We start from the raw sequence: 461373 nt of genomic DNA on the forward strand, positions 1-461373 counted from the left end.
GACGCGAACGGTCTTGTTGATCGAGGACGGATCGATATCGATATGGATCTTCTTGGAGTTTGGGGAGAACGCATTGAGCCGGCCGGTGATGCGGTCGTCGAAGCGCGCGCCGATGCAAACCATGACGTCGCAATCATGCATCGCCATATTGGCCTCGTAGGTGCCGTGCATGCCGAGCATGCCAAGCCAGTTCTCGCCCGATGCGGGATAGGCGCCGAGCCCCATCAGCGTCGAGGTAATCGGAAAATTGGTCAATTCGACCAGTTCGCGCAGCAACTGCGAGGCTTCCGGGCCGGAGTTGACGACGCCGCCGCCGGAATAGATGACCGGACGACGCGCGGTCTTCATCAGCGCGATGGCCTCGGCAATCCGCCGCGCGTCGCCCTGAAGCTTCGGCTGATAGCTTGCCTGGACGGGAGCGGCTGACGGCGGGGTATAGGTGCCGGTCGCGAACTGGACGTCCTTCGGGATATCCACGACGACAGGGCCCGGGCGGCCGGACTGCGCGATGCGGAACGCCTCATGGATGATCCGGGCGAGATCGTTGACGTCCTTGACCAGCCAGTTGTGCTTGGTGCAGGGACGCGTGATGCCGACCGTGTCGCACTCCTGGAATGCGTCCGAACCGATCAGAGAGGTCGGAACCTGGCCCGTCAGGCAGACCAGCGGGATCGAGTCCATCAGCGCATCCTGCAGCGGCGTCACGGCGTTCGTGGCGCCCGGCCCGGATGTTACCAGCATGACGCCGACCTTGCCCGTAGAGCGCGCATAACCTTCAGCCATATGGCCGGCGCCCTGCTCGTGGCGGACGAGGATGTGCTTGATATCTTCCTGCTGGAAAATTTCATCATAGATTGGCAGGACGGCGCCGCCCGGATAGCCGAAAATATGCTCGACGCCGTTGTCCTTCAGCGCGCGAAGAACGATTTCCGCGCCTGTCATCTGGTTGCCTGCCGTCTGGGTATCTGTCCCGCTCATTGGCCTGTTTCCGTCCATGTTAGCGTGTTTTATTGGGGATTAGCTGGTTTCAGGGCATAAAAAAAGGCCCCGTCAGGAGCCTCGTATCGCGCATGGGTGGCTATCGCCGGATGGTTACACCATCCTGCCCATGCGCCGTCCCACCACAAGAATAACAACAGAGTTTTTCATGGCGGCAGTGATAGCCACAAAAGCGGACGGCGTCAACGACAATTCGGGAAAATGAAATCAACTGCACCCTATCGGCAAAGTGGCAGCAAGTGGCGGAAACATCTTGTTAAATTCCTTCCCGTAATACTGTCCGATCATGGCAGAGGCATCCCATTGCTGAACAGCGACCTTCATACATCCGTCAGCGCCGGCGAACAGGAGCGGCGCGATACCCTGAAACGCGGCAATCGCTTTCTCGGCCGGGTCGTCGCGTGCAACGGGTCGCGCGCGACCATCTCCGCCCTTGCCGAAAACGGCGAGACTGCGCTCAGTGAGCTCTGGTCCGTCGGCCGGCTGATCTCGATCAGTGTCGGCGACAACCGCGTTGTCGCCCTCGTCTACTCCATGCAGACCGCTACCAACGACTGGGGCGAGGAACTCGACAACACATTCCGCATCGAGGTGGAATTGATGGGCGAAGTGAATGTCGCCCCCTCCGGCCGCGAGGAGTTTTCAGCCGGCATCAGCCAATATCCCTATCTCGGAGCCATCGCCCACAGGATCCGTTCCGCGGACCTGGCCCGTATCTACGATGCCGGCAAGAATGAAAACTGCATCATCGGCACACTCACCCAGGATGAGAGCCTGGATGCCACCATCAATGTGCCCTCGATGCTTTCGAAGCATTTTGCCATCGTCGGCACCACCGGCGTCGGCAAGTCGACGGCCGTCAGTCTACTTCTGCGCAAAGCCATCGCGGCCGATCCGAAGCTCAGGGTGCTGATCCTCGATCCGCACAATGAATTCGCCGCCGCCTTTCCTGATCTTGCCGTTGTCATCGATACCGACAATCTGGACATGCCCTTCTGGCTGATGCGGCTCGAGGAATTTGCCGAGGTCGTCTTTCGCGGGCGGCCGGCCGTTCCAGAAGAGCTCGACATTCTCCGCGACGTCATTCCCGAGGCAAAACGGGCATTCAAGGGATCTATGGAATCAGGCCTCGCGCGCCGCGCCAGCGAGAAAAGCTCCCTTACCGCCGACACGCCGGTGCCCTACCGCATCGCCGATCTTCTATCGCTGATCGACGAACGAATTGGCCGGCTCGAAGGCCGCAGCGACAAGCCGCACCTGCGGTCGTTGAAGGTAAGGATCATGAGCGCGATCAATGATCCGCGCTACAATTTCATGTTTTCGTCCAACACGATCACCGACACGATCCTCGAAACGATTGCGAAAATCTTCCGCATCCCCGGTGACGGCAAGCCCGTGACGACCTTTCAACTTGCCGGAATTCCGTCCGAAGTGGTCAATTCCGTCGCCTCCGTACTCTGCCGCATGGCTTTCGAAATCGGGCTCTGGAGCAATGGCGGCGTCCATATGCTTGTCGTCTGCGAGGAGGCCCACCGCTACGTGCCTGCAGATCCGAGCCTCGGCTTTATTCCGACACGGCAGGCGATTGCCCGTATCGCAAAGGAAGGCCGCAAATACGGGGTATCGCTGGGGATTATCACCCAGCGGCCAGGGGAACTCGATCCGACCATCCTGTCGCAGTGTTCGACGGTCTTTGCCATGCGGTTGTCCAACGACCGCGATCAGGAGATCATTCGTTCCGCCATTCCCAATTCGTCGATTTCGACAACGAGCTTCATTTCCTCCATCGGCAATGGCGAAGCAATTGCTTTTGGCGAGGCCGTTGCGGTTCCGATGCGCATGCGCTTTACCCGCGTTGGCGAAAACAACCTTCCGAAAGCCAATGGAATCGCCGCGAAAACGACGGACGAAACGCCATCGACGATCGATCTGCGCGCTGTTGTCGCCCGCATGCGTGCCCTGAACGGACCCGATATTTCAAACTTGCAGCAGTCTTACGCAGCAAATGTCGATCCTGCCTACGCTCCGGTCCCGGAGAGCGCGGTCCCTGCGTCCAGCGCCGATGACAGACCATCTGTCTCGACCGAAATCGCCTTTAACGAACCCTACAATCCGGGGATGCTGCCGCGCAACGAACCGGCCAGTCCGCATCTTGACCGCTTCAACCAGATCCGTAGCCAGTTACTCGGCGGCGAGACGCCTTCTCCACAAACATCGGAACCCTATCGCCCGGCTGCGCGCACCACGTCGGGCTTTGCTCAACAGCCCGCTCCAGACCTGCCAAGGCCATCTCTGCGCGAAAGCCTTCTGAAGAAACCGCTGAGCGGCATCATCCGCAAATAGCACCTTCAGACACTGGCCGGGTCGAGACGGTGCCAGCTTTCATCCAGCTGGTTCCGGAACCAGGTCATCTGCCGCTTTGCATATTGCCGTGTTGCCGCCGACGCGGTTTCGACGACCTTCGCCTCGGTCATCGTTCCCCCCAGCATGGCTGTTATCTGCGGCACGCCGATCGCTTTCATGGCCGGCATGTCCGGGTGAAGGCCGAGGGAGAGCAGCTTTTCAACCTCCTCTACCGCACCTTGTTTTAGCATCTGCGCGAATCGCCTGTCGATGCGCTGGCGCAGAAGCTGGCGCTCCGGCAGGACGACGAGTTTCAGGGCGCGATCAGCAGCGATGGTCATAGGGCCTTGCTGCGCTTGAAAAACGCGAATCGATTGTCCGGTCGTGGCAAAAACCTCAAGCGCGCGGGCGATCCTCTGGCCGTCTCCCGGTCGCAAGCTGGCCGCCGTTGCGGGATCGATTGCCGCAAGCACGGCATGCAAGGCCTCCGGCCCTTCGTCGTGCAAACGCCCCCTTACTGTGTCACGAACGGCCGGTGGGATTGCCGGCATATCCGAAAGCCCGCCGGTGAGCGCCTTGAAGTACAATCCGGTCCCCCCGACGAAAACCGGAATTCGCCCGGCGCCACGCACGGCGCCAAGGAGCGCGCCCACATCACGGAGCCATTCGCCGGTGGAATAAAGCTGCGAAGCCGGAACATGACCATAGAGATGATGCGGGATATCCTGCATATCGTCGTCGGACGGGCGCGCGGTCAGCACATGCAGCGTGTCGTAGACCTGCATGCTGTCGGCATTGATGACGACACCGCCGTGCCGTTTCGCCATCTCGACTGCAAGAGCGGACTTGCCGCTGGCAGTCGGCCCGGTTATCAGGATCGCATCCTGTCCCGTTTCAAGGTTTTTCATCATGGCCTTCGTTGCCACGCTTGTTGCCAATCCGTCAAATCCCGTTCTGACGCCGGCGATCGCCGAGGAAGCCGCCGCTGCCGTCAATGCGTCCGGCCTGTACTGGCTGGCCGACGGGGTTGCCTGCGATATCGCGCTCAGGGACGGCAGCAATCCGGACTGGCAGGAAGCGCTGCTGCGCGGCGTCGTCGGCGACCTGCCGATCGACGTCGTGGTGCAGACGGCTGAAACGCGGCGCAAGAAGCTGCTGATCGCCGATATGGACTCGACCATGATCGGCCAGGAGTGCATCGACGAACTGGCGGCGGAAGTCGGACTGAAGGACAAGGTCTCGGCAATCACCGCGCGTGCCATGAATGGCGAGATCGCCTTCGAGCCGGCGCTGATCGAGCGCGTCGCCCTGCTCAAAGGTTTGCCCGTTACGGTCGTCGGCGATGTCATCGACCGGCGGATCACGCTGACACCGGGTGGCAGGGAACTCATCGCGACGATGAAGGCCAAAGGCTATTACACCGCTCTCGTCTCGGGCGGCTTCACTGTCTTTACCGGCCCGATCGGCGAAATGCTGGGTTTCGATGAAAACCGCGCCAATATCCTTCTCGAGGAAGGCGGATACCTGACCGGCGCGGTAGCGGAGCCAATCCTTGGGAAACAAGCCAAAGTCGATGCTCTGGTGGACATCACGACCAGGCTCGGCATCTCGACGGCCGAGGCCCTTGCTGTCGGCGATGGCGCCAACGATCTTGGCATGCTGCATCTGGCCGGATCGGGCGTCGCCCTGCATGCGAAGCCCATCGTTTCCTCGCAGGTAAACATCCGCATCGATCATGCCGACCTGACCGCCCTTCTCTACATTCAGGGCTACCGGAAGACGGATTTCGCGGCCTGACCGCGATCACGGCGCGCAGAGGACATTGTCTCGTCAAGCGTCCTGACGGCGCACTTCGTTTGCGTACCTGACAAAGGCTCCGTCGCCTTGCCTATTCCATCCGCACCGTCACGAACCGCAGTTCGCCGGTGGTGTTGGCGATCATCAGCAAAGCGTTGCGGCGACCATCCCCCTTCAGCTTGTCGATCCTGGCCGAGACATCCTGCGGCGTCTTCATCGCTTCCTGGCCGATTTCGACAATCACGTCCCCGACTGCAATCCGTCGCTCCGCCGCAACCGACTGGGGCGCGACCTCCGACACCACGACCCCTTCGACTGTCTCGACGATACCATAGCTCTTGCGGGCAGCCGCATCCAGCGGCACAAGCTTCATGCCCAGAACCGAATCGGAGACAGGCAGGGCTGTTGCCGGCGGCGCGACCTCGTCGCCTCCTTCCGGCGATGGCGTCGTCGGCGCGGCATCTGCCTGCGCCAGTTCCTCGCCGTCCTCGAGCCGGCCGAGCGTCACCTTGACCGTCATCTCCTTGCCATCGCGGATGATCACGACATCGACGGCCTTGCCAACCGGGCTTTCGGCAACGGCGCGCGGCAGATCGCGCATCTCCACCACGTCCCGGCCATCGAACCTGACGATCACGTCGCCGGTCAGAATTGCTCCGCCATCGACAGGCCCGCCTTTGATAATGCCGGCGATCAGGGCACCTTTCGGTGTCTCCATCTTCAGGCTTTCGGCGATATCGTCCGTGACGGGCTGTATTCTCACGCCGAGCCAGCCGCGATGCGTCTCGCCGAATTCCCGCAATTGGCCGATGACATTCTGCGCCAGTTCCGTCGGCACCGAAAAGCCGATGCCGATCGATCCCCCTGTTGGCGAAATGATCGCCGTGTTGATGCCGATGACCTCGCCTTTCATGTTGAAGAGAGGCCCGCCGGAATTGCCCTTGTTGATGGCCGCATCCGTCTGGATGAAATTGTCATAGGGACCGGCATTGATATTGCGCCCGCGCGCCGAAATGATCCCGACCGTCACGGTGCCGCCAAGTCCGAAAGGATTGCCGATTGCCATCACCCAGTCGCCGATCCGCATCTGGCGGGAATCGCCGAAAGGAACCGCCGTCAGCGGGCGTTTCGGCTCGACCTTGAGCAGCGCAAGATCGGTCTTGGTGTCAGTGCCGATCAGCTTGGCCTTAAGCTTGCTGCCATTGGCAAAATTGACCTCGATATCATCAGCACCTTCGATGACATGATTGTTCGTGACGATGAAGCCAGTGGGATCGATGACGAAGCCGGATCCCAGTGAATCGACTGTCCGCGGTCGTCCTCCGCCCTCCCCGGTCTGCCCCTTGAAGAATTCATCGAAGAAATCCTGGAAGGGCGACCCTTCCGGCACCTGCGGCGCCGGCGCCTGGTCGTCGTTTTTCACGTTCTGGGATGTGGAAATATTGACCACGGCGTCGAGCAAGCCGGCTGCCAGATCGGCTACGGAATCAGGGCCTTGCTGGATCCTTGCCGGTGCCGTCGTCTGGGCGCGGGCGATGGAAACCATCGGCACGGAATTGACCAGCAAGGCTGCGCCCGTTGTCAGAGCGATGGATCGAAGGAGGAAAGCGCAGTTGAAACCCATAGGGTCCTCTCGATTTGGATGGCTCGCCGACAGTGACCAAGTTCGGATCAGCCGAAGCTCTCGCCCCGTCCGCGTCAGGCAGCATCAAGACGCCGACGCAGCTGACCTCTCGACAAGATAAGGCGGATTCGGGAGGCGTCCAGTCATCTTTTCCTCAGCAGGTTGTCGATACCCGATCATGCGCCAGGATCAGACCATGATCTCGTGGCCATGGGCCTTCAGCGCCGCGACGGCCTTGTCGAGGTCCGAGCCTATGATGAAGATATAGTCCGTGCTGAACGTCGAATTAGCAAAAATTCCGACACCGGCATCCGACAGCGGGTTGAGAACGGAGGCGAGCACGCCTGGCACGTCGAACTTGAAATGCTGTTCGATCCGGAAGCAACGCCATCCGCCGGAGGATTGGATCGTGGATGGGATGCGCGCTGCACGGCAGACCAGCGTCATCTCCTCGCGGGAACTGGATACCGCCCAGAAACCGGCGCCGACGAGCCATTCCGGCAGCGGTGTCCCGATATTGAGCCTGGTAATCGCATATTCTGCGTCCACGAGGCGGATCAGCAATTTATGTGTCATTGTCTATCCTCAAGCCAGCCAGACACTTGCCACGCCGGGTGCGATGGACACAAGCCCGGAAAGCCGCAACGGTCAAACCGGAATATGGGGCAAGCATTTTACCAATTCCACCAAAACCAAAAGGGCCAGTGCATGCACCGGCCCCTCGATCACAGGAAATATACATTCCCGTATCACCGCTTACTGCGCAGCCGGTATTCCAGCCGTGGGCTGCACGGATGGCGACTTCGCGGTGCCGTCGGAGCTGTTGAAGTAGCGGAAGAACTCCGAATCTGGCGATAGAACCAGCGTTGTGTCCGGGCTGGCGATTGCCGCGCCATAGGCGGCCATCGAGCGGTAGAATTCGAAGAACTGCGGATCACGGGCAAAAGCATCCGCAAACACCTTGGTCCGCTCCGCTTCGCCCTCGCCTCGCAGGATTTCCGAATCACGCTGTGCCTCGGCGACGAACTCGACCACCTGGCGATCGGCGATCGCTCGACGACGCTGGCCCTGTTCGTTGCCGCGGGCACGGATCAGTTCGGCTTCCGCCAAACGCTCGGCCTTCATCCGGTCAAACGTCTGCTGCGACACTTCCTGCGTCAGATCGGTGCGGCGAATCCGGACGTCCTCGATCTGCAGGCCGAGCGACTCGGCGTCGGTCTTGAGGTCGGCACGGACTTCCCGCATCATGGACGCACGTTCGTCGGACAATGCCGATTCAAAGCCGCGCAGACCATAAACCCGGCGTAGCGACGCATCGAGACGGGTGCGCAGGCGCGATTCTGCCGATTCCCGATCCCCGGAAACGGTTTCGCGGAAACGGCGGGCGTCGAAGATCTTGTAGACGACGAAGGCGTCAACTTCATAGAATTTGCCGCCAGAAACCTGGACGCGGATATTGTCGAGGTCAAAGCGCAGGGCCTGCTTTTCGACATACTGGACGCGGTCCGCATCCATGAAACCGAAGGGAAGCTTGAAATAAAGGCCGGGCTCTGTCTTCACGTCGCGGATTTCACCGAAGCGAACCACGACGGCCTGCTGCCGCTGATTGACGATGAAGACCGACGAATAGACGACCATCAGCACAAGCGCGAGGCCGATCAGGATGTAAGGAAGACGGTTGTTCATTACTGGGCCCCTCCCGACTGCGCGGGCTTGCCGATTTCATTGAGCGGGAGATAGGGAAGCACGCCCTGACCGTTCTGCTCGTCGAGAATGACCTTCTTCGATTTACCCATCACGTTCTGCATGGTTTCCAGATAGAGCCGCTTGCGCGTCACATCCGGCGCCTGGGCATAAGCGTCATAGACGGAGATGAACCGCTGCGCTTCACCCTGTGCTTCCTTGACGACCCGGCCCTTGTAGGCGGCGGCCTCTTCGCGGATCTGGGCGGCCTGGCCGCGCGCACGGCCGAGAACCTGGTTCGAGTACTGGTTGGATTCTTCGACGAACCGGTCTTCGTCCTGTTCGGCGCGCTGCACCTCGTCGAACGCGTCAGCCACTTCGCGCGGCGGAGCTGCGTCCTCGATCGCCACGGTGTTGACCGAAATGCCGGCACCATAAGTGTCCATGGTCGCCTGGATGGTTGTTTTCACATCGGCTGCGATCGCCTGACGGTTGTCGCGGAAAATATCCTGCGCCGGACGACGTCCGACAACCTCGCGCATGGCGCTTTCAGCGACCTGCTGCAGCGTCTGGGCCGGGTTCTCGACATTGAACAGATAGGCTTTCGGGTCGGTCACGGAAAACAGCACGGAAAACTGGACATTGACGATGTTCTGGTCGCCGGACAGCATCAGGCCTGCCGCCGCCTGGTTGCCGAGACCCGATTTGCTGCCGATATTCTGCTGCTGCTCAGTGATCTTGACCATCTCGACGGTCTCGAGCGGCCAGAAATGGTAGTGAAGGCCCGGCATGGAAACTTCTTCCTTGGGCTTGCCGAAGCGCATCTCCACACCGCGTTCATCCGGCTGGACGGTGTAGATCGAATTGATCAGCACGAAACCGACGAGCAAGAGCCCGATAATCGCAACGACACCGCCGTTGAAGCCGCCGGGAACGACGCTTTTCAGCTGGTCCTGCCCGCGTCGGAAGATCTCTTCCAGATCCGGCGGCCCGCCATTGCCCCTGCCACCGCCGCCGCCACGCGGACGGTTCGGCCCCTGGCCCCAGGGACCCTTGTTTCCACCGCCACCGCTGCCACCGCCGCCGCCGCCCCAAGGACCACCACCGCCGCCGTTCTGATTGCTCCAGGGCATTCAAACCTCTTCCACTCAAAAAATTCAGGATCGCCGGCCGCAAAAATCGGCATGCCGCGATGTGTTCCCGTTATAGGTATCTGCAGAACCGCTTTCAACGCGGCGTATGGAACTTCACCGTAAATCCGCTAAAATAGTTAGCCTTCGTCAGCTTTTGCGCCGGAAGCGCTTTGAGCTCAAGCTTTGAGCAGGCTCAATTTAAGTCAGTGAAAAATTTTAGCTGATTTGGATTCTGGCTATCCAACGCGTCGATTTTCTTTTCATACAACTCAAAGTATTTAAAGAAATCAGGCTGCCGTCCCATAAACTCCTCTTTCGATTTGTACCGATGGGCCGGTTTACGTCTTTCGTAGCGGGTAACTCGAAACGGATATTGATCGACCTCTGATTTTGGGTATTCGTCTTCGGTCCCTCGTTTCCATTCAGATTTAGGGCCAACCGCGTCTTTCTCGAAATCAGTTTCAAATTTTGCGTCACCATTAATGTGGCCACAAAAAACTTCCGTAAGAAAAACCTGATTTATAAATCGTTCAAAAATTTTATAAATCTGCTCCCCCCCGATGATAAAAAACTCTACGTTTCCAGAAAAAATTGAGTCTACATCCGCAAAAAGCAGTGCAGTCTCCGGATCTTTCGCCCATTTTAAGTTGCTGAAATCCGATTTGATCTCAGTTCTGGACAAGACAATATTTGTCCTGTTAGGCAACGGTTTACCTATAGACTCCAGCGTCTTACGCCCCATGATTACAGCGTGGCCCTGCGTGCGTTTTTTAAACATTTGCAAATCAGTACGCAGATGCCACGGCAATCTGTTCTCAATACCGATTATATTATCCGGATAACTGCGGGCGACAATTGAAGTCGCCGATGGCATTCTAACCCTGCTCCGCTTATCATTCATATTTAGATTGCAATCATAGGTTACATTTCACTAGCATTGTCAGTTGGTTATACGCACTGGGACTGACATACAAGTACGATCTCCGTTATCTGCATACGTCTACTCAACCTCGCCGGCCCCCCGTTCAGTCATGAAAACCATCGGGACGGCTGTCGATTTCGCGGGCGCGGGCAAGCGCCGGGCGCGCGGTGAGTTCGTGGACATAGCGATCGACACTGACGCTTTCGGGCAGCAGCCTGCGCATCCAGGCAAGCGCGCCGCCAAGCATCACGTCCGCGCCGCTGACCTTGTCGCCCAGCAGGAAAGGATGACGGTCGAGCGTTGCAACGACATGCGCGCACATGTCCTCATATCCCCTGGCCAGATTGGCATTGTTTTGCGCAAGACCGCTGAGGAAGGCCGTTCCCATGGGTTCGATCACGCCGGCATAATAGGCGAGCCACGAAAGATAGGCGCCGCGCTCGGGATGACCCAAGGGCCGGCCCATCCCCGAGTCTGGAAAGAGTTCGGTCAGATACTGAGTGATGGCGGTCGATTCCGTCACCAGTTCGCCGTCGTGCAGCAACGCCGGAACCTGCTTGTGCGGATGCGGATTGGTCTCGTCCGGCCCACCGGACCCGTCAAACCGGCGGATGGAGACATAGCGCACATTATATTCGGCACCGAGTTCCTCGAGAAGCCAGAGAATTCGGCCCGACCGCGACTGCGGCGCGTGAAACAATGTCAGCATCAGATCCTCCCGACCGTGAGCCACAGAGGGCCCGAAATGCTCGGCTCGCTAGACGGCGACCGGAGCCTTGATATGGGCGTCCGCGTCGTAGCCCAACAGTTCGAAATCCTCGAAACGGAAGGAAAATAGATCCTTTACCTCAGGGTTCAAGCGCATTTTCGGCAGGATTTTCGGCGCCCGCGTCAATTGTTCGCGCACCTGCTCGAAATGATTGCGGTAAATATGCGCGTCTCCGAACGTATGCACGAAATCACCGGGCTCCAGCCCGCAAACCTGTGCCACCATCAGCGTCAACAAGGCATAGGACGCGATATTGAAGGGTACGCCCAAAAACAGATCGCCGGAGCGCTGGTAAAGCTGGCACGACAGCTTGCCGTCGGAGACGTAGAATTGAAACAGGCAGTGGCAGGGCGGCAGGGCCATCTCGTTCACCAGCGCCGGATTCCAGGCGGACACGATGTGGCGGCGCGAATTTGGGTTGTTTTTAAGTTCCGCCAGCAGGCCGGAGATTTGATCGATATGACGGCCGTCCGGTGCCGGCCAGGAGCGCCACTGGTAACCATAAACCGGACCGAGATCGCCGTTCTCGTCGGCCCACTCGTTCCAGATATTGACGCCGTTTTCGCGGAGATAGGCGATGTTGGTATCGCCCTTCAGGAACCAGAGCAGTTCGTAAATAATCGATTTCAGATGCAGCTTCTTGGTCGTCAGCACCGGGAAGCCCTCCGACAGATCGAAGCGCATCTGGTATCCGAAGACAGAGCGCGTACCCGTGCCCGTGCGGTCGCCGCGGTCGGAACCCGTTTCCATCACATGCGAGAGAAAGTCGAGATACTGTTTCATGGATCCGCCGCCGATTCGTTTGCAAGGTAAAATAAGAGCTTCGACGCTCCACACCAGCGTCAATTGCACGCAATCCCCAACCGGCGAACGCCGCGCCGCGATGTTCCGCCGGATTTTTTACCGCGGCCCTTTCCTTGGCCTCATTTAACACTTATATGACTGCTGCTGTCTTCGGGCAGCTATGGCGATAAACAGGCGGTGAAATAAGCCTATTGGACCCGGGGGCGGTACCCGGCGCCTCCACCAAAAACCGGCCGGTCGAAATTTGACAGACCGGCTTTTGATGGGGGCGAAATAGGATCGACAAGGGTGTAAAGATCGACTTTTCGCTCGGCATTGTACCACCGTTATCGGGCTAAAATTGTAGTTGCAAATGACAACTATGCGGAAGCTCGTCTCGCTGCTTAATCGCGGTGTGACACTTCAAATCAAGTCCTAAGGGGTCGCACTCTTAGGCGGGGTTCGGAGGTACCTGGCAACAGAAACCTCCACTTCTTCCCTGCCTTGAAATGGTCTATACAGGATGAGATTGACTCGTCTGGTGAACATCCGCACGACGAACAGATGCTATTGAAGAGTTGAGTTTCAGAAGAAAGACGGGGATCTTATGGGCCAAGACCATATCCGCTACGACATTCTCGCGCAGGATGCGCTTCGCAGCGTCATTCGCAAGGTCCTGACCGAAGTCGCAGCAACAGGGTCCCTGCCCGGTGATCATCATTTTTTCATTACCTTCCTCACCGGGGCTCCCGGCGTGCGCATTTCCCAGCATCTCAAGGCAAAATATGCCGAACAGATGACGATTGTCGTGCAGCACCAGTTCTGGGAACTGAAAGTGACCGAGGCACAGTTCGAAATCGGGCTGTCCTTTTCCGATACGCCGGAAAAGCTCGTTATTCCATTCAACGCGATCCGCGGATTCTATGATCCCTCCGTCAATTTCGAGCTTGAATTCGATGTGGCGGCGGTGGGCGAGGAAGAAGAGGAAAGCGCAGAGATTACAGCATATCCCATGTCGCCGGCGGAGCGACCTGTGGAGACAGATATCGACGGTACGGCCAAGCCTGCTGATGAGATCAAGAAGGAAGGCGGCTCGGTGATTTCGCTCGATTCCTTCCGTAAGAAGAACTGAAACGCGTTTCTGGAAGGACGGCAAAATGTCCGGCGACATTGTCAATCTGCGTCAATTCCGCAAGCGGAAGGCCCGCATCGACAAGGACAAGGCCGCAGACCAGAACCGCATCACTTTCGGCCGGACAAAGGCGGAGAAAACTCTGACCAGCGTGCTGAATGAAAAAGCCTGCAGACTGCACGAGCAGGGCCGGCGCGAAACATTATCCGGAACGGGCGACGATCAGTCCTGAAGCGAAAAATGGCGATTTTTTTACCTCGCTTTTTCAATGACTTGAGCTGGCCGGCCGAATCAATTTGGAAACTGTTTGAATCGCTTTCTCAAGGTGCGCCGTTTGATCCGAAAGCATTCCGCCACACTGCATGGCCATCGCACCAGTTTCTCGCTCGAGGAGCCGTTCTGGCTGGAGCTGAAGGCAATTTCACAAAGCCGCGCCATTGCGCTGGCGCAATTGATTGTCGAGATCGACGATGCGCGACCGCCGGACAGCAATCTGTCGTCGGCCTTGAGGGTGTATGTTCTCGACTGGATAAAGGCTCATCGAGATTGAAGGCCTGAGCGGAAGGGGTGGCCCCTTATTGCGGCGTTACGCCGGGCAAGGCATTGAAGTCCAGGCCCCGTTGCGGTGTGGTGTCACCCGGTAAGGTTTCAAGGGGCCTCTGCAAGGTATCGCCGTTCTGCGGTGTGGTCAGATCCCCGCCCGTCGCATCGAATGGCTTGAGGCTGAGGACGCGCTGCTGCTCTTCGCGTCGCGCCTTTTCGGCCGCTACGGCAGCCTCTTCGGCTGCCTTCCTCTGCGCGGCGGCCTTCGCCTCAGCCAGCGCCTTCAGCCGTGCAGCCTCGTCAGCCGCTGCCTTCCGACGGCGATCCTCTTCGATTCCCCTCAGACGCACCGCCTCGCGCTCGGCTGCTGCAGCCCTGTAGAGTGCTACTTCCCGCCGCAGTCGCTGCTTTTCGAGCACGTTCGCCTGCAGCGTTTCGACCCGGCGACGTTCGCGCTCGAAAGCCCTGAGAGACAGGTAGTTTGCGAGGTCAGCAACGTCGAGGCTGAAGCCGGGCATCGCGAGAAGCCCGGCATAATCCAGCGTCACCTGCGGCTCGGCACCCGAAAGCGCCTCTTCGGCATGTTTGAAGCCAACAGTCACGTCGGCCCGCAGACGCTCGTCCGGAAAGCTGATCTCGGCACTGGCCGAAAACGACGCTGCGGCATCTCCCGCGGTGACGTTTTGCGCCCTGAGCGTACCACCGGCAATCGTGAAGGGAACCGTCACCGTGCCGAGCGCAGACTGTCCCTCCAGCAAGTGCTTTGCCGCAACCGTCGCAACGGCGTCCGGCGCGATTTCACCTTCACGGCCATCGATTTCCGCCATGACCGGTGCGAGAGCGCTGGTATTGAGACCGTTGATAACGATGCCCTGCACGGTCGCTGTTCCCGAACCACTGGCAGACTCGGCCATCGCGCTGATGGTTTTTCCCGATGCTTCCGCAGTCAGCATCAGATCGACCTTGCCTTCCGCCACGGGTGTGGCACCGGTCGACCAACCCGCCGACGCAAGATCCGCGTCCTTCAGCTCCAACCGGGTTTGAAAAAAGCCGGTGCCGTCCCCGTTACCCAGAAGGAGATTGCCGGTAAGCTTTCCGCCGAGCCAGTTGCCGGATGCTTTTGCAAACTCGATCTGGTCGCCCTTCCAGATCAAGGTACCGGTCATATCCGAAACAGGCCCGTAAACACCGGGCCAGAAATGCTTGGCGGATATATCCAGCGTCACGTCAAGTCCGCTGACCGAAGGCCGGACAAGCGGCGATTTTGCAAGCTCTCCCGTCACCGCCTCCCGAATCGGGCCAACCACGCCCTCGCCGACAAAGGCAAGATCGACCATGTCGATGGCGATCTGCCCGCGCGCCTTGCCCGGCAGCTTGCGGTCTATTGCAACCGTTCCTGAAAAAGCATTGTTATCCGCCCTGCCGTCGATTGCCGAGAGAGTGACCGCCTCCGTCGTCGTTGCGATATCGGCCTTGATCTGGATGGGAAGACCCGTTCCCATCTGCGGCAATCCAATACCCTGCAACAGCAGAAGCGGCTCGAAATCACGACTTTCCAGGGACAACTTCGTCTGGCCCGATAGAAAATCATCGCGCGCCAGATCGATCTCGCCGTTGAGGGACAGGGCCGTTTGCGCGGTGGTGAAACTCAGTTCCGCATTGGCCTTCTGATCGTCGGTGCCCTGAAGCTTGACCGACATGATGGCATTCTCGTCTGCATCGAATGGCAGCGGCTCGAAGCCGAGCTGTCCAAGCAGGATCGGCGTCGATGGATTTTCCATCGTGGCTTCGACCATGATCCCGGCACCCTGGATGGCCTGGGCAAGGCTTGGCGCCTGATAATTCGCAGCGATCTTCGTGCCGTTGGCGGCACCGATCACCCCGAAAGTGAAGGGCGCCTTCCCATCCTGGCCGCCAGACGTCAACGTCACGTCCAGCGTGGCGTCGGAATAGTAGGAGCCGCTTTTCACAAGACGGGCGAGAGCCGGATGAGCAGGCGCGTGCCGCTCGATCACCTCAAGGAAAGGCGTCATGTCCTTCGACGCAAGCTTCATCTTTGCGGAGATGGTGGGCGCTTCCAGCGTGCCACTCATCCGGCCCGACAGCGCAAGCTGTGTTCCAGCGAGATTACCGATCAAAACTCGCTCCGCCTGCAACTGCCCGTTCTTCAATGTTGCAACGATCTGCACGCCATCCGCCGCCTCGCCGAACGCCGAAAAATTCTCGGCAGAGAGGTCGGCAGCGATCGTGTGGGATAGCACCGTCTCGCTGGAGGCGTCACCTGCGACAAGGCCCGCCAGCGCCTGCAGGGCCTCGAGATCGATGCGGTTCCCTTTCAGTTGCAGCGTCAGGCTCGGCGGCACGCCGTTCAGCGCCTGCCGTTCAATGCGACCACGCAACTCGGCCGGACCAGCGGCAAGTTCCAGACGTTCGAACTGCTGCAGCGTATCGGTCAGATTGACCGTTGCGGAAAACCCTGCCGTCCGCAGCTTGCGGATTGCCGGATCGACCGAGCCGGCGATCCAGGAGGCCAGTCCCGAAGGCTGATTGGATGCGACCAGCATTTCGCCGCGGAAGGCCCTCTGGCCCGTCAGCTGCAGCCTTCCCTTGGCCTCGAACTGTGTCCGTCCGGGCAACTGGGCCACGACATTGTCCACCATCCATCCCGCGCCGTCCGGCCTCAGGTCAAGCCTAACATCGCGCAGGGTGGTATCGCCGATGACAATCGCCGGCAGTTTGAGGCTCGCCCGCCCCGGCACTTGCGGGATGGGAATGTCGGCGGCGATGGCAAGCATGGCGCTGAGCCTCTGACGCACGGAGATTGCAGGATCACGGCCGGTCTTGCCTGCCTCGCCTGCATTTCCGATGCGGCTGACGTCGATCTGCTGGCCATCGGCCAGAAGCAGGAATTCCTGCTCCTTCCCCGTGTCCAGCGTCGCTTCGCCGGTGACCAGATAAGGATCATCCTTCGGACCGATCTCAAGCCGGTATTCCGGAACGCGGATACGCTCATTGGTCAGCTCGAAGTCGCCGGTCACCCGCAATGCGCCGCTCTCGTCCTCGACAGGCTGCGCCTCGGCGCGCCTGTTTTCCGTCATCGTAAAACTGCCCTGATAGACCGGCTTGAGATCGACGATTTTCAGATTGCCGTCGAGCTCGACGCCGAAAGGGCGTTTGTCCGGGGTCAGCCGGGCCTTCAGGCCGATGGCAGCCGCCGTGTCATCGAGTTCGTTGCTGGAAAATGCAAAACTGCCAGCTTCTCCGTCCAGCGCGCCACGGCCCTCGATCCGCCAGGGGCCGGCCAGCGACCGGGCGGAAAGATCGGCATCGAGACCGGTGACATGCCGCGTGCGACCCGTCTGCTCGTCGATGAAATCGATCTGCCCGCCGGTGATCTCGACATTTTCGAGGATGACCGTTTTTGCCGGTATCGACGCCCGCCGTCCCCGCGCCCAATCCAGCGTACCATCCGGCAAAAGCCGAATGCGGGCTTTCGGCTGCTCCAGCCGCATATCGAAAATCAGAGCTTCGCCGCTTAGAAACGGCGCCAGTTCCGCATCCATGGAGAAATGCGCCACCTGGATAAGCGGTTCGCCGCCTTCTCCCTGCCCGACCCTGACATCGTTGAGCGTGACAGAGGGAAAGGGGATCAGGCGGGCATCGACGCGGCCATGCACAACGACAGGCTTGCCCATGATCCGGCTTGCTTCGCGCTCGAAGTCGGTTCGGAAATTGGTCCAGTTCACAAAGAGCGGCGCAATCAGCGCAGCGAAAAGTGCCGCGACGAGCAGGCCACCGATGAAAACCAGAATTCGCGAAAGCACCCGTCGACAATCCTATTCCGTAACATGTGGCAGACAAGGGCCGTTGCCGGCCGCCACCCTCCTTAACACCCGTTCGCGCATTTCACATGGCAAAAATCTTGCCTGGATTGAAGATATTGTCCGGATCCAGCGCCCGTTTCACCTGCCGCATCAGATCCAGCGCATCCCCCATCTCGGCTTCGAGAAACGGCATCTTGCCCTGACCTATTCCATGCTCGCCCGTACAGGTGCCGTCCATGGCGAGCGCCCGCGCATTCAGCCTTTCGACAAATGCCTCCGCCTTCGAAATATCGGCCGCATCTTTGTCGTCAAACAACAGACCGACGTGAAAGTTCCCGTCGCCCGCATGGCCGACGATGGGCGCAATCAATCCATGTTCGAGAATGTCCACCTGCGTCGCCTCCACGCAGTCGGCAAGCCGCGAGATCGGCACGCAGACATCCGTCGACAGGATCGCCAGCGCCGGCGCCAGGCTCTTCTGAGCCCAATAGGCATTGTGACGTGCCTTCCACAGTGCGTTACGCTGCTCGGTGTTGGATGTCGATATGAATACGGAACTTCCGAAGTCCGCGGCGATCTCGGCAAACTGGCGCGATTGAAGATCAACGCTTTCGGGACTGCCGTGGAATTCGACGAACAGAGCCGGGCTCTCCGGATAGCTCAGACCCGAATATGCGTTGGAGGCGCGCATCTGCACCGCGTCGAGAAGTTCGATGCGGGCAACGGGAATGCCGGACTGGATCGTCAGAATGACCGCATTGCAGGCGGCACCGATTGTTGGAAACGAACAGACGCCGCCGGCGATCATCTCTGGAATTCCCTGAAGCCGCAGGGTGACGGACGTGATGATCCCCAGCGTTCCCTCGGCCCCGACGAACAGTCGCGTCAGGTCGTAGCCAGCGGACGATTTTTTCGCCCTGTGCGCCGTGCGGATTTCCTTGGCCCCGGCAGTTACCGCCGTCACAGCCAGCACATTGTCTTTCATCGTGCCGTAGCGCACCGCGTTGGTGCCGGACGCACGCGTCGAGGCCATCCCGCCGATCGAGGCGTTGGCACCCGGATCGATCGGAAAAAACAAACCGGTATCCCGCAGATAGACATTCAGAGCCTCGCGCGTAATGCCCGGCTGCACGGTGCAGTCGAAATCGGCGGCATTCACCTCCAGCACTTTGTCCATGCGGCTCATGTCGATGCTGATGCCGCCATAGGGCGCATTGATATGTCCCTCGAGCGAGGACCCGGTACCAAAGGCGATCAACGGAACGCGATGTTGCGCGGCAATGGCGACGATCGTCTCGACCTCGCGGGCATTATCCGGAAACACGACCCCGTCGGGAAGTTGTGCGGGAATGTACGTGGTGGTGTGGGCATGCTGTGCCCGGATCGCTTCACCCGTCTGGAAACGGTCGCCGAAACGCTCACGCATCCGTTGCATGGCAGCATCCATACCAGCTTCGTTGCGAAGGCCGGGCTTGATCGCCTTCAATGCCATGTCATGTTCCCTTGCACCGCCACTCCAGCAGAAATTCTCAAGTTTTCAACAGGCTACTGTGCAAATCGGAATCACTTTGTCCAGAACCTCATCCGATACAAGCACCATTTGGCAAAGAATTATCGGAGAGTGAGCCGGCCGGGACACAGCGCTAAAACCCGCGCCGGGCTACATCCGAGCGAAACCGTGCCGGGACATTACAAAGCCGCCGCTATTCGGCGGCCTGCGCAAGCTGCATGGCCTGAGCCTGCTCCATTTCTGTATGCAAGCGCCGTTCCTCGTCCACATGCGGTTTGGTAAAGCGGCCAATTACCAGATAGGCCACCGGCGTCAGATAGAGCGTAACGACGGTCGCCAGTCCCAGCCCGCCGACAAGCACCCAGCCGAGCGCAATCCGCGCCTCAGCCCCCGCGCCGCTGGCAAGCACCAGTGGCACCGCACCGACGATGGTCGCGATCATCGTCATCATAACCGGTCGAAGCCGGATATTGGCGGCGTTCTCGATCGCGGAGCGCAGATCCTCGCCACGATCGCGCAGCTGATTGGCGAATTCCACGATCAGGATGCCGTTCTTGGCCATGATGCCGACAAGCAGCACCAGCCCGATCTGGCTATAGATATTGAGCGTATTGCCGGTCATCAGCATGGCGAAGACAGCGCAGGCAAGCCCGAGCGGCACCGTCGACATGATGATCAGCCCACTGATCAGACTTTCGAACTGGGCGGCAAGAACCAGAAAAATGATGATGAGCGCAAAACCGAAGGTTACGATCAGTCCGCCCGAATTTTCGTTTAGGGAAGCGGCTTCGGCAAGGGGCACGACGCGTGACCCTGCGGGCAACAGCGGCTCGGCCATGGTTTCCACCATCGACAGCGCATCGCCAAGCGCAAGGTCGGACGCAAGGCCTGCGGACAGCGACACCGACCGCAGTTGCGATTCGCGCGACAGCTGCGGGGCGACGGCTTGCTCCTTGACGCTTGCAATGGTCGACATCGGCACGATCTTGCCATCACCGGTCTTCAGGAAGATGTTCTGCAGGTCTGTCGGATCGTTGACAGGGTTCGTGGTCGATAGCAGCTTCACTGGATAGGCTTCCCCTTCGACATAGACGTCGAGGACGCTGTTGCCGTCGAGCATGGCCTGCAAAGCCGCCGACAGGCCGGTGATGTCGATACCGAGATCGGATGCTCTTTCGCGGTCGATGGTCACGGAAAGCTGCGCCTGATTTTCCTCATAGTTCAGGCGAACATTCTCGAAGCGGCCGCTGTCTTCCATCTGCCGCACGAGTTTCGCGGCGGCCTCGCCAAGATCGCCGTAGTTATTGCCGACAAGCGCTATCTGGAGACCGTTGCCGGCACCCCGGATTCCGAGACTGTTCGGCTGGATCGGGAAAGCGCGGATCGATGGAATGGCCGCCGTCATCTTGGCGATATCAGCCGAGATCTGCTGCTGACTGCGGTTGCGATCGCTCCACGGCGCCAGCGTCAGCACCATGAAGCCGGTGTTGACGGAACCACCCTGCCCCGAAATCGAGAAGACATTGGCGATCTCGCCATTGTCGAGCATCGGCTTCAAACCATCTTCCACCCTGCGCATCTGAGCCTGCGTGTACTCCAGCGAAACACCTTGCGGCGCCTGCATGCGCAACAGGATGCGCGAGCGATCCTCCGTCGGCGTCAGCTCCGATTTCAGCAGAGTAAAGGTTCCCGCCCCGGCGGCCGTTACCATAATCGCGACAATGAAAACAATGAGCGGCGCATTGAGACAGGCGCGCAGCGTGCGCCGGTAGAAGCCGGAGGCATAATCGCCGATCCGCGCCATCACGCCGGTATGCGCACGCGTTTCGTCATGCGCCTTCAGCATGCGCGACGCCAGCATCGGGCAAAGCGTCAAAGAAATAAAAGAAGAAAGCAGAATGGCGAAGGCGAGAACGAAGCCGAATTCACGGAACAGCCCGCCGGTCTGTCCGGGCAGGAAGGACAGCGGAACGAAGACTGCAGCGAGGGTCGCGGTCGTTGCGATGACGGCAAAGAACACTTCAAGCGTTCCGAGTACCGCAGCAGCGCGCGGCCCCATCCCCTCGCTTCTGCGGCGCACGATGTTTTCCAGCACGACAATGGCGTCATCGACGACAAGCCCGGTTGCAAGCACGATCGCCAGCAGCGTCAGGATGTTGATCGAGAAACCGGCGAGATAGATTGCGGCGCAGGTACCGATCAGGGCGATCGGCATGGTCAGCGTCGGGATCAGCGTCGCACGCCAGTCGAGCAGGAAGAGATAGATGACGAGCGTGACGATAATCACTGAGGCGCCGAGGGCGATCTCGACCTCATGGATTGCGCCCTCGATGAAAACAGCGTCGTCGCTGGTGATCGTCAGCTGCGTACCCTTGGGCAGGATCTCGCCGATGGTTTTCACTGCGTCTTTCACACCCTCCGAAATGTCAAGCGTGTTGGACTGCGCCTGCCGGATAACACCAAGGCCTATGCCCTGCCGGCCGTTGGAGCGCAGGGACGACGTGCCGATATCCGGCCCGAGCGTGACGGTGGCGACATCGCCCAACCGGATATTGTCGCTCAGAAGCAGATTCTCGAACTCTTCCGGTGTCTGCAGCCCGGCGGTCGCCCGCACGGAGATATCCTGATTGACGCTGGTCAGCGACCCGGCGGGAACATCGAGAGACGCCGTCGCCAGCGCCGTGCGCAGGGTGGCGATGGTCAACCCGCGAGACGCGAGCTTTGACTGATTGACGTCGATGCGGAAAATCTTCTCCTGGTCGCCGTTGATCTGCACATCCGCGACGCCCTCGACTGCCGCAAGCCGATCCGTGACCTCGTTTTCGGCAAGCAGCGTCAGGTCTTCCATCGATAAGGTGTCGGAGGTCAGCGCCAGCCGCACGATCGGCTGGCTGTCGGCATCCGCCTTGACGATCTGCGGCTCGTCCGCATCGTCGGGCAACTGGTTCGCCACCCGGCCGAGCGCGTCGCGGATGTCGTTGGAGGCCTGGCCGATGTCGGTGGTGTCGGAAAATTGCAGTGTCACGCGGCTTTGCGCATACTGCGAGGTCGAGGAGATATCCTTGATCCCCTGAACGCGCGACACGGCGCCTTCGATGACCGATGTCAGTTCCCGGTCCACCGTTTCAGGAGAGGCCCCCTCGAACCGCGTGTTGACCGAAACGACGGGCTGGTCGACCTGCGGCAGTTCGCGCACTTCGATGCCGTTGAGGGCCGCAAGCCCAGCAACGATGATCAGCGTGTTCACCACCAGCGCCAGAATAGGCCGGCGGATGAAAAGCGCCGTAAAACCGGCCGTGCGTCCGGGCGAATGCTCGCCGCCGCCGCTCACTTCGCCGCCTCGGCTGCGGAAATCTTCTGTTCCTCGGCACCGGCCGGCTTAGGCGCACGTTGCGGGTCGTCGTCACCAGCCGAGCGTACCGTGCCGCCGTCGCGCAGGCGCTGCACGCCTTCCATCACGACCGTATCGCCCTTTGCGAGCTTCGCCTCGACGAGCACCTTGTCGGAATTCCGCTGGATGATCGTTACCGGCACGCGCTCCGTCTTGTTGTCCTTGACACGCCAGACATAGGAGCCATCGGCGCTCCACTGGATTGCCAGCGGGTTGACAGTCGGATACGCGTCGCCCGGAAAACGCACGGATACGGAAAAGGACATGCCCGCCCGCAGCGTATCGTCCGGATTGTCGATTCTTGCCCGGACCCGCAGGGTACGGCTTGCCTGATCGACACGGTTGTCGATCGCATGGATGGCGCCGGTGAATTCAGAGCCAGGCAACGCGATCGGCGACGCGGTCACCGGCTGGCCGACGGAGATCTTCGTTGAGAACCGTTCCGGTACCCAGAAGTCCACAAGAATCTGTGAACGGTCGTCGACGACCGCGACCGGCGTCGAGGTTGTGACATAATCGCCCGGGTTGACCGTGATGATACCGACAATGCCGCCCGACGGTGCCAGAATATCGCGTCGCTTCAAATCGAGTTGCGCCGTCTGCAGAGCAAGTTCGGCCGCCTGCATGGCAAATTCCGCATCGCGCAGCACGGCAACGGACACGGCATTGCCGAGTTTGCGGTTGCGCTCGACTTTCTCACCGGCGCTGTCGAGCGCGACCTTCGCCTGGGCTGCGGCAATGCTCTGCTCATCGCTGTCGAGACGGGCGATAACCTGTCCCTTTTCGATACGGTCGCCCGATTTTACGACAATCTCCGTCAGGTTTCCGGTCGCCTGCGGGGTGACTGCAACCGAGACGATAGCTTCGCCATTTCCGATAGCGCTCAGCCGGTCGTTCACAAGCGCCGTATCGACAGGTTGCGTGACCACGAGAGGAGTCTGATTTCCGCCCCGCCCGCCTTGACCGCGACCCTGCGCCTGTCCCTGAACCTGCCCTGCGCCCTCCTGCCGGTCATCTGCCGATGGCGCAAGGAGCGCGATCACCGCCTGCGGCACGCCCACCTTCGCAAGCGCTACGCCTGCATTCGGCATGAACCGTATCCAGACCCCGGCCGCGATGAGGCCGATGATGATACAGATCAACAGCTGCTTCCAAAGCCGCATTCGCATTCTCTCCGATTGGTCGAAGCCTGTTGAGGATAGAGGGACAACTGGCTCGTCTTACCCTGGCACATAGGACAACTATCTCTTTTGGAAATGAAGCGGCAATGAATGAATCCGATCATTACGGAATTGTAAGATTGAGCGCCCCTTTCATGACCGGAATGTCAGAAACAATGGAGAAATCTTCCCGTTCACCCGGCCCGCGGAGCATGGCCGCGACTGGACCTCCGCCATGCTTATGGTAATTTCCAACAGGCCGTGCGAACGGGCAGAGTTCAGTATCTTTTCATCAACCGATATATCGATAGGGGAACCCATGTGTGACGCCTGCATCATAGACTCCGTGAAAAGCCGCATGCTCTCGCGCAGGAGCTTCTTCCGTGCGGCGGCCGTTGGCGCTGCCACGGTTACAGCTGCAAATTCCGGCGCACTGAGCCCGGCACTTGCCCAGGCGCCGAAGGGCGTCACCGACCTGACCCATGAGCTTTTCGAGGAGTTCCCGACCTTCTTCGGGCAACAGCAGTTTTTCCGCGAGCAAAAGTTCAACTACAAGGAACACAAGTTCAACCTCTTCGAACTGCGGGTGAACGAGCATACCGGAACGCATATCGACGCACCGCTGCACTTTTCCGAAGATGGAAAGTCGGTCGCGGAAATCCCGGTTACCGATCTGGTCGTACCGCTCGCCGTTATCGATATCCGCGAAAAAGCTGCCGCGAGCCCGGACGCGCAGTTGAACCCCGACGACATCAAGGCCTGGATCGCAGCGAACGGCGATTTGCCGGAAAAGGCCTGCGTCGCCTTGAATTCCGGCTGGGGCAAGCATCTCGGCACCGACAAGTTCCGCAATGCCGACGGCGACGGCAAAATGCATTTCCCCGGCTTCCATGTCGAAGCCGTTCAGTATCTCGCCGAGAATTCGAGCGCCGTCGGGATCGCCGTCGATACGCTTTCGCTCGACTACGGAATTTCGCCCGATTTCGCCACGCATTATGCCTGGCTTGCCACCGGCCACTGGGGCCTGGAAGCGGCTGCCAATCTCGACCAGCTCCCGGCCAAGGGCGCGACGCTGATCGTCGGTGCGCCAAAAATCCGCGGCGGCACGGGTGGCCCCTCCCGCGTTCTCGCACTGGTTTGAACCCTGTTGCCGGCGGCGCGTCCGCCGGCCCTTCCCAAGGAGATGCCATGAGCACGATCCACCCGCCTCACGACCGCGAGGCCGACCCGCGCGTCAAGGCCGTTTTCGACGATATCCGAAGCACCCGCAAAGCGGATTTCATCAACAATATGTGGCATTACCTCGCCTTCGATCCGGCCTTGCTCGAAAAGACATGGGCCGATGTCAAGGCGATCATGGCAACGCCATCGGCGCTCGATCCCCTGACCAAGGAGATGCTCTATATCGCCGTCTCGGTCACCAATGGCTGCGGCTATTGCGCACATTCCCATACCGCGGCGGCCCGTGCGAAAGGCATGACGGACGCCCAGCATGCCGATCTTCTCAGTGTCATTTCGCTCGCCGCCCGGACCAACCAACTGGCAACGGGGTTGCAGGTGCCCGTCGATCCCGCTTTTGACGCCGACCGGCGCTCCTGAGAGGCAAAACGCCCATCTTCGGCCTGAAGACGCTGGACAAGCAGAATAAAAGAGGAACAGAATTCTGGCCTTTCGGCTCCGAATCACTACATTGAGCCGCATGAGCAATGGTTTTGATGATATCCCCTTCTTCGACGAGGAACCGGCCCCGCGGCCAGCCCGCGGCACGACCCCGCAGGCGGTGCCTTCCGCGCCGGCTGGAGGCTCAGGCGGCGGCATCGCCGCCCGCGCCATGGCGGCGCGCGACCAGCATCGGGTGCCCGACTATCTGGGCGGTCTCAATCCGGAACAGCGCGAAGCGGTGGAAGCCCTCGACGGGCCGGTTCTGGTACTGGCAGGCGCCGGCACCGGCAAGACCCGTGTCCTGACGACCCGCATCGCCCATATCCTCTCGACCGGCCGCGCCTTTCCCAGCCAGATCCTTGCCGTCACCTTCACCAACAAGGCCGCGCGCGAAATGAAGGAACGCATCGGCGTGCTCGTCGGCAATGCCGTCGAGGGCATGCCGTGGATGGGTACCTTTCACTCGATCGGCGTCAAGCTCCTGCGCCGCCATGCCGAACTCGTCGGCCTGAAATCCTCATTCACCATCCTCGATACGGACGATGTGGTTCGTCTGATCAAGCAGATCATCCAGGCCGAGGGCATCGACGACAAGCGCTGGCCGGCAAAACAGTTCGCCCAGATGATCGACGGCTGGAAGAACAAGGGTTTTGGCCCTGCCGATATACCCGAAGGCGACGCCCGCGCCTTTGCCAATGGAAAAGGCCGCGAACTCTACGCCGCCTATCAGGCCCGGCTGATGACGCTGAACGCCTGCGATTTCGGCGATCTGCTGCTGCACCCGATCCGCATGTTCCGTGCCCATCCGGATGTGCTGAGGGAGTATCACGAGCGCTTTCGCTACATTCTGGTGGACGAGTATCAGGACACCAATACGGCCCAGTACATGTGGCTGCGGCTGCTCGCCCAGCGGCCGAAGGGCGTACCCCAGAATGTCTGCTGCGTCGGCGACGACGACCAGTCGATCTATGGCTGGCGCGGCGCCGAGGTCGATAACATCCTGCGCTTCGAAAAGGATTTCCCGGGTGCCAAGGTGATCAAGCTTGAGCGCAACTACCGCTCCACCGAACACATCCTCGGTGCCGCCGCCCATCTCATCGCCCATAACGAGGGCCGCCTCGGCAAGACGCTGTTTACCGACCGCAGCAATCCCGATGATGACAAGGTGCAGGTGCATGCCGCCTGGGATTCGGAAGAAGAGGCCCGTGCCGTCGGCGAGGAGATCGAACAGCTCCAGCGGAACAAGCATCTCCTCAACGACATGGCGATTCTGGTGCGCGCCTCCTTCCAGATGCGCGAATTCGAAGACCGGTTCGTCACGCTTGGGCTCAACTACCGCGTCATCGGCGGCCCGCGCTTTTACGAGCGCATGGAAATTCGCGACGCGCTCGCCTATTTCCGCCTCGTCTGCCAGCCGGCCGACGATCTCGCCTTCGAGCGAATCGTCAATACGCCCAAGCGCGGCCTTGGCGACACCTCTATCCGCCAGTTGCACGACTATGCCCGCGCCCGCAACATCCCCATGCTTCAGGCGACCGCCGACATCATCGAAACCGACGAGATGAAGGCCAAGCCGCGCAAATCGCTGTTCGACGTGGTCACCATGTTCAAGCGCTGGCAGGGCCTGCTCGAAACCACCCCGCATACCGCGCTTGCCGAAACCATCCTCGAAGAGTCCGGCTATACGGACATGTGGAAGAATGACAAGTCGGCCGAAGCGCCGGGCCGGCTCGAAAACCTGAAGGAACTCATCCGCTCGATGGAGCAGTTCGAGAGCATGCGCGGCTTCCTCGAACATATCGCACTTGTCATGGACGCCGAGACCAACGAAAACCTCGATGCCGTCTCGATCATGACGCTGCACTCGGCCAAGGGCCTGGAATTCGAGACCGTCTTCCTGCCCGGCTGGGAGGAAGGCCTGTTTCCGCACCAGCGCGCGCTGGACGAGGGCGGCCGCTCGGGGCTTGAGGAAGAGCGACGTCTCGCCTATGTCGGCCTCACCCGCGCCAAGCGCCGCTGTCACATCTGGTTCGTCTCCAACCGCCGCATTCACGGCCTCTGGCAATCGACCCTGCCCTCGCGCTTCCTCGATGAGCTTCCGGTCACGCACTGCGATGTCGCCGAGCCCGAACAATCCTACGGCGGCTACAACCGCGGCGGCTACGGCCAGTCCCGCTTCGACAAGCAGGAGCCCTTCGCCAGCACCTACACCTCCCCCGGCTGGAAGCGCGCCCAGGCCAACAAGACCGACGCCACCCGCGACAACTGGGGCAACCGCTCCGGCGTCTCAATCGACCGCATCGGCTACGGCGAATCCGGCCCCAAGGCCCGCACCATTGACGGCGAACTCGTTGCCAAGTCGAAAATCGACGAACCCTCGAAATTCGACATCGGCGACCGGGTTTTTCATATCAAGTTCGGGAATGGAAACATTGCGGGGATCGAGGGCAACAAGCTGACGATCAATTTCGACCGGGCCGGGCAGAAACGGGTGCTGGACGGGTTTGTGGAGCGGGTGTGAAGGGCTTACGCTAAAGCGGAAACAGTCTTGGATTGTAAGATCGAACGACTTCAGGCCGAATTCAGACTGTCTGCATTTGGGCGGAGGTGCACACCGGCAGCCGGCATTTTGAGTTGCGTGCGCGGATCGGTGTTACGGAATCGTTTGCCGCCCGGAGTCGTGAAGCAAAGCGCTTCCCACTCGGCAACAGTCAGCTAACGAAACAAATAGGAAGCACCCTTAGCGTGACTACAAGGACATTCTAAAATTCATGTTTGCCGGTAGACGCATCCCGACCTTTATTGCATTCGGCAGTTGAACGTTGATCTTATCCCCCGGCTTCGCCTGCCGGATCGTCCTCATCGCGCGAACCAGTAAAGCCATGATTAGGACGGCTCCGTGATCATCCGCTGGATCACACGCCATCGCGCCGAACGTGACACTCGCAGATTTGGATTTTTTGTCTTCCTCCCAATGAAGCCAGCCGACGCCCGAAGATATTTCCAGTAAGGGATGCCATTCGTCTGCCTTTTCGTCCCGAACTTTAATTGTTGGCCATGACCGGCCGATGCGGCACCCATGCTTGAAAGCATTGTAGACTGTTTTTTGGCCGAATAACGCCGCTTGCACTGAGATGAACTTGATGACCTCATTGTCTAGCACATACTCATTTCCAATACGGCCCCAGAATTTAGCTGCGATCCATCTTTCAAAATCAGTAATACCAACCGTCACTGATTAGAACCCTTGCGCCCATTTGCGTCGGCCGATTGACATGATCTTCCATGGTCGTTGCTGGAGGGTTCTCCAAGCGTAGCAGCAGTGGTCGACGATATCCTCGTAGGATTTGAAGACTCGGTTTGAGAGCCAGTTGTCCCTCATGAACTGCCAGATGTTTTCGACCGGGTTCAACTCGGGCGATTTGGGCGGCAGTGGCAGGATGGTGATGTTTTCTGGAACGACGAGATTGTTGGACATGTGCCATCCGGCCTGATCCATGATGAGGACGGCGTGTGCATGAACGGCGACGTTGCGGGATATCTCGATCAGGTGCTGGTTCATGGCATGGGTGTCGCACCACGGCATGACGAGAGCGGCGGCCTTGCCGTGCTTGGGACAGATGGCACCGAAGATATAGGCCGATCGGGTTCGCTGGTCGTGCGGCGCGGACGGCCTTGAGCCCCGCTTGGCCCAACGACGCGTGATCTTGTTCTTCTGGCCTATCCGGGCTTCGTCCTGGAACCAGATTTCGATTACTTTGCCCTTGGCGGGACCTGCGGCGATTTCTGCCACAGCGGCGGGGAAGTTTTTTTAAATGCCTCGGCCGCCTCGGCATCCTGCGCATGATGTCTTGGGCGAGCCGAGAGCTTGCGATAGCCCATGGCACGCACTTCGCGGCCCAGGGTCTCCTCGCTCACCGAGATGCGGAACTCTTCCCAAATCCATTGCGCCAGATCACACAGACGCCAGCGAACGACTCCATCCAGATACGGGGTCGGTCCGCGCTCTATGGCTTGCGCCAAAGCCGTTCGCTGTTCATCGTTCAGGAGAGAAGGTTTGCCCGGGGCCTTGCCGTTGATAAGGCCGGCGGGACCGCGTTCATTGAAGCGCACCACCCAGTCGCGCACGATCTGAACCGTCACACTGCCAAGCCGGGCGGCATCGGCGCGTGAGCCGCCATCATAGATCGATGCAAGTGCCAGAAGCCGCCGTGCCTGATCGGCATCGCGTGTCTGCCGAGCCAGAAGCCGCAACCTGGCTCCGTCGAAGTCCGATCGCAAAGAAATCGCTGAACCCATCACAAACCTCCAGTTTGCATCACAGATTCAGATTCGTTGGCTGCTGGGAATCCCCTTCAGAGTCATGCTCACTGACGGTTGGTATAACATCACTAATCCCGAGCGCGGTGGGTATCTGCTTAAGAGCTACGGACTGCACGGCATCATTGAGCTTCGTGCCAAAAAATTTCTTAGCAAACCGAGGAACTGGGCCGTGCGGATGAGCGCCCAAAAGCACGGTGAGCAGCGTTTCGATGGCATGAAAACGTATAAACATGAGCGCTGATGCTCTCATTTCATCCATACCGTCGACCAATTCGGCGCCGAAGTCGGTATCCTTGCTCGGCTGCTCGTCCAAGCAATAATGCTGATCGATGTCCCTTGTATACCGAATGCAACTTGCCTGCTTCAGATGGTAGAGCGGATCAATTTGCGCCCAAAATGCGTCTTCGATATTCATGCCGGACTCCTCCCATAATTACCTTAAGTTTACGGCAACATATCGGAAAATGCACTCAGCCCTGTATAACGTACCTCGACGAGGTGCTTTGATATGCTGCGCGCACGTTGGGCTCCACCATCGCCGCGTCCAATCCCCATTCTACAATTCCCTCGCCGCGCCCATGGATACGCTGCCAGCTGTGAAAGCGTATCCATGGGCACGGGGCACGGGGCACGGGGCACGGGGAAAGGATGACAACCTTTTGGGATCAGCAAAGTCGAAAGACGCGCGGAAGCGAGCAGTATCTCATTCAGATCCTGCACCCTCTCTTCCGTCATCCTCGGGCTTGACCCGAGGATCCACGCCCAAGCCTACCAAAGTTCATGATATAAATCCCGCCAATCCGGATTCATGGCCTCAATCAATTCAATCTTCCATTGCCGGTACCAGCGCTTCAGCGATTTCTCACGCTGAATTGCCGTACCGATCTGCAGATGTTCCTCATACCAGACGAGTTGCGTGCATCCGTATTTGGCAGCAAAGCCTTCTGTCTTACCCTCACGGTGCTCGCAAATGCGCCGCTTTATATCGGCGGTTACGCCGATATAAAGCGTTCCTCGTTTGTGGTTGGTGACGATATAGACATAGCCCGCCATGATGTGATGATGCTTGGGCGTGGATCCTCGGGTCAAGCCCGAGGATGACACCTTTTGGGGTCAGCAGGTTTTAAGACACCCGGAAGCTAAGTCTCTCATACAAACCGCGCATCCCTCCCCTCCGTCATCATCAGGCTTGACCGGAACATGATGGCGAGAACAAATTCGCCGCGACAATTCGCAGGGCTAGGAGGCGTAACTCCAGCGTGAGGATGATGGCTTTGGCCTGCCAAAATTTCATCTCAAAGCTGAATGTTCCGTTGGCCCTACTCACCCCTTGCGCGAAAACAACGACGCCAGTGTCTTCTTCGCCGGTGAGAAGCCGCCCTTCATGCTTTCGACGATGACCATATGGGTGATTTCGCCGCGCTTGAAGGCTTTGAGGAATTTCGGGTAGTTGGCGAAGGCGACGCAGCCGTGGCTGTCGCCGGGTTTGCGCAACAGGTAGCTATGGGCAAGCAGGCCCGTGCGGCCAAGCGGTGCCACGCCGTTGGTTGGCGTCAGACGAACGGCCTCGACACCGTGGAACAGAGATTCGCGCATGGTCACCTTGTAGGTGCCCGGTGGCGTTGGACCCTTCATCTTCACATGGGTGAAATCCGGATTGTCGCGCATCTTGCCGATGCCGGAATGGGCTTCGAGCCGCTCGCCGTTCGGCATATGGACCACGCCGGCGGAAATATCGTAATAGGCGACGCCCTTGCGGCCGCGCACGACCGGGCGAACCGTATCCTCGTCATCCATGACCATGCCCGGCTTGGCATAGGCGAGCTGTTTCAGGGGCTTGCGCTCGGACGGCATGTCCGTGACGCCGGCCAGGCTGCGCGGCTTTGTCAGCGGCAGCGGTCCGAGATCGGGGAGCGTTCCATTCAACGCTGAAGCCTCGGTCATGACGAGGCCGAACGGCTTTGCGACGCCCTGCTCTGCCAGGGAAACCTCCTCCACCAGCGCATTGGCAACGACCGGCACCGAGCCGGTGATCACACCCTCACTCCGTGATGCCGCAGCCTGGGCAAGCGCGGCAACCTGCGTCTTCTCGATGAATTCCGCAGCCGGCCTTGCAGCTGCAACCGCGACTGCAGCCTTGTGCGGCAAACCACGCGCAGCCAGATTGATCCGCGGCATGACCGTGATCCGGGAGAATTTGGGGAGACGAACGAGGCGTTGCTCCTTTGGCGCCTCGCGCATGATGCCGTTCAGCCCAAGCGATGCGCTGAACCGGGCGTCCTTTGCCGGTGGCAATGACGACCCCATGCTGTGGATGACAGCAAAAGCCACCGTGACCCAGACGCCGGCTGCGGCGCCGATGCCGACAAGGGCGGGCGTTGAAAGAAAGCCCCGTCTGTCAAAAGGACGCCGCGCTTTTGCCTTCGAGGCGACGTGACTGATTTTTCCGACCGCAAACGCCATGATACCCGCTACCCGAAACGCATTACCCAATCGCAAGGCAACGATACGCATTGCCGAGGAAGCCGGTCCCATGCCTGATGGGCGGATGGTCTCTCGCCTCGCCGTGCATTCCGTCTGATCAGAAGAATGACAAAGTATGGTAACCAATTCCTTTACGTCGGCTCCGGCAATATCGCGGAGAAAAACTGCGAACAGTCGGCGCCATCAGTGGGACAATGCCAGGGAGCGAAGCCCTTTGCCTGAAACAGGCTCCAATGTCGGGTTCAATGCCGCTCGTTACTGGCTCAGACCCTTTATTTTTGGCGATATTAAGGAGAGCGATTCGCGGACACTGTAAAATCCGGCCGTTTCGCACAGATAGGGATCGCAAGCCAAAGCATGTCCGGCACAACTTTAGTATTATACTCAAATAAATTTCGCGTCGCGCCAACCCCCTCGCTATAGCTAAACCTATGATAGAAAATCATCTTTACGGATGGCCTTGAGAAATGGTGATGGACTGTCTCCTTCACAGGCGATTTCGTTAAAATCGGATGGAATTTTCACCGAGAAAATTAAACCGGCAGTTTTACCAATTTGCGCGATCCGTGAGGCGCGGACCGACAATCCAGCACCGTCCGATGGGAATTCCGTCCATGAGCTCTCCTGAAGCCATCGCATGCCTGTCCTTCGTCGTCCTGCTTCCAGTGCTGCTGTCCCTGCGCAAGACGGGTGTCGCAGGCATTTCCAGCTTCTGCCTCGCCAGTCTCTTATCGGCGCTTGCCGCCCTTGCCCGCATTGCCGACGGGTCTGCGCATGGTGCGTTCCTCGAAACGGGCAGCACGGCACTGACCATCGCAGCCGGGCTGATAATATTGAATGGCCTCCAGGAGTTCCTCGGGCAGAAGCCTCTCGGTCTCCGATTGCTTCTGGCAATTCTGTCCGGCCTCCTGTTGCTTCTCGCAAGCCTGTTGCCCTATGCCGGACGGACGGCAGCCCTGGAAATCATCGACGCCAGCGTTGGCGCATCGATCTATATGCTCGCCGGCTTCACCGTCCTGCACAGTTGCGCGAAGGAAAGGGCGATCGCACCTTATCTTCTGCTTTGCAGCTTCGCCGCCTTTGCCACGACGGCCCTGAATATCATGCGGATCTTTTGGATCGACGGGCATCTCGGCATCCTGGGAGCCGTGGAACCGCGTCTGTGGGAGACATCCCTTCTCACGCTGCGGCTGTTGGCGATGCCGTTATTTTTCCTCTGCGTCGTCCTGATGCTCCATGGCCGCATCATTACCGGCTTGCGGCACTTGGTGGCCCATGATGATCTTACAGGAGCGCTGTCCAGGCGCGCCTTCATGGCGGAATTCGAACGAATCATTGCGGCCAACGCCGCAGCCGGCCGGCAAACCGCCTTCATGCTTCTCGATCTCGACCGGTTCAAGCAGATCAACGACGCCTATGGACATGCCGGAGGAGACGTTGCACTTGCGCATTTTGCCCGCGTCGTGCGCTCGGGCCTGGCCGGACGGGGAACTTTGGGCCGCCTCGGCGGTGAGGAATTCGGGATCGTCATTGCGGGCATCAACCGGCTCGACGCAACGAAGGTCGCCGGTGAAATTTGCTCGATCGTCAGGACAATGCCCGCCCGGACAGACACGCATTTAGACATAGCGTTGACGGTCAGCATCGGTGTCGCCATGGCGGATCCGACGAACACGCCCGCGGAAATCATGTTGCAGGCGGATGCCGCACTGTACGAGGCAAAGGCGCTTGGGCGCGACCGGGTCAGCATTGCCAGCAGTTTCCAGGCGCCTGTGACTGGCAGTGCGCGTGCGCTTGCCGGGGCGGCGGCACAAATGCGGGCGGCAGCCGGCACCGTTCTTCCGAATCGCCCGATATCGCGTGCGGGCTGAGGATCGGGAAAGATCCGCATCTTGTATAAACCGAAGCCCCTCCTATGTGGTATGAAACACCCTCGGAGATGCCGATGCCCCGACTTACCTGCCTTCTCAGCGCCTGCGCGGTTTTCGCCGCGAGCTTTGCCGCCATGCCCGCAAAAGCGGAAACCGTTGGCGAGGTCGGCGTGGATTGGCTGGGCAACGATATTACGATCGACGCGGTGACCGATCCGAAGGTAACCGGCGTTACATGCCATGTCACCTATTTCGACCGTAGCGTCATCGATCGGCTGAAAAACGGCAACTGGTTCGAGGACCCATCGAACAACTCGATCGCCTGCCGCCAGACGGGGCCGGTGACCATCGGCGATATCGATCTTGGCCAGGAGGGCGAAGAGGTGTTTCGCGAGGGCCTCTCGTTGATCTGGAAGTCTCTGGTCGTCAACCGGATTTATGACAAGAAGAACAATACGCTGATCTACCTCGCCCACTCCCGCCAGGTAACGGAAGGTTCTGCCAAGATGTCGATCTCGACGATCCCGCTTTTCAACCAGCCCGTCACCTGGACCAACGGCCTACCGAAATAGTCATTCGGCTCGAGCTTCGGCCAGCACGGTGTCTGAATTGGTGATCGTCACCCCGGCGGCGGACATTTCCGCGATTGCCGCTGCCACGCCTGACGGATCGATGCCGCGGCTGGCGTCGGCGACGAAGCGCACAGCGACGGTGGGCATCATGTCCCGTGCATCGAGCGCCGTCGCCTTAACGCAATAATCCGTTGCCAGACCACAAATGTCGAGCCTGTCGACCCCTGCCCGCACGAGATAGTCCGACAGTCCGGTCAAGGCTGTCTGGTCATTGTCCCGGAAGGCGGAATAACTGTCGACCTCCGGGTTTTCCCCCTTGCGCTGCACATGGTCGATACCGGCAAGACTAAGCCCGGGATGAAACGCCGCATCATGCGTTCCCTGCACGCAGTGGTCTGGCCAGAGCATTTGCGGCTTGCCGCCGAGCATCCCCGTTTCGAACGGCTGCCGTCCCGGATGCTGGGAGGCGAAGCTCCCATGATCGGCCGGATGCCAGTCCTGCGAAGCGACGACCAGATCGTATTTGCCTTCGGCGATCAGCCTGTTGACGACCGGCACGATGTCTTCGCCCGCCGGGACCGCCAGATTGCCGCCGGAACAGAACCCGTTCTGAATATCGACAAGCAGAAGGCATTTCATCGGCATCTCCAATCATCAAACGGAGGGCGCGGTTTGCAACGCCCCTCGCGCGCCATCATAGCGCCCCGGACGTCAGCAGCAAGAACGGATGACAAAACGCACACCTGAAGCCGAAAACACGAACACCGCGCCGTTGCCGGCACGGTGTGGATCTCTCTGTCGCCTGCCGATATCAGGCGGCCTGCGCCAGTTCGTCGGCGATGACCGTATCGAGGTTGAGGAAGCAGACCATGGTCTTTTCGAGGGCGACGATGCCGCGGCAGAAGGCGCGTTGCGCTTCCGGGATGATTTCCGGGGCCGGCTGCAAAGCCTCGCTCTTGATCGTCATCATATCCGAGACCTGCTCGACCAGAAGACCGACAAGCTTTCCGGCGATATCCGTGACGATGATGGCCGAACGCTCGGAAGGCTCGGTCATCTTCATGCCGAGGCGGCAGGCCATGTCGATGACCGGGATGACGGCGCCGCGCAGGTTGATAAGACCCAGAACATAGGGCGGCGTATGCGGCATCGGCGTCACCGGCGCCCAGCCACGGATTTCGCGGATTGCCATGATGTCGATGCAGTATTCCTGGTCGCCGAGATGAAACGAAACGATTTCCAGATAGGCGCCGGATTGTTTGATTGCATTTGACATGATCAGAATTCCTTCCAGTTTGCTTTCGGACCCGATGCATTCGTCCGGTCCGGGATACCGGTGACGTCATGTCAGTCTGGGAAAAATTTCCCACGCCACCAAACCATCGCAAAGATAAATTAACCATTTGCTAAAACGCCTGATGAATTTAGTCGCAGGACTGGCGGCAACTGCCGACGGCGGGGGCTTTCCCTGAAGCGGCGGAGACGGTATTGTCGTTTCATGCAGGAAAATCCGAAAAAATTGGCAAAGATGCTGGCTGTCGCCGCCTTTTCCGGCCTGCTCCTTATCACGGCTGTGGCCGGAATTTTCGGCTGGATCCTGCAGGGGCCTGACATGTTTCTGACCCTTGCCGCAAACGGCCTTGCCTGGTGCCTTTGAGGGTGCCGCATTTTGACGCTGTATGCGTGAATGTTTTGCATCGTGATGCTTGAAAGGCTATCTGGTCCGCAACAGCAACCGGATTGACCCGTCATGAAAACATTTCGCATCATTCTCTGGGCAGCGGTGGCGGTCGTCGCTGCCGTATTGGGCTGGTTGACCTTTCAGATGACGATGTCCAAGGGCGAGATTGCAGCCGGTCCCTTCGGCGTTCCCTTCGAACTTGTCTCGCAGACCGGCCAGCCGATCACCGAAAAGGCCTTCACGGGCAAGCCGACGGCGCTGTTCTTCGGCTTCACCCATTGCCCCGAGGTCTGCCCAACGACGCTTTTCGAACTGAACGGCTGGCTCGAAAAGGTCGATCCGGACCAGACGAAATTGCAGGCCTATTTCATCAGCGTCGATCCCGAACGCGATACGCCCGAAATTCTCGGTCAATATGTTTCCAACGTTTCCAAGCGCATCACCGGCATTTCCGGCCCGCCGGATAAGGTCATGGACATGGTCAAGGGCTTCCGGGTCTATGCCAGGAAGGTGCCGCTGGACGAAAAGCAGCCGGACGGGGACTATACGATGGATCATACCGCGTCGGTCTTTCTTCTGGATTCCGAAGGGAAATTTACCGGAACGATCGCCTATGGCGAAAATCCTGATACTGCCGTCAAGAAGCTCGAGAACCTGATCAAATCATGACGGAACACGCGTCTTTACCGTGACTTGGCAGGCATGCTAGAGCGTCGTCCCGACAGCAAGCCGCCACTTTCGGGACTGGCACGAGGACAAAGACATGAGCGACCTGCGTCTTTTCGTTACCACGACCGAAAAGCAATCGGAATTCATCATGCAGTTGATGACTGCTGCTTTCGAGGATGACGGCTACGCCATCGCGACGATGGAAATGGACGAGAAGAACGATATCTGGGAGGCATCCCTCTATATCGACTTCGACGAAGAAGAGGCCATGCGGGAAAAGCTGGACGAGGCCCTTTCGCCGCATATCCCGGATCTATCGATCCATCGCGAAGTCATTCCGGATGTCGATTGGATCGCCAAATCGCTGGAGGGTTTATCGCCGGTGCGTGCGGGCCGCTTCCTGGTCCACGGCTCGCATGATCGGGACAGGGTTCGCCCCCATGACATCGCGATCGAGATCGATGCCGGTCAGGCCTTCGGCACGGGGCATCATGGAACGACGGCAGGCTGCCTGGAGGTCATCGAGACCGTCATGCGCGCCCGCAAGGTGCGCAATGCGCTGGATCTTGGCACAGGCAGCGGCGTTCTCGCCATCGCAGCCCGCAAGCTCAGGCCCGTGCCGGTGCTCGCCACCGACATCGATCCGATAGCAACGCGTGTCGCAGCCGGAAATATCCGTCGAAACGGCATTGCCAGTGGGATCACAACGGTCACCGCCCCCGGATTTCACTCGCCAGCCTTTGCCGAGCATGGCCCCTTCGACCTGATCATCGCTAATATTCTGGCGCGTCCGCTGATCCGGATGGCGCCGCAGCTTGCAAGCCATCTTGCGCCCGGCGGATCGGTGATCCTGTCGGGTATTCTCGCCACGCAGCGCTGGAAAGTTCTCTCAGCCTACAACGGCCAACACCTTCGCCATGTTCGCACGATCTGGCGCAATGGCTGGGTAACCATTCACCTCGACCGGCCTTGAGGCAAAATGATTAAAAACGAAAAGGCCGCCTGTCCGTCACGAACAAGCGGCCTTTCGAAACAAAGGCGATGCCGAAGCATCGCCCGCTGACCGGCAAGCCGGCCAATATCCGCGAGCTTGGGAGGAGGAGCGCTCAAGCGGACCTTCATGAACCGAAATCAGCCACCCGGAGGGAGGAGGAGAAGGTGACAGACCATTCTCGGATCATGCAGTTCTTGCCTTTCGGCATTCGTGCGAACAACAGATATTCCGCGTTCGTTGAGTGTCTTTATAGACGAAGCGGCAAAACGATCTAGGTGCGTTGCAGCATGGGTGCCATGCACCCCGCGCATAAGTATGATAATTCAGTTTTGGTCTTGTTCACGACACGCTGCTGAGTGACCACGACCGGCTTTCGCCGTCGTGCCGGTTTCAGCTAAGGTGGCTGGCATTTGCCGGGAATCATTCACGCCGCATCCCAATTTCAACCCTACTCCAGGACATCCGATGTTTCAGTCTTTCGACGTCACCTCTACTCCGCAATTCGGCAAGGCGCGCGTCGAAGCGTTGCGGGCAGCCTTTGACGCCCTGGGTATCGATGGTTTTCTCGTTCCCCGGGCCGACGAGTTCCAGGGCGAATATGTTCCGAAATCGGCCGAGCGCCTGGCCTGGCTGACGGGTTTTACAGGTTCGGCCGGCGTGGCGCTGATCCTGCGGCAACAGGCGGTTGTCTTTGTCGATGGCCGTTACGTCACCCAGCTCAAGGAACAGGTCGACGGCGACGTCTTTCAGGCCGGCGACCTGATCGGCGAGCCACCGCATCTCTGGCTGAAGCACAATGGCAAAAAGGGCTTTCGCCTCGGCATCGATCCCTGGCTGCACACCGGCGCAGAGGTCCGCAAACTGCAAAAGACGCTGGACGCCATCGATGGCAGTCTCGTCGTTCTCGATCACAACCCTCTGGACCGACAATGGACCGACAGGCCGGCGGAACCGCTTGGCCGGGTCAGGATCCAGCCTCTCGATCATGCCGGGACACGTGCCGCCGACAAACTCGCGGCCATGGCGGACGCCATCGGCAAGGCAGGTGCAAAGGCTGTTCTGCTGACCGACCCTTCGTCGATCGCCTGGACCTTCAACATCCGCGGAAGCGACGTACCGCACACCCCGCATCCCCTCGCCCGGGCAATCATCTTTGCCGACGGAAAAGCCGAACTGTTCCTCGACAAGCGCAAGACAGGCATCGAGGAGGAAGCCTATCTGACGCAAATCGCCAGTCTTGAAGCGCCTGGAAATTTCGATCAACGGGTGTCAGCGCTTGCCGCCGCCGACGCGACGATCATGATCGATCCGGACCAGGCACCCTTTGCGATTGTCGAGGGCATTCGCCACAGCGGTGGCACGGTGCTGGAGGCGATTGATCCGGCCCGCTTGCCGCGTGCGCGCAAGAACAAGGCGGAAATCGAGGGTTCCACCCGCGCTCACCTGCAGGACGGTGTTGCCATGGTGGAATTCCTCTCCTGGCTCGATGGCACGCAGCCGGGCACAGTCACGGAGATTGCCGCCGTCGAAAAGCTCGAAGCCTGCCGGACGGCTGTCGGCGAGCGGATGCAGAATCCGCTGAAGGATATTTCCTTCGACACGATCGCCGGCGCTGGCGACCATGCAGCCATCATGCATTACCGGGTGACGACGGACAGCGATGTCGCAATATCAGACGGTTCGATGTTCCTGATCGATTCCGGCGGCCAGTATGTCAACGGCACCACAGACATCACCCGCACGGTCGCAATCGGCGTCGTTCCGGACGAGCAGCGACGTTTCTTTACCCTCGTCCTGAAAGGCGTGATCGCCATCAGCGTGGCCCGCTTCCCAAGGGGCTCGCGCGGCGTCGATCTCGATCCGCTGGCGCGCATCGCGCTCTGGAAGGCAGGCGCGGACTTCGCCCATGGCACCGGCCACGGCGTTGGTTCCTATCTCTCGGTCCACGAGGGACCCCAGCGGATTTCCCGTGCGGCCATGCAGGAGATACTGCCGGGCATGATGCTGTCGAACGAACCGGGATACTACCGCCCTGGTGCCTTCGGCATCCGCATCGAGAATCTGGTCCACGTGCTGGACGCAGAGCCGATCGAGGGCGGTGATTTGCCGATGCTCGCCTTTGCAACCCTGACCTTCTGCCCCATCGACCGCCGTCTGGTCCTGGTCAACCTGCTGACGGACGAGGAACTGGATTGGTTGAACGCCTATCACGCAGAAACGCTTGAGAAGCTGACACCGCTGATTTCCGACGAAAAGGTTTTGGCTTGGCTTGCGGCAGCAACAGCTCCGCTCGAGCGGTAGGCCTCGTCAGATAACGAAATGCCGGATAGCCATGACGGCAAGCCATCCGGCAAGCAACATCCACAGCGACGAAAAGCGCAGGCCGACCGCGAGCGCGACAAGCATGGCGGCCGCCACGTCGAGATCTCCCGAGAAGAAAGCCGGAGCGACCAGCGTCGACAATACGGCGGCGGGAACCGCGTTCAGCGCCGCTTCCATGCGCGGCGGGATGCGCTTCATCTGCATGATCAGGACGTAGCCGCCGATCCGGGTGAGAAAGGTGGCGGCGGCGGCGGCCAGGATCACGTATATCAGTTGCAGATGCTCGGCACTGTCCACGATCAGACCTCCTCTTCCCGGGCACCGGATTGCGCATCCTGCGCTTCGAGCGGCATACAGGCCGCAACCACGATACCGGCAACGGCACCGATGCTCACATGCCAGGGTGATCCGACGAAATGGATCGCAGCGACCGAAGCCAGTGAGCTGACGGCGACGACGGAAAGCCAGTTGTTACGCTTGCGAAAACCGAGAACCAGACCCATGAAATAGATCGGCAACAGCACGTCGAGACCGATCGCATGGGGATCGCCGATCAGCTGGCCGAAAATCGCGCCCAGCAGGGTGGTCATCTGCCAGGGGATATAGATGATCATGGCGAAACCGAGATACCAGGCGAACGTCACCGGCTCGCCGCGCTCGGCCCGTTTTTCGGTTTCCGCATATTGCGGATCGACCAGCAGGAAAAAGGCGAAAAACTTCTGCAGTCCCGAAAAATGACGGATATGCTTGGCGATCGACGCCGAATACAGGATATGCCGGAAATTGACGGCAAAAACCGACAAAACGATCAGCCAGGGCTGAACCTTGTTGCCGAACAGCTCGATACCCACCATCTGGCTGGCGCCGGCGTAAAGCGTCATGCTCATGAACACGGCGTCGAAAACCGAAAAACCATTTTCAATGGCAAGGGCGCCGAACAGGGCACCGAAGGGAGAGGCGGAAAGCATGACGGGAAAACCGCCGCGAACGCCCTGCCAGAAATCGTCCTTTGTCATGCCACGCTTTTCCGGGATACCGCGCGGTCGCTTCGCCGCCATTGAAAACAGACCGCACAGATAGGCCGGGGTCATGCCCGGAACAATTCAATAAGATTGATGCAGCGATCCGATTTGCTGATCGGACATCAGACGCACCAACAGATTTCAGCGTTTGACCTGGAATGTATGCTCGATTCCGGGGAAAGTCCTCGCCTTCACCTCATTGGCATAAGCTTCGAAAGCAGCGGAAATCTGCGGTGCCAGTTCCGCGAAATGCTTGACGAAACGCGGCTTGAAATCGCTGAAAATGCCCAGCATATCGTCCGAGACGAGGATCTGGCCGTCGCAGGCCGGCGAGGCGCCGATGCCGATCGTGGGCGCGCGCAACGTCTCGGTAATCTCGCGCGCCAAGGGCTCGATCGTCCCCTCGACGACGATGGCGAAGGCGCCCGCATCGTCGATAGCCTTGGCATCGCGGCGAATCTTTGCGGCTTCCTTGTCGCTGCGGCCAAGCGACCGGTAGCCGCCCATGGTGTTGACGAGCTGCGGCATCAGGCCGACATGTCCAAGCACCGGAATGCCGCGCTGGGTGAGAAAATCGACGGTCTCGGCCATCTCGGCCCCGCCCTCGAGCTTGACCGCGCTGCAGCCGGTCTCCTTCAGGATGCGGGCAGCACTGGAAAAGGCCTGCTCCTTGGATTCCTGATAGGAGCCGAACGGCAAGTCGACGACGACGCAGGCCTTCTCCGAGCCGCGCATAACCGCCTGCCCATGGGCGATCATCATGTCGAGCGTCACGCCGACAGTCGAGTCCAGTCCGTAGAGAACCATGCCGAGGGAATCGCCGACCAGCATGAAATCGACATGCGGATCGAGCAGCCGGGCAATCGGCGTCGTGTAGGCCGTGAGGCTGACGATCGGCCGCTCACCCTTCAGCGCCTCGATATTGCCGGGGCTCAGGCGACGCTTCGATGCCTGTACACTCATGCTTACGCCACCTTTGCAAATTGAGCGGTTTTCGGCGCGAAAACCCTGTTATCGAGCAGCTTCGTGCTCCCGAAACGAACGAAAAGCAACAAAAGAACCGGTTTTTCGCCGATCTCCGTGAGGGCATGCAATGTCTCGGGGTCACGGATTGCGACCACCTCCGGCTTTGCCAACGGCTCCGAGGCGATGAAATCGGCGATTGCTTTTTCCAGGGTCGCCACGTCGCGCAGACCGTTTGCGACCAGTCTCTCAGCTTCATCCAGCGCTTTCGGAACGATCGCCGCTGCAGCACGCTCATCGACCGACAGGTAGACATTGCGCGATGAACAGGCAAGACCATCGGCCTCGCGCACCGTCGCCACGCCTACCACCTCGACAGGCTGTGCCAAATCCTCCACCATGCGCCGAATGATCTGCAGCTGCTGGAAATCCTTCTCCCCGAAATAGGCCCGGTCCGGCTGGACGATATTGAAGAGCTTGGTGACAACCGTGGCGACACCAGCGAAATGGCCGGGCCGAATCGATCCTTCGAGCTCACCGCCCAGCGACGGCACGTCGACCACGGTCTCCATCGGGCGCGGATACATGTCGACAACACCCGGCGCAAAGAGAAAATCCGCGCCGCCTTCCGTCAGCATGGCCTGATCCCTGGCGAGATCTCGCGGATATCTGGCAAGATCCTCGCTCGGGCTGAACTGCAGCGGATTGACGAAGAGGCTGACGACGACAATGTCGTTTGCGGCGCGGGCGCGCGCCACAAGCTCCATGTGACCGACATGCAGAAAGCCCATTGTCGGCACCAGGCCGATGGTTTTTCCAGCGCGCCGGTATACGCTCAGACGCGCCCGCAGATCGTCAATGGCGGTGACCGTTTCCATCCCGGGATCCTCCAATCCGTCAAGGCCGCCGCCTTGAGACCGGCGGCTGGCTTTCGCCGGCTCATGAGCTTGTCCCAAAAACCGGCGCGCTTTCCCTAACGTGTGCAGTGCAAAAAGACAATTCAAGAATTGCCCGGCAATATCTGCGACGAAAGCTGCCTATGAACGAGTCTCGAGGGTCTGTTCGATCGCGCCGAAAACGGAATGGCCGGTTCTGTCGTTCATCTCGACGCGTACTGTGTCGCCGCTCGAAATCGCCGAGGATATCTTGCACAGACCCGTGGCGACGAGGCTGCCGGCCAGAAGCGCGCGCTTCGCTGCAACCTTCATGACGATGTCCGCCGCATCCTTCCGGCCGACCTCGGCACCATCGAGAGCCTGTCCGTTGCGGCGCATCGTGAGGGCAATGTCGCCGTTAGACCAGCCTTCCCCGAGTTCGTCGGGCGTGACGGCAACGGGTGAAAACGTGGTCGCGACCGTTTCGCCGGCAGCCGTGAAATCGCTTGCGAGCAGAACCAGAAGAACGGCATCTTCGCCGGTTGGTTCAACGCCGACATCACCGGAAATAACTGCCACCTGGGCCGTGACGTTCAGTCCATCGCCAGAAGCGACGAAGACGGTATCGCGTGGACCGAGGAACCGGCCGGAGCCGTTGGTCCAGAAAAACGCCCGCGGCAGGGGCGAAGCCGCATCATGTTCGTGAAACCGCATGGTTGGCTGCGATCCAGTCTCTATGCCGATAGCGACCCTTGCCAGCCGGGGCGCGGCATGCGCCCAATCGTCGAGTGCCGCCTGCAGGGTACGGGCGATATGGCCGACCTCGGAGCAGCGTGTCAGATCTTTCGAGACGACGACGAGCTTTCCGTCGCGGGTCGAGTCCTTCAGGGTAGCGAGCTTCATGAATGGATGTTCCTCGGGTTCCGGTTTCACCGGCAGTTCTGCGACCGCCTTCCCCCATAGGACACTATTTGACGCCAGGTGTCGCGCTAGAATTTCGGGCAATCTGCTTCGATGAGCAGACCGCAAAACCGGGGCACCGGCGGCAATGAAAGGCAGGCGCGGTTTACCCGCCGATCAGCGTAAACCAGCCATCCTCGTCGGTCGTCTCGACGCCCAGTTCACGGGCCTTGTCCAGCTTGGACCCTGCACCCGGACCGGCAACCAACAGGTCGGTCTTCTTCGAAACGGACCCGGCGACCTTGGCGCCCAGCCGCTCCGCCATGGCCTTTGCCTCGTCACGGGTCATTTTTTCGAGAGAGCCTGTGAAGACGACGGTCTTGCCGGCAACCGGGCTGGAACTCGACACCGGTGCTTCGGCGTCAAGCGGCGTCACCTTTTCCAGAAGGCGCGACACGACGTCGATGTTGCGCGGTTCCTTGTAGAATTCGACAATGGCGCGCGCCACAACCTCCCCGATGCCATCGATGGTATTGAGATCGCTCCAAGCCTCGGAGGTCACATCCGCGGCCTCCTTCATCGCTCCGGCAAAGGCGGCATAACTGCCATAGGAGCGGGCCAGGAGCTTCGCCGTCGTCTCGCCCACATGGCGGATGCCAAGCGCATAGATCAGCCGGTGCAGCGCAATCCGCCGCCGCTCGTTGATCGCGTCATAAAGCTTGCGGACGCTGACCTTGCCGAAGCCATCGATATTTTCGAGCTTCGCCAGCGGCGATTGGCTCTGTCGGTCTTCAAGTGTAAAAATATCCGGTGCGGTTCTGATCGACAGTGCGGGATCCTCTGCCTCGAAGAAGAAGTCGATCTGCTTTGCGCCCAACCCCTCGATGTCGAAGGCATTGCGCGAAACGAAGTGCTTCAGATGCTCGACCGCCTGCGCCCGGCAGACGAACCCGCCGGTACAGCGCGTCACCGAATCGAGCTTGCCGGTCTTTTCGTTGCGTTCCCGCACCGCATGACTGCCGCAAACCGGGCAGGTTTTCGGAAAGACATAGGGCGCGGCCTCGGCCGGGCGCTTCTCCATCACCACGTCAAGGACCTGCGGGATGACGTCCCCTGCCCGCTGGACGATCACCGTATCCCCGATCCGGATATCGTGCTCGGTCTCGCGGATGCGCTCGCCGCTGTTGCCGATGCCCTCGATGTAATCGGCATTGTGCAGCGTCGCATTGGTGACGACGACGCCGCCGACCGTGACCGGCGTCAACCGCGCCACCGGCGTCAGCGCGCCGGTGCGGCCGACCTGGATGTCGATGCGCTCGACCTTGGTAAAGGCCTGCTCGGCCGGGAATTTATGCGCCGTCGCCCAGCGCGGGCTGCGCGAGCGAAACCCCAGCCGTTCCTGCAGCTTCAGGTCGTCAACCTTGTAGACGACGCCATCGATATCGTAATCGAGATCGGGCCGTTGCAATCCGATGCCGTTGTAATGGTCGAGGATCGCCGCGACCGATGTCAGCCGCTCCGTCAGCGGGTTGACGGAAAAGTTCCAACGCTTGAACACCTCGACCATGCCGAACTGGGTATCGGCGGGCATGTCCGACATCTCGCCCCAGGCATAGGCGAAAAATTTCAGCTTTCGGGTCGCGGTAATCGTCGGATCGAGCTGGCGCAGGGATCCGGCCGCCGTGTTGCGCGGATTGACATAGGTCTGTTTGCCATCTGCGGCCATCTGCGCGTTCAGCGCCAGAAAGTCGCTCTTGCCCATATAGACCTCGCCCCGCACCTCCACGATATCGGGCGCACCGGCGGGCAGCGCGTCTGGAATTTCCCGGATGGTCCGGATATTGGCGGTGACGTTCTCGCCAGTCGTGCCGTCGCCGCGCGTGGCTGCACTGACCAGTCTGCCCTTTTCATAGCGCAGCGACATGGACAGCCCGTCAATCTTTGGTTCGGCGGTGAAGGCGATCGAATCATCCGGCAGGCGTCCGAGGAAGCGGTAGACGCTGGAAATGAAGTCGGCCACATCCTCGTCAGAAAAGACGTTGCCGAGCGACAGCATCGGCCGGGCATGGGTGACCTGCTGGAAGATACCGGATGGCGCGGCGCCAACCTTGTGCGACGGGCTGTCGTCGCGCATGAGTTCGGGAAAGCGCGCCTCGATCTCGCCGTTGCGCAACTTCAAGGCATCGTAGTCCGCGTCCGAAATCTCGGGCGCATCCTTGCCGTGGTAGAGGGCATCGTGATGGGCAAGCGCCTTAGCCAGCCGTTCCAGCTCGATCCCGACATCCTCAAGCGTCAGATCTTCAACGGCAACGGCTTCGGTCGACATGCTGATAGACTCCAGATTTTTGGGAGTCGTTTTAGAGAAATTTCGGGGAATGGGAAGACCTCGCTCACGGCTCTCTCTTGGTAGAAAGGCCCAAGAGAAAGCGCAGCAGGCTTGATCCCTGGGTTTCACGAAAAGTCAATGCGTTCGGCACTTCGTGCGGACGCGCCCGTGAAGGAGCCCCCCTTAAGGCTAGGGTAAAACTACCCGTTCCCCGCCAGCAACCGCGCCGCCGCCGCCCTCGCCTCGTCCGTCACCGATGCACCGGCGAGCATGCGGGCGATCTCCTCGGTGCGGGCCTTGTCGTCCATGCGGGCGACGCGGGTGGTGATGGTTTCGGATTTTTCCGCAGACGGTCCCTTCGAGATCAGGAGATGCGTTGCCGCCCGTGCCGCCACTTGCGGCGCGTGGGTCACGGACAGGACCTGAACCGTTTCCGACAACCGTTTCAGCCGCTGGCCGATTGCATCCGCCACCGCACCGCCGACGCCGGTGTCGATCTCATCGAAGACGAGTGTCGGCGCGGAACCGCGATCGGCAAGCGCCACTTTCAGCGCCAGGAGAAAGCGGGAGAGTTCACCGCCCGAGGCGACTTTCATGATCGGGCCGGGCCGCGTGCCGGGATTGGTCTGAACGTGAAATTCCACCACGTCGATCCCCTCGGCTGTCGCCGCCTGCGGGTCCGAGGTGACCTCGACCATGAACCGCGCCCGCTCCAGCTTCAGTGCCGGAAGCTCGGCCATCACGGCATCAGACAAGGCCGTTGCCGTGTTGTGGCGCTTTGCGGAAAGCGAGGCCGCGGCGGCGTCGAAGGCGGCTTTGGTCAGGCCGAGCTGTGCATCCAGCTGCTTTAGCTTCTCCTCACCGGCGTCCAGATCGGCAAGATCGGAAATCATCCTGACGGCGAGCGCCGGCAGCGCCGTGACAGGCACGGAATACTTGCGCGCGGCCGCCCTCAAGGCAAACAGCCGCTCTTCGGAGCGCTCCAGTTCCCTCGGATCATATTCGGTTCTGCGCAGCGCGGCTTCCACGGCCATCTGCGCGTCTGACAGCTGGTTCAAAGCGGCATCGAGAAGTTCGACAGTCTCCTCCAGCAAGCCGGGCGCCTCATGGCTCTTGCGCTCCAGCCGGCGCACCATCGACGCGATCAGCGGCACCGGCGACGCATTGCCGTTGAGGAATTCGCTGGCCTCGTTGATATCGACGGCGATCCGCTCGGCCTTCATCATCCGCGACCGGCGTTCGGCAAGATCCTCCTCCTCCCCGTCCTCCGGCGAAAGGGTCTCCAGTTCGTCGACGGAGGCGCGCAGATAATCGGCCTCGCGCGCCGCGGCCTCCACCTTGTCGCGGTGCTTTCGAAGCGTCCGCTCGGCATCCTTCCAAGTGCGATAAAGACCGGCCACACGCTCGGCTTCTTCGGCAAGGCCGCCAAAGGCATCGAGCAGCGTGCGGTGTGCGTGGGTATCGACAAGCGCCCGGTCGTCATGCTGGCCGTGAATTTCGACAAGCAATTGTCCGGCCTGGCGCATCAGTTGAACGGAAACAGGCTGGTCATTGACATAGGCTCTGGTTCGGCCATCAGCCGACTGCACCCGCCGGAAGATCAGGTCGCCATCGTCATCGATGCCGTTTTCCCGTGCAAGGACGCGGGCGGGGTGATCCATGCCGACGTCGAACACCGCGGTGACCTGTCCCTTGTCGCCGCCATGGCGAACAAGCGAGCCATCGCCCCGCCCCCCGAGGGCGAGCGAAAGACTGTCGAGAAGAATGGATTTTCCCGCGCCCGTCTCGCCCGTAAGCACGGAAAGCCCGGCGTCGAAGGACAAATCAAGCCGTTCGATCAGGACGATATCGCGGATCGAAATCTGTGAAAGCATCCCGTCTCAAATCTCTTCGCACTCTGCCCTGCGACAAGCCGCAGCTCAGGCGCCGATCAGCTTCTTGCCAGCACGCGAAATCCAGGAATTGCCGGTCTCGCGCGGTTCCAGACCACCTGTCTGCAACAGCTTGTAACTGTCGGCATACCATTGGCTGTCGGGATAATTATGTCCAAGCACGGCGGCCGCCGTCTGGGCCTCGCCGGTGATGCCCATGGCGAAATAGGTCTCGACGAGACGCGCCAAGGCTTCCTCAACCTGATTTGTCGTCGGATATTGTTCGACCACGGTGCGGAAACGGGTGATCGCCGCGAGATATTCCCGACGCTCGAGATAATAGCGGCCGACCTGCATTTCCTTGCCTGCCAACTGATCCTTCGCGAAACGGATCTTGGCTTGCGCGTCCTCGACATATTCCGAATCGGGATATTTCGTCACGACGGTCTGCATCGCTTCGATCGTCCGTGCCGCAGGCTTCTGGTCCTGCGTCACACCCGGAATTTGCTTCGAATAGGAAAGGCCGACAATATATTGGGCATAGGCGGCGTCCGGGGATTCCGGATAAAGATTGAGGTACCGGTTCGCACCGTTGATCGCGTCCTGGTACTGGCCGTTGCGGTAATTGACGAAGGCCTTCATGACCAGGGCCTTGCGGGCATATTCGGAGAAGGGATGCTGTTGGTCGAGAGCCTCGAACTTGCGCGCCGCTTCTGTCGTCTTGCCGGCATTGAGGTTGGCAAGGCCCTGATTGTAGAGCACTTCCGGCGGATCTGTCTCGGCCGTCAACTTGGTGATATCGATATCGGGATCGTTCTGGCAGGCACTGACCAGAACACCGGCTGCGGACGCAGCAAGCGAAATGACAGCAATCCGCGCCATCTTCTTCAATTCAACCTGGCCTGCAAATACCATTCGTAAATCCCAACTCGCACAGCGGTAAGAATACCGCCGCCTATGAACCGCGTTTTAGATCAAGATGCAACAAGACCGCAACGTCATGATGATGGATTAACGCAATTTTATGGCGGCTTGACCATGAAAAAGCCGGTACAAAGACCGGCTTTTAAAGAAGTGCAACGGCTTTTCCCACCTGGCGCGAAGCCAGGAAACGTCAGAGCGCGTTGGCAGCCATCGCCTCACGCATCACAACGCGCTGGCGCGGTGCGGTGCTTTCGACAATCTCGTAAGCCGTCGGATCGCTCATCAAGGCCTTCAAGGCGTAAGCGTTCATCTTGTGGCCACCGCGATAGGAACGGTAGCAGCCAATAAACGGCGCGCCGGCCAGAGCAAGATCGCCCACGGCATCCAGTGTCTTGTGGCGCACGAACTCATCCTTGGCGTAGCGCAGGCCCTCGACATTGATAACAGTGTGATCGTCGGCGATGACGACGGAGTTCTCGAGCGAAGAGCCGAGACCGCGACCGGCGGCCCACATGCGCTCCACATCGCGCATGAAGCCGAAGGTCCGGGCCCGGCAAAGCTCGTTCTTGAACGCGGACGGCGTCATGTCGCCCTTCCAGGATTGGCGTCCGATCAGCGGCGTATCGAAATCGATCTCCACCTCGAAGCGCATCCCGTTGTAGGGCACAAACTCCGACCAGGAGGCACCGGACTCAATGCGAACCGGCTTGAGCACGCGGATATAACGGCGCTTGACGGCAAGCGCCCGAATACCCGTCTGTTCGATCGCATCGATGAAAGGAGCGGAACTGCCGTCCATGATCGGCATTTCGGCACCGTGCACCTCGACCAGAAGATTGTCGATCCCGAGCGCATAAAGCGCGGCCATGACATGCTCGATCGTGGCGATGGAGGTTGACGCCGAAAAGCCAAGGACAGTGCAAAGATCGGTATTGCCGACCTGCGACGAAACCGCCTTGAATTCGCTGATGACCTGTCCATCGGACATACGCTGAAAGACAATGCCGCTATCGGCTTCCGCCGGATGAAAGGTTATCGACACTTCTGCGCCGGAATGAACGCCGGTACCGCTCAGAGTTACAGAGTTTGCGACCGTCGTCTGAAACCCCAGCAAGCCAATTCCCATGCTCTTCGCCTTCACATATGCCATGGTGTCACCACCAATTCCTAGATGACGAAAGGTAACCCCACGCCGCAGAAAACAGTGTCGGAGAGCGAATATTCGCTGACCGGTCCGATCTGCAGCCAGCGATGTCTCGAATCGCGAAGTCGCCCTTCAGTCCTGATCCTGAAGATAAAGGCACGCGACCGTCATTCCAAATCACTGTTCGTTTCGTTTTGTTACGCTTTGCTGACAGTCCATTAAATACTGAAAGAATTGAAAAATTCATAAAAAATGCCCGGGCGTTAACCCGGGCATTCGGCAAGGTGGAAGGTGGCGGGAAATCAGTTCGACTGACGGCGCAGGAAGGCCGGAATTTCGAGCTGATCGTCTTCATGAACACGCGGCTGCGAGGCGGCGCGGGCCTGGTTGTCGAGGGGAGCCGCACGGCGCGGCGCGTAGACGCTGGCTTCGGCAGACAGCGGGCGGCGCTGCTGCGAGGCGGCGTTCGGAGCAGCGGCCGTCATGTCGGCCGTCACACTGTGGTCTTCCTCGTCGCGGCGGCCAAGCGAATTGGTGATCCGCTTCAAAAGACCCATCGGGCCGCGTTCTTCCTGCGGCACCGGCTGGACACGATGCTCGGCTTCGGCCTTCACCATCGGCGGGAAGTCCTCGACCTTCGGCATGCGCACGGGCTCTGCCTGCTGGCGGATGACCGGGGCAACCTGTTCCTGGCGAACCGGTGCGGCCGGCTGCTGGTAGACCGGCGTTTCCACCGCACGCTGAACAGGTGCTGCGGCTTGCGCAATGGGCTGTTCAACCGGAGCCGTGGCTGCAAACAGCTTGCTCTGGGGGCGGAAGTCTTCCTGGGCCGGCTGGGCGGCGGGCGTCAAACCGCCGCGCGGCATGGACAGGAACAGTTCACGCTCCAGTTCGGCTTCGCGAATAGCATGGGCAATCTCGTCGCTCTGCTGGGTCGGCTGCGCCGCTGCCTGCTGAATGACCGGGGCCGGCTGTACGGCAACAGGAGCCGGTTGAATGGCGGCCTGAGCCTGTTGAACCGGAGCCGCCGGAATGGCAGCGGACGGGCGAATGATCGGCCGGGCTACCGGGCGAAAGCTGGAGTTGCGGTCGGCGAGCTCCGCAGCCGTGCGGTCGATCCCCGTGGCGACAACGGAAACCCGGATAAGGCCTTCGAGTTCCTCGTCGAAGGTTGCGCCGAGGATGATGTTGGCGTCCGGATCGACTTCCTCGCGGATGCGGGTCGCGGCTTCGTCAACTTCGAACAGGGTCAGGTCGCGGCCGCCGGTGATGGAGATCAGGAGCCCCTGCGCGCCCTTCATCGAGGTTTCGTCGAGCAGCGGGTTGGCAATCGCGGCTTCGGCGGCGGCCATGGCGCGGCCTTCGCCCGAAGCTTCGCCGGTGCCCATCATGGCACGGCCCATTTCGCGCATCACCGAGCGAACGTCGGCGAAGTCGAGGTTGATCAGGCCTTCCTTGACCATCAGGTCGGTGATGCAGGCAACACCGGAATAGAGAACCTGGTCGGCCATTGCGAAAGCGTCGGCAAACGTGGTCTTGTCGTTGGCGATCCGGAACAGGTTCTGGTTCGGAATGACGATCAGCGTATCCACAGACTTCTGCAGTTCCTGAATGCCCATGTCGGCGAGACGCATGCGGCGCTGGCCTTCAAAGTGGAACGGCTTGGTGACGACGCCGACCGTCAGGATGCCTTTGTTGCGGGCAGCCTGGGCAACGACCGGAGCAGCACCGGTGCCCGTGCCGCCGCCCATGCCGGCGGTGACGAAGCACATATGCGTGCCGTTGAGGTGATCGATGATTTCATCGATGCATTCTTCCGCGGCAGCACGGCCGACTTCCGGCTGCGATCCCGCGCCGAGGCCTTCGGTAACGGCGACACCCATCTGGATGATGCGGTCGGCCTTGGTCATGGTCAGCGCCTGCGCATCGGTGTTGGCAACGACGAAATCGACGCCTTCGAGGCCTGCGGTGATCATGTTGTTGACAGCGTTGCCGCCGCCGCCGCCGACGCCGAATACGGTGATGCGCGGCTTAAGCTCGGTGATATCCGGCTTCTGCAAGTTGATCGTCATTGTACCCGTTCCTTCCTTGTTTCTGGCCGCCTTGCCGAGCCGGCCAAATCACCAAATTCTCAATAATACGCCCCCGGGGCAAAGCCGCCGGGATCAGAAGCTTTCCTTCAGCCACTGGCCCATGCGGGCAATTCGGCTGTTGTTTCCTGCGAGCGACGAGAGCAATCCGCCCTGCGTCACATGCGTTTCCAGTTCCGCCACCTGCGGATAGATCATCAGGCCCACTGCCGTCGAAAAGGCAGGGCCTTTTGCTGCGACAGGCAGGCCGGAAACACCGAGCGGCCGGCCGATGCGGACATTGCGGGCCAAAATCCTGCGCGCCGCCTCAGGCAGTCCCGTCAGCTGGCTGGCGCCGCCGGTCAGAACGACACGTTTGCCGACGATGGGCGAAAAGCCCGAGCGCTGGATGCGATCGCGAATAAGTTCAAGCGTTTCTTCGATGCGGGCACGCACGATGCGCGACACAAGGGCGCGCGGCACATGGGTCGGCTGATCCCGGTCGTCCTCGCCGATCGGCGGAACCGAGACGATATCGCGCTCGTCCGTGCTGTTGGGCAGTGCCGAACCATGAACGACCTTGAGACGCTCGGCATCTTCGAGCCGGGTCGAGAGGCCGCGGGCGAGATCGGTGGTGACGTGATGGCCACCGAGCGAGACCGCATCGGCATGAACCAGCTTGCCTTCCGCAAAAACCGAAATCGTCGTGGTGCCGCCGCCCATGTCGATCGCGGCGCAGCCGAGCTCGACCTCATCGTCCACCAGTGCCGCAAGGCCACTGGCATAAGGCGTGGCAACGATACCCTCGACCGAAAGATGGGCGCGGTTGATGCACAGTTCGAGGTTCTTCAGCGCGGCGCGCTCGGCTGTCAGCACATGCATGTCAACGCCGAGCTGATCGCCGAACATAGCCAGCGGATCGCGGATGCCGCGCTCGCCGTCGAGCGAAAATCCGGTCGGCAGCGAATGCAGAATGACGCGATCCTGGCGCAGCGACTGCTGGCCTGCAGCAGCCAGAACCTTGCGCAGATCGGCCGCGTCGACTTCCTGACCGCCGAGATCGATCGAGGCGGTGTAGATGTCGCTCTGCAGTCGGCCTGCCGAGATGTTGACGATCAGGCTGTCGATGGTCAATCCGGCCATACGCTCCGCGGCATCCACTGCGAGGCGCACGACGCTTTCGGCGGCATCGAGATCGGCGATCACGCCGTTTTTCATGCCACGCGACTTGTGGTGGCCGATGCCGATGATCTCGATCGCATGGGTGCGGCCGGGCAGGATCTGGCTTTCGGCACGCGGTGTCAACCGGCCGATCATGCACACAACCTTGGTCGAGCCGATATCGAGAACGGAGACGATGTGCGACCGTTTGGAATTGAGCGGCTTCAGGCGCGGCAGACCAAAATGGGAAGAACCGAAAGCACTCATATACGGTCCTCTTGTTCCTGCTTCTTGAGCATTTTCGTGCGCGCTTCCAGAACGGTCTGACGGCGGGCGGCCGCCTCCGGGGTCAATTGCACGGTGGTGCGGTCTTCGAGCCTTAGATCGACTGCGGCAATGTCGCGATCGAGAAGCTGCTGCCCCTCCTCCATCGTCGACAAAACCTGCATGGCACGTTCCAGATCATGCTCCGGAAGCTTGATGGTGATGCCGTTGTCGAGCATGAGATCCCAGCGGCGGCCCGCGACCCGGACATAGGCCTTGACGCGCTTTGCAATCTCGGGCCACTGCGAAAAGCGCTGATGGAACTCGGCCGCAGCCGTTTCGGCGTCGCGGCCGACAAACAGCGGCAGTTCCGCGAACTTGTTGTCGCGCAGCGGTGCGATCACGCTGCCGCTGGCTTCGATCAGGGACAGATCGGCGCCGTGCTGCCAGATGCCGAACGCCTTTCGCTCCTTGAGGTTGACCTCGATCGTTCCCGGATAAACCTTCCGAACGGCAACGTCCTCGACCCAGGGCATCTCGCTGATCAGCTTGCGGGCGGCGTCGATATCGAGCGCCACCAGCGATGTGGTGCCATCGAGCCCGAGTTGCTGGAAAATATCGATCTCGGAGGTTTGTTCGTTCCCTGAAACCTTCACGTCCTCGATCGCAAAGCCGACCACCGTGGTGGTCGTCTGGGCGACGGAATGGCTGTGCCCGCCGAGCGCCATGCCATAAAATCCGGTCGCTGCCATGAATGCGGCAGCGGAGACAGTCCCTGTGTAGGGTGCAAAGTGGAAACGGCCGGTGCCAAGGCCAACGACGAAACGAACGGCGCGGCGCAGCGGACGCGGCAGCACGCGCTGTCCGTCCAGATCGGCGGCCTCCAACGGCGCCAGCACTCTTGCAGCCTTCCTGCCTCTTAACGCAAACACGACGCGTCCTCCACGATCCACGTAAGGAATTTACCGAATGTATGGCCGGCATGAACCGCCATCTCAGGCACCAGAGAGGTTGGAGTCATTCCCGGCTGGGTGTTGATCTCCAGCCAGATGATCTCTCCGTCTTCAGAAAAACGGTCGTCAAAGCGGAAGTCCGAGCGGCTTACGCCGCGGCATCCAATCGCCTGATGCGCCTTGACCGCGAGTGTTTGTATTTTTTGGTAAATATTTGGTAAAACATCGGCCGGAATGACGTGTTTTGAACCGCCTTTCACATACTTTGAGTCATAATCGTAAAAGGCGTGCCCCTGGGGTATCACCTCGGTGACGCCAAGAGCCGTATCGCCCATGACGCCGCATGTGAATTCACGGCCATGCACATAGCGCTCGACCATCACGCGATCGCCGTAACGCCACTCGCTGGATGTCACGATCTGCGGCGGATGCGATTGATCCTCCTTGACCATGACAACGCCGAAGCTCGAGCCTTCACGGACAGGCTTGACGACATAGGGCGGCTTGATGGGGTGGTCGGAGCCGAAATCGTGGCGGTCCATCACGCGCGCTTCGGCAACAGGAATACCGGCAGCGCTGGCAACGATCTTGGCCTGCTCCTTGTCCATGGCAAGCGCCGAGGCAAGCACGCCGGAATGGGTATAGGGAATCTGCAGATATTCGAGCAATCCCTGAATCGTGCCGTCTTCGCCGAAGGGCCCGTGAAGCGCGTTGAACACCACGTCGGGCTTCAGATCGGCAAGCACGGAAGCAATGTCCCGATCGACATCGATCCGGGTGACGCGGTAGCCCTCGCCTTCCAGCGCATCGGCGCACGCCGTCCCCGACGACAGGCTGACCGGCCGTTCCGAGGAAAATCCGCCCATCAGGACAGCAACATGCTTACCAGTCATCAAAACCCCCGACATCACGCCAGCCTTACCCAGTTCCACTTGCGCCTGGCTTGTCCGCATCCACCGAGTCGCAGACAACAGGCATGGGATCACTAGAACGGCATTATGGTTAATGAACCGTTTACTTTGGTTAACTCGCTGCCCTCGGCTGACAGAAATATCTGCAGTGAAAAAAAGGCCCCCGCGCGGTCTGCGCGGAAGCCTTCATTTGTCGCAAGCCTTTGAACGGCAAGCGGCGTTTCAATCCTCGCCGACTGCTTTCCAGACGATTGCACCGGCGACGGAGCCAACGATCGGCGCGAGCCAGAACAACCACAACTGCTGCAGCGCCCAGCCGCCAACGAACAGCGCCTGCCCTGTCGAGCGCGCCGGATTGACGGATGTATTGGTCACGGGAACGGAAATCAGATGAACAAGCGTCAATGCCAGACCGATGGCGACGGGCGCGAATCCCGTGGGAACCCGGCCGTGGGTGGCACCGAGGATAATGAAGACGAAGAAACCCGTCAGCAGCACTTCAATGACAAGAGCGGATGTCAGCGAATAAGCCGCGGGCGAATGTTCGCCGTAACCATTGGCGGCAAAACCGCCGAGCTGAAAGTCGGCCTTGCCGCTTGCGACCAGATACAGTGCCGCGGCGGCAAAGGTTGCGCCGATCACCTGCGCGATGATGTAGCCGGGAAGCGCCGATAGCGGAAATTTGCCGGCCACGGTCAGGCCAACGGACACGGCAGGATTAAAGTGACCGCCTGAAATGCCCCCCCACTGCATAGGCCATGGTCAGAACGGTCAAGCCAAATGCCAACGAAACACCGAGCAGTCCAATGCCGAGTTCGGGAAAAGCAGCGGCCAGCACCGCGCTGCCACAGCCGCCGAACACGAGCCAGAATGTTCCTAAAAATTCAGCCGAAAGCTTTTTGATCATGATTTCCCCTTGTACGGAGCCGTGCTCCAAGAACCTCCTCGCACAATGTCCACGCCCATCGTCAGCCCCCTGACTTGGGCGAATGCGCAATTCGGCGAGTTATGCGTGGTAACAATTCCCACACACAACCGGAGATTTATCATTCAGCGATTCCCGTCAAGACAGGAAAATGGCCTCAACGCGACGACGGTCAACGCTTGCCGTGCGGCGGCAGCGACAGCTTGGCGAAGACAAGGCAGCAAATCTTTACGTTTGGTGCGTTTGGCGGTTTTCATGGCGGCGTGACTGCGTTAAGAGCCGGGCAGCTGCCTCCCAAGACGGCCTTCATCTTCCCAATACGGATACATCATCATGAGCGACACAATCTCCACGTTGTCGCCGACGGCAGAGCCGTTGAACAAGGGCCCGCTCAATTCGCCCTCCCGCGTTCTTCTGGCAAGCCTGATCGGCACAACCATCGAATTCTTCGATTTCTATGTCTACGCGACCGCAGCCGTGCTCGTCTTCCCGACGCTGTTCTTTCCGAACAGCGATCCGACGACCGCGCTCCTTGCATCCTTTGCGACCTTTTCGATCGCCTTTTTCGCCCGCCCGCTGGGTGCAATTGTCTTCGGCCATTTCGGTGACCGGGTCGGGCGCAAGACCACCTTGGTTGCGGCTCTCCTGACCATGGGCATCTCCACCGTCATCATCGGCTTGCTACCCTCCTACGAGCAGATCGGCGTCGCCGCGCCGCTGCTGCTTGCGCTTTGCCGTTTCGGCCAGGGCTTTGGTCTCGGCGGCGAATGGGGTGGCGCCGTTCTGCTGGCCACCGAAAACGCACCGGAAGGCAAGAAGAGCTGGTACGGCATGTTCCCGCAGCTTGGCGCGCCGGTCGGCCTGTTCCTGTCATCTGGGGTCTTCTGGCTGCTCCTGCACGTCATCTCGCAGGATGCCCTGCTCAGCTGGGGCTGGCGTGTGCCCTTCCTCGCTTCGATCCTGCTGATCGCCGTCGGTCTCTGGGTACGGCTCTCGATTACCGAGACGCCGGCTTTCCAGAAAGCGATCGACAAACACGAGCGCGTCGAAGTTCCCGTCATGGAACTCTTTCGCAATCACAAGCGTAGCCTCGTGCTCGGCACCTTTGTCGCACTTGCCACCTTCGTGCTGTTCTATATCGGCTCGGCCTATCTTCTGTCTTACAACATCAAAGTCCTGAAGCTGCCCTTCATCGACGCGCTGGAAATCCAGATCCTGGGCTCGGTGCTGTTCGGCCTGTTCATCCCGATCGCCGGCAAGCTCGCGGAGCGCTTCGGCCGCCGCGAAATCCTGATCGGGGTGACCATCCTGATCGGCATCTTTTCGTTCTTCCTGCCCGGCCTGCTGACAAGTGGAGAAGCGAACGTCATCGTCTTCGTGGTCATCGGCATGGCACTGATGGGTATCACCTACGGCCTGATCGGCACGGCGCTTGCCGCGCCCTTCCCGACCAATGTGCGCTATACCGGCTCATCGATCACCTTCAACTTTGCAGGCATCTTCGGTGCCTCGCTGGCACCCTATATCGCCACCTACCTGCAATCGACCTATGGCATGACCTATGTCGGCTATTACCTCGCCGTGGCCGCCGTCATCACACTCGTTTGCATTCTGCTGTCGGGCAAAGAAGAAGTCTGAGTTCAGGTTGAATCATGACAAACGAAAAAGCCGCGAAGTTGTTGAACTTCGCGGCTTTTTCTTTGAGGTCGTGGTGCGCTATTTTTCGCTTTGGTCCGGATGACGGTAATAGTCCACCGCCAGCCAGGCCAGACCGATGATCGAGACCGCCAAGGGGAAGCCCCACCAGAACAGCACCTGCTGTGTCATGTCTTCAACCTTCCAAGCACACGTTGTGCTATCAAATGTAGGACAAACGCACCCAAGAACCAAGCCCCGACATTCAGCACCTGCGAAGACGTCGCGCTTGCGGGCGTGAGTGATAGCGCCTGCCCCAAAACTCCGACGGCAATCAGTGCTGTTGCCAACCGGTCGAGAGCATTCGCTAGAAGTTTGGTCCTCTCATTGTGTATAAGGCTCATGGTAGCCTACGCCGTCATCCGCCCCAGGAATTCCTTCACTTCATAACCCTGCATGAAATTGCCGATGCGCTTGATTTCCCATTCCAGCTTGATGCCGGAATTTTCCATCACGCGTTGGCGCACGGTTTCGCCGAGATATTCGAGTTCGTAGCCACTCGCCTGGCCTGTATTGATCATGAAATTGCAGTGCATCGGCGACATCTGCGCGCCACCGATCATCATGCCGCGGCAACCGGCCTCGTCGATCAGCTTCCAGGCGGAATGTCCCTCTGGGTTCTTGAAGGTCGATCCGCCGGTCTTTTCGCGGATAGGCTGGACAGCCTCGCGGTGCTGACGCACGGCGTCCATGTCGGCGCGGATTTTCGCCTTGTCTTCGGCATAGCCTTCGAAGATGGCATGTGTGAAGATCAGGTCTTTCGAGACTGCGGAATGCCGGTAGGTGTAGCCCATTTCCGCATTATCAAGAACATGCCTGTTGCCCTGACGATCGAACGCATGAACCTCGACGACGCGTTCACGCGTCTCTCCGCCATTGGCCCCGGCATTCATCCGCAACGCGCCGCCGACCGAGCCGGGGATGCCGTAGTAGAAATGGAACCCGCCGATGCCGTGATCAAGCGTCATGGCAGCAAGGTTCTTGTCCGGGCAGATCGCGCCCGCCTTGACGCGGTTTTCTCCGGCAAGTTCGATGTCCCCGAAACCCTTGGCCGAAAGGCGGATGACGACACCCGGAATACCGCCGTCGCGCACCAGAAGATTCGAGCCGACACCCGCGACCATGACCGGAATGTTTTCCGGCAAAAGCTTCAGGAAGGTGACGAGATCATCGGTGTCATGCGGCTGGAACATCAGCTCCGCCAGTCCGCCGGCGCGAAACCAGGTGACCCGCTCCATCGGCGCGTCCGGGGTCAGGCGCCCCCTCAGCGCGTTTATGCCCTCTCCGAGCGACGCCAGAAGCTTGTTGCCATCGACCTGTTTCATGCGGACTGTCCCGAAATGCCTGCGAGTTCCTTAGGAAGGGCAGCGGCCCAATAGGTGATGCTGCCTGCCCCCAAGAGAACCACGAAGTCGCCGGGTTGCGCAATGGCGGCAACGATCGGCGCGATGGCATCCTGCCCCTCGATGAATCGCGCGTCGCGATGTCCCCCGGCTTTTATCCGCAGGACAAGCTCCTGCGAATTGATCCCCTCGATCGGCTCCTCCCCGGCCGAGTAAACCGGCGCCAGCAGGATCGTGTCTGCGTCGTTGAAGCAGGACGAAAAATCCTCAAAGAGGCTGTGCAGGCGGCTGAAGCGATGCGGCTGGTGGACAGCGATGACCCTGCCCTGGCACGCTTCGCGCGCAGCTTTCAGAACGGCCTTGATCTCGACCGGATGATGGCCGTAATCATCGTAGACCCGCACGTTGTTCCATTCACCGGTGAAGGTGAAACGGCGTTTGACGCCGGCAAAGGAGGCGAGTCCTTTGGCAATGTCCTCCGTCGAAATGCCGAGTCGCTGGGCGACAGCAATCGCCGCCGTGGCGTTCGAGACATTGTGGCGTCCGGGCATAGGCAGGCGCAGATCCTGCAACTGGATCACCCGGCCGGTGCGGCGGCGACGGATTTCGACGTCGAAGACCGAGGTGGCGCCGTCCATGCGGATATTGGAATAGCGCACATCGGCCTGCGGGTTTTCGCCATAGGTGATGACCTTACGATCCTCGATCTTCGACACCATCGTCTGTACCTCGGGATGGTCGAGGCACATGACGCCGAATCCATAGAAAGGAACATTTTCGACGAATTGCCGGAAGGCCGCCCGCACAGCGTCAAAGTTGCCATAATGATCAAGATGTTCGGGATCTATATTGGTGACAACGGCAATATCGGCGGGCAACCTGAGGAAAGTGCCGTCTGACTCGTCGGCCTCCACCACCATCCACTCGCCCTCGCCCATGCGGGCATTGGTGCCGTAGGCATTGATGATGCCGCCGTTGATCACGGTCGGATCCAGCCCGCCGGCTTCGAGCAACGTCGCCACCATCGAGGTGGTCGTCGTCTTGCCATGGGTGCCGCCGATGGCGATGGCATTGCGGAACCGCATGAGTTCGGCAAGCATTTCGGCGCGGCGCACGACTGGCAGCAGCTTTTCACGCGCCGCAATCAGTTCCGGGTTGGTCTTCTTGATGGCAGTTGAGACAACGACCACCTCGGCCTCGCCGATGTTTTCGGCCGCATGCCCCACGAAGACCTCGATACCCTTGTCGCGCAACCTCTGCACATTGGCGCTGTCCGACTGGTCGGACCCCTGCACCCTGTGGCCGAGATTGTGCAACACCTCGGCGATGCCGCTCATGCCGATGCCGCCGATGCCGATGAAATGAACGAGGCCTATCGTCTGCGGCATTTTCATGAACGTGTTTCCTTGAACTGTGCAATCGTCGCGCCGCTGGCAATAGCCTCAACCATGGCGGCAAGCAAGCGGGCCGCATCGGGCTTTCCGGCCTGTCTGGCGTTTGCGGCCATAGTTGCAAGTTTTTCAGGATTGTTCATCGCCTCGGTCAAAATGCGGCTCAGCTTTTCGCTCGAAAGCTCCGCCTGCGCGATGACCTTTGCACCGCCGCTTGCGGCAAGCGCCGCGGCATTGGCCGCCTGGTCATGGTCGAGCGCATAGGGATAGGGAACCAGGATCGCCGGACGGCCGATGACGCTGATTTCCGACACGGTGGAAGCCCCGGAACGGCAGATCACCAGATGCGCCCTGGCGATCCGGTCAGCCATGTCGTTGAAGAAAGGAGCGATCTCGGCCTTCATCTCCAGTTTGACGACGCAGCCCTCGACCATCGGCATGTCTTCGGCGCGCGTCTGCTGGGTGATGCGAAGGCGGCGCCGCAAGCTGTCGTCGAGCAGGCTGATCGCCGTCGGAACGCTCTTTGAAAAATACTGCGCGCCCTGGCTGCCGCCGAACACCACGAGCCTGAACTCCTCCCCCGGTCCGGATGGCTGATACGGGACCTTTGCAGCCTCGAGCACGGCCGGGCGCACCGGATTGCCTGTCGTCACCGTCTTCGCCGCATAGGGGCCTTCGGTTTCAGGCAGGAAACCGCCGGCAATCGCCATCACGCGTTTCGCCAGCGCCCGGTTGGCACGCCCCATGACGGCATTCTGTTCGTGGATCATGGATGGGATCCCGGCGCGAACGGCGGCCAGCAGTGGCGGAATGGTCGGATAACCGCCGAAGCCGACGACGACGCTGGGCCTGACCTTCGCCATCAGGCGTCCGGCAATCCGCATGCCCGACCAGAGCGTCCAGAGCGATCCGGCAACCTTCAAAGGGTTCTTGGAACCAATGGTGGCGGAGGGAACGACATGGATTTCATCGGCCGGGAAAGTTCCCGCATAGCGTTTGGCCCGGCTGTCGGTGACAAGATGGATGGAATAGCCGAGTGCCTTCAGTTCGTACGCCAGCGCTTCCGCCGGAAAAAGGTGACCGCCGGTCCCGCCGGCGGCAAGCATGATGATGCCTTTGGTCATAGGATATCCGCCCCTGTGCATGGGGAGACTTCCCCCCCTCTGTCCCTCCGGGACATCTCCCCCTCAGGGGGGGAGATTGGCCGCTGGCTTATGAAGCTGTAACGAAAAAGAATGTTCTCCCCCCTTGAGGGGGAGATGTCACGAAGTGACAGAGGGGGGGAACTCACCGCGAACTCCATACGCACCTCACTCCGCCGGTACGCCCATGCCGGACCGGAACAGGCTGCGCTCGACGGCGCGTTTTTCCGGGCGGTGGCGGGTAAGCGCCAGGATAAAGCCGGCCGTTACGCAAATTGCCACCATGGAGGAGCCGCCGTAGGAGATCAATGGCAGGGTCATGCCCTTGGCCGGCAGCAGTTCCAGATTGACGCCGATATTGATCATCGACTGGATGCCGATCTGCAGCACCAGTCCGGCGACGGCGAAGCGGTTGAAGTCGTTGCGCTCGCGGAAGGCGTGGGACAGCCCGCGCATGACGAGAACGGCAAAGATTAGGACGATGACCATGCAGAAGATGATGCCGAACTCTTCCGCGGCAACGGAAAAGATAAAGTCGGTATGGCTGTCGGGGATGATCCGCTTGACGACGCCCTCACCCGGACCCTGACCCAGCCAGTCGCCCCGAATGATCGCCTCGCGCGCCGTATCCACCTGGAACGTGTCGCCCTCGCCAGTAAGAAATCGGTCGATGCGCCCCGCCACATGCGGCAGCACCGTGTAGGCCACGACCAGACCGCCGATGGCCGAACCGCCGAGCAGGATGATCCAGAGCCAGGGCATGCCGGCCATGAAGAACATGCCGCCCCAGACCGCCGTCGTCAGGATGGTCTGGCCAAGATCCGGCTGGGCGACGAGAAGCGCGCCCACGATGCCGAAGAGCAGAATGGCGAAAAGATTGCCGGGGATTTCAGGCTGACGCGCATGTTCGGAGAAAAGCCAGGCGCAGACGACGACAAAGGCGGGCTTCATGAATTCGGACGGCTGCACGGACAGTCCCGCAAGCGAAATCCAGCGCCGCGAACCCTTGACCTCCGCCCCGAAGAACAATGCCAGCACCATCATGCCGAGTGATGCCAGAAGCAGGATCATCGCCATCCTGCGCACCTGGCGCGGCGTCAGGAAGGAGATGCCGATCATCACCGCCAGCGATGGCAACAGAAAGGCCGCATGGCGCTTGACGAAGTGAAAACTGTCGAGATTGAGCCGCTCGGCAACGGCGGGGCTCGCCGCGAAGGACAGCATGAAGCCGATCCCCATCAGCATGATGAAGGTCGCCAGGAAGAACCTGTCGATCGTCCAGAACCAGTCGGCCACAGGGCCACGTTCAGCACGGCTTACCATCTCGTCATCCCCTTCAACGGCGCCGCGCGCCAAAACTTACTCATCAGGCCATTAGCATCGAAGCCGCAGGTGGCCTCATACCAACATCGTCATGCCTTCGATCGCAGCAACATGAGAGACGAAGGCGTCGCCCCTCACCTCGAAATTCTTGTACTGATCGAAACTGGCGCAAGCCGGAGAGAGGAGAACGGCTGAAACGCCGCCCGCACCCCCGGCATCAGCTGCGGCGTGAGCCACGGCCCTCTCCAACGTCTGCGAAATCTCTAAAGGCACGGCATCGCCGAGCGTTGCTGCGAAATCCTGCGCGGCATCGCCGATCAGATAGGCCTTGGCGATCTTCGGAAAAAACGGAGCAAGCGAGACGATGCCGCCTTCCTTTGGAACACCGCCGGCGATCCAGTAGATCCGGTCATAGCTCGACAAGGCCGGTGCCGCCGCATCCGCATTGGTCGCCTTGCTGTCGTTGACGAACACAACGTCGCCTTTTCGCCCCACCGGCTGCATGCGATGCTTCAAGCCGGGGAACGAAGCGAGGCCTGCAAGAATCTCGTCCTTCGGAACGCCGACGGACAGGCAGGCGGCAATCGCGGCGGCAGCATTTTGGGCGTTATGGCTTCCGCGCAGGGTTGCGATGCCGTCAAGCTCGGCAAAGACCTCGGCAAACCCGCCTTCGGCACGCATGACGCGGGAACCGTCTGCATAAAAGCCCTCACCGAGCGGACGATGCCGGGCAATGCGAATGACCCGCTTGCCGGCAAGCGTCACACGATCGGCAATCGCCTCGCAATAGGCGTCGTCCACACCGACGATGGCCGTGTGACTGCCGGCGATCAGCCGCTCCTTGATGGCCGCATAGTGGTCCATGTCACCGTGGCGGTCGAGATGATCGGGCGTTAGGTTGAGCAGGATTCCGGCCGAAGGATCGAGCGAAGGCGCAAGATCGATCTGATAGGACGAGCATTCGACCACATAAAATTTTCCAGATTCGGGGGGGTCAAGTGTCAGGACGGCCGTGCCGATATTGCCGCCAAGCTGCGTGTCACGGCCGCTGGATGTCAGGATATGGGCGATCAACGCTGTCGTGGTCGATTTGCCGTTTGTGCCGGTGATGGCGATAAACGGGCAATGCGGGGCACGGGCACGGCGTTCACGCACGAAAAGCTCGACGTCGCCGATGACCTCGACATCCGCTGCGCGGGCGAGATCAACCGTCCAATGCGGCTTCGGATGCGTCAGGGGCACGCCGGGCGACAGCACAAATGCGGAAAAGGCGGCCCAGTCGGCCTGGCGGAGATCGCCGGTGCCAATGCCCTCGGCCCTGGCCTTGGCGACACTTTCGGCATTGTCGTCCCAAGCCGTCACCACCGCGCCGCCTGCGACGAGGGCCTTCGCCGTAGAAAGACCAGAGCCGCCCAGACCGAAGAGCGCGACCGCCTTGCCCGCCAATGTGGAGATCGGGATCATTGCCTTTACCGCAGCTTGAGGGTCGAGAGGCCGACCATGGCGAGGATGACGGCGATGATCCAGAACCGGATCACGACCTGGCTTTCCGTCCAACCCTTCTTCTCGAAATGATGATGGATCGGCGCCATCAGAAAGACGCGCTTACCGGTGCGCTTGAACCAGAAAACCTGGATGATCACCGACAAGGTTTCCATGACGAACAGCCCACCGATGATGATCATGACGATTTCGTGCTTGGTGGCGACGGCGACGGTGCCGATCAGGCCACCGAGTGCCAGAGACCCCGTATCACCCATGAAGATGGCCGCCGGGGGCGCATTGAACCAGAGAAAGCCCAGACCGGCACCAATCACGGCGCCAAGAATGACGGCGAGTTCGCCGGTACCTGGAACGAAATGGATCTGCAGATAATTGGCGAAAACAGCGTTGCCGGCGAGATAGGCGATGACGCCGAAGGATGCGGCGGCAATCATCACGGGAACGATGGCGAGCCCGTCGAGCCCGTCGGTCAAATTCACCGCGTTGCCGGCGCCGACGATGACGAAGCCGCCGAACAGGATGAAGAAATAGCCGAGATTGAAGGTGAAATCCTTGAGGAACGGAAAGGTCAGCGATGAGCCGAAGGTCGAGCCCGCAACACCGGCCGATAGCGCGCTGCGCATCATGAAGAAGACCGCGATTGCTGCGATCAGGAATTCGAGACCGAGACGCGCCTTGCCGGAAAAGCCCTTGTCCGACTGCTTGGTGACCTTGAGATAATCATCGTAAAACCCGATGGCGCCAAAACCGAGCGTCACCAGCAGGGTCGAAACGACATAGACGCTCGACAGATCTGCCCAGAGCAGCGAACTGCCGACGATCCCGGCCAGAATCATCAGCCCGCCCATGGTCGGCGTTCCCGCCTTTTTGAAATGGGTCTGCGGCCCGTCCGCCCGGATCGGCTGTCCTCGTCCCTGCCGTACGCGCAAAGAAGCGATCATCCTTGGTCCGAAGAGAAAAACGATCAGTGCCGAAGTGAACAGGGCCGCCCCCGTCCGGAAGGTGATGTACCGGAACAGGTTGAAGAATTGAAAATGGTCCGCCAGTTCGACAAGCCAGATAAGCATGAAGGGACCTTTCCCCAAAGGTTCTTGCGAGATCCATCCACCAGAATCGCGGTGAATGGATCTCGCTCAATATCAAAAATGTCAGCCAGCAACAGGCTGGCCATAAAAGCCTTGTCCCAGCCTTAAGCGGCGTTTCCCGCCATGGACGACAACGGGTATTTTTCAAGCAGCGCCTGAACGATCCTGCCGCAGCCCGTGCCCTTCGAAGACTTGATCATGACAACATCTCCGGCAGTGACGGACGACACAGCAAAATCGGTCAATGCGTCGACGGTTTCGCGATATTCGACATGGATTCCTTCCGGCAGCGCGTCCCGCAGATGCACCATCTCGGGGCCGGCCAGCCAGACATGGGCAATACCGGCTTCGACGAGCGGAGCCGCCAGTTCCGCGTGGACCCTGCCCGCGAATTCGCCCATCTCCAGCATGTCGCCCAAAATGGCAATCTTTCGTCCGCCTTGAGGCGTTTCGGTTTCGCCGAGAAGGGCAATCGCCGCCCGCATGGAGGCCGGGTTGGCGTTGTAGCTCTCGTCGATCAGCACAAAGAATCCCGTGCCGATCGGGAACCGGTGGCGGGCGCCGCGGCCCTTCTCCGGCCGCAGGGTGCCGAGCGCAGCAACGACGCTGTCGATGGTCGCGCCGACCAAGGTGGCGGCACCGATCGCGGCCAGTGCATTTTCCGCTATATGACGTCCCGGAGCACCCATCTCGATTTCGAGGGTGCGTCCGCCGATCCCAGCCCAGAGCACCGCCCGCTCCGAACCGCCGGCAAATTCCAGCAGACGGAAATCCGCACGGGGATTGCTGCCGAAACTGTGAATGTGGCTTATTCCAAGCGACGTCGCCGCCCTTTCGAGCATATCGAACTGTTCATTGTCCCGGTTGAGAATCACATGGCCGCCATCGACGAGGCCTTCCATGATCTCAGCCTTGGCCGCGGCAATCTCGCCGAGATCCTTGAAATTCCCGAGATGGGCGGCGGCGATCGTGGTAATGATCGCGACGTGCGGCCTTACCATCTTCACGAGCGGGCGAATTTCATCCGGATGGTTCATCCCGATCTCGAAGACGCCGAAATCGGTGTTTTCCGGCATTCGGGCAAGAGTAAGCGGCACGCCCCAGTGATTGTTGAAGGAGGCGACGGAGGCGTGAACGCGGCCGGACGGCGCAAGCACATGCCGGAGCATTTCCTTGGTGGTCGTCTTGCCGACGGAGCCGGTAACGGCGATGATCCTGGCGGCGCTACGGTCGCGCGCGGCACAGCCGAGACGGACCATGGCCTCCAGCACGTCATCGACCACGATCATCGGCGCGCTCAGCCGTCCGAGCGCCGGAAGCTTCGCCTCGCTGACGACAAGCAGGGTCGCGCCATTGGCGATCGCGATTCCCGCGTAGTCATGTCCGTCGACGCGGTCGCCCTTGATCGCGAAGAAGGCCTCGCCCTTGCCGATAGAGCGGCTATCGATGGAAATACCGGTAATGCCCTCGGGCAGGTTTCCCATGGGGCGCCCGTGCATGGCCGCCATCAGATCGTCGATAGTCCAGAGAATAGTCAAATCACTGACCTCCCAATGCTTTTTTCAGTTCGGCATGGTCGGAGAAAGGCAGCGTGACGGAGCCGATCGTCTGCCCCTCCTCATGCCCCTTGCCGGCGACGATCAGCGTGTCGCCGGATGACAGCATGGCGACGGCTGACTTGATCGCTTCGGCGCGGTCGCCGATTTCGGTGGCGCCGGGAGCTGCCGCCAGGATCTCGCTGCGGATGGTTTCGGGAACTTCTGAACGCGGATTGTCATCGGTGACGATAACCACATCCGCCAGACGGGTGGCGATTTCCCCCATGATCGGCCGCTTGCCCTTGTCGCGGTCGCCGCCGCACCCGAACACCACGATGACGCGGCCGGTCGTGAAGGGCCTGACCGATGTCAGGACGTTTTCGAGCGCGTCCGGCTTATGGGCGTAATCGACATAGGCGAGTGCGCCGTTTTCACTCTGCCCCACAAGTTCGAGACGACCGGATGCGCCCTGCAGCTTCTCAAGCGCCGACATTGCGTCCCCGGCACCCACCCCCGTTGCCATGGCAAGACCCGCCGCGACCAGCGCGTTCGAAATCTGGAAGTCGCCTGCGAGCGGCACATGGACTTCGAAAATCTCGCTTCCCACGTGAATTTCGGCAATCTGCTTGTGACGGAAATGCTCGACGCGCTTCAGCGACAAATAATCGCCCTTGCGACCGACTGTCAGAACGTCCTGTCCCGCCCCCTTCGCCGCGGCGATCGCCTGCGCCGACCAGCTGTCGTCCGAGAAAATGACCGCCGGCGAGCCTTTCGGAAGGACGCCGTCGAACAGCCGCATCTTGGCAGCCATATAGTCTTCAACCGTTGGATGATAATCCATATGGTCGCGGCCGAGATTGGTAAAGCCTGCCGCTGCCAGACGGACACCGTCGAGGCGGCTCTGGTCGAGCCCGTGGCTGGAAGCCTCCATTGCCGCATGGGTCACGCCGGCATCCGCCAGTTCGGCAAGCAGCTTGTGCAGCGACACAGGGTCGGGGGTCGTCAGCGAGCCGTAATCGTTCCGGCCGGGCGCAATCACGCCCGTCGTACCGATCATCGCCGCAAGGTGTCCGGCATGCGCCCAGATCTGACGGGTGAAGGACGCGACCGAGGTCTTTCCGGCAGTCCCGGTCACGGCAACCATGGTCTGCGGCTGGCGTTCGTAAAAACGGGCTGCGGCCAGAGCAAGCAGCCGGCGCGGCGATGCAGCAACCAGCAATGGCACGGAAAGCGCTTCGGACACACCGTTCCCGGTCACCACGGCGGCCGCGCCGCGCCCAACGGCGTCGGCGACGAATGCCCTTCCGTCGGCCTTGCTGCCGGCAAGAGCCACGAACAGCGAGCCCGGAACGACCTGCCGGCTATCGGCGGTAATTGCGGTAATATCGACGTCACCGGCGGCCGGGTTCATCTGTTCGGCAATGTCCGGGAAATCCTTCCCGATGAGGTCTTTGAGCTTCATGGATGCACTTTTCAGTTGTTCCGACCGGCCGGGCGACAGGTCCCCGTGTTGTCATTCCATGGTCAATAAGACACGAGCAAGGCAGAGCCATCTTCTCCGAATTTCGGTTCGACACCGAGAAGCGGCGCCGACCGGCTGATGATGTCGTGCACCATCGGCGCCGCCGTATTGCCTGCAAGGGCCGCGCCATTGCCCTTGTCGGTCTTCGGTTCGTCGATGAACGTCAAGACCACGTAGCGCGGATCGTCGATCGGAAAACCGGCCAGAAAGGCGTTGAAATTGGCGGCATTCGAGTAGCGTCCATTCACGACCTTGTCCGCTGTCCCGGTCTTGCCGCCGACATTGAAGCCCGGTACGCGCGCGTTCCTGCCCGATCCCTTGACGCCGTTCCAGCGGAACAGGAAGCGCATGTCGTCGCTTGTGCTCTTCTTGATGACCGGCGTTGACGCGGCCTGGGCCTGCTCGACGGTTCTCGGCAGGAAGGTCGGCTCGATCAGACTGCCGCCGTTGAGCAGCGCTGCGCCGGCGACCGCCGTCTGCAGTGGCGTGGTCGAGACGCCGTGGCCGAAGGAGATGGTAATCGAGTTGATCTTCTTCCATTCGCGCGGCTGGCTCGGCATCTTCACTTCCGGCAGTTCGGTCTGCATCCTTGAGAGCAGCCCTATGCGGGTGAGGAATTCCTTGTGGCCCGCAATGCCGACAAGATCGGCCATCTTGGCAGTCCCGATATTGGATGAATACTGGAAGATCTCGGGTACCGTCAGAACGCGGTTCTTGCCGTGAAAATCTTTGATGGTGAACCCGCCAATGCGAATGGGATAGCGTGCGTCGAAACTGTCGGTGAGCTTCACCTTTCCGGAATCGAGCGCCATCGCAGTCGTAAACGACTTGAAGGTCGACCCCATCTCGAACGTGCCGTTCGACATGCGGTTCATCCAGCCTTCCTTGGCACCGTCGGCGGGCTTGTTCGGATCATAGTCGGGATAGGACACCATGGCGAGAATTTCGCCGGTCCTGGCATTCAGGACCACACCGCCGGCGGCAAGCGACTTGAACTTGACCATGGCATCGACCACGACGTCGCGCAGGATGTTCTGGACGCGCAGGTCGATGGACAGCTTGACCGGTTCGAGTTTCGCGTCGCTGGTCATGCCGATGGCGGCAAGATCGGCGAGCCCCTGATTGTCGATCCAGCGTTCCATGCCGGCAATGCCGCGGTTGTCGACATTGACATGGCCGACGATATGCGAGGCCGTGGCGCCGCCGGGATAGAAACGGCGCTTTTCCGGCCGGAAACCGATGCCGGGAATGCCAAGCGCCAGGATTTCGCTCTGCTGCTTGGGCGTCAGCTGACGCCGGAGCCACTGGAAGCGCGAATCGGATTTCAGCTTGTTGTAGATCTCCGCGACGTTGAGATTGGGCAGCACGGTGGAAAGCTGCTCGACGGCCTCGTTCGCATCGACGATCTTGTGCGGCTCAGCATAGAGCGAGACGGTGCGGATATCCGTCGCCAGGATCTCGCCGTTGCGATCGAGAATATCGGGACGTGACGCCATGAGGTTGTCGGCGCGGCCGATGCTCGACACCGTGTCCGGCTGCGCCAGACCATATTGGACGAGACGGCCGCCGATGATGCAATAGACAAGGGTGAAGCTGACGATGACGATGGCGACGCGACTGCGCGCCTGATTGTTGCTCTTCTTGCGGGTTCCCTCGAAGGGACGCCCCAGATCGCCGGGATGGTTGTTGCCACCATGGGAAAAATGAGCCTTGCTCTTGACGATCATGATCCGGGACAGAAAAGACATCAGCGCGCCACCGAATCTGTTTTGGCCACAGAACCTGTTTTAATCGTGTCTGTCTTGGCAGCTTGCTTCTTGGCCTTGCCCTTCGGCTTGGCCATACCCATGATCTCGAGAACGTCTTCGGGTGGCGGCAGATCGGCCTTGAGCATCGGCAATTCCTCCGGTCGGGCCAGTTGCGTCGGAACGGTGGGACTCAACTGCAGATCCTGTTGATAGACCGTCACGAGCTTTTCCAGCCGGCCGGGCTGGGTGAGAAGCGCCCAGTCCGCGCGCAAAAGGTCGATGGTATCCTCCTCGAGCTTGATGTTCGACTCGAGCTTGCGAACCTCTTCCAGCTTGTTTTCCGCTTGATGCTTGATCGTATAGGTGACGGTCGCGGCAGCGGTCATGACGACGATCAGGACGATATCCAGGCTACGCAGCATCTCTTAACCTCCAATCCTTCCCAGGCTCGCAAGATTTGGCAAATCGAAGATCGACAGATCATCTGCCTCTGGCGGAGCGCCTGTACGGACACCCACCCGCATTTTGGCGGATCGGGCGCGTGGATTGCGGGACGCTTCTTCTTCTGTGGCCGCGATCATGGACTTGCCAACTGGTGCGAAGGTTGCCGCGCGCTCATGCACCAGCGGCAGGTGCCGCGAGCCCGAAGCCTTGCCGGCCCTGTCCTGAAAGAATTTCTTGACGATGCGGTCTTCCAGCGAATGGAACGTGACGACAGTCAAGCGCCCACCTGGCTTTAGCGCCCGCTCGGCGGCGAACAGAGCCCGCGCCAGTTCGCCAAGTTCGTCGTTGACGAAAATGCGCAGAGCCTGGAACACGCGGGTTGCGGGATGGATCTTGTCCTTGGCCTTGCGCGGCGTGACGATTTCGATGAGGCCGGCGAGATCGCGGGTGGTGACGAAGGGTTCCTCCAGGCGGCGCTTCTCGATGGCGCGTGCAATCCGGCCGGATTGCGGCTCCTCGCCGAGGAAACCGAAAATGCGGGTGAGATCGGAGACCTTGGCACGGTTGACGACATCCGCGGCGGTCACGCCGTCGCTCGACATGCGCATGTCGAGCGGCCCGCGCCGCTGGAAGGAAAACCCCCGATCCGCCTCGTCGATCTGCATGGAGGAGACACCGATATCGAGAACCACGCCGTCGAGGCCGTCGTCCGGCGCATAGTCCGCCAAGGCCGAAAACCGGGAGTGGACGAGAGTGAGATGGCCGTTGCTGGCGCCCACCATGGCCTGCCCGCCCTCAATCGCCGCCGGGTCGCGATCGAGCGCGATCACATCGGCGCCGGATGCGAGGATGGCCGAAGTGTAGCCTCCCGCGCCGAAGGTTCCGTCGAGAATGATCTTGCCGGGAGCAAGATCGAGGCTCGCCAGAACCTCGGGGAGAAGAACCGGAATGTGACGGACCGGTCCGCCATCGGCATCAGTGGAAGCTGTGCCTTGATCCGCCATCATTCCGTTTCTCCGCTCTAGTCGGAACGCAAACCTCGCAACCTGCGTTCTTCCCGTGCCGTCGCCTGCGTTTCCTGAAACACCTGCGGCGACCACAACTGAAAATGATCCGCCCGTCCGACGAAGGTGACTTCGTTGGTTATTCCGGTGAAGTCGCGGATAAAATCCGTGACCATCAGCCGGCCTTCCTGATCGAGCTTCATGAAGACCCCGCCCCCATGAATCAGGAGCGACATCTGATTGGCCTGCGGCGAAAACGGGTTCTCGCCGACAATCTGCCTTTCGAAACGGTCCAGCAACTCCGGGCCGCCGGCGCTGATAGCCGGAAAGACAAAATCCTGAAAGCAGTAAAGCTCCCGAATATCCAGCGCCGACAAAACGGACCGAAACATCGAGGGAACGGACACCCGCCCCTTCGAATCGATCCGATGTGTCGCATGCGAGAGGAAGCGGTTCATGACGAAATACAGCCGTTCCCGAAAGCAATGCCCGACCACACGGCCGGCACGCACTCTCAAAACCAGGCACAAGTTTCCACCACCGGGCGACATGCCCGTTCGAAAAACTGCCGTCAGGCAGTCCCGAAACTTGCGGTGAACGGGCCTTAATCAGCCCTTGTGCAGTGCATGATTGGGATAACATGGGACCATATGGGCGTCAATGGGATTTGCTCTCTTCCGGCACGTGCCATAGCCGGATATTGATAGTCTGTTAAGTTTAAAAAAGAGTTACGATTTGGCCGTCAAGGCATTGGTTTAAAAAAGGAAACCGTCTCCTCAAAAAATACGATATTTTGAATTAGACATGCGGAATAAGCTTGTCGGTTCAAATGGATGTACGATTTCCGCGATCGTCTGTTCGCACATGTTAACAGGGGAAAATGCCAGTTGGCCTGTAAGCCGGGTTCTGTATGGCTCCGGCCCGAAAGCCGGAACGTGGCAGCCATTCATCTGGGACAGCGCTTGCGCGATGCCTCCTGCAACCCACCCGGATGACTGGCCCGGAAACGGCCGGACCACTTGCGTGGGCCACGTCATCCCTATTCGGTTTTGCTCCCGGTGGGGTTTGCCTTGCCACCCATGTCGCCATGCGCGCGGTGGGCTCTTACCCCACCCTTTCACCCTTACCTGCCAAGGCAGGCGGTATTCTCTCTGTGGCACTTTCCCTGGGGTCGCCCCCGCCGGACGTTATCCGGCACCGTTTTTCCGTGGAGCCCGGACTTTCCTCCCCCCGCAGCCTTTCGGCCCTAGCGGAGCGCGGCTGCCCGGCCAACTGGCAAGCGGTCCATAGCCGAGGCGGGCCATGATTGCCAGAGCGAAAGACAACCCGTCGGCGTCTATTTGGTGCAGACGGCGAAATCCGTTTCGTATTCGGGCGCATCGAGAACGCCGTTCGCGAGCAACGTCGCGCCGAGACGGCCGATCTCGTCCGAGCTCTTTGCAGCCATTCCGTTGCCGCCGGTCAGAACGGCAATTCTGTCCGATCCGGCAAAGCCGATATAGGGATAGCCGTGCCGGGTGAACGTCGTGACGCAGGGCGCCCAGGCGAACTTGGCCGGCGTGAAGGACGGCATCGCTCCCTTCAGCAAACCGGCCATGTGATCGACGGCCGCGCGGTTCCCTTCGCCGCGGAACCATGTTCTGATGCCGGCTTCATCTTGCAGATCGATATCGCTCGGATCGCCACCGATCTTGATGTACCACTTGCCATCCGGATACAGGATGGGCGGCAGCAGGTAATAGCTTTCGTCCTGCTCCGGTGCGGAGGTTATCAGCGAGGGAATGCCGGACAATCGTGGCAGATCGGCCTCGGCAACCTCGGCAAAAACAACCGTCCGCGCCTTCACGGTTAGATCGAGCGGCCGCTTCATCAGCTTGTCCGAAATGGAGAACCCGCCGGCTGCGACAAGGACGCGCCCGCCGGTGAGCGAACGGCCGTGGTTCAGCCGCACCTCGACGCCGTCCCGAAACTCGTCGATGGCAATTACCTCGTCGCGAAAAATCTTCACTCCGGTGCGTTCCGCCAGCAGGACCTGCGCAGCCACAAGGGCGCGGGGATTGATATGGCCGGCATTCCGGGGTTCGTAAACGCCACAATAGCCGGGCGGAAAGCGAAATGACGGGAAACGGCTCGCGAGACCGGCAGTGTCGATGAACGGCGCCTCGACACCGAGGCGGTCGCGGGCGGCAATGACGTTCTCGATCTCCGCATCGGCCCCGCCCGGCGGGGGCGCTACGATGAGGCAGCCTGATTCGCTGTAGAATTTGATACCGCTGGCATTTTCGATGTCGCCGTAGCGCTCGATGGACCGGCGGGCCAGCCGCGCCCATACGGAATCGGGATCGATGGTCCGGGTGATACGGCCATTGTCGTAGTGGCTGCTGAACACGCCGTCATGGCTTGCCCAGACCGCAGGTTCATCCGGCCCGACAAGCGCGATCGAAGCCCCGGCTACTGCCAGATGCCGTGCGGCGGCGGCACCCATCATGCCCTTGCCGACAATAATGAAATCGAATTTTTCCTGCATGCCTTACACCTTCGGATCGATATCCGGAAATAGCATGGGACCGGCAGGGCCGCACCCCGCGAAAATTCAGATGCCGGTACGCGCAACCTGCCCGGCTCTTTGGTTTCAGTCGATGATGCTCTGGACCTTGCCGCAGTAGCGGCGCGACACGGGATTCATTTTTTTGGCGCCGTGGCCGGCATTGTAGCGCAGGATGGTGCCGCAGGTGAAACCGCCGGACAGTTCATGGGCGATGGCAAGATATTTCATGCCGAACTTGATGTTGGTCTCGGCATCGAACAGGCCGTTCCTGCCCCCGGAATAGCCCATCATCCGCGCTGTCGCAGGCTTGATCTGCATCAGGCCGATCTCGCCTGCGCTGCCGCGGGCTTTCGGATTGAAATTGCTTTCAACCGTGATCACGGCATTGGCGAGATCGACGGGAACGCCATACTCGGTGGCGTAAGTCTTGATCAGATCGCTGTAGAGGGCGGATTTAAGCGAAACACCGGGCGACGCATATCCGGTGGTGCGGGTCACCGATTTGATGGAGGAGGTAATGGTTTCGGCTTTGTCCCTGGCATAGGCCGATACGGCTCCGGAAAACAGCATGCAGGCGCATGCCGCAGCCGCAGCAAGTTGCGATCGTCTCATTGATGTTGAAGTCTCCGCTGTCGGCGCGGTGGCATCAGGACATACCCGGTCCCGCCATCTCGCGCACCGATTTTTTTGTCATCAGCAGGGAGGTTTTGCCTCAAATCACCTGCCGCTTGGCACGGCCGGAAAAGACCCGGCCTTCGTGACGAGGATGTGGCAGCGCACAAAAAAATAAACTGCGGCTGGAAATCGGGCGTCCACGAATGGCTTTTCAGAGGCTGAATGCAGGCAGCGTGGACAGCAATCGGTGCAGTGTGTCCAGCGTCGAAATATCGGCAATACCATCGACGCGTGACTGGCGGAAATGGCGCTGGAAGGCCTCCACCACGCCTTGCGTCCTGTCGCAAAAAAGGCCAGTGACTTCAATTTCATAACCATAGAGCGACAGCATCGTCTGGACAGCTTCGACGGGCTGCCCCTGATCGCCCTTTTGGAAAAACCGGCCGCCGCCGATCGGGGCTGCCGGAACCCAATGTCCGACGCCCTTGGCGTAAAGCCTCTGCCAGGGGAATTTTTCCCCGGGATCGACCTTACGAACAGGGGCGACGTCGCTGTGTCCAAGTACCTGTTCGGGGGCTATCGACCATCGACTGACACAATTGCGACACAATTCACCGACGGCATCGATCTGCATATCTGGAAAATCCGGCAGGTCGGGATGCCCCATATTGGCGATCTCGATACCGATCGAGCGTGAATTGATGTCCACCTCGCCCTTCCAGGCACTTTTCCCGGCATGCCATGCGCGCCGGCTCTCGGAGACCAGTTGATCGACACGGCCATCCTCATGGACGAAATAATGGCTGGAGACCTGGCTTTCCTCGCGGCAAAGCCAGTCGAGCGCCGCTGCGCCGGTCGCCATTCCGGTGTAGTGGAGGATGATCATATCGGGCGTCCGGCCACCGGCCCTTTCGCCATGGTTCGGCGAAGGCACGGCGGTTGCGGCGGGATAGTCACAGGCGAAATCCGTCATGCCGCGCGGCGCTCTTTCTCGATTGCCTCATAGGCGGCATTGAGGGCGGCCATGCGGTCGTTGGCGATCGCATGGAACTCCTCCGGCACGCCGCGCGCCACCAGTTTATCCGGATGATTTTCCGACACCAGCACACGATAACGCCTGCGGATGCTGAGAAAATCATCCTTCGGCGAAACGCCGAGCACCTTGTAGGGATCCGCGCCGTTGATATCGACGTGGCGCGCCATGATCTCCTGGAAACGGTGCTGGTCCATGCGGAAGATTTCCGCCACGCGCGACAGGAAAGCAATTTCCTTGTCGTGCAGCGCGCCGTCGGATTTGGCGATATGGAACAGCCCGTCGACAATGTCCTCGAGGATCGGGCAGTCCTGCTCGCAGGATACGCAGAGCGACGCCATTTTCTCGGCATAGGCCTCGTAGCCGGCAACGTCCTGCCGGGCCAGATTGTAGAGCCGCGCAACATTCCGCGCCTGATCGTCCGGAAATTTGAAAATGTCACGAAAGGCCGCAACTTCAGCCTCGCTGACGATGCCGTCCGCCTTGGCCATCTTTGCCGACAGCGCAATCATGGCCACCGAAAAGGCGACCTTGCGGCGCGTCTCGGGATCGCCTTCGAACAGCGTCCGGATCGCCTCCACCACACCGGCAAGCGCATTACCCGTGGTGTTGACAATGTTGAGGATGCTCTCCCAGAATGACATAGGCACGTTCTTTCCCATGATTGCGGACCCACAGCTGCGGAAAGCGGCTGCACGGAAGGTAGTTCCGTGCACAGGCCCAAAGACACAAGGCTGCGCCGTCTTCGCAGGCGCGAAAGTCCACAGCATGACCAGATGTCGAGGCGGATTGCAAGGCTTGGCGGCCAGCCATCGGCCATATCTGACGAATTTGTGATGGCCCCTCACTATTTCCCATTCGTCGGGGTGATCGGTCGATCATGCAAATGAATTTGACTCGTTGCGCGTTGCAATGCGAGCCAACGGACCTCAATCTGGAGGCTTTCATGCGCATTTCCACCCACCCTCAGGCCATGGGAATGCTCCTCGGCCTGATCGGCGTCATGATCTTCGGCGCGACATTGCCGATGACCCATATTGCACTTGGAGGTTTCTCACCGTTCTTCATAACGTTCGGCCGCGCCGTCATCGCTTCCATCCCCGCGGGACTGGCGCTGCTGGTGCTTGGCAGGCGTTGGCCCAAGGGACACGGCGCAATGCTGCTCGGTGCCGGCATCTGCGTCGTCTATGGCTTTCCCATCTTTTCCTCGATTGCGATGCAAACGATACCGGCAAGCCATGGCGGCGTCATCCTCGGACTTCTGCCGCTGCTGACGTCGATTTTCGCAGCACTCGTCGACGGGGAGCGGCCCGGCCCCACCTTCTGGGCCTATGGACTGGCGGGAGCCGCACTGGTCGTCCTCTTCTCTGTTCGCGACAGCGGCTTTCATCTGCAGGCCGGCGATGCCTGGCTCTTTCTGGCTGCCGTTACCGCTTCGCTCGGTTATGTGCTGTCCGCCAAAATGTCCCGTACTGTCGGCGGTTGGGAAGTCATTTCCTGGGCGCTGGTCATCACGTCTCCCGTATCGCTTGTCGCCACCTTGCTGGTTGCGGCCAACGGCATCCACCAGCCGAGCGGCGCGGAACTGGGCGCGCTGTCCTATCTCGGGCTGATGTCGATGTTCGGCGGCTTCATCTTCTGGAACGCAGGGCTGGCGCTCGGCGGAACCGGCCGTGTTGCGCAGGTACAATTGTTGCAAACCTTCGTTACCCTTGCCGTCTCCGCCGTGGTTCTGGGCGAGGTGATCAGCCTTGCCACGATCGGCTTTGCGGTTGCGGTCGCTCTCATCGTCTGGCTCGGACGCAAGGCGCGGATCGCCTGACACCGTTCAGTGTTCGGAGGTTAAGACCTGTCATTTAACTTCCAGGAGAATTGCGCTAGAGAGCCATAAACGATCCGCCGCAGTTCTCGAGGAGACCAGAATGCCCAAGCAAAAAGTTGCCATGTTGACCGCAGGTGGCCTTGCGCCCTGCCTCTCCTCCGCCGTCGGCGGCCTGATCGAGCGCTATACCGATATTTCGCCCGATATCGAACTCATTGCCTACCGCTCCGGCTACCAGGGCGTACTCCTGGGCGACCATATCGACATCACCCCACAGATGCGGGAAAAGGCCTATATCATGCACCGCCACGGCGGCTCGCCGATTGGCAACAGCCGGGTGAAGCTGACCAACACGGCCGATTGCGTCAAGCGCGGCCTTGTCAAGGAAGGCCAGAACCCGCTGAGGGTCGCGGCCGAGCGGCTGGCATCCGACGGCATCACCATCCTGCACACGATCGGCGGCGACGACACCAACACGACGGCTGCGGATCTTGCCGCCTATCTCGGTGCCAATGGTTACGACCTCACGGTCGTCGGCCTGCCGAAGACTGTCGATAACGATGTTGTGCCGATTCGCCAGTCGCTGGGCGCCTGGACGGCTGCCGAGTACGGCGCAAAATTCTTCGACCACGTCAGCAACGAACAGAGCGCCGCGCCCCGAACCCTCGTCGTCCACGAAGTTATGGGCCGCCACTGCGGCTGGCTGACGGCGGCAACGGCGCGCGCCTATATCCAGATGACCGACGACAAGGAATTCGTCGACGGCTTCATGATGAATGAGAGAATGAAGAACATCGACGGCCTCTATCTGCCGGAAACTGCATTCGACCTCGAATCGGAAGCCGAGCGCCTGCGTGCCGTCATGGACAAAGCCGGATTCGTGACACTGTTCGTCTCGGAAGGTGCATGCCTCGACGCTGTCGTCGCCGAGCGCGAAGCTGCCGGTGAAGCCGTCAAGCGCGATGCCTTCGGCCACGTGAAGATCGACACGATCAATGTCGGCGGCTGGTTTTCCAAACAGTTCGCGGCACTTCTCGGCGCGGAGCGCTCGATGGTCCAGAAATCCGGCTATTATGCCCGCTCGGCGCCCGCCAATGCGGACGACCTGCGCCTGATCCAGGGCATGGTGGATCTTGCAGTCGAAAGTGCGCTGAACAAGGTTTCCGGCGTCACCGGTCATGACGAGGACAAGGGCGGCAGGCTGCGGACGATCGAATTCCCGCGCATCCGCGGCGGCAAGCATTTCGACACCTCCGTCAAGTGGTTCGGCGATGTGATGGACGTGATCGGCCAGAAATGGTCGACGACGGCCTGAGCGGCCGTAACGGTCTATTGACGGAACGTTTTGCGCGTGGCCCCATGGCGGTCCCGCCACGCGCAAAACGGAGCTTTTCATGTCAATCGAACACTGGCTGGCCTTCGTGGCCGCCTCCGCCGTCCTGCTTGCCATTCCCGGCCCGACCATCCTGCTCGTCATCTCCTACGCGCTGGGACATGGGCGGAAGGTTGCAGGCTCGACGGTCGCCGGTGTGGCCCTCGGCGATTTTACCGCCATGACCGCCTCGATGCTCGGCCTTGGCGCGCTGCTCGCCACCTCCTCGGCGATCTTCCTCGCGTTGAAATGGGCCGGCGCCGCCTATCTGATCTGGCTGGGTATAAAACTCTGGCGCACACCGCCTGCCATCGATACCGACTCGGCCTGGAGCTCGCCGGCGGAGCGGTCGTTTCGAATCTTTCTGCACACATATGTCGTGACCGCGCTGAACCCGAAAAGCATTGTCTTCTTCGTCGCCTTCCTGCCGCAGTTTCTCGATCTGCAGCGGCCGCTTCTGAACCAGATGCTGATCTTCGAAACAACGTTCCTCGTCCTCGCCACTGTGAACGCCGGGGCTTACGCGCTGATCGCCTCAGCCGCGCGAAAAACCATCCGAAAGCCCAAAGTGCAGGCCGCCGTCAACCGGACGGGTGGCACGCTCCTGATCGGCGCGGGCCTTCTGACGGCCGGCTTGAGACGCGCTGGCTGCTGAAAAAACCGCTCGCGCTTGCGAACGGCCGCCCTTTGCGTTAATGAAGTTTTGCAAAGGGTGGTCAATGGCCGCTGATTTGCGGGGGCTGCGGGGCCTGAAAGCACGAAAGCGACAGCATGGCGAATTTCCGTTTTTCCGTTTCGAAACCGGCTGTTACGGCCTGCGCTCTGGTCTCTGTGTCGCTTGCGGCGGGTTGTTCCAGCGTCGAGCGAACGCCGATGGAGCAGTTGATGGCCGTGCAGACGGCCGTGCCGCTGGCGAAACCCGGAACGGAAATGACGGCTTACGCTTTGCCGACGCCCGATGGAGCAACGGCTTCGACGGCCGCAGCACTGGCTGTCGAAGCAGCCATGATGGCGCCGGGCGAAATGAATGCCGCCAACCCGATTTCGACGCCTCAGGCGACCGCCACTGTTCAAACAGCTGCCGTATCCGTCCTTCCCCAGACGGCAAACGCTCTGGTCGCTCCGGCGAAAAGCCGGACCGCAATGGCAGCTTCCCCGCAAATTCCCGACGGCATGGTCATGGCCGCGATGGAATCGGATTTCGACACCGGTGAACCGGTTGGACTTGAAACACTTGTCGCCAAGCGCATGATCGTGCCGGTACAGAAGCCGTCCATGGCGCAGCAGGTTTTGGGGGCTCCCCAGGCCGTTTTCGCGTCACTGACGGAGAAGAAGCCGACAAGTTCCCGTCCCGAGCTCGACCGGCTCATCTCCCACTATGCCAAGCTGAACAAGGTTCCCGAAGAACTGGTCCATCGCGTCGTCAAGCGCGAAAGCACATACAATCCGCGCGCCTATCATTCCGGCAATTACGGCTTGATGCAGATCCGTTACAACACCGCCAAGGGCCTGGGTTACACCGGTTCTGCCGAAGGCCTGTTCGACGCCGAAACCAACCTGAAATATGCGACGAAATATTTGGCAGGCGCCTTGATGGTTGCGGACAACGAACTGGATGGGGCTGTGCGGCTCTATGCCAGCGGTTATTACTATCATGCCAAGCGCAAGGGCCTGCTCGACACTTTGGGCATGCGGTAGCCAAAAGCTATTCCCCACGCACCACCGAGGCTTGAAAGTGTCTCTCAGTTGATCGCTTCGATGATTCTGGCACCCAATATCCGGGCGTCGTAGCCGAGGCGCGATGGCGTGAGGCCAAGACGCACGACAGCAAGGCCCTGCGACGGAATGAGCAGGACGGTTTGTCCGTCATGCCCCTGCAGCCAGTAAGCGTCCTCCGGCAGCGGCGGCCCACCTTCCCGCCCATACCGGGCCCAGACATGCCCCGCGCCATAACGGCCATTCGACGCCTTCGTCGGGCTGCGCATGAAGGTTACGAAATCCGGCGGCAAAATCTGCTCGCCGTTCCAGCTTCCGTTCTGCAGAAGGAAAAGACCGAACCGCGCCCAGTCGCGCGCCGTTGCATACATGTAGGACGAGCCGACGAAGGTGCCGTGCGCGTCTGGCTCGATGACGGCGCTTGTCATGCCCAGCGGCCGGAACAGCGCCGCCCTTGGAAAGGTCAGCGCCTCCCGCACGCTTCCAAACGTGTTCATCCAGAGCCGTGACAGGATCATCGACGCGCCGCTGGAATAACTGAAACGATCGCCCGGTTTGGCTTCCAACGGCCTGGAGGCGGCAAAGCGCGCCATGTCTCCTTCCAGGTAAAGCATACGGGTCACGTCGGTCACATTGCCATAGTCCTCGTTGAACCGAAGGCCGCTCTGCATGGCAAGCAGGTCGGAAAGCCTGATCTGGCTGCGCGGGTCGTTGCGCCATTGCGGCAGAAGCTCGGTCCTGTCGAGCGCCATCTGACCGTCGCGGATGCGGATGCCGATCAATGCCGCAGTCACGGTCTTGGTCATGGACCATCCCAGCAGCGGCGTCGCGCTGTCGAAACCCTCGCCATAGGCCTCGCCGACGATCCGCCCGTTTTTGACCACCACGACCGCGCGCATGCCCGGACCGGCAAGCTGCGCGTCCGAGAGTAAGCCCTGAACCGATGGATTGATGCTGGCGCCACTGCCATCGGGCCAGGGTTTCGCGTCGTCGATCTCCGGCATGCGCCGCCGCAATTGCCGATTGCCGGGAAAGGCGGCGAATTCACCCTCGGTCACATTGGTGCAGCCGAGACCTTCGCGATAGATGGCATGGGCGGGTGCGGCGAAGCCGAACATCCGCGCCGTTACCGTCTTGCGGGTCTGATCGACGGAGACCCTGACCAGACGAAGCAACGGATGCCCGGGTGCCTGTACGTCCTCGGCGAGAACCCTGTCCGCTTCCCGTCCGGCGAGGAAGACATTCGAGCAGACAATTTTCGCGGCATAACCATCGCCGACGCGCAGCAGTTCTGGCGGCAGGATCACCAGCCATCCGGCGACGGCGGCAAGAACCGCCGAAACCGATCCTGCAAGCCACAATAGTCGTCTGCGCATCATAGTGCCTCTGCTTCGCCGGACCCACCAAAACAGGATTCCCATCCTTTAGGAAGCGTTTATGACGATCACAATGGCGCGACCGCCGTTTGTGCCCATCAGCCGACGGGAACGGCATAAGCCAGAACACGATGCTGGGCTCCGTCATCAAAGTGTAGCGGACTCGCCCTAGAAGCTCGCCCATCGTCAACGGATGGCAGGTGACATGACCGATTTCGCACCCGGCGCAGGCTACGGCAAAAGCAACCGCAAGCTCAAGACCGCCTTGATACAACACAAGGCCCTGACGCTGGACGGATTGTCGGAACGGCTCTTCGGCCTGCTTTTCTCCGGCCTCGTCTACCCACAGATCTGGGAAGACCCGGCCGTCGACATGGAAGCGATGCAGATCCGGCCCGAGCATCACATCGTCACCATCGGTTCCGGCGGCTGCAACATGCTCGCCTATTCGTCCGCGTTTCCGGAGCGTATCGACGTGGTGGATCTCAATCCGCACCACATCGCCCTCAACAAACTGAAACTTGCCGCCTTCCGCCATCTGCCGTCGCATGCGGATGTGGTCCGCTTTCTGGCCCGGCACGACATGAAGAGCAATATTCAGGCTTTCGACATGTTCATCGCCCCGAGGCTCGACAGTGCCACGCGTGCTTACTGGAATCGGCGCGGCCTCAACGGGCGCCGCCGCATCGGCGTGTTCGGCGAAAACATCTATCGCACCGGCCTGCTCGGCAGGTTCATTGGTCTTGGCCATCTTCTCGCCCGGCTTCATGGCGTCGACCCCACCGAAATTGCCAATGCCCGCTCCATGCGCGAGCAGCGGCAATTCTTCGATGAACGGCTGGCGCCCCTGTTCGATCGCCCGGTTGTCCGTTGGCTGACCAGCCGCAAGAGCTCGCTGTTCGGTCTCGGCATTCCTCCACGCCAGTTCGATGAGCTCGCAAGTCTCAGCAGCGAAAAATCGCTGGCAGGCGTGCTGCGCCAGCGTCTGGAAAAGCTGTCCTGTCATTTTCCGATGAAGGAAAACTATTTTGCCTGGCAGGCCTTCGCACGGCGTTATCCCATGCCGCATGAGGGCGAGTTGCCTCTCTATCTGCAGGCCGAACGGCACGAAGCGATCCGTAACAATGCCGAACGCGTCCACGTGCACCACGCCAGCTTCACCGAACTGCTCGCCAAAAAATCCGCCGACTGCGTCGATCGTTATGTCCTTCTTGATGCGCAAGACTGGATGAGCGACCGGCAGCTCAACGAACTCTGGACCGAGATCACCCGCACATCGGCCGAGGGTGCGGTCGTGATTTTCCGGACCGCAGCCGAAGACAGCATTCTGGAAGGCCGGGTTTCGCCGGCCCTGCTCGATCAGTGGCGCTACGATGCCGCACAATCGCAGGCGCTGAACCTGAAGGATCGCTCGGCCATCTATGGCGGCTTTCATATCTACAGGAAGGCGGCATGACGGCCGCCCGTTCCACCGTCGATCCCGGTCACGCCGAGCGCATGGACAGGATGTATCGCACCCAGCGGCACATCTACGACCTGACCAGAAAATACTATCTCTTCGGGCGTGACACGCTGATTGAAACGCTCGATGTCCCTCCCGGCGGCAGTGTGCTGGAAGTGGGCTGCGGCACGGGCCGCAACCTGGCCCTTATCGGCCGCCGCTACCCGAAATCGCGCCTGTTCGGTCTCGATATTTCCGCCGAGATGATCGCCTCTGCGGAAGCCAAGCTGAAGCGCACCGGCGCCAGCAACGCAATCCTGCGCATCGCCGACGCCACGGATTTCGACGCTTTCGCTTTCGGAGAGGCCGGCTTCGACCGTGTCGTCATTTCCTATTCCCTGTCGATGATCCCCGATTGGAACATGGCGATTGATGCGGCAATCGCGGCGCTGAAGCCCGGTGGAAGCCTCCACATCGCCGACTTCGGTCAGCAGGAACGGTTGCCCCGGATTTTCCGCATCCTTCTTCAGGCTTGGCTGAAGCGTTTTCATGTCACGCCGCGTGCCAGTCTTAAATCGGTCCTGAACCGCAAAGCCGCTCAAAACGGCGACGCGGTCGAATTCCACCCGCTCGGCCGCGGCTATGCCTGGCTGTTCACCTATCACCGTAGCAGCGACGCCGCGCAGGCAAGCTCCAGGTAACCCAGCCATCCTATACCATCGGCAAGCGACTTGCCGTGTGACGGCTGTTGACGCAATTGTTGCTTGAAAATAACTGAATTTTTACGATGATAGGGTGAAGATGAGGCTCGAGCCTCCGGGGATTACGACATTAACGGGTATTATCGTGTGAGGCAGCATCGTCGATCGTTTCGGAACGGATCCCCCATGCGCCGGCTATTTCTGGCTCTCCTGCCTATCGTGACACTTCTGTCCGCCTGCACCTCGACGGATTACGATCTCGTCTCGACCGCGTCGATCCCGCCAAAATTTCAGGACAAGGATCCGCAGGATTTCGGTGTGAAGACGCCGAACCACCACACGATCCACGGCATCGACGTTTCCAAGTGGCAGGGCGACGTCGATTGGGCCAAGGTCAGGGCGTCCGGCGTCGCTTTCGCCTTCATCAAGGCGACGGAAGGCAAGGACCGGGTCGATGCGCGCTTCAACGAGTACTGGCAACGCGCCCGTGCCGCAGGCCTCCCCTACGCGCCTTATCATTTCTATTATTTCTGCTCGACGGCCGACCAGCAGGCCGATTGGTTCATCGCCAATGTGCCCAAGAGCGCCGTGCATCTTCCGCCGGTGCTCGATGTCGAGTGGAACGGCGAATCGAAGACCTGCCGCTCCCGCCCGTCGCCGGCGACGGTCCAGGCCGAAATGAAGCGTTTCATGGACCGGCTGGAGCAGCATTATGGCAAGCGGCCGATCATTTATACCTCGGTGGATTTCCATCGCGACAATCTCGTCGGCCAGTTCAACGACCATCATTTCTGGGTTCGCTCGGTAGCGGCGCATCCGACGAAAATCTATCCGGAACGGCGCTGGGCCTTCTGGCAATATACCAGCACAGGCGTCGTCCCCGGCATCGAAGGCAATACGGACATCAATGTTTTCGCCGGCTCGCCAAAGAACTGGAAAGCATGGGTCTCCGCCGTGTCGCAGCCGCGGGAAGTGGCCGGAAAATAAGCCTTCTGCGCTGAATTCTTGTTTCTGCCCTATTGCCGTGCGAACTCGACTTTCATAGTTTCAATGATTGCGGCGTCGGCGTCTTCAAGCCCAATGCCCTTTGCCGGTTTCCGGCCTGACAACAAGGACTTTCGATGATCCGCGGCACCCTGCGCTCCGTTCTTTCGATCGGTTTTCTCACTCTTTTGGCATCTTCTGCAATGGCGCAGGATGCGGCGACGCCCAAAGCCCCCTGCGGCGGCGATCTCGCGACTTTTCTGGAAGGCGTCAAGGCCGAAGCCCTCGCCAAGGGTATTCCGGCGGAAGCCGTGGATCGGGCGCTTAGCGGTGCCGCCATCTCCGAAAAAGTGCTCAGCCGCGATCGCGCGCAGGGCGTCTTCAAGCAGAGCTTTACGGAGTTTTCCCAGCGCACGGTCAGCAAGGCACGGCTGGACATGGGCGCGAAAAAGATGACGGAATTTGCCTCCGTCTTCGACCGCGCGGAAAAGGAGTTCGGCATCCCGGCAGCGGTCATCGCTGCCTTCTGGGCGATGGAGACGGATTTTGGCGCCGTCCAGGGCGATTTCAACACCCGCAACGCCTTGGTGACTCTTGCCCATGACTGCCGACGCCCGGAAATGTTCCGGCCGCAATTGATCTCGGCGATCGAGATGGTTCAACACGGCGATCTCGATCCGGCAGCGACCACCGGCGCCTGGGCCGGCGAGATCGGACAGGTCCAGATGCTGCCGGAAGACATCATCGCCCATGGTGTGGACGGCGACGGCGACGGCCATGTGAAGCTCAAGGAGAGCTCCCCCGACGCCATCATGACGGCGGCCAAATTCATCAACAGCCTCGGCTTCAAGGCCGGCGAGCCCTGGATCCAGGAAGTCAGCCTGCCGGAAAATCTTCCCTGGGAAAAGACCGGCCTGCAGCCGGGCATGACGGCGGGTGATTGGTTCGCCTTGGGTGTCAAGCCGCGCGACGGCAATATGGGCTTTCCGCAACTCGGTGCATCCGTCGTCATTCCGCAGGGCCGCCACGGCGTAGCCTTCATGACCTATCCGAATTTCAACATCTATCTCGAATGGAACCAGTCCTTCATCTACACGACATCGGCAGCCTATTTCGCCACGCGTCTTGCCGGCGCACCACCCTATGAGACCCGCAATCCGGACCCTGGCCTCAGCGACGAGAGCATGAAGGCGCTGCAGACCAAGCTGCAGAGTCTCGGCCATGATGTCGGAAAGATCGACGGCATTCTCGGTTCCGGTACGCGCGCAGCCCTTCAAAAGGAGCAGTTGCGCCTGGGCATTCCAGCCGACGGATGGGCAACGCAGAGCGTTTTCGACGCGCTCTGATCAATGTTTTCCCAAGGCTTTCTCCCGCGCCCGCCGCCTGTGGTGGCGGGCAAGCCTGAAGGCGCGATAGCGGAGCCGAAGCGACCAGCGCGCATCGGCAAGTGCGGCTCCGCCTTTCGACACCTCGTTTAGTTCCCGCGCATAGGCAACGGCAAATGCCTTGCGGTAGGTCGACATATGGTCCGAGGCGATGTTCTCCAGCCGGTGCATGACGCTGACCCACAGCGGCGAGACCAGCAACGTGACGGCAGTGACCGCAATTGCCACCTTGTGCGTGTCGAACTGCAGCACGCCGGCGCTGAGGCCCGCTGCAGCCAGGATGAAAGAGAACTCGCCGATCTGCGCCATCGACAATCCCGCGACCAGCGCGATCTGCGGCGGCGAGCCCGTCTTGCGCAGAAGAAAGATGTTCAAGATAGACTTGGCTGCAATGACGATCAGAGCCGCGCTCAAGACCGACCAGATATTATCTCCGATGAAGTCCAGATCGATCAGCAGCCCGATCGACAGGAAGAAAACCACCAGGAGAACGCTCTGGATCGGCTCGATGACCGGAATGACGCGGCTGCGCAAGGTGGAATTGCCGATCACGATGCCGGACAGGAATGCGCCATAGGCAGGTGACATGCCGGCAAGGCCGGAAATGGCGGCGGCCCCGAAACAGACGGCAAGCGCGCCGAGAGCCAGAATCTCCACCTTGTCCTCCACCGCCTCGCTGAACGGAACCCTGATTTTGCCGTGACGGCCGAACCACCAGAGCAAGGCGGCGAGCACGGCGATGGCGATCAGCATCTTGATGGCAATTGCCGCAAAATCGGGTTGATCGCCTCCCAGGCTCGAGACGAGGATGAGCATGGGCACGACTGCGATGTCCTGCGCGATCAGCACGCCGACCGCAATTCGCCCGGTCTCGCTGCGAAGCTCGCCCATGTCCTCAAGCATTTTCATCGCGACGACAGTGGACGACATGGCGATGACAAAGCCTAGAATCACGCCTTCGGCGAGACTGGCGCCGGTGATCAGGCCGATAAGGCTGCCCGCGACGACCGCGGCCGCTACCTGCCCGCCGGCAACCAGAAGCGCCTGCCGCAGGCTCAGCACGAAGGCCTTGACCGACAATTCCATGCCGATGAAAAACAGCAATACGACGACGCCCATTTCCGCCAAAAGCGCGACATTGCCGCTCGATGAAATGAAGCCGAAGCCGGTCGGTCCAAGCGCCACGCCGGCAAGAATGAAACCGACGAGCGGCGGCTGCCGCAGGCGAAGGAAGCCGAGCCCCAGAAGCGCCGCGACGGCGACGACGATGGCAATGGGAACAAGCCCCTGCCCGTCATGGGCGGCAGAAGCGATGATGTGCGGTGTCGGCTCCAGTTGTTCGGCCCCCTTTGAATTGCCCTGACAAAGCTCAAGAATCGGGTGGATTCTATACGCCTCAAGTCTTAGCCCAGCCTATGTTTCGAATGAGATGACGGGAGGTCAAGGCAATGGACGCGAAAATGTACGATTTGCAGCATCGGATGACGCCATCGACATGGGGCTTGCTGGCTCTGCTTGGCCTGATCTGGGGCGGATCGTTCTTCTTCGCGCGCATCGCCGTCCAGCACGTGCCGGCCCTGACGCTGGTTCTTCTCCGCGTGGCTTTGGCCGCGCTGGCGCTCCATCTCTATGTTCGGGGCCGTTTCGAAATCTACCGTGAGATCCGCAACCGCTGGCGGCAATTCCTGCTGCTGGGCCTCATCAACAACGCTATACCGCACAGCTTCATCTTTCTGGGTCAGACGGAGATCGGAGCCGGCCTTGCCGCCATTCTTAATGCCACGACGCCGATCTGGACCGTGCTGATTGCCAACGCTTTGACCGAAGACGAGAAATTCAACCTCTCAAAGATTGCAGGCTCCCTCTTGGGTTTGGCCGGTACCGTGGCACTGATCGGCCCAAGCGCCTTGCCCGGCCTTGCCGCTGAAGGACGCGCGAAACCGATGTGGGCATTGCTTTTTCCAGTGATCGCCGCAATCAGCTACGGCTTTGCGGGAACCTACGGCAAGCGCTTTCGGGATCTTACCCCGCCGGTGACCGCAGCCGGGCAGTTGACGGCCTCGACGCTCATCATGCTGCCGGTCTCGCTCCTCGTGGACACGCCCTGGATTTTACCCGCTCCGCCGCCAACCACCCTTCTGGCGATCCTCGCCCTGGCATTGGTTTCCACGGCCTATGGCTATATCTTGTTCTTCCGCATCATAGGCCGGGCTGGAGCGACCAATGCGTCGCTGGTGACGCTCCTCGTGCCGCCAGGCGCGATTCTCCTCGGTTTTCTGTTTCTCGGCGAAAGTCTTGAACGCACTCATATAACCGGCATGCTGCTCATCGCTTTAGGGCTCGTGGTATTGGATGGCCGCTTCACACGACAGAAACAGGCCTGACCGCTGGAATCAGTTCCCCGCGATGTATCCAATCGGCCACTCACGGTACATTTCAGAAGGTTACATTAACCGAATCGATGACATTGTGAAAAAAATGTGGCGGCATAAATAAATGTTAAAAAACAAATACTTGATCCTGTTGATAACGATTTTTTAGCCATAAATCATTGCAGCGCAGCATAACTTTTCCTTTCAACCGTGACATTTTAACCCTATCTTCCTAACGTCAACGCAAGGAGAGCCGGTTATGGGTATTACACATTCTTTGAATGTTCTCATGATAAGTGCAGCGTTCGTATTCGTCGCAACCATGCTTTTCATCTGAAAACACGCAGGCGTACCGCCCGGTCGATAGAAGAACCATAATATCGATAGCCAATCGCAGCATGACTAACACGTCAGCAGCCTTCAACTCGGCGATTTAGACAAAGTTGCTCACGACAGAAAACCCCTCGGCGCATTGCTTGCCGAGGGGTTTGTTTTGCCACAGCCTCAGATCAGGCTGCTGCTCCTGCAGCGCGGGACGCCGAGGGCAGACGCTCGAAGCCAACGAGATCGCAAACCGCCGACACGAGCGGCGCTCGGTTCATTGTGTACATATGGAAGTCACGAATGCCGCGACGGGCGAGATCAACGATCTGCTCGGCTGCGATGAGGGTCGCTTCCTTGAAACGTTCTTCGGGATTGTCGTCGAGATGGGCCAGCCGCGTTACGATGGAATCAGGAATTTTTGCGCCGCAAAGCCCGGCGAACCTGATTATCGATGCCAGATTATTGATCGGCATGATGCCAGGGACAACAGGAATTGATATCCCTGCCCCACGAACACGCTGCAGATATCGCTCGAAATCATCATTATCGAAGAAGAACTGGGTGAGCGCCCGCGTCGCGCCATTGTCGACCTTTCGCTTGAGCATATCGATATCGGCGGAAACATCGGGGCTTTCCGGATGTTTTTCCGGATAGGCGGACACGGAAATCTCGAAATCACCCCTGGCGCGGATGGCGGCGACAAGCGCAGCCGCATTCTCATAGCCATCCGGGAACGGCTCGTAGCAAGCGCCGACACCGCCTTGCGGATCGCCGCGAAGCGCCACGAAATGGCGAACACCGGTTGCAATGAATTCCTCGATAATTCCATCCACCTCGGCTCTGGACGCGCCGACACAGGTCAGATGCGCGGCCGTTTGCGGAATACCGGCCTCGTGAATCATCCGCCGCACCGCAGTCAGGGATCGAGCCTTGGTCGATCCGCCGGCCCCATAGGTTAGCGTCACGAACGCGGGACCGAACGCCGCAAGCGTCTCGACCGTCTGGAAAAGCTGGACCTCCATCTCGTCGTTCTTCGCAGGGAAATATTCAAAGGACAGATTGAGATTGCCGCGTTCGGCCGGATAAAGCGTATGGATCGGCATGTCAGGTTCTCCCGGCAGCGGCGACAGTCCTGTCACCTGGGGTTAGATCGGCAAGGACGACCTGCCGGTGATTGCGAGCCAGCCAGATGGTCACCGTCAATTGTCCGCCACGGTCCTGCTCCGGCGCGAGATCGACAATCTGCTCGACCCGCAGCCCGACTTTGTCCAGCCACTCCGCCATGGTCTGGCGTGAGAAGCCGAGGCGCAAATGCGCATGCTCGTCGCGGAGATGTTCCACCGAATGCGGGGCAAAATCGATAATCGCCAGTCGTCCGCCGGCCGAGAGCATCCGCGCCGCCTCGGCAATGGCCGCTTCCGGCTGCTGCAGGAAATGCAGCACCTGATGAATGACCACGAGATCGAACTGATGATCGTCAAGCGGCAGATTGAAGATGTCGCCGTGCCGGATGGACGCCTTGGTGATCCCGGCCCGATCGAGATTGGAACGGGCCACGGCCAGCATATCGCGGCTGGCATCGACGCCAACGCCCCGGCGATAGAGCCCCTCGAAAAGCTGCAGAATGCGCCCCGTGCCGGTGCCGAGATCAAGCAGACCATCGACTGGATCCGGGCCGACCACCTGCTTCAAAGCCGTCTCGACATCCGCCTCGCTGACATGCAGGCGGCGTAGTTCGTCCCAGCCGGCAGCGTTGCGGCTAAAATAAGCCTGCGCTTTTTCCGACCGGGATTGCTTTAGTGTCGACAGCCGAGCCGCGTCGCGGGCCAGAACAGCATCGCCCGGATCGGCAAACGACAGCAAGTCCCGAACAAGGGCAACGCCGGCACCCTCCGCCGTCAGCCTGAAATAAGCCCAGGCACCCTCCTGATAGCGGTCGATCAGCGAGACCTCCGCCAAAAGCTTCAGGTGGCGGGAAATGCGCGGCTGGGACTGTCCGAGGATTTCCGTCAGGTCTGTGACGGTCAGGTCGCCGACGGCAAGCAATGCGAGCAAACGCATGCGCGTCGATTCTCCCGCCGCCTTCAGGACGTCCACAAGGTTGTCCAGTCCAAGTCCCTGCTTCGCCGCCATCCCAATCCTCATCAACACATAAAGATATGTTTATGTGATTTTCGAACTAACGGCAAGACGGATTATGGCAAATTGCGAGGCTGAATCGAAAGGCGGTTCGCTGGCCGCCTGTCGCAATTCTCTTTGACTCGGTTCGATCGTATCGATTAGCGCGTCAGGCGTTTGTAACTGACGCGGCTCGGATTGACCGATTCCGGACCCAGGCGGCGGATTTTGTCCTTCTCGTAATCTTCGAAATTGCCCTCGAACCACTCGACATGGCTATCACCTTCGAAGGCCAGGATATGGGTCGCGAGCCGATCGAGGAACATGCGATCGTGGCTGATGATGACGGCACAGCCGGCAAAGTTTTCCAGCGCGATTTCCAGCGCGGCCAGCGTTTCCGTATCGAGATCGTTGGTCGGTTCGTCGAGAAGCAGAACATTGCCGCCGGCCTTCAGCATCTTTGCGAGGTGAACGCGGTTGCGCTGGCCCCCTGAGAGATTGCCGACCTTCTGCTGCTGGTCCGTGCCCTTGAAGTTGAAAGCGCCGCAATAGGCGCGCGAATTCATCTCGATCTTGCCCAGCTTGATGACTTCGGCGCCACCGGAGATTTCTTCCCAGACGGTCTTGCTGCCATCCAGCGCATCGCGGCTCTGGTCGACATAGCCGAGCTTGACGGAATCACCGACGCGGAAGCTGCCGCTATCCGGCTTTTCCTGACCTGTGATCATCCGGAACAATGTCGTCTTGCCGGCGCCGTTCGGCCCGATGACGCCGACAATGCCGCCCGGCGGCAGCTTGATGGAAAGGTTGTCGATCAGCACGCGATCGCCATATCCCTTGGTGATGTTTTCGGCCTCGATAACGATCTGGCCGAGACGCTCGCCGATCGGAATGATGATCTGCGCGTCTCCAAGCCGCATCTTGTCGGCTGCATCGACCAGTTCGTCATAAGCTTTGATACGGGCCTTGGACTTTGACTGGCGTGCCTTCGGGCTGGAAGCGATCCATTCCTGTTCGCGGCTGATCGCCTTCTGACGCGAAGCATCCTCGCGATTTTCCTGCTGCATGCGCTTGGCCTTGGCGAGCAGGTAAGCCGAATAGTTGCCTTCGTAGGGAATGCTGCGGCCCCGGTCGAGTTCAAGAATCCAGCCCGTCACATTGTCGAGGAAGTAGCGGTCGTGGGTGATCATCATCACGGCGCCGGGATATTGGCGCAGGTGGTTTTCCAGCCAGCCGATGGTCTCCGCGTCGAGATGGTTGGTCGGCTCGTCCAGCAGCAACAGGTCAGGCTTCGACAAAAGCAGCTTGCACAGTGCGATACGGCGGCGCTCACCGCCCGACAGGCTGGTCACATCGGCATCGCCCGGCGGGCAGCGCAAGGCCTCCATCGCCATTTCGACCTGGCTCTCCAGATCCCACAGGTTCTGCCCGTCAATGATGTCCTGAAGCTTCGACCCCTCTTCCGCCGTCTCGTCGGAATAGTTCATCATCAGTTCATTGTAACGCTCGAGGATGGCGGTCTTGTCGGCCACTCCGTCCATCACATTTTCCATCGCGGTCTTGTTCGGATCCAGCTGGGGCTCCTGGGCGAGGTAGCCAACAGTGGCTCCTTCGGCAACCCAGGCCTCTCCGGTATATTCCTTGTCGAGACCCGCCATGATGCGCAGCACCGTCGACTTGCCGGCCCCGTTCGGTCCGAGAATACCGATCTTGGCGTCGGGATAGAACGACAGATTGACGTTCTCCAGAACCTTCTTCGTGCCGTAGGACTTATTCAGCCCCGACATATGATAAATGAATTGGCGTGCCATGCAGCATTGCTCCGACGGAATGGGATTTTGCCCGCTATGTAGGCGAATTATCCCGCCGGAGCAATGAAGAAACCCGCGTCACATCGGCCATCACTGAATCCCGGCGGCATCCACCACACCCCTCGGGCACTTGAAATCGGTGCGGCCTGCAGCAAGAACCAGCCCTGAAAGACCGGCAGCGCCGGATACGTCTCCAGAGAGGCCGATCGTCAGCCCCGTAATGACGTTCCGTGCACCCGCTTTCTCGCAACGCATCCGCACCCGTTCGCCGGCGCCCTCGCCGAAACCTACATCGAACGCCTGCTTGACCTCCGCTTCCGTCACCTCCCGCCCGATGCGGCCGGAAAACAGCGCCTGCACCGCCGAACCGTTGAGTTCGTCAAGAAAACGCAACTGGGTCTGGAAATAGTGATCCGCCGTGCCGCCGTAACACGTTCCGCTGCGCAGCCACTGATGACGGTCAAGGCCGGACTGTGTTCCCGGCATGGCCACCTGCAACCTTGCTGCCGTCTCAGTCGTCATCGCCAGCTGGGGCAACTCCGTCCAGCCGCCCTTCCTGTCGCGCGCCTTGATATCGGCTGCGACCCCGCAATAGCTCTTCTTCATGGGCCAGAGACCATGGAGGGAAAAATGCGTGGCATCGCGTTGTGCGCCGGCCTGAGCGGCGCATTCCTTGCGCTTCGGCCTCGTCTCGCAAAAGCCCGGCTGCCAGCTGACGGCAAGAATATAATCGGTTTTTCCCTGTCTCTGCGCCTCTTGCGCGAAAACCGCCGATGCTGACGCTAAAACCATAAAAGCGACGGCAATACTTGTCTTGAAAAGCAGTGAAACAACTGAGGGGGGTATCGACATTTTACAGAAGGGAGCTTTCTGTTTCAGAATGCAAGTTCAAAGGGTTATCGATAAACTCGCTCGCAATGGGATGAAAATCATCCCTCAAAATCCCCCGATAAGCTGTCAAGAATTTGCATTCTGGCGGCATTTTGCCCGCAAAATACTGACGCTTTTCCGCATGGACCCGCACTTTTTCCAACAAGTGGAAAATTGCCGGTGATTTGGGGCACTTAGGCGCTGTTAGAGGGTCTTACCCACGGAGTGACGCGCCCGTAGAAGGCCGAGAATGGGAGCGGAAAGTACGCTAGGGGTTTGACCGGAACCCTTGAAATTGAGCTTTTGTCCGGCCGCAAATAGCTCACCGATTTCTCTGTAGAGGCTAAGTGAAAATCTAACGAGACCTGACTCTGTCAGACCTTCGTTTTTGCAAATCGTTTTGACCGCTTCCATTTCCACCACAGTGAGGATGGCACCTACAGCGTTCTCCGGCCGGCCGAACAAGAGGTAATTCAAGCTGATGCCTTGATCAAAGGCGACTGCAAACACCACTTCTTTATGAAAGGTGTTCCGGTTGCGCCAGCGTGTGAAAATGACCTCATCCACACCGATCCGCGCCGCCAATTGTCGGTCAGTCCTGCAATCATAGACTTCCTTAATGCGGTCGATGAGATCGGCAGAGATGATCTCAGGATATGGCAGGCGTTCGGCCTTTTGCATCATTTTGTTTTCCTGTTTTCTCGTCATCGGATGAAAACACGGGCGAGGTCCTTGGGGTCGCCAGACTGGCCAGTTGTCCCCGTTGCGTTAGAACGGAAACAACTGCAATGGTGTCTAACGGCGGTAGCTTCTGGACGTTTTCCGATATTCAATTACATTGCTCTGCGATCAGACACGCGAGACCGGTGATGGGTCATGTTAGCGCTTTGGTGCATAGTAGGCCGGATCACCCCGGCCTTTTGCCCAAGCCCACGCGGATTTGTGCGACGGGCTTCAGCTAGGTATTAGAGGTTCCGGGCAGCACTGCTGTGGTGACATCCACTATTTGTCCCTCAGGCCGATGAAGATTAGGGCCGCAGTGGTCGCTAATAAACCGCTTAGTAGCGACACAACTACGTCCGTGGGCACCGCAAGGGAAAGCAATTGCAACAGGCATGCGAGACCGGCAGCGAAGAAAAACGCTACGCAAATGATTTGATCCTGGCGCATCAAAACTTGCGGGCGGAGCTGGTCCGGTTGACATCCGCCTTCCGGCCCGGCTTTCGGCCTGCCATGTCCAACGCCGCCGCAAAGCTGATGTTCTCCCGCGCTTCAAGCTCCCGCGCCCGGCGATAGAGTTCGGTTTTTTCCGTATCGACCTCATAGCCTTCCGGAACGGCGATTTCGGAAACGGCTAGGTTCTCCTCCTCCTCTTGCAGACTGCCGATGTTCACCGCACCAAACGAAACCACCGATGGCTGTTCGCTGAGAATGTCGCGAAGCGCCTGAAGCATGGGAACCGGCTGTTCGCCTTCCGCGAAACTAACGGTCTGGCTTACGCTGGCGGCGTCGAGGATGGTGACGAAACGGTCGCGGAGGGCCGGAAGCATCTTGCCTTGCGAGATCAGCGTTTCGGCAAAGTTGACGTTTTCAGCATGCGCGAAACTGCGCTCTTTCTGTTTCCACTCGGCCTGTTGAGCATCGAACTCGGCCTGCCTTGCGTTAAAGGCTGCTTCCCGCTCGGCAAAGGATGCCTCCCGTTCGGCAAAGCTGGAAGGGCTGGTAGGCGTTACCCGCCCGGCCGGAACGGTAACACGGCTCCGTGGAGCGCCCGCGAAATGAGCGATGAAGGTGACAGCGTCGTCATCCGCCGCAAACTCCACATTGCGCAGGCCTGAGACGGCTGGCGCTGCCCCGCCAAGAAACCCGATATGCTTCGGATACCATGTGCCGGGCGACGGGTTAGCGGGCTGGTCGGGCGCAAAAAGCGAGAGCGAGACCTTCTTGTAAGAACCTTTCCTGACTTCGGCCGCAAAGGCAGGATTGATTTCGCCCACGGTCGCATGAAGCGTCCCGGTCTCATGATCGAAGTCGAATGACTTCGCCCAGGCATAGGCCGGTGCATCAATCGAAGGGTGACCGACCACAACCGGAGCCGGGCTCAAGTCGTAGTCGTAATTGTCAGCCACGGCCCTGAGATCGGCAGCGGAATAGCTGAGGGAACCGCCTTCCATGGGCGTGAATGTGCCGGTGCGGAAAACCTCGATGCGAACCGTCGTTTTGTCGGTGCTGGTCATGATTGTTCCTCAAGCCGCCGCCGCGCCAGCATTCTGCCACAGAAAGCCCGACGCGATGCCGGTCAAGACAGGCTCGCGCTCATAGGTCACCCCATAGAGAAAAGACCGGGTGTCGCCGTCCCAGCGTTCCTGTTCAACGAACGGATGGCCCTTCAGGGTGTAGGTGTAGCCGTAGGACGGCTGTTCCATTCCCATATCGGTTTTCGGAACATAGGCCAGCACGGCATCCAAACCCCACGCCTCGACAAACGGTGAATTGTCGTCGGGACCGTTGATATAGGCTGCCGTTCCGACCGCAAGGTCTTCGAGCTCGAAAAGTCCGGCCAGCATCTTGGACGTGATCGATTCAGCGCTGACATATTTGAAGCGGTCAACGATAGTCGGATGTCCCTTCAAGGCGCTGAATACATCGCTGCCGATCACCATCGTGTTGGGGTTAAGACCGCAGGAGGTGCGAATTTTCTTCTTGGCAAGCTCGACATCGGCAATCGGCGTACTGTTTGCCCCCGTCCACCGCGCCGCGCCGACCAGCGCCGTTTTGTTCTCCGCCGCATAGTTCGCGGTATTGCGGGCAATCAGCGCCTGTTCGATTTCCAGCGAAAGCGTCAGGACATCCATGACGTTGCTGACGGACCGTCTGGAAAGGTCGATGCCGGGAACCACGGCTGCATCGTCCATATGCTCACGCGGCACCACGGCGTCCAGCGCCTGTTGGGAAAGCGCAAACGGCTTGCCCTTGTAGCCGAACTGGACGCGGCCGACTGAAGCGCCAGGCGCACGCTTCGTGGCGTAGTGCCGGAAGCTTTCCTTGCCGAACTCAATGACCTGTCCGCCGCGGGCAGGAACGTCAACGGCTGGAAACAGCATATGGCCCACGCGCTGCGCATGGCGGTAGCCCTGCGCAACCCCAGTCAAGACCGGATCGATAACGCGGGCACCTCTGGTATTGAGGATAGTCATGGTTTTCCCTTCTGTGGAAACTGGATTTAAGCGCCGCTGACGCGGTTTTCGTTGGCGGAATGAGGCAAGGTGCCGGAATTTGCGGCAAGGCCCGTTAGAGGGCCGTTAGAATTGGCAGGATGCAGCTGCGTCGGCTTCAAGAGAGCTTGCAGGTTGCCGCTTTTGCGATGTTCATTCATCATCAGCGCAAATTCTGTCGCACTGACATTGAGGCGACGGGCACCCTGAACCCGTGTCATTTCCTTTTGCCGGACGGTTGCCACGACTGACTCGCAACGCTTGAGAGCGGACGGCTCGATATGGAAATAGAAACGGCGGCTGCGACTGTAGGGGCGGAGCGGAAAGACCCCTTGCAGGTCAAGCTTTACAACAAGCTCCCGGAGCCATCTCTCGCTGATACCCAGGTGTTTTGCTACTTCTTTCCGGGTTTTACCCTCACCGGCCGCTGACCGGATCAATTCAGCCTTCCCGGCGTGGCGGTCTATCGGTAATGCCGGAATGTAGGCAAGGATTGAGGCGAAATCGGTAACAATGGTTTTGGCGTCGTCCCATCCCATGGCAACCACAAGCCAATGATCGTCATTGAGGCTACGGCGGCAAGGAAACCATATCTCTTCGCCCCCAAATTTCTCTTGCAATTTTACGAAGAGATCGGCACCCAATAACGCCAATAAGTGGGATGTCACGGTATCGGGATTTTCGGAAACGCCGCCCTTGCTTTGAATGGCACTTTTTTTCATGTCTGGCCCCAGGGTAGTGCTGCCCCAATAGAACTAGGTTCCGGTGTCCAATCGATCGACCGGAACTCACTTCCGTGCGCGCACACGCGCGCGCGCGACTATGGTGCGCCAATCACAACGTTCCCTTCGCTGCACTCTCGTTGTGACCGGCATGACGGTCGGGGATTTTCATACTTTCACCCGGCCGTCATGCCACTTGTAAAATCAGCAAAACAGCCGTCTGCAATCGCGTGGAGCCGATCACCCGGCTCTGCGGTCTGAAAAAAACAAAACGGAGGACCCTGACCTCCGTTAAAAACTCAATGAACATCCGCTGATACCCCAATGATACTATCGTCAATGTGGCTGCGATATTTTACGCTCGATCATTTTGGTGAGCGCGCCGATGACTTTTTGAGCTCCGGCAGCATCAAGCCATTTTGTGCCATGGCCGTGGCTATGCTTCTCCATCCAATGGCGAAGGCTGGTTTCCGTACCGGTCTCATCTGTGAAGTCTGCCCACAGCGCTGCAATCTTTCGCAATTGGGCTTGAGAGGCCATACCAGGGCGGCGGACGGCATCCTTTCGTTTCGCTGTCGATTGAAAGCCCATCTGCTCGAAATGGGCCATCAGCTTCTGGAAGGATTGCGCATTAAGCGCCTTTGCGCTTTCCGATCCGGCAAATCGTAGAAGGGTTGCGCGGTAATCCTCGTCTGTAAGGCCGAGCTGAGACTTGGCAACACGGAGGATAGAGTAATGTTTGGCAGTGAGGCTGTTCATTCCTTGAAGAGCTCCAGTTTCTCGACGTTATCCAAAAGAGGCTGCGTTCTCTGGGCAAGCATGCGCACTATTGCTACGGGAAACCGCGCTAGCTCTGACGGAGGGTTTGCTTTGTCGGCATTATCTAACCAAAGCTGTTCACAGCCCCATGCGAGCGCCTGCAGGTCCCAATGCAGATCGTTGATTCCCTTGTCGAGGTTGTAAACTGGCTCATTTAAGCAGCCCTTGAGCTTGGGGGCCGACTTCGTGTTCGGGGTCATCTGGCATTTCTCCTGGTTTAAGGAAAGAGAAGCGCAACACGATACAAATGCGCGGTTGGGTAGGAATTCGAGACGAAGCCGCTCAGTCTGGAGACAGCATCTGCCGAGCTTTTTTGGAGCCAAACGAATATTCTGCGGCCGCTTTGATTTGGCCGACCTTTATTGAGCCGCTTCCGCCTACGATCAGGCGCGCGGCATCCAGAAGCTGGGCGGCTTCACGCATAGACGTTCTCATCCCGTAGCTTGTGAGTGCGTCGAAAGCCTCTATGCCTTCCACACCCCGCTCGATGCCAAACAGGACGAAATCGTGCGGCTCCATGACGGTGAGACTGACTTCCTTGCCGATGCGGCTGCTTATTTGGTCGAACGTGGAAGCGCGTGTACGGGTCTTTTTCGCGACCTCGTTGTTGCCGCATAGGATGATCGGCAGGCCGTAATTTTCCCACAGGTCGAAAATCTCGCGCAACGTGTCGAGGTTCATGCGGTGGGCTTCATCAATGAAAAGGTACGTCCCTTCTGATGCCCGCTCCCGGATGCCAGTCGTTATTGCTGAGTAAACTTCGTAGGAGGTCCGCCCGAAAACGTGTATGTTCATGGCATCCGCGATGAGCCGCATCATCTGCAGGAGGTGTTTCTGCATCCCGGATGCGCTGATGAGAACGGCGTTCGGGTCGTTCCAGTGCAGCTTGTTCAGCGCCGTGGTTTTACCGAGGCCAGCCGGCCCACGAATAACCGATGGATATTTAACGGTCAGAGTGTAATCGACAGCCGACTTTACCCGCTTATATATACTTGTTTCCACAAAGCCTTTTGGTGGAGCGAGAGGCTTCATCACGACGCCCATTTTTTGGCCTCCAGAAGTTTTTCAAAGTTTGCTTCAATTTCCCGAGCTTCACGGCTTTCCTTCAGATCAGCCTCGATCTGGCGATTGAGACGGTTTGCTGGGCTTTCAGCCATACCGGCCGCGATTTCTCTTGCTTCCGGCGAGGCAGTAACCGTGCCGCCGACCGGCATAAGCGGATCGGCGGGAAGCATTGCGGCGTGGCGGAAATTGTCCGCCACCGGATCGACAGAAAGGGATTTCGCCATAAGATGGAGCGAAGCTCGATGCGCTTTCGCTCTGGCCTCGCTCTCGACAGCGCCAGCCGGGTCAAGCGGGTGGAAGGCATGATCACGTTCGGCAAAGCCGAGCAGACGGCCATCTTCGCCCTTAAATGGGATGCGGTTCCATGTCGAATACTTCGGGATAAGGGCGGTGACGCGCTCGCCCTGGTAGGATTGCAGCTCGCGGCATGTCCACTGGCCCTTGTGGGAAATGCTCCCCTGCGTCACCTTCTTGACCTGTTCTTCGCTAAACGTAACCGCCCACGCGTCCGCATCGACAGCCGTTGCGGTCCAGCCCGCATCAATGGCACGCTGGTAGACTTCCATCGGCGCGCCTTTGAGGCTTCCGCCGTCGCGGGTCTGTGATCGGTAGTGATAGAGTTTCAGAGCAGCTGCGATAGCGTCCTTGAAATCGTCAAAGGTGCCGGGAAACGGGTCCGGCAGTTTCCCAAGGTTGGCGGTCGGTTTCTTCGTCCTGTCGCCGCCGATCCAGCCCGGCAAGGTCTGGAAATGATGGGTTTCCAAGTTACCGAACACGCCTTCAATGGTTTTTGCGGGGGCGTTGTACGCCTTCGCCCTGATAAGGCCGCTCTTGCGGTCAAGACGGTCGATGCGCGGCTTTTGGCCGTCCTCGCGAACGAGCTTCATGGCATCGCCAATAAAGTCCGCCCAATTGTATTCACTACCGTTGTCGAGATAGAGATGCTTTGGCCCGCCCCAAGCTGTGCACATGCGAATGAAGCTTTCGATGACGTGTTCGTTACGGATGCCCTGCCGATCCGGCAGCATGTAAATGTCCATCCATATGCGGTTCGTCGCCATATCGAGCCACGCGACCGCCTTGGGATAGGCTTGGAAGCCCGGAACCCGCGTTAGAAGGAAGTCGAGGTGATGAACGTCGCCAAAGACGATTTCCATGGGATCGAGCAGGCCCGCAGCGCGACGGATACGCGGGCGCTTGTCTTCGTGGGCTTTGCGATCTTTCTTGAAAGTGCCAGCTTTTCGGAAAGAGGATTCGGCGCGGACGAACGGTTCGGGCACGCGGCAGAGTTCGGCCGTCGCGTTAAAACCAGCGTCTTGCGTCCATCTCAGGAGGTCGCGGGAAGCCTTGGCAATGATGTTGCTGCGGCTTTCCAAATTCTTATGCAGGGCGCGCACATAGTCGCGCAAATCAATGGCAATGCGGAGTTTAACGTCTTCGGGAAGCCGGACACCGCGATCCCAACGGGCGCTGACACGAACGAGTTTCTGGCCCTTTCGCTTGTCCACCTTGCGCGCCAGCGCGGCGACACCACCCGTCTCATGTGCCTTGAGCCAGTTGTAAAAGGTCTTCTCGGTGATTGTGATGAACTGACCATCTGGCGACAGGTGTTCACGCGAAACGATCTCGCGGACGATCTTGCCACGACCGGTGGATTTGTGTGGCAGGTCAATGACCGGCCGGATGACGGAGTAACGAAATTCCCGAAGCCGAGTGGCCTTCTCGCTTGTGGCCCGGTCATTTTCTAACGGGGCGTAGGTCTCGTGATAGCGATCTTGTAAGGCTTGAGGGAGGCTGGAAAGTGCGACTTCGTATTGAAGGCCGGATTTTCCGCCGACGCCGGGGATTTCGCGGACTTGTAGTGCATAACCATTCCACGGTTTACCGTTTACAGATCGATTTAGCGCCTTAACGGCGTTCCGATCGGCTATCCCGGCAAGCTCGGCGAATTGATTGGTAGAAAGCCAATTGCTCATTGTTACTGAGCAATGTTTGAGGTGAATTCTAAGGCCTGCACTACTAAACGCTGTGCAGCCGGCCCCTTCCTCTTTCCTGACAATGCCAGCTCAGCCCACTGGCGTGATACGCCTTGGTCTTTGCACCATTTATTCAACGTCATGCCGTTCATCACGAGGATGCCGCGTATTTGTCGGTATAGTTCTTTGCTGCCATGTTGCATTTTGCTGACTGCCTGTGCGATTTTGTTGCAAGAGCAATCTAAGTTGCAAAATGCGACTTGTAAATAGGAATGTCTCAAAATGCGCACTTTTGACGCTGCTTTGACAATTGAACGCGCGAAAAAGCTACAGGGGTTCAAGCACGATCAAGAGCTTGCCGAGTTTTTGGAGGTATCTCGAACCAGCCTCGCGTCCTGGAAGAGGCGTAATTCGATACCTGCTCGACACCTACTGAGGATGGTGTGGGGGAGCGACAGGACCGTAGATTGGGTAGTCAACGGCGAGGAAAAACAGACTGTCGATGAGTATGGGTTCGCGAAAGGTGCGCCCCACGTCGATCCCTATATCCTATGGCTAGCCTTATTTATGTATCGGATTGAATTGGAGTTCGGGAACGACCGCGACAAGCAGTTGGCGGACATGCTTGATGATCAAACGCTCTCTTACGTTCACATTTATCTTGGCGATTTCATTACCAAGCTGACCGCGTCCAAAGAGAAGTGGCAGAAGTCAGACCTCGTTAAAGACAAAGATGTCTATCGGGCCGTCGCTACCGAGTTTGGCTTGGGCACGTTCGAGTTCCCACCTGTACCTTGGTGGGAGGATGAAAAAATCATTTGAATGATGCCCGCTGAAGTCCATCGTATGGGTCCTCAATAGGGTCCTCATTATCTCAAAATCACGTCCAAATCGCGATTTCAGGACATACTTAAGCAATTGATTTAATTTGCAAATCTCGTTAAGGCATCGAAAATTTACAGTGCTTTTTGCCCCGAGCTAAAAAATAATCCATGAATTTATAATGAAATCAGTCGGTTAGTTGTTTTCTTCTGTAAAATTTCACCACCCTGAAATTCCTGTGTTCTGAAAAATGTCGATGCGCGCCGCACAACCATATTCATGACAGCGCTCCAACATGAACAAAACAAGATCATTTAGGGTGTAAATCATGAAAAATGCAACAGGGATCATTGTCTCCGGCAATATTTTTTTATTTTCTCCACAAATGCCCAAGGCTACATTTGCCTTTCGCCGACAAATCAAGCTGATAGCAAAACATTGAGATTGCCGCATCGGAGATGGTGTCTTGTTTGAAAAGGTCGAAAGGCTGCGAAGCCCGAGCGGAGCGGTTCTCGCCTGGCGCTGCCAGCCGGCGTCGGCACCGGAAAAGGCTGTTCTTCTGATCAGCCATGGCCTGTCCGAACACGCCGGCCGCTATCAGCCTTTCGCTAGCTTTATGGCGGCGCGTGGCTGTCATGTTTACGCCCACGACCACCGCGGCCATGGCGAGACCGTGGCCAACGATGCACCGCTCGGACAATTTGCACGCAAGGACGGCGTCGCGGCGGTTCTTGTCGATCTCAAGGCGGTGCGCGACATGGCTACGGCACGCCACCCGGGCCTGCCGATCGTTTTGTTCGGCCACTCCATGGGCGGACTGATCGCGATGAATGCAGGCGAGGAGCACCCGGAGCTCTATGATGGGCTGGCAATCTGGAACGCAAACTTCAATCCCGGCCTTGCAGGCCGCGCGGCGCAGGGCATTCTAGCCGTTGAGAAAATGCTGAAGGGCTCTGACGTCCCGAGCGGCTTTTTGCCGCGACTGACATTCGGTGCCTGGGCAAACGCGGTCGAAAACCCGGCAACGCCGTTCGACTGGCTGTCGCATGATCCGGCGGAAGTGCAAAAATATGTGGATGACCCCCTCTGCGGTTTTGAGGTCAGCATTTCGCTCTGGATCGATCTGTTTGACCTGGCATTCAGGGCGCCCCGACTGGACCGTCTGCGGCGGCTGCCGCGGTCCCTGCCGATCCATCTTGTTGGCGGCGGCGAGGATCCGGCCACAAACGGGGGCCGGGAAATCCTGTGGCTGGAAAAGCGGATGGGTATTGCCGGCTTGAAACGCATAGACGCCGTCATTTATCCGCAGATGCGCCACGAGACCTTGAACGAAGTGGAACGCGACACCGCCATGCAGGGTTTTGCCGACTGGTGCCTCGCGGTGGTAAAGACGGAGGACCGATTCGAAAGCAGACCATGAGCCGCATCACCGAAGCATTGAAAAGCAGCAACCCGGTCTCCATTGGGCTTGGGCTGATGGTGATCTCCGTACTGATATCGCCGTTGATCGACATTTTTGCCAAGCTGGCAATCACGACCGTGCCTTCGGCGGAAATCACGGCCGTTCGTTTTCTGCTTCAGGTGGTCTTCATACTGCCGGTGGTCATCGTTCGAGGCACGCTCTTCGATCTCACCTGGAAGAAAACCGCTCTGCACATGCTGCGCGGCGGACTGCTAGTTGTCACCATGCTGTCCTTCATCACGACACTGAAGAAGATGGAGGTTGCCGATGCCATCGCAATCTTCTTTGTCGAACCGATTATCCTGACGATTCTCGGCAGCATTTTCCTGAAGGAAACGATCGGCTGGCGGCGATACACCGCCTGCGCTGCTGGATTTTTCGGCTCGCTGCTGGTCATCCAGCCAAGCATGCAGGAAGTCGGCCTCATAGCCCTGCTGCCCGTCGTTTCCGCTGTCGGGCTGGCTGTCTTCCTGCTGGTGACGCGGCTGGTTTCCCAGAGCGAGGATCCTTGGTCGATGCAATTCCACGCCGGTATCTGGGGCGGCATTTTTTGTCTTGGCCTGCTCCTTGCCGGAGACGGTACGGGCTCTGAGATTTTCGACCCGGTCATCCCTGACAGGGCGGCCTTGTTTTATCTGCTCGGTGTCGGGGTCACCGCCACGATTTCCGGCGTGCTCGGGGTCTATGCCTACCGTGCCGCCCCCGCTTCGGTGCTCGCTCCGTTGCAGTATCTCGAAATCGTCTCAGCAACAGTGTTCGGCTGGCTGGTCTTCGATCATTTGCCAGATGCCCTGAAATGGCTCGGAATTGCCATCATCATCGCATCCGGGCTCTACATCATCTGGCGCGAACGCAAGGTCAACAAGCAGGCAAGCCTCGCCCCGGTATCGCCGGTCATCTGAACGGCACTCACATTTTGCAAACTGCTCGATTCAGCCGCGAATATGCTGCGTCTGCTGGTAGACATTGGTCGAGCGGGCGCCTGAGCGGCAATAGCCGAGGACCGGTCGTTCGAATGTATCGAGTGCATCGACCATGTCGCGCACCGCATCGGCGGTGACGCCCATCGGGCCGACCGGGATATGCCTCGTCTCCAGTCCGAGTTCGCCAGCGCGGGCGGCGATGGTCTCGAAGGTCGGCTGATCGGGCTGCTCGAAATCCGGCCTGTGGCAGACGATGGACTTGAAGCCCAGGGCCTTGATCGCATCGAGGTCTTCGACGGAAATCTGCCCTGTGACAGAATATTCATCATTGATCTGGCGAATGTCCATGCGAAAACCCTCCTGTAAAACTATCGTCCATCTAAGACCGTCGGCGACACGCGTCAATTGCAAAGCGCTCAGCGGATCTCGAAGGACATCGCATAGCCCACCGCCTGACCGGGGGCGAGCATCGGCAATTCGCCGCGGGCGCCCAGTTCCTGTCGCTTGGCGATCCTGTGGGATACGGGCTCGATGCTTACGACATCGGCCGAACCGCGCTGGCACCGCCACATCTGTAAAAACGGCAGCGTCGCCGTTGCAAAGCGCACGACGAGCGAGCGCCCCGCCAGTGCATCGAAGGGGCCGATTTCGACCTTGGCCCAGCCGTCCTCGGCGTCAGCCCCAGCAGGCAGGCAGAAGTGAGCGCTTTCTCCTTTGCCAAAACGCCAGTGCCGCCTTTCATCGCCAAAGGCGCTGGCCGCGATCCGAGTGTCTGGCGTAAACAATCGCCCCGCAATGTTCATATGATACATCAGCATGGGCGCAAAGGGCTCGGTACCGGTGTTGACGACCCGGTCAACCAGCGACGCGCCCGCCCTCGTCAGCGTCCAGCGCCGGGACAGGCGCGCCCTTCCGCCTGTTGCAAGATTGACCTCGATATCGGCGGAACACGCGCGCCCATCCTCGCTTTGTTTCGCCAAGGCCGCAGGGGTGCCGCAAAGGGAGCCGTGCAATGGAAAAAACGATGCCGCTTCCACATCCACCGGCTCGGGATGGCGGATGTGATCCGGCCCGCAGGTAAAGAAGAATCCGCAAAGGGCATGGTCTATGCGCGGGTCGCCATCGGAGGGAATGGCCGCTCCCGGCGAGAGGTCCAAGCCATCCACAAAGAGTACACCAATGTCGAGCGCCGATTCGGTATCAAGCAACATGTGAAATTGGTGATCATCGTCCGACATCCTGATCGGCATTCGCTTGCCTTCCATTTCATGTAAGTCCCGGCCGAGCCTGAAAACCGGCGTTTGCCAAGCCTTCGCCCTACCAGTTCCCGACGATGAAAACGGGAATTTAGGGAACCGTTCATAATGAATTCAGTTTTAGCATATTAGGATCGCAATTGATTTGTACGCCGCGAGTCCAACTGCAAAATAACAGGTTTAACGTGACGCTCGTTTCCAGAACCGGGTTTTCCCTTCTCGCCGCCGTCAGCGGACTTGCAATGGCTTGCGCCGCACAGGCCCAGGATGGTTTCGGCCGCTTGCCGGCTGACGCCGTGCTCGTGACGCCCCGGGGAGAGGTCCTTGATTACATCCCGGAATCCGGCGAGGTGCAGATGACGCGCGACAGCCGCGGCCGGACCGTTCTTGTGGACGCGTGGGGCAATGTCGTGGCAACCGTGATGAAGCAGGGTGGACGACCCGACGACACCCGCCGTCCCGATCCCTATGGCAACCAGCAATTCGGCTTTTCCGATCAGGGCTATCCGGACCAGGGCGCCGCCGGCGATGGTTTTTCGGATGGCGGCGATGTAACGGGGTCCGTTGAGGATTTTCGCTCCATCACGCCGGAAGGCGTCGAACGTCAGCCGCTTCAGGACGACCTGACCGTCCCACCGGATGAAAACGACATGGCGGCCCTTCCGCCCGAAGAGAGTTCGCCCGAGCGCCAGACGCTGCCATCGGCTGCCAAGATTACGAGCAAATCCAGCGCCGAAATCACAGCGCTTCAGGTGTTTCTCGACCGCGAGGGATTTTCGCCTGGCGTGATCGACGGCAAGAATGGTTCGAACGTCGCCAAGGCCATAGAAGCCTGGCAGCAGGCGACAGGCGAGACTCTGGACCCCAACAATACCGACGACCTCATGGAGCGGCTTCGTTTATCCGGCGGCCTGCCGATTACGACCTATACGATCACCGCCGCCGACGCCGCCGGCCCGTATGTCGCATCGATTCCCGAGGATTATGCGCACAAGGCGCAATTGCCGCATCTCTCCTTCACATCGACGACGGAGATGCTCGGCGAAAAATTCCATATGGACGAAAACTATCTCAAGGAACTCAATCCCGGCGCCGATTTCACGGTGCCCGGCACGACCATCAAAGTCATCATCCCCGGCGAGCCCAAGACCGGCAAGGTTGCCCGCATCGTCGCCGACAAGCAGCGCAAGCAGGTTTTCGCCTATGACGATGCTGGCGGGTTGCTTGCCGCCTACCCGGCCAGCATTGGTTCGTCCGACACCCCTTCCCCCTCCGGAACGGTGCAGGTCGATCGCATCGCGCTCAATCCCGGTTATACCTATAATCCGAAGATCAATTTCAAACAGGGTGAGAACGACAAGGTCCTGACCCTTCAACCCGGGCCGAACGGCCCGGTCGGGACCGTGTGGATTGCCTTGTCGAAACCGACATACGGAATCCACGGCACACCCGAGCCCTCCAAGATCGGCAAGACGCAGAGCCATGGCTGCGTACGCCTGACGAATTGGGATGCGACGGAACTGGCAAAAATGGTCAGCGTCGGCACCACCGTCGAATTTTTGGATTGAACGGCCCGCCTTAATCGCGCACGCAACGAAGATGGAGTCCGAAAACGGAAGATGAGGGGCGGTTGAGGCGCTCGCTGACCTGCTTGGCGGCGTTGCGGTGCGCTTCATGACGTCATCATATTTTGTCATGAAAAAACATTGCAGTGATGGTCTATCTGTCGGAAAACGCTGAAGAGCACCCGCCGACGAGGAATGCCATCATGGCCGCCGAACGAACCTTACCCAACCTTTGGCATGCAACGGCACCTGTGGCACCGGAGACACATCCGCTGGCAGGCGACATCACCGTGGATGTTGCGGTCATCGGCGGCGGTTTTACCGGCCTTTCCGCAGCACTTCACCTCGCTGAAAAGGGCGTCAAGGTCGCTGTTGCCGAAGCGATGATGATCGGCTTCGGTGGGTCCGGTCGCAATGTTGGCCTGGTCAATGCCGGAATGTGGACGAAACCGGACGACCTTATCGCAACGCTCGGCGTCGAAGCCGGAACGCGTCTTTTGCGCGAACTGGGGGATGGACCGTCTCTCGTCTACGACCTCGTCGCGAAACATGACATTCGCTGCGAAGCCGTTCGCAACGGCACATTGCATCTCGCCGTCGGCACGGAAGGGGTGCAGGAAATCCGCAGTCGCGAGGCGCAGTGGCAGAGATTCGGCGCTCCTGTCGAAGCGCTGTCGGCCGAACGCACCCAGAGCCTAACCGGCGCGGAAGGTTTTGCCGGCGCCCTGCTCGATCGCCGCGCCGGCACCATCCAGCCGCTTGCCTATGCCCGCGGCCTCGCCAGCGCGGCATTGGCTGCAGGCGCTGAAATCTATACCGAAACGCCGCTTCTTGCGGCAGAAAGGAAGGGCGACGTCTGGCACCTGGCAACGCCGGGCGGCGCAATACGAGCAAAAAACGTCATCCTCGCCACCAATGCCTATGGCAGGCTGATCGACAGCACGCCCTGGACGGCCCACACCGAGGAACTGACGATCCTGCCCTATTTCCAGTTTGCCACGCAGCCTTTGAGCGACAATCTGGCCCGCAGCATCCTGCCGGAACGCCAGGGTTGCTGGGACACGGGGCTGGTCATGACGTCGTTCCGGATGGACGCGCAAAACCGGCTGATCTTTGGCAGTATCGGCCGGCTGGACGCGATAGCCAAGGGAACGCACACAGCCTTTGTCAGGCGGTCGCTGCGCAAGCTCTTTCCCCAGATCGGCGATATGAAACTGGAATATTGGTGGGATGGCCGTATCGGCATGACGCCCAACAACCTTCCCCAGTTGCACACCATGGCGCCGAACGTCATTTCGGTCAGCGGTTATAATGGCCGCGGTATCGCACCGGGCACGGTGTTCGGACGGGCGCTCGCCCGCCATGTCATGGAAGAGCCGAACGCTCTGCCGCTTGGCGAAACCCCTGTTTCTCCCGACCGCTGGCGGAGCCTCAAATCGGCTTTCTACCATGCAGGCGCACAGGCCAAGCATTTTATCGACCGGCGCTTCTGAGCCGTTTGCGTCAGCCTGTGGAACCTTTCCAAGTCTGTCCTGTTGAGGAAACAGAATCGGAAGGAGATGGACATGAAACAGGATACACCGAAACCCGGTCCGGCCGGAACGACGGATCAGTCGCCGCGATGGGAAGGACCGGAGGAAACGCGCCCGTCCGGTTATCTGCCTGCTGTCGATAACCCAGACATCGATCGGGACGCCCATGGCGAAAACCTCAGCGATCCCGATCGCAGTAAGGTGACCGATGCAGGCAAGACGAAAGGAGACCGCTGATGGCGTCCCCTGACAAGCCGAAGACGGATGGCGCAACCGATGTTCGCAAGGATGCGCAGGGACAATTCGCAAATCCCCGCAAGCACAGCGACAACAATGGAGTGGCCAGCGCCAAGCCGCGCGTCATTACCGGTTCCGACGATGCCACAGCCAACAAGAATCCTCCAGGCGCGAAATCGCCGGGGAAGGAATGGGACGTAAACTACGACCCGAGCGACATGAACGAAGGTGACTTTCGCGGCTAGTTTGGCGATCTAAGCGCTAAAGGCCCAATTGCGAATGCGCCGTTCGGCTTTCGGACGGCGCATTTTCATGTCAGGCAGCACGGCGCAGGCGATTAACCGCGCGCAAGGGGACGAGCTTGCATACCTCCTCGGCAAAGGCCCGCGCGTTTTGACAGGCCTTGTCGAGATTGCTGACCCGGTTTGGATACATGTCGCCAAGCGTTCCGCCGCAGTCGAATATATCGCGGAAGGCCGCCCGCTCGACGATTGGGGTGTCGAGAACCCGAACGGCGCGCTGGGCAAGCAACTGCTTCACGACTTGCAAGGCGCGTGTCGTGACCAGAGAATTCACTCTCGTCAAAACCACGGAATGATCGATGCGGATCCCTGCATTTTTCTCAAGCTGGGCCAGGATTTCGAGAACCTGCGCGCCGCCTTTGGCGTCCATGGCGCAGCCCTGGATCGGGATCAGCACATGATCCGACAGCCCGATCGCAGTTGCCATCAGCGTGTTGCGGGCACCGGCGAGGTCGATGATGAAGTAGTCGGTACGCGCCCGGTTCTCGCTGAGATGGGCCTGGATTGAGGCCAGGGAAACAAAGGAAATCACATCGATATTGGCAATCTTGCCCGAAATCTCATGCCAATGGGAGATCCAGTGCTGCGGATCGGCATCAAGGATCGTGACCCTTGCGCCGGTGTTTGCAAGCTCCGTTGCAAGAAGGAGAGCCGCGGTCGTCTTGCCCGCGCCGCCCTTTGTATTTGCGAATGTAATGACTGGCATGTCCGTCCCCGTCTGAAAGATCCGAGCCGCGGCATGGCTCCCGTAGAGCACACAGCCCATCGCGCTCCGGTTAATCAAACCTTACAGATCGTGGTTAACAAACTCTGAAGCGCCACACCCGAGAATTAACCATTGGCCGGCCTCGTCCGGGTCCGCGATGCATCGCAAAGTCCGGCTACCGCCAGTCGCGCTCGACGCCAGCTGTCGCATTCCTTCCGGCGATCTTTAAGCACAACGGTCAATAACGACGTCCCGCCAAAGCCGCTTCCGCGCGCCGGTATCGGGGAATATTATTCAGTCAGACGCAAAACGAATAGAGCCGGCACACGGCCGGCCCCACGGATACAAAAGGTAAAACCGACGACGCCGTAGCGCGAGCCGTTCCCGGATCAGATGCTTTCCCTGAAAAGCGTCTTTGCAGCCTCAAGCGTCAACTCGACCGGGTTGCCGCCGGCCGTCGGATCGACGATCGCCATGGCTGCCATTTCATCGATGCGGTCGGTGCCGACACCGAGTGTAGACAGCTTGTCCGGCACGCCGAGGTCTTCCCGCAGCTTCAGCACATAGTCGTAAAAGCCGTCGAAGCCGCCGGAAATGCCGAGATAGGCGGCGGCCATGCCGATCTTGTCCTCGATGGCCGGACGATTGAACCGCAACACAGGCGGCATGACGACGGCATTGGTCATGCCATGATGGGTATTGTAGATCGCGCCGACCGGGTGCGACAGCGAGTGGATGGCACCCAATCCCTTCTGGAAGGCGACGGCACCCATCGCGGCGGCCGACATCATATGCGCGCGCGCCTCGATATCGGTGCCATCCTTGTAGGCGCGTGGCAGGTATTCCTTCACGAGCCGCAGGCCCTCAAGCGCGATGCCCGCCGACATTGGGTGGTAGAACGGCGAGGAATAGGCTTCCAGGCAATGGGCGAAAGCATCCATGCCGGTGCCGGCGGTGATCACCTTCGGCATGCCCACGGTCAGTTCCGGATCGCAGATCGTCACCGCCGGCAGGAACTTGGGATGGAAGATGACCTTCTTCGTATGGGTCTGCGAATTGGTGATGACCGAGGCACGACCGACTTCCGAGCCGGTACCAGCCGTGGTCGGCACGGCGATGATCGGGGCGATGCCCTCGGTGCTGGCGCGGGTCCACCAATCGCCGACATCCTCGAAATCCCAGACGGGACGGCTCTGTCCGGCCATGAAGGCAACGCACTTACCGAGATCAAGGCCCGAGCCGCCGCCAAAAGCGATAACACCGTCATGGCCGCCGGCCTTAAAGGCCTTCACGCCGGCATCGAGATTGACGTCCGTCGGGTTTGAATCGACATCGGCGAACAGCGCCCGGCCGAGACCGGCGGCGTCGAGGATATCAAGCGCGTTCTGGGTGATCGGCATGGGGGCCAGACCGCGGTCGGTGATCAGAAGCGGGTTCCTGATGCCGAGCGCCTTGCAGTGATCGGCGAGTTCATTGATGCGCCCTGCCCCGAACTTGATGGATGTTGGATAGCTCCAGTTAGCAGTGATGGTCATGTGTCAGGCTTTCTTCAGATGGTAGGATTTCGGGCGGGTCAGGTTCTGGAAACCGATGACCGAGAGCGAACCGCCGCGACCGGTTTCCTTGACGCCGGTCCAGCACAGCGCCGGGTCCAGATAGTCTGCGCGGTTCATGAAAACGGTGCCGGTTTCCAGATCGGCGCCGATGCGGGCGGCGCGTTCGGCATCTTTCGTCCAGAGCGAGGTCGTCAGGCCGTATTTGCAATCATTCATCAGGGCCAGCGCTTCCGCGTCGTTCTTCACCTTCATGATGCCGACGACCGGGCCGAAGCTTTCCTCCGTCATAACCTTCATGGAATGATCCACATCAACCAGAACCTGCGGGCCGAGATAGGCGCCGTCGTCATCGGCGGGGAAAAGTTTCGGATCGACCAGCGCCTTGGCGCCCATGGATACAGCCTCGGCAGTCTGTGCGCGCACTTCAGCGGCAAAGCGCTTATGCGCCATCGGGCCGAGCGTGGTGTCCTGCTCCAGCGGATTGCCGAGCTTATAGGCGGAGGCAAACGCAACGGCTTTCTCGACGAAATCGTCGTAGAGATTTTCATTCACATAGATGCGTTCGATGCCGCAGCAGCATTGTCCGGAATTGAACATGGCGCCGTCCATCAACGTATCGACGGCGGCGTCGAGATCGGCGTCTTCCATGACGTAGCCGGGGTCCTTGCCGCCCAGTTCAAGTCCGAGACCGGTGAAGGTGCCGGCCGCAGCCCGCTCGATCGAACGTCCGCCCTCGACGGAGCCGGTGAAGTTGACGAAGTCGAAGCTCTTGGCCGCGATCAGCGAGGAGGTCGTCGCATGATCGAGGAAAATGTTCTGGAACACGTCTTCCGGCACGCCGGCCTCGACAAAGGCGCGCACCATGCGCTCGCCGACGAGAATGGTCTGGCTGGCATGTTTGATGATGACGGTGTTGCCGGCCATCAGTGCGGGCGCAACGGTGTTGATCGCCGTCATATAAGGATAGTTCCAGGGCGCGATGACGAACACGACACCATGGGCGACACGCTCGATTCGGCGCTCGAAACTGGCGCTGTCCTCGACGACGATCGGCGCAAGCGCATCTGCGGCAATCGCCGCGACATAGTTGGAACGCTCGTTGAAGCCGCGGAATTCGCCGCCGTAGCGCACCGGCCGACCCATCTGCCAGGCAAGTTCCGGCACCACCTCGTCGACCATCTCGTTCAGCCGGGCGACACCGGCGAGCACCAGTCTGACGCGGTCCTCGATCGGCCGTTTGGCCCAATCTTTTTGAGCAGCCCGCGCACGGGCCACAACTGCCGATGCGGCGGCGGCCGCCATCGCCGGACGTTCGGCATATACCGAGCCGTCGATGGGGGAAATGCACTGGATCATGGTCATGATCATCTTCCTGTCTTGTCGTCTTTGAGAATGCTTTTGCCACGGAAAGGCCGACGCCTGTCCGTGGCTGATACGGTGCGACTGCACCTGAAATATGGCGTCAGGCGCGCTCAAACCCCCGCGCCACCTCCCAGTCGGTGATCTTGCGGTCGTATTCCTCCTGCTCCCATTCGGCAGCACGCGTATAATGCTCGATCACATCCTCACCGAAAGCATCGAGCAACATCTTCGATCCGTTGAGTGCAGCCGTCGCGTCACGGAGAGTGCGTGGAATTTCCCGGATGTTCTTGCCGCCATAGGCGTCGCCGACAAATGGCGCTTCCAGTTCCATCTTGCCCTCGATGCCGGCAATGCCGGCGGCGATCAGCGCCGCCATGGCAAGATAGGGATTGAGGTCTGACCCACCGACGCGGCATTCGATGCGGATGCCCTTGGTGCCTTCGCCGCAGAGCCGGTAGCCGGCGGTGCGATTGTCCTTCGACCAGATTGCCTTGGTCGGCGCAAAAGTGCCGGCAACAAAACGCTTGTAGGAATTGATATAGGGCGCAAGAAAATAGGTGATCTCGCCGGCATGGGCAAGAAGCCCGGCCACATAGTACCGCATCGTCTCCGACATGCCATATTCGGCGTCCTTGTCAAAGAATTTCGAAGTCTTGCCGTCGACGCTCCAGAGCGACTGGTGAATGTGCGACGACGAGCCGGCGGCCTGCTGGTTCCACTTGGCGAGGAAGGTGATCGCCTTGCCCTTGCTCCAGGCGATTTCCTTGCAGCCGTTCTTGATGATCACATGCCGATCGGCCATGGTCAGCGCGTCGGCATAGCGGACATTAACCTCTTCCTGGCCGGCCGATGCTTCTCCCTTGGTGTTTTCCACCGGAATTCCGGCCCCCTGCAGGCCGTTGCGGATGGCTCGCATCACGTCTTCTTCCTTGGTCGTCTGGAAGATGTGATAGTCCTCATTGTAGCCGCTGACGAGTTTCAGGTCGCGATAACCGCTCTTTCGGGCGTCGTCATAGCTTTGGTCGAACAAGAAGAATTCAAGCTCGGTTGCCATGAAGGCCTTGAGGCCCATGGCCTCCAGCCGTGCAACCTGTTTCTTAAGGATGGCGCGCGGCGAATGCGGCACTTCCTTGTGAGTATGGTGGTCGAGCATGTCGCAGAGAACCAGCGCCGTGCCTTCGAGCCAGGGAATGCGGCGAAGCGTCGAAAGATCCGGCTTCATCGTATAGTCGCCATAGCCGGATTCCCAACTGGTCGACTTGTAGCCGGAGACGGTCTCCATCTCCATGTCGGTCGCCAGCAGATAGTTGCAGCTATGCGTCTCTTCCCAGGCGCCATCGACGAAAAACTGCGCGTGAAACCGCTTGCCCATCAGGCGTCCCTGCATGTCGACCTGGCAGGCCAGCACCGTATCGATACGCCCCTCGGCGACATCCTGTTTCAAGTCTTCAAATGTGTAGCTCGCTGCCATAGGACAAACCTCGAAATTGCTCGAAACGACGCATTGCAGCCGCCTCGCTGGACATGGTGAGGAGGCCGCGGCGTGGCGGCCTCCTTGCGAAAGGGATAGATCAGATCTGGCCGACGGCCTTCTCGGCGGCAGCGATCTCCGCCCTGCGGCGTTCGACCTCGGCACCGATCGGCGGCCCCTTGAAGCGGCGCTTTTCAAAGCCGAACCAGACGATGCCGGTGAGGATCAGGAAGCCCACAGTGACATAGAGAGCCGGGCCGTTCGGCGGCTGGACGCCGAGAATGAAGATCAGGATCATCGCAAGGATGGTCAGGACCGCGAATAGCTTGAAGACGCCCTCGCCGAGGTTCCACGGACCCATCTTGTCCCACTTCGATGTTCCCCAGGCGAACAGGCCGAGCGCGATCGGGATCGAGAAGGAGAAAAACAGGAAAATGACCGTGCAGGAGACGACGATGGTATAGACCGGCGTCTCGCCGATGGTGACCAGCGAAGAGCCCCAGACGAAGAGGACTGACAGAATGGAACCGGTCCAGATGGCTGCCACAGGCGTGCGATAGGTCGGGCTGACCTTAGAAAGAGCTTTGGATGCTGGCAGGCCGCCGTCACGCGAGAAGGCGAAGATCATCCGGGATACAGACGTTACAGTTGCCAGGCCGCACAACCACTGGCTCACCAGGATGGCAAGATAGAGAATGTCCTTGATGACCGGGCTGACCTGGGCGTCCATCGCCCAGAAAAACACGTTCCAGCCCTGCTTGGCGGCGTCGTCCATGTTCGGGATCATCAGTACGAAGCTGCACAGCATGATGTAGCCGAACAGAGCCGACCACAACACAGAAGAGATCATGCCGCGCGGAACCGACGTTGCGGCCTTGACGGTTTCTTCCGAGGTGTGCGCGGAAGCATCGTAACCTGTGATCGTGTAGATCGGCAGTAGCAGGCCGAGCAGAAAAACCCAGGTGCCCGATGTCGCGGGCCAGACATTGCCGCCTGCTTCACCCGAATAGTTTGAAAACGTGAAGAGGCGACCGATCTCGAACCCGTCGGCAACGGCAAGGCAGACGACGGACAGCGCGATAGCCGTGGCGAAGATGAGGTAGCCGGAAAAATCGGTCAGCTTCGCCGTAAGGCCGATGCCCATGTGGTTGACGATTGCCTGAAGGCCGGTGATGACCAGCAGGAAGAGGATGCGGACGGTCGTGGAGTCTTCCAGGCCGAAATAAGGCGTGCCGAACGAGCCCATGAAGAAATAATAGGTGCCGACATTGATGGCGCCGAGAACGGTGACGAGACCGAGCAGATTGAACCAGGCCGTGACCCAGCCGGTGAAACGGTTGCCGAGGATCGAGCCCCAGTGATAGAGGCCACCTGCCGTGGGATAGGCCGAGCTGATCTGCGCCATGCCGACGGCAAAGACGAAGGAAACGAAGCACCCTACCGGCCAGCCGATACCGATGGCGGCCCCCCCGGCTCCGGAGGTTGCCTGAGCCAGCGAGTTGATGCCGCCTGACAGGATGCAGATGATGGAGAAGGACACGGCGAAATTCGAAAAAGAACTCATGCGACGTTCAAGCTCTTGAGCATAGCCCATCGAATGGAGGACCTGCATGTCCTCGTGTTTATCGGTATCTGAATAATCTGACATGGTTTTCCCCTAAATGACCAGCCTTTGGCGGTATTGCCGAAAGCTGAAATGCCGTATCCATAGTCAGGACCATGGATCGTTCTCCGCGGACATGCCGCTCCCCGGGTTTTATTATTGCGACAGTTCCTTCAGGCTTTCGCCCAGCAGGTCGGTCAGATAATCGGCCATAACCCTTTGGCCGCCATCATTGCTTATGAGGTCATTGCGAACTTCGATCATCACGTTCGGCAGGCCATTTTTCAAGCCATGCTCGATCAGCGTATGCGTCACGCCGTCGGCAGGTCCGTAAGGCTCGTTCCTGCGCACGATGTATTTCTTATTCTTCCCCGCGGCAGCGAGCATCGCGTCTGCCAATCGCGTGTCCTCATCATGCAGGATCCCGATTTCCACCTCCCGTTGCAGGCCGTGATAGACAGGGGTGAAGCTGTGCATCGTGACGAGTACGGGTGGGCGCCCCGCCTGTTTGCGTTCGGCTATAAAACTCGAAAGCTTGTCGCGGAACGGTTGGTAGAGAGCCTCGGTGCGAGCCCGGCGTTCATCATGCGAGATCGCAGAATTGCCGGGTATGTCGAAAATTTCGCTGACCGCCGGCATTGCCGCTTCTGCCTCCGGAGGGCGGTTGCAGTCATAGACGAGCCGGGAAAAACGCTGGTGGATCAGCGTGGCGTCCAGACTTACCGACAGAAGCCGTGAAACGGCCAATGCGCCGGGGTCCCACGCGATGTGACTGGACAGTGCTTCCGGCGAAAGACCCAGCGTCCCGTACTTTTCCGGCAGGCGGCGCGACGCATGCTCGCAAACAAGCAGAACTAAACCTTCGGCATCCGGATTGTCTACGGCAACCGGCAAGCCATCCGCTTCCGACAAAAGCCCCGTCAATGCGACTTCCTTTTCAGCCCCGGCCGACCGCCCCTGCGGCAACGTGAAAATCCCGGAAGATTTCGTTAATGAAAAGAATTCTTCACCTTTCCTGAAGTGTCAACAGAAAACTGAAACGATCTCTTCAAAATAGTCATTGACTCGAATTGTGACAGCGATGTTTACTCTGTCACAAAGCCGGCAAAGACCGGCCCAGGGGATGAATTTGACAGGCTCTGCAGGCACCATGACGGTGTCGGATGTGATCAACGCCCACTTTGCCGTGCTCACGCGTGCGGAAAGGCAATTGGCAGCGACACTTCTCGACAACTACCCGGTTTCCGGGCTCGGCAGCATCACGACTGTTGCCGAGAATGCGGGCGTGTCGACGCCGACGGTCGCCCGCATGGTTCAGAAGATCGGTTTCCGCGGGTTTCCAGATTTTCAAGCGCGCCTGCATCAGGAGCTGGAAGCAACGATCTCCAACCCGATCAACAAGCATGACCGCTGGGCCGCCAATGCGCCCGGAACCCATATTCTCAACAGGTTTGCCGACGCCACCATCCAAAATATGCGCGCAACGCTGGCGCAGATGGAAACCGCCGAATTCGATGGTGCGGCCACGTTGATTGCAGATCGCAAGCGCGGCATCTATCTCGTCGGCGGCCGCATAACGCGGGCGCTGGCGGATTACTTCTTTACCCATCTCCAGGTTATCCGCTCCGGTGTCACGCAGATCGCCGCCAATTCCAGTTCCTGGCCGCACTACGTTCTGGATATGAAAAAGGGTGACGTCCTCATCATGTTCGACATCCGCCGGTACGAGCGCGAAATGGAGACGCTGGCAAAGATCGCCCGCGAGCGCGGCGTCGAGATTATCCTCTTCACCGATCAATGGAGTTCCCCGATCGCCAAATCGGCGCGGCGCGTTTTCCGCATCCAGATCGAGGCGCCGTCCGCCTGGGACAGTTGCGTCGTCATTCTTTTCGCCGTCGAGGCGCTCATCGAAGCCGTTCAAAGCTCCATCTGGGAGGAGACCCGGGACCGGATGAAGACCCTGGAAGGACTGTTCGATTCAACGAGACTTTTTCGAAAGCCGCTTTAGGAGGAGAATACGCAAGGAGACGGCGCCATGTCGTCTGATCCGAATTCGAAAACAAAAAGAAGGTGTTCTGGCTGCGAAGGCACGGTCGCAAAGGGAACATCGCCTGTCACATAAGCTTCATCGGCCGCCACTATCAGCTTCCATCGAAGTCGCCTGATAAAAACCAAAGGAGATATCCCTGATGTCCAACATACGCCGCCTGCTCTCGCTTTCGACCGCCATGGTCATGGCATCCACTGCAATCGCCGCTGCCGAGCCAAGCGCCGAGCTCATCGCCGCCGCAAAGGCCGAAGGTAAGCTGACGACGATCGCGCTGCCGCATTCGTGGTGCGGTTACGGCGATGTTATCGCCGGCTTCAAGGCCAAGTATCCGGAAATTGCCATCAACGAACTCAACCCGGATGCCGGCTCCGGTGACGAAATCGAGGCCATCAAGGCCAACAAGGGCAACACCGGCGACCAGGCTCCTGACGTGATCGACGTCGGTCTCTCCTTCGGCCCCTCCGCAAAGGCCGAAGGTCTGATCCAGCCTTACAAGGTTTCCACCTGGGACTCGATCCCTGACAGCGCCAAGGATGCCGAAGGCTACTGGTATGGCGATTATTACGGCGTTCTTTCATTCCTCGTAAACAAGGACATCGTAAAGGAATCCCCGAAGGATTGGGCCGATCTGCTGAAGCCAGAATATGCCAACGCCGTATCACTCGCCGGTGACCCCCGCACCGCCAACCAGGCCATTTCCGGCGTCTTCGCTGCCGGTCTTTCGGGTGCGGGCGGCGATGTCGCCAAGTCTGGCGAAGCCGGTCTCGCTTTCTTCAAGGAACTCAACGAGAAGGGCAATTTCGTTCCGGTCGTCGGCAAGGCCGCACCGTTCGCCCAGGGTACGACCCCGATCATCGTCGCCTGGGATTATAACGGCCTGAGCTGGGGCCAGAGCCTGAACGGCAACCCGCCCTTCGAAGTCGTCGTTCCCGCTTCCGGCGTCGTCGCAGGCGTCTATGTCCAGGCGATCTCGGCCTTTGCACCGCATCCGAATGCCGCCAAGTTGTGGATGGAATATCTCTATTCCGACGAGGGTCAGCTTGGTTGGCTGAAGGGATTCTGCCACCCGATCCGTTTCAACGATCTTGCCAAGAACAACAAGATTCCGAAGGAACTGCTCGACGCGCTGCCGCCTGCCGCCGCCTATGAAAAGGCGATGTTCCCGACGCTCGCCGAACAGGAAGCCTATAAGGAAACGATCACCAAGGGCTGGGACACCGTCGTTGGCGCCAACGTCCAGTAATTGACGATGATACCACGGCCTTCCCGTAGCATCTTCGGGAAGGCCACCCCCCGCATATTGAAGAAACGGTTTCCGGATGAGCCTTAAACCAGCCATGGATTTGAAGAAGACCGCTATCGATTGGCTCGGTATCACGCCGTTCCTGATTTTCGCGTTGATGTTTTTGATCATGCCGACCCTTTATCTGGTGACCGGCGCCTTTCTGAATCCGGCCGGCGAGTTCACGCTCGACAATGTTGCCGGCCTCTTCACCGACAAGATTCTCGCCTCCTACTGGATCAGCATCAAGATCAGCCTGGCCTCCTCGATCGGCGGCGCGTTGATCGGCTTCTTTCTCGCCTGGGCAATCGTGCTTGGTGGCCTGCCCTCCTGGATACGCTCCTCGCTTTTGACCTTTTCCGGGGTTGCATCCAACTTCGCTGGCGTTCCGCTGGCCTTTGCATTCCTCGCCACGCTCGGGCGGACGGGTCTTGTGACGGTCATCCTCAGCGAAGTGTTCGGAATCAATCTCTACGCGACCGGCTTCAACCTCCTCAGCTTCGTCGGCCTGACACTCACCTACATGTATTTCCAGATCCCGCTGATGGTCCTGATCATCACGCCGGCGCTCGATGGCTTGAAAAAAGAGTGGCGCGAGGCCGCCGAAGTGCTGGGCGCGACCAATTTCCAATACTGGACCAAGGTCGCCATGCCGATCCTCTTTCCAAGTATCCTCGGCACGACGCTGCTTCTCTTCGCCAACGCCTTCGGCGCGATTGCCACCGCCTATTCGCTGACCGGTTCGACCTTCAACATCGTGCCGATCCAGCTCTATGCCCAGATCCGTGGCGACGTGCTGCACAATCCGAACCTCGGCTATGCACTGGCGCTCGGCATGATCGTCATTACCGGGATCTCCAACCTCATCTACATCTGGCTGCGCATGCGCGCCGAACGGTGGCAGAAATGAAGACACAGAAAATCGGCGCCTGGATCGCCATCCTTTTCGGCGCCTCCTATTTCATCATCCCCCTGATCGCCACATTCGAATTCTCACTGCGCATGCGCCGCGGCGAATATTCCTTCGATGCCTATCGCTCGGTGTTTTCCGACGTCCAGTTCCGAGAATCCTTCAGCTATTCGATCGTGATGGCGATCCTTACGATCATCTTCGGTGTGCTTCTCGTCGTTCCCACTGCCTATTGGGTTCGCCTGCGCCTGCCGCAGATGCGTCCCGTCGTCGAATTCATAACGCTGATGCCCCTGGTCATCCCGGCGATCGTCATCGTCTTCGGTTATCTCCGGCTCTACAATTCATCGTCCTATATTCCCTTCACCGGAACGGCGCGCGGCACCGATCTGCTGCTGATGTTTTCCTTCATGACATTGTCGCTGCCCTACATGTATCGTTCGGTCGATACGGCCATGCGCACCATCGATGTCGGCACGCTGACGGAAGCTGCCCAAAGCCTTGGAGCATCCTGGCCGACCATCATGTTCAAATGCATTTTCCCGAACGTCATGAGCGGCGTGCTTTCGGGCGCCTTCATCACCTTCGCCATCGTCATCGGCGAGTTTACCATGCCATCACTGCTCAACCGTCCGGCATTCGGCCCCTATCTGCAACTGATCGGCGCCAACCGCGCATACGAACCGCCGGCACTCGCAGTCATCGCATTCGCCATCACATGGGGATGCATGGCGCTTCTGCAACTCGTCTCCCGTTTCAGCAAATCGGCTCCTTCCAAGCCTTGAGGTATTGATCGTCCATGTCCTTTCTCGAACTCACCGGCATTCAGAAGAGCTTCGGTCCCGTCCAGGTCGTCAAGGATTTCGACATGGCCATCGAGAAGGGAGAATTCGTCTCCTTTCTCGGACCGTCCGGCTGCGGCAAGACGACCATCCTGCGCATGGTGGCCGGATTTGAAACACCCTCGGCGGGCACAGTGGTCATCAACGGCCGCAACCAGACCGAACTGAAGCCCAACCAGCGCAATATCGGCATGGTCTTCCAGGCCTACGCCCTGTTCCCGAACATGACCGTACACGACAATGTCGCCTTCGGGCTGAAGATCGCCGGCATGGACAAGGGGGCGATCGACGCCCGCGTCAAGGAGATGCTCGGCCTCATTCATCTCGGTCATCTGGCCGACCGCTTCCCCTACCAGATGTCCGGCGGCCAGCAGCAGCGTGTGGCGCTTGCGCGCGCCCTTGCTCCGAAGCCGCAGGTGCTTTTGCTCGACGAGCCGCTGTCGGCGCTCGACGCGAAAATCCGGGTGTCGCTGCGCGAGGAAATCCGGATGATCCAGCGGCAGCTCGGCATCACCACCGTCTTCGTCACCCACGACCAGGAAGAGGCCCTGTCGATCTCGGACCGCATCGTCGTGATGAATGCCGGCCGCGCCGACCAGATCGGCACGCCCTTCGAGATCTACAACAAGCCGGCCACCCGCTTCGTCGCCTCCTTCGTCGGCACGTTGAACCTGATCGAGGCCAAGGTCGTTGATCCCGCGACGAACCGCATCACCATCGGCGACCAGGGCATCACCCTGCGCGAACCGCTCGGCTCCGCAGCCAAGGCCGGCGACACCGTGTCGCTCGCACTTCGCCCGGAAGCGGGCTCGATTGCCGAGGGCGCCAAGGGCGATACGTCGCTGACAGGTGAAGTCGTCTCCAGCAACTTCCTCGGCTCGGTCATCCGTACCCGCATGAAGGTTGGCAACGCCGTCATTTCCTTCGACATGTTCAACGCGCCGGGCCTCAATCCGCCGGCCGTGGGCGAAATCGTCACACTTCGCTTCACCGCAAGCGACCTCTTGATCATCCGCGAATAACAGGCAGGCGGAGCATTTTCCCGGCGCCAGCCTCCCTATTGGAAAAATCTGTCGCATAAAGCACGAAAAGCGTCCTCGGCAGCGTTTGACCTGCCCGGCCCGATGCCTATAGTAATCCTGCACGTTCTCAGGGCGGGGTGAAACTCCCCACCGGCGGTAGCGGAGAGCAATCTCCGGAGCCCGCGAGCGCTTCCGGCTTCTGGCCGGAAGGTCAGCAGATCCGGTCGAATTCCGGAGCCGACGGTTAAAGTCCGGATGAAAGAGAGCAAGCAGATCTGGAAGCCCCTTCATGAAGGGGCTGCAGCGCCTGCATGTTCGCCCAAGGGGATCATTGAAAAATGGCAACCTTGAAAGGCCAGACCAACATGACAATCGCTTCCCATCCCATTCAGAAAATCGCCATCATTCGCGCCCGCTGGCACGCCGACATTGTCGATCAATGCGTGAACTCCTTCATTGCCACGTGGGAAAAGCAGGGCAACCTGGCTTCGAATGTGGAAATCTTCGACGTCCCCGGCGCGCTCGAAATCCCGCTGCACGCGCAAACGCTTGCGAAATCCGGACGCTTTTCCGCAATCCTCGGCACCGCATTCGTCGTCGATGGTGGCATCTATCGCCATGACTTCGTGGCCCAGACAGTGCTCGACGGCATCATGCGCGTGCAACTCGACACCGGCGTACCGGTGCTTTCGGCCGTGTTGACGCCACATCATTTTCAGGAGACGGAAGCCCACTTCCGCTTCTTCCGCGATCATTTCGTGATCAAGGGGGCAGAAGCTGCCCATGCCTGCGCCCAGATCCTGGCAGCACGGGCGCAATTGGTGCTTGCAAACACCTAATGCGCGGCGCGGTATTTTCCCGATACCGCGCATTAATCCTTCATCAACCATGCGACTAAAGCGATGCTCCATACCGGAGCATCGCCGTCCTTCCGGTTGATCGAGGATGGCGCAGGTTTATGCTCCTCGTGTCGGCCATCCACCTGTCTCCGATAACGAAGGATGAGATCATGCCCCTATTGAGCAATGGCAGCACGCTTGATGCCTTTGAGGATATCAACAACGAGAGTCCTGATGCCATCCTCTTCAATATCACGGAGACGGACGGCGACGTTCTGGGGCCGGTTGCCGCCCATTCCGATTATTTTTTCGGCTCTGTCGATCTCGCTTCAGTCGATGTTTTTGACGGCTTCTTTTCCGTCAGTACCTTCACCAATGACGGCAGGACGGAGTTGTTCACGACGGTGGAGACCATGATCTTCGACAATGAGGGCAATTATCTCCGTACCCTCTCGGATCAGGCCGCCTATCTGTCCGCGCACATCATTTCCGTCGAAGCCGAGGGTGTCGGCGACATTACGGTGACATGGCAGGGCGCCAACGAATATTTCGGCGGCGAGAACACCCAATATGGCCAGCACCAGATCATCCTGGAAGGTGGCGTGCTCCAGCCCGACACGTTCATCAATCACGCACCGGTCGCTGCCGACATGAATTTCACGCTTGCGCCGGGAGAAACACTCATCGATGTGAGGTTCGATGCCTCCGACGCCGATTTCGATCTGTTGAAGTTCATCGTGGTGGACGGACCGGATCACGGAGAACTCGCGCAGGAGACGCAGTTCGACGAGGGCTATTATCCCTTCCCGCAGGGCGAATATGGCGGCAGCCTGCATTATCATCAGGCGTTTCTCGAGGGTAATATTTTCGACTATACGCCAGCCGAGGGCTTTATCGGCACCGACAGCTTCACGGTCTACGCCACCGATGGACAGGGCAACAGCAATGTTTCAACCATTACCATAACGGTCGAAGCGCCGGCCGAAGACATCGTTCTCAGCGATGGAAACGACACCGCCAGTTTCGCGGCCTATGACCATGCCGTCAATGTTGCAGCGATGGCGGGCAAGGACCGCGTTGTCGGAAGTGGGTTCGACGATGCGCTCGATGGCGGCGCAGGCAAGGACCGTCTGCGCGGCGGGGCCGGCGATGACAGCCTGAATGGCGGGGCGGGCCACGATATCCTCGCCGGCGGCGCGGGCAAGGACACATTCGTTTTCGACACATCGCCCGTCAGGGCGAACGCGGACATCATTCTCGACTTTCGTCCCAAACATGATCGTCTGCAGCTGGACAGTTCAGTTTTCGCCGGCCTTGCCACAGGCGCTTTGGAACCCGAAGCCTTCATAAAGGGCAGAACCGCGCTGGAGGCGGACGACCGCATCCTCTACAACAAATCCTCCGGCCATCTGCTGTTCGATGCAGACGGCAGCGGCGGTGTCGCAGCAGTGAGGTTTGCGACGATCGATCGGGGGCTATCCCTGACGGCAAGCGATTTTTATATCGTCTAACCGCGCGCCTTAGCCGCCAAGGCCAAAAAATGCGCCGGCTGCCGCCGACCGGGCGAATGTGGCCTAATCCAGATGGATATGCCCGATCCCTGTCTTGGCGATCTCGTCCAGAGATTCCCCGTAGCCCGCATCCGCATAGCGGATGACACCGAGCGCGGTGTCGTTGGTCAGCGCATGGCTTAGCCGTTCGGCTGCTGCCTCCGTGCCGTCCGCCACGACGGTGACGCCGCAGCTGGTCATGTAGCCGGCATAGCCGCCACCGCCGGAATGAACCACGACGAGATCTGCCATGGAGGAGCAGAGCAGCATCGCATCGAGAAGTGGCCAGTCGGCGATGGCATCGGAACCATCCTTCATCCGCTCGGTCATGATATTGGGATGGGCCATGGCACCGGCATCGAGATGATCGCGCGAGAAGGCGATCGGGCCTTTCAATTCGCCCGAGGCAACCAGCGCGTTGACCGCCACCGCCAGTTCCGTCCGCTCACCATGCCCGAGCCAGGCAATACGCGCCGGCAGGCCCTCGAAGGGCACGTTTTCCCTTGCTAGCCGGATCCAGTTGGTGACGATCCGGTTGTCGGGAAACATTTCCAGAAGCAGGTCGTCGATGCGGGCGATGTCGCTTTCCTCGCCCGACAGCGCCATCCAGCGGAACGGCCCGATGGCGCGGGCAAACAGCGGCCGGAGATAAGCCTCGGTGAAGATCGGGATATCGAAAGCATTGGCAACGCCGCCCTCGCGAGCCTGCGTTCGGATCAGATTGCCGTTGTCGAAGACTTCCGCGCCCTTCGCCTGAAATGCGAGCATCGCCCTCACATGATCGACGATCGAGGCGCGGCTGGCGGCCATCAACTGCCCTTGGCCCTCGACGCGCAGGCGCTTGACCTCGTCGATGCTCATGCCTTTCGGCACATAGCCGTAGACCAGATCATGCGCTGACGTCTGGTCGGTGACGATATCCGGCACCACGCCGCGCCGTGCAATCTCGGGGTAAAGTGCTGCGGCATTGCCGACGAGGCCGATGGACGTTGCGCGCTTTTGCCTGACCGCCTGATCGATCATGGCCAGCGCCGTATCGAGGTCCGGCGCGATCTCTTCGAGGTAGCCAATTGCCTTGCGTTTCTCGGCGCGGACGGGATCGATGTCGATGCACAGGATCGCGGCACCCGCCATGCGTCCCGCCAGCGGCTGGGCTCCGCCCATGCCGCCAAGGCCGGCCGTCAGGATGAAGCGCCCGGCCAGATCGCCACCGAAGCGGTTTTCGGCGATCCGCATGAAAATCTCATAGGTCCCCTGGATGACGCCCTGGCTACCGATATATTGCCAGGCGCCCGCCGTCAGTCCGCCCCAGCAGATCAGCCCTTGGCGCTCCAGCTCATAAAACACCTCGGCCTTGGCCCACTGGCCAACGATGTTACAATTGGCCATGATCACCAGCGGCGCCCTGGCATGGGTCTTGAGCAACCCCACCGGCTTGCCGGACTGGATGATCAGCGTCTGGTCCTCGTCCATTTCGAGCAAGGTTTTTACAATCGCCCGATGAGCCGCCCAGTTGCGCGCGGCCTTGCCGAGTGCGGCATAGACGATCAGGTTCTCCGGGTCTTCGCCGACCGACAGAACGTTTTCCAGAAGCCGCAGCAACGCCTCCTGCCGCCAGCCCTTGGCGCGCAGCTCCGGGCCGCCGGGGATGGGAAAGTTCGGGTGACGGGGGTTTGGCTTGGGCATCGGGTTACCGCCTTGTATTTTTCAGCGCAACGTCCCGATCCCTTCGGAATTCGGTCAGCCACATTTTGAGGATGGAATAGTATTCGGCTGCAAACATGGTTCGTTCGACGAGATCAGCAGTGCCCTCGTCTGAATTCCGGAACGCAATGAGACGCACATAATCTTCATGATCAAACTGCAGGATATGACTACCATCGTCAAAAGCGGCATCGCCATCGGGACACCAAATCAAGTTGTTTTCGCGGATAGCATCCTCGAAAGATGAACTATCGCCAGCCTCTCCATAGAAATTCGCGAGATAGACATCAGCGATGTCTGCCGCCGCCAGCGAGAAAAGTTGTTCGCTTACATGCGAACCTCGCATCAGCAATCTCTCTGCCACCTCATTAGCAGAGCAGCCCAAACAGGTCGCATCTTCCTCACGAACTCCAAACTGATTTCCTGAAATATGAACGACAAAAAAGCCAACAGCCTGCTGTGCAACTGAGTCCACCGGAAACAAGATTTCGCTCTCAAGCGCGAACGTCTGCGCGTCTCCGACAATCATCTCTAAGCTTGCCTCTGCTGATCGAGCGCATACCGCGCCAACTCGATCCCCATCGCCTTCTCCACCGGCGGATAAACGCTCGGATCGAGCACGCTCGACGCCAGTGGAATGACCGTCTTCGGGACGTGCAGCACGAAGATCGTCATTCCCACCTGCAACTGCCCGACGCTCAACGGTTCTCCGTCCGGCGACAGCGTGGTGATGACATCAGGGAAAGTTGCACGCCGGGTGCCGCCGGCATCCTCCACGGCCATATATTCGTTCATGATGTGGAGCACTGTCGAGCCATCGCCCCGGCCCAGAGTAACCGTGCCGATGTCGAAGGCTTCCCTGGTGTAGATAACGGATTTGTCGGTGATGACGCCTTCCGCGAGGATGGTGCCCTTGGTGGTTCTGGCGATCGTGTCGATGATGGCGCTGCCGCCCTTGCCCTCCGCGGCGATGATTGCCTCTCCCAGAGCCAAGGCAAGCGAAATCCCGCCGAGGGCGGCATTGTTTCGCACATAGGACGCGCGCAGCGGGTTGCGGCAGGACGCAATGAAGCCACCCGACATGTCGGAGGCCGTGCGCAGGATCGGCGAGACCTTGGCGGTGGCGCCGCGCGCAACAAGCTCGATGTAGCGGTTCTCGTCGCGATTGCCGCCAACGGCGGTCTGGATCATCTGTTCCGGCGAACCCGCCATGCCGATAGACCCCATGTCGCCTGTCGGATGCGCCCGCATGTCACCCACGGCATCCAGCACCTTGGTGCCGAGGATGGCCGATGGCAGCCAGCCGTTCAGCGTCGAGGACTTGCCGTTCTGACCCACCATCAGCGCGGCGACCTTTTCGCCTAGCGCCTCCTGCAGCAGTTCTACCGCCTTGACATAGTCGACACCCCGCATTTCCCAGGGTGTTGTCGATGCGGGTGCGCCGATTGCCGCAGCAGTCGCCACCCAGTCGTCATCGGAAAGCTCATCGATGGAAACCAGTTCCGGTTTGCCGATCGAGACGGCGGCATAGCCCAGCATGCGCCCGTGATCGGCCCAGCCGCCGCCCCCCGCCGCATAGACGGAGCCGCCCTTGACGGCTGCCTCGACATCCTTTTCCTTGAGTATCCGGCCCATCAGCGTTCCCCTTGCAAATCCCTGTCCAATGTCCTGACCGCCTCGAACAGGACGGCTGTGCCCAGCGCAATGTCATCCGTTTCCGCCCATTCGTCCGACGTGTGGGAGCGACCGTCCCGGCAGGCGACGAAAATCATCGCGGCCCTGGCGATGCGCGCCATCCAGGCTGTATCGTGTCCGGCGCCGGACGCCATGCGGCGATGCGTGGCGCCCGTGTCTTCGCAGGCTTGCTCCAAAGCGTGCAGCACAGATGGATCGGAGGGTGTCGGAAAACTATCGGAAATCAGCTTTGGCGCGGCGATCGAGACGCCTGTTTCGCGTTGCACATCGACGGCAAGCTGATCGACCTCGACAATGAACCGCTCCATCTCGGGCCGCAGTTCGGCCCGCGCATCGATCAGCAGGCGCACCCGCGACGGCACCACATTGGCGGCGTTCGGCTCTATCGAAAATTCCCCGACCGTTGCGGTAAAGTGCCCCTCGCCTCTGGAAAATTCTTTGCCAAGACGTTCGACCTCCCCGACCATCCGCGCAGCCGCCACCAGCGCATCGCGCCGGGCGCCCATCGGCGTCGTGCCCGCATGATCGGCCTGCCCCTCGAACAGAAGCTCGATCCGGGTGATGCCTGAGATGGCGGTGACGACGCCGATATCACAATGTTCGCTCTCCAGCACCGGCCCTTGCTCGATATGGAGTTCCAGAAAGGCTTTGATATCCGACCGCGTCTGCTGCGCCGGTCGCGACGGGTCACCGCCCATGTCGATCATGCCCTGGCGCAGCGTCAGGTCGCCCTGCATCCGGCTGAGCCATCCATCCGGAATCAAACCCGCCATTCCCCGGCTGCCGATGCAGGAGACGCCGAAGATCGAGACCTCCTCGGCAAGAAAATCGATGATCTCCAGATCATGATCGAGCCGGATGCCGGCGTCATCAAGGGATCGCGCCACTTCCAGCGCCGCCGCCACGCCGGCTATGCCGTCGAACCGCCCGCCTTCCGGCACCGTATCGGAATGGGACCCGAGCATGATCGTGCCTAGCCCCGACCTGCGGCCCTTGCGGCGGCCGATCAGGTTTCCGGATGCATCGATCCGGGTTTCCAGCCCTGCCGCCCTGAACCGTTCTTCCAGAAAGGCGCGACCTTCCAGAAACAGCGGAGTGAAGGCCCGGCGCGTATAGGGCCGGTCGGGCTCGGTGATGCGCGAAAGCCCCCTGATGGTATCCGATATGCGGGTCGCATCCACGGATAGGTTGGTTTTGATAGCCGCCATCAGCCGACCTCGCGCAACGGCAGGCTCGGGAGCGGGCGCACGAACAGGCCGCTGCCGGGCGCGGCAAGAACCGTTTTGCCGTCAAAAACCTGTATGCCGCGATTGTAGGTCGATGCAACCCGCCAAGGCAGGTGGATGCCGTTATAGGGCGACCAGCCAACGACGTTGTTGCCACTCGCCGCCGCGTCATAGGTATAGGGCTCCGGCGTCAGGACGGCGATGTCGGCGTCCTTGCCGACCTCAAGTGCGCCCTTCCGGTGATCGAGTCTGAAATGCCGCGCAGGGTTGCGCGACATCAATTCGGCAGCACGGGTCAGCGGGATGCCGCGCTCCAGCGAACCCTTGACGAAGAGCGGCACCATGACGTCAAGTCCCGGAACGCCGGAGGCATTGGCGAGCATGTCGGGATCGGTCTTACGATTTTCCGACCAGCTGACGTGGTCGGTCGAGACCATGGTGACATTGCCTGATGCCACATGCCGCCAGAGCTTTTCCACTTCAGCGCGGGGCCGGATCGGCGGGTTGATCTTCGCTTTGCCGCCCAGCCGCCGGACATCGTTTTCCTCATCGAGAACAAGGTAATGGATGCAGCACTCGATGGTGGCAGCGAACCCCTGTGCCCGATAGGCGGCAGCGATATCGTAGCCACGGCCGACCGAGCAGTGCACCACATGGGCCGGGCAGCCGGTCGCAGCCCCCGTTTCGTAGATCTGGTTGGTGGCAAGCAATTCCGTCAGCGGCGGACGCGAGAGGCCATGGGCGCGATAGTCGGTGATCCCGGCCGTCTTGACCTTGTCGATTGCCGCCCGCACCGCTTCGTCGTCCTCGTTGTGAACGCCGGCCGAAAGCCCGGTCGGCGCAATTGCGGCGAAACACTCTTCCAGCAGGGCGGCCGGAATGCGCGGAAATCGTTTCGGATCGGTCCCGAATGTCGAGAATTTGAAAGCGGCGACACCGGCCTTCACCATTTCGGGGATGCGCGCCGGGCCTTCCTGCGGATCGATCGTGCCATATAGGGCGAAATCAACACGAGCCTGTCCGCCTGCATGGGCGATCTTGCGCTGAACCGCCTCAGCCGAACAGACCAGATCGCCCTCGTCATAGGGCATATCGACGATCGTCGTGACGCCGCCGGCTGCGGCCGAGCGCGTCGACCAGATGAAATCCTCCTGATTCTTCTGGCTCAAGGAATGCACCTGCGCATCGATGGCGCCGGGCAGGATGAGGGCTTGCCCGAGATCGTGACGCTCCCGCCCGGCCGGCATGGCGCCCTGGCCGACCAGCGCGATCCTGCCATCAGCGACGGCGACAAAGCCGCCCTCGACGATCCTGTCCGGCAAAACCACGGTGCCCTTGAGAACGAGATCGAAATCGCTCACTACCGTATCTCCTTATTTTCCAAGTGCGAAGAAATCATCGAATTCCGGCATCGGCGCGGCCGCGACCAGCGCTTCGAGCAAGGCATCCGACGCAAACGCCCGATGCAGCGCCTCGATCTCCCGCGAGAGGGGACGATCCTTGAGGTAGATCGGACTGATGTCCCTGACCCTGTCATAGGCAATCTTCGTGACACCCTGCGGCTCATCGCCCAAAAGGTCGATCGCCTGTGCTGACAAAAGCGCCTCGATCGCCGCCATCTGGCGCATGTCGCGCACCTGGGTTTCCATGCGCTCGACGATCAGCGGCAGGAACGTCGCCTCCTCTTCCAGGCCGCCGGCAACGACGATCGACTGGGCCGACAAGGGCAGAGCCAGCGCCTGGACGCGCATATAGAGTTCGACCACGAGCTTCATCAAAGGCCCCAAGCCGCTCGCCACTTCGCCCGGTGCCACAAGATTGACCGGCAAGTTGCGGCGCACGCCGTTAGACAGCAGGATACAGCGGTTCAGCACATTGCGCGCCACATGGGAAAAAGCGATCTGCGCCGTCTCGATGTAAAGCGTCGTCGTCAGCGGCAGCGATGCGCCGGAGGCATGCACCTGGCCACCCAGAACGACCGGGTTGTCGTCCGAGAGATAGGTCGCATCGACAAGCCGTTCCGCAGCCACCAGCAAGGTATCAACAGTCGCACCGAACACCTGCGCCGTCATCCGCAGGCTCAAGGGATCGTGGATGGCCGTCGGCAACGGCCAGTCGACGACATTAGACTGGCCGTAGAGCCAGGACCCGACCAGCGCTTCGCCGCGCGTCGCAAGGGTTGCTGCAACGCGCCACGGATCGGCCGAGGCGCCAAGCGAGAGCGACGACATCAGCCCGGTGGTCATCAGGACACGGATGGCGCCAGCGGCTTCGTGCAGCACGTCGGTCGCGGCGGCGAAGGCCGTTGCGTTGACGCTCAATGCCGCCAGCGCGTCGCGCGGCTGCATGACCAGCGGTTCCAGCCCGGCCCTCGCCAGCGCCTCCTCCGCCGGCAACAATTCCCCGGCGAAAAACGCCTCGCCAACGCCTGTCAGCACGGAAGCGACCTGCCCCATCAATCCAATATCGGCACATCCGATCGACCCGTGACGATGGACGGCGGGGATCACATTGCGCTCCAGAAGCGCGAGGAAAGCCTTGACCAGTTCCACGCTGCAGCCCGTATGGCCGCCGAGCGCGGTATTGATGCGAATGGCGATCGCCTTGCGGACGATTTCGGGCGAGAACAGTTCGCCGGTGCCGAAGTGATGCGCCCGGACGAGGGCGGCGGTGAATTCGGTAAGATCCCCCACCGTCCACAACCGGTCCTTCATTGAACCCACGCCGGTATTGGCGCCGTAGACAGGCAGCCCCATGGCGATGCGGTCGGCAATGACCGAATGCGCCGCCTTCACTCTCCCGTAGGATTGCTCGGCGATGGCTGGAACGTATCGGCCCGAACCAATCCTCTTCAGCGTCGAAAAATCGAGCGGGTTCCCCGTGAAGACGATGGTTCTGGCCGGTGCGTTCATGGATTGATTCAACCTCGTTGCCGGACATGCTATGCGCAATCGCAACGCCTGTGATATATCCCAAAAGCGGGACGGGTGATGCTGGTATCCGGACATTGAATTTAGCATATGCGGGAAAGGACGATGAGGCAGCCATGGATATCGCCACGCTTTCCCTTGTCCATGCCGTTCTCGAAACGCGGGGTGTGCGCCGTGCCGCACGCCGGACCGGCCGTCCCGCCGCCAGCGTCAGCGCAGCGCTGAAGCGCTTCGAGGTCGCGATATCCGTGCCGCTCGTTCGGCGCGAAGGCCCCAATCTCGTGCCGACCCTGGAGGCCGGAAACCGGATGGCGGACCTGTCCGACGCGAAAAGCGCCATAGGGGAGTTGCTCTCTCTGTCAGGCGCCAAGCCCGACGTTCCCATTCCGGCCATCAGCCTTGTCGCCCTGGAACGCTTCGTCACCGTCGCCCGCAGCGGCAGCATCCGTGGGGCAGCGCGCATCGAAGGCATCGGACAGCCCCAATTGAGCCGGCAGATGGCCGAACTCGAACGCGATCTTGGTTATGCGCTGCTGTCGCGCTCTGCATCCGGTATCGCCTGCACGCCGGAAGGTCTTTTGGCAATTGCCATCGCCGAAAGGCTGCTCCATAGCTGGCGGCGCCTGTCGCTCGCCTCGGATGATCGCTTCCGGCGCATGGCCGCAACCTGGCGGCTGGGTTCCGTCATGCCACTCGGCCCGGAAAGCGAGATCGCCCGAATGCTGGCAGCGCTGACGGCGCGCTGGCGGAAAGCCCATCCCCGCCAGCCCCTGTTCATCTCCAGCACCACAGCCGACGAGTTGATCGCCGGACTGAAGAACCGCCGCCTCGATGTGGTGCTTCTCGACCTCGAAACAGTGCCGGCCGAATTCGAGGGACGCCTCGTATCGCGAGCGCCGCTGGCCTTGATCGGCACGCAATCGCTTTTTGACCGACACGACAACGACCTGTGGAAACTGCTCCGCGCCTGCCCGCTCGCCGTCCCGAGCCTGAAAAGCGGCCTCCGCCAGGAAACCGAACGCTTCATCGCCGAAGTCCTTGGCAAGCAGGAGCGCAGCCAATTGTCTGTGACGGAGGTCGATTCCATTCCCGTCATTCTCAACCTCGTCATGCATCACGGCTTTCTCTGCGTCCTGCCCGAAAACTCCGTGGCGCGCACGGGCCTTGCATTTGCGACGCGTCGCCTCGGCCCAGGCTACGTGCAAAGCCTGTCGCTGGCCTGGCAGAAAAACGCCCTGTCGCGACAGGCGGGCGAGATGATGTACGCGATGATGACCAGTCATCATGATGAGTCAAAAACATCGCCTGGCGACGCAATTACCTGATTTCATTTGGAGATGGTCGCCATCTTGAGTTAGGCTGCGAAACCATCGGTGCTTGATGACTGCGCTGGGTGGAAACCGTCATGCAATTCGGCTAGTCGTAATCCATGCTCAAGTTTGAAGAACTACAGCTCGGCCAAGGTTGGGTTGCCGATCCAAATGCGCCGGAGCCTGAGGTTTCGGTTGCGGGCTCTTCGGTCAACGTCTGTTTCCGTTCGTCTAGGCCCGTGCACGACAAAAAACCGGTGGGTGTTCTCAGGGCTTTGAATCTATTTTCGGAGGCCGAACCCAAGCTTGATAACACATGGGGTACTCTAAGCTTCATTGGTTGCAGCCGGTGGCGCTGGGACGAGACCAACGATCATGAATGGTATAAGGCAAACGGCCATGGTCGCTATAGTGGCATAGCTCCGCGTTGGGGCGAGTTCTACGAGTTAATTGGCCCAGACCCGACCCGCGATGCCGTGCCTTGGGAGACAATTGGGGCCGACACTGCTGACTCGCGACATTTCCTCTATTATTTTCGCGACGAAACGCTTGAGTTCATGGCCGAGGAGTGGTCGTTCCTCCCTAACCTGACGGTCTAATTTTGCGTTCGTTTGGCGCTGAGACTTTCCTGTCGTAGCAAAACCTGATTCAGATTTCAGGATGAACCGCTGTGATCTGACCGACTTTGAATAGCGCGCACGGGCCTTGCATTTGCGACGCGTCGCCTCGGCCCAGGCTACGCGCAAAGCCTGTCGCTGGCCTGGCAGAAAAACGCCCTGTCGCGACAGGCGGGCGAGATGATGTACGCGATGATGACCAGTCATCATGATGATTCAAAATCATCGCCTGGCGACGCAATTACCTGATTTCATTTGGAGATGGTCGCCATCTTGAATCAGATTGTGAAGCCCCTTCAGACCTGCAGCTTCAACCGGCGGCGTGTTTCACTCGGGCTCTCGCGGTAATGGGCGCGGTAGCTGCGGGAAAAGGCGGATGAGGAGTTGAAGCCCGTGACAGCGCCGATCGCGGCGAAGCTCGCACGCGTCTCGATCACCTTGCGCCGGGCCGCGTTCAGACGCAGCGCAAGATAATGCGCGTGCGGCGCCACTCCCATCGTTTCCTCAAACATATCCTGGAGATACCTTGCGCTGACCCCAACCCGCCGCGCCAGCCGTGCAAGGGTCAGCGGTGCATCGACCGTTTCCTCCATCAGCCTGATGGCCGCATCGACACGCGCATCGACGACGCGCATATTGCCGATGGCCGGCACCTGAAGCAGGTCGCTGCGGGAGCGCTCCTGCTCGTAAATGAACAGACGCGAGACTTCGAGCGCCAGCGAATAGCTGTGCTGGCGACGGATCAGTTCGAGCATCAAATCAAGCGTCGGAAGCGGCCCGCCTGTCGTTATGCGTTTGCCGTCGATCACGAACCGATCCCGCACCATGACGATGCCCGGATAGGTCGCGGTGAAATCCTCGAAATCTTCCCAGTGAATGGTCGCCGAACAATTGCCCAGCAGGCTGGCCTCCGCCAGAACCCATGCTCCCGATTCAATGCCCGCCATCAATTCGCGGTGACGGGCAGTAACAGACAGTTGCATACGCAACTGCCGGGAGGCGTGAGCACGCCAGTTATAGCTTGAGAGAACAAAGAGCGGCGCCGTTTCCTTGAGTGGACGAAACGGGCCGGCAACCGGAATGGGGATGCCGCTTTTGGTTTCGATCGCCTTTCCGTCCGGGCTGTAGAGCGTCCAGTCGTAAAGTGGCTTGCCTGCAATCCGGTTGGCCGCCCGCAAAGGCTCTATCACCGAGGCCGCGAGGATGAGGTTGGTCTCCGGCAGAACCAGCACGTCCAGGTGTTGGGTGCCGTCGATCGGTGCCAGCATATTTGCATCCATTTCAGAGTACTGATTCCGAAAATGTATAAGAAAGCTCCGAAATTGAAAAGCAATAGCATGCTTCTTGCGGCCTAATCTCTTCACTTACAAAGGAGACCTTGATGCCGCTGAGCATGAACCGCGACGTTTTCATCACCTGCGCCGTCACCGGCTCCGGCGACACGGCCGGCAAATCGCCGCATGTACCGAGATCGCCGAAAGACATCGCAGCCTCCGCTATCGATGCCGCCAAGGCCGGTGCCGCCGTCGTGCACTGCCATGTACGGGATCCGGACACCGGTGCAGCCAGCCGCCGCAACGATCTTTACAAGGAGTTGACCGACCTCATCCGATCCGCAGATGTCGACGTTGTGCTCAACCTGACAGCCGGCATGGGCGGCGATCTGATCTTCGGAAATGTCGAAAGCCCCCTGCCTTTGAACCCCGACGGAACCGACATGGCCGGCGCCACGGAGCGTGTTTCACATGTTGCCGAATGCCTGCCGGAAATCTGCACGCTCGACTGCGGAACGATGAACTTCTCGCTCGGCGACTACGTCATGACCAACACGCCGTCCATGCTGCGCGAAATGGCGCGGCAGATGACGGCGCTCGGCATACGCCCGGAAATCGAGGCTTTCGACACCGGCCATCTCTGGTTCGCCAAGCAATTGGTCGAGGAAGGCCTGATCGAGGATCCGGTGCTCATTCAGCTCTGCATGGGCATTCCCTGGGGCGCTCCCGACGACCTCAATACCTTTATGGCAATGGTCAACAACGTCCCGAAAAGCTGGACATTCTCAGCTTTCTCGATCGGCCGCAACGCGCTCGCCTATCCGGCGGCGGCCGTGCTGGCCGGCGGCAATGTCCGCGTCGGGCTGGAAGACAATCTCTATGTCGGCAAGGGCCAGCTCGCGACCAACGCTCAGCTTGTTGAAAAGGCCGTGACGGTGATCGAAGGCATGGGCGCGAAAATCATCGGCCCGGCGGACGTGCGGGAGAAGTTGAAATTGGTGAAACGATAAAGAAAAGTCCCCTCCCCAACCCCAACCCCTTGTAGGGAGGGGTTGGGGAGAGGTTTTCGCCACGAACACGGGGAAGACACATGACCAAAATCACCAAGGCGGCCTGCATCGGCGGCGGCGTTATCGGCGGGGCCTGGGCAGCGCGTTTTATCCTCGCCGGCATCGACGTCGCCATGTTCGACCCCCATCCGGAGGCCAGGCGCATCATCGGCGAGGTCATGGCCAACGCCGAGCGAGCCTATGCCATGCTCACCATGGCACCATTGCCGACCAAGGGTTTGCTCACCTTCTGCGACAGTGTTGAAAAAGCGGTCGAAGGCGCTGAATGGATTCAGGAAAGCGTGCCCGAGCGGCTGGAATTGAAGCGCGGCGTTCTCACCCAGATCGATGCCGCCGCATCGCCATCGGCCCTGATCGGCTCTTCCACCTCCGGCCTGATGCCGTCCGATCTTCAGGCCCACATGAAGCATCCCGAGCGCATGTTCGTGGCGCATCCCTATAACCCGGTCTACCTCTTGCCGCTGGTCGAGCTTGTCGGCGGCAAGCAGACCTCGAAGGAGACAATCGCCCGCGCCAGCCTTGCCGTCGAGCAGATCGGCATGAAGGGCGTGGTCATCGCCAAGGAGATCGAAGCCTTTGTCGGCGACCGCCTTCTGGAAGCCCTTTGGCGCGAAGCCCTCTGGCTTATTCAGGACGATATCTGCGACACTGAAACGCTCGACAATGTGATCCGGTATTCCTTCGGCATGCGCTGGGCACAGATGGGATTGTTCGAGACATATCGGATCGCCGGCGGTGAAGCCGGCATGCGCCACTTCCTCGCCCAGTTCGGGCCCTGCCTGAAATGGCCATGGACGAAATTGACCGATGTCGTCGATCTCACCGATGAACTGGTCGAAAAGATCGGCAGGCAATCCGACGACCAGGCAGGCGGTCGCTCGATCCGCGAGCTCGAACGCATCCGCGACGAAAACCTTGTGGGCATCATGCACGCGCTGAAAAGCGGCGATGGCGGCAAGGGCTGGGGCGCCGGCAAACTGCTCGCCGATTTCGAACACCGCCTCTGGGCCGATGCCGAAACACCAAATGTCGATCTGGGCGAGGTCCGGCCGATCCGCATTGTCGATACCAGGGTCAATGCGGCCTGGGTCGATTATAACGGCCACATGACCGAACACCGCTACCTGCAGGTCTTCGGCGATACGTCCGATGGCCTGCTGCGGCTGATCGGGGTCGATCTCGACTATGTCAGAAACGGTCACAGCTACTACACCGTCGAGACGCATATCCGCAATCTGGGCGAGGCCAGGCTCGGCGATGCCCTCCATTCGACCTGCCAGATCCTCTCGCATGACAATAAGCGCCTGCATATCTTCTCGACGATCTACAATACGGAAACCGGTTCCGCTATAGCGACGGCCGAACAGATGATGCTGCACGTCGATTCCAAGGCCGGCAAGGCCGTCCAGGTGCTGCCGGATGTGCTCAGCAAGCTGACGGCGATTGCGCAGGCCCATGCCGGGCTGGAAAAGCCTGAGGGTGTTGGACGCAGTGTGGGGCAGAAGATAGGCTGATGTCCGAAGTCACCGCGGTTCACGCCCCTCCGTCAATCCCCGACATGCCCCGCGCACGGGCAGAGACTGAGCACTGTCCGGAAAAACCGAATGGCTTTCGAGACGCGGGCGGTGTGGCACTGAAAAAACCAGCGGCGGCCTCGCATTCTAGGGTCCAGACCAAAATCCATCCGCACGAGAGCGAGGTCGGCATCTCCGGCGTGGTGTTGCTCGAACCGCGCCGGCAAAGAGTTGGCAAGTCCAGGATCGCAGCTTCTTCCCCGTCGATAAGCAGCAAGAGGCAGGCGCGCCGCTGCTGGGGCATCCTATGTCGTTTCAGAGGCTTCAAAGCTTCAGAAACTGGATATCAATCCTATAATGGCCAGACTGCAGGCATTCGAGCCGTAGCAGCCAATGCCCTGATCCGTCGAGGGAAATGATGCCTATGACCGGACCTGTCGTAACGCGCCGCCACGGCGATATTCTCCAAGCAGCTATCGGCCCGCGAAGAGCCAATGCCGGCTGTCCCGCGACCAGCCGTATCAGGGGCGAAATTTCCCGCAACCTGCGGATTTTCAAGCCTCGGCGGATTGCCATCCCAAGTGACGCCGACGACACGTCCCAGACTTCGTTCACCGGGCATCGGCTTTCCGCGGCCGATCATCGCTCTGCGCGCGACGGTCGGATGGAGGGACGTACGGCTTTCGCCGCAACGCGATCCGGTGTGAAAGGACAAATGAACAGACAGGGATAGCCAGCGCCACCTTTGAGGAAATGGTGGCAGGAACTCCCGCAAAAATGACTGGTCACCATGGGGCCAGGCATGCATTCTAAGACCAAGCCGATCTTGAAAGATCGAACCAACAAGCAAAACGGCGAAAAGCCAAAACAGGGGAACAGCACATGAGCGACTACAAGAACTACCTCGCCGATCAGGTCAGGATGGGAAAGATGAACCGCCGCGACTTCATGGGACGGGCGCTTGCCGCCGGTGTTGCCCTGTCGAGTGCGAGCACCCTGTTTGCAACCAGCGCAGCGGCACAGGAGCCGAAACGTGGCGGCCATCTGAAACTCGGCCTCGAAGGCGGCTCGGCGACGGATTCCATCGATCCGGCCAAGGCAACCTCGCAGGTCATGTTCCTGGCCGTGCGCACCTGGGGTGACACCCTGGTCGAAACCCATCCGACGACCCGTGCACCGCTTCCAGCACTTGCCGAATCCTGGTCGCCCTCGCCGGACGCGACAGTCTGGACCTTCAAGATCCGCAAGGGCGTCCAGTTCCACGATGGCAAGGAGATGACGACGGACGACGTCGTCGCGACGCTGAAGCGTCATAGCGACGAGAAGGCCGAATCCGGAGCCCTCGGTGTCATGAAGTCGATCACCAGCGTCGAGAACAAGGACGGTGATCTCGTGGTGACGCTTGCCTCCGGCAACGCCGACCTGCCGCAGATTTTCACCGACTATCACCTCGTCATCCAGCCCAATGGCGGAACCGACAACCCGACCGCCGCGATCGGCACGGGCGCCTACAAGCTTGCCAGCTTCGACGCCGGCGTCCGCATGACGTTCGAGAAGAACCCCAATGACTGGCGTTCGGACCGCGGCTACGTCGATTCCATCGAAGTCATCAACATGAACGACGCAACCGCGCGCATCGCCGCCCTGTCCTCCGGTCAGGTCCACTTCATCAACCGTGTGGACCCAAAGACCGTTTCGCTTTTGACGCGCGCGCCGAATGTGCAGTTGCTGACCACGTCGGGTGGCGGGCACTACGTCTTCATCATGCACTGCGACACCGCGCCTTTCGACAATGCGGACCTGCGCATGGCCCTGAAATACGCCATCGACCGCGAAGAGATGGTCACCCGCATTCTCGGCGGCTACGGCAAGGTCGGCAACGATTTTCCGATCAATGACACCTATGCCCTCTTTCCCGAGGGAATCGAACAGCGGACCTACGATGCCGACAAGGCGGCTTTCCACTTTAAGAAGTCCGGCCACAGCGGCCCGGTTCTCCTGCGCACGTCGGAAGTCGCCTTTCCCGGCGCCGTTGATGCCTCCGTTCTCTTCCAGGAAAGCGCGAAGAAGGCCGGAATCGAAATTGAGATCAAGCGCGAGCCCGGCGATGGTTACTGGTCGAACGTCTGGAACGTGCAGCCCTTCAGTGCGTCCTACTGGGGCAGCCGGGCGACGCAGGACCAGTTCTATTCAGGCGCCTATCTCTCCACCGCCGACTGGAACGATACACGCTTCAAGCGGCCGGAATTCGACAAGCTCCTGATTTCGGCCCGCGCCGAACTCGACGAAGCCAAGCGGAAAGACATGTACCGTCAGATGGCCATGATGGTCCGCGACGACGGCGGCACGATCCTGCCGATGTTCAACGACTTCGTGAATGCGTCTTCCAAGGCCGTGAAGGGCTATGTCAGCGACATCGGCAACGACATGTCCAATGGCTATGTCGCAACGCGCGTCTGGCTCGACGCCTGATGACGGGGCTTGGACCCGACACCGGTCCGGCGCAGACAACGGTCCTGACGACTGCGGGTGGTGAGAGCCTCCCGCCGTCGCTCGCCGTTTCCGGAACAGCAGTCCCGCCCGCCCCGGCCGGCGCGGTCACCGGCACAGTCTGGCGCCGTTTCACCCTGCGCCGCCCGCTGGCGGCCCTGATCATCCAGCGCCTCGCCCTGAGCGTCGCCCTCCTCTTTGCCGTATCGCTGATGATCTTCGGCGGCGTGGAAGCGCTTCCCGGCGATTTCGCCACCACCTATCTCGGCCAGTCGGGCACGCCGCAGGCGGTGGAAAACATCCGCAAGGATCTCGGCCTCGACAAACCGGTTACCGAACGCTACTTCAGTTGGCTCGGCGGCGCCGTTCAGGGCGATTTCGGCACCTCCTGGGCAAGCCGCAACTCCGTCAGCGAACAGATCGGCAAACGGCTCGGAAATTCGCTGTTTCTCGCCTTCTTTGCAGCCCTGATATCCGTGCCGCTCGCCGTTGCCCTCGGCATGCTGGCGGTCCAGTACCGGAACAGGCTGCCGGACAAGATCATCAATGTCGTCTCGCTGGCGGCGATCTCCCTTCCCGAATTTTTCATCGGCTACCTGCTGATCCTGTTCTTCGCCGTGCAACTGGGCATCGCGACCTTCCCGGCAACCGTCTATGACAGCATGGGCTTGGGCGAACGGCTCTCGGCCATCGCCCTGCCCGTCGCCACGCTGGTCATGGTCGTTCTCGCCCACATGATGCGCATGACGCGCGCCGCGATCCTCAACGTCATGTCCTCGGCCTATGTCGAGACCGCGGAACTGAAGGGTCTCGGTGCCTTCAGGATCATCGCACGCCACGCCGCCCCCAACGCCGTGGCGCCGGTCATCAATGTCATTGCCCTCAACCTTGCCTATCTCGTGGTCGGCGTCGTCGTTGTGGAAGTGGTGTTCGTCTATCCGGGCATGGGCCAGTACATGGTCGATGCGGTCACCGTGCGCGACATGCCGGTGGTGCAGGCCTGCGGCCTGATCTTCGCCGCCTTCTATATTTTCCTCAACATGGCTGCGGATATTCTCGCCATCCTCGCCAATCCGAGATTGAGGCATCCGCGATGAGATTGAGCTCCATTCCCATAAGTGCCTGGGTTGGTATAACAGGCATCATTCTCGCCCTCTTCTGCGCTATTTTCGCCCCGTGGATCGCACCCTTCGGCGAGCGCGAGGTTGTCGGTGACATCTGGCTGCCGATGGGCGGGGATTTCCTGCTCGGCACGGACAATCTCGGACGCGATCTTCTGTCGCGTCTGATCTTCGGCGCGAGAACGACGATCTTCGTTGCCCTTGCTGCAACGATCGTCTCCTTTTCGCTCGGTATGCTGCTGTCGTTTACCGCTGCGGTCACCGGCGGGTTCATCGACCAGCTGTTCTCACGCTTCAACGACCTGATGATGGCGATCCCGACACTGATCTTCGCCCTCGTCGTCCTTGCCGTGCTGCCGCAGCAGCTGTGGATCCTGATCCTGGTCATGGCGGTTCTCGACTCGACCCGCGTCTTCCGCATCGGCAGAGCCGTGGCGCTCGATGTCGCGGTAATGGAATTCGTCGAGGCCGCACGCCTGCGCGGCGAAGGCACGGGCTGGATCATTTTCCGCGAAATCCTGCCCAACACCTTGTCGCCGCTGCTTGCCGAATTCGGCCTGCGCTTCGCCTTTTCGATCCTGTTCCTCTCCACGCTTTCCTTCCTTGGTCTCGGCATCCAGCCACCGGCGGCGGACTGGGGCGGCATGGTCAAGGACAACAAGGACGGCATCATCTTCGGAATTTCGGCCGCCCTCATTCCCGGTGGCGCGATCGCCGGCCTTGCCATCTGCGTCAACCTCGTCGTCGACTGGCTGATGAAGCGAACCTCAAGCCTCAAGGGAGGGCGCGGCGATGCCTGAGCTTTCGTCTGAAAAGAATACGCTTCTGTCCGTCAGGAACCTGAAGATCGAGGCGACCAGCTACCCGCCGGGCGAGCCGCCAAAAACAGTGACGCTGGTTCACGATGTTTCTTTCGATCTGCAAAAGGGCAAGGTGCTCGGCCTGATCGGCGAAAGCGGCGCGGGCAAATCCACGATCGGCCTGTCCGCCCTCGCCTACGGCCGCGGCGGCGCGGCCATAACCGGCGGCCAGGTGCTGCTCAATGGCAAGGACATCCTGACGCTGGGCCGCGATGGCATACGCACCATCCGCGGCTGCAAGGTGTGTTATGTCGCACAATCCGCGGCAGCCGCCTTCAACCCCGCCCACAGGCTCGGCGAACAGGTGATCGAAGCGGCCTTGCGCCACAGGATCATGAGCCGGGCAGACGCGGAAAAGCGGGCGCTCTATCTTTTTCAGGTGCTCGGACTGCCGAACCCGGAAAGTTTTGGCGATCGCTATCCCCATCAGGTCTCTGGCGGGCAATTGCAACGAGCCATGACCGCCATGGCGCTCTGCCCCAATCCGGAACTGATCGTCTTCGACGAGCCGACGACGGCGCTCGACGTCACCACCCAGATCGACGTTCTCGCCGCCATCAAGCATGCCATCGAGGAAACGCACACCGCAGCACTCTACATCACCCACGACCTTGCTGTCGTCGCCCAGATCTCCGACGACATCATGGTCCTTCGCCACGGAAGAATGGTCGAATACGGAACGACGAAACAGATCATCGAGGCGCCCAATGAAGACTATACGCGGGCACTCGTCAGCGTCCGTCAGACCAAGCGCGACGAAGCGAAAGACCAGAGCAACACGCTGCTGAAGATCGAGCATGTCAGCGCCGGTTACGCCAACGGCTTCAAGGTGCTGCATGACGTCTCGATGCACCTGCCGAAGGGCCAGACGCTGGCGATCGTCGGCGAAAGCGGTTCCGGCAAATCGACGCTTGCCCGTGTCATCACCGGCCTCTTGCCTCCCTCGGACGGTACGATCACGTTCGATGGCAAGGAACTGCCGAAGGCGCTGACGGGCCGCAGCAAGGACGAACTGCGCCGGGTCCAGATGATCTATCAGATGGCCGACACGGCCATGAACCCGCGTCAGACCGTCCGCGACATCGTCGGCCGCCCGATCACCTTCTACTATGGCTTGCGCGGTGCCAGGAAGACGGAGCGCGTCAAGGAACTGCTTGATCAGATCGAGATGGGTGACCGCTTCCTCGACCGCTATCCGGCGGAGCTGTCCGGCGGCCAGAAGCAGCGTGTGGCCATCGCAAGGGCTCTGGCGGCAAAGCCTGAACTGATCCTCTGCGACGAGCCGACCTCGGCGCTCGATCCCCTGGTCGCCGAAGGCATCCTGAATCTGCTTCTCAAGCTTCAGGAGGAAACCGCTGTTTCCTATGTCTTTATCACCCACGACATCGCCATCGTGCGAGCCATTGCAGACTCGGTCGCCGTCATGCATCGGGGCAAGCTGGTCCGCTTCGGCCCAAAATCCAAAGTGCTGTCGCCCCCCTTCGACGACTATACGGACCTGCTTCTGAAATCGGTTCCTGAAATGGAGATCGGCTGGCTGGAAAAGGTGCTGACGACACGGCGCATGGAAAGTGCGGGGAATTGATCCCGCTTCATCAAAACGAAGCCCCGCAATTCAATGCTCGGGCTACGGCTTCATTTGCTCTTGCAGGCGACATCACCTGTGCGCTGGGCGGCTTGGCCCTCCAGCATAACCGAGGGATCGCTCTTGGCGGAGCAATCGCCTTTCGCACTGGCACCGGTGCGAAAGTGCACGATCGGCTGACCTTCGATGAATATGCTCGGTACGATTTCGTAGAGTTCCGGCGGGCAATTAATGACATCGGATATTCTGAGCGCCGGTTGGCCGCCGATCATCACGCTCGTGGCCCCCGAAAGCGCGCAGGCCGGCAGCGCCGGCGCATCGTCGGCGGAAGCCGGCACAGTACAAGAGGCCAGTATCCAGACGCTGGCGGACAAAATTCTCGCTGACATCATCATCCTCCCGCATTGGGCTTTCAAGCCGGATGCACGCCCAGCATGCAGAAAAGACGAAGACATGACCACAGATAATTTCACAGTCATTGAAAACCAATGGATCATCCTCGAGGACGGTACCCGGCTGGCTGCCCGCATCTGGATGCCGGAGGGTGCAAGCGAGAACCCCGTCCCAGCCGTTCTCGAATACCTTCCCTATCGCAAGGGTGACGGCACCAGCCCGCGCGACGAGTCCACCTATCCTGTCTTTGCCGCAGCCGGCATCGCCGGTGTCCGCGTCGATATCCGCGGCAGTGGCGAATCGGACGGGGTCATCGACGGTGAATACACGCCCCGCGAACTGTCGGATGGCTGTGAACTGATTGCCTGGATCGCGTCACAGCCTTGGTCCAACGGCGCGGTTGGCATGATGGGCATTTCCTGGGGTGGCTTCAATTGCCTGCAAGTGGCCGCCCTCAAGCCGCCGGCGCTGAAAGCGGTGATCTCCATCGCCTCTACCGTCGACCGCTACAATGACGACATCCACTACAAGAACGGCACGCATCTGTCCGCGCAGCTGTCCTGGGCGGCCACCATGCTCGCCTACCAGTCGCGCTCGCCCGATCCGTCCATCGTCGGCGACCGGTGGAAGGAGATGTGGCTGGAACGGCTCGAAAACGAGCCTTTCTTCATGGAGGAATGGCTGGACCACCAGCGTCGGGACGCGTTCTGGGAACACGGCTCGATCTGCGAGGATTTCGACGGTTTTCCCGTGCCGGCCATGGTGATCGCCGGCTGGGCCGACGGCTACCGCAATACGCCGATGAAGGCGGCCGAAGGCTTAGGGAGCAAGGTAAAGGCCCTGATCGGCCCCTGGGTCCACAAATATCCGCATTTCGCCTGGCCAAAGCCGCGCGCCGATTTCCATGGCGAGGCGATCGCCTGGTGGAAACGGTGGCTGCGCGACGAGGACACCGGCGTCGAAGCCCTGCCGCAGATGCGTGCCTTCATTCTCGATGGGCCGAAGCCTGCCTTGCGGCGCAATGTCGAACCGGGTTTCTGGGTCGCCAAGGATCTGTGGACACCGCCGGAAATGCACTGCTTCTATGTCGATCAATTCGGCAGCCTGCAGGACGGCATGCCAATCCCCGGCGCCCATGACCATAATGCCTATCTGCGCTCCCCCCTCGACACCGGAACGGCCTCGGGCGAGTGGTTTACCCTCAAGCCGGATGCGGAAATGGCGGGCGACCAGCGCATTGATGACGCCGGATCGCTGACCTTCGAAACCGCGCCGCTGGCACAGGCCGTCGATTATCTCGGTCAGCCGGTACTGACCGTCGATCTTACCTGCGATGACGACTGGACGAACCTCGTCGCCCGGCTTGTCGATGTCCATCCCGACGGCACGGCGACCCGCGTTACCTTCGGCGTGCTCAACCTTGCCCACCGCGACGGCAATGCCGATCCCAAGCCGATGGAACACGGCACGAAAACCCCGATCCGGCTGGTTCTGGATGCCTGCGGCTATCGCTTCGGCGCCGGCCATCGCATCCGGATTTCCCTGTCGACCGCCTATTGGCCCATGGTTCTTCCCTCCCCCACGGACCCAGGACTGACGCTCGATCTCGCCACGCTCGGCCTTGCGCTGCCCAAGCTTGGCGACCACGCGCGCATCACCATGCCCGAACCCGAAAATCCCGATCCCCTGCCGAACTATATCGAACACACGCCGTCCAAAACCAGCCGGCGTGTCGAGCGCGACATGACGACCGGGCAGACCCGTTATTTTATCTATGAAGACACCGGCCTTTTCGAGCATCCGGAAACCGGGTTTTCGACGCAGGCCATCCGAAACGAGATCTGGACCATCGCCGCCGGCGATCCGCTGTCGATGACCGGCATCTCCAACTGGACCTGCATTGCCGGGCGTGAGAACTGGTCGGTGAAAACCGTCGCGATCTCCAGGATCGCCTGCACCGCAACGGAATGGCTGACCTCGGCCCAGGTGACGGCCTTCGAGGGCGATGCGCAGATCTTCGAAAAAACCTTCGAAAAACGCACTCCCCGCGACTTTATGTGACGATCAGACGGGCCTTGCCTGTGCCAGCACGGCAAGTGCCCGCTCGGCGTCTCGCACCGGAACGAAGATGTGATCGTGGTAATAGGCGGCGATCACATTGGCGCTGATTCCATGACGGGCCAACGCCGTCGCGACAGCCGCCGTCAGCCCCACCGCTTCCAGGGACGAATGCACTGTCAGCGTAATGCAGCGCATGACGCTCTCGTAGGCCAGGTCGGCTTCGTCCGCGGCCTGCCGGTCCAGGATCAGCGTCACCCCTTCGTCTTCGCGAAAGCATCCGAGCGGCGACAGCAGCAGCCAGTCTGTGACACCGTCATGGGGAACGCTGCAATAGACATATTCGGCCGGACGCAGGGAAGGCTGCATGTTCGTAAGTAGCGTTTCGAGATCGGTCACGGCTGCCATCGAGGATCTCCTGCGTCCTTTGCCAATGCAGGCAGGAGACTGCCGGCACTGCTCACTTTGCCGTGACGCACGCATTTGCGATTTGACCCGATCGGTTCCTGCGGGTCAGAGTCCGGCCAACAAGAAAAGTGCAAATCACAGACAGCGAACGCCGCGTCTGCGTTCGCCAACCGGAGGAATGCCATGTCCGCTTATGAAAGACAAACCCTCACCCGCAGGATCGCGCTCGGCCTTGGCGCTTTCACTGTCGCCGCGGCCATTTTCGCCACCTTCCCGGCATCGACCAATGCGGCGGAAGAAGCGGTCGTCATACCCGCCCCGGCAATCGATGAAACGGCAGCAACAGACACTGGAAAGGCCGTCTTCGCGGGTGGCTGCTTCTGGGGCGTCCAGGGTGTCTTCCAGCATGTGAAGGGTGTCAGGAACGCGGTCTCCGGCTATTCGGGCGGCACCAGCGAAACCGCAACCTACGAGGCGGTCAGCGGCGGCAATACAGCCCATGCCGAAGCCGTGGAAATTACCTATGATCCGAAGCAGGTCACCTATGGGCAATTGCTGCAGATTTTCTTTTCGGTCGCGCATAATCCGACCCAACTGAACTTTCAGGGCCCCGATCACGGCACACAGTACCGCTCTGAGATATTCACGACCAGCGCCGAGCAGGCAAAGATTGCCGGGAGCTATATTGCCCAGCTCGAAAAGGAAAAACTCTTCGAAGAACCGATCGTAACCAAAGTGTCCGGCATGACGGCGTTCTACCCGGCCGAGGACTATCATCAGGATTTCCTCACGCAAAATCCGACGCATCCCTATATCGTCTACAACGACATGCCGAAGATCGAGAATCTGAAGGCCGTTTTTCCGAGTGAATTCAGCGCCCGTCCGGCCTTGGTGCAGAAGGCGAAGGGTTAATATCAACGGTTCCGACAAGGACGCTCAGTCCGAAACAGATCTGCCGGAACCCTTCCCGCGCGCCGTCGCTCATATGGCGGGCGCGCAACCACGCATGGATCATCTGCGGCTCGTTGAGATAGGTGACGTTGACGCCGGCAGCGATCAACCGCTGTGCATAGAGCGCCGCATCGTCGCGTAAGGGATCGAAATGCGCTGATGTGATATAGGCGGGCGGCAAGCCGGAAAGGTCATCGACTTGCAGAGGATGGGCAAAGGCATTGTCAGACGGAGCCTTGAGCACATCACGGTAATAAGCGACATCGGCAGTGGATAGCCCCGGCGCTTCGGCCATCTCTTCATAGGAGCCCGAAACAAGATCGCCTCCGAGCCCCGGATAGATCAGCACCTGCCCCGCTACACCGCCCAGCCCTTCCGCCTTCGCTTTAAGTGCCAATCCCGCCGCGAGATTGCCGCCGGCGCTATCGCCGGCAACGACGACCGACCTGCCATCGGCCAGCAGCGATACAAGCACCTCGAAACAATCGTCGAAGGCCGCCGGCCAGACATTCTCGGGCGCCAGCCTGTAGTCGACGGAAACAAGTTCGACCCTTGCCGCGTGGGCGATCTCGGCGCAGATCGCGTCATGGCTGTCGAGCGACCCGACGACGAAGCCGCCGCCATGGATGTAAAACACCCGCGTTTGCGCGGCAATCTCGGCTGGTCGATAGCGGCGAATGGGAATGCGACCGCCGACGCACTCGTCCTGTCTTACCATCCCCGCCGGCGACGGTGCATCGAACTGTGCACACAAGGCATCGTACCAGGCACGCTGCTGCGCAATCGGCGCTTCCACCGCGTCAGGGGGATAGAATTCCTCGCAACGTTTGTGGAAGGCGAGAATGCCGGGTTCGATGGGGATTGAGCGACTTGCTGCCATGATGAAGCATCTCGGTTTTGATTCCTATTCCTACACGGAAATCCTGCCCGCTCTGTCCTCAATCCGACATCGGGGGGATAGCACAAGAGTATGACAATGTCATACTCTTGTGCTATCTTGCCGTCATAGGAGAATGCCCATGCGTACCAGCAAGCCGATCACAATCACCCTTGGCCAACAGCAGGCATCCCTTGATGCGCGCCTGCAATCCGGCAGCTATGCCTCGGCAAGCGAAGTGCTGCGAGCGGGCTTGCGCGCCCTCGATCGGGAAGACGCTGCGCTGGATGAGATCATGCGATTGAAGATTCGCGAAGCCATAAACGATCCCCAGCCCGATATTCCGGCGTCCGAGGTTTTCGAGCGCCTGCGAGCACGCCATAACAATACATTGAAGGCCGGCAAACGTGACGCATGAGGTCGTATTCCGGCCAGCCGCCGAATCTGACCTTATCTCCCTCTACGCGTACATTGCCGACAAAAGCGGTCCCGAGCGTGCTGGCGCTTACATTGCCCGCATCGAATTTGCATGTATGGCATTGGCTAACTTTCCGTTGCGCGGACAATTGCGCGATGATCTGCATCCTGACGTCCGCCTTGTTGGTTTTGAACACCGTGTATCGATTGCCTTTACGGTCGAGGCCGATCTTGTTCGCATTCCCCGCATCTTCTATGGCGGACGAGATTTTCCTCCGGAGTGGCATGGGATTGATGATGTCCGGAAGATCGGCGTGATGCCATCCGTACCTTGCCACGCCCCCCTTCCGCCGTGTTACCTAAGCCATGGCCTTCACGCTCCGTCAGCTCCAGTATTTCATCGCCGTTGCCGAACAAGGCTCGGTCACGCGCGCGGCGCAAAACCTGTCGATTTCGCAGTCTTCTATTACCGAGGCGGTGAAGGAGCTGGAGAGCGATTTGGGCGTCGAATTGTTCGAGCGCCATCCGCGCGGCTTGCACATCACCCATAACGGCCATCAGTTTCTGCGCCACGCGACGAAGATCCTGGCCGACGTCTCGGATGCGCGGCGCTCTTTCTCGCAGGAGCGTGAGACCCGCAGCGGCACGCTCAATCTGGGAGTCACCTCGCTGGTTGCAGGCTACGTGCTCTCCGACCTGCTCGCCCGCTACCGCCGCGCTTGCCCGGGCGTCGAGGTCAGCGCCATCGAGGATAATGGCTCCTATCTCGAACATCTTCTCGTCGGCGGCGAGCTCGATGTCGCGGTTATGGTGATTTCCAATCTGCGCGACCGGATGGCGCTGCAGGCGGAAATCATCGAGACCTCGCCCTACAGGCTCTGGCTGCCGCTTGGTCATCCGCTGGTGTCCGCCGACATCATCTCGGTCGCCGATATCGCAAAAGAACCGCTGATCATGCTGACCGTGGATGAAATCGAGGAGAACACCGGCAAGCTTCTGACCGCGCTCGGCGCTCGCCCGCATGTCGCCTTCCGCACGCGATCTGTGGAAGCAGTACGCAGCCTCGTCGCCACCGGCGCCGGCATCGCGCTTCTGCCCGATCTCGTCTATCGCCCCTGGTCGCTGGAAGGTGACCGCATCGAAAGCCGCGACGTCTCCGGCGCCCTCCCCGTCGTCCAGGTCGGGATGGTCTGGCGAAAGGGCTCCGGCCTGCCGCAATCGGCCAGGGACTTTATCGGAGTTGCAGAAGCGCTCAGGAGCGGGCGGACCCGCTGAGAATGACGCGATATCGGAAAAACCGATAACGCCATTCTGATTAATGAATTTGCGAAAGCGGCGAAAGCGCGGCACCTTTCCCCCGGGAACAAAACCGAAAAATTCGGACACCAAACCGGGAGACTGAAGATGAAGCAGATTCTGAAATCCTGCACCGCGTTCACCCTTTCGCTTGCCTTTGCCACCCACGCTTTCGCGCAGGAGCCGCTGAAGGAACTGGGCAAGGGCGAAGGTGAACTCTCGATCGTTGCCTGGGCCGGCTATATCGAGCGCGGCGAGACCGACAAAAACTACGATTGGGTCACCGGATTTGAAGAGAAGACCGGCTGCAAGGTCAGCGTCAAGACGGCGGCGACCTCCGACGAAATGGTCGCACTGATGAACGAAGGCGGCTTCGACCTCGTGACGGCCTCGGGTGATGCTTCGCTCCGCCTCGTCGCCGGCAAGCGCGTGCAGCCGATCAACACGGCGCTGATCCCGAGCTGGTCAACCATTGACGAGCGCCTGCAGAATGCCAAATGGCACACGGTCAAGGACGTGCACTACGGCACGCCCTATGTCTGGGGTCCGAACGTTTTGATGTACAACACCGAAGCCTTCAAGGGCGAAGCGCCGAAGAGCTGGAAGGTCGTCTTCGAGGAAATGACGCTGCCGGACGGCAAGTCCAACAAGGGTCGCGTTCAGGCCTATGACGGGCCGATCCACGTTGCCGACGCCGCCAACTACCTGATGGCCCACAAGCCGGAATTGGGCATCAAGGATCCTTACGAGCTCAACGAAGACCAGTACAAAGCAGCACTTGATGTGCTGCGTGTGCAGCGCACGCTCGCCGGCCGCTACTGGCACGACGCCATGATCCAGATCGACGACTTCAAGAACGAAGGCGTCGTCGCCTCCGGCTCCTGGCCTTTCCAGGTCAATCTCCTGAAAGCCGAAAAGCAGCCGATTGCCTCCGTTTTCCCGGAAGAAGGTGCGACCGGCTGGGCCGACACGACCATGCTGGCCGCCGAAAGCGAACACCCCAACTGCGCCTATATGTGGATGGAACATTCCCTCTCGCCTAAGGTCCAGGGCGACGTCTCCGCTTGGTTCGGCACTGTGCCTTCGGTGCCCGCCGCCTGCAAGGGCAATGAACTCCTGACCGACGAAGGCTGCGCCGCCAACGGCTACAACGACTTCGAGAAGATCAAGTTCTGGAAGACCCCGGTTTCCAAATGCGAAAGCCAGGGCGAATGCGTGCCCTATCACCGCTGGGTTTCCGACTATATCGGCGTCATCGGCGGCCGTTGAACGGCGAACTTGTATCTGATCTCCCCCTTTGTGGGAGAGATGTCAGCTTTGCTGACTGAGGGGGTAGCCTGCCCCGACCTCGGACTTACCCCCTCTGTCCCTCCGGGACATCTCCCTTACAAGGGGGGAGATTACAATAACCTCCGTCGCTTCCTTGCAGAGGGAACGATGCCGCGTGCCCACGGAGTCCCCATGACCGCCGCCGTCCTGTTCGAAAACGTCTCGCGCCATTTCGGTGCGGTCAAGGCCGTCGATGCGGTCGATCTTGCGGTGGCAGAGGGCGAGTTCTTCGCCATGCTCGGCCCTTCCGGCTCCGGCAAGACCACCTGCCTGCGGCTGATGGCCGGCTTCGAGCAGCCGACGGGCGGGCATATCGAGATCTTCGGCGAGACGGCCGAAGGCGTGCCGCCCTATCGCCGCAGCGTCAACACTGTATTCCAGGACTATGCCCTGTTTCCGCATCTCTCGATCCTCGACAATGTCGCCTATGGCCTGATGGTCAAGGGCGTTGGCAAGGAGGAGCGGCGCCGCGCGGCCGAGGACGCGCTCGCCATGGTGAAGCTGCCCGGCTACGGCCAGCGCCGGCCCGGTCAGCTCTCCGGCGGTCAGAGGCAACGCGTGGCCCTTGCCCGCGCGCTGGTCAACAAGCCCAAGGTGCTTTTGCTCGACGAGCCGCTCGGCGCGCTCGACCTCAAGCTGCGCGAGCAGATGCAGGAGGAACTGAAAACCCTGCAGAAATCGCTCGGCATCACCTTCGTCTTCGTCACCCATGACCAGGGCGAAGCGCTGTCGATGGCTGACCGCATCGCCGTCTTCAACGATGGCCGCATCCAGCAGCTCGGCACACCGGAGGATGTCTACAAGCGCCCGCAGACACGCTTCGTCGCCGATTTCGTCGGCTCCTCCAACGTGCTCTCCAGCGCTATATGCACGCGGCTCGGCATTACCGCCGATGCCGCAAGCCTGCGTCCCGAAGCCATCACCATCGGCACCGCCGGTGCGAACCGGATGAGCCTGTCCGGCACGGTCGTCGCCCGCAGCTTTCTCGGTGCCGTCAACCGCATCAGCGTCGATTGCGACGGCGAAAAGATCATCGTCGCAAACCCGGCGTCTTTGCCCGTGCCCGACATCGGGCAGATCGTGACGCTGTCCTTCGAGCGCGGCGAAGTCCACGCGATGGAGGCGGCATGACGCTCGCGGCCACGGCATCCATCCTTCCAAAACGTCCGGGCCTCCTTGGCCGGCTGTCGGATTTCCTCTGGCGGCACCCTTATGTGCTTCTGGCGATCCTGCTCGGCCCGCCGCTGCTCTGGCTCGGCATCATCTATGTCGGCTCGCTGCTGGCACTTCTGCTGCAGAGCTTCTTTTCGATCGACGATTTTTCCGGCCTGATCAATTACGAGTTCACCTTCGCGACCTATCGCCAGCTGCTGTCCGACGCCAATTTCGACATCATCGTCCGTACCGTGACGATGGCTGCGGTGGTGACCGTGTTCTCGGCCGTCATCGCCTTCCCGATCGCCTATTACGCAGCGCGTTATGCCCAGGGAAAGTGGAAGGCGATCTTCTATCTCGGGATCATGTTGCCGCTCTGGTCGAGCTACCTTGTGAAAATCTATGCCTGGAAGCTGATCCTCGCCAAGGAAGGCATCCTCACCTGGGCGTTTGCCAAGCTGCATCTGCTCTGGCTGCTCGACGCCTGGTTGGCGCTGCCGGTCATCGGCGGCAATTCGCTCTCGGTCAGCTATACCGGCACCTTCATCGTCTTCGTCTATGTCTGGATGCCCTTCATGATCCTGCCGATCCAGGCAGCGCTGGAGCGCGTGCCCGGCAATCTGATCGAAGCCTCGTCCGATCTCGGCGGCACCCCGGCGCAGACCTTCCGGCACGTGCTGTTTCCGCTGGCTCTGCCCGGCATCGTCGCCGGCTCGATCTTCACGTTTTCGCTGACCTTGGGTGATTACATCATCCCGCAGATCATCGGCTCGTCACGCCTGTTCATCGGCCAGGCGGTCTATGCCCAGCAGGGCACCGCCGGCAACATTCCGCTCGCCGCCGCCTTTACGGTCGTGCCGATCGTCATCATGGGCGTCTATCTCTGGGCCGCCAAACGCATGGGAGCCTTCGATGCGCTCTGACCGCTCCACCTCCGCACCGCTCGGCCTGAAGATCGCCGCCGCTGCCGGCCTTGCCTTCCTGCATATCCCGATCCTGCTGATCTTTCTCTACGCCTTCACCACCGAGGAAAAGAGCTACCGGTTCCCGCCGCCTGGCCTGACCCTGCAATGGTTCGCCGTCACCTGGAACCGGCCGGACGTCTGGGAGGCGCTGACCCTGTCGGTCAAGGTTGCAAGCGTCGCCACGGCCATCTCGCTCGTTCTCGGCACGCTCTGTGCGGCGGCCGTCAGCCAGACGCGGTTCTTCGGCCGCGAGACCATCTCGCTGCTCGTCATCCTGCCGATCGCCCTTCCCGGCATCATCACCGGCATCGCCCTGCGCTCGGCTTTCTCGATGGCGGATATCCCCTTTTCGTTCTGGACGATCGTGCTCGGCCACGCGACCTTCTGCATCGTCGTCGTCTACAACAATGCGGTCGCCCGCTTCCGCCGGGTTTCCGGTTCGCTGATCGAGGCCTCGATGGATCTCGGCGCTGATGGCTTCCAGACCTTCCGCCACATCATCCTGCCGAACATCGGCACGGCGCTTCTGGCCGGCGGCATGCTGGCGTTTGCCCTGTCCTTCGACGAGGTGATCGTCACGACGTTTACCGGCGGCCAGCAGTCGACCCTGCCGATATGGATGCTTGAAGAACTCATACGCCCACGCCAGCGGCCGGTGACCAATGTTGTCGCCATGGTGGTGGTGCTCGTCACTTTCCTGCCGATCCTGGAGGCCTACTATCTCACGCGCGACGGCGACCAGATCGCCGGAGCCGGCAAATGATGCGACTATACAAGGGAGAACGGACATGGACACGCAATTGCTGATCGGATCGACATTCGAAGCCGGCACCGAGACAGAGGAACTGATCCTCAACCCGCGCACCGGCGCCAGGATCATCGATCTCGCCGAAGCCTCGCAATCGCAGATCGAGCGCGCCGTCGATGCCGCCGAAACAGCTTTTGACACATGGTCGATGACGACACCCGGCGAGCGTTCCGGCTATCTCCTGAGGATCGCCGATGCGATCGAGAAGGACGCCGACGCATTCGCGGCGCTGGAAGCGCTGAACTGCGGTAAGCCGATCAATGCTGTGCGCAACGATGAACTGCCCGCCATTGTCGATTGCTGGCGCTTCTTCGCCGGCGCCATCCGTACGCTGCATGCGCCGGTTGGCGGCGAATACCTGCCCGGCCATACCTCGATGATCCGCCGCGATCCCGTTGGCATCATCGGCTCGATCGCGCCGTGGAATTATCCGCTGATGATGATGGCCTGGAAGCTGGCGCCTGCCATTGCCGGCGGCAACACAGTCGTTTTCAAGCCATCGGAGCAGACGCCGCTGACCGCTCTGAAAATGGCCCGGCTGCTCGCCGACATCCTGCCGGAGGGCGTCGTCAACGTTATCCTCGGTCGCGGCGAAACGGTTGGCAACACGCTGATTAACCATCCAAAGATCGGCATGGTCTCGATCACAGGCGATATCGCAACGGGCAAGAAAGTGCTGCAGGCTGCCGCCAAGACCGTCAAGCGGACCCATCTCGAACTCGGCGGCAAGGCCCCGGTCATCGTCTATGACGATGCCGATCTGGACGCCGTCGTCGCCGGCATCCGCACTTTCGGCTATTACAATGCCGGCCAGGACTGCACAGCCGCCTGCCGCATCTACGCCCAAGACGGCATCTACGAAAAACTGGTCGCCGACCTGACCTCGGCCGTCTCGACAATCAAGTACAACCTTGCCGACGACACGGAAAACGAGATAGGCCCGTTGATCTCCAAGCGCCAGCGCGACCGCGTGGCAAGCTTCGTCGAGCGCGCCACCGAGCAGAAGCATATCGAGGTGACAACAGGCGGCGCACTCGGCAGCAGGGACGGCTTCTTCTTCCAGCCGACCGTCGTTGCCGGCGCAACACAGGAAGACGAGATCGTTCGCCGCGAAGTCTTCGGCCCCGTTGTCTCCGTCACCCGCTTCACGGAAAACGACCAGGCGGTCAAATGGGCCAACGACAGCGATTACGGCCTCGCCTCTTCCGTCTGGACCAAGGATATCTCCAAGGCGATGAAGGCTGCGTCGCGGCTGCAATACGGCTGCACCTGGATCAACACCCACTTCATGCTGACCAACGAAATGCCACATGGCGGCGTCAAGCAATCCGGTTACGGCAAGGATATGTCGATCTATGCGCTGGAGGACTATACCGCCGTGCGGCATGTGATGATCAATCACGGCTGAATGGCCCGTCCGGGCGCAATTAAACCAAGCCGTGCGATTTCTGCGCGGCTTTTTTCAAATTCCCGATGATTCAGGTGACACAGCCATGTTGCGTGAAACCCACACCCTCCAAAACACGGCGGCGTTGCCACGGTTTTTCTTTCAAACGGAGATTATCTTGATTAAATAAGTCACGTTATTAAACGGAAAGTGCATCCACGTGTCCGGCTCTTCTCCTGTCCTGTCATCCCCGCAGGCCTGTCTGCCGTGCGACGCTCGTGCATCGTGCCAGCATCCTGAAATCAGGATGGCGCCGTGGTGATCGCATCCCCCCATCACCGAATGGACGACGCCGCTTTCGAGCCCCCCTGTCTGGCGTCCGTGTTTTCCGGCGAACATGCCTGGTGCGGCGAAAAAATGATGCTGTCGTCCGAACTGGATAACGCGTTTCCCTTGTCGGATTTTTTCGCATCCGGCAGATTTTCACTGGCGCTCGACACCTATGCCATGGCCCACGGAGGAACCGACCGGCGGGCCGTGGCATCGATGTGGTCGCTCTATTATTTCTCCTGCCTCGCCATTCCGTACATTGTCGCGGCCCGCGCAGAACGAATGCTGCCGATCCGCTTCGACGAAATGACGATTGCCCTTGCTGAAGACGGCCTCCCCTGCGCCCTCGGGCTCCCCCACGAAGGGGACTGGAGCGAGGGCGACGACCTTCTGGCCCTTATGCCGCCACTGGTCGGCCGCCATCTCTCAGATGTCGTCAGCCAATTGAAGGGCCATGCAGGGCTTGCGCCCAAACTCTCCTGGAACAATGCCGCCGTCTACATCGATTACGCCTTCAACGCGACGGAACGGAACCCCTCGCAGGACGGCGACGACTGGGCCTCGCGTGCCCTGTTCGAACAGCAGCAGCTACCGGATGGCTCGGCCAATCCCTTCCTCGGCTGCCTGCGCCACGAGGTGCAGGGCGGCCAGACCCTTTGCCGGCGTAAGGTCTGCTGCCTGCGCTATCTGCTTCCCGGCGTTCCCAGCTGCGGCGAGCTATGCGCCCTCCCAGCCCAAAGAAAGCAACGAATGTGAAACGGTTTCTCGCCCTGACGCTTGGTCTCTTTGCCGCTCTCCTGGCTTTTGCCCATGCGCAGGAGCCCGCAGCGCAGGGACATTGGCCGATGACACTCACCGACGGCATCGGCCGGGAGGTGACGATCGCGAAGAAACCCGAAGCCATCCTTCTCGGCAGCGGTTTCAATCTGGTTGCCCTGTCGCTCATTCATCCCGATCCGGTCCGTCTGCTCGCCGGCTGGTCAAGCGACCTGCAACGGGACAATCCGGAGATATACAAGGATTTCATCGCCCGGTTTCCGGCCCTTGCCGATGTTCCTGTTATCGGCGATGGCACGGGAGACGGCCTGTCCTTCGAAACTATCCTGTCACTGAAGGCCGACCTCGCGATCATGGCGAACTGGCAGGCGGACACGGAACTCGGCAAGCGCGCGATCGACTACCTGGAATCAACCGGCGTGCCGGTCTTCGTCGTTGATTTCAACAGCGACCCCCTGAAAAACACTCCGTCAACCATGCGCCTCCTGGGCAGGATTCTTGAGCGCGAGGCGCAGGCAAATGCCTTTGCCGACTTCTATGAAGTCCATCTGAAGCGGATTACCGACCGCGTCGCGGCTGCGCCCGAGCCCGGCCCGACAGTGCTCATGCACGCTTTCCCCGATCCGGACCGCTGCTGCTTCGCCTATGGCGCAGGCGGGTTGGGCGAGTTCATCGGCATCACCGGCAGCCGCAACATCGCCGACCGGAACATGCCCCGCCAGGGGGGCCTCGTCAGCGGTGAATATCTGATTGCGGCCGACCCAGAAGTCTATATCGCCACCGCCTCGCCGGGCGGAACCTATAGCGGCTTCTCTATCGGCCCCGGCGTGACGGCGGACGAAGCGCGACGAACGCTCGGCGAAGTCGTCAAGAATCCGACGCTGGCCAATCTGTCGGGTGTCCGTAATGGCCGCGTCTTCGGAGTGTGGAATTTCTTCAATGCCGTGCCTTTGAATATTCTTGCCGCCGAAGCTTTTGCGCGCTGGCTGCGCCCTGAACTGTTTGCCGATGTCGATCCGAACGCGAGCCTGACCGAGATCAACGAACGCTTTGCGGCAGTTCCCTTCGAAGGATCCTATTGGATCAGCCTCAATCCCTGAACCAAACTGCCGCCCATGCCTTCCATCCGGCGCACCCCCAGCTTATATAGAGAGGGGAGAATTTGAATGATTTGGATCATTGCCGCGGTCGCAGGATTGCTGATCGTCTATTCCGCACTGCGCTGGTCGCGTTTCAGGCGTTTTGCCGAACCAGTTTTGAGCATACTCGTTGCCCTGGCTCTCCTGTCCGCATTTCTCGTGTGGTGGCGGGAGGGCGGCTCGTCGGGCACCACCGATACACCGCCGCCATTCAGCCAGGCCCGGCCGGCTGTGCAGCCCGAGCAGATCCAACTCGAGAACATCGTTTTTACCCGCAATCGAACGACAGATATGAGCTATCGCGTGACGGGGGTCGTTTCAAACAGGAGCGCCTACGCTCTCGACTACTTCCGCCTCTCGGTCGCCCTCCAGGATTGCCCGGCAGCAAGTTGCAAGAGTATCGGCGACGACACGGCGCTGGTTCTCGCCCGGTTGCTTCCGGGCCAGAGCCAGCCGTTCGAGACCTTCTTCACTTTCCCCAACCCCTATGGCGTGGAGCCCGTCGCGCCGAATTGGTCCTATAGGGTGACCGATGCCAGCGGACGTATGCCCTGATTTCCTCAGGCTATTGTGGCGAGTTTCGCCAGGTCGGCGCGGATCGGGATTGCCGAGGAGCCACGACCCGGGCAGGATGACATCGAAGATTTCGAGGCCAGCACTGCGATCGTCAGGGAGGAGGAACAAGACCCGATACTTGGCTCTCTTTCAACCTGGCAAGCATATCGTCACCAGAAGCGGGGTACGCGATGGCATAGCCCTGCAGGATATGACAGCCGAGCCGCGCCAGTATCTTTGCATGTTCAAGCGTCTCGACACCTTCCGCCACGACTTCGATATTCAGCGCCTTGGCTATATCGACAATCGACCGGATAAGCCTCTTCTGTTCGCGGGACGTCGTTACCGGCATGACAAGGCGCCGGTCGATCTTCAACCGCCGCGGCTTTACCCTGATGAGCCCGATGATCGAGGCATGGCCGGAACCGAAATCATCGATTTCGACATCGATGCCCATCGCCTTCAGGGCCGCCACATTGGCAAGGATCCCGTCTTCACTGTCATCGAGGAAGATCGTCTCCAGGAGTTCGAACGACAGCGTGTCCGGCTCGATATCCAATTGCAGCAACTCGTCGATCAGCGGCGGATCCGCCAGGCGCGCGCCGGATACGTTCACCGCGATCCTTGGCACCCGGACACCCTGCCGCATCCATGACTTTCGATCGTTCAACGCGGCTTTCAGGATCGCCGCATCAAGTTCACCCATTTTTCCGAGATTTCCGGCGATGGGTAGAAACTCCCCGGGCAGAAGCAGGCCCCGCTTCGGATGGCGCCAGCGGGCGAGGCACTCCAGCCCAACAATCTGGCGTGTCCCTGCATCGACCTGAGCCTGATAGAACGGGACGAACTCGCCTTTTTGGAGACCGCGTTCGAACTGCCGGGCGATGCGGCGCTCATCGGCGATCTCAGCCTTCAATTGCGCGGAGAATACCTCCACCCTTCCCCGGCCAAGCCGTTTGGCGCGGTGAAGGGCAATGTCCGCCTCCGGCAGAAGGTCCGACATATTATCCCGGCTCGCACAGGCGATACCAACGGACGCGCCGATCAAGATGACCTCGTCAAGGTGCCGCACGGTCTGTCGCAATTGCAGGACGACACGGTTGGCAATGGTCTTGAGATCATCCAGCCTGGCATAATTGGTGAAGAGCACGGCAAATTCATCGCCACTGATCCGCGCGACAAATGTACTCTCCGGCAAAATCGCCCTCAAGCGGGTCGTGGCGTCCTTCAGGACTTCGTCGCCCCCGGCGTGACCGGCAGTGTCGTTGACTTGCTTGAACCGGTCGAGCCCGACATGCAGGACAGCCAGTTTCTCGACGCTGTCATCCCGCGAAAGTTCGCCAAGGTAACGGTCGAACAGGCGCCTGTTTGGCAGGCCCGTCAGATAATCGTGGTCCGCAGCATATTCTATTCGCCGCGTACTCGCCTCAAGCGCGACCGCGCGCGCTTCGGCAATGGCAGTCTGCCTTTGCAGTTCATTGTTAAGTTTCACATCGGAGGTCACATCCCATTCGACGCCGATGAAGATAATTTTTCCACTTTCCTCGAAGCAATGCGCCCGGGAACGCAGATTTCGGATCTCCCCATTTGGCAGCACGATCCGGTATTGCGAATGATAGGTTTCCCGTCCCTGGAGCGCAGCGTCGAAATCCGCAAGCGCTCTCTCCCTGTCGTCAGGATGGACACTGTTTGTCCATATATCGGCATTAACGCAGCCGGCCATGCCTTCTGTGCCGTAGAGCCGATGCATCTGCAGATCCCAGATGACTTCATCGGTCTGCGTATCATGCTCCCACACCCCGATTTGCGAGGCATCGAGGGCCAAGCCCAGCCGACGAAGAATATTCTGGAATTCCTGCTCGGTCCTCGCAGCCTTCATTGGATTCTCTGTGAGCAGTACAGCGCCATATGAACGCTGTTTTCATATATGATGAAGAAAAATAGCATAGCCCGCGGGAAACCGTGAGCGGCAAACTGCAATTACAGACGTTCACATTCAACTATTTGTATCTTCGATGTCCTGATGGGCGAATGAGGTGCTGCGGGCAAAGCTCGGCGAATTGACACGCATTGCATGACATCATAATCATTCATGGATCAAACGGTTCTCGTGAAAGCGAACGCTTTCAGGGAGTAAACGGGAATGTGATGGATGGACCCGTTCCGGGCATCCCAATCACGGCCGACCCCGCGACTGTAGAGCGGTTAGAAGCTGTCATGCCGGTAATACGGCAAAAGCCACTGTGGTAATGGCCCTGCGCCTGAACCTTGGGAAGGCGAGAAAGCTTCGTTGGTGCAAAGCACCTGACGCCGCGAGCCAGGAAACCTGCCGGTTGATGAAGGGCATAGGGCCCATATGGTGGGATATCCCACGCGCCATCACGGAGGTTGTTATGGCAACGACGACTGCTTCGAGCATTTCGCTCTCTCTCAACGACCGCATCACGGCTGGAATCATCGCTCTCCTGGTTGGCGGTTTTCTGGTTTTTGGAGCCGGTCTCGCGAATTCGGCTGTATTGCACGATACAGCCCACGACGTTCGCCATTCCTATGGTTTCCCCTGCCATTGACCCCCTGATGTGAAAGACCCTGCGTCTTTCACCTTGCGGCAAACCGGCTTGTACCCTGCGGTACAGTGTGCCGATCGCGTCCCGGTGACCGACCTGGGCGCGTTTTGCCATGGCATTTTCTGTGCGAAGCCGGTGCGCAGGCGCCTCTCCGCTCGTCTCAACCGGGGAAACTGAAATGATTATCAAAACCATCATGGCCGCCTTGGTGGCTGGGCTGATTGCCGGCGTTTTCACGACGGTGGCGCAGTCGGCCCGTGTCGTGCCGATCATCCTTCATGCGGAGGAATACGAGGGGAAGGAACCCTCTGCGGAACAGCCTGCAGGCATCGACGGACATCACCAGCAGTCGTCTCTCGGGACAGCGTCCGGCTTTCACGGATTGATGGCCGCACTGTCTCCTGTCACTCCGGCCTTTGCGCATGAAGGCGAGCATGACGAAGGTAGTGGCATCATGTTCGGCATGAGCCGCTTCACCGGAACGCTGTTTGCCAACCTGGTAGCCGGAGCCGGCTTCAGCCTGCTTCTGACCGCCGCCAGCCTCTTGAGCGGCTACCCGGTAACAGTGCGAAACGGGGTGCTATGGGGTGCCTGCGGCTGGCTTGCCGTGCATCTCCTGCCAGCGGTTGGGCTTCCGCCGGAGCTGCCCGGTTTCCCGGCGGCGGACCTCCAGCAACGCCAGATCTGGTGGGTGGCGGCGGTTGTTCTCTCCGTAGCTGGCCTGCATCTCCTGGTGCTTCGCACCGAGATCGCCTCAAAAATTGGCGGCCTGGTGTTCATTGCCATGCCGCATGTCTACGGCGCACCGCAGCCTGTGGATATGTCCAGCACTGTTCCGGCCCTGCTCGGTGCGGAATTCGCCGTCGCAGCCCTCGCCACGGCGCTCGCCTCCTGGCTGTTTCTCGGCTTCGTTACGGGCTTGATCAACGACCGTTTTCTGAAGGCATAAGCCGTTATCGACCGCCTGCGCCTTCGAGATGCGCGCGCAGGCGGTCTTTTCGCGTCCGTTCGTCCAACAGCACGCAGACGTCGCAAAAACGCCCGTCTTTCGTGCGGTAAAAGAGGCAGCAACCGCTGCGCAGCCGGAAGAAGCGGCCGCTGAGAATACCTTCGATATTCGTTTCTACATATTCAAAATGGACGTCGAACGACAGCGGCGATCCGGATTTGCGGACAAGGGAGCGGGCAAGCCCCATCGCCCGTTTCTCATCGCAGAGCGCGATGCCGACATCAAGAAATGCCCCGGTAAGGCCATCCGCAGCAAGCCGCCACAGCGCTGTCGGCGACAGCCCGCTTCGGCTGGCTATCGTATTCACGACGGGGCGAAGGCCTGCAACGAAACCATCGTGAAACGCCGCCAGCGGATCCGAGCCGCTTGCGAAATCGCTGAAACAAAAGTGGAGGCGGCGGGCATCCGCCGGTCGATTTTGTAAGGTCTTTTCGCCCAAAGGCTCGAACCTTACAGCGAGCGTCGATGGATCGAGATCAATCACCCGGCCCGTTTTGAGAAACAGCGCCCCCACAGCAATGCTGAGATGGTGGCTGTAGAACGCCATGAGATGGGCGCCACGGACCCGGTCGTCCATTCCGGCTGCAAACTGGGTCTGGTAGCCCATCAATACCTCGACGAACGCACCTTCAGGATCCCAGGCTTGGTCAGCATTTTCAAAACGGCTAAAGCTCGTCCGTTGGGACAGGGCGACATCGGGGAAGCGCTCGGCCTGCCAGGCAAGCGCTTCACTCAGGTCATCGCCCGAGGGAAATGACGGCTTGTCGCCGAAATCCGCTTGCTCTGCCAAATCCATCGACCATCCGTTTCGAAGACCCGTTTATCTCAAAGCCAGCCGTCCGAAAACCCGGCGACTTTCAAACCCCGTGCCATCACGGGATGCTCGCGCATCCGTCTCCAGAACAAGCCACTGCGATGGTTTTCGATCATCATCACCAGAAGGCCCTGGTCAAGACCAATGATCCGGCTGTTGAGCCAGCCCTCCGATGTCTTTGACGGAATGCTCGGGTTGAAGCTCCCGACAAATTGCCCGTTTTCAAGCACGCCCGGATAGGCCGCAATGATGTTGCGCGTCGCAGAGATCGCCGCCTCCGGCGCGTGGGCGACCGAGGCCAATGGCGCCCAGGGGGCAACAGTGCCGTCATCCGGCCCGAGTGGCGCTCCCCGCGCCGCATAACCTGAAAAATCCTGCCGCCTGCCGTCATAAAGGCGGCGCGGTCGTAGCGGCCCGTCACAAGCCGTCAGTCCCCAAAGATTCGGCCCATAACCGGCAAAACGTCCGGGATTTCGGATCGCATACGCCCTTTGAACCGAGATGGCCCGGCAGGTGTTCTCGAAATAATCGGTCTGCTTTTGCCTCATGGGCGCGTCGCGAATGCCACGAAAATCGATCCAGGCCTGCGAAAACAGGTGCGTGAACAGGGGACCGGCATAAAGGAATGGCCGATCATCCACCGTCATCCAGTCGAAATGACGCGTAAACGCATCATAGCTTTCCTTGCCGATCGGAAAGGACGGCGAAGCGAGCGCCAAAACATAGAGAATGTGCGCCTCGCTGTAACACGTCCAGTGGTAGGGCAAAAATCCACTACGGGGCTTCCAGGCCAGCCACAGGGCTCCCTGCCCATCCGCCGCCCAGGCCCAGTTTGCGCGCGCGTAAAGCATGGCGGCAAGCGAGCGGATTTCCGCCTCAACCGGATCGTTCTCTTCAAAATAAGCTGCGGCTGTCAGCATGCCGGCAATCAGGATGGCGCTGTCGATCAGCGACAACTCGCTGCGCCAGGCGCGGGCTCCCGTCCTCATGTCGAGAAAATGATAGTAGAGGCCCTTGTATCCCGTTGCGTCGCGGTCGCGACTTTGTGGGCTTTGCGCAAAAAATCTCAAGGTGGAAAGCGCTCGTCCCGCTGCATCTGTGCGCGAGATCCAGTGTCGTTCGACCCCGGCCGCATAAGCCGACAGGCCAAACCCCGTGGCGGCGATGCTACAGGGCGAACCCGGCTGGGAGGTGTCGGCAATCAGCCCATTGTCCGGGTTCGCGTGGTCCAGAAAGTATTCGAATGCGGCTTTCTGGAGCCGGTCGATGAGCGCAGTATCGCTATCATTCTTCAGAAGCATTCCGTCAATCACTCCCATGGCGCGAGTCGAACACAGCCGGCCTTCGGGTGCAAATCACCGATTGTTGAACTTCAACGCCTGCAAAATCATCGCCCCTGAGCTAAGCTGTGTTACAGTTTTCTTGTTTTCCGCGACAGGAAGCCGTGATTGGACAGCTCTAATGTTCACAACACTCGCTCTGCTCTTTGCTCTGTCCGGCACGGCTGCGGCTTCCGTGGCGGCTGGTCCGGAAGTCGATGTGGCACTGGTGCTCGCCGTCGACATGTCCGGCTCCATGGATCTCGATGAAGCGCGGGTTCAGCGCACGGGGTATGTCGAGGCGTTGCGCCATCCCGACTTTGTCAACGCGGTCACGGCCGGTCTCAACGGCCGTATTGCCATCAGTTATTTCGAATGGGCTGGCAGCGTCAACGAGACATCCCTGGCGGGTTGGCATGTCATCGAAAAGAAAAGCGATGCAGACGCATTCGCCGATCTGCTTGCCGAGCGACCGGTCTACACGCGCCGCGGAACATCGATCTCGAATGCGATCGCCTTCGCATCCAAACTTTTGGATGCCGGTGCCCCCACCGCCATGCGGAGGGTGATCGATGTGTCAGGCGACGGACCGAACAATCTGGGGCCGCCGGTGTACCCGGCACGGGAGAAGGCCGTCGCCAAGGGCATCGTGATCAACGGTCTTGCCATCCTCATCCGGCCATCGGGCAGCGCCGGGCCACTCGACCGGTATTACGCCGATTGCGTGATCGGCGGTCCGGGCTCCTTCGTCCTGCCGGTTCATCGTGCCGAAGATTTCTCGGTAGCAATCCGGCAGAAGCTGGTGATGGAAATCAGTGGCGCGCCCGCCGCGGAACGCGTCGTACCCGTTCAAGCGGCACCGCCGACGGATTGTCTGATCGGTGAAAAACTGCGTCCGAATTTTCTGGAGCGGTAGCGCTCAAGCGAGCAACAAAACAGCGTTTAGGTGCCAAAGGCAGTGGACGGAGCGACTGTTGTTCAACCCGGCGCAAAGGCGGACAGTGCACCTGAATAGGGCTTCGCGAGGGGTGCCGCATAGGATCCGCGCTTGCTGGTCGTCAACCGCTGCGCAACCAGCGCCTCCGCCTGCTTGACCGCCGCCGAGACGCCATCGATGACTGGGACACCATATTCCTGCTGCAGCGCATAGGCGAGATCGGCCATGCCGGCACAGCCGAGCACGATGGCCTCGGCCCGATCTTCAGCAAGAGCAAGCTCGATCTGCCTGCGGAGCTTGCCAATCGCCCCGGAGGCCGGGTCTTCAAGTTCGAGGACCGGAATATCCGCCGCCCGGACGATGGCTCTGCCGCCGAAACCATAGTGCCGCGACAGGTTCTCGAGCAAAACCCGGGACCGTTCGAGGGTGGTCACAACGGTGAACCTCTGGGCGAGAAATCCGGCCGTCACCAGGGCGCATTCACAGAGCCCGAGCACGGGGAAGCCCGCAAGCGATCGCGCGGCATCGAGCCCGGTGTCGTCGAAACAGGCGATCACAGCGGCCTGTACTCCCTCTGCCTCGCCTTTTTTGATCTCGGCCAGCAACCCCGGCAGAGCCAGTGCACCGTCATAATGCCCCTCTATCGACGCCGGCCCCATTTGCGCGGTCGCAGCAATGATTTCGGTACCTGCTCCCGCGACGGCACGCGCGGCATCTGCCGCCTTGTCCGTCATGGACCGGGTGGTGTTGGGGTTGACGACAAGAATGCGCATTGCGGGATCAGATCACTTTCGCTTGCCTGCGGCGCATCACAAGAATGATGGCAAGCGCAAACAGGATGATGGAGAAGGAGAACAGCGTCGTCACCGTACCCAGAGCGTAGAGCACCGGCGTCGTCACATTGGTCGTCATGCCGTAGATTTCGAGCGGCAGCGTGTTGTAGGTGCCGGATGTCATCAGTGTCCGGGCAAACTCGTCATAGGAAAGCGTGAAGCCGAACAGGCCGACGCCGATGAGGCTGGGTGCAATCATGGGCAGAAGAACGTGGCGGAACGTCTGCCAGGACGTCGCGCCCAGATCCCGCGCCGCTTCCTCATAGGACGGCGAGAAGCGATTGAAGACGGCAAACATGATCAACACACCGAAGGGCAGCGTCCAAGTGAGATGCGCTCCAAAAGCCGAAGAATACCAGGCAGGCTTCAGGCCGAGCTGCTGGAAGACGACGCCGATGCCCAGCGAAATGATGATAGAGGGAACCACGAGGCTTGCGACCGTGAGGTAGAACAGCGCCGTCGCCCCCTTGAACTTGCGGCGAAAGGCAAGACCGGCCAGCAGCGACACCACGACATTGACGACCATCACCATGACGCCGAGCGAGAAGGACCGTTTGAAGGAGGCCCCGAAATCGCCGACCGCCTGCTGTTCGAACAGATTGTAGAACCAGTGCACGGACACGCCGTTGAGCGGGAAGGTCAACCCTCCGTCAGGGCCCTGGAAGGAGAGAATGAGGACGGCTGAAAGAGGTCCGTAGAGGAACAGCACGAACAGAACGAAGAAGGCGGCCAGCACGTAGAATTCCAGGGTGCGTTTCTCGTGGCTCATCTCACAGCTCCTTGCGGATGTCGACGACGCGCAGGATGGCGGCGACCATCAGAAGCACGACGATCAGAAGCACGACGGCGTTGGCGGCCGCGGCCGGATATTGCAGAAGCGACATCTGGTTCTTCATCATCAGCGCCACCGAGGCGCTCTGACCGCCGGACATGACCTGCACCGTCGAGAAATCCGCCATGACCAGCGTCACCACGAAAATCGAGCCGATGGCGATCCCCGGCTTCGCCAGCGGCAGGATAACGTTCCAGAGGATCTGCCAGCCGCTGGCACCTGCGTCACGCGCCGCCTCGATCAGCGATTTGTCGATGCGCATCAGCGTGTTGAAGATCGGGGTCACCATGAACAGCGTGTTGAGATGCACCATGGCCAGCACCACGGCGAAATCGGAATAGAGCAGCCATTCGATCGGCGCCGGGATGATACCCATCTCGATCAGCGTCGTATTGACCAGACCATTGCGGCCGAGCACCGGTATCCAGGAGATCATCCGGATGATGTTCGACGTCAGGAACGGCACCGTGCAGACGAGAAACAACACCATCTGCATCGTCGTGGTGCGGATGTGGAAGGCGAGGAAATAGGCGACCCAGAAGCCGATCGCGAGCGTCAGCACCCAGACCATCGCCGTGTATTTCAGCGTGTTGAGATAGGTTTTCCAGGTAACCCAGGAACCAAGCGTCTCGGCATAGTTGAGCGTCAGGAAATCGGGATAGAGCCCGGCGAAATCATAGTCCCAGAAACTGACGACCGTGATCATCAGGATCGGTAGCAGAAAAAAGAACCCGAGGATGAGAATCAGCGGCGCTGCCTGGATATAGGAAGCCACCTGAGCCGCGACCTTTCCGATACGGGCGGCGAAAGCCGGCTTTTCGGCAGCTTCGATCTGCATGTCTTGCGTGATGGCTGCTGTCACGTGTCGGATCTCCGGTTTCTGCGGAATAGGCACTTGCGATGGGGAAAAGCCCCTCATCCGCCCTGTCGGGCACCTTCTCCCCGCCCGCGGGGAGAAGGAAGGAGCGGCAACCTCCATCGTCCCCTCTCCCCGCTTGCGGGGAGAGGGCTAGGGTGAGGGGCCATCCCTTACGCAGCGATGAACTCATTCCAGCGGCGGACCATGTAGCGGTCCTCGTCCATGACGGAGTTCCAGCACGCCACCTTGCCCATACGCTCCTGGAAGGAGCCACCATCGCGGACGGCGCCGGCCTTCTCCATGATCTTGCCTTCCGGGGACATGATGTCGCCCTGTGCCGGCTTGCCCTCGATCCAGTATCCCCACTCGTCGGCGGTCATGAACTCCTTGGCAGTGTCCATGGCAGCGGAATAGTAGCCCTGTCGGTTGAGATAGCCGCCGACCCAGCCGGACGTATACCAGTTGATATATTCATAGGCCGCGTCGAGCTGCGCGCCTTCGAGATGGGCGGCAAGACCGAGACCGCCGCCCCACGAGCGATAGCCTTCCTTGAGCGGCTGGTATTTGCAGGCGATGCCCTTGGAGCGGACGGCGGCGACGGCCGGCGACCACATGGACTGGATGACGACTTCGCCGGATGCCATCAGGTTGACCGACTCGTCGAACGACTTCCAGAAGGCTCGGAACTGGCCGTCCTGCTTGGCCTTGATCAGGAAGTCTATCGTCGCGTCGATCTCCTCCTTGGTCATGTTGCCCTTGTCGGCATATTTGATGTTGCCCATGGCTTCCATGATCATCGCCGCATCCATGATGCCGATCGACGGGATGTTGAGAATGGAGGTCTTTCCCTTGAAGGCCGGATCCATGATATCGGCCCAGGAGGTGATCTCGCGGCCGACGAGATCGGGACGGATGCCGAGCGTATCGGCGTTGTAGATCGTCGGGACCATGGTGAACAGACCGGTCTCGCCCTTGGCAAACGTCTTGTCGCCGGCCTTTTCGACGAAGCCGACCGTGTGCGGCGCGGTGCCCTGTGCAATGACGCTGTCCGGCATCAGCTTGCCGGTTTTGAACAGCGGCACGATCTTGTCGTAATATTTCAGCTTCTTGATATCCATCGGCTGGATGACGCCGGCCGGAAAGACCTTCTTGAGGATCCAGTATTCGATGTCGGCGATATCGTAACTGTCGGACTGCGTTACGGCGCGTTGGGCGGCAGCGTCCGAATCGGTCGCCGTCATCTCGAGCGTGATGCCGAGATCTTCCTTGCACTTCTGGGCAATGGCGTTGATGTTCGACACGCCTGTGCCGAACTGGCGCAGCGTGATCGGGTTCTGCGCCCAGATGGTCGGGAAGCCGGTGATGAGGCCGGAGCCGAGGACGGCGCCGGTCGCGGCCGCGCCGGTTTTCAGGAGGCCACGCCGCGAAATCCCTTTGGAAACCTTGTTCTCAGTCGTCATGTCATTTCCCCTTTTTGTAACGGTGTATTGAATCAGGCGGCAACGCGGCCAAGCAGCACGGCGTCTTCGAGATCCCAGCTGAGCGGCACCGCATCGCCGACGGCTACGGGCTTGCGGAAATAATCGGCATCCGAGGCGATGACGGTGAAATCGTCGCTGCCGGCGCCGTGAACGGTGATCTTCACCGAGGAGCCGCGATATTCGACGTTGGAAACAATGCCGTTGAACCCGAGCGTTTTCTCCGCGGGTTCAGCCAGCCGCACCCTGTCGGTGCGCACGCCGATATCAACGGGCGACCCGGGATCCCGGGCTTCACCGGCAACCGCGAAGGTCTGCCCTTCCGCAACTTCCAGCGTCACCGTGCCCCCGCCACTGCCCAGGACCCGGCCGGTAAGGACGTTGTGATCGCCCATGAAGCGGGCGACGAAGGCGGTTGCCGGCCGTTCGAACACCTCGCGCGGATGCGCCGCCTGCTCGATGCGGCCATCATTCATGATGACGATGATATCGGCCAGGGCCATGGCCTCTTCCTGGCTGTGCGTGACGTGAACGAAGGTGATGCCGAGGCTCTTCTGCAGTTTTTTCAGCTCTGCCCGCATCCGTATCTTCAGGAAGGGATCGAGCGCCGACAGCGGTTCGTCCAGCAGCAGTGCCTCCGGATCCGTAATCAGCGCTCGCGCCAGCGCCACGCGCTGCTGCTGACCTCCGGAAAGCTGTGCCGGACGACGGTTAGCGTAGGCCTCCATCTGCATGAGCTTGAGCATGTCCAGCGCCTTGGCGCGCCGCGTTTCCTTATCTACCCCCTTCATCTTCAGACTGAAGGCGACGTTGTCGATGAGGTCGAGATGCGGAAACAGCGCATAGGACTGGAACATCATCGCCGTGCCACGCTTGGCCGGCGGAAAATCGGTAACGACGGTGTTTCCGAGACGGACGTCGCCCGACGATATACTTTCGTGGCCGGCGATCATCCTGAGCGTCGATGTCTTGCCGCAGCCGGAGGGACCCAGAAAGCAGCAATAGCTGCCGGAGGGTATTTTGAGACTGATTGCATGCACCGCCGTCGTGGTGCCATAGACCTTCGACACGGATACGATATCGATTTCGGCAGCTTTGGACATCATGTCTCCCCTGTGGACAGGAAGAACAATGCATCAAGCGTGCCAGATTTTTGCCCTAACGTTATATGACTGTAAACGGAGGATTTTTTCCATTCGCGAACCGGCATCGCTTTTTAGGAGAACCCCTAAAACGCCTAAAAAATAATCTTTTGTCTGCAATTTATTCGAGGATCGTATACAATTTTTGCATGAGAATGAGCACAAGTTTTTTCTTACCTTCGACTGAAACCACGCTAGAATGGCAACAGCGCAGGAAACGAATGCCGAGATGAAAACCGCAGCAGTCACCCTTGAAGATACGGTGGATGTCACCACCGATTATATTCGCGACAACCTTCGCGATGCGATCGTTGACCGCCGGCTGGCACCCGGCACGAAACTGTCGGAAGCCGATGTCGGAGCGCTCTTCAAGGTGAGCCGCACCCTGGTGCGCGGCGCGTTGCAGGCGCTCGCCTATGAGGGTCTTGTCAGTGTAGAAAAAAACCGTGGTGCCTTCGTCGCCTATCCCTCTCCTGAAGAAGCCCGTCAGATATTTGCCACGCGCCGGCTTTTCGAGCCCGGCATACTGAGGGAAGCCGCCAGGCACATGGGACCATTGCAGCTGACGCAGCTTCGGCACCTGCTGTTGGAGGAAGGACGATTGATGGCGGAGCGCGGACAGACCGCCCGCCGGGCGGAAATCAAAGCCTCCGGCGATTTTCACCTGATGCTGGCCTCGATGACGGGCAACGCCGTCATGCAGCGCTTCATGGACGAACTCGTTGCCCGCTCTTCGCTGGTCATTGCTCTTTACGGCCAGTCGGCGATTTCCAGTTGCGGCCACCAGGAGCATCAGGACATCGTGACCGCAATAGAGCGGGGAGATCTCGACCACGCCTCCCATCTGATGATCCATCACATCGATCACATCGAGGCCGATCTCGATCTGCGGGAAAAGAAGGGCAGCGACCTCAAGGAAGCCTTTGGGCTGTAAGGAGCTTTACCGGCTTTGCGCGTCGTCAAGATTTTTCTTTTTTGGAAAGAGGAGGAAAAGGCCGAGGGTGGTGGAACCTTGCGAGAGGACGCGTGTTTAAGCGCCGTCAATACGCAAGCAGAGCATGAGGACTATCTTGAGCGACACACGCTTTCCCACCCCTGTCAGAGTGATCGTCAGACATCATCCCGAAAACATCATCGCCAATGCATGGGACGCCGTGGAGTTTCTCCGCAACTGGCCGGCAAGACACAGCGTGGCCTATCGCCGCGCCCTGCAGCATTGCCTGGATGCCCTCGATGGTATCCGCACGCCGAAAAGGGCCTGGCTCTCGTTCACGGCGGCGCTCAGGGAAGAAGGCCTGATTGCTTGAAGAGTTCAAAAGCAAACCTCCCGATGCCCGGCATGCACGGGCATTTTCGTGTGCGGTATCGGGCAATTGCACATCCCACGCTTGACATCCCCTGTCTTTAAACCTGTATTTCCGGAGCATCCTGCTCTCTGATCAGTCAAGCTGCGAGTTCCCATGACCGAAGAAAGCCGAGACACCAAACTGACGGCATCGAAGCGACGCTGGGCGGAACAGGGCAAGTTCCTGACGGGAAAAATCACCCGGCCCGACACCGACCGGCTGCCGCCCGGCCAGCATCTCGTCAAGAACTGGCCGGTCCTCGATCTCGGACAGCAACCGCTGATAAAGCGGGAAGAGTGGAGCCTGCAGATCGTCGGCGCGGTTGAAAATCCGGCAACGCTGGACTGGCAGGCCTTCAGCCGGCTGCCGCAGAGCGACAAGCTTTCCGATATCCATTGCGTCACCACATGGTCCCGCTACGACAACCGTTGGCACGGTGTTTCCACGCATGACCTTTTGGATCTCGTAATGCCCAAGCCGGAAGCGACCTACGTTCTCCTCACCAGCTACGACGGTTATACCACCAATCTGCCGCTGGCCGACTTCGCCTCCGAAGACGCGCTTCTCGCAACCGCCTGGGAAGGTGCGCCGCTGACCACCGAGCACGGCGGGCCGATGCGCCTCATCGTTCCACATCTCTATCGCTGGAAAAGCGCGAAATGGCTCCGCCGCATCGAATTCCTGATCGGCGATCAGGCCGGCTTCTGGGAGAGAAACGGCTATCACATGCGCGGCGACCCCTGGCGGGAGCAGCGCTATTCCGACGACGCGTAAGGCCTTGCAGTCTCAGAAATGATGGCGGCGAACATCCAAACGGACGACATGGAAAACCCGCGCCTCTTGCGAAGCGCGGGTTGAGGGAAGATCGCCGGCCAGCCGTGGCTGCTAGAAATCAGTCAGCCTTCTTCTTGAAGGGTTTGCGCTTGGCGCCCTCGAAACCTGGCTTGTCCCCTTTGGGCCTGTCGGTTCTCGGCTGATCGTATTTTGCCTTGGCGGGCTTCTTCACCCAAGGCTTGGTGTCGGTTTTTTCGGACGTCCGGTCGCCGGCAAAATCGGGCTTCGCGTCGAACTTGCGCTTCGGCTTGGCATCTTTGTTCCAGTCCGGCTTGTCTCCACCGGGCTTCTTGTCCGCATAAAGCGCGCCGCGGGAACCGCCGGACAGATTGGGCATGCCGTCGAGTTGGGTAACAGTAATGCCTTTTTCGAGGGAGCGCTTCGGTCCGACAGCTTCCATGAAGCGGTCGGACCAGTCGCGGGCGATCTCGATATAGGTTTCTTCCGTCTGCATTTTGATCGCGCCGATCTCCTGCTTGGTGATCTTGCCGATGCGGCACAGCATCGGGATCAGCCAGCGGGGCTCGACATTCTGCTTGCGGCCGGCCGACAGCGAAAACCAGACGCTGTCCCCGAAATCGCCGCGCGGCGTCCTCGGTTCGCTACGCTCTGGCCTGTCGCCGCGATCAGTGGATGGCGTGAAGGACGGTGTGTCCATCAGGTCCTCCGGCGCGGACCGGCCTGCCCGCGACAGGCGCACGAAGGCGGCGGCAAGCTGCTCTGGGCCGTGCTTGGCCAGCAGTTGGCGGACGAAATCCTGCTCTTCCTCGCGGATCGGTTCCTCGAAGGCCGGATCGGCAAGAATGCGGTCGTCATCGCGCCGCGAGACCTCGTCGGCCGATGGGGGCTTGGCCCAGGTCGCGGTGATATTCGCATCGCGCAGCAGCCGCTCCGCCTTGCGGCGGGCGCTGTGCGGCACGATCAGGGCGCTGACGCCCTTGTTGCCTGCACGGCCGGTTCGGCCGCTGCGGTGCAGAAGCGTCTCCGGATTGGTCGGCAGGTCCGCATGGATGACCAGTTCGAGGCCGGGAAGATCGATGCCGCGCGCCGCGACGTCTGTGGCGATACAGACGCGGGCGCGTCCGTCGCGCATCGCCTGCAGCGCGTGGGTGCGCTCGTTCTGGCTGAGTTCGCCGGACATTGCGACGACCGCGAATCCCCGGTTGTTGAAGCGGGCCGTCAGGTGATTGACCGCGGCGCGCGTCGAGCAGAACACCAGCGCATTGCGCGCCTCGTAGAAGCGAAGCACGTTAATGATGGCGTTCTCGCGATCAGACGGGGCAACGGTCAGTGCGCGATACTCAATGTCGATATGCTGCTTCTGCTCGGCCTGGGTGGCGATGCGCAGCGCATCCTTCTGGTAGTTCTTGGCGAGCGTGGCGATCGAACGGGGCACGGTCGCGGAGAACATCAGCGTGCGGCGTTCGGTCGGCGCCTCTTCGAGAATGAATTCGAGATCTTCGCGAAAGCCCAGATCGAGCATTTCGTCGGCCTCGTCGAGAACGACGGCTTTCAGCGACGACATGTCGAGCGCGTTGCGGCGGATATGGTCGCAAAGCCGGCCGGGCGTGCCGACGACGATATGGGCGCCGCGTTCCAGCGCCCGCTTCTCGGTGCGCATGTCCATGCCGCCGACACAGGATACCACGGTCGCGCCGGTCAGCTCATAGAGCCAGTCCAGCTCCCGCTTCACCTGTAGGGCCAGTTCACGTGTCGGCGCAACCGCGAGCGCGAGAGGGGCGCCCGCCTGACCGAACCGCTCCTTGCCATCAAGCAGCGTCGAGGCGAGCGCGAGGCCGAAGGCAACAGTTTTCCCGGAACCGGTCTGCGCCGACACAAGCGCGTCGCGGCCTTCCATGTCTGGTCCGAGAACGGCCTTCTGCACCGGCGTCAGCTCGGAGTAACCGCGTTTCGTCAATGCCTGAGCGATCGCCGGGGCGATGCTGTCCAACTCTGTCATAGGTTTAATCTTTCGGAAATCCGGAGGCCGCGCGCGTGTTTCGCTCTGGAGTGCGCAGTTCCGCAGCCGGCACACCGCCAGCCTATACATGCGCGCCTCATACTGTGCTTGAAGCCGGTTGTACAGAGCCGAGCGCATATGCGCCGCAAATGCCTGACAAACAAAACAGCCGCGCATGGACAGCGCGGCTGCAAAAACCTTTGTCCTAGAGACAATCAGCCCGTCAGACGCGGCGAGCGGATGACCTTGTTGAACAGTTCCTTCATCGCCTGTTCGATGCCCTCGGTCGGGCTGACTTCGAAGTAGAAGCCCGGGGAAGCACATTCCTGCATGCGGGTGCCGATTTCGGACTGGAAGGGCTTGATCCAGCTATTGTACCAGCTGTTGTTCGGCAACGGCAGGTAAGTGGTGTAGAGAACTGCAATCTTGATATTGCGTTTCTTCAGAACTTCACAGAACTTGGTGTCGATCGGCTCCTGACAGCGCGCTCCTGTCGTTTTCTTGGTGCATCCCTGCGGTTTGTAGCTGTCGCCGACGCCGTCGGAAACGAAGAAAACGATCTTTTCCGGCGTCTTCGCTGTGGCACCGTCGCCGACTGAAGCGATCTCCGCGTTCATCTTTTGCAGCGCGTCATCGAAACTCGTCTGCTGGTCGTTGTTATAGCCCTGATAGGGAATGCTCATCAGCTTGATGTTCTGCGCCTTGTCTTTCACCTCTTTGAGGTTTGCGGTGAGCTCGGCGACCTTGAGCAGCTTCACATCCATCGCCGTTTCGCCGAACGTATAGGCTGCCATGCGAAACTGGTCGGTAAAGGCTTCCTGGTCTCCAGCCGTTTCCGTCAGCGCCGCGACGGCTTTCGCCACGACGTCGATCCGGATCGTAATTCCCTTCGTGCGGGCGACGAAATAGTTGCTCGTCGTGTCGATGACACCTTTCTCGGAGACGATATGGCATGCGAAGGCGCAGTCTCTTGAGCCGGAGTCCTTCACGTTCTTGGTCGCCTTGATCATATTCGCCACGTCTGTCGGCGTGGCGGCGACACCCATGGACGGCGTGTTGTCGAGCAGCATGTAGAAATCCTGATAGGATTGGGACTGGTATGTCGCAGTCGCCTTTCCCGAAACGGTGATGCTGTCCTTGCCGAGGATGCGCATGAACGAGGTCTTCATCGTCGCCTTGAACGAGACCTCCGCATTGATATCCCTGCCCTTCTTTCTGACGATTGCCTCGACGGAATCGACGCTCATGTTCGGATCTTCGCTCTCGATCTCATCAAGGCTGCCACTGTCTCTCTGGGCATTGAAAAGCGCCAGCGCCTCCTCTTCGCTCAACGGCACGGGACCATCGTTCGGCATGGCAATCGCCTGCGCAACACCGGCCGACTTTTCGGCGAGCGCACCCACAGCCGCGGCATCGGCGGCATCCTGCAGCCGCGATTTCAGCTCTACGGCCCTTGAATAGTCGATGGCCATCCCGGCGCCTCCGAGCACGGGGATAACCGCGATCGCCGCCATGATCCCGAAATTGCCTGCACGATCCGAAATCAGTCTTTTCAAGAGCTGCATGACGCCCACCCCAACCTTCCGCAGCCGGCCTTTGCCGACGCTTATGTAAATCTAAGGGGGAAGACTATCGGACAGATTCTAAATTGCGGTAAAACATGTTAGTTAACTAATATAAAAGCAAAAAGATACAGATATACGGGAACGGCTTTACGGTTTGTTCACCATGTCAGCCAACGGACGCAGCCTTATCGTAGTCGATGAAGTCCTTTGCACCAGCCTCAATGGCTTATGAGCGCTCGGAGACTGAAACGGCTTCCGGATGATCAATCCGGAGTTTTTGGTTTCGCGCAACCGTTTGTCTACCCTGTGCCCTCATCCCAGGCCTTGAGCCGAGCATGACGAGATTGTGTTGCGTCGCTCAGCGTCAAAACCATGGACAGAAAGATGCCATAAAGCGGTAATTGACCGGAAACAGTATGAAACGGCGGCGGCGGCTTCTCACACATGATTTTATCAGCGCCATGAATGCCGGCACGCCCTACACCCATCCACTCGACGGTGCCGGACTAACCCCACGCTGATCGAAGACTTTAAGCGTGTTGAGAAAGATGGCTTGCCATCACGGACTTCAGTTCGTCAGGTCGTAGGGAATGCGGTAGCCGTTTTCCTCGAGCCAGGCGATCAGCGCCTTCGGCTCGTCGGTCTGGATGATCGTCGCGCCCCGGTCGATCCAGAAACCCCAGCTCTCTTCGGGCTTGCCGTCGAGCACCGCGCGCTCGTCGCCGCGGCCGCCGGCCAGCATGCCGGGTGCACGGTTGACGATGGGATAGGTGTTGACCCAGAGGTGCCAGTTGCCCCGCGCCGCGGTCGCACGCGCCTTGGCAGAAAACAGGACGCCGCCGTCCAGCGTCATCGGCGTGTCGCCCGCATGCCAGTTGACGAGCTCGGCCGCCGGCGCATCGAAGGCATCCGTCGCCTGGCCCATGAAGCGCGCATCATGCACAGCGTCGTCAGCCAGGATCGGCATGAAAGTGACGTCGGAGCCGACCGCCTTCATCAGGGTACGGGTGTCGGCGATGCGGCGGTCATTCCACAGATTTTCCTTGATCAGGATCTGTCCGGCCATCCCCAGCGACCGCGCTTCGGCAGCGATTTCGGGTAGGACGGCGGCCGTCAGCTTGTTGTCGATGTTGATGATGATTTTGCCCTTGGCGATGGCAAAGGCCTCCTTCAGGGTCGGCACGGTCTCGTCGGTGACGATCGCCTGCCCCTCGATCACAAGCCGGCATGTCTTCAGCTCGGCCAGTGTCTTCGTCTTCGTTTCGCCGCGGCAGGTCGTGGTCCGGTCGAGGAAGTCGTCATGCATCAGAACGAAGACGCCGTCGGCTGATTTTCGCACATCGAGCTCGATCATCTCGGCGCCGAGAGCGATCGCATTGCGCATGGCATCGAGCGAATTCTCCGCCCGGACGATCCGGCCGTTCTCTTTCCAGCCCGTCCGGTGCGCAACCACCATGATGTGGCTGCGCCAGTCGTTTGCCCGGTTCAGCCTGTCGAGGATCTGAACCGTTCGATCGATGTCGGAGGACTGCGCCGGCAGCGCGAACAGCGCGCAAACAAGGACGGAAAGGAAGAGAGCAGTAAAGCGCATGCGATTCGCTCCTGAGCCGGTCGGTTCAGAAGCGAGTAGAGGCCGGGCATGACAGCCCGGTGAATCCGCGATGACAGACTGATGAAACCTCTGTTTCAGATTGACGACAGAAACGACGTACTCCGGTGTTAATTTCCTCTCGCCGGAGCTTAAAACTCACACGCTGGCGGCGATGAACCGTTCTGGCCGGAAGGTGGCAAGCAGCGGATGGCGCTCGCCGGTGGCGATTTCAAACGCCATCAGCTCGCCGACGATCAGTCCCAACGTCGCACCGCTATGGCTGAAAGCGACGAAATAGCCGGGAACGGCCGGCAATTCGCCCAACACCGGTTCGCCGTCGCCCGGAATAGGTTTGCGGCCGACGCCGTAGGAGGCGACTTCCAGTTTGGGATTGCCTTCCAGTATCATCGAGGCCCCGGCAAGAAGCCCCTCCAGCGTCGATGGCTTCACACTGTAGCTTCCGTCGCCATGCTCCTCGACCTCGTTCGCCGCCCAGTCGGCATCGATCGCAAGCGTGCCCCCGGGTCCCGGCCGAACCGCGACGTGTGGCGTATTCAGGACGGCAGTAAGCGGATGATCCACGGGCTTGGTCGTCACCAGCAGAGCGACCGGCGTGCCGTCATCGATCCGCTGTCCAGCGTCCGCCGCCATTTTCGGAACGGACGGGCCGGTCGCAAGCAGGACGGCATCGGCCTCATAGCATTTGCCCGAGGCAGTTTTAGCGCCGGTTGCGCGACCGTTTTCCACACGGACGGTCGCGGCCCCCTGATCCGTCACGAGTACGCCGCCGCGCGAGGAAAACTCCGCAAGCAGCAGCTTGATCAGTTCCGGAAGATCGACCCACCCCTCGCCGGGGTTGAAAATCGCTCCCTGCGGCGTGATCGCGCTGGTGTTGATGCCCGGCGTCACGGAAGCGACGTCGGCCTCGTTCAGGTGAAGCGCGTCATAAGCGAGCGACACCTCGTGGCGGAACGCCGCATCAATCTCGTTGGTCGCATCGTCCGCATCCCAGGTCAGCCCGCCCTTGAAGGAGAGCCAATCCGCCTCAGCAAGGTTTGCCGCGAGCGTCCTGTAGCGGTCGATACCGGCCATCCGCAGCAGATGATACGGTTGCGAGCGCATCCGCGCGGAATTGAGCCATGAGAGGGAGCGGCCGGAGGCACCGTTGGCAACCGGTCCGTCGTTGAGGAGGGTCACGGCAACACCGCGACGCAGCAACTGGACCGCTGTCGAAACACCAAAAATGCCGGCGCCGATGATGACGACGTTAGAGGCTTTGTTTTCACGCATGGTCAGACTTTCAGTTTCGTTTCGTGGATTGGCAAGGCGGGTTGAAGCATCCCGCGTGTTGGCGACGACCGTTCACAGAACTTCGGCGAGGAAGCGCTTCAGGCGCGGGCTTTGCGGATTGTCGAAGATCGCCTCGGGCGTCCCGGTTTCGACCACGCGGCCCTCGTCCATGAAGACCACCTGATCGGCGACCCGCCGCGCAAAGCCCATTTCGTGGGTAACGACCACCATGGTCATGCCGCGCCGGCCAAGATCTGCCATCAGGTTGAGCACGCCCTTCACAAGCTCCGGGTCGAGCGAACTGGTGACTTCGTCGAACAGCATCACTTCCGGTTCCATCGCAAGCGCGCGGGCAATGGCCACGCGCTGCTGCTGGCCGCCGGAAAGTCCGCCGGGTCGATGATGCTGTCGGCTGGCAAGCCCGACATCGGCAAGACGCGCCTTTGCCAGCCGCTCCGCCTGCGCCTTCGGCATGCGCTTGATCTGCGTCAGCGACAGCATGACGTTTTCCAGGGCCGTGTGATCGGGAAAGAGGTTGAAGTGCTGGAAGACCATGCCCACCCTGCGACGCAGCGTTTCGGGCTTCATCCGGAGTGTGCTTTCGCCATCCAGACGCACGTCGCCGCTTTTCGGTTCGACAAGGCGGTTGAGGCAGCGCAGCAGCGTCGATTTTCCAGAACCGGACGGGCCGATAATGCAGGTGACGCTACCGGGCCTGACGGTAAGATCGACCCCCTTAAGCACCTCCAGATCGCCATAGGCCATGCCGAGACCCTGCGCTTCGAGGCTGCCGCCCCTGAATTGTGCGTTATCCTCCTTCCGGGGAGCGCTGGCGCCTGCGAGTTCGTCCACCTCTTCCAAACCGCTCGTCAGTTCACTTGGCCTGCGCTTGCCGAGCCGCAGCCGCGTATCGATGGTATTGACCAGATGGGTCAGCGGCACGGTAATCACCAGATAGAAAATGCCGGCCAGCAGCAGCGGTGACAGGTTTCCCGTGACGACGGCCTGGTCCTGGCCGACACGGAAGATCTCGCGCTCTGCAGCCAGAAGTCCGAGGAAATAGACGAGACTGGAATCTTTGACATTGCCGATGAACTGGTTGACCAGCGCCGGCAGCACCCGGCGCACCCCCTGCGGCACGACGATCAGGCGCATTCCCTGGCCATAGCTCATGCTGAGCGCCCGGCAGGCCTCCATCTGGCCCCGGTCGATGCTCTGGATGCCCGAGCGGAAGATCTCGCCGATATAGGCGCCGGCAATCAGGCTAAGCGCCAGGATGCCCAGCGGATAGGGGGAAGGACCGAAGATTTCCCGGCCGATGCGGGCGAACCCCTGCCCGATAATAAGGATGGTGACGATCGCTGGAAGACCGCGAAAAATATCCGTGTAGATCCGGGCGGGAATGCGCAGCCAGGCGGACCGCGATATGCCCATGATCGCGAGAATCATGCCGATGATGACGCCTAGAACCGTCGAGGCGGCGGCGAGGATCAGCGTGTTCTTCAGGCCGACCGTGATCATGGTCGGCAGGACTTCGGCCATCGCATTCCAGTCGAGGAAGCTGCGACGGAGGTTTTCAAGCCAGTTCATCCATATCGTCCTTGAGCCGTGGTGCGTCCGGGCATCTCAGCCAGCTTCAGACCCGGCCGCCGGTGGGCGGCCGGGTGTCGGTCACTTCTTGGGAAGATAGGCATCCGGCATCGGGGAACCGGGGAACCATTTTTCGTAAAGCGTCTTCCAGGTGCCGTCCTGCATCGCCTCGTGAAGCGCCTTGTTGAGCGCCAAACGCAGACCATCATTGCCCTTGCGGATGACGAAGCCGGCCGGCGCATCGAAGCTTGGGATATTGACGGTGATCTTGAGGTCCGGATACCGGGCGGTATAATCCTTGGCTGCCTCGTAATCGAGGAAATGCGCATCGACCGTGCCGTTGTTCAGCCCGGATACCGCCGAGTTGTTGTCGGGGAACTTGACGAGATCGGCGCCGGCGAAGTTCTTCTCCGCGTTAATCTCCTGCAGCGTGCCCTGGACCACGCCGAGCCGCTTTGCCTTGAGGCTTTCCGCATCGACAATCTTGGCGTCCGCCGTCAGCACCGAAAGATAGCCGGCGAGATAGCCATCCGAGAAATCGACGGTCTGCTTTCTCTTGTCGGTCGTGCCGATCGCGGCGACGGCTACGTCGAAACGCTCATTGGCGACCGACGGCATCAGCGCGGAAAATTCCTGTCCGGTGAAGATGACCTGATCCTTCTTGAAACCCATGCGTTCGGTAACATTGAGAAACAGTTCGATATCGAAGCCGGTGAAATTGCCATCCGCCGTCGTGAAGACATAGGGTTTGGCATCGCCCATCGTGCCGACGCTGATGGTTCCCGGATCAATCAGGCCATAGGGATTGTCCTGGGCGAGCGCCGTCGAAGCTGTGCCAGCGGCGAGCGAAAGGGTTATTCCCAACATGGCGGCCCGCAGGCGACCAAGAGGGGACGATTCGGTTCTTCTCATTCTCGTCATTCGTGTTCTCCTGCTCTGGTGGCGTTGCCGGTTCGGATGCGGCTTGCATAAAGCGCGTATCGACCGTCATTTTTTCATTTTACCCAAAGAGACCGGTCTCTTTTCGATTGAGACCGGTCTCTTTCGGATATCAAACTGTTATATTCGTATTGACCCTGCGTCAATATGTCATGTACATCGCTTCCATGGAAAAAATTCCGGCAAAAACCGTCTCTGTCACAGTGGCCGATGTCGCCCATGCCGCGGGAGTATCAAAGGCAACGGCGGCCCGGGTTCTCGGCGGATACGGCACTGTGAGCGACAAGGTGCGCGAGGCCGTGAAAAGGGCTGCCCAGGCCCTCGACTATCGCCCCAACGAACTCGCACGCAGCATGACCACGGGACGATCCGGAACCATCGGGGTCGTCGTCGGCGACATCGAAAACCCGTTTTTCGGCTCGGCCGTTCGGGGCATTACAGATGTCGCCCGGCTTGCAGGCTTCAACGTCATCCTCGCCAATTCGGGCGAGTCGCTTGCCGCAGAAAAGGCCGCAGTAAAAACACTGATCGCCAAACAGGTGGACGGGCTGATCATTTCTCCCGCCAAGGACAGCGAAATCGAACACTTAAGGGAGGCCGAGCGCTCAGGCCGGCCGCTTGCTCTGCTTGACCGCGCAGTCGCGCGGCTCGACGTCGATACGGTCACGACCGACGATTTCGAAGCTGCCCAGGCTATTACCCGACTGCTGATCGGCCAAGGCCACCGGCGCATCGCCTATCTCACGGCGTGCGACACGCCTGACCACTGTTTTTCACAGCTTTCCGATATCTACACAAGTTCGGTGCGCCTTCGCATTGAAGCTTTCATCGGCGCCTGCCGCGACGCAGCCATACCGGACGCAGCCAGATGGGTCCGCGTCGGTGCCGTCAATCCGCAGGCGATCCGGGCTATAGTCACTGAACTCTTCAACGCAGCAACTCCGCCGACTGCAATTATTGCGTCTGACAGCCTGATCGGTCTTGAAGTCTTCAAGGCCGTCCGCGAAATGGGCATAGCGCTCCCCGGCGATCTTTCGCTGATATCCTTCCACGACGCCGATTGGACAGCGGTTACCTCGCCGCCCGTTACGGTCGTCCAGCAACCGGTTTACCAACTCGGCGAAACCGTCGCGACATTGCTGATCGGCCGCCTGAAGGGCGAAACGGGGCCGGCCCGCACTGTCGTTCTTCCCACCAGACTGATCGAACGCGCCTCTGTGGGCAAAGCCAGGCTGGTCGCAACCGCAATCTAGCCAGTATTGCCTCTGACACGGCAGACTGCGTTTCCTCAGGGCGCCCAGGTGTAGCCAAAGCGATACAGATCGCCTGCCCGACCGGCATTATACGGCACGGGGACGACAGCCACCGCGAGGCTGCCGATATCACGGCCGTTGGCAGACAGGATTTTTGCAAGACGAGGCGGAATTCGGTTTCCTTCCTCGCCCTCCGCTGGCCACACGGCAAGCACCGGCCCGGATGGAAGAAGGACGTCGCCGGCCGGAAAGCCGGGCATGACGACCGGTATTTGCGGAAACTGGATCCGCAGATTGCCGGCGACGATCCGGTCATCGACAAGAACAGCGGCTGGCGGTGTCTGATGAGCCTCCGCGACAGCATGCGCGAAGCCGGCATAGGGCGTATGGGCGAAGGAGTAATCACCCAGCATCGGGCCGATGAACACCCTCGCCCAGAGCATTACGACCACACCCACGGCCAGGATGCCGGCGACAGTCAGGAAAGCCGGCAATCTTGGTGTTGCATCAACGCCTGCCGCATCGATCTTCAAAACCAGATACAGCGGCAGAAGAGCGGTAAACAGGGAAAGCCATTTCGGTCGGATATGGGTGGCTCCGATGCCGGCAACGACCAGAACGAGCAGGACGAAACAGATGACGAGCATCCTGCCGATGATGCGTGTCCACTGGTTTTCAGCTTTCAGGATCCTGCCAAGCTCTTTCCGGAAGATCAGCATAAACACCAAAAGCGAAAGGGCGATACCTTTCACTGTTGCGGTTAACAGCGAAAAAAGACCTTCGACAACATGCGGCAGGGCGGCGTCATCCGCGCCCTCCTTCATTTCGGCGACCGTTCCGCCGCTGGCATGTCCGAAATTTTCGAGAACCCAATAGGCATGAGGAGCCACGATCAGCGCGGCAATCGCCACGGCCACAAGAACCCGCCAGTCGAACAGCCGTTTGCGCAGGTCTGCTTCCGGCAGGACGGCAATGATCGCGGCTATCGGAATGATGACGAAATTATATTTGGAAATCACGCCCAGGCCAACGGCAATCCCGGTGACGACATACGAACCCAGCCTCGGGTTTTTAAGCGTTTGCAGGAAACCGTAGAGAAACAGCGATACCGTGAAGAGCGCCGCGACGGTGTGGGAGAGGTCGCGCTGTGAAAGGAGAAAGACTGGCGGCAAGGTCAGCACGCCCAGCATGGCGATAGCAGGCAGGCTGCGCTCTGAGGTGATCGTGCGGGCGGCAAAACCGTAGAATATCAGAAAGCCGAACAGAAAACCGTTTTTGACCACGGCCAGCGCGGCGACCGACAGGCCGAACACGGCCGCGACAGCATATTGAACCCAGTTGTAAAACGGCGGCTGCGTACCGTAGCCGAGCATCAGATATTGCGAAAGAAACGCCTGTTCGGCCTCGTCGATTTCAAGAGAATCCGACCGGAGGATCCGCAAGGCCATACTGAGCAGACAGTATCCTGCGATCAGGTGGAATACGATATTGGGTCTGCTGCTCAGGATGCGAGCCATTCTATATCCTTGCGGTGGGCCGACGAAATACCGGGACGGGGCAGGAAAAACAGGAGAGGCCATTAGCCGAAAACCTCGGCGATTTCCAGTCGCTGCGGCGCGGACGAACAGCTCTGGCCGGAAACAACAACCAGAAGCTCCCCTCAGCCTTCCAAATGGCGCCGGACGTTCCTTCCCAGCGTGACCCGTATCCCGCTGCGTTCCGCCTCTGCGATCCGGCGTGCGATCAGTCGTTTCTCTCGAGAAGGCTCATGAACCTGCGAGGCCGCGGCCCAAGCCAACGCAGACGCACCTGTGGCAATGACATCGTTATACCCGGCAAGATAAGGAGTCTCGAAAAAGGAGAAGCCATAAATGGCCAATTCACCGACATCGCCGGCCAGAAAGAACAGGATGGCGCTGGTTCCGACAGTCGGCAACATGCCGCCCAAATCGCGCCGCATGCGCTCGCACAGATCGGTGGGCGGAACGCGCAGTACGATTTGCGCATAGGCGCCCAGTTCCCGGCGTTTTTCATGAAGGCGCGTCTTGTTGCCCTTGAATCCACCATGCGGGAAGACGCAGAACCGTATGCCATGCTCTCTCAGGAACTGTTCCGGAATACGGCCCGCACTTCGCTCGCCGTCTTCCTTGAGATTGTGGAAGAGGATGTCGGTTCGGGAGCCAAGCGCGGCAGGGCGTTGCTGCGACAGGGCAATACCGTTGTTCAAACGAACAACGACATCGAACGCATCCACATCCACACCCGAAAGGTCATCCATCACCGTTTCGGCAGGACCGATGATAACGACGCGTTTTCCGCGAAACATGTGCGGGTGAAGCGTTGCAATACGCCGTGGATTGAGCGGACTGACACCGATCCTGAACCGCAGCCACCGCTGACCCCAATCAAGGGCACGACCGACGCGATGCAGCACGTTAAGAGGTGAGGTCATCAGGGCTCCGCATTCGCGCCATGGGAGTAGGCATCCACGGCCCTGCCCGGATGCCGCTCCCGGATATCGAGGAGCATGGAATGCAGAATTGCAAAATCGCCGATATTGCCTTTGAGATTTGCATAAATTACTGCGACAGGAGCGGTCATGATGCTCTTTCGGGCGGGCGCGGTTCCATCGAAACGTGGTTCCATCGAGACCGGGCGCGTTGCACCTTGGGCCGGGGAAGGTTGTCTTGCCCGCGTCGGAAACCTATGTCAAGTTCAAGCCCGGCATGAAGGAAACAGGCATGGAGATCGACGCGGTCGTGACTTGGGTCGACGGCGAGGACCCGAGACATCAGGCGAAAAGAGCCCTTCATCAAACCGAAAACGCTCATCCCGTCTCCGTTGCGCCAACCCGTTTTGCAAGCCGCGGCGAGATCAAATATTGCCTCTGGTCGATCTTGACCTTCTGTCCGTTTGTCCGGCGGGTCTTCATTGTCACCGATGGGCAGCGCCCCGACCTTCTGGATTCGATGATCGCAGAGCGCCCGGACTGGAGTGGCCGTGTCGAGATCGTCGACCATGCGGTCATTTATGGTGAGCACGCGGATTTGCTTCCGGTATTCAGTTCCCGCTCGATCGAGACAATGCTTCACCGCATACCGGATCTGGCTGAAAATTTTATCTATCTGAACGATGACATATTCGTCGGCCGGCCACTGACGGCAGACTATTTTTTTCAAGGCCAGATGCCGGTGCTGCGCGGTAGGCTGGTGCGCTTTCCCAACCGGACGATCGCCCGGATCAAATCGCTGTTTCGCCGAGGCCGCAGGCGCGCCGGCTTCAAGGAAGCGCAACAGCAAGCTGCGCGTCTCGTGGGAACCAGGGATCGTTACCTCCTGGCGGAACACCATCCGCATGCCCTGCGACGCTCGACCATGGCAGGTTTCTTTGCGGACAAAAGCGCAATACTCCGCGCGCAAGCCGGACATCGCTTTCGCAGTCCTGAACAGTTTTCTCCGATCGGGCTCGCCAACCATCTGGAACTGGAAAAAGGCGCACCCGTCGAGGCGCCTGACGGACTTGGCTACATCAAGCCACCCAGGCGCCGGTCTGCCAGGGTGTCCATGACCGCAACATTGGACGCCTTGGTCAATGGCAAATTATCCGCAATCTGCGTCCAGAGCCTGGATGCCATGAGCGAAGCCGACTACGAGGCAGTCCGTTCGGGATTGGACCTGTGGTCACGGGACCGGCACTCTGAATGGCTCAGGATGAAGGCATGACGTTCTCGCGGAAGCGTCTGGATCTCTCATCGAGCCGGGGGGAATAGGGTAAGGCCGTGTCATTCTCGCGGAGCCGCTTGAGCAGCGTGTGCGTACCAAAACGTTCCGCAGCTTCACGGCGGCAATCGTTGATATAATGCAGCCGCCCCTCGTCGTCCGCCGCGATCCTGTCGATGACCCCCTCGACCTCTTGCGGCTCACAATATAGTGCCAGATCTCCGAAGGTCGCTTCGAAAAATGGCGGCAGAATTGCCGGCAGGCCGGAAAGCACCGCCTCGATGATCGTTCGCCCGAATGCCTCATCCCGCGCACGCGCCGGAAAATTGATGAAAATGTCGAGTTCGGAGAGATAGCCCTCGACGCCTGCAACCCCGAAGGGCAGCACCACCCAGTTGGATGGCAAGGTGCCTAGCCGTTCTGCCGCGGTCGCTGCTCCGCCCATGATCTTGACGACGATATCCTGCCGATGCGGATAGGCTGCCCGGATCTCGGCCGCATCTTCCAACCATTTGCCTGCATGGTCCCGGCCATGTCGGCCGACAACGATGGGCGATGTCAGCTGCGCGCGTGGTGCGAAATGGAAATCATCGACGGTAAAGGCCGGCGGCCAATCGCGCGGCGCCGTCCTATCCGGAATATCGGCAGCAGCGATCGCCCGCTTGCCCTCTTCCCGGATCACCGGGCTTATCGGATAGATCTGCGAATTCGGAAATCCGATCGCGACGACGCGGCGATGCAGCCCGGGCCAGTCGAAAACCGCCTTTCCGTCCTCGCTCCATGCGGAATTGTTGACGATGTAGAGGGCCCGTTTCGTCTGGATCTTTTTTGCCAGCCGGCCGAAAACAGGCTTCAACGCCATGCGCGGCCCGCGGACGATCAGGGTCTCGCACCGGATGCTGTCGACGTCGTCGACCGCAACGATATGCTTCTGATAGGGCAGAAATCGCTCCGCCATCCACCGGCGTTTCCAAGGCGACCGCTTGACCGGGCAATTGACGATCAGAACGCTTTGCCCGGCATCCATCAGCGCCAGGAGTTCGGTCACGGTGGTGGAGGCGTTTCCTCCCATGAAGGCACAATTGGTCACGATGCAGACATCGACGGTAAATAACCCGCCGTCCAGCATGTCCCGTGCGATGACGATACCGCCTGGCGGCGGCGCTGCAATTCTCTCGTAGAACCGCCAGAAACGGGCATATGGTTTCATCGTTCGAAGTCCGGAAATCCTGGTCATGTCGGAAGGGGTCAGGGATGTCGTCGCAATCCCGACCGGTGTCGCTCGATCTGTTTCAGGACCCATTGGACCTGCTTGTCAAAGGTTCGATTAAGGGAACCTGATTGGCCTGTCAAATTCGCGGTTCCTGTCGCCTGGCTGCGGAGCCGACGGCGTGCGGTGCGCGTTACGAACCGCCAGCGTCTGCTATTCCCGCCAGTGTTCGGCAACCCATGGCGTTGGCCGGATGTAGTGGCGCAAATAACGGAACGGTGCTTTTTTGCGCCGCTTTTTCGTGTCGAAGACGCCGGCAATATGTTCCAGCGGCGTCACCGCCACTCCCTTTTCGCCATACCGGCCGTCGATGGCATGCTGTGGCCAAAGGCCGCGCGGGAAAATCACCACGCGTGCGTCCTTCGGCAGGCGCGGCGCAAGAATGTAGTTCAGCGGGAAAGGCCAGCGGCAGTCCTGCCGGAAATGCAGAACCCAGCGGCGCGGAAAAAATGTTACGCCACCCGGCGCATTGCGACTGACGAAACGCTGCTCGTAGCGATAGGTATCGGCCACGGCTTGCGGATCGGCGCGAAACATTTCCTGCAGCGGCAGAAGCTTTCCAACGGGGAACCGAAACAGGGAGGTTTGCCCGAGGCGCTCCAGCGGCGTCGTCTGGTTTTTCGCCATGACCACGTCGTCAGCCCCGCCAACCTCGAAAAAGCCGTCGAGCGACGACACGATGACCAGATCGAGATCCAGAAACAGCACCGGGCCTTTCAGGCTTCCGAGCGTCGGCCCCCAGAGGCGCGCCTTCGGCCAGATGCCCCTTGTGTTTTGCGGCATACGCTCGACCTCGAGCGGCGGCAGATCCTCGCAGAGGATCGCAGGATGCAGCCCGGCCCGGTTGTCGGTGAAGCAGGTGAAGGTAAAAGGCGGCGTGATGTTGCGCGCCACCATGCCGTAGAGCCTGTTGATGAAGGGAGCGCCATATTTGGTGCCCCAGCTGATGCAGATCACTTGCTTCACGCCGCCACTGGCTGCCAAAACGTCCAAGGCTTCCTCTCCATTCTCACACGCCGCCCACGGCAGCCATCAATCCGCCCGGCTCTAGCATGTTTTTTTGAAGGGGAGTGCCCAACTTGTGAACCCGGTGACATTTTGTATCGGTGAACGCCCTCGGACCACCGTTCCTCCCCGCATGTGCGGGGAACACTCTTACTGGAAGCCGATGAATTCAAGGGACAATTTCCATGGGGTTTTGTCCACGAGTTTTTGAGGGTGGGCGGAGCGTGCTGGCATGAGGAAATACACGAAGGGCGCTCGTTCCATTTTTGGAGAGCGCCCTTCGCAAACCCGGACGGCTTCGCGCGCGACAGGGTCACTGCGGCAAGGCCATCGGCAACGGGTGATGGTCCATAGATGCGTTCGAATGGTCGCCATTTCAAGACCATCAAAAACAGCCCTGCTTACGCCGGCTTGGCAACCACAAGCCGATTACCATCCAGGTCCTCAAAGATCGCTATGTCGAACTTCCCCGAACTCCGTTCTTTCGGCTGATGTCCCAGTTCCGCAAGGCGTGCCAACTCAGCATCGAGGTTGTCCGGTACAAGCGTCGCGCTGGACCTCCCTGCTCTGTCCGCGTCTTCGAAGACCTGGACTGTCGATCCTCCGGGGAAATCCCATTCCATATCTGTTTCCATGGGGACGCGATCGGGCTGACGATCGAAGAAGGCCGAGTACCAGACCCTGGCCGCTTCCATGTCCGCAACCGCAATCCCAGCCAAAATGGTCTCGAACGCCATGACCTTTCCCTCCCTGTTGCTGGCCTAGTCCGGGCTAACCGTGGATGGCGGCCTGATATCGGCGGGGGTTTCGGTTTCGCCTTCGTCCTTTGCAAACGGGTCGTCGGCTTCCTGATTGACCTTGGTCACGTCTTCCGATTCCTGTTCGGTGAGTTCGTGCTGGTCTTCGGCGCGCCTCCAGTGATCATCGTGAGCGCCTTCAGGCCGACCCTCGTCTTCCCAGATTTTGTAGGCACGTTCGCGTTGCTGCTGTTCTCTGTCGTCCATGTCCATCTCCTCACACTGATCGTAGATAACTCCGACGCTGGAGACTCGTTCCAGCGGGGTTGTCGGTCATTATTTTAGGATTTCATGACGTGATTGTCGGATGGCCAAGGCACCATCTGACAAGCGCCGTTCGATCGGTCTCGATATCTCGAATGATCCGCTTCGGGGACAGAAGCGCCGTGCGCGCGATCCCGCCTAGCCACAGCTGTGCCCCTCGACCCGATGCCCTCCCGGATCGAGCCATGCCTCGCCCTCCTTGAAAGCAAGTCACCGGAAGGCCCCGAATGGGCCTACGAGATCAAATGGGATGGCCTGCCGTGTCGCGGTCCACGCGGAACTCGGCGGCAAGGTCGACGGCCACAACATCTCGATGCTCTCCCTCGAACAAAGACGCATTCTCGATCCCCTGCTCGAACACCTTCGAACTCGGCCAGGACCGCAAGACTGGAAAGTCGAAGGCCGAGAACGTTTCCGCGCTATAGGACAATCAAAGCCGGCTGATCTTTTTGGTGGACCGGGCGGCCTTTGGTCTTTGTCAGCTGGTATTTTCGGCGCGTTCCGGTGTCACTGCCCGTCCTCGTTGGCGGGTTCGACATCGCTTGGGGTCAATCCCCGCTGACCTGTTCGCCATTACCTCGGGCGACCAGCTTTCGGGGATCAAAATACGCTCGGAAAGCAGTGATCTTGCCGTCCGCGCTCTCGATGACGCTCACGCCTCCGTAGCGAACCGCCGCACCGTCTATCACGCCTTCGCTCCTCCACTCGAGTGCGGCAACATCTTCGTTCTCGAGGACGTTGACGAACTCCGACTCGATATCCTGGAAAGCTTCGATGTAGGATTTCCAGAACCGCCTTGGGCCGTCAGCCTCGCTGGCATCGTGTTTCACGAGCGGGTTTGAGAGTTCCGCGTCGTCGGAGAACAGGCTTGCAATCACATCGACGTTGCCCGAATCCTCGAGGCGGTGAAGGGCATCGATGAAAGCTTCGGTGAGTTGCGTCATACGTTTTCCTTCCGATCAATCGGGCCTTGAACCTTCTCGATGCAGGATTGTTCCGGTTCGAGGCAAATGGTGAAGCAGGCAGTGGACAACAACGCGACTGAATATCGGACGACACCCGACGGCAGATGATCGTGGTGCACGGGGCAGCTTTGGCGCAAAAACAATTCCGACCTGAGCAAGGAGCGCCAAACTGCGCTGGTGAGCGACTCATGCCCGCCGTCGCGCGGTAGGACGCCACATGGAAACCCGCCCTTAGTGTCACGGCACGTGGCGCGACGGGGTCCACTGATCAAACGCCTTCCAGCCAACCGCCGGTAAAGCCGGCCCGACGGAGCCCGTTGATGATGTAGGGAGAACGCGACACGATCTTCCAGAGGAGGTCGGATCGGTGGTTTTCGATCATCAGGGCGATTGGTCCCTGATTGATGCCGATATGCTCTGGTGCGACCCAACCTCGTTCCGACCCGTCGTCGCAGAGTGTCGGGTTGAAACTCGCCGTGAATCCGTACGGATGATCGTCGCGCAGTCCGATCTTGTGGAAGTGACGAAGCGCCGGCATCACGATCTCGGGCGCAAACGGCAGGGACGCGGCCGTTGCCCACGGCGACAGCGTGCCGTCGTCCGGTCCACTCGGCGCACCGCGCGCGATGTAGCCGTGAAATTCTCGGTCTTTGCCATTGATCGTTCGGCGCAACGGACCCGGGCCATCGCTCGCCGTGACCCCCCAACTGTTCTCATGATAACCGCTAAAACCTTGCGGGTTTTCGCAGGCATAGCGGCGCTGGGCATATGTTGCGCGGCGGCTGTTCTCGAAATAATCGATACCGACTTCACGCATCGGCGTGTCCTGGATGCCTCGGAAATCGATCCAGATATGCGACATCTGGTGAATGAAGAGCGGTCCGGCATGAAAATGCTCTTCACCACCCACGTCAGCCCAATCGTAGCCGCTGGAGCGGGCTTGGGGACAGGTGTCCTGTGGGATCGGGTGGGTCGGCGAGCCCAGCGCCAGAACGTACATGATCAGGCTTTCGTCAAACCCGGTCCATCGATGTGGAAGAAAACCTTGGCCCGGCATCCATCCGTGGGTGAGCGTCGCCTCTCCGTTCAGTGCCCAGGCCCAGTCGACACGGTGATAGAGCCGGTCGGCATAGTCGCGGATCAAATCCTCGGTCTCGTTGTCCTCCTGGTAATATGCCCTCGCGGTGACGACACCCGCCATGAGCAGCGCGGTATCGATTGTCGAAAGCTCGCAATCCCACACCCGGCGACCCGTTTCGATATCAAGAAAGTGGTAGAAGAAGCCCTTATATCCCGCGGCATCAGGCTCACCTCCCTGAGGCAAGTCGTAGAGAAACCGAAGGACCTTGAGCGTATAGTCCGCTGCTTGCTCGCGTGTCACCACTGAGCGAGCGACACCTACCGGAAGAGCGCTTAGGCCCATACCGGTTGCAGCTATAGAGGCTGGGGCGCCGTGTCGATTTCGGTCGCGAACGAGACCGTTTTCTGAATTGACGACCTCCATGAAGTACTGGAAGGAAGCATCCTGAAGGTCGGCCAGCAAGGCTTCGTCCGACCACTCACAGCGCTTGTCCGGTTCAGCATGATCATTGCGCAATATCTTGGCACCTATCGTGGGAGCTCAGTCTAAAACCTGATTTAGGACTGCAACCCTTGTTCGGCGAGGCCTCAAAATAGTAAATTGGGCGGCGGACGTCGAACCGGTTCTTGTAGAATGTGCCACACGGCGGTCTTGGGACGCGCCTCCATCACAGGTTTCTAAAAGAAACCCGCCATATACGCAAAGCGGCCATCAATACCGGGGCGAACGAAATTGTAGCCGGTCGCCACCTTGGTCCCATCCGGCTTGTGCATGGCCCATATGGCCAGAAGCTCGCCATGGTGGACGAAGACCTTTTCGGTGCTGAAATAGGTTCCCGGCATGGTCCTTTGAAAGTTCTGAATGTGCGCGATGAGGCCAGTGCGGTACTCGCCTTGGCCGCCCGGGTTCGTAAACACCATATCGTCGGAGACGCTCTGCTCAAGCAGGCGCTCACGCTCGTCGTCGGTGATGTCGCCGTAGGCGGCAAGATATGAGTTCCAGTTCCGCTCAAGCGTTTGATTGTCCATGATCGATTCCCTCTGAAGCTGTTGTCGGTAACGCAGGCTGTCGGTCCAAGCTGGATTGACGCCCAGTGAGGTATCAGATTAGGTGGCTCATCTCACACGGTCGATAATCTGAAACCCAAATTACGTTATCAATCGTCCAATTATGGATATCATGCTTGATCTCATCCGCCTGCTTCGCCCCCGCGCGACCTTGTTCGGTGCGGGCTTCGACGCGTTCGGCGAGTGGGGTCTTTCTTTTCGCAAACGAGACGACCTTCTTTTCTGCCGGATCGAGCGCGGCGAATGCCAGCTGGTCCGACCTGGCTACGCTACGCGGCATATCAAAAAGGGGGACTTCGTTCTCATCCGAACTTCGACGCCCTTCACGCTTACCTCGAACGGTTCGGTAGAACCCGTGGACAGCGAAACGGCAGTGTCGGTTTCCAAACGGAACAAGCTTCGCCTCGGCTCGGGCGAAGGCCGCCCCGTTACCCTTCATGCCGGAAAATTCGTCGTCGAGACGGCCAACGAAGCCCTGTTAACCGGCCTGCTGCCGCAACTGATTCACATCGCCGCTGACGGTCCCTCGCTGGGCCGCATACGATCTCTTCTGGCCATGAACGAGATGGAGGCCCGCGAACCTGGGCCCGCGAGCGAATTCATCATCCTTCGGCTTGTGGAACTGATCCTGGTCGAAATCATGCGTTCGCACCACTTGCAGGAAAGCAGAGAAAACAAGGGACTGCTGGCCGGACTGTCGGATAAGATAACCGAGCGTGCCCTCGCAGCCATGCACCGGGACGTCGCGCGCAATTGGACTGTCGCCGATCTGGCGGAATTAAGCGGTGTCTCCCGATCAAAGTTTGCGACGCGGTTCAGAAAGGTCGTCGGGACCGGTCCGATCGAATATCTCCTGCAATGGCGGATGGCGCTGGCGAAAAACGAACTACAGGCGGGCATCAAAAGTGTCAGCGAAATCGCCTTTGCCATAGGGTTTCAGTCTTCAAGCGCGTTCAGCTCGGCTTTTACGCGGGAAGTCGGATGCCCACCTTCACAATTGAGACATCCAAATAGAGTCGGGCCCACCTGACCGAAGTCATGCTCCTGATCCCCTGTTGTGTCCCTATGGCGCTTCGGCGGACCTCGCCTTCATGGTCGCGTGGGCCCACCAGACGAGTTCATCAAGGGCCGCTTTCGTGGAGCCGAGCAGACTTTCCTCGATATCCTCAATGGGCTTGTCTGCACCCATCGGCGAGGTTGACTTGAAGTCGGCGCCGCCGATGTGGACTGCGCCTGCGGTCGAGACCATCTGGAGCGCAACCGCGATAAGGCGTAGCTGCTCGACCGCCCGCGACCCTCCAGTCCCGCCGTAAGCGATGGCGGTAAACGGCTTGCGGTTCCACTCCTTGTAGGCCTGGTCGAGCGCGTTCTTCAGCACGCCCGTGATCGAGTGGTTGTATTCGGCCACCACGAAGATGAATCCGTCATACCGTGTGAGCGTTTCCTGCCAGCGCAGGGCCTCGGGGTTTTCGCTGGGCACCGAGATAAGCGGTCCCTTCCCGTCGAAGAACGGCATCGGATGGTCGCGCAGGTCGAGAAGCTCAACCTCGATGTCGTCACGCGCCTGTGCCTGCTTCAATATCCAGCCGGCGGCCTTGTCGGCGTACCGGCCGGGCCGGGTCGAGCCAATTACGATGGCGATGCGGGGTGTGTTGGTCATGATAACCTCATCTTTTGATTTCGGATGCCGCTGTTCAGGTTATTAGCCGCCTGGAAGAGCGGTCTGGCTTGGTTTGCGGATCGGCAGCCTAAGACCTGTGTCCGGCATCTTCCTTCGAGGCCTGCGCCAGCGCCTGTGTGTCGACATACTCCCGGATGTTCGTCACTTTGCCGTCTCGGATTGTGATGGCGAAGACCCAGTCGTCCTTCCAAGCTTTGTTGGTGGCTTTGATCTTTCCCTCGGCGAAGCCGACCACCAGAACCCGGTCGCCCTGCGCCACATATTCGTGAAACTCCATGGTGGTCGTTTCCATGTCTTCGGAAGCTCTCTGAAGCAAATCCGCCAATCCACCATGCCCGCGATGCGTGCCCGCCAGGGGCCAGTCCTTGCCCGGGATGATCCACTCGATATCGTCGGCTGTCAGCGCCAGCAGGCGCTCTCTGTCGCTGTCGCCCATCGCGGCAAAAAAGTCCTTCACGGTCTGGACGTTCTGTTCGATGCCCATCTGTATGTCTCCTCTCTGATGTCAGGGTCGAGTTGTGTCGGTGATTCAGCCGCCGCTTACGCCGAGTTGTTGCAGCATGACGGACACGGCGTTGTAGCAATGAAAGGAGGCCACCTTTCCGTTCTCGAGGTGGAAGACATCGCAACTCGGGACATCGATCGACTTGCCCGTGGGAGCCAGGGGGCCGGACGGAAGCGCCAGCGCGCCTTCATGCGTTCCCCGTGTCGCGAGCTCGACAACGACGACGTTCTCTACGACGTAGATGCTGAGAAGCTCGCGGTGGACGTCAGGAAATGCACGTGCGAAGTCGGCGATAGACTTGCCAATGGCCGGTCCCCGAAAATCCGTGCCGGAAGGAATATCGCGCATGTATCCGTCGTCGGAGAACATCGACACGAACTTCTCGGTATCCGTTCCTCGCCCCTCGGCTGCGGCATAGAATTCTCTGATTATGTTTTCTTGGCTTTGCATGATCGTTCCTTTTCTGATCGGTCCCCTCCGTCATGCCTCAACCTGGGCGGCCAGACGGCGGGGACGTGTCGGAGGTTCAGCCGATATCGACGTTCATGGCGAAGTCCCAGGTACCGGCACCGTTTTTGGCGAGGCCGATCATCATCAGGCCAAGCGCTTCAAGCGTCTGCGCCATCTGAAGACCGCCGACGTCGAGGGGGCGTAGCCCAAGACTTTCAAGGAACGTCGAAACCCGTGCCTTGGCCTCTACATCGTCGGCGGCGATGAACGCGTCGAGACGCCCACCCTTGGCAAGGACGTGGCCGAAGATGGTGTTGAACGCCTTCACGACATGTGCGCCGTCGGCAGCGGCCTTGGCGATCTCCTGCGCGCCGGAACTTCCCGCGGGGGTGACGAGGCTCGTCGCATCCGGGGAAACCGGATTTGAGATATCGATGATCACCTTGCCGTGGAGCGCTTTTCCAAAGTCGGCGACAACTGCCGCCGCACTTTTGTATGGCACCGCGAGGATGACGATGTCGCCTGCGGGCGCCGCGCCGTACGTCCCTGTGATCGCTCCGGATGCGAGCTTCTGGGCGAGTGCCTGCGCCTTGGCAGGGTCACGGCTGACGACCTCGACGACGTGTCCGGCTTTGGCGATACGGCCGGCGATGTTGGTCGCCATGCCGCCCGAGCCGATGATGCTGATAGTACTCATGTCAATTCTCCTAAAAGGTTGAGGGCCGATAGAGCCGTCTCTAAGCGGGTCAGGCGGCCGGGAAGTAGTGGCCGTTGTCCAGGTCATCGAGCAGACTGGGCTGGGCCGGTTCCCAGCCAAGGGTCTGGCGCGTGATGGCGTTGGATGCCGGGAGATCGAGCGTCACGAGGTTCGCGAGGAACCCGAAGTATCCCGGCAGCATCAGGACATCGGCAGGGATGCGCACGGCCGGAAGACCGAGGCGCTTGCCAATGCCCTCGGCGATATCGCGGAACCGGACGCCTTCGCTCTCGATCCCGTGCCAGGCTTTACCAGCCGTACCCTTCTCAAGCGCCAGACGGAACAGGGAGGCAAGGTCCTGGGCGTGCACGGCCTGCCACAGGTTCTGGCCGTCTCCGGGGTAGCCGATGACGCCCTTCTCCTTGGCCAGCCCGATCAGCAGCGGAACAAAGCCGGCACTATCGGTCGCGCTGTGCATGACGGGAGGTATCCGCACGACCGAAGACCGTATGCCCTGCTCCGCAAGGCCGATCACCGTGGTTTCCACGTTGTTGCGAACCCTCAGCGTCCCCTTGTATGCGTCGCCCCCGGGAAGGGCCGGGTCGGTCTCGGTGGCTGGCCTGCCCAGGTTTTCCCAGCCGGGTGAGCCGATGCTTCCCGATACGACCAGTGGCTTGCCGGTGCCAGCGAGCGCTTCGCCGTAAGCGAGCATGATCTCGACTTCCGCTGCGGCGACGGCGTCGAGCCCGCCCGAGGGAAGCAAATCCTGTCTATGGGCGACATGGATAACGCCGTCCGCTTCTCTCGATGCCACCTTGAGGCCTTCGAGATCGGAAATGTCCCCGCGCCGCACCTTGGCGCCGAGCGCGGACACCGTTGCGGCTGCCGTGTCCGATCGGGCCAGAGCGGTCACGTCGTGGCCGGCGGCGATGAGATCGGAGATGATATACGGCCCGGAGTGGCCGGTACCGCCAGTGACAAAAACGTGCATGGTATTGTTCCTTGTAAGTGGTGTGATGCGTGTAGTGATATCGGCGAACTCAGCCGTGTAGGCTGACACCGATCGAGAAGTTGCCGTGCTTGACCGAGTGGGTCATGAGGCCCAGCCAAAGCATGCAGGCGTGCTCCAGCGTCCGTGCCATGGACAGATTTCCGGTATCCATTGGCCGTAGCCCGAGGCTCTCGACGAACGTCGCAACGCGTGTCTTCGCTTGCGCGTCGTCCCCAGCGATAAATACGTCCAAGGGGCGGCCCACGACGGCTGGGCCGGCTGCCAGCACGCTTGCGTTCTGAGTATTGAACGCCTTGACGACGGAAGCATCCGCTGGCGCCACCTTGGCGATTTCTCGGGCGCCGAAACTGTCTTCAGGGGTCAGGAAGCCCGAGAGGTCAGATTTGATCGGGTTGGTGATATCGACGAGAATCTTGCCTGCCAGCTTTTCGCCGTACTGCCCGACCGCGTCGAGAACGGCTGAGTACGGGACCGCCAGGATGACGATATCCCCGGCCGGGGTACCGCCAAACGACCCTGTCGTCGCTCCGGTTCCGATCCGATCAACCAGCACCTGAGCCTTTGCAGTGTCGCGGCTGATGACCTCCACGGTATGCCCTGCCCTGGTGGCGAGGCGACCGATCGCCGCGGCCATACCGCCAGCGCCGATGATACTGATCGTTCCCATTCGTAATCTCCTTACGAGTCGGTAGCGTCCGAATTCCTTCGAACGTTTCCGCCACATCTTTTGAAAGACTGATCCAGGCTCTATCAAAAGACAACTGGACCACTGATCCGAATATGTGGATCGCCGATCCATTTGTCAAGGAGGCAATCGTCAGAAACGTGGTTTGACGAAAGAGGTTCTCCCACATGCGAGCAAGGACGGCAGTCTCCGCATTCCGGGCGGCGTGCTGACGCACCACTGCCTCAGCAACTAGAACTGTGCGGACGGAAGGAAATGTCGCAGAATTCGACAAGGGTTGTGCGCTAGCGCACCGTCTCTTGTCCGGACGAACCAGAGCGTCGGGGCCATCGCTTTGTGGTGGCGTAGCGCAGCTATCTTGCTTCGGGGGACGTGGCGGAGCTTCCCGCCAATAGCGCTGCATACGCTGTAAGTCTGCCTGAGATGAACTCGATAAACAGTCTCATACGTTTCGTATTGCGCATCTCGCCGTGCGTGAGAATCCAGATAGGGCCGATCGGATAAAGGCCCGTGCCAGGCACCCTCACGAGCAAGGGATCGGCATCTCCGATAAAACAGGCCAGCTTTGCCATCCCCACCCCCTTGCGCACCGCGACGATCTGGGTCTCCGCATCGGTGGTCTTGAAGCTTGTTTCCGACATCGGAACGTCGATCTCGCCGCGATGACAATCAGGCACTCCGTGGGTGTTTTTAACAACCAGTCGAAGCGTACCCTGCTCGCCAGCGTTTCGCCTGGCGAGCAGGGTACGCGCCATGTAGACCCCGCCGCACAACTCGGGACCTTTCAGTCCATGCAGATTTTGCGGCAGGTTCTTGCGGTCGGCGACGACACGGATCGCCACGTCGGCCTCACGGTTGGTCAGATTTGCCTTCGCCTCTCCGGTCATCACTTCCAACTCGACCTCGGGGTGTCGTTCGGCGTATTCCGCGAGGTCCGGCATCAGAAGGTATGTCGCGATCGTGGGAGGCATCGTCACGCGCAACGGGCCGCGCTCGCCTTGGTCGCGGCCTGAGACGCAGTTCTCCAGCGATGTCGAGGATGCCTCCATCTGTTCGGCAAAATGAAGAACCTCGTCTCCCGCGCTGGTGAGGCGATAGCCCGACGGGAGTTTCTCGAACAGGCGGACGCCAAGCCGTTCCTCGAAAAGGGATATGCGCCGAAGGATCGTAGAGTGATTGACATCGAGCCGACTGGCGGCCGCTCGGACGGAACCCTGCCGAACGATGGCAAGAAAATAACGAACGTCATCCCAGGCAATCATAGGTGGGAACACTCTTCTCGCGTTGCGGGGGTGGGTATATTCAACGAATGAGTACCGCATCTTGTGGATCACCGATCCAGATGCTATTTAATGCGGACCAGTGATCCGTTTGTCAAGAGGTGCCATATGCGGGCCGACGCGAGAAAAAACTACAGCCACATTCTTTCGGTCGCCCGCGAAGTCGTCGCCGAGCATGGTATCGACGCATCCATGCGCGACATTGCCCGCAAATCAGAGGTGGGATTGGCAACGCTTCTTCGGCACTTTCCGACACGCGAGGCTCTGTTCGAAGCCCTGCTCTGTACGAACCTGGATGCGCTGACGCAAAAGGCGGTGGAACTCGAGACGTCGAATCCGCCTGCGAAAGCGCTCGAATCCTGGGTTGGCGATTGGGTAGCCTTCGCCCAGACCTACAAAGGCGTCGTGTCCATGATGGCCGCCGCCCACACAAACCCTGCCTCCGCTCTGTATGCATCCTGTGCCGCCGTGCATTCGACGAGCGCGCGACTACTGGCCAGTGCGCAGGAAGAAGGTACAGCGCGCGCGGATATGAACGGGGATGACCTGTTCGCCCTTATGACAGCACTTGGCTGGGCGGTCGACCAGCCCTCGTTCGCTCCAAGGGCGGATCATCTGGTTCGCCTCATTACGAGCACGATCCTGACGAGGCAGTCTGGCAACGACGTCTACAAATAGGCGGTCCGCGACGCCGTTCTGTGACGTTTCCCTGTTCTCTTGGCCGACATGGCAAAGAAACCCTCCGATACCACCCGGGCCGAGAGCGATGGTGTTGTTGCGGCGCTCGATCCATTTACAGCGCGCCAGTTCCAGCACCTGCCTCTTGTTGAGCTTGGGGATGGCTGCGAAGTCGAAGCTGTCGAGGCTTTTGACGACAGGGAATTTGGCCGCCTTGATACGGCGTTCGACCTTGCGGCGATCCCGCTCGATCATCTCCCTCTCGGTAACGCTTGCGCGCGACGAGGTTCCCGTTCCGGTTGGTTTGCGTCTGTTCCTGCCTGAGAGCTGGACCGGTGATCGGATGGCCAAGGCTGGGATTCCGCAAGCCATGCAGACATCCCGCACGAAGCCGGAGATCGCCTCACGAGATCGACCGATTGATCGCGGCTGGCATCCGGTCCGGTACAGTGCTGGCTGACGCAGGCTACGGCCTGTCAGCGGCCTGCCGCCAGGGACTGAGTGGACGTAGCCTCATATGGGCGGTTGGCATTCCCAGGCATCCGAAGGTCTATCCTCATGATGTTGAATTGATCTTTCCCGTCTCCGGTCATGGGGCGCGCCCGCGCCAGCATCCGATTTCCAATACCCTTTCGGTTGCCGCCGAAACGATGTTGGCTCCTGCAAATTGGAAAAAGATCAGTTGGCGGCGCGGCACGAAAGGCCGCCTGACGGCACGCTTTGCCGCATTGCGCATCCGGATCGCCCGACGGCACACCGCAACGCATTCTCGACAAGGGACAGCAGCACATGCCGGGCGAGGAAGCCTGGCTGGTAGGCGAGTGGCGATCACGACGAGCGAAAATACGACCTGTCCAATTTACCGGCAAACGCCACATTGACAATACTGGCAGCCGCCATCAAAGCGCGATGGGTCTGCGAGCAGGCGCATCAGCAGATGAAAGAGGAGCCTGGTCTCGATCACTTCGAAGGCCGATCGTGGCAAGGGCTACATCGGCAAGCGTTGATGACGATGATCGCCTACGCTTTCCCCCAGCACCAGAGATTGCAGACAGCAAAGCGGGAAAAAAAGACGCGAAAAGTACGCAAGGGGCCGCCTGAGCCCACCTTGCCTGCCATCCGTCAAGCCGTAATCACCGCACTCGCAATATCCATAACGGGAATCCGATGCCCCCACTGCAAGGACTAATTCGAAACGCAGAATCAGTTCTGCCAAAGTAGTGTTAGGCCTCCTCGCTTGCCCAAAAACTGCGAAGTCCTCGCCCACAGAGAATTGAATCCTGACTTATGCAACGACCAGTCCGGACTTGTGTGAGGACAGTCCGAGTGGTTGTGGCGATGGACAGAAATGGTGGGCCCGGAGGGACTCGAACCCCCAACCAAGCGGTTATGAGCCGCCGGCTCTAACCATTGAGCTACAGGCCCTTCTCCGGCGTGTCCGGCCCCGCCGACCAATGGCAGAGGGCGGGTGGGACTGGCTCTAGCGGAAAATGGGTTTTCCCACAAGACGTTGCCGCAATCCCTACACAATCAATGCCCAAGAAAGAGCGTAAGACATATCGGAGAGAAGCACCCATGACGTCATTCACTTTCGCCCGCCGGGTTCCGGCCACTTTTCTGGCTGCCGCGCTTGCCGCTACGGCCGCAGCGCCCGTTTTTGCGCAGGACAGAAGCCCGCGCGAGCCGATCATTGCTGTCTCCGGCGAGGGCCGTTCCGCCGTGGCGCCCGATATGGCGATCCTTTCCTTCAGCGTCGTCAAGGATGCCAAGACCGCCCGCGAGGCGCTCGATGCCAACAACAAGGCGATGGCGGATGTTTTGAATGCGCTGAAGGGATCGGGCCTTGCCGAGCGTGATCTGCAGACCTCCGGCTTTGCCGTCAACCCGCAATACCAGTATCCGGACAACAGCGACGGCGGCAACCGTCCGCCGGTGCTGATCGGCTACCAGGTCGCCAATTCCTTGACGATCAAAGTGCGCGATCTGGCAAAGCTTGGTGAAATCGTCGATCAAGCCGTAACGCTTGGCGTCAACCAGGGCGGGTCGATCCAGTTTTCCAACGACAAGCCGGAAGCGACGATCACCGAAGCGCGCAAGGCCGCGGTGAAAGATGCCATGGACAAGGCCGCGATCCTGTCCGAGGCGGCAGGTGTCAAGCTCGGCCGGGTTCTGGAAATTTCCGAAAACGCGGCACGCCCCGAGCCCTTGCCGATGATGCGCAGCATGGCCAAGGAATATGCCGCCGATGCCGTGCCGGTCGCGTCCGGAGAAAACAGCTATACCGTGACGGTCAACGTTACCTTCGCGATCAATCCTTGAGAATAACCAGCCGATTGCCCGTGCAGCCCTCCGCGATACAAACCCCGCTCCAGCGGGGTTAATTTTGCGCCATTGCATCGTCTGCAGAAAAAGCAAAAAATCCCTCGCCGCAGAACAGCGAGGGGCCAGGCACTTTCCGCGGGGCTGAGGGAAGACGAGCGGAAAGGCTATAGGCGAAGCGTTTGCCTGCGACGACCGAATTCGGCGATCGTCGCCGGCAGGATCAGACCGCGCGGCTAACGGCCGATGACCGGGCAGCCGCGAACATTGGCGAACACGATGTTGCGGTAATCGCCATGACGGCGGCCTTCAACCACGACGCGGCGCGGCGAGACATCGACCACGCGGGCGCGGCGCAGACCGTAATCACGCGCCTTGTCCTCCGCGAGACCGGGGGCGCAGCGGCCGCGGCGTCCATGACCCCAGCCAGGACGCTGGTCGCGATCGCGGTTCCAGTCGCGTTCGTCCCGGTGACGGTCCCGGTCGCGATACTGAACGTCCAAGACGCCATCTGAATAGAGGCCGAAGCGGATCGTATCCGCGGCAGCCGGGGCGACTGTAGCTCCGAAGGCCGTCAGGCTTATAAGGCCGGCCAGCGCCAGTTTTGCGAAAATCTGTCTCATATTGATCTCCCGTTATGTGAACTTTGCATCCGCCCTTGCAGTCTTCGAGGGCATTGAGGAGACATTAGTTTTCTGCGGCTGAACGGAATCGGAATCTGCCGTTCATCGGTGGTTCACGCGAACGGATCAGCAGGCGGGCTTTAACGGGATAGAGCCGCGTCGAAGACCCGAATATTGCGGTAATGGCTGAGACGCGTGACGGCACCATTGTCGAATTCGAATACGAAGACGCTCGGGATCGAATAGGATTGGCCACTGGCCGGCGGGAAACCGGCCATGGTCTCGCGGTAGTGACCGCGGGCGGTGACATCGACGGCCACGCGCTGCCCGAACGCGTCGTGCATCAGCACCATATCGCTGAAGCTCTCATCGAAATGGCGAAAATAGTCCATAACCGCCATGCGGAGTGGCTCGGCGCCGATGGTCCGCTGGCCGGTCAATGAATCAAGCGCCACATCCTCGTCCAGAAACCGCGCCAGCGCCTCGAAATTCCGTTCGTTCAGTGCTTCCATAAAATGACTGGCAATGGTTTGTGCATCGGTCATGTTTTCCCCCACGGTCGGGACGGCGATAGCCATCGGCGGTCGATAATATAAGGGCGTCGGTCGTGTTCCGGAAGACGTGCCGCGACTCATCCGGCCTGATCTGCCTTATCCGGAAACATGCAAGACGATCTCCCGACGGTGCGGCCGGTCGCGATGCTCGAACAGATAAAGCCCCTGCCAGGTACCCAGCATCATCCGTCCACCGGCCACCGGGATACCGATCGAGACCTGAGTCAGCGCCGCCTTGATATGGGCCGGCATGTCGTCCGCACCTTCGTCCGTGTGAACAACCCAGCGCATGGACGGATCGGTTGAAGGCGGCACGAGACGCTTGAAGAACTGGTCGAGATCGCGCCGGACATCGGGATCGGCATTTTCCTGAATGACCAGGGAACAGGAGGTATGGCGTACGAAAACGGCGAGCAGCCCCTCCCCGGCTCCGGCCGTGCGCAGAAAGGCATCGGCTTCGCCGGTAAATTCATAGAGGCCGGCCCCGCGCGTGGACAGCGTCAAAATGGTTTGTGGCATGGTCCTCCCGCCCCTTCGTCTTCGTTCGAAGGTGATCCGCCGCTATGTCGACAGTTCACATCTCAAGGAAGCTTTGGAAGCCGCCATAGATCATCCGCTTGCCGTCGAAGGGCATAGTCCACCGGTCCGGAGCAAGACGGGGGTCGGCCATCACTTTTGCATTGATCGCGTCGCGCTCCTCTCGGGAAGGATAGGTAATCCACGAGAAGATCACCACTTCATCCTCCTTCGCCATCACAGCGCGGGGAAAGGACGTCAGCTCGCCGTAGGGCACGTCGTCCCCCACACATTCCACATAGGACAGCGCGCCATATTCCTTCCAGACCTCCCCGGCGGCGCGCGCCATCGCCTGATAGGCCGCCATATTGTCCTTCGGAACGGCGACGATAAATCCATCGACATAAGGCATCTTAATTTCCTCCTCCTTGAGCATCGGGAACAAGATGGGCCAGAGCAGCGGATAGTCAACCTCTGCAACCGGCGCGGTTACCCCTTCCCACCCCGCACATCGACGTTCATCATCAGGTTGGGCTTTGGCCTGAGCGTCACCTTCATGACCGGCGCCGGCGGCTCAGCATCGCGGTTTGCGAGCTTGAACGCGCGAAGAAGGACCGCCAGTACCGCGACGGCCTCCATGAGCGCGAAGGCATTGCCGATGCAGACACGGGGGCCGGCACCGAAGGGCATATAGGCATAGCGGTGCCGCGCCCTGGCCGCATCCGGGGCGAAGCGTTCCGGATCGAAAAGCTCCGGCTCTGTCCAGAGCGATGCATGGCGATGGACGGCATAAATCGGAACATAGAGAACGCTTCCCGCCGGGATCGTATAGGTGCCCAGCCGAAAATCCCGCATCGCGGTGCGGGTTATGATGGGTGCCGGCGGATAAAGCCGCATGGCCTCGGAAAAGACCTGCCGGGTATAGACGAGCTGGCCGATATGGGCGGCGCGGAGCGGTTCGCCTGAGGTCACCGCGTCGATTTCGGCGAGGACTTTGGCCTCCTCTTCCGGATGGCGGGCCAGCAGGTGGAAGGTCCAGGCGAGCCCGAGCGCCGTTGTTTCATGTCCTGCGGTGATGAACGTCAGGAGATTGTCGATGATCTCCTCGTCGCTCATCATGCGACCGCTCTCCGGATCGGCGGCGGTCAGCAGCATGTTGACCAGATCGTTCGTGGCGACGGGGTTGCGTCGCCGTGCGTCGATCACAGCGGCAAGGCTCGATCGCAGAAACAGAACAGATGCGCGTGCCTTGCGCCGGCCGGGATAGGGCATCCATTCCGGTACGCCGAGAACACTGAGTGCAAAAGTCCAGCCGCTGGGCTTGAGATAGTCGGTAATGCTCCGTTCGACCTGGGCGACGTCGATCCCGTGGCCACCGGACATCATGGTTTCGACGATGATATCGAATGTCATGCGCATCATCTCGTGGCCGATATCGAGAACCCCGCCGCCCCGGCTCAGCCACCGGTCGCGCGTCCGCCCGGCGGTTTCAATCATGCCCGGCAGGAGTTCCACCAGCTTGTCATGGCGAAAAGCGCCGGCCACGGACTGGCGCTGCCATTTCCAGTGATCGCCGTCCGCCGTCAGAAGGCCCTGCCCCAGAGCCGGACCCAGCGCGCGCCGGACATCCTCGCCCTTTCCCAGGACGTCCGCATTCTTGACGAGCGCCTCATGGATCAGCACGGGATCGGCAAGATAGATCCTGAGCTGGTTTGAAATCCTGGTGAAGACCACCGGCTCCGTAAAAATAGACGGCGGCAGGGCTTCCAGCGGGTTCCTGATCAAGGAAAGCACAACCCGCGGCGTCGAATGCCGGGTAATCGGGAAATCTCGCGGCATAGACTGATCGTCTGCAACATTGTTCAATTGGCGGCTCCTTGCTCTGCAACGGACATTCTTCCTGCGCCGAAGCGCGCCATTCGCTGAACAATGGTCCAGGCAGCCCGGTCAATCACGCGGAAAATTTCGCGCTTGCCATTCATTTGGGGGCACGGCGCCACCGATGGAATAGCTGAAGGCGGATATACCGTCTGCGGCTTGCGTGACGGTGCAGCGGAAATCAATGTCGTACCATCCGTTCGCGCTTCGAAAGGCGCCGCGGGTCGCCGTCAGGCTATTCCCGGAAAAAGGCGATCCCTGCTTCTGCGGGTCGAAGAACAGACCCATCGGCGGCGTTTCGGGCCGATCGCGGCGGATCTGTTCCAGAGCCTCGACCATGCACATCTGCACGATACGGCGTTCACGCGACAGTTTGCCCAGCGCCTGGCGCACCCGCGGGTCCGAGAGCGCATCGGCAGAGTAGAGCTTCCTCGCCGGCTTGAGGTCTGCAAGCGGCTGTCGCGAGCCGCCGCCTGTCACCGAAGCATCCCGCACGATCTCGGCCTGCACCTGCGGACGCGGTTGCGGTATCACGGTTTCGGGTTTGGTCTCAGCTTCCGGTGCGGTCTTTTCGATTGCTTGCGGCTCACTGATGCTCTCGCGCGTGGTTGCGGCTTCCGGCAAGGCGAGGTCCGGCAGCTTGGCTGAAACTGCGGTGTCTGCGGGTTTCGCTTCTGACGCAGGCTTGAGCTGGTCTGCCGTACCGGGTTTTACCTGCTCGGTTTTTGACGGTTCAGAGCCTTTCAGGTCCAACGCGGAGGACTGACCGGAAGCCGGTTCCTTGTCCCCCTCTTTCGAAGCGGATTCCAGCGCCAGCGGTTGGCGTTCATCCGGCGGCTTCTGGTTCGCCGACTTCGTTGTCGCAGGCTCGTTCGCGGTCTTTTCCTTTTGCACATCGGCGGGCTTGCGAGCCGCCTGCTGCGGTTCGCTATTGGCGGGCTTCGTCTTCGCTGCCTTTTCCGGAGGTTGCTCCTGCTTCTTCTCAGGCTCCTTCTTCACCGGCTCGGGAACCATCTCTACCTTGACGGTCTCCTCCTTCTCGGGCTCCGGCGGGCTGGGGGGCAGGCGAAAGAGAAAGAGGCCGGCAAGCGCTGCATGCAGCACGACGGAGGCAAGCACGCCCGCTCCAAAACCTCCACGTCGTTTTTCGCGATCCTGCTGCATGGTCCGGAAAATAGAGCCTGATACTGACCTGAGAATGGCCTGAGAGAAATGATCAGCCGGTCGATGCCGGAACGAAATTTTCTGACGCAATGCTACCCGCGTGCAGCTTTCGCCAAACATATAGGAAGACTGCGCCGACCTTCAAAGAGAGGCAACAATTCGCAACGGAAAGACATCAGCCGTCAGCAATAAAAAACCCGGCCAGTGCTCTCGCTGACCGGGTTTTCATTCGCCAACTTTTTTAACTCAGCTGTCGAGGAACGACCGCAGCTTGCGGCTCCGGCTCGGGTGCTTGAGCTTTCGCAGCGCCTTCGCTTCGATCTGGCGAATACGTTCGCGGGTAACCGAGAACTGCTGGCCGACTTCTTCCAGCGTGTGGTCGGTGTTCATGCCGATGCCGAAGCGCATGCGCAGAACGCGTTCTTCACGCGGGGTGAGCGAGGCGAGAACGCGGGTCGTGGTTTCGCGCAGGTTCGCCTGGATGGCGGCGTCGATCGGCAGAAGCGCGTTCTTGTCCTCGATGAAATCGCCGAGGTGGCTGTCTTCCTCGTCGCCCACGGGGGTTTCGAGCGAAATCGGCTCCTTGGCGATCTTCAGGACCTTGCGGACCTTTTCGAGCGGCATCGCGAGCTTTTCGGCCAGCTCCTCCGGGGTCGGCTCGCGGCCGATTTCGTGCAGCATCTGGCGCGATGTGCGGACGATCTTGTTGATCGTTTCGATCATGTGCACCGGAATGCGGATCGTGCGGGCCTGGTCGGCGATCGAGCGGGTGATCGCCTGCCGAATCCACCAGGTCGCATAGGTCGAGAACTTGTAGCCGCGGCGGTACTCGAACTTATCGACCGCCTTCATCAGGCCGATATTGCCTTCCTGGATGAGGTCGAGGAACTGCAGGCCGCGATTGGTGTATTTCTTGGCGATGGAGATGACGAGACGCAGGTTCGCCTCAACCATTTCCTTCTTGGCGATGCGCGCTTCGCGTTCGCCCTTCTGAACCATGGAAACGATGCGGCGGAATTCGGCGATGGAGATGCCGGTTTCCGTTGCCAAGCTCTGGATCTCACCGCGAATGTTGCGGATCATCGTGCCTTCGTTCTTGGCAAATTCCTTCCAGCCCTTCGCGGCCAGATTGGCAATCGACTTCATCCAGTTCGGATCGAGCTCTGCGCCGGAATATTGTTCGAGGAAACTATCGCGCTTGACGCCATAGCTTTCGGCCAAACGCAGCAGACGGCCCTCGTTCTGCATCAGACGCTTGGAAATGTCGTAGAGCTGCTCGACTAGACTATCGACGCGATTCTGGTTCAGCGACAGAGACTTGACGGCCGTGATAAGCTCGTCCTTCAGCTCCTTGTAGCGGCGCTCCTGTGCGGGAGACAGCGTGCCGGTTGCCTGAAGCCGGGCTTCGACCTGCTGATCCTGGAGCTTGCGCAGCTTCTTGTACGTCTCGGCAATCGTGTCGAGGGTTTCCATGACCTGCGGACGCAGTTCTGCTTCCATCGCGGCAAGCGAAAGATTGGACTCGTCGTCGTCCTCTTCCTCTTCCTCGGCAGGCTGGCCCTCGCCACCGACATTGGTAACATCGTCGTCATTGCGCGGACGACGGTTCTTTTCCTTTTCCTCGGCGGCCTTGCGGTCCGCCTCGATCTTTTCAGGCGACTGGAACTGCGGCGCGGCTTTGGCTTCCGGGCCGGAATAGGTGGTTTCGAGATCGATGATCTCGCGAAGCAGCGTATTGCCCTCGTTAAGCTCGTCGCGCCATATGATGATGGCCTGAAAGGTCAACGGGCTCTCGCAGAGACCGGCGATCATTGTCTCGCGGCCAGCCTCGATGCGCTTGGCGATTGCAATTTCGCCCTCTCGCGACAAAAGCTCGACCGAGCCCATTTCACGCAGGTACATGCGCACCGGATCGTCGGTGCGATCGGTCGGCTCTTTTTTCTTGGCAGTAGCGACGGCAGTACCGCTGGAGGGCGCAAGCTCGCCGCCTTCGCTCTCTCCTTCGGTGTCATTGTCCTCTTCCTCGGCCGCAGGACCGCCCTCGTCGGCTTCTTCATCCTCGACGACGTTGATGCCCATCTCGCTGAGCATGGCCATGATGTCCTCGATCCGGTCGGGATCGACCTGGTCCGACGGCAGGACTTCATTGAGTTCGTCCATAGTGACATAGCCGCGCTTCTTGGCGGCCTTGATCATCTTCTTGACGGCGTCATCCGAGAGATCGAGAAGCGGGCCATCAGGTGCGCCTTCGCGTTCGCCTTCTGCTTCTTCGTTCTCTTTGACCTTGGTTGCCATGTACTCGTCGCTTTCCTTGGACAGCATTCGCCGCATGAGCGGTGCAAACTTTTTCGAGGCTCGGGCGCATCAGTTGCACCCGCCGCGAATCATTACCCCTGACGTAACGGGATGACGTTTAATTCCGCATTAACCACGCCGTTCACAACGTGGTCAGAGCCGGAATGCTGCAACAGCATAGCCGGTCCGGCATCACTTCAATGATGATCGCGTCAGTCGAACCCATTTCACCTACTTTATTGGAAATGGTGATTCCCACAATTTCTGGTCCCGTCAAGCATTTCCGGTCGAAAACCATTGAAAAGGGCAAAAAAAGCCCATCAAAGTCTTCACGTCCCGGATTCAGGGCTTATGCCCGAAATGTAGGAACTGTTCGCTGAAAGGCAAGGGTTCGCCGGATTTTCACAAAATGGGAACATTCGAAAAATGGGAGCCGTTTTGTTCCTGTGACCGAAGATAATCACCGCCGTCCGGAAATCAAGCGACAGAGCGGCATAAACCCGGCCCGCGCCGACAAGCGCGCGTCGGGAGGTGGGTGAGTATTGTGCTAAGGTATTTGCCGTTGCGATTGCAGCCAGCAAGCAGGTAGATTGCGGTGTTGGCTGAAAAAGGGAGATCAAGGAGATTTCATGAAAGGCATGCTTTTCCATGCTCTGATGCTCGCCTTGGCAACAGGCCCAGTGCAAGCCGCTGACGATTGTGCCAATGCGTCGGATCAGACGACGATGACTATGTGTGCCGGCGACGCGTTGAAAAAATCCGACAGGCTGTTGAACGATCTCTACAAGCAAATTGAAGCCCGGCTGAAGGACGATGCCGACACGAAAAAGCGTCTGGTCGGCGCGCAAAAAGCCTGGCTGGGCTTTCGCGATGCCGAATGCGCCTTCTCGTCTTCCGCAGTGGATCAAGGCACAGTCTACCCGATGATCTACGCCATGTGCCTCGATGGTCTGACGCAATTGCGCGTGAAGGATTTGCAGACCTATCTGGCCTGCGAGGAAGGCGACCTCAGTTGCCCGGTTCCGGGAGCAGACTGAACGCCTTCAGACCTGCACCAATCCAAAAGACAGTCGCCGCCCCCACCGCAGGGGTATCTGACGAACATTGAAATGCTTCAACAGGACAAACGGACCATGAGCATAGTCGACAGGTTTTCCCTCAAGGGCCGGGTGGCGCTTGTCACCGGCGGCGGCCGCGGTCTTGGGCTGGAAATCGCCAAGGCGCTTGCCGAGGCAGGTGCTCATGTCGTCATAACCGGCCGGACGGCGACGGCGCTCGAAGAGGCCGTGGCCAGGATTGCAGCAACCGGCGGAAGCGCCGAAGCAGCCGCCTTTGACATTGCGGACGCGCAAGCGCAGCGCGCGGTTCTCGCCGATATCGACCAGCGCCATGGCCGGCTCGATATCCTCGTCAACAATGTCGGCGCCCGCGACCGTCGGCCGCTCGCCGATTTCGACGATGCCGCCGTTCTCGCCCTCATCCAGACGGACCTCATCGCCTCCCTCACCCTGTCGCGCGACGCCGCCGTGATCATGAAGCGCAACGGGCACGGGCGGCTGATCTCCATCACCTCGATCAACGGACAGGTGGCAATGCCGGGTGACGGCATCTACCCTGCGGCAAAGCAAGGCCTGACCGGCCTGATGCGCTCCATGGCGGTGGAGTACGGCCCTTTCGGCATTACCAGCAATGCCATCGCGCCGGGCTGGTTCGCCACCGAAACCAATGCGGTGATGGCCGCCAACGAAGACCTCATGCCCTTCGTGCGCCAGCGCATTCCGGCTCAGCGCTGGGGGCGACCGGACGAAATCGCCGGTGCGGCCCTGTTTCTGGCGAGCGATGCCGCCTCCTTCGTCAACGGGCACGTGCTGACGGTGGATGGCGGGATGACGGTCAGGATGTAAAACGTATCCCTTCAGGCGTTGATTGTGACCGGCACGCCGCGACGGAGCGAATTGGAGACCATACAGGTGGCCTTTGCCCGCGTGATCAGCGCCTGCGGGTCCGAGCCATCGAGCATTTCGCAGGAGACCGCCATAGTAGCGGCCGTCGCCAGCAACGGCTCGCCGTCCAGATCCAGGGTGACGGAAACGGCAATATTGCCGATCTCGACATGCATCAGCGCGGCGGTGTAACGCAGGTCGTTGCAAAAGCAGCCGCCCAGCGCAAGTGCCAGAAGCTGGGCTCCGTTGAAGCCCAGCCCGAGGCCGCCGGCCTTCCCCGCCGGCCGGTCGATGACGACGGTGTGGCCGCCCGCCCAGCCTATCGCAGCCTGCGTATCATGGATATTGCGCAACTCCACCACAACCGATGCCATCTTCCCGCCTCCCGCGTTTTCACGCGTCAGCCTAGTGTTCACGGGTTTATTTTGCAATTGCACGCATCCAGCGCGCCTCACTCCGCGGCCCGGATAACCTTCAGAAACGCATCTCCGAAACGCTCGCGTTTCGACTGGCCGATACCCGGAATGGACAGAAGGTCGTCAATGCCAGCCGGACGCTCCTTGGAGAGGGCGATCAGCGTCGTATCCGGGAAAATGACATAGGGCGGGACACCCATCGCCTTGGCGAGCGATGCGCGAAGCGCCCGCAACTGCTGGAACAGATCCTGATCACGGTCCGAAAGCTCTGTCCGCGCCGCAGGCGAACCGCCTTTCGAATGACGTGGCAGCTTGCCCGAAGCAGGACGGTCCTTGCGGAAGCGCACCTCGCGTTCGCGCTTGAAGACGGCGCGCGCCTCCGGTTGCAGTTTCAACGCACCGAAGGCCTGATGATCGACGCTGACGAAGCCGGCAGCCAGCAACTGCCGGTAGACCGATTGCCAGGTTTTCGCCGGGATGTCCTTACCCGCCCCGAAAACCGGCATGTCCGCATGGCCGAAGCGTGTGGTCTTTTCGTTCTCGTTGCCGAGCAGCACATCAATCAGATGGCCGGTGCCGAAACGCTCGCCGGTGCGGTAGATCGCCGCCAGTGCCCTGATGGCGGCATCCGTTCCGTCCCAGGTTTCCACAGGCTTCAGGCAGGTGTCGCAATTGCCGCAAGCGCCGGAATGCGCCTCCCCGAAATGCGCCAGGATCGCCTGCCTGCGGCAGCCCGGCGTTTCGCAGATGCCGAGCAGCGCATTGAGCTTGGCGCGCTCCACCCGCTTGATATCGTCGGTGGAACCACCCTCGTCGATCATCCGGCCGCGCTGGATGACGTCGGCCATGCCATAGGCCATCCAGACATCGGAGGGCAGCCCGTCCCGCCCGGCGCGCCCGGTTTCCTGATAATAGGCTTCGACCGAGCCCGGCAGATCCAGATGGGCGACATAGCGGACATCCGGCTTGTCGATCCCCATGCCAAAGGCGACGGTCGCGACCAGGCAGAGATCTTCTTCTTTGAGGAAAGCATCCTGATTGGCGTCACGCACCGCACGATCCATGCCGGCGTGATAGGCAAGCGCGCGGATCCCCTGCCCGTTCAGCCATTCGGCAGTGTCCTCCACCTTGGCCCGCGACAGGCAATAGACGATGCCGCTTGATCCCTTGTGCCGTGACAGGAAGCGCAAAAGCTGCTGGCGCGGCTGGTCGCGCTCGACGATTTCGTAGGCGATGTTCGGCCGGTCAAAACTGGTGGTAAAGACTTCCGCGGATCGCAAGCCCAGCCTGTCGATGATGTCCTCGCGGGTATGCGGATCGGCCGTCGCCGTCAGCGCCATGCGCGGCACGCCGGGGTAGAGATCGCCGAGATGACCGAGTTCACGATATTCCGGGCGAAAATCATGACCCCATTGGGACACACAATGCGCTTCGTCGATGGCAAAAAGCGCGATCCGCGCATTGCCGATCGTCTCCTTGAAGGCCGGGGTCACGATGCGCTCGGGCGTGACATAGAGAAGGTCGAGTTCGCCACGGGCGATCGCCCGGCGGACATCGAGAAATTCGTCGCGCGTCAAGGACGAATTGAGCGCCGCTGCCCGTACCCCAACTTGCTTCAAGGCCTCGACCTGATCGCGCATTAGCGCAATCAGCGGCGAAACGACGATGCCGACGCCGTCCCTGCAAAGGGCGGGGATCTGGAAGCACAGCGACTTGCCGGCACCAGTCGGAAACAGCACCACGGCATCGCCGCCCGCCACGACCCGCTCCACCACGGCCGCCTGCTTGCCGCGAAAGGCGGAATAGCCGTAGACGGTCTTCAGGACGGAGAGCGGATTTTTGGCGCCTTCGGTTTCAAACAGGGGATCGACACGGTTGTGGGGCTGCGGCATGGAATCGCTTTCGTGGGGAAGCCTGGAGTATTGCACGGTCGAGGTGGAGGGCGCGAGACCCGAAATCGCGAGACTGCCAGGACAGGGTTTCCGATCCCGACATGCCGCCTCTCGAACATCATATAGAAACCGACGGGGAGAAGTCGTAACTTTCAACGGTTGACTCAGAATTGCTGCAGTGCACCAGTAGTCCGTCAGTACCGCAGCAACAACGAATGGTGGACCGGGTGCGCTACGTCAGGGAATTCGAGGCTCTTCGCGGCGTGCTGGCGATCTGGGTCGTTCTGGGGCATGTGGCAACGGCCAGCGCGCTGCGCGGACCGTTGATTGAAGCAAAACTCTATAATTTTCACGCCGTGACTGTTTTCATCCTCCTGAGCGGTTTTGCCATTGCCGCCTTGATCGACAAGAAACCTGAAACCTATCGTCTCTACATAACCCGGCGCGCCTTCAGGATATTTCCGGTCTATCTGTTTTATCTCGCACTCTCCGTTCTTCTCGCCAATTTTGCTCTGGAGACATGGGCGCATGCGCCTGACGGGGTGATGCAGGCCGCCCGGGTGACGATTGCCGCGGATACGATTGCCCACTGGCCATGGCATCTTGTCGCCCACATTCCCGCTTTGCATGGTCTCGTCCCGCCCGGCCTGCTTCCATCGACCGATTACGCTTTTCTCGGGCAGGCCTGGAGCATATCGCTGGAATGGCAATATTATCTGATCGCACCTTTCCTCATCGGCATCCTGACGACACGCATGACCGCGCTGCATCTCGTGCTGCTTTTGGCCGGCGCGGCAGTCGTTGCCCTTATCCTTCCAAAAATGCCGGAAAGTTTTATCGGCAGATGGATGCCCGATTTCACTCTCGGGATAGCGACATTCTACTTCATGAAATACAGGGAATTCCAATCTCATCCGCTGCGCGCGATCCCGATCGTGAAAATCTGGGCGCTGATCATCGCGGGGCTGCTCCTGCAACGGTCGGCGAGCATGCTGCCCTATCTCATCTGGGCGACCGTGATCATGCTGGTGATCAACGCCCGCGAGCAAAATAACGGTATCGCCACTGTCTTCAGCCGGGTTGCCAACGCAGGGCCGCTACAGTGGATCGGCGGCATGGCCTATTCGATCTATCTGTCCCACATGATCGTGCTCATTCTTGCGTTGCGCGCCGTGCAGGCGACCGGCATCAACGACCCATGGCCCCAGGCGGCGCTGCTCGTCGGCGCGACCCTGGCCGGGACATTGGCGATATCCAGATTGTCATATCTGTTCATCGAATTGCCATTTCACCAGTATGGACGCAGCATCGGTCGGCGCCCCGAGGTCGCCCCGGCTTAGATCATCGCTCCAGCCGACCCCCTACCGCCCCGCCGGCCCCTTGACCCTGCCTGACAGCACCCCGAACCCGTCGATGATCGCCTCCTGGTTTTCCAGCCGCGTCACCTCCAGCTGAACCTCCTGCAGGTTGCGCAGGATTTGGCTTACGGCATCATCGTCGCCGTCTTCCGTGGCATAGGCGAGTTCGGCCTGGAGTTCGTGCCGCTGCCACAGAAGCGCCTTGGTGCGCTTGTGCAGCGACAGGGCCTGGAGATAGCCTTCGCGGGCATCTTCCGGTGCCGCGGCGGTCGTCGCTGTCCACAGGCGAGCGAACCGGATCTGCTGGTCGAGCGCCTTCAGGAGATCGCCGAACCCTTCGGCCTCCAGCTGTTCCACGAGGGATTCACGCAAGAGGCGCGGCCCTTTTGCGGCAGCGGCGTTGAGAACAGAGGACCAGAAGCGCTGGAGTTCGCGATGATCGTAGTCGATCGCTGAGATCTCGTCATATTCCTCGAACAGAAGCTGCGGATGATTGACGATGGTCAGCGCCAGCACGCTTTCGCGCAGCGGCGGCAGCGCCTGATGGCCGCTGACCAGCGAGGAGCGCGCGAGGCGATCGGAAATGCCGGAGCGATCGGACGGCCGCTGGCCGCCACGCCCCTGCGGCCCGGTGCGATTGCCGCCCGGCCGCTGGTTGCGATCAAAGCCGCGCTGACCGCCCTGTTGGCGAGGCGGCCCCTGAAAGAACCGGTTGAGGCGATCGCGCACGTCCTGTCCATAATGGCGGCGGACATTTTCGTCGGCGATGACGGAGACCACCTGTTTCAGCGACGCCTCAAGCTGGGCGCGGCCCTCCGGCGTGTCGAATGCGCCGTTCTGCACCTCGCGGATCCACACCATTTCCGACAGCGAACGGGCAGAGGCCATCACCTTGTCGAACGGAGCGCGGCCTTCGTTTCGGACAAGATCGTCCGGGTCCTTGCCATCCGGCAGCATGGCGAACCGCACGGAAAAGCCCGGCTTGAGATGCGGCAGGGCGAGATCGACGGCCCGGTTAGCGGCACGAATGCCGGCGCCGTCGCCATCGAAGCACAGTACCGGCTGCGGCGTCAGCCTCCAGAGAAGTGCCATCTGGTTTTCGGTCAGCGCCGTGCCGAGCGGCGCGACGGCGTTTTCGATCCCCGCCTGATGCAGCGCGATGACGTCCATATAGCCTTCGACGGCGATGATGGTGCCGGCAGCATGGTCGTTCTGCCCGGTATTGCCGACGCGGCCGGCCCCGGACATCGCCTTGCGGGCACGGGCAAAATTGTAGAGCACGCTGCCTTTGTGAAAAAGCTCGGTCTCGTTGGAATTCAGATATTTCGCCGGTGCGTCCGGCGACATGGCGCGGCCGCCGAAGGCGATGACCTTTTCCCGCGACGACAGGATCGGGAACATGATGCGATCGCGAAACCGGTCGTAGGAGACGGGGATTTCCGGTCCGTGGACGACGAGACCGCAGGCTTCGATCTGATCCTTCGGCACGCCCTTGGCCGCCAGATGTTCCTTGAGCGCATTGCGGCTCTCCGGCGCATATCCCAGGCGGAACGTCTCGATGGTCCGGCCTGTCAGCCCCCGGTCGCGCAGATAGGCTCTGGCCTTGGCGCCGCCTGCCGTCTGCAGCTGCGCCTCGAAGAACTGCGTCGCCATTTCCATGACATCCTGCAGGCCGGTGCGCTGCCGGTCACGCTTCTCTGCCTCGACATCCGGCTGCGGCATGGCAATGCCGGCGAGGTCGGCGATCTGCTGCACGGCTTCCGGAAAATTCATCCCGTCGAGATCGGTCAGAAAGCGGAAATGATCGCCGGACACGCCACAGCCGAAGCAATGATAACGGCCCTTGCGATCCTCGCAGTGGAAGCTCGGCGATTTCTCGCCGTGAAACGGGCAGCAGGCCCAGTAGTCGCCCTTCGACGCATTGGTCTTCTTGCGATCCCAGGTGACGCGTTTGCCGATCACGTCCGAAATGGGGACGCGGTCGCGGATCTCGTCAAGAAAGGAATTGGAAAAACGCATGATCACCTCTGGGCCGCATTCATATAGGCGGTCACGGAAAGATACGCCAACTTTCCGCAATGCCGTGCCCGCTATTCACAGGCCTCGGCACAGGCCGAAGATGATATCGGACAACAATCGACGAGCCTCGCCACGGCTTTTGCCATGTCCAGGTCATCAAATCGAATTTGCATTGCATGCGGCTCTTCGGTTTCCGGCGGCAAAGCCTGAGGATCAACGCCCGGAAAGAAGCTCCTTCAGAACGGCGGACGCCTTGGCGAAATCCATCTGGCCGGCATAACGCTCCTTCAGCACCGCCATGACCTTGCCCATATCCTTCGGGCCTGCAGCGCCCGTCTCGGCAATCGCCGCCGCGACATTTGCGCGGACTTCGGCTTCCGACAACTGCTTGGGCATGAAATCCTGTATGGCGAGGATCTCGGCCCGTTCTTTTGCGGCAAGTTCAGGACGGACATTGTCCTCATAGATCTTTGCCGATTCCTCGCGCTGCTTGACCATCTTGGCCAGAATCTGCAGGATTTCGTCGTCGCTCGCCTCAGCCTTACCGGCGGTGCGATTGGCGATGTCGCGGCTCTTGATCTCGGCCTGCACGAGGCGAATGGTCGAAAGCCGGGCCGAATCCCTGGATTTCATGGCATCCTTGAGGGCGGCAGCGAGTTGATCGCGCATCATTGTCGTTACTCCTGTTAAAGCCGCTACATAAACCAGGGGCCGGAGCGGGAGCAAATGATTTGCGGGAAATGCGGACAAAAGCACCGGGAAAAAGCATCCGCGGCCTCCTTGAATATTGACCTTGGGCGATGTGGCGGCTATTGACCGTCACCTGCACAGACATCGTGATCAGGCCTGACAGCGTGCGCCCAGTTGCGCGCATCCGCCCGCCTGCACACCACAACGGCCGGCGCCGTCCAGTTGGACGCCGCCGAAGCGCCGCACGAACGGGATGAAGACAATGACCGCGACAGCCCCCTGGACCACCGCAAAGCCGACTGCCCTGCTCGTTCTGGCCGATGGCACCGTCATCGAAGGCAAGGGTATCGGGGCCACCGGCAAGGTGCAGGCGGAAGTCTGCTTCAATACCGCGCTAACCGGCTATCAGGAAATCATGACCGATCCGTCCTATCTCGGGCAGATCGTCACCTTCACCTTTCCGCATATCGGCAATATCGGCGCCAACGACGAAGATATCGAAGACCTGACGCCGGCGGCACGCCACGGCGCGGTCGGCGTCATCTTCAAGGCCGACATCACCGCCCCCTCGAGCTACCGCGCCGAAAAACATCTCGATGCCTGGCTGAAGAGCCGCGGCATCATCGGCCTCTGCGGCATCGATACGCGGGCGCTGACCGCCTGGATCCGCGAGAACGGCGCCCCGAACGCAGTGATCGCCCATGATCCGAACGGTGTCTTCGACATCGACGCCCTGAAGGCCGAAGCAAAAGCCTGGAGCGGGCTCGAAGGTCTCGATCTGGCCAAGACCGCGTCCTCCGGTCAGACCTCGCGCTGGAGGGAGAAGCCCTGGGTCTGGAACGAAGGCTACGACGAACTGGCGGAGACCGACGCCACCCATCACGTCGTGGCGCTCGACTACGGCGTCAAGCGCAATATCCTGCGCCTGTTCACCGGCCTCGGCTGCAAGGTCACCGTTATGCCGGCGACGACCACGGCAGAAGAGGTTCTGGCCCAGAAGCCGGACGGTATCTTCCTGTCGAACGGCCCGGGCGATCCGGCGGCAACCGGTGAATATGCCGTTCCGGTCATCCAGGATCTGATCAAGAGCGACATCCCGTTGTTCGGCATCTGCCTCGGCCACCAGATGCTGGGCCTGGCGCTCGGCGCCACCACCGAAAAGATGCACCAGGGGCATCACGGCGCCAACCATCCGGTCAAGGACCATACGACGGGCAAAGTCGAGATCGTCTCCATGAACCACGGCTTTGCTGTTGATTCGAAGTCTCTGCCTGATGGTGTTGAAGAGACTCACATTTCGCTGTTCGACGGCAGCAATTGCGGCCTGCGCCTTACCGGCAAGCCGGTGTTCTCCGTGCAGCATCACCCGGAAGCCTCGCCCGGCCCGCAGGACAGCCACTACCTCTTCCGCCGCTTCATCAATCTGGTGCGCGAGAAAAAGGGCGAACCGGCGCTGGCGGAACGGTGAAATTTTCGGTGGCGGGCCGGTAGTCCTGATCCATGGCTGCGAAGGGGACACTGGAGGTTCTTTTTCTCCACGCGCTGCCACTCGACAGTTCAATGTGGGACCGGCAGAGAGATCTTCTTCCCAGCGCCACGTATGCGCCGACGCTTTATCCTTTCGGCGAAAGCATGGAAGAATGGGCCGACGCGGCGCTGAAGCCCATGAAAAGCGATCGCCTCATCGTCGTCGGTTGCTCTGTCGGCGGGTCCTGTGCGCTCGAAATTGCCGCCATCGCACCTGACCGCGTTGCGGCTTTGGTCCTGATAGGCACGAAAGCGCGACATCGACCCGACCCGGCATTCCATGCATCCGCGCTGCAGAACATTCGAGAACATGGCCTGGAAAAGGCTTGGCATACCTATTGGCAATCGCTATTTTCGCACAACGCCGATCTAAAGGTGATCGACGGCGCCAAAAAAATTGCGTTGCGGCAGTCAGAACACGAGGTCGCGCGCGGCGTTACAGTGTTTCACACCCGGCCGAGCCGCGATCAACTGCTGAGAGATTTTGTCAATCCCATCATTGTTATCTCGGGCGGGGACGACCGCGCACCAGGTCCAAAAATCAGTGCTGAGCAGGCCGATCAAGCACAGCAGGGGCGTTTTCACGCCGTTCCCGAATGCGGCCACTACGTGCCGCTCGAACGGCCCGCCACTCTCAACACGATCCTGCGGAAATTGATTTGCGACCATCAGTGAGAGAGGCGCGACATTTCTGAAGCCGGCAAACACGACGGGCGAGTGGAGTGATTCCGCCCGTCGCAAGTCCCCCTGCATGAGGGCTCAGGCTGGCAAAGCCAACAGCTTGCGTTCCCGCGACAGGAACCGGAAAAACCGCCAGGTGAGCGTGATGCTGGCGGCGGCAAGCCCCAGAACGAAGCCGTACCAGACGCCGACGCCGCCAAGGCCGGCGTGGAAGGCGAGCAGATAGGCGGCGACGAAACCGATCGCCCAGTAGGAGATCAGCGCCAGCACCATCGGCACCGTCGTATCCTTCAGCCCTCGCAACATGCCGGCCGCAAGCGCCTGCACGCCGTCCACCAGCTGGAAGGCGCCGGCGATGACGATCAGCGGGCCGGCATAGGCCAGGACCTGCGCCGCGTCGGGCCTGCTTGTATCGAGATACAGCGCGGCAAGCTCGGTCGAAAACAGCGCGAAGACCGTGCTGCCGATCAGGGCGAAGCCGCAGCCGATGACGAGAACGGCAATCGCCCCCCGCTTGATACCCTCCGCATCGCGCCGACCATGCGCAAGGCCGATCCGTACCGTCGCGACCTGCGCCAGACCAAGCGGCACCATGAAGGCGATCGAGGCAAACTGCAGCGCGATGCCGTGCGCCGCCAGTTCGACCGTACCGATCATGCCCATCAGAAGCGACGCGACGGTGAACAGGCTGACTTCGGCAAGAATGGTCACGGCGATCGGCAGGCCGAGCTTGACGACATCCTTCAGCACAGGCCAGTCCGGCCGCCAGAACCGCACGAAGATCTCGTAAGCCCGCGTCTGCGGCTGCATCTGGATATAGGCGTAGAGCAGCACGAAGCTCAGCGTATTGACCGCCAGCGCCGAGATGGCCGCGCCGACGATGCCGAGAGCCGGGGCGCCGAAATGGCCGAAGATGAAGACATAGCAAAGCAGCGCATTCGCCGCGAGCACTGCGATCGTGACGTAAAGAATGATGCCGGCGCGCTCCAGGGAACTCAGAAAGCCCCGCAACACCATGAAGAGCAGCGCCGGAAACATGCCCCACAGAGCGACGCGCAGATAGCGTCCGGCAAGGGCTGCGACCTCGGGCTGCTGATGCATCGCCAAAAGCACCGATTCAGCATGCCAGAGAAGCGGCATGGTCAAAACCCCATAGCCGAGCACCGCCCACATGCCCATGCGCACCGCCCGGCGAACGGCGACAAGATCGCCACGTCCCTGCGCCTGCGCCACAATCGGCACGACCGCATTGGCGAAGCCCGACCCGAAGATGAAAACCGTAAAGAAGGTCTGCGCCGCAAGAACCATGGCCGCCAGTTCCGTTGTCCCGAGCCTGCCGACCATCAGCACGTCTGTTGCGTGGATTGCAAACTGGGCAAGCTGCGCACAGACGAAGGGAACGCCAAGCGCAATGCTGGCGCGATAATGCGCCGGCCAGGAATTATCGGGGCGGCCCCTGTACAGGGTGTGGCTTGACGTCGACATGATGAATTCGGCCCTTGGCTGCCTCGCCCGCGACCCGAACGGGCCATCGGACAGGCTTATGCGATAGAGCAGCCACCGGTACAGCACCAGCAACAAAGGCACAAATGCATATTTTTTCATCCAGTCATCACAGAATTTGATGGTTTTTAGGGCTTTCGCAGCCGTCAAGACCATCAGGAAGACTGGGACGACCCGGTGCTCCGCCCTTCGGTTTTAGGACGAACCATTGTCAGGTAGACAACAACCGCAATGCCGATAAAGACGGAGGCGAGCGCATAGGGCGCGCCGGCAAAACGGACGACCGCCCCTGGCGCGGTAAACAGATTGAAGACTTGGGCGAACATCAGCGGCCCGAGAATCGTCGTGAAGCTGGCAATGCTCGACAGCGCTCCCTGCAGTTCGCCCTGCGCCGACGGCGGCACTTTTGCCGCAGCCAGACTGCGCAACGGCGGATCTGCAAGCGCTTCGAAACAGGTCAGCAGGATCACGGCATAGACCATCCAGCCCTCCACCGAGAGCGCGTAGCCGACCAGTGCCAGACCGGTAAAGATCAGCCCTGCGGCCCCCGTTCGCCACTCGCCGAGAGCAGCGATCACCCTCGGCAAAACCACCGCCATGACAATGGCGCCGCAGACGCCGAAAATCCCGAGCGACAGGCCGATCTGCCCCTCGCTCCAATTGTAGCGGTAGGCCGACACGAAGGACCAGACCGCAGGGTAGACGGCATGCGCCTGCCACAGAAGGAAGAAAACCAGCAGCACCGGCCCGATGCCCGGATAGTTGCGCATCTGCTTCAACGCGCCCAGCGGATTGGCGCGCTTCCATTCGAACCGGCGGCGGTTGTGGCTCTCCAGCGTTTCCGGCAACAGGAACAGGGCGACAAGAAAATTCGCAAACGACAGTATCGCCGCGCCGTAGAAGGGAATACGCGGACCGAACTCCCCAAGCAGTCCGCCAAGCACGGGCCCAAGCGCAAATCCGGTGCCGAAAGCAATGCCGATCAGACCGAAATTCTTTGCCCGGTTGGTGTCGTCGCTGACATCGGCGAGGTAGGCGGCCGCTGTCGAAAAGCTGGCGCCGCTGATCCCCGCCAGCATGCGCCCGACGAACAGCATCCAGTAGCTTGCGGCCAGAGCGCAGATGAGATTGTCGAGCGCGAAGGTGAGCACCGAGGCCAGAAGGACCGGACGCCGCCCGAACCGGTCGGACAGATTGCCGATCAGCGGCGCGAAAACGAACTGCATGCCGGAATACACCAGCAGCAGCCAGCCGCCATCGACCGCCGCCTCGCTAATCGTGTCGCCGGTCAGTTCCTTGAGAAACGCAGGCAGCACGGGCATGATGATGGCGATGCCGACGATATCGAGGAAAAGAATGAGAAAGACAATCGTCAGACCGCGCCGCGCTGATTTGGGATCGATCATCGAACAGCCTTCTTAGCAACCCAATACGAAAAGAAACACAAGGCGAACATCGTAAGCCAATCTGCTGTAGCGAAACGTCAGGGCACAAACAATACGTGAACATTTCAATGTTCGTGATGGATGGCTACGGAACATTGATGCGGCGGCCTTCGGAGCAGATGTCAGCGTCGGCCCTTGATGAAATCGACAAAGGCCCTGAGCGGCGGCGGCATGTGCTTGCGGCTGGCGTAGTACAGATAAGGCCCCGGAAAATCCTGCTGCCAGTCCTGCAGGATCGGCACGAGTTCACCGCGAGCGATGGACGGCGCCAGGAATTCTTCAAAGGTGGCGATGATGCCGAGCCCTGAAGCCGCGGCGCCGATCTCCAGCTCCAACGTATTGGCGATGACACGTGGGCGTGGCGAAATACGGATGGTTTCGTCGCCTCTCTCGAACTCCCATGACGACATCCTGCCGCTGGCGAAACGATGGCGAATGCAGGCGTGATCAAGCACCTCGCGCGGATGGCGCGGCTCGCCATTCGCCAGGAGATAGGCGGGAGAAGCCGCGGTCACGAAACGCTGCCGCCGCGGGCCGATCGGTACGGCGATCATATCCTTTTCCAGCCGCTCGTCGTAGCGCACGCCGGCATCGAAGCCGGCCGCGAGCACATCGATGAAACTGTCGTCGGCGCTGACCTCCAGGACGATGCCGGGATAGGCCTTGAGGAAGTCCGCCGCAATGTCAGGCAGAATGGCGCGGGCGACCACGGTTGCAACATTCAGCCGAAGCGTGCCGGTCGCGCTGTCGCGAAAGCGGTTTACATCCTCGAGCGCCGAAGCAACCTCTCCAAGCGCCGGAGACAGGCGTTCGATCAGTCGCTCGCCAGCCTCGGTCAGCGTGACGCTGCGGGTGGTGCGGTTGAGCAGGCGCAACCCAAGCCGTTCTTCCAGCCGCTTTAGTGCTTCGCTGAGAGACGAAGCCGAGACGCCCCGTCTTCGGGCCGCAGCCCGAAAGCTGCGCTCCTGTGCCACCGCGGTGAACGCGTCGAGATCGGCAAGGGGCAGATCGGTCATTGTACGAATTTCCAAACGGGGTGTGCAGTTGAGGCCGGATTATCGCACAAACGTCTTTCGGGTAAAACCACATTCAGCGACCCCGCCAAATGGCGGGCAACAGGAGACGCGCCATGAAATATGTTCAACTCGGCAAGACCGGTCCTTCGGTTTCCACCCTCGGTCTCGGCTGTATGGGAATGTCCGGCCTCTATGGACCTTCCGACCGAAAGGAGAGCATCGCCACTATCCACGCTGCCATGGATGCCGGGATCACTCTCATCGACACAGGCGATTTCTACGGCATGGGCCACAACGAAATGCTGATCGGCGAAGCAGCGAAGGGCGTTGACCGTGACAGGGTGGTCCTCAGCGTCAAAGCCGGCGCCCTGCGCGACGTGGCGGGCGGCTTCAACGGCATCGACAACCGTCCGGCCGCCCTGAAAAATTTTATAGCCTATTCCCTGCAACGGCTGGGCGTCGATTATATCGACATCTACAGGCCAGCACGGCTTGATCCCGATGTGCCGATCGAAGACACTGTTGGCGCCATCGCCGACATGATCAAGGCTGGCTATGTCCGCCATATCGGTCTTTCCGAGGTCGGCGCCGACACGATCCGCCGGGCTGCGGCTGTACACCCGATTGCCGATCTTCAGATCGAATATTCCCTGATATCGCGGGGCATAGAAGACACGATCCTGCCGGCCTGCCGCGAGCTCAGCATCGGCATCACCGCCTATGGCGTGCTCTCGCGTGGCCTGATCAGCGGCCACTGGCAAAAAGGCCATGGAACGACGGCCGGTGATTTCCGCGCCTTCAGCCCCCGTTTTCAGGAGGGCAATCTCGAAAGCAACCTTGCCCTGGTCGAGGCTTTGCGTGGTGTCGCCGAAACCAAGGGTGTCTCCGTGGCGCAGATTGCCATCGCCTGGGTGGCCGCTAAGGGCAGCGACATCGTGCCGGTGATCGGCGCCCGCACGGTCGAACGACTGGAGGAAGCGCTGGGGTCGCAGGCTGTGCATCTCAACCCAGGCGACCTGTCGGCTATCGACGCCGCTATTCCGAAAGACGCAGCTGCCGGTGGACGGTATCCGGAAGCGATGCTCGCGCACATGGATAGCGAGAAGTAGGCTGGCATTCGAAACATCAATCGGCGGCCAAGGCCGCCGATTGATGTATAAAAAGGGATGCGTGCGCAAAAGGTCATGGATTGACCCTAGCGAACGTATACGACCTTGCCGCCGTTCAACGCGGTCTGTACGCCGACCACATTGCGAAACGAGATCCCACGCCGTTGCAGAAGCGCGCGAATGGCTGGATTGGTCCGGATTTCCTCCTGCGCTTTTGCCAGGGTCCTTGCCGAAGGATGGCGGTAAATCGGTGAAACCTCCTGGTACTCGTCGTAACCGTAGTTGTCCCGGATGAGGATGACACTGATGCCCGACTCAAGTGCAAGGGCAGATTGTGCAAAAGCGGGAGCAACAAAACTTGCAGAGGTTACCGCCAACGCGATGCAAAGCGTGGTTGACAGAATGATTTTCAATTTCTTTCTCCTATAGTCGAGCCACTGGCGAGGTTTCTCAACGTGCATAGATGACTTTCCCGCCGTTCGCCGCAGTCTGGATAGCAAGCACGTTATGGGGCTGAATGTTCCGCTCGTTCAGATAATCCCTGATGACCGCGTCAGAAGCGATTTCGTTTTGCGCTCGAGCGACCATCTCCGGGGACGGATAACGATAGATGGACGGGATCTTTGCATCGTCGTCATGTTTGCCCCGCCCTATGACAAAAGCGATAATCCCCGGTTGCGTCGGCTGACCGAACAAAATTGTGCCAAGCGACTCTGCTGCACCAGACGGCAAGGCCGTCATAGCCAGTCCCACGCTGGCCAGTGCCAAGGCGATAACGTTACGCATACGCGATGTCTCCTTTGGTAAAGCTTCTTTCACACCTTCCAAAGCGCTCGCAGCCCCTATGATAGGATCGGGAGCACGGCGCACGGTTGGATGGTTCTGGAACCGTTCAAAGGAAGATATAGGTTTGGGCCATCTGTTTTGCGATTGAACACGGATCGACCAAGAAACACTTTTTCTTGAGTACATGCCATATGCGCTGTCTGCCGCACCGTGACCACCGGCGCGGCAGACGAAAAATCTCAAATATCGGAATTGAACGTATCGCAGGACGAGAGTTTGCCGCTGTCGAAGCCGCGCTTGAACCAGGCCGAACGCTGTGCGGAAGTTCCATGGTTAAAGCTTTCAGGCACCACATAGCCCTGGGTACGCTTCTGCAGCGTGTCATCGCCGATCTGTGTGGCAGCGTTCAGGGCCTCTTCCAGATCGCCCTTTTCCAGCAATCCTTTCTGTTCGGTGAACTTGCCCCAAATACCTGCGAAGCAATCCGCCTGCAGTTCGACGCGGATCGACATTAAGTTCGAATCGGCCTCGCTCATCCGCTGACGTTGCGCGTTCACCTTGGGCAGAATGCCGAGCAGGTTCTGCACATGGTGTCCGACTTCATGGGAAATGACATAGGCTTCCGCGAAATCGCCGGACGCGCCAAAACGTTGCGCCAGTTCATCGAAAAACGACATGTCGAGATAGACCTTCTGGTCTCCCGGGCAATAGAACGGGCCGCTGGCGGCGGACGCCGATCCGCAGGCCGAATCAATGCCATCGCGGAACAGCACGAGCTTCGGCTCCTGATAGGTCTGGCCGCTGGCCTGGAAAATGCCGTTCCAGGTGTCTTCCGTCTCGGCGAGAACGGTCGATACGAAAGCCTTCGTTTCCTCTTCTGCCGCCGTACCGGTGGGCGCCGTGCCCTGCGTCTGCTCGTACCCGCCCGGACTGACGGAACCGCCTTCCATGACCTGAAGCAGGTCAATGCCCATCATCTTCAAGCCGAAATAGATGACCACCAGGACGATGATGGTGCCGACGCTCATGCCGCCGCCTCGACCGCCGCCGCCAGGGAGTCGAAATCCGCCGCCGCGTCCAAAGGGACTGCCGCCCAGACCGCCGCGTGACGGGCTTGAGCCCCGAACATCCTCAACATTGCCCGACTGGCGGCGGCCTTTCCATTCCATGACGATCTCCCGGTTTCATGCATAGCGGCGCTTGGGCCTGTATGGACTTACATATAACGCGGCACCGGGTGTTTTCTACAAGGTCTGACCGACAAACTGACATTGCGGAAAACTTCCTCAAGACGGGCTGCGGCAGTTCGCAATCACGCCCGATGCGCCACGTCCGACCTGTCGATTTCCGAAGGTACCACCAGGAAACATGCTAGGATCGGGCGACATCAATGCATGCCGGAGGGAAAACGATGACTTTGACAATCATGGACAACAAGGGTTGTATCGATGTGCTGTCGAGCAATCACATCGCCCATTTGGCATGCGTTCGCGACAACCGACCCTACGTCGTGCCAATTCAATACGCGTTCGACCCGCGCAATCTCTATATCTTTTCAATGCCGGGGCAGAAGATCGACTGGTTGCGGGACAACCCGAAGGCCTGCGTGCAGGTCACCGATATCAGGGACACGGGGGAATGGCGCAGCGTCGTCGTCGATGGCGATTTTGAGGAATATCCGGACGGCGACCAGTGGCACGACGCACGGCTCCACGCGTGGTCCCTTTTGGAAAAGCGCGCGAACTGGTGGGAGCCCGGCAGTTTCAAGCCTGAGGCTCAAGCCGTCAGCGGCGACACCCTCGCCCCGGTCTTTTTCAGCGTCCGAATCGGCACCATGTCGGGCCGGCACTCGATCCCGGATGCGGCGTAAGCCCGTTGCTGCCTTTCCCTCCGCCTTCCGACGGGATCGCCCGCCGGAAGAATATCACGCCATCATTGCCTAACGGTCGATGGTCGCCATGATCGTGGCGGCGTAGCGGTCGCCCGCGATCTTTTCCGGCGAAAGGGCATCGTCCAGCGCACCCATCTCGGTTACATCGAGAGCAATGCCAGCAGCGGCCATGTTTTCCTCCAGATAGGTCCGGCGTTTGGTGCCGGGGATAGGCACGATGTCGTCACCTTTGTGCAAAAGCCAGGCAAGCGCGATCTGGCCGGGTTTCACATGCTTTTCCGCTGCAAGATCGCGCACGACCTGCGCTGCCTTGACATTGGTATCGTAGTTCTCGCCCTGATAGCGGGGATCGTTGCGCCGGAAATCGCCCTCCGGATAATCCTCGGCCCGCTTGACCGCGCCGGTCAGAAAGCCGCGGCCCAGCGGCGAGAACGGCACAAGGCCGATACCGAGTTCACGCAGGACCGGGATGATATCGACCTCAAGATTGCGCTCCCAGAGGGAGTATTCGCTTTGCAGGACAGAGACCGGATGCACTGCGTGCGCCCGGCGGATATTGGCGATGCCGGCTTCCGACAGCCCGAAGAAACGAACCTTTCCTTCGGCGATAAGATCGCCGACTGTTCCGGCAACGTCCTCAATGGGGACAGCCGGATCGACGCGGTGTTGATACAAAAGATCGACATGGTCCGTGGCAAGCCGGCGCAACGACCCCTCCAGAGCGCCCCGGATGTGCTCGGGGCGGCTGTCCAGCGCACCCGTCTGCTTGCCGTCCTTAATCTGAAAGCCGAATTTGGTCGCCAGAACCACCCGGCCGCGCCGCCCTTTCAGCGCCTGTCCCAGAAGGGTCTCGTTGGTGTAGGGGCCGTAGACCTCTGCCGTATCGAGGAAGGTGCAGCCTATGTCGATTGCCCGGTGCAAGGTCGCGATGGATTCGGTTTCATCGGCAGGGCCATAGGACTGGCTCATCCCCATGCAGCCGAGGCCGATGGCGGAGACTTCAAGTCCTTGACCGCCGAGTTTGCGCGTCGAAATTGTCATGATGTTGCATCCTTTCGCAAGAGCGGGAAGATAGACAGCAGGGCACCGGCTGCAATAGGGGAAAAATTGCCGCCCTCGCCTCGCCGTGCGTCTTGATGCGTGCGTGCTCGCCTGTTTGGAGTACATTGCGACATCGCCAAATTTCCTGTCTGTTGTCGCATTTTCGGGGTTCCGCTTAGCCCCACATTTCCCTATAAGCCGCTTCTAGCCTGAAAAGACCATGCATGCGCCACCCGGCCGGTGATCCCTCACCCTGGCCGGTTTTTCGCGCAGCCTGAAAAGCGGATAGAGATCATGCCAAAGCGCCAAGATATCAAATCGATCCTCATCATCGGCGCGGGTCCGATCGTGATCGGCCAGGCTTGCGAATTCGACTATTCCGGCACGCAGGCCTGCAAGGCACTCAAGGAAGAGGGTTACCGGGTCATTCTGGTTAACTCCAATCCGGCGACGATCATGACCGATCCGGACATGGCAGATGCCACCTATGTCGAACCGATCACCCCCGAGGTGGTTGCCAAGATCATAGCCAAGGAACGCCCGGACGCGCTTTTGCCGACGATGGGGGGCCAGACGGCGCTGAACACGGCACTCTCCTTGAAGCGCATGGGCGTGCTCGACCGCTACAATGTCGAGATGATCGGCGCCAAGCCTGAAGCCATCGACATGGCCGAGGACCGGGCGCTGTTTCGCGAAGCCATGTCGCGCATCGGGCTCGAAACGCCGAAATCGCTGCTCGCCAATGCCACCGAGATCAAGGATGTCGACCGCAAGCTGCATGTTGCCGAACGCGACAAGCTGAAGGCGCAACTGTCGGGCGCCGATCTCGACAAGGCGCTGGACGCGCTGGAAAACACCTGGAACCTCGGCGAGACCGACCGCAAGCAGCGCTATATGAGCCATGCCATGGCAATCGGCGCACAGGCGCTCGACACGATTGGCCTTCCGGCCATCATCCGCCCGTCCTTCACCATGGGCGGCACCGGCGGCGGCATTGCCTATAACCGCTCGGAATTCTTCGAGATCGTCAATTCCGGCCTTGATGCCTCTCCCACCACCGAAGTGCTGATCGAGGAATCGGTGCTGGGCTGGAAGGAGTACGAGATGGAAGTGGTCCGTGACACGGCGGACAATTGCATCATCATCTGCTCGATCGAGAACATCGACCCGATGGGCGTTCATACAGGCGATTCCATTACGGTCGCCCCAGCGCTGACGCTGACGGACAAAGAATACCAGATCATGCGCAACGCCTCGATCGCCGTGCTGCGCGAGATCGGCGTCGAGACCGGCGGCTCGAACGTGCAGTTCGCCGTGAACCCCGAGAACGGCCGTCTCGTCGTCATCGAGATGAATCCGCGCGTCTCGCGCTCGTCGGCCCTGGCGTCGAAGGCAACCGGCTTCCCGATCGCCAAGATCGCCGCCAAGCTTGCCGTCGGCTATACGCTGGACGAACTCGATAACGACATTACCGGCGGTGCGACGCCGGCTTCGTTCGAGCCGTCCATAGACTATGTCGTCACGAAAATCCCGCGTTTCGCCTTCGAAAAATTCCCGGGTGCCGGCACGACGCTGACGACGGCGATGAAGTCGGTCGGCGAGGTCATGGCGATCGGCCGGACTTTTGCCGAATCGCTGCAAAAGGCGCTGCGCGGTCTGGAAACGGGCCTGACCGGTCTCGATGAAATCGAAATTCCCGGCCTTGAGGACAATGGCGACAGCAAGAACGCCATTCGCGCCGCCATCGGCACACCGACGCCCGACCGGTTGCGCATGGTCGCACAGGCTCTGCGCCTGGGCATGTCGGAAGCGGATGTCCATGATGGTTCCAAAATCGACCCGTGGTTCATCGCCCAGCTCAAGGCGATAGTCGACATGGAGGCCCGCGTGCGGGAGCACGGACTTCCGGATGATGCCGAAAACCTGCGGATGCTGAAGGCCATGGGCTTTTCCGATGCCCGCCTGGCAACGCTCTCCAAGAGCCGCCCGAAGGAAGTGGCTGAACTGCGCAATAGGCTGAATGTCCGTCCGGTCTACAAGCGCATCGACACATGTGCCGCGGAATTCGCCTCGCCCACCGCCTATATGTACTCGACATACGAGACGCCCTTCGACGGGAAGGCGCGCTCCGAAGCGCAGATTTCCGACCGTAAGAAGGTCGTCATCCTCGGCGGCGGTCCAAACCGGATCGGTCAGGGCATCGAGTTCGACTATTGCTGCTGCCATGCCGCCTTCGCGCTGAAGGATGCCGGCTATGAAGCCATCATGGTCAACTGCAACCCGGAAACCGTCTCGACCGATTACGACACGTCCGACCGGCTCTATTTCGAGCCGCTGACGGCAGAAGACGTGATCGAAATCCTGCGCGCAGAACAGGAAAACGGGATCTTACACGGCGTCATCGTCCAGTTCGGCGGCCAGACGCCGCTGAAGCTTGCCGAAGCCCTGGAAAAGAACGGCATCCCGATCCTCGGCACGGCGCCGGATATGATCGACCTGGCCGAAGACCGCGACCGCTTCCAGAAGCTTTTGATGAAGCTCGACCTCAACCAGCCGAACAACGGTATCGCCTATTCGGTCGAACAGGCCCGGCTCGTGGCATCGGAAATCGGCTTCCCGCTGGTCGTGCGCCCGTCCTATGTCCTGGGCGGCCGCGCCATGCAGATCATCCATTCGGAATCGATGCTGCAGACCTATCTGCTCGACACCGTGCCGGAACTGGTCCCGGAAGACATCAAGCAGCGCTACCCGAATGACAAGACCGGGCAGATCAACACGCTGCTCGGCAAGAACCCGCTGCTGTTCGACAGCTACCTGACCAATGCCGTCGAAGTTGACGTCGATGCGCTCTCCGATGGCGAGACCGTCTTCGTCTCCGGCATCATGGAGCATATCGAGGAAGCCGGCATTCACTCGGGCGATAGCGCCTGCTCGCTGCCTGTCTACACGCTGTCTGACGAGATCGTCGATGAACTGGAACGCCAGACCAAGGCGATGGCCAAGGCGCTGAAAGTCGGCGGCCTGATGAACGTGCAATACGCCATCAAGGATGGCACGATCTACGTTCTCGAAGTCAATCCGCGCGCCTCGCGCACGGTTCCCTTCGTCGCCAAAACCATCGGCGCACCGATCGCCAAGATCGCCGCGCGCATCATGGCCGGCGAAAAGCTCGACGACGCCATTGCCGCCTATGGCAAGAAGCCGGATCCGCGCAACCTGAACCATATCGCCGTCAAGGAAGCCGTCTTCCCGTTTGCCCGCTTCCCCGGCGTCGATATTCTGCTCGGCCCGGAAATGCGCTCTACCGGCGAAGTCATTGGTCTTGACACCGACTTCGCGCTGGCCTTTGCAAAAGCCCAGCTCGGCGCCGGCGTCGACCTGCCGCGCGAAGGCACGGTCTTCGTTTCGGTGCGCGACGAGGACAAGGACCGGGTCCTGCCGGCCATCCGCCATTTGACCGAGATCGGCTTCAAGGTGCTGGCCACCGGCGGCACGGCTCGCTTCCTTGGCGAAAACGGCATAACCGCCACAAAGATCAACAAGGTGCAGGAAGGACGCCCGCACATCGAGGACGCCATCCGCAACCGTCAGGTTCAGCTCGTCATCAACACGACGGATTCGAACAAGGCAATTTCCGATTCGAAGTCGCTGCGCCGCGCCACGCTCATGCAAAAAGTGCCCTATTACACCACGATGGCCGGCGCCGAAGCAGCCGCCAAGGCAATCGGGGCGCTGAAGGCCGGAAGCCTCGAAGTGAGAACACTTCAGAGCTATTTCTGAAAAAGGCGACGGCTGCACCTGCTCGGTGCGGCCGTGTCTTCAGCGTCGTTGCCCCGGTAAATCGTGTTTCGTGCTGCGCTGAAAAGCGCAGCGGAATTTCAGTCGCGCCGCGCGTCCGATTTCCGGCTCTCGCTAACAGGATGCGGCGCGTCGTTCGGCTCCCAAACCCTGATGCAGTCGCGGCCGGCCGCCTTGGCGTGATACAGGGCTTCGTCAGCCCTGTTGATGATAATGGATGCGCTGATCGTCGTGCCCCCCGGCTCCGCAGTGACGATGCCGATGCTTGATGTCACGATGCCCTTCTCGCTCGCCAGGTGCGGCACCGCTTTCAGCTTTAAAACGGCCTGGAATCGGGAGGCGATCGCCACGGCTCCGGCCCGGTCCGTGTCGGGAAGCAGAATGGCAAACTCCTCGCCGCCGTAGCGCGCGACAGTATCATTCACTCTCACCTTGGTTTCCGCGAGGCAGGTCGCAAGAACGCGCAGACAGTCGTCACCTGCACTGTGACCATAATAGTCATTAAAGGCTTTGAAGCGATCGACATCCAGAAGGATCAGGGAAACCGGGTTTCCGGACTGGAGTGATTTCGCGACGCTATGCTGCAATGCCTTGTCGAAGGCGCGGCGATTGGCCAGTCCGGTCAAACCGTCGGTGTCGGCCAATATTTTCAGGTGGTCGGCCTGCTTCATGAGGGCGATCTCGTTCGCCTTGAGCTGTGTTATGTCAGAGGCAACGACCAGCGATGTCCCATCTTCGGCGACACGTGTACGGATGCTCAGCCACCGGCCACTTTCGGTCTGGACCTCGAAATCGCTGTCCGTGCGGAAACTGGCGCCCCGCACGCGAATCTGCTCAAGTCTTTCTGCCGTGAGAACGCTCACGGCCTCCTTGTTCTGTATCGCGGCTTTCAGGAGCTCGGTGATGTGGACTCCGGGAACCTGAAGATCCGCCGTGCCGGGAAAATACTCGCGATAGCGGTCATTGCTGAAGACAAGACGACCGTCCTTGTCCAACATCGCCAAACCGTCCGACATCTCCTTCATCGCATGGGCGAGAAGGTTGCGGCTCGCAATCAATTCCGCTTCCAGCCGTTTACGCTCGGTAATATCGTGAGTAACGCCCGCAAGCCCGATTGGATGACCGCTCTCGTCGTACAGCGGTACTTTCGATGTCGAAAACCAACGCTCCACGCCTTCGTTGTCGAGCCGCTCTTCCCTGTTCAAAATCGGCCGCCCGCTCGATATCAGCTCCTGTTCGTCCTCGAAAAGCTGCTTTGCGCGTTCCGGAGATGCAATGTCGGCGTCGGACAGACCGATCATGTCTCGAGGATTCTCAAAGCCATTATGGCGGGCGACCTGATTATTGACGGTGCGGAAGCGGCTTTGCCTGTCTTTCACATAATAGAAGTCCGGGGACTGGCGCAACGCTGCGCGCAACAGATCGCGCTCCACCGTCGCCCCCCGTATTTTGATGATCGACAATCCGGCTATAACCGTCGACAGAAATCCCATGACCCTCAAAGGGATATAGGCATCGTTCGCTTGACCGGCTTGTACCGGGGAAATGGGACTGATCGAAAGAAGGTAGGAAACACCACTCAGAACGGCAGCATAAACGACGATATCCGAAAACGCGAGAGCCCTGCGGTTCAGAGCAAGATGCGCGACGCATGACATTGCGCCCACGACGCAGATCAAAACGACGCCATAAAGAGCGCCGGCACCACCCATGCTCAGGCGATATGCCAGAGTAATGATACACGTCAGCGCAGCGGCAACCGGTCCGCCGAACAGCCCCGACATGGAAATGATGGCCGTACGGAAATCACCGTAAATCCCACGCTCGAATTCGACGGCCATCGACATGGATACAATTGCCGCGGCGCCCATCCATATCCCGAACAGCGCTGTCCTGCTGATCTTGATACGCGCTTCCACCTGAGGATGAAAATGTGCCCAGGCCGAAAGGAGCAAGGCGACCATTGCGAGATTTTCGAGCAATTCCTCCCAAATTGTATCCATTGATTATCCAGACTACGCGCCATCGCCCGCAGAGAATGGGGCGATTGGCTTTTACACATGGAGCCGGTTCATCGAGTCAGCACTCATACTTGCCTACAAGATCGATAATAAGTGGTGAATTAATACGACGAGGGCTGGCTTCTACAAAGTCGGGCGAAAGGTTGTTGGGGAGACAAAGGCGTTTTATCGGACGGATGCGGCAAAAGACTGTGTCAGGGAACAAGGGTCGGCTTGGCCGAACCGGTCGAAACCCCGCCGCTCACGACGCCACGTGGCCCCCTTGCCGCGACGCCATTCCGATCAAGCATCTCCACAACCGCATAGAGCCGCTCGTTACCAAAGGCGTTGGCATGAGGGATCGGATGTCCGCCGGACTGACTTGCGTCGATTTCGGTGCGATCAAGCTCGGCCGGAGCCGCCGCAACACGGGCATCCGCTGACGAAAAGGCACGCACGACAATGTCGCCTTGAAAATCGGCACCATCCCAGCCCGGATCGCCGGCCTGCGCAACGGGGATCAGCCGGTAGAGTTTCAGTTTTTCGCGAGTCGGAGGATCGTTGAGCATAGCTGTGCCTTGTTTAGGATATGATCGTCTTTTGTTGTTGTCCTTCGATCGCGTTCGCCCGGGACAAAGCGGCAAAGACGATCGACCGCATTTCGTCGTCGGCGATTTGCTGCATCGCAAAGCCTTCATTGGGCATGACGCCCGGATCTTCCTCATGGTCCGAGACCATTTCCGAATCGCGCGCCAGCGTGTCGAGAAACGTCCGTCCCTCATCCGTCCGTGCTATGAATGCGGCCAGCGCCACGAAAAGCTTGCGGTGCCCGTTCAGCCTGCCTTCGAGATTTTCCGGTGATGCCTGGCTCATGTTCCAATCCTTTGCATAACCGAACGAACACGGCTCAGTGTTTGTTCCTGAGTGTGTCCGGCTTGGCGCGGTTCGATTAAACTGGCTTTTTGAAGCCGGTATCTGCTATAAGCGTTGTTCAAATGTTTCGAACGGTTCTGGAGGTAACGCTCCGGTGACCGTTTTCTTTTTGCTTTGCCCTGCCGTTGCAGGCTTGGCGCGGACTGTGAAGGACAGTGAAATGGTCGAAAAAGTGCCGATGACTCAAAGCGGTTTCGTCAAGCTGCAGGAAGAGCTGCGCTGGCGTCAGCAAGAAGAACGCCCGCGGATCATCGAAGCGATTGCCGAAGCGCGCGCCCATGGCGACCTCTCGGAAAATGCGGAATATCATGCCGCCAAGGAAGCGCAGAGCCATAATGAGGGCCGCATCGGCGAGCTTGAGGATTATGTCGCGCGCGCCGAAGTGATCGATCTCTCGAAAATGTCCGGCTCCAAGATCAAATTCGGCGCGACCGTCAAGCTGATCGACGAAGATACCGAGGAAAACAGGACCTATCAGATCGTCGGCGACCAGGAAGCTGACGTAAAGCAGGGGCGCATTTCGATTTCCTCGCCGATTGCGCGGGCGCTGATCGGCAAGGAGGTTGGCGATTCGATCGAGGTCGTCGCTCCCGGCGGCTCCAAGGCCTACGAGATCCTGGCGGTCAACTGGGGCTGATGTTCCAACTACAGTGCTGGAAAGCCCGGAGGCGAAACTGTCTCCGGGCTTTTCCGTGACGTAAAGCGGAGATCAGGCCGTGGAAAAGATCAGCGACGTCGAAATCATAGCGCCGAACTTCAAGCGCCGGCTCTCCGGCGTCACCTCCACGATCATCCAGCTCGTTCCGGTGCAGCGCGCACTCGGCCAGAAGGTTGCGGCGCTGGGCCCTGGTCTTCCTGCTGCTCTTCCGCATATTGGCTATTTGGCTCTCTTGCGGCTTTGGGATCGTCCGTCAGCCCGCAAGCGACGCATCTGGCACGCGCGGCGCAATGTCGAGATGCTGCCGGCCATTCTTCTTCGCGACCTCCTGCGCATGCCGTTGAAGATCGTCTTCACCTCCGCTTCGCAACGCCGGCATTCGGCCTGGACCAAATTCCTCATCCGCCGCATGGATGCGGTGATCGCCACAAGCAGCCGCACCGCCGGCTATCTCGAAGTGCCGAGTACCACCATCCCGCACGGCATCGACGCCGGACGTTTCTTTCCGGCTGCGGACAAGAGGGCGTCCAAAGCGGCGCTTGGTCTGCCTGCGGACAGGAAGATCGCAGGTTGCTTCGGCCGGGTGCGGCATCAGAAGGGCACCGATCTTTTTGTCGACAGCATGATCGCGCTTCTGCCGCACCGGCCGGACTGGATTGCCATCATCGCCGGGCGCGCAACAGGCCCGCATCTTGCCTTTGAAAACGGGCTGAAGGAGCGGGTTCGACAGGCAGGCCTGTCCGACCGCATCCTTTTTGTCGGCGAACATACCAATATCCCCGATTGGTACCGGGCGCTCGACCTGTTCGTTGCGCCGCAGCGCTGGGAAGGATTTGGCCTGACGCCACTGGAAGCCATGGCAACGCGGGTGCCGGTGGTCGCAACTGATGTCGGCGCCTTCTCCGAACTGCTGACGACGGGCTCGGACGAAACAGGCCTGCTGATCGCCGCAAATTCGCTCCCGTCGATGGTCGAGGCGGCAGCAAGCTTGATGGACGACCCGGATCGCGCCGCGCGGGCAGGCGAGCGCGGGCTTGCACGCGCCATTGCCCGTTTCAGCATTGAAGGCGAGGCTTCGCGTATCGGCGCAGTCTATGACGCTCTTTTTGCCCTTTAGGAAGCGTCAGAAGCCGATCAGCCCCTCGTCCTTGACCTGACGAATGGTCAGCATGGTCCGGACGGTATCCACCTGTTCGTTCGCCGTGAGAACTTCGATCACGAAGTCCTGAAAGACCGTGAGATTTTCGGATACACAATGCAACAGGAAATCGCTGTCGCCCGACACCATCCAAGCCTGGCGCACCAGCCGCCACTTGGCCGTCGCCGCCGCGAAAGCCTTGAGCTCGGCCTCGGACTGGTGACGCAAGCCCACCATGCAAAAGGCGACCAGATCGAAGCCGAGGGTCGGCGCGTTGAGAAGAGCGTGGTAGCCTCGAATAACGCCGCCCTCCTCCAGCTTGCGGACGCGGCGCAGACACGGCGGAGCCGAAATTCCAACCCGCTGTGCCAGTTCCACATTGGTCATGCGGCCGTCCGCCTGAAGTTCGCGCAGGATCTTCAGGTCGATTGCATCAAGCTCCACTCGCACGCCCATGTGTCAGTCTTCCCTCAGTCACTCGCCAATCCCTCACATCGGGATGCGTCGTTCTTTTCTGGATAGCGGATTTGACTGCTGCAAAAAAGCGGCATCACGAGATGATCGATGCGAAGGAAAGCTTTGCACTATTCCCTCAGCCTCGGCAGCCGCCAGGAACGCAAAGGACCGGAATTGGATGTATTCACCGCGACGACCGTCACCGCGGCGTGCCAATAGCGTCGAAACCGAAGATTTCAGGATGCATTTGTGTGTATTATGTAACGCACCCTTGAAAGGCGGGGCGCTGAATCCTTAAAGTAACATCGCTGTTCCAAATTCTTTGATCGCCCGGCGCAAACCGAATTTTTTGCAGGCCGGAGCTGGAGTTCTCATCTATGACTGCCCGACATGCGAAAGTGCTAATCATCGGATCCGGCCCTGCCGGATACACAGCCGCGATCTACTCCGCCCGCGCCATGCTCAATCCGGTCCTGATCGCCGGAATGGAACAGGGCGGACAATTGATGATCACCACCGATGTGGAAAATTATCCGGGCTATGCCGATCCTGTCCAAGGCCCCTGGATGATGGAACAGATGCTCAAACAGGCGCAGCATGTCGGCGCGGAAATCGTCAACGACCTCGTGACTGACGTCGATCTGTCCATCCGTCCGTTCCGGTTGAAAACGGACAGCGGCACGGACTGGACGGCCGACGTGCTGATCATCGCGACCGGCGCCAAGGCCAAATGGCTGTGTATCGAAAGCGAGCCGACGTTCCAGGGCTTCGGCGTGTCGGCCTGCGCCACCTGCGACGGCTTCTTCTATCGCAACAAGGACGTCATCGTCGTTGGCGGCGGCAATTCCGCCGTCGAAGAGGCCCTCTATCTGTCGAACCTTGCAAAGACGGTGACCGTCATTCACCGCCGCGACAGCTTTCGGTCTGAGAAAATCCTGCAGGAGCGATTGTTCGCCAAAGAGAACATCAGGGTGATCTGGGATCACGAGGTGACCGAATATCTCGGCACGCCTGCCAAACCGCCCATGCCCGCTTCGGTGAATGGTGTCCGGCTGCGCAACACCCGCACAGGTGAAACGAGCGAGATGCCCATCGACGGCGTTTTTGTCGCCATCGGCCATGCACCGGCAGTCGAACTGTTCAAGGATAAACTAAAGCTGAAGCCGAATGGCTATCTCTGGACGGCACCCGATTCAACCGCAACGGACGTGGCTGGCGTCTATGCTGCAGGAGACGTCACGGACGACATTTACCGTCAGGCGATCACGGCCGCCGGAATGGGCTGCATGGCGGCGCTCGAGGCGGAAAAATACCTGGCGGGCCACATGCCCGTCGCAATTGCGGCCGAATAGAAGCCGCAAATAATCGGGACGGACGACCGCTCCCGAGTGGGAACAGACGATCAGCCTTCAGGCGGAATCGGGAGACCGGATCCGCCACAGGCAGTTATTGGGAGGCTTCATGCCGTTAGACTGGGATAAATTGCGCATTTTTCATGCGGCGGCGGAGGCGGGCTCCTTTACGCATGCGGCCGACAAGCTGCATCTGTCCCAATCGGCTATCAGCCGCCAGGTAAGTTCGCTTGAACAGGATGTCGGCATCAAGCTGTTCCACCGCCATGCACGTGGCCTCATCCTGACCGAACAGGGGGAAATCCTTTATCGCACCGCCCATGAAGTGCTGATGAAGCTGGAAAGCGTCCGTGTTCAACTGACGGAAACCACGGACAAGCCAAGCGGCAAGCTGCGCATCACCACAACCGTCGGCCTCGGCCAGGGCTGGCTGACCGACAAAGTGCAGGAATTCCTGGCGCTCTACCCGGAAATGCAGGTTCAGCTCATTCTCGACAACGAGGAACTGGACGTCAACATGCGCCATGCAGACTGCGCCATCCGGCTACGCCAGCCGCAACAGTCCGACTTGATCCAGCGCAAGCTGTTCACCGTGCATATGCATGTCTATGCCGCCCCCTCCTATATCAACAAGCATGGCGAGCCGCAGTCAATTCAGGATCTCGACAATCACCGGATCATCACCTTCGGCGAACCGGCACCGAACTACCTGCTTGACGTCAACTGGCTGGAGATTGCCGGGCGGGATTCGGACAACCCCCGCATGTCGCATTTGCAGATCAACAGCCAGACATCGATCAAGCGCGCCTGCCTGCTCGGTATCGGCATTGCCATGATGCCGGATTATATCGTCGGCAGGGATCCAGGGTTGATCCAGTTGCCGATCGGCGCGGACATACCCTCCTTCGACACCTATTTCTGCTACCCGGACGAGATCAAGAATGCCGCCAAGCTCAAGGTCTTCCGTGATTTCATCGTGGCGAAAGCCCGCAACTGGAATTTCTAAACCGGCATTTTGGCCTGCACAAAAAACAATCTCAACTTCCCTTCGACTAACCCTATGTTTAAGATGGATTTTTTCGACGGAAGATGCCTCTTCCACAAAAGAACGGTTTAAATCGCTTTAAAAACGTGCAGGACTGCGTTTCACACATGGCTGACATGCATATTAAATGATTGCCTAGCGCCCAAAAAACCATCATACCGACTGCAGCTGATGCATCTTGGTGGCTTTTTTCCTCCCAGTGCCACCGCAGCAGCTGTTCCCCTCTGGAGGTTTGAATACCTTCATAACTATAAAGGGCCCAAGTTTTCTTGTGGCCCTCTTTTTTTGCCTTGATTTCAAGCGCATACCTCTGGTTGCGGCTTTTTGGCTCCTGCCGGCATTGAAAAGTTGCCAGAGGCTTCCCACATCAGTTTCAGCTGATGCAGATGGTGGAGTTCTTCCTCCCAGTGCCACCGCAGCAGCTGTTCCCCTCTGGAGGTTTTTACCTTCACACCTAAAAAGGGCCCGGTTCGTCCGCTGGCCCTCTTTTTTTGCCTATATCACTCTCACAGGTTTGTGACTTGAATATCGGAATTTTCCGATTTATAAATCGGCGCATCGGAATTTGACGATACACTGGACGCCGATGGACAAGGACGAAATTCTGAAGGCTCTCGCCCATCCGAAACGCATCGAAATGCTCGGCTGGATGAAAGACCCGCAGGCACATTTTTCAAGCCAGCATCACCCGCTGGACATGGGAATTTGCGCCAGCCAGTTCGAGCGCTGCGGCCTGTCCCAATCGACCGTGTCCGGGCACCTTGCTGTCCTGCAACGCGCCGGCCTGGTGACGACGCAGCGCGTTGGACAATGGATTTTCTACAAGCGGAACGAGGACGCCATAAGGGCGTTCCTGAAACATATTGGCGATACTTTGTAGAAATTCCTGTGTCGCTCTCCCCTCCCAAGCTTCTCAACGACCAAAAAGGATTCCCCATGGCCTCTCTCTTCGATCCTATCGCAATCGGCGATATCGAACTCGCCAACCGTGTCGTCATGGCGCCGCTGACGCGTAACCGGTCGCCGGGCGCCGTCCCGAATTCCCTCAACGTCACCTATTACGAACAGCGCGCCACAGCCGGCCTGCTGATCACCGAAGCCACCGCAATCACCCATCAGGGCCAGGGCTATGCCGATGTGCCCGGGCTCTACACCGAGGAAGCCCTCAATGGCTGGCGGCAGGTCACCGATGCCGTGCACAAGGCCGGCGGCAAGATCGTCGTGCAGATGTGGCATGTCGGCCGGATTTCCCACACCTCGCTGCAGCCGAACGGCGAAAAGCCTGTTTCCGCCTCCGCCATCACGGCGAAATCGAAGACCTATCTGGTCAATGAGGACGGCACCGGCAGCTTTGCCGACACCTCCGAGCCTCGGGCTCTCGATGTGTCCGAAATCCCGGGCATTGTCGAGGATTACCGCAAGGCTGCCCGTGCGGCAATCGAAGCCGGTTTCGACGGCATCGAAATCCACGCTGCCAATGGCTATCTGATCGACCAGTTCCTCCGGTCAGGCTCGAATGTCCGCACCGACCAGTATGGCGGACCGATCGAAAATCGCGCCCGTTTCCTGTTCGAGGTGGTCGAGGCAATCACGAAGGAAATTGGCGAGGGCCGCACCGGTATCCGTCTTTCTCCGGTCACCCCGGCCAATGATTCGTCCGATCCGGATGCGCAGGCTCTGTTCACCCATGTCATCGAAGGGCTGGCCAAGTACAAGCTTGCCTATATCCACATCATCGAAGGTGCGACGGGCGGACCCCGCGATTTCCAGCAGGGCGACAAACCCTTCGACTATAAGGCGCTGTGCACCGCCTACGAAAAAGCCGGCGGTGAAGCCGCATGGATGACAAACAACGGCTACGACCGGGCGCTTGCGATCCAGGCCGTGGAAGACGGCAAAACGGACCTTGTTGCCTTCGGTAAACCCTTCATCGCCAATCCGGACCTCGTGCAGCGTCTGAAGGACGATGTGCCGCTGAACACACCGGACCAGGCAACCTTCTACGGCGGTGGCGCCAAGGGCTATACCGACTATCCGACGCTTGAGCATCAGGCAGCCTGAGGGTCTCGATCTCTCCTCCCGCCCCTTACGGGGCGGGGCTTTCCTGTCGATGCGCGATGCAATCATGGTCTCGGACACGCAGCGGATCGAACCAGACAGTTGTGCCGTGGACAATCTGTGCCGCGCGATCTAAATCTCCGCGCAGGACTGGAGATGACGTGATGCACCTGCGCGATGCCGAAGAGACCGACCTGCCTGCCATTCGCGATATCTATAACGACGCGGTCGCCAATACGACGGCCATCTGGAACGACACGCAGGTCGATCTGGAAAACCGGACAGTCTGGTTTACCGAACGCCGGCGGCTCGGCTATCCGGTGCTGGTTGCAGTCACGCAAGACGGCACTGTTGCGGGATATGCCTCCTTCGGCGACTGGCGCGCCTTCGACGGCTATCGCCACACTGTCGAGCATTCCGTCTATGTGGAAAAAAACCAGCGCGGCGGCGGTATCGGGAACTTGCTGATGGTGGCCCTGATCGACCGGGCCTGCGCCTGCGGCAAGCATGTGATGGTGGCGGGCATCGAAGCCAACAATCAGGCATCGATCCGACTGCATGAAAAACTGGGTTTCCGGATCACTGGCGAGATGAAGGAAGTCGGCACCAAGTTCGGTCGTTGGCTCGACCTGACCTTCATGCAACTGATCCTGCCGGCGCGGTAGGCGGCCCCCTTCCGCGTCACAATGGTGAAAGAACCATGGCACGCAGCCATCGAATATGGAACTGGAAGGGATTCTTCGTCACGCTGCTGACAGCGGGACTGATCCTTGGCACTCAGCCCGATGCGGCGATCGCGCAGATTGAATGGCGCGCGCCGCCGTGCACCTATTCCGCTGCGACACGAACGGGCGCGCTCTGCGTTCGCGCAGGCAGTTTCAACCGCGACATCTGCACGGCGCTTGCTCGTTTTTCCGGTGAAAACGATCTTCCTCCAGACTTTTTCGCGCGACTGATCTGGAAGGAAAGCCTGTTTCGTCCGGACGCGGTCAGCTCCAAGGGCGCGGAAGGAATAGCGCAGTTCATTCCCTCCACAGCGCGGCTGCGCGGTCTTTCCAACAGTTTCGATGCCTTGGAGGCGTTGGGAGAAGCGGCCGAGTATCTCGACGACTTGCGGGACCGTTTCGGCAATATCGGTCTGGCAGCCACCGCTTACAATGCCGGCGAAGGCGGGTTGCGCACATTCCTGCGCACCGGAAATCTGCCGCAGGAAACCCGCAACTATGTTCTCGACATCACTGCCCATCCGGCTGAAGACTGGCGGGACAACCCGCCCGCAACGGTTGATCTGCGCCTCGACGACCGAAAATCCTTCGAGGACGCCTGTGTTGCCCTGGCCAGCACCCGGCGCCTCAAGGCTGTGGAATTTGAAGCGGAAGGCGTATGGGCGCCCTGGGGCGCGCAACTTGCGGCGCATTTTCAAAAGCCGGTAGCGGCAAGACTGTTCCTTTTGGCTGTCCGGTCCCTCCCGGAGCCGTTGAACATGGAAAAACCGCTGATCCAGAAGGAGCGCAACCGTGCCTTCGGAACGAGGCTGCGCTACACCGCCCGGATCGCCCGCCAGACGCGGTCGGAGGCCGAAGCAGTGTGCGCGCAGGTTCGCAGGAACGGCGGCGCCTGTATCGTTTTCAGGAACTGAGCCTGCCTTACTACCTTGTCCATGTAAGGCAGCCGGCGAATCGCCCACAATGCTGGTCGAGGACTTGCTGGCCTATATAGGACAGTGACGTCGCGCTGCACCGTTTCCTCTTCCGACGAACCTGCTGGGGTCCGTCGGCAATCGGGAGAGCCGGTTACTTGCAGGCCGCGCAGAAGCGCTGGATGCGCTTGCAGGCTTCTTCGAGCAGTTCTTCGGACGTTGCGTAGGAAATGCGGAAGTTGGGCCCGAGACCGAAAGCCGAGCCGTGGACAACGGCAACGCCCTCGGATTCCAGAAGCTCGGACACGAAGTCCTCGTCGGTCTCGATGACCTTGCCTGTCGGCGATGTCTTGCCGATCAGACCCTTGCAGGACGGATAAACGTAGAACGCGCCTTCAGGCGACGGGCACTCGATGCCCTTGGCCTGGTTGAGCATGGAGACGACCAGATCGCGGCGGCCTTCGAAGATCTTCTTGTTTTCAGGGATGAAGTCCTGTGTGCCGTTCAGCGCCTCCACGGCCGCCCACTGGGCGATCGAGCAGGCCCCCGATGTCTGCTGCCCCTGGATCATGTCCATGGCTTTGATCAGCGCCAGCGGGCCGGCGGCGTAGCCAATGCGCCAGCCGGTCATGGCATAGGCCTTGGACACGCCGTTCATGGTCAGCGTGCGGTCATAAAGCTTTGGCTCGACCTCGACCGGGGTCGCGAACTTGAAATCGCCATAGGTCAGGTGCTCGTACATATCATCAGTCAGAACCCAGACATGCGGATGCTTCAGGAGCACATCCGTCAGGGCTTTCAATTCCGCATGCGAATAGGCGGCGCCGGATGGGTTTGACGGCGAGTTGAAGATGAACCATTTGGTCTTGGCCGTGATCGCCTTGTCGAGATCCTCAGCCGTCAGCTTGAAATTGTTGGCCTGGGTCGCTTCGACAAACACGGGCGTGCCGCCGCAGATCGACACCATCTCCGGATAGGACACCCAATAAGGTGCCGGGATGACGACTTCATCGCCCGGATTCATCGTCGCCATGAAGGCGTTGAAAAGAATCTGCTTTCCGCCGGTGCCGACGATCGTCTGGGCGGCGGTGTAATCAAGATTGTTTTCGCGCTTGAATTTTTTCGCAATCGCCTCGCGCAGTTCCGGAATGCCGGAAACAGGCGTGTACTTCGTCTCACCCCGGTTGATCGCGTCGATCGCAGCCTTCTTGATATTGTCAGGCGTATCGAAATCCGGCTCGCCTGCACCGAGCCCGATCACATCGCGGCCCTTGGCTTTCAGTTCCCGGGCTTTCTGGGAAACGGCGATGGTAGCGGAGGGCTTCACACGGGAAAGGGCGTCGGCAAGAAAGGCCATGATGTGGTTTGTCCTGACAGGTTGAGACAGCATGCGGGCCATCGGAGCAGCATCCGGCAAAGCTCCATAGCGGTTAGGTGTATGTCGAAAGACTGCCTGTGTTTCAAGCGCAAACCGCCCGCAAATTCGCAAAATGCGTGACGATGACAATGTTTGACGGCCCGGCATCGGCACGGACCATGAATCAGTTTATCGAAAACCAGCCGCAAGGTCCTGACGAGACCGGATTTTCGGCCAGCCGAAAGCACGCCGGAGCCTGCTGCTCCAGCATTTCCAAGCGCAATGAAAAATGACGTCGCGGCCGTCCGATTTATTCTACAAAATCATGGTGTTTGAAGCATTTTTGCAACGCCTTTATTTGGTCATGATAATTGCCGCGGCCCGCCGCAATTCCGTCCTTGTCCGGACGATTTCGCAGCCTCTTTTCACGGTCACAGGAATTCATCCGGACCGAGGGGGTCTCGCAATGTCTGTCGATACGGAAATGGGCGCCACGACGCAGCGCCAGCATACGAACTACGTGGAATATCTTTTGGTTGCCGGGCTGACGGCCGTGACGGTCCTTTTGTTTTTCGTCATGGGCTTCTTCTCCGAGGCGTCGGCCGATACCGGCACGGATAGGCCGCAGCATATGGCCGGCTATGTCAGGCCGAACGACATGGGAACGGGCGCCCTGCTCTTCCCGTCGCGCGAGCCGGGCTTTTTCGTCGAGGCGCCGCGACTGGCGACCGATGTTCGGATCGACATCAACGGACCGATTATCCGCACCCGCGTCACCCAGAGATTCCAGAACCCCAGCAAGGGTTGGGTCGAGGGCACCTATGTCTTTCCGCTGCCGGACGACTCGGCTGTCGATACGTTGAAGATGCAAATCGGCGAGCGCTTCATCGAAGGCAAGATCAAGGCCCGCGAAGAGGCGCGCAAGATCTATGAACAGGCCAAGGCGGAGGGCAAGAAGACGGCGCTGCTCGAACAGCAGCGGCCGAACATCTTCACCAATCAGGTCGCAAATATCGGCCCCGGCGAAACCATCGTGGTGCAGATCGAATACCAGAGCAGCGTGCACCAGTCGAACGGCGTCTTTTCCCTGCGTTTTCCCATGGTCGTTGCGCCGCGCTACAACCCGGACCCGATCGTTCAGACGGTCGATCTCGACCCCCGCTCAGGCTTTGCCGTCAGCGACCCGGTACCTGACCGCGACAAGATCATGGCCCCCGTGCTCGACCCGGCTGAACACGCGAAGATCAACCCCGTCACCCTGACGCTCAACCTCAATGCCGGCTTTCCACTCGGCGCCGTCACGTCAGCCTTTCACGCAGTCGATATGAAATCACCCGGCGACATGGTGCGCACCATCACGCTTCAGGCGGGCAGCGTGCCTGCAGACAAGGACTTCGAACTGACTTGGCAAGCCGCCACCGGCAGGACGCCCCATGCCGGCCTTTTCCGGGAGACCATCGATGGCCGCACCTATCTGCTCGGCTTCGTCACGCCACCGGCGGACGATACGGCGGCGGCGGCCCGTTCGAACCGCGAGGTTGTCTTCGTCATCGACAACTCCGGCTCCATGGCGGGACCCTCGATCGAACAGGCGCGCGACAGTTTGGCCCTGGCAATCTCCAGACTGCGGCCGCAGGACAGGTTCAACGTCATCCGCTTCGACGATACGATGAGCGTTCACTTCCCCAGTCTCGTTCAGGCGACGCCGGACAACCGCGAAAACGCGATCGCCTTCGCCCGCAGCCTTACGGCAGACGGCGGCACGGAAATGCTGCCGGCCCTGGAAGCAGCGTTGCGGACACAGGGTCCGGTCGCAACAGGCGCGCTTCGCCAGGTGGTGTTCCTGACGGATGGCGCCATCGGCAACGAGGCGCAGCTCTTTCAGGAAATTTCCGCCAATCGTGGCGACGCCCGCGTGTTCACCGTCGGCATCGGTTCCGCGCCCAACACATATTTCATGACGAAGGCCGCGGAGATCGGCCGAGGCACCTTCACCCTGATCGGCGCCGAAAATCAGGTTGCGTCGTGCATGGGCGAATTGTTCGAAAAGCTCGAAAACCCGGCCATGACCGATATTGCAGTCACCTTCGACGGTGCGAATGCCAGGGATATAACCCCCAACCCCATGCCGGACCTCTATCGCGGCGAACCGGTGGTGTTGACGGCCCGGCTTGATGGCACATCTGTTGCCGGCAAACTGCAGATCACCGGCCGGACGGGCGATCAGCCCTGGCGCGTCGAAATGGATGTGGCCAAGGCATCAGAAGGCACCGGCCTCGCCAAGCTCTGGGCCCGCCGCAAGATCGGTGATCTCGAGGCCGGCGCCTATGCGGTCAATGACAGGGCGGCACTCGACAAGGAGATCGAGACTGTGGCGCTCGCCCATCACATCGTCTCGCGCGTCACCAGCCTGGTTGCCGTCGATGTCACGCCATCGCGTCCGGCCACCGAAACGCTGGCGAGCACGGATCTACCGGTCAATCTGCCGTTGGGATGGGACTTCCAGAAGGTCTTCGGCGAGAAGCCGCTCGAAAACCTGCCCCAGGACCAAAGAAAAGCGGCGCTCGACCATGCCGAGGAACAGGCGATCCTTGTTGCCGACCAGATTGCGGCAGCACCGACCGCGCGGGCAGCCAACCTCATCGCGCAACAAGGCGGCAGCCAGGTCGACTTGCCGCAGACCGCTACGCTTGCCGACCGCTATATTCTGATTGGCATGGCCCTTTTGACGATGGCTATCATGGCCGCAGCCACGTTCGGCCTGTGGCGCTGGCAGATGCGCGGTCTTTACCAGGAGGCACGCAGCCGTGTTCATTAAAACAACGACCGGTGCGCGGGGCGGTTTCCTTGCCCGCCTGAACATGCTGGAAACGCTCGTCCTTGCAGCAATTTGCCTGATTGGCATCGCGGGTGTGATGCTGATCGGCAAGGGCGCCTTCATCAAAGCCAAGGCGGAATTGTCGCAAGTCCTGCTGAAACGCAGTTTTGCCGCACAGCTTGACGGCGGAACCGGCGGCAAGCCCTGGCCCTGGGCAGATTTCTCGACCGAGGCGGAAATTGTCGCGCCGCGGATTGGCAGATCGGCCATCGTTTTGTCCGGCGCCAGCGGCGAGGCGCTGGCCTTCGGGCCGGCACGGCTGGCGAATACGCCCATGCCGGGAGAAAGCGGCACCGCCGTCATCGCCGCCCATCGGGACACCCACTTTCGCTGGCTGAAGGAGGTGAAGCCCGGCGACCTGCTGATGATCAAACGCCGGGATGGAAAGACACTTACGTTCCGCGCCGGACAGGGGCGAATCGCACGTTGGGACCAGAGCGGCATAAACGCGAACGCACCCGGCCGACATCTGGCGCTGGCCACCTGCTGGCCCTTCGAGGCAACAGTGCAGGGTCCTCTTCGCTACATCGTCAGTGCCGAACTGATTTCGGACGCAGGCAAACAATCCTTCGCCAGTTTGAACTGAAGGTCCTGCCACCGGACCCGACAACGAGATATCGTGGCCGAGGCAGGGTGCCTTCAGGCGCGCGGTGCAAAGAGATCTATTCTTGGTTACTGCCAACCCATACGTAGAACGGCATTTCAGACGACGCGTTTTGCACTGCCTGAGGCTTTAAACGGTCCCAATTACGACATTGCAACCCAAAAACAAGTGTTTTCAAAAGCTTGCAATATATCAGTAGAAAATCCTATTTTTCAGCAGATGACCGCTTTTTACACAATTCAAATCTGGGCAGTAGCGTCAGGAAACTTTTGCTTGCCAATTTAAAATAAACACAGCAAGTTTACCGCGTTCGGGCAACTACGGACACGGAAAGACCTTTCAAGTATGCGGGCCGGGGCACGCAAAACGCGCCGGGCGGACGGGCAAGGAACAGGGTTCTGTGGCCGTCTGCAAGTACAGGACCTTTCCTCATCGTCGAAGACTGCCTGCCGCACGCCCCTGGGCAAACATTGTAATGCTGCCCGCTGCTTCCGGGCAGAGGAAAAAGGACCTGATGCATGGCAGACACTGGCATTGTTAAATTTTTCAACACGGACAAAGGCTTCGGCTTCATAAAACCCGACAATGGTGGCGCCGATATCTTCGTGCATATCTCGGCAGTACAGGCTTCCGGCCTTAACGCGCTGTCGGAAAATCAGAAGGTCAGCTTCGATACCGAACCGGATCGCCGCGGCAAGGGGCCAAAAGCCGTCAACCTGCAAGTGTCCGGCTGAGCCGTCGCCGACATGGATTCACATTAAAAGCCCGGCGTAGTGCCGGGTTTTCCATTCAGCCTGCGTTCAGTTTCGTCAGGTTAATGTGCCTGCATCGTCATGAAAGACGCTCTGGTCCACCCTTTCACAGGATCGAAACAATGAACACCTTTATCAAAGCTGCCGTTCTCGCGGTTGCCACCGCAGCAACCATCATACCAACTGTAGCGCCGGCTCAAGCCGAAGACTGGGGCGGCCGTCGCCACTATCGTCACGACTATGGACGTCGTCATCACAATGGCGACGCAGCCGCTCTTGGCGCGCTCGGCCTTGCAACCGGCGTGATTATTGGCGGCGCCATCGCCAGCCAGCCGCGTTACCAGGAGCGGGTCTATATCGATCCGGAACCCGACTACTACGAGCCGCGTCCCGTTTATCGCCGCGCCCGCCCGGTAGTCGTCCAGAGCTATGGGTCGCTTGAGCCTTGGACACCCGCCTGGCACCGCTATTGCTCGCAGCGTTATCGCTCGTTCGACTCCCGCTCCGGCACCTTCGTGGGCTATGACGGTCGCGAACATTTCTGCACAGCCGGCTAAACCATAGCCTGACGCTAAAAAAGGCACGGGCTAACTGGCGCGTGCCTTTTTTGCTGTCCGGTTGAAAACTCACAAGCCACGAAGATAGGGATTGGTCCGGCGTTCCTCGCCAATCTGGCCACCCGGACCGTGACCGCAGATAAAGCCGACTGTGTCGCCAAGCGGCAGGATCTTGTCGCGGATCGAAGCCAGCAATTGTTCATGATTGCCGCCCGGAAGATCGGTTCGCCCGATGGAGCCGCGGAACAGTACGTCGCCCACATGGGCAAAGCCCTGTTTCCGGTTGAAATAGACGACATGACCGGGTGCGTGGCCGGGGCAGTGCAACACCTCAAAGACATGCTCTCCGAATGAAACGGTGTCGCCGTCTTCCAGCCAGCGGTCAGGCAGAACATTCTCCACCTTCATCGCCATGCCGAATTTCTCCGCCTGCTCTTCCAGCCGCTCGAGAAGCGGCTGGTCGTCCTTGTGCGGGCCGACAATGTCGATATCCAGAGCTTGCTTCAACTCTTTGGCGCCGCCGGCATGATCGATATGGCCATGCGTCAGCCAGATCGCTTTCAAAGTGATGCCGTTATCCCGAACAGTCCGGAGGATCAGATCGACGTCACCGCCCGGATCGACGATCACACCGTCTTTTGTCTCATCATCGAAAAGGACAGTACAATTCTGCTGAAAATGGGTAACCGGAATAATGCTTGCCTGTAGCATGTCGCCTCGCTGCCAGTTGTTGCAACGCATATAAAGCGACTGCAGCGCGATGGGAACGGCATTAATCGCGAAACGACTAGTTTCCTAGAATTGAGAGCTGTATCGCGTCACAGGCTACCGCAATTCGGCAAGCTCGATAGCGGCGGGGATCGGCGTCTGGATGTTGACCGTCGTCATGAGCAGCGCAAAGACAGCGATCTTGGCAGCAACCACTGTAATAACGACGGGCCGGAGTTGCCGTGCCGCGGATGAGGTTTCGAAAGCAGGGTTCTCTTGCATGTCCATCGTCCTCTTTTGTGTGCTGTAAACACGACAAATGCTAGAAAGTTCCGGCTAAACCGGAGTGATTCCAGTATTTTAGATTTTCGGCCCCTATGCTGTTCCCTACGGGACTCGAGAAGAAGCAATTCGGGAGACGGGCAAAGCCGTGGCGACAAATGGCAGCGAGCGTCGTATGATCAGCGTTCCGGAACATCTGCATAAAGCGAAAAACATGTCGACACGGCCAACGTCTTATGGCGAAGGTTTCCGGAGGAAAATCGGTTGAAAGGAAATGACGGCGTGGCAGGACAGCCAAGGCAGACGTCCGATATGGAACAGGCTCCCGGTGGAGACAGACAAGACGCGGTGGATTTCGAGATCATCGAACTTTTCTTCTTCGCCTACCGGGATTTCACCTCCGATCCGGATGTCATACTGGAAAAGCGTGGTTTTGGTCGAGCCCATCACCGGGTGCTGCATTTCGTCGATCGGGAACCCGGCATGACGGTCGCCGACCTGCTGGATACCTTGAAGATTACCAAACAGAGCCTGGCCCGCGTTTTGAAACAGCTGATCGATTCAGGGTATATTCACCAAGTTGCGGGGCCGGAGGATCGCCGGCAGCGCAAGCTCTATACAACAAAGGAAGGCAAGACATTGGCGCGTGCCTTGGCGAAGCCACAGTCGCGACGCATCGCCAAAGCATTGGAAAAAACCGGTCCTGGAGCCAGGGAAACGATCAAACGATTCCTCGCCGGCATGAAGAACGCAGCGGAGAGCTGAGAAACCCGGTTACCGGCATGAACCGCGGGAAGAACAGGGTACGCAAACCATGACAAGAACAACGAGGATCGAAGACGACGCTCCCCACCTGCTGGTTGTCGATGACGACCGGCGAATTCGCGATCTTCTCAACCGCTACCTGATGGAAAAGGGCTTTCGCATCACAACAGCCGCGGATGCTGCCGAAGCGCGGCGAAAGCTGGTCGGCATCGACTATGATCTGCTGATCGTCGATGTGATGATGCCGGGGGAGACAGGTATTTCGCTCACCCAGAGCCTGCGCAAGCTCAAGACGGTGCCGGTCATCATGCTGACGGCGCTGGCGGAATCCAATGCCAGGATAGAAGGCTTGGAGGCAGGGGCCGACGACTATCTTCCAAAACCCTTTGATCCCAGGGAACTCGTACTGCGCATCAACAATATTCTGAGACGCAATGCCCCTGCCAAGGCGCCGAAGATCGAACAGGTCATTTTCGGCCCCTTCACCTTCTCGGTTGTGCGCAGGGAACTGCGGCGCGGCCCCGATCATATTCGTCTGACGGACCGGGAGCAGGAAATCATGATGCTCTTTTCCCAGCGCGCCGGCGAGACGATCCCGCGCCACGAACTGGTGAGCGACGAGGCGGAGGTTGGCGAACGAACGATCGACGTGCAGATCAATCGCCTCCGGCGCAAGATCGAGGACGACCCCTCCAATCCGGTCTGGCTCCAGACCGTTCGTGGCATAGGCTACCGGCTGAGCGTCGATTGAGGACACAGGATTTGAATGGCGGGCTTTGACATCATCAAGCGCGGGGCGCAGTCGGGCGACACGGCATGGAAAGAGGCAATGCGATGGCTGCGCCGTCGTCTGCCGATGGGCCTTTACGCCCGCTCCTTGCTGATCGTCATCATTCCAATGGTGCTGCTGCAGTCCGTCGTCGCCTTTGTTTTCATGGAGCGGCATTGGCAACTCGTGACCCAGCGACTGTCGGCAGCCGTGACCAACGATATTGCCGCCGTCATCGATCTGATCGAGGCAATGCCAAGCTCGGACGAGGCCACCATCACGCGCGTCGCGCGGCAACGGTTGAACCTGAACATATCGATCGAGCCGGATGAAGAACTGCCACCACCGCGCCCCAAGCCGTTTTTCGAGATTCTGGACCAGATCCTCAGCGAGGAGATTTCCGACACGATCCGCCGCCCCTTCTGGATCGACACGGTCGGGGATTCCAATCTTGTTGAAATCCGCATCAAGCTCGGCCCGGAACGCATCCTGCGCGTCTATGCCCGTCGCGGCCAGGCTTATGCCTCCAACACGCACATCTTTATCGTCTGGATGGTCGGCGCCTCGCTGGTGCTTCTCGCCATTGCGATCCTCTTTTTGCGTGGGCAGATCCGCCCGATTCTTGCCCTTGCCAAGGCAGCCGAGAGTTTCGGCAAGGGCCAGAAGATCGACGAGTTCTCGCCGCGGGGCGCCGAGGAAGTGCGCCGCGCGGGCCTGGCCTTCATCCAGATGCGTGAACGTATCGAGCGGCAGATCGAGCAACGAACGGCGATGCTGACGGGCGTCAGCCACGACCTTCGCACCATTCTCACGCGCTTCAAGCTGCAATTGGCGCTTGCCGGCGACAGCGCCGATCTGGAAAACCTGAACCAGGACGTCGAAGACATGCAAAGCATGCTGGAAGGCTACCTTGCCTTCGCACGCGGCGAAGCCGAGGAGGATGTCGGAGACCTGAAACTCCATGATCTGATGAACCGTCTGACATTGGAGGCAGAGTTGCACGGCAAGACGGTAACGACCGCCATCGAAGGGGACGACAATGTCCGGGTCCGCCCCAACGCCTTTACCCGGCTGGTCGCCAATCTGGCTTCCAATGCGTATCGCTATGCCCAGACCGTGCATATCGATGCCAGACACAGCTCGAAATGGCTGACCATTACCGTCGATGACGACGGTCCCGGTATTCCCGAGCGCTCGCGCGAAGATGTTTTCAAGCCGTTCTTTCGCCTTGACGAGGCGCGCAACCTCGACAGTTCCGGAACCGGCCTCGGCCTTGCCATTGCCCGGGACATCGCCCGCAGCCACGGTGGCAACGTAACGCTGTCGGACAGTTCGATGGGCGGGCTAAGGGCCATGGTCAGGGTACCGGCATAGTCCCAGCCCCGCCCGGCAGACATGCCGCCTGCCCTTTGGCTCATTGGCAATGTGTTTGAAAAGACCGGGCAGCGTGCTTGCGCACCCTACAGCATTCTCTTGCCGTTCGGGACCGGCTTATCGACGCTGGCAAGCACGATCGCGCCCGTCTCGTCTTCGAAACCCAGCGTCAGAACTTCAGAGCGGAAGGGGCCGATCTGGCGGGGTGGAAAATTGACGACACCCAGCACCTGGCGGCCGATCAGGGTTTCCGGCGTGTAGTGAACGGTGATCTGGGCGGAGGATTTCTTGACGCCGATTTCGGGGCCGAAATCGATGACCAGCTTTATTGCCGGTTTGCGCGCCTCGGGGAAAGGCAAGGCTTCGACGATCGTGCCGGCGCGAATATCGACCCGTTCGAAATCTGAATAAGCGATGGTATCGGTCATGGAAGAATCCAGTTGTCAGCCGGCCAGTTCTTCGGCGCGCTTGCGGGCGGCGGCGATAGCTTTGTCGAATAGCGGCTGCATGCCGTCATCCGCCATAAGAACGGTGAGAGCCGCCGCCGTCGTGCCGCCCGGAGATGTCACGTTCTGACGGAGTTTCGAAGCGTCATCGGGGGACTGATGGAGAAGTTCACCAGCCCCCGCGACGGTTTCCCGTGCGAGCCGCATGGCAAGGTCCGCCTGAAGACCGGCTTTGCGGCCGGCCTCCGCCATGCATTCGACGAGATAGAAGACATAGGCCGGACCACTGCCCGAGACGGCGGTGACCGCATCGATATCAGCTTCCGTATCGACCCATTCGACCGGGCCGGAGACCTTCAGAAGACCGTGGACGAGATCTCTCTGCAGGGCAGAAACAGCCGCATTCGCAAAAGCCCCGGTGACGCCGCGGCCGATCATCGCCGGTGTGTTCGGCATGGCGCGCACCATGGCGGCCTCACCGAGATGGCTGCCCATAAAAGCGAGTGTCGTTCCGGCGGCGACCGATACAACAACGGTGTCCGGGCCGACGAGACCTTGCAGCGGCGGCAGCACCGCCGCCATCATCTGCGGCTTGACGGCAAGAAACAAAACGCCGGCCTTCAGACCCGCAGGCGCTTCCGTCTTATGAAGCGCGCCATTGTCTTCGATCAGCTTGGCCATGGACGACGACGGACCGGGATCGATCACCAGAACGTCCGCTCCGGCAATCCCGCTCTTCAGCCAGCCGGTGAGCATCGCGCCGCCCATGTTGCCGGCTCCGACAAGGACGATCGGACCTGCCGCACCAAGAGCCATGGTCACGCTTCTCCGACAGTTTCGAACATGACGGCCTCAACCGCAGTCTCAGCAGTGATGCCCGACCAGACGACGAATTGGAAAGCCTGAAAATAGGACTCGCAAGCTTCCAGCGCGCTGGAAAACAGAACCTCGACCTGTTGGTTCGTGGGCTCCGCACCGCCTGCAAGCAGCAGCGACTGTCGGAAGATCACGACGTCTTCCTGACGCCACAGATCGAAATGCCCCATCAGCACCTGGCCGTTGATATGGGACAGAAGCCGGATGACCTCGTTGACCCGGCTTTCGGGAACCTTGATGTCGAAGGCACAGGCGAGATGCAGTGCTTCGAATTCTTCCATCCAGGAGAAGGAGACGTGATAATCCGTCCACTTGCCCTCGACGGTCATGGCGATCTCGTCTTCGCCGGAACGTTCGAAGGACCAATCGTTGTTGGCCGCGACGAACTCGATCATGTCGACCGGGTTCGATTGGCGCTCAAGTTCCAGTTCCATCAGGCTCATGCATCACCCCACAAGTCCTGGCACGGGCATGCGTCATCGTGCTCCCGCACGACATCTGCAAACTCAAACACCAGAAACAAACACTATGATTACCGGAAACACGACCACCATGCCTGAACTAGCCTGCCTGGAGCTTGCGTGATCCGTTTCGAATCATCATTTAAAATCAGTGTATAATGCGGGAGTCCGCGTGCCATCCCCCTCGCCGGAAAATAGCGCGGAAGGGTGTGGATATGCTTTGCGAAACAGATTCAGCGCTGGTTCTTAAGCGACTCTGGCGTAAGCGTTTTTCGACAGTGTCCACAGGATGAAAAAATTATGAATATTCGGCCGGTTGCAGCGATGGGACCGTCATAGCTGTTCCAGAATGGGACAAACGGGCGCGGGCGCCGGCGCACGCCCCATCCCCTTCCGGCAGTTGCTCACTTGCCGGCTTCGGCCAGCCGTGCCTCAAGCGCCGCGACACGAGCCAGAAGGGCGTCGTTTTCTTCGCGCGCCTTCAGCGCCATTTCCCTGACGGCCTCGAACTCCTCGCGCTTGACGATATCCATGGAATTGAGGAGCCGCTCGCCCTGCGCCCGGAACATGGTCTCCATCTCGCGGCGCACGCCCTGCGCAGCGCCTGCCGCATCTGTCATCAGCTTGGCGAAGTCATCCAGAATTCGATTGGTGCCCGTGCTCATTGCTTCCATCCTATCTTGTCGCCTGCGATAGCAGGCTTGTGAACAGGAGGTAGGAGCACATAGGAGTTGATGCAAGGAAAAATAGTGGGATGACGGCCTTTCCGCTGACGGACGCGCCTTGACCGCCCCACAAGGGAGGGCCATGTTCCCCGCGACAACGCGGCCGGAATGAAGCAAGACCTTGGAAACAATCGCAACCCTCTTTTCGATCATGCCTTTTCCGGACATTGATCCTGTGCTTCTCGACCTTGGTCTGCTCAAGGTTCACTGGTACGGCCTTGCCTACGTCGCCGGCATTATGCTGGGATGGCACTACGCACGGCGCGTTGTCCGCAATGGGGCCTTGTGGCGCGGCGGCCAGTCGCCGATTACCGACGTGCAGATCGACGATTTCGTTCTCTGGGTAGCGGGCGGCATCGTTCTTGGCGGACGTATCGGTTACATTCTTTTCTATGACCTGGCAGCCGTGCTGGCCGAGCCTATCCGCGCCATCAGGATTCAGGACGGCGGCATGTCGTTCCACGGCGGCCTGATTGGCACCTTCATCGCCATGGTCGTCTTTGCCCGCCGCAACGGGATCGCCATCTGGTCGCTGTTCGATGTCGTCTCCGCCGTCGTGCCGATCGGCCTGTTCTTCGGCCGCGTCGCCAACTTCGTCAATGGTGAACTCTGGGGCGCGCCGGCGGATGTTCCCTGGGCGGTCGTGTTCTGCAACACCTATCTGATGGCCGCCAATGGTTGCGTCGCCGGAACGGAGCCCCGCCATCCGAGCCAGCTTTACGAAGCGGGCCTCGAAGGCATCGTGCTTTTGTCGATCCTTGCCTTTCTCATTTATGCCCGTCGCGCGCTCACGACGCCCGGCCTTGTTTGTGGCGTTTTCGTAACCGGCTATGGCATTGCCCGTACCTTCGTCGAGTTTTTCCGCGAGCCCGACCAGCAGCTCGGCTATCTCTATGGCGGCTGGCTGACGATGGGTATGGTCCTGTCCTTGCCGATGGTCGCGATCGGCCTGTGGGCAATCCTGCGCGCGCACCGCGCTGCTGTTGCAACGTCTCAAGAGGGGGTGCGATGACGACAGCGCTCGCCGAAAAGATCAAGTCGATCATTCTCGCCACCGGCCCGATCAGTGTGACCGACTATTTTTCGCTGTGCCTGGCAGACCCGGACTACGGCTACTACAAGACCCGCGAGCCGTTCGGACGATCCGGTGATTTTATTACCGCGCCTGAGATCAGCCAGCTGTTTGGCGAGATGATCGGCATCTTCCTCGTTCAGGCCTGGCAAAGGCATGGCGAGCCCTCGCCCGTCGTCATCGCCGAAATCGGCCCGGGGCGCGGGACGATGATGTCGGATATCCTGCGGGTCATCGCCAAACTCTCGCCCGCCCTTTATGCATCGGCCGCTGTCCACCTTGTGGAAACCAGCGAGCGCCTGCAGAAAGTCCAGAGCCAGACGCTGGTGGCGCACAAGTTCAAGATTTCCTGGCATGACAGTTTCGACACCCTGCCGGACGGCTTCATGCTTCTGGTGGCCAACGAATTGTTCGACGCGATCCCGATCCGCCAGTTCGTCAAAACCACGCAAGGGTTCAGGGAGCGCCTGGTGGGCCTCGATGCAAAGAATGAATTGATGTTCGCGGCAGGTGTTGCGGGCATCGATCCGGCTTTGCTGCCGCCTGCCGCCACAAACGCTCCCACCGGTACGATTTTCGAGATCGCACCCGCCCGCGACGCGGTGATGACGGCAATTGCGGCGCGTATCCACGCAAGCGGCGGCACAGCCCTGATCATAGATTATGGTCATATGGCGACCGGTCTTGGAGACACGCTGCAGGCGGTGCGCGACCATCAGTTCGACCCGCCGCTGAAACATCCGGGCGAGGCTGATATCACCAGCCATGTCGATTTCGAGCAGCTTGCCCGGCGGGCTGTTACCGAGGGCCTCCAGATCAACGGATTGACCTACCAGGGTGATTTTCTGCTGGCGCTTGGGCTCGCCGAACGTGCGGCGGTGCTGGGACGCGACAAGAGCGTCGAGACGCAGGAAAACATCCGTGCCGATGTCGAAAGGCTGGCGGGAGCCGGCGAAGGCAGGATGGGGGAGTTATTCAAGGTTCTCGCCGTCAGCAGTCCGAATCTTGCCCTTCCCCCCTTCCGGAAATAGGTTTCAGCACGCCCGGCGGCGACATGAACTGTCGCCGCAGACGGATTGACAGGCACAGCACGTTAAGGCCAACATCCGGCCAAATCACCCCGGACAACCCTTTGCGGCACCCGGAAAGCCCGTCTGATCACAGCCATCGAGAGGCAGGAAACCGATGAAGGATGATGCCTTGCCCTTGCCCGTGCAAAGCCCGCTGCTGCGTGAAAAGGCCGGACACGCCGCGTTGCACGGCTATTTCACCCGAAAAGGCGGCGTATCGGAAGGCCTCTATCAAGGGCTCAATGTCGGACTGGGGTCCAGCGACGACCGGGCATGCGTGGAAGAAAATCGCGCCCGCGTGAGTGCCTGGTTCTCCGCGCCGCCGGCCAGGCTGGCGACGGTGCATCAGGTCCATTCGCCGAATGTCGTGATCGTTGATGCAGCCTATGACGGGACGCGCGCAGAGGCCGATGCTCTCGTTACGGCGGCGCCCGGGCTGGTCATCGGGGTCTTGTCCGCGGATTGCGGGCCGGTGCTCTTTGTCGATCCGCAGGCCCGTGTGGTCGGGGCCGCGCATGCCGGCTGGAAGGGCGCTCTCGGCGGCGTCCTTGAAAATACCGTCGACGTGATGGTTTCGCTTGGCGCCCGCCGCGACCGCATCCTGGCCTGCCTCGGCCCCTCCATCAGCCGCCGCAACTACGAGGTGGGCGCGGAGTTCGTTCAGCAGTTTCTCGAGAAAGACCCGGCCTATATCCGGTTTTTCTCTCCTTCGAGCCGTGACGGTCATTCCATGTTCGATTTGCCCGGTCTGACGACCATGCGGCTGACGGATGCGGGCGTAACTGCGGAAAATCTCGACATTTGCACCTATGCGGACGAGGAGCGCTTTTTCTCCTACCGCCGAACGACACATCGCAGCGAGCCGGACTATGGCCGGCAAATCTCTGCAATATCCTTGACGGAGGCATGACATGGCACTGCATTTCACGCAGGACGAATTCGCAAGCCGGCTGGGCCGGTTGACGGCGAAGATGAAGGAGGAAAAGCTTTCCGCCATGCTCCTCTTCGCGCAGGAGAGCATGTACTGGCTGACCGGCTATGACACGTTCGGCTACTGCTTCTTCCAGACTCTGGTCGTCAAGGCCGATGGTTCGATGGTGCTTCTCACTCGTTCCGCTGACTTGCGTCAGGCGAAACACACCTCCAACATCGAACGTGTCGAGGTCTGGGTCGATCGCGTCAATGCCGACCCGACGATGGACCTCAAGAACCTTCTGAGCGATCTCGATCTGCTCGGCGCCCGCATCGGCATCGAATACGACACGCACGGGATGACGGGGCGCATCGCCCGTCTCCTCGACCAGCAACTGATGAGCTTCGGCGAACTGGTGGACGCATCGCTGCTCGTCAGCCGCCTGCGCCTGATCAAGAGCCCTGCCGAAATCCTCCATGTCGAAAAGGCTGCGAGTTTGGCCGACGACGCGCTGGATGCGGCCCTGCCGCTGATCCACGCCGGCGGTAACGAGGCCGATATCCTGGCCGCTATGCAGGGCGCTGTCTTTGCCGGCGGCGGAGACTATCCGGCCAATGAATTCATCATCGGCTCCGGCGCCGATGCCCTTCTCTGCCGCTACAAGGCCGGGCGGCGCACGCTCGACGCGCAGGACCAGCTGACCCTGGAATGGGCCGGCGTCAGCGCCCATTACCACGCGGCCATGATGCGCACCGTCGTTATCGGCGAGCCGACCAACCGCCACCGCGAACTCTACAGCGCCTGCCGCGAGACCATACAGGCAATCGAGATGGTGTTGAGGCCCGGCAATACCTTCGGCACGGTCTTCGACATTCATTCGAAAATCATGGACGAGCGCGGCCTTGCCCGTCACCGGCTAAACGCCTGCGGCTACTCGCTCGGCGCCCGCTTCTCTCCCTCCTGGATGGAGCATCAGATGTTCCATGTCGGCAATCCGCAGGAGATCCTGCCGGATATGTCGCTCTTCGTTCACATGATCATCATGGACAGCGACAGCGGCACGGCGATGTCGCTGGGACAGACCTATCTGACGACCGAAGGCGGCCCCAAGGCCCTTTCGCGCTACGGGCTCGACTTCATAACTGCTTAGGACAATTGAGCTATCGTTTGGTGACAGGCGGAGAGGCTGGGGTCCTCGATCATTCCGCCACCGAGAAACCGGACGACCGACGATGCGCAAGCCGATCACGCTTATCGCGACACTTGGATTTGTCACAGCCCTTTCCGGCTGCAACAGCATGGACGACCTGACGCCGCAGGTGGATGTCGGAGGCGGAACCTTCCGATCGCCCCCGGTCAACCAGGCCGATCTCGATTCCATGTCGCAGCAGAGCGCCGAGGTCTTGCCGCAGACGACGCAACCGGTGACGGGAACGAGGCTCGCGCCACCCGCGCAGGAAAGTTTTGCAGCCGGGCCATCGGGCACGGACATGGTCCAGGGCGATACCGAATACACCGATCCCGCCGGGTCGCTGGAAGCGCAGGCAGGACGTCTGCGCGAGGGTGAACTGCCGAGACAACAAGAGACGGTCCGCAGCGAAGCCATTGCGGAAACCGCTGAGGCCGCGCCCGTCGAAGAACCAGCCGAACGCGTCGAGGCTCAGACCGAGCCGACGCCGCAGGTCGAGGCAAAGACGTCCGAAATCCGCGAACCAGAAACAAGCGCCGCCGTCGCGCCGGCCGCGGCGGCGGGAACGATCCGCTTTCTGCCGATCATCGGCGCACCGGTCGAGGCAGTCCAGCCGCTGTCCAAGCAACTCGGAGCCGAGGCCCGCACTCACGGGCTGACGATCAAGGGCGCGTCCGACAGGACCAGCGAACACATTCTGAAAGGCTATTTTTCCGCGCTGAAGGACGGCCGCAACACAACCATTGTCTATGTCTGGGACGTGCTCGATGGCGCCGGAAACCGTCTGCACCGTATTCAGGGGCAGAACACGGTCAACGCTACCGCCCCTGATCTCTGGACGGTCGTGCCACCGGAAACGATGCGCGCCATCGCAGCAAGAACCATCGGCGAATACCTCAGCTGGCGGGCCTCAAAACAAGGCTGATGGCGCCCTGTCATCATTGCGCCACGCGCAGCGAAAAGTTTTTAGGATAAAGCAGAGTGCGGCGCGGCATTCCCCTTGCATTCGAGGTCAAGGGCGTTATGAAGCCCGCATCAGTTCGGGGCGATCTGACCCAGCTGCCTTACGGAATTTCGCGTGGAGAGTATCCGCGCCAGCACAGGCGGACCATCGATGAAGGTTTTCGCAGGCAACTCGAACCGGCTACTCGCCGAAGCGATCTGCAATTATCTTAACCTGCCCCTGGGCAAAGCAACCGTCAGACGGTTTGCAGACCAGGAAATCTTCGTGGAAGTCCAGGAAAACGTGCGCGGCGAGGATGTTTTCCTCGTTCAGTCGACATCCTTCCCGACCAATGATCATCTGATGGAATTGCTGATCATGATCGATGCCATGCGCCGGTCGTCTGCCCGGCGCATCACAGCCGTCATCCCCTATTTCGGCTATGCAAGGCAGGATCGCAAACCTGGCCCGCGAACGCCGATCTCCGCCAAGCTCGTCGCCAATCTGATCACCGAAGCCGGCGCCGACCGGGTTCTGACGCTCGACCTGCATGCCGGCCAGATCCAGGGTTTCTTCGATATCCCGACCGACAACCTTTACGCCGTGCCGATCCTGTCGCGTGACGTGAAGGAACACTACAATCTCGAAAACGTCATGGTCGTCTCGCCCGATGTCGGCGGCGTGGTGCGCGCCCGCGCGCTTGCCAAGCGCCTCGACTGCCAGTTGGCCATTGTCGACAAGCGCCGCGAACGGGCGGGCGAGTCCGAAGTCATGAACGTCATCGGCGACGTCACCGGCAAGGACTGTCTTTTGATCGACGATATCGTCGATTCCGGCGGCACGCTCTGCAACGCGGCCGAAGCGCTTCTCAAAAACGGGGCGACCAGCGTCACGGCCTATATCACCCATGGCGTTCTGTCCGGCGGCGCGGTAGCGCGTGTCACATCGTCCAAGCTGAAGGAACTGGTGATCACAGACAGCATACAGCCGACCACGGCAGTTCAGTCGGCCCATAATATACGGGTGATCTCGACGGCCAGCCTGATCGGCGAAGCGATCAATCGCACCAGCCAGGAAGAATCGGTCTCCAGCCTGTTCGATTGAAACGCCCCCGTTAGGGGACGATGATCGGAACATGCGGCGCAAGATGTCTCTGGCTTTGTTTCGAAAGCCGCGGATCGTCCAGCACTTCAATCTGCCGCCGAAACGGTGTGAAGCCGGAGCGGACGTAGAAGGCCAAGGCCTGTGGGCTGTCCAGCGTACAGGTGTGCAGCCAGAAGCGGTCGATGGGATGGCTCCAGGCCTTCTCGATGGCGCGGTTCATCAGCCAACGGCCCGCCCCGGTGCCGATCTGCGTCGCGGAAATACCGAAGAAAACCATTTCACATTCGCCCGCCTTGCGAAAATCCAGTTCCGCAATGCCCTCGGCGGTGCCGTCGGATTCCAGAATATACATTTCCACGGCAGACGAATGAATGTGCCCCGCCAGTTCTTCGTCCGTCATGGCAAGACGGGAAATCCACAGCCATTCCGCACCGATCCTGCGGTAGAGGGTCCGATAGATGTCGAGATCGATCGCCTCATGACGCCGAAGGGTCCACGGTCCTTCGGGCTCCACGCGCGCCAGGGGTTGCTCAAGCATTTGAAGATGGGTGACGATGGCAGCGATCTTGCCGGCGGGAACGTCGTGATAGCCGTTTTCTAACATGGGTGGGAAAATTCTCGGTGAAAGCTGGTCAATGGACAGACACGCAACGACGCCGTCTTCGGCTGCAGCGGGAAAACCCATTGTGCCTATCCGGCCCCGGCCCGTCCAGCCGATATGTTCAGATGCCCGTACCGCCGCGCATCGGGCTCAGCCGTGCTTGACGAGCGGAATTGCGCAGGCCTCGCCGCCGGCGAACAGCCTCGATCGCGTCAGGAAACGGCGTTCGCGACCGTTATCGAGCGAGAACATGCCACCCCTCCCCGGCACGACGTCGATGATCAGTTGCGTGTGTTTCCAGACTTCGAACTGGCTGGCGCTGATATAGACAGGCACACCGCCGATTTCGCCAAGCTTTATGTCGTTGTCGCCGACGATATAGTCATCCGCCGGATAACACATGGGCGACGAGCCGTCGCAGCAACCGCCGGACTGATGAAAGAGCAGGTCAGGATGATCCTTTTGGATTTCCTTTATAAAGTCGAGCGCGGCATTTGTGGCGAGCACGCGGGGTTCGCTGGCGATGGGCACGGTCATCATTGTCTCCGAAACTGTCCCCTCTCCCGGCTTGCGGCAGAGGGTCAGAGTGAGGGGCGGATTGAGCGGCCCCTCATCCGCTCGTAGGCCTCTCTTGAGCCGGCCCTGGGCAGGTCCCATGGGCACCTTCTCCCCGCAGGCGGGGAGAAGGAAGAATGAGATCAAAAGAACCCGAGCGCCTTGGGGCTGTAGCTGACCAGCATGTTCTTGGTCTGCTGATAGTGATCGAGCATCATCTTGTGGGTTTCGCGGCCGATACCGGACTGCTTGTAGCCGCCAAACGCCGCCCCTGCCGGATAGGCATGGTAGCAATTGGTCCAGACGCGGCCGGCCTGGATGCCCCGGCCGAACGTGTAGCAGCGGTTGGCATCGCGGCTCCACACGCCGGAACCCAGACCGTAGAGCGTGTCGTTGGCGATTTCGAGCGCTTCCTCGTCGGTCTTGAAGGCGGTCACGGATACGACCGGCCCGAAGATTTCCTCCTGGAAGACCCGCATCTTGTTATGACCCTTGAAGACGGTCGGCTTGACGTAGAAGCCGCCGGCCAGTTCGCCTTCGAGGTTGTTGCGCTCGCCGCCGATCAGAACTTCTGCGCCTTCCTGTTTGCCAATGTCCATGTAGGACATGATCTTTTCCAGCTGCTCGCTGGAGGCCTGCGCACCGATCATCGTCGACATATCGAGCGGATTGCCCTGCTTGATTGCGGCAACGCGCTTGATCGCCTTTTCCATGAAGCGATCGTAAATCTTTTCGTGGATCAACGCACGGCTGGGGCATGTGCAGACCTCGCCCTGGTTCAGCGCGAACATGGCAAAGCCTTCGAGCGCCTTGTCGAGATAGTCGTCGTCCTCGCGCATGACGTCTTCGAAGAAGATGTTCGGCGACTTGCCGCCAAGTTCCAGCGTGACCGGAATGAGGTTCTGGCTGGCATATTGCATGATCAGCCGGCCGGTCGAGGTTTCGCCGGTGAAGGCGACCTTGTTGATGCGCGGATTGGTGGCGAGCGGCTTGCCGGCTTCGAGGCCGAAACCGTTGACGATGTTGAGAACACCCGGCGGCAGAAGATCGCCGACGAGTTCGATCCAGACGAGGATCGAGGCCGGAGTCTGTTCGGCCGGCTTCAGGATCACGCAATTGCCGGCGGCAAGCGCCGGTGCAAGCTTCCAGGCTGCCATCAGGATCGGGAAGTTCCACGGAATGATCTGGGCGACGACGCCCAGCGGCTCATGGAAATGATAGGCGACCGTGTCATGGTCGATCTCGCCGATCGAGCCTTCCTGGGCACGGACGCAGGAGGCGAAATAGCGGAAATGGTCGATGGCGAGCGGCATGTCGGCGGCCATGGTTTCGCGCAGCGGCTTGCCGTTGTCCCAGGTCTCGGCCTTTGCCAGAAGCTCGATATTGTCTTCCATGCGCTGCGCGATCTTCATCAGTATATTGGCGCGCTCGGTGGACGAGGTGCGGGCCCACTTGTCCTTGGCAGCATGGGCGGCGTCGAGGGCCGCTTCGATATCCTCCGCCTGCGAACGGGCGATCTGGCATAGAACGCCGCCTGTTACTGGTGTCGTATTGTCGAAATAGCGGCCGCCAAGCGGCTCGCGCCACTCGCCGCCGATGAAGTTGCCGTATTTCTGCTTGAACGGGTTTTCGACGATTTTCTGGTGCAGCATGGATTTTCTCCTCCGAAACAGACTCCAACAATCTGTGCCGAGGAAGGTGCGGCAGAACCGATCCGATCGATAGGGGCAAGGACGTGGCGGACCGGCCAAGTGTATCAGATGTGCGACACAAGACTGCCACCAAACGTGCTGCAATGCCGCAAAAACAGGCAGCACCTCCTGACCGTGGTCAATTAATCGAAAGCTTCTTCATCTTTCGGTAAAGTGTCGCGCGGCTGATCCCCAGCGTATCGGCCGCCAGCGAGACATTGCCGTTGGCGCGCGACAGCACCCGGCGGAGCGCGGCGCGTTCGGCGTCGAGCAGATCCTCGCCCTGTCCGGCGGGCATCTCATTAAGGAGATCTGCGGCTGGAACGCCTGCGTCGATCCGCCGGTCGTCCAGATTGAGCCTGAGCCGCGCCGCCCGTGTGGCTCCGAGGACCAGATCGTCCCTGTCGATCGCCAGAAGCGCCGGGCCGCTCTTGCCGTCCTGCACGAGGAGGATGCGGGCGCCGCTGAAGGCACGCCGGAACAGATTGGCCTCGATACGGGACGCCGCATCCTTGACCGCCTGGGACAGGAGCATCATCGCCATTTCGCCGGCATCGTCCCGGCATGTTGATATGTCGATCGCCGCAGTAACGCGACCGCGATGATCGCGGATCGGCGCCGTCGCACAGCTTAGGCCCGTGTTGCAGCTGAGAAAATGCTGGTCGCGGTGAATGATGACAGCCCGTTCGTCGGCAATCGCCGTGCCGATGCCGTTGGTGCCGACACTCGCCTCGCTCCAGATGGTGCCGGACCACAGACCCAGGCCGCGAAAATCTTTGTCGTCGCCGGCGGCACCCCGACGCTCAAGCGCGACGCCATTGCCATCGGTCAGCAACAGGCAGCAGCCGGCCTTGCCAACCGTCGTGAACAGCCGGTCGAGTTCGCCCCGCGCTTCCTCCAGGAGATCGGCCGACTTTTCTCGCGCGGCAAAGAATTCCGGCTCGGAAAGCCTGAGCGGTGAGCGGTGTTCCTCCGGAGACAGGCCGTGGACCGTCAGGCACCGGCGCCACGAGGCGGCGACAGGCGAACTGGCCGCAGCCGAGGCGTGCTCTGCCACGGCGTGCACATGATCTGAATGGTTCATCTGCTCTCCTCCCCGAGGGCTGACGGTGTGGCCACTATAGGCGGAATATTCAAAAGGTCCACTGCGACCACTGTCGCAGGCGTCATCTTCCCTTTAGCCCGATCCCACCACTCCGATCATTGCTATTTAACCAACAATAATATGATCGGTAATATATTCGTTTAAAATTGGTCCCCATAATTTTTGCGTTTGAGATAAAACCGCATGATGCTCGATTGGAGACTTGGGAATAAAATTCCCCAGTATTCTGTAGTTTTCGTCGACCATTTGGCGGTCAATCCGTATCGTGCTGACTTCACGCAGATCTGAGACTTTTCCATGCAAGGCATCATTGAACAGAATTACGCGACGTGCCCTTGCTTCGTCCGAAATATCAAATCTTTGAGCGGCTTTCTTGAGAAGTGCAGGATCTAGCCGAATGTGTTTTGGTGTCTGAACAAAAAAATTATCGGATACGAGCGGAGATACTTGCGGGCAGATCACAATCAGCTTTTTGATTACACCCGACTTTCGACCAGCATCAAGTAGGCTTTGAATAAAAGCGTGATAAGTATCGATCCGGTCGGTTAGAAATTTTTCAACGTCGACTTCTTCTTTAAGGCAAAATTCTCTTTGAAGCGAGAAATCCAGATCAACACTGCCAAACATTAGAAAAACCGTTTTTTCCTGTTCGGTTGCGACGGCTTCCTTGATTAGCTTTGCGTGGCCGGTCTTGGAGACGCTATTTGCTAAACCTTTAACGGTGGCTCCAGAGAAAACGTAATGGCAAAATATTCCATATGACGCACCGACAAATTGCCTGGAATGAGAATCACCGACAAACATATTGATCATTTAAGGGGGCTCCTTTTTATCCTGTGTGTCGCATATAGAATTCTCAAGTCAAGGTTGCCAATAGAGGCTCAACGGCGTTGACCTGCCCAGGTTTCTGGACCACCGGATGCTGGATCAATGCTGGTTCAAGCACTCCGATCGAAACCAGCCACTGAATGCCTCGATCAAAATGTTGTTCTTAGGTTTTCCCGGACGTGAGAAATCGACGGTTACGGTCGCGAATTCTTTCCTTAAGGTCCACAGGCTTGCACCGGAATGTCGATGTGATAGGGCATGGCGATCCCGTCTCCATTTTTTACGGTTTGCTTCATGCTTCGCGACTTCTCGCTTCAGAGCCTGTTCATGGGCCTGCTCACCGCCTTCGTCGGCTTTGCCAGCTCTTTTGCCGTCGTTCTGCACGGCCTGACCGGCGTCGGCGCAAGCGAGCCGCAGGCGGCATCGGGCCTGATGGCGCTGTCGATTTCGATGGGAGTCTGCGCGATCGTTCTCAGCTTCGCTACCCGCCTGCCCGTCAGCATCGCCTGGTCGACACCCGGAGCCGCCCTTCTTGCCAGTTCCGGCGCAGTGGAAGGCGGATTCAACACGGCCGTTGGCGGCTTTCTGATCTGCGGCCTTCTGATCGTTCTTGCCGGGCTCTGGAAGCCGCTTGGCCGCGCCGTTGCCGCCATACCGGCGGCGCTGGCCAATGCGATGCTGGCGGGTGTCCTGATCGGACTTTGTTTCGCGCCGGCCAAGGCCATCGCCTTCGATCCGCTTCTCGGTCTGCCGATCGTTCTCGCCTGGGTCGTGGTCGGGAGCATCAACCGGTTGTTTGCAGTCCCGGCGGCCCTGCTCGCCTTCGTGCTGGTTCTTGCCTTCGGTGTCGATATGCCGGCTGACGCCATGGCGCGGATTTCAGCGACGCTGGTGCCGCATGCCGCGTGGGTCGCCCCGCATTTCAGCCTGGCCGGGCTGGTGAGCATCGCCCTCCCCCTCTTCATCGTCACCATGGCATCGCAGAATATTCCAGGTATTGCCGTGCTGAAAGTGAACGGATACGAGCCCCAGCCGGGTCCCCTGTTTGCAACGACCGGTGTCTTTTCCGCCCTGAGCGCCCCTTTCGGTGGCCATGCCGTCAATCTGGCAGCGATTACGGCGGCCATGTGTGCCGGCGAGGACGCGCACCCGGACCCGGCCCGGCGGTACTGGGCAGCAATCGTCGCGGGAGCCGGCTATGTCGTCTTCGGCCTGCTTGCAGCCGCGGTGACCGCTTTCGTCAGCCTTGCGCCGCCGATCCTGATACAGGCGGTGGCGGGGCTGGCTCTCATAGGGGCCTTCGCGGGCTCTGCCATGGCCGCCTTCAAGGAGCCGGACAGCCGCGAGGCAGCGGCCGTGACTTTTCTCGTCACCGCGTCCGGCGTTGGTTTCGCGGGTATTTCGGGTGCATTCTGGGGTCTTCTCGCCGGTGGCCTTATGCTGGCGCTCGCCCGGTTGACGCGGTCGCGTCGCCGGTAATCATGCGGCGGCACGCGCCCCCTGGACGGGCAGGTCAATCGCGCCCACGACCGCTGCAGGATGTTGAGCAGCAAATCCTGTCCCGTTGACCACGTGATCGATGTCGCGGACCGGCATCGGCCTGCCGAACAGATATCCCTGCACCTGCAGGCAGCCTTCGCCGCGCAGGAAATCCATATGTGCCTCGTTCTCGACACCCTCCGCAAGAACAGGGATATCGAGGCTCTGCGCCAGGATGATCGTCGAGCGTACGATCGCGGCAGATTGCCGACTGCTCGTGACGCCATCGACAAAGGCGCGATCGATCTTGATCTTGTCGAAGGGGAAATTCTGCAGCGTCGAAAGCGACGAATAGCCGGTGCCGTAATCGTCCATGGCGATCTTGACGCCCAGATCCTTCAATCTTCGGATGATGGTCAGCGCGTGCTGCTGATCGGCAAAAATGCCGGACTCGGTAATTTCCAGCTCGAGGCGGGATGCACAAAGGCCCGTTTCTGTCAGAATATCAGCGACACGGCCCGGAAAATTCGGGTCGGCAAGCTGCGCCGGCGCCACATTGACGGCAATCCCTATCGGGTTGCGCCAGGATGCTGCCTGCTTGCATGCCGTGCGCAGCACCCAGTCGCCGAGTTCATGGATAAACCCGTTCTTCTCGGCGATCTGGATGAATTCCATCGGCGGGACCATACCGCGGACAGGGTGATGCCACCGCAACAGCACTTCCAGGCCGATCACGTCGCGTGTCATCGAGTTGTTCTGGTACTGGTAATAGAGTTCGAACTCGTTGCGTTCAATGCCCTGGCGCATGTCCATCGCCAGAACGCTGCGATTGCGCGCGGCATCATCCATCGACGGCTCGTAGCAGCGAACGGCGTTTGAGCCGGCCAGCTTGGCGCGATACATGGCAAGGTCGGCCTGCGCCAGAAGCTCTTCGGCGTTATGGGCGTCTGCAGGGAACATGGAGATGCCGACGCTTGTCCCGACCAGGAAGGTTTGGGCTCCCCAGTTCACGGGTTTTACAACCTCGGCAACCAGCTTCGCCGCAAAATTCCGGGAATCGCTCTTCTGGAACAGATCTGACGCCAGGGCGACAAATTCGTCGCCGCCGACGCGTGCCAGAAACTCGCCTTCGCCAAGCACCTTCGCCATACGTTCGGAAATGATCCTCAGAACCGCATCACCGGCCGCATGTCCGTGCACATCGTTGACCTCCTTGAAGCGATCGAGATCGAAGGACAGAACGGCCACCCGTGCGGTCTCATCCCTCTGGTGTCGGAGCGTGGCTTCCAGGCGCTCGGCAAGGTAGGTGCGGTTGGGCAGTCCAGTCAACGGGTCATGCAGAGCGAGGTGCCGATAGCGCTCGGCCGCATGATTGTTCGAGTGAAAATCGATAATGTAGGTCGAAGCCCCAAGGCCCAGCATAAGACCGATCATGGTGAGCACCATGACAAGAAGGAGGCTGTCCGGAATAAGGGCCGCCGAAGGCAGGATCGTCGCGTCGGGCACGATGGTCAGGGCGCCCATGGCGACGAAATGGACAGTGACGATCGCCAGCACGAGCGCCAGGGCACCGCCATATTTACAGAAGCGGGTAACCGGTCGTGCGATCCGGCTGGTCGCCACTGCGCCGAAAGCCAATCCCAGCAGCACGGACGCCAGGTGATAACGGCGGTCCCACTCCAGATACCCCGAAATCTGATAGGCCATCATGCCCATGTAATGCATGACCGCGATACCGGCCCCCACAACGGCTCCGCCAAGTTCGATGGTCACTCCGGTAAACCGCAGGGATGTAATAAAGAAGCCAAGCGTCGTTATCGCCATTGCCACTCCCAGCGAGGCAAGCGTCAGGGTTGGCTCATAGGCGTGGTGCAGAAAAGGCTGGAAACTCAGCATGGCGATGAAGTGGGTTGTCCAGATCGTCGATCCGCCGATGACCCCGCTCAGGAACAGCCAGTTCATCTTCTGGAAGCCTGTCGTGCGGCGCACCCGGGCAAACAGGCGCATCGTCAGCACCGAGCCAAGACCGCAGACAAGCACGGCGAGAGCGAGCAATCTGTAATCATGTTCCGTTGCAATGCAGGAGAGAATTTTGAGCATGGGGCACCCGTTCCGATATGGCGCACCATGCATGGTGAAGCCTAACAGAGTTTAACGCCGTTTCCTTTCATGCGGAGGATGGTTACCAAGGAGGCAACCGCCTCCCGCGTGGCGTGTGAATGCAGCATCTTGATCATCTGCCGGTGGATTTCCGTGCGATGTCGTGGTTTGCTTGCCTTTTGCGGCATTCTCGGTTATGGAGCCGCGTCCGCGCAGACACCCTTGGAGGCAAACGCGGATGAGGCGGTCAAAGGCCTCGGTTCATCTGGCAAGACAGACAGATGAACTCTCCAAAAACACCAGAAAGGTACTGCCATGAGCCACGCATCTTACGAGCTCAAGGCCGAAACGCGCGAACGGGTTGGTAAGGGGTCCTCCCGTGAACTTCGCCGCAACGGTCTTATTCCTGCTGTCATCTACGGTGACAAGCAACAGCCGATTTCCATCGCCCTCTCCACGAAGGAAGTCACCCGGAGAATTCACGCCGGTGGTTTCATGACCACGATCGCCACCATTGAAGTTGGTGGCGAAAAGATCCGCGTCCTGCCGAAGGACTACCAGCTGGATCCGGTCCGTGACTTCACCATGCATGTCGACTTCCTGCGCGTGTCCAAGGACTCGACCGTGACCGTCGAAGTTCCGGTTCACTTCGTCAACGAAGAACTGTCCCCCGGCCTCAAGGTCGGCGGCGTTCTCAACATCGTTCGCCATGAAGTTGAACTGGTTGTTTCCGCTGATGCAATTCCGGAGTTCCTGACGGCCGATCTTTCCGGCCTGAAGCTGGGCGACGGCATTCACATCTCCAACATCAAGCTGCCGAACGGCGCGACACCGGTCATTACCGATCGCGACTTCACCATCGCCACCATTGCCACCCCGGCCGGCGGTGTTTCGGAAGAAGAAGAGACAGCGTCCGAGTAATCGACGCCAGTCCCGGTTTTTGGAACCCGTCTCACTCCGTGAGGCGGGTTTTTATATGGACTCCTGCCGGAACAGCCGGCACCCGCTAGAGTTTTGGCCGTCCGGTTCAGCAACATTTAAGGTTTCCGTGATGGAATGTTGCCGGGGAACATTCGACTTCAGATCCGGGAATTCAATGGGGTGCAATGCTGACATGACGACAGGGAGCATCCGATGATGCGGTCCGTCGAATACCGCTTCATTGCGATCGTCTGCGGCGCAGTCTTGATTTTCGTCGCCCCTCTTATCGTGCTATTTTTGACTTTGTCTTCCGAACGGATCGCCAGGCAGGAACTTAAGAATGCTGAAATTCTTCTGGACGCCAACGCCCGGGCTCTTGGAAAACCCCTGTGGGATTTCGACAGGGAAGGCGTCGAGCAGATCGCGAAATCCCTTGCGGCCGCTGATCATATCGCAGGCGTGGAGATCTGGGACAGTCTGGGCTCCCTGTCATTCAGCATTCCCGACATTTCGCTGGACCCCGGATCGCCGCATATAATTCTCTCCCGAAACGTGGTGTATTCGTCCCAGGGAAGCTCCAAGACGATCGGCACAGTCAAGCTCTGGGTTTCCAGCCCCGGAATACTGTCCCGTTTTGGCGACGATGAAACAGTCGTTCTCTTCATTCTGGTGGTCGCCGTTGGTATCGTCTTCGGATCGGCATTGCTCAGCAACCGGTTCACGGTGATGCGACCCTTGACACGCCTTACGGCTGCCATCGAAGCGACCCGGCTGCTTGGCTCGCGCCATCACGTGGATTGGCAATCGGACGATGAAATGGGTGCGCTCGCGCAGAATTTCAATGAAATGCAGAGCGAACTGGAGCGCGAAGAACAAGAGCTGAAGATCGCGCACCGCCGCTCGACGGACATTTACAATTTGACACCGTCGATGCTGTTCTCTCTTGACGCCGGAAACCACATTACGGCTGTCAGCGATTATTGGCTGATGGCGACCGGTTACAGCCGCGAACAGGTTCTTGGCCGCAGCTTCACGGACTTCGTCGACGAACACTGGCATGAGACCTACCGGGCGCGCCGAAAGAACGGCAGCGCCGCAAACACAGATATCTGCGAAGTCACCATTCCATTCGTCAAGGCCGATGGTCACACCATGACTGTGCTGATCCTCGAAACGACAAGTGCGACGAATGACGAACGCGGCGTTCTGTCCCTTTCGGTCATGACCGACGTTACGGAATTGAAGCAAGCGGAAAGCCGCAACCATGCGCAAGCGATCACCGATCATCTGACCGGACTACTCAACCGCCAAGGCTTCGAGGCGGCTCTCGACAAAGCGATCCGCAATGCCGACGAGACCGGGACGCAGTTGGCCTGCATTTTCATCGACCTCGATCGCTTCAAGTGGATCAACGATAATTTCGGCCATGCGGCAGGCGACGACGTGCTGCGCCAGGTCGTATCGCGCGTCCGCACGACGTTGCGGCCGCTTGACGTCATGTCCCGCCTGGGCGGCGACGAATTCGCCATACTCGTTAATGCCGATGCCGTCGTGTCGCTTGCAACCGAAATCGGCGAGCGGATCTGTGCAAGCCTGCTCGACCGGATCGTCGTTGATGGCGTGGATCTTGCTGTCAGCGCCAGCGTCGGCATCGCGCTCTATCCCGACCATGCTGCCAACGCTGCAGAACTGCTTCTGAAATCCGACATGGCCATGTACGCGCGCAAACGCGACGGCAAGAACGGTATGCTGGTCTTCGACGTCAGCATGCTCGAAAACGCCCGCCAGCGTCTCGAGATCGAGCAGTACATCGAGTCAGGCCTGAAGGAAGACTGGTTCGAAGCCTATCTTCAGCCGATCGTCGGCCTCAGTGATGGCCGCATCGTCGGCTTCGAGGCGCTGATGCGTCTCAACCATCCGGAGAAAGGTGTCCTGCCCCCGGGCAACATCATCGGTATCGCGGAGGAAACGGGATCGATCGGACGCATCGGCGAGCGGGTTCTGGAGAAGGCAATCAGCCATCTTGCCCGGCTAACGGAGCTTGAAGGTGCAGAAACAACCTATCTGGCCATCAATTTCTCGCCGCTTCAATTCGAGGAAACCTTGCCGCATAAGCTTGCCGCACTGCTTCTCAGACATCACATCTCTCCTGTCCGTATCGTCATCGAGATCACCGAAGCGGTCTTCATGCTGGACAATCCGGCAGTTCATGGCGTGTTAAAGCAACTCAGCGAGTTTGGTTGCCGGATCGCGCTTGACGATTTCGGCACGGGCTATTCCTCGCTCAGTTACCTCAACCGCTTTCCGGTCGATATCGTCAAGGTCGATCAATCCTTCACGCGGTCGCTGACCACGGGTACGGCCGAAGTCCGGCGCAAGAGCCGGATGCTTATCAAAGGCATCCGGACCATTTCCCACCAAATGGGCTGCTCGGTCGTCGCCGAAGGTATCGAAAGCGAGGAACAGTGGCAATTGCTGCGCAAGCTGGGCCTCGATTTCGGCCAGGGCTTCCTTTTTAGCCGGCCCATGCCGATTGAAAATATGCTATCGATGCTGGAGATGAACTCGGAAGCCAAGGCAACGAGCCCGGCATGCGACCGGGTTGAATAGGGGAACCGATGAAATTTTCGGCTTTCTGCTTCACTTTCCTGATGTCAGGCGCCGTTCACGCCGAGACTATCAAATTGCTGACGGAAGAATATCCACCGTACAATTTCGCCGAAAACGGCGTGGTGCGCGGCGCGTCCGTCGAGCAGACCGAACGAATCATGTCTTCGCTGGGGATTTCCTACACTCTTGACATTCTGCCTTGGGCACGGGCACTGGCGCTGACGGAAAAACAACCCTCGACCTGTCTGTTTACGACAGCGCATGACGAGGACCGCGACAATCGGTTTAAATGGGTCGAGCCTCTGCTGGTGGACCGGATGATCATGGTGCGCAAGCTCGGATCAGGCGTCAATCCGACGACAATCGAAGAAGCCAGACAGTTTACCGTCGGGACGCAGCGTGAAGATTTTTCTGCGAACTTCCTGAAAAGGAACGGCTTCCCCAAAGTGGATCTGGCGACCGATCTCGAGGCGACGGCAAAGAAACTGATCGCCGGCAGGGTTGATCTCATGATGACGTCGGAAAAAACGTTTGAAACCATGCGTGACCAGGGAAAGCCGGTCGAATCCGCACTCGTGCTGAAAGGCATGGTCTACGGGATGGCCTGCAATCTCGATACCCCGGACGATCTTGTCGCCCGGATGCAGAAAAGCCTCGACGTTTTGATTGCTGACGGCACGCAGCAAAAGATCTTCGCGAAATACGGCCTGCGCACCGACGATTGAGGTCCATACTGTTCGCAACGCCCAACTTGGTCTACGCGAGCTTGACATTGCCCGCAGAGAGGCTGCAAGAGGACCGAGTAGCCCTTAGAGACGCATCCCATGCAGATTTTAGCAGGCCTCGGCAATCCCGGTTCTCAATATGCCGGCAATCGCCACAATATCGGCTTCATGGCCGTCGATGCCATCCAGCAACGCCACAGCTTTGCCCCTTGGACGAAAAAGTTCAAGGCGTTGATGTCGGAGGGGGAGATCGGCGGTGAACGCGTCCTGCTCCTAAAACCCCAGACGTTCATGAATCTCTCGGGCGAAGCGGTGGGGGAAGCCATGCGCTTCTACAAGCTCGCGCCGAAGGACATTCTGGCCATCTACGATGAACTCGATCTTTTGCCCGGCAAGGCGCGGATCAAGACAGGCGGTGGCCATGGCGGCCACAATGGCATCAAGTCGCTCGATGCCCATTGCGGAAAGGACTACCGGCGCCTGCGCCTTGGTATCGGCCATCCCGGCGCCAAGGAAAAAGTCAATGGTCATGTGCTCGGCGACTTCGCCAAGATCGACAAGGTCTGGCTGGAGCCCCTTCTGGACGCTCTGGCCGAGAACGCGGCAATGCTGGTCAAAGGAGAGGATTCGCAGTTTCTGAACAAGCTTTCCCTAGCCACAGGCGGCAAGCAGGAGCCCGAGCCTGCCGTGGCAAAGCCCACTGGACAATCCCATATCCGGCAAGCGCGCAACAGCGCCCAGCCGAAAATCCTGCCGACGACCGGCCCCATGGCCGACATGCTGAAAAAGCTGTTCGGCAACAGGCAAGAGTAACGGAAACGACAACGGAGACGTCGCTTTAGTTTCGCCTGGCGGCAGAACAGAAGCGGGTGTCAGGCCCGACGGACGGACTATGGGCAGCCACAGCCCCGGTCTACTCCTCCGGTTCCGTGGTGAACATCAACGGAAAACCCGCCGCCTTGGCGAGATCCGTCGCCTCCCTGGCCTTGGTCTCGGCAATATCCCGCGCGCAGACGACGATGACGCAGACGCCGAACTTGTGCGCCGTCAGCATCATCCGGTATCCGGTTTCCTCGCTCATGCGAAAGACCGCCTTCAGCACCATGATAACGAATTCGCGCGGCGTGTAGTCGTCATTGATCAGGATGACCTTGTAGAGCTTCGGCCTCTCCAGCTTCGGCTTGGCTTTCGTTTTCGGCTTGAGCGCTGTCTTGTCTTCCACCATCGGCGGCCTGCTCTTGTTTGGGGGGTGGGCAAGGCTTCTATTTCGTCTTGCGAAAGGCATCACGAAAGAGAGGGCTTTCAATCGTCCGCGAGCGACATAACAGGCTGATCCATCCTTGTCAGGATCGCGGCGGCGCGTCTGTCGAACGTCGCGACAACCTCGCCGCCCAGACGCCGCCCTTCAAATGCGATCACCCCATCCGCAAAATCGCCCCCTGCGTTCATAAATGCAAAACCGTTTGCAACCGCGCCGCGATCAAGAACAATGCTCTCTGAAGCAGCCAAAGATTCGATCGCCTCGCTGAGTTTCAACGTGACCTGCCCTTTCGACGTGACTTTCAACTTTGCCAATGCATCTCCGATCATTGCCTTAAAATAAGGCATGTCAGCCTTACCCGCAAGGCGAAGACACCGCAGCGGACCGCGTTCATAGCGACGAGGCTTGACCTGGCGGCAAGTTTCCGCAAAAGGCACTGCAACAGAATTCGATTGGACAGGTTTCAAGACCATGGGTTTCAAATGCGGTATCGTCGGACTGCCGAATGTCGGCAAGTCCACTCTCTTCAATGCGCTGACGAAAACGGCACAGGCGCAGGCGGCGAACTACCCGTTCTGTACCATCGAGCCGAACACCGGCGAAGTTGCCGTGCCCGATCCGCGCATGCGCAAGCTCGCCGATGTCGCGAAATCAAAGGAAATTATTCCGACGCGGATTTCCTTCGTCGATATCGCCGGTCTGGTGCGCGGCGCCTCCAAGGGCGAAGGCCTCGGCAACAAATTTCTTGCCAATATCCGTGAAGTCGATGCGACCGTGCATGTGCTGCGCTGCTTCGAGGATGACGACATCACCCATGTCGAGGGCCGCATCGATCCGGTCGGCGATGCCGAGACGATCGAAACCGAACTCATGCTGGCCGACCTGGAAAGCCTGGAGCGCCGCACCGAACAGACCCGCAAGCGCGCCGCCTCCAAGGACAAGGAATCGCTGACCCTGCTGCCGGTCATGGATGCGGCGATGAAGCTTCTGCAGGAGGGAAAGCCGGTTCGCACGCTTCTGGCCACGCTGGACGCAGAGGAAAAGCTCATCCTGCAGGGCCTCAATCTGCTCACAGCCCATCCGGTGCTTTATGTCTGCAACGTCGCGGAAAGCGATGCCGTGTCCGGCAATGCCCATACCAAGGCAGTCGAGGCAATGGCCAAGGCGCAAGCTGCTGAAACAGTCGTCATTTCGGCTGCGATCGAGTCCGAAGTCGCGCAGTTGCCGGAAGAGGAAGCCAGGGAATTTCTGGAGGCGCTCGGCCTGCACGAGGCCGGCCTCGACCAGTTGATCCGCGCCGGATACAAGCTGCTGGATCTCATCACCTATTTCACCGTCGGCCCCAAGGAAACGCGCGCCTGGACCATCCCGCGCGGTACAAAAGCCCCTGCAGCGGCCGGCGTCATCCACACCGACTTCGAACGCGGCTTCATTCGCGCCTTCACCATCGCCTATGACGACTACATCGCCTACAACGGCGAAGTCGGTGCCAAGGAAGCCGGCAAGGGACGTGACGAAGGCAAGGAATATGTCGTCCAGGACGGCGATGTGATCCACTTCCGCTTCAACACCTGACCGCTCGAGACAGCCTGTCTGCCCATGGCAGGCTTGCCCTTGCCGTGGACGGCGGTATGTTGGAGACCCCATCGTCAGAGGAGTTTCCCATGCGCCTTCTATCCGCTCTGCTCATGTCCACGGCCCTTGCCGCACACCCGGTTATGGCCGCCGAGATCAGCTATGAGGGCGCAAAGCAGATCGAGGAAAAGTTCACCTCTTTTCTGCCGGAGAAATACGCGAAATCAGGTCTGGTCAAGGTCCGCCCGGGCACGACTGATTATGAAATCATTCTCGATCCAGCCGTCTTTCTGAAAGATGTGGACGCCAGCCAGTTCAGCATTTCCGGCCTCAAGCCGTTTCTGTCGCTGATCCGCCCGCTCGACGACGGAACCTGGAACGTCTCCCAGTCGGACAGTCTCGATGTGAAGGGACAGTTCACCGCGCAGGGAGAAAAGACCGATTTCACCTATAAGATCGACGCATTCAAGGTGGACGGCATCTACGATCCGGAAATCCTCTATTTCAAGTCTGCCAATATGTCCGCCGGCGCCATCGCCATGGCGTCGAAATCGCCGCTACAATCTCTCGACGCGCAGTTCGGAAAAATGACATCCGTCATCGACAGCAATCGCGCTGCGGGAAATACCATCGACATCCGGTCGAAAGCCGTGTTGGAATCGTTTACGGAAACAATTGTCGATCCTGCGAAGACCAAGGTGGACATTGCCGCTGATCACCTCGCGGCCGATGTCAGCATGAACGGCCTTGCCTACAAGCCGTTGCAAGACATGGTTCTGTTCGTGATGGACAAGATCAAGGCCGATAAGCTCGCACCCGCCGACCAGGCAAGATTGAAGGAACTGGGACGCGCCAATCTGCCGATGTTCGGCAGCCTGCTCGAGGCCATCGATGTGACCAATCTCAAGGTTGCAACGCCGACAGGGACCTTCGGAGCGGAAAACCTGCGCTACACGATTCAATCGAATGGCCTGAAGGACGGCGCAAAAGCCGGTTTCGGCATTCTGGTGGAGAAGCCGAGTATTCCCCCGGGCCTTGTTCCCGAGGCATTTAAAGCCGCGCTTCCGGAAACGGTTGCTTTCAATATCTCGCTCGACAATCTCAACCTCAAGAGCGGCATCAGCTACTTTATCGACAACGCGGATTTCAACGCCGACAAGCCTCTGACCGACGCGCAGTCCGCAGAAGCCGGCCGCATCTTTCTGCCGGGCGGCGCCATGACCATTCGCTATGACGACGTCTATGCACGGTCACCCGTCTACGATGTCAGCCTGTCCGGTACGACCACCGTTTATCCCGCGCAACCGGAGCGGCAGGATACCGAGGTGACCATCTATGCCAGGGACTTCGACAAGACGGTTTCGTATCTGCAGGACAATGCGCAGGCCGTGCCGCAATTCGGCCAGGCCGCCTTCGTCCTCCTGATGGTCAAGGGTTTCGCCAAACAGTCTCCGGACGGACGGCAGATGTGGACGATCACGGTCGATGAAACCAAAAAGGTGAAGATCAACGGCCAGGATCTGCCGTTTCAGCAATAGGGCTGCTGAGCGAGGTGACTGCCAGTAAAAATTTGTGCTTCTGCCGGGAACCCTGCCATGCTGTATTTAGAGGATTTTTTGCCGGGGACGCGTTTCGAATTCCAGCCGACACCGATGGAAGCGCAGGATATCGTCGACTTCGCCGCCGAGTTCGATCCGCAACCTATGCACCTGTCGGAAGAAGCCGGCAAGGCGAGCATTCTCGGCGGCCTTGCAGCATCGGGCTGGCATACCAGCGCCGTCATGATGCGGATGCTTTGCGACAGCTATATCCATGACACGGCATCCGAAGGCTCGCCGGGCGTGAAGAGCATGGATTGGAGAAAGCCGGTCCTGTCGGGCGATATCCTGTCCGGCACATGCACCGTTCTGGAGGCTCGAACCTCGCGGTCTCGGCCGGAGATCGGCATCGTCCAGTTTCGCGCCGAAGTCTTCAACCAGCGAGGCGAAACCGTAGCGACCTGCGACTATGCCAACATGATCCGCTGCAGATCATCAGGAGCCGCCGCATGAGGCTTTCCGAGATCCACACGGAGGGTGAAAGGGTGCGTATCGGCAGCGTGACCTTCACGGCCGACGACATTGTCCGTTTTGCAGAAAAATTCGATCCGCAGCCTTTCCATCTCGACGCGGCAGCCGCGGCAGGCTCGCTGTTCGGCGGCCTCTGCGCGTCCGGCTGGCACACATGCGCTGGCTGGATGAAGTGTTTCGTGCCCTTCTGGCTGGGCGAGATGAAGCGGCTGGCTTCAGAAGGCATCGTCGCCCCGAAACTCGGTCCTTCGCCGGGGTTTCGGGACATGCGCTGGCTGCGTCCTGTCTTCGCCGACGATACAATAACCTATTTCGTGACCTTCGTTTCGGCAAAGGATCTAGCATCGCGGCCGGGATGGCGGATCAACACCATCCTGTGCGAAGGCGAGAACCAGAATGGTGACGGGGTCATCCGGTTCGAGAGCAACGTACTCGAGTTTCCCTGACACAATCCTCAGTGGCCGTCGAATTCGATCAGCGTCAACACCTTGACGCCAAGTGCTTCGAGCTTCCTGCGACCGCCGAGTTCGGGCAGGTCGATGATGAAGCAGGCAGCGACGATATCGGCGCCCATCTGCTGCAGCAGCTTCGTTGCGCCCTCGGCCGTGCCGCCCGTCGCGATCAGGTCATCCACCAAAATGACCTTGTCGCCCGGTTTGACGGCATCGCGATGCATCTCCATTTCGTCGATGCCGTATTCGAGACTGTATGCGATGCGGACCGTATCATGCGGCAGCTTGCCCTTCTTGCGGATCGGCACGAAGCCGGCGGACATCTGATGCGCCATGGCGCCACCGAGGATAAATCCGCGGGCCTCGACGCCGGCGACCTTATCGATCTTCGTGCCGGCGAAGGGATGCACCAGTTCATCGATCGACCGGCGAAAGGCACGGGGATTGCCGAGAAGCGTGGTGATGTCGCGAAACATGATGCCGGGCTTCGGGTAGTCCGCAATGTTGCGGATGGAAGCGATCAGTTCCTGCTGCAGAGAAGAGCTCATTGTGCGAGGCATGCCTTTTCGGGACGTCTGTCAGAAGACGAAGCCATAGCACCAAACCGGAAAAATGCTGAGCCCTTTCTCATGTGCAGCTATGCCGCACGCGGCGCATTGGATGACGGATGGAGCAGGACGGGGCTACCCGTCCCGCTCCGGCATTTGCTCTTATTGCTTGGCAGGCGTCGAAGCCCTGATCTTTTCCTGCAGCTTGCGGGCGACCTCGGGGTTGGTCTGGGCGGCGGTGATGATCGTCTTGTATTCGTTGAGCGACATATCCGGGGATGTCTCCACCGCGCTGATCATCTGCTTGTTGGCCTCGTTCTGCAGCTTCTGCTTTGCTGCCGTGTCCTTTTCAACGCCGATCTTCGCGGCATAGTCCTGACGCACCTTGTCGACCTGCAGATAGGCGACGGCAAAAGCATCGATCTTCTGCTCGCTGATTGCGGTGGGCGCGGCCCCCTGCATCGGTTGCGTAGCCTGCGGTTCGGCTGCTCCCTGCGCGAATGCCGGTGCGTTGACGACGATCAGGCTCAATGCGGCAGCGGTCAAAGCTGCGACGGGCATGTGGCGGATGGTCATAGGCTTTCCTTTCCTAAGTCAATCTCGAGACGGCTTGTCGCCATCTGTCCGGAGAAACAACTCCGACTCCAAGGGTACGGACGGATCGGGCGAGAATGTGACCCTGCCAAGGAAGCTTAAAGGCCATGTCGGGGCCGGGGAAGCGGCGAAAGGCAGTTCTTCCGGGTGCCGGGAAGTACAATCGAACCCCGCGATGGGGAACCATTCCAAGCGATTTCCGGTTATGATGGCGGTGGTCCGCTTCGGAATGCGCCATGGCGGAACCGAAACACAAGGAGGAGTATCATGCGACTATTTGAATGCGGCACCCTCGTGCCCGGGTGTTCATGGCATACGCGCGCCGACGACGACGCTGAAGTTATCAGGCGCGCAGTCGAGCACCTGCGCGCGTCCCATGGCGAAACGTTGATCCGCGAGACCATGGTCGACCACATCAAGTCGCGCATCGTCGAGGAAACCAAGGCGGCCTGAACTCATATCAAGGACATCAGCCGGGCAACCAGCGTTGCCCGGTCAGCATTGAAGTTTCCGTCCACCCACCCTTTCTCCAGCTGTTCCAGCAATTCTCCGACGCGCGGTCCAGACGAAACGCCGGCAGAGAGCACGTCGGCCCCGACAAGAGGGAAAACCGGTTTCCGCCAATTTTCGGCGCGCGACAGAAGGCGCTGCAAACGCGCCGTTTCCGGCAATTGCGCCGGGTCATTTTCCGATTTTTGCCGGGACGAGGCTAATGCCAGTTTTAAGGCCGTCGCGAGGCCCGTGGTCCCATTCCGATAGAGCAACCGGTCGAACGCGGTATCGGCGATGGCATTCGGCAGACGGGGCGCCTTTGCCCAGGCGGCGAGAAACGCCGTTTCTGTCCTGGAAAGGCGCAACCGTTTTGCCATAGCCTCCAGCCGTTCGGCATCCGGCGGCACCATGGCGGCGAGCCTCAGGAGCGGTTGCGGGCTCCAGCCGAATATCCGCTCGGCGGAAACCAGGCCGGGAATGGCGTCGATGCCCCATTTTTCCGTCTCCGGAAGAATTTCCGTCAGCACGCCAGCCTGCCGCATCCAGAGCAGGGAGCGGCCCGGATCGGGCGCCGACAGCAGCTTCTTCATTTCCGACCAGACGCGCTCGGCCGACAAGCCCGAAAGCTTGGAGCGTGCCTGCGCACAGGCGCGAAGACCACCGGCATCAGGTCTGCCGGATCCGTAATGGGCGAAGAACCGGAAGAACCGAAGCACGCGCAGATAATCTTCCGCGACGCGCTCGGCAGCATTTCCGATGAAGCGAATCGTGCGTTTCTCGATATCTGGCAGCCCATCGACGAGATCGATCACAGTGCCGCTTGCATCGGCATAGAGCGCATTGATCGTCAGGTCGCGCCGCCGGGCATCCTCCGCCCAATCCGTACCGAAAACGACCTGCGCATGGCGGCCGTCAGTCTCCGCGTCGCGGCGCAGCGTCGTTATCTCGAAGGGGGCACCGTCGATGACCAGCGTCACGGTGCCATGCTCGATGCCCGTCGGCACTGCCTTGATCGACGCAGCCTTGGCCCGTTTGACCACGTCCTGCGGCAAGAGGGTCGTCGCTATGTCGATATCGGCGACCGGCAGGCCCATCAGGCTGTTGCGAACCGCGCCGCCGACCACACGCGCCTCTCCGCCATCGACGTTGAGAAGATCGAAGACGCGCGTCAGCGCGGGTGCCGAAAACCAGGTTTCCGCGGCAACGGAGGTCATGCATAGAGCCTTTCGTAGAGCATCCGGACGATGCTCGCGGTGATACCCCAGATATTCCGCTCGCCATAGGGCATTTGATAGAAATGACGCTCCGCCCCCTGCCAGTTCGTTCTTCCCCGACGGTGATTGCGCGGGTCCATGAGGAAGGACAGGGGTACGTCGAACACGGCATCGACCTCCGTCGGATTGGGCACCAGATCATAGCCCGGCTGCACGACGGCCAGCACCGGCGTAATCCTGAAACCGGACAGGGCCATGTAGTATGGGAGCCGGCCGACAGTCTCGACAAAGCGCCGGTCGAGACCGATCTCCTCCTCGGTTTCGCGCAAGGCGGCCCGCTCGGGCGTGTCGTCGTCTGGATCGATCGATCCGCCTGGAAAGGAAATCTGACCGGAGTGCTTTCTAAGTGTGGCCGTGCGCTGGGTGAAGATGACACGCGCATCGTCGCCATCGTCGATGACGGGCACAAGCACGGCTGCATCTTTCAGGGTCAAGGCTTCGAGTTGCGGAATAATATCGGGATTGAGCAGAAAATCGCCGTGCTCCCGCCAAGCCTCCTCGGTGAACTGACGCGACTGCCGGAACGCGCGCCGGCGGAAATCTTCGGCAGAAAAAACAGGTCTCGTCATGCCGACAGCGCTGCCAGTTCCGCGGCAGGCATGACCGGGAAGAGAACGCCGCCGGAGCGCACCGCAAACATCTCCACGCCGTCGATCACTGCCACTTCTCCAAGCTCTGCCAGTTCGTACATGACTGGCCGGGCCACCAGGGCCTCCAGACGACCCCGCACGTGAAGATAGGGCTTCAACTCGCTGTTGTCGCCGTGGATGACAAAGTGCAGCCGGTGGTCCGCCCCCGCTTCGACCACATCCCCGACATTGGTTCGGAACGTCAGCACTTGCCCGTCGCCCCTTCCCGTCACCGACAGTTCGACGGCGACGAAAGGCGCGTCGGCGACGCGGATGCCCAGTTTTTCCACAGGCGTCACCAGATAGGTCTTGCCGTCCTCCTCCCTGCGCAGGACGGTGGAGAAGAGCCGTACAAGGGGCTGCCGGCCGATCGGCGTGCCGAGGTAGAACCAGGTCCCGTCGGCGCGAATCTCCATGTCGATATCGCCGCAAAACGGCGGATTCCAGTGCTCGACCGGCGGCAGCGGAGTATCCTTGCCGTTCGTCTGCCCGGCCGCGCGTGAAATCAGCGCCGCGAGGCTGTCAGCATCGGCAGATGGAGCTATTTGGGCTTCCGCCATCGTTCCGTCCCGTTTGGCCTTATTCTTGCGTAGTCTTGTCCATAGGCTTCACGAGATAGTGCGCCCTTTGCGTCTTGTCAGCTAGCGGACGGAGCTTAGATTGAAAAACATGCGCCGAATGAACGCTTTTTCCGATTCGGGACCGCGGCCGGCCACTGGAGACAGACAATGGGTGTTATGACGACCGCAGACGGCGCTGTTGATGAAAAGATGATCATTGCGGCAGCCGAGAAAGCGCTGAGCGAGATCGCCCTGATCCGCAAGGAAGTCGGCAAAGTGATTTTCGGACAGGAAAGCGTTGTCGAACAGACCTTGCTGGCGGTTCTGTCCGGTGGTCACGCCCTCCTCGTCGGCGTGCCCGGTCTTGCCAAGACAAAACTGGTGTCGACGCTCGGCACGGTGCTGGGGCTGCAGTCAAGCCGCATCCAGTTCACGCCGGACCTCATGCCGTCGGATATTCTCGGGTCCGAAGTCATGGACCAGGACGAAACCGGTCGCCGTTCCTTCCGCTTCGTCCCGGGTCCTATCTTTACGCAGCTCCTGATGGCCGACGAAATCAACCGGGCCAGCCCCCGCACCCAGTCGGCGCTGCTGCAGGCCATGCAGGAATATCACGTCACGGTCGCCGGTCAGCGCAACGACCTTCCGCAGCCGTTCCATGTGCTTGCGACGCAGAACCCGCTGGAGCAGGAAGGCACCTACCCCCTGCCCGAGGCCCAGCTCGACAGGTTCCTGATGCAGGTCGACGTCGGCTATCCGGAACTTGCCGCCGAACGGCAGATCCTGCTGGAAACGACAGGCACGCGGGAAGCCGAAGCACGCGGCGTGATCGACGCCCGGCAGTTGCACGATATCCAGCTGCTGATCCGGCAGATGCCGGTCAGCGAGAAGGTGGTCGATGCCATCCTGTCGCTGGTCCGCTCGGCCCGCCCCGGCAATGGCAATGCGGCAACCGACAAGAACGTCGCCTGGGGTCCCGGCCCGCGCGCCGGTCAGTCCCTCATGCTTTGCGCCCGCGCCCGCGCGCTCTACGACGGCAGGCTGGCGCCATCCATCGATGACATCATGGCTCTCGCCGAACCCGTTCTGCAACATCGCATGGCGCTGACATTCGCGGCTCGGGCCGAGGGCATGTCGGTGCGCGATGTTATTGCCGGGCTCGTCCGTCAAGCCAAGGGATAGTGAATGGCCGCCATAGGGCATATCGTCGAGCCGACGCCATCCGGGGATGTTCTCTCGCGAGCGCAAAACCGTGCGCGGCTGATCCCGGACTGCATGGTCGAGGCAAAGCGGATCGCGAACACGGTGATCTCGGGCTGGCACGGACGGCGCAAGCGCGGCATGGGTGAAAATTTCTGGCAGTTCCGCCCATATAGCGATGGCGAAAGCCTGTCGCGCATCGACTGGCGCCGCTCGGCCCGTGACGACCATACCTATGTGCGAGACCGCGAATGGGAGGCCGCCCACACGATCTGGCTCTGGGCGGATCTCTCGCCCTCGATGATGTACAAATCGACCTTCGGCTCGGTGTCGAAGGAAAGCCGGGCTTTAGTGCTGATGCTGGCGCTTGCCGAGATCCTCGCCCGGTCCGGCGAGCGCATCGGCTGCCCCGGCGTCATGGAGCCTGTATCGGCACGCAACGCTGCCGAGAGGCTGGCAACGGCACTGATGCACACGTCCCTGTCTGGCGGATTGCCGGAAACGCGCATGATCCGCGGGGCGAGCGACCTTGTTCTAATCGGCGATTTTCTCGATCCGGCAGATGCCGTCATGGCTCGCCTGGGGCCTTTGGCGCGGCGCGGCATGCGCGGCCATGTGGTCGAGATCGCCGACCCGGCGGAGGAGAATTTCCCCTATGCCGGGCGCACGGAATTCACGGATCCGGAAACCGGTGAAAAACTGACGGCCGGACGCGCCGAGATCATCCGCGACGACTATCGCCGCGCCTATGTCGCCCGGCGCGACAGTCTGGGCGAAAACCTGCGCCATCTCGGCTGGACCTTCACGCCCCACCGCACGGATCATCTCGCTTCGGAAGCGCTGGTCGCGGTACACATGTACCTGTCAGGCATGCCGGGACGCGCGACCCATGGAGGGCAATTGTGAGTTTCCTGCCCTTCATCTTTGCCAATCCCCTGATACTGGCGGCGCTGGTCGCCCTTCCCGCGATCTGGTGGTTGCTGCGCATGACGCCGCCCAAGCCGGTCGTCGAGGTCTTTCCGCCGTTGCGCATTTTGGCCGGCGTGCTGAAAAGAGAGGAAACGCCATCGAAAAGTCCGTGGTGGCTGACGCTGCTGCGCATGCTCATGGCCGCCGCCATCATCCTGGCGATCGCCGAACCGGTCGTGAACCCCCGCTCCAACACACTGGCCGGCAACGGCCCCTTGGCTTTGGTCATCGACAACAGCTGGGCGACCGCGACCGATTGGGAGCGCCGGGTCGAGACCGCGGAGGCCATGATCACAGACGCGGAAGCGAAGGACTTGCCCGTCGCCATTGTTTTCACTGCCGACACCGAACACAACGCCGTTCCGGCATCGGCAGCGGCGGCGCGCAACCGTCTGGCGGCGGCCGCCCCGCAGCCGCTGCAACCCGATCGCATGGCGGCGGTTGACGCGCTTAGGGCAGCACTTGACGGGACGGCGCCCGGCACACTCGCCTTCCTGTCGGACGGCATGGAAACCGGCGACCGGGAGGTTATGAACGCGCTTGCTTCTCTCGCCCCGGCCAGTTTCCGGCTGATCGAGGGCGATGGCGAGCAGGCTGTCGCCATCACCGGTTCGGCCAATGACGCGGAGTCCATGGTGGTCACCGCGAGCCGCCTGACGACTGCCAATGCCCGGACAATGCCGATCACCGCCTATGACACGCGCGGCAGGGCGATCGCCGAGGGATCGCTGGCCTTTCCGGCCGGCGAAGGGGTCGCCAAGGCGGCCCTCGCTGCTCCCTTCGAGTTGCGCAACGATTTCGCCCGCATCGGGATCGATGGCGTATCCACCGCCGGTGGCACGTTCCTGCTCGACGACGGCTTCCGCCGCCGCCGCGTGGCTCTCTTGAGCGGCGAAGCCCGCGATCAGTCGCAACCCCTTCTGTCGCCTCTCTACTACATCAACCGGGCCTTGGCCCCCTATGCGGATCTTGTTCAGCCGACGGAATCGGATCTCGGCGTCGTCGTTCCAGAGCTTCTGGCGCAAAAGCCGTCCATGCTGATCATGGCCGATATCGGCCGGCTGCCCGACGAGACCTACGCGCCGCTGACCAGATGGATCGAAAACGGCGGCACGTTGATCCGCTTTGCCGGGCCGCGACTGGCCGCAGCGCCTGCCGACGACCCTCTTGTGCCGGTTACGCTGCGCCAGGGCGAGCGCGCGCTCGGTGGCGCGCTCTCCTGGTCCGAACCGCAGCCGCTCGCAGACTATCCGGCGCTCAGCCCTTTTGCCGGTATGCCCCGGCCTGAAGGCATCCTCGTCAAGCGGCAGGTTCTGGCCGAGCCGACGGCAGACCTTTCGTCACGCACCTGGGCAAGCCTTGCAGACGGTACGCCGCTCGTCACGACAAAGACACAAGGCGCCGGACGCATCATCCTGTTTCACGTCAGCGCCGAGGCGACCTGGTCGAACCTGCCGATATCAGGCGATTTCGTCGAGATGCTGCGTCGAAGCGTACAACTGTCGCGAAGCGGCGGCGTGGGCGGCGATGCGGCCGCTGCAGCCAGTGCGCTCGCACCGTACCGCCTGTTGAATGCCGATGGCGTGCTCGTCAGCGAAACCGGCAAGGCGAGGCCCCTTGACGCCGCGCCCGGCAAAACACCCGTCTCCAGCGCTGAAAACCCACCCGGTCTTTACGGCTCCGAAGAAGGCTTTACCGCACTGAACCTCCTGCCCAGCGATACCAGCTTGAAAGCCATCGATGCGACCGGCCTTGCCATCCCCTACACGACCGAAGCGCTGATTGGGGCCGAGGCTTGGTCCCTGCGCCCGGCCTTGTTCACCGCGGCTCTCCTTCTTTTGCTGATCGATTCCGCTATCGTGCTGTTCATGGGTGGCGCTTTCACGCTTTTAAGACGACCTGCCGTCGCCGCCATCCTTCTCGCAATCGCGGCATCAGCGCTGCTTGTCTCGCCGGGCCAATCGCTCGCCGACGATAGCAAATCCGGCGACGAACGGATTCTTGAACATCTGGACAAGACTCATCTTGCCTATGTCGTCACCGGCGAAACCGAGGTCGATCGTATCTCCGAACGCGGCCTTGCCGGCCTTACGGAATTTCTCACCTATCGCACCACGCTGGAGCCTGGCGCACCTGTAGGCCTCGACATCGCCGCAGATGAGCTGTCCTTCTACTCGCTGATCTACTGGCCTATCTCCGCCAATGCGCCGATGCCGACGCCTCAGGCAATCAGCCGGATCGACGCCTATATGCGCGCCGGCGGTACGGTGTTGTTCGATACGCGCGACCAGTTCTCCGCGCTTGGCGCAGGCTCGAGCGACAGTCCGAACGCCGCGCGGCTTCAGGCGATCCTTGCTGACCTCGATATCCCGCCGCTCGAACCGGTGCCGACCGACAATGTGCTGACCAAGTCGTTCTACCTTTTGTCGAATTTCCCTGGTCGCTACAATGGCAGTCCGCTCTGGATCGAGGCGCAGCAGGACAGCAGCGAGCAACCGAGCGGCAGGCCGGCCCGCTCGGGCGACGGTGTTTCCCCGATCATGATCACCGGCAATGATTTTGCCGGAGCCTGGGCGATCGATACCGGCGGTGCCCCTCTGCTCCCGACCGTACCGCCAGATGAACAGCAGCGGGAATATGCCTATCGGTCCGGTGTCAACATCATGATGTATATGCTGACCGGCAATTACAAGGCAGACCAGGTGCATATCCCGGCCCTTCTCGAAAGGCTCGGACAGTGAGGAAAAGCGGATGACAATCGATTTCTCGCCGCTCCTTCCCTGGCCCGCCATCGCAGCGCTTGCGCTTGCTGCCGCTCTTCTCTCGGCACTCGGCTTCTGGTGCGGTATTCGCGGCGCCGTGTTCCGCACGGCGGCGCTTGCAGCTCTCGTGCTGGCGATCGCCAATCCCGTTTTCTATCAGGAAGAGCGCGAACCCCTGTCCACTATCGTCGGCGTAGTCGTTGACCGCAGCCAAAGCCAGGACAATGCCGGTCGCCGCGAGATGACGGACCAGGCGCTTGCGACGCTCAAGGAGCGGCTTGCAAGGTTCCCGCAGATTGAAGCCCGGATCGTCGAAGCCGCCGACGACGAAGATACCGAAACACCCTCGACCAAGCTCTTTACGGCGCTGAGAACGGCGCTCGCGGATGTTCCGCCCGCCCGCGTCGGCGGCGCGATCTTCATAACCGACGGCCAGATTCACGACGTGCCCGACGTCAACCAGCCGCTCGGCTTCGATGCGCCCGTGCACGGGCTGATCACCGGCAAGCCTGACGAATTCGACCGGCGCATCGAAATCGTCAGCGGCCCGCGTTTTGGCATCGTCGGCGAAGAGCAGAAAATCTCGTTTCGCATTGCCGATGACGGTGCATCGCCGGGCGGAACGGCAGAAGTCTCGATTAGCCTCAACGGCAACGAGATCGCCCGCGAGATAGCGGAGCCCGGTACCGACGTTCCCTTTGCCTTCACGGTGCCGCGCGGCGGCAACAATATCCTCGAATTCGCGGTTGCACCCGTGCCCGGCGAAGTGACGCAGGCGAACAACCGCGCAGTCCACGTTATCGACGGCATCCGCGAGAACTTGCGCGTCCTCCTGGTCTCCGGCGAACCGCATTCCGGCGAGCGCGCCTGGCGCAACCTCCTGAAATCCGACGCCGCCGTCGATCTCGTGCATTTCACCATCCTGCGCCCACCGGAAAAACAGGATGGAACGCCGATCAATGAACTGTCGCTGATCGCTTTTCCGACTCGCGAGCTGTTCGTCGAGAAGATCCAGGAATTCGACCTGATCATCTTCGACCGCTACCAGCACCGCGGCGTGCTGCCGATCCTCTACTATGACAATATCGCCCAATATGTCGAAAACGGCGGTGCGCTTCTGATTGCCGCCGGCCCGGAGCATGCTGGTGACGATTCGATCGCGACCACGCCGCTTTCCGCCGTCTTGCCGGCGACGCCGACGGGCTTCATGACCGAAAAGGCCTTCTATCCCCGTCTGTCGGACGAGGGAAAAAAGCACCCGGTGACCCGTGGCCTTCAGGGCGCGACCAGCGAGCCACCGCAATGGGGGCGCTGGTTCCGGACGGTCGATGTCGATCCGCCGCTCGGTCAGACGGTCATGCAGGCGGCGGATGGCAAGCCGCTCCTCGTGCTCAATCGCGTCGGCAAAGGCCGGGTCGCCATGCTGCTTTCGGACCAGGGCTGGCTTTGGGCTCGCGGCTTTGAAGGCGGCGGCCCGAGCGTGTCGCTCTACCGCCGCACAGCCCACTGGCTGATGCAGGAACCGGCGCTGGAAGAAGAAGCGCTCACTGCCCATGCGCGCGGCCGCACGCTGGAAATCGCCCGTCAGACGATCGCCGGCGATCCTGGAGAAGCGACGCTGACTTATCCTTCGGGCAAGACGGAAAGGGTTGCCCTGACGGAAGGCGAGCCCGGCCTCTACAAAGCAAGCCTGCGCACGACCGAGACGGGTCTTTTTGACATCGCCAATGGAGACCTGAACACGCTGGTCCATATCGGCAGCGTTGACGCACCGGAGTTCAAGGCAACCATCTCGACCACGGAAACGCTCGACCCCTGGGCCGAAAAGACCAAGGGACTTGTGCGACGGCTCGCCTCGGCCGAGGGACCCGTGGACTTGCCGGCGCTTCTGCCCGTTCGCGGCGCTGTCCGCGTCGCGGATGATCAGCGCCTGTCACTGCGTCTGACGGACGAAACCGTGCTGAAGGGCATCAACTCGCTACCGCTCTTTGCTGGCTTCCTCGGCCTGGCCGCCCTGCTGTTCGTTCTCTCGGCAACCTGGCACCGCGAGGGACGCTAAAGCTTTATACGGGCGACAGGCAAGATAGCTTGACTTGCCCGATGATCGGAGACGTCGCGCCAGCCAATATCGCCGATCAACCGCGCATGGACGTCAGCCGCCATGGGCGCGACGAGAATTCGCTGGGGATCGACAGGGCCGGGAAAATTCAACGCGGCATAGGCAACTTTTTCGAAGCCGAGCGGCTGGTAATACGGCGGATCGCCGACGAGGATCACCGCTTCGGAGCCGCTGCGACGCGCGGCATCGACGGCAATCCGAACCAGTTCTCGGCCAATGCCGCGGTTCTTGTGCGACGGGCGCACGGCAAGCGGCCCGAGCAGATGTCCCTTGACCGTGCCGGCAAGCACAGGCGTCATCCTGACGGAAGCGATCGTCTCACCGTCATCGGCGCAGACGAACGACAACGACAGGTCATGCGTTCCCTGCTCCCGGATACGCGCGGCGGCGCGGGCGAAACGACCGGGACCGAAAGCTTCTTCATTGATGACTTCGATGGCTGCGTCATGGGACGCGTCTTCCGTGAGGTAGACGAGATCGTGCTTTTTCATAAACATCAGAAAACCGTGCATGCGAGGACGTGGGGACAGAACGACGCCTGAAAGGGCGTTTTCAACATCAGCGTCGTCGTGGGCTTCCTGGCAGAAACATCAGATCGAAATCCGTTCGCGTGAAAAAGACTGGAAGGCCGATAGCAGAATTCGCGGCCCGGTCAAAGCCTAAAACGCAGTGTTCAGCATTTGCGGCCTGTATGCCCCGGCATTTACCGCTATCTATCATTCTACAAAACGATACATCGCGACACGGCGCTTCAGGAGAAAATCGATGGGCATGCTGGTTCACGGCGTCTGGCACGACGTCTGGTACGACACGAAGGAAACCAAGGGCCATTTCAAGCGGGCGGCATCGCAATTCCGCAACTGGATAACGGCCGACGGAACAGCCGGCCCCTCTGGCGAGGGAGGGTTCAAGGCCGAGGCGGGCCGGTATCATCTCTACGTGTCCCTTGCCTGTCCCTGGGCGCATCGGACGCTGATCTTCCGCACGCTGAAAAAGCTGGACGACCTCATCACGGTATCGATCGTCGATCCTCTGATGCTGTCCAAGGGATGGGAGTTCAAGAACGAGAACGGCGGCACTGTCGATCATCTGTTCGGTTCGGAAGCGCTTTGGCAGGTTTATGTCAAAGCCGATCCGTCTTATTCCGGCCGCGTAACGGTGCCGGTCCTCTGGGACAAGGTGCAGAACCGGATGGTTTCAAACGAATCCTCCGAAATCATCCGCATGTTCAATTCCGCTTTCGACGCTCTGACCGGCTCGACAGACGATTTTTATCCACAGGACCTGCGCGGCGAGATCGATGGTCTGAACGAGCGTATCTATGACACGGTCAACAACGGCGTTTACAAAGCGGGCTTCGCCACCACGCAGGATGCCTATGAAGAGAATGTCGTGCCACTCTTTGCGACGCTGGATGCTTTGGAAGAGCGGCTAACGACACGCCGGTATCTGACCGGCCCCCAGATCACGGAAGCGGATTGGCGGCTGTTTACAACGCTGGTGCGTTTCGATCCGGTCTATGTCGGCCATTTCAAATGCAATATCCGCCGCATCGCCGACTACCCGAACCTGCAGGCCTATCTGCAGGATCTCTACCAGGTGCCTGGCGTCTCGGACACGGTCAATCTCGATCATATCAAACAGCATTACTACCGGAGCCACACGACCATCAATCCGACGGGCGTCGTTCCAGTGGGCCCGCAGCTGACGCTCGACGCAGCGCACGGGCGCGAAGTTCTATCCGCCTGATTCTACCAGATATCGGCTGGTGGAGTTCCTCCCGATAGCTCCGCAAGACGCCGGCGTGTTGCCGGCGTCGTCGCTTCCGGAAGCGCATCGAGCGCGAAGAAGCCTGCCTCCAGAATTTCCCGGTCTGGCAACCGCGGCTCTGTCTGCCGAACCTCCTGGCATCGGTAGAACAGCACATGGTCGCGTTTGCTCGTCCGCTTGTTGAAATAGACATGGAAAAGCGCCGGCGCTTCGGTCAAGTGCAGATTACCCTCCTCCCGCAATTCCTTGACGAGCGCGTCGAAGGCGGTTTCATTCCGCTCTATGCCGCCACCCGGCATATGCCAGCCCGGCACATAGGAATGGCGCACGAGGAAAATGCGGCCCGCGCTGTCGAAACAGGCAGCGCGAACTCCGAGCGTCATACCCCTCGCAAAGCTGAAATAGCCATGAATCAAACGGGTGACGAGACGCGTTTTCCAGCTGCGCATTTCCGGTGGTCGATCCGTCGCATTGCTCCGGCCTCGTTCGTTTTGCTCTGACAAGGATAAATTGCTCCGATTGATTCCCCTTTTTCGGAATATGCGCTAGGTACCCCTCATGTTCAAACTTGCCCATATATCCGACATTCATCTCGGCCCGCTTCCCGACCTGTCCTTTCGCGAACTCGTGTCGAAGCGCATCACTGGCTTCGTCAACTGGCACCGCAACCGCCGCAACCATATGGTCGGCGACACGCTGAACCTCCTGATGGACGAGATCGAGCGCATCGGTCCCGACCATCTCGCGATAACCGGCGACCTGGTCAATCTCGCCTCGTCGCGCGAAATCGAAATCATGACGGAATGGCTGAAGGAGGCGGGCGAGCCTCAGAACATTTCCGTGGTTCCCGGAAATCACGATGCCTATGTTCCGGGTGCCTACGAGAAAACCACCAAGGCGTGGTACCCCTATATGCGCGGCGAAGGCAGCCCGGCAGACTGGGACGACGATTTTCACTGCTTCCCATATATGCGTATCCGCGGACCGGTGGCGCTCATCGGCTGCTCGACAGCCGTTGCGACGCCTCCCTTCGCGGCAAGCGGATATTTCGGCAGCCGCCAGGCACGCGAGACGGTCAACCTCCTGCGCGCCGCTGGCGAAGCGGGTTTGTTCCGTGTCGTCATGATCCACCATCCACCGATCCGTGGTGCGGCGTCCATGCACAAGCGCATGCTCGGCATCCGCCGCTTTGGCGCCACCATCTCGGCGGGCGGCGCCGAGCTCGTTCTGCACGGCCACACCCATCTGAACACTGTGTATTCGCTGAAAGGCCAGATCAAACCGGTGCCCGTAGTCGGCATCGCGTCCGCCTCGCAGGGTCCGGGGGGAAAGAAACCACCGGCAGCCTTCAACCTGTTTTCAATCTCGGGCAATCCCGGTCAGTGGGAGCTCGTTCGCGAGCGGTTCGAACTGATGGGGGATGGAAAGACGGCGACGCTTGCGGAAATGACGCAGTTCTGATCGTCAATCCCTACTCGCCAAAACAACAAAACGGGGTATGCTTGATATGACCGGCCTCGGCCCTCCGTCATGGCAGGCTTGGGCCTGACGGTACGACCGGCAAGGCCCACTGCCCGCAACAGCGTCAATCAGGAGAGAACGATGATTCACAGCAAGACCGCCCTGACCGCCCTCTATTGTCTCTCCATCGTTGGTTTCGGACAGGCCGCATGGGCTGCCGGCGAAGACACGTCCAATCCGCCGGAAAAGACCAAGACCTCGACTGAATGCACCAGCGGTAAAGTCTGGGACGAGGCAAAAAAGGAATGCGTCGACGCCAAGAAGAGCGGACTCTCCGACGATATCCTGTTCAAGGCGGCACGCGAGCTGGCTTATGCCGGCCAGTTTGAAAACGCCCTGAAGGTTCTCGATGCCGTCGGCGACCAGTCGAGCGCCCGCGTTCTCAATTACCGCGGCTATGCCAACCGCAAGGCGGGACGCATGGAACTCGGCATGAGCTATTACCGGAAAGCACTTCAGGCCGACGAAAACTACATTCTCGCCCGCTCCTACATGGGGCAGGCGCTGGTCGAACAGGGTCAGATCGAGGAAGCCAGAGTACAGTTGGTCGAAATCCGCGATCGCGGCGGCGAAGACAGCTGGGCTTATCGGGCTCTTCTGGAGACGCTGGGCGGCGTGCGCCAATACTGACGAGAGAGCCCGAGGCCTATCCTGCGGGCATCTTTCTTGGAAAACGGTGTGGGGAACGTTTAAATAGTCACCGACGCGCGGCCTGCGGCTTGCGAACTGCGGGTCAAATGTTTCATATCAACCGGCATGTATATCGACCCGGATGAATAAAGACCCCATCCGGGACGTTCTTTGGAAGAGCAATGCGTCCAGCGGCAGAATCGAACGAATTCAGACGTGACTTGGTCAGTGTGCTGCCCAAGCTGCGGCGTTTTGCGATGACGTTGACGCGCAATTCGGCGGATGCGGACGACCTGGTTCAGGAGGTCTGCGAGCGGGCGATCACCCGCAGCCACTTGTGGAACGGAGAAGGCCGCCTCGAGAGCTGGATTTACGCAATGACACGCAACCTCTGGATCGATGAAATCAGGAAGCGCAGGGTGCGAACCGGCAGCGGCACCATCGACGCATCGGAACAGGACGAATTGTCGGTTGAAGCTTCCGGCGAAAAGGCCGTCTACGCCAACCAGCTACAGAAAATGATCCTGTCCATGCCGGAGGGTCTGGCGAGCGTCTTCGTTCTGGTCAATGTCGAGGGCCACAGCTATCGCGAAGCCGCCGACATATTGAAGATCCCAATCGGGACAGTGATGAGCAGGCTTTCGACGGCGCGTATGCGTCTGGCCGCCATGATCACCGAGACGGCAGAAAGGAGGGCCTGACCAGTGCAAAGCACGAAAGGGCTCGCGCTCGAAGTTCGGCTGTCCGCCTTTATCGACGGCGAAGTGACTGACGAGGATCGCAAGGAACTGGAGCAGCTGATTGCCCGCGACGATGAGGCGCGACGGCTGTTGGAGACCCTGAAGTCGGGCACTGCTTTTGGCAACAAGGCATTCGAGGAGTTTCTCCACGATCCGGTGCCGCTTTCGCTCGTGCGTGGTATCAAACAAGGCACCGCGGCCAATCCCAAGGCAGCACGCGTCATCCCTGCGGCGGCGCGCAAGACGAAGGTCAAGATCTGGCCCCGCGCACTGGCGGCCTCAGTGACATTGCTTCTTGTCGGCGGTTCCACGGGTTTCCTGATCGGCAAGACCAGCGACGACGATGCACGACTGACGAAAACCGCGGCGGCCCGGACCTGGCTGGACGATATTGCCGACTATCATCGTGTTTATTCGCGCCAGACAGCCGAACATCTGGTGGAAGTTCGCCCCTCGTCGGACGGCCGGATGGAGAGCTGGCTGGCATCGAGCGTCGGGGTCAATTTTTCCCTGCCGGATCTTGGCGAACGCGGCCTGACATTCGAAGGTGCCCGCCTGCTGGTCGCAGCCGGCAAGCCGGTCGCCCAGCTGATCTACAAAAACGACAGCGGCGACGTCTTTGCGATCTGTTTCCTGAAAGGCAAGCCTGGACAGCCGGATTCGAAAATGACCGAAAGCATCAACGACGATATCTCCATGATCTCATGGCAGAAGAACGGCGCATCCTACGTGGTCGTCGGCCCGTCCTCAGAGGCAAATCTCGAGCAACTTGCCGACGCCGTCGAGACGACGATCTGAGGCTTGGGTTCCAAAAACACACGAAGCTCAATCGCCGTTCCGGTCGTGGCCGGTTTGAACACTGAAATGGCTGCGCCGCATTGTTGGCGCAGCCATTTTTCTGGCGCTAAGCTTATAGCGAGACTGACTGTTGTTGAAGAACGCGGTTGGCAGCGGAAACGATGGCTTCGAGGGACGCTGCGACAATGTTGGTGTTGATCCCTACGCCAAACAGCTTCCCGCCGGGATATTCCACTTCGACATAGGCGATGGCCGCTGCATTCGAGCCGTGCTGCAACGAATGCTCGGAATAGTCTGCAACCGACATGTCGACGCCGAGATAGATCGACAAGGCATTGATGAAACCGTCGATCGGCCCTGTACCCTGGCCCTCGATCCGCTTCGTTTCCCCTTTGTCGGTAATCTCGGCGGCCACAATGCGCACGCCCTTGTGCTCGCCGACCGGGTAGGTGTGATGATCGACAAAGCGGATGCGTGCGCCTGGCTGCTCCACATAGCGCTCCAGGAAGCGCGCATGGATCGCTTTCGACGGCAATTCCTTGCCGTGTTCATCTGTGATGCGCTGGATGTCCTCGCGGAATTCGACCTGCAGATTGCGCGGCAGGTTGATGCCGTAATCCTCTGCCAGGATGTAGGCGATGCCGCCCTTGCCCGACTGCGAATTGATACGGATGATCGCCTCGTAGGAGCGTCCGACATCCTGCGGATCGATCGGCAGATAGGGCACTTCCCACTGCGGCTTGTTGGCGACCTTGATCGCTTTCATGCCCTTGTTGATCGCATCCTGGTGCGAGCCTGAAAAAGCCGTGTAGACCAGTTCGCCGACGTAGGGGTGGCGTTCCGAGATCGCCATCTGGTTGGAATATTCGTAGACATCCTTGATCCGCTCGATATCCGAACAATCGAGTTCAGGATCGACCCCTTGTGTGAACATGTTGAGCGCCAGCGTTACGACGTCGACATTGCCGGTGCGCTCCCCATTGCCGAACAGGGTGCCTTCGACACGGTCGGCTCCCGCCATCAGTCCCAATTCCGTCGCCGCAATGCCGGTGCCGCGGTCATTGTGCGGATGCAGCGAAATGATCAGGTTCTCGCGGTCGTCGAGGTTGCGGCACATCCACTCGATCTGGTCGGCATAAATGTTCGGCGTCGCCATCTCGACGGTCGAGGGCAGATTGAGGATCAGCTTGTTGTCAGCCGTCGGCCGGATGATTTCGGTCACCGCATTGCAGATCTCCAGCGCGACCTCCAGTTCGGTGCCGGTAAAGCTCTCGGGCGAATATTCGAAGCGGAAATCGCCGCCCGCCTTCGCCGCCATGTCGGTGATCATCTTGGCAGCGTCGGTAGCGATCTGCTTGATCCCCCGCACATCCTTCCCGAACACCACGCGTCGCTGCAGCTCGCTTGTCGAATTGTAGAAGTGAATGATCGGCTTCGTCGCCCCCTGCAGGGCTTCGAAGGTACGCGTGATCAGCTCCGGGCGGCATTGCACCAGCACCTGCAGCGACACGTCCGCAGGCACATTGCCTTCCTCGACGCACCAGCGGGCAAAATCGAAATCCGTCTGCGAGGCGGAGGGAAAGCCGATCTCGATCTCCTTGAAGCCCATATCGAGCAGCAATTGAAACATCCGGGCTTTGCGGTCATGGCCCATCGGATCGACCAGCGACTGGTTGCCGTCGCGCAAATCGACCGAACACCAGATCGGCGCCTTGGTAATGGTTTTGCCCGGCCAGGTGCGATCGGGAATGTCAATCTGGGGATAGGATTGATATTTGACCGCGGCTTCGGGCATGCCCTGCTTGACGGTGTGGGATTTCATGATCATTGCGGCTTCTCTTCATGTCTGAGGCGCATTTGTGCCTGCAATAACCGATCGACGGTCGCATTGCGACGGCAAAATGCCAACTCTCGGGTTCTTTTCGTGTCTGAAATCAGGGATGACAAGGAGCTGGGGCCGGTGGGCTTTCGGCCACCGGGCGCTCCTTTAAAGAACCCGGCAACCGCGTGTAAGGCCGAGAAGAAGAAGCGAGGCGCACGAACGGTCCGCAAAGGCAGTCTGCCCGCGGAAACCCTGTCCGATGATGATTGCGCCCGTCTTTAACATGAGGCGATGTATAGCCGCAGATGATAGCAAGGGCAAGTCTCGATCGCAGTCGTTGAAAATGTAGCCGCTTGCAGCTACATTGGCCGTATGACGCAAATCCCGATCCGTGAGGCCAAGAACAAGCTGACCGAACTTGCCCGCCGCGTCGAAGCAGGCGAGCGCATAACCGTGACCCGGAACGGCAAGCCGGTAATGGAGCTTGTGCCAGCGAAGGAGACTGGGGGGATCAATTGGGAGGGTGGAAAAGCCTACAAAAAGGAGCGTGGGATAACAAATTTCTTCGGAGAAATTCCAGCTGATTTCGATGACCCGCTAGCTGAAGATTTCCTTATCACACCCTTGCCGCCTCTGCAGGGAAAGTAAGAGTGGCAAGATTGTTGGACACACATATCTTCCTGGCAATTGTTGAAGAGCGTATTGCCACACTTCCTTTATCGATCCGGGAAGAAATCTCAAATCCGAATGGAAGATTTTACCTGAGCGTCGCAAGCTTGTGGGAAATCGCGATCAAGCATCGTCTGGGCAAACTTCTGCTGAAAACAGGGCTTGAAGAGCTTCCCGAAACAGCGCGAAGTTACAATATCGCGCTGATTTCCATCAACGAACATCACGCGCTCGCACCCGTAACCCCGGAACCACCAACACGTGATCCGTTCGACAGACTTCTACTCGCCCAATGCGCTGTCGAAGGCATGAAACTCGTGACAATCGATACGGCGCTTGCCGGTCATCCGCTTTCCGCGACCGCCTGACCACGAAAAACCCCGCCGGAAAGAAACCGGCGGGGTCTGAGACGTCGTTCAAGACCAATGTCAGATATCTGACTGCGAGGTCACAATGCGCGAGACGAGGCCGTAGGCCTTGGCTTCCTCGGCGGACAGCCAGTAATCGCGGTCCGTGTCCTTGGCGATCTTTTCATAGGACTGGCCGGTGGCTGCCGCGAAAATCCGGTTCAGGCGCTCGTTCATCTTGATGATTTCGCGTGCCTGGATCTCGATATCCGACGCCATGCCACGTGTGCCGCCCGAGGGTTGATGCAACAGGAAACGCGTGTTGGGCAGGCAAATGCGGCGTTCCTTCGGAGCCGCCACGTAGATCAGCGCGCCCGCAGAAGCGACCCAGCCCGTTCCGATCATCCAGACCTTCGGCTTGATGAACTTGATCATGTCGTGAACGGAATCGCCGGACTCGACGTGTCCGCCAGGCGAATTCACATAGACGCGGATGTCTTCGTCGCTGGCCGCGGACAGCGCAACAAGCTGCGTGTTGACCTTCTGCGCCAATTCCTGCGTGATCGAGCCGTAGATGAAGATCGAACGCGACTTGAAAAGGTTCGCCTCCGTTTCCTTGCCAAGCGGCAGTTCCTTTGTCTTGTCGTCGTCTTCTTCGTTCATGCGAACTCTCCCGCGAAATAAATTCAAATGTTCTGCCGCTGTCAGATAAGGCGACTCGACCGCGAAAACAATGCAACAAAACCGGTTGCCGACGAAAGGGCCAATCCGCGACCGCATGTCGCTATGGTAAAGGCGTCCCTTTCCGGCAAATGCCGTATGGACAGACGCGCAATGCGCCATAAGATGGACGACGCCAGATCAGCATCGGCGGGTTGCCTTCCATCTCCCGCCCCTCGACGGGGAACATCATGAAAAGACGCATTCTTATCGCAGCGACCGCTTTCGCCGCCTCATCCGCACCTGCCTTTGCCCATCTTGGTCCTGCGGAGCACGGTTCCCTGGCGGCCGGCTTCATGCATCCGCTCTCGGGTGCCGATCATATCCTTGCCATGGTCGCTGTCGGCCTTTGGGCGGCGCAGATCGGTGGCCGCGCGCTCTGGGCCGTGCCCGGCGCCTTTGTCGCCATGATGGCGGCCGGCTTCGGGCTCTCCATGGCCGGTGGCCATCTGCCCCTGGTCGAGCCGGCAATCCTCGCTTCGGTCGTTGCGCTTGGCCTGCTGCTTGCGATGGCGGCGCGTCTCCCCATCGCAACCTGCGCCGCGATTGTCGGCATCTTCGCGATGTTCCATGGTTATGCCCACGGCGGCGAACTGGGCTTCGCCAGTGCCTTGCCCTTCGGTACGGGATTTGTCCTTTCAACCGCGCTCCTGCATGGTGTCGGGATGGCACTCGGGTTCGGCATCGGAAGAATGCCTTCCAGCATGACGCTCTCCCGCGTCATTGGCGGCATGACGGCTGCTGCCGGACTGGCGCTGGCCTTCAACTGACCAGATCCCGCTGGACAAACCAAGTGGCGGCAACAATGCCGCCATTTTATGTTCAGCCGCGGCCGCGATAGGGCTGGACACCCTGGTCCGGCAGCCAGACGCCTTCCGGCGGCTTGCCGGTCTGCCAGAAGACATCGATCGGAATTCCGCCGCGTGGATACCAGTAGGCGCCGATCCTCAGCCATTTCGGAGCCAGCAGGTCGACCAGCCGCTTGGCGATATCGAGCGTGCAGTCCTCATGAAAGGCACCGTGATTGCGGAACGCATGAAGGTAGAGCTTCAGCGACTTCGATTCGACCAGCCACCCATCCGGCACATAGTCGATCACGATATGGGCGAAATCCGGCTGGCCGGTCATCGGGCAGAGCGAGGTGAATTCCGGCGCTGTGAAACGCACGACATAGTCTATATCATTGTGACTGGCCGGCACGCGCTCGAGCACGGCGCCCTCCGGGCTGTGCGGCGCCGCCACTGTCTGGCCGAGCTGGGACAGGCCTGAAACATCGGTCTTCGTCATATCGTCATTCCTTCTATCACCTTGACCCTGTTGCCATGAGCCTTCTCGCTCTCCGGTTCGACATGAATGGCAATCTGTGCACCGGGATTGACCGCGCGGATCGCATCCTCCAGCCGGTCGCAAATATCATGCGCATCGCCGACGGGCATGGCGGAGGGCACGACCATGTGAAAATCGACGAAAATCACCGCGCCGGCCTCGCGTGTCTTCAAGTCATGCACTCCGAGCGAACCGGTCGCGTTTGCGGCAATCGCCGTCTTGATGGCCGCTTCCTCGTGCGCCGGCACTGCCTTGTCCATCAGACCGTTGATCGAACGCGCGATGACTTTCCAGCCCTGATAGAGAATATTGCAGGCGACAACAACGGCCAGCAGCGGATCGAGGATCGCATAGCCGGAGACAATCGCAAGCACCAGTCCGATGAGAACCCCGGCTGAGGTGACCACGTCCGAGAAAATGTGATGGCCGTCGGCGGAGAGCGCCGGCGAGCGCAGCGTCCGCCCAGCACGAATGAGCACAGCGGCCCAGACAGCGTTGATCACGCCAGCCAGCAGATTGATCACAAGACCCAGCGCTGGCGCATCCGGCAGCCGTGGCGCCAGGAGAGCCGGTATCGCCTCGAAAACGATCAGCAGCGCGGCGACGATGATGAGCACGCCCTCAAGGACCGCAGAAATATACTCCGCCTTATGATGCCCGAACGGATGACCTGCATCCGCAGGCCGGGCGGCATAGCCAATGACAACGAAGGCAACGACGGCTGCGACGACGTTGACGATCGATTCCAGTCCATCGGACAGAAGGGCCACCGAACCTGTGACCCACCATGCAAGCATTTTCAGCCCGAGAACGGCGATGGCAAGCGGAATACCCCAGAACGCAAGGCGCTGCGCGGTGCCTGCCGTCTGTGTTTCCATTGTCGTCTCCTGCATATGCGAACGAGTTGCAAAAACTGGCCGTTAGAACGTCGAAACCGCCGAAGCGGTGGGCGCTTCGGCGGTTTCGGTTGGCATGGATATGGTTCAAGCGTGGCGCTTTGTCAAAGCGTCAGTCTCAATATTGCGATCGGCTTCGGGCAGGCCCAGCAAAATCGCTCATCACGCCGCCTTGATCTTGACGCGCTTGGCCAGATGCGCCACGACGTTTTCGATCATCCGCATGCCGGCGTCGCCGCCGAGCGTCATGATTGATTCCGGATGGAACTGCACGGCTGCGATCGGCTCCTTCATATGCTCGATCCCCATGATCGTGCCATCGTCGCTTTCAGCGGTGATCATGAACTCCCGTGGCAGCGTCGAAGGGTCGGCAAAGATCGAGTGATAGCGGCCGACCGTCACTTCCTTTCCGAGGCCGGAAAAGACAATGCCCGGTTCCAGCACGCGGATGCGCGAGGGCTTGCCATGCATGGGGACGGCAAGCTGACGCAGATCGCCGCCATAAGCTTCTGCGAGCGCCTGAAGGCCAAGGCAGACACCGAAGATCGGCAGGTCGCGGGCGCGGGCTTTCTTGATCGTCGCCTTGCAGTCGAAATCCTTTGGCCTGCCGGGGCCGGGCGACAGCACAAGCAGGTCAGGCTTCACGCGATCGAAAATCTCGTCGGCCACGGGCGAGCGAACGGTGGTGACGATCGCGCCTGTCTGACGGAAATAATTGGCCAGCGTATGGACGAAACTGTCCTCGTGATCGACGAGCAGGATGTTGACGCCGGTGCCGACGGGCGCGACGTCACGGCCGGTGCCGCCTTTATTGGCGGATTTGGCATCGCGGATGGCTGCAATCATGGCAGAGGCCTTCAGTTCGGTTTCGGCTTCTTCTTCTTCAGGGTTGCTGTCGTTCAGCAATGTCGCCCCTGCCCTGACCTCGGCGATCCCGTCCTTGATGCGGATGGTGCGCAAGGTGAGGCCGGTGTTCATGTCGCCATTGAAGCCGACCATGCCGATCGCGCCACCATACCATGCGCGCGGGCTCTTTTCATGGCTTTCGATAAAACGCATCGCCCATAGCTTCGGCGCACCGGTTACGGTCACCGCCCAGGCATGCGACAGGAACCCGTCGAAAGCATCCATATCGTCGCGCAAACGGCCCTCGATATGATCGACCGTGTGGATAAGGCGCGAATACATTTCGATCTGCCGCCGGCCGATGACCTTCACCGAGCCCGGAACGCAGACGCGGGACTTGTCGTTGCGATCGACATCCGAGCACATGGTCAGCTCGGATTCGTCCTTCTTGGAGTTCAGCAGTTTCAGAATCTGCTCGGAATCCGCGATCGGATCGTCGCCGCGCTTGATCGTGCCGGAGATAGGGCATGTCTCGATGCGGCGGCCGGAAACGCGCACGAACATTTCCGGCGAGGCGCCGACCAGATATTCCTGATGTCCGAGATTGATGAAGAACGAATAAGGCGACGGATTGATCGCCTTCAGACGTTTGGAGATTTCCGACGGTTTGCTCTCGCAACGCTCGTAGAACTTCTGGCCCGGCACGACCTCGAACAAATCACCACAGCGGAAACTCTCCTTCGCCTTCGTGACGAGTTCGGCATATTCCCCCGGACGATGATCGCCATGCGGCGGGATACTGTCCACCGTGCGGAAAGGATCTGGCGCGCTGTCGCCCGCCTTGCCCTGCGTTGTCAGGCCATCTTTGGCAAAGTCGTAGCGATCGATCCACGCCTTTGCCGCGTAATGATCCACGACGAGAATTTCATCGGGAAGGAACAGCACCATGTCGCGCTGATCGTCCGGACGCTTGAGCTTGAGCTCGATCGCGTCGAACTGAAAGGCAAGATCATACCCGAACGCTCCGTAGAGACCGAGGCTCGAGTCCTCCTGCGAATAAAAGATATTCGTCACGGCCCGCAGCACGGTGAACACCGTCGGCATCTTCGAGCGCTCTTCTTCGGTGAAAACCCGGTTTGGCTCGTTGATGGTCAGATCGAGGCGGCGGCTGGTGACTGTGCCAAGCGTGATGTCGGCGACAGCAGCCAGCGCCTGCGTGATCATCGCCAGAAGGGCTTCGCCACGCTCGTTATACGCCTCGATCCACAGAGCACGGCCAAAGGAAGAGATGCCAAGCGGCGGATCGACGATTGCCGTGTCCCAGCGGGTATAACGGCCGGGATATTCATAATTGGAGGAAAACACCGCACCGCGGCACGCGTCCAGCTTATCGACATAGCCGGAGATCGCTTCGCCATAGGGTGCTTCGCGCCGCCGACGGGTAACGGTGATGCCCCCCTTGGTCACATAGCTCTCGGCACCGTCGTCAAGAATAATCGTCGCCATCTGTCGCTCCGTTCAGGCCCGTCATTCAGCGGCCCGAATACAAAAAAAGCCGCCTCGAAATCTCCGGGCGGCTTGTGCTCTCAATCACGCATGACTGGTCAAGGCCGCCTTAGCGAGCCCACCACCAGATTGCAATGTTGCGTGTCTGTGTCATGAGGGAAGTGTTAGCGCGAGACGCGCAATTGCGCAAGCGGACGCCGGCGGAAAAGTATAATCGCTTTTTCCACCGGTCTTCGCAGCGTTACGCAGGCAACCGCAACGACATCTGAGCCTGAACGCCCTTCGCATCAGAGGCAAAGGCGGCCGCCACATTTCGGGTCAGTTCGCCGGGGAACACTTCCTCCGTTCCGGCCTCGACGGCATCGAGCGTTTCGCTTACGACATCGAACGGCTTCAGACGGGGTTCCGGCAGGCTGCGCCCCATATCGGTATCCACCTGGACCGGCATAATCGCTACCACCTGTGTGCCCTGAGCCAGCAGTTCCGCTCGGATGGAGCGGCTGGCGGAAAGGGCTGCCGCTTTCGAAGCGGAATAGGTTCCAGCCGATGGCAATGTCACCAGCGACAAGAAGGACAGCACATTCACGATGCTGCTCCGCGGCGCCTTGGCGAGGATCGGCGCGAAGGCTTTGGACAGCGATAGTACGCCGAAATAATTGACCTCCATCTCCTGCCGGGCGACCGAGAGATCGGAGGCGGAGATGACACCCTGCTCGCCAGCGAAGCCCGCATTGTTGATCAGGAGTGTAAGGTCTGTAGCCGCCTCGAAGGCGTCGGCGACGTCGGCTGCATTGGTCACGTCAAGCTTCAGCGGCACCAGACGTGCTGGATCGATAGCAACTAGACTGGCAAGCGCTGAGAGGTCACGCGCGCCGAGATAGACCTTGCTTGCACCACGACGCAAGAGCTCGGCGACAAACTCGCGTCCGATGCCGCGATTGGCACCGGTAACGAGAGCGACGGAATTTTCAATTTTCTGGGACATGAGTTTTCTTTCGTTTTGTGTGTATATGCACTATATGAGCTTTGGATTTGCGGCGTTTCGGAGCCTTCATGTGTGGACAGGAGTGCCGACGGGGATCGCCAGAAGCATCTGGCGTAGACTGTCCGCATGCTCGGCACCCACCAGCCCGACATATTCCGCCTGTGCGGCGTGCCAGCATGCAGCGCTGTCGGCAAGCTTTTGCAGACCCGTGGAAGTCAGCGACAACAGCAGTTTTCGCGAACCCTTACCGTCCGGTCTACTGATGACGTACCCATCCCGCTCCAGAGGCTTTAGCGCGCGCACCAGAGTGGTCCGGTCCATGACCATCGCTTCCGCCATCTCCGCCATGCCGACCTTTCCCGCATCAGCGATATAGGCCAGCAAAGAAAACTGCGTCGCAGTGATCCCCGCCTCGGCGTAATGCCGCTCAAAAAGCTGCGATACGAAACGTGCGGCCTGACGAATGGCAAAACAGTTACAGGTTGAGATCAACGACGTTGCTTTCATGTTCAAAATATGTATGTGCATATGCACTTTGTCAAGAGAAAATTGAAACACAAAAGGGAGCGGCCTTCACTGACCGCTCCCTTGTCGATTGACGTGGGCAGAGTTCAAAAGCGCTGTGTCAGCGAAATCTTGAAGGTCCGGCCCGGCTCGGAATAGTAAGCCTTGCCCGGCGATGTCGGGGACAATGTTACGTCGCGCACGCTGATGGCGTCGTAATATTCCTTGTCGAACAGGTTGTAGACCCCTGCCCTGACGGTCAGTCCCTCGACCTGTTCGGGCTTCCACCAGCTCGTGAGATCGACCAGGCCGTAGCCGGGAACGCGCGGGAATGTCGAATCCGTTTCCCTTGATTGCGCCTTGACCGCGATGAACGTCAGGTCCGCCCCCCAGGTCTCCGTGGCATAGCCGGCGCCGAGCACACCCTTCAGTGGCGCTACGGACGCGAGCTTGACGCCGGTCTCCCGGTCTTCGCCGTCGGCATAGGTCAACGAACCGTTGATATGGAAACCGGAGGCGAAGGATTTATGCGCCGAAAGCTCTAAACCATAAATCCGCACGCGATCGCGGTTGACATACTGCGTCGTGCCGAACGGATAGCCCGGCTCCTGCGGCACGTCGCTGCTGGTGTCGATGAAATTGCGATACTTGTTATAGAAGCCGGTGATGCGGCCGCCGAAATCCGCGTCACCCAGATTGGCGCCAATCTCGAAGCCATTGCTGGTCTCCGGCTTCAGATCGGGATTTCCAAGCCTGAGATAGGTTCCCGGCGCACCATAGTCGAGATAGAGTTCGGTCGCGGTCGGGGAGCGGAAGCCCATTGCCCATTGCGCAAAGAGTTCGACATTCTCGGCTGCTTCGTATTTTGCCAGGAGTTTCGGCGAAAACTGGTCACCGTTCTGACCGGGCGGCATGCCGTCGAAATTCGGATTGCCCGTATAGGCCGCCGTGTCCTGCGGCGACTGGTCGTACCAATCGTAGCGCAGGCCGGGTGTCAGCGAAAAGCCGCTCGCGCCGAAGGCGATTTCGTCTTCAAGATAAATGCCGAATTTTTTCGTATCGACATCCGGCATATCCGCCTGGTTTGTGTGCAGGAAGTTGCAGGAAGGCGTCGGGATCTCATCGCAGCTGTCTTCGCCGCGCGAATACTGCGTCGTCGTGCCAACCGAAAAATCGCCGCCCAGCCGGACCGTGTGGCCAAGCCTGCCGGTGTCAAAGTTCTTTTCGAGATAACCCGCACCGCCGAAGGATCGGTTTTCGACTTCGCTGTTGCGGGTGTAGTCGCCGATGACCGATGTATGCCGATAACCGGACTTGCCGCTGTCACGGGTGAGATCCTGCCAATAGAACACGGCATTGGCCGCATCGATCAGCGCGCCCTCATCGACCGCCTCGAACTCGTAGTTCAGCGAAACGCGGTCGCGCTTGATGGCTTCATTGCCATCCCAACCGCCCGGCTGGTAGTTTCCGCCGACGGATTGCTCCGTGCGCAGGTCGATATCCTTGTCGCGGTCGAAGCGTTCGCCGGTCAGGGTGAAGGTATGGCCTGTGTCCGTATATTGCTTGACCTTGACCAGCACGTTCTTCTGGTCAAAATCAGCCGGGTTCTGCGCCGTGCGGCCCGGGCCGTAAAAGTCGTCGCTGCCGCTATTGTCCGTCTCGTGGCCCTTCTTGTAGCCGCCCTGGAACAGGACGGCGGTGTTGCCGTACCGCGCCGCCGCTGCGGCGGATGTTGCCCAGCTCTCGTCCTCGCTGTCATAGGCAAACTTGAAGATGCCGCCCCAGGTCTTGCCTTCGCCGATCAGATCTTCCGGCTGCAGCGTGCGCAGAACGACGGCGCCGCCAAGCGCGCCGTCGCCGGCCCGGCTGGAATCGGCGCCGCGAACCACATCTGCCGCCGACAGTGCGTCGAAATCGAAGCTGTCGATGCCGCCGTCCGCATCGCGCGCGCCATCGTCCAGATAGGGAATGGCGATGCCGTCGATGGTCGTCTGGACGCGCGCTCCGTCAAGACCGCGAACATTGACGCTGCCATTGACCCGGTTGAAGCCGACGCCTGGCTGCAGCGAGCGGCCCAGATCCTCAAAGGACGAGACCTGATTGTCCTGGATCTGCTCGGCGGTCGTCTCGGTCGCCAGGGGCGTGTCGGCGACACCCTTTGCACGCTCGTCCGTAACGGTAAGCTTCTTCAGCACCGTCACATTGCCGTCCGGAGAGGCAACGGGTTTTACCTCCTGCGCAAGCGACATCTGGGGGAGAAAATTGACGGATAAGAACGCCGCGCACGCCATCAGGGCCGCGCAGTGATGCCGGGTAATCATGGACCGATCCTTTAATAAAAACACCGGGCTGGCTGCTGAGACAGGGGAGCTCAAAGGGCTGGCTGGGCATGGGCTGGAAAGCGCTGAACGATTTGCAGAGCGTTTTCTTCCTCTACCGGTTAGAAAACATGATTATTATTGTCAACAAATAAATGCCACGATCCAGACAAACTTTCGCCAAGGGCTTGCTGGCGTGCCGGATAGGCAACGGTGGATCGTTTTCGCCGGGAAATGCAACCCTGCGCCCTGCGAATGCGTTGTCATGCGACCCCTGCCATCCCGGGCAGGGCGGAGTTTCATATGCACAGCCGAATCCTTGCTTCCTTTGTCTCTATCGCCATCCTCTCCGGCGCCGGCCTTCCGGAGAAAGGTCCGGTGCCTGAACAAAAACCCGTAGCCGCGGAGGAAAAGACGCCGACGAACGTGGAAAAGCCAAGGGATGAAAAGCCGAAGGATGAAAAACAGGCGCAACCCGAAGCCGGCGCCAGCGAGATGTCCCCCTCGAAAGACGCCATGGCGCCCGCAAAAGCGGAAGATCCCCTGCCCGAGCTGAAAATCGAACCGGAAAACACGGACCAATACGCAATTTGTCTTATCGCGCTGAAAGAGATCGGCGCCGAATTCAAGGAGATAAACCGAATCGATGACGGCAAAGGCTGCGGCATCGACAAGCCGCTGACGCTTCAGACTGTCCTGCCCGGTGTCGCGCTCAAGCCGGAAGGGATCATGCGCTGCGAAACCGCCCTGGAACTGGCGCGCTGGACAAAGGACGCGGTCCTCCCGGCTGCCAAAGCGGCACTCGACAGCGAAGGCCCGCTGACCGCCATCAACCAGGCATCGAGCTATATCTGCAGGTTGCGCAACAACGCGGCCACGGGCAAAATCTCCGAACATGCCCGTGGCAATGCCATCGATATCGCCTCTTTCACCTTCAAGAGCGGCAAGGCGGTAGAAATACAGCCGAGAGACGAGGATGCGACCCTCGCGGGTGCCTTCCAGCGTGCCGTGACGGCCACGGGCTGCCTCTATTTCAAAACCGTTCTCGATCCCGGCAGTGACGAAGCGCATGAAACCCACCTGCATTTCGACGTTATGGAGCGGAAGAACGGCTACCGCTATTGCCGGTAGGTTTTAATGAACGGCGCGAGAGGGAAAAGAGCGACACTTGTGATCGCGCCCGTCTTGCCTGCTGCTCGCAAGCACACCATCTGTGACGCTGGAAGCCGGCTTGAAGGACCCTCAGATGACCGTTTCGATGTATAAACTCTCAGTTCCCGTCTTCATCCGCGGGCTGCGCGTTCTCGCAGGCTTGCTCGACAAGGCGGAAGCCCATGCTGCGGAAAAGAAAATGCCGCTGGAGGACTTGGTCAACGCCCGGCTCGCGCCGGACATGCTCCCGCTCTCGGGCCAGATCCAGCGCGTCAGCGACACCGCAAAGAACGCCATCGCTCGGCTGACCGATGTCGCAGCGCCGTCTTTCCCCGACGTAGAAACGTCATTTGCAGAACTGCGGGAACGCATCGCCAAAACGATTGCCTTTCTGGAAACCGTCAAGCCGTCCGATCTCGACGGGAGTGAAACCCGTGAGGTAACGCTGACGTTCCCGAAAATGAAATTCACCTTTGCCGGCGACGACTACGTGCTGAAATTTGCACTGCCCAACTTCTTCTTCCACGTCGCGACTACCCACGACATCCTGCGCAATCAAGGCGTCGGCATCGGCAAACTGGACTATCTCGGAGCGTCGATCTGACAATGCAACCGGCCTGGGCGCAAAAGACGCGTCCAGCCAACTTCGCGGTTAGAACAGCCCTTCGATAAATCCGTCGTCGTTGAGGAAAATCCTCTCGGATGATGGCGATCTCGGCAGGCCGGGCATCGTCATGATCTCACCGGTGATGACCACCACGAAGCCAGCGCCGGCCGAAAGCCTCACCTCGCGGATGGTGACAGTGTGGCCGGACGGCGCACCCCTCAGGTTCGGATCGGTCGAAAACGAATATTGCGTCTTGGCCATGCAGACCGGAAGATGGCCGTAGCCCTGTTCCTCCCAGCTTCTCAGTTGCTCGCGCACGGCATCGGAGGCCACGACCTCGCCAGCATGATAGATGTCCTTGGCGATGGTCTCGATTTTCTCCAGAAGCGGCATCTCATCGGGATAGAGCGGCGAAAACTGCGAGTGTCCACTATCGGTAATTTCGACGACTTTACGCGCCAGATCCTCGATACCGGCTGACCCTTCGGCCCAGTGTTTGCAGAGCACCGCTTCCGCCCCGAGCGTCGCCACATAGGTCTTGATCGCTTCGATCTCCGCTGGCGTATCGAGGGTAAAATGGTTGATCGCGACGACCACGGGCACGCCGAATTTCTTGACGTTTTGAATGTGGCGCCCGAGGTTGGCGCAGCCCTTGCGAACGGCGTCGACATCCTCGCTGCCCAGGTTTTCCTTGGCAACGCCGCCATTCATCTTGAGCGCCCGGGCGGTTACGACGATGACGGCGGCATCGGGCTTCAGCCCGGCCTTGCGACATTTGATGTCGAAGAATTTTTCAGCCCCGAGATCCGCGCCGAAACCGGCTTCGGTGACAACGTAGTCGGCAAGCTTCAGCGCCGTCGTCGTCGCCACGACCGAGTTGCAACCATGCGCGATATTGGCAAAGGGACCGCCATGGACGAAGGCCGGATTGTTTTCGAGCGTCTGCACCAGATTGGGCTGCATCGCATCCTTGAGCAGCACCGCCATGGCGCCGTCGGCCTTGATGTCGCGGGCAAAAACCGGAGTCTTGTCGCGACGATAGGCGATGATGATCTTGCCGAGACGCTGTTCGAGATCCTTCAGATCCCGTGCCAGACAGAGGATCGCCATGACTTCCGAGGCGACCGTGATGTCGAAGCCCGTTTCGCGCGGAAAGCCGTTGGAAACACCGCCCAGCGAGCCGACGATCTGGCGCAGCGCCCGGTCGTTCATGTCCATCACCCGCCGCCAGGAAATCCGGCGGATGTCGATATTCTGTTCGTTGCCCCAGTAGATATGATTGTCGATCAATGCCGCGAGCAGATTGTGCGCCGAGGTGATGGCGTGAAAATCGCCGGTGAAATGGAGGTTCATGTCCTCCATCGGCACCACCTGCGCATAGCCGCCGCCGGCCGCGCCGCCCTTGACGCCAAAACATGGCCCGAGCGACGCTTCGCGGATGCAGATGATGGCCTTCTTGCCAATCCGGTTCAGCCCGTCGCCGAGGCCCACCGTCGTCGTCGTCTTGCCCTCGCCCGCAGGCGTCGGATTGATCGCCGTGACGAGGATCAGCCGCCCGTCCTTGCGCCCCTGCTGCCGGGCGATGAAATCCGCCGTGATCTTGGCCTTGTCATGACCATAGGGGATCAGGTCTTCCGCCGGAATACCAAGCTTGCCCCCGATCTCCATGATCGGCTTTTTCGAGGCCGCGCGGGCAATCTCGATATCGGACTTTACCTTCGTCATCTCCGCGCTTTCCCCAAGTCGCAATTTGATCAAGCACATCCCAGCAATGCCCCCTGGAGGGACAATGCACCGGTTCCCCTCCGGCAGTGTTACCGCGCCAGAATATCGCGCATCTCGACGAGGTTCGACCGCACGCGCAGAATGTAGAAGCCCATCGTGGCGAGATGTGTGGCGAACAATCCGTCTTCGCGCGCATTTGAAATCAGCATCGGCTGGATGGACAGGCTCTTGCGCAGCTGCCTGAGGCTTTCTGACCAGATCGGGGTCAGGTTGCGCTCGGCTATGATGCTGTCGAAGTCGGCACCCGTCGCCGAGAGAATGCCGTAATAGCCGTAGAGCTGGCCATAGGCAAACCAGAAGCGGTCGTCGGCCCTCACGTCGAAAAGACCGCCATTATAGTTTTCCGAGCGTTCCCGCAGAATGGCAGATGTGCCGCCGATCGAACTGGCGATCCGATCCATGAATTCCAGAAAATTGTCTGCGCGTGCATCGAAGACAGCTGCACAGGTGGAAAGCGCCGTGTTGAAGGTCCGAAGATCATCCGCCGCGGCGCGATACTGCGTCGGCGTCGGCGTCAGGAACCCAAAGGGCGAGAGGCCGAAATACCAGTTGGTTTCGTCATACTGCATCTTGCTGCGGGCGCTCTGCAGCTGCGCATTGATGCCCGAGGTGCCGCGCATGCGCACCAGCGAATCCACAAGCTCGACCGTCGTGCGGCGCACCGCTTCGTTGACGCCACGCTGGAACGAAGCCTTGTTGTCGAGCCACGGCGTCTCATCCCAGTCGAGCCCGAAGAGCCCGGCCTTGTACAACACCATCGAAGAAATCCAGGCATTCTGATCGACGTTGAAATCGATCAGATCCGCCGTTACATCGACGATCGCAGAACGCTCGCAGCTATTGGCGGGTGCCGTCTGCCCTTCTGGCACCTTGACCGGCAGCCCAGCATCATTCTTGCGCTCGGCGAGATTGTAGCGGTTGACATAGTCGGGATCAAAATTCGTCCAGAGCTGCGTCTGCCAGAAGAAATAGCCATACAGGGCGACGAGAGCGATAAGGAGAAGGCCGAACGGACCCTTTATGATCCAGCTTCGTCCGCTGAACCAGGCACCTATCGCGACGAAGGGCGAGAGGACAAAGGCAATCGCCAGCCCGATGCCGCGGCCGATGGCAGAAAACACGCGCTGGAAAAACGCGACGATCGGATCAAGCATTGGTATCCTCCATGAGCCCGTAAAGACGTTTACGGAACGCCACCTTGTCCCTGAGATATGTGCCGGTCAGCGTCGCCACAACATATTCCCTGAACTTTTCATTGTAATGATCATAGGTCGCGTAAAACCCCTGCTTGTCGAAAACGAAGCGGGAGACGAAATCCCGCGGCACGAGCTGCGAAATCAGCCGGTTGGTCAGCCACTGGTCGGGGTGATCAGGCGCAGCGCGCACCAGAAGAAACCGGTTCTGCGGGGCAACCTCCTGCATTTTGATCGTGCCGGATGTCGCGATCGTGCGGATCATCGACTGCAGGAGCGGATAGGCGCCATCAGCCGATACCAGCGCCGAGTTGCGGTGCATCCAGGTCTGGAGCCAGATCGAATCGATGGCGGCGATGTCCATTGCGGGATCGGCCTGATTGACCAGCCCGCGCAAAACCATGTCGGCGCGATGCCGGTAGAGGCCGGAGCTTTCCACCCATGACGCCTGGGGCAATTGCAGTCTTTTCGTCGAGGCCAGGAATTCGTAGATGCGCTGATGGTCGGTCAAACCGATATAGCTGACCTGCCAGGGCCGGGAACGGCGGAAGCCCGGCACCGAGGGATCGCAGATCACCGTGGTGGTCTTCTCGTCAAGGAACACATAAACTCCGCCGAAATGATTGGCCCAATAGGCCTCGTGCCGGAAGACCAGTTGATCGGGCACCAGAGCATTTTCCCGGATATCGCCGGTGACTTTGGCAAGCTCGACCATGCGGTTCAGGAGCGCATCGTCCGCCCAGGCTGTCGGCTGCGTCTTCAGCCGGTCGACGAGCGCGCGCAACTCCGCGGCTTTCCCCAGCATGTCCTCGGCCGACATCACGCGAAAGCGCACTTCGTTGATCGACAGCAGGTCGTCGATGTCGTTGACGACGGAGACCGAGTCCTCGATCTCGCCGAACAGCGCATCCTTGATCGTCACAGCATTGATAGCACGCGCATTGGCCGCGAAGAACTCATGCATCAAAGCCGCAGTGTTGGAAAAGCTCGTATGGACAACAGGAAGTTCCTGCTGAGCAGGTGTGAGAATGATAAAGCGCCGGTTGACCCGGTTCGGATCGAGGTAATCGCGGTCGCCGATCTCGTCGGCGATTTCGGGCGAAAACCCGGTCATGTCAATGCTAAAGGTCGAGAGCGCGGTGGGGCGCAGGCCAAACCCCTGCAGCGCCTTGTTGTAGCGCGCAATCAGATGCGGCTCGGAAATTTCGAGCAGTCGGCCATAGATCAGTTCGGCTTCGAGGAGACGTTTCATGCGTTTGCTGCGGCTTTGCGTTGATCAATCATCTTTAGCCGGCGCTTCGTCGCGTGTTGGCACGACATCGTCGAGATCCAGGCGAAGCACCCTTGCAATCGCTTTCAGCACGGAGATGCTGCCTTCCTTCTTTCCTGTCTCGATCTCGGAAATGTAGGCTGTGCTAATACCGGCGGCAGCTGCGAGGTCCTTGGCGGAGAGCCCGCGAAACTCGCGCCATACCCGTACCGGGTGTTCCCCGTTGATAAGCCGATCGACAAATTCGGCAGGCACGCGCTCTTCTTCACCTGCTGCCACGCGAGACTCATAGGCCTTGACCGCCAGCAAGTCCTCCAGATCCTCGACCAGCTCCGACTGCTTGATGAGCATGTTATAATCGCTGCGGCTCAGGAGGACCATCTCCTCGCCATTGGGCGTCGTGAAAGAAACGGGCGTATTCATGGCTCCAATCCTTTATAAACCTCTCCGCGGCCGGCGATCTTGATGACATCGATGACCAACCCGTCCTCGTTGAAAATCACACGCCAGTCGCCGACCCGAAGTCGATAATATTCGACACCTTGTAGCTTCTTGACATTGTTGGCGAGCGTTGCGGGGTCGTCGGCATATTGCTGTACCTTCTGCCGTATTCGCCTCGCGTCGGTCGCAGGCATGCGCGTCAGGGCCTTGATGGCCTCCTTTTCATATACAACGCGCATAACCATCCTAATCCGATAGAACCAGTTCAGGCAAGAAAATTCGCCGACAGCGAATTACCCCTACCACCGGCCATCCCGTTTCATCGCCTCCATCTCTCGAAGCGCCTTCTCGCGCTGCCTTTCGCGGCGTATGATGTCGGTCACCGCGGCATCGTCGGACTTGTCGGTGTAGCGGAATTCCGAGTCGGCGTAGCGGTTGATCTCCTGCATCACCATGTCCATCGTAACAGGCCCGCGCAGGTCTTCGATCATGGCCTTTTTCTCATCATAGCCCTTGTGCATGAAGGCGTCCGGCGTCGCGAACCATTCGTCTGGCAGATCGACATCCATGGCCCGCATCTTGATCGCGTCGGTGATGTTCTTGATCGCCCGCCCGGTGAAGCGCGGCTCGGCCACCTTGATCATGTGCAGGTAGGCACCGACATCCGCCAGCGTCCTGATCCCGCCATGCGCCGTTTCGTACTTCTCCCAGACGGCAGCGAGGCCCTCCTCCTTCGGACGGGAATGCGCCTCGTAGGACTGGGACACAGCCTTTTTGATTTCCTGCCCGGCAAACAGCTGGTGCTCGCCGAGCGGGATCGTATGGTTCTTTCCGACGAGAAGAGCGAAGATGTCGATGTAATCGCTCTCCGACTGCGGCCCGTCCACCAGCCAGCGGGCACCGGCGCGCTGGCGCAAAGCATCATCGACGTTCTCGGGATAGTTCGAGAACATGCCGAAGGTGCAGTTTCCACGGATCACGGTGGATGCGCCGGCAAAGCTTTCCATCAGCACCGCCGTCACCTCGTGCTGGCCGGCCGAAGCACGGTCGTCGGAGCGCTTGGCGGCGACCTGATCGACATCGTCGATCGTTCCGAAGCCGATGGCGCGCGGGTTGACGACATTGTTGACGAATTCCTTGCAGTTCTGGCCGGACTTGCCCTGATAGGAGGAGATCTGGTCAACGCCGAAATTCTCGTAGTGGAAGGCATAGCCGGCAATCTGGCAGTAGTCGTTGAGCATGCCGGCCAGCATCTGGATGAGGATGGTCTTGCCGGTGCCGGGCATGCCGTCGCCGATGAAGGTGAAGAGAAAACCGCCGAGTTCGACGAAGGGGTTCATCTGCCGGTCGAAATCATAGGCCATCAGCATCTTGGCGAGCTTCAGCGCCTGATATTTGGCGATATGGTTGCCAATGATCTCTTCCGGCTTCTTGAAGGTCATGGACAGCGGCTTGCGCTTGGCGCCGGGGGCGACGTCGAAGCCGTTCAGGGTGAAATCGTCCTGATCGAGCCGGATATGTACGTTTTCAAAGCTGGCAAGACCGGTGAAGCGCGCCTTCCTGCCGATCAGCCCTTCGATCGCCACCCGTGCGAAGGCGCGTGCCCGGCTGGTCAGCGCCGCGTCGTCCGGGCTCCCGCCAATCGTTTTGTCCAAAGCCGAGATCATGCCTTTCAGCGCATCCTGCGGCGTGTCGAACAGAAAGTCCGGCTCTGCGCCGTCTTCCACCGGCTCTCCGTCTCCCGGCAGCGTCGACCCCAGATAGGCCGCGAAGGTGAAGGCGGCGATATAGGCAGATGCCGACAGCAGCGCCTTGAACTGCGACGCCTCCTCGCCCCCGAGCGGAGACGAGGCATTGCGCGCCTGCAGGCTTTCCAGATCGGTCTGCCGGGCGAAAACCTCGGCGACGGCAAGCGCGACCTGCAGGCCCCGCCGGGCGCGGTAGACAAGCGCGTGCTGGGCTAAGGACATCATGGGATCGCCGGGCCGAACCGACTGCACCGTCTTGACCAGTTCGACCTCGCGCGTCCGTCTCTGCCCGCCCGTCGAAACCGTCGACACGAAGCGGCGGCCGGTCCCGGCCAGCGCCGTTCCCGATGAGGGGTCGTCGGCCTCCAGCAGGATCAGCCGCGTTACCATGCCCTGCGCCAGCGCCTGATGCCTGGCGATGTCATCCTCGTGCAATGTTGTCAGACCTGCATTCAATGACATGGCTACACCTCGCTGATGACCTGATTGCCGGAAATCACATGCACCTTGTAGTCACCAAAAATTGCAGCTGCTTCGCCGGCGGCATAGAGCGCCTGGTAGGCGTCGTGCGGCACCAGCGCATGTTTTTCGTAGGAACTCACGCCCATGCGAGTCGCCTCCAGATTGTCCGTATCGATATGAAATTCCTCGCTGCCCGGCGTGCTCGACCAGAAGCCGCGCGCGGCCGGGCGCTCGGCTTTTGAGAAGACCTCCTGCACAGTCCAGGTCAGAAGCCAGGCATTTTCGGGTTTGCGCACCTTCGACAGGATCTCGTTGATCTTGGCGTTGTTCTCTGTAATCCCGGCGGAATAGAACGGGCCGAGCACGATACGCCGCAGCTGCTTGGGGTGAAGCTCGGGAAAATCCTTGTCGAGATTGGTGGCGATCGTCACCGGCGTCAGCGAATAGGCGCTGTTTTTCAAGGCGAAATCATCGAAACGGCTGGCAAGATCGGGGTTCAGCAGCCCACCCACCGGCAACGGAATATCGACGGCGGGATTGAGTTTGCCGTCCGGTGTGACCAGCATTTCGACGATCTTCTCAGACGAATCCTCGATCGTCGCCATGTAAACCATCGGCAGCGTGCTCGTTCCGTCAAAGGCGCCCCAGGACATGACATAATAGGGTCTCAGTGTCTTGGGGTTGACCGCAACGCGTATGGTTTCCGGCATGATGAAGGGCGAAAATATATCGCCCTTGCCGATCTGCTCGAGATAGAGCCGCTCTGCCATGCGCGCCTGCAATGCCTCAGGAAAAGCCTTGCGCCGCAGAATGAAATCGGCCATTTCGCCCCGCAAGGCGTCGGCCTGAGGGATCTCCGCAAGCCGCTTGTCCGCCGTCTGGCGGTCGTTCTCCAGTTCCAGCACGTTCTGGAACACCGGGAAGCCGCTTTCCGCGCGGGATATGCGAAACTGTTCGACGAAGCCGATACGATTTTCCCAACAGGAGAAGGAAGACTTCAGTCGTGCGAGATAGGGCACGACGATCTCGCCCACGACCGAATTCCGATAGAGCGGCGAATTGCGGTCGCCAAGGAAGATTTCAAGCCCGCCGAGCGCTGCGCGGATGGAAGCGAAATATTGGCCCACGGGGCCCTCGGTGGCAGCGTTCATGATGGCTTACTCGGAGTGTGGGGAGGGTTCCCCCCCTCTGTCGGCGATGCCGACATCTCCCCCTCAAGGGGGGAGATCATTCTTTTGCCCGTCGGCTTGCGTGATACGGCCAACAAAGCCGGCGATTGATCTCCCCCCTTGAGGGGGAGATGTCCCGGAGGGACAGAGGGGGGGAAGCCTCGGCAAAAACCAGATAAAACCATCACTGCTTCACGTAATTTGCCGAATTATGCTTGTCCATCACCGACTGGAAACGCCTGGCAAACGCATCATCGGCCAGTTTCTTGCGGCGCTGGATGTCCTGGGTAGAGAGCATGTTCTTCTCGTGCATCTCAAGGAGGTCGCCGATATGGCGCTGCGCTGCAGAACCGATGCCGGCCATGGTCTCTTCCGCCGCGATATCCACCTGGCTGCCCAGCGTGTTGATCTTATGAGCCACTTCCTGCTGCGCCGCCGTCTTCAAGGAATCTTCGAGCGCCTTGTAAAGAACGATGCGCTGTTCGGTATCGATGGTAAGCTTGTTGATCAGCGTATTTTGCGCAGCGATCTGGTTGTTAAGCGAATCGACGAAGGTCTGGAACATGGAGGTGTAGCGTTCCAGCGTCTGGCTCTCGGCCAGAAGCTCCTGCTCCTTGGCCTGGGACTGGTTGTACTCGGTCGCCAGCACGGAGCGTTCGCCTTCGAGCTGCGTGCGGGAGATCTGGTCTGTCGAAGCGGCGATCTTGTTTTCGATATCCATCAGGAGAGGATTGAGTTCTTCGATGCGTTTCTGCGTCGCCTGAAGATTGGCCATCGTGGTCTTGCGGCGCTCGATCACCTGCACAAGGCTTGCCTCGGAGGTCTTGTACCGCTGGTCGAGCACGTTCTTCTGCTCTTTCAGAATGCCGACGATGGTATCGGACTTGGACAGCAATTCCTGCAGATTGCCGGCGAGCGACATATTGCGGACGCGGTCGGTGCGCATGCGCTGGGCGCTCTGCTTGGAGAAGATGCCAATGAACTTCTCGTAGCCGGTATAGGTCTTCATGTTTTCGAATTCGGCGCCGAACACGTTGGTCGCGTCCTCTAGCCCGATGATGAGATCGGCAATATTACCCTCCATCACCTTCTGCTGGTTGATGACATCCTGAATACGGGCATTCTCGATGTCGAAATTGGCATCGCCAAGCTTGGTGTCGGACTTGGCGAACTGCTCCAGCACGATGCCGGACTTCTCCAGCTTGCCGCGCATCTGGTCGACGATGCCACGCGTTTTCTCGATTTCGCTCTCAAAATTCTGAAGTGTCGCCATGGTTTCCCCCTTGTTGCTGCCGTGCAGACGTGCCGGGCAGCGCAATTATTCAGTCGCCGCATTCGTTTATATAATGGAACACAAGGCCCGAAGCACAAGGGCGAACCTGCCGATTTTCAGGATCTATTGCCCGCGACCGGCGATCGTCGCTCAGGGTTTTGCCGCTCTTTTCAGATAGGCGATGAGATCGGCGATGTCGCCCGGCTTTTTCAAACCGGGAAAACTCATTTTGGTTCCGGGGACCATAGCCTTCGGGCTGAGGAGGTATTCGGAAAGCAGGGCGTCATCCCAGATTTTTCCATCGCCGAATGCCTGCATTGCATCGGAATAGCTGTATCCGTCGAATGTGGCCACCGGTCGCCCGAGGATGCCGAGAAGACTGGGACCGACGCGGTTTACGGGCTCGGTCGCCGTATGGCAGGCACCGCATTTCCGGAAGACCTGCGCCCCCGCCTCCGCGTCGGCTGCCGCAAGAGCGGCCGGGGCAAGACAGAGAAAAAAGGCGGCAAACAAAAGACGAGGACACATTCACACCTCCCTACAGCAGCCGAGCCTTTCAGCTGCCGCTCATCATATCGTCCCAATGCCGCCGGCAATAGACGGCATATTTCTCGTTGCCGCCGACTTCGACCTGCGCGCCTTCCCGCACGACTTTGCCGCCGCCGTCCAGACGCACGACCATGGTCGCCTTGCGGCCGCAGTGGCAAATGGTGCGGACCTCGCGCATCTCGTCGGCAATGGCAAGCAGTGCCATGGAACCCGGAAACAGCTTGCCCTGGAAGTCGGTCCGCAAACCATAGGCCATGACGGGTATGCCTATGCGGTCGGCGATGCGCGCCAGCTGCCAGACCTGATCTTCACCGAGAAACTGCGCCTCATCGACGAAGACGCAGGCGATGGTCTCTTCCGCGTGCATGCGCCCGATCATCGCAAAAAGATCATCCGCATGGGAAAAGGCGATCGCATCGTCGCTGAGACCGATGCGGGAGGACACGCGCCCCTTACCGGCCCGGTCGTCGAAGGCCGCAATAAGGATCACGGTGCGCATGCCCCGTTCGCGGTAGTTGTAGGCCGCCTGCAGAAGCAAGGTGGATTTTCCGGCATTCATCGTCGCGTAGCTGAAATACAGTTTTGCCATGGCATCCTCTTCTGTATGTTCATTGCTGGTGAAGAACACGGGACAACGTGGGAAGCCATAGCGCAGAAACGAAAGTCACAGAAAAACGTCGGTTTGCGCGAGAACCGAGCCAATGCGACATGCCGCGTCGTTTTAGGCAGGCTATCAATCCAAAGGCCTAATACACTCGAAGCCAACACCAAGGCGCTTGAACTGGCGGACATTTGGTGATTGGCTAAAACAATAAAAGCAGGGGAATATCATGACCAGATCCACTTCGTTCAAATCCGTTCTCACCGCCGCAGTCGCCTTGACGGCACTTTCGGCGCCCGCAATGGCAGCAGACCCGGAAAGCTGTGCAACCGTGCGCTTCTCCGATGTCGGCTGGACCGACATCACAGCGACAACGGCAACAGTTGCAGCCATCGTCGACAGCCTCGGCTACGAGGCGGACGTCAAGGTTCTCTCGGTGCCGGTGACCTACCAGTCTTTGAAGAACAAGGACATTGACGTCTTCCTCGGAAACTGGATGCCGGCCCAGCAGAAGGACGTGCAGCCCTACCTCGATGACAAGAGCGTCGTCTCGATCGGCGCAAACCTGGAAGGCGCGAAATACACGCTGGCGACCAATGCCAAGGGCGCGGAACTCGGCATCAAGGACTTTTCCGATATCGGCAAGAACAAGGATGCGCTGGACGGCAAGATCTATGGGATCGAGCCCGGCAATGACGGCAACCGCCTCGTCATGACCCTCATCGAAAAGAACGAGATGGGCATGGGCGGCCTCGAAGTCGTCGAATCCTCCGAGCAGGGCATGCTGGCGCAGGTTGCCCGTGCCGAAAAGGACGGCAAGCCGGTGGTCTTTCTCGGCTGGGCGCCCCATCCAATGAACTCGGTCTTCAAGATGACCTACCTCACCGGCGGCGATTCGACCTTCGGCCCGAATTTCGGTGGCGCGACGGTCCATACCAATACCCGCGCCGGCTTCGTCGAGGAATGCCCGAATATCGGCAAGCTCATCACCAATCTCAAGTTCACGCTCGAGATGGAAAATGAGATCATGGGCAAGATTCTCAACGACGGTGAAGACCCGGAAAAGGCTGCCACGGATTGGATCAAGGCCAATCCGGCTGCGATCGAGCCTTGGCTCGCCGGTGTCACGACCCTGTCGGGCGAAGACGGTCTCGCCGCTGTGAAGTCGGAACTCGGCCTCTAGGTCGATCTGCGGCTCCGGTTCGCCCGGAGCCTGGCTAAGAGGCGACGCATCGCGACCGGTTCCGCCGGATGAGGACGGGCTTGCCAGTCCTTGTTCGCCTGCCTTCGTTTTCCAGCCTATGAGGGGTGGCGACCTGCCGCCCTTCCATCACCATCCCGATTTCTCATGCAGCGGATGAACCCCGGTGGAATGGCTCACTGACCAGAAAATACCCACGGGCCGATGGGCCAAAATTTTTGTCGACTGGCTGACGAACAGCGGCGGCTGGTTCTTCGATGGATTGTCGGCCTTTCTCTCGGCTGTTATCGACGGGCTGCTGTTCATTCTCGGATGGCCACATCCGCTCGTTATCATCGCCCTGGTGACCGCACTCTCCTGGTATTTTCGCCGCTCCATCGGCCTGGCGATCTTCACCTGTCTCGGCCTTCTCCTGATCGTCAATCAAGGCTACTGGGAGGAAACGACGGAAACGCTGGCGCTGGTTCTGGCGGCAACCGCAGTCAGCATGGCCGTCGGCCTGCCGCTCGGCATTGCTGCCGCCCGCCGACCCTGGTTCAATGAATTCCTGCGGCCGATCCTCGATCTGATGCAGACAATCCCGACCTTCGTCTACCTGATCCCGGCACTCATCCTTTTCGGTCTCGGCATGGTGCCCGGCCTCATCGCAACAGTGATCTTCGCCATTCCCGCCCCGATCCGGCTGACGCGCCTCGGCATCATTTCGACGCCACCCTCGCTGACCGAAGCCGCGGTTGCCTTCGGCGCGACACCGGCGCAGGTGCTACGCAAGGTGGAACTGCCCTATGCCACGCCGCAGATCATGGCCGGCCTGACCCAGACGATCATGCTCTCCCTGTCGATGGTCGTCATTGCCGCCTTGGTCGGTGCCGACGGTCTGGGCAAGCCGGTGGTTCGGGCGCTGAATACGGTCAATATCGCGCAAGGTTTTGAAGCCGGCCTGTGCATCGTCATCCTCGCCATCGTCCTCGATCGCCTTTTCCGCACCTCGGACGAGGGAGAGCGCACATGAGCGAAGCCGTGGTTTTCAAGAATGTCGATATCGTCTTCGGCAAAAAGCCGGAACAGGCGCTTGCAATGGTCGACCAGGGCAAGACTCGCGACGAGATCGGTGCGGCGACCGGACTGGTGCTCGGCGTTGCCGACGCGTCGCTGACCATCATGGAAGGCGAAATCCTTGTTCTGATGGGTCTTTCCGGCTCGGGAAAATCAACCCTGCTGCGGGCTGTCAACGGTCTCGCGCCCGTGGTGCGCGGCGAAGTGCAGGTCAAGACCGGGACCGGTCCGCTTAATCCCTACAAGACATCGGCAAAGTCGCTGCGCGACTTCCGCATGCACGATGTTGCGATGGTGTTCCAGCAATTCGCGCTTTTGCCGTGGCGAACGGTGGAGGACAATGTCGGCTTCGGGCTGGAACTTGCCGGCGTGTCGGAGACCGAGCGCAAGACGCGTGTTGCCGAGCAACTGGAACTGGTCAACCTGACAAAATGGGGCAGCCGCAAGGTGCAGGAACTGTCGGGCGGCATGCAGCAGCGTGTCGGTCTCGCCCGCGCCTTTGCCACGGGTGCGCCGATCCTTTTGATGGACGAACCGTTTTCGGCGCTCGATCCGCTGATCCGCACGCGTCTGCAGGACGAACTGCTGGAATTCCAGCGCCGCCTGAAAAAGACCATCCTCTTCGTCAGCCACGATCTGGATGAGGCCTTCCGCATCGGCAATCGCATCGCCATCATGGAAGGCGGCCGGATCATCCAGTGCGGCACGCCCCAGGACATCGTCCGAAACCCGGCCAATCAGTATGTCGCGGATTTCGTCCAGAACATGAATCCGATCAGCATGCTGACGGCGATGGACGTGATGAGCAAGGGGGTCAACCGCACCGATGCCGGCGCCGGCGTAACCGCGACTGCCAAGCCGACCACGCCGCTTATCGACATTCTCGATGCAATGTCGCGTCAGCCCGGAAGCATCGGCATTGTCGAGAACGGTGCGGTCATCGGCACGATCAACGCCCAGAACATCGTTGAAGGCCTGACGCGCCATCGCAACAAGAGTTGACCGGACAAGCGCCGCAACAGTTATAAATGCCTGGACCGGAAACGGTCCGGGCATTCGGCTTTTCTAGGAGACCGTTGATGAACGACAAACCTTCCGTGCTGCGTGAAACCGACGAGGACGCCCGCAGACTGGCGCGCACTGTGTTGCGCTCGGCGCGCAGCGCCTCTATCGCGGTGATCGAACCACAAAAAGACGGCTTTCCTTTTGTCAGCCGCGTGCTGCTCGGCATCGATACGGACGGCACGCCGGTCATTCTCGTATCCGGCCTGTCCACCCATACACAGGCATTGGTGATCGACGAAAGATGCTCTTTGTTGACAGGCGAAACAGGCAAGGGCGATCCTCTTGCCCACCCGCGCCTGACGGTACAGTGCGAGGCCGAACGGGTCGGGCGCGAAGAAGACGCGCATCCGCGCCTGCGCCGCCGTTTTATTCGCCGCCATCCGAAGTCAGGCCTCTATATCGATTTTCCGGACTTCGTTTTCTTCCGGCTTCACCCCTTGAGAGCCAGTCTCAACGGCGGTTTCGGAAGGGCCTACGCCCTGGACGGCGAGGACCTCATCATCCGCTCGCCGGCAATCGATGAGATCGCGGCAAAGGAAGAACAGGCGATCGACCATATGAAAAGGGATCATGCCGATGCGGCAAGCCTTTACGCGCAACGGCATTGCGGGGCGAAGGGAAATGGCTGGCGAATCGCCGGTCTCGATGCCGCGGGCGTTGATCTGGCATCCGGAGATTTGCTGAAGCGCGTGGAATATGACGCGCCGCTGCAATCTCCGGACGATTTACGGCCCGCCTTGATAAAACTTTACAGTTAAAGTCAGCTTTGCTACCCCGAATTCTGATAGTGTGCGGTTGTTCTTTTATGCATCACGCCTAATTATCCTAGCTTCACATTCATAACGAAGCATGATGTGAACTTTGCTGGAGTATGGAATGCAAACGATCTCTCCCCAGAAGCACGGCAATGCCGAAGTGGCAGCCGAATTTCTCTCGGCCATGGCCAATCCCAAACGACTCCTGATTTTGAGTTCTTTGGTGAACCAGGAGATGGCCGTTGGTGCCTTGGCGAACCAGGTGGGCCTAAGCCAGTCCGCCCTGTCGCAGCATCTCTCGAAACTTCGCGCCCAGAATCTCGTGACAACACGCAGGGACGCGCAGACCATCTATTATTCAACGTCTTCGGATGCTGTTCTCAAGATGTTGAACACCCTGACGGAGATTTATGGCGACGAGACTCCCACGATAGAAAAAATCGCTCAACGCCGTACCGCCTGATCTGGACCGGGGCCGGCATCCGGCCCCCTCCTCCGGCATTCCGCCCAAGGCTTGCCCTATTCCGGATCCATCACCTTGCAGACACAGATCGACCTGCCGCGACGGACGGGTATATCCACACGCGGCAGGCAGTATCCATGTTGCTGCTGACGAACGGCCGGCAATTTGCCCTTGTCCTGCCGTTTTTATCGAAGCAACCTTATGCTTCGCACGACAAGATTGTGTCGAGCTTACGCCGCAGCTTGAAAAATCGCTATATCATGGTCGGGTGTCGGCAAGAAACGAAGCGATATAAACCAGCGGCGCGTTCCAGTTGATCGTCATCTCGTTTGTCCCCCAGGACATAATGTCGTCGATATAGCAGGTCTGCGGCGCGCACCCTCCAAGCTTTTCCTTTGCAATTTCATCGACCAATGTGGAATTCGGTCCGCCCGCCAGTGTTCCGTTGGGCGGATGTGGCAGGCGGCTATCCAGCTGATGTGCATACCAGCGACTGTGCTGGTTCCGGGCAAAGGAACTGCCGTAGCCGGTGATGTAAGAGAGGTTCATCGCGTTGCGTCCGAGCAGATAGTCCATGCTCTCCCGGACGCCGGCGAGAAATTTGTTGTCACCAGTGAGATCATAGGCCGCCGCGACCACGCTCATATTCTGCAGAATGAGATGGTTGGAGCCCCAGTCGTAGCGATTTTCCGCAGGTTTGTAGATCTGGCCGAAAGCTTGTGTCGTCTGAAGTGCAAGAAACGCAGTGGCGGCGTCTATGACGGAAGCGCGAACCATCCTCCTGTCCTTTTCCGGCAGACGGTCTCCGTACAGCGCAAGATTGAGGCGACCGAGCCCGGCAACGCCGCGCCAGTCGAAAACTCCCGATGCCGGAAAAACAGAACTGGACCAGAAGGGCGATTTCCGCAGCGCCGAAAGATAGCGGGCCGAACCCGTCGTCAGGTACAGCTCCGCTGCGGCCCAGTAGGTCTCGTCGGTGACGTCAGTGTCGTCATAGTCCCCGCCGCCCTGACGCCCGTCCGAGGACGGCGCATAGAGCACCGGACTGGTAGCAGCAGCCCGCCAGGCATTTTTCCCGGCGTTCAGCAATCTCGCGGAAAATTCGGGATCATAAGGCGCAAACAGCCGCGCCCCTTGCGCCGCCGCGGCCGCGAGGTTGAGCGTCGCGGCGGTCGAGGGACGGTGCAGCGCGCGCAGTTCAGGATCGAGATGCGGCAGCATCGGCAAACCCGTCCATTGCGTGTCATGCACCTTGTGATGCACCATGCCGGCCAACGGCTCACCGTCCGGCACCGTCATTTTCATCAGGAACTCCAGTTCCCACCGCGCCTCGTCAAGAAGGTCGGGAATGCCGTTTCCATTTTCCGGAATGCGCGAAAGGCTGTCGCTCAGCACGGGCGACCCGCCTTTTTCGTAGACCAGCCCGCGCTCGAACGTGCCGAGAAGCTGCGCCACGGCTATGCCGCCGTTGACGACATATTTCCCGTGATCGCCAGCGTCGTACCAGCCACCGGAGACATCCAGCCGATAATCGCACCTCCAGTCCTTGCCGTAGAGCTCTTTTGCGACTTCACCGGCGAGACAGGAAACCTTCGTATCGCCCTGGTTGGGGCTTTCCTGTAGATGGCCGGCCGGACGCGCATAGGCTTCGCCGGCAATTTCACCCTTGATCTCCATGCCGCTGCGCTGCGGATAAAACCATGACAAAGCGTCGATCCGCAGTCGGCCATAGATGTCCTCGCCGACGGAGAAAGGCTGGCTCTTGAGAGCGCCGGCAACGAGGCGGTAGCCATGTCCCGGCGTCGAGAAAGCCGAGAAGTCGGCGACATGTACCCGGCTACCGGCGGTTTCATCGAAGCCTGCAGGAACCGTCATGCCCTCGCCGACCATTGCACCCTGGGCATCCTCGATTTTGAACATCAGAGGCGCGTCGCTGCCGGACATGATCGTCCCACGCTTCGGACCGTCGAGAAAATAGCCCCCCTGGTTGACGACGGGCGGCATCTCCCGTGCCCCCGTCTCGGCGGCGACCGGAACGGACTCATCCAGGGCTTCCGGCGCGGCCTCGACGAGCGAAACGTCATCGAGGCATAGCTGCCAGGGCTTCGATGCACCGCCAAGATGGAAGATGATCTGCGCGGGCTCTGCTTCCTGCGCCTTGAACACCTCGGCAAAGCCCCGTTTCCCCGGCTGCGTCTCGCCGCCGAACGTGGCGTGAGCCGTCCACGGCTCGGCATTTCGCTGAACCAGTACGGGAAAGACATGACGTCCCTCGTCCTCCAGGCTCATGCTCAACCGGTAGAATTTTCCCGGTTGCAACAAAAGATCGTTGACGCCGAGAAGGCGTTGCCAGGGCTCGCCGCCGGACTGAATGGCGGCACACAGCTTTCCGCGCTCGCGGACAAGCACGACGCCGCCGCTGGCCCAGAACCCGTCTGCCGAATTGTCAAAGCTGCCATCGGCAATCATCTCGACAGGTTCGCTGTTCACTGTGAAAAAGGAAAGAAAACCAAGCGCCAGGATGATCTGAAGTTTCGGCAAGGCTTGCACACTCAACCTGTTTCGCGATGGGCGCACTGTCCGGGAAACAGGTTAAACTTCGGAAAAGACGTTGCAGCAAGGTTTAAGCAGTGGCCATGAAAAATTACTGCCCGCCGAAAGCCATTCGGTGGTAACGGGTCAAGGCTTGACGCTGTAAGGTGCCCTGATAGTGTTTGACCATCAGGTAAAGATTCCACCTCATTTCCGGGTTTGGCCGCCGGACACAAGATGCCATTGGAGACTACAATGTCGAACCGACTGAACGCCACGCCCAATGACTTGCGCGCCTTCTGGATGCCGTTCACGGCCAACCGGCAGTTCAAGAAAGAGCCGCGCATGTTCGTGAAGGCGAAGGACATGCACTACACGACCCATGACGGTCGCACGGTGCTCGACGGCACCGCAGGTTTATGGTGCGTCAACGCCGGTCATTGCCGCCCGCTGATCACCGAGGCGATTGCCGAACAGGCGGGCGAACTCGACTACGCGCCCGCCTTCCAGCTCGGCCATCCGAAGGCCTTCGAACTGGCAAACCGGCTGATTGATATCGCCCCGGACGGCATGAACCACGTGCTCTACACCAATTCGGGTTCGGAATCCGTGGATACCGCCCTCAAGGTGGCGCTCGCTTATCATCGCGTGAAGGGCGACGGATCCCGCACACGGCTGATCGGCCGCGAACGCGGCTATCACGGCGTCAATTTCGGCGGTATTTCCGTTGGCGGCATCGTTTCCAACCGCAAGATGTTCGGCACGCTTTTGACCGGCGTCGATCACATGCCGCATACCCATCAGCCCGACAAGAATGCCTTCACCAAGGGCGAACCCGAGCACGGCGGCGATATCGCCACTGAGCTGGAGCGCATCGTCACGCTGCACGACGCCTCGACTATCGCGGCTGTGATCGTCGAGCCGGTCGCCGGCTCCACCGGCGTCCTGATCCCGCCGAAGGGCTATCTTCAAAAGTTGCGCGAGATCTGCACGAAGCACGGTATCCTGTTGATCTTCGATGAGGTCATCACGGGCTACGGCCGTCTCGGCACGCCGTTTGCCGCCCAGTATTTCGACGTGATGCCCGACATCATCGTGACCGCCAAGGGTCTCACCAACGGTGTCATCCCCATGGGAGCGGTTTTCGTCACCTCGGCCATCCACGACGCCTTCATGAGCGGCCCGGAACACATGATCGAATTCTTCCACGGCTACACCTATTCCGGTAACCCGATCGCCTCGGCAGCGGCCATCGCCACGCTCGACACTTATCGCGACGAGGGCCTGCTCACCCGCGCGGCGGAACTGGCCCCCTATTGGGAAAAGGCGCTGCATTCGCTCGCCGATTGCCCGCATGTCATCGATATCCGCAATATCGGCCTGATCGGTGCCATTGAACTGTCGCCTATCGCCGGCGAGCCGACCAAGCGCGCCTTCTCGGCATTTCTCAAGGCCTATGAAAGCGGCTTCCTGATCCGCACCACCGGCGATATCATCGCGCTGTCGCCGCCGCTGATCATTACGACTGAACAGATTGACGAACTGGTGGATGGGATGAGGAAGGTGCTGCAGAGCAATATCTGATGCGGGTTTCTGTAGACTCGAAAGCCGGCTGCCGCACGAATTGTCCGCAGCCGGATGTGTGGCGCGAGATGCGTGTCCCGTGAGCATACCGACAACCCATCTCTTCACGTTCGACCCGACCTACGGCATGCAGCTTGACGCGCTTCTGGCGATCGTTCCGCCCAAGGCTCCCGCAGGTTTTGACGCCTTCTGGGCCGATCGTTACGCCCAGGCGCTGACGGTCGATCCGAAACCGGCGATCAGGGAAAGCAGGACCAGCCATCCCAAATGGCAGGTCCATGACATCACCTATTTCTCGACCGGCGGGTTTCCGATCGGCGGTTGGCTGCTCGTGCCGCGCGATGGCGTGGTGCGGCGCGGGCTTGTCGTCGGCCACGGTTATGGCGGACGGGACGCACCGGATTTTGACGTTCCGGTCGAAGGGACGGCCATCCTGTTTCCCTGCTTTCGCGGTTTGTCGCGAAGTGCCGCTCCATCGATCCCGCCGGATGCCGGCGGGCATGTGCTTGATCGCATTGACAAGCCGGAACACTATGTGATCGGCGGCTGCGTCGAAGACCTCTGGGTGGCGGTGTCGGTTCTTTCGATGTGCTTTCCGCAGATCGAAACGCGGATCGGCTATAGCGGCATCAGCTTCGGCGGCGGCATCGGCGCGCTCGCACTTCCCTACGACCACCGCATCGACCGCGGCCATCTCGTCGTGCCAACCTTTGGCAACCGGCCATTGTGGCTGACACTCCCGACCATCGGCAGTGCGGCCTCCGTACAGTCCTACAGCAGGACGCATCCTGGGGTGGGCGAAACCCTTCGCCTCTTCGATGCGGCCACGGCAGCCGCCCGGATCAGCGTGCCGATGCTGGTTGCCGTGGCCCTTTTCGACCCGGCGGTCGCACCCCCTTGCCAGTTCTCCGTCGCCAATGCTCTGCCGAAATCGCCCTGTAACGAAATCTTCATCCTTGACGCCGGTCATTTCGATTATCTTCACTCTGAGGCGCAGCACGCTGCGTTGCAAACCAAGGTCGGACATTTTTTCAGGACGCCATGAACCGCGAATATCACCGTTGGTACAGTCCAAGACTCCATCGTGACATGGAGTTGCTAATATTCGGCCATTCCGGCGCGAAGGTGCTGATGTTTCCCACCCGCGACGGGCGCTTCTGGGAATATGAACACCGCGGAATCGTCGCGAGCCTCGAAGAAAAAGTGAATGCCGGCCATCTCCAGCTCTATTGTATCGAGGGGCTGGCGCAAGAAACCTTCTATGACGGGCGCCGCCACCCGGCCGACCGAATCCGCCGGCACGCCGCTTTCGAGGCCTATATTCTCAACGAAGTGCTGCCGCTGATGGCACAGAAGAACCCGCATGGCAGCACCATCGTGCACGGCTGCAGCCTCGGCGCATTCCAGGCGGCCAGCCTCGTGTTCCGCCACCCGCATCTGTTCGACAAGCTGGTGGCGTTTTCGGGCCGCTACGACCTGACGATGCAGATCGAGAGTTTTGGCAATCTCTTCGATGGCTACTACGACGACGAGATCTTCTTCAGCACCCCGTCGCATTTCCTGCCGGGCCTGAATGCTCAATGGCAGATCGATCGGCTTCGCGAAACCGATATCATCCTGACCATAGGCAGAGAGGATCCGTTTCTCGAAAACAACCTCGCCCTCAGCCGAAACCTCAGCGAAAAGGGTATCGGCCACCAGCTTCACCTCTGGGACGGACGCGCCCACCGGGCCAGCGCCTGGCGCGAAATGGCCACTCTGTATATTTGACCGCCCCGAGGCCCGCGGCGGTCGGAGCATGTGGACACTCGGGAGTTTGAGAATCGGACGCGCACGGCTAAGGTGCTCTGCATTCAGACGGAGTTCCCATGTCCCCATCTCTTCCCAGCCTCATCGATCAGGGCACCGGCCGCGAGCCGGCCGATATCGTTCTCAAGGGCGGGCGTTTCTTCGATCTCGTCACCGGCGAACTGGTTGAGAGCGACATTGCCATCTGCGGTGACAGGATCGTCGGGACATGCGAGACGTATGACGGAAAAACCGAGATCGACATTTCCGGGCATATCGTCGTTCCGGGCTTCATCGACACCCACCTGCACATCGAATCCTCGCTGGTCACCCCGCACGAGTTCGACCGCTGCGTGCTGCCTTACGGCGTGACCACAGTGATCTGCGATCCGCACGAGATCGCCAATGTGCTGGGCACCGAAGGCATCCGCTACTTCCTCGATTGCGCGCTCGAGACCGTCATGGACATCCGCGTCCAGCTGTCGAGTTGCGTGCCGGCGACGCATCTGGAAACCTCCGGCGCCTCGCTGCCGATCGAAAAACTCCTGCCTTTCCGGTCCCACGAGAAGGTCATCGGTCTTGCTGAATTCATGAATTTTCCCGGCGTCATCCACAAGGACCCGATCTGCCTTGCGAAGCTCGACGCCTTTCAGGACGGCCATATAGACGGTCATGCGCCGCTGCTGCGCGGTCTTGACCTCAATGGCTACCTGTCGGCCGGCATCCGCACCGATCACGAATGTACCACCGCCGAAGAAGCGTTGGAGAAAATCCGCAAGGGCATGCACATTCTGGTGCGCGAGGGCTCCGTGTCGAAGGACCTGCATGCGCTCATGCCGATCCTTACCGAGCGCCTCTCGCCGTTCCTCGCACTCTGCACGGATGATCGCAACCCGCTCGACATCGCCGAACAGGGCCATCTCGACTACATGATCCGTGAGGCGATTGCCCAAGGCGTCGCGCCGCTGGCCGTCTACCGCGCTGCCTCGATTTCCGCCGCCCGCGCCTTTGGCCTGCGCGACCGGGGCCTCGTAGCACCCGGCTGGCGTGCCGATCTCGTCATCATCGACAGTCTCGAAAGCTGCAAGGCGCAGATGGTGTTTTCAGCCGGCCGCCGGGTCGACGACGCGCTGTTCGCCACCCGCAAGCTTGTGGCACCCGTCGGGCTCGACAGCGTCAAGGCGGGCCATGTCAATGCCGCCGATTTCGGCGTCCCCTATGCCGACAATGAAACCTCGGTGATTGGTGTGCTCCCGGGCAAGATCATCACCGAGCATCGCCGCTTCAAGCTTCCGGCATCGGGCAACCAGACGGGGGTCGATCTCGGACGCGATATCATCAAGGTCGCCGTGATCGAGCGCCACGGCATCAACGGCAACCATGCCAACGGTTTCGTCCAGGGTTTTGGCCTCAAGAAAGGTGCGATCGCTTCCACCGTCGGCCATGACAGCCACAATATCTGCGTCGTCGGCGTCAGCGAGGACGACATGGCGCTTGCCGCGAACCGGCTGGGAGAAATCAAGGGCGGCTTTGTCGTCGTCGAGGACGGCAAGGTCACCGGCGAGATCGCCCTACCCGTTGCCGGCCTGATGAGCCTGGAACCCTACGAGAGCGTCCGCGACACGCTGCACCACCTGCGTCAGGCGGCCTTCGCCCTGGGTGCGACATTGCAGGAACCCTTCCTGCAACTCGCCTTCCTGCCGCTCCCAGTTATTCCGCACCTGAAGATTTCGGACATGGGGCTGGTGGACGTGGATAAATTTGCGCTGATCGGGTGATTTTTTGCCGCGTAGCAGCTACCTCACCATCTCATCCGAGATATCGCGGAATGCGCTCAGGACACGCACCACGTCGAGGTAATGCGAACTGCACTCGTAGTAGATGATGTAATTTCCGACCGGAAAACTACGCAGTTTTCCACGGAGTTCCGGTCGTTCACGGCCAGCCTCGGGTTGATCGGCAAGCATTCGAAGACAGGCCTGAATTCTATCCAATAGCCGATCCGCGGCTGCATCGTCGTCCTTTGCAATGTATCGCCAGATATCGATCAAATCGACCTTTGCTTTCGGTCGACGGCAGATATCAAGCGCCATTGGCGGACTTTGACAGGGACGAGCGCGCTTCGGACTTTATCGCGTCCATGTCGAGTGCTTCACCTTCACCGCTTGCAAAACCTTCATCGATCGCGGCCTTCAATTCCTTGAGCTTGACCGCGCGAAGCTGCTCGCGCTCCTCCAATGCGCGCAAACCATCGCGCATTATTTCACTCGCGCTGGAATACCGTCCGCTGGCGAGAAGCTGCCGGACAAATCCCTCATAATGGGCGCCCAAAGTGTAGCTGGAGGCCATGCCTCTCTCCTCACAGGTTATATATCATAAAATGATATAATCACCTTGCACCAATTTCAATCGAGCCGCCCGCAAAACACATCCATCGCATCCAGCACGATCTCGCCATCCTCCAAGACGGGCGAAAATCCGGGCATGGGGAGCACTTCGGAAACCCTGATGTCCTTTGGCAAAGGCACGGTCTGCGGGCCGCGGCGCAGGTTGAAGACGAAGAGCAGCTTTTCGCCGTCCTTCTCCCTAGTAAAGGCCAGCATGTCCTGGTTGGTCTCGATGAAGGTCATGCTGCCGTCGATCAGGCAGGCGTGACTTTTCCGGAAAGCCAGGGTCTGGCGATAATGGGCAAGCACGGACGAGGAAGCCTTCTGTTGGTCGACGGCCAGCGGCCGGTGAACCTCTGGAACGGGAAGCCAGGGCTTGCCGCTTGAAAAACCGGCATAGACGGCGTCCTTTTCCCAGACCATCGGCGTGCGGCACCCGTCGCGGCCCTTGAAGGCGGGCCAGAAGCGGATACCGTAGGGATCGCGCAGATCGGCCAGTTCCAGCTCAGCCTCCGGCAGGCCCAGTTCCTCGCCCTGATAGAGGCAGATCGACCCGCGCAGCGCCGCAAGCACGGAGACGGCCAACCTGGCCACCCGCTCGCGCTCTCCCTCGGTCTGTGTAAAACGGCTGACATGACGCGTCACGTCGTGGTTGGAAAAGGCCCAGCAGACCCAGCCGTCGGTGACCGCATCCTGAAAGGCGGCGACGCAACGGCGGATGTGGGTTGCGGTAAAGTCCGGCCCGAGAAGATCGAACGTGTAACACATATGCAGCTTGTCGCCACCGCCCGTATAGGCCGCCACCGTCTTCAGCGAGCGCGCACCGTCGCCCACCTCGCCGACGGAAGCACGTCCGCCATATTCGTCGAGCAGCGCGCGAAATCGCTGCAGGAAGCCGATATTTTCGGGCTGCGTCTTGTCGTAGAGATGGTTCTGCATGCCGTAGGGATTGACGTCGGGCGCATCCAGACCGATGGCATCCGGGTCATGGGCAAGCGGCGGATTGTCCCGCAACTCCTTGTCGTGGAAGTAGAAATTCACCGTATCCAGCCGGAAGCCATCGACGCCGCGCTCGAGCCAGAAGCGCACCGTCTCCAGCACGGCAGCCTGAACCTCCGGATTGTGAAAGTTGAGATCCGGCTGCGAGCCCAGAAAATTGTGCATGTAATATTGCTTGCGGACGCCGTCCCACTCCCATCCGGGGCCGCCGAAGATGGAGAGCCAGTTGTTCGGCGCGGTGCCGTCCGGCTTCGGGTCGGCCCAGACATACCAGTCCGCCTTTGGATTGCTGCGGCTCGCGCGGCTCTCCTTGAACCAGGGATGCTGGTCCGAAGTGTGCGAAATGACCTGATCGATGATGACCTTGATGCCAAGGTCGTGCGCCGTTTTCATCATCGCATCGAAATCGGCGAGCGTTCCGAACATCGGATCGACATCGCAATAATCCGAAACGTCATAGCCCATATCTGCCATCGGCGAGGTGAAGAACGGCGACAGCCAGATGGCATCGACGCCAAGACTGGCAATATAGGGCAGCCGCTCCGTCACGCCGTTCAGGTCGCCGGCGCCATTGCCGGTGCTGTCCTGGAAGGAACGCGGATAGACCTGATAGATCACGGCACCGCGCCACCAATCGGCACTCGACGTCAAGGTTGGCAGCATCGAAAAACTCCGGCTTCAAGGTAACAGATCAACAAGGTGTATCGCCGGAGGTAAGGCGCGTAAACGGCATTTCCAGGCATAAAGGCAATCGACGGACGGATTGGTGTTCGCAGCTTGCATTCGCCGGTGGCAGACCGTATCCCGGCAAGGGATGCAAGGAGCGAGGGGGAATCATGGCAGGCAAATTGCTTTCGATCGGCGAATGCATGGTGGAACTGATGCAGGCAGAGGGCGACCTGCTGCGCAAGAGCTTTGCAGGCGACAGCTTCAACACCGCCTATTATGCAAGAATGTTTCTGCCGCCGGACTGGTCCGTCGACTATTTCAGCGCGGTCGGCACCGACACGGTATCGGAAGAGATGCTGGACTTCATCGCCAAAACAGGCGTCGGCACGGATTATATCCGCCGCATCGAAAATCGCTCGCCCGGCCTCTACATGATCCACCTGAAAGACGGCGAGCGCAGCTTCTCCTACTGGCGCTCGCAATCCGCCGCCAAGCTTCTGGCAGACGACGCCGGCCATTTGCGCAGTGCCGTCGAGGCAAGCGACGTGATCATTTTCTCCGGTATTACGTTGGCCATCCTTGCACCATCCTCGGTCGAAACGCTGCTCAGCGAGCTACGCCGCGCCAAGGCTGTGGGCAAGCTGGTGGTTTTCGACCCGAACATCCGCCCGCGCCTGTGGGACGATAAAACCTATATGCGCACCACGATTTCAGCAGGCGCCCGCGCCTCCAGCATGGTGATGCCGAGCTTCGATGACGAAACCACGCATTTCGGCGACACCGATATCGCCGCCACTATCGGTCGCTATCGTGAGCTTGGCGTTGAAAACATCATCGTCAAGGATGGGGCAAAGGGCGTAACCCTGCGCTTTGGCGAAGGCCCCGACGCCTTCATAGCCTCGGTCCCTGTCGACACCATCATCGACACCACCAGCGCCGGGGACAGTTTCAACGGGGCATTCCTTGCCCGATACGTGCAGGACGGAAACGGCAAGGCCGCCGCCGCCTTCGCTGCCAGGATAGCTGCGGCAGTTATCGGGCACCATGGCGCGCTCGTGCCGGTGGAAAATCTCAATAGCTAGTTAGAATATCCCCTTGCGAAGATACGAGTTACCCTTAATAAGGGTGGTTCAGCTCGTGCACCCGTTAGCTGCTTACATAATCTCTGTTATTTTTAGGATTTCACATGAAGAACGGTTTTGCGGGCATTGCCTCTTCGGCACGCGGAATACTCTTGGTTGGCGCGGTTTTATGTCTCGGCGCAAGCCAGGCCCACGCCATCTGCAAGACATCTGACATCGTGGTCTATGGCGGCACTCCAGGAGGCATAATGGCCGCAATCCAGGCAGCAAAAATGAAGAAAAAGGTCATTTTGCTCGAACCAACCGGCCATATTGGCGGCATGATGTCGAACGGTCTGACGCGAACGGATGCTTCCCCAAGAAAAAATGTTTACGGTGGGCTGGCCGCAGCATTCCTGAAACAGGCTCGCGACCACTACAAGACGCCGGACCCGATCCGCATCTATTTCGAATCAAGCTGGGCAGAAGCGACCTTCAAGACGAACCTCTCCAAAGTTGGGGTTACGGTTTACTACGGGAACCGTATCCTGAAAGTGGAAAGGTCTGGCACGAAGATAAAGCGCGCCATCTTGAAAAACGGCAATGATTATTGCGCGGACGTTTTCATCGACGCGAGTTATGAGGGCGACCTCATGTTCAAATCTTTTGCTAAAACAATTCTCGGGCGGGAAAGCAAAAGTCAATACGGCGAAAGTGCTGCCGGCGTTAACCGCATTCGCGCCCCGGTTTTGACCAACGACGGCAAAGAGGTCGAGATCAAGGTCGACCCCTATGTTAAGCCCGGCGATCCAAAAAGCGGCTTGCTTCCGGGCGTCATCGATGTCGGACAGAAGCCGCTTGGTTCTGCCGATACGAGCTTGATGGCCTACAACTATCGCTTCTGCATTACCCAAAACGGTCCGAAGGTGCCTTTCACCAAACCTGCGACCTATGATCCTGTTCGATATGAAACAACGGCACGCTTCTTCGCCGCTTCGAAGAAACAGGGGTTTGGCGTCTCCCCTGCCTATTTCACGGGCAGCGATCTGATGGTCGCAGGCAAATACGACGTGAACTCATCAAGATATTTTTCCACGAATGTCTGGCACCTCGGCTACAGCTATGTGAGCGGCACGGAGGCGAAGCGCGATGAAATCCGCGCAATCGTGCGAAATCATATTCTCGGTTTGATGTGGTTCGGAAAAACAGACCCCCGTGTACCGGCCAATGTCCGTGCGCATACGGCAAGCTTCGGTCTCTGCGCTGACGAGTTCAAAGATAACGGCAACTTTCCGCGGCAGATGTATGTGCGGCAAGCGCGGCGATTGGTCGGACAATTCGTGTTGACCCAGAGGAACTTGGAAAGGAAGACGACTTATCCCGATGCCATCGGCCTCGGTTATTACCCGATGGATGAACACGGCATGATCCGGACCGTTAAGGACGGCTATATCGCCGATGAAAGCCGCAAGAGCATCGGAACAGGACCGTATCAGATCCCCTACCGTGCCATGCTGCCGAAAAAGGTGGATGTTTCCAACCTCATTGTGCCCGTGGCGATCTCAGCGAGCCATGTCGCTTACACCTCCATTCGCGTCGAGCCAACCTACATGGTTCTCGGTCAGGCTGCTGGCGCGGCAGCGGCGCTCGCCACCAATGGCGACGTATCAGGCGTCAATATTTCCAAGCTGAGAAAAACCCTCTCCGACGCAGGGCAAATCATGAAATACTGATCGGACGTTGAAACGGCGGAGGCATATGAGCTTGCGCCATCATCGTCTTCAGCGACGCTTCTTCTTGTTCTCGAACGGGTTTTCCGACGCTTTCAGATGGATTCGGATCGGGACGCCGGGCATCTCGAAATCGGCGCGCAGCCCGTTCGTCAGATAACGGATGTAGCTTTCCGGAACGGCTTCCGGCCGCGTGCAGGAAATCATGAAACCCGGCGGGCGGGCCTTCACCTGCGTCATGTATTTCAACTTCAGCCGACGGCCGGAGACGGCCGGCGGCGGATGCTGCACCTGCTGATGCTCCAGCCAGCGATTGAGCTTGGCGGTCGATATGCGACGATTCCAGGTCTTGTCGGTATCGATGATCGACTGCATCAGCTTGTCCAGCCCATAGCCGGTCTGGCCGGCAATCGGCACGGCCCGGATGCCGCGCACCTGGGGCAGCAGCCGCTCGGTCTTCTCACGCAGATCGGCAAGCAGCGCCTGTGTGTCTTCTACCAGATCCCACTTGTTGAAGGCGAGGATGGCGGCACGGCCCTCGCGCGCGACGAGATCAACGAGTTGCAGATCCTGCTTCTCGAACGGAATGGTTGCGTCGAAGACGATGACGACCGCTTCGGCGAAGCGGATCGAGCGCAGGCTGTCGGCAACGGACAGCTTTTCAAGCTTTTCCTGCACCCGCGCCTTCTTGCGCATGCCGGCCGTGTCGAACATCTTGATGGTGCGGCCACGCCAGTCCCATTCGACGGAAATGCTGTCGCGGGTGATGCCGGCCTCCGGGCCGGTCAGAAGGCGGTCTTCACCGAGAAAGCGGTTGATCAGGGTAGACTTGCCAGCGTTCGGACGGCCGATGATCGCGACGCGCAGCGGCTTGGTGTCATCATAAGCCGGCTCGAAATTTTCGTCTTCCTCTTCATCGATATCGCCGCGCAGATCGACATTGGTCTCTGGCTCGTCGATCTCGGGCGGAAAGGCGCGGTCCTCGCCGACTGCGGCCACGATGGCGTCCCGCAGATCGACCATACCCTGGCCATGCTCGGCCGAGATGGCGACCGGTTCGCCGAGCCCAAGCGTGAAAGCATCGTAGTAACCACCATCCGAGCCCTTGGCTTCGGACTTATTGGCGACCAGCACCACGGGTTTCCCGCGACGGCGCAGCATTTCGCCGAGCGTCTCGTCGGCGGGCGTCAGGCCATATTTGGCATCGACTACGAACAGCGTCAGGTCCGCCTCGTCGATTGCCGCTTCGGTCTGCGCCCACATGCGGCCCTGCAGCGTTTCAGGGCCTGACTGTTCGAGGCCAGCCGTATCGATGATCGTGAAGCGCAGATCGACGAGCTTGGCATCGCCGGGCCGCCGGTCACGGGTCACGCCCGGCGTGTCGTCCACGAGCGCCAGCTTCTTGCCAACCAGGCGGTTGAACAGCGTCGACTTGCCGACATTGGGGCGCCCGACGATGGCGACGGTAAAGTTCATCAAATCATCCTGTCTTCGGGGAGATACCCCGGGGTTGTCTCACATGCCCGTTCAGGGAGCCTTGCCGCTGGCCGCGATCAAGTCGAGCAGCATCTGCGCCCGGTTCGCAACATTGCGCGGCGTTTCGGCGTCGTCGGCAATCTGCCTGAACCAGGTCTTGGCCTTGGCCATGTCCCCGGCCTTATAGGCCGAAAGCCCAAGCGCCTCCCGGGCCGAATGCCGCATACCGTTTGCCGGCACGGCCAGTTGCTCGGCCTCCGCCGAAACCTGCTCGTAAGTGCCGGTGTCAACCAGAAGATAGGCCGCGCGCAGCCGCGACGCGTCACGCACCGGCTGGGGTAGCGCGCCATCCTTGGCGATGTCGGAAAACGCCTGGATGGCCGCAGTCACATCGCCCTTCTGCGCCTGCAGCGTCGCGGCCCGCATTTTCGCCAGCACCGGATAGGCGCCGTAGCCGTCCTTTTCCAGCGTGTCGAGAGCCGCCAGCGCTTCGTCCGGCTTGTTGTCCTTCGACAGGGTCAAGGCAGCGAGAAACTGGTCGCCCGATTGCGAAGCCGAGGTTTCGTGCCAATAGTCGTAGCCAACCTTGCCGATCGTGCCGAGAACGACGAGCACGGCGATCGCGATGATGACGCCACCGAATCGCGTCCAGACAACCTTGACCTGGTCGGAGCGCAGTTCCTCGTTGACCTCGCGGATGAAGCTGTCGTTCTGGTTCGCCATTCCTGTTCCGGTTGCCCGGCCTTCTGCAAAGATGAAGTAAGATCGGGCGCTTCTAGCCTATTTTGACGCCGTTGTAAGGGGTTTCAAAAATTTAGCCCATGACAATCGGCGCAACGCCGATCAGCCATTCGTGCAGTTTCAGCAGGAAGAGCAGATAGGCGCCGCAACCGACGGCTACCGCGATAACGTCAAAACGTGCCGAGCGGAACACCGGCAGCACCTTTTCACCGGCCCGCTCCCGGCGCTTCAGAGAGATGCGCATGATGACGGCCCAGGCAAGGAACGAGCCGAACAGCAGAACGGATGAGGTTTCGCCATTGGCAAGCAGATGCGCCAGCGCCCAGATCTTGATCGACAGAACCTGCGGATGCTTCAGCGCAACGGCAATATGCCCGGCCGGCAGAAAGCCGGCAGCAAGACAGATAAACGCGACGAGCATCAGGAAAAGAGCGATGTGCCTGAGGAAGACCGGCGGATTGTAGAGCATGCCGGTGACGGCCCTCGCCTCACCGAAGCCATAAATGATCAGACAGAGCCCAAGAAGGCTGGCAATGGAATAAAGCCCCATCCAGGCGCCCTTGCCAAACCGTTCGATGACCGAGACGCGCAGGCCGGGCGCAAGGACGCGGGCAAGATGAATGCCGAGAAAAAGAAGTATGCCCAGAACGAGAAGTGTCATGAAAATGATCCGCCGCTTGAAAAATGTCTGTCCACCGGCTTAGCCGTATCGGCGCGCAGATTCCAGCGCGTTCGAGGGTGAACATCGCCAAAGATGCCGGGGATCAAAGGAATGCCGCAATCGTCATCCAGGGATCGCCGTTCCCGCATCTGCCGCCCAAGGTTTTCGCATGCCCAGACGTTCCGCCGCATTCGGCGCCGCCTTTCTCCTGTCGCTGTTTCCCACCCTCGCCCAGGCGGCACCGCCACTGGCGCTGACGTATCCGAAGAAACAGCTCGTCATCATCTCCTTCGATGGCGCGCATGACAACCGGCTCTGGGAAAAGAGCCTTGAAATGGGAAAGCGTACCGGTGCGCATTTCACCTATTTTCTGTCCTGCACTTTCCTGATGACAAAAGCGGAGGGCGGCAGATCCTACCGGGCACCCGGTCACAAGGCCGGCCGTTCCAATGTCGGCTTCGCCCAGAGCAGGGAGGAGATACAGGCCCGCCTGCGCCATATCTGGCAGGCGCATCAGGCCGGCCACGAGATCGGCAGCCATGCCTGCGGCCATTTCGACGGCAAGGACTGGACCGAGACAGACTGGACGCGGGAGTTTGCAACCTTCACGGCCACGCTGACGGATGCCTGGAAAGTGGCCGGGATCGGCAGCGAGGAGCCAGCGGGATGGGCGCCTTTCGCGGCCCGCGACATCAAGGGATTTCGCGCGCCTTACCTGTCCTCCAGTGCCAGCTTGGTGCCGGCCTTGAAGAAAGCCGGCTTCAGCTATGATGCGAGCCTGGTCACCAAAGGACCGGGCTTTCCCACCGGGGACAGCCTGCCGCGGTTCGGCCTGCCGCTTATTCCCGAAGGACCGCAGCAACGCCGTGTCATCGGCATGGACTACAATCTCTTCATCCGTCACTCCATGGGCGTCGAAAACCGCAAGGACAGCGCGCGCTTCGAAGAGCGCAGCCTCGCCGCCTACCGCGAAGCGTTCGAGGCCCAGTATCACGGCGACCGCATCCCGCTGCAATTCGGCTTCCATTTCGTCGAAATGAACGGCGGCGCATACTGGCGGGCGCTCGACCGGTTTCTGACCGAGACCTGCGGCAAACAGGATGTCGCCTGCGTCAGCTATGCTCAGGCGCTGCTGATGATCGGGACCGAAAAGAAGGCGGATCGCTCCGCCTTTTGATGGTGGACATCGCTTTAAGGTTTGTCGGCAGCGAGTTCGCCGTCCGTTTCCTCGCGTTGCAGATAACGCTGGTCGATCTCGGGGAGTGGCTCGTCATAGATCGCCGCCTCGAAAGCCTTCAGACGCTTGTAGATCGAGAGCAACTCGACGATCGTCGTCCATGAATTGACGAGATACTGGAACGATTCCCTCACCTGCCCGAAGACGTTCTGGATCTGGCTCATCACGCCGAGCGTCAGTTTTCCAGCGACGATCGAAGGCACCAGAACGAAGGTCCCGAAAAGATTGTCGGCCTGCAAATAGAAAATTCGGGCAACATTGAAATACATGTAATGAAAATAAAGACGGAAATAGTTCTTCCTTACATTGGCAAAAAGCTGCGCGACGGTCGGCGGCTGCGCACGGTCGGCATGATCTTCCCCGTATACCAGTTCCTTACGATAGGCTGCCTCCACTCGCTGGTTTCGGAATTCCAGCCCCGGCAGCTTTATACCGACAGCAGCGAGAAATATCGTGCCGAACAGCGACCAGCAGACCGCGGCCCAGACCAGAGCATGGGGGATTTCACCAATGAAGGGGAGTTCCGTCACGGTGCTGGAAAACTTGAACAGTACGGGGAGAAAGGCAACGAGCGTCATGATCGAACTGACAAAGCTGACGCCAAGTCCTTCCATTGTGCGCGAAAAGCGCATCGTATCGTCCTGCACACGCTGTGACGCACCTTCGATATGCCGCAGCTTATCCCAGTGGGACATGTAAAAATTGTTCATCGCCGTTCGCCAGCGGAAAACATAGTGGCTGACGAAAAAGAGGTTCAGCGTGCCGATGGTGATAGCGACAAAGGCTATCCCGGCAAAGCCGATCATGCCGGTGTAGATTTCCATCTGGGTTGGAATCGGCTCCGTGCGTGCAAGGCCCCGCTGGATCATGTCGTAGAAGGGGCCGTACCAGGCATTGATGGCAACGCTGACCTGAACCGAGAAATAGGTGTTGAAGATGATAAATGCCGAACCGAGCACCGACCATCCCTGCCAGGGATGCGGACTGAACGTGAACCAGAATGCAGCAAACAAACCCGTCATCAACGCGTAGTAGAGGTAGAACCACAGGAAAGGCGGAGACCAGAAGACGGAAACGCCGATGATCGCTTCCTGTCCCGGCTGCAGTGGCGGAAGGCCGACCAGCGCGCCGAATTGCTCGCCGCCAGAGTACCAGACAACCATCGCAATCAGCGACCACAGGATGGCGGACGGAAAGAAGAGGCGTGGATTGGGGAAGAAGGATATGAACACGTCGGACGCTTTCGTTTGACGAAGGTTCGGAAGGCTTGTGCGCCGGACCCTATGGTAAAAGCCCTGCCCTGCCAATCACGTCAAGCCAATGTTACCGTTATTTAATCGCGCCCTAGATCCGGTCTTTCTCCTGGCGAATGCGTCCCGTATCAGCCCGGCAGGGTCACCACCAGCGGCCCGTTGCGCGTCACGATCACCGTATGCTCGTATTGGACGGTCGGCGCCCGCGGCTCGCTGTAGAGCGTCCATGCGTCGTCGCCGCCCTCGGCCCATTGCGCGCCAAGCGACAGGAAGGGTTCGACGGTAAACACCATTCCGTCCGTCATCCGGCGTTTTTCATGCTTGTCGGGCCAGGTCGCAATCTCGCTCGGTTCCTCGTGCAGGGAACGGCCAACGCCGTGGCTTGCGAGGTTTGTGACCAGCGTGTAGCGGTTCTTCCGGGCAAAACTGCCGATGGCATTGCCGATCGCGGCCAGCGGTTTGCCAGCCTTGACCTCGTTCAGTCCTACCCACATGGCACGCTTGCCGTCGCGGCACAGCCGCTCGATCGGCGGCTTGACCGGCGGCACCGCGAAGGACGAGCCGGTGTCGGCGAACAACCCGTTTTTCTCGGCCGATACGTCGATATTGACGAGATCGCCGGCCTTGATGACGCGCGGTCCGGGAATGCCGTGGGCGATTTCCTCGTTGACGCTGATGCAAGTCGCGCCGGGAAAATTATAGGCGAGTTCGGGTGCCGAACGCGCGCCCGCATCCTCCAGAACCTTGCGACCGATCGCATCAAGCTCCGCCGTCGTCATGCCCGGCTCCAGCGCCGCACCCATGATCTGGACGGCATTGGCGCAGATGCGGCCGATGTCTTTCAACCGCTCGAGGTCTTCGTCACTGTAGAGGGTCATGATCTCTCACTTTCGGCCGTCTATGTAACGTGCCGAAAGCACGCGATCCAGAGACCGTTGAGGGAAAATGTAGCAATCAAATCGTTCCAGATTTCGCTTTTTCTTGCTCCAGGGCCGCCCGGACGAGGGGGGCAACCCTGGTCCCATACAGTTCAATGCCACGCATGATCTGGTCGTGCGGCATCAGGCCAATCGCCATCTGCAGTAGGAAGCGGTCGTTTCCAAATATCTTCTGATGACGAACGATCTTCTCAGCAACCGTGTCCGGGTCGCCGAGGAAGAGATTGCCGTCCGGTCCGATCGACTGGTCGAAATGCGCCCGGCTGGTCGGGCCCCAACCGCGCTCGCGGCCGATGCGGTTCATCACTTCCGCCTGCGGCCCGTAGAACTGATCGGCCGCCTTCTCGGTCGTGTCGGCGATAAAGCCATGGACGTTGATGCTGGTCTTCAGTTTTGCCGCATCCTGCCCGGCGCGGCGGGCAGCCTCGCGGTAAAGGTCGAACAGCGGCGCATAGCGCGCCGGCTCTCCGCCGATGATGGCAAGCGCAACCGGCAGGCCGAGCGCCCCGGCTCGCGCCACAGATTGCGGCGTGCCGCCAACCGCGATCCAGACCGGCAACGGATCGTTGACCGGCCGTGGATAGACGCCGCGGCCATTGATCGGCGCCCGCTTCTCACCCGTCCATGTGACCTTTTCGGAGTCGCGGATGGCCAGCAGCAGATCCAGCTTTTCGGAAAACAGCTGGTCGTAATCCTCCAGATCGTAACCGAACAGCGGAAAGGATTCGATGAAGGAGCCGCGGCCCGCCATGATTTCGGCCCGGCCGTTGGAAATCAGATCCAGCGTCGCAAACTGCTGGAACACACGCACCGGATCCTCAGAACTCAGCACCGTCACCGCACTGGTCAACTTGATGTTTTTCGTGCGCGCCGCCGCAGCGGCAAGGATCATCGCGGGCGCAGAGGCCACATAATCCGGGCGGTGATGTTCGCCAAGCCCGAAGACATCGAGGCCGACCTGATCGGCGAGCTCGATTTCCTCGATCAGATGGCGCACCCGCTCCTCACCCTCCCTGCCCCGCCCCTCGGGCGCTGCGGGATGAACGTCACCAAATGTGTAGAGACCAAGTTCCATGATGGCTTGCCTGTTTGATTGGCCCGAGGGCGTGGTGGTAGCTCGATAATCTGAGATAATCGACATTGCCTGCGCCTCACAGCGCGTGGGTTGAAACAGTGCGTTTCCAGAAAGAGCTATGTTTCCCAAGGGTTGAGAAGCCGGACGCCAGTGTTTTTGAAATAGCGGATGTTGCGTGTCACGACAGTGAGATTATGGACGATCGCGGTCGCGGCGATGAAGGCGTCCCTGTCCGGGCGAGGATCCGGAACGTGCAGGGGAGCGGCAGCCTGCACGACAGCCAGATCGATCATTAGGATACGATCCTGAAATATCGGAAATACGTGCGATATCAACCATTCACGGTAGATGGACGCCTGTATCGGATCCCGCCGTTGCTTGCGCAAAACACCAATATCGAGCTCCAGTATCGTTATAATGGAAATATAAAGTTGATCGCGTGGGGCGACCCTTGCCCAAGCCGCTACGTTTATATCACCACGGCCGGCAGCGGCCTTTCGAAATTCGAAAACGACATTTGTATCGAGAAGATACATCAGTCATCTAACTCCGCTGGCCTCACGCTAATCGTGCGACGAATGGGTAACTCGAAATCATCGTCGATATCTTCCAAGCCCGGCATGGCAAGAAATTCCAGAATGCTCTTTTTTGGCTCTTCAGGCAGGATCTGCGGCGTCGCAACCTGATCTCCGGTTGTCTCCGTCAGCTTCCGATATTCATCGATCGACAAAAGCACATGCGCCGGCCGGCCTCGATCCGTAATAAACACGGGGCCATCCTCCGCAGCCCTCTTGGCACGGCCTGTATCCTGGTTGAATTCCCGGCTGGAAAATGTGGTGCTCATCAGCGCCTCCATCGTTGTAGCAACGTTACTACATTCGACCTCGGACATCAAATTATAGATCGCTCAACGTCCGCTTCACGGCGTTCTGCCAGCCCTTCAACTTCCCGGCCCGCGTTTTTTCGTCCATTCCCGGCTCGAACCGGCGATCCCGTGCCCAGGATTTCGCAAACGCCTTCTGGTCCGGCCAGACCCCTGCCCGGGCGCCGGCAAGCCAGGCGACGCCGAGCGCCGTGGTTTCCAGGATGGCCGGTCGGTCCACCGGCGCGTCGAGCAGATCGGACAGCCGCTGCATGGTCCAGTCGGAAGCGACCATGCCGCCATCGACGCGAAGAACGGTCTCCTTGCCGGTGGTCTTCCAGTCCTTATGCATGGCGTCAAGCAGGTCTCGTGTCTGGTAGCAGACCGCCTCCAGCGCCGCGCGGGCAAATTCCGCCGGTCCGGTGTTGCGGGTCATGCCGAAGATCGCGCCGCGGGCGTCCGGATCCCAATGGGGTGCTCCGAGCCCGGTGAAAGCCGGCACCAGATAGACCTCCTGCGAGGGATCGGCGCTTTCCGCAAGCGTGCCGGCATCCGGCGCAGCCTTGATCACCTTCAGTCCGTCGCGCAGCCACTGCACGGCGGCGCCGGCAACGAAGATCGAGCCCTCGAGAGCATAGGTGGTTTCGCCGTCGAGACGATAGGCGATCGTCGTCAAAAGCCGGTTTTTGGAGCGGACCATGTCCTGCCCGGTGTTGAGCAGCGCGAAACAGCCGGTCCCATAGGTCGATTTCATCATGCCGGGCTGAAAACAGGCCTGCCCGATGGTCGCCGCCTGCTGGTCTCCGGCGACGCCGAGGATCGGCACCTCGGCGCCGAAGATCGCGGCATCCGCCACACCGAAATCGGCGGCGCAGTCCAACACCTCAGGCAACATGGCCGGCGGGACGCGCAGGATTTCAAGCAGATCGCGATCCCAGTCATTGGTGGCAATATTGTACATCAGCGTGCGCGATGCGTTGGTCGCATCCGTCACGAAGGATTTACCGCCGGTCAGCCGCCAGATCAGAAAACTGTCGATCGTGCCGAAGCACAAGTCGCCCTTCGACGCCCGGGCCCGCGCGCCCTTCACATTCGACAGGAGCCAGGACAGCTTCGTGCCGGAGAAATAGGGGTCGAGCAGCAGGCCGGTCTTCTTGGTAAAGGTCTTTTCCAGCCCCTGCCGCTTCAGCTTGTCGCAATAGGATGCCGTGCGGCGATCCTGCCAGACAATGGCATTGTGGATCGGTTTGCCGCTGTCGCGCTCCCAGACGACGACGGTTTCGCGCTGGTTGGTAATGCCGATTGCCGAAAGATCGGTTGCCTCGATGCCAGCCTTGGCGATGGCCTGCCCGATGGTCCAGACAACAGTGTCCCAGATTTCCTCGGAATCATGCTCGACCCAGCCGGATTTCGGAAAATACTGCGTGAATTCCTTTTGCCCGGTGCCAACGACCTTTTGGTTCGCGTCGAAGACGATCGCGCGGCTCGAGGTCGTGCCTTGATCGATTGCAAGAACATATCCGCTCATTGTGCCCCTCCCGGCCTATCTCAGCCTCGCGGCTTCTCCTCCGCGGACTGTTTCAAAAACTTGAATACAACAGAAAAACGAATGTCAAACGAAAACAAAACGCAAATACGCCAAGGCCACCGCTCGGACAGGAGAGACGCGACGAAGGAAAAACACAATTGTCACGCCGCCGCTTTTGGGCATAGTTTGAAGAGTCGCAATGAAAAGACGGGAACGCATGACCGACCGCATCCGCTTCGTCCTGAATGACAGGGAAATTTCGCTGACATCGGCGTCGCCGACGGGAACGTTGCTCGATTTTCTGCGGCTGGAACGCCGGCTGACCGGCACCAAGGAGGGCTGTGCGGAAGGCGACTGCGGCGCCTGCACCGTGCTGGTGGGGCGTCTGCTCGGCGACCGCCTCGTCTACGAAGGCGTCAACGCCTGCATCCGGTTTACAGGCTCGCTCAACGCGACCCACGTCGTCACGGTCGAACATCTCGCGGCGAAAGACGGCACGCTGCACCCGGTGCAGCAGGCGATGGTCGACTACCATGGTTCGCAATGCGGCTTCTGCACGCCGGGTTTCGTCATGTCGCTCTACGGCCTCTGGCTGTCGAAGGACAATCCCGGCCGCGCCGATATCGAGAAGGCACTGCAGGGCAATCTCTGTCGATGCACCGGCTATGAACCGATTGTCAGGGCTGCGGAAGCGGTGGGTGCGGCGCGGCCGGATGCTTTGTTCGATCCGCTATTGAAGGAACGCGACGCCATAAAGGCCCGCTTGAAAGCGATGGCCAGCGAACAGACGATCGTTCTCGGCGACGACGCGGCAAAGCTGATCATCCCCGCCTCATCAGCCGATCTTGCAGATGTCCTCTACAGCTATCCGCAGGCAACCGTGGTGGCGGGCTCCACGGATGTCGGGCTCTGGGTGACGAAGCAAATGCGCGCCCTCAACCCCGTCGTCTTCATCAACGGCATCGCCGATCTCCAGTCGATCCGCGAAACGGAAGACGGCATCATCATCGGCGCCGGCGTCACCTATTCGGTGGCCTTCGACATGCTGTGCGAGCGCTACCCCGCCTTCGGGCGCCTGCTCGACAGGCTGGGCGGCGACCAGGTGCGCAACATGGGCACGATCGGCGGCAATGTCGCCAACGGCTCGCCGATCGGCGACACGCCGCCGCCGTTGATTGCACTTGGTGCAAGTGTGACCCTGCGCTCGAAAGACGGTTCGCGCTCGGTCGCCCTAGAGGATTATTTCATCGAATACGGCCGCCAGGATCGCAAGGCTGGCGAATTCGTTGAGAGCATTTTCGTGCCGCATCTGCCGACCACCGATCTCTTTGCCGTCCACAAGATCTCAAAACGCCGGGACGAGGACATTTCGGCGCTCTGCGGCGCTTTCCGTATCAGGCTCGACGCAGACAATCGGGTAACCTTTGCCCGCCTTGTCTTCGGCGGCATGGCCGGCACGCCGAAGCGCGCCGCGGCTGTCGAGGCGGCGCTGATGGGAAAACCCTGGAGCGAGGAGACGGTGCTGAACGCACAGGCGGTATTCGAGGCGGATTTTAAGCCGCTTACGGATTGGCGCGCGACGGCTGAATACCGCATGCTGACGGCGAAGAACCTGTTGTTGCGGTTCTTTCTGGAAACCACTGGAGAACCGGCGCAGTTGGTACGATTCGAGGGCGTAGCGTGACGGAATTGTTTCTGATGAGAAAGACCTTCCATCCAAACACGCCAGTTGAAGAGATCTGATCATGGACAAATCCACCTTCGAACAGCGCAAGACCATCACCGGGCCGATGCACAGCTCGCTGCGCCACGACAGCGCCCACAAACATGTCTCAGGCTCCGCGGATTATATCGACGACATCCCCGAACCATCCGGCACGCTGCATGGCGCGCTTGGCATGACCGACCGTGCCCATGCGGAAATCCTTGCGATGGACCTCTCCGAGGTGACGGCGATGCCCGGCGTCGTCTGCGTTCTGACGGCGCGTGACATGCCGCATTCCAACGATATCAGTCCCAGCCATCTCGACGACGAACCGGTGCTGGCCGACGGCCTTGTGCAGTTTCACGGCCAACCGGCCTTCGCCGTCATCGCGCAAACGCGCGACATCGCCCGCCGCGCCGCGACCAGGGCGAAGATCAGCTATCGCGATCTCCCGCACATCACTGACATCACCGAGGCCGTGGCAAGCGGTGGCGAACTCGTGACGAAGCCGCTGACATTGCAGCGGGGTGATGCAGAAGCGGAACTGGAACTTTCGCCCAGGCGGCTGACGGGGCAGATGCGGATCGGCGGTCAGGAGCATTTCTACCTCGAAAGCCACATCGCCTTTGCCATCCCCGGCGAGGATGATGACGTCACGGTGTGGTCATCGACGCAGCATCCAAGCGAGGTGCAGCACATGGTCGGCCATGTTCTCGGTGTTCCCTCGAACGCGGTGACCGTCAATGTCAGGCGCATGGGCGGCGGTTTCGGCGGCAAGGAAACGCAGAGCAACCAGTTCGCCGTGCTGGCCGCCGTCGCCGCCAAGAAGCTAAACCGGCCCGTCAAGTTCCGGCCGGACCGCGACGAGGATATGACAGCGACTGGCAAGCGCCATGACTTCCTCGTCGATTACGACGTCGGTTTTGACGAGGTGGGCCGCATCCATGCAGTGAAGGCCAATTATGCGGCCCGCTGCGGCTTCTCATCCGACCTCTCGGGCCCAGTGACCGACCGAGCGCTGTTTCACGCCGACAGCTCTTACTTCTACCCCCATGTGACGCTGACGTCGCAGCCCCTGAAAACCAATACCGTCTCCAACACCGCCTATCGCGGTTTCGGCGGGCCGCAGGGCATGGTTGGCGGCGAGCGCATCATCGAGGAAATCGCCTATGCGGTCGGCAAGGATCCGCTCGATATCCGCAAACTGAATTTCTACGGCGACAAGGGTTCCGGCCGCGACATCACCCCCTATCACCAGCAGCTGGAAGACAACATCATCCAGCGGATCGTCTCCGAACTGGAGGAGAGTTCGGACTATCAGGCGCGCCGCAGGGCGATCCTCGACTTCAACCGGACAAGCCGGGTGATCCGCAAGGGCATCGCGCTGACGCCGGTGAAGTTCGGCATTTCCTTCACCATGACCGCCTTCAACCAGGCGGGCGCTCTTGTGCACATCTATCAGGACGGCTCGATCCACCTCAATCATGGCGGCACGGAAATGGGCCAGGGGCTTTATACAAAGGTGGCCCAGGTCCTCGCTGACAGTCTCCAGGTCGATATCGACACGGTAAAGATTACCGCGACGACAACAGGCAAGGTGCCGAACACATCGGCGACCGCGGCCTCCTCGGGGTCCGACCTCAACGGAATGGCCGCCCATGATGCCGCCCGCCAGATCAAGGAACGGCTCGTCGCCTTTGCCGCCGAGCGCTGGCAGACGGATCCGGAAAACGTCTCCTTTGTGCCGCATCATGTGAAGATCGGCGACGAGCAGGTGGCGTTCCCGGAATTCATCAAGCTCGCCTATTTCGCCCGCGTGCAGCTTTCAGCGGCAGGCTTCTACAAGACGCCGCGCATCCACTGGGATCGCAACACCGGCCGCGGCATGCCCTTCTACTATTTCGCCTATGGCGCCTCCGTCTCCGAAGTCTCTATCGATACGCTGACGGGCGAATACATGGTCGACCGGGTCGACGTGCTGCACGATGTCGGCAAGTCGCTCAATCCGGCCATCGATATCGGCCAGGTCGAGGGCGCCTTCGTGCAGGGCATGGGCTGGCTGACGACGGAGGAATTGTGGTGGGACTCCAAGGGCCGGCTGCGCACCCATGCGCCCTCGACCTACAAGATCCCGCTCGCCTCCGACCGGCCGAAGATCTTCAACGTCAAGCTTGCGGAATGGGCGGAAAACGCGGAAATGACCATCGGTCGGTCGAAAGCCGTGGGCGAGCCGCCCTTCATGCTGCCGATTTCGGTGCTGGAGGCAATTTCGATGGCTGTCGCGAGCGTGGCGGACTACCGTGAGTGCCCTCGCCTCGATACGCCTGCGACGCCGGAACGGGTCCTGATGGCCGTCGAGCGGTTGCGGGCACAGAAGGTTTGACGCGTGTGAAGCAATGAACTTTGCGGTTGACAGCCTCGATGCCTTCCTCGAACGCGAATACAGGCTCGTCATCGTCGAGATCAGGCAGGCCCTGGGCTCGACGCCGCGCGAGACCGGTGCCTTCATGCTTGTCTCGCCAAGCGATACCCATGGCACGATCGGCGGCGGTCAGATGGAACATCTGGCGATAGACAATGCGCGCGCGCTCCTGGCCGGCGTCAGTGACCGGTTCGAGATGGATATTCCGCTCGGACCGGATATTGGCCAATGCTGCGGCGGCCGCGTCGTCATTTCCTTCCGGATCGGCGGCGCTGCCGAGCGCGCAGAACTTACGGACAAGCTGCGGCAGAGGCAGGACGCCTGGCCAGAAGTCTGGCTGTTCGGCGCCGGCCATGTCGGCCGCGCCCTGGCCGACGCTCTGCTCTTGCTGCCGCTGAAAACCTATGCCGTGGAAACACGCAGGAGCGAACTCGATTTGATGTCAGCAGGTGCCAGCCATCGTCTGGTGGCAATGCCGGAGGCAACCGTCAAGGATATTGCTCCAGGGAGCGCCATCGTCATCCTGACACATGACCATGCGCTGGATTTCCTGATCGCCAGGGAAGCGCTTGCCCGCACCGACCTTGCCTATGTCGGCATGATCGGCTCGAAGACCAAGCGGGCGACCTTCGCACGCTGGGCCAAAGACGAGGGTCTGGGCGAGGAGGCGATCGGACGGCTTGTCCTGCCCATCGGCGGCAGGGCCGTCAACGACAAACGACCGGCCGTCATCGCCGCCATGACCGCTGCCGAGATCCTGACGGCGCTTGCCGCTTATTCGCGCAAATCGGAATCCTGACGCGGATCGCGGCCGTCAAGAAACCCCAGATCCCGCTTCATGAAGTCTGACATCACCTCCAGATCGAGTTTTGCTGACCACCGCGCGGCCAGCGGAAACCTGGTTCGCGCCAGATCATACAATCGTTGCCCGAAACGGGAGATGGTCGGGAAGCGACGACGATGAACAGCCTGGCAGGTCATGATTGCACCTTAATGGTTTGATGATCAGGATTGCAGGATGCCAAGAAAAATGCTGGAATTCCAATCGAACCACAATTCTGACGCATCAAGAGAACTTATCGATGAAAATGTCGCGACAGATGCCGCTCAATGCGCTCCGCGTGTTCGAGGCGGCGGCACGGCTGTTGAGTTTCACCAAGGCCGGCGACGAACTCGGCATGACCCAAACCGCCGTCAGCTACCAGATCAAGCTGCTTGAGGATCATGTCGGTGAGCCGTTGTTCCTCCGGCGCACGCGCCATATTGCTCTCACGGACGCCGGCGAAAGGCTGGCGCCGAAGATCGCTCAGGGACTCTCTGTTTTCGAAGAAGCGCTTGCCGCGCTGCGCTCCGATGCCGGTCAACTGCTGCACATCGACTCCACGGCAACGTTTGCCCAACAATGGCTGACCCGCACCCTAGGCCGCTTCCAGCTCAAGCATCCAAACATTGCGGTGCGACTCACCACCTCGCCCGTGATTATCGATTTCGCCAGCACCCGGGCAGACGTCGCCGTTCGATGGGGCAAAGGTGACTGGCCGGGTTTGAAAGCGCATCGCATCATGCGGATGGATTTCACGCCGATGCTGAGCCCGACGCTCGCCGCGTCGATCGGCGGCATCCATAACCCGACCGACCTTCTGAAGCTGCCGATCATCAGCGCAGCTGATGAATGGTGGAAACAATGGTTCACAGAAGCCGGCATTGATGATCCCGGCCTTGGCCGTTTTCCAGCCAACGAGCTTGGAACACAATCCTTCGACGCAGGCATGGCGATTGCCGGCCAGGGGGTTGCCATCGTCAACCCGAAGCACTTCCCGGACGAGATCGAAAGCGGCAGGCTATACCAGCCGTTTTCTCTGACCTGCAATGATGGACGCGACTACTGGCTGGTCTACCCGGAAGGCAGGCGCAACATTCCAAAAATCCGCGATTTTCGGAACTGGCTGCTGGAGGAACTCGCCCCCTTCTACGAGTGACATCCCGAGTGCCTCGGGCAGAAGAGGCGTACCGACACAATCAACCGATGACAGATGTTTTTCACCCTTCCCTCCCGTTCAAAATTTTCGCAATGTGACACTGCGGGGGAAGACAAGGGGACCTGAATGTACGAATTCGCCATCGCCTGGGAATGGCTCGCCTTCGCCGTCCGCTGGCTGCATGTGATCACCGCCATCGCCTGGATCGGCTCTTCCTTCTATTTCATCGCGCTCGATCTCGGACTGGTGAAACGGGATCACCTGCCCGTCGGCGCCTATGGCGAAGAATGGCAGGTTCATGGTGGCGGCTTCTATCACGTCCAGAAATATCTGGTTGCGCCCGCAACCATGCCGGAGCACCTCACCTGGTTCAAATGGGAGAGCTACGCGACATGGCTATCCGGTTTCGCCATGCTCTGTCTGGTCTATTACGGCGGCGCCGATCTCTTCCTGATCGACCGGCATGTGCTCGACATCTCCTCGACCACGGCAATCCTGATCTCGATCGCCTCGCTTGCAATCGGCTGGATCTTTTACGACCTTCTCTGCAAATCGCCGCTCGGGAAAAACACCTGGACGCTGATGGGCATCCTTTACGTCGCTCTGGTGGTGATGGCCTGGGGCTATACGCAGGTTTTCACCGGCCGCGCCGCCTTCCTGCATCTTGGCGCGTTCACGGCAACGATCATGTCGGCGAACGTGTTCTTCATCATCATGCCGAACCAACGCATTGTCGTCGCCGACCTGATCGCCGGGCGCACGCCCGATCCGAAATACGGCGTCATCGCCAAGCAACGCTCGCTGCACAACAACTACCTGACACTGCCCGTTATCTTCTTCATGCTGTCGAACCACTATCCGCTGGCCTTTGCCACGGCTTACAATTGGGTCATTGCGGCGCTGGTCTTCCTGATGGGTGTCACAATCCGCCACTGGTTCAACACCACTCATGCACGCAAGGGTCGGCCGACATGGACCTGGATCGTCACGTTGATCCTCTTCATCCTGATCATGTGGCTCTCGACCGTACCGAAGGTTTTGACCGGCGAGACCAGGGCAGAGGTCGCTCCGGCATTTCAACAGTTCGCGTCCAATGCGCACTTCCCGGCTGTCAAGGACACGATCTCCACCCGCTGCTCCATGTGCCATCAGGCGGAGCCCGTTTACGAAGGCATCCTGCGGCCACCGAAGGGCGTGACGCTGGAAAACGATGCGGAGATCGCAGCCCATGCCCGCGACATCTATATCCAGGCCGGCCGCAGCCATGCAATGCCGCCGGGCAACATCACCGACATGACGGATGACGAACGCAAGCTGCTGGCCGCCTGGTTCGAAAGCGCGGTCTTGGAAAGCAAGGCACAATGACGAGCACATTGATCCGCGGACGCATTCTGAGCTTCACACGCCCGCCCACCGATATTGGGGACAACGGCGCCTATGTCTACGAGGAGGACGGCGCGCTTCTCGTTGAAAACGGACTGATTGTGGCAAGCGGCGGCTATGATGCCATCAGGGCCGAAGTGACGGATGACGTGGTGGAAATCGATCACCGTCCGCATCTGATCCTGCCCGGCCTGATCGATACGCACCTGCATTTCCCGCAGATGCAGGTCATCGGCTCTTACGCCGCCAACTTGCTCGAATGGCTGAACACCTACACCTTTCCGGAGGAATGCCGGTTCGTCGAGCGGGCCCATGCCGACCGCATCGCCGGACATTTCTTCGACGAGATGGTGCGCCACGGCACGACGACGGCCGTCGCCTATTGCTCGGTGCACAAGGCCTCCGCCGATGCGTTTTTCACCGAAGCCCTCCGCCGCAACATGCGCATGGTTGCCGGCAAGGTGATGATGGACCGCAATGCGCCCCAGGGTCTGCTCGATACGCCGGAGATGGGATATGACGAGACCCGGGCGGTCATCCGGGAATGGCACGGCAAAGGCCGCAATCATGTCGCCATCACGCCGCGTTTCGCCATCACCTCAACGCCGGAACAGATGTCTGCGGCGCAGGCGCTTGCGCTTGAGTTCCCCGACCTGCACATCCAGACACATCTTTCGGAAAACCGCGACGAGATCGATTTCACCTGCTCGCTCTATCCTGAAGCCACCGATTATACCGACATCTACGCCCGCTACGGTCTTATGGGAAAAAAAACGCTGCTCGGCCACTGCATCCATCTCTCAGAACGCGAAATGGATGCGATGAGCGAAACGGGATCCGTCGCGGTGCACTGCCCGACGTCCAATCTTTTCCTCGGCTCCGGCCTCTTCCCCTTGCGCAAACTGATGAACCGCGAGAAACCGGTCCGCGTATCCCTCGCCACCGATATCGGCGGCGGCACCAGCTATTCCATGCTGCGCACTCTCGACGAGGCCTACAAGATCCAGCAATTGCAGGGCGAAAGGCTCAACCCCTTCGAAAGCTTTTATTTCATGACTCTCGGCAATGCGCGGGCGCTGTCGCTCGAAGACCGGATCGGCACGCTGGAGGTCGGCACCGACGCCGATTTCATCGTGCTGAGCATGGCGGCGACATCGGCCATGGCGCTCAAGGCGGAAGTCGTCAGGTCGCTTGCGGATGAATTGTTCCTGCTTCAGACCATGGGCGACGACAGGGCCGTCGTGGAGACCTATGTGGCGGGACAGGCGGCGAAAACAACGATCGGAAGGCTGGCGTCTGAAGACGGTGAAAGAGGTAATATTTTTTTACCTCTTTCACCGTCTCGCCCTTAACAAGCCCTTCGGAAGCGTGATATTGGCAATCTTATATCCAGCCGAAAGAGCCGTCATGCCCCTTCACCTTGACATTGCCGATCTCAAAGCCATGGCCAGGCGCCGGGTGCCGAAGATGTTCTTCGACTATGCCGACAGCGGCGCCTGGACGGAGGGCACCTACCGGGCGAACGAGGAGGACTACCAGAAGATCAAGCTGCGGCAGCGGGTTCTGGTCGACATGACCAACCGCTCCCTGGCAAGCACCATGATCGGCCAGCCGGTGTCGATGCCGGTGGCGCTGGCGCCGACCGGTCTCACCGGCATGCAGCATGCGGACGGAGAAATGCTGGCAGCCCAGGCGGCTGAAGAATTCGGCGTGCCTTTCACCCTGTCGACCATGAGTATCTGCTCGATCGAGGATGTCGCCTCGGTCACGAAGAAGCCTTTCTGGTTTCAGCTCTACGTGATGCGCGATCGGGATTTCGTCAGAAACCTGATCGAACGTGCCAAGGCGGCGAACTGCTCGGCGCTGGTCCTGACGCTCGACCTGCAGATTCTCGGCCAACGCCACAAGGATCTGCGCAACGGCCTTTCGGCGCCGCCGAAATTTACGCCGAAGCATGTCTGGCAGATGGCGACGCGGCCGCTCTGGTGCATGCAGATGCTGAAGACCCCGCGCCGGACCTTCGGCAATATTGTCGGCCATGCAAAGAACGTGGCCGATATTTCCTCGCTCTCGGCCTGGACGGCCGAACAGTTCGACCCGCGACTTTCCTGGGAGAATGTCGAAGAGATCCGGAAAATGTGGGGCGGGCCGCTGATCCTGAAAGGTATTCTCGACGTCGAGGACGCAAGGATGGCCGCCAACACCGGTGCCGACGCGATCATCGTCTCCAATCATGGCGGCCGCCAGCTCGACGGCGCCCCGTCATCGATCAGCATGTTGCCTCGGATTGTCGATGCGGTCGGCGACAAAATCGAAGTGCATATCGATGGCGGCATACGCTCAGGCCAGGACGTAATGAAGGCGATCGCGCTCGGCGCCAAGGGCACCTATATCGGCCGCCCCTTCCTTTATGGCCTCGGGGCAGGCGGCAAGACGGGCGTCAAACTCGCCCTCGACATTATCCGCAAGGAACTCGACATCACCATGGCGCTCTGCGGCAAGCGGGATATCCGCGACGTGAACAGGGATGTTCTGGCGGATTAGGAGCGGGAAAGCACTGAACAATAGTGAGAATTTTTTCTCTTTGGTGCTTTCGACTTTGTAAACCAGTCGATGTTCCTGCGTGATGTGCCGTGACCAATAGCCTTTGAGCTGATTTCGCAAGGGTTTTGGCTTGCCAATTCCTTCGAATGGATGGCGTAGCGCATGCTTGATCAAACTCGTTGATACGCAAGACGATCTTCGGATCTGTTTCCTGCCAGTGAATGTATTCCCGCCAGCCGCCCGGCTCCCACATCAGCGCAATGGCAGAACTCACCCGGCGGCGCCTTTCAGTTTGCCGCTCCGGTAGTCCTCAGGATCGATCAGATCGTGCGATTCATAACGACCCGCATCAACATTTTCGACGGCGTCCATCAACCGCCTGGCATTGGCCGGCGACGACATAAAATGAAGGTCTCCAGCATCCCCTCATATTCATCCTTGTCGATCAGGACAGCGGATGGTTTGTGGCGCCGGACGATTTCGACAGCGACGCGATCCTGGCTCACTTCATCGAGCAGCCCGGCAAGCTCTTCCCTGGCTTTCGAAAACATGATCGCGCGCATCGCAATCTCCGGCTTTGACTTGTACAATTTAGCGGACAACTCCAACAGAGTTTCAGCTGCCGCGGTAGGTCGAATAGCTGAATGGCGAGAGCAAGAGCGGCACATGATAATGCGCCGATCGATCGGCGATGCCGAAGCGCAACGGGATGAGATCAAGGAAGGCCGGGTCCGGCAGTTTAGCATCCGTTGCCCGCAGATAGGCGCCGGCATGGAACAGCAGTTCGTAGAAACCAGTATCGAAGGCCTCCCCCTCCAGCATCGGACCATCAACCCGGCCGTCGCTATTGGTTTCGACACTGCGCAACAGGCGGCGCGTTTCGCCGTCAATCGTGAAAAGATCAATCCTCATCCCCTGCGCCGGCTTGCCGAGAGCGGTGTCGAGGACATGCGTTGTCAGGCGGCCGGTATTGCTCATCGTTTTGCTCGCGTCAGGGGATCGGGAATGACGTATGGTTCGTCATAGAAGAACTCTTCGAGATTGTTACCGGGACCGTCGCGATCAACCACGAGAAAATCGCTGACCGGACCAACCGCCATCAGCGGATGATGCCAGACATTGCGGCCGTAATTCACGCCCTGCCCCGCGTCTGCGAGAAAAACGCGCGGCGCGCCCGGCTTGCCATCCTCATCCTCGGCAACCACAGCCAGCCATGGGCCATCACGGAGCGGCGAAAAGCTCTGCGAGCCTAACGGATGGCGCTCCATCATGGTCAGCAGATATGGAAAGCTGCGCGGTTGGCCGCGAAACAGGTTGATGACGGTCCGGGCGCCGTCCCCCAAAATCTCGACATGAGCAAGAGCGTGGAAACGTTCGGTCGATCCGCCATTGATCAGCCGCATCGATACCGGATCCGCCTCGATGACGCTTCCGAAGGGCAGGAAGGCGGATTGCGTCAGGGGCTCGATTTTCAGGACATGCGTCATCACTCGGCCGCTTCCGGCAGCAGCGACTTCAGGCGCAGGAATGCAATTTTCTCAACCTGCGCCGTCGCCGTTTCGAATTCCTGCGCCCCGTCGTTCTGAATGCGTCTTTCGAAAGCCGAGAGAATGTCGTCTTTCCCCAGCCCCTTGACGGCGATGATGAAAGGAAAGCCAAATTTTCCGGTATAGTCGGCGTTCAATTCCGTGAAACGCGCGTGCTCTTCAGGGCTGAGGCGATCGAGCCCGGCGGAAGCCTGTTCCGATTTGGAATCCTCCGTCAGCACGCCGGCGATGGCCAGCTTGCCGGCAAGATCCGGATGAGCCCGCAGCACAGTCAGCCGTTCCTCCTGCGACGCCGCCCGAAATGCCTGCACCAGAGCGGCATGCACAGCGCCGGCCGTTGGGGCAATCGAGGGATCTGCCTCGAATGCCCGCTCCGCCACCCAAGGAGAATGCTCGAAAATGCCGCCATATCGAGAAACGAAATCCTGCTTTTCTTCGATCGCCATCACAACGCACCCTCCGGCTTATGGTGCTCGTACCAGTGCCGGGCAATGTCGATGCGTTTCGGTATCCAGACCTTCTCATGGCTGAGGACATAGTCGAGGAACCGCCCCAGCGCAGCGGCCCGGCCCGGCCGCCCGACGAGGCGGCAGTGAAGGCCGACATTCATCATCTTCGGGCTGCCCTCCCTACCCTCGGCGTAAAGAACGTCGAAACTGTCTTTGAGGTAGGTGAAGAACTGGTCGCCCGCGTTGAAGCCCTGGGGGGTTGCAAAGCGCATGTCGTTGGTGTCGAGCGTGTAGGGAATGATGAGATGCGGCTTGTCCGGCGTCAATCCCGCGACCCAGTAGGGCAGTTCGTCCGCGTAGCTGTCCGAGGAATAGACGAAGCCTCCCTCTTCCAGAAGGATCTTCAACGTCTTATCCGACGGCTTGCCCTGATAGAGCCCAAGCGGATGCGACCCCATCAGTTCCGTGTGCAAACGCACCGCCTCCAAAATATGCTTGCGCTCCTCTTCCTCCGAAAAATCCTTGTACTCCAGCCAGCGATAGCCGTGGCTGGCGATTTCCCAACCCGCCTCCTTCATCGCCGCGACCGCGTCTGGATTGCGGGCCATGGCGAGCGTCACGCCATAGACGGTGACATCGATCTTGCGGCTGGTAAACATCCGCCACAGCCGCCAGAAACCGGCGCGCGAACCATATTCGTAGATCGATTCCATATTCAGGTTTCGCTGGCCGGGCCAGGGCTGCGCGCCGACGATTTCGGACAACAGCGATTCGGAAGCCTTTTCTCCGTCCAGAATGGAGCTTTCTCCACCCTCTTCGTAGTTGACGACGAATTGAACCGCCACATGAGCGTCGCCGGGCCACCGGACTTGCGGCGGGTTGCGTCCATAACCGACAAAATTGCGCGGATAGCTCGGTTCGCTCATGACATGATCCTTCGAATGCGCCGGAACGGTACCATTCGAAGCACAGAATTCGAAGCTGGAAAAGGTACGAAATCACAGGCTTTCCAGAGAAACCGCCGGGGGTGCCTACGCCGCCTGAATTCAGCAGTTGGACTGCAGAAACCGCGCCGCGATGGCAGCCTTCGAGCCTGCAAGCACTGACGTGCCGGATGACAGTTGAGCTTGTCCCGTCACGAGCGGCCGGTGGGACGAAAGTTTTCCAAGCGGGTGCTGCGAATGAACCCGCAAGGGAGCACCGGGCTCCGGCTCGATGAAGAGAGCAATGCTCGATATTTGCAAAGGTTCTTCGAGCAAAGGGCCAAAAATCTCGCGCAAGGCGGCTTCGATCCGTCCGTTGAGCTTCGGGTGAACCGGTCCGGTCAGCATCATATGAAAGCGGAACTCGTCCATCACATAGGGATACCCCCAGCGATGCAGATTTGAGAATTGCGGCGCCGTCAGCCTGTCCGGATCACGGCGCTCGATTTCCGCATCGCTCAACGGCGCGCGGAAAGCATCGAAAGCCTGCACCACGGATGCAGCCAGATGGTTCATCTCGTCGCTCGGAACGGAAGGCGCAAGGCCGAAAAAGCCGCCAAGTCTGGCAATCTCGATTTTCGGAATAGCGAAAGGCGACGCGGTGCTGGCGAAATGCATCAGTGCATTCAAAAGACTGGCTTCGTTGGTTTCTGCTCGTAGTTCGAAAGGTGCCCTGATCGTCGCGTGAAAACCGTAACGGCGCGGCACCGCGGTGTGGAAGGCAAGCTCCTGCCGGCTAAATCCAGATACAGAGGGCGGCTCCGGCGTATCGTCGGAATAGACATTTCGCCCGAGCCAGCTGGCGGCTGCCACGGCCAACGGATGGTACATCGATGGCGTGTAGTAGATGGCATACCGCATGGAACCGGGCCTATTGCAAAACGACTTGGATCCGGGGTTAAGCGATTTGCGTGACAGAATGACGAAGGGCCCGCGCGGCGATACGCGTTGGCGCGGCCTGGATGAAACCCAAGGCGCCATCTTCTTAATGCTGGCTTCAGACCGGCGTCTCCAGTTGCGCCACATGGCTTTGGCACCGAAATGAATCCGGTAGGGCCTGGTCGACCTTTCCTCCCATTTCCCCGATGACCGCTGCGGCCAGACGATGGGCAATGCCGAAGGTCGTTTTAAAGCCACCGGCCAGGATATGAAGATTTCCATGGCGCGGATGACGGCCTACCATAGGATCGCGGCCCGCAGCTTTGGGCCTGATACCAGCCCAGCGTTCGACAATTTGCGCTTTGCGGACGAGCGGAGCCAGATCGGCGGCGCGAGCCAGGAGCATATCGAGCTGTTCATCTGTGGTAAAAGGCTTGTCGAAGGTGTTTTCGCTGGTGCTGCCGATCGCCACCAGACCGTTTTCATGCGGCACGACGTAGACACCGTCCGTGAAGATGATCGGCAAGGCAGGATCGATGGCGTCGAGGCGCAGCAAGGCAGCCTGTCCCTTGACGCCAGTTCCGCTCGCAACCGGCGTCGTCACGAAACGATCGATCAGCCGAAATGCCTGGACACCGTTTGCAAGAACACACTGGTCGAAGGTCTCCGAGCGTCCGTCGGCAAACTCCGCGCGGCCCGTGGCGGGATCGAGCCCGATCAGTACCCGCCCCTGCTCGATCCTGACATTGGAGGACTGGCGCAGACGCGCCGCAAGCAGGGCAATCAATCGCCGCGGCGAAACCCTTGCGGCGAGCGTGTCATGGACGATACCACTTGCCGCAGCGGCCGGGGCCAGCCAGTCTTCGTCCGGCAGCTTTTCGCGAACATGCCAATGAAATTGGCTAGCGCCGGACCGCCAGTTAACAAGCGCATCTTTTTCATGGCGCAGCGCGATCTCGCGCAGATGCGGCTTGGCGAGCGGCATCAGGCGGCCGCATCGGCGATAGCCGGCGGGCAACCCGGTCTCTGCCTCCAGGCTTGCAATTTCGGCTTCCAACGAAACCAGCGCATCGAACTGGAACTGCTTTTTCTCATCCCAGCGGTCGGGCATATAGGGCATCAATGCCCCCAGCACGCCGCCGCTCGCACCAGCGCCAAGCACGTCGCGTTCCACCAGCCGTGTTTTCAATCCCGCTCGATCGGCCATGATTGCGGCCCAGAGCCCCATGATTCCACCGCCGACGATCAGTACATCGCTCATCGATTGACCTTCTGCTGCGTGCGGCTTATCGCTTCGCCATGACACGCGAAACCCCGGAAAACGAGCCGGCACCGGACCGGCAGACGCTCGAATGGCGAGACGGCGATATGCCCTATTCGCAGGAGTTTGGCGACCATTTTTATTGCCGGGAGGACGGCCGACTGGAATGCGGCCATGTCTTTCTGGCTGGAAACGGCCTGCCACGGCGCTGGGAGCGGCCCGGCACGTTTCGCATCGGCGAACTCGGTTTCGGCACCGGGCTCAATTTCTGCGAGACATGGCGGCAGTGGAAAGAAACGCAAACCGGCGGCGCCCATCTTCACTTCGTCTCGTTCGAACGCTTTCCAATGCAGGCGGCGGATATCGGACGAGCCCTGTCGCGATGGTCCGAAATCGATTTGGAACGACAAACTCTTACAAAGAGCTGGCCGGCCGATCCGGCTGGCGTGGTGGATTGCTGTTTTGACCGTAACGTGCGCCTCACGGTGATTTGCGGGTCGGCTTTCGATGAGATCGGCCGCTTTGCACAGGCAATGGACGCCTGGTTTCTGGATGGCTTCGCGCCGCGGCGCAATCCGGATATGTGGTCCGACCGGCTGATGCGGCTGATATTCTGCAAGACTGTCGACGGAGGCAGCTTTGCGACCTATGCCGCCGCCGGTCACGTGCGCAGAAATCTTCAAGCCGCCGGCTTCACGATCGAAAGACGGTCCGGCTTCGGAAACAAGCGGGAAATGCTCTGCGGCACCAAATCGTTGTCCCTCGGGCCGCAACCCTAAGCGCCCTGAACATGCCGTTTCCAAGCGACCCGCCGGAAGCCGACACGGCACTCCGGCGGGTGACTTAACGGCGGTTAGCTCGACATGGCGGCGCGCACCGATGAGATCAGCTTGTCAGTCGGCAGATTGCTGTAATCCTTGTTGATTTCCACCATGGTTTTCGCCCGCGTCGCAGGCGACAGCATGGAACGCAGATCGCCGAGGGTCTGCGGCGCCGCACAAAGGACCAAGCGGTCGAAAGCGCCATCCTGCGCGTAGCGATCGAGCGTGCCGGCAACGTCCAGGGTGAACCTCTGCTGCTCTTCGCGTACCGGATCGCTCGAATATTCCATCGCGGAGCGGCCCTGCCCTTTGGATGAGTGGCTGCGCCCCGGCTTGTCGGTCATGATGTCCTGTGCGCGTTTCGTATCGAGCTGGAAGATTTCCTGTTCCGGACTTTGCGAACCTTCCTTGAAAAAATTCACGCCTTTGAGAAGGCGCGCTTGATTTCCGTCAGCTGCCAGAATCCATGTTGTAGACATTATTCACTCCTCAATCATTGTTCTGCTGTGGTCCGCTACGCACATAAATCAAGACAGATCCGCAGAACGTCATGTCCGCGCCTGCCGAAATGCTGGCCCGGACAGCAGCAACGTTACCGCGAATGGGAAGGTTCCGGCTCGGCGCATCAAAGGCATGGCTTCGCAGGTGCAAAAACTATCTCTTGACTTTTGTCACCGAAACAACGACATCAGGCCCAGCGTCACCTTCCGGTCGCCGCGTGAGCGAGCCTTATGGGATTTCAAAAATCCGTAACGAAGGAAGCGCACCGTAAAATGTTCTGCCAATCGTGGCCGGACATAAGCGCAGACAGCTTAATCAACCCACAAGTTCCCAAATCACGCGGGGTTCTTGACGCGAAGCGAAACCGGAACCGCATGGTGCAGTTCCGGCGAATCTCGTTTTGCGCCCCGAAAAGGTACGACATTGACCACTTTCAAAGACCTTGGCCTCTCCGAGCACGTGCTTTCGACCCTCACCTCCCTCGGGTTCGATACGCCGACGCCAATCCAGGCCGAAGCCATTCCGCTTGTCATGGAGGGCCATGACCTGATTGGTCTCGCCCAGACCGGCACCGGCAAGACGGCCGCGTTCGGCCTGCCGATGATCGAAAAGATGCTCAAGGACGACAAGCGTCCAGACCCCCGCAACATCCGCGCCCTCGTTCTGGCGCCGACCCGCGAACTGGTGAACCAGATTGCGGCGAACCTGAAGGACTTCGTCAAGAAGACCCCGCTGAAGATCGGCCTTGTCGTCGGCGGCGCATCAATCAACAAGCAGTCCGAGCAGCTCGCCCGCGGCGTCGATATTCTTGTTGCCACGCCGGGACGTCTTCTTGATCTCGTTGCCCGCCGTGCCGTCACCCTGACGCAGGCCCGTTACCTCGTTCTCGACGAAGCCGACCAGATGCTGGATCTCGGCTTCATCCATGACCTGCGCAAGATCTCCAAGCTGGTTCCGAAGAACCGCCAGACGCTGCTGTTCTCGGCAACGATGCCCAAGGCCATCGCCGATCTGTCCAGCGAATATCTGAGCAACCCCAAGCGCGTCGAAGTCACGCCTCCAGGCAAGGCTGCAGACAAGGTCGAGCAGTACGTGCACTTCGTCCAGGGCGCCAGCCAGAAGACCGAACTCCTGAAGAAGTCGCTGACCGAAAACCCGGATGGTCTTGCTCTGGTCTTCTCGCGCACCAAGCACGGCGCCGAAAAGCTGATGAAGCATCTTGAGCATGTCGGCTTCTCCGTCGCGTCGATCCACGGCAACAAGAGCCAGGGTCAGCGCGAGCGTGCCCTGAAGAATTTCCGTGACGGCCAGACCCGCGTTCTCGTCGCCACCGATGTTGCCGCCCGCGGCATCGACGTCCCCGGTGTGACGCACGTCTACAACTATGACCTGCCGGAAGTGGCGGACGCCTATGTCCATCGTATCGGCCGCACGGCCCGCGCCGGCCGCGATGGTATCGCCATCGCCTTCTGCGCTCCGGACGAAATCCGCCTGCTGCGCGACATCGAGCGCCTGATGCACATCGACATCGCCGTTGCCAGCGGCGAAATCCCCGCCGACCGCGCCCGCCCGAAGGGCGCACGCGGCGGCAATGGCGCCGGCGCGCGCAGCAATTCCGGGCGTCCGGCCGGCAACGGTCATGCGGAACGGCGGCCGCGTCCGGCCGGCGGCAGCGACAATGTTCACCGCGCCGAGCGTGCAGCACCGAGCCCGTTTGCAGGCGACGACCTTCTGGTGACCGGCGAGCCCAGGAAGCAGCACCGCAAGGGCCAGGGTCCGGCGGCCCAGGCCGCCCACGAACAGGCCGTTGCAAAGCGTCCCGGCGGCAACCGCAACGGACGTCCCGGCGCAAAGCAGGGCGAATGGCGCAACCGCAATCACGGCGGCGGCAATGCCGCCGGTGGCCAGAGCCGCGAAGCCGGCGCTGGCGCACAGGGACAACGCAAGCGTGTCAATGCAGGGCCGCGCCGCGACGAGGCGTAAGCAGTCCAACAGCGAGAGCGGGTTTGCCCCGCTCCAATATCAAGCCGTCCGCAACAGCAATGTTGGGGGCGGTTTTTTTATTCCCAGACTCCGGGATTTCGGGCCGGACTTATGGGACGACGGCGTGAAATCACACTTTCATCGCTAGCTCCCATGCACCGGCAAAATCTGAAAAATTTTGTTGACTAGTAAACAAAATACATGTAGTTTCTTAGTCAACAATAGGCAGTCTTATGACGATACCATCAGATTTGACAGACCACACCGGATACTGGATGCGGATAGTGTCCAACGCCGTTTCACAGGAATTTGCGCGTAAGGTTGCGGCGGAAGACGTAACCGTTGCGGAATGGTGCTTCATGCGGGTCCTTTTTGATGTGGACGCCATGCCTCCATCGGCTCTTGCGGAGAAAATGGGTATGACGAAGGGCGCAATCAGCAAACTCGCGGACCGGCTGCTGGCCAAGGGTTTGTTGCAGCGGGCAGAGAACAGACAGGACAAGCGAGCGCACAGCCTTTCCCTGACCGCGGCAGGTCGAGCCAAGGTACCGATCCTCGCATCTCTTGCCGATGAAAACGAGGTCGCCTGTTTCGGTGTTCTGACAAAGCAGGAACATGAAACGCTGGACCTTATTCTAAGAGCCCTTGTCGAACGGCGCGAACTCAAAACCGTCCCGGTAGAGTAGCCGCCGGCATACCCCAAAAAAGTGAAAGGAAACCGCGATGGACGCGGAACGGATTTCCATTGCCAACACCTGCCTGGATGCAGCCTATGACGGCAGCCTGACTTTCCCGGAGATCATTGGCAAACTTCTCGCTGCCGGCTATGAATCCTATATGGTCGACTACCGCCAGAACACGCAGACCTACTACCTCCCCGATGGCGAGACTGCGATGCTGGAGATGCCGCGCTCGGCGGGCACGGTCGCTGCCATTCTGGATGTCCCCGGCGTCGCGGCGCTGGTGCGGTGGGCGCAGACGAACGGTCCGGACTACAGCTACAAGGCGTTCTGCGAGAAGGTCAAAGCCGCAGGCTGCGCGGGCTACATCGTCTCGTTTCCCGGACGCCGCGTGGTGTATTTCGGCCGCACGGCCGAAACCCATGTGGAGCACTTCCCAAATTGACGGCCCGGCCGACCGGCGTGTAGGGCCTGATTTCACCAGTGGCCGTCTCCCGCGAGCCATCACCGGCAATCATTCACCGGCTCGCCTGTTCGTCAGGTAAACCCCCGCAACCGCTATCACCGTGCCGATGATCATCGGCAGCGTCAGGGGCTCATCGAACAACAGCCACGCCTGCACGGCCGCCAATGGCGGGACGAGATAGATCAGCGAAGCGGCCTTCGACACTTGTCCGCGCCGGATCAGATAGAGCAGCAAGGCAACGGCCCCCATCGAAAGGACGAGCACCGCCCACCCGAGAGCAGCAAACAGCTGAATGCTCCAGATCACGCGCATGTTCTCCAGCAACAAGACCGCCGGTATGGTGACGATCAGCGCACCGACATATTGAAGCGTTGCGATGGAGCGGATGTCCCCGTCCTGCAGATATTGCTTCTGGTAGATCGTACCATAGGCGGCGGCGGCCATGCCGAGAACATTGACGACAACAGGGAACATATGGATTGGCGTTGCGCCTGTGTCGATCGTCAAGACCTTCGGCACAACGGCGAGCGCTATGCCGAGGAAACCGAGCCCAAGCCCGATTTTCTGCTGGGTCGACAGATCTTCACCGATCAGCGCCGGCGCCACCACGGCTGTCATAAGCGGCTGCAAGCCGGCGATGATGCCGGAAATCGCCGCAGGGACGCCTTGCCCGATCGCCCACCATACGGCACCGAGATAAAGCCCATGCAGGAAAACGCCGGAAATCACCGCATGCCCGGCCATTGTCCAGTTTTTCGGCCACACGGCGCCGGTCAGGATACAAAAGCCGATGAACAGCACCGCCGCGAACAGATAGCGCAGAACCAGAAAGGTCAGCGGATCGGCATAGATGGCGGCATATTTCGCCATCACCCATCCCGTCGACCAGAGCAGGACGAAAATGGCCGGTGCCAAGCGGTCAAGGGTCATGGAGACTTCCTGATGCGATGTCGCGGTAGGTCCCTGCGATAGAGAGACGCAGGATGATGGTCAACGCAATATTCCTGATGTCTGGATCAACGATGCTTCGATTTTTCAGCGCACAAATAACAGGCAACCGCCGACGCTTTATCAAGGCTACACTGCCGGTTTGGAAGCACCTGCGGAACAGAGAGGAGCTGATTGCACAAACGGACATCACACTTAAGGGTAAAATCCAGATCTTCGGCTGAAACGCAGGCAGAAATGGGTGGTAATTTCTTTTGCCTTCTATCAAGCATGCTTCTTGCATTGCCTATCGCGTTGTACTCAAATGGCAAAAAAAGGGGACCACACCGTTGGCATTTGACGAAATGATGAATGCGGACAATAGCCCGCGCCAGCCTTACACGACCTACAATGATTGGTATGCAGCCCAGGACAAGGCCCGCCTGATCGCGAAATCGAGAGAAGCCGAAAACATTTTTCGAAAGACGGGCATCACCTTCGCGGTTTACGGCCATGCCGACAGTGCCGAAAAACTCATCCCCTTCGATCTGATCCCACGCATCATTTCGGGTCGTGAATGGCGCAAGCTGGCTCTGGGCATCGAGCAGCGTGTCATCGCGCTCAACGCCTTCCTCGACGACATCTACCACAAGCAGGAGATCATCAAGGCCGGCCGCGTCCCCCGCGAGTTGATCGAGCGCAATGTCGCTTTCCTGCCGCAGATGATCGGCTTCCGGCCGCCCGGCGGCGTCTACACGCACATCGTTGGCACCGATATCGTGCGCACCGGCGAAGACCAGTTCTATGTTCTGGAGGACAATGCCCGCACGCCGTCCGGTGTCAGCTACATGCTGGAAAACCGCGAAACGATGATGCAGATGTTTCCCGAACTTTTCCATCAGAACCGGGTCCGCCCGGTGGAGAATTATCCCTATCTCCTGCGGCACAGCCTTGCATCGCTGGCACCGCAGGGCTGCGAGGGCAAGCCGCGGGTCGCGGTTCTCACGCCCGGTATCTATAACTCAGCCTATTACGAACACGCCTTCCTTGCCGACATGATGGGCGTCGAGCTGGTCGAAGGCTCCGACCTGCGCGTCATCGATGGCAAGGTGAAGATGCGCACAACGCGCGGCTACGAGGCGATCGACGTGCTCTACCGCCGGGTAGACGACGATTACCTTGATCCACTGACCTTCAGACCGGAATCGGCGCTCGGCATTCCCGGCATCATGGACGTCTATCGCGCCGGCAACATTACCATCGCCAACGCCCCCGGCACAGGGATCTGCGACGACAAGGCAATCTATTCCTACATGCCGGAGATCGTCGAATTCTACACCGGCCGCAAGGCGCTGCTTGAAAACGTGCCGACCTGGCGCTGTTCGGAAGCCGACAGCTTGAAATACGTGCTTGAGAACCTTGCCGACCTCGTCGTGAAGGAGGTTCATGGCTCTGGCGGTTATGGCATGCTTGTGGGGCCGACGGCCTCGAAGAAGGAAAGGACGCTTTTTGCCGAAAAGCTCAAGGCCCGTCCCAGCAACTATATCGCACAGCCGACGCTTTCTCTGTCTACGGTGCCGATCCTCGTCAACAAGGGCATAGCGCCACGCCATGTGGACCTTCGTCCCTATGTCCTCGTATCCGATAAGGTGCAGATCATTCCAGGCGGGCTAACCCGCGTGGCTTTGAAGGCCGGCTCACTGGTGGTGAATTCCAGTCAGGGCGGTGGCACCAAGGATACCTGGGTTCTGGAGGACTGATACGAAATGCTTGGAAGAACCGCAAACGGTCTGAACTGGATGTTCCGCTATATCGAGCGCGCCGAAAACTCGGCCCGGCTGATTGATGCCGGCATGCGCATGTCGCTGACGCGCAGCCAGGCCACCGAGGACGATTGGGACGGGGTGCTGCAAAGCTCCGGCGTTCGCGACATCTATGACGATCAATACGAAAGCCTGACCAGCGCCGATGCAATAGACTTTCTGCTGCGCGACCAATCGAACCCGTCGAGCGTCATGTCCTGCATCGATTCGAGCAGAAACAATGCCCGCATGGTGCGCACGGCGCTCACGCGCGAAACCTGGGAAGCGACCAATGAATGCTGGCTCGACCTGAAGACCATGCTGTCGCGCCGTGTAAAGCCGGCCGATCTTCCCGAGGTGATCGATGCCATCAAGCGCAGGACAGGTCTGATCCGGGGGGCCTTCCACGGGACGATGCTGCGCAACGAGATCTTCAATTTCTCCCGCATCGGCACATTCATCGAGCGCGCCGACAACACCGCTCGCATCCTGGACGTGAAATATTACGTTCTTCTCCCTGCTGTCTCCCAGGTCGGCTCGTCGATCGACAATGTGCAGTGGGAATCGATCCTGCGTTCGGTATCTGCGCATCGATCCTATGGCTGGGTCTATGAGGCCGAATATAAACCGTCGAACATCGCCGACTTCCTTATTCTCAACGGCCGGATGCCACGCTCGCTGGCTTATTGTTACGAGAAGATCGTCAGCAACCTCGGATATCTCGCCCGTGAATACGGGGAAACCCATGCTGCCCACGCAACTGCTTCAGAGACGCTTTCGTCCCTGCGCAGTCATTCTATTAAGGACGTGATGGACCAGGGGCTGCACGAATATATCGAGAACTTCATCGGCTACAACAACCGTCTGGGACAGGAAATCTCCGACGGCTACCGGTTCAACTGAGATCCGGTCAAGGGAAACACAATGCGCTTGAAGATCAGCCACACGACGGAATATACCTATGACGGCCCAGTGCAGTATTCGCTGCAGCGGCTGCGGCTGACGCCCCTGACACAGCCAGGCCAGACCATCATCAGTTGGGAGACGTCCGTCGAGGGCGCCAGGATGGAATTGGGCTATGACGATCATTTCGGCAATCGGGTCAATCTCGTCAGCGTCAATGGCGATCAGCTATCGATCCGTATAACGGCATCGGGCGAAGTTGAAACCGAGGACAAGGCCGGCGTTTATGGGTTGCATCAGGCCTATGCACCACTCTGGCTTTATCTGCGGGAAACGCCGCTGACGAAAACCGCAAAACCGATCCGCAATCTGGCGAAGGCGATGACAGGCGATACGGATCTGGCCAAGATGCACGCCCTGATGGGCACCATCAATGAAACCGTCGACTACAGGCAAGGCGAAACAGGCACCGAGACCACGGCCGAGGAGGCTTTGCTGCAACGAAGTGGCGTGTGTCAGGATCACGCGCATATCATGATCGCCGCTGCCCGCACGCTCGCGCTGCCGGCTCGTTATGTCTCCGGATATCTTATGATCGAGGATCAAACGGAGCAGACGGCAAGCCATGCCTGGGCCGAGATTTACCTGGAAGGGCTTGGCTGGGTCGGCTTCGACGCTGCCAACAATGTTTGCCCGGACGATCGCTATGTGCGCATTGCCTGCGGCCTGGACTATCGCGACGCCGCACCGATTTCGGGACTGGTCCATGGATCCGCCAAGGAGACCCTGAAGGTGGGCCTGACTGTCGAGCAGCAGGAACAGAGTCAGACGCAGAGTCAGTAAGCTAGTCCTCAGTCACGACGAGGCGGCAAGGGTGGCTACATGACCTTTTGCGCCATAATCAAGAATGGCCTGGTCTGCTGTCATCAACGGCACCTGATGAAACCGCGCCGTAGCGACGATGATTCGATCGGCTGGATCGGCGTGAAAACTACCTGGGAGCCGAACGCTGCCAACAGCGATCGAGGCCTCTAGAGGGGCGAGTTGTACATTCGGCAAGGCAAGTGTGCGGTCGAGCCAGCGACCGACATCATCGCCGAGTGCAATTCGGCCTTTTTCTGCAAGCAGTGCTATTTCCCAGGGTGTGATCGCCGAAACCAGGATGAGGCTTTGTCGCGTCGTCTGATCAATGATCGCTCGTGCTTGGGAGCCAAGTCTTGGATCATCGTGCACGGCCCAGATCAGCACATGGGTGTCGATGAGAATCAACGGTTCACGTCCCATTCGTCAGCATAGGCGGCCGGAGAAAACGGGTCGTCGAACATTAAGACACTGCCCTTCATCGCACCGATGATGCTGGTATGACGGTGCTCAGCGGGTACAGGCGACAACACGGCCACAGGTTTCCCACGCTTGGTGATGGTAATCGGTTCGCCATCCGCACGCATTTGATCGATGAGATTAAGGCATTTCGCCTTGAATTCGGCGGCTGCGATTGCCTTTACAGACATGACCATATCTCCTGTACATGTGTATAGGAGATATAAACATTTTTGATGAATCGGCAAGGTGGTCTGGAATAAGAAAAAGGCAGAGCTCTTGCCCTGCCTTTTCTGTATAAAGCCCCTGAAGATCAGTGACTGTCCTTGCCAACGGCACTTCCGCGACATCCCTTGAGGAAGTCGAGATCGGCGCCGGTATCGGCCCCTTGAACATGCTGTTGGTGAAGCCACGCATATCCGGATGTCGGCAGATCATGCTGCGGCTGCCAGGCGACGAGGCGCTGCGACAGTTCCTCTTCGGAAATGTCCAGATGCAGGCGACGGTTCGGCACGTCGATCTCGATCATGTCGCCGTTCTTCACCACGGCCAGCGGTCCGCCAACAGCCGCTTCCGGCGAAGTGTGCAGCACGACGGTGCCATAGGCTGTTCCGGACATCCGGGCGTCGGAAATGCGCACCATGTCGGTAATGCCCTTCTTCAGCACTTTTGGGGGAAGCCCCATATTGCCGACCTCGGCCATGCCGGGATAGCCCTTTGGTCCACAGTTCTTCATCACCATGATGCAGGTCTCGTCGATGTCGAGATTGTCGTCGTTGATCTTCGCCTTGTAGTCGTCGATGTCCTCGAACACCACCGCCCTGCCCCGGTGCGTCAAGAGATGCGGCGAGGCGGCAGAGGGCTTGAGCACCGCGCCCTTCGGTGCGAGATTGCCGCGCAGCACCACGATGCCGCCGGATTGCGTCAATGCCTTTTCAGCTGGCAGAATCACGTCCTCGTTCCAGTTGACGACATCCTTCACCTCATCCCACATGGTTTCGCCGGAAACCGTCAGGGCGTCCCGGTGCAGAAGACCAGCCTCGCCGAGGCGCTTCAACACGACCGGCAGGCCGCCGGCATAGAAAAACTCTTCCATGAGGTACTTGCCCGACGGCATCAGGTTGACGATCGTGGGAACATCGCGGCCGCAACGGTCCCAGTCGTCCAGCGTCAGGTCGATGCCGACGCGGCCGGCCATGGCGAGCAGGTGGATAACGGCGTTGGTCGAACCACCGATCGCAGCATTGGTGCGGATGGCATTTTCAAAGGCCTGCTTCGTCATGATATCGGATGGCTTCAGGTCGTCCTTGACCATCTGGACGATGCGCCGGCCGGTGAGCTGCGCCATGACCTTGCGGCGGCTGTCGACGCCCGGGATCGCCGCATTGCCCGACAAAGCCATGCCGAGCGCTTCGGCCATCGAGGCCATGGTGGAAGCGGTGCCCATCGTGTTGCAGGTGCCCGAGGAACGGCTCATCGAGGCCTCTGCTTCGAGGAACTCCTCCTGCGTCATCTCGCCGGCCTTCACCATCTCGGAGAACTTCCAGAGATGTGTCCCGGAACCAACGCGTTCGCCACGGAAATAACCGTTGAGCATCGGTCCGCCGGTGACGACGATCGACGGCAGATCGACGGAGGCGGCGCCCATGATCAGCGACGGCGTGGTCTTGTCGCAACCGACCAGAAGCACGCAGCCATCCATCGGTTGGCCGCGAATGGCTTCCTCGACGGCAAGAGCTGCAAGGTTGCGGTACATCATCGCGGTCGGACGGAAGGTATTTTCGGACGCGGAAAATACCGGAACTTCCATCGGGAAGCCGCCGGCTTCCCATATGCCGGCCTTCACCTTCTCGGCAAGCTCGCGCAAATGTCCATTGCACGGCGTCATGTCCGACCAGGTGTTGAGGATGCCGATCACAGGACGGCCGTCGAACAGGTCGTGCGGATATCCCTGGTTCTTCATCCAGCCGCGGTGGTAGATCACGTCCCGGCTCGTGCCGCCGTACCATTCCTGCGAGCGCAGCTTGCGCGGCCATTCCGCTTTCTTAAACATCATTCTCGTCCTTTGAAGCCGGAGACCGGATCGGCCTTTTTGGCCGATCCGCCGGAACGTCCTTACGCCAGTGTGTAAGCCGTCTTCACCACGGTGAAGAATTCGGCTGCATATTTGCCCTGCTCTCGCGAGCCGAAGGAGGAGGCCTTGCGGCCGCCGAAGGGCACGTGGAAATCGACACCGGCCGTCGGCAGGTTGACCATCACCATGCCGGCTTCCGAATTGCGCTTGAAATGCGTCGCATGCTTCAGGCTGGTCGTGGCGATGCCGGCCGACAGGCCGAATGGCGTGTCGTTGGCGACGCTGAGCGCCTCGTCGTAGTCCTTGACGCGGATGACGCTGGCGACCGGGCCGAAGATTTCCTCACGGGAAATCCGCATCTGGTTGGTGGCCTCCGTGAACAGGGTCGGCTGGAGGAAGAAGCCCGGATTGTCACGGGTGATCGTTTCGCCGCCGAAGGCAAGCTTGGCGCCCTCCTGCTTGCCGATCGCGATATAGTCCGTATCGGTTGCCAGCTGGCGCTCATCAACGACGGGACCGATATGGGTGCCGGCCTTCAGCGCGTCATCGACGACAAGGGTCTTCAGCTTTTCGGTCAAGGCCGCAACGAACTTGTCGTGGATGCCTTCGGTGACGATCAGGCGCGAGGACGCCGTGCAGCGCTGGCCGGTCGAGAAGAAGCCCGAATTTGCAGCGGCTTCAACGGCGACGGTGAGATCGGCATCGTCAAGCACGACCATCGGGTTCTTGCCGCCCATTTCCAGCTGGAACTTGCGGTTATGCTCGATGGAGGCCGCAGCGACCCGCTTGCCCGTACCGGTCGAGCCGGTGAAGGTGATACCGGCGAGATCGGCGCTGTCGAGCATGGCCTGGCCGACGACCGATCCCTTGCCCATGACGAGGTTCAGCACGCCCTTCGGCAGGCCGGCGCGGTGGAGGATATCGACGATGGCCCAGGAGCAGCCGGGTACCAGTTCGGCCGGCTTGAAGACGACGGTGTTGCCGTAGCAGAGCGCCGGGGCGATCTTCCAGGCCGGGATGGCGATCGGGAAGTTCCATGGGGTGATGATGCCGATAACGCCGATCGGCTCGCGGGTGATCTCGACGCCGATGTTCGGACGAACGGACGGCAGGACTTCACCGGCCAGACGCAAGGCTTCCCCTGCGAAGAAATCGAAGATCTGGGCGGCACGGATCGTCTCGCCAATCGCCTCGGGAAGCGTCTTGCCTTCCTCGCGGGCGAGCAGCTTGCCGAGTTCGTCCTTGCGCGCCAGGATTTCGTCGGAGGTCTTTTTCAGGATCGCATGGCGTTCGAGAATGCCCGAACGCGACCAGGCGGGAAATGCGGCCTTGGCGGCGGCGATTGCCGTCTTGGTGTCATCCGCATTTGCGGAGGCATACAGGCCGACGACTTCCTTTGTGTTCGATGGGTTGATGTTTTCGACGCCGTTGGTGCCGACCCATTCGCCGGCAATCAGGTTCTGGTGGAGTGTCATGGGCTAAAAGCCTCCTTGGTTTGCGCAAGCGCCGTGGGATCGGCACTCGCAGTCAAATGTTTCGAACGGATCAGAGCTGGCCGATCACGATCTCGTCTTCGCCGGCGACCGCCAGCGTGTTGCGCAGCGGCAGGCCGAATTCGGCTGCCTCAATCTCGAAGATGTCGCCAGCCTCGGTCTTGATGCCATCGCCGAAAGACAGCGTCGCCGTTCCGAACATATGGACATGCACGTCGCCCGGTGCACGGAATATCCCGTATTTAAAGTGATGATATTCGAGATTGGCGAAGGTGTGGGACATATTGGCTTCCCCGGACAGGAACGGCTTTTCCCACAGGACAGCGCCATTGCGGATAATGCGCGACGTCCCGCGAATGTCAGCGGGTGCCTCGCCAACGCGGATTTCCGGGCCGAAGCTTGCCGGCCGCAGCTTCGAATGGGCGAGGTAGAGATAATTGACGCGTTCCGTCACGTGATCGGAAAATTCGTTGGCGACGGCAAAACCGATGCGGAACGGCGCGCCTGCGTCGGATATAACGTAAATGCCGGCCATTTCCGGCTCTTCGCCGCCGTCTTCTGCGAAAGATGGAGACACGAGTTCAGCGCCTGGCGCAACCGATTGCGAACCATTGCCCTTGTAGAACCATTCGGGCTGGACGCCCTTTTCGCCAGGCTTCGGCTTGCCGCCTTCCAGGCCCATCTTGAACATTTTCATCGTGTCGGTGGCGCCCTCCTCCACCTTAGAGACGGCTGCGTGCATTGCATCGCGCGTTGAAGCAGAACCGAGATGGGTCAGTCCCGTTCCCGTCAGATGCAGGTGTGCGTCGTCGGGATGGGTGATCGGCGGCAGGAAGTTGCCCTTGGCGTAGACATCCTGAAGATCGAGCTGCGCACCAAGGCCGTGCGCCTCGACGACGGCCTTCAGGCTCTGGCCGGAATTGGCGGCTTCCATCGCCAGCGCATAAACGCTCGCCGCATCGTTCACCACCCTGGCGGTCTCGCCCGATTGGCGAACGGCGACAGAAATGGAGCCATCATTGTTTTTCACTTGGGAAATCAGCACAGCTTCGTCCTTTTAAATCCGGGGCCGGTTGCCGGGTATCAAGTGTCCGGCCAAGGCAACCCTTGGGAGACGTGATCCGGCTCCCGTTCACGAATGGCGCAGCCACCCGTCTCGTCACGATGGTTGGGCCGGAGCATTGGTGCTTCCATGAAGCACGAGTACTGCTCCGGCCCGATTTGTACAGACCGTACATTCCGGCCCGGATTGACGGATCGAAAGCCGATCAGCCCTTGTTCTTGTTGTAGACGTCGAAGAACACGGCAGCGAGGAGGACAAGGCCCTTGACGAGTTGCTGATAGTCGATGCCGAGACCCATGATGGACATGCCGTTGTTCATGACGCCCATGATCAGCGCGCCGATGACGGCACCCGTAATCTTGCCAACGCCGCCGGATGCCGATGCGCCACCGATGAAGCAGGCCGCGATAACGTCAAGCTCGAAACCGACGCCGGCTTTCGGCGTTGCCGAGTTGAGGCGGGCAGCAATTATCATGCCGGCGAGTGCCGCCAGGACGCCCATGTTGATGAAGGTATAAAAGGTCAGCCGTTCGGTGTTGATGCCGGAGAGCTTTGCCGCCTTCTCGTTGCCGCCCATGGCATAGATGCGGCGGCCGACAGTGGAGCGCGTGGTGATGAAGGTATAGAGCGCAATCAGCGCAGCCATCACAATCAGGACGTTCGGGAAGCCCTTGTAGGTCGACAGCTGGAAACCGAGGAAGATCGAGACGGCGCCGATGATGCCCATCTGCATGACGAAGAAGGCGAAGGGTTCGTTCTCGGTGCCGTGGCGATCGTTGGTCCGGCGGTTCTTGAGGCCGGAATAGATCGCCAGCGCCACCAGCACGAGGACGGCCACCAGCGCGAAGAGATTGGTAATGACCCCGGGAGCCGGATTGAGGAAGGACAGGAAGTCCGGAATGAAACCGGTGGACAGCACTTGGAAGTCCTTCGGGAAAGGACCGATCGGCCGGTTCTGGAGCACGACGTAGGTCAGGCCCCGGAACACCAGCATGCCGGCAAGCGTCACGATGAAGGACGGTATCTTCTGGTAAGCGACCCAGTAGCCCTGAGCGGCGCCCGCAAGCCCGCCAAGCACAAGACACACAGGTACGACGATCGAATAATGGATGCCCCATTTCACCAGCATGATCGCGGACAGTCCGCCGGTAAAGGCGACGATCGATCCGACCGACAGGTCGATATGACCCGCGACGATGATCAGGAGCATGCCAAGCGCCATGATGACGATGAACGAGTTCTGCAGCACGAGGTTGGTCAGGTTGACCGGACGGAACAGGACGCCGTCGGTCAGGAACTGGAAGAACAGCATGATGACGACGAGTGCGACGAGAAGGCCGTATTCGCGGATATTGTTCCTGAGGTATTCCCCGATGGAGGGCGTGGTTTTTGGAGCGCTGTTTTCGGCGACCATTAGTGTTTCTCCCCGGAGCGCATGATGGCGCGCATGATGGATTCCTGGCTTGCTTCTGCTTTGGAAAGCTCGGCGACGATGCGACCTTCGTTCATGACGTAGATGCGGTCGCAGGTTCCCAGAAGTTCGGGCATTTCCGATGAGATCATCAGGATGCCTTTGCCTTCTGCGGCAAGCTGGTTGATGATGGTGTAGATTTCATATTTCGCCCCGACATCGATGCCGCGTGTCGGCTCGTCGAGGATCAGGACCTCAGGCCTGGTGAACAGCCATTTCGACAGGACGACCTTCTGCTGGTTGCCCCCCGACAGGTTGACGGTTTCCTGATAGATCGAATGGGACCGGATGCGCAGCTTCGACCGGTAGTCTGTCGCAACCTGGCGCTCCTTGTGATTGTCTATGACCCCGCCACTGGACACCGCCGGCAGGTTGGACAGCGTGGTGTTGTGCATGATGTTGTTGTTCAGCACCAGCCCAAGATGCTTGCGGTCTTCGGTGACATAGGCAAGACCGGCCTCGATGGCCTTCGGGATGGTGCTGACATCCACGGGCTTGCCGTGCATGCTGACCTCTCCGGTGATCTTGTGCCCCCAGGATCTGCCGAAGACGCTCATCGCGGTTTCGGTACGCCCGGCGCCCATGAGACCGGCGATGCCGACAACTTCGCCGGCGCGGACGTTGAAATTGATATCGTGCAGGAACTGCCGGTCACGGTGCTGCTGGTGGAAAACGTTCCAGTTCTTCACCTCGAGCAGCATCTCGCCGATCTTCGGTTCGCGCGGCGGGTAGCGGTCTTCCATGTCGCGGCCGACCATGCCCTTGATGATCCGGTCTTCGCTGATGTCTTGCGTGTGACAGTCGAGCGTCTCCACCGTGCCACCGTCGCGCAGGATGGTAATCTTGTCGGCGACCTTCTTGATCTCGTTCAGCTTGTGCGAAATGATAATCGAGGTCATGCCCTGCTTGCGGAATTCCATCAGGAGTTTCAACAGCGCATCCGAATCGGTTTCGTTGAGCGAGGCCGTCGGCTCGTCGAGGATCAGGAGCCGGACTTTCTTGGAGAGCGCCTTGGCGATTTCCACGAGCTGCTGCTTTCCGACGCCGATATCGGTGATCCGCGCCGAGGGCGCCTCCTTCAGGCCGACCTTGTCGAGAAGACCTTTCGTGCGAGCGAACGTCTCCTTCCAGTCGATCACGCCCTTGGTGGCGATTTCGTTGCCCAGAAAGATGTTTTCCGCAATCGACAGAAGCGGCACCAGCGCCAGTTCCTGGTGAATGATGATGACACCGATATGTTCGCTGTCGGAAATGGTCGAAAACTGGCGGAGTTGGCCGTCATAGTGGATTTCGCCGTCGTAGCTGCCGGCGGGATAGACACCGCTCAGCACCTTCATGAGCGTGGATTTTCCAGCCCCGTTCTCGCCAACCAGGGCGTGGATTTCACCCTCGCGGACCTTGAGATTGACGTTGTCCAGAGCTTTCACGCCTGGAAATGTCTTGGTGATGCCCCGCATTTCGAGAATGATGTTGTTCATGTTCGGGTATTCCTGAGGCAGTCCGTGGATGATGAGGCCGGACGCGCCGACAATACAAAGTCCCTCATCATGATAAAAGGGCCCGCAAAAAACGCGGGCCCCGTGGTCGATACCAAAGATCAGTTGTTGATCTGGTCTTCCGTGTAGTAGCCAGCGCCGACCAGTACGTCCTTGACGTTGGTCTTATCAACGGAAACCGGCTTCAGAAGGTAGGACGGGATGACCTTGACGCCGTTGTCATAGGTCTTGGTGTCGTTGACCTCAGGCTCCTTGCCGCCAAGGATCGCATCCGTCATCGTGACGGCGACCTTGGCAAGCTCGCGGGTGTCCTTGAACACCGACGAATACTGCTCGCCTGCGAGGATCGACTTGACTGACGGAAGTTCGGCGTCCTGACCGGTAACAACCGGCATCGGCAAATCGCCGGAGCCGTAGCCGACGCCTTTCAGGGCCGAGATAATGCCGATGGAGAGACCGTCGTACGGCGACAGAACACCGTCGACCTTGCCATCGGTGTAGGTCGAGGAGAGAAGATTCTCCATGCGGGCCTGGGCAACAGCGCCATCCCAACGCAGGGTGCCGACCTGGTCCATGCCGACCTGTCCGGATTTAACGACGATCTTCTTGGCATCGATCAGCGGCTGCAGAACCGACATTGCACCATCGTAGAAGAAGAAGGCGTTGTTATCATCCGGCGAACCGCCGAAAAGTTCAACATTCTTCGGCTCCGTTGCGCCGTCAAGCTTCAGACCTTCGACAAGTGAAGTCGCCTGCAGCACGCCGACCTGGAAGTTGTCGAAGGTGGCGTAGTAGTCGACATTGCCCGAATCGCGGATCAGGCGGTCATAGGCGATGACCTTGACGCCGGCTTCGTGGGCCTTTGCCAGAATGTCCGACAGCGTCGTGCCGTCGATCGCGCCAATAATGAGAACCTTGGCACCCTTGGTGACCATGTTCTCGATCTGGGCAAGCTGGTTTGGAATGTCATCGTCAGCAAACTGCAGGTCCGGAGTATAGCCGGCGTCCTTGAACAGCTTTTCCATGGTCTCGCCGTCGGAAATCCAGCGGGTCGAGGTTTTGGTGGGCATGGAAATGCCAACAGTGCCCTTGTCCTGTGCCAGCGCCGGAGCGACGAACGCCGCAACGCTGAGCGCGGCAGCGGCGAGAAGCGAAGTAACCAATTTCATGTATCTCTCCCTAATGTGTTGATCCAGGCGGCGATCGCCTGCCTCGATATGCAGCGCTTCGCGTCCGGGAGATATTCCCGGCGGAGGTTTAAGGGGTGAAAGAAAGCCCTCCCAGGCCTTACACGCTCCCAGCACGCTGGCGCACATTGCGGCAAACTGGAATCAAACGTCATAACTGTCAAATACAATATAGCTGCATCTCCATATCGTTTTTGGTATATTACTCTATAACAGTGTGATTTTTACCAAAATGCCACGGCATTTTCTCGGAAGGTGGGCAAAATATGGACGATGTGACGAACAGTCTGCCCGAGCAGATGGCGTATTGGGACCGTGGAATTTTTCGCGCCGGTTTGAAAATCAGCCATTTGCAACTGATTCTCGCCATCGAGGACCACGGCCAGATCAGCGCCGCTGCCGAAGCTCTCAACATATCGCAGCCCGCCGCCTCGCGCATGCTGGGGGAAGTCGAGGCCATTCTCCGGGCTCCGCTTTGCGCGCGCGTTGCGCGCGGTGTCGAACTCACACAATATGGCCGTGCGCTGGCGCGGCGCGCACGGACGATTTTTCTGGAACTTCGCGAAACAGCCCGCGAAATCAACGAACTGAAGACCGGCAGCGGCGGGTCCGTGTCGCTCGGCTCGGTTACCGGCCCGGCGCTCAATCTCGCTGTCCCCGCGGTCAGCCAGGTTTCGACTGCCTATCCCGGCATCGAGATCAACATCCAGATCGAAAACAGCAATGTGCTGGTTCGCGAACTTCTCGCGGCCCGGCACGATTTCGTCATCGGACGCATTCCCGACGATATCGATCCACGCCAGTTCAATCTCATCGAAATCGGCGAGGAAAATGTCTGCCTGATCGTGCGTGAGGGACACCCGTTGCTGGATCAGGCAGTGGTGACCTTCAGCGATCTTCCGGGTTACGACTGGGTCTTCCAGCCGCCCGGCACTCTGCTTCGGCGGGCAGTCGAGGACAGTTTCCTCTCGGCAGGCACACCGTTGCCGGCGACGATCATCAACACCTCCTCCATCATCCTGACGGTCTCGATCGTGCAGCATACCAATGCCATAGCGCCGGTCGCCCGGGATGTGGCGGACCTGATTGCCGGTGATGCCAGCCGCGCGGGTGCCATTCGCGTTCTTCCCACAGACTTCAACATCAGGATCAGGCCGTACAGTCTGATCACCGCGCGCGGCCGCGCACTGCCCCCCAGCGCCAAGCTGCTTTACGACCTCATTCTCAAGCAAAGCACTGCCTGACCAGCTTCGCGACATCCGGCAACGCTACAAGCACCTTGCCAAAGATAGGGACGGGAAAAACACATGTTCGGAATGTCTGTCTTCCAGTCCGTACTGGAGCGGTTGAAAGCAGAACAGGACGAAGAATCGGGATCGCACGAGGCCAGGGAGACCCTGCTGCCCGTCCGCGGTCTCAACGGCGGCTTTGTTCGCGCCATCGACACATCCGGACCCTTTGCCAGCGGAACGGTGCAACGCGCTTATCTCGACACGGCGGGGGAAGATATGTTCGTGCCACCCAAGCCTATGGCCGACCCCGTCATGCCGGATCATCTCGCTCGCATCGCGCCACACGACGTTGCTTGGGAGTTGGGTCTCAAAGAGACGGATACCGTGACGCTACTTGCCGAAAAACGCCGCCGCTTCGCCGCGGAAAACCACCCCGATCGCCATCATCGCGATTTCCGTGCCAATGCGACACTTCGCATGAAGATTGCCAATATGCTGATCGACGAGGCGCTGCGCCGCCTCCGCGCGCCTCGGATTGACTAGGATGGCTCGGATGGCGTGTCCGGTTTCACGTCCACGGGCGTTTCAGTTTTCGGCTTGAAAAAGATGATCAGCACGCAGGCCGTATAGGCCGTGACGGCGAGAAAGATCATGCCCCAGGTATTTTCGCCCTGACGGAACTCCACCGCCGTCCAGATGGCGCAGAAGCCGACGATCAGCAACCGCACCCAAAGGCGCCGGTAAAACGGATGGTCGGGATCGATGAACTTGATCATGCATGGCATCCTTGCAATTGGGGTCTTAAAACCCCGATGCTGAGCTTTATGTCTAAAAACATCCGTTCCGCAAGACGGCACATCTCTTCGCTTGACGGAAGCGTCAATTATCGCTGCTTCCGGCAGAAACCTGCCTGAACGCAGCAATATCATGATCGAGGTCAGTCAGAGCCCGGTTGAGATGCCCCTCGAAAACGAGCCGTTGTTCGTCGAAGAGAACGGATATGTCCGGCCGCCCCTGCAGCCGCACCTCATGCGACTGTTCCATCCCCTCGTCTATGCCGCGTTGGATGAGGTCGTAATAGCGCACCCCGGGACCGGTGATATGGATCGGCATGCGCCCGTACAGGCTGAGCAGGCGCGACAGACCGTTTCCGAGCGCAACGCCTGCTTGCCTGAAAGCATAGCCCGCCATCCGGTTTCCCTGCCGGGCCCCGGCGGCAATCTTGTCCATCTCGACAAGGGGGACGAATTTCGCCGGAATGGTGTCAGGGGGCACCTCGAAAGCTGCCCGCAATATGCCGTAAAACCCGGCCGATGCCTCGATGCAGCCGAATGACCCGCACCGGCATAGACAGCCATTGGCGGCGTGAAACATATGGCCAAAGTTCGGCGCCGTCACCTCAAGCTCTCCAAAACGATCCTTGCGCGCAATGCCAAGGCCGATGCTGTGGCCGAGCGACAGGGCCGCAAGCGCCCGGAATGTCGAGCCGCCCTCAGCCGAATCAGCCTTCATGCCGAGTGCCTGCGCGACGAGCAGCGTCTCGTTGTTCAGCGACACCTTGGCGCCCCAGCCCGGTCCCAAAAGGCCGGCGAAGTCGATCTGTTCACCGCCGAACACCGGAGACCACAGCAGTCGCGCGCCATCCGCCTCCACGATGCCCTTGCTGCTGATCGAAAGACCAAGGATCTGCGCCTTCTCGAGGCTCGAGCGTCGCACAAGCCGTTCCAGCGCGTCGGCAAACCCCTCGGCGAAGTGCTTGGTCCCGACAATCTTGTGATTGCGCGCCTCTTCGAAACGGTCGATCAGACGTCCGGAATAGTCGATCAGGGAATATTGCACGAGATCGGAGGAAATGCGCACCGCGATGATATAGCCGCTATCGCGACGCTGCGAAAACAACACGCGCGGACGGCCCCTGCCCGTGTGTGCCTGCTGCTCGATCTTACCAATCACGCCGGAGCGTTCCAGTTCCGCCGTGATTGCGGAAACCGTCGCGGAGGCAAGGCCGGTATGATCGCAAATGCCTGTATGCGAGAGCTGGCCCATGCGCCTGAGGGCCGCAAGCACCAGCGCACTGTTTTGCTGACGCACCACTTCGGTGCTCGATTTCGTCAGCATTCGCCTTTCCCGCCGCTCCCCAAATCGTTCACAACTTCATGCCCCTCCCAAGGCATCCATCGGCCCTTCAGGCTACCAGAAAGCCTTGTTGACAGCCCGGAAAATCTCTGACATCTATTTTCTCGACTGTCGAGAAAAAACTCATCCGGGTTATCGACAGACACTCTACCGGTCGGGATCGTGGGGAGGTTCGCGCGGACGGCCGGTGACAATTGGGAGGAATTCATGAAATCAGTTTTGAGACTGATGGCAGGCGTTGCCATCATTGCATCCATGCATTCGGCCGCGATCGCCAAGGATCTGGTCGTAGGCGTTTCCTGGTCGAATTTCCAGGAAGAACGCTGGAAGACCGACGAAGCTGCCATCAAGGCAGCGCTCGAGGCATCCGGCGACAAGTACATTTCCGCTGACGCCCAGGCGTCCGCCGCAAAGCAGCTGACCGACATCGAATCGCTGATTGCCCAGGGTGCCAACGCCCTCATCGTTCTGGCGCAGGATAGCGAAGCCATCGGCCCGGCCATCGAGAAGGCCGCCGCCGAAGGAATTCCGGTCGTCGGTTACGACCGCCTGATCGAAAATCCGGCTGCCTATTACATCACCTTCGACAACAAGGAAGTCGGCCGTCTGCAGGCAGCAGCCGTGTACAAGGTCAAGCCGGAAGGCAATTACGTCTTCATCAAGGGCGCATCGACCGACCCGAACGCGGACTTCCTGTTTTCGGGACAGTTGGAAGTCCTCAAGGAAGCCATGGACGCCGGCAAGATCAAGAATGTCGGAGAAGCCTATACGGACGGCTGGAAGCCTGAAGCTGCCCAGAAGAACATGGAGCAGTTCCTGACGGCCAACGACAACAAGGTCGATGGCGTCGTGTCCTCGAACGACGGCATGGCCGGCGGCGTTGTCGCGGCTCTCGAAGCCCAGGGTCTTGCAGGCTCGGTGCCGGTTTCCGGCCAGGACGGCGACAAGGCCGCCCTGAACCGTGTCGCATTGGGTACGCAGACCGTGTCTGTCTGGAAGGACTCGCGCGAACTCGGCAAGAAGGCCGGCGAAATTGCCGTGGCACTTGCCGGCGGCGCCGAAATGGGCGCCGTCGAAGGCACGGTCAAGTTCTCCGGCGGTCCGAAGGGAGTCGAGATGAACTCCTTCTTCATCGCTCCCCAGCCGATTACCAAGGACAATCTCAACGTCGTCATCGACGCCGGCTGGATTTCCAAGGAAGAAACCTGCCAGGGCGTCAAGGCCGGAACCGTTGCCGTCTGCAACTGATCCAGTCCTGAACGCGAATTTGTAAAGTCCCGTCGCGAGCGCCGCAGCGAACTTCGTTGCGGCGCTTCTCCGATGCGACATCGCAAGACAAGAATAAAGGGGGAGTATTCAGGACATGGCGAACACCACCATTGCCGCGCCTGCAAACAGCCTGCGCCAGACGCAGAACACGGCCATGCAGAGATTTCTACAGGCGACGGAAATCGACACGCGCCTTCTCGGCATGATAGCGGCCCTGCTGATCATCTGGCTCGGCTTCCAGATCTCCACCGGCGGCCTTTTCAGCGGCCTTTTCCTGACACCGCGCAACCTGTGGAACCTCACGGTCCAGGCGGCCTCCGTCTCGGTCATGGCGACGGGTATGGTGCTCGTCATCGTTACCCGCAATATCGATCTGTCCGTGGGCTCTATCCTTGGCTTCGTCGGCATGATCATGGCGATCACCCAGGCGAGATTTCTACCGCCGCTCATTGGCTTCGACAATCCGGCCACCTGGATCATCGCACTCGTCGTCGGCATTCTGCTCGGAACAGCCATCGGCGCCTTTCAGGGGCTGATCATCGCCTTTCTCAACGTCCCCTCCTTCATCGTGACGCTGGGCGGCCTTCTCGTCTGGCGCGCCGGCGCCTTCCTGCTCGTCAGCGGCGCGACGGTGGCGCCGATGGATAGCACGTTCCGGCTGATGGGTGGCGGCGCCGAAGGCTCGATCGGGGCGACGGCAAGCTGGATCGTCGGCGTGGTCGCCTGCCTCGTCATCGCCGCCTCGATCATCCATTCGCGCAAGCAGCGCAAGCGTTTCGGTTTTCCGCTCCGCCCTGTCTGGGCTGAATATTTTCTCGCCACCGTCGGTTGCCTCACCGTTCTCGGCGCCGTCTGGGTGCTGAACAGCTACTACATGCCCATCAACCTCGCCAAGAAATATGCCGAGGCCAACAACATCCCCTGGCCGGAAGGCGGTTTGCAAATTCCGCTCGGCATCGCCATCCCGGTCCTGATGGCAGTCGGCATCGCCATCGCCATGAGCTTCCTCACGACCCGCACCCGCTTCGGCCGTTATGTCTTTGCGATCGGCGGCAATCCGGAAGCAGCCGAACTCGCAGGCATCAAGACCCGTTGGGTAACGGTGCGCATCTTCGCGTTGATGGGCGCGCTCTGCGCCATCGCTGCGGCAATCTCCACCGCCCGCCTCAACGCCGCCACCAATGCGCAGGGTACACTCGACGAGTTGTACACGATCGCCGCAGCCGTCATCGGCGGCACATCGCTCGCCGGCGGCATGGGAACGATCGCCGGTGCCGTTCTGGGTGCCATTGTCATGCAATCGCTGCAATCGGGCATGGTCCTTCTGCGGGTCGATACGCCGCTGCAGAGCATCGTCATCGGCATCGTGCTGGTCATGGCCGTCTGGCTCGACACCGTCTATCGCGGCCGAGCGAAATAAGAGGAGTTCGAACAATGACGGAACAGCGCACTCCCCTCGTGGAGATGAAGAACATCTCCATCTCCTTCGGCGGCATTCATGCGGTCGACAACGCGTCGATCGATCTGTATCCGGGCGAAGTCGTCGCCCTGCTCGGGCACAACGGCGCGGGAAAATCGACGCTGATCAAGGTCCTGTCCGGTGCCTACAAGCGCGATGCCGGAAACATCCTGATCAACGGCGAAGAAGTCCATATCAGCAACCCGCGCGACGCCAAGAAGCACGGCATAGAAACCATCTACCAGACGCTTGCCGTCGCCGACAATGTCGATGCCGCCGCAAACCTCTATCTCGGCCGCGAACTGCGCACCCCCTGGGGCACGCTGGACGATGTCGCGATGGAAGCGAAGGCCCGCGAAGTCATGGGACGCCTCAACCCCAACTTCCGCCGCTTCAAGGAGCCGGTGAAGGCCTTGTCCGGCGGTCAGCGCCAGTCGGTCGCCATCGCCCGCGCCATCCTGTTCGACGCCCGCATCCTGATCATGGACGAGCCGACGGCAGCGCTTGGGCCCCAGGAAACGGCGCAGGTCGGCGAACTGATCAAACAGCTGAAGCGGGAAGGCATCGGCATTTTCCTGATCAGCCACGACATCCACGACGTCTTCGACCTCGCCGATCGCGTCTCGGTCATGAAGAACGGCCAGGTGGTGGGGCATGCCCGAACAGAGGACGTGACCAAGGACGAAGTTCTCGGCATGATCATCCTCGGCAAGGTGCCGCCCAAGGCGATCGCCGGTCCGGGCGCAATGCAGACGGCGTAAGGGCAGTTCAGGTTGCTGGGAGTTTGCGGAGGGTCCACCCCCCTCTGTCACTTCGTGACATCTCCCCCACAAGGGGGGAGATCATTCTTTTTCCTTAGCCCTAAAGCCAGTTGTGATCTCCCCCCTTGTGGGGGAGATGTCGGCGTCGCCGACAGAGGGGGGTAAGCCTCTCCGACTTCGGACAGAATGGTGCCCCTCACCTAAAATAACCACTCACTACACCCGCTCGGCACGATCCAGAACCGCCAGAAACGCAGCTGCACTTCTCAGGTAATCACCCTTCTTCGCCGCGCTCATCTTCTCCCACGCCGCATAGACCGGCCCGAGCCGCGGGTTGCGTTTCAGCTTGTCCGCGTTGCGGTCGATGAAATCCCAGTACAGCGCGTTGAACGGGCAGGCCCCCTCGCCTGTCTTCTTTTTAACATCATAGCGACAGGTCTCGCAGTAATTCGACATGCGATTGATATAGTTGCCGCCAGCGGCATAGGGCTTTGAGCCCAGAAAACCCCCATCGGCGAACTGGCTCATGCCGATGACGTTGGGCAGTTCCACCCACTCGTAGGCATCGGCATAGACCTCCAGATACCATTCATGCACCGCCTGCGGCCTGATCCCGGCTAGCAGCGCGAAGTTTCCGGTGATCATCAACCGCTGGATATGATGGGCATAGGCATTGTCGCGGGTCTCGGAGATGACCGTGTGCAGGCAATTCATGTCCGTCTCGGCCGTCCAGTAAAAGTCCGGCATCGGCCGTTCAGCCTTGAGAAAATTGACCTCCCGGTAGTCCGGCATCTTCAGCCAGTAGACGCCGCGAATATATTCGCGCCAGCCGATAATCTGCCGGATGAAGCCCTCGACGGAATTCAATGGGGCATCTCCGGCAAGATAGGCCGTCTCGACGCGCCGGCAGACATCAAGCGGATCGAGCAGTCCGGCGTTGATGTAGAAGGACAGGAGCGAATGGCTGAGAAACGGATCGGATGACAGCATCGCATCCTGCCGCTCGCCGAAGGTCCCAAGCTGTTCTGCGACGAATCCGTCCAGAAGAACTTGTGCATCGGCGGCCGTGACGGCGAAATCGAAATTCTCGAGCGACCCGAAATGCGCCGGAAAACGACGGGCGACCAATTCCAGCACGTCCTTCGTGATGGCATCCGGCGCAACCCCTTTCCGCTTGGGCGCAAAAAGGTCCGGTGCGGCAGGTTTGCGGTTTTCCGCGTCGAAATTCCAACGCCCCCCTTCCGGCTCGTCTCGACGCATCAACAGACCGGTCTTGCGACGCATGTCGCGGTAGAAATACTCCATCCGAAGCTGTCCGCGATCCTTGGCCCAAGCCGCGAATTCTGCGCGCGAACACAGGAAACGGCTGTCGGGCAGGATATGGACGGGACGATGCAACGCCCCCGACCAGGCCTCGATCATCTGAAGAACCCGCCATTCACCGGGCTCGGTGATCCGCACCGCCTCGGGATCCCAGCGCCGGACGGCACGCTCCAGCTCCCCGGTGAACGAACCGGCATTGTCCGGCGCGTCCAGCACCGTGTAATCGACGCTGAACCCTTGCTGGCGAAGCTCAGCCGCAAAATGCCGCATCGCCGAGAAGATGAAGGCGATCTTCTTCGGGTGATGGCGGACATAGGTCGCCTCCTCCAGGACTTCGCACATCAGCACAACATCGCGTCCCGGATCAAACCCGTCCAGGCTGCTGATCGCCGGCGACAGTTGATCGCCGAGAATGAAAACCAGAGTGCTGGCCTTTACCATTCTATAGCTTGCCCGTCATAGGCGAAGAACCCGCCGGTGGAAGACGCTTGCAGGCCGTCTAGGACGCCGATCAATTGCGCCGCAGCGTCCTGTGGCTGCGTACCCTCGCCATGGCGAAAGGGGGCCGTCAGCGATGTGGCAACCGTGCCGGGGTGAAGGGCAACGACGACGGCCTGGGGATGTGTCCTAGCGATCTCGACAGAGGCGGTTTTGACGATCTGGTTGAGCGCCGCCTTGGCGGCCCTGTAGCCGATCCACCCGCCGAGCTTGTTGTCGCCGATCGAACCGACACGGGCTGACAGCGTCGCAAATACGGCACGCCGTCCCCGCGGCATCAAAGGCACGAAATGCTTGAGGATGAGGGCGGGACCGGTCGCATTGACCGCGAATTGACGTGCCATGGCAACCGGATCGATCGCCCGCAGACTTTTCTCCGGACCGACCCCTTCAATCTCTAATGCGCCTGTGGCATCGAAGACCAGATCCATCCCGCCATGCTGCTGTTTGATTCCCGCAGCCGCCGTGTGGATCGTGCTTTCGTCATTGAGATCGAGCCCGGTGCCGCTCCGCGACAAACGAACGAGGACGGCGCAATTCGGGTCGTCTGCCAGCCTGTCGGCGAATGCGGCGCCAATCCCGCCGCTGGCACCGATGACCGTCGCCTTGAAAGCTTTGCCCAGAGAATCCATTCTTCCCCCCATGAACGCCAGCCTACCTGCAGCTCCAGGCAAATGCGAGGTTCGCCAAGCATGCGGGATCGCGACCAATTGAAGCTCCTCTTCGTCGTGAAATTCGTGAGAGGACACGCATTCACCATTGATGCACCGCCTGACCTGAGCTATGAACCGGACACAGCCTGCTTCGGCGATGATAAACCGCCGCGGATGCACCCGTAGCTCAGCTGGATAGAGTACTGCCCTCCGAAGGCAGGGGTCACTGGTTCGAATCCAGTCGGGTGCACCATTTCTATTTTGTTAGTCGCTAGGTCTTCTAAGATCTTGAACGGCAACGTTGTTTCGGCGGTTCGAAAGCCCAATTCCGGGGCATATTGCAAATGTTCAGTGAAGACCAGTTTTCGTACCGCTCGACGATCTTCGACGTTTCCTGTTTCCCATAAATTATAAGGACTTGCGAGAAACTCCAAAGCGGTTCGTAAGGTTGAGTCGAAATCCGGGAGGTTTTGTGCCGAGTTTTGGATTTTTTCGGAAAGCGCGATCTTCTGCCTTTGAAGATCAACCAAGCGCGACTCATATACTTGAACCAATTCCGGATTTGAGGCATTCGCGATCCGATCAATCAGAAGTCCGATCGACTTCTCGGTGGACCCCACCTCACGTCTGACAGAGGCAGTGCGTTCGGCCGAGCCGGCTGACCGCTTTTCCCAGATTTCGCGAAAAATACTGGTAGCAATCTCAATGACCTCGTCGGTAGGCGTCATCGCCCTCAGTAGCGTTTCGAACTGACTGTGCATCTCGTCACGGCTAAACGACTTTCTATAACGCGGGCAGATCCTATTCAGACAGAAATAGTACGGATACTCTGCGTATCGTCCGCGTGAATATGCACCTCCTATCAGCCGATTGCAGTGTGCACATTGGACAGCTTGCCGGAGCGGAAAGTGTTGGCTAACATCAGCTCGAGCTGGTGTTTTGGCGTTCTCATTCAGGCGAGTTTGGATTTTTTGATACGTTTCGTATGTGATCAGTCCCTGGTGATGCCCCTGTCTGATTGAAACTTTCCACGGCAGATACTCGATCATACCCGCATAAAGCACGCAGGTCAGCATTTCCGTAACGCGATCAAATTTGACGGTTCCATCTGACTGTTTAGGGTAACCGGGACTATCTTGCAGGAACCGCTGCACTTCCGCTTTTGTTTGAAAGCGACCATTCGCAAACCCATGGAGCGCTTCGGTTACGATCGCCGCTATAGGCTCTAAGGGTATCAAGGTGTTTTGTCCGGCGATTCTAGCGAACTTGTATGCGGGTGGCTTGGATGAGAAACACCAGTAGCCGTTTAAAAGACGCCCTCGCATGCGGTTGCGAACCTGCTCGCCGTTTTTCTGTCGCTGATGCTGGCTGACGCTGGCCAGGAGGTTCTCGACGAGGACGTCATCGGAGCTGTCGCCAAATTCGAATGATGGGCATTGGAGCTGTGCGCCCGTAGCCGCAATCTGAGCACGTAGTTTGTGATGAACGATGACGCTTCGCGCAAGTCGCGTAATATCGTCTATGATGACGATAGCTGTGGCGCCACGGACCCGTTTCAAGAAACTAATCATGGCTGCAAAGCCTGGGCGATCATCAGTCCCGCCAGTTCTGTCGTCCGTGAAAATCATTGAGAGTTCGGGATATCCGCGGTTTCGCGCGTAGTCTCTGATGCGCGCCTCTTGCGACCCTAAGCCGTCGCCTTCTCGGACTTGCTTCTTTCCCGACACGCGCGCGTAGCCTAAAATCACGATTTTTTTGTCCGACATGGCCTTTTTCTCCTCTTGTTTAAAGCTTCCGTTGTATGTGGGTGAACCCTGCGACTGTGTTGGCGTTCTGCAGATCGTTTTCGCCGCTCCCGCCGGGGTTGGATCTGACAGGCAAGCGGTACGCTACTCGGCGGTGGAGCAGTCGCCTGCTGCACAGAATCTGTGCCAAACGCACGGTCAACAAAGCTCTCCATTATCGTATGTAAAACAGCGAGGAGATCGTGCTGAGCGCGGGGCGTTTCGCCAGTCCGCTCAAGAAACAGATGGACAGCTTTGGAGGGCGTCTCAATCTTGGTCATCTTGTCCCCCCGGGTGCCGACGAAGAGCTGGAAGGAGCTTCGCCATCGACTTATCCTCCTGGTACAGAAGGGACCTGCTGGCGGTAAATTCAATCACTACACCCGCCGCCCTGAGGCGCGAGATCAGACCTTGGCGCAATACGGGATCTCGAACCAGGCGCGTGCATTCGGATACGAGAAGGACATCGAACGCTGGTAGCGCAGAGGTCGCGCCGTCCATCACTACTGCCTGGCCGGGTCGTGGCACCGTGTTCCCGCCTGTTCCAGGGGCACACGCTTCACCCACGATCTGATATGATTGGCGCTGAGCGTAGGCGCTCAAGTATTTGAGCTGTTGTTCTACTTGGAGATTGGCCTTGCTCTGAATTACGCTGGCAGCTCGCGCAAGGATAAATGCACGAATTTCAGTGGGCGAACGCATACTCTACTCCTTTTACACAAAACGCACTGGAACGAGGGGCGAACTAAAATTGCACTGACTGTTGTCTGTGCCTGCCTTTCAAGCTCGATCGGAAAAGCTCTTCGAAGGCGCAGTAGTACTGATGAGGCAGGCATGCCGTAAGTTGCGGTTCTGTTCTACGTCTGGCGTGATTGCTCGTCGGTCAATGATGGAGCCGGATCAAGCAGCTCAAAGATATCAGTAGCGGGTATATTGTTCGGCATGGCGTCCCCGGGTTGCTCCGCGAGGTTGCGTCGTCGTTGTCGAAGCAGCGCGTCACGGCGCCGCGTTGTCGGATGGCACGTCGATCGACGGCTTTTGTCGAGACCGCGGCGGTTTCCTCCCATGCCGCACCTCGGTCCTCGTCGAACCGGCTGAAACACATCCATCACGCACCTCTTCAATCGTGGTCATGTTGCACGGCGCTTCTACGACTGTCCGGTGTCTTCGCGGCTACAGGACCTGGTGATCTTTACCGTTATCCTTGGTTGTATTTCATTTTTTCGTCGTTCTCTGAATGGCCCCAACGTTGCACCTATTTTGCCAAATTACAAGTGGCTTAATGGTTCGTCTATGATTATAAATAGCTGTAATTGTTGACATAAGGCGGATCTCTTCCCGTGAAGTGCTCGCCGACCTGTTCCCTGTGAGATAGCTCCCAAGGACTCATTTTTTACAACTGAAAGGACACGTGTGTATGCGGAGATAGGCCATTCCGGGAACGACAAAGGACCAGAAGAGGAACCGGAAGGATTCATGGTTCGCCAGCGCGTCGGGCTCCTCGGGAGCTGCTAAGGGATCTCTGTTGAATAAAAACCAGGGCGGTGGGACAGAAATTTCGACGGAAGATTTTTCCGGACGAGCGAGGAAAAACTCTCGAGAATCTCCTGTTGAATAGGGGCCGGGACTTGACGCCAGCCGTAAAGAGGCAGCTCCGCCTTCGACGTGCCGAGAGCATGGACCGCTCAAAGGTTGTGCAGCCGCTGCCTGTCTCGTCCGCAGCGGCCATATGGATCGACGCCGCACATCATTCGGCGTTCTGATCGGTGAGAGAAATCGCTTTCGAGAAACCCAAGAGGCAGCTCTATCGACTGTACATGTCATAGCATCGCTGAACCCGGAGACTGGATGAGACGAGCTTTTCAAAACCGCGCTGGCCAATCTGTAAGTTTCCGACCGACTTCGCCAAATAAAGCCTGTTAGCACTGACATCCAACCGCTTGTCCGCGCTTGTATCAGATGCTCTAACAACACCCATGATTGCTATCGAAAATCCCATCCTCAACCGCCCGTTCTCCAAGCCCGATCGGCATTGGGCACTCTCAGACGACGGGATGCCTACGGGCGAGAAGAATGAAGGGCGACGTCGGTCCGAATACATCGTCGCCGTCGCCACTTCGAAACGCGCCAGGGGCGGCCAGCAGGAGCTGATCCTCGATGAGCGTGCGTCCGAGCGACGGGCAAATGACCGAGTTAACGCCATCCGGGCTGAAGTTGACCAGTGGCGCAACTCTCCCGAGGCAAGCTGGGGGGTCACGTATGAAACCGCACGCTTGCTGAAGCATTGGCGGGCGACTGATCGTGAACGACCGCTGTTTTTCTGCCAAGTAGAGGCAGCCGAGACGCTGATTTGGTTGACCGAGGTCGCGCCGAAGAACCCGGTCCATGCCAGGCATCTGGAGTATTTCCGGCAGCAGAGCGAGGGTTCGAATCCGGGCCTGTTTCGCCTTGCCCTGAAGCTCGCGACCGGTGCCGGCAAGACGACGGTCATGGCAATGCTGATCGCATGGCAGGCGATCAACAAAGCGCGTCGGCCACAATCGAAAATGTTCACCGACGCCTTCTTGCTGGTGGCTCCGGGCATCACCATCAAGGACCGGCTGCGCGTTTTGCAGCCAGAGTCAGGCAATTCGATCTACGAGAAGCTGTCGATCGTTCCGCGCGACATGATGGACGAACTGCGCAAGGCGCGCATCGTGGTCACCAACTATCACTCATTCCAGCTCAGGACAAAAGGCGACATCAAGCCGGGCACCCTGGAGGCGCTCCGTGGGCGAGAGGACCCCGAGACCTTCGACGTCCGGTTCCGCGAGACTGAAGCCGAGATGGTGCAGCGGGTCATGAAGCCGCTGATGGGGCGGCGTGGGATCATCGTAGTCAACGATGAAGCTCATCATTGTTACGAAGCGCCGCCTACCGCCGAGATCGAGCCAATCGCACGTTCGGAGGAAGAGACTGCAGCCGAGGCAAATGCGGAGGCAGAAGCCAGCCGCAAGGAGGCCAGGGTCTGGATCAACGGCATTCGAGCCGTGGACCGCGTGCTTGGGGTAAAGACCGTCTACGATCTTTCAGCAACACCCTTCTTTCTGCGTGGTTCGGGCCAGGAGGAAGGCAAGCTCTTCCCGTGGGTCGTTTCCGATTTTTCGCTGATGGACGCGATCGAATGCGGGATCGTGAAGGTGCCGCGTGTTCCACCCATGACGATGTGGTCAAGCGCGAGGAGCCGATTTTCCGCCACGTTTACAAGCATGTACGCGACCAGCTTCCGCGCAAGGGCCAGCGGAAGGCTGGCAAGACCTATTCCGCCGAAGAGCTGCCGGCGCAGCTTGAAGCAGCATTGCGCGCGCTCTATCGCGACTATGATGCCAAGTTCTCCGAATGGGCCGCGAAGAACGCCGAGACGCCGCCGGTGTTCATCGTTGTGGCCAACAACACGTCCACGTCGAAGCTGATCCACGACTGGATTGCGGGCTATTGCGAGAACCCAGATGAGAAGGAACCGGCCAAGCGCAAATGGCGTGCCGGCAATCTGCCACTGTTCAACAATGTCGAAAGCGGAAAACCTCTCGACCGGCCCCGTACGATCCTGATTGATTCCGCACAACTTGAAAGCGGCGATGCCATTTCGGACGATTTCAAGAAGATCGCGGGAGAGGAAATCGAGGCATTCCGACGCGAACTCCGCCGGACACCTGGTCGCGATCCGGAAGCCATTACGGATGCCGACCTGTTGCGTGAGGTCATGAACACTGTCGGACAGAAGGGGCGGATGGGCGGCACGGTACGGTGCGTCGTGTCTGTGTCCATGCTGACCGAGGGCTGGGACGCGAACACAGTCACGCACATTCTCGGCTGCCGCGCCTTCGGCACCCGACTCTTGTGCGAACAGGTCGTAGGACGCGCGCTGCGGCGTGTATCCTACGAACCCGATGATCAAGGTTACTTCAGGGCGGAATATGCCGACGTGCTTGGTGTGCCATTCGATTTCATGCCAGCAAATTCCAGCAAGGATTTCTCGCCGCCGAAACCTCGTACCCGAATTTTTGCAGACGATACGCGCGCCGCACCAGAAGTGTGCTTCCCCCGTGTGCTTGGTTATCGCGTCGTCTTCCCGCAGGGTCGGCTGAGCGCGACGTTCGTTGGTGACAGCCATATGCGGCTGGGGGCCGACACGCCTATCCCCAAGGAGACCGAGGTTGATCCGCTGATCGGCCAGTCGAATGTCATTAACATGGGAGATCTGGACGCGGTCCGCAGCCAGACCGTGGCCTATATGCTCGCCAAACGCGCGCTGGAGCGGTGGGCTCGAATGACCGAAAATGTCGACACCGAGCCGACGTTCCTCTTCCCGCAGTTTTTGGGAATCGCAAAACGTTGGTTGGCGGAATGCTTGCATCTGCATGATGGGCGCTCGGTTGGCTGGCTGAGCCTAGCAAGCTACCGTGACGAAGCCGTCGAAAGGATCGTCAGGGCCTGCGCGAAGACACTGTCGCAGGCGGGGCGCGAAGAAATTCTGCCAGTACTGGCTCCATTCGAGCCGGAAGGATCGAGCAAGCACGTTGATTTCTTCACGACCAAGACAACGCTTCTAACAACCGATCCGGCAAGTGCCAGGTCAACTACGTCGTCTATGACAGTGATTGGGAAGCTGCCTTTGCCGAGCGCATCGAGCGCATTCCGCAGGTCCGGGGATATGTCAAGAATCATGCACTGGGCTTCGAAGTGCCCTATGTCTTCATGGGGCAGGAGCGAGCGTACCGCCCGGATTTCATCGTGCATTGGGATGACGGTCATGACGATCCGCTGCAGCTCGTAGTCGAGATCAAGGGCCGAAGGACTGAGGAAGACCAGGCCAAAGCGGACACGCTGGCTAGCTTGTGGTTACCGGCGGTGCGCAACGATGGGCGTTTCGGGCGCTGGGGCCCCCCTGTCGAAATCGTGCAGCCCTACGACATGGCGAATGCGTTCGAAACGATCGTGAAGGCGTTGGAAGTCGCAGCAGGCACTCGAGAGAAGGTTTCCTGACATGGCCAAGGCACCCCGGAAACCGATCAATGTTGCAACCGTGCAGCACAAGGGCGCGCGGCGGCCGAACAATCCGACGATGGAGTTGCAGAGCTTCCTTGCGGACGAAGAGGCAACGCCGAAAAAAGTGTTGTTTCAGCGCCGCTACAGCCCGGCGACACACCCGGAACTGTATGAACGGAACAAGTCGCTCGACCCGCAACTGGTCTGGGCGAACAGCGAGAATGGCGAAGGGGCAGTGCAATTGACCTGGCGTGATAAGGATGAGCAAGACGAGGAGGCGCTGCGTGTCGATGCGGTGCCAATCTACACAGCCGAGAAGATTCATCCCAAAGCAATCATCGATGACATCCGCCGTAGGGCGGGCAGCGGAGCGTCTGTTTCATCCGACGATCAGCCCGACCTGTTTTCGGACTTCAACGGCATTGACGAAGAAGACCGTCTCGAATTCTATCAGCACACAATGAAATGGACCAACCGCATGATCCTGGGCGACAGCCTCCAGGTCATGGCAAGCCTTGCTGAAAAGGAAGATTTGCGCAGCAAGGTCCAATGCATCTATTTTGACCCGCCCTACGGCATCAGGTTTGGCTCCAATTGGCAGGTTTCTACGACCAAACCCAAGGTCGAAGACGGTCAGATGGGAAGTGCGAAAAAGGCAAGCCAGCTTTCACGCGAGCCGGAACAAGTCAAAGCCTTTCGTGATACGTGGGCAGACGGTATTCACAGCTATCTCAGCTACATGAGAGATCGCCTAGAGGCGATGCGGGACCTGTTGACGGAAACGGGATCAATCTTCGTTCAAATCAGTGACGAGAACGTCCACCGGGTTCGCGCCGTGCTCGACGAAGTCTTTGGCGCGGGCAATTTCGTGAGCCAAATCGTCCTGAAGACCACAAGTGGGGCCGGAAGTCCGAGCGGCGGAACGGTCACTCTGGCTGGCGTCCACGACATCGTAATTTGGTACGCCAAGAACAAGGAAGTCGTAAAGTACCGTCAGATTTACTTTGACAAATCCGACATGGATTCTGCGGGTCTTTATCGTCGGGTAATCAGTTTAGACGGACAGGATCGAAGCGCAACGCCCCAGGAACTGACAGGAGTTACCGCGCTGGGAGAAGGAGCGCATCTTTTTCGGCCCGACAACCTTACTAGCCAGAGCTCGCCGGATAGTGCGACATTCAAGGTTCCTTACCGTGACGAGTTAATCGGGCCGGGTAAAGGTGGCTGGAAGACCAATGAGCCAGGGATGCAGCGGCTTTCGTTGTCGGGTCGACTTTATCTCACAAGCAATAATTCGCTGCAGTTCCAGAGGCGTATGAGCGACTTTAACGTCGCCCCAATTAACGACGTGTGGACGGACGTAGGGACGGGGTCATTCACCGACGAGAAGATTTACGTCGTGCAGACCAATGTTAAGATCATTCAACGTTGCCTGCTTATGACCACTGATCCGGGAGACCTCGTTCTTGACCCGACTTGCGGTTCAGGCACTACGGCTTATGTCGCCGAGCAGTGGGGCAGACGCTGGATTACCATCGACACTAGCCGTGTCGCACTTACGTTAGCCCGGACCCGGCTGATGAGCGCGCGCTACCCATATTACGCGATGCGGGACAGCGAAGCCGGCTCTGTGGAAGAGCTAGCCTTACAGCTTGGCCGTCGCCCCAGTGAGGTCGAGGCGGCAGAAGTGACCGCTAAACGCCGTTTCTCCAACGACATTGCTAATGGCTTGGTGCTCAACCGCGTGCCGCACATAACGTTGAAGTCAATTGCCAACAACGCAGAGATTGACGTCCTCTACGCGCAGCACCAGGCCGTGCTGGATCCGTTGCGAGAGCAACTGAACGCTATGGCGAAGACCGAATGGCGCGAATGGGAGATTCCGCGAGCTCCGATCTATCCGTGGGACGCCAAGCCGACAAAGCTCCATACCAAGGTCCGCGTCCTGCTGGACGAACGGACCAAGCTTCGCAGCAACTGGGAACGCGGCCAAGACGGAATCGATGAAACCGACATGGCGAAGCTCGACAAGAAAATCGGCAAGGCCATTGGTGACCTGAACAAGGAACTCGGTCGCCGATTCACCATTGACGATCTGCCGGAATGTCCGGGCGATCCGCTGCCCCTAGATGCGATTGCCCCTCATGCTGCTTGGTGGGAAGCACGGATATCTCGTCAGAAGGCGATCGACACCTCCATCGAGACCAATGCCGAGACCGAATACCTTGTCGACAAGCCAGTTGAGCTGAAGGGCCTGGTCCGTGTGGCGGGCCCGTTCACGGTGGACAGTCTCTCGCCCCACCGCGTCTTGCCGGCCGACGAAGATGATCCACTGTTGCTTGCTGCGCTAACCGATTGAGAGGACGCTCCGCATCGTTTGGCAAGTAGAGCCGATGCCGGCAGCACGAGCGATGATTTCGTGCGGGTGGTGCTCGATAACCTCAAGGTGGCCGGTGTCGGCAATACCAAGAAGGGTGAGCGGCTTCGCTTCACGACCATCCGGCCTTTTGCTGGGCGCTACGTCAATGCTGAGGCGCGTTATGTCGAGGGCGATACCGAGGGCGCGCCAGAACGGCGTGCAGCGATCTTTATCGGACCTGAATACGATACCGTGACTCGGTCGATGATTCTGGCCGCGGCCCGGGAAGCGGCAGACCTGTTTGACGTGCTGGTAGTGTGCGGCTTCGCCTTCGAGGCCCATGCGTCTGCCGAAACTATGTCGCTGGGCCGGCTGACCGTACTCAAGGTCAATATGAACCAGGATCTGCGCATGGGTGACCGTCTCAAGACGGCGGACCAGGGCAACCTCTTCGTGGTGTTTGGCGAACCGGACGTGAAGCTGTGCAAACGCAAGGATGGCCAACTAGAAGTGAAGATCCTTGGCCTCGACATCTTCAACCCGAATACCGGCGAGCTGAAGCCATCCGGCAAGGTGGAAGACGATGTGGCTTGCTGGTTTATCGACGACGATTACGACCAGACGAGCTTCTTTGTGCGGCAAGCCTACTTCCTGGGCGGCAAGGACCCTTACGAGAAGCTGAAAACGGCACTGAAGGCCGATTTGGACGAAGACGCTTGGAGCGTCCTGAACAGCACTGTTTCACAGCCCTTCGACGCCCCTCCGGGCGGCAAGATCGCGGTCAAGGTCATCAACCATTACGGCGACGAAGTAATGAAGGTTTACCACGTGGCGGATGCGGAGGAGTCCAGATGAGTGGCGGGTTTTACGATCGGCTAAAGGCTTCGCGTGCGGCGTCAGGCTCTCCGGAAGGACCGGAACTTGAAGATTGCGTGCGGCGGACTGTGGCAGCTCTGCAGTCGTCGCATACAGACGGCAACAAGCCCGGCATGCTGTTGGGCAAGATCCAGTCTGGTAAGACTCGCGCCTTCCTTGGCGTGATCGCCGCCGGCTTCGATGAAGGATTCGATGTCGCCGTCGTCCTGACCAAGGGCACCAAGACGTTGGCGCAGCAGACCGTGAACCGCATCGCCAACGAGTACCGCGAATTCCGCGATGCCGAGGAGCTGGCAGTCTACGATATCATGACAGTGCCAAATCTGACGGCATGGGAAATCGACAGCCACAAGCTGATCTTCGTGGCCAAGAAGGAGTCCAACAACATGCGGCGGCTGGTGAAGCTGTTCGCGGAAACCCATCCCCGGTTGGCGGGGAAACGTGTCCTGATCGTGGATGACGAAGCCGATTTCGCCTCCATCCGCTTCACCAAGAAGAAGGGTTCGGACGAGATCGAACAGGGGCGCATCGCCGACAGGATTGATGAACTGCGCCGAGAGTTGACAAACCCGGCAGTCTTGCAGGTGACTGCCACTCCCTACTCGCTCTACCTCCAACCCGAAGAGTACGAAGCCACCCCGGGTCAGAACTTCACATTCGAGCCCAAGCGGCCGGCCTTCACCCAACTCGTGCCGATCCACGGCGGGTATGTCGGCGGCGACCAATATTTCGGTGAGCACGACGAGAGCAACCCCGAATTCTACCTCTGGCATCCTGTAACCGACGATGAACTGACGGCACTCAAGAAGGAAGATCGACGTCGGGTCCGTACCGATGAAGCACTGACGTCGAAGCGAACCGAGTCCTTGCGACATGCGCTGGTGACGTTCGTGACTGCAGCCTCGATACGCCGGCTCCAGCAGAAGCAGGCGGGCATCCCTCAGCGTCGCTATTCGATGATTGTCCATGTCGAGACGGCCAGAGCGTCGCACACGTGGCAACACACGGTCGCACAGGAGATCATTGCCGGCATGTCGCAGGCTGCGACAGCGGGTGACCCGATCTTTGGCGAATTGGTGAAACGATCAATCGATGACCTGGAGCGGTCGGTAACGGCCGGTGGCTATGCGTTGCCCGATAACGACTCAACCTTCGCTCTGGTTCGGGAGGCTTTCATCAAGGGCGGCGTCGTAACTGAAAGGGTCAATTCGGACAACGATGTTCAGGCCCTGCTCGACGAGAACGCCGAGTTACGCCTGCGCACCCCCTTCAATGTGTTCATCGGCGGGCAGATTCTGGACCGGGGTATAACCGTGCCTAACCTGCTCGGGTTCTTCTATGGCCGCTCGCCCAAGAAAATGCAGCAGGACACAGTCCTTCAGCATGCGCGCATGTATGGCAACCGCCCCAAGGAAGATCTGGCTGTCAGCCGGTTCTACACCACGGCGGGAAATTACAATGCCTTGAAGTCGGTTCATGAATTCGATTCCGCCTTGCGTCATGCGTTTGAGACCGGGGCGCACGATCGGGGTGTGGCTTTCGTTATGCGCGACGTAACCAACCGGGTCATTCCTTGCGCGCCGAGCAAGATCCTTGTGTCGGACATCGTCTCGCTGCGTCCGAATGGTGCGCTGTTGCCTATTGGGTTCCAGACCAAGGCGAAGACCGATCTGTCGAAAATCATGGCGAAGGTCGATGCGTTGGTGCCCCCGGACGCTGTCGACTCGAAGCAGCCGGTGAGGTTCAAATGCGAAACGGCAGTGCAGATCCTTGATTTACTCGAAGAGGCATTTCGGTTCGAGGATGGCTATTCGTTCGACTGGGAAGCGTGCCGCGCTGCCGTCGAGTATTTCTCCAAGGTCGCGTCGCCGGCCGAGGAGCGCGGAGAGTGCTGGATCGTTGCGCCGAAAGGCAGGACGATTGCCCGGCGGCGCGCGGGCGGCCGTTACTCTGACGCCCCGTTGTCCTATCAGGAACGAACCGCGTTCCGTTCACTGGGCGGAGGGCTGCCGATTCTGGCGCTGCTTGGCCAGGAAGGACGGGAGGAAGACGGATGGCGTGATTGCCCATTCTGGTGGCCAGTGCTTGTCGCTCCGGCTCAGGCGTCGCCGAGCATCTTTGCCTCCAGCGTGCGTGACAATGGCGGCGACGATGACTGAGATGGATAGTAGTGATGATTTCGACCTGAGCCCATTGTCAGCACTTATTCTTCAGAACGCAGAAAGGGTTCTAATACCAACCGTCAGTGAGCATGACTCTGAAGGGGATTCCCAGCAGCCAACGAATCTGAATCTGTGATGCAAACTGGAGGTTTGTGATGGGTTCAGCGATTTCTTTGCGATCGGACTTCGACGGAGCCAGGTTGCGGCTTCTGGCTCGGCAGACACGCGATGCCGATCAGGCACGGCGGCTTCTGGCACTTGCATCGATCTATGATGGCGGCTCACGCGCCGATGCCGCCCGGCTTGGCAGTGTGACGGTTCAGATCGTGCGCGACTGGGTGGTGCGCTTCAATGAACGCGGTCCCGCCGGCCTTATCAACGGCAAGGCCCCGGGCAAACCTTCTCTCCTGAACGATGAACAGCGAACGGCTTTGGCGCAAGCCATAGAGCGCGGACCGACCCCGTATCTGGATGGAGTCGTTCGCTGGCGTCTGTGTGATCTGGCGCAATGGATTTGGGAAGAGTTCCGCATCTCGGTGAGCGAGGAGACCCTGGGCCGCGAAGTGCGTGCCATGGGCTATCGCAAGCTCTCGGCTCGCCCAAGACATCATGCGCAGGATGCCGAGGCGGCCGAGGCATTTAAAAAAACTTCCCCGCCGCTGTGGCAGAAATCGCCGCAGGTCCCGCCAAGGGCAAAGTAATCGAAATCTGGTTCCAGGACGAAGCCCGGATAGGCCAGAAGAACAAGATCACGCGTCGTTGGGCCAAGCGGGGCTCAAGGCCGTCCGCGCCGCACGACCAGCGAACCCGATCGGCCTATATCTTCGGTGCCATCTGTCCCAAGCACGGCAAGGCCGCCGCTCTCGTCATGCCGTGGTGCGACACCCATGCCATGAACCAGCACCTGATCGAGATATCCCGCAACGTCGCCGTTCATGCACACGCCGTCCTCATCATGGATCAGGCCGGATGGCACATGTCCAACAATCTCGTCGTTCCAGAAAACATCACCATCCTGCCACTGCCGCCCAAATCGCCCGAGTTGAACCCGGTCGAAAACATCTGGCAGTTCATGAGGGACAACTGGCTCTCAAACCGAGTCTTCAAATCCTACGAGGATATCGTCGACCACTGCTGCTACGCTTGGAGAACCCTCCAGCAACGACCATGGAAGATCATGTCAATCGGCCGACGCAAATGGGCGCAAGGGTTCTAATCAGTGACGGTTGGTATAAGAGATGCTAATATCCTATACGACGCGGGGTCCTACGCCACTGCGGGCGCATTGGCATCCGTTTCAATCGAGGAAGCTGGCAAGGCCTGCTTGATCCTTTGGAAGGATAAGGGTCTTATCGAGCGCGACATCTCAAAGGACATTACCAATCACGGCTCCAAGCATCGGGTCTTTGCCGGGCTCAAGGAGGCAAAATCATTCGTCCCTTTTTAGCCAAGAACTTGAAGATAACGAGATTGAAGAACGAATAATTAGCCAGGTCCTAGAGCCAAATCGAGAGAGCAGCTTTCTCGCCAAAATCGGCGCATACGACGCTTTCAAGCAGTACGGTCTTTATGTCGACATTCAAGACCAAGCTCATTTTCAGCCCGAAAAGATCATACATCGCGGCGATGTCGAATACCTTATTGCTGAGGCTACCCTTGCTGTTCAGTTGGTAAGGGAGATTCCCTTCATCCATCTCGTGGCATTCAGAATGTACTCATCCGAGAAAGTTTTAGCGTGCAACCGCTCGATAATGCGGGAGGTTCGCGAAATGCTAGCGTCGCGAAGGGCTCCGACTAACCCAACTGAAGCGTAGGAACGTGGTCCTCACACAACGATCTGTGTAGTCGCGCTATGCTCGATCACAGGCACGCTGGCTGGAAACAATGCGGGCTTCATCGCGCGAATTCCATCAATGAAGCCGCCATCCAGCAGGTCGGACCGTATTAGTTCTCCGGTATATCGTATGAATGACATCAGTTTATCGTCGCTGTCTTTGAATGCTCCTTTCACGTTACTGGACAAAACAAGCGCGAACGGCCTTGCCAAATCCAAGTTAAGAAGTACCGACGACCTTATTTGTTTGCGCTGTTCATCTGTTGTGAACGAATAGCTTCTCTTGGTGTCGTGGGTATCGCCGATTACGCGCGGTTGCGAAGTGGGGTTCGACAGAACCTTGGTCACCTCGTAGCCTTTATCGAGATAAAATCTGGGGTTTTGTTCCCGAAATGCCATACTGCGTGCAACGGTATCATGATTGGAGTCGAAGTAGCTGAACAGTAGTGGCTCTTTCGCATCGACGAACACGCAAAGCTCGAAATGAGAGCCAGGAACCCACCCTTGAAGCGTTTCTTCGACAAATCGCAGCGTATTGGTCACCAATGCTTTTCGCGTTTCGAAAACATCCCGGTTGCTCCGGCGACCATCTTCGATAATGCCGCTTCTGTCCGTTGCAAGCCGGTGCAACCTGCCCATAGGGAGGAGTTCGGATTTTACGAAGGTATCCTCTACCAGTCTCTTGAAAAGGAATCCCAAACCGCCCAGCACTGTCGTGTTCATGAGGGCGGCTACGGTGCTACCTCCAGAGAAACCCTTATCGACCATGGCAAAAATTAGGAAACCCTCAAGGGACATGAAGCTCATGGTTGCGAGGCAAAATACACAAAAGATAATCCAACGCTGGATTGGGTTTAACATTGAACTCTCACTAAAAAGCGTTGATGAAATCTTCAAGCTGGCATCTCGAATTATCGAGCTTCGCAACACTCTCGCGACGTCCCAAAATCCATTCATCGTACAATTTCAACTGCGTGCCTAGATGGTCTCGAATTGCTTTGGGGTGACCTACAATTCGTCCGGCGAGCGTATCGCTGTCGGCGGAGAGGTAGAGGATTAGGTCGGGAACAGGCATATCTTCCTGCAGTTTACGACAAAGAATGTCTAGCTTTTGAAGCGTTTCATCGTCAATAAGCCCCGACATGCCGTGCATCCGGCAAAAGATCGAAAAATCCTCGTCTATACTGCGGTCAAACACGACTTTCTTTCGGTTAGGCAAAGCCGCCCATTGAGAGTGCCTGGAACGCATAAGCGCTTCTTGAACCTCCGCGCAGTATTGTTGTGGGTCATTCACGAAATTTGCGAAAAGCGGAGCCGGCGCAGACTCCCGGACCACGCTGTAACCAACTTTTGCAAGCAATCCGGCCATTGTCGATTTGCCGGCGCCTGTTGGCCCAGAGAGCCAGATTATCAATTAAACCTCCAGAGTAAACGCTCGTAAGCAGTACCTAGTATTGGCTGTAACCGGAAATCATTTCCGCTTGGTGCCGCTATCTCGGATGTCAGAAGCGTTATGGCCAAGCCCCAAAGCCCCAAAGCCCCAAAGCCCCAAAGCCGCAATCAGCGACCGCATCCAAAGACCCGATCACAATCGGTGACCCGAAAAGAACTTCTGAAATTGCAATCTCGATGTGGTTGCTCGACAAAATTGCATGAAGAACACGCGCTATTGTGATAGCACTCACGTAGTGCTGAGTAGAGGGGGCAGAAGCATGCGTATTGAATTTGTAGAAATAGCAAACTTCCGAAAATTGCTCTCGACAAGGATAGGCCTATCCCCCGAAAAAACCGTGTTCGTTGGAGCAAACAATAGCGGAAAGACGTCAGCGATTACTGCATTACGCTATTTCCTCGTAGATCGTGAGCGCTCCAGTTTCTGCCTCAATGACTTCACACTCGCACATTGGCCGACAATCAACACGATGGGCTTAACTTGGGAAGCCGCACACATTGAAAACCAAGCGTTGCCGGCCCCGGAATGGGATCCAATATTGCCATTCCTCGACGTCTGGCTTCACGTCGCCGAGGACGAAATACACTATGTCCAAAAGATCCTTCCTACCCTCGATTGGGATGGTGGATTGCTTGGTGTGCGAATGCGCCTGGAGCCAAAAGATGCGACGCAACTGCAGCGGGAATATGTGAATGCACGCATCCAAGCGTTGGCGCTGCAGGCGGCCGGTGCCGCTTTGGCCGCAGAGCAAGGTAAGACCGCCGCTGACTTTCAAGTTGCCATTTGGCCCCAGAACCTTGTCGAGTTCCTGCAGCGTCGGTTGACGGCTTTCTTCACGGTTAGGTCATATGTGCTCGACCCTGCCGCGTGCATCGATCCGGTGCATGGTAAAGCTCAGCCGCAGGACCTCAATGGAAGCGAGCCGATAGATGGCGATCCGTTTCGCGGCCTCATTCGAATCGACGAGATTAGTGCCCAGCGTGGTTTCGGGGTGGCAGGTGAAGACAACAACGAGGATGTCGCCGTCACCATCACCGGATCGCGGAAGCTGTCAGTCCAGCTTCGTCAATACTATACTCGCCATCTTGATCCCTACGAGAACCCGGACGCGCAAGACCTCCTTGCCCTCAAGGCGATCGAGGAGGCCCAGAAGGCCTTCAACTTGCGGCTAAGTGACGGCTTCAAGAGCCCGCTAAAGGAGATTCACAGACTTGGTTACCCGGGTGTCACGGATCCGAAACTGAACATTTCGACACGGCTGCGCCCAGTTGAGGGACTGAACCACGACGCGGCAGTTCAGTTTGTAGTGCCGATTCATGACGGCGAAGCAGCTACTGACCTATATCTCCCGGAAGATTCTAACGGATTGGGCTACCAGAACCTCATCTCCATGGTCTTCCGTCTCATGGCCTTCCGCGACAGTTGGATGCGTGTTGGCAAGGCGAAGCATAAGGCGTCCGACGACACAATCGTCCCACCGATGCATTTGGTGCTGATCGAAGAGCCCGAGGTGCATCTTCACACCCAGGTTCAGCAGGTTTTCATCCGCCAGGCGCACAAGATTTTGCGCAACCATCAGGACCTTGGCACGGGCCAGAATTTTGTGACGCAGATGGTGGTCAGTACCCACTCCAGCCACGTTGCCCACGAGTGCGAGTTTGACTCCCTTCGTTATTTTCGCCGCCTGCCGGGCGGCGAGAAGTCGATCCCAACCTCTTGTGTTGTCAACTTGGGAAACGCATTTGGCGCAGATCCGGACACAAAGCGCTTCGTGACGCGCTACCTGCGCGTCACCCACTGTGATCTGTTCTTTGCTGACGCGGCGGTTTTGATTGAGGGGCCAGCAGAACGCATTCTAGTGCCCAATTTTGTAAATTACCGTACGGAGTTTGAGAAACTCTCGGAAAGCTACATCACTTGGCTGGAGATCGGCGGTAGCCATGCCCACAAGCTGCGCAGCTTGCTCGAGAAGATCGGGCTCACCACATTGGTTATCACTGACATCGATTCCTGCAATGCAGCGGGTACCAGCGCGGCGCCTGTACGGGGAGCTGGCTGTACAACCCGCAACGCAACCCTCCGGACATGGTGGCCCATTATCAATGATCTGGATCCGTTGCTCGACAAGCCCGAACATGAAAAGGTCAAAACCTACGCAGACGAGAATTTCTCGGTGCGAGTGGCCTACCAGTCGCCCATCCAGGCCACATTTAAAGGCGAAACCGCCGAGGCCCTTTCCTATACACTTGAAGACGCGATAGTGATGGCTAACCTCCACCTGTTCGAAACGTTGCCGGGGAACGGACTCATTGCCAAGTTTCGCACCGCCATCGCTGATAGCGCCGATCTGAATGCCCTGAGCGACGCGCTAAAGACTGCCCTCGAAGGTGGCAGTAAAGCCGAGTTCGCGTTAGACCTGCTAGAAATTGAGGACCCGCGTTCGCTGACGCCGCCTGCTTATATCAAGGAGGGACTGCTCTGGTTGGCTGGCCAGCTTGAACAAAAGCAGGTGGAACTTGGTTTGGTCCAGATCGTAGAAAACGACGACGCGCCGCCGGCGGGTGAAGCCCCAGAGGAGGCCGCGGCGTGAACAACCTTGCAACAGCAACATCGAACGTCACGCTCGACGACCACGTTGAGGACGAGTTGGCAAAGTTTCTAAGCTTGGAGAAGCCCACTAGCTTCTTCCTCTTTGCTGGTGCGGGCTCAGGCAAAACGCGCTCGCTGGTGAATGCGCTGAAATATTTGGCGAAGACATATCGGGATGTTCTGCGCCTTCGCGGTAGGCAGGTCGCCGTCATCACCTACACAAATGCTGCCTGCGACGAGATCAACCGCCGGACCGAATATGATCCCCTGTTCGTAGTGCGCACTATCCACAGCTTCGCTTGGTCACAAATACAGGGATTCAATACCGATATCCGCGCTTGGCTGAAAGACAACCTACAGCGGGAGATCGCCGACCTTAAAGCAGAAGAGGCGAAGGGCCGAGCGGGCACGAAGGCATCGGCCGCGCGCCAAGCCCAGATCGACTCCAAGCAGCGCCGATTCGACCGGCTCACTGAGATCAGAACCTTCACCTACAACCCGAGTGGCGACAATCGTGAGCGTAACGCGCTGAATCACAGCGAAGTCATTAAGATTTTCTCGACCTTCCTGCTCACGAAGCCGCTTATGCAGCGTATGTTTGTCGAGAAGTTCCCGTTCCTTTTGATCGACGAGAGTCAGGACACAAGTCGCGCGCTTATCGACGCTTTGTTCGCGGTGCAGAACGCACATGCTGATCGCTTTTGCCTCGGCCTAATTGGCGACACGATGCAGCGCATCTATCCAGATGGCAAAGAGCGGATTGAAAGCGAGATTCCGAAAAGCTGGGCTACGCCGGAGAAAAAGCTTAATCACCGCTGCCCGAAGCGCATTGTGCGCCTTATCAACAAAATTCGCGGCGACGCTGACGACCACAAACAGGAGCCGCGCGACGACCAACCAGAAGGCTGGGCGCGGCTGTTCGTGTTTCCTATCGATGTAGCGGACAAACCCACCGTCGAACAGGGAGTCCGAGACTACATGATGAGGTTGACCGGCGATCGGGACTGGTCCGACGTGAGCAAGTGCAAGATTCTGACCCTTGAGCATCATATGGCAGCCCGGCGGATGGGCTTCCTGCAGATGTTTGAGGCACTGGCTTCCGTGGACGACTATCGAACCAGCTTCCTCGACGGCAGCTTCGCGCCGAGCCGGTTCTTCACGCACTATGTTCTGCCACTCGTCACAGCACAGCAGAAGGGTGACAAGTTCGCGTCGACGAAGCTGGCGCGCGAAAGCTCTCCACTACTCAGCAAAGAAATTTTGAAGGGCAACGACAGGCCGATTGCGCAGCTCCGCGCTGCCCAGGCCGCCATCGACAGTCTTATGACCCTTTGGGCTAGCGGCGAACCCACCTGTGCCGCTGTCACTGCAAACATCACCGAAACCAATCTCTTTGCGATCCCTGAAAGTCTCAAGGCTGCCTTAGCGGCTAAGCAGGCCACGGCGACAGAAACACCCGGCGACGAGGAGGCCGATCCCGTTAGCGATCAGATCGCGGCTCTTGTTGCCTTCCTCGACTGCCCGTTCTCAGAGATCGCGCCGTATGCTGCCTATGTCGCGCACCAAGCCCCATTTGACACGCATCAGGGGGTCAAGGGCTTGGAATTCGAGCGCGTGATGGTTCTCATGGACGACGGGGAAGCTCGTGGCTTTCTGTTTGGCTACGACAAGCTGCTGGGTGCCAAAGCGCCAACGGCCGCCGACATTAAAAACGTTCAAGACGGCAAGGAAACCTCCCTCGACCGAACACGACGCTTATTCTATGTGACTTGTAGTCGCGCGCGATCTAGTTTGGCTCTTGTCGCGTATTCGCCCGATCCGGTTGCAGTTCGTGCGCATGTTATCGCCAACGGATGGTTCGCTGCAGAGGAAGTTTTGTCCGAGATACCAAGCCACCCTAATGTATGATATCCTTATACAATTGGCTGAGGTTCGAACTGCAAATTTAACACGGCCCACAAGCGCACTTCCGCTTTTTTTTGCTTCGCTCTCGACAAGCGGCGAGTCTTATTCCGCTCCAATAGCTGGTTTACGGTGTCCAGATGAGTGGCATGCTCGCATGAAGGATAACCAGATATGGGTTACCACCGTACCAATTTCTGGATCGATTGAACCAATATTTGGATTGATAGCGACAGAAATCAAATGATGTGAAAAGCGCCTATGAGCATGCAGTCCCATTCTCATGCCGCGTTCCCCCGTACCTCTCGCTCGATCCTCACCAAACCATGGGCGGCGGCATCACCGGCCAGCGCAAGAAGTCGATCCCGTTGATGGGCCAGCATGGCAAGGACTCGTTCATACTGGCTGCGCACGATCTCGGTGACTTCATCATCCAGACCGGCGGGTAGAGTCTTTCCGGCGACTTCCTCGACGCTGGCGTAGAAGACGGGCGCCTTGCCCAAGCCGTAGGCTCCAACTAGCCGCCGCGCAATCGCAGTTGCGCGTTCGATATCGCTGCCAATAAGTCCCCCTGAACCCAGTGACCGATCATCGAAAACAGCGGCTTCCGCGGCCATGCCTGCCAACGCAACCGCAATTCGGTTGAGAAGCGTAGTCTCCGTGGGAAGGTAGTCGTCGACAAGATCGTAGGAAGTCTGTCGGATGTCTCGACAGGATGGCTCAGGAACTTTCCGGAATTAGGTAGCAAATGCCACAAGGTTGAGCTGAAAAGCAAACGACAATCTAATATAGCAAAACGATCAAAAAAAGCTTCACAGAGGCGTTTGCCAGTTCGCAAAAACGGTCCTCTAGATCGGTGTCGTTACATTCAACTCACGCTCTATCGACCGAACAACTCCGAATGGGTGCCGAGCCTGACAAATTCAACGGAGTCATCATCACAGGTGTACACCAGCAGAAAGTCTCCACCGATATGAGCTTCCCGAGCGCCGTTCCATTCGCTCCCATTCAGCTCATGATCAGACCATTCGGGACCGAGTTTCTTTTTGAAGATGATGAGTGTCATCAACTCGGTGGCTCGGTTCATGTCGGATTTTCCCGCTTTGTTGTAGCGGTCCCAGTCTTTCACGAACGCCCTAGTGTAGTCTGAGCTTCTCGGCAGCGGGGCTCGTCGTTCAGCACTCTCTTTTTTCAACGAAATCTACCTGCTATGCTTAGTCTTTGGCTTCGTTAAGATTGGCAAAAAGCTCCTCAGGCGTCGAAAACCGTACCTTCTTTGCGCGTCGCATTTGCCTGGCTTCTGCCAGAGCTTCAAGAGTCGTCGCGTTTGGCACCTTTAATTCAAGCGGAATACCCTGGCTCACCACAGACCGATGAAGAAATAGACGAATAGCTTCCGACATTGTCAAACCCAAGGAGCGGAAGACGGCGTTTGCGTCCTCGCTTAGGTCGTCATCGACCCGGACATGAAGCATTTTGGTAGCAGCCATCTCTTTATCTCCCTTCCGACCAAATTCACTTCTACCACGGCGGCAACTCGTCAGCTTGACCGCAAGACATATATGTAACTCAAATGCGATACAGTCAAGGGTCCAGTTTCTGTCGCCTGAGAATGAGCGATGTCAGCGGCAGATGCGCGAGATGCATACGCCCTTCGGAATCCCGGCGACGCCTCTCGGCAGGCCTTGTAGGAGGTCAATCATGACCCGTCTTGGTCGATGCAGGAACACGAAACATGCTAACGGTCGCCTTTTATCACGGGGCGAAGTCGTCAGTAGATTCGTGTCGGTCTTGTAACCATGCTCCCGTCCATTCAACCTGCGCGGCAGGAGCCGATTGACGTGAACGGATGGCGTCTATGCAATTATAGATTGCCATAGCATCAAGTCACCAACCTTATGGCATTTGCTGCATAATCCCGGAACTTTCAGTGGACGTTTCAAAGCACGACCTGCTGCCGACCCTACTTGATTTGCGTAGCATGTGACGCTCCGCCATCTTCCGCGGAATGCGAATAAGGCGATATTCGAATGTCATCGAAGGCTCATTCAGTTTGATGTGGTCACCCCCGCCTGCGTAGGAAGTGCTGAAAGTAAATTGTGCCCCTCTCGTCTTCGTCAGCCGCCGCCGCGTTTTCGGGCGTCCAGCCCGTCATCTCGCTCAATCATCACCTTACCGTGTGCAGCGGCCTCAGCCGCCAAAGCGATAAGCTGGTCCTTTTCGCCGGAGAGAATGCCAAGGACCCGTTCGTACTGTGCACGCAAAATTTTCATCGCCTCGGCCTCAAGCGCGGCAGGCATCTTTTTGACATCCAGCGCTTCTGGCGTGGCAACGAAGAATGGCGTCTCACCCAGACCATATGATCCAACCAGCCGACGAACGATTGCAGTTGCATGTTCGATGTCACTGCCAACTAGACCTCCAGAGCCCAAGGATCTGTCGTTGAAGACGACCGCCTCGGCTGCCATTCCTGCGAGGGCAACCGCGATCCGATTCAGAAGAACGGTCTCTGTGGGTAGGTTATTCTCCAACAGATCATACGAAGTTTGGCCTCGCTGATAGGAATCCGGGGAAAGGTCGAAGGAATCCCTTATCTCGATCGTCGCGGAGCGCGCACAATTTAGCGCCAGCGCGATTAAGGCATGTCCGGCTTCGTGGACGCCCAGCCTGAACAGCTCTTCGGGCGTGTAACTCCTCCTTTCAGGCATGACAGCGCGTAAGTCGCTCGCCTGAAGTTCACGCTCCTCATTCCTTGCTTGTCGGCGGGCGGTTCGAACGAGTTCTTCGAGTGCTGCTGCGGACTTCCCGCCCAGATCGTTGCCAATCTCGATCAAGGATTCGAAAGGCAGAGCTCCTCCTGTGTGGTAGCGCAGGATCTCCGCCCGGGTCGCAGCGTCGGGCAGGCCTAACTTGAAGTGCTTTTCAATCCGGCCTGCCCGGAGGATCGCGGGATCAATCCATTCCGGATAGTTCGTGGCACCGATAACGATCACGCCGTCTCCGGGGGCGTTCATCAGGCTTAGGAACTCATTAATGACTACTTGCCAGTACGTCTCATTGGGATGACCGGTCGGTCTGGAGGGGCGAGAACCGATGCTGTCGAATTCGTCGATGAACAGGACTGCACCCTTACTTGCTTTGGCCTCATCGAAACTCCTTCTCATCGCTGCCAGCATTTCATGGAGGTAGCCCCCAGATTGCCACACACCCACGGTGGTCTGGATCAAACGGAACCCCAGAGCCGTCGATAGGGCCGAAGCGAAGTACGTCTTTCCCGCGCCAGGCGCACCGGATACGAGAGCACTCTGTCCGATATCCTTCCAACCCAACTTCCCTTGTCGCCAGAGCTCGATGTCTTTGGCCAATCCCCGTGCCCAAACCTTTTGTTCTTCGAAGCCCGGCAGATCGAATAGACTGGGCCCGTCCTGGTCCGAATGCTCAAGCTCGAGCAGCGCCCGTGTATCATCAACTGACCACAGTGGCTTCATCACGCCGGCAAGCATCACGCTCTCCGGCTTGCCGATAAGGACACTCACTTGCTCTTCGCTCAATGCCGGCAATCCCAGAATGCGGCGGGTAGCGTGGACATCTTCGGCCGAAGGTGGCCTCAGCGACAAGATCTGCTTCGAGACGAAGCGCACTTCTTTGGGTACCTCGTTGATGTGCGTTGCAAGGAGTATTCGCAGGCCTCGTAGATCAAAGATGGACGGCTCTAGTTCGATGGGCCTCTTCCGCTTGATTGGGTTGGCCAGTCTCACGGCTTCGGGGTGCAGTCCCCATTCGTCGGCGTCGTCATTTAAGACGACATGGCAGGCCCTTTTGTAAGACAGCGGTCTAAATTCGAGTGGGACGGTTGCGATGACAAATCCATCACCGGAGCGAAAGTTGACACCATCCTCCTTCATCAATCGCCGAAGTGCGAAGTAGGCCAGAAGGCCACTCGGGTCCTTCTTCAGATCCCGGAAGCGTTCACGGAGTTGATCGCGCTTCATGTCAGTGCCCTTTCTTCGGTCGGGGCATACCGAGACGGTACCAACGGCTAAGGGTGCGGGCGAGACCAATGTCTGGGTTCATGTACATGAGCTGGCTGGTGACGATTTCGCCCCCATCTGGGAGCAATGGGTGACCAGTGACGATTCCTTTCATCGCGTGGCACCAGCCGAGCACAAGCCTGTGATCCTCAAGCAGCGGCGCCTTTGCCAGAATATCCGCAGTGTCCAGCTTTCCCGCTTCCAGTTCCTCCAGGTCGCGGAGCAAGCGCCGCATAATGCCCGGGTCATCGAATGCGAATGTCATGTGCTCAATCCTTCCCAGTTGCCCATACAAGAGCTCGTACCGCAGGACGCCCCAGGCGTCCATAGGGATATGAAGGGCGTCTGTATTTTTTTGAATCTTGATTTCCAGCGTTTCTCGCTTGTGTCTGTCGGATGACAGTGATTGATGAGGGCAGCGTAATGGTGCTCCAGAATGATCGCTCCACCCAACATACTCAGGGCCGCTCGAGAACTCCTTGGCATGAAGCAGGCCGAGGTGGCAGATGCTGCAGGAATATCGAGGAGTTCAATACAACGACTTGAATCCGGCCGGCGCGACTGGACGCATGGCTCTGTCTTGCTGCAGACATTTTACGAGCAAGAGGGGATCGTGTTCGTTCGGCCGGTTGACGGGAACGGGTGGGGGCTTATCAACAACTCCGGCCGTGAAAGCTGATTGTTGACAAGCCCGCTGCCTATTAATTGTCCGAGAGGCCGAGAGTGGTACCCCTAAGCAAATCTCTCCAGGCAATCATTTCATTCAGCGCGGACCATATTTGGTTCGTACTTTCTCCCGCCGGCTGCACCAATATTCCCTCTAAAGCCGTCTGAAGATGTAGCTGTTGTTTTGCTAATACCGAAGAAAACGGCGCGCATTTCAGTCAACTATAGTGCCGTACCGCCTTGAGGCCGAATTCCCTGCATCCGACATCATCGAGAATTGACTTCGCTACGCGGCTTCCGAGCTCCTCTGCGCTCGTGATTCCCTGAACGAATGGCAGCTTGTGAAGCAGAAACGGTATGGACACGCAGTAAAGACTATGGCTGAGCGGTTTTTCGAATTTCGGCCGGAACTGGCTATCCAAGTCAATCCCCCCCGTCGCGACGGTGGCAGTGTCGTCAGTCGCCGCGAATGCCGTTGAAGCCTTCACGGTCCGCGCTTCGCGAACCACGCCCTGCGCGATCAGGCTTGGAAACGGGACATCCCAGGCTGAGACAGCATGCTGGCCTGTCGCGTCGATAAACGCCGTGAACGCATGCCGATCATCGCAGATCTCGATCACGGCACCTTGTTCGGCACTGTCGTTGTCGAGCCTGTAGTCCGGACCGAGTTTGAGCACGGAGAGTCGCCCCGCCCGGTGAAGCGCCAGCAGACGTTCGATCGACTGGTGCGGGACGGTCGCATAGTCATCCACGAACAGCGTCTTGAAATATTTGTGAAAGCGTTTCAGGTCTTCCTCGTTGAAATGTGGGACCGCCCGCAAAACGGTTTCGTGCATGCACAGGATCGAATAACGCCAGGCGACCGTGGTACGCGTCGCCTTGTTGGTCCTGGCCTCCCCAAGGTTCAGCGCTGCCCAGGTAAACGGGTCGTATGATTCGCGTTCCGAGAAATAAGCGTCCGCCACGGTCTCAACGGTCAGCATGCCAAGGCCGATGCGCTCGGAATATGCGGGATCGCTGGCAAATAGCTGCGCGCGAAAGAGCTCAAATATTTCGTCGAGCAGCCTGTCCGGAACGGTGTCAACCAGCCTGTCCACTGCAGCTTCCGTGAAAATAGAAAGTGGCTCGTACGGGATAGGACAGTAAAAGTCTGCTTCCGGCAGAAGGCCTTTCCTCGACATCATCGTCAAGTGGAAATCGGGACCGGATGCAGAGTGATACTGCATCGTTCCGGAATCATCGAGCAGGAACGACCCATGCGCTGTGGCAACCGATACCACCGCGTCGATACCACTCAGGGACGTTCCGAGTACGCCGACGGAAACATCGCCGATCGTATCGAGATTTTTAGCTGGCCACGGAGAAATGAAAAAACCCGGCTTGGTCTCGGTCTTCTCCGGCCAGTCATGACCCGTGGCCATGACGACATGGTCGAACGCCTTGGAGTCCGTAGCGCCGTCCTCGCCCTTGACTTCCACGTTGATGTCGCTCTCCCTGAGCTGGATATCCAAGACCCTGTGACTTGCCTTGATATCAACGGTATGGCCGCGAGCCACGGCCTTCGCCAACAGTGCATTGAGCTGCGCCTCGAAATACGCTCCAAGAACGACCCGCGGATAGAATTCCCGCTCGCCGATGGTCTCGACCGGGACGCCGAGCATGGCGAGTTCGGCAGGGCTCTTGCGCCTGAGCCAATGCGTCAGGCTCTCGCACACGGGCGGCAACTCGATGCTGGCAATATTGGCAAGCATCGCCCTGTCGTTGGCGCGGGGGTGATAGGGTGTCCCCTTGCCTGGATCGGCATTGGCTTCGTAAACGGTCACCGACAAAGGTGTCTCGCTCTCCATCAGCCCCTTCAAAGTATAAATCCCGGTCGGACCGGAGCCGATGATGGCAATGCTGGTCATTTTAAACTCATGTGTTGGAATCCGTCGGTCGGTGCGCCATGGATCAATTGATGGGTTGCTGTCGATACGAGGAGCGGGTTTACTTTCCCCGATCGACCTCCTCCTCGATGGCGCAAAGTCGAGCGTTGACCGCCTCACCACCGCCACCGCAAATTCAACCCGATGCCATTCGATCAAATCTGCTTCCTTGACAGGCAACGGGACGGCGACCTGGCGGTTTTATCAAGCTCGACCTTCCGTTCTGTGGCCCGGATGTCGGGTTAAACGCTCGATCGCCGTTTCGCTGGTCACGGGGAGAAATCGGAGAAATCCCCATGTTCGCCACGTCCGTAACGTCCAATACGCGCGCGCTGCCACCCTCGCCACCAGAACCCTTGGTCGCGATATTCGTTCCCTTCATCGCTAATATTGTAGCGGGCGAGTAGCTATCGCGACACCGGGCTATATCTCGGCAATGAGACACGAGACGCACAATATATTCGAACGAACACCCGCTGGAGCTGTTAACGTCGATCATGGCGGTTCGTCACCGAAATGGAGCAAGGGTTTGCGAGAAAACTGCGCAGGAACCGTCGAAAGCTTATGGCGCTATCCAGTCAGCTCTCTCGGCGGAGAAAGCCTCGATACACTGACGCTGGACCGCGGTGGTGTCGTCGGCGACAGGATTTACGGCCTTGTCGATGCGCAAACGGGAAGGCCCGCAGCGCCGGAAAAGGACGCGAGGTGGAGACCAGTTCTTTTCCTGCGATCACGAACTGCCGCTGGAACAGTCGAAATCGGTTTCCCCGACGGGGAGTGGCATGACATTGGAAGCGGCGCGTTGAACGGTCGTTTGTCGGAATACCTGGGCTTTCCCGTCGCGGTCCGCTCCTATGGAAAGCCGGGATCGGACCCGGACATCGCCATTGCAGTCAACCGTTATGTACCAAGTCCCCTGCATATCCTCACCACCGCCTCGCTCCGTCATTGCGCTAGGCTTACGGAGAGGCCTTTTATTGACGTTCGTCGTTTTCGACCAACAGTGCTGCTAACCACCAGGGACGTGCACGCCTTCCTCGAAAGCGCCTGGATTGGCACAAAAATCACGGTTGGCACCGTGGTCGCCCACGCCGATGAGGAAACCAAACGATGCGGGATGACTTTGATCGCCCAGCCCGGCCTCAAGGAGGACGCCGACCTCTTGAGGGGCATCCTCCGTCACAATCGCCGAAACCTTGGGATCTATTGTTCCGTCGCGACCGGGGGCAATATTTCCCTTGGAGATGAGCTTTTTTCGATCTCCGAGTGCTGAAGCTGCTCTCGCCTGCATTTGGTCCGCTAGCGACGGCAGCCCGAATGCTCGGCCAGGCCTGATGCGTGGACCACCGAGCGCCAATCGCTGCGGAGTCAAAGGCGCTCGGCGGCTTATGTTATCTCAACGAGACATCGGCGACGTTATCCTGGTAGTCCTTCTTGGGGTCGGACCCGAGGAGCATTTTTATCCCCGCCCACAAACTTGAGCCGTCCTTCCAGATTTCCGCATGCTCTGCGTCCAGTCTGAGGAGGACGAGTTTAGGGTCGTCCTTGCCGCCTTCGTACCACGCTGCAATATAGTGGTTCCATAACCGATCAATTGTCGCCCGGTCGGTGTCGATGCCGAGATTGCCATGGATCGCCGCAAACACGTCATGACCTTTGGAGGCGAACGTGGCCACTGCACGCGAGCCTTCGGACAGCTTGCCGACCAGCTTCGACTCCGTTGACGTGAAAAACCAGATCGGCCCGTGATCTCCTTCGATTTGCGCGGTCATTGGCCGCGTGTGGCTTTCGTCTACACCAGCCAATCCCAGCATCAGCGTCATGTCCGATTTTAGCGCTTTCCAGAATTTTTCTTTTAGCTCTTGCTCGTCGGCCACTCATCGTACTCCCGTTTTGTCTTGGTTTTGAACACGACGAAGTAGATGAAGCCAGGTTGGCAAAAATCAAGACCCCGATAAAGCGCATGGCCGGACACGGCATCGATCGACTGATCTGCAACCAGCCCTATTCGATCCCTGCCATGAACGCCGGAAGCTGTTGTTCGAAGAATTTCGAGAACGAGGCGATCCGCGGGGGGAGTGCCTGATAGGGCGGATAATAGAGGGTCAGCCAGAGTTCCGGCGGCGACCAGGCTTGCAGGACATGAATAAGACGGCCGGCGCGCAGATGCTCGCCGACATGGAAGCGGGTCAGCATCGCGACCCCCATGCCATCGGTTGCCATGCTTGCGAGCACCTCCCCGCTAATGGCGCTGAACGCGCGGCCGGCGGAAATGCTCGCTGTGCCGCTACCGTCTGACAAAGCCCAGTTTTCCCGTCTGCTCTCCTCGCTTTAAGCAAGGCAATCGTCAGGCGTCAGTTCGTTCGGATGCCGCATATCCGCAAACCGGCTTCCTGAGCGCTGATCCTGAGACGGCCGTGATCGGCCCTGTGGGTGTTCACCACATCTTTTCTGGCATCTTCCAGCGCCTGTACGGCCGGCTGTATCTGCGCGGCGAAGATCTCACCATCCGTCGTCAAGGACACCTGCCGCGTCGTGCGCACGAAAAGCTGCACGCCGAGATCGTCCTCCAGCGCGGCGATTGCCCGCGTGACGGCTGCCGGCGTCATGTCGAGTTCCCCCGCCACCTGGGCAAAGTTCCGCTTCTCCGCAGCAAGGAGAAAGGTTCGAAGAGCCTTCTAATCGTTCATTTTGTTATTTCATCCAGCGCAACACATTGAAAATAATTATTGCAATTCCGGACGACGATCAACGGGGGTAGATATTCAATCACACAAGACAACCCAAGCCAGCCACGGAAGGCGAACATCATGATCAAGGATATCAAGGGACTGCACCACATCACATCGATGGCGTCAGACGCCCGCCAGAACAACACGTTCTTCACCGACAGTCTCGGCTTGCGCCGCGTCAAGAAGACCGTGAACTTCGATGATCCGAATGTCTACCACCTCTATTACGGCGACGAGGCCGGCACCCCCGGCACGGTCATGACCTACTTCCCCTTCCCGGACGTCATGCGCGGCAGGCCCGGCGTCGGCGAAGTCAGCGAAACGCAGTTTGCGATTCCCAAGGGCTCCCTCTCCTTCTGGCAGGATCGTCTGGCAGCCAAAGGGACCGGCAATCTTCAGACCGGCACAGTTTTCGGCGCCAACAGCCTGCGTTTCAATGGACCGGACGGCGAAGGCTTCGCCCTGATCGAAACGGCCGACGACAGCCGCAAGGCCTGGAACGGTGCCGGTATCGACGACAGCGTCGCCATCCGGGGATTTTCGGGTGCGAAATTTCGCCTGCATGACACCGCCGCTACCGCCGAACTGCTCGGCTTCATGGGCTACCAACGCGCCGAGTCGGAAGGCGATGTGACGCGCTTCATCATCCCGGGTGGCAACGGCGCCGACACGATCGATCTGGAAATCCTGCCAAAAACGCCGTTCGCACGGCAGGGTGCTGGCTCGGTTCATCATATCGCCTTCGCCGTCGAGAACCGCGCAAAACAACTCGAAGTCCGCAAGGCCCTGATGGATACCGGCTACCAGGTCACGCCCGTCATCGACCGCGATTACTTCTGGGCGATCTATTTTCGCACACCTGGTGGCATATTGTTTGAAATTGCCACCAACGAGCCTGGTTTTGACCGCGACGAAGACACAGCGCATCTCGGCGAGGTTTTGAAGCTGCCTGCCCGTTACGAGCCTTTCCGCGATCAGATCGAGGCCGGACTGGCCCCGCTCGCCGCCTGACGTCGGCCGACGTCGCTTTGAAACAATTTGGCGGCATAACGTTCAAGACGTGCCGCCTTCCCTGCCCCATTGCCTAATCCAACCCAACGAGAAGGAAACATACCATGTCCAGCAAGCTCCAGGTCCTCACCCCGCAGAACAGCCAACTGATTTTCATCGACCAGCAGCCGCAGATGGCATTCGGCGTCCAGTCGATCGACCGGCAGGTTCTGAAGAACAACGTCGTGGGTTTGGCCAAGGCGGCCAAAATCTTCAACATTCCGACCACGATCACCACCGTCGAAACGGACAGCTTTTCCGGCAACACCTTCCCCGAACTGCTTGCCGTCGTTCCGGAGAACGACATTCTCGAGCGCACCTCGATGAACTCCTGGGACGATCAGAACGTCCGCGACGCACTGGCCAAGCATGCCGCTGACGGCCGCAAGAAAATCGTCGTCGCCGGTCTGTGGACCGAGGTTTGCAACACGACCTTCGCGCTCTCCTGCATGCATGACACCGATTACGAAATCTACATGGTCGCCGATGCCTCCGGCGGCACCTCGGTCGATGCCCACAAGTACGCCATGGACCGCATGGTACAGGCGGGTGTCGTGCCCGTCACCTGGCAGCAGGTTCTGCTCGAATGGCAGCGCGACTGGGCCCGCAAGGAGACTTATGACGCGGTCACCAAACTGGTGAAGGAGCATTCCGGCGCCTACGGTATGGGCATCGACTACGCCGTCACGCACGTTCACGGCGGCGCCGAGCGCGTCAGCCACGGCAAGCGCATCGGCCCGAACCCGGCCGCCATCTGATCTGAAACAGCCCCGTCCGGATCCGCCTGGCGGGGCACTCTTTTGGAAGGGAACGCCGGATGAAAATCTATCTTCTCTCGCTCGCCGTCGGCCTCCTCGTCGGGGTTATCTACGGGCTTCTCAATGTCCGCTCGCCTGCTCCGCCGGTCGTTGCACTTGTCGGCCTGCTTGGCATTCTGGTCGGCGAGCAAATCGTGCCGCTGGCGAAAAACATCTGGAGCCGCGAGCCGGCTGCGGTATCCTGGCTTCATCAGGTCAAGCCGCACATGTTCGGCCACCTCCCGAAGGGCGGGGTGACTGCCGTGGAGGCGACATTGCCGCGCGAAGAACCGACCTCGGGGAAAAGCTGATGACGACGCGACGCACATTCCTGGGGGCAGCATCGAGCCTTGCTTTTCCAAATCTGTTTTCGCCGGCCCATGCCGCCGATCCTTCTCAGACCGGAGCCACGTCCATGCATGCAGACATCGTTCTTCACAACGGATTGGTCACGACCCTTGATCGCACCAACCCGAATGCGACCGCCATCGCCATCAAGGACGGCCTGTTCCTGGAGGTGGGTACCGACAGCGAAATCATGGCGCTCGCCGGGCCGAAGACGAAGATCGTCAATCTCAAGGGCAAGCGCGTCCTGCCGGGCCTGATCGACAACCACACCCACGTCGTGCGCGGCGGTCTCAACTTCAACATGGAACTGCGCTGGGACGGTGTCCGTTCGCTTGCCGACGCCATGGACATGCTGAAACGACAGGTGGCGATTACGCCTGCTCCACAATGGGTGCGCGTTGTCGGCGGCTTTACCGAGCACCAGTTCACCGAAAAGCGCCTGCCGACCATCGACGAAATCAATGCCATCGCACCCGATACCCCTGTGTTCCTGCTGCATCTGTATGATCGCGCGCTGCTGAATGGCGCTGCTCTTCGCGCCGTCGGCTACACGAGAGATACCCCGAACCCGCCCGGCGGCGAGATCACCCGCGACGCCAACGGCAACCCGACGGGGCTTCTTCTGGCCAAGCCGAATGCCGGCATTCTCTATTCGACGCTGGCCAAGGGGCCAAAGCTTCCTTTCGACTACCAGGTCAATTCCACCCGCCATTTCATGCGCGAACTCAATCGCCTCGGCATCACCGGCGTCATCGATGCCGGCGGCGGCTACCAGAATTATCCGGATGACTATGCCGTCATCCAGAAGCTGTCGGACGAAAATCAGCTGACCGTCCGCCTCGCCTACAATCTGTTCACGCAGAAGCCGAAGGAGGAGAGGCAAGACTTTCTCAACTGGACGCAATCGGTCAAATACAAGCAGGGCAACGATTATTTCAGACACAACGGCGCCGGCGAAATGCTGGTCTTTTCCGCAGCCGACTTCGAAGATTTCCGCGAGCCGCGACCGGAGCTGGCTCCGGAAATGGAAGGGGAACTGGAAGGCGTCGTGCGGATACTCGCCGAAAACCGCTGGCCCTGGCGTCTTCACGCCACCTATGACGAAACCATCAGCCGCTCCCTCGACGTCTTCGAGAAGGTCAACAAGGATATCCCGCTCGAAGGCCTCAACTGGTTCTTCGACCATGCCGAAACGATCTCCGACCGCTCCATCGATCGGATCGCTGCACTGGGCGGCGGTATCGCCACCCAGCACCGCATGGCCTATCAGGGCGAATATTTTGTCGAGCGTTATGGCCACGGCATCGCCGAAGCGACACCGCCGATCCGCAAGATGCTCGACAAGGGCGTCCACGTCTCGGCCGGCACGGACGCAACGCGCGTCGCCTCCTACAATCCCTGGGTCTCGCTCTCCTGGATGGTGACCGGCAAGACGGTTGGCGGCCTGCAGCTCTATCCGCGCGCCAACTGCCTCGACCGCGAAACGGCGCTGCGCATGTGGACGGAAAAAGTCACCTGGTTCTCCAACGAGGAAGGCAAGAAGGGCCGCATCGAGAAGGGCCAGTTCGCCGACCTCGTCGTGCCAGACAAGGACTTCTTCTCCTGCGCAGAGGACGAGATCTCGTTCCTGGTGTCTGAGCTGACAATGGTTGGTGGCAAGATCGTCTACGGTGCAGGAGACTTCAAGACGCTCGACGAGAACGACGTGCCGCCCGCCATGCCCGATTGGTCGCCTGTGCGAACCTTCGGCGGTTACGCAGCCTGGGGCGAACCACAGGGCGCCGGCGAACGCTCGCTGCGTCGAACCGCGATCTCCACATGCGGATGTGCCAGCGATTGTGGCGTTCACGGCCACGACCATGCAGGCGCCTGGACCTCGAAGCTGCCGATCACCGATCTCAAAGGCTTCTTCGGTGCTCTCGGATGCTCCTGCTGGGCCGTGTAAAGGCGCACCGCATCGCGCTGGACGAACAGAACGGGCAGCTACCACTGCCCGTTTGAGCGAGATAATTATTGCAAAAATAGCAACGAACTGAGAACTATTGATGCAATTGTTGGCGGACATCTTTCTGGCCAATATCGCTCCACCAGCCAAAACAATGCCGCTCGGTTCGACCGGCCAACATGACAGGAGCAGACATGATTGATCACTCTTCATCCACGGGACGCCAAGGCGCGCTGCTCGCAAATGTCGCTGCCGCGCCGGTGACGCGTTTCATCGCGCTGCTTGCCTTATGCGCCGCCTATATTCAGGGGCCGCTCACCAAGCTTTTCGATTTTCAAGGTGCCATAGCCGAAATGGAGCATTTCGGCCTCCAGCCTGCGGCATTCTTCGCAATTGCCGTCATCGCATTCGAACTCACGGCGTCCGCCATGGTTCTGTCCGGCTTCTTCCGCTGGCTTGGCGCGATTGCGCTTGCCATCTTCACGCTTCTTGCAACCTTTGTCGCTCTCCGGTTCTGGAACATGCCGGCTGGTATGGAGCGCATGATGGCAACCAATGCATTCTTCGAACATCTTGGCCTTGCCGGAGCGTTCGTCATCGTCGCCATCGCCGACCTCACGAAGGGAGCGAGCAAATGAGCGCGACGAAATCGTCCGGCGGCGGTTTCGCGCCGCTCCGCCAACCCGTGTTTGCTGTCCTGTGGGCTGCAACGGTTCTCGGAAACACCGGCAGCTTCATGCGCGATGTCGCCAGTTCGTGGCTGATGACCGATCTGTCGGCCGCACCGGCAGCCGTCGCCATGGTGCAGGCCGCTGGCACCTTGCCGATCTTTCTGCTGGCGATCCCCGCCGGGGTGCTGTCGGACATCCTCGACCGGCGCAAGTTCCTGATCGCCGTCCAGCTCCTGCTCGCCACCGTCAGCATATCGCTGATGATCCTGTCCCACATGGGCATGCTCTCGGTCAGCGCCCTGATCGGGCTGACCTTTCTGGGTGGGATCGGCGCTGCCCTGATGGGACCGACATGGCAGGCGATCGTGCCCGAGCTGGTGCCACGCGAAGATGTGAAGAGCGCCGTCGCACTCAACTCGCTCGGCATCAACATCGCCCGTTCGATCGGCCCGGCGGCCGGTGGCCTGCTGCTCGCGGCTTTTGGAGCCGCCGTCACCTACGGTGCAGACGTCGCCAGCTACATCGTGGTCATCGCCGCGCTGATCTGGTGGCCGCGCGCAAAAAACGCCGACGATGCCTTGTCGGAGAATTTTTTTGGCGCATTCCGCGCCGGACTGCGCTACACCCGCGCCAGCAAACCTCTGCACGTCGTGCTGCTGCGGGCGGCGATCTTCTTCGCCTTTGCCAGTGCGGTCTGGGCGCTGCTTCCGCTGGTGGCACGCCAGCTTCTGGGCGGCGATGCAGGCTTCTACGGACTTCTTCTCGGTTCAGTTGGCGCGGGCGCCATAGGCGGCGCGCTGGTCATGCCGACGCTGCGGCAACGCTTCAATTCCGACGCCCTTCTTCTGGGCTCCGCCATCGTCACGGCGGTCGTCATGGGAGCCCTCTCTTTCGCGCCGCCGCAATGGCTGGCGGTTGTCATTCTGCTTTTTCTCGGAGCCGCATGGATCACCGCCCTCACCACCCTGAACGGTGCGGCGCAGGCTGTTCTGCCCAATTGGGTGCGGGGACGCGGCCTTGCCGTCTATCTCACGGTCTTCAACGGCGCGATGACGGCAGGCAGCCTTGGATGGGGTGCCGTCGGGGAAGCCGTCGGCGTGCCCGCTACATTGCTGATCGGAGCGGCCGGACTGCTCGTCGCAGGCTTCATCATGCACCGCATCAAGCTGCCTTCCGGCGAGACGGATCTCATGTCGTCCAACCATTGGCCGGAGCCGCTCGTCGCCGAACCTGTGGCGCATGACCGTGGTCCGGTTCTCATCCTGATCGACTACCACGTCGAAAAGCACAATCGTGCGAAATTCCTGCATGCCCTGGACGACATGTCATCGGAACGTCGCCGCGACGGGGCCTATGGCTGGGGCGTAACGGAAGATTCCGCCGATCCGGAAAAGATCACGGAATGGTTCATGGTCGAATCATGGGCCGAACACCTGAGGCAGCACAAGCGCGTATCGAATGCGGATGCAGACCTCCAGAGCAAGGTTCTTGCTTTTCATAACGGCCCGGAAAAGCCGGTTGTCCGGCACCTTCTCTCGATCAACAAACCCGGGAAGGCAACCTGACGATTTTAGATGGGACCGGGAACGGCCGGCAACTGCCGCTTTCAGCGACCGTCAATCATGACTGCTTGAAACGGCAGCCGAAGTACCAACCACCCGTTAAACCATGAAAGAGCCGCCATGACCGAAGCAACATTATCCCTTACCCGCCGTGGCGCTCTTCATGCTGGCGCAGTTTTCACCGCAAGCCTTCTGTTTCCAGTCCGCTTTACCTCGGCAGCGACACCCGCTGCCACTCTCATCCCAGCAAATACAGGAGAAAAGACCATGGGCTTCGTTACCACCGCAGACGGCACAGAAATCTTCTACAAGGATTGGGGTCCGAAGGACGCACAGCCGGTTGTGTTTCATCACGGCTGGCCGCTTTCGTCCGACGACTGGGATGCCCAGATGCTGTTTTTCCTTGGTCAGGGCTACCGCGTGGTTGCCCATGATCGCCGCGGCCATGGCCGCTCGACGCAAGTCTCGGATGGTCATGACATGGACCACTACGCTGCCGACGCATTCGCCGTGGTGGAAGCGCTCGACCTCAAAAATGCCGTCCACATCGGCCATTCGACAGGCGGTGGCGAAGTTGCCCGCTATGTGGCCAGACATGGCGAGCCGGCCGGTCGCGTCGCCAAGGCGGTCCTTGTTTCCGCAGTACCGCCCTTGATGCTCAAGACGGCTGCCAATCCGGAAGGCCTGCCGATCGAAGTCTTCGACGGCTTCCGCTCGGCCTTGGCCGCCAACCGCGCGCAGTTCTTCCGCGACGTGCCCGCTGGCCCCTTCTATGGCTTCAACCGCGAGGGAACGACGGTCCACGAAGGCGTGATCCAGAATTGGTGGCGTCAGGGCATGATGGGCGGCGCAAAGGCCCATTACGATGGCATCAAGGCCTTTTCGGAAACCGACCAGACGGAAGACCTCAAGGCGATCAGTGTGCCCACGCTGGTGCTGCATGGGGAAGACGACCAGATTGTGCCGATCGCCGATGCCGCCCACAAGGCCATCAAGCTGTTGAGGAACGGTACGATCAAAACCTATCCGGGCTTCCCGCACGGCATGCTGACCACCAATGCCGATGTCCTGAACGCCGACCTGCTTGCCTTCATCAAGGCCTGATCAGCAATGCATCTGGATGCCGCCGCGGCTTGGCGGCATCCAGATCGACCCCGCGTCCGTCAATGACGGTTGCTTGAGCGCCACGCGGCCGGCGGCATCCCGACGGATCTGGTAAAGATGTCGGTGAAAGCGTGCTCGTTCTGAAAGCCGCATGCCCTGGCGATCGAAGCCATGTTTTCAGCCGTTTTGGCCAGTTGCGCCTTGGCCCGCTCCACCCGACGTGCCGAAAGCCACTCACCGACAGACTGCCCGGTCGTGGCCAGGAAGCCCGAGCGGAATTCGTCTGCGGAAAACCCGCTCGCATCGGCAATCTCGTGGATTTGGATATCGCGCGACAAATTGGCGGCGATAAAGGTTCTGACGCGCTTTTCCTGCAAGGGAGAGAAACGGCCGCTGGCCGAAAGCCTCTGGGCGGGAGACCTCCCGTACCGGTGTGCGAGATGGGCGTTGAAAGCCAGCCCGACATGCGCAAGCAAGCTGTCCCTCACCTCTTCAGGCATGTCGAACATCGGCAAAAGAGCCGCACCGATATTTCGAACAACCGGATCGTCAACCCCTCGGCACGTCTCAAGATCATCAATTTGCGGCTCGCCGGCCTCTGCGGTGAGTTCAACGAGATGCGCCTTCGGAACATGAAACACCAGCGCCTCAAGGCAACCACTGACTGCGATGGCAGCCCCTTTTTTCAGGCTGATGAGACAGATCGAGCCTTTGGGGTAGTGTCTCGACGATTCCAGTGTACCGCCCGGACGGATGTCGGCGTGGTCGACATCGGCGAGATACAGCATCACGAGGAATGCATCTTCCGGCGGAAGAAACACCGGATCGTCGCCACCTTCATAAAAACGGCAAAGATGTACAATCGTAAGTTTTGCGTCACGGAATGGCACAATGACCAGTTCCCTTGCCGCCCCGACACCGAAACCCGCTGCAATTCTGTCGCTGACGGTCAACCGTTCACTCATATTTGTATCGATCATCCGCCCAGGAAGCGGTAAGCCGGAACGCAGACGCGGCATACCCGTTCTATGCGGCATCAGAACGCCGATCTTGAAGAAAAGGATCCTTTCCGCAGAGATTTTAACAGACTAGCGGAAAAGCAATGCCAATCCTCACTCATACCCGCCAAGGCGGGCACCCATGGCTCCAGAGGGAAATTATACGTCTTGATCTCTGATTCTACTCCTAAAACCCAGTCTTCGGCTCAACACGTGATCGACGGATTTGGTTGCCCTTTGAAACAGCTGGCAATCAGCCAGAGCCTGACGACCGCAGACATCGGGATCTTCCGAAAGGCGACGGGCCAAACCAGGCTCGATCAAGTCAAGACCTCGGCCAGCGATCGCGGTTTCGTCATCGGCGTGTCTTTGACTGGTGGCCACCGACGGCACATTTTCCATGAACATCATGCATCGTCCCATGATTTCACCGAAAACGCGATTTATATTCGCGATCTCGCTCAAGCCTACACGGCAGATCTCAGCAACCCGTTCGATTTCATGCTGTTCGAGATATCGCCTGCATCTCTCGAAAGAATCGCCAACGAGGCGGAGCTTGCCGGCGTTACGTCACTGGCAGCTGAAACGGCGTCCAAGGATATCGTGCTTGCCAATCTTGCGCGCGCGCTGATCCCGGCGCTCGAAAGGCCGGAAGAGGCCAGCGCCCTGTTCGTCGATCAGATGACGACGGCGATCGGCGCCTATCTTGTGCAGCGCTACGGTGGACGACAGGCCCAGACCGCCAGCCGAACGGCAAGCCTGTCCCGCGCGCATGAGGAACTGGCAAAAAGCATCATCCTCGAAAATCTTGAAGGCGACGTTTCGGTTCTGGACGTTGCCCAGGCCTGTAACCTGTCACGCGGTTATTTCATCCGTGCCTTCAGGGAAACGACGGGCGTGACGCCCTACCAGTGGCTTCTTGGCGAACGGATCAAACGCGCCCGAGACCTGCTCCGCTCGTCCAATGCACCGCTTGCCGAAGTCGCCATCGCTTGCGGCTTTGCGGATCAGAGCCATTTCACCCGCGTGTTCTCGGCCATCGTCGGCGCAACCCCCGGCGCATGGCGCCGGAACATATGACGCGAACCGGCTGAATTCGAGCCCTCCGGCAATGCGCCGGCCGTGATCAACGAGACAGCCGCTTCGACAAAACCAACTTGTCGAAAGCACGCATCAGTCGATGTCCGCAGAACCTTGCCCGTGTTTCTACAGGCGGTGAATGGCGTCTGGTTCTCCAGCAGCCGCCCGCACGAAGCCCTTGCTCGCCACCATCAGGTTCTTCGTATACGTTTCCCTCACCTGCCCGGAGGTCAGCTGGCCGGCTGTCAGTTCTTCCACTACTTTGCCGCTGTTCATCACCGCCAGCCGCTCGCACATATGCGTGACGACGCCGAGATCGTGGCTGACCATGAGGTAGGTGAGCTTGCGGTCGCGGCGGACCTGTTCGAGCAGGTTGAGAATTTCGGCCTGCACGGAGGCGTCGAGGGCCGAGGTCGGCTCGTCAAGCAGCATGATCTTCGGTTCGACGATCAGGGCGCGGGCAATGGCGATGCGCTGGCGCTGTCCGCCGGACAGCTGGTGCGCGTAGCGGAAGCGGAAGGACGAGCCGAGCCCGACCTCGTCCAGAGCCCGCAGGATGCGGCGCTCGGAATCGGCGACGGAATGAATGTCGAGCGGCTCCTGCAGCAGGCGATCCACGGTCTGCCGCGGGTGGAGCGAGCCGTAGGGATCCTGAAACACCATCTGGACCTTGCGGTAGAAGGCCTTGTCGCGGCGCCTTGCGTCAAGCGGCATGCCGTCCAGAAGGATCTTGCCGGAGGCAAGCGGCGCCAGCCCGACGATGGCGCGCAGCAAGGTCGATTTGCCGGAACCTGACTCTCCGACCAGCCCAAAGGATTCGCCCGGCGCCACGGTGATACTGACATCCTTCAGCGCATGGAACGCATCGTAGATCACCGTCAGATTTTCGATAGAGACCGCCGCCGTCATGCCGCCCACTCCGGCTGGCGGTCGAGCACCGGTAGCGGGTGCCTGTTGGTGCCGAGCGTCGGCATGCAGTTGAGCAGGCCCTGCGTATAGGGATGCTTCGCATTGCCGAGATCCGACGCCTTGATCTCCTCGACGATCCGCCCAGCATACATGACGATGACCCGGTCGCAGAAGGACGACACCAGCCGCAGATCGTGCGAGATGAAGATCAGCCCCATGCCCCTGTCCGCCACAAGCCTGTCGAGGATTCTGAGGACGTCGAGCTGAACGGTGACGTCGAGGGCCGATGTCGGCTCGTCGGCAATCAAGAGCTCCGGCGAGGCGATCAGCATCATCGCGATCATTGCCCGCTGGCCCATGCCGCCGGAGACCTCGTGCGGATGGAGATCGAAAACGCGCTCTGCATCGCGAATCTGTACCGCCTCCAGCATAGCGATCGCCCTGTCGCGGGCCTCTTTCTTGCTCACAGCCTCATGGGTGCGCAGCGTCTCTACGATCTGACGGCCGATGCTCATCACGGGGTTCAGCGAATATTTCGGATCCTGAAGGATCATCGCAATCCGGCTGCCGCGCAGGGAACGCCGGGTTTTCGGCGCAATGGAGAGGAGATCGACACCGTCGAAGTTCAGTGTCCCGGCAGAAATCCGCGCCTGCGGCGGCGTCAGTCCCATGATCGCCCTGCCGGTCTGCGACTTGCCGGATCCGCTCTCCCCGACGATGCCCAACCGCTCGCGCCCGAGCGTGAAAGACACGCCGCGCACGGCCTCAATCACGCCGCTGCGCGTGGGAAAGCTTACCCTCAGATCGTCTACGGTCAGCATCGGGTTCATTGGCCGCTTTCCTTCGGATCAAGCGCGTCGCGCAGCCCGTCGCCGAGCAGGTTGAAGCCGAGGCTGACGATGAGGATGGCAATGCCGGGCATGGTGGCGACCCACCACTGATCGAGAATGAACCGGCGGCCGGAAGCAATCATCGCCCCCCATTCGGGAAGCGGCGGCTGTGCGCCAAGACCGAGGAAGCCGAGGCCGGCGGCTGTCAGGATGATGCCGGCCATGTCGAGCGTGACGCGCACGATCAGCGACGACAGGCACATGGGCATCACATGGCGCAGCACGATGCGAAATGGCGACGCCCCCATCAGCCGGATGGCGGAGATATAATCCGAATTGCGCACCGTCAGCGTCTCGGCCCGAGCGATGCGCGCATAGGGCGGCCAGGAGGTAACGGCGATGGCGACGATCGCGTTCTCGATGCCCGGCCCCATGGCGGCAACGAAGGCGAGCGCCAGCACGAGTTTGGGAAAGGCGAGGAAGATATCGGTAATGCGCATCAGGACGGCATCGACCCAGCCGCCCGCATAGCCGGAGACGGCGCCGACGAGAAGGCCGATCGGTGCCGCGATGATCGCGACCAGCACGATGACGAACAGCGTCAGCCGCGAGCCGTGCAGCAGGCGCGAGAGAATGTCCCGGCCCTGGTCGTCCGTGCCGAGCAGATAGCCCTCGCTCCCCGGCGGCAAAAGGCGGGCGCCGCCAAGATTGCCGATGACGGGCGAATGCGGCGCCAGCACATCGGCGAAGATCGCGATCAGGATGAGCAGGAGAATGATGCCAAGCCCGATGACCGCCAACCTGTTGGCGGAAAAGCGCCGCCACGTCATGTAGGCACGGCCGAGACGAGCCTGCAGGCGCGATTGCGGCCGGTCGGTCATCAGCCACGCCCGGCGGTTCATCGGAAGGGACGGTGTCATCTCGCTCATTTGGCGCGCGTCCTTGGGTCAAGCGTCCTGTAGAGAAGATCCGACAGGATGTTGATGGCGATGAAAACGGAGCCGATGATGATCGTGCCACCGAGAACCGCGTTCATGTCGGCATTTTGCAGGGAATTGGTGATGTAGAGGCCAAGCCCCGGCCAGGCGAAAACCGTTTCCGTCAGCACCGAGCCTTCCAGCAGCCCCGCATAGGAGAGCGCAATCACCGTGACCAGCGGCACAGCGGCATTGCGCAGGGCATGGCCCCAGATGATCCGGGTTTCGGAAAGACCCTTGGCGCGTGCCGCGACGATATATTCCTGGCTCAGTTCGTTCAGCATGAAGCTGCGGGTCATGCGGCTGATATAGGCGAGCGAGAAATAGCCAAGCAGGCTGGCCGGCAGGATGATGTGACGGAAGACGTCGCGGAACACATCCCATTGCCCCTGCATCGCCGAGTCCAGCAGGTAGAGGCCGGTAACGGGCGTAAAACTGTATTCATAAACGATGTCGATGCGGCCGGGAAAGGCGACCCATCTGAGCTTGGCATAGAACAGAAGCAGCGACAGAAGCGCCAGCCAGAAGATCGGCACGGAGTAGCCGACAAGGCCGACGATTCGCACGATCTGGTCGGCGATCGAGCCGCGCTTGACGGCGGCTAGCACCCCGAGCGGCACACCGATAAGGCTGCCGATCAGCGTGCCCAGCGTCGCCAGTTCGAGCGTTGCCGGGAATACCCGGCGTATGTCGCTCATGACAGGGTTCGTCGTCAGAACCGAGGTGCCGAAATTGCCGGTCAGGGCGTCCCGGACGTATAAAAAGAACTGCTCGTACAGCGGCCTGTTGAACCCCAGCGCCTCCCGCGTCCGCTCCACCACATGCGCCGGTGCCCGATCGCCAAGGATCGCCAGCACCGGATCGATCGGAATGACGCGGCCGATAAAAAAGGTCACGGCCAGCAGGCCGAGATAGGTCGTGACGATGACGACCAGGAACCGCAAGGCGGTCCCTGCCCATCCCCTGGCGCGGGCGCGTCCGCGCCCGGCCAATTCTACGGTTTCGGGAAGGCTCACCGGCTTTGCCCCGAACTATTCCTTCGACACGGTGAAGACGTAGTTGGTATCGAAGCTCGGGCCGAGCTTGAAGCCCTTCAGGTTCGCGCGGTAGCCGGCCACCTCGGTCTGCTGGAAAACGATGACAAAGGGACTTTGAGCCAGCACCTTCTTCTGCAGGTCCTTGTACATTTCGGCACGCTTGGCAGCGTCCTTTTCAAGCAGCGCCGCCTTGCTCTGCTCCGTCCACTCCTTCGGCACATCCCAGGTATTGCGCCAGGCAAGCGTCTTGTTCTTGCCCTCGTCGGAATTGTCGGGGTTGACGGTGAAGGTCTCGGCGTTGGAATTCGGATCGAAATAATCCTGTCCCCACTGGCCGATATAGATGTCGTGCGTGCGGGCCCGGTATTTCGTCAGCGTCTGCTTGCCGTCGCCCGGGATGATGTCCATCTTGATATTGGCCTGGGCCAGCGTCTGCTGCACGGATTCGGCAATGCCGGTAACCGGCTGTGTATTTCGGACGTCCATCGTCACCGTGAAGCCGTCGGCAAGGCCTGCCTTGGCGAGCAATTCCTTGGCCTTGGCGACATCCAGCTTGTAGGGATTTTCCGAGAGTTCGCCGAGAACCCCCTTTGGCAGAAATGTCTGGTGGATCTCCCCGATACCCTTGATCAGCGTCGAACCGATGGCGTCGTAATCGACCAGATACTTGAACGCTTCCGCGACTTCCGGCTTGGCAAGGTTCGGGTTCTTCTGGTTGAGGCTGAAATAATAGACGGTGCCCTTCGGGGCGCTGGTGGCGGCGAGATCGGTGTTCTTCGCCACCGCCTCAAGATCGCCGGGCTCGAGATTGCGTGCAACGTCGATATCGCCGGCTTCCAGCGCCAGGCGCTGGCCGGAGCTTTCCTTCATATGGCGGTAGATGACGCGGGCGAGCGGCACCTTCTCGCCGTAATAATTATCGTTGCGCTCCAGTACCACCACCTCGTTGGCACGCCATTCGCGCAGCTTGAAAGCGCCGGATCCGGCATACCCAGTCTTCAGCCATTCATTGCCGAAGTCGGTGTCGTACTTGTACTCGGCCGATGGCGTCATGGGCTTTGCATTTTCCACAACGAGCTTCTTGTCGACCACGGCGCCGACGGTCGCCGTCAGGCAATTGAGAACGAAGCTGGGCGCATAGGCCTTGTCGACCGTAAAGACAAAGGTGTTCTCATCCGAAGCCTTGGCTTTTTCCGTCACATTGTCGCCGCTCAGGCCGAACTGGGTGAGAATGAAGGCCGGGCTCTTGTCGAGCTTGACGACACGCTCGAAGGAATAGGAGACATCCTCTGCGGTGACCGGATTACCGGAGGCGAATTTCAGGCCGGGCTTCAGCTTGAACGTGTAGGTCAGGCCGTCGTCCGACACCGTCCAGCTTTCGGCGAGGTCGCCGACGATCTTGGAGGTGTCGTTGAGATCGAGGCGAACGAGATAGCTGTAGGTGTTAGATGTCACCTCGGCGGTGGAGAGCTCGAAGGCCTCGCCCGGGTCCATGGTGATGATGTCGTCGAACGCAAAACCCTCGACCAGCGTATCGGCGGGCGTTTCGGCATAGGCGGGCGCACCGGCCACAAGGATCAGCGAGAGGGCGGCACCTGCCGTCAATTTACGCATATGCTTGTTGAGTGAATGCATCATTGTTCCGTTCCCTTTTTCTGATTGTATGAACTCTATCGCTCAGGGCGCTTCGTGCCAGGCCAGTGCCAGAACACGCAACCAGTTGTCGCGGCACAGTTTGGCAAGCTCCGCATCACCATAACCGGCACCCTTGAGGGCGGCAATCAGGCTTTGGTTGCCTGCGGCATCGCTGATGTCCTCCGGTATGGTTGCGCCGTCGAAATCCGAGCCAAGCGCGACGCAGTCGATACCCATGCGCTCGACCATGTAATCGATATGCCGGACCATGTCCGACAGCGGCGTCTTCGCGTTTTCCAGGCCATCGGGACGGAGCATCGTGGTCGCATAGTTCAGCCCGGCAAGCCCCCTGCTCTCCCGGATCGCGTCCATCTGGCGGTCTGTCAGGTTGCGCGCGACGGCCGTCAGCGCATGGGCGTTTGAATGGCTGGCGATCAGCGGCTGGTCGGTGGTTCGGGCGACGTCCCAGAAACCCTTTTCGGTGATATGCGCAAGATCGACCAGAATACCGAGCCTGTTGCAGCTCCGGACCAGCTCAAAACCCGCATCGGTCAGCCCCGGTCCCGTGTCGGGGCTCATCGGATAGGCGAAAGGCACGCCATGTCCGAAAATATTGTTACGGCTCCAGACGGGTCCGAGCGACCGCAGACCGGCGGCGTAAAAGGTCTCCAGTTCGGTCAGCTCCGGCCCGATCGCCTCGCAGCCTTCCATATGCAGCACGGCTGCAAAGACACCGGCCTCCATCGCCGTCCTGATATCCTGCGTCGAGCGGCAAAGCTTCCATGCGCCGGCGCGGTCAAGGCGCAACGCGATCGCTGCGAATTCCAAGGCGACGTCGAGCGATGGCTGGCGTTCAAGCGGCTCCGACAAAGGCGTCGCATAGTGGCCGTTTTCATCCGGCGTCTTCAGCACCAGATGGTTGGACGGTATGTAGATCGCCGACAGGCCGCCCGCGAGACCACCCTGCCTGGCGCGCGGTCCGTCAATGTGGCCTTCCGCCGTGCCTTGTGAAAACTCAAGAACCGGATCGGCACCCTTCCTGGCATTGCTCCACAGTCTGAGCAGGACGTCGTTGTGGCCGTCGAACACTGCCTGCATTCCAGATCCTTGCCTTGTGTGAAGGACAAATCGATTTTGTCCATCCGGTCAAGAATGCGATGCTATTCAAACCGGTTACGAATAACAATGCGGTCTCAAGAATTTTCCCCACCGGCAAAAAAGGCGCTGTTATAAGTGCTTGAAGACAGACGACGGGTCCGTGAACCACCGGTTCGCAATATGGCAACTGCGCCGGCGGGAAGGAGACGATGCCATGAACCTCAAGGAGTTCGCAAAGAAGCTGGAACTCTCGCAGACAACGGTCAGCCGCGCGCTGAGCGGTTATCCCGAGGTCAAGCAATCGACGCGGGAACGGGTGATCACGGCCGCGCGCGAGTTCGGTTACAGGCCGAACACAAGTGCGCTCGGCCTCGCGACCGGCCGGGTCGGCGCGGTCGGCATCGTGCTTCAGGGCGGCGGCGAATTCGGGCCGCACAGCAGCGAGTTCATGGGTGGTTTGGGCGGCAGACTGCAGCAGGAGGAGATCGACATCCTCGTCTCGACCGTCGATACGCAGGAGGCCGAACTTGCCACCTATCGGCGGCTGGCAGCCAGCAAGCGCGTGGATGCGGTCGTTCTCCACTCGCCCTTCCGGGATGATCCGCGAATTGCGCTGCTGACGGCGCTCGACCTGCCCTTCATCGTTCACGGGCGCACCGAAAGCGAGGGGCATTTCGGCTGGCTCGACATCGACAATTTCGGAGCCGTGCGGCAGTCGACCGGGCATCTGCTCGATCTCGGCCATCGCAGGATAGCCCTGCTCAACGGTTTTAGCGGCCGGATCTTTGCCATGCACCGGCAGAGCGGCTACGAGGCCGCCCACGCCGACCGCGGCATCCAATCCGATCCGGCCTTGGCGGCGCATGGTGAATTTACCGACGAGGCCGGCTTCAGGCTGATGCGCGATTTGCTCGACGGCAGCGACAAGCCGACGGCGGTCGTCGCGGGATCGATGATGACGGCGCTCGGCGCGATGCGGGCGATACGGATTGCCGGAATGCGGATCGGCGACGACATATCGCTGATCGCCCATGACGACGTCTTTCCCTATATCAGCCCGGACAACCTCATCCCGTCGCTGTCCACGACCCGTTCGTCCATCCGGGCGGCGGGAGCGCGGATCGGCGAAATGGTGCTGGAGCTTCTACAGGGATCTCCGCCCGAGACCCTGCGCGAGGTCTGGGCGGTAGAGCTGGTCATTCGCAACTCCACCGGGCGGGCGCCGTTCACCTGACGTCAGACCGCAAGTTCCCGGCGCTCCCTGTGGCTTTCCATGGCCAGATCGAGAATCCTCTGAAGATTGGCGGCATGCCGGAAATCCGGTTCCCGCGTCTCTCCAGCAAGCACAGCATCGACGAAGCGCTGGTAGTTGGTCAAAACCGGCTCGACCTCCATCTCCTTCCAGACGGCTTTCTCTACATCGTCCCCCAGGCAGGCGCGCAGGGTCGACCGGTCGAGCGAGTGGAAGACCTCGATAGCGCCCTTGTCGCCATGCATGCGCAGGCGCAGCTCGTTGAGATGGCCGGTCGCCCAACGGCTGGCATGGATGACGCCCATGGCGCCGTTCGCAAATTCGGCCGTCATGGTAAAGCTGTCGTTGGCGTCCAGATCATATTCGCCGATGCGGTTTCCCGGCGCTTTCTCAAAGGTCTTCAGCCGCGCAAAGATATGATCGATATCGGTGGCTGCACCGTAACCGGCGAAATCGAGAATATGGATGCCGACATCGCCGAGAACACCGTTGGACCCATGCTTTGTCGACAGGCGCCAGAGCCACTGCGATTCCGTTGCCCAGTCGCCCCAGGCTTTCGAAACGAGCCAGCTCTGCAGGTAGGAGGCCTCGACATGGCGAACCGTGCCAATAGCGCCCGACAGCACCAGTTGCCGCGCCGCCTGCACCTGCGCCACATTGCGGTAGGTGAGATTGACCATGTTGACGAGGCCGAGTTGGCCTGCAAGCGTCGCCATCTCGTCGGCCTTGGCATAGTTTTCGGCAAGCGGCTTTTCGCAAAACACGTGTTTGCCGGCGGCAAGCAGCTTCAGCGTCGTCGGATAATGGATGCTGTCGGGCGTGACATTGGCCACCGCGTCGAATTCGCCCCACGCGATCGCCTCGTCTAGCGATGTGAAGGTGTTCGAAATTCCATGCCGGAGCGCAAAACCCTGCACCCTAACGAGATCCACATCGACCGCCGCCACCAGTTGCGCATCGCTGATCGTCGAGAAGTTCATGGCATGGCTGTTGGCCATGCCGCCGGTTCCAAGAATGAGAAGACGGACCGGCCTGATCATTTGTAGCCTTCCTCCCCATCCTGATGCAGCCGCGGGCCGCGCTCGACGATGGGTTCCAGGGCCTGCTCGACGGGCACGTTCGGCGCGTCGTGGATAGCCGTGTAGGTGCCTTGCGGATTGTAGGCCCATTTCACGGAATTGCGCAGGACCTTGTGCACATTCGCGTCGTGATAAGTCGGATAGGTTTCGTGTCCCGGACGAAAATAGAAGATGTTTCCGGCCCCGCGCCGCCATGTCAGGCCCGAGCGGAACACCTCGCCGCCCGCGAACCAGGAAATGAAAACGGTTTCAAGCGGCTCGGGCACTGAGAACTGCTCACCGTACATCTCTTCGTTCTCCAGAACGAAATGCTCATCCAGCCCTTCGGCGATCGGGTGCCGCGGGTTGATCACCCAGAGACGTTCCCGCTCGCCGGCCTCGCGCCATTTCAGCGCACAGGGCGTGCCCATCAGCCGTTTGAACGGCTTTGAAAAATGGCCCGAATGCAGCACGATCAGGCCCATGCCTTCCCACACCCGCTTGGCGACACGCTCGACCACGACGTCGGAGACCGCACCATGATCCTTGTGGCCCCACCATAGAAGCACGTCCGTATCGGCCAGCCGCTCTTCCGTCAGGCCATGCTCCGGTTGCTGCAAGGTCGCGGTTTCCGCGCGGATCGCATCATCCTCGTTCAGCGCGGCGGCAATCGTCGCATGCATACCCTCAGGATAAATCTCGCGAACAACTGCATTGGTCTGTTCGTGGATATTCTCACCCCACACAATCGCCTTAATGGCCATGCCGGTCTTCCTTTTTCACCGATCGATTGAAAGCGCTTTCAATCACGAGCGATAGCCACCGATTCGCGCTTTAGCAAGACCAAATCCATCCGGATTCCCGCTGTTTTTTCGCGTCAGTGAAAGGTGGATTTGGAGAAGACGTTGAGGACGATGACACCGGCGATGATCAGCCCCAGACCCAGCACGGCGGCAAGGTCGAGTTTCTGCCCAAAAACGAGATAGCCGACGAGAGAAATCAGCACGATTCCGAGTCCGCTCCAGATGGCATAGGCGATACCGACAGGAATCGATTTCAACGTATAGGACAGGAAGTAGAAGGCGATGGCATAGCAGACGACCATGACAAGGGTTGGCACCAGCCGCGTAAAATGCTGTGCGGCCTGCATCGCCGAGGTGCCGAGCACCTCGAATACGATGGCAAGAACGAGCATGGCGTAGATCATGGTTTGGCTCATCACGCATTCCTGCTTAAGCTGTTGTTGGGGAAGCATTGTGAGGTCGGCCCGGCCTCACGGGTGTATCGTCTGAACGGTTGTCGCTGGCATGTCCAGCGCGATCAAATGCCGCAAGAGACAAAACCGCCGGAAAATCATTGGAACCAACGCCGTTGCCACGGTAGAAGCGGTGTGCACAAGGATCGGATGATGACGGAACCCACGACGGAAACGCTGTATGCTGCCATTGGCGGCGACAGCACGGTGAAAAGCCTTACGCGTCGATTTTACGAACTGATGGACACGCTGCCGGAGGCGGCGCGCTGCCGAGCCCTTCACCCTGCCGACCTGTCGGGAAGCGAGGCAAAATTCACCGATTATCTGACAGGATGGCTCGGCGGTCCGCCGCTTTATACCGACAAGCATGGTCATCCGAGACTGCGCAGCCGCCATTTTGGCGCAGCCATCGGTCCTGAAGAGCGGGAGGAGTGGCTGCTCTGCTTTACCCGTGCCTTGGAGGAGACCGTTGCCCATCCTCGACTCCGGTCCGTCATCCTCGAACCGGTCACCCGGCTCGCCCACCATATGCAGAACAGGGAAGACAGATAATGCGCAGCGACAGCTTGAAACCTGTGACCTTGTTCATCGCCGGATTGATGGGGCTTTTCGGCGTGGCCAGTGCCGCCGCCGCCTCGCATGGTGCCGATCCGCGACTGCTCGGCAGCGCATCCTTGCTTTGCCTGGCGCACGCTCCTGCCCTCGTCGCGCTTCACGCCGGATGGCAGGCGATCCGCACGGCGGCGCTTGCAACGCTGCTGCTTGCCGTCGGCACAACGCTGTTCGCCGCGGATCTTACCCTGCGGCACGTTGCCGGGCACGGCCTGTTCCCCCTGTCGGCGCCGACCGGGGGTGTCGTGATGATGCTTGGCTGGCTGGCCATTGCCGCCGGCGCCTTCTTTAAGCCGGCACGACCTGAACCAGATCTGGGCTAAGCGCCTTCCACGGCCTCGAAGCCTTCGAATTTTGGCGGGCCGAGATACATGGCGCGGTTTTCGGCGGCATTCTTGTGTGCGGCCCGAAAATTTTCCGACCTGGTCCAGGCCGAAAAGGCATCACGGCTCTCCCAGATCGAACTGGAGACGAACAGCGTATAGCCTTCCTCGGGTACCGTGTCCCCACGCAGCAGGCGAAACTCCTTGAAGCCCGGCACCTCGGCCAGACTGGAATCGCGATCCTCCCACACGGTCTCGAAGGCTTCTTCGTGACCGGCGGCGATCTTAAATCTGTTCATGGCAAAATACATGCGATATTCCCTATGCCCTGTTGTTCGTTCCAGCCCGTTTCGTCGCTTCATCGGGGAAGCGCAGAATATTGTCTTTGCAGGCATGGGCAATCACAAACTCCGGCCGGACGGCGCCGCGTGCCCGAGCGCGCGGAAACTGTGCGATGACGGCACCGCCCCTGTCTAGTGACATCGGGCGCGACAGCAACTCATAGAGCTCAGGAACCAGCCCGTCTCCGACCCCGGCCGCGAGTTTGTGCAGCCCGATCATGGTGAACCGGTCCAGGCGATCGTCCGTCATTGTCATCTCCGTAAAGCGGTGCGAGGGCGCGCTGTCGAACAGCATCAACCGGCGTTGCCGCGGCTTTCCTTCAAATCGAGAAAGGCGCGTTCAAGGCTTGATTTGCTGCCGTTGCGCAAGGGAACGAAGGCCTTGCCCCATTTCTTGCAGCCGGTCTTCACCCGCAGGCAGGCATCATGGCTGATACAGTCGATCGGGCAGAAAACGCAGTCGACGGAAGGAAGGATGTTGTCAATGCGCGACACGGCCTCGCGCAACCCGCCGTCATGATGGATCAATTCGGCGCCATGGGAACTGGCGATCTGCCGCAAATGCGCCACCTGGCAATCCCGGCCACCGACATAAAGAAAGCTGCGGCCTTCAAGCTTGCCGGCACCCGCCTTTTTCTGGGTAGCGTTCTGGGCTTCCGGTTCTCTGCTCTGCTTCTGCTTCGGCTTCAGTTGGTTCCGTCTGTCGCCCATGGTCAGTCTCCGCTCGTTCTTCAAAATCGCCTGTTCGGCCGATCGTGCTGCACCCTATTGAACCGGATAAAATCCGTAAAGCATAAAGATGACAAAAATACTCATATTTTTATTCTGAGGACTGCGGATCCGTGAAACGGCAGTCAACGGATCCCGAATTGCAGCGGGATCGTATAAGCCTTGCTGCTGATGCCAGCACTTTCGGGTATATTCGGGAAAGGGCTTGCGCGGCGCACAGCCTCCAGTGCGGCTTGATCGAGTGCCGGATGGCCACTGCTCCTGACGATCCTGATACTGCCGGCTTCGCCACCGGATGACACCGTGAATTGCACCTGGACGACGCCCCGTGCGCCATCGCGCTTCGCCGCAGCGGGAAAGCGGAACGACCGGTTCAGCCGGGCGCGAACCTTTCCGTCGTAGTTGGACATATTGGCATTGCCCGCCTGCCGGGACGCATTGCCTTTCTTGCCGGTGGAAGAGTTGGCGGCAGCCCCCTCGATGCCGTCCGCTTGCCCCTTTCTCTGGGCAACCACCGATTTGCCGGCATCGCCCGCCCGCTTCTTCACGTCTTTCTTGCGCGGCTTTTTCTTCTCGGGCTTCTTTTTCGCCTCAGGCTTTTTCTCGGGCTCGGGCTTGATGATATCCGGCTCGGGCTTTTCCTCCGGAACCACTGTCTCCACAGGTGCGATCGTGGCGGTGATTTCCGCTTGCTCGGATTGGACCGGTACGATGTCTTCCGCAGGGAGGATGATGTCGGCTTCGGTGGGCACAATATCGCTCGGCGTCTCCGACACAATGTCGGGCTGTACCGGTACGATTTCGGCCGTTTCCACCGGCTCCGGCTCAACCTCTTCGGGTTCGGCTTCCAACGGCTCGACTTCTTCCGCGGGATCTCCCGCCTGCAGCACCTCCTCGAAGGCATTGCCGAGCACCGCGACCTCCATGGCCTCGCCGCCCTGGATCATCGCAAGCTCCGTCGGCGCTTCGCCCGGCTCGAGCAGTTTGGCGATACCTGCATGCGCAAGCAGCGAGAGGACGATGGCCCCTGTCCATTTCACCGTTGTTTTCATCGCAGATACCGATGCGAAAGCCGCATCATCCTTTCAGTTCGACGGAAGATTTCGATCCGGTGCGCAGGGCTTTCATGCAGGCATCCCCGGCCAAGCCCTCGCCTTCGCAAACCGGCGCATCGTTGATCAGAAGGCTCTTGACCGCCTCGCATTGCGTACCGGGAAGATCGAACTGGCGAACCTTGGTCTTGCCGGCAGGCAGATCCCGGAAATCGAGAACCGCCATACGCTCGACGAGACCCTTGGCGTCGAACAGCACGAATTCGAAAGACGCCTTGGTAATCGACTGCCCAAGCCCGTTGCCGGCCACGAAGGTCAGTTTGCAGCCTTTGGCCGATGGCGAAAGGTCGTTCATCTCGATCGAGAGATTTCCTGCCGTCGCCTCCTGCGCCATCGCCGCGCCGGACAAAAGGCCTGTGCCGGCGGAAAGAACGGCAAACAAAGCCAGGCGGGTTAATCGGTCAAATTTCATGTGCTGTCCATTCCTGGGTTGCGTCTCGTTGCCAGCCATTAGACTGCATGCCGTACACGCCGCTGGGGCTGTGATTAAACTTGAGTCATTAAATCCTGTATTGCGTGCATAATAAAAGATGAGTAATGAAGTCAAGATAGCAAGAGCAATCCACACCGTCGAACAGGCTCCAAACCTGTTTCCGAAGCCGCGACCAGGACAGAACGTCTGTGAAGATGAATGAAAAAGATGCAGCGCCGGCCGCCAAGCCGATTGCCCATACGCCGCACATCATCGAAAGCCGCGAGCTTTTTCGCGGCAGGACCGAAATCCTGATCGCCCACGACGGCTCGATCTATCGCATGAAAATCACCCGCCAGGGCAAACTTATCCTGAACAAATAGGCCTGTTTCCATGACCCAGAATACCCGTCCGACACCGTCCGAAATCCGCGCCTTCCGCAGCGAAAATCCGGGCTTGCGGGAACGTGACACTGCTGCCCGGCTCGGGATTTCAGAAGCCGCCCTCGTTGCCGCCGAATGCGGACTGAGCGCTGTGCGAATCGACGGGTCTGCAAGCAGCCTGCTGGAGCGCGTGGCGGAACTCGGCGAAGTCATGGCCCTGACGCGCAACGAAAGCGCCGTTCATGAAAAGATCGGTATCTTCGAAAACATCAAGGCCGGCATGAATTCGGCCATCGTTCTCGGCGACAATATCGATCTCAGGATATTTCCCGGCGTATGGGCGCACGGTTTCGCGGTGACGAAAACCGACGCCGACAACAATGTGCGTCGCAGCTTGCAGTTCTTCGACAGGGCCGGCACGGCCGTCCACAAGATCCACCTGCGCGAGGCCTCGAACCTCGATGCCTATCACAGCATCGTCGAGGCGCTGAAACTGGAAGACCAGTCGCAGGAATTTTCCGCCGACCTTGGTGCGACGACGCCTGCTGAAGATGAGATTACCGACGTCGATGTCGCAACCTTGCGGGACGAATGGAGCCGGATGACGGACACGCATCAGTTCCACGGCCTTCTGCGCCGGCTCAAGCTCGGCCGTCAGCGGGCGCTGCAGTCTGTTGGCGAAGATTACGCCTGGAAGCTTCAGACGTCCTCGATCGAGACGATGCTGACCGAAGCCGCGAAAATCGAATTGCCGATTATGTGCTTCGTCGGCAATCACGGCATTATCCAGATCCACTCCGGACCCATCGCCAATGTCCGTACCATGGGGCCGTGGCTCAATGTCATGGACCCGACCTTTCACTTGCATCTGCGCACAGATCATCTCGCCGAAGTCTGGGCGGTCCGCAAGCCCACCGCCGACGGTCACGTGACCTCGCTGGAAGCGCTGGATGCCAAGGGTGACATGGTCATCCAGTATTTCGGCAAGCGCAAGGAGGGTGTGGCGGAACGGCCCGAATGGCGCTCGATCATGGAAAATCTCGCCCGGCTCGACACAACGATCGCCGCTTGAAGGACATCGCGATGAAATATGCCCCTGATTTTCGCCGATTGCGGTCCTGGGAACTGGCGTTGGCGATTTTTGCCGTGACCGCGCCTTTCGTGATGCCAGCGCTCTCGCCGCATGGCCCGTCCTTCATCGCGGCCGCCGCTGCACAGGACATGCAGAAGGTGGATGCCTCCCGGCTGGTTTCGATCGGTGGCGCAGTGACCGAAATCATCTACGCACTTGGCGAGGAAGGGCGGATCGTCGCCCGCGACTCCACCAGCATTTATCCGGAATCGGCCATGAAGCTTCCCGATGTCGGCTATATGCGCCAGCTTTCGCCGGAAGGGGTGATCGCCACCAATCCCTCCGCGATCATTGCGGTCGAAGGCAGCGGGCCGCCCGAGGCCTTGAATATCCTCAAGGCGGCCAATATCCCGTTCCAGACGGTTCCGGAAGCTTATAGCCGGGATGGCATCCTTGCCAAGATCCGCACTGTCGGCGATTTTCTCGGCGTGCCGGACAAGGCGACGGCACTTGCCGATACGGTCAGAGCCGATCTGGATGCAGCCGTTGCGGACGCCGCCGCGCGCCCGCAAAGCGAGCGCAAGCGCGTGCTGTTTATCCTCAGCACACAGAACGGCAAGATCATGGCGTCGGGAACCGGAACCGCGGCCGATGGCGTCATCCGCCTTTCGGGCGCGCTCAACGCCACGGGCAATTTTCAAGGCTACAAGCCCCTGACGGACGAAGCGATCATCGAAGCAAAGCCGGATGTCATCCTGATGATGGATCGTCGTGGAAGCCACGCGGCGTCCGATACGGAACTGTTCTCGCATCCGGCCCTTAGCTTGACCCCGGCGGCAAAGAACCAGACGGTAATCCGCATGGATGGCCTGCATCTCCTGGGCTTCGGCCCGCGAACAGCCGGGACGGTGCGCACCTTGAATGCCGCCATATATGGAAAGAAGACGAATGCCTCGCAGTGAAATGGCGGCAGGCAACCGCTATGGCTTGGCGCAACTGAAAGCCGGATGGACCACCGGCGATCGGTCGCGCCTGGCCCAGCTTTTGATCGTTGCGCTGGTTGTGTTCACTGCAGCGATCTTCATCGCCTCCATCATGACGGGCGCAGCCGACGCATCGCTCGGCAATGTGCTGGGTTGGCTTCTCGGCATGGACGGCGCCGAACAGGCCGTCAGCGCCCGCGACCGGATTATCATCCTGGATATCCGCCTGCCGCGTGCCGTCATGGGCTTTCTGGTCGGGGCGTCGCTGGCCGTCTCGGGCGCGGTCATGCAGGGGCTGTTCCGCAATCCCCTGGCCGACCCGGCGCTCGTTGGCGTATCGGGCGGCGCAAGCCTCGGCGCGGTGACTATGATCGTGCTCGGCAGTACCTTCTTCGGCCCATTGTTCTCTGCCTTCGGCTTTTACACCCTTCCGGTTGCCGCTTTTCTCGGCGGTCTCGTCACCACCCTCTTGCTCTACCGGATCGCGACCCGCGGCGGCCAGACCTCGGTTGCCACCATGCTTCTCGCCGGCATTGCGCTCGGCGCCCTGGCGGGTGCCGTTACCGGCATCCTCATCTTCATTGCCGATGACAAGCAGCTGCGCGACCTGACCTTCTGGGGGCTGGGCTCGCTTGCCGGCGCCAACTGGACAAAGATCCTGTCGGCCGGGCCGATCATCCTCGCCTCGCTTGCCGTGGTTCCGTTTCTCGCCCGGGGGCTGAACGCCCTGACGCTTGGCGAAGCCGCCGCATTCCACATGGGCGTGCCGGTCCAGCGCCTGAAGAACATTGCAATCGTCAGCGTCGCGGCATCCACGGGCGCATCGGTAGCGGTCAGCGGCGGCATCGGCTTTGTCGGCATCGTCGTGCCGCATGTGCTGCGCCTCGTGATCGGACCCGATCACCGCTATCTGCTGCCAGCGTCAGCGCTGCTGGGCGGTATATTGCTGATTTTCGCAGACATGGTCGCCCGCACCATCGTCCCGCCGGCGGAACTGCCGATCGGAATCATCACGGCATTTGCAGGCGCACCCTTTTTCCTTTGGGTTCTGTTGCGCGGCCGCAGCCATATGGGGCTTTAAGGACAGATCATGATCAGCGTCCAAAACCTCTCCGTCCGGCTTTCGGGCAAACAGGTGCTGCACGGCATCGAACTGGAGGCTCCGGCCGGGCAAATGACGGCAATCGTCGGCCCGAACGGCTCCGGCAAGACCACCAGCCTGAAGGCAATAGCAGGTGAAATCGCCTATAGCGGCACGATCAGCATCAACGGCCGCGACATCGCGACGTTGAAGCCGTGGGAACTGGCGATGAAGCGCGCGGTCCTGCCACAATCCACCGTCATTTCCTTCCCCTTCACGGTGCGCGAAATCATTCGCATGGGTCTTTCCGTTGGCACGGCGGTCGGCCCGGCGGAAATGGATCGGATCGTCAGGGAAGCGTTGGAGGCGGTCGACCTCTCCGGTTTCGCCGGCCGCTTCTACCAGGAGCTCTCCGGCGGCGAGCAGCAGCGTGTCCAGCTCGCCCGGGCGCTCTGCCAGATCTGGGAGCCCGTGGTGGACGGCGAACCGACCTTCCTGCTTCTCGACGAACCTGTATCGAGCCTCGATATCCGCCACCAGCTGACCATCATGCGCCTGGCTGGCAATTTCTGCCGCCGCGGTGGCGGGGTCATCGCCATCATGCATGATCTCAACCTCACCGCCATGTTTGCCGACCGGATGGTCATGCTTCGGAACGGACGTGTCTACGCGGACGGCGCACCGGGCAAGGTTATGACGGATGCGGTCATGGAGGCGGTATTCGGCTGCGCCATGCGGGTCAGCGCACTGCCATCCAACGGTGTGCCATTCGTCCTGCCCCAGTCCGCAGGCTGATCGGGCGCTTTCTGCCGCCGGAACCATATGCCGGTTTGCGCGTTATTCGTGTGAACCGCCGGCCGGAATTTTTCTTCGCGTCGGCACTCTTTTGGGCGCATCCCTGCGTCCAATCCCTTTTTAAGAAGGAGTTTCATCATGGCAGCAGGCCTTTTTTCCGGTTCAAGCGCAAAAAAACGTTTCGCCGAGACCCCTATCGAGGACCAGGTGGCGGAATTGCGCCATGAACTGGCATCCATCGGCAAAATGCTGTCCCGCCGGAGTGCTCAGGCATCCGGCGAAGTCAAAGCCCGCGCCCATGATGTTCGCGATCAGGCCGAGGCAAGTCTCAGTGACCTCTTGGAAAACAGTGAGCAGATCCTGTCGGACCTTCGCGACCGTTTCGCGGTGACAGAGCGCCAGGTTCGCACCACCGTGCGAGAACACCCCGTCGCAACCTTGGGCGCCGCCGCTGCCTTCGGACTTCTGATTGCAGTCCTCATCAGCCGCCGTTAAACTGCGACCTTCCAGAAATGGCTGCCGGAATTGCGGCAGCCATGACTGCAGCAGCTTGCTTTGGAGAATAAAATGGGTCCTCTGGCCGCTATGCTTTCGGGCATCGTCATGTCGGATATTGGCGTTATTATTGCGCGTTTGAAGCGCAACAGTGCCCTTTGGGCCATGGTCATGGTGTTTCTCCTGACGGCCTATATTTTCGGTATGACGGCTGCGGCAATTTACCTGAGTTCTCTCTACACCCCACTTCAGGCAACTTTGATTCTTGCCGGCAGTTTTCTGGCTGTCGGAATACTCCTGATCGCCGTCATGGCCATGATGAATGCCCGTGACCGGCGCCTGGCGGCGGAGAAGCGGCGGAACTCGAAGACGCAGACCAGTCTCGCTGTGGCGACCGCATTGACGATTTTCCGCAAACGTCCTCTCGCCGCAGCCGGCGCAGCCGTTGCGGTAGGCACGGTTCTGGGGTTGATGCGAAAGTCCGGTCGCAAGCGCCAGTGATGTCTCGCAAGCGCCAGCTACGGAGCCATCACGTCCTAAAGAGGCAACCGTATCAAAGCTGTAAGGCCGGCTGAAAGATACTCCACCTTCACGGAACTGCCCATGACCTTGTCCAGGCTGCGCTCGATGAGGATGGTGCCGAAACCACGCCGGGTAGGCTCGCTGACAGGTGGTCCGCCTACTTCCGTCCAGGTCATATGCAGCACTTTCCGACCATCCTCGTCGACGCTGCGCGCCGTTAGAACGATTTTGCCATTATAAACGGACAGCGAGCCATATTTGGCCGCATTGGTCGCAAGTTCATGGAGAACCAGGCCGAGACCAACGGCCTGATCCGGACCAAGCAGAATCTCGTCCTTGTGTATTTCGATCTGCTTCTGATAGTCGCGGACATGCGGCATCAACTGCCTGGCAAGCAGGGCCGAAAGATGAATTTCCCCCCACTCGTGGTCGGAAAGCAGCCCGTGCGCTTCGGAAATCGACTGGAGCCGGCCGGCAAACGCGGTCATGAATTCCTGTGGATCGCTCGTCTGGCGAAGGGTCTGGCGGGCCAGCGATTGCAGCATCGCCAATGTGTTTTTGACCCGGTGGTTGAGTTCACGCAGCAGCAGGCGCGTGCGCTGGGTCGAAACCTGCTGCTCGGTGACATCGATATTGATGCCGAGAAAGAGCGTCGGTTTGCCGTTTGCATCACGCTCATGGACCCGGCCGCGTCCAAGCAGCCACCGACCGCTTGGCGCGACCCGGAAGGTGCCGTCATATTCGTCGTTCTGCGCCATCGCCGACCGCAACTTGGACAAAGTCGCCACGCGATCATCAGGATGAATTGCGGTAAAAATATCTCTGGCCTGAACGACACCAGAATGTTGCATGCCGAACATCCGCAACATCGCCGCATTGCATGACACATTGCCGGAGCGCACATCCCACAACCAGCTGCCGATATTGGCCGCATCCAGCGCCATCGCATGTCGCTGCTCCTCGCGGGTCAGTACGGCTTCCTTCAACGCCCGTTGGTGAGCCTCGTGCTTCAACTTAAGCATGTGTGCGGCAAGCTTCGACAGCCGCTGCAACTGGACAATCTGCCGGTCCGTAACCGTGTCATGCGGCTTCACGTCGAAAACGCACAGCGTGCCGATGGGCTGTTCCTCGATGACGAGCGGCACACCGGCATAAAATCGCAAGAAGGGTGCGCCAGACACCTGCGGCTGCTTGGAAAAGCGTGGATCCCTGGTCGCATCGTTAACGATGAATGCGTCCTGCAACCCGCCTGAAATCGTGTGGACGCAGAACGACGCCTCCGATGAAGCGCGTGTCTGATCGGTTCCTGTTGCTGCCTTGAACCACTGGTCGCGTTCATCGACAAGGGTCAACAGGCCAACGGGCGCATCGAAAAGATCCGCGGCGATCTCTGTAATATCGCGGAGATCCAGATCGGGTGCGGGAAGATCGATAACTGCCGACCGCAATACGGAAAGGCGTTTCGCCGACCGTAAAACATCTGCTTCCGCCGTCGGCAGATCAATATTGACTTCGGTCATGACTTCACACCCAGTCGCCAGCCGGTCTCGGCATCAAATCAAGCTTCCGCCTGCCGGCAGCAAGCCCTCCCCTATTTGCACGAAATGACGGCCACCACGCAACGCCTGGAAAAACGAAACACTTGGTGCAACGAGGTATTCCTGAACTCACGAGACAAAAGCGCGCGACGTTATCGGTGCAGAGGTAGAATCAGGCCCGTACTCGCTCTCGCCGGTGACCTGAAGAATGTCCTGAAGACGCTGGCGGGCACGGTTGACGCGGCTTTTGATCGTCCCGAGCGCGCACCCGCAGATTTCCGCAGCTTCTTCGTAGGAAAAACCCGATGCACCGACAAGAATAATCGCTTCCCGCTGGTCCGGCGGCAGCGTCTCAAGCGCGCGCTTGAAATCCTGGAGATCCAGCGAACCGTATTGCGCCGGATGCTGGGCGAGGCTCTCCGTAAAGAAGCCGTCGCTGTCCTGAACTTCGCGCCCGCGCTTGCGCATCTGGCTGTAAAGCTCGTTGCGAAGGATGGTGAACAGCCAGGCCTTCATATTGGTGCCCATCTCAAAATGGTCCTGCTTGGCCCAGGCCTTCATGATGGTATCCTGTACGAGATCGTCGGCGCGATCATGCCGCCCGATCAGCGACATGGCAAAAGCGCGAAGGCTCGGAAGGGCAGCAAGCATCTCGCGCTTGAAACTGGGTTCTGGTGTTGTCATGGTGCCGTTCACTTCGCTGTATCCGGCAATGACATCCGCTCGACGGCATCAAGCTTGTCCAACAGATCTAGGAACCGATCCGGGATGGCTTCTTCCTGAACGGACACGTAAAGTGCACGGAGTTTCGCGGCAATTTGCGCATTCGGGTTGTCGGCGCGCACCATCGTAGCAGGTTCGCCCCCTGCCATAGTTTTATAGCTCATACAGACAAAATACCTTCAGATGTTCATCTTGCACTACAATGCGTGACGTCAAAAATCGTTCCCGCTCCCGGGAACTTTTTTTTCACCTCGGCGTTTATCCGCCTGTTATGGTCAGAGAGACCAGATTGAGGAGTCTATATATGTCACTTTCCACCCGGATCGCTCCGTTTCTGCCCTATTTGCGCCGCTACTCACGTGCGCTGACAGGATCGCAGACGTCCGGCGACGCCTATGTCGCGGCTGTACTTGAGGCCCTTATTGCGGATGTTACGATTTTTCCGGAAGCGAGCAGCGACAGGGTAGCGTTGTTTCAACTTTATGCGAGGATTTTCGGCTCTTCGGCCATCTCTATTCCGGAACCGATTTCTCCCTTTGCATGGGAGAAACGCGCATCGATAAACCTGGGGTCGGTGTCCCCTCTCGCCCGTCAGGCGTTCCTCCTCGTTTCTGTCGAGGGTTTTCATGCGAGCGAGGCGGCAGAGGTTCTCGGCACAAGCGATACCGAAATGACCGGCCTGCTCGAGCGCGCCTCGGAAGAAATTTCGCGCCAGGTGGCGACCGACATCATGATCATAGAAGACGAACCGCTGATCGCCATCGATATCGAACAAATGGTGGAAAGCCTCGGCCACAACGTCACGGGCATTGCGAGAACCCGCGATGAAGCGGTTGCGCTCTTCAACAAGACGCAGCCGAGCATGGTTCTGGCCGACATTCAGTTGGCAGACGGCAGCTCGGGCATCGATGCGGTCAATGATATTCTTAAAAGCGCGTCCATTCCTGTCATCTTCATTACTGCATTTCCTGAGCGGTTGCTGACAGGTGAACGCCCGGAGCCGACATTCCTTGTCACCAAGCCGTTCAATCCGGATATGGTCAAAGCGTTGATCAGCCAAGCTTTGTTCTTCAATGAATCGACCAAGGCCGCAGCCTAATTCCTATTATCCCCGGAACACTCCGATAGGATACATCGTTCAATAAGCAGGGAGCGACCAGCACCTGCGGATCGACCTGAAAGCCCTCCCGTCTGGATCAACGGCGATCACGGGGTGGTTGCCTCACGCAGGCGCTGAGCGCGTCAGTCACGAAGACGGAAGGCGTATCGCGTGGGCAATGAAGAAAAGTCGGCCCCTTCTACCATGGGGGAAAAGTCAGACGCTGTCCTGACAGAGCTGATTTTGGAAAAGTCCCGATTGGGCTATCTTTGCCAGACCAGCGATCTGACCGTCGTCCGCTCGGGGAATTTACCGGACAGTTTGAGGCCGCTGACATGGGCGGGTGATGAGGAAGTATTTGGCTCAAGTGAAAGCGGGCGGCTGCGCGCATTGAAGATGGAGGTACTAAGCCGCAACACACCTGCCTTTACTGAAATCAATTTCGCAACTGCTGCCGGTATCCTGACCTACCGGATCGATATTGATCGAATTGATGTTCGGGGCGAGACAGGCATTCTGTCGGTTTTCACCGATATATCGGAGACATGCCGTCGCGAGCGTGTGCTGAAGACCTTATTGCGGGAACTCAGCCACCGCTCCAAGAACCTTCTTGCCATCGTTCAGGGCATTGCAACCCAGACCGCCCGGCAAGCTTTATCCCTGGATTATTTCCTCAGCAAGTTCCGGGGCCGTATACAGTCGCTTGCATATTCGCAGGATCTGGTCACTGATTCGAGCTGGCGCGGCGCCTTTCTCTTTACGCTTGCCGAACGGCAATTCAGCGCCTACTGGCCCTCGATAGACACCCGGATTGCCGTCCACGGCGTCAATGCCCATCTGTCTCCGAACGCGTCTCTTCACATCGGCCTCGCATTGCACGAGCTCATCGTCGATGCGGCCTCTCGCGGCGCTGTCGCAGCAGGCGCAAACGCAGTGACCATCGATTGCACGCAAACCACGCTCGACGACAAAGCCGCGATCGAACTCGTATGGAAGGAGCGTCTGCCTGCGGCTTTTTCCTGGCGGGAGGACAGGGAGGAGACAAGCTTTGCCCGGACCGTTCTCGAACGGGTCGTGCCTGTTGCGATCGGCGGGAAAGCCACTTACCGCATCACCGCTGATCTCGTCGAATATCGTCTTGCCATTCCAGCGCAGGAATACGAAATCCTTACGGAAACAGAGGAATAGCGGCCCAAGATGCCGACTGCTCTGGATGGTGTCGGCGGAAAAAGAACAGCCAGTGTCCGGGGAAGACACTGGCTGATATCGACAACTCACGAGGGGGCGTGTGAGTTGGAACTCCGGATTTGTAGACTGGTTCGCATTGGGGGCGATGAGAACCATTGTCCGGACACCCCAATAATGACGATCCCGATAAAAGGTTCCGCGCAGTGTCAGTTTTTTTAGAAAAAAAGCAACGACGTCAGATTTTATAAGGCGTCCAGTTCAGCCCGGTGTCGGTGGAGGCTGAGAAACGCTCGGTAGTCCCGGTCGTAGATCGCCTGCATGGCACGGTTGGGCAGGCGCTCATATCCGGGAGGCGCCATGGCGGCGCCAGCTGTCGCCAGATCCGGGTACAGCGCCCCGGCCACGGCGGCGACCATGGCAGTCCCCAGTAGCACGGCGTCGCTGGTTTCAGTGACCACCATGGTGCAGCCGGTTATATCGGGGTAGAGTTCCATCAGCAGCGGATTGCGGACGTGCCCCCCCGTGATGTGCAGTGTCTCGAAATCATGGCCCGCCTCGTTCATCTTTTCGAGAATGTGGCGTATGCCGAGCGCGATAGCGACGCAGCTTCGCCAATAAAGTCTGCAGAGCGCGTCGAACGAACTGTCAAGCGTCAGGCCGCTAATAACGCCAAGCGCATGTGGGTCGGCAAAGGGTGAGCGATTACCATGGAAATCGGGAAGCACATGCAGGCGCGCGGCAAACTCCGCTCCCTGTGCGGTCCGCATTTCCTGAATGCGGGAGATGATCCGCCCGTGAACTTCGGTATCGGGTTCGCCCCCGGCGCTGTGGCTGCGGACGACATGATCCAGCAGAGCGCCCGTTGCCGACTGTCCGCCTTCAATCAGCCAGCTCTCCGGCAGGACCGCTTCGAAATAAGGCCCCCACATGCCGAAACCTGGCTTCATCTGCCGAGAAAAGGCAACGATGCAGCTCGAAGTACCGGCAATCAGCGCCAATTGCCGTGAAAGCTTGTCCGGTTGACCGGCGAAACGGCCAAGCACACCGATCGCGCCGGCATAGGCGTCGATCAGCCCCGTTGCGACGTGGCAACCCTGGTGCAACCCGAGTTCGACTGCGGACGCAGCGGTGAGCAAGCCGGTCGAGTGCCCCACAGGCAAGGTCTCGTCAGGCAGTCCACCCCGCTCTCGCAGGTCTTCCAGTCCGATTTTCGCCAGGAACCCCTCCTGCCAGGGATCGTCCCTGTGGGACAAATAATTCCATTTCGCCGTCAGCGTGCATCGCGACCGGGCAGTGCTGCCAGTGGCCCGCCAGGACAGGAAATCGGCAAGATCGAAGACGTAGCCGGCCTTCTCCCATTGATCGGGCAGCGTCTGCTTGAGCCACATCAGCTTCGGCATCTGCATTTCCGGAGACATGACACGGCCTGAATGATCCAACACGGGATCTTTGGTCGCGGTGCAGAAATCGGATTGTTTCAGGGCCCGGTGGTCGAGCCAGACGATCGTATCCCATCGGGGATCGCCTCTCCGGTTGACCGACAGGGGCGCGCCCTGCCTGTCGCGCAGGACGAGCGAGCAGGTGGCGTCGAAACCGATAGCGACAATGGCATCGGCTGGCACACCGGCTTTGGCGCGCGCCGTCTTGACGGCTATGCACACAGCCGACCAGATATCTTCGGAGTCATGCTCGGCATGGTTTTCTTCCGGCCGGTTCATCGCGATCGGATAATCCGCGCGGGCCAGCTGTTGACCGTGCTTGTTGAAAATGCCCGCACGGGCGCTGCCGGTTCCCACATCGACAGCAACGATCAGATCACGCATCAAGCCCAGAGGCCCCGTCTCTTTGTTGCCTGCGCACAAGATGGATCAATTCCCGCATGTCGTCAAACAGCACATCCGGCGCAAGCTGCTTTAACACCGCGATATGCCGTTTCGAGCGCGCATGCGAGGCGCCTGCGAAGGCGAAGACGCGCATGCCGGCGGCCTTGGCAGCCTTAATTCCTGCAGGGCTATCCTCTATGACGATGCAGTTCTCCGGTGGAGTGGCCATCTCGGCGGCAGCGTGAAGAAAGAGGTCGGGGGCCGGCTTGCCATGCTCGACCATGGTCGAACTGAAAAGATGCGGTTCCAGCCTGCCAATCAATCCCGTTATCGTGAGGGACAGACGGATGCGCTCCATCTGGCTGGAGGAGGCGACGCAACGGGGAATATCGAGCTGGTCGAGCGCCGTCGCGATACCCGCGACGGGCTGTAATTCCTGCCGGAAGCGCTGGTAGAGATCGACGCGCATCTGCTCGAGGAATTCTCCATTCACCGCAAGCCCGTAGTCGTCGTGCAGAATATCCGACATCGTCTTCAGGCTCTTGCCGAGAAAGCGCTCTGTCGCCTCCTCCGCATCCATATCGACGCCGGCACCGCGCAATACCCTGATGAGAACGTCGATGGACAGAGGCTCGCTGTCGACGAGTACCCCGTCGCAATCAAAGATAACCAGTTTGGCCGGGTGGATGCTTGTCATCGTGAAGCCGCGGCGCCCGTTTCGAAACCATCGCTTGTCAGAACAGCCGGATAAACTGGAAAAGCGGCCGTCATGTCATTCACGCCCCCAGTTCGCCGTCGAGATAGAGCTGCAGCGTCGCCCGCGTTCCCTTATCCCGTAGCGTCTTCAAGGCATGGGCAAAACGTTGGCGAAACAGCTCGGATTGCGCAACTTCGCCGAAAATATCCGACAGCGCAAGAAAGGCCATCGGGTCATCCCTGGTTTTCAGTGCAGCGGCCTGCAACCGCTCGGCGTTGGCATCGTTGAAGATGATCGGTTTGCCGCTGTCGCTCATGCCTTCGAAATACCGGCACCAGAGCGCCGAGACCAGCGACAGTCCCACGACGTCAAGGTTCTGGCGAAGCCGGTCGAGTGTCGATGGCAGAATGAATTTCGGTTGCCGGTTCGATCCGTCCTGCGCCAGCCGGGGAATGGTGTCGGCGATCTTCGGGTTGAAGAGCCGGGTCTCGACCTGCTTGTAGTAAGCCTTAAGGTCAGTGTCCGGCACCGGCGGCACGATGGGGATGATCTCATCGTTTTCGAGTTTCTCCAGGAAAGCCTGGATGATCGGCTCCTGCATCGCCTCATGCACGAAATGGATATCAAGCAAGGCGGCCGGATACGCGATTGCCGCGTGCCCCCCATTGAGGATGCGGATTTTCATATGCTCATAGGGCGCGACATCGGGTACGAACTGCACACCGACCGTCTCCAGCGCCGGGCGGCCGGCCGGAAAATGGTCTTCCAGCACCCATTGCTTGAATTCCTCGCAAAAGACCGGCCAGTTGTCGTCGATTTCATACTCAGTCGCCACGATACCGATTTCTCGCGGTCCCGTTGCCGGTGTAATCCTATCGACCATCCCGTTCGGAAAGGCGACATTGGCGTCGATCCACGCCGCAAGCTCCGGATCCGACAAGCGGGCCAGCCCGAAGATGGCAGCATGCGTGACTTCGCCATTGCCGGGAATGTTGTCGCAGGACATTACGGTAAACGGAACGATCCCGTTGTCCCTGCGTGCTTTGAGACCGGCAATGATCAGGCCGAAAACGGTTTTCGGATCGTCCGGATTTTCGCTGTCTGCGACGATTGCCGGATGCTTCGGGTTAAATGCTCCCGACGCCGGATCGATGAAGTAGCCGCCTTCGGTGATCGTCAGCGAAACGATGCGGATGGCAGGGTCGGCGAGCCGTTCAATCGTTGCGGCCGCCTGTCCGGGCCGCAGATAATCGATCATCGGTCCCGTGACCCGGGCTGCACTCCTGTTGTTGTCCTGCTCGACAACCGTCGTCAGGAAATCCTGTTCGGCAAGCTTCGTCCGCATCGCTTCATCGGACGGCAATACCCCGGCGCCGACAATCGCCCAGTCCAGTTCCTTGCCTGTATTAAAGAGATCGTCGAGATAGACAGCCTGATGGGCGCGGTGAAAATTGCCGACGCCGAAATGCACGATGCCGGCGGTCAGCGCTGCCCGGTCATAGGCGGGAATGGCGGCTGTCGCCTTGACGGCGTCGAGCGTGGCGAGCGAGAGCTTGGTGGTCATGTCTTCAATCCTTTCGCGAGCCTCGATCAGCTCATTCAGTTGCCGCCATCGACATTATAGGTCTGGGCGACGATATAGTCAGCTTCCTGCGAGGTTAGGAACACAGCCATGCCAGTGAGATGCCACGCCCTGCCCATCCGTCCAAAGGGAACGTCGGCATCGATCGGCCTCCCTGCAACCACATCATCGGATCGCCAATCCCTTGTCGTTGAACCGATGGATGCGATCGGCATCCGGGGTGAGAAAGACCTTGTCGCCATGGTCGACAGGCACGTCACCGCTCGTTCGAACTGTGACCATGCCGATCCCCTCGACATGCACGTGAAGGAAGGTGTCGGAGCCTAGATGTTCGGCGACCCCGACCACGCCGGCAAAACTGCCGCTGTCCTTGGACAGTTTGATGTGCTCCGGCCGGAATCCGATCGTATGGGCGCTGTAGGGGGCGGCCATCTGGCCGGTGGCGAAGTTCATGCGCGGCGAGCCGATGAAGCCAGCGACGAAGAGATTATCCGGCTTGTTGTAAAGGTCGAGCGGCGAGCCGACCTGCTCGACATTGCCGGCATTGAGCACGACGATCTTGTCGGCCATGGTCATGGCTTCGACCTGATCGTGGGTCACATAAATCATTGTGGTTTTGAGCTGATGGTGCAACTCGCTGATTTCGAGCCGCATCGTACCGCGCAGCGAGGCGTCGAGATTGGACAGCGGCTCGTCGAACAGGAAGGCTGAAGGTTCGCGTACGATGGCGCGGCCGATCGCGACGCGCTGGCGCTGACCGCCGGAAAGCTGACCCGGCCGTCGGTCGAGGTAATTGGTGAGGTTAAGTACCCGCGCGGCCTCCGTCACTTTCTTGTCGATGGCGGCCGGATCCATCTTGGCCATTTTCAGCGGAAAGGCGATATTGTTGCGCACCGACATATGCGGATAGAGCGCATAGGACTGGAATACCATCGCCAGCCCACGCTTGGCCGGCGCCTCCCCCGTCACGTCGCGGCCATCGATGTCGATGGTGCCGCTCGTGGTGTCCTCGAGACCGGCGATCAGGCGCAGCAGGGTCGACTTGCCGCAGCCCGACGGCCCGACAAATACGACGAACTCGCCGTCCTCGATCACCAGATCGATACCCGGAATGACCTGCGTCGCGCCGAAGGACTTATTGACTTTCTTGAGTGTGATATTGCCCATGCTGGCCTCCCGGTCGTTTCTTTAAGTTCTTGATTTACTTGACGGCACCGAAAGTCAGTCCGCGCACGAGCTGTTTCTGGCTGAACCAGCCCATGATCAGGATGGGTGCGATGGCGAGCGTCGAGGCTGCGGAAAGCTTGGCCCAGAACAGTCCTTGCGGACTGGAGAAGGAACTGATGAAGGCTGTGAGCGGTGCGGCGTTGGTGGCCGTCAGGCGGATCGTCCAGAAGGCCTCGTTCCAGGCAAGGATGATGTTGAGCAGCATGGTGGACGCGATGCCCGGCACCGCCATCGGCGTCAGCACATAGACGATCTCGTTCCACAAAGAGGCGCCATCCATCCGGGCAGCTTCGAGGATCTCGCCGGGAATTTCGCGAAAATACGTATAGAGCATCCAGACGACGATCGGCAGGTTGATCATGGTCAGCATGAAGGTGAGACCGATGCGGCTATCCAGCAGACCGAAGTTGCGGAAGATCAGGTACATCGGAAACAGAACGGCGACGGCCGGCATCATCTTGGTGGAGAGCATCCACATCAGGATGTCCTTGGTCCGCTTTGTCGGCGAGAACGCCATCGACCAGGCGGCCGGCACGGCGATCAGCAGAGCGATGACGGTCGAGCCCAAGGACAGGATGACCGAGTTCATGAACGGCTTTAAGTAATTGTACTGGTCCTGCACCGCGCCATAGCTTTCCAGGGTCCAGGACGGGACCATGTCGAAGCCGGCGATCGCCTCCGTTTCGGATTTGAACGAGGTGATGATCGTGTAGAGGATCGGGAAGAAGATGATCAGAGCGACGACCCAGGCGGCAACGGTGAAGAACACCTTGCGTTTGGTACTGATAGCGCGTGCCATGGACTTTTCCTCTCAGTTTACCGCTCAGCGGTCCAGGTTCCTGCCGACAGCGCGCATGGCGAAGAAGGCGACGATGTTGGCAAGAATGACAGCGATGATGCCCCCGGCCGATGCTTGGCCGATTTTGAATTCGAGTGAGGCCTTCTGGTAGACAAGGAACGGCAGATTGGTGGATGCGTAACCCGGGCCGCCATTGGTCGTCACCAGGATCTCGGCATAGACCGACAGAAGGAAGATCGTCTGGATCAGGATGACGACGGTGATAGCCCGCGACATGTGCGGCAGCGTCAGATACCAGAAGCGCGACAGGAAGCTCGCGCCATCCATTTCGGCCGCCTCCATCTGCTCGCCGTCGAGCGACTGCAACGACGTCAACAGGATGAGGGTGGCAAAGGGCAACCATTGCCAGGCGACGATGATGATGACTGAAAACAG

At 59.7% G+C, this 461373-nt stretch carries 427 protein-coding genes, 2 tRNA genes, 2 other RNA genes, 10 pseudogenes and 2 riboswitches (2 of these 443 only partly in view); of the genes and pseudogenes, 190 read left to right on the plus strand and 251 right to left on the minus strand.

The features are described from left to right. Positions 1-978 carry the 5' portion of an acetolactate synthase 3 large subunit gene (locus PY308_RS13520; RefSeq protein WP_275783392.1) on the minus strand. The gene continues 816 nt to the left of window position 1, outside the view, so the window shows 978 of its 1794 coding nt (coding positions 1-978); it begins with the start codon at positions 976-978; its stop codon lies beyond the left edge, outside the window. A 324-nt stretch (positions 979-1302) separates the two neighbouring features. Between PY308_RS13520 and PY308_RS13525 the strand changes: the two genes are divergently transcribed. After that, the gene (locus tag PY308_RS13525; RefSeq protein WP_275783393.1) at positions 1303-3342 is read left to right on the plus strand and encodes a helicase HerA domain-containing protein; all 2040 of its coding nucleotides are present in this window, start codon (positions 1303-1305) and stop codon (positions 3340-3342) included. Positions 3343-3347: 5 nt separating this feature from the next. Here PY308_RS13525 and miaA read toward each other — a convergent pair whose 3' ends face one another. Beyond that, the gene (miaA, locus tag PY308_RS13530; protein WP_275783396.1) at positions 3348-4253 is read right to left on the minus strand and encodes a tRNA (adenosine(37)-N6)-dimethylallyltransferase MiaA; all 906 of its coding nucleotides are present in this window, start codon (positions 4251-4253) and stop codon (positions 3348-3350) included. On the opposite strand from miaA, the gene serB reads away from it, so the two are divergent. Next, the gene (gene serB / locus PY308_RS13535) at positions 4252-5139 is read left to right on the plus strand and encodes a phosphoserine phosphatase SerB (RefSeq protein WP_275783399.1); all 888 of its coding nucleotides are present in this window, start codon (positions 4252-4254) and stop codon (positions 5137-5139) included. The genes miaA and serB overlap by 2 nt on opposite strands. Before the next feature lie 91 nt (positions 5140-5230). On the opposite strand, the gene PY308_RS13540 is transcribed toward serB, so the two are convergent. From PY308_RS13540 to PY308_RS13570, 7 genes and pseudogenes are all read right to left on the minus strand, one after another. Then, positions 5231-6685, minus strand: coding sequence for a Do family serine endopeptidase (locus tag PY308_RS13540; RefSeq protein ID WP_275791122.1), 1455 nt, complete (start codon positions 6683-6685; stop codon positions 5231-5233). Between the two features lie 267 nt (positions 6686-6952). Then, positions 6953-7339 carry an ACT domain-containing protein gene (locus tag PY308_RS13545; RefSeq protein WP_275783401.1) on the minus strand — a complete coding sequence of 129 codons (387 nt, stop codon included), beginning with the start codon at positions 7337-7339 and terminating at the stop codon, positions 6953-6955. A 180-nt stretch (positions 7340-7519) separates the two neighbouring features. Then, complete coding sequence (hflC, locus tag PY308_RS13550) at positions 7520-8449, minus strand: protease modulator HflC (RefSeq protein ID WP_275783403.1); 930 nt, start codon at positions 8447-8449, stop codon at positions 7520-7522. Next, on the minus strand, positions 8449-9579 hold the full coding sequence (gene hflK, locus PY308_RS13555) for an FtsH protease activity modulator HflK (RefSeq protein ID WP_275783406.1): 1131 nt from the start codon (positions 9577-9579) through the stop codon (positions 8449-8451). The genes hflC and hflK overlap by 1 nt, the downstream gene beginning before the upstream one ends. 193 nt (positions 9580-9772) lie before the next feature. Continuing rightward, positions 9773-10405: pseudogene (locus tag PY308_RS13560) on the minus strand (dihydrofolate reductase); the annotation flags it as partial. A gap of 199 nt (positions 10406-10604) precedes the next feature. Further along, the gene (locus tag PY308_RS13565; RefSeq protein WP_275783412.1) at positions 10605-11210 is read right to left on the minus strand and encodes a glutathione S-transferase family protein; all 606 of its coding nucleotides are present in this window, start codon (positions 11208-11210) and stop codon (positions 10605-10607) included. A gap of 48 nt (positions 11211-11258) precedes the next feature. Continuing rightward, positions 11259-12053 (minus strand): thymidylate synthase, encoded by a 795-nt coding sequence (locus PY308_RS13570; protein WP_275783415.1) that lies wholly within the window; start codon positions 12051-12053, stop codon positions 11259-11261. 125 nt (positions 12054-12178) lie between these two features. Here PY308_RS13570 and ssrA point away from each other — a divergent pair. The 4 genes from ssrA to PY308_RS13590 all read left to right on the plus strand — a co-directional run bounded on the left by ssrA (position 12179) and on the right by PY308_RS13590 (position 13735). Continuing rightward, positions 12179-12546, plus strand: a transfer-messenger RNA (tmRNA) gene (gene ssrA / locus PY308_RS13575). A gap of 114 nt (positions 12547-12660) precedes the next feature. Beyond that, positions 12661-13185 carry an SspB family protein gene (locus tag PY308_RS13580; RefSeq protein ID WP_275783418.1) on the plus strand — a complete coding sequence of 175 codons (525 nt, stop codon included), beginning with the start codon at positions 12661-12663 and terminating at the stop codon, positions 13183-13185. Positions 13186-13210: 25 nt separating this feature from the next. Next, positions 13211-13417, plus strand: coding sequence for a DUF4169 family protein (locus PY308_RS13585; RefSeq protein ID WP_275783421.1), 207 nt, complete (start codon positions 13211-13213; stop codon positions 13415-13417). 102 nt (positions 13418-13519) lie between these two features. Beyond that, positions 13520-13735 carry a ribbon-helix-helix domain-containing protein gene (locus tag PY308_RS13590; protein ID WP_275791123.1) on the plus strand — a complete coding sequence of 72 codons (216 nt, stop codon included), beginning with the start codon at positions 13520-13522 and terminating at the stop codon, positions 13733-13735. Between the two features lie 25 nt (positions 13736-13760). Here PY308_RS13590 and PY308_RS13595 read toward each other — a convergent pair whose 3' ends face one another. The 4 genes from PY308_RS13595 to PY308_RS13610 all read right to left on the minus strand — a co-directional run bounded on the left by PY308_RS13595 (position 13761) and on the right by PY308_RS13610 (position 23616). Continuing rightward, positions 13761-17552, minus strand: a complete 3792-nt coding sequence (locus PY308_RS13595) for an AsmA family protein (RefSeq protein WP_275783423.1) — start codon at positions 17550-17552, stop codon at positions 13761-13763. A gap of 82 nt (positions 17553-17634) precedes the next feature. Then, positions 17635-19044: an FAD-binding oxidoreductase gene (locus tag PY308_RS13600; protein ID WP_275783425.1), complete on the minus strand. Its 1410-nt coding sequence runs from the start codon at positions 19042-19044 to the stop codon at positions 17635-17637. 211 nt (positions 19045-19255) lie between these two features. Further along, a complete protein-coding gene (locus tag PY308_RS13605; protein WP_275783427.1) occupies positions 19256-22393 on the minus strand; it encodes an efflux RND transporter permease subunit in 3138 nt (1045 codons plus the stop codon). Beyond that, entirely contained in the window at positions 22390-23616 is a 1227-nt protein-coding gene (locus PY308_RS13610) for an efflux RND transporter periplasmic adaptor subunit (protein ID WP_275783430.1), read from the minus strand. Before PY308_RS13610 ends, PY308_RS13605 begins: the two co-directional genes overlap by 4 nt. A gap of 316 nt (positions 23617-23932) precedes the next feature. On the opposite strand from PY308_RS13610, the gene PY308_RS13615 reads away from it, so the two are divergent. From PY308_RS13615 to PY308_RS13625, 3 genes are all read left to right on the plus strand, one after another. Further along, a complete protein-coding gene (locus PY308_RS13615) occupies positions 23933-24754 on the plus strand; it encodes a cyclase family protein (protein ID WP_275783433.1) in 822 nt (273 codons plus the stop codon). A 47-nt stretch (positions 24755-24801) separates the two neighbouring features. After that, a complete protein-coding gene (locus PY308_RS13620) occupies positions 24802-25212 on the plus strand; it encodes a carboxymuconolactone decarboxylase family protein (protein WP_275783436.1) in 411 nt (136 codons plus the stop codon). 100 nt (positions 25213-25312) lie between these two features. Beyond that, positions 25313-27796, plus strand: a complete 2484-nt coding sequence (locus PY308_RS13625; protein WP_275783439.1) for an ATP-dependent helicase — start codon at positions 25313-25315, stop codon at positions 27794-27796. A 228-nt stretch (positions 27797-28024) separates the two neighbouring features. Here the strand turns inward: PY308_RS13625 and PY308_RS13630 are convergent, their stop codons facing one another. The 5 genes from PY308_RS13630 to PY308_RS13650 form a co-directional block, all read right to left on the minus strand. After that, complete coding sequence (locus tag PY308_RS13630; protein ID WP_275783440.1) at positions 28025-28510, minus strand: hypothetical protein; 486 nt, start codon at positions 28508-28510, stop codon at positions 28025-28027. A gap of 3 nt (positions 28511-28513) precedes the next feature. Beyond that, a protein-coding gene (locus PY308_RS13635; RefSeq protein ID WP_275782665.1) for an IS630 family transposase occupies positions 28514-29574 on the minus strand; the annotation gives its coding sequence in 2 pieces (ribosomal slippage) (positions 28514-29082 and positions 29082-29574; 1062 coding nt in all). Between the two features lie 19 nt (positions 29575-29593). Next, positions 29594-30013 (minus strand): hypothetical protein, encoded by a 420-nt coding sequence (locus PY308_RS13640; protein ID WP_275783443.1) that lies wholly within the window; start codon positions 30011-30013, stop codon positions 29594-29596. 353 nt (positions 30014-30366) lie between these two features. Continuing rightward, positions 30367-30651 carry a GIY-YIG nuclease family protein gene (locus PY308_RS13645; RefSeq protein ID WP_275783445.1) on the minus strand — a complete coding sequence of 95 codons (285 nt, stop codon included), beginning with the start codon at positions 30649-30651 and terminating at the stop codon, positions 30367-30369. Positions 30652-30921: 270 nt separating this feature from the next. Continuing rightward, complete coding sequence (locus PY308_RS13650) at positions 30922-32061, minus strand: DUF2778 domain-containing protein (RefSeq protein WP_275783448.1); 1140 nt, start codon at positions 32059-32061, stop codon at positions 30922-30924. 635 nt (positions 32062-32696) lie between these two features. On the opposite strand from PY308_RS13650, the gene PY308_RS13655 reads away from it, so the two are divergent. Further along, entirely contained in the window at positions 32697-33953 is a 1257-nt protein-coding gene (locus PY308_RS13655; protein WP_275783451.1) for a GGDEF domain-containing protein, read from the plus strand. 74 nt (positions 33954-34027) lie between these two features. Then, entirely contained in the window at positions 34028-34525 is a 498-nt protein-coding gene (locus tag PY308_RS13660) for a CreA family protein (RefSeq protein ID WP_434064155.1), read from the plus strand. Here the strand turns inward: PY308_RS13660 and pncA are convergent, their stop codons facing one another. Beyond that, a complete protein-coding gene (pncA, locus tag PY308_RS13665; protein WP_275783455.1) occupies positions 34526-35164 on the minus strand; it encodes a bifunctional nicotinamidase/pyrazinamidase in 639 nt (212 codons plus the stop codon). It abuts the gene before it with no gap. 172 nt (positions 35165-35336) lie between these two features. Continuing rightward, a complete protein-coding gene (locus PY308_RS13670; protein ID WP_275783458.1) occupies positions 35337-35801 on the minus strand; it encodes a chemotaxis protein CheW in 465 nt (154 codons plus the stop codon). Positions 35802-36044: 243 nt separating this feature from the next. On the opposite strand from PY308_RS13670, the gene PY308_RS13675 reads away from it, so the two are divergent. From PY308_RS13675 to PY308_RS13690, 4 genes are all read left to right on the plus strand, one after another. Beyond that, positions 36045-36182: a hypothetical protein gene (locus PY308_RS13675; protein WP_275783460.1), complete on the plus strand. Its 138-nt coding sequence runs from the start codon at positions 36045-36047 to the stop codon at positions 36180-36182. A 93-nt stretch (positions 36183-36275) separates the two neighbouring features. After that, positions 36276-36875: an SCO family protein gene (locus tag PY308_RS13680; protein ID WP_275783462.1), complete on the plus strand. Its 600-nt coding sequence runs from the start codon at positions 36276-36278 to the stop codon at positions 36873-36875. A gap of 94 nt (positions 36876-36969) precedes the next feature. Then, entirely contained in the window at positions 36970-37848 is an 879-nt protein-coding gene (locus PY308_RS13685) for a 50S ribosomal protein L11 methyltransferase (protein WP_275783466.1), read from the plus strand. A gap of 486 nt (positions 37849-38334) precedes the next feature. Further along, complete coding sequence (locus tag PY308_RS13690) at positions 38335-40170, plus strand: aminopeptidase P family protein (protein WP_275783467.1); 1836 nt, start codon at positions 38335-38337, stop codon at positions 40168-40170. A 6-nt stretch (positions 40171-40176) separates the two neighbouring features. Here PY308_RS13690 and PY308_RS13695 read toward each other — a convergent pair whose 3' ends face one another. The 14 genes and pseudogenes from PY308_RS13695 to aqpZ form a co-directional block, all read right to left on the minus strand. Continuing rightward, the gene (locus tag PY308_RS13695; protein ID WP_275783469.1) at positions 40177-40488 is read right to left on the minus strand and encodes an AzlD family protein; all 312 of its coding nucleotides are present in this window, start codon (positions 40486-40488) and stop codon (positions 40177-40179) included. A 2-nt stretch (positions 40489-40490) separates the two neighbouring features. After that, positions 40491-41207 (minus strand): AzlC family ABC transporter permease, encoded by a 717-nt coding sequence (locus tag PY308_RS13700; RefSeq protein WP_275783471.1) that lies wholly within the window; start codon positions 41205-41207, stop codon positions 40491-40493. 147 nt (positions 41208-41354) lie between these two features. Further along, positions 41355-42176: a 3-methyl-2-oxobutanoate hydroxymethyltransferase gene (gene panB / locus PY308_RS13705; protein ID WP_275783473.1), complete on the minus strand. Its 822-nt coding sequence runs from the start codon at positions 42174-42176 to the stop codon at positions 41355-41357. 2 nt (positions 42177-42178) lie between these two features. Beyond that, positions 42179-43054 (minus strand): pantoate--beta-alanine ligase, encoded by an 876-nt coding sequence (gene panC, locus PY308_RS13710; protein ID WP_275783474.1) that lies wholly within the window; start codon positions 43052-43054, stop codon positions 42179-42181. Positions 43055-43213: 159 nt separating this feature from the next. Next, complete coding sequence (locus PY308_RS13715; protein ID WP_275783476.1) at positions 43214-43954, minus strand: fumarylacetoacetate hydrolase family protein; 741 nt, start codon at positions 43952-43954, stop codon at positions 43214-43216. A 163-nt stretch (positions 43955-44117) separates the two neighbouring features. After that, positions 44118-46277 carry an NAD-dependent DNA ligase LigA gene (ligA, locus tag PY308_RS13720; RefSeq protein WP_275783478.1) on the minus strand — a complete coding sequence of 720 codons (2160 nt, stop codon included), beginning with the start codon at positions 46275-46277 and terminating at the stop codon, positions 44118-44120. 200 nt (positions 46278-46477) lie between these two features. Beyond that, positions 46478-48151, minus strand: a complete 1674-nt coding sequence (gene recN / locus PY308_RS13725; RefSeq protein WP_275783480.1) for a DNA repair protein RecN — start codon at positions 48149-48151, stop codon at positions 46478-46480. 45 nt (positions 48152-48196) lie between these two features. After that, positions 48197-49063 carry an outer membrane protein assembly factor BamD gene (locus PY308_RS13730; protein ID WP_275783483.1) on the minus strand — a complete coding sequence of 289 codons (867 nt, stop codon included), beginning with the start codon at positions 49061-49063 and terminating at the stop codon, positions 48197-48199. Between the two features lie 199 nt (positions 49064-49262). Beyond that, entirely contained in the window at positions 49263-50198 is a 936-nt protein-coding gene (gene lpxC / locus PY308_RS13735; protein ID WP_275783486.1) for a UDP-3-O-acyl-N-acetylglucosamine deacetylase, read from the minus strand. A gap of 320 nt (positions 50199-50518) precedes the next feature. After that, complete coding sequence (gene ftsZ, locus PY308_RS13740; RefSeq protein WP_275783487.1) at positions 50519-52288, minus strand: cell division protein FtsZ; 1770 nt, start codon at positions 52286-52288, stop codon at positions 50519-50521. Positions 52289-52381: 93 nt separating this feature from the next. After that, positions 52382-53713 (minus strand): cell division protein FtsA, encoded by a 1332-nt coding sequence (ftsA, locus tag PY308_RS13745; RefSeq protein WP_275783488.1) that lies wholly within the window; start codon positions 53711-53713, stop codon positions 52382-52384. Beyond that, positions 53710-54642: a cell division protein FtsQ/DivIB gene (locus tag PY308_RS13750; protein WP_275783490.1), complete on the minus strand. Its 933-nt coding sequence runs from the start codon at positions 54640-54642 to the stop codon at positions 53710-53712. Before PY308_RS13750 ends, ftsA begins: the two co-directional genes overlap by 4 nt. Then, positions 54630-55556 (minus strand): D-alanine--D-alanine ligase, encoded by a 927-nt coding sequence (locus PY308_RS13755; RefSeq protein ID WP_275783491.1) that lies wholly within the window; start codon positions 55554-55556, stop codon positions 54630-54632. Before PY308_RS13755 ends, PY308_RS13750 begins: the two co-directional genes overlap by 13 nt. Positions 55557-55796: 240 nt before the next feature. After that, a pseudogene (aqpZ, locus tag PY308_RS13760) lies at positions 55797-56481 on the minus strand (aquaporin Z). Between the two features lie 351 nt (positions 56482-56832). On the opposite strand from aqpZ, the gene PY308_RS13765 reads away from it, so the two are divergent. Beyond that, positions 56833-58137: an MFS transporter gene (locus PY308_RS13765; protein ID WP_275783493.1), complete on the plus strand. Its 1305-nt coding sequence runs from the start codon at positions 56833-56835 to the stop codon at positions 58135-58137. A gap of 407 nt (positions 58138-58544) precedes the next feature. On the opposite strand, the gene murB is transcribed toward PY308_RS13765, so the two are convergent. From murB to PY308_RS13850, 17 genes are all read right to left on the minus strand, one after another. After that, positions 58545-59519 (minus strand): UDP-N-acetylmuramate dehydrogenase, encoded by a 975-nt coding sequence (murB, locus tag PY308_RS13770; protein WP_275783496.1) that lies wholly within the window; start codon positions 59517-59519, stop codon positions 58545-58547. Then, complete coding sequence (gene murC, locus PY308_RS13775; RefSeq protein WP_275783499.1) at positions 59516-60931, minus strand: UDP-N-acetylmuramate--L-alanine ligase; 1416 nt, start codon at positions 60929-60931, stop codon at positions 59516-59518. The genes murB and murC overlap by 4 nt, the downstream gene beginning before the upstream one ends. Then, positions 60928-62052 carry an undecaprenyldiphospho-muramoylpentapeptide beta-N-acetylglucosaminyltransferase gene (murG, locus tag PY308_RS13780; RefSeq protein ID WP_275783501.1) on the minus strand — a complete coding sequence of 375 codons (1125 nt, stop codon included), beginning with the start codon at positions 62050-62052 and terminating at the stop codon, positions 60928-60930. The genes murC and murG overlap by 4 nt, the downstream gene beginning before the upstream one ends. Before the next feature lie 186 nt (positions 62053-62238). Further along, positions 62239-63393 (minus strand): putative lipid II flippase FtsW, encoded by a 1155-nt coding sequence (ftsW, locus tag PY308_RS13785; protein WP_275783503.1) that lies wholly within the window; start codon positions 63391-63393, stop codon positions 62239-62241. A gap of 75 nt (positions 63394-63468) precedes the next feature. Then, positions 63469-64857: a UDP-N-acetylmuramoyl-L-alanine--D-glutamate ligase gene (gene murD, locus PY308_RS13790; protein WP_275783505.1), complete on the minus strand. Its 1389-nt coding sequence runs from the start codon at positions 64855-64857 to the stop codon at positions 63469-63471. Between the two features lie 5 nt (positions 64858-64862). After that, the gene (gene mraY / locus PY308_RS13795; protein WP_275783507.1) at positions 64863-65963 is read right to left on the minus strand and encodes a phospho-N-acetylmuramoyl-pentapeptide-transferase; all 1101 of its coding nucleotides are present in this window, start codon (positions 65961-65963) and stop codon (positions 64863-64865) included. A 122-nt stretch (positions 65964-66085) separates the two neighbouring features. Continuing rightward, entirely contained in the window at positions 66086-67519 is a 1434-nt protein-coding gene (locus PY308_RS13800) for a UDP-N-acetylmuramoylalanyl-D-glutamyl-2,6-diaminopimelate--D-alanyl-D-alanine ligase (RefSeq protein WP_275783510.1), read from the minus strand. A gap of 1 nt (position 67520) precedes the next feature. Next, positions 67521-68981: a UDP-N-acetylmuramoyl-L-alanyl-D-glutamate--2,6-diaminopimelate ligase gene (locus tag PY308_RS13805; RefSeq protein ID WP_275783513.1), complete on the minus strand. Its 1461-nt coding sequence runs from the start codon at positions 68979-68981 to the stop codon at positions 67521-67523. Between the two features lie 62 nt (positions 68982-69043). Further along, positions 69044-70789 (minus strand): peptidoglycan D,D-transpeptidase FtsI family protein, encoded by a 1746-nt coding sequence (locus PY308_RS13810; RefSeq protein WP_275783515.1) that lies wholly within the window; start codon positions 70787-70789, stop codon positions 69044-69046. Further along, positions 70789-71211 carry a cell division protein FtsL gene (gene ftsL / locus PY308_RS13815; protein WP_275783516.1) on the minus strand — a complete coding sequence of 141 codons (423 nt, stop codon included), beginning with the start codon at positions 71209-71211 and terminating at the stop codon, positions 70789-70791. Before ftsL ends, PY308_RS13810 begins: the two co-directional genes overlap by 1 nt. Positions 71212-71214: 3 nt before the next feature. Next, the gene (rsmH, locus tag PY308_RS13820; protein ID WP_275783518.1) at positions 71215-72240 is read right to left on the minus strand and encodes a 16S rRNA (cytosine(1402)-N(4))-methyltransferase RsmH; all 1026 of its coding nucleotides are present in this window, start codon (positions 72238-72240) and stop codon (positions 71215-71217) included. A 14-nt stretch (positions 72241-72254) separates the two neighbouring features. Next, positions 72255-72695 (minus strand): division/cell wall cluster transcriptional repressor MraZ, encoded by a 441-nt coding sequence (gene mraZ / locus PY308_RS13825; RefSeq protein ID WP_275791125.1) that lies wholly within the window; start codon positions 72693-72695, stop codon positions 72255-72257. Positions 72696-73116: 421 nt separating this feature from the next. Beyond that, an RNA gene (gene rnpB / locus PY308_RS13830) (RNase P RNA component class A) lies at positions 73117-73513 on the minus strand. A gap of 60 nt (positions 73514-73573) precedes the next feature. Then, a complete protein-coding gene (locus tag PY308_RS13835; RefSeq protein WP_275783519.1) occupies positions 73574-74764 on the minus strand; it encodes an NAD(P)/FAD-dependent oxidoreductase in 1191 nt (396 codons plus the stop codon). Positions 74765-74869: 105 nt separating this feature from the next. Then, the gene (locus PY308_RS13840; RefSeq protein ID WP_275783522.1) at positions 74870-75397 is read right to left on the minus strand and encodes a lytic transglycosylase domain-containing protein; all 528 of its coding nucleotides are present in this window, start codon (positions 75395-75397) and stop codon (positions 74870-74872) included. 214 nt (positions 75398-75611) lie between these two features. After that, positions 75612-76373 carry an N-acetylmuramoyl-L-alanine amidase gene (locus tag PY308_RS13845; RefSeq protein WP_275783524.1) on the minus strand — a complete coding sequence of 254 codons (762 nt, stop codon included), beginning with the start codon at positions 76371-76373 and terminating at the stop codon, positions 75612-75614. After that, on the minus strand, positions 76370-77077 hold the full coding sequence (locus PY308_RS13850; protein WP_275791126.1) for a J domain-containing protein: 708 nt from the start codon (positions 77075-77077) through the stop codon (positions 76370-76372). The genes PY308_RS13845 and PY308_RS13850 overlap by 4 nt, the downstream gene beginning before the upstream one ends. Positions 77078-77379: 302 nt before the next feature. On the opposite strand from PY308_RS13850, the gene PY308_RS13855 reads away from it, so the two are divergent. The 4 genes from PY308_RS13855 to PY308_RS13870 all read left to right on the plus strand — a co-directional run bounded on the left by PY308_RS13855 (position 77380) and on the right by PY308_RS13870 (position 81325). Next, positions 77380-78255 carry a DMT family transporter gene (locus PY308_RS13855; RefSeq protein WP_275783525.1) on the plus strand — a complete coding sequence of 292 codons (876 nt, stop codon included), beginning with the start codon at positions 77380-77382 and terminating at the stop codon, positions 78253-78255. A 100-nt stretch (positions 78256-78355) separates the two neighbouring features. Then, the gene (locus tag PY308_RS13860; RefSeq protein ID WP_275783528.1) at positions 78356-79570 is read left to right on the plus strand and encodes a pyrophosphate--fructose-6-phosphate 1-phosphotransferase; all 1215 of its coding nucleotides are present in this window, start codon (positions 78356-78358) and stop codon (positions 79568-79570) included. A gap of 79 nt (positions 79571-79649) precedes the next feature. Then, the gene (locus PY308_RS13865) at positions 79650-80282 is read left to right on the plus strand and encodes a LysE family translocator (RefSeq protein WP_275783530.1); all 633 of its coding nucleotides are present in this window, start codon (positions 79650-79652) and stop codon (positions 80280-80282) included. 116 nt (positions 80283-80398) lie between these two features. Next, complete coding sequence (locus PY308_RS13870; RefSeq protein WP_275783531.1) at positions 80399-81325, plus strand: lytic transglycosylase domain-containing protein; 927 nt, start codon at positions 80399-80401, stop codon at positions 81323-81325. 44 nt (positions 81326-81369) lie between these two features. On the opposite strand, the gene PY308_RS13875 is transcribed toward PY308_RS13870, so the two are convergent. Beyond that, positions 81370-82719 carry a serine hydrolase domain-containing protein gene (locus tag PY308_RS13875; RefSeq protein ID WP_275791127.1) on the minus strand — a complete coding sequence of 450 codons (1350 nt, stop codon included), beginning with the start codon at positions 82717-82719 and terminating at the stop codon, positions 81370-81372. Between the two features lie 205 nt (positions 82720-82924). On the opposite strand from PY308_RS13875, the gene PY308_RS13880 reads away from it, so the two are divergent. The 4 genes from PY308_RS13880 (at position 82925) to PY308_RS13895 (ending at position 87191) form a co-directional block, all read left to right on the plus strand. Further along, the gene (locus tag PY308_RS13880; protein ID WP_275783533.1) at positions 82925-84175 is read left to right on the plus strand and encodes a BtaA family protein; all 1251 of its coding nucleotides are present in this window, start codon (positions 82925-82927) and stop codon (positions 84173-84175) included. Beyond that, positions 84172-84861: a class I SAM-dependent methyltransferase gene (locus PY308_RS13885; protein ID WP_275783536.1), complete on the plus strand. Its 690-nt coding sequence runs from the start codon at positions 84172-84174 to the stop codon at positions 84859-84861. Before PY308_RS13880 ends, PY308_RS13885 begins: the two co-directional genes overlap by 4 nt. A 186-nt stretch (positions 84862-85047) precedes the next feature. After that, positions 85048-85848: a glycoside hydrolase family 25 protein gene (locus PY308_RS13890; RefSeq protein ID WP_275783538.1), complete on the plus strand. Its 801-nt coding sequence runs from the start codon at positions 85048-85050 to the stop codon at positions 85846-85848. 134 nt (positions 85849-85982) lie between these two features. Then, the gene (locus PY308_RS13895) at positions 85983-87191 is read left to right on the plus strand and encodes a lytic murein transglycosylase (RefSeq protein WP_275783539.1); all 1209 of its coding nucleotides are present in this window, start codon (positions 85983-85985) and stop codon (positions 87189-87191) included. Here PY308_RS13895 and PY308_RS13900 read toward each other — a convergent pair whose 3' ends face one another. Continuing rightward, the gene (locus PY308_RS13900) at positions 87192-88616 is read right to left on the minus strand and encodes a cation:proton antiporter (RefSeq protein ID WP_434064257.1); all 1425 of its coding nucleotides are present in this window, start codon (positions 88614-88616) and stop codon (positions 87192-87194) included. A 62-nt stretch (positions 88617-88678) separates the two neighbouring features. On the opposite strand from PY308_RS13900, the gene PY308_RS13905 reads away from it, so the two are divergent. Continuing rightward, the gene (locus PY308_RS13905) at positions 88679-89614 is read left to right on the plus strand and encodes a DMT family transporter (RefSeq protein ID WP_275783541.1); all 936 of its coding nucleotides are present in this window, start codon (positions 88679-88681) and stop codon (positions 89612-89614) included. 497 nt (positions 89615-90111) lie between these two features. Here the strand turns inward: PY308_RS13905 and metF are convergent, their stop codons facing one another. The 12 genes from metF to PY308_RS13965 all read right to left on the minus strand — a co-directional run bounded on the left by metF (position 90112) and on the right by PY308_RS13965 (position 102522). Beyond that, the gene (metF, locus tag PY308_RS13910; RefSeq protein ID WP_275783543.1) at positions 90112-91029 is read right to left on the minus strand and encodes a methylenetetrahydrofolate reductase [NAD(P)H]; all 918 of its coding nucleotides are present in this window, start codon (positions 91027-91029) and stop codon (positions 90112-90114) included. Position 91030: 1 nt separating this feature from the next. Further along, a complete protein-coding gene (locus tag PY308_RS13915; protein WP_275783545.1) occupies positions 91031-92059 on the minus strand; it encodes an ArsR/SmtB family transcription factor in 1029 nt (342 codons plus the stop codon). Between the two features lie 146 nt (positions 92060-92205). Further along, positions 92206-93855 carry an energy-dependent translational throttle protein EttA gene (gene ettA / locus PY308_RS13920; RefSeq protein WP_275783547.1) on the minus strand — a complete coding sequence of 550 codons (1650 nt, stop codon included), beginning with the start codon at positions 93853-93855 and terminating at the stop codon, positions 92206-92208. 90 nt (positions 93856-93945) lie between these two features. Then, a complete protein-coding gene (locus tag PY308_RS13925; protein ID WP_275783549.1) occupies positions 93946-94647 on the minus strand; it encodes a ribonuclease T2 family protein in 702 nt (233 codons plus the stop codon). Positions 94648-94929: 282 nt separating this feature from the next. Further along, positions 94930-95409 (minus strand): helix-turn-helix domain-containing protein, encoded by a 480-nt coding sequence (locus PY308_RS13930; protein WP_275783552.1) that lies wholly within the window; start codon positions 95407-95409, stop codon positions 94930-94932. A 485-nt stretch (positions 95410-95894) separates the two neighbouring features. Beyond that, complete coding sequence (locus PY308_RS13935; protein WP_275783555.1) at positions 95895-96962, minus strand: hypothetical protein; 1068 nt, start codon at positions 96960-96962, stop codon at positions 95895-95897. 9 nt (positions 96963-96971) lie between these two features. After that, positions 96972-97922 carry a major capsid protein gene (locus tag PY308_RS13940; RefSeq protein ID WP_275783557.1) on the minus strand — a complete coding sequence of 317 codons (951 nt, stop codon included), beginning with the start codon at positions 97920-97922 and terminating at the stop codon, positions 96972-96974. 26 nt (positions 97923-97948) lie between these two features. Beyond that, positions 97949-98662 carry a helix-turn-helix domain-containing protein gene (locus PY308_RS13945; protein WP_275783559.1) on the minus strand — a complete coding sequence of 238 codons (714 nt, stop codon included), beginning with the start codon at positions 98660-98662 and terminating at the stop codon, positions 97949-97951. Positions 98663-98998: 336 nt separating this feature from the next. Next, positions 98999-99421: a regulatory protein GemA gene (locus PY308_RS13950; RefSeq protein ID WP_275783561.1), complete on the minus strand. Its 423-nt coding sequence runs from the start codon at positions 99419-99421 to the stop codon at positions 98999-99001. Then, positions 99418-99681 carry a hypothetical protein gene (locus PY308_RS13955; protein ID WP_275783563.1) on the minus strand — a complete coding sequence of 88 codons (264 nt, stop codon included), beginning with the start codon at positions 99679-99681 and terminating at the stop codon, positions 99418-99420. The genes PY308_RS13950 and PY308_RS13955 overlap by 4 nt, the downstream gene beginning before the upstream one ends. Positions 99682-99763: 82 nt before the next feature. Further along, positions 99764-100525 (minus strand): AAA family ATPase, encoded by a 762-nt coding sequence (locus PY308_RS13960; protein WP_275783565.1) that lies wholly within the window; start codon positions 100523-100525, stop codon positions 99764-99766. Further along, a complete protein-coding gene (locus PY308_RS13965; protein WP_275783567.1) occupies positions 100513-102522 on the minus strand; it encodes a hypothetical protein in 2010 nt (669 codons plus the stop codon). The genes PY308_RS13960 and PY308_RS13965 overlap by 13 nt, the downstream gene beginning before the upstream one ends. Positions 102523-102804: 282 nt before the next feature. Here PY308_RS13965 and PY308_RS13970 point away from each other — a divergent pair, with 282 nt between their 5' ends. From PY308_RS13970 to PY308_RS13980, 3 genes are all read left to right on the plus strand, one after another. Then, a complete protein-coding gene (locus PY308_RS13970) occupies positions 102805-103344 on the plus strand; it encodes a helix-turn-helix domain-containing protein (protein ID WP_275783569.1) in 540 nt (179 codons plus the stop codon). Between the two features lie 466 nt (positions 103345-103810). After that, positions 103811-104764 (plus strand): alpha/beta fold hydrolase, encoded by a 954-nt coding sequence (locus tag PY308_RS13975; protein WP_275783572.1) that lies wholly within the window; start codon positions 103811-103813, stop codon positions 104762-104764. Then, positions 104761-105708, plus strand: coding sequence for a DMT family transporter (locus PY308_RS13980; protein WP_275783575.1), 948 nt, complete (start codon positions 104761-104763; stop codon positions 105706-105708). The genes PY308_RS13975 and PY308_RS13980 overlap by 4 nt, the downstream gene beginning before the upstream one ends. A 30-nt stretch (positions 105709-105738) precedes the next feature. Here the strand turns inward: PY308_RS13980 and PY308_RS13985 are convergent, their stop codons facing one another. Both PY308_RS13985 and PY308_RS13990 read right to left on the minus strand, forming a co-directional pair. Then, positions 105739-106077: a protein tyrosine phosphatase family protein gene (locus tag PY308_RS13985; RefSeq protein ID WP_275783577.1), complete on the minus strand. Its 339-nt coding sequence runs from the start codon at positions 106075-106077 to the stop codon at positions 105739-105741. 68 nt (positions 106078-106145) lie between these two features. Further along, positions 106146-106979 carry a DUF4432 family protein gene (locus PY308_RS13990; protein WP_275783580.1) on the minus strand — a complete coding sequence of 278 codons (834 nt, stop codon included), beginning with the start codon at positions 106977-106979 and terminating at the stop codon, positions 106146-106148. A gap of 248 nt (positions 106980-107227) precedes the next feature. Here PY308_RS13990 and PY308_RS13995 point away from each other — a divergent pair, with 248 nt between their 5' ends. From PY308_RS13995 to PY308_RS14010, 4 genes are all read left to right on the plus strand, one after another. Beyond that, complete coding sequence (locus tag PY308_RS13995) at positions 107228-108553, plus strand: L,D-transpeptidase family protein (RefSeq protein ID WP_275791129.1); 1326 nt, start codon at positions 107228-107230, stop codon at positions 108551-108553. Positions 108554-108753: 200 nt separating this feature from the next. Next, positions 108754-110043, plus strand: coding sequence for an NAD(P)/FAD-dependent oxidoreductase (locus PY308_RS14000; RefSeq protein WP_275783582.1), 1290 nt, complete (start codon positions 108754-108756; stop codon positions 110041-110043). 72 nt (positions 110044-110115) lie between these two features. Beyond that, positions 110116-110319 (plus strand): hypothetical protein, encoded by a 204-nt coding sequence (locus PY308_RS14005; protein WP_275783585.1) that lies wholly within the window; start codon positions 110116-110118, stop codon positions 110317-110319. Then, complete coding sequence (locus PY308_RS14010) at positions 110319-110564, plus strand: hypothetical protein (RefSeq protein WP_275783587.1); 246 nt, start codon at positions 110319-110321, stop codon at positions 110562-110564. Before PY308_RS14005 ends, PY308_RS14010 begins: the two co-directional genes overlap by 1 nt. Positions 110565-110634: 70 nt before the next feature. Here the strand turns inward: PY308_RS14010 and PY308_RS14015 are convergent, their stop codons facing one another. From PY308_RS14015 to PY308_RS14040, 6 genes are all read right to left on the minus strand, one after another. Then, positions 110635-111327 (minus strand): ParA family protein, encoded by a 693-nt coding sequence (locus PY308_RS14015; protein WP_275783590.1) that lies wholly within the window; start codon positions 111325-111327, stop codon positions 110635-110637. 389 nt (positions 111328-111716) lie between these two features. Continuing rightward, the gene (locus PY308_RS14020; protein ID WP_275783593.1) at positions 111717-112862 is read right to left on the minus strand and encodes an iron-containing alcohol dehydrogenase; all 1146 of its coding nucleotides are present in this window, start codon (positions 112860-112862) and stop codon (positions 111717-111719) included. A 3-nt stretch (positions 112863-112865) separates the two neighbouring features. Next, positions 112866-114245, minus strand: coding sequence for an aldehyde dehydrogenase family protein (locus PY308_RS14025; RefSeq protein WP_275783594.1), 1380 nt, complete (start codon positions 114243-114245; stop codon positions 112866-112868). A gap of 100 nt (positions 114246-114345) precedes the next feature. Further along, positions 114346-115716, minus strand: a complete 1371-nt coding sequence (locus tag PY308_RS14030) for a glutamine synthetase family protein (RefSeq protein WP_275783597.1) — start codon at positions 115714-115716, stop codon at positions 114346-114348. A 100-nt stretch (positions 115717-115816) separates the two neighbouring features. Beyond that, positions 115817-117364, minus strand: a complete 1548-nt coding sequence (locus PY308_RS14035; RefSeq protein WP_275783600.1) for an amino acid permease — start codon at positions 117362-117364, stop codon at positions 115817-115819. 111 nt (positions 117365-117475) lie between these two features. Beyond that, positions 117476-118243, minus strand: coding sequence for an N-formylglutamate amidohydrolase (locus PY308_RS14040; RefSeq protein ID WP_275783603.1), 768 nt, complete (start codon positions 118241-118243; stop codon positions 117476-117478). A 199-nt stretch (positions 118244-118442) separates the two neighbouring features. Between PY308_RS14040 and PY308_RS14045 the strand changes: the two genes are divergently transcribed. From PY308_RS14045 to PY308_RS14075, 7 genes are all read left to right on the plus strand, one after another. Continuing rightward, positions 118443-119327, plus strand: coding sequence for a MurR/RpiR family transcriptional regulator (locus PY308_RS14045; protein ID WP_275783605.1), 885 nt, complete (start codon positions 118443-118445; stop codon positions 119325-119327). A 178-nt stretch (positions 119328-119505) separates the two neighbouring features. Then, the gene (locus tag PY308_RS14050) at positions 119506-120612 is read left to right on the plus strand and encodes an ABC transporter substrate-binding protein (protein ID WP_275791130.1); all 1107 of its coding nucleotides are present in this window, start codon (positions 119506-119508) and stop codon (positions 120610-120612) included. A 76-nt stretch (positions 120613-120688) separates the two neighbouring features. Next, complete coding sequence (locus PY308_RS14055) at positions 120689-121561, plus strand: ABC transporter permease (protein ID WP_275783608.1); 873 nt, start codon at positions 120689-120691, stop codon at positions 121559-121561. After that, the gene (locus PY308_RS14060; RefSeq protein ID WP_275783611.1) at positions 121558-122346 is read left to right on the plus strand and encodes an ABC transporter permease; all 789 of its coding nucleotides are present in this window, start codon (positions 121558-121560) and stop codon (positions 122344-122346) included. The genes PY308_RS14055 and PY308_RS14060 overlap by 4 nt, the downstream gene beginning before the upstream one ends. A 14-nt stretch (positions 122347-122360) precedes the next feature. Next, the gene (locus PY308_RS14065; RefSeq protein WP_275783614.1) at positions 122361-123425 is read left to right on the plus strand and encodes an ABC transporter ATP-binding protein; all 1065 of its coding nucleotides are present in this window, start codon (positions 122361-122363) and stop codon (positions 123423-123425) included. Between the two features lie 119 nt (positions 123426-123544). After that, a riboswitch (FMN riboswitch) is annotated at positions 123545-123696 on the plus strand. A 94-nt stretch (positions 123697-123790) separates the two neighbouring features. Continuing rightward, positions 123791-124264: a 6,7-dimethyl-8-ribityllumazine synthase gene (locus PY308_RS14070; RefSeq protein ID WP_275791131.1), complete on the plus strand. Its 474-nt coding sequence runs from the start codon at positions 123791-123793 to the stop codon at positions 124262-124264. Positions 124265-124434: 170 nt separating this feature from the next. Then, the gene (locus PY308_RS14075) at positions 124435-125775 is read left to right on the plus strand and encodes a calcium-binding protein (protein ID WP_275783616.1); all 1341 of its coding nucleotides are present in this window, start codon (positions 124435-124437) and stop codon (positions 125773-125775) included. Positions 125776-125838: 63 nt separating this feature from the next. Here PY308_RS14075 and ertB read toward each other — a convergent pair whose 3' ends face one another. From ertB to PY308_RS14105, 6 genes are read right to left on the minus strand one after another with little or no spacing between them, the layout of a single operon-like run. Further along, positions 125839-127500: a thiourocanate hydratase gene (gene ertB, locus PY308_RS14080; RefSeq protein ID WP_275783618.1), complete on the minus strand. Its 1662-nt coding sequence runs from the start codon at positions 127498-127500 to the stop codon at positions 125839-125841. A 4-nt stretch (positions 127501-127504) separates the two neighbouring features. Beyond that, positions 127505-128047: an Imm42 family immunity protein gene (locus PY308_RS14085; protein WP_275783621.1), complete on the minus strand. Its 543-nt coding sequence runs from the start codon at positions 128045-128047 to the stop codon at positions 127505-127507. Positions 128048-128049: 2 nt separating this feature from the next. Further along, entirely contained in the window at positions 128050-129153 is a 1104-nt protein-coding gene (ertC, locus tag PY308_RS14090) for a thiohydantoin desulfurase (protein WP_275783622.1), read from the minus strand. Further along, a complete protein-coding gene (locus PY308_RS14095) occupies positions 129153-130412 on the minus strand; it encodes a Zn-dependent hydrolase (protein ID WP_275791132.1) in 1260 nt (419 codons plus the stop codon). The genes ertC and PY308_RS14095 overlap by 1 nt, the downstream gene beginning before the upstream one ends. 8 nt (positions 130413-130420) lie before the next feature. Beyond that, the gene (ertD, locus tag PY308_RS14100; RefSeq protein ID WP_275783625.1) at positions 130421-131800 is read right to left on the minus strand and encodes a hydantoin-5-propionate amidohydrolase; all 1380 of its coding nucleotides are present in this window, start codon (positions 131798-131800) and stop codon (positions 130421-130423) included. A 12-nt stretch (positions 131801-131812) separates the two neighbouring features. Further along, positions 131813-133351 carry an aromatic amino acid lyase gene (locus tag PY308_RS14105; RefSeq protein ID WP_275783627.1) on the minus strand — a complete coding sequence of 513 codons (1539 nt, stop codon included), beginning with the start codon at positions 133349-133351 and terminating at the stop codon, positions 131813-131815. 134 nt (positions 133352-133485) lie between these two features. On the opposite strand from PY308_RS14105, the gene PY308_RS14110 reads away from it, so the two are divergent. Both PY308_RS14110 and PY308_RS14115 read left to right on the plus strand, forming a co-directional pair. After that, positions 133486-134694, plus strand: coding sequence for a LysR family transcriptional regulator (locus tag PY308_RS14110; RefSeq protein ID WP_275783628.1), 1209 nt, complete (start codon positions 133486-133488; stop codon positions 134692-134694). A 104-nt stretch (positions 134695-134798) separates the two neighbouring features. Next, positions 134799-135278: a hypothetical protein gene (locus PY308_RS14115; RefSeq protein WP_275783630.1), complete on the plus strand. Its 480-nt coding sequence runs from the start codon at positions 134799-134801 to the stop codon at positions 135276-135278. Between the two features lie 314 nt (positions 135279-135592). Here PY308_RS14115 and PY308_RS14120 read toward each other — a convergent pair whose 3' ends face one another. Then, a complete protein-coding gene (locus tag PY308_RS14120; protein ID WP_275783632.1) occupies positions 135593-136564 on the minus strand; it encodes a GlxA family transcriptional regulator in 972 nt (323 codons plus the stop codon). 113 nt (positions 136565-136677) lie between these two features. On the opposite strand from PY308_RS14120, the gene bcoG reads away from it, so the two are divergent. From bcoG to PY308_RS14160, 8 genes are all read left to right on the plus strand, one after another. After that, entirely contained in the window at positions 136678-137580 is a 903-nt protein-coding gene (gene bcoG / locus PY308_RS14125; RefSeq protein ID WP_275783634.1) for a 3-dehydrocarnitine:acetyl-CoA trimethylamine transferase BcoG, read from the plus strand. 80 nt (positions 137581-137660) lie between these two features. Further along, positions 137661-139154 (plus strand): carnitine 3-dehydrogenase, encoded by a 1494-nt coding sequence (locus PY308_RS14130; RefSeq protein WP_275783636.1) that lies wholly within the window; start codon positions 137661-137663, stop codon positions 139152-139154. Next, positions 139154-139573 carry a hypothetical protein gene (locus PY308_RS14135; RefSeq protein WP_275783639.1) on the plus strand — a complete coding sequence of 140 codons (420 nt, stop codon included), beginning with the start codon at positions 139154-139156 and terminating at the stop codon, positions 139571-139573. Before PY308_RS14130 ends, PY308_RS14135 begins: the two co-directional genes overlap by 1 nt. Before the next feature lie 463 nt (positions 139574-140036). Further along, entirely contained in the window at positions 140037-141626 is a 1590-nt protein-coding gene (locus PY308_RS14140; protein ID WP_275783641.1) for an ABC transporter substrate-binding protein, read from the plus strand. After that, complete coding sequence (locus PY308_RS14145; protein WP_434064156.1) at positions 141626-142741, plus strand: ABC transporter permease; 1116 nt, start codon at positions 141626-141628, stop codon at positions 142739-142741. The genes PY308_RS14140 and PY308_RS14145 overlap by 1 nt, the downstream gene beginning before the upstream one ends. Then, positions 142738-143565 carry an ABC transporter permease gene (locus PY308_RS14150; RefSeq protein WP_275783643.1) on the plus strand — a complete coding sequence of 276 codons (828 nt, stop codon included), beginning with the start codon at positions 142738-142740 and terminating at the stop codon, positions 143563-143565. Before PY308_RS14145 ends, PY308_RS14150 begins: the two co-directional genes overlap by 4 nt. Then, complete coding sequence (locus PY308_RS14155; RefSeq protein WP_275783646.1) at positions 143558-145210, plus strand: ABC transporter ATP-binding protein; 1653 nt, start codon at positions 143558-143560, stop codon at positions 145208-145210. Before PY308_RS14150 ends, PY308_RS14155 begins: the two co-directional genes overlap by 8 nt. Positions 145211-145663: 453 nt before the next feature. Next, positions 145664-147664: a CocE/NonD family hydrolase gene (locus PY308_RS14160; RefSeq protein ID WP_275791134.1), complete on the plus strand. Its 2001-nt coding sequence runs from the start codon at positions 145664-145666 to the stop codon at positions 147662-147664. Positions 147665-147667: 3 nt separating this feature from the next. Here the strand turns inward: PY308_RS14160 and PY308_RS14165 are convergent, their stop codons facing one another. Beyond that, the gene (locus PY308_RS14165; protein ID WP_275783648.1) at positions 147668-148069 is read right to left on the minus strand and encodes an ACT domain-containing protein; all 402 of its coding nucleotides are present in this window, start codon (positions 148067-148069) and stop codon (positions 147668-147670) included. Between the two features lie 183 nt (positions 148070-148252). Between PY308_RS14165 and msrA the strand changes: the two genes are divergently transcribed. Beyond that, a complete protein-coding gene (gene msrA, locus PY308_RS14170) occupies positions 148253-148981 on the plus strand; it encodes a peptide-methionine (S)-S-oxide reductase MsrA (RefSeq protein WP_275783650.1) in 729 nt (242 codons plus the stop codon). Here msrA and PY308_RS14175 read toward each other — a convergent pair. Beyond that, positions 148941-149900, minus strand: coding sequence for an alpha/beta hydrolase (locus PY308_RS14175; RefSeq protein WP_275783653.1), 960 nt, complete (start codon positions 149898-149900; stop codon positions 148941-148943). The two genes, msrA and PY308_RS14175, sit on opposite strands and share 41 nt — an antisense overlap. A 139-nt stretch (positions 149901-150039) precedes the next feature. Here PY308_RS14175 and PY308_RS14180 point away from each other — a divergent pair, with 139 nt between their 5' ends. From PY308_RS14180 to PY308_RS14230, 11 genes and pseudogenes are all read left to right on the plus strand, one after another. Then, entirely contained in the window at positions 150040-150315 is a 276-nt protein-coding gene (locus PY308_RS14180; protein WP_275783656.1) for a type II toxin-antitoxin system ParD family antitoxin, read from the plus strand. Next, positions 150305-150526, plus strand: a pseudogene (locus tag PY308_RS14185) (type II toxin-antitoxin system RelE/ParE family toxin); the annotation flags it as partial. The gene PY308_RS14180 and the pseudogene PY308_RS14185, both read left to right, overlap by 11 nt. A gap of 154 nt (positions 150527-150680) precedes the next feature. Continuing rightward, positions 150681-151589: a LysR family transcriptional regulator gene (locus PY308_RS14190; protein WP_275783659.1), complete on the plus strand. Its 909-nt coding sequence runs from the start codon at positions 150681-150683 to the stop codon at positions 151587-151589. 129 nt (positions 151590-151718) lie between these two features. Further along, a complete protein-coding gene (locus PY308_RS14195; protein ID WP_275783662.1) occupies positions 151719-152879 on the plus strand; it encodes an ABC transporter substrate-binding protein in 1161 nt (386 codons plus the stop codon). Between the two features lie 192 nt (positions 152880-153071). Then, on the plus strand, positions 153072-154070 hold the full coding sequence (locus PY308_RS14200) for an ABC transporter ATP-binding protein (protein WP_275783665.1): 999 nt from the start codon (positions 153072-153074) through the stop codon (positions 154068-154070). After that, a complete protein-coding gene (locus PY308_RS14205; RefSeq protein ID WP_275783668.1) occupies positions 154067-155017 on the plus strand; it encodes an ABC transporter permease in 951 nt (316 codons plus the stop codon). Before PY308_RS14200 ends, PY308_RS14205 begins: the two co-directional genes overlap by 4 nt. Beyond that, positions 155007-155822, plus strand: a complete 816-nt coding sequence (locus PY308_RS14210; protein WP_275783669.1) for an ABC transporter permease — start codon at positions 155007-155009, stop codon at positions 155820-155822. Before PY308_RS14205 ends, PY308_RS14210 begins: the two co-directional genes overlap by 11 nt. Positions 155823-155847: 25 nt before the next feature. After that, positions 155848-157275, plus strand: coding sequence for a gamma-aminobutyraldehyde dehydrogenase (locus tag PY308_RS14215; protein ID WP_275783671.1), 1428 nt, complete (start codon positions 155848-155850; stop codon positions 157273-157275). A 321-nt stretch (positions 157276-157596) separates the two neighbouring features. Further along, the gene (gene fhuF / locus PY308_RS14220; RefSeq protein WP_275791135.1) at positions 157597-158340 is read left to right on the plus strand and encodes a siderophore-iron reductase FhuF; all 744 of its coding nucleotides are present in this window, start codon (positions 157597-157599) and stop codon (positions 158338-158340) included. Further along, positions 158304-159461, plus strand: coding sequence for an ABC transporter substrate-binding protein (locus tag PY308_RS14225; protein WP_434064157.1), 1158 nt, complete (start codon positions 158304-158306; stop codon positions 159459-159461). The genes fhuF and PY308_RS14225 overlap by 37 nt, the downstream gene beginning before the upstream one ends. A gap of 66 nt (positions 159462-159527) precedes the next feature. Next, positions 159528-160055 (plus strand): DUF3426 domain-containing protein, encoded by a 528-nt coding sequence (locus PY308_RS14230; protein WP_275783672.1) that lies wholly within the window; start codon positions 159528-159530, stop codon positions 160053-160055. Between the two features lie 112 nt (positions 160056-160167). On the opposite strand, the gene PY308_RS14235 is transcribed toward PY308_RS14230, so the two are convergent. Then, positions 160168-161934, minus strand: coding sequence for a putative bifunctional diguanylate cyclase/phosphodiesterase (locus PY308_RS14235; protein ID WP_275783674.1), 1767 nt, complete (start codon positions 161932-161934; stop codon positions 160168-160170). Between the two features lie 206 nt (positions 161935-162140). Continuing rightward, positions 162141-162403: riboswitch (cobalamin riboswitch) on the plus strand. 45 nt (positions 162404-162448) lie between these two features. Here PY308_RS14235 and PY308_RS14240 point away from each other — a divergent pair. Continuing rightward, on the plus strand, positions 162449-162625 hold the full coding sequence (locus tag PY308_RS14240; protein WP_275783677.1) for a CbtB domain-containing protein: 177 nt from the start codon (positions 162449-162451) through the stop codon (positions 162623-162625). A gap of 175 nt (positions 162626-162800) precedes the next feature. Then, the gene (locus tag PY308_RS14245) at positions 162801-163571 is read left to right on the plus strand and encodes a CbtA family protein (RefSeq protein ID WP_275783680.1); all 771 of its coding nucleotides are present in this window, start codon (positions 162801-162803) and stop codon (positions 163569-163571) included. A gap of 4 nt (positions 163572-163575) precedes the next feature. Here PY308_RS14245 and PY308_RS14250 read toward each other — a convergent pair whose 3' ends face one another. Next, positions 163576-164427 (minus strand): (2Fe-2S)-binding protein, encoded by an 852-nt coding sequence (locus tag PY308_RS14250; RefSeq protein WP_275783683.1) that lies wholly within the window; start codon positions 164425-164427, stop codon positions 163576-163578. Positions 164428-164456: 29 nt separating this feature from the next. Next, positions 164457-165746: a glucoamylase family protein gene (locus PY308_RS14255; RefSeq protein WP_275783685.1), complete on the minus strand. Its 1290-nt coding sequence runs from the start codon at positions 165744-165746 to the stop codon at positions 164457-164459. 160 nt (positions 165747-165906) lie between these two features. Between PY308_RS14255 and PY308_RS14260 the strand changes: the two genes are divergently transcribed. After that, entirely contained in the window at positions 165907-166680 is a 774-nt protein-coding gene (locus PY308_RS14260; protein ID WP_275783687.1) for a DUF1194 domain-containing protein, read from the plus strand. Between the two features lie 62 nt (positions 166681-166742). Here the strand turns inward: PY308_RS14260 and PY308_RS14265 are convergent, their stop codons facing one another. From PY308_RS14265 to PY308_RS14285, 5 genes are all read right to left on the minus strand, one after another. Next, positions 166743-167474 (minus strand): aspartate/glutamate racemase family protein, encoded by a 732-nt coding sequence (locus tag PY308_RS14265; RefSeq protein ID WP_275783689.1) that lies wholly within the window; start codon positions 167472-167474, stop codon positions 166743-166745. Between the two features lie 7 nt (positions 167475-167481). Next, positions 167482-168303 (minus strand): ABC transporter permease, encoded by an 822-nt coding sequence (locus PY308_RS14270; RefSeq protein ID WP_275783691.1) that lies wholly within the window; start codon positions 168301-168303, stop codon positions 167482-167484. 1 nt (position 168304) lies between these two features. Beyond that, on the minus strand, positions 168305-169204 hold the full coding sequence (locus PY308_RS14275; protein WP_275791137.1) for an ABC transporter permease: 900 nt from the start codon (positions 169202-169204) through the stop codon (positions 168305-168307). A gap of 191 nt (positions 169205-169395) precedes the next feature. Then, a complete protein-coding gene (locus tag PY308_RS14280; protein WP_275783694.1) occupies positions 169396-170685 on the minus strand; it encodes an ABC transporter substrate-binding protein in 1290 nt (429 codons plus the stop codon). Between the two features lie 32 nt (positions 170686-170717). Beyond that, positions 170718-171806 (minus strand): ABC transporter ATP-binding protein, encoded by a 1089-nt coding sequence (locus PY308_RS14285; protein ID WP_275791138.1) that lies wholly within the window; start codon positions 171804-171806, stop codon positions 170718-170720. Between the two features lie 268 nt (positions 171807-172074). Between PY308_RS14285 and PY308_RS14290 the strand changes: the two genes are divergently transcribed. The 3 genes from PY308_RS14290 (at position 172075) to PY308_RS14300 (ending at position 173965) form a co-directional block, all read left to right on the plus strand. Further along, positions 172075-172779 carry a GntR family transcriptional regulator gene (locus PY308_RS14290; protein ID WP_275783696.1) on the plus strand — a complete coding sequence of 235 codons (705 nt, stop codon included), beginning with the start codon at positions 172075-172077 and terminating at the stop codon, positions 172777-172779. A 136-nt stretch (positions 172780-172915) separates the two neighbouring features. Continuing rightward, positions 172916-173152 (plus strand): DUF982 domain-containing protein, encoded by a 237-nt coding sequence (locus PY308_RS14295; protein WP_275783699.1) that lies wholly within the window; start codon positions 172916-172918, stop codon positions 173150-173152. 153 nt (positions 173153-173305) lie between these two features. Beyond that, entirely contained in the window at positions 173306-173965 is a 660-nt protein-coding gene (locus PY308_RS14300; RefSeq protein WP_275783702.1) for a sulfite oxidase-like oxidoreductase, read from the plus strand. A gap of 118 nt (positions 173966-174083) precedes the next feature. Here the strand turns inward: PY308_RS14300 and PY308_RS14305 are convergent, their stop codons facing one another. The 6 genes from PY308_RS14305 to PY308_RS14330 all read right to left on the minus strand — a co-directional run bounded on the left by PY308_RS14305 (position 174084) and on the right by PY308_RS14330 (position 182933). After that, positions 174084-175985, minus strand: a complete 1902-nt coding sequence (locus PY308_RS14305; RefSeq protein WP_275783704.1) for a DEAD/DEAH box helicase — start codon at positions 175983-175985, stop codon at positions 174084-174086. Positions 175986-176200: 215 nt separating this feature from the next. After that, complete coding sequence (locus tag PY308_RS14310) at positions 176201-177550, minus strand: TadE/TadG family type IV pilus assembly protein (protein WP_275783707.1); 1350 nt, start codon at positions 177548-177550, stop codon at positions 176201-176203. 568 nt (positions 177551-178118) lie between these two features. Beyond that, entirely contained in the window at positions 178119-179141 is a 1023-nt protein-coding gene (locus tag PY308_RS14315; protein WP_275783709.1) for a glycerophosphodiester phosphodiesterase family protein, read from the minus strand. A 156-nt stretch (positions 179142-179297) separates the two neighbouring features. Further along, positions 179298-180431 (minus strand): NAD(P)/FAD-dependent oxidoreductase, encoded by a 1134-nt coding sequence (locus PY308_RS14320; protein ID WP_275783711.1) that lies wholly within the window; start codon positions 180429-180431, stop codon positions 179298-179300. 72 nt (positions 180432-180503) lie between these two features. After that, entirely contained in the window at positions 180504-182021 is a 1518-nt protein-coding gene (locus PY308_RS14325; RefSeq protein ID WP_275783712.1) for an amino acid ABC transporter permease/ATP-binding protein, read from the minus strand. An 81-nt stretch (positions 182022-182102) separates the two neighbouring features. Beyond that, complete coding sequence (locus tag PY308_RS14330) at positions 182103-182933, minus strand: ABC transporter substrate-binding protein (RefSeq protein ID WP_275791139.1); 831 nt, start codon at positions 182931-182933, stop codon at positions 182103-182105. Between the two features lie 194 nt (positions 182934-183127). Between PY308_RS14330 and PY308_RS14335 the strand changes: the two genes are divergently transcribed. Beyond that, the gene (locus tag PY308_RS14335; RefSeq protein ID WP_275783715.1) at positions 183128-184213 is read left to right on the plus strand and encodes a LacI family DNA-binding transcriptional regulator; all 1086 of its coding nucleotides are present in this window, start codon (positions 183128-183130) and stop codon (positions 184211-184213) included. Positions 184214-184248: 35 nt separating this feature from the next. On the opposite strand, the gene PY308_RS14340 is transcribed toward PY308_RS14335, so the two are convergent. The 3 genes from PY308_RS14340 to PY308_RS14350 all read right to left on the minus strand — a co-directional run bounded on the left by PY308_RS14340 (position 184249) and on the right by PY308_RS14350 (position 186814). Next, a complete protein-coding gene (locus PY308_RS14340) occupies positions 184249-185730 on the minus strand; it encodes an ArnT family glycosyltransferase (RefSeq protein ID WP_275783716.1) in 1482 nt (493 codons plus the stop codon). A gap of 143 nt (positions 185731-185873) precedes the next feature. Further along, positions 185874-186665, minus strand: coding sequence for a hypothetical protein (locus PY308_RS14345; RefSeq protein WP_275783718.1), 792 nt, complete (start codon positions 186663-186665; stop codon positions 185874-185876). Then, positions 186665-186814, minus strand: a complete 150-nt coding sequence (locus PY308_RS14350; RefSeq protein WP_275783720.1) for a hypothetical protein — start codon at positions 186812-186814, stop codon at positions 186665-186667. The genes PY308_RS14345 and PY308_RS14350 overlap by 1 nt, the downstream gene beginning before the upstream one ends. An 86-nt stretch (positions 186815-186900) precedes the next feature. On the opposite strand from PY308_RS14350, the gene PY308_RS14355 reads away from it, so the two are divergent. Beyond that, on the plus strand, positions 186901-187935 hold the full coding sequence (locus tag PY308_RS14355; protein WP_275783723.1) for a stealth family protein: 1035 nt from the start codon (positions 186901-186903) through the stop codon (positions 187933-187935). Here PY308_RS14355 and PY308_RS14360 read toward each other — a convergent pair. From PY308_RS14360 to PY308_RS14395, 7 genes are all read right to left on the minus strand, one after another. Then, positions 187919-189142 carry a glycosyltransferase family protein gene (locus PY308_RS14360; protein ID WP_275783725.1) on the minus strand — a complete coding sequence of 408 codons (1224 nt, stop codon included), beginning with the start codon at positions 189140-189142 and terminating at the stop codon, positions 187919-187921. The genes PY308_RS14355 and PY308_RS14360 overlap by 17 nt on opposite strands. A 213-nt stretch (positions 189143-189355) precedes the next feature. Next, positions 189356-190195: a glycosyl transferase gene (locus PY308_RS14365; RefSeq protein ID WP_275783726.1), complete on the minus strand. Its 840-nt coding sequence runs from the start codon at positions 190193-190195 to the stop codon at positions 189356-189358. Between the two features lie 413 nt (positions 190196-190608). After that, complete coding sequence (locus PY308_RS14370; RefSeq protein ID WP_275783728.1) at positions 190609-190944, minus strand: VOC family protein; 336 nt, start codon at positions 190942-190944, stop codon at positions 190609-190611. Positions 190945-190968: 24 nt separating this feature from the next. Next, positions 190969-191211 carry a DUF2934 domain-containing protein gene (locus PY308_RS14375; RefSeq protein ID WP_275783730.1) on the minus strand — a complete coding sequence of 81 codons (243 nt, stop codon included), beginning with the start codon at positions 191209-191211 and terminating at the stop codon, positions 190969-190971. 605 nt (positions 191212-191816) lie between these two features. Continuing rightward, positions 191817-192212, minus strand: coding sequence for a nuclear transport factor 2 family protein (locus PY308_RS14385; protein ID WP_275783732.1), 396 nt, complete (start codon positions 192210-192212; stop codon positions 191817-191819). A 289-nt stretch (positions 192213-192501) separates the two neighbouring features. Continuing rightward, the gene (locus PY308_RS14390) at positions 192502-193737 is read right to left on the minus strand and encodes a glucoamylase family protein (protein WP_275791140.1); all 1236 of its coding nucleotides are present in this window, start codon (positions 193735-193737) and stop codon (positions 192502-192504) included. Between the two features lie 254 nt (positions 193738-193991). Further along, the gene (locus PY308_RS14395) at positions 193992-194342 is read right to left on the minus strand and encodes a nuclear transport factor 2 family protein (protein WP_275783735.1); all 351 of its coding nucleotides are present in this window, start codon (positions 194340-194342) and stop codon (positions 193992-193994) included. A gap of 151 nt (positions 194343-194493) precedes the next feature. On the opposite strand from PY308_RS14395, the gene PY308_RS14400 reads away from it, so the two are divergent. After that, entirely contained in the window at positions 194494-195411 is a 918-nt protein-coding gene (locus tag PY308_RS14400) for an AraC family transcriptional regulator (protein WP_275783736.1), read from the plus strand. Between the two features lie 33 nt (positions 195412-195444). Here the strand turns inward: PY308_RS14400 and PY308_RS14405 are convergent, their stop codons facing one another. From PY308_RS14405 to PY308_RS14435, 7 genes are all read right to left on the minus strand, one after another. Then, positions 195445-196041 carry an NADPH-dependent FMN reductase gene (locus tag PY308_RS14405; protein ID WP_275783738.1) on the minus strand — a complete coding sequence of 199 codons (597 nt, stop codon included), beginning with the start codon at positions 196039-196041 and terminating at the stop codon, positions 195445-195447. Positions 196042-196129: 88 nt separating this feature from the next. Then, positions 196130-196546: a nuclear transport factor 2 family protein gene (locus PY308_RS14410; RefSeq protein WP_275783741.1), complete on the minus strand. Its 417-nt coding sequence runs from the start codon at positions 196544-196546 to the stop codon at positions 196130-196132. 45 nt (positions 196547-196591) lie between these two features. Continuing rightward, the gene (locus PY308_RS14415; RefSeq protein WP_275783744.1) at positions 196592-197017 is read right to left on the minus strand and encodes an ester cyclase; all 426 of its coding nucleotides are present in this window, start codon (positions 197015-197017) and stop codon (positions 196592-196594) included. Positions 197018-197093: 76 nt separating this feature from the next. Next, positions 197094-197714, minus strand: a complete 621-nt coding sequence (locus PY308_RS14420; RefSeq protein ID WP_275783747.1) for an NADPH-dependent F420 reductase — start codon at positions 197712-197714, stop codon at positions 197094-197096. A gap of 49 nt (positions 197715-197763) precedes the next feature. Next, a complete protein-coding gene (locus PY308_RS14425) occupies positions 197764-198705 on the minus strand; it encodes an SDR family oxidoreductase (RefSeq protein ID WP_275783749.1) in 942 nt (313 codons plus the stop codon). A 49-nt stretch (positions 198706-198754) separates the two neighbouring features. Next, positions 198755-199393 (minus strand): NADPH-dependent F420 reductase, encoded by a 639-nt coding sequence (locus PY308_RS14430; protein WP_275783750.1) that lies wholly within the window; start codon positions 199391-199393, stop codon positions 198755-198757. Between the two features lie 371 nt (positions 199394-199764). Further along, positions 199765-200673 carry a LysR family transcriptional regulator gene (locus tag PY308_RS14435; protein ID WP_275783751.1) on the minus strand — a complete coding sequence of 303 codons (909 nt, stop codon included), beginning with the start codon at positions 200671-200673 and terminating at the stop codon, positions 199765-199767. A gap of 126 nt (positions 200674-200799) precedes the next feature. Between PY308_RS14435 and PY308_RS14440 the strand changes: the two genes are divergently transcribed. Further along, positions 200800-201369, plus strand: coding sequence for a TetR/AcrR family transcriptional regulator (locus PY308_RS14440; protein ID WP_275783752.1), 570 nt, complete (start codon positions 200800-200802; stop codon positions 201367-201369). 63 nt (positions 201370-201432) lie between these two features. Here PY308_RS14440 and PY308_RS14445 read toward each other — a convergent pair. Next, positions 201433-201639 (minus strand): annotated as a pseudogene (locus PY308_RS14445) (ATP-binding protein); the annotation flags it as partial. Here PY308_RS14445 and PY308_RS14450 point away from each other — a divergent pair. Beyond that, positions 201629-202590: pseudogene (locus PY308_RS14450) on the plus strand (IS701 family transposase); the annotation flags it as partial. The pseudogenes PY308_RS14445 and PY308_RS14450 sit on opposite strands and share 11 nt — an antisense overlap. A 128-nt stretch (positions 202591-202718) precedes the next feature. Here PY308_RS14450 and PY308_RS14455 read toward each other — a convergent pair. After that, positions 202719-202794: transfer RNA gene (locus tag PY308_RS14455), tRNA-Ile, on the minus strand. A gap of 150 nt (positions 202795-202944) precedes the next feature. On the opposite strand from PY308_RS14455, the gene PY308_RS14460 reads away from it, so the two are divergent. After that, positions 202945-203688, plus strand: a complete 744-nt coding sequence (locus tag PY308_RS14460) for an SIMPL domain-containing protein (RefSeq protein ID WP_275783754.1) — start codon at positions 202945-202947, stop codon at positions 203686-203688. A gap of 236 nt (positions 203689-203924) precedes the next feature. Here the strand turns inward: PY308_RS14460 and PY308_RS14465 are convergent, their stop codons facing one another. The 7 genes from PY308_RS14465 to rpoD form a co-directional block, all read right to left on the minus strand. After that, a complete protein-coding gene (locus PY308_RS14465) occupies positions 203925-204311 on the minus strand; it encodes a hypothetical protein (RefSeq protein WP_275783757.1) in 387 nt (128 codons plus the stop codon). A 140-nt stretch (positions 204312-204451) separates the two neighbouring features. Beyond that, positions 204452-204856, minus strand: a complete 405-nt coding sequence (locus PY308_RS14470) for a ketosteroid isomerase-related protein (RefSeq protein WP_275783759.1) — start codon at positions 204854-204856, stop codon at positions 204452-204454. A 105-nt stretch (positions 204857-204961) separates the two neighbouring features. Further along, entirely contained in the window at positions 204962-205384 is a 423-nt protein-coding gene (locus tag PY308_RS14475; RefSeq protein ID WP_275783762.1) for a secondary thiamine-phosphate synthase enzyme YjbQ, read from the minus strand. A 55-nt stretch (positions 205385-205439) separates the two neighbouring features. Then, positions 205440-205793, minus strand: coding sequence for a DUF1428 domain-containing protein (locus PY308_RS14480; RefSeq protein ID WP_275783764.1), 354 nt, complete (start codon positions 205791-205793; stop codon positions 205440-205442). A 77-nt stretch (positions 205794-205870) separates the two neighbouring features. Continuing rightward, positions 205871-207220 (minus strand): cytochrome P450, encoded by a 1350-nt coding sequence (locus tag PY308_RS14485; protein ID WP_275791141.1) that lies wholly within the window; start codon positions 207218-207220, stop codon positions 205871-205873. 108 nt (positions 207221-207328) lie between these two features. Further along, a complete protein-coding gene (locus PY308_RS14490; protein WP_275783766.1) occupies positions 207329-208378 on the minus strand; it encodes a DUF930 domain-containing protein in 1050 nt (349 codons plus the stop codon). Between the two features lie 291 nt (positions 208379-208669). Then, positions 208670-210718, minus strand: coding sequence for an RNA polymerase sigma factor RpoD (rpoD, locus tag PY308_RS14495; protein WP_275783768.1), 2049 nt, complete (start codon positions 210716-210718; stop codon positions 208670-208672). A gap of 629 nt (positions 210719-211347) precedes the next feature. On the opposite strand from rpoD, the gene PY308_RS14500 reads away from it, so the two are divergent. Next, positions 211348-211755, plus strand: coding sequence for a lysozyme inhibitor LprI family protein (locus PY308_RS14500; protein ID WP_275783771.1), 408 nt, complete (start codon positions 211348-211350; stop codon positions 211753-211755). A gap of 96 nt (positions 211756-211851) precedes the next feature. Then, the gene (locus PY308_RS14505) at positions 211852-212622 is read left to right on the plus strand and encodes an SDR family oxidoreductase (protein ID WP_275783772.1); all 771 of its coding nucleotides are present in this window, start codon (positions 211852-211854) and stop codon (positions 212620-212622) included. A gap of 11 nt (positions 212623-212633) precedes the next feature. Here the strand turns inward: PY308_RS14505 and PY308_RS14510 are convergent, their stop codons facing one another. Together PY308_RS14510 and recQ are read right to left on the minus strand one after the other, a co-directional pair. Further along, entirely contained in the window at positions 212634-213035 is a 402-nt protein-coding gene (locus PY308_RS14510) for an OsmC family protein (RefSeq protein WP_275783775.1), read from the minus strand. Between the two features lie 77 nt (positions 213036-213112). Beyond that, the gene (recQ, locus tag PY308_RS14515) at positions 213113-214969 is read right to left on the minus strand and encodes a DNA helicase RecQ (RefSeq protein WP_275783777.1); all 1857 of its coding nucleotides are present in this window, start codon (positions 214967-214969) and stop codon (positions 213113-213115) included. A 215-nt stretch (positions 214970-215184) separates the two neighbouring features. Between recQ and PY308_RS14520 the strand changes: the two genes are divergently transcribed. Continuing rightward, positions 215185-216309 (plus strand): acyltransferase family protein, encoded by a 1125-nt coding sequence (locus PY308_RS14520; protein WP_275783780.1) that lies wholly within the window; start codon positions 215185-215187, stop codon positions 216307-216309. A gap of 21 nt (positions 216310-216330) precedes the next feature. On the opposite strand, the gene dnaG is transcribed toward PY308_RS14520, so the two are convergent. Both dnaG and PY308_RS14530 read right to left on the minus strand, forming a co-directional pair. Next, on the minus strand, positions 216331-218346 hold the full coding sequence (dnaG, locus tag PY308_RS14525) for a DNA primase (protein ID WP_275783782.1): 2016 nt from the start codon (positions 218344-218346) through the stop codon (positions 216331-216333). Between the two features lie 213 nt (positions 218347-218559). Then, positions 218560-219018, minus strand: a complete 459-nt coding sequence (locus tag PY308_RS14530) for a GatB/YqeY domain-containing protein (protein ID WP_275783784.1) — start codon at positions 219016-219018, stop codon at positions 218560-218562. A 280-nt stretch (positions 219019-219298) separates the two neighbouring features. Between PY308_RS14530 and carA the strand changes: the two genes are divergently transcribed. Further along, positions 219299-220504: a glutamine-hydrolyzing carbamoyl-phosphate synthase small subunit gene (gene carA, locus PY308_RS14535; protein ID WP_275783785.1), complete on the plus strand. Its 1206-nt coding sequence runs from the start codon at positions 219299-219301 to the stop codon at positions 220502-220504. A gap of 32 nt (positions 220505-220536) precedes the next feature. Beyond that, positions 220537-221238 carry an alpha/beta fold hydrolase gene (locus tag PY308_RS14540; protein WP_275783787.1) on the plus strand — a complete coding sequence of 234 codons (702 nt, stop codon included), beginning with the start codon at positions 220537-220539 and terminating at the stop codon, positions 221236-221238. 84 nt (positions 221239-221322) lie between these two features. Here PY308_RS14540 and PY308_RS14545 read toward each other — a convergent pair whose 3' ends face one another. The 3 genes from PY308_RS14545 to PY308_RS14555 all read right to left on the minus strand — a co-directional run bounded on the left by PY308_RS14545 (position 221323) and on the right by PY308_RS14555 (position 225208). Continuing rightward, complete coding sequence (locus tag PY308_RS14545; protein ID WP_275791142.1) at positions 221323-222729, minus strand: MATE family efflux transporter; 1407 nt, start codon at positions 222727-222729, stop codon at positions 221323-221325. 173 nt (positions 222730-222902) lie between these two features. After that, entirely contained in the window at positions 222903-224153 is a 1251-nt protein-coding gene (locus PY308_RS14550; protein ID WP_275783790.1) for a TCR/Tet family MFS transporter, read from the minus strand. 161 nt (positions 224154-224314) lie between these two features. After that, the gene (locus PY308_RS14555; RefSeq protein WP_275783793.1) at positions 224315-225208 is read right to left on the minus strand and encodes a LysR family transcriptional regulator; all 894 of its coding nucleotides are present in this window, start codon (positions 225206-225208) and stop codon (positions 224315-224317) included. 113 nt (positions 225209-225321) lie between these two features. Here PY308_RS14555 and PY308_RS14560 point away from each other — a divergent pair, with 113 nt between their 5' ends. Continuing rightward, positions 225322-226317: an aldo/keto reductase gene (locus tag PY308_RS14560; RefSeq protein ID WP_275783796.1), complete on the plus strand. Its 996-nt coding sequence runs from the start codon at positions 225322-225324 to the stop codon at positions 226315-226317. An 86-nt stretch (positions 226318-226403) separates the two neighbouring features. Here the strand turns inward: PY308_RS14560 and PY308_RS14565 are convergent, their stop codons facing one another. From PY308_RS14565 to ypfJ, 3 genes are all read right to left on the minus strand, one after another. Continuing rightward, a complete protein-coding gene (locus tag PY308_RS14565; RefSeq protein WP_275783798.1) occupies positions 226404-226730 on the minus strand; it encodes a hypothetical protein in 327 nt (108 codons plus the stop codon). A 37-nt stretch (positions 226731-226767) separates the two neighbouring features. Further along, a complete protein-coding gene (locus tag PY308_RS14570; protein ID WP_275783800.1) occupies positions 226768-227103 on the minus strand; it encodes a hypothetical protein in 336 nt (111 codons plus the stop codon). A gap of 239 nt (positions 227104-227342) precedes the next feature. Further along, positions 227343-228272 (minus strand): KPN_02809 family neutral zinc metallopeptidase, encoded by a 930-nt coding sequence (gene ypfJ / locus PY308_RS14575; protein ID WP_275783803.1) that lies wholly within the window; start codon positions 228270-228272, stop codon positions 227343-227345. Between the two features lie 242 nt (positions 228273-228514). Here ypfJ and PY308_RS14580 point away from each other — a divergent pair, with 242 nt between their 5' ends. Beyond that, positions 228515-228973 carry a pyridoxamine 5'-phosphate oxidase family protein gene (locus PY308_RS14580; protein WP_275783806.1) on the plus strand — a complete coding sequence of 153 codons (459 nt, stop codon included), beginning with the start codon at positions 228515-228517 and terminating at the stop codon, positions 228971-228973. 69 nt (positions 228974-229042) lie between these two features. On the opposite strand, the gene PY308_RS14585 is transcribed toward PY308_RS14580, so the two are convergent. Beyond that, positions 229043-230035, minus strand: a complete 993-nt coding sequence (locus PY308_RS14585) for an aldo/keto reductase (RefSeq protein WP_275783809.1) — start codon at positions 230033-230035, stop codon at positions 229043-229045. Between the two features lie 294 nt (positions 230036-230329). On the opposite strand from PY308_RS14585, the gene carB reads away from it, so the two are divergent. Beyond that, a complete protein-coding gene (carB, locus tag PY308_RS14590; protein ID WP_275783812.1) occupies positions 230330-233815 on the plus strand; it encodes a carbamoyl-phosphate synthase large subunit in 3486 nt (1161 codons plus the stop codon). A gap of 98 nt (positions 233816-233913) precedes the next feature. Here carB and PY308_RS14595 read toward each other — a convergent pair whose 3' ends face one another. The 3 genes from PY308_RS14595 to PY308_RS14605 form a co-directional block, all read right to left on the minus strand. After that, positions 233914-235836: a diguanylate cyclase gene (locus tag PY308_RS14595; RefSeq protein ID WP_275783814.1), complete on the minus strand. Its 1923-nt coding sequence runs from the start codon at positions 235834-235836 to the stop codon at positions 233914-233916. Between the two features lie 212 nt (positions 235837-236048). After that, on the minus strand, positions 236049-236402 hold the full coding sequence (locus PY308_RS14600; RefSeq protein WP_275783817.1) for a hypothetical protein: 354 nt from the start codon (positions 236400-236402) through the stop codon (positions 236049-236051). Positions 236403-236415: 13 nt separating this feature from the next. After that, positions 236416-236706, minus strand: coding sequence for a hypothetical protein (locus PY308_RS14605; protein ID WP_275783820.1), 291 nt, complete (start codon positions 236704-236706; stop codon positions 236416-236418). A gap of 220 nt (positions 236707-236926) precedes the next feature. On the opposite strand from PY308_RS14605, the gene greA reads away from it, so the two are divergent. Next, positions 236927-237403 carry a transcription elongation factor GreA gene (gene greA / locus PY308_RS14610; protein ID WP_275783823.1) on the plus strand — a complete coding sequence of 159 codons (477 nt, stop codon included), beginning with the start codon at positions 236927-236929 and terminating at the stop codon, positions 237401-237403. A gap of 79 nt (positions 237404-237482) precedes the next feature. Then, a complete protein-coding gene (locus PY308_RS14615; protein ID WP_275783826.1) occupies positions 237483-238541 on the plus strand; it encodes a glycosyltransferase family 4 protein in 1059 nt (352 codons plus the stop codon). Between the two features lie 6 nt (positions 238542-238547). On the opposite strand, the gene PY308_RS14620 is transcribed toward PY308_RS14615, so the two are convergent. Beyond that, the gene (locus PY308_RS14620) at positions 238548-239018 is read right to left on the minus strand and encodes an Lrp/AsnC family transcriptional regulator (protein ID WP_275783829.1); all 471 of its coding nucleotides are present in this window, start codon (positions 239016-239018) and stop codon (positions 238548-238550) included. Positions 239019-239395: 377 nt separating this feature from the next. On the opposite strand from PY308_RS14620, the gene trxB reads away from it, so the two are divergent. From trxB to PY308_RS14650, 6 genes are all read left to right on the plus strand, one after another. Continuing rightward, the gene (gene trxB / locus PY308_RS14625) at positions 239396-240370 is read left to right on the plus strand and encodes a thioredoxin-disulfide reductase (RefSeq protein ID WP_275783832.1); all 975 of its coding nucleotides are present in this window, start codon (positions 239396-239398) and stop codon (positions 240368-240370) included. 109 nt (positions 240371-240479) lie between these two features. Then, entirely contained in the window at positions 240480-241376 is an 897-nt protein-coding gene (locus tag PY308_RS14630) for a LysR family transcriptional regulator VtlR (protein ID WP_275783835.1), read from the plus strand. 625 nt (positions 241377-242001) lie between these two features. Beyond that, positions 242002-242295 (plus strand): ArsR/SmtB family transcription factor, encoded by a 294-nt coding sequence (locus PY308_RS14635; protein ID WP_275783838.1) that lies wholly within the window; start codon positions 242002-242004, stop codon positions 242293-242295. A gap of 56 nt (positions 242296-242351) precedes the next feature. Then, positions 242352-243476, plus strand: coding sequence for an alkene reductase (locus tag PY308_RS14640; RefSeq protein WP_275783841.1), 1125 nt, complete (start codon positions 242352-242354; stop codon positions 243474-243476). A 161-nt stretch (positions 243477-243637) separates the two neighbouring features. Continuing rightward, complete coding sequence (locus PY308_RS14645) at positions 243638-244138, plus strand: GNAT family N-acetyltransferase (protein ID WP_275783843.1); 501 nt, start codon at positions 243638-243640, stop codon at positions 244136-244138. Between the two features lie 35 nt (positions 244139-244173). Beyond that, a complete protein-coding gene (locus PY308_RS14650; RefSeq protein WP_275783845.1) occupies positions 244174-245112 on the plus strand; it encodes a lytic transglycosylase domain-containing protein in 939 nt (312 codons plus the stop codon). A 154-nt stretch (positions 245113-245266) separates the two neighbouring features. Here PY308_RS14650 and PY308_RS14655 read toward each other — a convergent pair whose 3' ends face one another. Beyond that, positions 245267-246469 (minus strand): pyridoxal phosphate-dependent aminotransferase, encoded by a 1203-nt coding sequence (locus PY308_RS14655; RefSeq protein ID WP_275783848.1) that lies wholly within the window; start codon positions 246467-246469, stop codon positions 245267-245269. A 484-nt stretch (positions 246470-246953) separates the two neighbouring features. On the opposite strand from PY308_RS14655, the gene PY308_RS14660 reads away from it, so the two are divergent. The 4 genes from PY308_RS14660 (at position 246954) to PY308_RS14675 (ending at position 251260) form a co-directional block, all read left to right on the plus strand. Beyond that, positions 246954-249287, plus strand: a complete 2334-nt coding sequence (locus tag PY308_RS14660; protein ID WP_434064258.1) for a marine proteobacterial sortase target protein — start codon at positions 246954-246956, stop codon at positions 249285-249287. A 43-nt stretch (positions 249288-249330) separates the two neighbouring features. Then, positions 249331-249933, plus strand: a complete 603-nt coding sequence (locus PY308_RS14665; RefSeq protein ID WP_275791143.1) for a class GN sortase — start codon at positions 249331-249333, stop codon at positions 249931-249933. A gap of 536 nt (positions 249934-250469) precedes the next feature. Continuing rightward, complete coding sequence (locus tag PY308_RS14670) at positions 250470-250685, plus strand: cold-shock protein (protein WP_275783853.1); 216 nt, start codon at positions 250470-250472, stop codon at positions 250683-250685. 140 nt (positions 250686-250825) lie between these two features. Continuing rightward, positions 250826-251260 (plus strand): BA14K family protein, encoded by a 435-nt coding sequence (locus PY308_RS14675; RefSeq protein WP_275783855.1) that lies wholly within the window; start codon positions 250826-250828, stop codon positions 251258-251260. A 69-nt stretch (positions 251261-251329) separates the two neighbouring features. Here the strand turns inward: PY308_RS14675 and PY308_RS14680 are convergent, their stop codons facing one another. Both PY308_RS14680 and PY308_RS14685 read right to left on the minus strand, forming a co-directional pair. Next, positions 251330-251971, minus strand: coding sequence for an MBL fold metallo-hydrolase (locus PY308_RS14680; RefSeq protein WP_275783858.1), 642 nt, complete (start codon positions 251969-251971; stop codon positions 251330-251332). Positions 251972-252085: 114 nt separating this feature from the next. Beyond that, positions 252086-252250 carry a hypothetical protein gene (locus PY308_RS14685; protein WP_275783861.1) on the minus strand — a complete coding sequence of 55 codons (165 nt, stop codon included), beginning with the start codon at positions 252248-252250 and terminating at the stop codon, positions 252086-252088. Positions 252251-252562: 312 nt separating this feature from the next. On the opposite strand from PY308_RS14685, the gene PY308_RS14690 reads away from it, so the two are divergent. Genes PY308_RS14690 through PY308_RS14700 form a run of 3 tightly spaced genes read left to right on the plus strand, consistent with a single transcriptional unit; the run spans position 252563 to position 255158 of the window. Next, complete coding sequence (locus PY308_RS14690) at positions 252563-253015, plus strand: MarR family winged helix-turn-helix transcriptional regulator (RefSeq protein WP_275791144.1); 453 nt, start codon at positions 252563-252565, stop codon at positions 253013-253015. Positions 253016-253064: 49 nt separating this feature from the next. Continuing rightward, a complete protein-coding gene (locus PY308_RS14695) occupies positions 253065-253766 on the plus strand; it encodes a response regulator (protein WP_275783862.1) in 702 nt (233 codons plus the stop codon). A gap of 15 nt (positions 253767-253781) precedes the next feature. Next, a complete protein-coding gene (locus PY308_RS14700) occupies positions 253782-255158 on the plus strand; it encodes an ATP-binding protein (RefSeq protein WP_275783864.1) in 1377 nt (458 codons plus the stop codon). A gap of 86 nt (positions 255159-255244) precedes the next feature. Here the strand turns inward: PY308_RS14700 and PY308_RS14705 are convergent, their stop codons facing one another. From PY308_RS14705 to PY308_RS14720, 4 genes are all read right to left on the minus strand, one after another. Continuing rightward, the gene (locus PY308_RS14705) at positions 255245-255586 is read right to left on the minus strand and encodes a tRNA-binding protein (RefSeq protein WP_275783866.1); all 342 of its coding nucleotides are present in this window, start codon (positions 255584-255586) and stop codon (positions 255245-255247) included. Between the two features lie 15 nt (positions 255587-255601). Next, positions 255602-256420 (minus strand): pyrroline-5-carboxylate reductase, encoded by an 819-nt coding sequence (gene proC, locus PY308_RS14710; protein ID WP_275783869.1) that lies wholly within the window; start codon positions 256418-256420, stop codon positions 255602-255604. Between the two features lie 2 nt (positions 256421-256422). Then, the gene (locus PY308_RS14715; RefSeq protein WP_275783871.1) at positions 256423-256923 is read right to left on the minus strand and encodes a type III secretion system chaperone family protein; all 501 of its coding nucleotides are present in this window, start codon (positions 256921-256923) and stop codon (positions 256423-256425) included. A 422-nt stretch (positions 256924-257345) separates the two neighbouring features. Then, positions 257346-257606, minus strand: coding sequence for an accessory factor UbiK family protein (locus PY308_RS14720; RefSeq protein ID WP_275783874.1), 261 nt, complete (start codon positions 257604-257606; stop codon positions 257346-257348). Positions 257607-257787: 181 nt separating this feature from the next. On the opposite strand from PY308_RS14720, the gene lgt reads away from it, so the two are divergent. The 6 genes from lgt (at position 257788) to PY308_RS14750 (ending at position 263957) form a co-directional block, all read left to right on the plus strand. After that, positions 257788-258678 (plus strand): prolipoprotein diacylglyceryl transferase, encoded by an 891-nt coding sequence (gene lgt / locus PY308_RS14725; protein WP_275783876.1) that lies wholly within the window; start codon positions 257788-257790, stop codon positions 258676-258678. Then, positions 258675-259769: a class I SAM-dependent methyltransferase gene (locus PY308_RS14730; RefSeq protein WP_275783879.1), complete on the plus strand. Its 1095-nt coding sequence runs from the start codon at positions 258675-258677 to the stop codon at positions 259767-259769. Before lgt ends, PY308_RS14730 begins: the two co-directional genes overlap by 4 nt. A gap of 154 nt (positions 259770-259923) precedes the next feature. Then, a complete protein-coding gene (gene pgeF / locus PY308_RS14735) occupies positions 259924-260718 on the plus strand; it encodes a peptidoglycan editing factor PgeF (RefSeq protein WP_275783882.1) in 795 nt (264 codons plus the stop codon). 1 nt (position 260719) lies between these two features. Next, positions 260720-261871, plus strand: a complete 1152-nt coding sequence (locus PY308_RS14740; protein ID WP_275783885.1) for a M24 family metallopeptidase — start codon at positions 260720-260722, stop codon at positions 261869-261871. A gap of 82 nt (positions 261872-261953) precedes the next feature. Continuing rightward, positions 261954-262835 (plus strand): hypothetical protein, encoded by an 882-nt coding sequence (locus tag PY308_RS14745; RefSeq protein WP_275783886.1) that lies wholly within the window; start codon positions 261954-261956, stop codon positions 262833-262835. Between the two features lie 189 nt (positions 262836-263024). Then, positions 263025-263957, plus strand: coding sequence for a ribose-phosphate pyrophosphokinase (locus PY308_RS14750; protein ID WP_275783888.1), 933 nt, complete (start codon positions 263025-263027; stop codon positions 263955-263957). Between the two features lie 10 nt (positions 263958-263967). On the opposite strand, the gene PY308_RS14755 is transcribed toward PY308_RS14750, so the two are convergent. The 6 genes and pseudogenes from PY308_RS14755 to PY308_RS14780 all read right to left on the minus strand — a co-directional run. Next, positions 263968-264561, minus strand: coding sequence for a GNAT family N-acetyltransferase (locus PY308_RS14755; protein ID WP_275791145.1), 594 nt, complete (start codon positions 264559-264561; stop codon positions 263968-263970). 147 nt (positions 264562-264708) lie between these two features. Further along, positions 264709-265095: a DUF779 domain-containing protein gene (locus PY308_RS14760; protein ID WP_275783891.1), complete on the minus strand. Its 387-nt coding sequence runs from the start codon at positions 265093-265095 to the stop codon at positions 264709-264711. A 161-nt stretch (positions 265096-265256) separates the two neighbouring features. Beyond that, positions 265257-266765 (minus strand): aldehyde dehydrogenase, encoded by a 1509-nt coding sequence (gene adh / locus PY308_RS14765; protein WP_275783893.1) that lies wholly within the window; start codon positions 266763-266765, stop codon positions 265257-265259. Positions 266766-266943: 178 nt separating this feature from the next. Beyond that, complete coding sequence (locus PY308_RS14770) at positions 266944-267888, minus strand: helix-turn-helix domain-containing protein (protein ID WP_275783896.1); 945 nt, start codon at positions 267886-267888, stop codon at positions 266944-266946. A 126-nt stretch (positions 267889-268014) separates the two neighbouring features. After that, positions 268015-268722: a hypothetical protein gene (locus tag PY308_RS14775; RefSeq protein WP_275783899.1), complete on the minus strand. Its 708-nt coding sequence runs from the start codon at positions 268720-268722 to the stop codon at positions 268015-268017. Positions 268723-268839: 117 nt separating this feature from the next. After that, positions 268840-268935 (minus strand): annotated as a pseudogene (locus tag PY308_RS14780) (integrase core domain-containing protein); the annotation flags it as partial. A 96-nt stretch (positions 268936-269031) separates the two neighbouring features. On the opposite strand from PY308_RS14780, the gene PY308_RS14785 reads away from it, so the two are divergent. Beyond that, positions 269032-270216 carry a benzoate/H(+) symporter BenE family transporter gene (locus PY308_RS14785; RefSeq protein WP_275783902.1) on the plus strand — a complete coding sequence of 395 codons (1185 nt, stop codon included), beginning with the start codon at positions 269032-269034 and terminating at the stop codon, positions 270214-270216. On the opposite strand, the gene PY308_RS14790 is transcribed toward PY308_RS14785, so the two are convergent. Next, positions 270217-272316, minus strand: a complete 2100-nt coding sequence (locus PY308_RS14790; RefSeq protein ID WP_275783903.1) for a putative bifunctional diguanylate cyclase/phosphodiesterase — start codon at positions 272314-272316, stop codon at positions 270217-270219. It lies immediately after the preceding gene. Between the two features lie 315 nt (positions 272317-272631). Here PY308_RS14790 and PY308_RS14795 point away from each other — a divergent pair, with 315 nt between their 5' ends. The 4 genes from PY308_RS14795 to pth all read left to right on the plus strand — a co-directional run bounded on the left by PY308_RS14795 (position 272632) and on the right by pth (position 277385). Further along, entirely contained in the window at positions 272632-273237 is a 606-nt protein-coding gene (locus tag PY308_RS14795; RefSeq protein ID WP_275783905.1) for a 50S ribosomal protein L25/general stress protein Ctc, read from the plus strand. A gap of 213 nt (positions 273238-273450) precedes the next feature. Next, positions 273451-275847 (plus strand): putative bifunctional diguanylate cyclase/phosphodiesterase, encoded by a 2397-nt coding sequence (locus PY308_RS14800; RefSeq protein WP_275783908.1) that lies wholly within the window; start codon positions 273451-273453, stop codon positions 275845-275847. An 8-nt stretch (positions 275848-275855) separates the two neighbouring features. Then, positions 275856-276572, plus strand: a complete 717-nt coding sequence (locus PY308_RS14805) for a substrate-binding periplasmic protein (RefSeq protein ID WP_275783910.1) — start codon at positions 275856-275858, stop codon at positions 276570-276572. A 99-nt stretch (positions 276573-276671) separates the two neighbouring features. Then, on the plus strand, positions 276672-277385 hold the full coding sequence (gene pth / locus PY308_RS14810) for an aminoacyl-tRNA hydrolase (protein ID WP_275783913.1): 714 nt from the start codon (positions 276672-276674) through the stop codon (positions 277383-277385). Between the two features lie 100 nt (positions 277386-277485). Here pth and clpS read toward each other — a convergent pair whose 3' ends face one another. Together clpS and PY308_RS14820 are read right to left on the minus strand one after the other, a co-directional pair. After that, positions 277486-277797 (minus strand): ATP-dependent Clp protease adapter ClpS, encoded by a 312-nt coding sequence (gene clpS / locus PY308_RS14815; protein ID WP_275783916.1) that lies wholly within the window; start codon positions 277795-277797, stop codon positions 277486-277488. 77 nt (positions 277798-277874) lie between these two features. After that, on the minus strand, positions 277875-278180 hold the full coding sequence (locus tag PY308_RS14820; protein WP_275783919.1) for a PIN domain-containing protein: 306 nt from the start codon (positions 278178-278180) through the stop codon (positions 277875-277877). A 124-nt stretch (positions 278181-278304) separates the two neighbouring features. Here PY308_RS14820 and ychF point away from each other — a divergent pair, with 124 nt between their 5' ends. From ychF to PY308_RS14840, 4 genes are all read left to right on the plus strand, one after another. Continuing rightward, positions 278305-279408 (plus strand): redox-regulated ATPase YchF, encoded by a 1104-nt coding sequence (ychF, locus tag PY308_RS14825; protein WP_275783921.1) that lies wholly within the window; start codon positions 278305-278307, stop codon positions 279406-279408. An 89-nt stretch (positions 279409-279497) separates the two neighbouring features. Next, complete coding sequence (locus PY308_RS14830) at positions 279498-280946, plus strand: hypothetical protein (protein ID WP_275783923.1); 1449 nt, start codon at positions 279498-279500, stop codon at positions 280944-280946. A gap of 57 nt (positions 280947-281003) precedes the next feature. Continuing rightward, positions 281004-281459: a MaoC family dehydratase gene (locus tag PY308_RS14835; protein ID WP_275783926.1), complete on the plus strand. Its 456-nt coding sequence runs from the start codon at positions 281004-281006 to the stop codon at positions 281457-281459. After that, entirely contained in the window at positions 281456-281923 is a 468-nt protein-coding gene (locus PY308_RS14840; RefSeq protein ID WP_275783928.1) for a MaoC family dehydratase, read from the plus strand. Before PY308_RS14835 ends, PY308_RS14840 begins: the two co-directional genes overlap by 4 nt. A gap of 8 nt (positions 281924-281931) precedes the next feature. Here PY308_RS14840 and PY308_RS14845 read toward each other — a convergent pair whose 3' ends face one another. Together PY308_RS14845 and PY308_RS14850 are read right to left on the minus strand one after the other, a co-directional pair. Then, the gene (locus PY308_RS14845) at positions 281932-282477 is read right to left on the minus strand and encodes an adenine phosphoribosyltransferase (protein ID WP_275783930.1); all 546 of its coding nucleotides are present in this window, start codon (positions 282475-282477) and stop codon (positions 281932-281934) included. A 162-nt stretch (positions 282478-282639) separates the two neighbouring features. Continuing rightward, positions 282640-283053: a DUF4168 domain-containing protein gene (locus PY308_RS14850; RefSeq protein ID WP_275783933.1), complete on the minus strand. Its 414-nt coding sequence runs from the start codon at positions 283051-283053 to the stop codon at positions 282640-282642. Between the two features lie 285 nt (positions 283054-283338). Between PY308_RS14850 and PY308_RS14855 the strand changes: the two genes are divergently transcribed. Further along, positions 283339-283524 carry a DUF1059 domain-containing protein gene (locus tag PY308_RS14855; protein WP_275783936.1) on the plus strand — a complete coding sequence of 62 codons (186 nt, stop codon included), beginning with the start codon at positions 283339-283341 and terminating at the stop codon, positions 283522-283524. A 2-nt stretch (positions 283525-283526) separates the two neighbouring features. Here PY308_RS14855 and PY308_RS14860 read toward each other — a convergent pair whose 3' ends face one another. From PY308_RS14860 to PY308_RS14870, 3 genes are read right to left on the minus strand one after another with little or no spacing between them, the layout of a single operon-like run. Next, on the minus strand, positions 283527-284777 hold the full coding sequence (locus PY308_RS14860) for a CCA tRNA nucleotidyltransferase (protein ID WP_275783939.1): 1251 nt from the start codon (positions 284775-284777) through the stop codon (positions 283527-283529). Then, positions 284774-285406 (minus strand): CoA pyrophosphatase, encoded by a 633-nt coding sequence (locus tag PY308_RS14865; RefSeq protein ID WP_275783941.1) that lies wholly within the window; start codon positions 285404-285406, stop codon positions 284774-284776. Before PY308_RS14865 ends, PY308_RS14860 begins: the two co-directional genes overlap by 4 nt. After that, a complete protein-coding gene (locus tag PY308_RS14870; RefSeq protein ID WP_275783943.1) occupies positions 285403-286026 on the minus strand; it encodes a DUF1285 domain-containing protein in 624 nt (207 codons plus the stop codon). The genes PY308_RS14865 and PY308_RS14870 overlap by 4 nt, the downstream gene beginning before the upstream one ends. Positions 286027-286194: 168 nt before the next feature. On the opposite strand from PY308_RS14870, the gene PY308_RS14875 reads away from it, so the two are divergent. From PY308_RS14875 to PY308_RS14890, 4 genes are read left to right on the plus strand one after another with little or no spacing between them, the layout of a single operon-like run. Continuing rightward, positions 286195-287208, plus strand: a complete 1014-nt coding sequence (locus tag PY308_RS14875; protein ID WP_275783945.1) for an AAA family ATPase — start codon at positions 286195-286197, stop codon at positions 287206-287208. A 3-nt stretch (positions 287209-287211) separates the two neighbouring features. Further along, entirely contained in the window at positions 287212-288132 is a 921-nt protein-coding gene (locus tag PY308_RS14880; protein ID WP_275783947.1) for a DUF58 domain-containing protein, read from the plus strand. Next, entirely contained in the window at positions 288129-290936 is a 2808-nt protein-coding gene (locus tag PY308_RS14885) for a DUF4159 domain-containing protein (RefSeq protein ID WP_434064158.1), read from the plus strand. Before PY308_RS14880 ends, PY308_RS14885 begins: the two co-directional genes overlap by 4 nt. Positions 290937-290946: 10 nt before the next feature. Then, positions 290947-293016 (plus strand): hypothetical protein, encoded by a 2070-nt coding sequence (locus PY308_RS14890; protein ID WP_275783949.1) that lies wholly within the window; start codon positions 290947-290949, stop codon positions 293014-293016. Here the strand turns inward: PY308_RS14890 and PY308_RS14895 are convergent. Continuing rightward, a complete protein-coding gene (locus PY308_RS14895) occupies positions 293013-293567 on the minus strand; it encodes a GNAT family N-acetyltransferase (protein ID WP_275791147.1) in 555 nt (184 codons plus the stop codon). The two genes, PY308_RS14890 and PY308_RS14895, sit on opposite strands and share 4 nt — an antisense overlap. 274 nt (positions 293568-293841) lie before the next feature. On the opposite strand from PY308_RS14895, the gene PY308_RS14900 reads away from it, so the two are divergent. Further along, the gene (locus tag PY308_RS14900) at positions 293842-294825 is read left to right on the plus strand and encodes a glutathione S-transferase family protein (RefSeq protein ID WP_275783952.1); all 984 of its coding nucleotides are present in this window, start codon (positions 293842-293844) and stop codon (positions 294823-294825) included. Positions 294826-294827: 2 nt separating this feature from the next. Here PY308_RS14900 and PY308_RS14905 read toward each other — a convergent pair whose 3' ends face one another. Continuing rightward, positions 294828-295295, minus strand: coding sequence for an NUDIX domain-containing protein (locus PY308_RS14905; RefSeq protein ID WP_275783954.1), 468 nt, complete (start codon positions 295293-295295; stop codon positions 294828-294830). A gap of 109 nt (positions 295296-295404) precedes the next feature. Here PY308_RS14905 and PY308_RS14910 point away from each other — a divergent pair, with 109 nt between their 5' ends. The 4 genes from PY308_RS14910 (at position 295405) to PY308_RS14925 (ending at position 298535) form a co-directional block, all read left to right on the plus strand. Then, a complete protein-coding gene (locus tag PY308_RS14910) occupies positions 295405-296307 on the plus strand; it encodes a metallophosphoesterase family protein (RefSeq protein WP_275783957.1) in 903 nt (300 codons plus the stop codon). A gap of 141 nt (positions 296308-296448) precedes the next feature. Continuing rightward, positions 296449-296997: a tetratricopeptide repeat protein gene (locus PY308_RS14915; protein WP_275783959.1), complete on the plus strand. Its 549-nt coding sequence runs from the start codon at positions 296449-296451 to the stop codon at positions 296995-296997. Between the two features lie 182 nt (positions 296998-297179). Next, positions 297180-297698: an RNA polymerase sigma factor gene (locus tag PY308_RS14920; RefSeq protein ID WP_275783962.1), complete on the plus strand. Its 519-nt coding sequence runs from the start codon at positions 297180-297182 to the stop codon at positions 297696-297698. 3 nt (positions 297699-297701) lie between these two features. Continuing rightward, positions 297702-298535: an anti-sigma factor family protein gene (locus PY308_RS14925; RefSeq protein ID WP_275783964.1), complete on the plus strand. Its 834-nt coding sequence runs from the start codon at positions 297702-297704 to the stop codon at positions 298533-298535. A 112-nt stretch (positions 298536-298647) separates the two neighbouring features. Here the strand turns inward: PY308_RS14925 and leuA are convergent, their stop codons facing one another. Continuing rightward, the gene (leuA, locus tag PY308_RS14930; RefSeq protein WP_275783966.1) at positions 298648-300363 is read right to left on the minus strand and encodes a 2-isopropylmalate synthase; all 1716 of its coding nucleotides are present in this window, start codon (positions 300361-300363) and stop codon (positions 298648-298650) included. Between the two features lie 366 nt (positions 300364-300729). Between leuA and PY308_RS14935 the strand changes: the two genes are divergently transcribed. Both PY308_RS14935 and PY308_RS14940 read left to right on the plus strand, forming a co-directional pair. Next, positions 300730-301005 carry a type II toxin-antitoxin system Phd/YefM family antitoxin gene (locus tag PY308_RS14935; protein ID WP_275783969.1) on the plus strand — a complete coding sequence of 92 codons (276 nt, stop codon included), beginning with the start codon at positions 300730-300732 and terminating at the stop codon, positions 301003-301005. A 14-nt stretch (positions 301006-301019) separates the two neighbouring features. Continuing rightward, on the plus strand, positions 301020-301394 hold the full coding sequence (locus PY308_RS14940; RefSeq protein WP_275783972.1) for a type II toxin-antitoxin system VapC family toxin: 375 nt from the start codon (positions 301020-301022) through the stop codon (positions 301392-301394). A gap of 60 nt (positions 301395-301454) precedes the next feature. On the opposite strand, the gene PY308_RS14945 is transcribed toward PY308_RS14940, so the two are convergent. Next, complete coding sequence (locus PY308_RS14945; protein WP_275783975.1) at positions 301455-302036, minus strand: ATP-dependent Clp protease proteolytic subunit; 582 nt, start codon at positions 302034-302036, stop codon at positions 301455-301457. A 248-nt stretch (positions 302037-302284) separates the two neighbouring features. Here PY308_RS14945 and PY308_RS14950 point away from each other — a divergent pair, with 248 nt between their 5' ends. Beyond that, positions 302285-302863, plus strand: a complete 579-nt coding sequence (locus tag PY308_RS14950) for a HupE/UreJ family protein (RefSeq protein ID WP_275783978.1) — start codon at positions 302285-302287, stop codon at positions 302861-302863. A gap of 52 nt (positions 302864-302915) precedes the next feature. Here PY308_RS14950 and queF read toward each other — a convergent pair whose 3' ends face one another. From queF to PY308_RS14980, 6 genes are all read right to left on the minus strand, one after another. Beyond that, on the minus strand, positions 302916-303380 hold the full coding sequence (gene queF, locus PY308_RS14955; protein WP_275783981.1) for a preQ(1) synthase: 465 nt from the start codon (positions 303378-303380) through the stop codon (positions 302916-302918). Then, the gene (locus PY308_RS14960) at positions 303377-304297 is read right to left on the minus strand and encodes a cation diffusion facilitator family transporter (RefSeq protein ID WP_275783984.1); all 921 of its coding nucleotides are present in this window, start codon (positions 304295-304297) and stop codon (positions 303377-303379) included. The genes queF and PY308_RS14960 overlap by 4 nt, the downstream gene beginning before the upstream one ends. Before the next feature lie 180 nt (positions 304298-304477). Further along, complete coding sequence (locus tag PY308_RS14965; RefSeq protein WP_275783986.1) at positions 304478-306667, minus strand: anthranilate synthase; 2190 nt, start codon at positions 306665-306667, stop codon at positions 304478-304480. Positions 306668-306908: 241 nt separating this feature from the next. Further along, the gene (locus PY308_RS14970) at positions 306909-307652 is read right to left on the minus strand and encodes an SDR family NAD(P)-dependent oxidoreductase (RefSeq protein WP_275783988.1); all 744 of its coding nucleotides are present in this window, start codon (positions 307650-307652) and stop codon (positions 306909-306911) included. A gap of 66 nt (positions 307653-307718) precedes the next feature. Further along, positions 307719-308144, minus strand: a complete 426-nt coding sequence (locus tag PY308_RS14975) for a MarR family winged helix-turn-helix transcriptional regulator (protein ID WP_275783991.1) — start codon at positions 308142-308144, stop codon at positions 307719-307721. A 119-nt stretch (positions 308145-308263) separates the two neighbouring features. Then, complete coding sequence (locus tag PY308_RS14980; protein WP_275783994.1) at positions 308264-310477, minus strand: TonB-dependent hemoglobin/transferrin/lactoferrin family receptor; 2214 nt, start codon at positions 310475-310477, stop codon at positions 308264-308266. A gap of 300 nt (positions 310478-310777) precedes the next feature. Between PY308_RS14980 and PY308_RS14985 the strand changes: the two genes are divergently transcribed. Together PY308_RS14985 and PY308_RS14990 are read left to right on the plus strand one after the other, a co-directional pair. Continuing rightward, positions 310778-311605 carry an extensin-like domain-containing protein gene (locus PY308_RS14985; protein ID WP_275783997.1) on the plus strand — a complete coding sequence of 276 codons (828 nt, stop codon included), beginning with the start codon at positions 310778-310780 and terminating at the stop codon, positions 311603-311605. 115 nt (positions 311606-311720) lie between these two features. Then, on the plus strand, positions 311721-312230 hold the full coding sequence (locus tag PY308_RS14990; protein ID WP_275784001.1) for a DUF1993 domain-containing protein: 510 nt from the start codon (positions 311721-311723) through the stop codon (positions 312228-312230). A gap of 48 nt (positions 312231-312278) precedes the next feature. Here the strand turns inward: PY308_RS14990 and PY308_RS14995 are convergent, their stop codons facing one another. From PY308_RS14995 to PY308_RS15040, 10 genes are all read right to left on the minus strand, one after another. Beyond that, positions 312279-313958 carry a formate--tetrahydrofolate ligase gene (locus PY308_RS14995; protein WP_275784003.1) on the minus strand — a complete coding sequence of 560 codons (1680 nt, stop codon included), beginning with the start codon at positions 313956-313958 and terminating at the stop codon, positions 312279-312281. Between the two features lie 89 nt (positions 313959-314047). After that, positions 314048-315172 carry a DUF2333 family protein gene (locus PY308_RS15000; RefSeq protein WP_275784005.1) on the minus strand — a complete coding sequence of 375 codons (1125 nt, stop codon included), beginning with the start codon at positions 315170-315172 and terminating at the stop codon, positions 314048-314050. Beyond that, complete coding sequence (locus PY308_RS15005) at positions 315165-316463, minus strand: DUF6638 family protein (protein ID WP_275784007.1); 1299 nt, start codon at positions 316461-316463, stop codon at positions 315165-315167. Before PY308_RS15005 ends, PY308_RS15000 begins: the two co-directional genes overlap by 8 nt. Before the next feature lie 24 nt (positions 316464-316487). Beyond that, positions 316488-316904: a helix-turn-helix domain-containing protein gene (locus tag PY308_RS15010; protein ID WP_275784010.1), complete on the minus strand. Its 417-nt coding sequence runs from the start codon at positions 316902-316904 to the stop codon at positions 316488-316490. Next, the gene (locus tag PY308_RS15015) at positions 316901-317161 is read right to left on the minus strand and encodes a type II toxin-antitoxin system RelE family toxin (RefSeq protein WP_275784013.1); all 261 of its coding nucleotides are present in this window, start codon (positions 317159-317161) and stop codon (positions 316901-316903) included. The genes PY308_RS15010 and PY308_RS15015 overlap by 4 nt, the downstream gene beginning before the upstream one ends. 60 nt (positions 317162-317221) lie before the next feature. Further along, the gene (locus PY308_RS15020; protein WP_275784016.1) at positions 317222-319132 is read right to left on the minus strand and encodes an ATP-binding protein; all 1911 of its coding nucleotides are present in this window, start codon (positions 319130-319132) and stop codon (positions 317222-317224) included. A 2-nt stretch (positions 319133-319134) separates the two neighbouring features. Then, positions 319135-320283 carry a hypothetical protein gene (locus PY308_RS15025; protein WP_275784019.1) on the minus strand — a complete coding sequence of 383 codons (1149 nt, stop codon included), beginning with the start codon at positions 320281-320283 and terminating at the stop codon, positions 319135-319137. Between the two features lie 202 nt (positions 320284-320485). Next, entirely contained in the window at positions 320486-321574 is a 1089-nt protein-coding gene (locus PY308_RS15030; protein ID WP_275784021.1) for a hypothetical protein, read from the minus strand. A gap of 150 nt (positions 321575-321724) precedes the next feature. Further along, complete coding sequence (locus tag PY308_RS15035; RefSeq protein ID WP_275784025.1) at positions 321725-322102, minus strand: c-type cytochrome; 378 nt, start codon at positions 322100-322102, stop codon at positions 321725-321727. A 28-nt stretch (positions 322103-322130) separates the two neighbouring features. Further along, positions 322131-322712, minus strand: a complete 582-nt coding sequence (locus tag PY308_RS15040) for a thymidine kinase (RefSeq protein WP_275784028.1) — start codon at positions 322710-322712, stop codon at positions 322131-322133. Between the two features lie 241 nt (positions 322713-322953). Between PY308_RS15040 and PY308_RS15045 the strand changes: the two genes are divergently transcribed. The 5 genes from PY308_RS15045 (at position 322954) to PY308_RS15065 (ending at position 327264) form a co-directional block, all read left to right on the plus strand. Further along, positions 322954-323907, plus strand: coding sequence for a choline ABC transporter substrate-binding protein (locus tag PY308_RS15045; RefSeq protein WP_275784031.1), 954 nt, complete (start codon positions 322954-322956; stop codon positions 323905-323907). Between the two features lie 184 nt (positions 323908-324091). Then, positions 324092-324937 (plus strand): choline ABC transporter permease subunit, encoded by an 846-nt coding sequence (choW, locus tag PY308_RS15050; RefSeq protein WP_275784032.1) that lies wholly within the window; start codon positions 324092-324094, stop codon positions 324935-324937. Next, positions 324934-325983, plus strand: a complete 1050-nt coding sequence (gene choV, locus PY308_RS15055) for a choline ABC transporter ATP-binding protein (protein ID WP_275784035.1) — start codon at positions 324934-324936, stop codon at positions 325981-325983. Before choW ends, choV begins: the two co-directional genes overlap by 4 nt. A 77-nt stretch (positions 325984-326060) precedes the next feature. After that, positions 326061-326804: a HugZ family pyridoxamine 5'-phosphate oxidase gene (locus PY308_RS15060; protein ID WP_275784037.1), complete on the plus strand. Its 744-nt coding sequence runs from the start codon at positions 326061-326063 to the stop codon at positions 326802-326804. A gap of 118 nt (positions 326805-326922) precedes the next feature. Further along, entirely contained in the window at positions 326923-327264 is a 342-nt protein-coding gene (locus PY308_RS15065) for an ArsR/SmtB family transcription factor (protein ID WP_275784040.1), read from the plus strand. Between the two features lie 258 nt (positions 327265-327522). On the opposite strand, the gene PY308_RS15070 is transcribed toward PY308_RS15065, so the two are convergent. Next, on the minus strand, positions 327523-329814 hold the full coding sequence (locus PY308_RS15070; protein WP_434064259.1) for a glycoside hydrolase family 9 protein: 2292 nt from the start codon (positions 329812-329814) through the stop codon (positions 327523-327525). 237 nt (positions 329815-330051) lie between these two features. Here PY308_RS15070 and aptA point away from each other — a divergent pair, with 237 nt between their 5' ends. From aptA to ade, 4 genes are all read left to right on the plus strand, one after another. After that, positions 330052-331380, plus strand: coding sequence for an omega-aminotransferase AptA (gene aptA, locus PY308_RS15075; RefSeq protein WP_275784045.1), 1329 nt, complete (start codon positions 330052-330054; stop codon positions 331378-331380). Between the two features lie 79 nt (positions 331381-331459). Further along, positions 331460-332425: an acetylxylan esterase gene (locus PY308_RS15080; protein ID WP_275784047.1), complete on the plus strand. Its 966-nt coding sequence runs from the start codon at positions 331460-331462 to the stop codon at positions 332423-332425. Then, positions 332422-333150 carry an esterase family protein gene (locus PY308_RS15085; protein ID WP_275784050.1) on the plus strand — a complete coding sequence of 243 codons (729 nt, stop codon included), beginning with the start codon at positions 332422-332424 and terminating at the stop codon, positions 333148-333150. The genes PY308_RS15080 and PY308_RS15085 overlap by 4 nt, the downstream gene beginning before the upstream one ends. A 98-nt stretch (positions 333151-333248) precedes the next feature. Next, positions 333249-334946 (plus strand): adenine deaminase, encoded by a 1698-nt coding sequence (gene ade, locus PY308_RS15090; protein WP_275784052.1) that lies wholly within the window; start codon positions 333249-333251, stop codon positions 334944-334946. An 18-nt stretch (positions 334947-334964) separates the two neighbouring features. Here the strand turns inward: ade and PY308_RS15095 are convergent, their stop codons facing one another. From PY308_RS15095 to bglA, 3 genes are read right to left on the minus strand one after another with little or no spacing between them, the layout of a single operon-like run. Continuing rightward, complete coding sequence (locus PY308_RS15095) at positions 334965-335261, minus strand: type II toxin-antitoxin system RelE/ParE family toxin (protein WP_275784053.1); 297 nt, start codon at positions 335259-335261, stop codon at positions 334965-334967. Continuing rightward, positions 335251-335517 (minus strand): type II toxin-antitoxin system ParD family antitoxin, encoded by a 267-nt coding sequence (locus tag PY308_RS15100; protein ID WP_275784055.1) that lies wholly within the window; start codon positions 335515-335517, stop codon positions 335251-335253. The genes PY308_RS15095 and PY308_RS15100 overlap by 11 nt, the downstream gene beginning before the upstream one ends. Before the next feature lie 56 nt (positions 335518-335573). Then, on the minus strand, positions 335574-337217 hold the full coding sequence (gene bglA / locus PY308_RS15105) for a beta-galactosidase BglA (RefSeq protein ID WP_275784057.1): 1644 nt from the start codon (positions 337215-337217) through the stop codon (positions 335574-335576). A 173-nt stretch (positions 337218-337390) separates the two neighbouring features. On the opposite strand from bglA, the gene PY308_RS15110 reads away from it, so the two are divergent. Together PY308_RS15110 and PY308_RS15115 are read left to right on the plus strand one after the other, a co-directional pair. Further along, positions 337391-338305, plus strand: coding sequence for a sugar kinase (locus PY308_RS15110; RefSeq protein WP_275784059.1), 915 nt, complete (start codon positions 337391-337393; stop codon positions 338303-338305). A 248-nt stretch (positions 338306-338553) separates the two neighbouring features. Next, complete coding sequence (locus tag PY308_RS15115) at positions 338554-340017, plus strand: FAD-dependent oxidoreductase (RefSeq protein ID WP_275784062.1); 1464 nt, start codon at positions 338554-338556, stop codon at positions 340015-340017. A 48-nt stretch (positions 340018-340065) separates the two neighbouring features. On the opposite strand, the gene der is transcribed toward PY308_RS15115, so the two are convergent. The 3 genes from der to PY308_RS15130 form a co-directional block, all read right to left on the minus strand. Next, positions 340066-341490: a ribosome biogenesis GTPase Der gene (gene der / locus PY308_RS15120; RefSeq protein ID WP_275784063.1), complete on the minus strand. Its 1425-nt coding sequence runs from the start codon at positions 341488-341490 to the stop codon at positions 340066-340068. A 51-nt stretch (positions 341491-341541) separates the two neighbouring features. After that, on the minus strand, positions 341542-342213 hold the full coding sequence (locus PY308_RS15125; protein WP_275784064.1) for a tetratricopeptide repeat protein: 672 nt from the start codon (positions 342211-342213) through the stop codon (positions 341542-341544). Positions 342214-342304: 91 nt separating this feature from the next. Then, the gene (locus tag PY308_RS15130) at positions 342305-342892 is read right to left on the minus strand and encodes an NnrU family protein (RefSeq protein WP_275784066.1); all 588 of its coding nucleotides are present in this window, start codon (positions 342890-342892) and stop codon (positions 342305-342307) included. A 169-nt stretch (positions 342893-343061) separates the two neighbouring features. Between PY308_RS15130 and PY308_RS15135 the strand changes: the two genes are divergently transcribed. Continuing rightward, positions 343062-344069, plus strand: coding sequence for a polysaccharide deacetylase family protein (locus PY308_RS15135; RefSeq protein ID WP_275784068.1), 1008 nt, complete (start codon positions 343062-343064; stop codon positions 344067-344069). 14 nt (positions 344070-344083) lie between these two features. Here PY308_RS15135 and bacA read toward each other — a convergent pair whose 3' ends face one another. The 6 genes from bacA to glpK form a co-directional block, all read right to left on the minus strand. Continuing rightward, positions 344084-345361 (minus strand): bacteroid development protein BacA, encoded by a 1278-nt coding sequence (bacA, locus tag PY308_RS15140; RefSeq protein ID WP_275784070.1) that lies wholly within the window; start codon positions 345359-345361, stop codon positions 344084-344086. A gap of 149 nt (positions 345362-345510) precedes the next feature. After that, a complete protein-coding gene (map, locus tag PY308_RS15145; RefSeq protein ID WP_275784072.1) occupies positions 345511-346260 on the minus strand; it encodes a type I methionyl aminopeptidase in 750 nt (249 codons plus the stop codon). Positions 346261-346336: 76 nt separating this feature from the next. Next, entirely contained in the window at positions 346337-347395 is a 1059-nt protein-coding gene (locus tag PY308_RS15150) for an LLM class flavin-dependent oxidoreductase (RefSeq protein WP_275784074.1), read from the minus strand. A 116-nt stretch (positions 347396-347511) separates the two neighbouring features. Beyond that, a complete protein-coding gene (locus PY308_RS15155) occupies positions 347512-347931 on the minus strand; it encodes a type II toxin-antitoxin system VapC family toxin (protein ID WP_338051071.1) in 420 nt (139 codons plus the stop codon). Continuing rightward, a complete protein-coding gene (locus PY308_RS15160; protein WP_275791149.1) occupies positions 347931-348242 on the minus strand; it encodes a type II toxin-antitoxin system Phd/YefM family antitoxin in 312 nt (103 codons plus the stop codon). Before PY308_RS15160 ends, PY308_RS15155 begins: the two co-directional genes overlap by 1 nt. 49 nt (positions 348243-348291) lie before the next feature. Further along, a complete protein-coding gene (glpK, locus tag PY308_RS15165) occupies positions 348292-349785 on the minus strand; it encodes a glycerol kinase GlpK (RefSeq protein ID WP_275784075.1) in 1494 nt (497 codons plus the stop codon). Between the two features lie 199 nt (positions 349786-349984). On the opposite strand from glpK, the gene xdhA reads away from it, so the two are divergent. From xdhA to xdhC, 3 genes are all read left to right on the plus strand, one after another. Beyond that, a complete protein-coding gene (xdhA, locus tag PY308_RS15170) occupies positions 349985-351469 on the plus strand; it encodes a xanthine dehydrogenase small subunit (protein WP_275784077.1) in 1485 nt (494 codons plus the stop codon). Positions 351470-351530: 61 nt separating this feature from the next. Next, positions 351531-353873: a xanthine dehydrogenase molybdopterin binding subunit gene (gene xdhB, locus PY308_RS15175; RefSeq protein ID WP_275784079.1), complete on the plus strand. Its 2343-nt coding sequence runs from the start codon at positions 351531-351533 to the stop codon at positions 353871-353873. 13 nt (positions 353874-353886) lie between these two features. After that, positions 353887-354711 (plus strand): xanthine dehydrogenase accessory protein XdhC, encoded by an 825-nt coding sequence (gene xdhC, locus PY308_RS15180; protein ID WP_275784081.1) that lies wholly within the window; start codon positions 353887-353889, stop codon positions 354709-354711. Here the strand turns inward: xdhC and PY308_RS15185 are convergent. Next, a complete protein-coding gene (locus tag PY308_RS15185; RefSeq protein ID WP_275784084.1) occupies positions 354687-354893 on the minus strand; it encodes a hypothetical protein in 207 nt (68 codons plus the stop codon). The genes xdhC and PY308_RS15185 overlap by 25 nt on opposite strands. Before the next feature lie 101 nt (positions 354894-354994). On the opposite strand from PY308_RS15185, the gene PY308_RS15190 reads away from it, so the two are divergent. The 4 genes from PY308_RS15190 to PY308_RS15205 all read left to right on the plus strand — a co-directional run bounded on the left by PY308_RS15190 (position 354995) and on the right by PY308_RS15205 (position 359818). Further along, positions 354995-355891, plus strand: coding sequence for a LysR substrate-binding domain-containing protein (locus PY308_RS15190; RefSeq protein WP_275784086.1), 897 nt, complete (start codon positions 354995-354997; stop codon positions 355889-355891). A gap of 126 nt (positions 355892-356017) precedes the next feature. Then, entirely contained in the window at positions 356018-357256 is a 1239-nt protein-coding gene (puuD, locus tag PY308_RS15195; RefSeq protein WP_275784089.1) for a urate hydroxylase PuuD, read from the plus strand. After that, positions 357253-358626 (plus strand): guanine deaminase, encoded by a 1374-nt coding sequence (guaD, locus tag PY308_RS15200; RefSeq protein WP_275784091.1) that lies wholly within the window; start codon positions 357253-357255, stop codon positions 358624-358626. The genes puuD and guaD overlap by 4 nt, the downstream gene beginning before the upstream one ends. Positions 358627-358681: 55 nt before the next feature. Continuing rightward, positions 358682-359818 (plus strand): alpha-hydroxy acid oxidase, encoded by a 1137-nt coding sequence (locus PY308_RS15205; protein WP_275784095.1) that lies wholly within the window; start codon positions 358682-358684, stop codon positions 359816-359818. 102 nt (positions 359819-359920) lie between these two features. Here PY308_RS15205 and PY308_RS23075 read toward each other — a convergent pair. The 8 genes and pseudogenes from PY308_RS23075 to PY308_RS15245 form a co-directional block, all read right to left on the minus strand. Further along, positions 359921-359992 (minus strand): annotated as a pseudogene (locus PY308_RS23075) (Txe/YoeB family addiction module toxin); the annotation flags it as partial. Between the two features lie 197 nt (positions 359993-360189). Then, positions 360190-360381 carry a type II toxin-antitoxin system Phd/YefM family antitoxin gene (locus PY308_RS15215; protein WP_275784098.1) on the minus strand — a complete coding sequence of 64 codons (192 nt, stop codon included), beginning with the start codon at positions 360379-360381 and terminating at the stop codon, positions 360190-360192. 52 nt (positions 360382-360433) lie between these two features. Then, the gene (gene uraH, locus PY308_RS15220) at positions 360434-360796 is read right to left on the minus strand and encodes a hydroxyisourate hydrolase (RefSeq protein ID WP_275784101.1); all 363 of its coding nucleotides are present in this window, start codon (positions 360794-360796) and stop codon (positions 360434-360436) included. Beyond that, positions 360793-361305: an ureidoglycolate lyase gene (locus PY308_RS15225; protein WP_275791150.1), complete on the minus strand. Its 513-nt coding sequence runs from the start codon at positions 361303-361305 to the stop codon at positions 360793-360795. Before PY308_RS15225 ends, uraH begins: the two co-directional genes overlap by 4 nt. Continuing rightward, positions 361305-361805, minus strand: coding sequence for a 2-oxo-4-hydroxy-4-carboxy-5-ureidoimidazoline decarboxylase (gene uraD, locus PY308_RS15230; protein ID WP_275791151.1), 501 nt, complete (start codon positions 361803-361805; stop codon positions 361305-361307). The genes PY308_RS15225 and uraD overlap by 1 nt, the downstream gene beginning before the upstream one ends. 5 nt (positions 361806-361810) lie before the next feature. Beyond that, positions 361811-362740 carry an allantoinase PuuE gene (gene puuE / locus PY308_RS15235; protein WP_275784104.1) on the minus strand — a complete coding sequence of 310 codons (930 nt, stop codon included), beginning with the start codon at positions 362738-362740 and terminating at the stop codon, positions 361811-361813. 120 nt (positions 362741-362860) lie between these two features. Beyond that, positions 362861-363658 (minus strand): DUF1045 domain-containing protein, encoded by a 798-nt coding sequence (locus PY308_RS15240; RefSeq protein ID WP_275784107.1) that lies wholly within the window; start codon positions 363656-363658, stop codon positions 362861-362863. A gap of 136 nt (positions 363659-363794) precedes the next feature. Further along, positions 363795-364937: an NAD(P)/FAD-dependent oxidoreductase gene (locus tag PY308_RS15245; RefSeq protein ID WP_275784110.1), complete on the minus strand. Its 1143-nt coding sequence runs from the start codon at positions 364935-364937 to the stop codon at positions 363795-363797. A gap of 38 nt (positions 364938-364975) precedes the next feature. Between PY308_RS15245 and mnmC2 the strand changes: the two genes are divergently transcribed. Further along, entirely contained in the window at positions 364976-365716 is a 741-nt protein-coding gene (gene mnmC2 / locus PY308_RS15250; RefSeq protein WP_275784113.1) for a tRNA (5-methylaminomethyl-2-thiouridine)(34)-methyltransferase MnmC2, read from the plus strand. A 74-nt stretch (positions 365717-365790) separates the two neighbouring features. On the opposite strand, the gene PY308_RS15255 is transcribed toward mnmC2, so the two are convergent. Further along, positions 365791-366237 carry a host attachment protein gene (locus PY308_RS15255; RefSeq protein ID WP_275784115.1) on the minus strand — a complete coding sequence of 149 codons (447 nt, stop codon included), beginning with the start codon at positions 366235-366237 and terminating at the stop codon, positions 365791-365793. A 445-nt stretch (positions 366238-366682) separates the two neighbouring features. Between PY308_RS15255 and PY308_RS15260 the strand changes: the two genes are divergently transcribed. The 3 genes from PY308_RS15260 to PY308_RS15270 all read left to right on the plus strand — a co-directional run bounded on the left by PY308_RS15260 (position 366683) and on the right by PY308_RS15270 (position 369367). After that, entirely contained in the window at positions 366683-368242 is a 1560-nt protein-coding gene (locus PY308_RS15260; RefSeq protein WP_275784118.1) for a DEAD/DEAH box helicase, read from the plus strand. A gap of 275 nt (positions 368243-368517) precedes the next feature. Continuing rightward, positions 368518-368928, plus strand: a complete 411-nt coding sequence (locus PY308_RS15265; RefSeq protein WP_275791152.1) for a MarR family winged helix-turn-helix transcriptional regulator — start codon at positions 368518-368520, stop codon at positions 368926-368928. 37 nt (positions 368929-368965) lie between these two features. Next, the gene (locus PY308_RS15270) at positions 368966-369367 is read left to right on the plus strand and encodes a DUF1398 domain-containing protein (RefSeq protein ID WP_275784121.1); all 402 of its coding nucleotides are present in this window, start codon (positions 368966-368968) and stop codon (positions 369365-369367) included. A 69-nt stretch (positions 369368-369436) separates the two neighbouring features. Here PY308_RS15270 and PY308_RS15275 read toward each other — a convergent pair whose 3' ends face one another. After that, positions 369437-370318 (minus strand): DMT family transporter, encoded by an 882-nt coding sequence (locus tag PY308_RS15275; RefSeq protein WP_275784122.1) that lies wholly within the window; start codon positions 370316-370318, stop codon positions 369437-369439. 53 nt (positions 370319-370371) lie between these two features. Here PY308_RS15275 and PY308_RS15280 point away from each other — a divergent pair, with 53 nt between their 5' ends. From PY308_RS15280 to PY308_RS15295, 4 genes are all read left to right on the plus strand, one after another. Continuing rightward, positions 370372-370560, plus strand: a complete 189-nt coding sequence (locus PY308_RS15280) for a hypothetical protein (RefSeq protein WP_275784125.1) — start codon at positions 370372-370374, stop codon at positions 370558-370560. 120 nt (positions 370561-370680) lie between these two features. Next, complete coding sequence (locus PY308_RS15285; RefSeq protein ID WP_275791153.1) at positions 370681-372075, plus strand: circularly permuted type 2 ATP-grasp protein; 1395 nt, start codon at positions 370681-370683, stop codon at positions 372073-372075. 6 nt (positions 372076-372081) lie between these two features. Beyond that, positions 372082-373020, plus strand: coding sequence for an alpha-E domain-containing protein (locus PY308_RS15290; RefSeq protein ID WP_275784127.1), 939 nt, complete (start codon positions 372082-372084; stop codon positions 373018-373020). A 21-nt stretch (positions 373021-373041) separates the two neighbouring features. Next, the gene (locus PY308_RS15295; RefSeq protein WP_275784129.1) at positions 373042-373863 is read left to right on the plus strand and encodes a transglutaminase family protein; all 822 of its coding nucleotides are present in this window, start codon (positions 373042-373044) and stop codon (positions 373861-373863) included. Positions 373864-373875: 12 nt separating this feature from the next. On the opposite strand, the gene PY308_RS15300 is transcribed toward PY308_RS15295, so the two are convergent. From PY308_RS15300 to chvE, 8 genes are all read right to left on the minus strand, one after another. Then, positions 373876-374289, minus strand: a complete 414-nt coding sequence (locus PY308_RS15300; RefSeq protein WP_275784132.1) for a type II toxin-antitoxin system VapC family toxin — start codon at positions 374287-374289, stop codon at positions 373876-373878. Further along, positions 374286-374531: a type II toxin-antitoxin system Phd/YefM family antitoxin gene (locus PY308_RS15305; protein WP_275784135.1), complete on the minus strand. Its 246-nt coding sequence runs from the start codon at positions 374529-374531 to the stop codon at positions 374286-374288. Before PY308_RS15305 ends, PY308_RS15300 begins: the two co-directional genes overlap by 4 nt. A 122-nt stretch (positions 374532-374653) precedes the next feature. Next, positions 374654-376393, minus strand: a complete 1740-nt coding sequence (araD, locus tag PY308_RS15310; RefSeq protein WP_275791154.1) for an L-arabinonate dehydratase — start codon at positions 376391-376393, stop codon at positions 374654-374656. A 62-nt stretch (positions 376394-376455) separates the two neighbouring features. After that, positions 376456-377889: an aldehyde dehydrogenase family protein gene (locus PY308_RS15315; protein WP_275784138.1), complete on the minus strand. Its 1434-nt coding sequence runs from the start codon at positions 377887-377889 to the stop codon at positions 376456-376458. A 70-nt stretch (positions 377890-377959) separates the two neighbouring features. Continuing rightward, positions 377960-378952 (minus strand): AraD1 family protein, encoded by a 993-nt coding sequence (gene araD1 / locus PY308_RS15320; RefSeq protein WP_275784140.1) that lies wholly within the window; start codon positions 378950-378952, stop codon positions 377960-377962. Positions 378953-379175: 223 nt separating this feature from the next. Continuing rightward, complete coding sequence (gene mmsB, locus PY308_RS15325) at positions 379176-380384, minus strand: multiple monosaccharide ABC transporter permease (protein ID WP_275784143.1); 1209 nt, start codon at positions 380382-380384, stop codon at positions 379176-379178. Further along, positions 380384-381919 (minus strand): multiple monosaccharide ABC transporter ATP-binding protein, encoded by a 1536-nt coding sequence (mmsA, locus tag PY308_RS15330; RefSeq protein ID WP_275784145.1) that lies wholly within the window; start codon positions 381917-381919, stop codon positions 380384-380386. The genes mmsB and mmsA overlap by 1 nt, the downstream gene beginning before the upstream one ends. Positions 381920-382038: 119 nt before the next feature. Next, positions 382039-383106 (minus strand): multiple monosaccharide ABC transporter substrate-binding protein, encoded by a 1068-nt coding sequence (gene chvE / locus PY308_RS15335; protein ID WP_275784148.1) that lies wholly within the window; start codon positions 383104-383106, stop codon positions 382039-382041. A gap of 284 nt (positions 383107-383390) precedes the next feature. Between chvE and PY308_RS15340 the strand changes: the two genes are divergently transcribed. Both PY308_RS15340 and PY308_RS15345 read left to right on the plus strand, forming a co-directional pair. Next, entirely contained in the window at positions 383391-384368 is a 978-nt protein-coding gene (locus PY308_RS15340; RefSeq protein WP_275784150.1) for a LysR family transcriptional regulator, read from the plus strand. A gap of 63 nt (positions 384369-384431) precedes the next feature. Then, positions 384432-384899, plus strand: coding sequence for a hypothetical protein (locus PY308_RS15345; protein WP_275784152.1), 468 nt, complete (start codon positions 384432-384434; stop codon positions 384897-384899). Here PY308_RS15345 and PY308_RS15350 read toward each other — a convergent pair. Continuing rightward, on the minus strand, positions 384896-385132 hold the full coding sequence (locus PY308_RS15350) for a hypothetical protein (RefSeq protein ID WP_275784154.1): 237 nt from the start codon (positions 385130-385132) through the stop codon (positions 384896-384898). The two genes, PY308_RS15345 and PY308_RS15350, sit on opposite strands and share 4 nt — an antisense overlap. A gap of 103 nt (positions 385133-385235) precedes the next feature. Then, on the minus strand, positions 385236-386474 hold the full coding sequence (locus PY308_RS15355) for an ROK family protein (protein ID WP_275784156.1): 1239 nt from the start codon (positions 386472-386474) through the stop codon (positions 385236-385238). 225 nt (positions 386475-386699) lie between these two features. Between PY308_RS15355 and xylF the strand changes: the two genes are divergently transcribed. The 3 genes from xylF to PY308_RS15370 all read left to right on the plus strand — a co-directional run bounded on the left by xylF (position 386700) and on the right by PY308_RS15370 (position 389981). Next, complete coding sequence (gene xylF, locus PY308_RS15360; protein ID WP_275784158.1) at positions 386700-387740, plus strand: D-xylose ABC transporter substrate-binding protein; 1041 nt, start codon at positions 386700-386702, stop codon at positions 387738-387740. Between the two features lie 175 nt (positions 387741-387915). Further along, positions 387916-389181 (plus strand): sugar ABC transporter permease, encoded by a 1266-nt coding sequence (locus tag PY308_RS15365; protein ID WP_434064260.1) that lies wholly within the window; start codon positions 387916-387918, stop codon positions 389179-389181. A 14-nt stretch (positions 389182-389195) separates the two neighbouring features. Continuing rightward, positions 389196-389981 carry an ATP-binding cassette domain-containing protein gene (locus PY308_RS15370; RefSeq protein ID WP_275784163.1) on the plus strand — a complete coding sequence of 262 codons (786 nt, stop codon included), beginning with the start codon at positions 389196-389198 and terminating at the stop codon, positions 389979-389981. Positions 389982-390197: 216 nt separating this feature from the next. On the opposite strand, the gene PY308_RS15375 is transcribed toward PY308_RS15370, so the two are convergent. After that, positions 390198-391745: a cryptochrome/photolyase family protein gene (locus tag PY308_RS15375; RefSeq protein WP_275784166.1), complete on the minus strand. Its 1548-nt coding sequence runs from the start codon at positions 391743-391745 to the stop codon at positions 390198-390200. Further along, positions 391739-392434: an SDR family NAD(P)-dependent oxidoreductase gene (locus tag PY308_RS15380; protein WP_275784168.1), complete on the minus strand. Its 696-nt coding sequence runs from the start codon at positions 392432-392434 to the stop codon at positions 391739-391741. The genes PY308_RS15375 and PY308_RS15380 overlap by 7 nt, the downstream gene beginning before the upstream one ends. A 197-nt stretch (positions 392435-392631) precedes the next feature. Between PY308_RS15380 and PY308_RS15385 the strand changes: the two genes are divergently transcribed. After that, a tRNA-Arg gene (locus PY308_RS15385) sits at positions 392632-392708 on the plus strand. A gap of 1108 nt (positions 392709-393816) precedes the next feature. On the opposite strand, the pseudogene PY308_RS22980 reads toward PY308_RS15385, so the two are convergent. Both PY308_RS22980 and PY308_RS22985 read right to left on the minus strand, forming a co-directional pair. Further along, positions 393817-394221: pseudogene (locus tag PY308_RS22980) on the minus strand (recombinase family protein); the annotation flags it as partial. 285 nt (positions 394222-394506) lie between these two features. Next, a complete protein-coding gene (locus PY308_RS22985) occupies positions 394507-394941 on the minus strand; it encodes a recombinase family protein (RefSeq protein ID WP_350339837.1) in 435 nt (144 codons plus the stop codon). A 1274-nt stretch (positions 394942-396215) separates the two neighbouring features. On the opposite strand from PY308_RS22985, the gene PY308_RS15390 reads away from it, so the two are divergent. From PY308_RS15390 to PY308_RS22990, 7 genes are all read left to right on the plus strand, one after another. Then, positions 396216-397691 carry a DEAD/DEAH box helicase family protein gene (locus tag PY308_RS15390; protein WP_275784171.1) on the plus strand — a complete coding sequence of 492 codons (1476 nt, stop codon included), beginning with the start codon at positions 396216-396218 and terminating at the stop codon, positions 397689-397691. 1222 nt (positions 397692-398913) lie between these two features. Next, positions 398914-399264, plus strand: a complete 351-nt coding sequence (locus tag PY308_RS15395; protein WP_275791155.1) for a hypothetical protein — start codon at positions 398914-398916, stop codon at positions 399262-399264. Position 399265: 1 nt separating this feature from the next. Continuing rightward, entirely contained in the window at positions 399266-401626 is a 2361-nt protein-coding gene (locus PY308_RS15400) for a site-specific DNA-methyltransferase (protein WP_275784173.1), read from the plus strand. A gap of 60 nt (positions 401627-401686) precedes the next feature. Further along, a complete protein-coding gene (locus PY308_RS15405) occupies positions 401687-402481 on the plus strand; it encodes a hypothetical protein (RefSeq protein WP_275784176.1) in 795 nt (264 codons plus the stop codon). Positions 402482-402888: 407 nt separating this feature from the next. Beyond that, the gene (locus PY308_RS15410; protein WP_275791156.1) at positions 402889-404661 is read left to right on the plus strand and encodes a Z1 domain-containing protein; all 1773 of its coding nucleotides are present in this window, start codon (positions 402889-402891) and stop codon (positions 404659-404661) included. A 158-nt stretch (positions 404662-404819) separates the two neighbouring features. Further along, a protein-coding gene (locus PY308_RS15415) for an IS630 family transposase (RefSeq protein ID WP_275782665.1) occupies positions 404820-405880 on the plus strand; the annotation gives its coding sequence in 2 pieces (ribosomal slippage) (positions 404820-405312 and positions 405312-405880; 1062 coding nt in all). Positions 405881-405883: 3 nt separating this feature from the next. Further along, on the plus strand, positions 405884-406111 hold the full coding sequence (locus tag PY308_RS22990; RefSeq protein WP_350339838.1) for an AbiV family abortive infection protein: 228 nt from the start codon (positions 405884-405886) through the stop codon (positions 406109-406111). Positions 406112-406489: 378 nt separating this feature from the next. On the opposite strand, the gene PY308_RS15420 is transcribed toward PY308_RS22990, so the two are convergent. Together PY308_RS15420 and PY308_RS15425 are read right to left on the minus strand one after the other, a co-directional pair. Then, positions 406490-407359, minus strand: a complete 870-nt coding sequence (locus PY308_RS15420) for a hypothetical protein (RefSeq protein WP_275784179.1) — start codon at positions 407357-407359, stop codon at positions 406490-406492. 10 nt (positions 407360-407369) lie between these two features. After that, positions 407370-407912 (minus strand): deoxynucleoside kinase, encoded by a 543-nt coding sequence (locus tag PY308_RS15425; RefSeq protein WP_275784181.1) that lies wholly within the window; start codon positions 407910-407912, stop codon positions 407370-407372. A 298-nt stretch (positions 407913-408210) separates the two neighbouring features. Between PY308_RS15425 and PY308_RS15430 the strand changes: the two genes are divergently transcribed. Then, positions 408211-410541, plus strand: coding sequence for an AAA family ATPase (locus tag PY308_RS15430; protein ID WP_275784184.1), 2331 nt, complete (start codon positions 408211-408213; stop codon positions 410539-410541). Then, positions 410538-412448 carry a UvrD-helicase domain-containing protein gene (locus PY308_RS15435; protein ID WP_275784187.1) on the plus strand — a complete coding sequence of 637 codons (1911 nt, stop codon included), beginning with the start codon at positions 410538-410540 and terminating at the stop codon, positions 412446-412448. Before PY308_RS15430 ends, PY308_RS15435 begins: the two co-directional genes overlap by 4 nt. A gap of 275 nt (positions 412449-412723) precedes the next feature. Here PY308_RS15435 and PY308_RS15440 read toward each other — a convergent pair whose 3' ends face one another. The 5 genes from PY308_RS15440 to PY308_RS15460 form a co-directional block, all read right to left on the minus strand. Further along, positions 412724-413059, minus strand: coding sequence for a hypothetical protein (locus PY308_RS15440; RefSeq protein ID WP_275784189.1), 336 nt, complete (start codon positions 413057-413059; stop codon positions 412724-412726). A 263-nt stretch (positions 413060-413322) separates the two neighbouring features. Further along, entirely contained in the window at positions 413323-413571 is a 249-nt protein-coding gene (locus PY308_RS15445; RefSeq protein ID WP_275784191.1) for a type II toxin-antitoxin system YafQ family toxin, read from the minus strand. Positions 413572-413656: 85 nt separating this feature from the next. Then, a complete protein-coding gene (locus tag PY308_RS15450; RefSeq protein ID WP_275784194.1) occupies positions 413657-413932 on the minus strand; it encodes a type II toxin-antitoxin system RelB/DinJ family antitoxin in 276 nt (91 codons plus the stop codon). Positions 413933-414559: 627 nt separating this feature from the next. Then, positions 414560-416434, minus strand: coding sequence for an AAA family ATPase (locus tag PY308_RS15455; RefSeq protein WP_275784197.1), 1875 nt, complete (start codon positions 416432-416434; stop codon positions 414560-414562). Position 416435: 1 nt separating this feature from the next. Beyond that, positions 416436-416738 (minus strand): DUF6634 family protein, encoded by a 303-nt coding sequence (locus PY308_RS15460; RefSeq protein ID WP_275784199.1) that lies wholly within the window; start codon positions 416736-416738, stop codon positions 416436-416438. 219 nt (positions 416739-416957) lie between these two features. On the opposite strand from PY308_RS15460, the gene PY308_RS22995 reads away from it, so the two are divergent. Then, on the plus strand, positions 416958-417152 hold the full coding sequence (locus tag PY308_RS22995; RefSeq protein WP_350339846.1) for a helix-turn-helix domain-containing protein: 195 nt from the start codon (positions 416958-416960) through the stop codon (positions 417150-417152). Between the two features lie 205 nt (positions 417153-417357). Here the strand turns inward: PY308_RS22995 and PY308_RS15465 are convergent, their stop codons facing one another. After that, complete coding sequence (locus PY308_RS15465) at positions 417358-419046, minus strand: FAD/NAD(P)-binding protein (RefSeq protein ID WP_275784201.1); 1689 nt, start codon at positions 419044-419046, stop codon at positions 417358-417360. Between the two features lie 547 nt (positions 419047-419593). Between PY308_RS15465 and PY308_RS15470 the strand changes: the two genes are divergently transcribed. Further along, positions 419594-420337 carry an MOSC domain-containing protein gene (locus PY308_RS15470; RefSeq protein ID WP_275784204.1) on the plus strand — a complete coding sequence of 248 codons (744 nt, stop codon included), beginning with the start codon at positions 419594-419596 and terminating at the stop codon, positions 420335-420337. A 118-nt stretch (positions 420338-420455) separates the two neighbouring features. Here PY308_RS15470 and PY308_RS15475 read toward each other — a convergent pair whose 3' ends face one another. Together PY308_RS15475 and PY308_RS15480 are read right to left on the minus strand one after the other, a co-directional pair. Next, positions 420456-420941, minus strand: a complete 486-nt coding sequence (locus PY308_RS15475; protein WP_275784206.1) for a pyridoxamine 5'-phosphate oxidase family protein — start codon at positions 420939-420941, stop codon at positions 420456-420458. A 127-nt stretch (positions 420942-421068) separates the two neighbouring features. After that, positions 421069-421691: pseudogene (locus PY308_RS15480) on the minus strand (LysR family transcriptional regulator). 183 nt (positions 421692-421874) lie between these two features. Between PY308_RS15480 and PY308_RS15485 the strand changes: the two are divergent. The 7 genes from PY308_RS15485 (at position 421875) to PY308_RS15515 (ending at position 429273) form a co-directional block, all read left to right on the plus strand. After that, complete coding sequence (locus PY308_RS15485) at positions 421875-422807, plus strand: ring-cleaving dioxygenase (protein ID WP_275784208.1); 933 nt, start codon at positions 421875-421877, stop codon at positions 422805-422807. 104 nt (positions 422808-422911) lie between these two features. Then, on the plus strand, positions 422912-423604 hold the full coding sequence (locus PY308_RS15490; RefSeq protein WP_275784210.1) for a hydrolase: 693 nt from the start codon (positions 422912-422914) through the stop codon (positions 423602-423604). Between the two features lie 59 nt (positions 423605-423663). After that, a complete protein-coding gene (locus tag PY308_RS15495) occupies positions 423664-423954 on the plus strand; it encodes a XapX domain-containing protein (protein WP_275784212.1) in 291 nt (96 codons plus the stop codon). Next, positions 423954-425936, plus strand: coding sequence for an amidohydrolase (locus PY308_RS15500; protein ID WP_275784214.1), 1983 nt, complete (start codon positions 423954-423956; stop codon positions 425934-425936). The genes PY308_RS15495 and PY308_RS15500 overlap by 1 nt, the downstream gene beginning before the upstream one ends. Before the next feature lie 194 nt (positions 425937-426130). Next, positions 426131-426574 carry a DoxX family protein gene (locus tag PY308_RS15505; protein ID WP_275784216.1) on the plus strand — a complete coding sequence of 148 codons (444 nt, stop codon included), beginning with the start codon at positions 426131-426133 and terminating at the stop codon, positions 426572-426574. Beyond that, positions 426571-428172: an MFS transporter gene (locus PY308_RS15510; protein WP_275784218.1), complete on the plus strand. Its 1602-nt coding sequence runs from the start codon at positions 426571-426573 to the stop codon at positions 428170-428172. The genes PY308_RS15505 and PY308_RS15510 overlap by 4 nt, the downstream gene beginning before the upstream one ends. A gap of 264 nt (positions 428173-428436) precedes the next feature. Next, positions 428437-429273 (plus strand): alpha/beta fold hydrolase, encoded by an 837-nt coding sequence (locus PY308_RS15515; protein ID WP_338051073.1) that lies wholly within the window; start codon positions 428437-428439, stop codon positions 429271-429273. 59 nt (positions 429274-429332) lie between these two features. Here PY308_RS15515 and PY308_RS15520 read toward each other — a convergent pair whose 3' ends face one another. Then, entirely contained in the window at positions 429333-430238 is a 906-nt protein-coding gene (locus tag PY308_RS15520) for an AraC family transcriptional regulator (protein WP_275784224.1), read from the minus strand. A gap of 279 nt (positions 430239-430517) precedes the next feature. Here PY308_RS15520 and PY308_RS15525 point away from each other — a divergent pair, with 279 nt between their 5' ends. Then, positions 430518-431351 carry an AraC family transcriptional regulator gene (locus PY308_RS15525; RefSeq protein ID WP_275791157.1) on the plus strand — a complete coding sequence of 278 codons (834 nt, stop codon included), beginning with the start codon at positions 430518-430520 and terminating at the stop codon, positions 431349-431351. 126 nt (positions 431352-431477) lie between these two features. Here the strand turns inward: PY308_RS15525 and PY308_RS15530 are convergent, their stop codons facing one another. From PY308_RS15530 to PY308_RS15555, 6 genes are read right to left on the minus strand one after another with little or no spacing between them, the layout of a single operon-like run. Further along, the gene (locus tag PY308_RS15530) at positions 431478-432260 is read right to left on the minus strand and encodes an ABC transporter ATP-binding protein (RefSeq protein ID WP_275784226.1); all 783 of its coding nucleotides are present in this window, start codon (positions 432258-432260) and stop codon (positions 431478-431480) included. Beyond that, complete coding sequence (locus PY308_RS15535; RefSeq protein ID WP_275784229.1) at positions 432257-433090, minus strand: ABC transporter ATP-binding protein; 834 nt, start codon at positions 433088-433090, stop codon at positions 432257-432259. Before PY308_RS15535 ends, PY308_RS15530 begins: the two co-directional genes overlap by 4 nt. After that, entirely contained in the window at positions 433087-434019 is a 933-nt protein-coding gene (locus PY308_RS15540) for an ABC transporter permease (protein WP_275784230.1), read from the minus strand. The genes PY308_RS15535 and PY308_RS15540 overlap by 4 nt, the downstream gene beginning before the upstream one ends. Then, positions 434016-435059, minus strand: a complete 1044-nt coding sequence (locus tag PY308_RS15545; RefSeq protein WP_275791158.1) for an ABC transporter permease — start codon at positions 435057-435059, stop codon at positions 434016-434018. The genes PY308_RS15540 and PY308_RS15545 overlap by 4 nt, the downstream gene beginning before the upstream one ends. Before the next feature lie 39 nt (positions 435060-435098). Further along, positions 435099-436742, minus strand: coding sequence for an ABC transporter substrate-binding protein (locus PY308_RS15550; protein ID WP_275784233.1), 1644 nt, complete (start codon positions 436740-436742; stop codon positions 435099-435101). Positions 436743-436781: 39 nt separating this feature from the next. Next, positions 436782-437837, minus strand: a complete 1056-nt coding sequence (locus tag PY308_RS15555; RefSeq protein ID WP_275784235.1) for a dipeptidase — start codon at positions 437835-437837, stop codon at positions 436782-436784. 214 nt (positions 437838-438051) lie between these two features. On the opposite strand from PY308_RS15555, the gene PY308_RS15560 reads away from it, so the two are divergent. Beyond that, positions 438052-439071: a substrate-binding domain-containing protein gene (locus tag PY308_RS15560; RefSeq protein ID WP_275784238.1), complete on the plus strand. Its 1020-nt coding sequence runs from the start codon at positions 438052-438054 to the stop codon at positions 439069-439071. Positions 439072-439073: 2 nt separating this feature from the next. Here PY308_RS15560 and PY308_RS15565 read toward each other — a convergent pair whose 3' ends face one another. The 3 genes from PY308_RS15565 to PY308_RS15575 all read right to left on the minus strand — a co-directional run bounded on the left by PY308_RS15565 (position 439074) and on the right by PY308_RS15575 (position 441366). After that, complete coding sequence (locus PY308_RS15565; protein ID WP_275784241.1) at positions 439074-440129, minus strand: Gfo/Idh/MocA family protein; 1056 nt, start codon at positions 440127-440129, stop codon at positions 439074-439076. Next, positions 440126-440911, minus strand: a complete 786-nt coding sequence (locus PY308_RS15570) for a ThuA domain-containing protein (protein ID WP_275784244.1) — start codon at positions 440909-440911, stop codon at positions 440126-440128. Before PY308_RS15570 ends, PY308_RS15565 begins: the two co-directional genes overlap by 4 nt. Positions 440912-441024: 113 nt before the next feature. After that, entirely contained in the window at positions 441025-441366 is a 342-nt protein-coding gene (locus PY308_RS15575) for a DMT family transporter (protein WP_275784246.1), read from the minus strand. Between the two features lie 189 nt (positions 441367-441555). Here PY308_RS15575 and PY308_RS15580 point away from each other — a divergent pair, with 189 nt between their 5' ends. Continuing rightward, on the plus strand, positions 441556-441954 hold the full coding sequence (locus tag PY308_RS15580) for a group II truncated hemoglobin (RefSeq protein ID WP_275784248.1): 399 nt from the start codon (positions 441556-441558) through the stop codon (positions 441952-441954). Next, complete coding sequence (locus tag PY308_RS15585; RefSeq protein WP_275784251.1) at positions 441954-442337, plus strand: DUF423 domain-containing protein; 384 nt, start codon at positions 441954-441956, stop codon at positions 442335-442337. The genes PY308_RS15580 and PY308_RS15585 overlap by 1 nt, the downstream gene beginning before the upstream one ends. Here PY308_RS15585 and hmuQ read toward each other — a convergent pair. The 5 genes from hmuQ to PY308_RS15610 all read right to left on the minus strand — a co-directional run bounded on the left by hmuQ (position 442334) and on the right by PY308_RS15610 (position 444931). Beyond that, positions 442334-442648: a heme-degrading protein HmuQ gene (gene hmuQ, locus PY308_RS15590; protein WP_275784253.1), complete on the minus strand. Its 315-nt coding sequence runs from the start codon at positions 442646-442648 to the stop codon at positions 442334-442336. The genes PY308_RS15585 and hmuQ overlap by 4 nt on opposite strands. Positions 442649-442658: 10 nt before the next feature. Next, positions 442659-442928, minus strand: a complete 270-nt coding sequence (locus tag PY308_RS15595; RefSeq protein WP_275784254.1) for a hypothetical protein — start codon at positions 442926-442928, stop codon at positions 442659-442661. A gap of 44 nt (positions 442929-442972) precedes the next feature. Next, complete coding sequence (locus tag PY308_RS15600) at positions 442973-443389, minus strand: DUF2325 domain-containing protein (RefSeq protein WP_275784256.1); 417 nt, start codon at positions 443387-443389, stop codon at positions 442973-442975. A 143-nt stretch (positions 443390-443532) separates the two neighbouring features. Then, positions 443533-444459: an energy transducer TonB gene (locus PY308_RS15605; RefSeq protein ID WP_275784257.1), complete on the minus strand. Its 927-nt coding sequence runs from the start codon at positions 444457-444459 to the stop codon at positions 443533-443535. A gap of 25 nt (positions 444460-444484) precedes the next feature. After that, on the minus strand, positions 444485-444931 hold the full coding sequence (locus PY308_RS15610) for a hypothetical protein (RefSeq protein ID WP_275784259.1): 447 nt from the start codon (positions 444929-444931) through the stop codon (positions 444485-444487). A gap of 215 nt (positions 444932-445146) precedes the next feature. Between PY308_RS15610 and hemP the strand changes: the two genes are divergently transcribed. The 7 genes from hemP (at position 445147) to PY308_RS15645 (ending at position 450241) form a co-directional block, all read left to right on the plus strand. Beyond that, entirely contained in the window at positions 445147-445314 is a 168-nt protein-coding gene (hemP, locus tag PY308_RS15615) for a hemin uptake protein HemP (protein ID WP_434064261.1), read from the plus strand. Positions 445315-445324: 10 nt separating this feature from the next. Continuing rightward, entirely contained in the window at positions 445325-446386 is a 1062-nt protein-coding gene (locus tag PY308_RS15620) for a hemin-degrading factor (protein ID WP_275784263.1), read from the plus strand. 11 nt (positions 446387-446397) lie between these two features. Further along, a complete protein-coding gene (locus PY308_RS15625) occupies positions 446398-447348 on the plus strand; it encodes a heme/hemin ABC transporter substrate-binding protein (protein ID WP_275784265.1) in 951 nt (316 codons plus the stop codon). A 1-nt stretch (position 447349) separates the two neighbouring features. Continuing rightward, positions 447350-448450: a FecCD family ABC transporter permease gene (locus PY308_RS15630; protein ID WP_275791159.1), complete on the plus strand. Its 1101-nt coding sequence runs from the start codon at positions 447350-447352 to the stop codon at positions 448448-448450. A gap of 9 nt (positions 448451-448459) precedes the next feature. Further along, positions 448460-449245, plus strand: coding sequence for a heme ABC transporter ATP-binding protein (locus PY308_RS15635; protein ID WP_275784268.1), 786 nt, complete (start codon positions 448460-448462; stop codon positions 449243-449245). Between the two features lie 138 nt (positions 449246-449383). Next, complete coding sequence (locus PY308_RS15640) at positions 449384-449740, plus strand: ElaB/YgaM/YqjD family protein (protein ID WP_275784271.1); 357 nt, start codon at positions 449384-449386, stop codon at positions 449738-449740. A 72-nt stretch (positions 449741-449812) separates the two neighbouring features. Beyond that, the gene (locus PY308_RS15645) at positions 449813-450241 is read left to right on the plus strand and encodes a hypothetical protein (protein ID WP_275784273.1); all 429 of its coding nucleotides are present in this window, start codon (positions 449813-449815) and stop codon (positions 450239-450241) included. Positions 450242-450276: 35 nt separating this feature from the next. On the opposite strand, the gene PY308_RS15650 is transcribed toward PY308_RS15645, so the two are convergent. The 3 genes from PY308_RS15650 to PY308_RS15660 form a co-directional block, all read right to left on the minus strand. Then, positions 450277-451782 (minus strand): sensor histidine kinase, encoded by a 1506-nt coding sequence (locus PY308_RS15650; protein WP_275784276.1) that lies wholly within the window; start codon positions 451780-451782, stop codon positions 450277-450279. Between the two features lie 147 nt (positions 451783-451929). Next, the gene (locus tag PY308_RS15655; RefSeq protein ID WP_275784278.1) at positions 451930-452484 is read right to left on the minus strand and encodes an RNA polymerase sigma factor; all 555 of its coding nucleotides are present in this window, start codon (positions 452482-452484) and stop codon (positions 451930-451932) included. A gap of 8 nt (positions 452485-452492) precedes the next feature. Further along, positions 452493-452648, minus strand: coding sequence for a NepR family anti-sigma factor (locus PY308_RS15660; RefSeq protein ID WP_275791160.1), 156 nt, complete (start codon positions 452646-452648; stop codon positions 452493-452495). 179 nt (positions 452649-452827) lie between these two features. Between PY308_RS15660 and PY308_RS15665 the strand changes: the two genes are divergently transcribed. Both PY308_RS15665 and PY308_RS15670 read left to right on the plus strand, forming a co-directional pair. Beyond that, positions 452828-453622: a response regulator gene (locus tag PY308_RS15665; RefSeq protein WP_275784280.1), complete on the plus strand. Its 795-nt coding sequence runs from the start codon at positions 452828-452830 to the stop codon at positions 453620-453622. Positions 453623-453880: 258 nt separating this feature from the next. Next, positions 453881-454810: a sensor histidine kinase gene (locus PY308_RS15670; RefSeq protein WP_275784282.1), complete on the plus strand. Its 930-nt coding sequence runs from the start codon at positions 453881-453883 to the stop codon at positions 454808-454810. A gap of 242 nt (positions 454811-455052) precedes the next feature. Here the strand turns inward: PY308_RS15670 and PY308_RS15675 are convergent, their stop codons facing one another. The 7 genes and pseudogenes from PY308_RS15675 to PY308_RS15705 all read right to left on the minus strand — a co-directional run. Then, entirely contained in the window at positions 455053-456633 is a 1581-nt protein-coding gene (locus PY308_RS15675; RefSeq protein ID WP_275784284.1) for an FGGY-family carbohydrate kinase, read from the minus strand. Beyond that, the gene (locus PY308_RS15680; protein WP_275784287.1) at positions 456626-457330 is read right to left on the minus strand and encodes an HAD family hydrolase; all 705 of its coding nucleotides are present in this window, start codon (positions 457328-457330) and stop codon (positions 456626-456628) included. The genes PY308_RS15675 and PY308_RS15680 overlap by 8 nt, the downstream gene beginning before the upstream one ends. A gap of 79 nt (positions 457331-457409) precedes the next feature. Next, positions 457410-458894 carry a mannitol dehydrogenase family protein gene (locus PY308_RS15685; RefSeq protein WP_275784289.1) on the minus strand — a complete coding sequence of 495 codons (1485 nt, stop codon included), beginning with the start codon at positions 458892-458894 and terminating at the stop codon, positions 457410-457412. A gap of 35 nt (positions 458895-458929) precedes the next feature. Next, positions 458930-459049, minus strand: a pseudogene (locus PY308_RS15690) (L-iditol 2-dehydrogenase); the annotation flags it as partial. A gap of 28 nt (positions 459050-459077) precedes the next feature. Then, complete coding sequence (locus tag PY308_RS15695) at positions 459078-460079, minus strand: ABC transporter ATP-binding protein (protein WP_275784291.1); 1002 nt, start codon at positions 460077-460079, stop codon at positions 459078-459080. Positions 460080-460113: 34 nt separating this feature from the next. Then, entirely contained in the window at positions 460114-460938 is an 825-nt protein-coding gene (locus PY308_RS15700) for a carbohydrate ABC transporter permease (protein ID WP_275784294.1), read from the minus strand. 24 nt (positions 460939-460962) lie between these two features. Continuing rightward, positions 460963-461373 carry the 3' portion of a carbohydrate ABC transporter permease gene (locus tag PY308_RS15705; protein WP_275784296.1) on the minus strand. 462 nt of this gene lie beyond the right edge of the window, so the window shows 411 of its 873 coding nt (coding positions 463-873); its start codon lies beyond the right edge, outside the window; it ends in the stop codon at positions 460963-460965.

Source organism: Pararhizobium gei (genome assembly GCF_029223885.1).
GTDB classification, from domain to species: domain Bacteria; phylum Pseudomonadota; class Alphaproteobacteria; order Rhizobiales; family Rhizobiaceae; genus Pararhizobium; species Pararhizobium gei.

Excerpts from the sequence above, each read along its gene's own strand:
- serB (WP_275783399.1), top strand. The coding sequence starts at position 4,252 with ATGGCCTTCGTTGCCACGCTTGTTGCCAATCCGTCAAATCCCGTTCTG.
- miaA (WP_275783396.1), bottom strand. The coding sequence starts at position 4,253 with ATGATGAAAAACCTTGAAACGGGACAGGATGCGATCCTGATAACCGGG.
- PY308_RS13540 (WP_275791122.1), bottom strand. The coding sequence starts at position 6,685 with ATGGTTTCCATCGCCCGCGCCCAGACGACGGCACCGGCAAGGATCCAG.
- PY308_RS13545 (WP_275783401.1), bottom strand. The coding sequence starts at position 7,339 with ATGACACATAAATTGCTGATCCGCCTCGTGGACGCAGAATATGCGATT.
- hflC (WP_275783403.1), bottom strand. The coding sequence starts at position 8,449 with ATGAACAACCGTCTTCCTTACATCCTGATCGGCCTCGCGCTTGTGCTG.
- hflK (WP_275783406.1), bottom strand. The coding sequence starts at position 9,579 with ATGCCCTGGAGCAATCAGAACGGCGGCGGTGGTGGTCCTTGGGGCGGC.
- PY308_RS13565 (WP_275783412.1), bottom strand. The coding sequence starts at position 11,210 with ATGCTGACATTGTTTCACGCGCCGCAGTCGCGGTCGGGCCGAATTCTC.
- PY308_RS13570 (WP_275783415.1), bottom strand. The coding sequence starts at position 12,053 with ATGAAACAGTATCTCGACTTTCTCTCGCATGTGATGGAAACGGGTTCC.
- PY308_RS13580 (WP_275783418.1), top strand. The coding sequence starts at position 12,661 with ATGGGCCAAGACCATATCCGCTACGACATTCTCGCGCAGGATGCGCTT.
- PY308_RS13585 (WP_275783421.1), top strand. The coding sequence starts at position 13,211 with ATGTCCGGCGACATTGTCAATCTGCGTCAATTCCGCAAGCGGAAGGCC.
- PY308_RS13600 (WP_275783425.1), bottom strand. The coding sequence starts at position 19,044 with ATGGCATTGAAGGCGATCAAGCCCGGCCTTCGCAACGAAGCTGGTATG.
- PY308_RS13610 (WP_275783430.1), bottom strand. The coding sequence starts at position 23,616 with ATGCGGCTTTGGAAGCAGCTGTTGATCTGTATCATCATCGGCCTCATC.
- PY308_RS13615 (WP_275783433.1), top strand. The coding sequence starts at position 23,933 with ATGTGTGACGCCTGCATCATAGACTCCGTGAAAAGCCGCATGCTCTCG.
- PY308_RS13620 (WP_275783436.1), top strand. The coding sequence starts at position 24,802 with ATGAGCACGATCCACCCGCCTCACGACCGCGAGGCCGACCCGCGCGTC.
- PY308_RS13625 (WP_275783439.1), top strand. The coding sequence starts at position 25,313 with ATGAGCAATGGTTTTGATGATATCCCCTTCTTCGACGAGGAACCGGCC.
- PY308_RS13640 (WP_275783443.1), bottom strand. The coding sequence starts at position 30,013 with ATGAATATCGAAGACGCATTTTGGGCGCAAATTGATCCGCTCTACCAT.
- PY308_RS13645 (WP_275783445.1), bottom strand. The coding sequence starts at position 30,651 with ATGGCGGGCTATGTCTATATCGTCACCAACCACAAACGAGGAACGCTT.
- PY308_RS13650 (WP_275783448.1), bottom strand. The coding sequence starts at position 32,061 with ATGGCGTTTGCGGTCGGAAAAATCAGTCACGTCGCCTCGAAGGCAAAA.
- PY308_RS13655 (WP_275783451.1), top strand. The coding sequence starts at position 32,697 with ATGAGCTCTCCTGAAGCCATCGCATGCCTGTCCTTCGTCGTCCTGCTT.
- PY308_RS13660 (WP_434064155.1), top strand. The coding sequence starts at position 34,028 with ATGCCCCGACTTACCTGCCTTCTCAGCGCCTGCGCGGTTTTCGCCGCG.
- pncA (WP_275783455.1), bottom strand. The coding sequence starts at position 35,164 with ATGAAATGCCTTCTGCTTGTCGATATTCAGAACGGGTTCTGTTCCGGC.
- PY308_RS13670 (WP_275783458.1), bottom strand. The coding sequence starts at position 35,801 with ATGTCAAATGCAATCAAACAATCCGGCGCCTATCTGGAAATCGTTTCG.
- PY308_RS13680 (WP_275783462.1), top strand. The coding sequence starts at position 36,276 with ATGAAAACATTTCGCATCATTCTCTGGGCAGCGGTGGCGGTCGTCGCT.
- PY308_RS13685 (WP_275783466.1), top strand. The coding sequence starts at position 36,970 with ATGAGCGACCTGCGTCTTTTCGTTACCACGACCGAAAAGCAATCGGAA.
- PY308_RS13690 (WP_275783467.1), top strand. The coding sequence starts at position 38,335 with ATGTTTCAGTCTTTCGACGTCACCTCTACTCCGCAATTCGGCAAGGCG.
- PY308_RS13700 (WP_275783471.1), bottom strand. The coding sequence starts at position 41,207 with ATGACAAAGGACGATTTCTGGCAGGGCGTTCGCGGCGGTTTTCCCGTC.
- panB (WP_275783473.1), bottom strand. The coding sequence starts at position 42,176 with ATGAGTGTACAGGCATCGAAGCGTCGCCTGAGCCCCGGCAATATCGAG.
- panC (WP_275783474.1), bottom strand. The coding sequence starts at position 43,054 with ATGGAAACGGTCACCGCCATTGACGATCTGCGGGCGCGTCTGAGCGTA.
- PY308_RS13715 (WP_275783476.1), bottom strand. The coding sequence starts at position 43,954 with ATGAAGCTCGCTACCCTGAAGGACTCGACCCGCGACGGAAAGCTCGTC.
- ligA (WP_275783478.1), bottom strand. The coding sequence starts at position 46,277 with ATGTCGACCGAAGCCGTTGCCGTTGAAGATCTGACGCTTGAGGATGTC.
- recN (WP_275783480.1), bottom strand. The coding sequence starts at position 48,151 with ATGCTTTCACAGATTTCGATCCGCGATATCGTCCTGATCGAACGGCTT.
- PY308_RS13730 (WP_275783483.1), bottom strand. The coding sequence starts at position 49,063 with ATGGTATTTGCAGGCCAGGTTGAATTGAAGAAGATGGCGCGGATTGCT.
- lpxC (WP_275783486.1), bottom strand. The coding sequence starts at position 50,198 with ATGGGAATTGGCTTGCTGGGGTTTCAGACGACGGTCGCAAACTCTGTA.
- ftsZ (WP_275783487.1), bottom strand. The coding sequence starts at position 52,288 with ATGACGATCAACTTGCAGAAGCCGGATATCACCGAGCTTAAGCCGCGC.
- ftsA (WP_275783488.1), bottom strand. The coding sequence starts at position 53,713 with ATGAGTGCTTTCGGTTCTTCCCATTTTGGTCTGCCGCGCCTGAAGCCG.
- PY308_RS13755 (WP_275783491.1), bottom strand. The coding sequence starts at position 55,556 with ATGACTGGTAAGCATGTTGCTGTCCTGATGGGCGGATTTTCCTCGGAA.
- PY308_RS13765 (WP_275783493.1), top strand. The coding sequence starts at position 56,833 with ATGAGCGACACAATCTCCACGTTGTCGCCGACGGCAGAGCCGTTGAAC.
- murB (WP_275783496.1), bottom strand. The coding sequence starts at position 59,519 with ATGAAACAGGTCGATGGCAACAAGCTTCTGGCGTCGCTCGGAGAGGGC.
- murC (WP_275783499.1), bottom strand. The coding sequence starts at position 60,931 with ATGAAAATGCCGCAGACGATAGGCCTCGTTCATTTCATCGGCATCGGC.
- murG (WP_275783501.1), bottom strand. The coding sequence starts at position 62,052 with ATGACCAAAGGCATCATCATGCTTGCCGCCGGCGGGACCGGCGGTCAC.
- ftsW (WP_275783503.1), bottom strand. The coding sequence starts at position 63,393 with ATGGTAAGCCGTGCTGAACGTGGCCCTGTGGCCGACTGGTTCTGGACG.
- murD (WP_275783505.1), bottom strand. The coding sequence starts at position 64,857 with ATGATCCCGATCTCCACATTGGCGGGCAAGGCGGTCGCGCTCTTCGGT.
- mraY (WP_275783507.1), bottom strand. The coding sequence starts at position 65,963 with ATGCTTATCTGGCTTGTCGAACTGGCGGACCATTTTCAATTCTTCAAC.
- PY308_RS13805 (WP_275783513.1), bottom strand. The coding sequence starts at position 68,981 with ATGAAGCTCAAAGACCTCATCGGGAAGGATTTCCCGGACATTGCCGAA.
- PY308_RS13810 (WP_275783515.1), bottom strand. The coding sequence starts at position 70,789 with ATGTCTTTTCTGTCCCGGATCATGATCGTCAAGAGCAAGGCTCATTTT.
- ftsL (WP_275783516.1), bottom strand. The coding sequence starts at position 71,211 with ATGCTGCGTAGCCTGGATATCGTCCTGATCGTCGTCATGACCGCTGCC.
- rsmH (WP_275783518.1), bottom strand. The coding sequence starts at position 72,240 with ATGATGGCGGATCAAGGCACAGCTTCCACTGATGCCGATGGCGGACCG.
- mraZ (WP_275791125.1), bottom strand. The coding sequence starts at position 72,695 with ATGAACCGCTTCCTCTCGCATGCGACACATCGGATCGATTCGAAGGGG.
- PY308_RS13835 (WP_275783519.1), bottom strand. The coding sequence starts at position 74,764 with ATGCAGGAAAAATTCGATTTCATTATTGTCGGCAAGGGCATGATGGGT.
- PY308_RS13840 (WP_275783522.1), bottom strand. The coding sequence starts at position 75,397 with ATGAGACGATCGCAACTTGCTGCGGCTGCGGCATGCGCCTGCATGCTG.
- PY308_RS13845 (WP_275783524.1), bottom strand. The coding sequence starts at position 76,373 with ATGACGGATTTCGCCTGTGACTATCCCGCCGCAACCGCCGTGCCTTCG.
- PY308_RS13850 (WP_275791126.1), bottom strand. The coding sequence starts at position 77,077 with ATGTCATTCTGGGAGAGCATCCTCAACATTGTCAACACCACGGGTAAT.
- PY308_RS13855 (WP_275783525.1), top strand. The coding sequence starts at position 77,380 with ATGCGCATTTCCACCCACCCTCAGGCCATGGGAATGCTCCTCGGCCTG.
- PY308_RS13860 (WP_275783528.1), top strand. The coding sequence starts at position 78,356 with ATGCCCAAGCAAAAAGTTGCCATGTTGACCGCAGGTGGCCTTGCGCCC.
- PY308_RS13865 (WP_275783530.1), top strand. The coding sequence starts at position 79,650 with ATGTCAATCGAACACTGGCTGGCCTTCGTGGCCGCCTCCGCCGTCCTG.
- PY308_RS13870 (WP_275783531.1), top strand. The coding sequence starts at position 80,399 with ATGGCGAATTTCCGTTTTTCCGTTTCGAAACCGGCTGTTACGGCCTGC.
- PY308_RS13875 (WP_275791127.1), bottom strand. The coding sequence starts at position 82,719 with ATGCGCAGACGACTATTGTGGCTTGCAGGATCGGTTTCGGCGGTTCTT.
- PY308_RS13880 (WP_275783533.1), top strand. The coding sequence starts at position 82,925 with ATGACCGATTTCGCACCCGGCGCAGGCTACGGCAAAAGCAACCGCAAG.
- PY308_RS13885 (WP_275783536.1), top strand. The coding sequence starts at position 84,172 with ATGACGGCCGCCCGTTCCACCGTCGATCCCGGTCACGCCGAGCGCATG.
- PY308_RS13890 (WP_275783538.1), top strand. The coding sequence starts at position 85,048 with ATGCGCCGGCTATTTCTGGCTCTCCTGCCTATCGTGACACTTCTGTCC.
- PY308_RS13895 (WP_275783539.1), top strand. The coding sequence starts at position 85,983 with ATGATCCGCGGCACCCTGCGCTCCGTTCTTTCGATCGGTTTTCTCACT.
- PY308_RS13905 (WP_275783541.1), top strand. The coding sequence starts at position 88,679 with ATGGACGCGAAAATGTACGATTTGCAGCATCGGATGACGCCATCGACA.
- metF (WP_275783543.1), bottom strand. The coding sequence starts at position 91,029 with ATGCCGATCCATACGCTTTATCCGGCCGAACGCGGCAATCTCAATCTG.
- PY308_RS13915 (WP_275783545.1), bottom strand. The coding sequence starts at position 92,059 with ATGGCGGCGAAGCAGGGACTTGGACTGGACAACCTTGTGGACGTCCTG.
- ettA (WP_275783547.1), bottom strand. The coding sequence starts at position 93,855 with ATGGCACGCCAATTCATTTATCATATGTCGGGGCTGAATAAGTCCTAC.
- PY308_RS13925 (WP_275783549.1), bottom strand. The coding sequence starts at position 94,647 with ATGGTTTTAGCGTCAGCATCGGCGGTTTTCGCGCAAGAGGCGCAGAGA.
- PY308_RS13930 (WP_275783552.1), bottom strand. The coding sequence starts at position 95,409 with ATGATGCAAAAGGCCGAACGCCTGCCATATCCTGAGATCATCTCTGCC.
- PY308_RS13935 (WP_275783555.1), bottom strand. The coding sequence starts at position 96,962 with ATGACCAGCACCGACAAAACGACGGTTCGCATCGAGGTTTTCCGCACC.
- PY308_RS13940 (WP_275783557.1), bottom strand. The coding sequence starts at position 97,922 with ATGACTATCCTCAATACCAGAGGTGCCCGCGTTATCGATCCGGTCTTG.
- PY308_RS13945 (WP_275783559.1), bottom strand. The coding sequence starts at position 98,662 with ATGAAAAAAAGTGCCATTCAAAGCAAGGGCGGCGTTTCCGAAAATCCC.
- PY308_RS13950 (WP_275783561.1), bottom strand. The coding sequence starts at position 99,421 with ATGAACAGCCTCACTGCCAAACATTACTCTATCCTCCGTGTTGCCAAG.
- PY308_RS13955 (WP_275783563.1), bottom strand. The coding sequence starts at position 99,681 with ATGACCCCGAACACGAAGTCGGCCCCCAAGCTCAAGGGCTGCTTAAAT.
- PY308_RS13960 (WP_275783565.1), bottom strand. The coding sequence starts at position 100,525 with ATGGGCGTCGTGATGAAGCCTCTCGCTCCACCAAAAGGCTTTGTGGAA.
- PY308_RS13965 (WP_275783567.1), bottom strand. The coding sequence starts at position 102,522 with ATGAGCAATTGGCTTTCTACCAATCAATTCGCCGAGCTTGCCGGGATA.
- PY308_RS13970 (WP_275783569.1), top strand. The coding sequence starts at position 102,805 with ATGCGCACTTTTGACGCTGCTTTGACAATTGAACGCGCGAAAAAGCTA.
- PY308_RS13980 (WP_275783575.1), top strand. The coding sequence starts at position 104,761 with ATGAGCCGCATCACCGAAGCATTGAAAAGCAGCAACCCGGTCTCCATT.
- PY308_RS13985 (WP_275783577.1), bottom strand. The coding sequence starts at position 106,077 with ATGGACATTCGCCAGATCAATGATGAATATTCTGTCACAGGGCAGATT.
- PY308_RS13990 (WP_275783580.1), bottom strand. The coding sequence starts at position 106,979 with ATGCCGATCAGGATGTCGGACGATGATCACCAATTTCACATGTTGCTT.
- PY308_RS13995 (WP_275791129.1), top strand. The coding sequence starts at position 107,228 with ATGGCTTGCGCCGCACAGGCCCAGGATGGTTTCGGCCGCTTGCCGGCT.
- PY308_RS14000 (WP_275783582.1), top strand. The coding sequence starts at position 108,754 with ATGGCCGCCGAACGAACCTTACCCAACCTTTGGCATGCAACGGCACCT.
- PY308_RS14005 (WP_275783585.1), top strand. The coding sequence starts at position 110,116 with ATGAAACAGGATACACCGAAACCCGGTCCGGCCGGAACGACGGATCAG.
- PY308_RS14010 (WP_275783587.1), top strand. The coding sequence starts at position 110,319 with ATGGCGTCCCCTGACAAGCCGAAGACGGATGGCGCAACCGATGTTCGC.
- PY308_RS14015 (WP_275783590.1), bottom strand. The coding sequence starts at position 111,327 with ATGCCAGTCATTACATTCGCAAATACAAAGGGCGGCGCGGGCAAGACG.
- PY308_RS14020 (WP_275783593.1), bottom strand. The coding sequence starts at position 112,862 with ATGACCATCACTGCTAACTGGAGCTATCCAACATCCATCAAGTTCGGG.
- PY308_RS14025 (WP_275783594.1), bottom strand. The coding sequence starts at position 114,245 with ATGACCATGATCCAGTGCATTTCCCCCATCGACGGCTCGGTATATGCC.
- PY308_RS14030 (WP_275783597.1), bottom strand. The coding sequence starts at position 115,716 with ATGGCAGCGAGCTACACATTTGAAGACTTGAAACAGGATGTCGCCGAG.
- PY308_RS14035 (WP_275783600.1), bottom strand. The coding sequence starts at position 117,364 with ATGTCAGATTATTCAGATACCGATAAACACGAGGACATGCAGGTCCTC.
- PY308_RS14045 (WP_275783605.1), top strand. The coding sequence starts at position 118,443 with ATGAATTTGACAGGCTCTGCAGGCACCATGACGGTGTCGGATGTGATC.
- PY308_RS14055 (WP_275783608.1), top strand. The coding sequence starts at position 120,689 with ATGAGCCTTAAACCAGCCATGGATTTGAAGAAGACCGCTATCGATTGG.
- PY308_RS14060 (WP_275783611.1), top strand. The coding sequence starts at position 121,558 with ATGAAGACACAGAAAATCGGCGCCTGGATCGCCATCCTTTTCGGCGCC.
- PY308_RS14065 (WP_275783614.1), top strand. The coding sequence starts at position 122,361 with ATGTCCTTTCTCGAACTCACCGGCATTCAGAAGAGCTTCGGTCCCGTC.
- PY308_RS14070 (WP_275791131.1), top strand. The coding sequence starts at position 123,791 with ATGACAATCGCTTCCCATCCCATTCAGAAAATCGCCATCATTCGCGCC.
- PY308_RS14075 (WP_275783616.1), top strand. The coding sequence starts at position 124,435 with ATGCCCCTATTGAGCAATGGCAGCACGCTTGATGCCTTTGAGGATATC.
- ertB (WP_275783618.1), bottom strand. The coding sequence starts at position 127,500 with ATGCCCAAGCCAAACCCCCGTCACCCGAACTTTCCCATCCCCGGCGGC.
- PY308_RS14085 (WP_275783621.1), bottom strand. The coding sequence starts at position 128,047 with ATGATTGTCGGAGACGCGCAGACGTTCGCGCTTGAGAGCGAAATCTTG.
- ertC (WP_275783622.1), bottom strand. The coding sequence starts at position 129,153 with ATGGGCCGGATACTCAAGGAAAAGGATGTCGAGGCAGCCGTCAAGGGC.
- PY308_RS14105 (WP_275783627.1), bottom strand. The coding sequence starts at position 133,351 with ATGAACGCACCGGCCAGAACCATCGTCTTCACGGGGAACCCGCTCGAT.
- PY308_RS14110 (WP_275783628.1), top strand. The coding sequence starts at position 133,486 with ATGGATATCGCCACGCTTTCCCTTGTCCATGCCGTTCTCGAAACGCGG.
- PY308_RS14115 (WP_275783630.1), top strand. The coding sequence starts at position 134,799 with ATGCTCAAGTTTGAAGAACTACAGCTCGGCCAAGGTTGGGTTGCCGAT.
- PY308_RS14120 (WP_275783632.1), bottom strand. The coding sequence starts at position 136,564 with ATGCTGGCACCGATCGACGGCACCCAACACCTGGACGTGCTGGTTCTG.
- bcoG (WP_275783634.1), top strand. The coding sequence starts at position 136,678 with ATGCCGCTGAGCATGAACCGCGACGTTTTCATCACCTGCGCCGTCACC.
- PY308_RS14130 (WP_275783636.1), top strand. The coding sequence starts at position 137,661 with ATGACCAAAATCACCAAGGCGGCCTGCATCGGCGGCGGCGTTATCGGC.
- PY308_RS14135 (WP_275783639.1), top strand. The coding sequence starts at position 139,154 with ATGTCCGAAGTCACCGCGGTTCACGCCCCTCCGTCAATCCCCGACATG.
- PY308_RS14140 (WP_275783641.1), top strand. The coding sequence starts at position 140,037 with ATGAGCGACTACAAGAACTACCTCGCCGATCAGGTCAGGATGGGAAAG.
- PY308_RS14145 (WP_434064156.1), top strand. The coding sequence starts at position 141,626 with ATGACGGGGCTTGGACCCGACACCGGTCCGGCGCAGACAACGGTCCTG.
- PY308_RS14150 (WP_275783643.1), top strand. The coding sequence starts at position 142,738 with ATGAGATTGAGCTCCATTCCCATAAGTGCCTGGGTTGGTATAACAGGC.
- PY308_RS14155 (WP_275783646.1), top strand. The coding sequence starts at position 143,558 with ATGCCTGAGCTTTCGTCTGAAAAGAATACGCTTCTGTCCGTCAGGAAC.
- PY308_RS14160 (WP_275791134.1), top strand. The coding sequence starts at position 145,664 with ATGACCACAGATAATTTCACAGTCATTGAAAACCAATGGATCATCCTC.
- PY308_RS14165 (WP_275783648.1), bottom strand. The coding sequence starts at position 148,069 with ATGGCAGCCGTGACCGATCTCGAAACGCTACTTACGAACATGCAGCCT.
- msrA (WP_275783650.1), top strand. The coding sequence starts at position 148,253 with ATGTCCGCTTATGAAAGACAAACCCTCACCCGCAGGATCGCGCTCGGC.
- PY308_RS14175 (WP_275783653.1), bottom strand. The coding sequence starts at position 149,900 with ATGGCAGCAAGTCGCTCAATCCCCATCGAACCCGGCATTCTCGCCTTC.
- PY308_RS14180 (WP_275783656.1), top strand. The coding sequence starts at position 150,040 with ATGCGTACCAGCAAGCCGATCACAATCACCCTTGGCCAACAGCAGGCA.
- PY308_RS14190 (WP_275783659.1), top strand. The coding sequence starts at position 150,681 with ATGGCCTTCACGCTCCGTCAGCTCCAGTATTTCATCGCCGTTGCCGAA.
- PY308_RS14195 (WP_275783662.1), top strand. The coding sequence starts at position 151,719 with ATGAAGCAGATTCTGAAATCCTGCACCGCGTTCACCCTTTCGCTTGCC.
- PY308_RS14200 (WP_275783665.1), top strand. The coding sequence starts at position 153,072 with ATGACCGCCGCCGTCCTGTTCGAAAACGTCTCGCGCCATTTCGGTGCG.
- PY308_RS14205 (WP_275783668.1), top strand. The coding sequence starts at position 154,067 with ATGACGCTCGCGGCCACGGCATCCATCCTTCCAAAACGTCCGGGCCTC.
- PY308_RS14210 (WP_275783669.1), top strand. The coding sequence starts at position 155,007 with ATGCGCTCTGACCGCTCCACCTCCGCACCGCTCGGCCTGAAGATCGCC.
- PY308_RS14215 (WP_275783671.1), top strand. The coding sequence starts at position 155,848 with ATGGACACGCAATTGCTGATCGGATCGACATTCGAAGCCGGCACCGAG.
- fhuF (WP_275791135.1), top strand. The coding sequence starts at position 157,597 with ATGGACGACGCCGCTTTCGAGCCCCCCTGTCTGGCGTCCGTGTTTTCC.
- PY308_RS14225 (WP_434064157.1), top strand. The coding sequence starts at position 158,304 with ATGCGCCCTCCCAGCCCAAAGAAAGCAACGAATGTGAAACGGTTTCTC.
- PY308_RS14230 (WP_275783672.1), top strand. The coding sequence starts at position 159,528 with ATGATTTGGATCATTGCCGCGGTCGCAGGATTGCTGATCGTCTATTCC.
- PY308_RS14235 (WP_275783674.1), bottom strand. The coding sequence starts at position 161,934 with ATGAAGGCTGCGAGGACCGAGCAGGAATTCCAGAATATTCTTCGTCGG.
- PY308_RS14240 (WP_275783677.1), top strand. The coding sequence starts at position 162,449 with ATGGCAACGACGACTGCTTCGAGCATTTCGCTCTCTCTCAACGACCGC.
- PY308_RS14245 (WP_275783680.1), top strand. The coding sequence starts at position 162,801 with ATGATTATCAAAACCATCATGGCCGCCTTGGTGGCTGGGCTGATTGCC.
- PY308_RS14250 (WP_275783683.1), bottom strand. The coding sequence starts at position 164,427 with ATGGATTTGGCAGAGCAAGCGGATTTCGGCGACAAGCCGTCATTTCCC.
- PY308_RS14255 (WP_275783685.1), bottom strand. The coding sequence starts at position 165,746 with ATGCTTCTGAAGAATGATAGCGATACTGCGCTCATCGACCGGCTCCAG.
- PY308_RS14260 (WP_275783687.1), top strand. The coding sequence starts at position 165,907 with ATGTTCACAACACTCGCTCTGCTCTTTGCTCTGTCCGGCACGGCTGCG.
- PY308_RS14265 (WP_275783689.1), bottom strand. The coding sequence starts at position 167,474 with ATGCGCATTCTTGTCGTCAACCCCAACACCACCCGGTCCATGACGGAC.
- PY308_RS14270 (WP_275783691.1), bottom strand. The coding sequence starts at position 168,303 with ATGAGCCACGAGAAACGCACCCTGGAATTCTACGTGCTGGCCGCCTTC.
- PY308_RS14275 (WP_275791137.1), bottom strand. The coding sequence starts at position 169,204 with ATGCAGATCGAAGCTGCCGAAAAGCCGGCTTTCGCCGCCCGTATCGGA.
- PY308_RS14280 (WP_275783694.1), bottom strand. The coding sequence starts at position 170,685 with ATGACGACTGAGAACAAGGTTTCCAAAGGGATTTCGCGGCGTGGCCTC.
- PY308_RS14285 (WP_275791138.1), bottom strand. The coding sequence starts at position 171,806 with ATGTCCAAAGCTGCCGAAATCGATATCGTATCCGTGTCGAAGGTCTAT.
- PY308_RS14290 (WP_275783696.1), top strand. The coding sequence starts at position 172,075 with ATGAAAACCGCAGCAGTCACCCTTGAAGATACGGTGGATGTCACCACC.
- PY308_RS14300 (WP_275783702.1), top strand. The coding sequence starts at position 173,306 with ATGACCGAAGAAAGCCGAGACACCAAACTGACGGCATCGAAGCGACGC.
- PY308_RS14305 (WP_275783704.1), bottom strand. The coding sequence starts at position 175,985 with ATGACAGAGTTGGACAGCATCGCCCCGGCGATCGCTCAGGCATTGACG.
- PY308_RS14310 (WP_275783707.1), bottom strand. The coding sequence starts at position 177,550 with ATGCAGCTCTTGAAAAGACTGATTTCGGATCGTGCAGGCAATTTCGGG.
- PY308_RS14315 (WP_275783709.1), bottom strand. The coding sequence starts at position 179,141 with ATGCGCTTTACTGCTCTCTTCCTTTCCGTCCTTGTTTGCGCGCTGTTC.
- PY308_RS14320 (WP_275783711.1), bottom strand. The coding sequence starts at position 180,431 with ATGCGTGAAAACAAAGCCTCTAACGTCGTCATCATCGGCGCCGGCATT.
- PY308_RS14325 (WP_275783712.1), bottom strand. The coding sequence starts at position 182,021 with ATGAACTGGCTTGAAAACCTCCGTCGCAGCTTCCTCGACTGGAATGCG.
- PY308_RS14330 (WP_275791139.1), bottom strand. The coding sequence starts at position 182,933 with ATGAGAAGAACCGAATCGTCCCCTCTTGGTCGCCTGCGGGCCGCCATG.
- PY308_RS14335 (WP_275783715.1), top strand. The coding sequence starts at position 183,128 with ATGGAAAAAATTCCGGCAAAAACCGTCTCTGTCACAGTGGCCGATGTC.
- PY308_RS14340 (WP_275783716.1), bottom strand. The coding sequence starts at position 185,730 with ATGGCTCGCATCCTGAGCAGCAGACCCAATATCGTATTCCACCTGATC.
- PY308_RS14345 (WP_275783718.1), bottom strand. The coding sequence starts at position 186,665 with ATGACCTCACCTCTTAACGTGCTGCATCGCGTCGGTCGTGCCCTTGAT.
- PY308_RS14350 (WP_275783720.1), bottom strand. The coding sequence starts at position 186,814 with ATGACCGCTCCTGTCGCAGTAATTTATGCAAATCTCAAAGGCAATATC.
- PY308_RS14360 (WP_275783725.1), bottom strand. The coding sequence starts at position 189,142 with ATGAAACCATATGCCCGTTTCTGGCGGTTCTACGAGAGAATTGCAGCG.
- PY308_RS14370 (WP_275783728.1), bottom strand. The coding sequence starts at position 190,944 with ATGGCGTTCGAGACCATTTTGGCTGGGATTGCGGTTGCGGACATGGAA.
- PY308_RS14375 (WP_275783730.1), bottom strand. The coding sequence starts at position 191,211 with ATGGACGACAGAGAACAGCAGCAACGCGAACGTGCCTACAAAATCTGG.
- PY308_RS14385 (WP_275783732.1), bottom strand. The coding sequence starts at position 192,212 with ATGACGCAACTCACCGAAGCTTTCATCGATGCCCTTCACCGCCTCGAG.
- PY308_RS14390 (WP_275791140.1), bottom strand. The coding sequence starts at position 193,737 with ATGGAGGTCGTCAATTCAGAAAACGGTCTCGTTCGCGACCGAAATCGA.
- PY308_RS14395 (WP_275783735.1), bottom strand. The coding sequence starts at position 194,342 with ATGGACAATCAAACGCTTGAGCGGAACTGGAACTCATATCTTGCCGCC.
- PY308_RS14400 (WP_275783736.1), top strand. The coding sequence starts at position 194,494 with ATGCTTGATCTCATCCGCCTGCTTCGCCCCCGCGCGACCTTGTTCGGT.
- PY308_RS14405 (WP_275783738.1), bottom strand. The coding sequence starts at position 196,041 with ATGACCAACACACCCCGCATCGCCATCGTAATTGGCTCGACCCGGCCC.
- PY308_RS14410 (WP_275783741.1), bottom strand. The coding sequence starts at position 196,546 with ATGGGCATCGAACAGAACGTCCAGACCGTGAAGGACTTTTTTGCCGCG.
- PY308_RS14415 (WP_275783744.1), bottom strand. The coding sequence starts at position 197,017 with ATGCAAAGCCAAGAAAACATAATCAGAGAATTCTATGCCGCAGCCGAG.
- PY308_RS14420 (WP_275783747.1), bottom strand. The coding sequence starts at position 197,714 with ATGAGTACTATCAGCATCATCGGCTCGGGCGGCATGGCGACCAACATC.
- PY308_RS14425 (WP_275783749.1), bottom strand. The coding sequence starts at position 198,705 with ATGCACGTTTTTGTCACTGGCGGTACCGGCCACTCCGGGCCGTATATC.
- PY308_RS14430 (WP_275783750.1), bottom strand. The coding sequence starts at position 199,393 with ATGGGAACGATCAGTATCATCGGCGCTGGCGGTATGGCCGCGGCGATC.
- PY308_RS14435 (WP_275783751.1), bottom strand. The coding sequence starts at position 200,673 with ATGATTGCCTGGGATGACGTTCGTTATTTTCTTGCCATCGTTCGGCAG.
- PY308_RS14440 (WP_275783752.1), top strand. The coding sequence starts at position 200,800 with ATGCGGGCCGACGCGAGAAAAAACTACAGCCACATTCTTTCGGTCGCC.
- PY308_RS14460 (WP_275783754.1), top strand. The coding sequence starts at position 202,945 with ATGACGTCATTCACTTTCGCCCGCCGGGTTCCGGCCACTTTTCTGGCT.
- PY308_RS14465 (WP_275783757.1), bottom strand. The coding sequence starts at position 204,311 with ATGAGACAGATTTTCGCAAAACTGGCGCTGGCCGGCCTTATAAGCCTG.
- PY308_RS14470 (WP_275783759.1), bottom strand. The coding sequence starts at position 204,856 with ATGACCGATGCACAAACCATTGCCAGTCATTTTATGGAAGCACTGAAC.
- PY308_RS14475 (WP_275783762.1), bottom strand. The coding sequence starts at position 205,384 with ATGCCACAAACCATTTTGACGCTGTCCACGCGCGGGGCCGGCCTCTAT.
- PY308_RS14480 (WP_275783764.1), bottom strand. The coding sequence starts at position 205,793 with ATGCCTTATGTCGATGGATTTATCGTCGCCGTTCCGAAGGACAATATG.
- PY308_RS14485 (WP_275791141.1), bottom strand. The coding sequence starts at position 207,220 with ATGCCGCGAGATTTCCCGATTACCCGGCATTCGACGCCGCGGGTTGTG.
- rpoD (WP_275783768.1), bottom strand. The coding sequence starts at position 210,718 with ATGGCAACCAAGGTCAAAGAGAACGAAGAAGCAGAAGGCGAACGCGAA.
- PY308_RS14500 (WP_275783771.1), top strand. The coding sequence starts at position 211,348 with ATGAAAGGCATGCTTTTCCATGCTCTGATGCTCGCCTTGGCAACAGGC.
- PY308_RS14505 (WP_275783772.1), top strand. The coding sequence starts at position 211,852 with ATGAGCATAGTCGACAGGTTTTCCCTCAAGGGCCGGGTGGCGCTTGTC.
- PY308_RS14510 (WP_275783775.1), bottom strand. The coding sequence starts at position 213,035 with ATGGCATCGGTTGTGGTGGAGTTGCGCAATATCCATGATACGCAGGCT.
- recQ (WP_275783777.1), bottom strand. The coding sequence starts at position 214,969 with ATGCCGCAGCCCCACAACCGTGTCGATCCCCTGTTTGAAACCGAAGGC.
- PY308_RS14520 (WP_275783780.1), top strand. The coding sequence starts at position 215,185 with ATGGTGGACCGGGTGCGCTACGTCAGGGAATTCGAGGCTCTTCGCGGC.
- dnaG (WP_275783782.1), bottom strand. The coding sequence starts at position 218,346 with ATGCGTTTTTCCAATTCCTTTCTTGACGAGATCCGCGACCGCGTCCCC.
- PY308_RS14530 (WP_275783784.1), bottom strand. The coding sequence starts at position 219,018 with ATGATGCGCGATCAACTCGCTGCCGCCCTCAAGGATGCCATGAAATCC.
- carA (WP_275783785.1), top strand. The coding sequence starts at position 219,299 with ATGACCGCGACAGCCCCCTGGACCACCGCAAAGCCGACTGCCCTGCTC.
- PY308_RS14540 (WP_275783787.1), top strand. The coding sequence starts at position 220,537 with ATGGCTGCGAAGGGGACACTGGAGGTTCTTTTTCTCCACGCGCTGCCA.
- PY308_RS14545 (WP_275791142.1), bottom strand. The coding sequence starts at position 222,729 with ATGTCGACGTCAAGCCACACCCTGTACAGGGGCCGCCCCGATAATTCC.
- PY308_RS14550 (WP_275783790.1), bottom strand. The coding sequence starts at position 224,153 with ATGATCGATCCCAAATCAGCGCGGCGCGGTCTGACGATTGTCTTTCTC.
- PY308_RS14555 (WP_275783793.1), bottom strand. The coding sequence starts at position 225,208 with ATGACCGATCTGCCCCTTGCCGATCTCGACGCGTTCACCGCGGTGGCA.
- PY308_RS14560 (WP_275783796.1), top strand. The coding sequence starts at position 225,322 with ATGAAATATGTTCAACTCGGCAAGACCGGTCCTTCGGTTTCCACCCTC.
- PY308_RS14570 (WP_275783800.1), bottom strand. The coding sequence starts at position 227,103 with ATGCGTAACGTTATCGCCTTGGCACTGGCCAGCGTGGGACTGGCTATG.
- ypfJ (WP_275783803.1), bottom strand. The coding sequence starts at position 228,272 with ATGGAATGGAAAGGCCGCCGCCAGTCGGGCAATGTTGAGGATGTTCGG.
- PY308_RS14580 (WP_275783806.1), top strand. The coding sequence starts at position 228,515 with ATGACTTTGACAATCATGGACAACAAGGGTTGTATCGATGTGCTGTCG.
- PY308_RS14585 (WP_275783809.1), bottom strand. The coding sequence starts at position 230,035 with ATGACAATTTCGACGCGCAAACTCGGCGGTCAAGGACTTGAAGTCTCC.
- carB (WP_275783812.1), top strand. The coding sequence starts at position 230,330 with ATGCCAAAGCGCCAAGATATCAAATCGATCCTCATCATCGGCGCGGGT.
- PY308_RS14595 (WP_275783814.1), bottom strand. The coding sequence starts at position 235,836 with ATGGATACAATTTGGGAGGAATTGCTCGAAAATCTCGCAATGGTCGCC.
- PY308_RS14600 (WP_275783817.1), bottom strand. The coding sequence starts at position 236,402 with ATGCTCAACGATCCTCCGACTCGCGAAAAACTGAAACTCTACCGGCTG.
- PY308_RS14605 (WP_275783820.1), bottom strand. The coding sequence starts at position 236,706 with ATGAGCCAGGCATCACCGGAAAATCTCGAAGGCAGGCTGAACGGGCAC.
- greA (WP_275783823.1), top strand. The coding sequence starts at position 236,927 with ATGGTCGAAAAAGTGCCGATGACTCAAAGCGGTTTCGTCAAGCTGCAG.
- PY308_RS14620 (WP_275783829.1), bottom strand. The coding sequence starts at position 239,018 with ATGGGCGTGCGAGTGGAGCTTGATGCAATCGACCTGAAGATCCTGCGC.
- trxB (WP_275783832.1), top strand. The coding sequence starts at position 239,396 with ATGACTGCCCGACATGCGAAAGTGCTAATCATCGGATCCGGCCCTGCC.
- PY308_RS14630 (WP_275783835.1), top strand. The coding sequence starts at position 240,480 with ATGCCGTTAGACTGGGATAAATTGCGCATTTTTCATGCGGCGGCGGAG.
- PY308_RS14635 (WP_275783838.1), top strand. The coding sequence starts at position 242,002 with ATGGACAAGGACGAAATTCTGAAGGCTCTCGCCCATCCGAAACGCATC.
- PY308_RS14640 (WP_275783841.1), top strand. The coding sequence starts at position 242,352 with ATGGCCTCTCTCTTCGATCCTATCGCAATCGGCGATATCGAACTCGCC.
- PY308_RS14645 (WP_275783843.1), top strand. The coding sequence starts at position 243,638 with ATGCACCTGCGCGATGCCGAAGAGACCGACCTGCCTGCCATTCGCGAT.
- PY308_RS14650 (WP_275783845.1), top strand. The coding sequence starts at position 244,174 with ATGGCACGCAGCCATCGAATATGGAACTGGAAGGGATTCTTCGTCACG.
- PY308_RS14655 (WP_275783848.1), bottom strand. The coding sequence starts at position 246,469 with ATGGCCTTTCTTGCCGACGCCCTTTCCCGTGTGAAGCCCTCCGCTACC.
- PY308_RS14660 (WP_434064258.1), top strand. The coding sequence starts at position 246,954 with ATGGGCGCCACGACGCAGCGCCAGCATACGAACTACGTGGAATATCTT.
- PY308_RS14665 (WP_275791143.1), top strand. The coding sequence starts at position 249,331 with ATGCTGGAAACGCTCGTCCTTGCAGCAATTTGCCTGATTGGCATCGCG.
- PY308_RS14670 (WP_275783853.1), top strand. The coding sequence starts at position 250,470 with ATGGCAGACACTGGCATTGTTAAATTTTTCAACACGGACAAAGGCTTC.
- PY308_RS14675 (WP_275783855.1), top strand. The coding sequence starts at position 250,826 with ATGAACACCTTTATCAAAGCTGCCGTTCTCGCGGTTGCCACCGCAGCA.
- PY308_RS14680 (WP_275783858.1), bottom strand. The coding sequence starts at position 251,971 with ATGCTACAGGCAAGCATTATTCCGGTTACCCATTTTCAGCAGAATTGT.
- PY308_RS14685 (WP_275783861.1), bottom strand. The coding sequence starts at position 252,250 with ATGCAAGAGAACCCTGCTTTCGAAACCTCATCCGCGGCACGGCAACTC.
- PY308_RS14690 (WP_275791144.1), top strand. The coding sequence starts at position 252,563 with ATGGAACAGGCTCCCGGTGGAGACAGACAAGACGCGGTGGATTTCGAG.
- PY308_RS14695 (WP_275783862.1), top strand. The coding sequence starts at position 253,065 with ATGACAAGAACAACGAGGATCGAAGACGACGCTCCCCACCTGCTGGTT.
- PY308_RS14700 (WP_275783864.1), top strand. The coding sequence starts at position 253,782 with ATGGCGGGCTTTGACATCATCAAGCGCGGGGCGCAGTCGGGCGACACG.
- PY308_RS14705 (WP_275783866.1), bottom strand. The coding sequence starts at position 255,586 with ATGACCGATACCATCGCTTATTCAGATTTCGAACGGGTCGATATTCGC.
- proC (WP_275783869.1), bottom strand. The coding sequence starts at position 256,420 with ATGGCTCTTGGTGCGGCAGGTCCGATCGTCCTTGTCGGAGCCGGCAAC.
- PY308_RS14715 (WP_275783871.1), bottom strand. The coding sequence starts at position 256,923 with ATGAGCCTGATGGAACTGGAACTTGAGCGCCAATCGAACCCGGTCGAC.
- PY308_RS14720 (WP_275783874.1), bottom strand. The coding sequence starts at position 257,606 with ATGAGCACGGGCACCAATCGAATTCTGGATGACTTCGCCAAGCTGATG.
- PY308_RS14730 (WP_275783879.1), top strand. The coding sequence starts at position 258,675 with ATGACGACAGCGCTCGCCGAAAAGATCAAGTCGATCATTCTCGCCACC.
- pgeF (WP_275783882.1), top strand. The coding sequence starts at position 259,924 with ATGAAGGATGATGCCTTGCCCTTGCCCGTGCAAAGCCCGCTGCTGCGT.
- PY308_RS14740 (WP_275783885.1), top strand. The coding sequence starts at position 260,720 with ATGGCACTGCATTTCACGCAGGACGAATTCGCAAGCCGGCTGGGCCGG.
- PY308_RS14745 (WP_275783886.1), top strand. The coding sequence starts at position 261,954 with ATGCGCAAGCCGATCACGCTTATCGCGACACTTGGATTTGTCACAGCC.
- PY308_RS14750 (WP_275783888.1), top strand. The coding sequence starts at position 263,025 with ATGAAGGTTTTCGCAGGCAACTCGAACCGGCTACTCGCCGAAGCGATC.
- PY308_RS14755 (WP_275791145.1), bottom strand. The coding sequence starts at position 264,561 with ATGTTAGAAAACGGCTATCACGACGTTCCCGCCGGCAAGATCGCTGCC.
- PY308_RS14760 (WP_275783891.1), bottom strand. The coding sequence starts at position 265,095 with ATGACCGTGCCCATCGCCAGCGAACCCCGCGTGCTCGCCACAAATGCC.
- adh (WP_275783893.1), bottom strand. The coding sequence starts at position 266,765 with ATGCTGCACCAGAAAATCGTCGAAAACCCGTTCAAGCAGAAATACGGC.
- PY308_RS14770 (WP_275783896.1), bottom strand. The coding sequence starts at position 267,888 with ATGAACCATTCAGATCATGTGCACGCCGTGGCAGAGCACGCCTCGGCT.
- PY308_RS14775 (WP_275783899.1), bottom strand. The coding sequence starts at position 268,722 with ATGATCAATATGTTTGTCGGTGATTCTCATTCCAGGCAATTTGTCGGT.
- PY308_RS14785 (WP_275783902.1), top strand. The coding sequence starts at position 269,032 with ATGCTTCGCGACTTCTCGCTTCAGAGCCTGTTCATGGGCCTGCTCACC.
- PY308_RS14790 (WP_275783903.1), bottom strand. The coding sequence starts at position 272,316 with ATGCTCAAAATTCTCTCCTGCATTGCAACGGAACATGATTACAGATTG.
- PY308_RS14795 (WP_275783905.1), top strand. The coding sequence starts at position 272,632 with ATGAGCCACGCATCTTACGAGCTCAAGGCCGAAACGCGCGAACGGGTT.
- PY308_RS14800 (WP_275783908.1), top strand. The coding sequence starts at position 273,451 with ATGATGCGGTCCGTCGAATACCGCTTCATTGCGATCGTCTGCGGCGCA.
- PY308_RS14805 (WP_275783910.1), top strand. The coding sequence starts at position 275,856 with ATGAAATTTTCGGCTTTCTGCTTCACTTTCCTGATGTCAGGCGCCGTT.
- pth (WP_275783913.1), top strand. The coding sequence starts at position 276,672 with ATGCAGATTTTAGCAGGCCTCGGCAATCCCGGTTCTCAATATGCCGGC.
- clpS (WP_275783916.1), bottom strand. The coding sequence starts at position 277,797 with ATGGTGGAAGACAAGACAGCGCTCAAGCCGAAAACGAAAGCCAAGCCG.
- PY308_RS14820 (WP_275783919.1), bottom strand. The coding sequence starts at position 278,180 with ATGCCTTATTTTAAGGCAATGATCGGAGATGCATTGGCAAAGTTGAAA.
- ychF (WP_275783921.1), top strand. The coding sequence starts at position 278,305 with ATGGGTTTCAAATGCGGTATCGTCGGACTGCCGAATGTCGGCAAGTCC.
- PY308_RS14830 (WP_275783923.1), top strand. The coding sequence starts at position 279,498 with ATGCGCCTTCTATCCGCTCTGCTCATGTCCACGGCCCTTGCCGCACAC.
- PY308_RS14835 (WP_275783926.1), top strand. The coding sequence starts at position 281,004 with ATGCTGTATTTAGAGGATTTTTTGCCGGGGACGCGTTTCGAATTCCAG.
- PY308_RS14840 (WP_275783928.1), top strand. The coding sequence starts at position 281,456 with ATGAGGCTTTCCGAGATCCACACGGAGGGTGAAAGGGTGCGTATCGGC.
- PY308_RS14845 (WP_275783930.1), bottom strand. The coding sequence starts at position 282,477 with ATGAGCTCTTCTCTGCAGCAGGAACTGATCGCTTCCATCCGCAACATT.
- PY308_RS14850 (WP_275783933.1), bottom strand. The coding sequence starts at position 283,053 with ATGACCATCCGCCACATGCCCGTCGCAGCTTTGACCGCTGCCGCATTG.
- PY308_RS14855 (WP_275783936.1), top strand. The coding sequence starts at position 283,339 with ATGCGACTATTTGAATGCGGCACCCTCGTGCCCGGGTGTTCATGGCAT.
- PY308_RS14860 (WP_275783939.1), bottom strand. The coding sequence starts at position 284,777 with ATGACCTCCGTTGCCGCGGAAACCTGGTTTTCGGCACCCGCGCTGACG.
- PY308_RS14865 (WP_275783941.1), bottom strand. The coding sequence starts at position 285,406 with ATGACGAGACCTGTTTTTTCTGCCGAAGATTTCCGCCGGCGCGCGTTC.
- PY308_RS14870 (WP_275783943.1), bottom strand. The coding sequence starts at position 286,026 with ATGGCGGAAGCCCAAATAGCTCCATCTGCCGATGCTGACAGCCTCGCG.
- PY308_RS14875 (WP_275783945.1), top strand. The coding sequence starts at position 286,195 with ATGGGTGTTATGACGACCGCAGACGGCGCTGTTGATGAAAAGATGATC.
- PY308_RS14880 (WP_275783947.1), top strand. The coding sequence starts at position 287,212 with ATGGCCGCCATAGGGCATATCGTCGAGCCGACGCCATCCGGGGATGTT.
- PY308_RS14890 (WP_275783949.1), top strand. The coding sequence starts at position 290,947 with ATGACAATCGATTTCTCGCCGCTCCTTCCCTGGCCCGCCATCGCAGCG.
- PY308_RS14895 (WP_275791147.1), bottom strand. The coding sequence starts at position 293,567 with ATGAAAAAGCACGATCTCGTCTACCTCACGGAAGACGCGTCCCATGAC.
- PY308_RS14900 (WP_275783952.1), top strand. The coding sequence starts at position 293,842 with ATGGGCATGCTGGTTCACGGCGTCTGGCACGACGTCTGGTACGACACG.
- PY308_RS14905 (WP_275783954.1), bottom strand. The coding sequence starts at position 295,295 with ATGCGCAGCTGGAAAACGCGTCTCGTCACCCGTTTGATTCATGGCTAT.
- PY308_RS14910 (WP_275783957.1), top strand. The coding sequence starts at position 295,405 with ATGTTCAAACTTGCCCATATATCCGACATTCATCTCGGCCCGCTTCCC.
- PY308_RS14915 (WP_275783959.1), top strand. The coding sequence starts at position 296,449 with ATGATTCACAGCAAGACCGCCCTGACCGCCCTCTATTGTCTCTCCATC.
- PY308_RS14920 (WP_275783962.1), top strand. The coding sequence starts at position 297,180 with ATGCGTCCAGCGGCAGAATCGAACGAATTCAGACGTGACTTGGTCAGT.
- leuA (WP_275783966.1), bottom strand. The coding sequence starts at position 300,363 with ATGATCATGAAATCCCACACCGTCAAGCAGGGCATGCCCGAAGCCGCG.
- PY308_RS14935 (WP_275783969.1), top strand. The coding sequence starts at position 300,730 with ATGACGCAAATCCCGATCCGTGAGGCCAAGAACAAGCTGACCGAACTT.
- PY308_RS14945 (WP_275783975.1), bottom strand. The coding sequence starts at position 302,036 with ATGAACGAAGAAGACGACGACAAGACAAAGGAACTGCCGCTTGGCAAG.
- PY308_RS14950 (WP_275783978.1), top strand. The coding sequence starts at position 302,285 with ATGAAAAGACGCATTCTTATCGCAGCGACCGCTTTCGCCGCCTCATCC.
- queF (WP_275783981.1), bottom strand. The coding sequence starts at position 303,380 with ATGACGAAGACCGATGTTTCAGGCCTGTCCCAGCTCGGCCAGACAGTG.
- PY308_RS14960 (WP_275783984.1), bottom strand. The coding sequence starts at position 304,297 with ATGGAAACACAGACGGCAGGCACCGCGCAGCGCCTTGCGTTCTGGGGT.
- PY308_RS14965 (WP_275783986.1), bottom strand. The coding sequence starts at position 306,667 with ATGGCGACGATTATTCTTGACGACGGTGCCGAGAGCTATGTGACCAAG.
- PY308_RS14970 (WP_275783988.1), bottom strand. The coding sequence starts at position 307,652 with ATGTCCCAGAAAATTGAAAATTCCGTCGCTCTCGTTACCGGTGCCAAT.
- PY308_RS14980 (WP_275783994.1), bottom strand. The coding sequence starts at position 310,477 with ATGATTACCCGGCATCACTGCGCGGCCCTGATGGCGTGCGCGGCGTTC.
- PY308_RS14985 (WP_275783997.1), top strand. The coding sequence starts at position 310,778 with ATGCACAGCCGAATCCTTGCTTCCTTTGTCTCTATCGCCATCCTCTCC.
- PY308_RS14990 (WP_275784001.1), top strand. The coding sequence starts at position 311,721 with ATGACCGTTTCGATGTATAAACTCTCAGTTCCCGTCTTCATCCGCGGG.
- PY308_RS14995 (WP_275784003.1), bottom strand. The coding sequence starts at position 313,958 with ATGACGAAGGTAAAGTCCGATATCGAGATTGCCCGCGCGGCCTCGAAA.
- PY308_RS15000 (WP_275784005.1), bottom strand. The coding sequence starts at position 315,172 with ATGCTTGATCCGATCGTCGCGTTTTTCCAGCGCGTGTTTTCTGCCATC.
- PY308_RS15005 (WP_275784007.1), bottom strand. The coding sequence starts at position 316,463 with ATGAAACGTCTCCTCGAAGCCGAACTGATCTATGGCCGACTGCTCGAA.
- PY308_RS15010 (WP_275784010.1), bottom strand. The coding sequence starts at position 316,904 with ATGAATACGCCCGTTTCTTTCACGACGCCCAATGGCGAGGAGATGGTC.
- PY308_RS15015 (WP_275784013.1), bottom strand. The coding sequence starts at position 317,161 with ATGCGCGTTGTATATGAAAAGGAGGCCATCAAGGCCCTGACGCGCATG.
- PY308_RS15020 (WP_275784016.1), bottom strand. The coding sequence starts at position 319,132 with ATGTCATTGAATGCAGGTCTGACAACATTGCACGAGGATGACATCGCC.
- PY308_RS15025 (WP_275784019.1), bottom strand. The coding sequence starts at position 320,283 with ATGAACGCTGCCACCGAGGGCCCCGTGGGCCAATATTTCGCTTCCATC.
- PY308_RS15030 (WP_275784021.1), bottom strand. The coding sequence starts at position 321,574 with ATGGCGACACTTCAGAATTTTGAGAGCGAAATCGAGAAAACGCGTGGC.
- PY308_RS15035 (WP_275784025.1), bottom strand. The coding sequence starts at position 322,102 with ATGTGTCCTCGTCTTTTGTTTGCCGCCTTTTTTCTCTGTCTTGCCCCG.
- PY308_RS15040 (WP_275784028.1), bottom strand. The coding sequence starts at position 322,712 with ATGGCAAAACTGTATTTCAGCTACGCGACGATGAATGCCGGAAAATCC.
- PY308_RS15045 (WP_275784031.1), top strand. The coding sequence starts at position 322,954 with ATGACCAGATCCACTTCGTTCAAATCCGTTCTCACCGCCGCAGTCGCC.
- choV (WP_275784035.1), top strand. The coding sequence starts at position 324,934 with ATGAGCGAAGCCGTGGTTTTCAAGAATGTCGATATCGTCTTCGGCAAA.
- PY308_RS15060 (WP_275784037.1), top strand. The coding sequence starts at position 326,061 with ATGAACGACAAACCTTCCGTGCTGCGTGAAACCGACGAGGACGCCCGC.
- PY308_RS15065 (WP_275784040.1), top strand. The coding sequence starts at position 326,923 with ATGCAAACGATCTCTCCCCAGAAGCACGGCAATGCCGAAGTGGCAGCC.
- aptA (WP_275784045.1), top strand. The coding sequence starts at position 330,052 with ATGTCGAACCGACTGAACGCCACGCCCAATGACTTGCGCGCCTTCTGG.
- PY308_RS15085 (WP_275784050.1), top strand. The coding sequence starts at position 332,422 with ATGAACCGCGAATATCACCGTTGGTACAGTCCAAGACTCCATCGTGAC.
- ade (WP_275784052.1), top strand. The coding sequence starts at position 333,249 with ATGTCCCCATCTCTTCCCAGCCTCATCGATCAGGGCACCGGCCGCGAG.
- PY308_RS15095 (WP_275784053.1), bottom strand. The coding sequence starts at position 335,261 with ATGGCGCTTGATATCTGCCGTCGACCGAAAGCAAAGGTCGATTTGATC.
- PY308_RS15100 (WP_275784055.1), bottom strand. The coding sequence starts at position 335,517 with ATGGCCTCCAGCTACACTTTGGGCGCCCATTATGAGGGATTTGTCCGG.
- bglA (WP_275784057.1), bottom strand. The coding sequence starts at position 337,217 with ATGCTGCCAACCTTGACGTCGAGTGCCGATTGGTGGCGCGGTGCCGTG.
- PY308_RS15110 (WP_275784059.1), top strand. The coding sequence starts at position 337,391 with ATGGCAGGCAAATTGCTTTCGATCGGCGAATGCATGGTGGAACTGATG.
- PY308_RS15115 (WP_275784062.1), top strand. The coding sequence starts at position 338,554 with ATGGCCGCAATCCAGGCAGCAAAAATGAAGAAAAAGGTCATTTTGCTC.
- der (WP_275784063.1), bottom strand. The coding sequence starts at position 341,490 with ATGAACTTTACCGTCGCCATCGTCGGGCGCCCCAATGTCGGCAAGTCG.
- PY308_RS15125 (WP_275784064.1), bottom strand. The coding sequence starts at position 342,213 with ATGGCGAACCAGAACGACAGCTTCATCCGCGAGGTCAACGAGGAACTG.
- PY308_RS15130 (WP_275784066.1), bottom strand. The coding sequence starts at position 342,892 with ATGACACTTCTCGTTCTGGGCATACTTCTTTTTCTCGGCATTCATCTT.
- PY308_RS15135 (WP_275784068.1), top strand. The coding sequence starts at position 343,062 with ATGCCCAGACGTTCCGCCGCATTCGGCGCCGCCTTTCTCCTGTCGCTG.
- map (WP_275784072.1), bottom strand. The coding sequence starts at position 346,260 with ATGACCCTCTACAGTGACGAAGACCTCGAGCGGTTGAAAGACATCGGC.
- PY308_RS15150 (WP_275784074.1), bottom strand. The coding sequence starts at position 347,395 with ATGGAACTTGGTCTCTACACATTTGGTGACGTTCATCCCGCAGCGCCC.
- PY308_RS15155 (WP_338051071.1), bottom strand. The coding sequence starts at position 347,931 with ATGTATCTTCTCGATACAAATGTCGTTTTCGAATTTCGAAAGGCCGCT.
- glpK (WP_275784075.1), bottom strand. The coding sequence starts at position 349,785 with ATGAGCGGATATGTTCTTGCAATCGATCAAGGCACGACCTCGAGCCGC.
- xdhA (WP_275784077.1), top strand. The coding sequence starts at position 349,985 with ATGAAAAGACGGGAACGCATGACCGACCGCATCCGCTTCGTCCTGAAT.
- xdhB (WP_275784079.1), top strand. The coding sequence starts at position 351,531 with ATGGACAAATCCACCTTCGAACAGCGCAAGACCATCACCGGGCCGATG.
- xdhC (WP_275784081.1), top strand. The coding sequence starts at position 353,887 with ATGAACTTTGCGGTTGACAGCCTCGATGCCTTCCTCGAACGCGAATAC.
- PY308_RS15185 (WP_275784084.1), bottom strand. The coding sequence starts at position 354,893 with ATGACCTGCCAGGCTGTTCATCGTCGTCGCTTCCCGACCATCTCCCGT.
- PY308_RS15190 (WP_275784086.1), top strand. The coding sequence starts at position 354,995 with ATGAAAATGTCGCGACAGATGCCGCTCAATGCGCTCCGCGTGTTCGAG.
- puuD (WP_275784089.1), top strand. The coding sequence starts at position 356,018 with ATGTACGAATTCGCCATCGCCTGGGAATGGCTCGCCTTCGCCGTCCGC.
- guaD (WP_275784091.1), top strand. The coding sequence starts at position 357,253 with ATGACGAGCACATTGATCCGCGGACGCATTCTGAGCTTCACACGCCCG.
- PY308_RS15205 (WP_275784095.1), top strand. The coding sequence starts at position 358,682 with ATGCCCCTTCACCTTGACATTGCCGATCTCAAAGCCATGGCCAGGCGC.
- PY308_RS15215 (WP_275784098.1), bottom strand. The coding sequence starts at position 360,381 with ATGCGCGCGATCATGTTTTCGAAAGCCAGGGAAGAGCTTGCCGGGCTG.
- uraH (WP_275784101.1), bottom strand. The coding sequence starts at position 360,796 with ATGAGCAATACCGGCCGCCTGACAACGCATGTCCTCGACACCGCTCTC.
- PY308_RS15225 (WP_275791150.1), bottom strand. The coding sequence starts at position 361,305 with ATGACGCATGTCCTGAAAATCGAGCCCCTGACGCAATCCGCCTTCCTG.
- puuE (WP_275784104.1), bottom strand. The coding sequence starts at position 362,740 with ATGAGCGAACCGAGCTATCCGCGCAATTTTGTCGGTTATGGACGCAAC.
- PY308_RS15240 (WP_275784107.1), bottom strand. The coding sequence starts at position 363,658 with ATGCGGTATGCCATCTACTACACGCCATCGATGTACCATCCGTTGGCC.
- PY308_RS15245 (WP_275784110.1), bottom strand. The coding sequence starts at position 364,937 with ATGAGCGATGTACTGATCGTCGGCGGTGGAATCATGGGGCTCTGGGCC.
- mnmC2 (WP_275784113.1), top strand. The coding sequence starts at position 364,976 with ATGACACGCGAAACCCCGGAAAACGAGCCGGCACCGGACCGGCAGACG.
- PY308_RS15255 (WP_275784115.1), bottom strand. The coding sequence starts at position 366,237 with ATGTCTACAACATGGATTCTGGCAGCTGACGGAAATCAAGCGCGCCTT.
- PY308_RS15265 (WP_275791152.1), top strand. The coding sequence starts at position 368,518 with ATGCGGATAGTGTCCAACGCCGTTTCACAGGAATTTGCGCGTAAGGTT.
- PY308_RS15270 (WP_275784121.1), top strand. The coding sequence starts at position 368,966 with ATGGACGCGGAACGGATTTCCATTGCCAACACCTGCCTGGATGCAGCC.
- PY308_RS15275 (WP_275784122.1), bottom strand. The coding sequence starts at position 370,318 with ATGACCCTTGACCGCTTGGCACCGGCCATTTTCGTCCTGCTCTGGTCG.
- PY308_RS15280 (WP_275784125.1), top strand. The coding sequence starts at position 370,372 with ATGATGGTCAACGCAATATTCCTGATGTCTGGATCAACGATGCTTCGA.
- PY308_RS15285 (WP_275791153.1), top strand. The coding sequence starts at position 370,681 with ATGATGAATGCGGACAATAGCCCGCGCCAGCCTTACACGACCTACAAT.
- PY308_RS15290 (WP_275784127.1), top strand. The coding sequence starts at position 372,082 with ATGCTTGGAAGAACCGCAAACGGTCTGAACTGGATGTTCCGCTATATC.
- PY308_RS15295 (WP_275784129.1), top strand. The coding sequence starts at position 373,042 with ATGCGCTTGAAGATCAGCCACACGACGGAATATACCTATGACGGCCCA.
- PY308_RS15305 (WP_275784135.1), bottom strand. The coding sequence starts at position 374,531 with ATGTCTGTAAAGGCAATCGCAGCCGCCGAATTCAAGGCGAAATGCCTT.
- araD (WP_275791154.1), bottom strand. The coding sequence starts at position 376,393 with ATGTTTAAGAAAGCGGAATGGCCGCGCAAGCTGCGCTCGCAGGAATGG.
- PY308_RS15315 (WP_275784138.1), bottom strand. The coding sequence starts at position 377,889 with ATGACACTCCACCAGAACCTGATTGCCGGCGAATGGGTCGGCACCAAC.
- mmsB (WP_275784143.1), bottom strand. The coding sequence starts at position 380,384 with ATGGTCGCCGAAAACAGCGCTCCAAAAACCACGCCCTCCATCGGGGAA.
- mmsA (WP_275784145.1), bottom strand. The coding sequence starts at position 381,919 with ATGAACAACATCATTCTCGAAATGCGGGGCATCACCAAGACATTTCCA.
- chvE (WP_275784148.1), bottom strand. The coding sequence starts at position 383,106 with ATGAAATTGGTTACTTCGCTTCTCGCCGCTGCCGCGCTCAGCGTTGCG.
- PY308_RS15340 (WP_275784150.1), top strand. The coding sequence starts at position 383,391 with ATGGACGATGTGACGAACAGTCTGCCCGAGCAGATGGCGTATTGGGAC.
- PY308_RS15345 (WP_275784152.1), top strand. The coding sequence starts at position 384,432 with ATGTTCGGAATGTCTGTCTTCCAGTCCGTACTGGAGCGGTTGAAAGCA.
- PY308_RS15350 (WP_275784154.1), bottom strand. The coding sequence starts at position 385,132 with ATGATCAAGTTCATCGATCCCGACCATCCGTTTTACCGGCGCCTTTGG.
- PY308_RS15355 (WP_275784156.1), bottom strand. The coding sequence starts at position 386,474 with ATGCTGACGAAATCGAGCACCGAAGTGGTGCGTCAGCAAAACAGTGCG.
- xylF (WP_275784158.1), top strand. The coding sequence starts at position 386,700 with ATGAAATCAGTTTTGAGACTGATGGCAGGCGTTGCCATCATTGCATCC.
- PY308_RS15365 (WP_434064260.1), top strand. The coding sequence starts at position 387,916 with ATGCAGAGATTTCTACAGGCGACGGAAATCGACACGCGCCTTCTCGGC.
- PY308_RS15370 (WP_275784163.1), top strand. The coding sequence starts at position 389,196 with ATGACGGAACAGCGCACTCCCCTCGTGGAGATGAAGAACATCTCCATC.
- PY308_RS15375 (WP_275784166.1), bottom strand. The coding sequence starts at position 391,745 with ATGGTAAAGGCCAGCACTCTGGTTTTCATTCTCGGCGATCAACTGTCG.
- PY308_RS15380 (WP_275784168.1), bottom strand. The coding sequence starts at position 392,434 with ATGGATTCTCTGGGCAAAGCTTTCAAGGCGACGGTCATCGGTGCCAGC.
- PY308_RS22985 (WP_350339837.1), bottom strand. The coding sequence starts at position 394,941 with ATGCGTTCGCCCACTGAAATTCGTGCATTTATCCTTGCGCGAGCTGCC.
- PY308_RS15390 (WP_275784171.1), top strand. The coding sequence starts at position 396,216 with ATGATTGCTATCGAAAATCCCATCCTCAACCGCCCGTTCTCCAAGCCC.
- PY308_RS15400 (WP_275784173.1), top strand. The coding sequence starts at position 399,266 with ATGGCCAAGGCACCCCGGAAACCGATCAATGTTGCAACCGTGCAGCAC.
- PY308_RS15410 (WP_275791156.1), top strand. The coding sequence starts at position 402,889 with ATGCGGCGGCTGGTGAAGCTGTTCGCGGAAACCCATCCCCGGTTGGCG.
- PY308_RS15420 (WP_275784179.1), bottom strand. The coding sequence starts at position 407,359 with ATGTTAAACCCAATCCAGCGTTGGATTATCTTTTGTGTATTTTGCCTC.
- PY308_RS15430 (WP_275784184.1), top strand. The coding sequence starts at position 408,211 with ATGCGTATTGAATTTGTAGAAATAGCAAACTTCCGAAAATTGCTCTCG.
- PY308_RS15440 (WP_275784189.1), bottom strand. The coding sequence starts at position 413,059 with ATGGCCGCGGAAGCCGCTGTTTTCGATGATCGGTCACTGGGTTCAGGG.
- PY308_RS15450 (WP_275784194.1), bottom strand. The coding sequence starts at position 413,932 with ATGGCTGCTACCAAAATGCTTCATGTCCGGGTCGATGACGACCTAAGC.
- PY308_RS15455 (WP_275784197.1), bottom strand. The coding sequence starts at position 416,434 with ATGAAGCGCGATCAACTCCGTGAACGCTTCCGGGATCTGAAGAAGGAC.
- PY308_RS15460 (WP_275784199.1), bottom strand. The coding sequence starts at position 416,738 with ATGACATTCGCATTCGATGACCCGGGCATTATGCGGCGCTTGCTCCGC.
- PY308_RS22995 (WP_350339846.1), top strand. The coding sequence starts at position 416,958 with ATGAAGCAGGCCGAGGTGGCAGATGCTGCAGGAATATCGAGGAGTTCA.
- PY308_RS15465 (WP_275784201.1), bottom strand. The coding sequence starts at position 419,046 with ATGACCAGCATTGCCATCATCGGCTCCGGTCCGACCGGGATTTATACT.
- PY308_RS15485 (WP_275784208.1), top strand. The coding sequence starts at position 421,875 with ATGATCAAGGATATCAAGGGACTGCACCACATCACATCGATGGCGTCA.
- PY308_RS15490 (WP_275784210.1), top strand. The coding sequence starts at position 422,912 with ATGTCCAGCAAGCTCCAGGTCCTCACCCCGCAGAACAGCCAACTGATT.
- PY308_RS15495 (WP_275784212.1), top strand. The coding sequence starts at position 423,664 with ATGAAAATCTATCTTCTCTCGCTCGCCGTCGGCCTCCTCGTCGGGGTT.
- PY308_RS15500 (WP_275784214.1), top strand. The coding sequence starts at position 423,954 with ATGACGACGCGACGCACATTCCTGGGGGCAGCATCGAGCCTTGCTTTT.
- PY308_RS15505 (WP_275784216.1), top strand. The coding sequence starts at position 426,131 with ATGATTGATCACTCTTCATCCACGGGACGCCAAGGCGCGCTGCTCGCA.
- PY308_RS15510 (WP_275784218.1), top strand. The coding sequence starts at position 426,571 with ATGAGCGCGACGAAATCGTCCGGCGGCGGTTTCGCGCCGCTCCGCCAA.
- PY308_RS15515 (WP_338051073.1), top strand. The coding sequence starts at position 428,437 with ATGGGCTTCGTTACCACCGCAGACGGCACAGAAATCTTCTACAAGGAT.
- PY308_RS15520 (WP_275784224.1), bottom strand. The coding sequence starts at position 430,238 with ATGAGTGAACGGTTGACCGTCAGCGACAGAATTGCAGCGGGTTTCGGT.
- PY308_RS15530 (WP_275784226.1), bottom strand. The coding sequence starts at position 432,260 with ATGACGGCGGCGGTCTCTATCGAAAATCTGACGGTGATCTACGATGCG.
- PY308_RS15535 (WP_275784229.1), bottom strand. The coding sequence starts at position 433,090 with ATGAACCCGATGCTGACCGTAGACGATCTGAGGGTAAGCTTTCCCACG.
- PY308_RS15540 (WP_275784230.1), bottom strand. The coding sequence starts at position 434,019 with ATGAGCGAGATGACACCGTCCCTTCCGATGAACCGCCGGGCGTGGCTG.
- PY308_RS15550 (WP_275784233.1), bottom strand. The coding sequence starts at position 436,742 with ATGATGCATTCACTCAACAAGCATATGCGTAAATTGACGGCAGGTGCC.
- PY308_RS15555 (WP_275784235.1), bottom strand. The coding sequence starts at position 437,837 with ATGCAGGCAGTGTTCGACGGCCACAACGACGTCCTGCTCAGACTGTGG.
- PY308_RS15560 (WP_275784238.1), top strand. The coding sequence starts at position 438,052 with ATGAACCTCAAGGAGTTCGCAAAGAAGCTGGAACTCTCGCAGACAACG.
- PY308_RS15565 (WP_275784241.1), bottom strand. The coding sequence starts at position 440,129 with ATGATCAGGCCGGTCCGTCTTCTCATTCTTGGAACCGGCGGCATGGCC.
- PY308_RS15570 (WP_275784244.1), bottom strand. The coding sequence starts at position 440,911 with ATGGCCATTAAGGCGATTGTGTGGGGTGAGAATATCCACGAACAGACC.
- PY308_RS15575 (WP_275784246.1), bottom strand. The coding sequence starts at position 441,366 with ATGAGCCAAACCATGATCTACGCCATGCTCGTTCTTGCCATCGTATTC.
- PY308_RS15580 (WP_275784248.1), top strand. The coding sequence starts at position 441,556 with ATGACGGAACCCACGACGGAAACGCTGTATGCTGCCATTGGCGGCGAC.
- PY308_RS15585 (WP_275784251.1), top strand. The coding sequence starts at position 441,954 with ATGCGCAGCGACAGCTTGAAACCTGTGACCTTGTTCATCGCCGGATTG.
- hmuQ (WP_275784253.1), bottom strand. The coding sequence starts at position 442,648 with ATGTATTTTGCCATGAACAGATTTAAGATCGCCGCCGGTCACGAAGAA.
- PY308_RS15595 (WP_275784254.1), bottom strand. The coding sequence starts at position 442,928 with ATGACGGACGATCGCCTGGACCGGTTCACCATGATCGGGCTGCACAAA.
- PY308_RS15600 (WP_275784256.1), bottom strand. The coding sequence starts at position 443,389 with ATGGGCGACAGACGGAACCAACTGAAGCCGAAGCAGAAGCAGAGCAGA.
- PY308_RS15605 (WP_275784257.1), bottom strand. The coding sequence starts at position 444,459 with ATGAAAACAACGGTGAAATGGACAGGGGCCATCGTCCTCTCGCTGCTT.
- PY308_RS15610 (WP_275784259.1), bottom strand. The coding sequence starts at position 444,931 with ATGAAATTTGACCGATTAACCCGCCTGGCTTTGTTTGCCGTTCTTTCC.
- hemP (WP_434064261.1), top strand. The coding sequence starts at position 445,147 with ATGAATGAAAAAGATGCAGCGCCGGCCGCCAAGCCGATTGCCCATACG.
- PY308_RS15620 (WP_275784263.1), top strand. The coding sequence starts at position 445,325 with ATGACCCAGAATACCCGTCCGACACCGTCCGAAATCCGCGCCTTCCGC.
- PY308_RS15625 (WP_275784265.1), top strand. The coding sequence starts at position 446,398 with ATGAAATATGCCCCTGATTTTCGCCGATTGCGGTCCTGGGAACTGGCG.
- PY308_RS15630 (WP_275791159.1), top strand. The coding sequence starts at position 447,350 with ATGGCGGCAGGCAACCGCTATGGCTTGGCGCAACTGAAAGCCGGATGG.
- PY308_RS15635 (WP_275784268.1), top strand. The coding sequence starts at position 448,460 with ATGATCAGCGTCCAAAACCTCTCCGTCCGGCTTTCGGGCAAACAGGTG.
- PY308_RS15640 (WP_275784271.1), top strand. The coding sequence starts at position 449,384 with ATGGCAGCAGGCCTTTTTTCCGGTTCAAGCGCAAAAAAACGTTTCGCC.
- PY308_RS15645 (WP_275784273.1), top strand. The coding sequence starts at position 449,813 with ATGGGTCCTCTGGCCGCTATGCTTTCGGGCATCGTCATGTCGGATATT.
- PY308_RS15650 (WP_275784276.1), bottom strand. The coding sequence starts at position 451,782 with ATGACCGAAGTCAATATTGATCTGCCGACGGCGGAAGCAGATGTTTTA.
- PY308_RS15655 (WP_275784278.1), bottom strand. The coding sequence starts at position 452,484 with ATGACAACACCAGAACCCAGTTTCAAGCGCGAGATGCTTGCTGCCCTT.
- PY308_RS15660 (WP_275791160.1), bottom strand. The coding sequence starts at position 452,648 with ATGGTGCGCGCCGACAACCCGAATGCGCAAATTGCCGCGAAACTCCGT.
- PY308_RS15665 (WP_275784280.1), top strand. The coding sequence starts at position 452,828 with ATGTCACTTTCCACCCGGATCGCTCCGTTTCTGCCCTATTTGCGCCGC.
- PY308_RS15675 (WP_275784284.1), bottom strand. The coding sequence starts at position 456,633 with ATGCGTGATCTGATCGTTGCTGTCGATGTGGGAACCGGCAGCGCCCGT.
- PY308_RS15680 (WP_275784287.1), bottom strand. The coding sequence starts at position 457,330 with ATGACAAGCATCCACCCGGCCAAACTGGTTATCTTTGATTGCGACGGG.
- PY308_RS15685 (WP_275784289.1), bottom strand. The coding sequence starts at position 458,894 with ATGACCACCAAGCTCTCGCTCGCCACGCTCGACGCCGTCAAGGCGACA.
- PY308_RS15695 (WP_275784291.1), bottom strand. The coding sequence starts at position 460,079 with ATGGGCAATATCACACTCAAGAAAGTCAATAAGTCCTTCGGCGCGACG.
- PY308_RS15700 (WP_275784294.1), bottom strand. The coding sequence starts at position 460,938 with ATGGCACGCGCTATCAGTACCAAACGCAAGGTGTTCTTCACCGTTGCC.